Source organism: Microbulbifer sp. CnH-101-G, assembly GCF_052466775.1.
This window is the reverse complement of the sequence record NZ_CP174292.1, coordinates 4,124,314-4,475,000: the sequence shown is the minus strand read 5'-3', so window position 1 is coordinate 4,475,000 and position 350,687 is coordinate 4,124,314. Positions and strand designations below refer to the sequence as shown.

Annotated in this window: 288 protein-coding genes and 2 tRNA genes (1 of these 290 running past the window's edge); 117 read left to right on the top strand and 173 right to left on the bottom strand. The window is 53.2% G+C overall.

The window, feature by feature from the left end; all coding sequences use genetic code 11:
* Positions 1–127 precede the first annotated feature (127 nt).
* Both ACJJID_RS19780 and ACJJID_RS19775 read left to right on the top strand, forming a co-directional pair.
* Positions 128–1,513, top strand: coding sequence for a peptidoglycan DD-metalloendopeptidase family protein (locus ACJJID_RS19780; RefSeq protein WP_444920937.1), 1,386 nt, complete (start codon positions 128–130; stop codon positions 1,511–1,513).
* Between the two features lie 15 nt (positions 1,514–1,528).
* Positions 1,529–2,638 carry an anhydro-N-acetylmuramic acid kinase gene (locus ACJJID_RS19775; RefSeq protein ID WP_444920936.1) on the top strand — a complete coding sequence of 370 codons (1,110 nt, stop codon included), beginning with the start codon at positions 1,529–1,531 and terminating at the stop codon, positions 2,636–2,638.
* A gap of 24 nt (positions 2,639–2,662) precedes the next feature.
* On the opposite strand, the gene erpA is transcribed toward ACJJID_RS19775, so the two are convergent.
* The 4 genes from erpA to argC all read right to left on the bottom strand — a co-directional run bounded on the left by erpA (position 2,663) and on the right by argC (position 5,501).
* On the bottom strand, positions 2,663–3,016 hold the full coding sequence (gene erpA, locus ACJJID_RS19770) for an iron-sulfur cluster insertion protein ErpA (protein WP_152451090.1): 354 nt from the start codon (positions 3,014–3,016) through the stop codon (positions 2,663–2,665).
* Between the two features lie 160 nt (positions 3,017–3,176).
* Complete coding sequence (locus ACJJID_RS19765) at positions 3,177–3,620, bottom strand: bactofilin family protein (protein WP_444920935.1); 444 nt, start codon at positions 3,618–3,620, stop codon at positions 3,177–3,179.
* Between the two features lie 33 nt (positions 3,621–3,653).
* Positions 3,654–4,385, bottom strand: coding sequence for a DUF6776 family protein (locus ACJJID_RS19760; RefSeq protein ID WP_444920934.1), 732 nt, complete (start codon positions 4,383–4,385; stop codon positions 3,654–3,656).
* A 63-nt stretch (positions 4,386–4,448) separates the two neighbouring features.
* Positions 4,449–5,501, bottom strand: coding sequence for an N-acetyl-gamma-glutamyl-phosphate reductase (gene argC / locus ACJJID_RS19755; protein ID WP_444920933.1), 1,053 nt, complete (start codon positions 5,499–5,501; stop codon positions 4,449–4,451).
* Between the two features lie 96 nt (positions 5,502–5,597).
* On the opposite strand from argC, the gene ACJJID_RS19750 reads away from it, so the two are divergent.
* From ACJJID_RS19750 to hemB, 7 genes are all read left to right on the top strand, one after another.
* On the top strand, positions 5,598–7,418 hold the full coding sequence (locus ACJJID_RS19750; RefSeq protein WP_444920932.1) for a chloride channel protein: 1,821 nt from the start codon (positions 5,598–5,600) through the stop codon (positions 7,416–7,418).
* 35 nt (positions 7,419–7,453) lie between these two features.
* Positions 7,454–7,876 carry a protoporphyrinogen oxidase HemJ gene (hemJ, locus tag ACJJID_RS19745; RefSeq protein WP_444920931.1) on the top strand — a complete coding sequence of 141 codons (423 nt, stop codon included), beginning with the start codon at positions 7,454–7,456 and terminating at the stop codon, positions 7,874–7,876.
* Positions 7,877–7,958: 82 nt separating this feature from the next.
* Positions 7,959–8,744, top strand: coding sequence for a bifunctional hydroxymethylpyrimidine kinase/phosphomethylpyrimidine kinase (gene thiD / locus ACJJID_RS19740; protein ID WP_444920930.1), 786 nt, complete (start codon positions 7,959–7,961; stop codon positions 8,742–8,744).
* A 172-nt stretch (positions 8,745–8,916) separates the two neighbouring features.
* On the top strand, positions 8,917–10,200 hold the full coding sequence (gene hemL, locus ACJJID_RS19735) for a glutamate-1-semialdehyde 2,1-aminomutase (protein ID WP_152451080.1): 1,284 nt from the start codon (positions 8,917–8,919) through the stop codon (positions 10,198–10,200).
* 155 nt (positions 10,201–10,355) lie between these two features.
* Positions 10,356–11,528, top strand: a complete 1,173-nt coding sequence (locus tag ACJJID_RS19730; RefSeq protein WP_444920929.1) for a benzoate/H(+) symporter BenE family transporter — start codon at positions 10,356–10,358, stop codon at positions 11,526–11,528.
* A 7-nt stretch (positions 11,529–11,535) separates the two neighbouring features.
* Positions 11,536–12,168, top strand: coding sequence for a GntR family transcriptional regulator (locus tag ACJJID_RS19725; RefSeq protein ID WP_444920928.1), 633 nt, complete (start codon positions 11,536–11,538; stop codon positions 12,166–12,168).
* 102 nt (positions 12,169–12,270) lie between these two features.
* Positions 12,271–13,281, top strand: a complete 1,011-nt coding sequence (gene hemB, locus ACJJID_RS19720) for a porphobilinogen synthase (protein WP_444920927.1) — start codon at positions 12,271–12,273, stop codon at positions 13,279–13,281.
* Between the two features lie 40 nt (positions 13,282–13,321).
* Here the strand turns inward: hemB and mrcB are convergent, their stop codons facing one another.
* Positions 13,322–15,886 (bottom strand): penicillin-binding protein 1B, encoded by a 2,565-nt coding sequence (gene mrcB, locus ACJJID_RS19715; RefSeq protein ID WP_444920926.1) that lies wholly within the window; start codon positions 15,884–15,886, stop codon positions 13,322–13,324.
* Between the two features lie 374 nt (positions 15,887–16,260).
* On the opposite strand from mrcB, the gene ACJJID_RS19710 reads away from it, so the two are divergent.
* A complete protein-coding gene (locus ACJJID_RS19710) occupies positions 16,261–17,259 on the top strand; it encodes an adenosine kinase (RefSeq protein ID WP_444920925.1) in 999 nt (332 codons plus the stop codon).
* 45 nt (positions 17,260–17,304) lie between these two features.
* Here the strand turns inward: ACJJID_RS19710 and ACJJID_RS19705 are convergent, their stop codons facing one another.
* From ACJJID_RS19705 to ACJJID_RS19690, 4 genes are all read right to left on the bottom strand, one after another.
* Complete coding sequence (locus tag ACJJID_RS19705; protein WP_444920924.1) at positions 17,305–19,068, bottom strand: EAL domain-containing protein; 1,764 nt, start codon at positions 19,066–19,068, stop codon at positions 17,305–17,307.
* 179 nt (positions 19,069–19,247) lie between these two features.
* Entirely contained in the window at positions 19,248–19,817 is a 570-nt protein-coding gene (locus ACJJID_RS19700) for a YajG family lipoprotein (RefSeq protein WP_152451066.1), read from the bottom strand.
* Positions 19,818–19,847: 30 nt separating this feature from the next.
* Positions 19,848–20,330 carry a copper chaperone PCu(A)C gene (locus tag ACJJID_RS19695; RefSeq protein ID WP_444920923.1) on the bottom strand — a complete coding sequence of 161 codons (483 nt, stop codon included), beginning with the start codon at positions 20,328–20,330 and terminating at the stop codon, positions 19,848–19,850.
* Positions 20,327–21,052, bottom strand: coding sequence for an N-acetylglucosaminyltransferase (locus tag ACJJID_RS19690; RefSeq protein ID WP_444920922.1), 726 nt, complete (start codon positions 21,050–21,052; stop codon positions 20,327–20,329). The genes ACJJID_RS19695 and ACJJID_RS19690 overlap by 4 nt, the downstream gene beginning before the upstream one ends.
* Before the next feature lie 120 nt (positions 21,053–21,172).
* On the opposite strand from ACJJID_RS19690, the gene ACJJID_RS19685 reads away from it, so the two are divergent.
* The 11 genes from ACJJID_RS19685 (at position 21,173) to coq7 (ending at position 33,367) form a co-directional block, all read left to right on the top strand.
* Positions 21,173–22,984 carry a protein-disulfide reductase DsbD family protein gene (locus ACJJID_RS19685; protein WP_444920921.1) on the top strand — a complete coding sequence of 604 codons (1,812 nt, stop codon included), beginning with the start codon at positions 21,173–21,175 and terminating at the stop codon, positions 22,982–22,984.
* A 260-nt stretch (positions 22,985–23,244) separates the two neighbouring features.
* Positions 23,245–23,700 (top strand): type II 3-dehydroquinate dehydratase, encoded by a 456-nt coding sequence (gene aroQ / locus ACJJID_RS19680; RefSeq protein ID WP_444920920.1) that lies wholly within the window; start codon positions 23,245–23,247, stop codon positions 23,698–23,700.
* Between the two features lie 24 nt (positions 23,701–23,724).
* Complete coding sequence (gene accB, locus ACJJID_RS19675) at positions 23,725–24,210, top strand: acetyl-CoA carboxylase biotin carboxyl carrier protein (RefSeq protein ID WP_152451056.1); 486 nt, start codon at positions 23,725–23,727, stop codon at positions 24,208–24,210.
* A 15-nt stretch (positions 24,211–24,225) separates the two neighbouring features.
* Positions 24,226–25,566 (top strand): acetyl-CoA carboxylase biotin carboxylase subunit, encoded by a 1,341-nt coding sequence (accC, locus tag ACJJID_RS19670; protein WP_444920919.1) that lies wholly within the window; start codon positions 24,226–24,228, stop codon positions 25,564–25,566.
* A 136-nt stretch (positions 25,567–25,702) separates the two neighbouring features.
* Entirely contained in the window at positions 25,703–26,584 is an 882-nt protein-coding gene (gene prmA, locus ACJJID_RS19665; RefSeq protein WP_444920918.1) for a 50S ribosomal protein L11 methyltransferase, read from the top strand.
* Between the two features lie 75 nt (positions 26,585–26,659).
* A complete protein-coding gene (locus tag ACJJID_RS19660; protein ID WP_444920917.1) occupies positions 26,660–27,943 on the top strand; it encodes a DUF3426 domain-containing protein in 1,284 nt (427 codons plus the stop codon).
* A gap of 248 nt (positions 27,944–28,191) precedes the next feature.
* Entirely contained in the window at positions 28,192–29,130 is a 939-nt protein-coding gene (dusB, locus tag ACJJID_RS19655) for a tRNA dihydrouridine synthase DusB (protein ID WP_444922657.1), read from the top strand.
* Positions 29,127–29,435, top strand: a complete 309-nt coding sequence (fis, locus tag ACJJID_RS19650; protein WP_152451046.1) for a DNA-binding transcriptional regulator Fis — start codon at positions 29,127–29,129, stop codon at positions 29,433–29,435. The genes dusB and fis overlap by 4 nt, the downstream gene beginning before the upstream one ends.
* Before the next feature lie 144 nt (positions 29,436–29,579).
* Positions 29,580–31,151: a bifunctional phosphoribosylaminoimidazolecarboxamide formyltransferase/IMP cyclohydrolase gene (gene purH / locus ACJJID_RS19645; RefSeq protein ID WP_444920916.1), complete on the top strand. Its 1,572-nt coding sequence runs from the start codon at positions 29,580–29,582 to the stop codon at positions 31,149–31,151.
* A gap of 215 nt (positions 31,152–31,366) precedes the next feature.
* Positions 31,367–32,665, top strand: coding sequence for a phosphoribosylamine--glycine ligase (gene purD / locus ACJJID_RS19640; protein WP_444920915.1), 1,299 nt, complete (start codon positions 31,367–31,369; stop codon positions 32,663–32,665).
* Positions 32,666–32,722: 57 nt separating this feature from the next.
* Positions 32,723–33,367 (top strand): 2-polyprenyl-3-methyl-6-methoxy-1,4-benzoquinone monooxygenase, encoded by a 645-nt coding sequence (gene coq7 / locus ACJJID_RS19635; protein ID WP_444920914.1) that lies wholly within the window; start codon positions 32,723–32,725, stop codon positions 33,365–33,367.
* Between the two features lie 98 nt (positions 33,368–33,465).
* On the opposite strand, the gene ACJJID_RS19630 is transcribed toward coq7, so the two are convergent.
* Entirely contained in the window at positions 33,466–33,873 is a 408-nt protein-coding gene (locus ACJJID_RS19630; protein WP_152451038.1) for an OsmC family protein, read from the bottom strand.
* Positions 33,874–34,172: 299 nt separating this feature from the next.
* Between ACJJID_RS19630 and crp the strand changes: the two genes are divergently transcribed.
* Entirely contained in the window at positions 34,173–34,823 is a 651-nt protein-coding gene (gene crp / locus ACJJID_RS19625) for a cAMP-activated global transcriptional regulator CRP (protein ID WP_051089460.1), read from the top strand.
* A 74-nt stretch (positions 34,824–34,897) separates the two neighbouring features.
* Here the strand turns inward: crp and trpC are convergent, their stop codons facing one another.
* From trpC to ACJJID_RS19585, 8 genes are all read right to left on the bottom strand, one after another.
* Positions 34,898–35,695, bottom strand: a complete 798-nt coding sequence (gene trpC / locus ACJJID_RS19620) for an indole-3-glycerol phosphate synthase TrpC (protein WP_172975475.1) — start codon at positions 35,693–35,695, stop codon at positions 34,898–34,900.
* Positions 35,689–36,738 carry an anthranilate phosphoribosyltransferase gene (trpD, locus tag ACJJID_RS19615; RefSeq protein ID WP_444920913.1) on the bottom strand — a complete coding sequence of 350 codons (1,050 nt, stop codon included), beginning with the start codon at positions 36,736–36,738 and terminating at the stop codon, positions 35,689–35,691. Before trpD ends, trpC begins: the two co-directional genes overlap by 7 nt.
* 73 nt (positions 36,739–36,811) lie before the next feature.
* Positions 36,812–37,390 (bottom strand): anthranilate synthase component II, encoded by a 579-nt coding sequence (locus ACJJID_RS19610; RefSeq protein ID WP_444920912.1) that lies wholly within the window; start codon positions 37,388–37,390, stop codon positions 36,812–36,814.
* On the bottom strand, positions 37,387–38,250 hold the full coding sequence (locus tag ACJJID_RS19605; protein ID WP_444920911.1) for an ion transporter: 864 nt from the start codon (positions 38,248–38,250) through the stop codon (positions 37,387–37,389). Before ACJJID_RS19605 ends, ACJJID_RS19610 begins: the two co-directional genes overlap by 4 nt.
* Positions 38,237–39,748, bottom strand: a complete 1,512-nt coding sequence (trpE, locus tag ACJJID_RS19600) for an anthranilate synthase component I (RefSeq protein ID WP_444920910.1) — start codon at positions 39,746–39,748, stop codon at positions 38,237–38,239. The genes ACJJID_RS19605 and trpE overlap by 14 nt, the downstream gene beginning before the upstream one ends.
* A 230-nt stretch (positions 39,749–39,978) precedes the next feature.
* Positions 39,979–40,641, bottom strand: coding sequence for a ribulose-phosphate 3-epimerase (gene rpe / locus ACJJID_RS19595; RefSeq protein WP_152451025.1), 663 nt, complete (start codon positions 40,639–40,641; stop codon positions 39,979–39,981).
* A gap of 19 nt (positions 40,642–40,660) precedes the next feature.
* Positions 40,661–41,368, bottom strand: coding sequence for a nucleotidyltransferase family protein (locus tag ACJJID_RS19590; RefSeq protein ID WP_444920909.1), 708 nt, complete (start codon positions 41,366–41,368; stop codon positions 40,661–40,663).
* Between the two features lie 28 nt (positions 41,369–41,396).
* Entirely contained in the window at positions 41,397–42,437 is a 1,041-nt protein-coding gene (locus ACJJID_RS19585) for an aminoglycoside phosphotransferase family protein (protein WP_444920908.1), read from the bottom strand.
* 261 nt (positions 42,438–42,698) lie between these two features.
* Between ACJJID_RS19585 and ACJJID_RS19580 the strand changes: the two genes are divergently transcribed.
* The 5 genes from ACJJID_RS19580 (at position 42,699) to ACJJID_RS19560 (ending at position 49,394) form a co-directional block, all read left to right on the top strand.
* Positions 42,699–45,299, top strand: a complete 2,601-nt coding sequence (locus ACJJID_RS19580) for an LPS-assembly protein LptD (RefSeq protein WP_444920907.1) — start codon at positions 42,699–42,701, stop codon at positions 45,297–45,299.
* Between the two features lie 20 nt (positions 45,300–45,319).
* Positions 45,320–46,642 (top strand): peptidylprolyl isomerase, encoded by a 1,323-nt coding sequence (locus ACJJID_RS19575; RefSeq protein WP_444920906.1) that lies wholly within the window; start codon positions 45,320–45,322, stop codon positions 46,640–46,642.
* A 72-nt stretch (positions 46,643–46,714) separates the two neighbouring features.
* Entirely contained in the window at positions 46,715–47,707 is a 993-nt protein-coding gene (pdxA, locus tag ACJJID_RS19570) for a 4-hydroxythreonine-4-phosphate dehydrogenase PdxA (RefSeq protein WP_444920905.1), read from the top strand.
* A gap of 46 nt (positions 47,708–47,753) precedes the next feature.
* Positions 47,754–48,554 (top strand): 16S rRNA (adenine(1518)-N(6)/adenine(1519)-N(6))-dimethyltransferase RsmA, encoded by an 801-nt coding sequence (gene rsmA / locus ACJJID_RS19565; RefSeq protein ID WP_444920904.1) that lies wholly within the window; start codon positions 47,754–47,756, stop codon positions 48,552–48,554.
* Between the two features lie 27 nt (positions 48,555–48,581).
* Positions 48,582–49,394: a symmetrical bis(5'-nucleosyl)-tetraphosphatase gene (locus tag ACJJID_RS19560; protein WP_444920903.1), complete on the top strand. Its 813-nt coding sequence runs from the start codon at positions 48,582–48,584 to the stop codon at positions 49,392–49,394.
* Between the two features lie 208 nt (positions 49,395–49,602).
* Here ACJJID_RS19560 and ACJJID_RS19555 read toward each other — a convergent pair whose 3' ends face one another.
* The 3 genes from ACJJID_RS19555 to galE form a co-directional block, all read right to left on the bottom strand.
* Entirely contained in the window at positions 49,603–50,565 is a 963-nt protein-coding gene (locus ACJJID_RS19555) for a hypothetical protein (protein ID WP_444920902.1), read from the bottom strand.
* On the bottom strand, positions 50,562–51,140 hold the full coding sequence (locus ACJJID_RS19550) for an ABC transporter ATP-binding protein (protein ID WP_444920901.1): 579 nt from the start codon (positions 51,138–51,140) through the stop codon (positions 50,562–50,564). The genes ACJJID_RS19555 and ACJJID_RS19550 overlap by 4 nt, the downstream gene beginning before the upstream one ends.
* 142 nt (positions 51,141–51,282) lie before the next feature.
* Positions 51,283–52,311, bottom strand: coding sequence for a UDP-glucose 4-epimerase GalE (gene galE, locus ACJJID_RS19545; RefSeq protein WP_444920900.1), 1,029 nt, complete (start codon positions 52,309–52,311; stop codon positions 51,283–51,285).
* Between the two features lie 354 nt (positions 52,312–52,665).
* Here galE and ACJJID_RS19540 point away from each other — a divergent pair, with 354 nt between their 5' ends.
* From ACJJID_RS19540 to ACJJID_RS19530, 3 genes are all read left to right on the top strand, one after another.
* Entirely contained in the window at positions 52,666–54,588 is a 1,923-nt protein-coding gene (locus ACJJID_RS19540) for a PrkA family serine protein kinase (RefSeq protein WP_444920899.1), read from the top strand.
* 188 nt (positions 54,589–54,776) lie between these two features.
* Complete coding sequence (locus ACJJID_RS19535) at positions 54,777–56,060, top strand: YeaH/YhbH family protein (protein WP_444920898.1); 1,284 nt, start codon at positions 54,777–54,779, stop codon at positions 56,058–56,060.
* The gene (locus ACJJID_RS19530) at positions 56,054–57,643 is read left to right on the top strand and encodes a SpoVR family protein (protein ID WP_444920897.1); all 1,590 of its coding nucleotides are present in this window, start codon (positions 56,054–56,056) and stop codon (positions 57,641–57,643) included. Before ACJJID_RS19535 ends, ACJJID_RS19530 begins: the two co-directional genes overlap by 7 nt.
* 82 nt (positions 57,644–57,725) lie before the next feature.
* Here the strand turns inward: ACJJID_RS19530 and ACJJID_RS19525 are convergent, their stop codons facing one another.
* The gene (locus tag ACJJID_RS19525) at positions 57,726–58,298 is read right to left on the bottom strand and encodes a helix-turn-helix domain-containing protein (protein WP_444920896.1); all 573 of its coding nucleotides are present in this window, start codon (positions 58,296–58,298) and stop codon (positions 57,726–57,728) included.
* A 532-nt stretch (positions 58,299–58,830) separates the two neighbouring features.
* Here ACJJID_RS19525 and ACJJID_RS19520 point away from each other — a divergent pair.
* The 5 genes from ACJJID_RS19520 to ACJJID_RS19500 all read left to right on the top strand — a co-directional run bounded on the left by ACJJID_RS19520 (position 58,831) and on the right by ACJJID_RS19500 (position 64,047).
* Positions 58,831–60,051 (top strand): multifunctional CCA addition/repair protein, encoded by a 1,221-nt coding sequence (locus ACJJID_RS19520; protein WP_444920895.1) that lies wholly within the window; start codon positions 58,831–58,833, stop codon positions 60,049–60,051.
* Positions 60,035–60,772 (top strand): pteridine reductase, encoded by a 738-nt coding sequence (locus tag ACJJID_RS19515; protein WP_444920894.1) that lies wholly within the window; start codon positions 60,035–60,037, stop codon positions 60,770–60,772. The genes ACJJID_RS19520 and ACJJID_RS19515 overlap by 17 nt, the downstream gene beginning before the upstream one ends.
* Positions 60,773–60,859: 87 nt before the next feature.
* Positions 60,860–61,555: a response regulator transcription factor gene (locus tag ACJJID_RS19510; protein ID WP_444920893.1), complete on the top strand. Its 696-nt coding sequence runs from the start codon at positions 60,860–60,862 to the stop codon at positions 61,553–61,555.
* Positions 61,539–62,786 carry a sensor histidine kinase gene (locus tag ACJJID_RS19505; RefSeq protein WP_444920892.1) on the top strand — a complete coding sequence of 416 codons (1,248 nt, stop codon included), beginning with the start codon at positions 61,539–61,541 and terminating at the stop codon, positions 62,784–62,786. The genes ACJJID_RS19510 and ACJJID_RS19505 overlap by 17 nt, the downstream gene beginning before the upstream one ends.
* A 202-nt stretch (positions 62,787–62,988) precedes the next feature.
* Positions 62,989–64,047 carry a type 1 glutamine amidotransferase domain-containing protein gene (locus ACJJID_RS19500; protein WP_444920891.1) on the top strand — a complete coding sequence of 353 codons (1,059 nt, stop codon included), beginning with the start codon at positions 62,989–62,991 and terminating at the stop codon, positions 64,045–64,047.
* Positions 64,048–64,068: 21 nt separating this feature from the next.
* Here ACJJID_RS19500 and ACJJID_RS19495 read toward each other — a convergent pair whose 3' ends face one another.
* Positions 64,069–64,530, bottom strand: coding sequence for a winged helix-turn-helix transcriptional regulator (locus ACJJID_RS19495; RefSeq protein ID WP_444920890.1), 462 nt, complete (start codon positions 64,528–64,530; stop codon positions 64,069–64,071).
* Between the two features lie 148 nt (positions 64,531–64,678).
* Here ACJJID_RS19495 and ACJJID_RS19490 point away from each other — a divergent pair, with 148 nt between their 5' ends.
* Positions 64,679–65,791 carry an NADH:flavin oxidoreductase gene (locus ACJJID_RS19490; RefSeq protein ID WP_444920889.1) on the top strand — a complete coding sequence of 371 codons (1,113 nt, stop codon included), beginning with the start codon at positions 64,679–64,681 and terminating at the stop codon, positions 65,789–65,791.
* Between the two features lie 70 nt (positions 65,792–65,861).
* On the opposite strand, the gene folK is transcribed toward ACJJID_RS19490, so the two are convergent.
* The 3 genes from folK to tsaD are packed head-to-tail and all read right to left on the bottom strand — an operon-like array spanning position 65,862 to position 67,823.
* Entirely contained in the window at positions 65,862–66,353 is a 492-nt protein-coding gene (folK, locus tag ACJJID_RS19485; protein ID WP_444920888.1) for a 2-amino-4-hydroxy-6-hydroxymethyldihydropteridine diphosphokinase, read from the bottom strand.
* Between the two features lie 2 nt (positions 66,354–66,355).
* Complete coding sequence (folB, locus tag ACJJID_RS19480; RefSeq protein ID WP_152450989.1) at positions 66,356–66,745, bottom strand: dihydroneopterin aldolase; 390 nt, start codon at positions 66,743–66,745, stop codon at positions 66,356–66,358.
* A gap of 43 nt (positions 66,746–66,788) precedes the next feature.
* Positions 66,789–67,823: a tRNA (adenosine(37)-N6)-threonylcarbamoyltransferase complex transferase subunit TsaD gene (gene tsaD / locus ACJJID_RS19475; RefSeq protein WP_444920887.1), complete on the bottom strand. Its 1,035-nt coding sequence runs from the start codon at positions 67,821–67,823 to the stop codon at positions 66,789–66,791.
* A gap of 173 nt (positions 67,824–67,996) precedes the next feature.
* Between tsaD and rpsU the strand changes: the two genes are divergently transcribed.
* From rpsU to ACJJID_RS19430, 9 genes are all read left to right on the top strand, one after another.
* Positions 67,997–68,212, top strand: coding sequence for a 30S ribosomal protein S21 (rpsU, locus tag ACJJID_RS19470; protein WP_020411530.1), 216 nt, complete (start codon positions 67,997–67,999; stop codon positions 68,210–68,212).
* A gap of 200 nt (positions 68,213–68,412) precedes the next feature.
* Positions 68,413–68,859 (top strand): GatB/YqeY domain-containing protein, encoded by a 447-nt coding sequence (locus tag ACJJID_RS19465; protein ID WP_444920886.1) that lies wholly within the window; start codon positions 68,413–68,415, stop codon positions 68,857–68,859.
* A 24-nt stretch (positions 68,860–68,883) separates the two neighbouring features.
* Entirely contained in the window at positions 68,884–70,857 is a 1,974-nt protein-coding gene (gene dnaG / locus ACJJID_RS19460) for a DNA primase (RefSeq protein WP_444920885.1), read from the top strand.
* A 195-nt stretch (positions 70,858–71,052) separates the two neighbouring features.
* On the top strand, positions 71,053–72,936 hold the full coding sequence (gene rpoD, locus ACJJID_RS19455) for an RNA polymerase sigma factor RpoD (RefSeq protein WP_444920884.1): 1,884 nt from the start codon (positions 71,053–71,055) through the stop codon (positions 72,934–72,936).
* A 90-nt stretch (positions 72,937–73,026) separates the two neighbouring features.
* On the top strand, positions 73,027–73,446 hold the full coding sequence (locus ACJJID_RS19450; protein WP_444920883.1) for a diacylglycerol kinase: 420 nt from the start codon (positions 73,027–73,029) through the stop codon (positions 73,444–73,446).
* Positions 73,447–73,753: 307 nt separating this feature from the next.
* Positions 73,754–73,830: transfer RNA gene (locus ACJJID_RS19445), tRNA-Ile, on the top strand.
* A gap of 531 nt (positions 73,831–74,361) precedes the next feature.
* Positions 74,362–75,108 carry a hypothetical protein gene (locus ACJJID_RS19440; RefSeq protein WP_444920882.1) on the top strand — a complete coding sequence of 249 codons (747 nt, stop codon included), beginning with the start codon at positions 74,362–74,364 and terminating at the stop codon, positions 75,106–75,108.
* 98 nt (positions 75,109–75,206) lie between these two features.
* Complete coding sequence (locus ACJJID_RS19435) at positions 75,207–75,626, top strand: hypothetical protein (protein ID WP_444920881.1); 420 nt, start codon at positions 75,207–75,209, stop codon at positions 75,624–75,626.
* A gap of 107 nt (positions 75,627–75,733) precedes the next feature.
* A complete protein-coding gene (locus tag ACJJID_RS19430) occupies positions 75,734–78,124 on the top strand; it encodes a hypothetical protein (protein ID WP_444920880.1) in 2,391 nt (796 codons plus the stop codon).
* A 312-nt stretch (positions 78,125–78,436) separates the two neighbouring features.
* Here the strand turns inward: ACJJID_RS19430 and ACJJID_RS19425 are convergent, their stop codons facing one another.
* The 3 genes from ACJJID_RS19425 to ACJJID_RS19415 all read right to left on the bottom strand — a co-directional run bounded on the left by ACJJID_RS19425 (position 78,437) and on the right by ACJJID_RS19415 (position 79,463).
* Positions 78,437–78,655 carry a hypothetical protein gene (locus tag ACJJID_RS19425; RefSeq protein WP_444920879.1) on the bottom strand — a complete coding sequence of 73 codons (219 nt, stop codon included), beginning with the start codon at positions 78,653–78,655 and terminating at the stop codon, positions 78,437–78,439.
* A 34-nt stretch (positions 78,656–78,689) separates the two neighbouring features.
* A complete protein-coding gene (locus ACJJID_RS19420; RefSeq protein WP_444920878.1) occupies positions 78,690–78,899 on the bottom strand; it encodes a hypothetical protein in 210 nt (69 codons plus the stop codon).
* 330 nt (positions 78,900–79,229) lie between these two features.
* Complete coding sequence (locus ACJJID_RS19415; protein WP_444920877.1) at positions 79,230–79,463, bottom strand: helix-turn-helix domain-containing protein; 234 nt, start codon at positions 79,461–79,463, stop codon at positions 79,230–79,232.
* Positions 79,464–79,603: 140 nt separating this feature from the next.
* On the opposite strand from ACJJID_RS19415, the gene ACJJID_RS19410 reads away from it, so the two are divergent.
* A complete protein-coding gene (locus ACJJID_RS19410; protein WP_444920876.1) occupies positions 79,604–81,523 on the top strand; it encodes an ankyrin repeat domain-containing protein in 1,920 nt (639 codons plus the stop codon).
* A gap of 131 nt (positions 81,524–81,654) precedes the next feature.
* Here ACJJID_RS19410 and ACJJID_RS19405 read toward each other — a convergent pair whose 3' ends face one another.
* From ACJJID_RS19405 to ACJJID_RS19395, 3 genes are all read right to left on the bottom strand, one after another.
* On the bottom strand, positions 81,655–82,233 hold the full coding sequence (locus ACJJID_RS19405; RefSeq protein WP_444920875.1) for a hypothetical protein: 579 nt from the start codon (positions 82,231–82,233) through the stop codon (positions 81,655–81,657).
* 27 nt (positions 82,234–82,260) lie between these two features.
* The gene (locus ACJJID_RS19400; protein ID WP_444920874.1) at positions 82,261–82,974 is read right to left on the bottom strand and encodes an AHH domain-containing protein; all 714 of its coding nucleotides are present in this window, start codon (positions 82,972–82,974) and stop codon (positions 82,261–82,263) included.
* A 165-nt stretch (positions 82,975–83,139) separates the two neighbouring features.
* Positions 83,140–84,207: a tyrosine-type recombinase/integrase gene (locus tag ACJJID_RS19395; RefSeq protein ID WP_444920873.1), complete on the bottom strand. Its 1,068-nt coding sequence runs from the start codon at positions 84,205–84,207 to the stop codon at positions 83,140–83,142.
* A 623-nt stretch (positions 84,208–84,830) separates the two neighbouring features.
* Here ACJJID_RS19395 and ACJJID_RS19390 point away from each other — a divergent pair.
* The gene (locus ACJJID_RS19390; RefSeq protein WP_444920872.1) at positions 84,831–85,586 is read left to right on the top strand and encodes an HNH endonuclease; all 756 of its coding nucleotides are present in this window, start codon (positions 84,831–84,833) and stop codon (positions 85,584–85,586) included.
* A gap of 123 nt (positions 85,587–85,709) precedes the next feature.
* Here the strand turns inward: ACJJID_RS19390 and ACJJID_RS19385 are convergent, their stop codons facing one another.
* The 3 genes from ACJJID_RS19385 to ACJJID_RS19375 form a co-directional block, all read right to left on the bottom strand.
* Complete coding sequence (locus ACJJID_RS19385; protein WP_444920871.1) at positions 85,710–86,723, bottom strand: DNA cytosine methyltransferase; 1,014 nt, start codon at positions 86,721–86,723, stop codon at positions 85,710–85,712.
* A 26-nt stretch (positions 86,724–86,749) separates the two neighbouring features.
* Positions 86,750–87,226 carry an EVE domain-containing protein gene (locus ACJJID_RS19380; RefSeq protein WP_444920870.1) on the bottom strand — a complete coding sequence of 159 codons (477 nt, stop codon included), beginning with the start codon at positions 87,224–87,226 and terminating at the stop codon, positions 86,750–86,752.
* A 1,536-nt stretch (positions 87,227–88,762) separates the two neighbouring features.
* Positions 88,763–89,266, bottom strand: a complete 504-nt coding sequence (locus ACJJID_RS19375; protein WP_444920869.1) for a hypothetical protein — start codon at positions 89,264–89,266, stop codon at positions 88,763–88,765.
* 354 nt (positions 89,267–89,620) lie between these two features.
* Between ACJJID_RS19375 and ACJJID_RS19370 the strand changes: the two genes are divergently transcribed.
* Complete coding sequence (locus ACJJID_RS19370) at positions 89,621–90,634, top strand: zinc-dependent alcohol dehydrogenase family protein (RefSeq protein WP_444920868.1); 1,014 nt, start codon at positions 89,621–89,623, stop codon at positions 90,632–90,634.
* Positions 90,635–90,781: 147 nt separating this feature from the next.
* Here ACJJID_RS19370 and ACJJID_RS19365 read toward each other — a convergent pair whose 3' ends face one another.
* Both ACJJID_RS19365 and ACJJID_RS19360 read right to left on the bottom strand, forming a co-directional pair.
* A complete protein-coding gene (locus tag ACJJID_RS19365; RefSeq protein ID WP_444920867.1) occupies positions 90,782–90,985 on the bottom strand; it encodes a hypothetical protein in 204 nt (67 codons plus the stop codon).
* Between the two features lie 398 nt (positions 90,986–91,383).
* A complete protein-coding gene (locus tag ACJJID_RS19360; protein ID WP_444920866.1) occupies positions 91,384–92,331 on the bottom strand; it encodes a GlxA family transcriptional regulator in 948 nt (315 codons plus the stop codon).
* Positions 92,332–92,812: 481 nt separating this feature from the next.
* Here ACJJID_RS19360 and ACJJID_RS19355 point away from each other — a divergent pair, with 481 nt between their 5' ends.
* Positions 92,813–93,088 (top strand): hypothetical protein, encoded by a 276-nt coding sequence (locus tag ACJJID_RS19355; RefSeq protein WP_444920865.1) that lies wholly within the window; start codon positions 92,813–92,815, stop codon positions 93,086–93,088.
* Positions 93,089–93,431: 343 nt separating this feature from the next.
* On the opposite strand, the gene ACJJID_RS19350 is transcribed toward ACJJID_RS19355, so the two are convergent.
* Positions 93,432–94,586, bottom strand: a complete 1,155-nt coding sequence (locus tag ACJJID_RS19350; RefSeq protein WP_444920864.1) for a DUF3667 domain-containing protein — start codon at positions 94,584–94,586, stop codon at positions 93,432–93,434.
* Between the two features lie 242 nt (positions 94,587–94,828).
* Positions 94,829–96,118 (bottom strand): aminopeptidase PepB, encoded by a 1,290-nt coding sequence (gene pepB, locus ACJJID_RS19345; protein WP_444920863.1) that lies wholly within the window; start codon positions 96,116–96,118, stop codon positions 94,829–94,831.
* Positions 96,119–96,283: 165 nt separating this feature from the next.
* Between pepB and ACJJID_RS19340 the strand changes: the two genes are divergently transcribed.
* On the top strand, positions 96,284–97,696 hold the full coding sequence (locus tag ACJJID_RS19340) for a hypothetical protein (protein ID WP_444920862.1): 1,413 nt from the start codon (positions 96,284–96,286) through the stop codon (positions 97,694–97,696).
* 110 nt (positions 97,697–97,806) lie between these two features.
* Here the strand turns inward: ACJJID_RS19340 and ACJJID_RS19335 are convergent, their stop codons facing one another.
* From ACJJID_RS19335 to ACJJID_RS19295, 9 genes are all read right to left on the bottom strand, one after another.
* Positions 97,807–98,172 (bottom strand): thiol-disulfide oxidoreductase DCC family protein, encoded by a 366-nt coding sequence (locus ACJJID_RS19335; RefSeq protein ID WP_444920861.1) that lies wholly within the window; start codon positions 98,170–98,172, stop codon positions 97,807–97,809.
* A gap of 22 nt (positions 98,173–98,194) precedes the next feature.
* Positions 98,195–98,662, bottom strand: coding sequence for a cupin domain-containing protein (locus ACJJID_RS19330; RefSeq protein ID WP_444920860.1), 468 nt, complete (start codon positions 98,660–98,662; stop codon positions 98,195–98,197).
* A gap of 86 nt (positions 98,663–98,748) precedes the next feature.
* Positions 98,749–100,161 carry a rhomboid family intramembrane serine protease gene (locus ACJJID_RS19325; RefSeq protein WP_444920859.1) on the bottom strand — a complete coding sequence of 471 codons (1,413 nt, stop codon included), beginning with the start codon at positions 100,159–100,161 and terminating at the stop codon, positions 98,749–98,751.
* Between the two features lie 148 nt (positions 100,162–100,309).
* Positions 100,310–102,538 carry a mechanosensitive ion channel domain-containing protein gene (locus ACJJID_RS19320; RefSeq protein ID WP_444922656.1) on the bottom strand — a complete coding sequence of 743 codons (2,229 nt, stop codon included), beginning with the start codon at positions 102,536–102,538 and terminating at the stop codon, positions 100,310–100,312.
* Between the two features lie 116 nt (positions 102,539–102,654).
* Entirely contained in the window at positions 102,655–103,326 is a 672-nt protein-coding gene (locus ACJJID_RS19315) for a DUF6515 family protein (protein WP_444920858.1), read from the bottom strand.
* Positions 103,327–103,422: 96 nt separating this feature from the next.
* Complete coding sequence (locus ACJJID_RS19310) at positions 103,423–104,547, bottom strand: efflux RND transporter periplasmic adaptor subunit (protein ID WP_444920857.1); 1,125 nt, start codon at positions 104,545–104,547, stop codon at positions 103,423–103,425.
* Positions 104,544–107,639, bottom strand: coding sequence for an efflux RND transporter permease subunit (locus tag ACJJID_RS19305; RefSeq protein ID WP_444920856.1), 3,096 nt, complete (start codon positions 107,637–107,639; stop codon positions 104,544–104,546). Before ACJJID_RS19305 ends, ACJJID_RS19310 begins: the two co-directional genes overlap by 4 nt.
* Positions 107,640–108,018: 379 nt before the next feature.
* A complete protein-coding gene (locus ACJJID_RS19300) occupies positions 108,019–108,834 on the bottom strand; it encodes a LytR/AlgR family response regulator transcription factor (RefSeq protein ID WP_152450944.1) in 816 nt (271 codons plus the stop codon).
* A 4-nt stretch (positions 108,835–108,838) separates the two neighbouring features.
* Positions 108,839–109,927 (bottom strand): sensor histidine kinase, encoded by a 1,089-nt coding sequence (locus tag ACJJID_RS19295; RefSeq protein WP_444920855.1) that lies wholly within the window; start codon positions 109,925–109,927, stop codon positions 108,839–108,841.
* Between the two features lie 120 nt (positions 109,928–110,047).
* Here ACJJID_RS19295 and ACJJID_RS19290 point away from each other — a divergent pair, with 120 nt between their 5' ends.
* Positions 110,048–110,506 (top strand): EVE domain-containing protein, encoded by a 459-nt coding sequence (locus ACJJID_RS19290; RefSeq protein ID WP_444920854.1) that lies wholly within the window; start codon positions 110,048–110,050, stop codon positions 110,504–110,506.
* A gap of 47 nt (positions 110,507–110,553) precedes the next feature.
* Here the strand turns inward: ACJJID_RS19290 and creD are convergent, their stop codons facing one another.
* From creD to bioD, 7 genes are all read right to left on the bottom strand, one after another.
* On the bottom strand, positions 110,554–111,927 hold the full coding sequence (gene creD / locus ACJJID_RS19285; RefSeq protein ID WP_444920853.1) for a cell envelope integrity protein CreD: 1,374 nt from the start codon (positions 111,925–111,927) through the stop codon (positions 110,554–110,556).
* A gap of 123 nt (positions 111,928–112,050) precedes the next feature.
* A complete protein-coding gene (gene creC, locus ACJJID_RS19280) occupies positions 112,051–113,475 on the bottom strand; it encodes a two-component system sensor histidine kinase CreC (RefSeq protein ID WP_444920852.1) in 1,425 nt (474 codons plus the stop codon).
* Position 113,476: 1 nt separating this feature from the next.
* Entirely contained in the window at positions 113,477–114,163 is a 687-nt protein-coding gene (gene creB / locus ACJJID_RS19275; RefSeq protein ID WP_444920851.1) for a two-component system response regulator CreB, read from the bottom strand.
* Between the two features lie 59 nt (positions 114,164–114,222).
* A complete protein-coding gene (locus ACJJID_RS19270) occupies positions 114,223–114,891 on the bottom strand; it encodes a nitroreductase family protein (RefSeq protein ID WP_444920850.1) in 669 nt (222 codons plus the stop codon).
* Between the two features lie 10 nt (positions 114,892–114,901).
* Positions 114,902–115,093 (bottom strand): DUF3094 family protein, encoded by a 192-nt coding sequence (locus tag ACJJID_RS19265; protein ID WP_444920849.1) that lies wholly within the window; start codon positions 115,091–115,093, stop codon positions 114,902–114,904.
* Positions 115,094–115,220: 127 nt separating this feature from the next.
* Positions 115,221–117,002 carry an acyl-CoA dehydrogenase C-terminal domain-containing protein gene (locus ACJJID_RS19260; protein ID WP_444920848.1) on the bottom strand — a complete coding sequence of 594 codons (1,782 nt, stop codon included), beginning with the start codon at positions 117,000–117,002 and terminating at the stop codon, positions 115,221–115,223.
* A gap of 117 nt (positions 117,003–117,119) precedes the next feature.
* Positions 117,120–117,812 (bottom strand): dethiobiotin synthase, encoded by a 693-nt coding sequence (bioD, locus tag ACJJID_RS19255; RefSeq protein WP_444920847.1) that lies wholly within the window; start codon positions 117,810–117,812, stop codon positions 117,120–117,122.
* Positions 117,813–118,040: 228 nt separating this feature from the next.
* On the opposite strand from bioD, the gene ACJJID_RS19250 reads away from it, so the two are divergent.
* On the top strand, positions 118,041–118,529 hold the full coding sequence (locus ACJJID_RS19250) for a L,D-transpeptidase family protein (protein ID WP_152450920.1): 489 nt from the start codon (positions 118,041–118,043) through the stop codon (positions 118,527–118,529).
* On the opposite strand, the gene bioC is transcribed toward ACJJID_RS19250, so the two are convergent.
* The 3 genes from bioC to bioB are packed head-to-tail and all read right to left on the bottom strand — an operon-like array spanning position 118,520 to position 122,315.
* On the bottom strand, positions 118,520–120,079 hold the full coding sequence (gene bioC / locus ACJJID_RS19245) for a malonyl-ACP O-methyltransferase BioC (protein ID WP_444920846.1): 1,560 nt from the start codon (positions 120,077–120,079) through the stop codon (positions 118,520–118,522). The two genes, ACJJID_RS19250 and bioC, sit on opposite strands and share 10 nt — an antisense overlap.
* Positions 120,076–121,269 carry an 8-amino-7-oxononanoate synthase gene (bioF, locus tag ACJJID_RS19240; RefSeq protein ID WP_444920845.1) on the bottom strand — a complete coding sequence of 398 codons (1,194 nt, stop codon included), beginning with the start codon at positions 121,267–121,269 and terminating at the stop codon, positions 120,076–120,078. Before bioF ends, bioC begins: the two co-directional genes overlap by 4 nt.
* Positions 121,266–122,315: a biotin synthase BioB gene (gene bioB / locus ACJJID_RS19235; protein WP_444888898.1), complete on the bottom strand. Its 1,050-nt coding sequence runs from the start codon at positions 122,313–122,315 to the stop codon at positions 121,266–121,268. The genes bioF and bioB overlap by 4 nt, the downstream gene beginning before the upstream one ends.
* A gap of 164 nt (positions 122,316–122,479) precedes the next feature.
* Between bioB and ACJJID_RS19230 the strand changes: the two genes are divergently transcribed.
* Together ACJJID_RS19230 and ACJJID_RS19225 are read left to right on the top strand one after the other, a co-directional pair.
* Entirely contained in the window at positions 122,480–123,169 is a 690-nt protein-coding gene (locus ACJJID_RS19230; protein WP_444920844.1) for a ComF family protein, read from the top strand.
* A 160-nt stretch (positions 123,170–123,329) separates the two neighbouring features.
* On the top strand, positions 123,330–124,475 hold the full coding sequence (locus ACJJID_RS19225) for a beta-ketoacyl-ACP synthase III (protein ID WP_444920843.1): 1,146 nt from the start codon (positions 123,330–123,332) through the stop codon (positions 124,473–124,475).
* A gap of 60 nt (positions 124,476–124,535) precedes the next feature.
* On the opposite strand, the gene ACJJID_RS19220 is transcribed toward ACJJID_RS19225, so the two are convergent.
* Positions 124,536–125,087 carry a PadR family transcriptional regulator gene (locus ACJJID_RS19220; RefSeq protein WP_444920842.1) on the bottom strand — a complete coding sequence of 184 codons (552 nt, stop codon included), beginning with the start codon at positions 125,085–125,087 and terminating at the stop codon, positions 124,536–124,538.
* Positions 125,088–125,329: 242 nt separating this feature from the next.
* On the opposite strand from ACJJID_RS19220, the gene alaE reads away from it, so the two are divergent.
* The 5 genes from alaE to ppc all read left to right on the top strand — a co-directional run bounded on the left by alaE (position 125,330) and on the right by ppc (position 131,914).
* Positions 125,330–125,833 carry an L-alanine exporter AlaE gene (gene alaE / locus ACJJID_RS19215; RefSeq protein ID WP_444920841.1) on the top strand — a complete coding sequence of 168 codons (504 nt, stop codon included), beginning with the start codon at positions 125,330–125,332 and terminating at the stop codon, positions 125,831–125,833.
* 48 nt (positions 125,834–125,881) lie between these two features.
* Positions 125,882–126,577, top strand: a complete 696-nt coding sequence (locus ACJJID_RS19210) for an aspartate/glutamate racemase family protein (protein ID WP_152450906.1) — start codon at positions 125,882–125,884, stop codon at positions 126,575–126,577.
* Between the two features lie 384 nt (positions 126,578–126,961).
* Positions 126,962–128,335, top strand: coding sequence for a response regulator (locus ACJJID_RS19205; RefSeq protein ID WP_444920840.1), 1,374 nt, complete (start codon positions 126,962–126,964; stop codon positions 128,333–128,335).
* 128 nt (positions 128,336–128,463) lie between these two features.
* Entirely contained in the window at positions 128,464–128,832 is a 369-nt protein-coding gene (locus tag ACJJID_RS19200; RefSeq protein WP_226646998.1) for a DUF4870 family protein, read from the top strand.
* A gap of 418 nt (positions 128,833–129,250) precedes the next feature.
* Complete coding sequence (gene ppc, locus ACJJID_RS19195; protein WP_444920839.1) at positions 129,251–131,914, top strand: phosphoenolpyruvate carboxylase; 2,664 nt, start codon at positions 129,251–129,253, stop codon at positions 131,912–131,914.
* 101 nt (positions 131,915–132,015) lie between these two features.
* Here ppc and ACJJID_RS19190 read toward each other — a convergent pair whose 3' ends face one another.
* Entirely contained in the window at positions 132,016–133,263 is a 1,248-nt protein-coding gene (locus ACJJID_RS19190) for a DUF945 family protein (protein WP_444920838.1), read from the bottom strand.
* A 376-nt stretch (positions 133,264–133,639) separates the two neighbouring features.
* Between ACJJID_RS19190 and ACJJID_RS19185 the strand changes: the two genes are divergently transcribed.
* The 6 genes from ACJJID_RS19185 to ACJJID_RS19160 all read left to right on the top strand — a co-directional run bounded on the left by ACJJID_RS19185 (position 133,640) and on the right by ACJJID_RS19160 (position 138,861).
* On the top strand, positions 133,640–133,933 hold the full coding sequence (locus ACJJID_RS19185) for a hypothetical protein (protein ID WP_444920837.1): 294 nt from the start codon (positions 133,640–133,642) through the stop codon (positions 133,931–133,933).
* Positions 133,934–133,990: 57 nt separating this feature from the next.
* A complete protein-coding gene (locus ACJJID_RS19180; protein WP_444920836.1) occupies positions 133,991–134,410 on the top strand; it encodes a hypothetical protein in 420 nt (139 codons plus the stop codon).
* A 96-nt stretch (positions 134,411–134,506) separates the two neighbouring features.
* Entirely contained in the window at positions 134,507–135,034 is a 528-nt protein-coding gene (locus ACJJID_RS19175; protein ID WP_444920835.1) for a GNAT family N-acetyltransferase, read from the top strand.
* A gap of 401 nt (positions 135,035–135,435) precedes the next feature.
* A complete protein-coding gene (locus ACJJID_RS19170) occupies positions 135,436–136,011 on the top strand; it encodes a DUF1287 domain-containing protein (RefSeq protein ID WP_444920834.1) in 576 nt (191 codons plus the stop codon).
* Positions 136,012–136,163: 152 nt separating this feature from the next.
* On the top strand, positions 136,164–138,086 hold the full coding sequence (locus ACJJID_RS19165; RefSeq protein ID WP_444920833.1) for a multicopper oxidase family protein: 1,923 nt from the start codon (positions 136,164–136,166) through the stop codon (positions 138,084–138,086).
* A gap of 406 nt (positions 138,087–138,492) precedes the next feature.
* The gene (locus tag ACJJID_RS19160; RefSeq protein WP_444920832.1) at positions 138,493–138,861 is read left to right on the top strand and encodes a hypothetical protein; all 369 of its coding nucleotides are present in this window, start codon (positions 138,493–138,495) and stop codon (positions 138,859–138,861) included.
* 60 nt (positions 138,862–138,921) lie between these two features.
* On the opposite strand, the gene ACJJID_RS19155 is transcribed toward ACJJID_RS19160, so the two are convergent.
* From ACJJID_RS19155 to ACJJID_RS19125, 7 genes are all read right to left on the bottom strand, one after another.
* Positions 138,922–139,821: a hydroxymethylglutaryl-CoA lyase gene (locus tag ACJJID_RS19155; RefSeq protein WP_444920831.1), complete on the bottom strand. Its 900-nt coding sequence runs from the start codon at positions 139,819–139,821 to the stop codon at positions 138,922–138,924.
* Positions 139,821–141,821 (bottom strand): acetyl/propionyl/methylcrotonyl-CoA carboxylase subunit alpha, encoded by a 2,001-nt coding sequence (locus tag ACJJID_RS19150; RefSeq protein WP_444920830.1) that lies wholly within the window; start codon positions 141,819–141,821, stop codon positions 139,821–139,823. Before ACJJID_RS19150 ends, ACJJID_RS19155 begins: the two co-directional genes overlap by 1 nt.
* Positions 141,822–141,825: 4 nt before the next feature.
* A complete protein-coding gene (locus tag ACJJID_RS19145; protein WP_444920829.1) occupies positions 141,826–142,623 on the bottom strand; it encodes an enoyl-CoA hydratase/isomerase family protein in 798 nt (265 codons plus the stop codon).
* A 71-nt stretch (positions 142,624–142,694) separates the two neighbouring features.
* Positions 142,695–144,302 carry a carboxyl transferase domain-containing protein gene (locus ACJJID_RS19140; RefSeq protein ID WP_444920828.1) on the bottom strand — a complete coding sequence of 536 codons (1,608 nt, stop codon included), beginning with the start codon at positions 144,300–144,302 and terminating at the stop codon, positions 142,695–142,697.
* Between the two features lie 116 nt (positions 144,303–144,418).
* Positions 144,419–145,588, bottom strand: a complete 1,170-nt coding sequence (locus ACJJID_RS19135) for an isovaleryl-CoA dehydrogenase (protein ID WP_444908564.1) — start codon at positions 145,586–145,588, stop codon at positions 144,419–144,421.
* A gap of 134 nt (positions 145,589–145,722) precedes the next feature.
* Positions 145,723–146,139, bottom strand: a complete 417-nt coding sequence (locus ACJJID_RS19130; RefSeq protein ID WP_444920827.1) for a MerR family transcriptional regulator — start codon at positions 146,137–146,139, stop codon at positions 145,723–145,725.
* Positions 146,140–146,268: 129 nt separating this feature from the next.
* Entirely contained in the window at positions 146,269–147,327 is a 1,059-nt protein-coding gene (locus tag ACJJID_RS19125) for a hypothetical protein (RefSeq protein WP_444920826.1), read from the bottom strand.
* 384 nt (positions 147,328–147,711) lie between these two features.
* Here ACJJID_RS19125 and serB point away from each other — a divergent pair, with 384 nt between their 5' ends.
* The gene (gene serB, locus ACJJID_RS19120; RefSeq protein WP_444920825.1) at positions 147,712–148,836 is read left to right on the top strand and encodes a phosphoserine phosphatase SerB; all 1,125 of its coding nucleotides are present in this window, start codon (positions 147,712–147,714) and stop codon (positions 148,834–148,836) included.
* A gap of 502 nt (positions 148,837–149,338) precedes the next feature.
* Here serB and ACJJID_RS19115 read toward each other — a convergent pair.
* Positions 149,339–151,282: a M1 family metallopeptidase gene (locus ACJJID_RS19115; protein ID WP_444920824.1), complete on the bottom strand. Its 1,944-nt coding sequence runs from the start codon at positions 151,280–151,282 to the stop codon at positions 149,339–149,341.
* Between the two features lie 310 nt (positions 151,283–151,592).
* Here ACJJID_RS19115 and ACJJID_RS19110 point away from each other — a divergent pair, with 310 nt between their 5' ends.
* Positions 151,593–153,254, top strand: a complete 1,662-nt coding sequence (locus ACJJID_RS19110) for an alkaline phosphatase D family protein (protein WP_444920823.1) — start codon at positions 151,593–151,595, stop codon at positions 153,252–153,254.
* 80 nt (positions 153,255–153,334) lie between these two features.
* On the opposite strand, the gene ACJJID_RS19105 is transcribed toward ACJJID_RS19110, so the two are convergent.
* Together ACJJID_RS19105 and epmB are read right to left on the bottom strand one after the other, a co-directional pair.
* Positions 153,335–155,422 (bottom strand): EAL domain-containing protein, encoded by a 2,088-nt coding sequence (locus ACJJID_RS19105; RefSeq protein WP_444920822.1) that lies wholly within the window; start codon positions 155,420–155,422, stop codon positions 153,335–153,337.
* 313 nt (positions 155,423–155,735) lie between these two features.
* The gene (gene epmB / locus ACJJID_RS19100; RefSeq protein ID WP_444920821.1) at positions 155,736–156,788 is read right to left on the bottom strand and encodes an EF-P beta-lysylation protein EpmB; all 1,053 of its coding nucleotides are present in this window, start codon (positions 156,786–156,788) and stop codon (positions 155,736–155,738) included.
* A gap of 699 nt (positions 156,789–157,487) precedes the next feature.
* Here epmB and ACJJID_RS19095 point away from each other — a divergent pair.
* The 4 genes from ACJJID_RS19095 to epmA all read left to right on the top strand — a co-directional run bounded on the left by ACJJID_RS19095 (position 157,488) and on the right by epmA (position 161,097).
* The gene (locus tag ACJJID_RS19095; protein WP_444920820.1) at positions 157,488–158,198 is read left to right on the top strand and encodes a TenA family transcriptional regulator; all 711 of its coding nucleotides are present in this window, start codon (positions 157,488–157,490) and stop codon (positions 158,196–158,198) included.
* 182 nt (positions 158,199–158,380) lie between these two features.
* Positions 158,381–159,175 (top strand): aldolase, encoded by a 795-nt coding sequence (locus tag ACJJID_RS19090; protein WP_444920819.1) that lies wholly within the window; start codon positions 158,381–158,383, stop codon positions 159,173–159,175.
* A gap of 343 nt (positions 159,176–159,518) precedes the next feature.
* On the top strand, positions 159,519–160,091 hold the full coding sequence (efp, locus tag ACJJID_RS19085; protein ID WP_152450854.1) for an elongation factor P: 573 nt from the start codon (positions 159,519–159,521) through the stop codon (positions 160,089–160,091).
* 52 nt (positions 160,092–160,143) lie between these two features.
* A complete protein-coding gene (gene epmA / locus ACJJID_RS19080) occupies positions 160,144–161,097 on the top strand; it encodes an EF-P lysine aminoacylase EpmA (protein WP_444920818.1) in 954 nt (317 codons plus the stop codon).
* A 38-nt stretch (positions 161,098–161,135) separates the two neighbouring features.
* On the opposite strand, the gene ACJJID_RS19075 is transcribed toward epmA, so the two are convergent.
* From ACJJID_RS19075 to ACJJID_RS19025, 11 genes are all read right to left on the bottom strand, one after another.
* Complete coding sequence (locus tag ACJJID_RS19075) at positions 161,136–161,930, bottom strand: GNAT family N-acetyltransferase (RefSeq protein ID WP_444920817.1); 795 nt, start codon at positions 161,928–161,930, stop codon at positions 161,136–161,138.
* Between the two features lie 73 nt (positions 161,931–162,003).
* On the bottom strand, positions 162,004–162,831 hold the full coding sequence (cysE, locus tag ACJJID_RS19070) for a serine O-acetyltransferase (RefSeq protein WP_152450847.1): 828 nt from the start codon (positions 162,829–162,831) through the stop codon (positions 162,004–162,006).
* Position 162,832: 1 nt separating this feature from the next.
* A complete protein-coding gene (locus ACJJID_RS19065) occupies positions 162,833–163,819 on the bottom strand; it encodes a serine/threonine protein kinase (protein WP_444920816.1) in 987 nt (328 codons plus the stop codon).
* Positions 163,820–163,978: 159 nt separating this feature from the next.
* Positions 163,979–164,461: an ankyrin repeat domain-containing protein gene (locus ACJJID_RS19060; protein WP_444920815.1), complete on the bottom strand. Its 483-nt coding sequence runs from the start codon at positions 164,459–164,461 to the stop codon at positions 163,979–163,981.
* A 61-nt stretch (positions 164,462–164,522) separates the two neighbouring features.
* Positions 164,523–166,022, bottom strand: a complete 1,500-nt coding sequence (locus ACJJID_RS19055) for a catalase (RefSeq protein WP_444920814.1) — start codon at positions 166,020–166,022, stop codon at positions 164,523–164,525.
* A gap of 150 nt (positions 166,023–166,172) precedes the next feature.
* Positions 166,173–166,571: a DUF6632 domain-containing protein gene (locus tag ACJJID_RS19050; protein WP_444920813.1), complete on the bottom strand. Its 399-nt coding sequence runs from the start codon at positions 166,569–166,571 to the stop codon at positions 166,173–166,175.
* A 39-nt stretch (positions 166,572–166,610) separates the two neighbouring features.
* Positions 166,611–166,988: a VOC family protein gene (locus ACJJID_RS19045; protein WP_152450837.1), complete on the bottom strand. Its 378-nt coding sequence runs from the start codon at positions 166,986–166,988 to the stop codon at positions 166,611–166,613.
* Positions 166,989–167,174: 186 nt separating this feature from the next.
* Positions 167,175–167,597 carry a RipA family octameric membrane protein gene (locus tag ACJJID_RS19040; RefSeq protein WP_444920812.1) on the bottom strand — a complete coding sequence of 141 codons (423 nt, stop codon included), beginning with the start codon at positions 167,595–167,597 and terminating at the stop codon, positions 167,175–167,177.
* A 138-nt stretch (positions 167,598–167,735) separates the two neighbouring features.
* On the bottom strand, positions 167,736–169,673 hold the full coding sequence (acs, locus tag ACJJID_RS19035) for an acetate--CoA ligase (protein ID WP_444920811.1): 1,938 nt from the start codon (positions 169,671–169,673) through the stop codon (positions 167,736–167,738).
* A 261-nt stretch (positions 169,674–169,934) separates the two neighbouring features.
* On the bottom strand, positions 169,935–170,300 hold the full coding sequence (locus ACJJID_RS19030; protein WP_444920810.1) for a cupin domain-containing protein: 366 nt from the start codon (positions 170,298–170,300) through the stop codon (positions 169,935–169,937).
* 48 nt (positions 170,301–170,348) lie between these two features.
* Positions 170,349–170,843: a DUF523 domain-containing protein gene (locus ACJJID_RS19025; protein WP_444920809.1), complete on the bottom strand. Its 495-nt coding sequence runs from the start codon at positions 170,841–170,843 to the stop codon at positions 170,349–170,351.
* Positions 170,844–171,021: 178 nt separating this feature from the next.
* Between ACJJID_RS19025 and ACJJID_RS19020 the strand changes: the two genes are divergently transcribed.
* Complete coding sequence (locus ACJJID_RS19020; RefSeq protein WP_444920808.1) at positions 171,022–171,909, top strand: polysaccharide deacetylase family protein; 888 nt, start codon at positions 171,022–171,024, stop codon at positions 171,907–171,909.
* Positions 171,910–172,040: 131 nt separating this feature from the next.
* Here ACJJID_RS19020 and panD read toward each other — a convergent pair whose 3' ends face one another.
* Complete coding sequence (gene panD, locus ACJJID_RS19015; protein WP_444920807.1) at positions 172,041–172,427, bottom strand: aspartate 1-decarboxylase; 387 nt, start codon at positions 172,425–172,427, stop codon at positions 172,041–172,043.
* A 13-nt stretch (positions 172,428–172,440) separates the two neighbouring features.
* Positions 172,441–173,289 carry a pantoate--beta-alanine ligase gene (gene panC, locus ACJJID_RS19010; RefSeq protein ID WP_444922655.1) on the bottom strand — a complete coding sequence of 283 codons (849 nt, stop codon included), beginning with the start codon at positions 173,287–173,289 and terminating at the stop codon, positions 172,441–172,443.
* Between the two features lie 309 nt (positions 173,290–173,598).
* Between panC and ACJJID_RS19005 the strand changes: the two genes are divergently transcribed.
* From ACJJID_RS19005 to ACJJID_RS18980, 6 genes are all read left to right on the top strand, one after another.
* Positions 173,599–174,303 (top strand): DUF6515 family protein, encoded by a 705-nt coding sequence (locus ACJJID_RS19005; RefSeq protein ID WP_444920806.1) that lies wholly within the window; start codon positions 173,599–173,601, stop codon positions 174,301–174,303.
* A gap of 231 nt (positions 174,304–174,534) precedes the next feature.
* Entirely contained in the window at positions 174,535–176,457 is a 1,923-nt protein-coding gene (gene speA, locus ACJJID_RS19000; protein ID WP_444920805.1) for a biosynthetic arginine decarboxylase, read from the top strand.
* Between the two features lie 71 nt (positions 176,458–176,528).
* Positions 176,529–177,722, top strand: coding sequence for a saccharopine dehydrogenase family protein (locus ACJJID_RS18995; RefSeq protein WP_444920804.1), 1,194 nt, complete (start codon positions 176,529–176,531; stop codon positions 177,720–177,722).
* 71 nt (positions 177,723–177,793) lie between these two features.
* Complete coding sequence (gene nspC / locus ACJJID_RS18990; protein ID WP_444920803.1) at positions 177,794–178,987, top strand: carboxynorspermidine decarboxylase; 1,194 nt, start codon at positions 177,794–177,796, stop codon at positions 178,985–178,987.
* Between the two features lie 65 nt (positions 178,988–179,052).
* Entirely contained in the window at positions 179,053–179,925 is an 873-nt protein-coding gene (speB, locus tag ACJJID_RS18985) for an agmatinase (protein WP_152450815.1), read from the top strand.
* A gap of 110 nt (positions 179,926–180,035) precedes the next feature.
* Positions 180,036–180,716 (top strand): DUF6515 family protein, encoded by a 681-nt coding sequence (locus tag ACJJID_RS18980; RefSeq protein WP_152450813.1) that lies wholly within the window; start codon positions 180,036–180,038, stop codon positions 180,714–180,716.
* On the opposite strand, the gene ACJJID_RS18975 is transcribed toward ACJJID_RS18980, so the two are convergent.
* From ACJJID_RS18975 to rpsF, 6 genes are all read right to left on the bottom strand, one after another.
* A complete protein-coding gene (locus ACJJID_RS18975; protein ID WP_444920802.1) occupies positions 180,706–181,797 on the bottom strand; it encodes a winged helix-turn-helix domain-containing protein in 1,092 nt (363 codons plus the stop codon). The two genes, ACJJID_RS18980 and ACJJID_RS18975, sit on opposite strands and share 11 nt — an antisense overlap.
* Before the next feature lie 73 nt (positions 181,798–181,870).
* Positions 181,871–183,313: a replicative DNA helicase gene (gene dnaB, locus ACJJID_RS18970; RefSeq protein WP_444920801.1), complete on the bottom strand. Its 1,443-nt coding sequence runs from the start codon at positions 183,311–183,313 to the stop codon at positions 181,871–181,873.
* A 108-nt stretch (positions 183,314–183,421) separates the two neighbouring features.
* The gene (gene rplI / locus ACJJID_RS18965; protein ID WP_152450807.1) at positions 183,422–183,868 is read right to left on the bottom strand and encodes a 50S ribosomal protein L9; all 447 of its coding nucleotides are present in this window, start codon (positions 183,866–183,868) and stop codon (positions 183,422–183,424) included.
* Between the two features lie 37 nt (positions 183,869–183,905).
* On the bottom strand, positions 183,906–184,748 hold the full coding sequence (locus ACJJID_RS18960) for a hypothetical protein (RefSeq protein ID WP_444920800.1): 843 nt from the start codon (positions 184,746–184,748) through the stop codon (positions 183,906–183,908).
* Positions 184,749–184,791: 43 nt separating this feature from the next.
* Positions 184,792–185,022: a 30S ribosomal protein S18 gene (rpsR, locus tag ACJJID_RS18955; RefSeq protein ID WP_108731487.1), complete on the bottom strand. Its 231-nt coding sequence runs from the start codon at positions 185,020–185,022 to the stop codon at positions 184,792–184,794.
* 12 nt (positions 185,023–185,034) lie between these two features.
* Positions 185,035–185,478, bottom strand: a complete 444-nt coding sequence (gene rpsF, locus ACJJID_RS18950) for a 30S ribosomal protein S6 (RefSeq protein ID WP_152450803.1) — start codon at positions 185,476–185,478, stop codon at positions 185,035–185,037.
* Positions 185,479–185,816: 338 nt separating this feature from the next.
* Here rpsF and ACJJID_RS18945 point away from each other — a divergent pair, with 338 nt between their 5' ends.
* Positions 185,817–186,647, top strand: a complete 831-nt coding sequence (locus ACJJID_RS18945) for an alpha/beta fold hydrolase (RefSeq protein ID WP_444920799.1) — start codon at positions 185,817–185,819, stop codon at positions 186,645–186,647.
* Between the two features lie 242 nt (positions 186,648–186,889).
* Positions 186,890–187,705 carry an isocitrate lyase/PEP mutase family protein gene (locus ACJJID_RS18940; protein WP_444920798.1) on the top strand — a complete coding sequence of 272 codons (816 nt, stop codon included), beginning with the start codon at positions 186,890–186,892 and terminating at the stop codon, positions 187,703–187,705.
* Between the two features lie 113 nt (positions 187,706–187,818).
* On the opposite strand, the gene ACJJID_RS18935 is transcribed toward ACJJID_RS18940, so the two are convergent.
* From ACJJID_RS18935 to rnr, 6 genes are all read right to left on the bottom strand, one after another.
* On the bottom strand, positions 187,819–189,129 hold the full coding sequence (locus ACJJID_RS18935) for a hypothetical protein (protein WP_444920797.1): 1,311 nt from the start codon (positions 189,127–189,129) through the stop codon (positions 187,819–187,821).
* 51 nt (positions 189,130–189,180) lie between these two features.
* A complete protein-coding gene (locus tag ACJJID_RS18930) occupies positions 189,181–189,726 on the bottom strand; it encodes a hypothetical protein (RefSeq protein ID WP_444920796.1) in 546 nt (181 codons plus the stop codon).
* A 60-nt stretch (positions 189,727–189,786) separates the two neighbouring features.
* Positions 189,787–190,359, bottom strand: coding sequence for a hypothetical protein (locus tag ACJJID_RS18925; protein ID WP_444920795.1), 573 nt, complete (start codon positions 190,357–190,359; stop codon positions 189,787–189,789).
* Positions 190,360–190,377: 18 nt separating this feature from the next.
* Positions 190,378–190,932, bottom strand: coding sequence for an RNA polymerase sigma factor (locus ACJJID_RS18920; RefSeq protein ID WP_444920794.1), 555 nt, complete (start codon positions 190,930–190,932; stop codon positions 190,378–190,380).
* Between the two features lie 224 nt (positions 190,933–191,156).
* Positions 191,157–191,912, bottom strand: coding sequence for a 23S rRNA (guanosine(2251)-2'-O)-methyltransferase RlmB (gene rlmB, locus ACJJID_RS18915; RefSeq protein WP_444920793.1), 756 nt, complete (start codon positions 191,910–191,912; stop codon positions 191,157–191,159).
* 12 nt (positions 191,913–191,924) lie between these two features.
* Positions 191,925–194,663, bottom strand: coding sequence for a ribonuclease R (gene rnr, locus ACJJID_RS18910; RefSeq protein ID WP_444920792.1), 2,739 nt, complete (start codon positions 194,661–194,663; stop codon positions 191,925–191,927).
* Positions 194,664–194,905: 242 nt separating this feature from the next.
* Between rnr and ACJJID_RS18905 the strand changes: the two genes are divergently transcribed.
* Positions 194,906–194,992 (top strand) — tRNA-Leu (locus ACJJID_RS18905).
* 197 nt (positions 194,993–195,189) lie between these two features.
* On the opposite strand, the gene ACJJID_RS18900 is transcribed toward ACJJID_RS18905, so the two are convergent.
* The 3 genes from ACJJID_RS18900 to ACJJID_RS18890 form a co-directional block, all read right to left on the bottom strand.
* The gene (locus ACJJID_RS18900; RefSeq protein WP_444920791.1) at positions 195,190–216,477 is read right to left on the bottom strand and encodes a filamentous hemagglutinin N-terminal domain-containing protein; all 21,288 of its coding nucleotides are present in this window, start codon (positions 216,475–216,477) and stop codon (positions 195,190–195,192) included.
* Between the two features lie 148 nt (positions 216,478–216,625).
* Positions 216,626–218,587, bottom strand: coding sequence for a ShlB/FhaC/HecB family hemolysin secretion/activation protein (locus tag ACJJID_RS18895; RefSeq protein ID WP_444920790.1), 1,962 nt, complete (start codon positions 218,585–218,587; stop codon positions 216,626–216,628).
* 70 nt (positions 218,588–218,657) lie between these two features.
* Entirely contained in the window at positions 218,658–221,276 is a 2,619-nt protein-coding gene (locus ACJJID_RS18890) for a bifunctional serine/threonine-protein kinase/formylglycine-generating enzyme family protein (protein ID WP_444920789.1), read from the bottom strand.
* 589 nt (positions 221,277–221,865) lie between these two features.
* On the opposite strand from ACJJID_RS18890, the gene ACJJID_RS18885 reads away from it, so the two are divergent.
* From ACJJID_RS18885 to ACJJID_RS18860, 6 genes are all read left to right on the top strand, one after another.
* A complete protein-coding gene (locus ACJJID_RS18885; protein WP_152450779.1) occupies positions 221,866–222,354 on the top strand; it encodes an Hcp family type VI secretion system effector in 489 nt (162 codons plus the stop codon).
* 159 nt (positions 222,355–222,513) lie between these two features.
* Positions 222,514–224,421, top strand: a complete 1,908-nt coding sequence (locus ACJJID_RS18880; protein ID WP_444920788.1) for a type VI secretion system Vgr family protein — start codon at positions 222,514–222,516, stop codon at positions 224,419–224,421.
* A gap of 16 nt (positions 224,422–224,437) precedes the next feature.
* The gene (locus ACJJID_RS18875) at positions 224,438–225,016 is read left to right on the top strand and encodes a DUF6931 family protein (RefSeq protein WP_444920787.1); all 579 of its coding nucleotides are present in this window, start codon (positions 224,438–224,440) and stop codon (positions 225,014–225,016) included.
* A 3-nt stretch (positions 225,017–225,019) separates the two neighbouring features.
* Positions 225,020–225,313, top strand: coding sequence for a PAAR domain-containing protein (locus ACJJID_RS18870; protein ID WP_152450772.1), 294 nt, complete (start codon positions 225,020–225,022; stop codon positions 225,311–225,313).
* Positions 225,314–225,788: 475 nt separating this feature from the next.
* The gene (locus ACJJID_RS18865; protein WP_444920786.1) at positions 225,789–226,271 is read left to right on the top strand and encodes a DUF6795 domain-containing protein; all 483 of its coding nucleotides are present in this window, start codon (positions 225,789–225,791) and stop codon (positions 226,269–226,271) included.
* Positions 226,272–226,289: 18 nt separating this feature from the next.
* A complete protein-coding gene (locus ACJJID_RS18860; protein ID WP_444920785.1) occupies positions 226,290–227,444 on the top strand; it encodes a lipase family protein in 1,155 nt (384 codons plus the stop codon).
* 94 nt (positions 227,445–227,538) lie between these two features.
* On the opposite strand, the gene tssH is transcribed toward ACJJID_RS18860, so the two are convergent.
* The 18 genes from tssH to ACJJID_RS18770 all read right to left on the bottom strand — a co-directional run bounded on the left by tssH (position 227,539) and on the right by ACJJID_RS18770 (position 251,973).
* Positions 227,539–230,202: a type VI secretion system ATPase TssH gene (gene tssH / locus ACJJID_RS18855; protein ID WP_444920784.1), complete on the bottom strand. Its 2,664-nt coding sequence runs from the start codon at positions 230,200–230,202 to the stop codon at positions 227,539–227,541.
* Between the two features lie 39 nt (positions 230,203–230,241).
* Positions 230,242–231,372 (bottom strand): type VI secretion system baseplate subunit TssG, encoded by a 1,131-nt coding sequence (gene tssG / locus ACJJID_RS18850; protein ID WP_444920783.1) that lies wholly within the window; start codon positions 231,370–231,372, stop codon positions 230,242–230,244.
* Positions 231,336–233,165 (bottom strand): type VI secretion system baseplate subunit TssF, encoded by a 1,830-nt coding sequence (tssF, locus tag ACJJID_RS18845; protein ID WP_444920782.1) that lies wholly within the window; start codon positions 233,163–233,165, stop codon positions 231,336–231,338. Before tssF ends, tssG begins: the two co-directional genes overlap by 37 nt.
* Positions 233,165–233,638, bottom strand: a complete 474-nt coding sequence (tssE, locus tag ACJJID_RS18840; protein ID WP_444920781.1) for a type VI secretion system baseplate subunit TssE — start codon at positions 233,636–233,638, stop codon at positions 233,165–233,167. Before tssE ends, tssF begins: the two co-directional genes overlap by 1 nt.
* 7 nt (positions 233,639–233,645) lie before the next feature.
* Positions 233,646–235,145 carry a type VI secretion system contractile sheath large subunit gene (gene tssC, locus ACJJID_RS18835; protein ID WP_444920780.1) on the bottom strand — a complete coding sequence of 500 codons (1,500 nt, stop codon included), beginning with the start codon at positions 235,143–235,145 and terminating at the stop codon, positions 233,646–233,648.
* A 120-nt stretch (positions 235,146–235,265) separates the two neighbouring features.
* Positions 235,266–236,753, bottom strand: coding sequence for a type VI secretion system contractile sheath large subunit (gene tssC, locus ACJJID_RS18830; RefSeq protein ID WP_152450760.1), 1,488 nt, complete (start codon positions 236,751–236,753; stop codon positions 235,266–235,268).
* Complete coding sequence (tssB, locus tag ACJJID_RS18825; RefSeq protein ID WP_152450758.1) at positions 236,750–237,271, bottom strand: type VI secretion system contractile sheath small subunit; 522 nt, start codon at positions 237,269–237,271, stop codon at positions 236,750–236,752. The genes tssC (ACJJID_RS18830) and tssB overlap by 4 nt, the downstream gene beginning before the upstream one ends.
* 44 nt (positions 237,272–237,315) lie before the next feature.
* Positions 237,316–238,608 (bottom strand): type VI secretion system protein TssA, encoded by a 1,293-nt coding sequence (gene tssA / locus ACJJID_RS18820; protein WP_444920779.1) that lies wholly within the window; start codon positions 238,606–238,608, stop codon positions 237,316–237,318.
* A gap of 187 nt (positions 238,609–238,795) precedes the next feature.
* A complete protein-coding gene (locus ACJJID_RS18815) occupies positions 238,796–239,578 on the bottom strand; it encodes a hypothetical protein (RefSeq protein ID WP_444920778.1) in 783 nt (260 codons plus the stop codon).
* A gap of 229 nt (positions 239,579–239,807) precedes the next feature.
* On the bottom strand, positions 239,808–240,533 hold the full coding sequence (locus ACJJID_RS18810; RefSeq protein WP_444920777.1) for a SapC family protein: 726 nt from the start codon (positions 240,531–240,533) through the stop codon (positions 239,808–239,810).
* 24 nt (positions 240,534–240,557) lie between these two features.
* On the bottom strand, positions 240,558–241,229 hold the full coding sequence (gene tagF, locus ACJJID_RS18805; RefSeq protein ID WP_444920776.1) for a type VI secretion system-associated protein TagF: 672 nt from the start codon (positions 241,227–241,229) through the stop codon (positions 240,558–240,560).
* Between the two features lie 15 nt (positions 241,230–241,244).
* A complete protein-coding gene (gene tssM, locus ACJJID_RS18800; protein ID WP_444920775.1) occupies positions 241,245–244,784 on the bottom strand; it encodes a type VI secretion system membrane subunit TssM in 3,540 nt (1,179 codons plus the stop codon).
* 53 nt (positions 244,785–244,837) lie between these two features.
* The gene (gene icmH, locus ACJJID_RS18795; protein ID WP_152450748.1) at positions 244,838–245,704 is read right to left on the bottom strand and encodes a type IVB secretion system protein IcmH/DotU; all 867 of its coding nucleotides are present in this window, start codon (positions 245,702–245,704) and stop codon (positions 244,838–244,840) included.
* 1 nt (position 245,705) lies between these two features.
* Positions 245,706–247,043 (bottom strand): type VI secretion system baseplate subunit TssK, encoded by a 1,338-nt coding sequence (gene tssK, locus ACJJID_RS18790; RefSeq protein WP_444920774.1) that lies wholly within the window; start codon positions 247,041–247,043, stop codon positions 245,706–245,708.
* Positions 247,044–247,109: 66 nt separating this feature from the next.
* Positions 247,110–247,727, bottom strand: a complete 618-nt coding sequence (gene tssJ, locus ACJJID_RS18785; RefSeq protein WP_253868788.1) for a type VI secretion system lipoprotein TssJ — start codon at positions 247,725–247,727, stop codon at positions 247,110–247,112.
* Between the two features lie 23 nt (positions 247,728–247,750).
* Positions 247,751–249,535 (bottom strand): type VI secretion system-associated FHA domain protein TagH, encoded by a 1,785-nt coding sequence (gene tagH / locus ACJJID_RS18780; RefSeq protein WP_444920773.1) that lies wholly within the window; start codon positions 249,533–249,535, stop codon positions 247,751–247,753.
* A gap of 148 nt (positions 249,536–249,683) precedes the next feature.
* On the bottom strand, positions 249,684–251,183 hold the full coding sequence (locus ACJJID_RS18775; protein WP_444920772.1) for a type VI secretion system contractile sheath domain-containing protein: 1,500 nt from the start codon (positions 251,181–251,183) through the stop codon (positions 249,684–249,686).
* Positions 251,184–251,253: 70 nt separating this feature from the next.
* Positions 251,254–251,973 carry a transposase gene (locus ACJJID_RS18770; protein ID WP_444920771.1) on the bottom strand — a complete coding sequence of 240 codons (720 nt, stop codon included), beginning with the start codon at positions 251,971–251,973 and terminating at the stop codon, positions 251,254–251,256.
* A gap of 190 nt (positions 251,974–252,163) precedes the next feature.
* Between ACJJID_RS18770 and ACJJID_RS18765 the strand changes: the two genes are divergently transcribed.
* From ACJJID_RS18765 to ACJJID_RS18755, 3 genes are all read left to right on the top strand, one after another.
* Positions 252,164–253,027 (top strand): Stp1/IreP family PP2C-type Ser/Thr phosphatase, encoded by an 864-nt coding sequence (locus tag ACJJID_RS18765; protein ID WP_152450737.1) that lies wholly within the window; start codon positions 252,164–252,166, stop codon positions 253,025–253,027.
* 23 nt (positions 253,028–253,050) lie between these two features.
* Positions 253,051–256,131 carry a DUF6531 domain-containing protein gene (locus ACJJID_RS18760; RefSeq protein WP_444920770.1) on the top strand — a complete coding sequence of 1,027 codons (3,081 nt, stop codon included), beginning with the start codon at positions 253,051–253,053 and terminating at the stop codon, positions 256,129–256,131.
* A gap of 82 nt (positions 256,132–256,213) precedes the next feature.
* Complete coding sequence (locus ACJJID_RS18755) at positions 256,214–257,236, top strand: succinylglutamate desuccinylase/aspartoacylase family protein (protein ID WP_152450733.1); 1,023 nt, start codon at positions 256,214–256,216, stop codon at positions 257,234–257,236.
* Positions 257,237–257,243: 7 nt separating this feature from the next.
* Here ACJJID_RS18755 and ACJJID_RS18750 read toward each other — a convergent pair whose 3' ends face one another.
* The 13 genes from ACJJID_RS18750 to ACJJID_RS18690 all read right to left on the bottom strand — a co-directional run bounded on the left by ACJJID_RS18750 (position 257,244) and on the right by ACJJID_RS18690 (position 272,665).
* The gene (locus ACJJID_RS18750; RefSeq protein WP_444920769.1) at positions 257,244–258,464 is read right to left on the bottom strand and encodes a lytic murein transglycosylase; all 1,221 of its coding nucleotides are present in this window, start codon (positions 258,462–258,464) and stop codon (positions 257,244–257,246) included.
* 170 nt (positions 258,465–258,634) lie between these two features.
* Entirely contained in the window at positions 258,635–259,288 is a 654-nt protein-coding gene (trhA, locus tag ACJJID_RS18745) for a PAQR family membrane homeostasis protein TrhA (protein WP_152450729.1), read from the bottom strand.
* Positions 259,289–259,431: 143 nt separating this feature from the next.
* On the bottom strand, positions 259,432–260,754 hold the full coding sequence (locus tag ACJJID_RS18740) for an adenylosuccinate synthase (RefSeq protein ID WP_444920768.1): 1,323 nt from the start codon (positions 260,752–260,754) through the stop codon (positions 259,432–259,434).
* A 125-nt stretch (positions 260,755–260,879) separates the two neighbouring features.
* On the bottom strand, positions 260,880–262,073 hold the full coding sequence (locus ACJJID_RS18735) for an ATP phosphoribosyltransferase regulatory subunit (RefSeq protein WP_444920767.1): 1,194 nt from the start codon (positions 262,071–262,073) through the stop codon (positions 260,880–260,882).
* A gap of 188 nt (positions 262,074–262,261) precedes the next feature.
* Positions 262,262–263,134, bottom strand: coding sequence for a protease modulator HflC (gene hflC / locus ACJJID_RS18730; RefSeq protein ID WP_444920766.1), 873 nt, complete (start codon positions 263,132–263,134; stop codon positions 262,262–262,264).
* Between the two features lie 11 nt (positions 263,135–263,145).
* Positions 263,146–264,288 carry an FtsH protease activity modulator HflK gene (hflK, locus tag ACJJID_RS18725; RefSeq protein ID WP_444920765.1) on the bottom strand — a complete coding sequence of 381 codons (1,143 nt, stop codon included), beginning with the start codon at positions 264,286–264,288 and terminating at the stop codon, positions 263,146–263,148.
* Between the two features lie 151 nt (positions 264,289–264,439).
* The gene (gene hflX / locus ACJJID_RS18720; protein WP_444920764.1) at positions 264,440–265,777 is read right to left on the bottom strand and encodes a ribosome rescue GTPase HflX; all 1,338 of its coding nucleotides are present in this window, start codon (positions 265,775–265,777) and stop codon (positions 264,440–264,442) included.
* Between the two features lie 136 nt (positions 265,778–265,913).
* Positions 265,914–266,198 carry an RNA chaperone Hfq gene (gene hfq, locus ACJJID_RS18715; protein WP_020413623.1) on the bottom strand — a complete coding sequence of 95 codons (285 nt, stop codon included), beginning with the start codon at positions 266,196–266,198 and terminating at the stop codon, positions 265,914–265,916.
* A 189-nt stretch (positions 266,199–266,387) separates the two neighbouring features.
* Positions 266,388–267,311 (bottom strand): tRNA (adenosine(37)-N6)-dimethylallyltransferase MiaA, encoded by a 924-nt coding sequence (gene miaA, locus ACJJID_RS18710; RefSeq protein WP_444922654.1) that lies wholly within the window; start codon positions 267,309–267,311, stop codon positions 266,388–266,390.
* A gap of 70 nt (positions 267,312–267,381) precedes the next feature.
* Positions 267,382–269,271: a DNA mismatch repair endonuclease MutL gene (mutL, locus tag ACJJID_RS18705; RefSeq protein ID WP_444920763.1), complete on the bottom strand. Its 1,890-nt coding sequence runs from the start codon at positions 269,269–269,271 to the stop codon at positions 267,382–267,384.
* Positions 269,272–269,325: 54 nt separating this feature from the next.
* Positions 269,326–270,636 carry an N-acetylmuramoyl-L-alanine amidase gene (locus ACJJID_RS18700; RefSeq protein ID WP_444920762.1) on the bottom strand — a complete coding sequence of 437 codons (1,311 nt, stop codon included), beginning with the start codon at positions 270,634–270,636 and terminating at the stop codon, positions 269,326–269,328.
* Between the two features lie 56 nt (positions 270,637–270,692).
* Positions 270,693–271,181, bottom strand: a complete 489-nt coding sequence (gene tsaE / locus ACJJID_RS18695) for a tRNA (adenosine(37)-N6)-threonylcarbamoyltransferase complex ATPase subunit type 1 TsaE (protein ID WP_444920761.1) — start codon at positions 271,179–271,181, stop codon at positions 270,693–270,695.
* A 2-nt stretch (positions 271,182–271,183) separates the two neighbouring features.
* Positions 271,184–272,665 carry an NAD(P)H-hydrate dehydratase gene (locus tag ACJJID_RS18690; protein WP_444920760.1) on the bottom strand — a complete coding sequence of 494 codons (1,482 nt, stop codon included), beginning with the start codon at positions 272,663–272,665 and terminating at the stop codon, positions 271,184–271,186.
* 134 nt (positions 272,666–272,799) lie between these two features.
* Here ACJJID_RS18690 and queG point away from each other — a divergent pair, with 134 nt between their 5' ends.
* Positions 272,800–273,903, top strand: coding sequence for a tRNA epoxyqueuosine(34) reductase QueG (gene queG, locus ACJJID_RS18685; protein ID WP_252084201.1), 1,104 nt, complete (start codon positions 272,800–272,802; stop codon positions 273,901–273,903).
* Positions 273,904–273,984: 81 nt separating this feature from the next.
* Here the strand turns inward: queG and orn are convergent, their stop codons facing one another.
* Entirely contained in the window at positions 273,985–274,527 is a 543-nt protein-coding gene (gene orn, locus ACJJID_RS18680; RefSeq protein WP_152450702.1) for an oligoribonuclease, read from the bottom strand.
* Positions 274,528–274,613: 86 nt separating this feature from the next.
* Between orn and rsgA the strand changes: the two genes are divergently transcribed.
* From rsgA to asd, 3 genes are read left to right on the top strand one after another with little or no spacing between them, the layout of a single operon-like run.
* Positions 274,614–275,654 (top strand): small ribosomal subunit biogenesis GTPase RsgA, encoded by a 1,041-nt coding sequence (rsgA, locus tag ACJJID_RS18675; RefSeq protein WP_444920759.1) that lies wholly within the window; start codon positions 274,614–274,616, stop codon positions 275,652–275,654.
* A complete protein-coding gene (locus tag ACJJID_RS18670; RefSeq protein ID WP_444920758.1) occupies positions 275,651–276,445 on the top strand; it encodes a sulfurtransferase in 795 nt (264 codons plus the stop codon). The genes rsgA and ACJJID_RS18670 overlap by 4 nt, the downstream gene beginning before the upstream one ends.
* Positions 276,446–276,471: 26 nt before the next feature.
* Positions 276,472–277,335: an archaetidylserine decarboxylase gene (gene asd, locus ACJJID_RS18665; RefSeq protein ID WP_444920757.1), complete on the top strand. Its 864-nt coding sequence runs from the start codon at positions 276,472–276,474 to the stop codon at positions 277,333–277,335.
* 54 nt (positions 277,336–277,389) lie between these two features.
* Here the strand turns inward: asd and ACJJID_RS18660 are convergent, their stop codons facing one another.
* From ACJJID_RS18660 to ACJJID_RS18610, 11 genes are all read right to left on the bottom strand, one after another.
* Positions 277,390–278,745, bottom strand: a complete 1,356-nt coding sequence (locus ACJJID_RS18660; protein WP_444920756.1) for an HD-GYP domain-containing protein — start codon at positions 278,743–278,745, stop codon at positions 277,390–277,392.
* Between the two features lie 172 nt (positions 278,746–278,917).
* On the bottom strand, positions 278,918–279,997 hold the full coding sequence (gene hemE / locus ACJJID_RS18655; protein WP_444920755.1) for a uroporphyrinogen decarboxylase: 1,080 nt from the start codon (positions 279,995–279,997) through the stop codon (positions 278,918–278,920).
* 158 nt (positions 279,998–280,155) lie between these two features.
* Positions 280,156–281,574: an FAD-dependent oxidoreductase gene (locus ACJJID_RS18650; RefSeq protein WP_444920754.1), complete on the bottom strand. Its 1,419-nt coding sequence runs from the start codon at positions 281,572–281,574 to the stop codon at positions 280,156–280,158.
* 20 nt (positions 281,575–281,594) lie between these two features.
* Entirely contained in the window at positions 281,595–286,043 is a 4,449-nt protein-coding gene (gene gltB, locus ACJJID_RS18645; protein WP_444920753.1) for a glutamate synthase large subunit, read from the bottom strand.
* 344 nt (positions 286,044–286,387) lie between these two features.
* Complete coding sequence (gene aroB, locus ACJJID_RS18640; RefSeq protein ID WP_444920752.1) at positions 286,388–287,473, bottom strand: 3-dehydroquinate synthase; 1,086 nt, start codon at positions 287,471–287,473, stop codon at positions 286,388–286,390.
* A gap of 78 nt (positions 287,474–287,551) precedes the next feature.
* The gene (gene aroK / locus ACJJID_RS18635) at positions 287,552–288,076 is read right to left on the bottom strand and encodes a shikimate kinase AroK (protein ID WP_444920751.1); all 525 of its coding nucleotides are present in this window, start codon (positions 288,074–288,076) and stop codon (positions 287,552–287,554) included.
* Complete coding sequence (pilQ, locus tag ACJJID_RS18630; protein WP_444920750.1) at positions 288,073–290,241, bottom strand: type IV pilus secretin PilQ; 2,169 nt, start codon at positions 290,239–290,241, stop codon at positions 288,073–288,075. Before pilQ ends, aroK begins: the two co-directional genes overlap by 4 nt.
* Positions 290,241–290,768, bottom strand: a complete 528-nt coding sequence (locus tag ACJJID_RS18625; RefSeq protein ID WP_444920749.1) for a pilus assembly protein PilP — start codon at positions 290,766–290,768, stop codon at positions 290,241–290,243. The genes pilQ and ACJJID_RS18625 overlap by 1 nt, the downstream gene beginning before the upstream one ends.
* Positions 290,765–291,385, bottom strand: coding sequence for a type 4a pilus biogenesis protein PilO (locus ACJJID_RS18620; RefSeq protein ID WP_444920748.1), 621 nt, complete (start codon positions 291,383–291,385; stop codon positions 290,765–290,767). Before ACJJID_RS18620 ends, ACJJID_RS18625 begins: the two co-directional genes overlap by 4 nt.
* A gap of 11 nt (positions 291,386–291,396) precedes the next feature.
* The gene (locus ACJJID_RS18615) at positions 291,397–291,972 is read right to left on the bottom strand and encodes a PilN domain-containing protein (RefSeq protein WP_444920747.1); all 576 of its coding nucleotides are present in this window, start codon (positions 291,970–291,972) and stop codon (positions 291,397–291,399) included.
* A 1-nt stretch (position 291,973) separates the two neighbouring features.
* Positions 291,974–293,050, bottom strand: coding sequence for a pilus assembly protein PilM (locus ACJJID_RS18610; RefSeq protein ID WP_444920746.1), 1,077 nt, complete (start codon positions 293,048–293,050; stop codon positions 291,974–291,976).
* A 147-nt stretch (positions 293,051–293,197) separates the two neighbouring features.
* Here ACJJID_RS18610 and ACJJID_RS18605 point away from each other — a divergent pair, with 147 nt between their 5' ends.
* Entirely contained in the window at positions 293,198–295,888 is a 2,691-nt protein-coding gene (locus ACJJID_RS18605) for a penicillin-binding protein 1A (protein ID WP_444920745.1), read from the top strand.
* Between the two features lie 146 nt (positions 295,889–296,034).
* Here ACJJID_RS18605 and ACJJID_RS18600 read toward each other — a convergent pair whose 3' ends face one another.
* The 6 genes from ACJJID_RS18600 to pilG all read right to left on the bottom strand — a co-directional run bounded on the left by ACJJID_RS18600 (position 296,035) and on the right by pilG (position 307,007).
* Positions 296,035–296,517, bottom strand: coding sequence for a chemotaxis protein CheW (locus ACJJID_RS18600; protein WP_444920744.1), 483 nt, complete (start codon positions 296,515–296,517; stop codon positions 296,035–296,037).
* Positions 296,518–296,556: 39 nt separating this feature from the next.
* Entirely contained in the window at positions 296,557–302,988 is a 6,432-nt protein-coding gene (locus ACJJID_RS18595; protein ID WP_444922653.1) for an Hpt domain-containing protein, read from the bottom strand.
* 158 nt (positions 302,989–303,146) lie between these two features.
* Positions 303,147–305,288, bottom strand: a complete 2,142-nt coding sequence (locus ACJJID_RS18590) for a methyl-accepting chemotaxis protein (protein ID WP_444920743.1) — start codon at positions 305,286–305,288, stop codon at positions 303,147–303,149.
* A gap of 162 nt (positions 305,289–305,450) precedes the next feature.
* Entirely contained in the window at positions 305,451–305,990 is a 540-nt protein-coding gene (locus ACJJID_RS18585; RefSeq protein ID WP_152450667.1) for a chemotaxis protein CheW, read from the bottom strand.
* Between the two features lie 16 nt (positions 305,991–306,006).
* Positions 306,007–306,369, bottom strand: coding sequence for a twitching motility response regulator PilH (gene pilH, locus ACJJID_RS18580; protein ID WP_152456023.1), 363 nt, complete (start codon positions 306,367–306,369; stop codon positions 306,007–306,009).
* Between the two features lie 242 nt (positions 306,370–306,611).
* A complete protein-coding gene (gene pilG, locus ACJJID_RS18575) occupies positions 306,612–307,007 on the bottom strand; it encodes a twitching motility response regulator PilG (RefSeq protein WP_020413651.1) in 396 nt (131 codons plus the stop codon).
* Between the two features lie 352 nt (positions 307,008–307,359).
* Between pilG and gshB the strand changes: the two genes are divergently transcribed.
* The 9 genes from gshB to ACJJID_RS18530 all read left to right on the top strand — a co-directional run bounded on the left by gshB (position 307,360) and on the right by ACJJID_RS18530 (position 316,083).
* Entirely contained in the window at positions 307,360–308,316 is a 957-nt protein-coding gene (gene gshB / locus ACJJID_RS18570) for a glutathione synthase (RefSeq protein WP_444920742.1), read from the top strand.
* A gap of 109 nt (positions 308,317–308,425) precedes the next feature.
* Positions 308,426–309,334 carry an energy transducer TonB gene (locus ACJJID_RS18565; protein WP_444920741.1) on the top strand — a complete coding sequence of 303 codons (909 nt, stop codon included), beginning with the start codon at positions 308,426–308,428 and terminating at the stop codon, positions 309,332–309,334.
* A 35-nt stretch (positions 309,335–309,369) separates the two neighbouring features.
* A complete protein-coding gene (locus ACJJID_RS18560) occupies positions 309,370–309,954 on the top strand; it encodes a YqgE/AlgH family protein (RefSeq protein ID WP_444920740.1) in 585 nt (194 codons plus the stop codon).
* A gap of 58 nt (positions 309,955–310,012) precedes the next feature.
* On the top strand, positions 310,013–310,435 hold the full coding sequence (ruvX, locus tag ACJJID_RS18555; protein ID WP_444920739.1) for a Holliday junction resolvase RuvX: 423 nt from the start codon (positions 310,013–310,015) through the stop codon (positions 310,433–310,435).
* A gap of 89 nt (positions 310,436–310,524) precedes the next feature.
* Positions 310,525–311,442, top strand: coding sequence for a hydroxymethylbilane synthase (gene hemC / locus ACJJID_RS18550; protein ID WP_152450657.1), 918 nt, complete (start codon positions 310,525–310,527; stop codon positions 311,440–311,442).
* Positions 311,443–311,459: 17 nt separating this feature from the next.
* On the top strand, positions 311,460–312,230 hold the full coding sequence (locus ACJJID_RS18545) for a uroporphyrinogen-III synthase (protein WP_444920738.1): 771 nt from the start codon (positions 311,460–311,462) through the stop codon (positions 312,228–312,230).
* A gap of 113 nt (positions 312,231–312,343) precedes the next feature.
* A complete protein-coding gene (locus ACJJID_RS18540; RefSeq protein WP_444920737.1) occupies positions 312,344–313,714 on the top strand; it encodes a uroporphyrinogen-III C-methyltransferase in 1,371 nt (456 codons plus the stop codon).
* Positions 313,711–314,961 (top strand): heme biosynthesis HemY N-terminal domain-containing protein, encoded by a 1,251-nt coding sequence (locus ACJJID_RS18535; RefSeq protein ID WP_444920736.1) that lies wholly within the window; start codon positions 313,711–313,713, stop codon positions 314,959–314,961. Before ACJJID_RS18540 ends, ACJJID_RS18535 begins: the two co-directional genes overlap by 4 nt.
* Before the next feature lie 93 nt (positions 314,962–315,054).
* The gene (locus tag ACJJID_RS18530) at positions 315,055–316,083 is read left to right on the top strand and encodes an alpha/beta fold hydrolase (protein ID WP_444920735.1); all 1,029 of its coding nucleotides are present in this window, start codon (positions 315,055–315,057) and stop codon (positions 316,081–316,083) included.
* A 310-nt stretch (positions 316,084–316,393) separates the two neighbouring features.
* On the opposite strand, the gene ACJJID_RS18525 is transcribed toward ACJJID_RS18530, so the two are convergent.
* From ACJJID_RS18525 to proC, 15 genes are all read right to left on the bottom strand, one after another.
* On the bottom strand, positions 316,394–316,723 hold the full coding sequence (locus ACJJID_RS18525) for a hypothetical protein (protein ID WP_152450647.1): 330 nt from the start codon (positions 316,721–316,723) through the stop codon (positions 316,394–316,396).
* 293 nt (positions 316,724–317,016) lie between these two features.
* Positions 317,017–317,529 carry a hypothetical protein gene (locus tag ACJJID_RS18520; protein WP_444920734.1) on the bottom strand — a complete coding sequence of 171 codons (513 nt, stop codon included), beginning with the start codon at positions 317,527–317,529 and terminating at the stop codon, positions 317,017–317,019.
* Positions 317,530–317,963: 434 nt separating this feature from the next.
* Positions 317,964–318,260 carry a serine hydrolase gene (locus tag ACJJID_RS18515; protein ID WP_444920733.1) on the bottom strand — a complete coding sequence of 99 codons (297 nt, stop codon included), beginning with the start codon at positions 318,258–318,260 and terminating at the stop codon, positions 317,964–317,966.
* A 157-nt stretch (positions 318,261–318,417) separates the two neighbouring features.
* Positions 318,418–319,884 carry a 4-hydroxy-3-polyprenylbenzoate decarboxylase gene (gene ubiD / locus ACJJID_RS18510; RefSeq protein ID WP_444920732.1) on the bottom strand — a complete coding sequence of 489 codons (1,467 nt, stop codon included), beginning with the start codon at positions 319,882–319,884 and terminating at the stop codon, positions 318,418–318,420.
* A 157-nt stretch (positions 319,885–320,041) separates the two neighbouring features.
* Positions 320,042–320,311, bottom strand: a complete 270-nt coding sequence (locus ACJJID_RS18505; RefSeq protein ID WP_020413665.1) for an RNA recognition motif domain-containing protein — start codon at positions 320,309–320,311, stop codon at positions 320,042–320,044.
* A gap of 269 nt (positions 320,312–320,580) precedes the next feature.
* Positions 320,581–321,840: a transcription termination factor Rho gene (gene rho / locus ACJJID_RS18500; protein WP_444920731.1), complete on the bottom strand. Its 1,260-nt coding sequence runs from the start codon at positions 321,838–321,840 to the stop codon at positions 320,581–320,583.
* A gap of 374 nt (positions 321,841–322,214) precedes the next feature.
* The gene (gene trxA, locus ACJJID_RS18495; RefSeq protein WP_444920730.1) at positions 322,215–322,544 is read right to left on the bottom strand and encodes a thioredoxin TrxA; all 330 of its coding nucleotides are present in this window, start codon (positions 322,542–322,544) and stop codon (positions 322,215–322,217) included.
* A 143-nt stretch (positions 322,545–322,687) separates the two neighbouring features.
* Positions 322,688–323,902 (bottom strand): radical SAM family heme chaperone HemW, encoded by a 1,215-nt coding sequence (hemW, locus tag ACJJID_RS18490; protein ID WP_444920729.1) that lies wholly within the window; start codon positions 323,900–323,902, stop codon positions 322,688–322,690.
* A complete protein-coding gene (gene rdgB, locus ACJJID_RS18485; protein WP_444920728.1) occupies positions 323,892–324,512 on the bottom strand; it encodes an RdgB/HAM1 family non-canonical purine NTP pyrophosphatase in 621 nt (206 codons plus the stop codon). Before rdgB ends, hemW begins: the two co-directional genes overlap by 11 nt.
* 129 nt (positions 324,513–324,641) lie before the next feature.
* Complete coding sequence (locus tag ACJJID_RS18480) at positions 324,642–325,085, bottom strand: DUF4426 domain-containing protein (protein WP_152450631.1); 444 nt, start codon at positions 325,083–325,085, stop codon at positions 324,642–324,644.
* 135 nt (positions 325,086–325,220) lie between these two features.
* Entirely contained in the window at positions 325,221–325,811 is a 591-nt protein-coding gene (gene metW / locus ACJJID_RS18475; RefSeq protein WP_444920727.1) for a methionine biosynthesis protein MetW, read from the bottom strand.
* Positions 325,802–327,007 (bottom strand): homoserine O-succinyltransferase MetX, encoded by a 1,206-nt coding sequence (gene metX, locus ACJJID_RS18470; protein WP_444920726.1) that lies wholly within the window; start codon positions 327,005–327,007, stop codon positions 325,802–325,804. The genes metW and metX overlap by 10 nt, the downstream gene beginning before the upstream one ends.
* A gap of 102 nt (positions 327,008–327,109) precedes the next feature.
* Positions 327,110–329,077 (bottom strand): dynamin family protein, encoded by a 1,968-nt coding sequence (locus ACJJID_RS18465; protein ID WP_444920725.1) that lies wholly within the window; start codon positions 329,075–329,077, stop codon positions 327,110–327,112.
* A gap of 150 nt (positions 329,078–329,227) precedes the next feature.
* Positions 329,228–329,836: a YggT family protein gene (locus ACJJID_RS18460; RefSeq protein WP_152450623.1), complete on the bottom strand. Its 609-nt coding sequence runs from the start codon at positions 329,834–329,836 to the stop codon at positions 329,228–329,230.
* A gap of 63 nt (positions 329,837–329,899) precedes the next feature.
* Positions 329,900–330,733: a pyrroline-5-carboxylate reductase gene (proC, locus tag ACJJID_RS18455; protein WP_444920724.1), complete on the bottom strand. Its 834-nt coding sequence runs from the start codon at positions 330,731–330,733 to the stop codon at positions 329,900–329,902.
* 141 nt (positions 330,734–330,874) lie between these two features.
* Here proC and ACJJID_RS18450 point away from each other — a divergent pair, with 141 nt between their 5' ends.
* A complete protein-coding gene (locus tag ACJJID_RS18450; RefSeq protein WP_444920723.1) occupies positions 330,875–332,878 on the top strand; it encodes an alpha/beta fold hydrolase in 2,004 nt (667 codons plus the stop codon).
* Between the two features lie 59 nt (positions 332,879–332,937).
* On the opposite strand, the gene ACJJID_RS18445 is transcribed toward ACJJID_RS18450, so the two are convergent.
* Together ACJJID_RS18445 and ACJJID_RS18440 are read right to left on the bottom strand one after the other, a co-directional pair.
* Positions 332,938–333,222, bottom strand: coding sequence for a hypothetical protein (locus ACJJID_RS18445; protein ID WP_444920722.1), 285 nt, complete (start codon positions 333,220–333,222; stop codon positions 332,938–332,940).
* A 73-nt stretch (positions 333,223–333,295) separates the two neighbouring features.
* Complete coding sequence (locus tag ACJJID_RS18440) at positions 333,296–334,000, bottom strand: YggS family pyridoxal phosphate-dependent enzyme (protein ID WP_444920721.1); 705 nt, start codon at positions 333,998–334,000, stop codon at positions 333,296–333,298.
* Positions 334,001–334,069: 69 nt separating this feature from the next.
* Here ACJJID_RS18440 and ACJJID_RS18435 point away from each other — a divergent pair, with 69 nt between their 5' ends.
* Together ACJJID_RS18435 and ACJJID_RS18430 are read left to right on the top strand one after the other, a co-directional pair.
* A complete protein-coding gene (locus ACJJID_RS18435; RefSeq protein WP_252084158.1) occupies positions 334,070–335,104 on the top strand; it encodes a type IV pilus twitching motility protein PilT in 1,035 nt (344 codons plus the stop codon).
* A 47-nt stretch (positions 335,105–335,151) separates the two neighbouring features.
* Entirely contained in the window at positions 335,152–336,303 is a 1,152-nt protein-coding gene (locus ACJJID_RS18430) for a PilT/PilU family type 4a pilus ATPase (RefSeq protein WP_152450611.1), read from the top strand.
* 100 nt (positions 336,304–336,403) lie between these two features.
* Here the strand turns inward: ACJJID_RS18430 and ACJJID_RS18425 are convergent, their stop codons facing one another.
* Positions 336,404–337,144: a LytR/AlgR family response regulator transcription factor gene (locus ACJJID_RS18425; RefSeq protein ID WP_444920720.1), complete on the bottom strand. Its 741-nt coding sequence runs from the start codon at positions 337,142–337,144 to the stop codon at positions 336,404–336,406.
* Positions 337,141–338,298: a sensor histidine kinase gene (locus ACJJID_RS18420; protein WP_444920719.1), complete on the bottom strand. Its 1,158-nt coding sequence runs from the start codon at positions 338,296–338,298 to the stop codon at positions 337,141–337,143. The genes ACJJID_RS18425 and ACJJID_RS18420 overlap by 4 nt, the downstream gene beginning before the upstream one ends.
* A gap of 89 nt (positions 338,299–338,387) precedes the next feature.
* On the opposite strand from ACJJID_RS18420, the gene argH reads away from it, so the two are divergent.
* A complete protein-coding gene (argH, locus tag ACJJID_RS18415; RefSeq protein ID WP_444920718.1) occupies positions 338,388–339,806 on the top strand; it encodes an argininosuccinate lyase in 1,419 nt (472 codons plus the stop codon).
* Between the two features lie 80 nt (positions 339,807–339,886).
* On the opposite strand, the gene cyaY is transcribed toward argH, so the two are convergent.
* Positions 339,887–340,210 carry an iron donor protein CyaY gene (gene cyaY, locus ACJJID_RS18410; protein ID WP_444920717.1) on the bottom strand — a complete coding sequence of 108 codons (324 nt, stop codon included), beginning with the start codon at positions 340,208–340,210 and terminating at the stop codon, positions 339,887–339,889.
* A gap of 105 nt (positions 340,211–340,315) precedes the next feature.
* On the opposite strand from cyaY, the gene lptM reads away from it, so the two are divergent.
* The 4 genes from lptM (at position 340,316) to ACJJID_RS18390 (ending at position 343,660) form a co-directional block, all read left to right on the top strand.
* Positions 340,316–340,636, top strand: a complete 321-nt coding sequence (gene lptM, locus ACJJID_RS18405) for an LPS translocon maturation chaperone LptM (protein ID WP_444920716.1) — start codon at positions 340,316–340,318, stop codon at positions 340,634–340,636.
* Positions 340,633–341,886: a diaminopimelate decarboxylase gene (lysA, locus tag ACJJID_RS18400; RefSeq protein WP_444920715.1), complete on the top strand. Its 1,254-nt coding sequence runs from the start codon at positions 340,633–340,635 to the stop codon at positions 341,884–341,886. Before lptM ends, lysA begins: the two co-directional genes overlap by 4 nt.
* A gap of 124 nt (positions 341,887–342,010) precedes the next feature.
* On the top strand, positions 342,011–342,841 hold the full coding sequence (dapF, locus tag ACJJID_RS18395) for a diaminopimelate epimerase (protein ID WP_444920714.1): 831 nt from the start codon (positions 342,011–342,013) through the stop codon (positions 342,839–342,841).
* Positions 342,842–342,919: 78 nt separating this feature from the next.
* Positions 342,920–343,660, top strand: a complete 741-nt coding sequence (locus ACJJID_RS18390) for a DUF484 family protein (protein WP_444920713.1) — start codon at positions 342,920–342,922, stop codon at positions 343,658–343,660.
* Positions 343,661–343,766: 106 nt separating this feature from the next.
* Here ACJJID_RS18390 and ACJJID_RS18385 read toward each other — a convergent pair whose 3' ends face one another.
* The 5 genes from ACJJID_RS18385 to ACJJID_RS18365 form a co-directional block, all read right to left on the bottom strand.
* Positions 343,767–343,991 (bottom strand): hypothetical protein, encoded by a 225-nt coding sequence (locus ACJJID_RS18385; protein WP_152450596.1) that lies wholly within the window; start codon positions 343,989–343,991, stop codon positions 343,767–343,769.
* Positions 343,992–344,362: 371 nt separating this feature from the next.
* Entirely contained in the window at positions 344,363–344,701 is a 339-nt protein-coding gene (locus tag ACJJID_RS18380) for a P-II family nitrogen regulator (protein ID WP_444920712.1), read from the bottom strand.
* An 87-nt stretch (positions 344,702–344,788) separates the two neighbouring features.
* The gene (locus tag ACJJID_RS18375) at positions 344,789–346,048 is read right to left on the bottom strand and encodes an ammonium transporter (protein WP_444920711.1); all 1,260 of its coding nucleotides are present in this window, start codon (positions 346,046–346,048) and stop codon (positions 344,789–344,791) included.
* Between the two features lie 55 nt (positions 346,049–346,103).
* Entirely contained in the window at positions 346,104–346,442 is a 339-nt protein-coding gene (locus tag ACJJID_RS18370) for a P-II family nitrogen regulator (protein ID WP_152450590.1), read from the bottom strand.
* A 46-nt stretch (positions 346,443–346,488) separates the two neighbouring features.
* A complete protein-coding gene (locus ACJJID_RS18365; RefSeq protein WP_152450588.1) occupies positions 346,489–347,241 on the bottom strand; it encodes a TorF family putative porin in 753 nt (250 codons plus the stop codon).
* Between the two features lie 422 nt (positions 347,242–347,663).
* On the opposite strand from ACJJID_RS18365, the gene ACJJID_RS18360 reads away from it, so the two are divergent.
* From ACJJID_RS18360 to ACJJID_RS18340, 5 genes are all read left to right on the top strand, one after another.
* Positions 347,664–347,906, top strand: coding sequence for an accessory factor UbiK family protein (locus ACJJID_RS18360; protein ID WP_152450586.1), 243 nt, complete (start codon positions 347,664–347,666; stop codon positions 347,904–347,906).
* A gap of 34 nt (positions 347,907–347,940) precedes the next feature.
* Positions 347,941–349,437 (top strand): YifB family Mg chelatase-like AAA ATPase, encoded by a 1,497-nt coding sequence (locus tag ACJJID_RS18355; protein ID WP_444920710.1) that lies wholly within the window; start codon positions 347,941–347,943, stop codon positions 349,435–349,437.
* Between the two features lie 149 nt (positions 349,438–349,586).
* Positions 349,587–349,874 carry a putative quinol monooxygenase gene (locus ACJJID_RS18350; RefSeq protein WP_444920709.1) on the top strand — a complete coding sequence of 96 codons (288 nt, stop codon included), beginning with the start codon at positions 349,587–349,589 and terminating at the stop codon, positions 349,872–349,874.
* A complete protein-coding gene (locus tag ACJJID_RS18345) occupies positions 349,874–350,317 on the top strand; it encodes a MarR family winged helix-turn-helix transcriptional regulator (RefSeq protein ID WP_444920708.1) in 444 nt (147 codons plus the stop codon). The genes ACJJID_RS18350 and ACJJID_RS18345 overlap by 1 nt, the downstream gene beginning before the upstream one ends.
* Positions 350,314–350,511: a hypothetical protein gene (locus tag ACJJID_RS18340; RefSeq protein ID WP_444920707.1), complete on the top strand. Its 198-nt coding sequence runs from the start codon at positions 350,314–350,316 to the stop codon at positions 350,509–350,511. The genes ACJJID_RS18345 and ACJJID_RS18340 overlap by 4 nt, the downstream gene beginning before the upstream one ends.
* Positions 350,512–350,630: 119 nt before the next feature.
* On the opposite strand, the gene ACJJID_RS18335 is transcribed toward ACJJID_RS18340, so the two are convergent.
* A protein-coding gene (locus ACJJID_RS18335) for an amidohydrolase family protein (protein WP_444920706.1) crosses the window boundary here: on the bottom strand, positions 350,631–350,687 show its 3' end. Its footprint extends 1,227 nt past the window's final position; the window shows 57 of its 1,284 coding nt (coding positions 1,228–1,284); its start codon lies beyond the right edge, outside the window; the stop codon is at positions 350,631–350,633.

The following is a 350,687-nucleotide window of genomic DNA, read 5'->3' as shown; positions in this document are numbered from 1 at the left end:
ATATGGGTCAATTACCCAGTGAACCCAGGCGGCTTTTTTGCTATAAAGTCACTTCAATGCCTGTTTTTTAAACACCCTTTATTTCAAGCGCAGATAACAACGACAGCCGGCGCCGCCCGTTAATACCATGCAGAATCATCGCAAACCGACATCCCGTGTCCGAATAGGCGCCTTGCCCAAGCATTTTCCTCGAGTGCACGCCCTAACGGCCAGTGCCGCTGCCTGTGTACTGGTTTTGGCAATTTTTATCCCAACGCCAGAAGTCGAAGCCAAGCGCATGCCTCTTCCCGTCAATCTGTCTCCAACTACTGAGAAGACAGAAACTGCTGCTGAACAAAAGCAGGTCGAGAAAGTCTCTCCCAACCAGGAAATTGCATTAGCTGCAGCGGCTACAGAGGCATTAAAGTCACTCAGCCTGACCGTGCGTAATGGCGATACCCTGTCTGACCTGTTTAAGCGCGCCAAAGTCAGTGCAGGTGAAATGTACCAGTTGCTTGGCAGTGGCAAGGAAGCAAAAAAACTGGCGAGACTTAATCCCGGTGAAGAGCTGACATTTACGGTCAATGCCGATGGCAAGCTACAGAGTTTAGCGCTACAGAAGGACAGGCTCAGCCAAGTCAGATTTACTCGTGATATTGAGAGTAAATTTCAGCACGATCTGGTTCAAAGAGAGCCCGACAGCCACCCCGCCTATCGCCAGGGACAAATTGATAGCTCTTTGTTTGTTGCAGGCAGCAATGCCGGACTGAGCGATAGCCTAATTATGGAAATGGCTGATGTCTTTAGCTCCGATATCGACTTTGCCCTGGATATTCGCAAGGGCGATAGTTTTAGCGTGATGTTCGAGGAAAAATTCCTCGACGGGGAAAAGATTGGTAACGGTCCTATTCTCGCGGTCAGTTTTACCAACCAGGGCCAGACTTACAGTGCAGTTCGCTACGTCGACAGCAGCGGCGATGCCAATTACTTCACCCCTGAAGGCAAGAGCATGCGCAAGGCGTTTATTCGTACGCCTCTGGATATAGTGCGCATCAGCTCCCACTTCAATCCACGCCGTTTACATCCGGTTTTCAAATCGCGTCGCCCGCACAACGGCACCGATTATGCGGCCCCTCGTGGTACCCCGGTTTACTCCACCGGCGACGGCCGGGTGATTGCCTCTGGTTACAGCAAACCTAACGGCAACTATGTGTTTATTCAGCACGGTGAACGTTACGTTACCCGCTACCTACATTTAACCAAGCGCAAAGTGAAGAGAGGCCAGCGAGTAAAGCAGCGCCAAGTTATCGGCACTGTCGGCTCCACTGGCTATGCCACTGGCCCTCACTTGCACTATGAATTCCTGGTGGATGGCAGGCATCGCAATCCGGCCACGATCGTGCGCAAACTGCCCAAAGCCAAGTCTGTGCCCTCAGCCGAAATGATGCGCTTTAAGAATCAAACGCAGCCTCTGCTGGCCAAGCTGGAAAATTACCAGGGCCCGGCTCTGGCAAAACTCGACGACGACAATTAATAAGCACTTTATTTTATGCCCGATCTTTTTATCGGTCTGATGTCCGGTACCAGCGTCGATGCCATCGACGCGGTACTGGTCGACTTTGGCGGTGAAGATAAAATCAAGCCGCGTATCCTGGCAGCTCTCAGCCACCCCATCCACCCATCACTGCGCAGCGCAATTCTCGCTCTATGCTCTCCCGGCCCATCGGAATTGGATCGCGCCGGACAGCTGGATCGACAGCTTGGCCAGGCATTTGCCGAGGCAACGAATACCTTGTTGGCGCGTGCGGGTGTAGAGCCGCATGATGTCACTGCAGTTGGCAGCCACGGGCAAACTGTCAGGCACCGACCGCCTGGCACTGTAAGCTCCCCTTTCACCCTACAGCTTGGCGACCCCAATACGATTGCCGCAATGACCGGCATTAGCACGGTCGCCGATTTTCGTCGACGCGATATGGCATTGGGCGGACAGGGGGCGCCGCTAATGCCCGCATTCCATCGCGCCGCCTTCAAAACTGAGGGCAATCGTGCCGTTGTCAATATTGGTGGCATGGCCAATATTACTGAGCTGAAAGCCGATAGCAGCATTTGCGGTTACGACACTGGCCCCGGCAATGCTCTAATGGATTACTGGGTAAGCCTTCATAAAAAGCAACCTTTCGACCGAGAAGGTAGCTGGGCAGCCAGTGGCCGGGCTAACCCCGAGCTGTTGAATCGCTTGATGTCAGATCCCTACTTTACCGCCGAACCGCCGAAAAGCACTGGCCGCGAAACCTTTAACGCCAACTGGCTGGAACAAGCCCTGGCTGGATTGGAACTAGCCCCCGCAGATGTGCAGGCAACCCTGTCAGAAGTCACTGCGGCGAGTGTTGCCGAAGCCGTGCATTCTTTCGCGGATGGTGGGGAGTTACTGGTATGCGGTGGGGGCGCAAAGAATAAGGATTTACTATCCAGGCTACAGAGGCGGTTGCCTACTTGGTCAATTGCCGATACGGGAACTTATGGCATTGATGCCGACTGGCTTGAAGCAGTGGGGTTCGCATGGCTGGCTCGGCAGACACTACTCGGCCTACCCGGAAATTGCCCCGGGGTAACCGGGGCAAAAAAAGAAGCCATTCTCGGGGCTATCTATCCCCCATAAAGCGGCTAGTAGCTGATAGGCGGCTCAGATCGAAAAGGAAGAGCCGCAACCACAGGTGGAAGAAGCGTTGGGGTTTTGCACCACGAAGCGAGAACCGGCCAGCCCCTCTTCATAGTCCACATTGGCACCCACCAAATAGGGGTAGCTCATGGCATCGACCAGTACCTGAATGCCGTCTTTCTCGATAATCGCATCGTCCTCGGCTACCAGCTCATCGAAGGTAAACCCGTACTGGAATCCAGAACAGCCGCCACCGGTAACAAAGACCCTAAGCTTTAAATCCGGATTGCCCTCCTCTTCCAACAGGCTCTTGACCTTAGCTACCGCTTTATCGGTAACCACCAGTGGTGCAGGAGAAAAGGATACAGCTTCTGACATAAGTCTCTCTCAACTCATCGGGACGTTCGCAACTCGTATAAAAGCTATACAGAGCGCAGCCTCGGGGGCGTCATCTTGCTTAAACCCAGCAAATCAGTCAAGTATTTGGCACAACAGGCCCCGGTATTAAAGGAAGCCGGGGCTGTTGTGGGAGGTCAATTTAAGAAGCTTCAATCACTGTTTCATCTTCGGAATAGCCAATCATCGGAGTTTCACCGGCGGAGCTGAGGTCCGCATTGGAAACCAGTGCGCCATTGACCTGGGCACCCTTCATCATCTCAATCAGCTTATAGTGCACATTACCCTCTACCATAGCCTTAGAGGCCAGCTCCAGATGGCGTGCTGCAAATACATCCCCACACACATTGCCGTTGATGACCACCTGGGGTACACGGATTTCACCTTCGATCACGCCACCGTCAACAATCTGCAAACGTGCATCGCTGTCACTATGAGCCGAGACATTGCCCTTTACCTTGCCTTCAATGACCAGGTTTCCACGAAAGTGTATATCGCCGGTGACTTCCGTCTGGCGCGCGATCAGAGTCGTATGATTACTACCGGTACTGGCCATAGTTACGTTTTTCTCTTTTTTTCTTAACATAATCCCTAAAACCTCATGCCTCTGGCATCAATGCTAGCTTTTCTGTACCAACCAGCCGTAACGCTGCTCAATATTGAACCCGCTGCGTCCACTGGATTTGAGCGAGAGCTCCACGCCTTCGGGTATAAACCCTTCCGGCAAGCGCAGCTCCCCCTCTATGTTCTGAAAATATTTAAAACGCAGCGGGATAGACTCTTTATCCACCTGCTCCGATAAATCCATTAAGGCGTAGCGCTTTGGCTCGCCGTCCTGGCGGCCCACAACGGTAAAGGTGGCCGTCCCCTTAATGACATTTCGGCGCGCCGCCGACTGTTGAACCTGTAGCTTGTACTGGTAACTGCGTGCATCAGCGGTCTGGGAGAGAATAAAGCGGCCGATCGAGACCCCCTCCCCACCCTCTGCCGGCGCCATAACTCCTCGATAGAAAGAGATTTCCTGTTTCAGCTCGGCAATCTGGCTTTCTTTTTGCACCAGCTCAGTGCGCACGGCCTCGCTGGCCTGTTCACCGATTACCAAGGACTGCTCGGCGGTAGCAGCACGCATGCGCAGGGCTTCATTTTCACTATTGAGCGCCTCGAGTTGCTCCAGCACCCGGGTATATTCCAGGGTCTTCTCATCGAGGTTTTTACGCAGGTGATACTGGCTGGCGAAATAGGAACCGGCAGAGGTGACCAATACCAACAGGGCGACGCCACCCGCGGCAATCACGCCGGAGAAGGGGCGGTGGGGCACCACTTTCATACGGTACTGCTTACTGCCTTTCACTTTGAGCTCCATATAATTCGCTGGGGCTGAACCGAGAATACCGGTTATCGTAATTATTTGATTTTAAGGCAGCAGCGCGGGGCTCTCCAAGCCCAACGTCTCAGTTAGGCCAAACATAATGTTCATATTCTGGACCGCCTGGGCCGAGGCACCCTTGGCCAGGTTGTCGATCACCGACATGACTACCAGGGTATCCCGATCCTGGGGTTGCATCACGGACACCCTGCACATATTTGTGCCACGGACGCTGCGGGTTTGCGGGTGGCTTCCGGGCGGAAGTACATCAACGAAGGGCTCATCTTTGTAGCGCTGCTCAAACAACCCCTGTAATTCACTGGCTGAAAGACCCTCTGTGGAGAGTGTCTTGGCAAACAGAGTAGCGTGGATGCCCCGAATCATTGGCAATAGGTGCGGCACAAATGTTACCTGCGCCGGGCTGGCAGCGAGCGGCTGTACCTTGCGCAAGCCCTGCTCAATCTCCGGTAAATGGCGGTGACCGGCAGCAGAATAAGCGCGGAAGTTATCACTGTTTTCCGCCAGGATCAGGTCTGTCTTGGCCTGGCGCCCGGCACCACTGGCACCGCTGGCCGCACTCGCAATTAGTTCTGACGGCTCTACCACACCCGCCTCCAGTAGAGGAATCCAGCCCAACTGGATTGCAGTGGGGTAACACCCGGGGCAGGCCACCAGCTGCGCACCTGCGATATCGGCGCGGTTGACTTCAGGCAAACCGTAAACCGCCGCTTGGGCCAGTGCTGGAGCTGCGTGCTCCTGGCCATACCAAGTCTCCCAGGTGGAGATATCCTTGAGACGAAAATCAGCGGAAAGATCAACTACCCGCACACCGCGCTCAATAAGTGCCGGCACTTGGGCTTGAGCAACTCCGTGAGGCGTAGCAAAGAAGACAAGATCACAGCCGGCTAACTGCTCGATTTCCGGCTCACAAAAAGCCAGGTCGTAGTGTCCACGCAGACTGGGAAATAACTCCGCTACAGGTGTGCCCTTCAGGGAACGCGAGGTGATTGCGACCACTTTTACCTGTGGATGTGTCGCCAAAATTCGCAGCAGCTCCACTCCCGTGTAGCCGGTGGCTCCGACAATTGCTACCTTAATCACCTTGCTAGACTCTCCCAATAAATCCGCCAATTGAGACGATAATCATAAAATCAGCCAAACACTCTACCACAAGCCCCAGACCTTGAAGGATGTGCGGTGTCACAGCGCCCCAGGATTTCACTGAAAAGCACCCTGAGCCGTTACTTACCCAAGACAAACGCTCTGGAGCAAATTCGCCTGCAACTCTCGGCCCGGGAAGCCCTGGCGCCACTGGTTGGCATGGCTTTGATTACCGGGGTACTCGCCGGTGGTGTCACCGTGCTGTTTCGCTTTGCCATGGAGTGGCCAACCACCTTTTTTCTGTCCGTACCCCAAAATTACGAGTCCCTACCGCCACTCTGGCGGTTTGCCCTACCGGTAATAGGATCCCTGTTAATTGGCATTATCTACCTGGTACTCAGCCCCAAACGCTACGATGTTGGTGTGGTTCATGTACTCGACCGCCTCTACAACCACCAGGGCTATATGCCGGTACAAAATGCACTGCTGCAGTTTTTCGCCGGGTCCATCGCCCTGATTAGTGGCCATTCGGTGGGTCGTGAGGGACCGGCGGTACATCTTGGCGCGGCCAGCGGCAGTTGGCTGGCGCGCGCACTGCGCCTGCCCAATAACTCAGCGCGCAGCCTGCTCGGTTGTGGCGTGGCCGCCGCTATTGCAGCCTCATTCAACACTCCGTTAGCTGGTGTGATATTCGCTATGGAAGTGGTGATGCTCGAGTATTCCGTGGCTGGCTTTTTACCAGTCATTCTGGCGGCGGTAACCGGTAGTGCGATTACCCAGCTGACTTTTGGCCGTGAACCAGACTTTAATGTACCGGCAATCCATCTCAACTCTCTGGCGGAACTGCCTATTTTATTTTTATGCGCGCTGGTTATCGGCGTTCTGGCAGCGCTTTTCATTCTGGCCCACCGCAAACTCACCAAGCAAACCCATCGCTCACCGCTGTTGCGCTTTCTGATAGTGGGGCTGGTAACCGGCACTATCGGAATCTGGGTACCGGAAATTCTCGGTGGGGGCTACGACACACTGCAAATGGCGATGCTGGGAGAGCTGGGCATAAACACTCTAATAGTGATTGTTGCAGCCAAGTTGATTGCTACCGCTCTGGGGTCTGGGCTGGGCATCCCTGGGGGGGTTATTGGCCCCAGCCTTATCCTCGGTGCCTGCATCGGCGGTATTGCCGGTGGCCTCGCCAATATGTGGTTGGGAGAACATACGGCGAGTCCAGGCTTTTACGCCATGGTGGGTATGGCTGCAATGATGGCGGCCATGCTCAACGCTCCCCTTGCCGCCTTGCTCGCCATTCTCGAATTGACCTACAACCCCAATGTGCTTTTTCCCGGAATGATGATGATCGTGGTGGCCACCTTGATCAGCCGACAACTTTTTTCCACCCAGGGAATTTACCTCGAAACACTGCGCGCGCTGAATAAAGCTGGCACCCCAACTTGGCGCCAGCAAATGCTCAGCGGTGTAGGTGTGGCCAGCCAAATGGACCGAAGCTTTATTGTCGCTCAGCAGGAAATCACTCTGGAGCAAGCACAGGGCTATATCTCACAACACCCCCAGTGGATACTGATCGATTTGCCCAATGAAAAACCTCCTGAACTCCTGCGTGCTGCCGATCTGGCCACGTTTCTACAGGGCAGCAAAGAGGGGGAGGGTGAAGAACCTCTTGTGGAGCAGGAACAAAAAGACGAGGGCACAACGGCAAAGATTGATTTGCTAAAAATCCCCGGTGAGCGTAAACAGATGGCGGAATTAAATTGGCGTGCAACCATGCTGGAAGCTCAGCAAGAACTTAAAAATACCGGGGCCGACGCCTTGTATATTAGTCGCCACCAGAGCGGCTCCCTGGACAACCGCATTGCGGGCATTATTCTGCCGCTACAGATCGATAATTTTTACCGGAAATAATCAGTTTTCGTTTTTATTTTTTGAGGGGATTTTCCATGTTGTGGATCAAGGCTTTTCATATTATTGCCATGGTGTGTTGGTTTGCCGCGCTCTTTTATTTACCGCGTCTTTTTGTTTACCACGTGGATGCCACCGACGCCCTCAGCCGCGACCGCTTCTGCATCATGGAACGACGCCTTTACAGGGGGATCGCCATCCCAGCCATGCTTGCCACTATTGGCCTGGGTATCTGGCTTTACAGTTTGAATCCCAGCTACTACACCTCGGCCGGCTGGATGCATGCGAAACTCACCTTTGTTGTACTCCTGCTGGCCTATCATCATATGTGTGGCGCCTACGTTCGTAAGTTTGCCCAGGGCACCAATACCCGCAGTGGACGTTATTTCCGTATTTTTAATGAGGTTCCGACCGTGGCCCTGTTCGCCATCGTCATTCTGGCCGTGGTGAAGCCCTTTTAATTTGGCGCGAAATCATTCTTTGCCTGGGTCATATAGGAACTAAAATTAGGCGCACAGCAATTGGCAGTCATGTAGATCTTCTATGGATACACCGCAGCCCATTATTTTGACCGTCACCCACCACGATCCCAGTGGCAGCGCCGGCATAGGCGCAGATACGGAAACGGCCGTCAGTTTGGGCTGCCACGCAGCCTCCGTCGTTTCCGCCATCAGCGTCTGTAACACCGGCGAACTGATCGGGGTAGCGCCAGTGGATGACAGCCTTTTGATTGAGCAGGCCCGAACGGTCCTAGAGGATATGCCCATAGCGGCTATCAAGGTTGGCTATCTCGGTTCGGTGGAAAATGTGCGGGCACTGCACAGTGTGCTGCGCGATTACCCCGACATTCCGGTCATTATCGACCCGGACGCCACCCTGGCCGATAAAGAGAGTGTATTGGCCCCACCCCTTTGGGAGGCCATGAGTTCCCTGTTGCTGCCCTACGCCACCATGGTATGTCCCAACCGGCGTGAGGCGCGTGCAATGGCGGTGGAGGCCGATACCCATGACGCCATGGCCCAGGAATTGCTGGAAAGCGGTTGCCGCTACCTGCTACTCACCGGGGTGCCGCATGACCAACAGCTGCAGAACCGCCTCTACGATGAGCGCGGTTTGATCCGTGAATTCCACTGGGAGCGGTTGCCGCCCGCGGCCTATGGGGTCTGCGGCACACTCGCCACCGCCATCGCCTGCCATATCGCCCACGGCCTGACCATCACCGAGACAGTAAGCCGCAGTCAGCAATACGCCTGGAGCGCCATCCGCGATAGTCGTCGGCTGGGGATGGGGCGGCCAATTCCCAACCGCTTGTTCTGGTGTGAGCGCTAGGGTACTCGCTGTCTCAGTGCAATTCGCGATCCGCACCGACAGCAACGTCGGTGCGACTTACCAGCCAACCCTCCCTGCTGCGCCCTGACTTGCCCCGCATTGTCCTCAAGGCCCCACACCCTGATAATGGCCGCTGACTCTTGGCCTTTTTCGCAATTTCTGAATGAATTCTATGAGTAAATCTGAGCAGCTCTTTGCTGAAGCCCAGCAATTTATCCCCGGCGGCGTTAACTCCCCGGTTCGCGCTTTCCGTGCCGTTGGCGGCACGCCCCTGTTTATCCGCCGCGCCGAAGGCGCTTATCTATTCGATGCGGACGAGAAACGTTATATCGACTATGTGCAATCCTGGGGCCCGATGGTACTCGGTCACGCACATCCGGAAGTGATTGAAGCGGTCGTGGAACAGGCCCAATCAGGCCTGAGCTTCGGCGCCCCCACTGAGCTGGAAACCGAGCTGGCCGAGGAACTCTGCCGTCTGTGGCCCAACATGGATCTGGTGCGCTTCGTCAACTCCGGCACCGAAGCCACCATGAGCGCCATCCGCCTGGCTCGCGGCTTTACCGGACGCGATAAGATTGTGAAGTTTGAAGGCTGCTACCACGGTCATTCGGACTCACTGCTGGTCAAAGCCGGCTCCGGCGCCCTGACCATGGGGGTTCCCTCCTCTCCCGGCGTTCCCGCAGCCCTGGCGGACCACACCATCACCCTGAGCTACAACGATGCTGAAGGCGTGCGTGCCTGCTTCAATGAGATTGGCGACCAGATCGCCTGTATCATCGTGGAGCCCGTCGCCGGCAATATGAACTGTATCCCACCAGTGCCCGGCTTCCTGGAAACACTGCGCGAAGTCTGCGACCAACACGGCGCCTTACTTATTCTCGACGAAGTCATGACAGGCTTCCGCGTCAGCCTCACTGGCGCCCAAGGACACTATGGCATCGAAGCGGATCTGACCACTCTCGGCAAGGTGATTGGCGGCGGGATGCCAGTGGGTGCCTTCGGTGGCAAGCGCGAAATTATGGAGCAGATCGCTCCTCTGGGGCCCGTTTATCAGGCGGGTACTTTGTCCGGCAACCCGGTGGCCATGGTTGCGGGCCTGGAAACCCTGCGCCTGGTGGAAGAAGCCGGTTTCTACGAGCCTCTAGTGGCCAGAACAGACCGCCTGGTGGAAGGCATCCTCGCCGCAGGCAAGAAAGCGGGAATTCCCATTACCGCCAACAAGGCTGGCAGCATGTTTGGCTTCTTCTTTACCGAGGAAACTCATGTCACCAACTACCAACAGGTAATGGCCTGCAATAACGAGCGTTTTAATCGATTCTTCCACGGCATGCTTGAAGAAGGTGTCTATCTGGCACCCGCCTCCTACGAAGCCGGGTTCATGTCCGCCGCCCATAGTGACGAGGATATCGAAGAGACTATCGCTGCCGCAGAGCGCGTTTTCGCCCGACTCGACTGATTTCCTCTCCCTGGTACCCACTACAAGGTGGGTACCTACTCTCCCCCTGCATCAAAATCGTTCACCCATCACTTGAGTTAACGCTTTGCCGCAGAAGCGTTGTTCTTTTCATATGGCAGGGTAAAAATGTATACATAAATTAAAAGGTATACATTTTGAGAAGCATATTATCCGATACCAGCCTATCCACGATCAGCGCCGGTTTCATCGCCGTGCTGGTCGCCGTGGCCAGCTCCGCGGCTATTGTGTTTGAAGCAGCCCGTGCAGCCGGCGCCGATGAGGCGATGATTGCCTCCTGGATCGGTGCCTTGGGCCTGGGGATGGGGCTCTCCTGTATCGTCTTCTCCTGGTATTACCGGGCACCGATTATTACGGCATGGTCGACTCCCGGCGCCGCATTACTGGCGACCAGCCTCAGCGGTATTCCAATTGCCGAGGCCATCGGCGCATTTTTTTTCAGCGCTCTGCTGACCCTTATAGTGGGGGTTTCCGGAGCCTTCGAACGGGTGGCCAGACTGGTACCCGGCCCGATTGCCGGCGCCATGCTGGCGGGCATACTGCTGCAGTTCGGTCTAGGTACCTTCACCTCGCTGCAATCCCAACCCGTTTTGGTGGGCGCTATGGTAATAGCCTATCTTGTGGGGCGGCGCTGGGTACCCCGCTACGCCATTATTCTGGTACTCGTCTGTGGGCTGGTGGTCTGCTGGAAGTTGCAACTGTTCGCACCTGACCAGATTCACTGGCAAGCGCCAAAGCCAATTTGGGTTACACCGGAATTCAGACTCTCAACCCTCATTAGTGTCGGCATCCCGTTATTTATCGTCACTATGACCTCTCAATATCTCCCTGGGGCGACGACCCTCGCCGCCAGTGGCTATCAGCGGGTGCCAGTTTCTCCTCTTATCAGTGGCACCGGATTAACCAACCTGCTGCTCACCCCCTTCGGCGGCTTTACTCTAACCCTGGCGTCGATTACCGGCGCAATATGTAGCGGGCCCGAAGCGCACCCCAACCCGGACAAGCGCTACACGGCCGGGATTGCCGCAGGTTTTTTCTATCTACTGGTAGGCTTGTCTGGCGCCACGGTAGTAGCATTATTCAGTAATTTCCCCAAGGCGCTGATCGCAGCATTGGCTGGCCTGGCTTTACTCGGGACACTCGGTAACTGCCTGGCGGGTGCTACCGCAGATACAGAAAGCCGGGAAGCGGCGGTGATCACCTTTCTTATCAGCGCTTCAGGCATCAGTTATTTGGGGATAGGTGCCGCTTTCTGGGGGCTGGTCGGCGGGCTGGGCTGTTATTGGTTTTTCAGGCGGAATAATAAATAAGGGCCCAATGAACCTTTACGAAAAAATCAAAGCGGATTTGCAGCGCGGGCGTTTCCCCGCCGGTCAAGCACTGAAGCAGGCGGAAGTGGCCGAACTCTATGAAGTCAGCCGTATCCCCGTGAGAGACGCCTTGCAGCGCCTCAAAAATGAGGGTTGGCTGGAGCCCCACGGCAAACGTGGTGTCGCCGTACCCCAGTTCGATCCGTTGGAGGTGGAGGATCTCTACCTGATGCGTATGCGCCTGGAGCCCTTGTTACAAACCCTCGCGCAAAAAAACCTCACCAATGAAACACTCGGTCGGGCACGGGATATTCTCGACACCATGGAGGAGAACCCCAACCTCTCAGCCGAGCAGATTGGCTGTCTTAACTGGCAGTTTCACGCCACTATCTACCTCGCCGCAAGGCGTCCCACCCTTTTCGCCACAGTGGAGCAACTGCACAGGCAGTGTGAGCGCTATATCGGTTACCAATCCCGCAGCCTGCACTACCAGAGCACCAGCCAGAAAGAGCATTATGCGATTCTTGAGGCGCTACAACACAAGCGAGAAGAAGAAGCGGCAACCCTGCTAGCCGCACATATCGAGACCGCCGGCAAGAAACTGGTGGCCTTTTTTCACTCCGCTCAAAACAGCTCCTAAAACGAGTTGAGGGAAATCACCGGCGACGGCAATTTGATATGATGGCCGCCAATTGCGGTCGCGGGGTTGCTGCGACCCTATCGATAGCCGGAGTAATTCCCCATGAGTCAAAATCTCGGCCGCGGAGCCTACCCCAACACACGCTTGCGCCGCCTGCGCGCACAGGATTTTTCCCGCCGACTGGTGAGGGAAAACCTGCTCAGCTGTGACGACCTGATACTGCCATTGTTTGTCATTGAAGGCCGTAGCGAAACCCAAAAAGTAGCCTCTATGCCCGGTGTTGAGCGCCTCAGCGTGGACTTGCTAGCCAAAAAAGCGAAGTCCCTGCAACAGCTGGGTATTCCCGCTGTTGCGCTGTTCCCCGTGGTGGATCCCTCGGCGAAATCCGACTGCGCCAGCGCTGCCCACGACGCCAATGGCCTGGCCCAGCGCGCCGTGCGGGAATTGAAGAATGCGGTGCCGGAATTAGGGGTGATTACCGATGTGGCCCTGGACCCGTTCACCAGCCACGGCCAGGATGGTTTGATGGATCACAGCGGCTATATCGTCAACGATGAGACTGTGGAAGTACTGGTACAGCAGGCCCTTTCCCACGCCGCTGCGGGTGCCGATATGGTGGCGCCTTCCGACATGATGGACGGCCGTATCGGCGCTATTCGCGCGGCACTTGAGGGCGCCGGGCACAGCAATACCCTGATCATGTCCTATGCGGCCAAGTACGCCTCCGCCTACTACGGTCCTTTCCGCGATGCCGTGGGCTCCGCGGGTAACCTCAAGGGTGGCAATAAGGCCAGCTATCAGATGGACCCCGCCAACTCCGATGAAGCCCTACACGAGTGTGCTCTGGATCTTCAAGAAGGGGCCGATATGGTGATGGTGAAGCCCGGTATGCCCTATTTGGATATCGTGCGTCGGGTGAAAGAGGAGCTGAGGGTACCCACTTTTGCCTACCAGGTGAGCGGTGAGTACGCCATGCACTGCGCCGCGTTCGAAAACGGCTGGCTACAGCGCGAGGCGGTGATTCTGGAATCCCTGTTGGCGTTCAAGCGCGCCGGCGCCGATGGAATCCTCACCTATTTTGCCGAGGAAGCCGCACAGCTGCTGCAGGGCTGAAACCTTGTAATTATTGCGCGGCTTACGCCGCGCTACTTATTCAAGGCCACTGGTCTTCCAGCGCCGGTCCCACCGGCTGGGCCTCTTCAACGGGAACACCTCGATATTCCACCTCAGCAGACTGACTGCGGGGCAATTCGAGAGGCTCTAAAGAGGAGTCCTCGCCAAACTCCTCCGCATCATCACCGCGCAACTGTTCCCGCAGTTGATTACGGCGCTCACTCTCATGTTGTTGCCGCTCTATGTCATTGCCCCAGCCAGGGGTCATCTGCTCCCGCGGTGCCGCCTCTGAACGCTCATTGCCAAACAGATTGCGGAACCAACGCCAGCGGTCCTGCCCCCGACACTCTGGCGCCGGTTGCAAGTGGGTTTCATAGGAGAAAGGTATCTCGTAGCCACCTCGGCAATAATCCGGGTCCATAAACTGTCCGCGAGCATTCACCTCTTTGAACTCGATCCCCCGTGGAGCCTCCACAGGACCGTGCTGATGGGGCAGCTTGCGCATGATTTCGGTCCAGATCGGCAGGGCCCCGGTGGAACCGGTCAAACGGGTACGCTCGTTATCATCGCGCCCGAGCCATACCACCGCGGTAACCTCTGGGGAAAATCCGGCAAACCAGCTGTCGCGGTTATTGTTGGTGGTACCGGTCTTACCGGCAAAGGGCACGCTGCTGGGCAATCGCTTGGCAGACCTGCGTCCGGTACCCTCGCGCATTGCCTGCTCGAGGCCCCAGCGCAACAGGTAAGCAGGCACTGGGTCGACGCCGCGATTCGTGCGCGGGCGGAAATGCTGAACCCGACCACCCTGAGCATCGGATACCGCCAGCAGGGTGCGGGGTTGCACCGTCTCGCCATTATTGGCGATGGTCTGGTACATACCCGCCACCTCTAATGGTGTCATTTCCACCGCACCCAACAACATTGCCGGGACATGAGGCAGGATGGTATCCACACCCAGGCGCCGGATAGTCTGGCGTACATTCTGCAGTCCCAAATCGAGACCCAGGTGAGCGGTAGCCAGGTTATAAGACTTGGCCAGCGCTACATAGAGAGGCACTTGACCGTGGGCGAGCTTATCGAAGTTTTGCGGCATCCATACATCGCCATCGGCCTCCTCGATACGCACTGGTGCATCGTCGATTAGGGTGGCCAAATTGTATTCTTCAGGGCGCTCCAGAGCGGTTAGGAAGACCGCCGGCTTAATCAGAGAGCCCACCTGGCGGCGTGCCTCCAAAGCCCGGTTGAAACCGGGATAATCCGGGTCGCGATCTCCCACCATGGCGAGTACATTGCCCGTGCGGTTATCCAATAGCACCGTGGCAGCCTGGAGAGTATTCGCCTTAATCTTGCGGTCTTTCTCCAGCTTCTGCACGCCTCCACTCACGGACTCTTCCGCGAGTTTCTGCACCGAGGGTGCCAGGGTTGTATAGACCCGCAACCCGGTAGTGCGAAGCTCCTCGTAGGAATAATAGGGGCGCAATTCGGAGAGCAGCCGCTCGGTGAAGGCCGGATAGGGGTTCTGAGCGGTCACACCACCTTTCACCACACCCAGTGGTTTGGCGGAGTAGTGTTCGAATTCAGCCTGGGTAATCAGACCCTGCTCGCGCATCAAATCCAGCACCGTGTTGCGACGCTTCAGTGCGCGCTGTGGATGGCGCCAGGGGTTGTAATAGGAGGCACCCTTCGCTAACCCCACTAGCAGGGCGACCTGGTGGGGCTCCAGCGTATCCAGCGGCTGCTGGAAATAGAATTCCGATGCCAGGCCAAAGCCGTAGATACCCCGGGCGCCCTGCTGACCCAGCCACACTTCGTTGATGTACTCCTGCAGGATGTAGGCCTTGTCGTAGTGAATCTCCATCAAAACGGCCATCAAGGCCTCATTGATTTTGCGCTGCAGGCTTGGTTTATGGTCGAAAAAGATGTTCTTAACCAGCTGCTGGGTGATGGTTGAGCCCCCCTGCACCAGGCGTCCCGCCTTGATATTGGCCACCATCGCACGGGCGATACCCCGCGGGGAGATTCCGAAGTGATTGAGGAAGTCCTGGTCTTCCACCGCGATCAGGGTGTTTGCTACCAGTGGTGGGATATCCGTAAAGCGAACCGGGTTGCGATCATCTCCGCCGCCCAGCAGAGAACCGATATTGGCGGCGTCCAAGCGAAATTCGGAGATGCGCTGCCCATCTTCATCGCGCAGGTTATCAATTTCATCGTTGCGCAAGCGGAAGGTGGCCATAGCCGCCGGCTCACGGCCATCGGCGTGGATAAAGTCCCGGCGCCAGACCTGATAGCTCATACCCTCCTGTGTCCAGGAACCGGGCTCGGTCAGAGTCTTTTGCTTGCGGTAATTGAGGGCGGCAAACTCACTCTCCAACTCATCCGGGTGCATCGCCATGCCTTCGCGCAATACCAGGGGGCGCGCAAAAACCCGTGCCGGCAGCTGATACTGGCGGCTGTCGAGACGCTGGCGCAGCTGTACGTCGAGGTAAGCCATATACCCGGCCAGGGCGAGCGCCCCCACCAGGGCCAGCAAAAACAGGAATTTGAGCCAGCGGTAGCGTCTTTTCGGTTTTGACGCTTTACTGCGCCGGCGTTTCGTCGATGCCATATAAGAGTTATCCAGCTGCCATCTCGGTACATCTTTCGATAGCAGAGAATGCCCTGAGCCTCGCCGCTATCTCAGGCAGGACACCAGCAGGTGGCAGCTCCGCTGGTATCTTGCCGCAGGCACCTGAACTGGCGCCGTGGGGGAACATCCGTGAACCGCCAAAATCCCGGGCTGTGCGTCCCGGAGGTCATATTACAGGTACATTAAACACCTGTTCGTGGATTGACCGCAGTTGCCTCCCATAAGTTCATATTGAGGCATATGACGCCTTTATAAACGCTGGCCGCTTTAAGTCAAACCCACCACCTTGCACTTGCTGCAATCACGGCCATAATGCGGCGGAAATCTATACAAATCGCCCGAAAAGGATGGACATGCAGCAATATGATCTCTACGGCATCGGCGCCGCCCTGTTGGACACGGAAATCGAGGTATCCGACAAGGATCTCAAAGCTCTCGGTGTTGAAAAGGGCATTATGACCCTGGTGGACGATGCCCGGCAGAAACAGCTGGTAGACGACCTTCGGGACCATATGGTTACCGCCAAGCGCGCCTGCGGCGGCTCCGGAGCCAATACTGTGATCGCCGCCAGCTATTTTGGCCTGCGCACTTTCTATTCCTGCAAGGTTGCCGCCGACGATAACGGGGATTTTTACCGCAATAACCTCAGCGCCGCTGGTGTCGACTACCCAACCACTCTGCAGCAGGCAGATGGCGGCACTACTGGAAAGTGCCTGGTACTGATTACCCCTGATGCCGAGCGCAGCATGAATACCTACCTGGGGATCAGTGAGCAGCTCTCGGTAGCCGAGCTGGACGACGAAGCACTAAAGTCCTCCCAGTGGGCCTATATCGAGGGTTACCTGGTTTCTTCCGAGACTGGGCGTCGAGCCGCAATCGCCCTGCGTGAACAGGCACAGCAAGCCGGTGTGAAAACTGCCCTGAGCCTGTCCGACCCGGCCATGGTGCAATTCTTTGGCGAAGGCCTGCGGGAAATGATTGGCGGCGGCGTGGATATGCTGTTCTGTAACCGCGACGAGGCCCTGGGCTTTACCGGCACCGACTCACTGGATGCCGCGGCGGAAGCTCTGAGCGATTACTGCCGCAGTTTTGCCATTACTCTGGGCGCCGATGGCGCGCTGCTGTGGGATGGCGCCAAGCAATACAAAGTAGCCAGTCCAGAGGTACGCGCAATAGACACCAACGGTGCCGGTGATATGTTTGCGGGCGCGTTTTTGTATGCGATCAACCGGGAAATGGGCTTTGTTGAAGCCGGTGAACTGGCTTGCCGCGCTGCAGCTCAAGTCGTCAGCCAATACGGCCCACGTCTGCAGGCGGAGCAACACTCAGAGTTGTTGGCGGCGGTTATCTAAAGCCACCAACAGAAACAAAGAGCGGCCTTTACTGGCCGCTCAACCTCAAAACCCCTGGGGCTCGCCGATATCGGGCAATCCCGAGGCGGCGGCAATACCAAAACCCTGGGCGTAATCCACCCCCATTCGACAGAGTTTATCCATTAATTCAGGGCTTTCGACATACTCTGCGATAGTGCTGATACCCATGCGCTTGGCCAGGTGGTCAATGGTGCTGACCATCGCGCTGTCGATCTCATCTTCGAGCATGTTGCGCACAAAACTCCCATCGATCTTGAGGAAGTCCACCGGCAGCTGGCGCAGATAGGCCAGGGAAGATACCCCGCGGCCGAAGTCGTCCAGGGCAAAACTGCAGCCAGCGGCACGCAGCTTGTGGATAAAAATCAGTGCCCTCTCCAGATTGTTGATCGCACTGGTCTCGGTGATCTCAAACTGCACCCTTGAGGGAGTCACCCCCTCCTCGCTCATCGCTTCCAGCACAAAGTCTGCAAAGGTGTCATCGCCGAGGCTGATGCCAGAAATATTAATGGCATAGCTTGCCGTGTCGATGCCAATCAATTGCTCCTGGGCCATGTAGTGGAACACGCGGCGAATAACCCAGCGGTCAACCTCCTCAATCAGGCCGTAGCGCTCCGCCGCCGGCAGGAAAAGCCCCGGGGAAATCACACCGCCATCGCGCCCGCGCATACGCACCAAAATTTCATAATGGTGAAGCTCACGCTCACCTTTCAAGGAAACCACCGGCTGCCGATAGAGCATCAGGCGATCCTCCCGCAAGGCCGCGTGAATTTCCGCAACCCAAGTGGACTCACGGCGCTTTTCCAACACCTTGCGCGAGTCCCCAAACAGCTTGACCCGGTTGCGCCCCTGATCCCTGGCGGAACAGCAGGCATCATTGGCGGTCGCCAACAACTGGCTGGCACTGGGGGTGAAGCGGTCTACGCCCACCACTCCGATCGAGACCGCCACACGGCTGTCACTTCCCTGCCAGTGGAAGCTGAAATCCTGTACAGATTCACGCAGGCGCGCCACCACGCGCCCACCCTCTTCCAGGGTGCAGTCCCGCAACAAGATGGCGAATTCATCGCTGCCCACTCGCGCAAACAAATCCGCCTTCGACAACCCCCGTTGCAGCAGGGATACCAACTGCACCAGCAACTGGTCACCGGCGACAAATCCCAAGGTGTCGTTGATCACTTTGAATTGGTAGACATCCAAATAAAGGAGCACATGGTGTTGGCGTTTATCGACGCATTGAGAGAGAAGCTTTTGTAGCTCACTCTCGAAATACTGTCGATTGGGCAGACGGGTTAGCGCGTCGTGGCTGGTCTGCCAGCTAAGGCGGGTAGACACCCGTCGGGCAGCGGACGTATCCCTCAAAACCAACACATAGTTTTTCAGTGTGCCGGCATCCCAAAGAGCCATCACCTGTACAGAGACCTCCAGCGGCGGGCGGTTTTCGCCAGATCGCCAGATATAGGCACGGATCTCTCGTACGCTGGGCACTTCGTGATAGGGGGTATCGGGTATCAGTGCGCTTAACGGCTCCCCGTGACTGTCGCAGAGCCGCAGGCCCTCGTTAACCGGCTGGCCGGGCAAAAGCCCAACCAGGTCCCCGCTCATTTCACTCACCAGCGGGTTGGCATACTGAACAATACCTCGGGGATCGGTGACGATCACTCCGTCAGCAATTTCCCCCAGTGCCGCCTCCGCAGCCTGCAGGCTAATCTGCTCACAGGGTTTGAGTTGAGCCTCCAGCTCCCCTAGCTGGCCGAGGTATTGCGCAGATTGAGGGTCAAACAAGGACACAGCCGCACTCCTTGCGGGAACCGAAACGCACCATAGAAAAGATCGCAAATACAGCCGGTAATGGAGCGTGGTTGCAAAATGTGGGCAAACGTAACGCTAACATCGCCCAAAATCGCCGATTTTATTCAATTATCCAATCCCCAGCCGACCTCTGTCTCGCAGGCCTTTAAATTGCACACTCAGAGATTTGCGCGCAAGAATTTTTTCAGCTTTTCATCTTCAAAAACTCGTTGCATGGTCGCGCTCAGCAGACCATTTACCCGGCTTTCCACCTCTTCTCGGCTGGGTTTGATCAGGTTGCGGTCTTTACCCGAGGTACTATAAGTCCCGAAGTAGGTAGCATGGCCTGCCTTAACCTCCAGGTGAATTTCGGCAGAAGTATCAATCTGGGTGGTATAGACGGTGTTAGGGCTGTTGTAAGTCAGCTTCACCAATTTTGCCGTCACCTGCACCTCAGGAGCCGAGTCAGTGATACGGAAAGACCAGTTGGCAAAGCCCTCACTCAAGCCAGCGGCAATGGCTCTGCCCGCGTCGTTGGCGATACTTACCTGAGAGGTATCCGCATAGACACCACCGAGGGAGCCCAAACCGCCACCAGGCAGTTCATTGATCCCGCGAACATTGAGACTGTGCCCCGCACCAATGGATTCGGGAGCTACCTGAACCTGAGGGTGCAGACGAATTTGTAGTGGACTGTGAGCACATCCAGCCAAGACCAGGGCCCCCACCAATAACAACAATTTCTTCATTTTTCTTTCCTTTACTTCAACAAAAACTAGTTACCCTGCACTGCCATGATGGCGGTGGTGATCTTTTTCAAGCGTCTTCCGCCCCATAATGGGCACCAGGACCTCCAAACTGCTTCCATCGGCAAAGAGCAGGCGCAGTGGTAGTGATTCTCCCGCCCTGAGTCGTACTCCATGAATCATCAGGTGTACGCCTCCTGGTACCATCTGTAATTTCTCGCCAGCAGCGATCGCCAGTTTCTCCAGAGGGCGCATACGGCTGACACCCTGCGCTCGCTCAGTCGTATGTAAATTGGCAGAGCCCTTTGTATCTCCAGACAGCTCTACGGCTGTTAATTGCAGCAAGTGCTCTCCGGTATTGTGGAGGGACAGGTAGGCCGCGCTCATCGGCGCCCCCGGTGGCGTCTCGCGGGCATAGCCCTCAACCAGAAGGGGGTTAGTGAGGGCGGAAACCCCCACTGTGTAAAAAAGGCTGCTTATTAGCAGTCCCCATGCAAAAAAAACCGTCTTTCTCACTGATCCCCTCCACTGGGCTGAATAAGAAGTAAACGCGCGGGACTGCCGATCTTAATATCCCCCCGCACCCGATAGCCGGGCACCGCCTCGCGCAACTGCTGGTAAACCCAGCGGCCCTCGGCATCATCCCCGGCGACGATAATGACACGCAGCTGCTCACTGCGGATGCGCTGGGCCACTTGGCGCAGCTGTGCAATGAGTTTGTCAGACCTGGCTCTAAGCTCCGCTTGCGGCAGCCCGATAGCCTCCCCTCGGGGCAAATCCAGTTTTGCACGACCGCGCTCTCGGGCCAGTTGACTGCGCACCTCGGCGACCAAGGGGTTACCCGGAGCCAGCATCTCTGCGCGCCGCAACAAGCTCGCCACTTCCGCAAAAGCCCGTCTGCGCAGTGCCTCCCGAGCCTGCTCCACATAGGTGACCACAATCGTCTGGATTCCGGTCTGGGCACGGCGGTTGCCGGGGTCCAACTGTTGCACATTCAGGTAATAGTCATAAGCGCTGGCACCGGCGGGCTGGGTCAGATGGCCCTTACGCAAGGCCTGTTCGGCGCGCTTTAAGAAATACGCCACATTGTTGCGGCGCACCTCCTCGGTCGAAGGCTTGGCCTTTTGTGGCGGTGGACTGGGCGGAGGGGGAAGCGGCTTGTTTGAAGCACAGGCACCGAGTAACACAGCCATCAATAGATAGATAGCAAAGCTGTGAAGGCGTTCTAATGACGGCAAAGCAATCCCCCGTTGTTGTTTTTTTGTACCACTGGCGTCGCTATACTGCTGACGCGACTGAACCCCCGTCCGGCGCTGCAGTCAGAACCATGCGCCCGACTATAATGAATTTTTTCATCTATGGCTGTGATGACCAGAAGTTTCAGAAATAATTTCCTCGCTCTGCTGGCAATCTTGTTATGCCTGCCTGCGATCAATGCATCTGCTCAGGCCGGGAGTAACCCTTTTGCTTCCTCTTCCATCGGCCAGCAGGAGAACACCTTCCTGCCTGTCGACGAGGCCTACCGGCAGGACCTGCTACTGAGCGGCGAACAGCTCAGCGCCCTGTTTGAAATCGCCCCAGAGTACTATCTCTACCGCGACAAACTTGCCCTGTATCGTATCGAAAACGGACAAAAAACCGCGATCCCCCTAGATCTACCCAGCGGTAAAGTTATCTGGGATGACTACTTCGAAAAAGAGACCGAGGTCTATCGCGGCCAGCTGGAATTCCCCATTACCGTCACTGGCAGCCCCCAAAATCTGCAACTGGAGTTGCACTACCAGGGCTGTGCCGACGCGGGGCTCTGCTATCCGCCACAGGTTCGTCACTACCGTATAGATATCGCCTCAGGCAGCATCCAAGCTGTTGACGGGGGCTTCCAGAACGCAGCCTCGGGGTCAGGCGGCACCTCATCGAATGCCTCGATGGGCGAGTCTGGTAGCGCTATTACATTACCTTTAGCCCTGCTCTTTGCCTTTGCCGGTGGCCTACTGCTCAACCTGATGCCCTGTGTCTTCCCGGTACTCTCAATTAAGTTACTGGCGGTGAGCCAGGCGGCGCAAAACGCCAGCCAGCGCCATCACCACGGCTGGGCCTACGCCGCCGGCGTGGTACTGAGCTTTGTCGCCATTGCCGCAACCATGCTGGCCCTGCGGGCCGGGGGCGAAGCGATTGGCTGGGGATTCCAGCTACAGTCCCCCTGGTTGGTGGCAGCTTTAGCCTACCTATTCTTTATCATGGGGCTCAGCCTGTCCGGTGTCACAGAGATTGGCAGCAGCCTGATGGGCATTGGCAGCAATTTGAGCAACAGCCAAGGACTGCGTGGCTCCTTCACCTCTGGTGCCCTGGCCACCCTGGTAGCCAGCCCCTGTACCGCCCCCCTGATGGGCTCGGCACTGGGTTTTGCAGTAACACAATCCGCTGCCGTAGCACTCAGTGTATTCGCCGCTCTTGGTGCCGGCATGGCCGCGCCCTTCCTACTTCTCACCTATATCCCCGCGCTGGCGGACAAACTGCCACGCCCAGGCCCCTGGATGGACCGGCTGAAACAACTGCTGGCCTTCCCCATGTACTTGACCGCAGTCTGGCTGCTTTGGGTATTGGGGCGTCAGACAGGGGGTGACGGTGTCACCCTGGTGCTCAGTGGCGCTGTCGCTATCGCCTTTGCCCTGTGGCTCTGGCCGAGCCCTCAGTGGCACTGGCTGCGGGGCTCGTTGGCGGTTGTCGCCCTGAGTGTTGCGCTGATGTTGCTGCCGCGCCTCAGTACCGCTCCCCAGGCACAACAGCAGACCAGCGACTATTGGCAACCCTACTCAGCCGAACGCTTGGAGGCGGCGCGTAGGGAAGGGCGTCCGATACTGACAAATATGACAGCCGCCTGGTGTATTACCTGTCTGGCTAATGAAAAGGTGGTGCTGTCGAGCGATGCGGTGAGCCAGGCTATCGAGAAACTGGGTGTCGTGGCCCTGAAAGGAGACTGGACGAACCAGGACCCACATATCAGCGAACTCCTGGCGAAGTACGGTCGCACCAGTGTACCGCTCTACCTGCTCTATCCCGCCAATGGCGGCGAGGCCAAAATCCTGCCGCAAATCCTCTCCCGCGAGGAGCTTTTGATGGAGCTTGAGGCCGCCGCCGGCAGCCGGCTCCGCACAACCTCTATTCCGTAAAAAGAAACTTCCGCCTTTGTAGCCAATTGCAGGGGTAAAAAAGCCACAGCACGGATATTTTGCGCTAATTTTTGGCCAAATATCGCCGAACTGCCGCTAACTTCGATAAACTGCCGAACAGGCATGGACAGGGAGTCACTTTTGCGGCACACTCGCCTAAAGCACTCGGGCAAATACGCCAAAAATTCGAGTTTGCCCGCAAGATAGCCAACTTTAGACCAATTTTTTGGGTTTTTCGGCAACTTTCCCTAGGGCGCACTATGGCTAAAATTCTTCTCCTGCACGGCCCCAATCTCAATTTGCTCGGCAGCCGTGAGCCACATATCTACGGTGCCACCACGCTCGCGGAAATTAATCTGGCCGCCGAGCGCCAGTGTGAGGACGCCGGACACCAATTGGAAACCCTGCAGAGCAACAGCGAATCCGCCCTGGTGGAGCGCATCCATTTGGCCGCCAATACCGGCGTGGACTTTATCGTGATCAATCCCGCTGCCTATACCCATACCAGTGTGGTACTGCGGGATGCCTTGGCGGGTGTCGCAATACCGTTTATTGAGCTGCACCTTTCCAACCCGCATGCCCGAGAGGCATTTAGGCACCATTCCTATCTATCCGACTTGGCCCGCGGTGTGGTGTGTGGCTTCGGCCCACACAGCTACACCCTGGCACTTCAGGCGGCCATACACCAACTGGCTATGGCGCCTCAAAATCAATGAATCAAACCTGCGAGTGAAAGAACTATGGATATCCGCAAAATTAAAAAACTGATTGAGCTGCTCGAAGAATCGGATATCGGCGAGCTGGAAATTAAAGAGGGTGAAGAGTCTGTACGCATCAGCCGCGGCGTCAGCGGCGCAGCGCAGCCGGTCGCTCCGGTTTATGGCGCCCCTTACGGCGCCCCAATGGCGCCAGCGCCGGCTCCTATAGCGCCAGCGCCAGCCCAAAGTGCGGCCCCGGCGGTAGAGGAAAAAGAAACCAAACCGACGATCAGCGGCCACGCGGTGAAGTCGCCAATGGTGGGTACTTTCTATGCGGCGCCCAGCCCCGGTGCCGAGCCCTTCGTCAAAGTGGGCCAGCAGGTTAAGGTCGGCGATGTCGTGTGCATTGTTGAGGCGATGAAAATGATGAACCAGATTGAGGCCGACAAGGCCGGCACTGTCGAGTCCATCCTGCTCGAAGACGGCCAGCCGGTAGAGTTCGATCAACCGCTCGTGACCATTGTCTGAGCGGGGTAAGCCACTATGTTCGACAAAATCCTGATCGCCAACCGCGGCGAAATCGCTCTGCGGATCTTGCGCGCCTGCAAAGAGATGGGTATCGCCACAGTTGCGGTGCACTCTTTAGTGGATCGCAACCTGAAGCATGTGCGCCTGGCCGATGAGTCTGTCTGTATTGGCCCCAACCCCTCTTCGCAGAGCTACCTGAATATTCCGGCCCTGATTTCTGCCATGGAAATCACCGACGCGGTGGCCGCACACCCCGGCTACGGTTTCCTCGCAGAAAATGCCGACTTCGCCGAACAGGTACAAAAAAGCGGCTTTACCTTTATCGGCCCGGACCCGGATGTAATCCGCCTGATGGGCGACAAAGTATCTGCCATTGCCGCAATGAAAAAGGCCGGAGTCCCCACAGTGCCGGGTTCCGATGGCCCCCTGCCCGATAACAGCGAGCGCTGCCTTGAGATCGGTGAGAAAGTCGGCTACCCAGTGATTATCAAGGCCGCCGCCGGCGGTGGTGGCCGCGGTATGCGCGTAGTGGAGCGCGCCGAAGACCTGATCAACGCGATCTCCGTAACCAAATCCGAGGCCCAGGCCGCCTTCGGTGACGGCACCGTGTACCTGGAGAAGTTTCTACAGAACCCACGCCACGTTGAAATCCAGGTAATGTCCGATGGACAAGGGAATGCCATCCATCTTGGAGATCGCGACTGCTCCCTGCAGCGCCGCCACCAGAAGGTACTTGAGGAAGCACCAGCCCCCGGCATCCCCGACGAGGTGCGCCGTCAAGTGCACGACTCCTGCGTACAGGCGTGTATTGATATCGGCTACCGCGGCGCCGGCACTTTTGAATTTCTCTATGAGGATGAGCGCTTCTACTTCATCGAGATGAACACCCGTATCCAGGTGGAGCACCCTGTCACCGAAATGGTGACGGGCGTAGATCTGATCAAGGAGCAGATTCGCGTCTGTGCCGGCGAGAAGCTCTCCCTCAAGCAGGAAGACATCGTTATTCGCGGGCACGCCTTCGAGTGCCGTATCAACGCGGAAGATCCTCAGACTTTCTTCCCCAGCCCCGGCAAGGTTAACAATTTCCATATGCCCGGCGGCCTGGGTGTGCGCGTGGATTCGCACCTCTACTCCGGCTATACGGTTCCCCCCAACTACGACTCAATGATCGCCAAGCTGATCACCCACGCCGAAGACCGCGAGACCGCCCTGGCGCGTATGCGCGTGGCCCTGTCCGAGCTGGTTGTGGATGGTATCAAGACCAATATCCCCCTTCAGGAAGAGCTGGTCCGCGATGAAGCCTTTGCCAAAGGTGGGGTCAATATTCACTATCTGGAGAAGAAGCTGGGGCTCTAACCCTCGCCAGCCGGGGCAAAGTTGGAGAGAATTGCGCTCACAATGCGATGACACCGGGCGCCAGGGATGGCCGCGGACATCGCATCAACAGGGTGGCCTTACCACCTGAATAGCAGTTACTCACCACGGAATTCCTATGCCCTGGCTACAACTCCGCGTCGACACCGATCGTGCCCATGCGGAAAAAATCGAAAACGCCCTGCTTTTTGCCGGCGCCGTATCCGTAACCCTGCAGGACAACGCAGACCAACCCATTCTCGAACCCGGACTCGGCGAAGTCCCCCTGTGGGATCAAACGCGGGTGACCGGCTTGTTCGATGCCGAAATCGATACAGGCGTCACCGAGGCCAAAGCTGCCTCTTTCTTATGCGAACTCCTTCCCAATGCCCGCTGGGACCAGCTCGAAGATAAAGACTGGGAGCGCGAGTGGATGTCGCACTATAAGCCCATTCAATGTGGCGACAACTTGTGGATCTGCCCAAGCTGGTGCGAACCGCCCCAGCCGCAAGCAGTCAACCTGCTGTTGGACCCCGGACTCGCTTTCGGCACAGGCACTCACCCTACAACCTTCCTGTGCCTGCGCTGGTTGGCGCAAGAACCCTTGCAGGGCAAGAGCGCCATCGACTTCGGCTGTGGCTCCGGTATCCTCGGTATTGGCGCTTTATTGCTCGGCGCCGAACGCGCCATGGGTACCGATATCGATCCTCAAGCTCTGATCGCCAGTCGTGACAACGCTGTGCGCAACGGCATAGATCCACAGCGCTTCCCGGTTTATTTACCGGAACAGATGCCGCAGGAAAGTGCCGATATCATGCTTGCCAACATCCTTGCCGGCCCACTGGTAGAGCTCTCCACGCAGTTGATCGCTCTGACCAAGATCGGCGGCCGCATCTGCCTGTCGGGCATCCTCGCCTCCCAGGCAGAACAGGTAAAAAGCGCCTACGCAGAGAGTATCGACTTCGATGAGGATGCCGAGCACGAGGGCTGGGTACGCTTGAGCGGCACTCGGATTCGCTAAATACGCCAGCCAGTACTACGCGGGGACCGGACAGACTGATAAACTTGAGCGCAAAATAAACTGCGCCATAGTCGAATGTCTCAACTGGTAACCCGCTGCCCCCACTGCAGCACCTCATTCCATATCAACGACCAGCAGCTTCGCGCCGCCCGCGGTGCGGTGCGCTGCGGCTCCTGCCTGCAGGTTTTCCGTGCGGATGAGAACATCGTCTTCAACGACAATGGCCCCGACGCACGCAGTGATTTGGAAACCCTGCTGGAAGACGATGACTTCCTGATTCACGACGATATCGAATTGGAAGATGATGATCCGGCAGAGGAGACAGCTGCCGCTAATTCCACCGAAAAGCATTCCCCCAGTAACACTGCGGACCGAGAATCCGCAGAGGACATCTCCCACGAAACTCCAGCAGCTAATTCAGAGAACCTTATTGGTGATGCATTTGGCGATAATGAGTGGCAGGAACTGCAGGAGGCGCAGCTCGAGGACGATCCCGAGGAAGAACTGGAATCGGTACTAAAACCAGACTGGGACGATACTCCCGATTTCGAGTGCAGTGCTACAAGCGCCGATGAGAATTCCCTCAGCCCCACTGCTGAGAGTGATAACTTCGGCGACCTTGAGCCCTGGGAACGCCCCTTAGAATCGCAGGCTCCCACAACAGAGTCCTACGAGCCTGAGTCCGCAACCGAGGCACCCTCTGCTTCTGAAGAAATGATCTCGGCACCATTGCCGGAAGCCGGCAATGGACGCAAAGAGCCCTACTTTGCCACCGGAGCCGACAGCGCCCCAGAACCGCAGGCGGAGCCCGTTCGCGAACAGCTAATCTCCGCTATTCAGCCTGCCCCGGTGGAAATGACTTGGGGTGCAGCATCATCGAAGAGAGCGGTGAACCCCTGGCTGTGGCGGCTACTCCTTCCCTTTTTAACGCTATTACTGTTATTCCAGTTGGCTTATTTTCAGTTTGACCGGCTTAGCAAGCAGCAGCCCTGGCGCGATATCTACGCTTCTGTCTGTCCGCTGCTCGGCTGTGCCCTGCCCCCACTGCGGGACCCCAATGCAATCCAGGCCTCCAATCTGATGGTGCGCAGCCATCCACAATTGGAAGGCGCACTGGTAGTGGACGCCGTGTTACTGAACTCAGCGCCCTACCCCCAACCTTTCCCCAACCTGCTGCTAAATTTCAGCGACTTGAAAAACAAGGCGGTGGCGAGCCGCCGTTTTACTCCCGAGGAATATTTGCAGGGAGAGCTGGCTGGGCGCAAGCAGATGCCCCAGGGCAGCCCCATTCACATCGCCATTGAGGTGGTTGACCCAGGGGCCGAGGCGGTGAACTACGAGATGAAAATCGCCCCATAGGAAAATGATTAGCGCCATGGTAGCCGGCGCCTTGGCGGACAAAGCCACCAAAATTGACCACTCTGCGAGCTAAACGCACAGGGATCGATCAATTTGCCCGCTTTTTCGCTTTGCCAACGCCGGGCCAGTCGTTATCATAGGCGGCCTTTTTGCCAGGGCACAGATCGCCCTTCCAAAGCCCAAACGGAGTTACCGTGTCTATTGCTATAGGCCCCTACATTATCGACAACCCGGTAATCTTGGCGCCTATGGCCGGAGTTACTGATCGCCCCTTCCGCCAATTGTGTCGCCAACTCGGCGCCGGCCTGGTGGTATCGGAAATGGTGACCTCTGACACGCGTCTGTGGAATAGCCGCAAGTCGCGCTTGCGCCTGGACCACGGTGGTGAAGCAGCTCCCATATCGGTGCAAATCGCTGGTGGTGATCCCGAGATGATGGCCCAGGCCGCTCGGGAAAATGTGCGTCGCGGCGCACAAATCATCGATATCAATATGGGCTGCCCGGCAAAAAAAGTGTGTAAAAAAGCGGCGGGCTCCGCCCTGCTGCGGGATGAAAAACTGGTTGCGGATATATTGCAGGCCGTGGTCCAGTCTGTCTCTGTCCCGGTGACGCTCAAGATCCGCACCGGCTGGTGTACGGATTCCCGCAATGGTGTCACCGTAGCCCAAATGGCTGAGGATACCGGCATCGCCGCTCTGGCGGTTCACGGTCGTACTCGCGCCTGCGGCTACCACGGACAGGCTGAATTCGATACCATTGCCGAAATTGTATCCAGGGTAGGAATCCCGGTTTTTGCCAACGGCGACATCACCAGTGCCGAGAGAGCCCGCGAGGTGCTCGATTACACTGGCGCGGCGGCGGTCATGATCGGCCGCGCCGCACAGGGACGACCTTGGATTTTTCGGGAGATAGCCCACTACCTCGCCACCGGCGAGCGGCTGCCCGAACCAACATTGGACGAAGTAAGAAAAATACTGCTCACCCACTTGGGTGAACTGCACCGATTCTACGGTGAGGTGATGGGGGTCCGTATCGCCCGCAAGCATGTGGGTTGGTACTTGAAGACACTCGCGGACAGCGAGTCCTTCCGCAAGACCTTTTTCCAGATAGAGAGCGCAGAAGTACAACATGCCAGCGTTCACGAGTGGTTTGAACGCCGAATAACGAGAGGGGCACATGCGGCATGAATAACGAAGTATTGATTCCGGATACTGGCAGCGAAGAAGTATCCTCCAGGGGGCAAACGCAGCTGGCTCAGCCGCAGCAGCAGTCCCTGCGCGATGCGGTCGAGCACGCGATGGAGAACTATTTCCGCCACCTGGATGGCCAGATGGTTACCGATGTCTACGACATGGTGCTGTCAGAGATCGAAGCGCCCATGCTCGAAGTGGTGATGAAATACACCCGTCACAACCAGACACGCGCCGCGCAACTGCTGGGGCTCAACCGCGGCACCCTGCGCAAGAAGTTGAAGCGCTACGGCCTGCTGTAAGCTTCCCACCATGCGAATTTTTGAAGGGGGATGAGGTTACTCATCCCCCTTCGCTATTTTCCCGGCGGCAGTTTTCGCCACAGCAGCGCAAACTCCGCTACAACCACTGACAACCCTATCCCAAAACCAGTTGGACCAAGTGCAATGACAGACCAGGTTGCAATCCGCCGCGCTCTGATTAGTGTCTCTGACAAGAGTGGCATCGTAGAGTTCGCCCAACAGCTCTCCGCAATGGGCGTAGAAATCCTCTCCACCGGCGGCACCCACCGCCAACTCAAAGAAGCAGGAATCCCCGTCGTAGAGGTCTCCGACTACACCGGCTTCCCCGAGATGATGGATGGCCGCGTTAAGACGCTGCACCCGAAAGTGCACGGCGGTATTCTGGGACGCCGTGGCACCGATGACGCCATCATGGGTGCGCACGGTATCACTCCGATCGATATGGTTGTGGTCAACCTCTACCCCTTCGCACAAACCGTTGCCAAGCCTGACTGCTCTCTCGAGGACGCCATCGAGAATATCGATATCGGCGGCCCCACCATGGTTCGCGCCGCTGCGAAGAACCACAAAGATGTCACCATCGTGGTCAATGCCAGCGATTACGGCAGCATTATCGAAGAGATGAAAGCCAGCGACGGCGCCCTGAGCCACGCCAGCCGCTTTGACTTGGCAGTAAAAGCCTTCGAACACACAGCGGGCTATGACGGCGCTATCGCCAACTACCTGGGTGCCATTAAGGGCGAAGAAAAGCAGCTGTTCCCGCGTACCTATAACAGCCAATTTATCAAGAAGCTGGATCTGCGCTACGGCGAGAATCCGCACCAAAAATCCGCTTTCTACACCGAGGCCAACCCGGCCGAGTCCAGTATCTCCACCGCCACTCAGCTGCAGGGCAAAGAGCTGTCCTACAACAATATTGCCGATACTGACGCGGCACTGGAATGTGTGAAAGTTTTTGACGAGCCAGCCTGTGTGATCGTTAAGCACGCCAACCCCTGTGGCGTGGCAATTGGTGAGAACATCGGCAAGGCCTATGACCTAGCCTTCGCCACCGACAGCGAGTCCGCCTTTGGCGGCATCATCGCCTTCAACCGCGAGCTGGATGGCACAACAGCCCGCGCTATCGTCGAACGCCAGTTCGTTGAAGTGATCATCGCTCCGTCTGTCTCCGAAGAAGCCAAGCAGGCCGTTGCCGAAAAGAAAAATGTGCGCTTGCTGGTTTGTGGTCAATGGAGTGCGGAACGCACCCCGGCACTGGATTACAAGCGCGTTAATGGCGGTCTGCTGGTTCAGGATCGTGATGACGGTATTGTCACCGCCGCCGACTTGAAAGTGGTCTCCAAGCGCCAGCCCACTGAAGAGGAGATCCGCGATCTGCTGTTCACCTGGAAAGTGGCCAAGTTTGTGAAATCCAACGCCATCGTATACGGAAAAGATGGCCGCACTGTCGGCGTTGGCGCAGGCCAGATGAGCCGCGTTAACTCCGCGCGTATCGCTGCGATCAAGGCTGAGCACGCCGGCCTCACCGTTGAGGGGTCCGTGATGGCCTCCGACGCCTTCTTCCCCTTCCGCGACGGTATCGATAACGCCGCCGCTGTCGGTATCCAGGCGGTCATCCAGCCAGGTGGCTCCATGCGCGATGAAGAAGTGATCGCCGCAGCGGACGAGCACAACATGGCTATGGTCTTTACCGGCATGCGTCATTTCCGCCACTAAATCATCGGCAAACTCCGCGGAGTACCTATCGTGCTTCGCGGGGGCTAGTGACAATGAAGTATCCACTGCGCCATTGTCACCAGCAGTTTCTAGCGCCCACCAGAAAGAGGCGCCCATTGCAGGCGGACAACACCACCTGCAATGATTCCGCGCTAAACTAGCGCACCTGATACCTGTCCAATGGACCCAAGTGGTCGACTTAGGGGGATTTAAGAATGAATGTATTGATCATCGGCTCAGGTGGCCGCGAGCACGCCCTGGCGTGGAAAGCCGCACAAAACCCAAAAGTGGGCACCATGTTCGTAGCCCCGGGCAACGCCGGCACCGCCCGTGAAGGCAAAGTGCAGAATGTGGCTATCGGCGTCGATAATTTCCCCGCACTGGCGGACTTCGCCGAGGAAAACGGCGTGGAACTCACTATCGTCGGCCCCGAAGCGCCATTGGTTGACGGCATCGTGGACTTCTTTAACGGACGCGGCCTCGCCATCTTTGGCCCCAGCAAGGGCGCTGCCCAACTGGAGGGCTCCAAGGCTTTCACCAAGGATTTCCTCGAACGCCACGAGATCCCCACCGCTGCCTATCGTAATTTCACCGAAATTGAGCCGGCCGTCGAATATATCCGCGAGCGCGGAGCGCCCATCGTAGTCAAAGCCGATGGCCTCGCCGCCGGCAAGGGCGTCATCGTCGCCGAGACCGAGCAACAGGCCGAGCTGGCAGTGCGCGATATGCTCTCCGGCAACGCCTTTGGCGACGCAGGCTGCCGTGTAGTGATTGAGGAATTCCTGCAGGGTGAAGAGGCGAGCTTTATCGTTATGGTGGATGGGGAGAATATCCTGCCCATGGCCACCAGCCAGGATCACAAGCGCGTCGGTGACGGCGACACCGGCCCCAATACCGGCGGTATGGGTGCCTACTCTCCCGCACCGGTAGTGACCGACAGCGTTTACCAGCGCATTATGCAGGAAGTGATCGAGCCCACCGTAAAAGGCCTCGCCGCTGAGGGCACACCCTATACCGGCTTTCTCTACGCCGGCCTGATGATCGATCCCCAGGGCGCTCCCAGAGTGATCGAGTACAACTGTCGCTTTGGCGACCCCGAAACCCAGCCCATTATGATGCGCCTGAAGTCCGATCTGGTAGACCTATGCCTGGCTGCGCTCGATAAGAAACTGGACAGCGTAACGGCAGAGTGGGACCCGCGCCCATCACTCGGGGTGGTACTAGCCGCACACGGCTACCCCGGTAGTTACCGCAAGGGCGATGCTATTAGTGGACTTGAAAAAGCCGATAGTGATATCGCCAAGGTCTTCCACGCCGGTACCGCCCTGGACGGCGAGCGCGTGGTCACCAATGGCGGCCGTGTACTCTGCGCCACTGCATTGGGGGACACTGTCGCCGAAGCCCAGGCCAATGCCTATGAGGCTGCCCGCACCATCTACTGGGAAGGTGTCTTTTACCGGAAGGATATTGGCTATCGCGCGATCGAAAGAGAACAGGCCGGTAGCGATAAGTAGTTTTAGCCAGTCGTGGCGGTAGCTTCTAGCTGCCGCCATACAGAGGGAGCAACACACATGAGCGAACGCAATCTGAGTGGACTCGATCGCCTGCTGATTCAGGCTGATCGGGCCCTGCGCACCCTGAGCCCGGGCGAGCCCTGCCACGGTCGCGCATCCCCGGCCAAAGGCGAAGCAGAGGCCGAGCTCAGCGACTCCGAGCGCAAGCACGCCGCCGGCCTGATGCGAGTCAACCACAGCGGCGAAGTGTGCGCTCAGGCTCTCTACCAAGGCCAGGCACTCACCGCAAAACTGCCGGAAGTTCGCGGAGAAATGGAACGCGCTGCGGATGAGGAGATCGACCACCTGGCTTGGTGTGAGCAACGTCTCAAAGAACTGGACAGCCGCCCTAGCCTGCTCAATCCACTCTGGTATGGCTTGTCATTTGGACTGGGCGCCGCCGCCGGCAAAATCAGTGATCGTATCAGTCTGGGTTTTGTCGCCGCGACAGAAGAAAGGGTCTGTGAGCACTTAGAGAGTCACCTGCAAAAACTACCGGCCCAGGACAAACGCAGTCGCGCCGTGGTGGAGCAGATGCTGGTCGATGAGAGCGAACACGCTCACGCGGCGCTGGCCGCCGGGGGTAAACGCTTCCCCGCACCGGTGAAAGGCGCTATGTCACTGGTATCCAAGGTAATGACTTCAGCCAGTTACAAAATTTAGAGTTTTAAGTACCGATTCACAAAATGGACTGGCCCGCTAAAAGTAACAGCCTTTTAGCGGGCCTTTTCTTTTTTCTTCTTTTTCGTACAATGTTTAATTCAGGCTTCTTCCACTCGATAGCGGTGTACAATCTCTACTCCCGCATTGCGTAACATAATTGAAGCGGAACAATACTTTTCTGCAGATAATTCCACCGCACGAGCGACATGGGACTCTTTCAATCCGCGACCTCGCACAACAAACTCCATTTCAATTCGCTCAAAAGGTGAAGGGGTAGTATCCGGGCGAATACCATTCAATTCACAGTGACAGGAAATAATATCCTGGCGCGCCTTTTGTAAAATGGAAATCACATCGTAAGCTGCACAACCGCCAACACCGAGGAGAATCATCTCCATCGGACGCACGCCATTATTGGTGCGGCCCCCTTCCATCACTACAGAATTACCGCTGCCGGCTTCGCCGACGAAGGTCAAATCATTAACCCAGGTTACCTTGCCCTGCATTGCCATGCTCCCACTGAAATTCAAGTCGCGAAGCTTAGCACAGTACAAGATTATGCCGACAAACAGAGTATTTCCGGTATAGTGTCCACAACACCTCCGCGCGGAATGTTGACTCCCGAAGTGATACCTTTCGTCAGTGAACGCAGCAGCCCGCTTGCAGTCCAATCGCACCGGCGCCAGGGTGTCACAGGTCACACTGCGGAACTTTGCCGCGCCCAACCTCTGTTGGGGACTGTTTTTTCGCGCGATAATTCAATAGTGCTCAGCTGCTAAAGCCGGGATAGAGCACGAGACTAAAAATGAGGAATAAATCCGTGACGGTTGCTATCGAAGACCCCATGACTATCGGCAATATTGAAGACTTTCTGGCCCACTGCCACCGGCGCCGCTATCCGGCCAAGAGCACGATTATCTATGCCGGCGACCGCTGTGAGTCTCTCTATTTCATTATGCGCGGTTCAGTGACTGTCCTGATTGAGGATGATGAAGGCCGTGAAATGATTGTGGCCTACCTGAACGACGGGGACTTTTTTGGGGAAATGGGCCTGTTTGATCAGGACACCCGCAGTGCCTGGGTACGCACCAAAACTGAGTGTGAAGTTGCGGAAATTTCCTATACCAAATTCCAGGAACTGACTCGTCAGCACCCGGAATTCCTGTTCGCCCTGGCTACGCAAATGGCCGGACGCCTGCGCAATACCACTCGTAAGGTCGGCGACCTGGCCTTCCTGGATGTTACCGGTCGTGTGGCGCGCACCCTTTTAGACTTGTGCAACGAACCCGATGCGATGACCCACCCAGAGGGTATGCAAATCAAGATCACTCGCCAGGAAATTGGCCGAATCGTCGGCTGCTCCCGCGAGATGGTCGGACGTGTGTTGAAAACTCTGGAAGAACAGGGGCTCGTCTCGGTCAAGGGTAAAACCATGGTGGTGTACGGTACCCGCTAGTAAGGCGAGTTAATCCACAGCATAAAAAAAAGGGCGATTTTAATATCGCCCTTTTTTTATTTTTTCACCTGCAGTCAGTTAAACATCTCCATCAGTTTACGCCCCGGCTCCTCTTCACGCATAAAGGCCTCACCAACCAAAAATGCATCGACGCTGTGCCCACGCATGGCCGCGACATCATCCGTGGTGTGGATACCGCTTTCAGTAACTACAATGCGATCCTTGGGGATCAAATCGAGCAGCTTGAAAGTATTTTCCAACTGCACCTCAAAGGTGTGCAGGTTGCGATTATTAATCCCGATTAAACGGTTGGGCAAAACCAGTGCACGCTCCAACTCTGCGCGATTGTGTACTTCCACCAACACATCCAATCCCAGTTCCAAAGCCAGACCATTGAGTTCCTGCATTTGCTGGTCTTCCAGGCAGGCGGCAATGAGCAGGATACAGTCGGCCCCGATGGCACGCGCCTCAAACACCTGGTAGGGGTCCACAGTAAAATCCTTGCGCAACACCGGCAGGCGCACCGCGTTGCGTGCCTGCTGTAAATAGCTGTCATCGCCCTGAAAAAAATCCCTATCGGTAAGCACCGATAGGCAGGCAGCGCCGCCTCTCTCATAACTGGTCGCAATTTCTGCGGGAAGAAAATCCTCGCGAATCACTCCCTTGCTGGGGGAGGCCTTCTTGATTTCCGCAATCACCGCGGCCTCCCCCTCGGCGATTTTGTGTTCCAGTGCCGCGACAAACCCCCTTGCCGGCGGTTGGTCCTGTGCGCTTAGACGCATATCTTCCAGGCTGCATAGGGATTTACGCTCCGCCACTTCCTGCCACTTGCGCTCGATAATAGTTTTTAAAATGGTCGGTGTGCTCACGATTTCACTTCCTCGGGGCGAAAGGCGCTGGTAAAGGCAGCCAGGTCATTAATTTTTTCTGCAGCCAAACCGCTATCGATGGCGTCCTGCGCCATGGCAACGCCCTGCTCTGCCGTGTTTGCGGTGCCGCTGACATAAATAGCCAGGCCTGCATTCAGGGCGATAATATCCGCAGCTTTTTGCCCCGCCTCGGTTTCACGTTTGCCCAGTGCGTCGCGGATCAGGGACAGAGACTCTTCGGCACCAGAAACGATCAATCCGTCCAGGCTCTGGCGGGGCAACCCAAAGTCTTCGGGGCGGAGTGTAAACTCACTAATAACACCATCCTTTAATTCCACCGCAAAAGTATCCGCGGCGATACTGGCTTCATCGAGGCCATCATCGCTGTGCAGGACCAATACGTGCTCGGAACCGAGACGCTGCAGAACTTCGGCCAACAGGCGGCAATAATGCTTCTCGTAAACTCCGATAACCTTGCGCTTAACTCCGGCGGGGTTGGTCATGGGACCCAGCAAATTAAAAATAGTGCGTAACCCGAGTGCTTTGCGCGCGGGACCCACATGGCGAACGGCGCTGTGGAAACTGGGCGCGAACATAAAGCCGATACCGAGCGTTTCCACACAGCGGGCCATTTGTTCCGCGCTTAAATCCAGATAAACCCCAGCGCGCTCAAGCAGATCCGCAGAGCCACTGCTTGAGGACACCGAACGGTTGCCATGTTTGGCCACTCTGGCCCCGGCGGCAGCTGCAACAAAGCCACTGGCACTGGACACATTAAACAGATTCGCGCCATCGCCGCCGGTGCCGACAATATCCACAGTGTTGTCCAGGTCGAGTTCCACCTTGGTGGCCAGTGCGCGCATGGTTTCCACCGCTCCGACGATCTCATCGACGGTTTCACCGCGAATACGCAACGCAATCAGCAAGGCTCCTATCTGTGCTTCCAGGGCTTCGCCACGCATAATCTGGCCGACAGTCTCGCGCATCTCCTCACGAGTCAGGTGCTCTCCATCCACCAGCTTGGCGATGGCTTTTTGTATATTCATTGTGTCCCCCTTGTCCCGCTCAGTGTTGATTGGTGCAGAGCGCAAATAACCGCTCCGCGTTTTGCCCTTAGCATCAGGACTCGAGAAAATTCCTCAGCATATCGTGGCCATGCATCGTGAGAATGGATTCGGGATGAAACTGCACCCCCTCGATTGGCAATTCCCGGTGGCGCACCCCCATAATTTCATCGATCTCGCCGTCTGGCGTCTCCGTCCAGGCGGTAATTTCCAGGCATTCAGGCAAGCTGCCCTTTTCCACCACCAGGGAGTGATAACGGGTGGCCTCGAAAGGATTGGACAGGCCGTGAAACACCCCCAGGTTGTTGTGCACTATAGGCGATGTTTTGCCGTGCATAACCTGGCCGGCACGCACAACGCGACCGCCGAACACCTGGCCGATACTCTGGTGCCCGAGGCAAATGCCCAAAATGGGAATACGACCTGCAAAGTGGCGAATTGCCTCCAGGGAAATCCCGGCCTCGTTGGGTGTACAGGGACCCGGTGAAATCACAATTTTCGCTGGGGCCATCTGCTCAATGTCCTCAAGGGTGATCTCGTCATTGCGCTTGACCACAACCTCCGCACCCAGCTCCTCAAGGTACTGCACCACATTCCAGGTAAAGGAGTCGTAGTTATCGATCATTAAAATCATTGCTTGGCTCCCATTGCCTGTGCAGTGTCGGAAGATGCTTCCATGCGTTTTTGCAAACGCGCCAGCGCCGCCTGGGTTGAGCGCAACTCGCGTAGGATTTCGGTTTGACTGGGTGGCAGGCACATCTCATCCATACGACGCAGCTTGGCCTCCTCCAGGTTATTGATTACCACACCGATAAACAGGTTGATCATGACAAAAGCGCCCATGACCACAAAACTGACAAAGTAGAGCCAGGCCCAGGGCATTGAATCCATTGCGGTGTACATAATGTCGGTCCAATCCTCAAAGGTCACAATTCGGAACAGACTTAACAGAGCGATCGGCAAGCTGCGCCAGTGGGTCGGGTCCACCTCGTGAAAGAGGAAATAGCCCGCCACGCCATAGATATAAAAAATAATCCCCATCAAAATTGCGATGTGCATCATGCTCGGCAAGCTGCGCAACAGTGTATCCACCAGAGTCCGCAATTCCGGGAAAGCGGAAACCAGACGCAGTACCCGCAGTACCCTTACCAAGCGAGCGAGTGTTGCCAGTGGCCCTGTAGCGGGAATCAGGCTGAGGGCAATGATGGTAAAATCAAAGCAGTTCCAACCGCTGGCGAAATAACGCCAGGGGCGCGATCCCTGCGAAACTATTTTTATTCCCGCTTCTACAATAAAAGCAGTCAGTACCAGCTGGTTAACGACGCCCAGCGTGGTACCGAAATGCTCCATCACCCAGCTGGAGGTCTCCAGTCCCACCGCCAGCGCATTGAGAAGGATTATCCCAATGATCACCTGATTAAATAGCGGGGCTTCGACTATCTGTTGGCAACGGGTGGCAAGAGATATTTTTTGGGGAATACTAGCTTCGCTCATCTTGTTCGATCTTTACTTCTTTACAACTACTAGCCAGAGCCATGCCCGCTGCGCGAAACAGTGCTCTGGCCTTGTTCATGGTCTCATCCCACTCGGACTGAGGGTCTGAATCGGCTACCAGGCCGGCACCGGCCTGGATAAATAACTGCCCATCCTTGATCACTGCGGTGCGTATTGCGATGGCCGTGTCCATATTGCCATTCCAGGCCAAGTAACCCACTGCACCACCATAGATACCGCGCTTCTCCGGTTCCAGTTCATCGATAATTTCCATAGCGCGGATCTTTGGCGCCCCGGATAAAGTACCGGCCGGCAGTGCCGCGCGCAGGGCGTCCATACCGGTGAGCCCCTCCCTCAACTGACCCGTGACATTGGAGGTGATATGCATCACATGGGAATAGCGTTCCACCACCATCTGCTCGGTGACCCTCACGCTGCCCGTCGCCGCTACGCGGCCCACATCATTGCGCCCCAGGTCGATCAACATCAGGTGCTCAGCACACTCTTTGGGGTCGGCTAAGAGTTCCTGCTCCAGGGCTTTATCCTCCTCTTCCGAGGTACCGCGACGGCGAGTGCCAGCCAGCGGACGCACAGTCATCTCACCCTCTTCCAGACGCACTAAAATCTCCGGGCTAGAACCCACAACCTGGTGATCGCCGAGGTCGAGGAAATACATATAAGGTGAGGGGTTCAGGCTGCGCAGGGCGCGATAGAAATTCAGGGGCGGTGCGTCGAAGGGAGCCGACAGGCGCTGGGAGGGCACCACCTGCATCACATCGCCAGCGAGGACATATTCCTTCACCCGGTCCACGGCTTTCTTGAAGTTTTCCTCACCAAAGTGAGAGTGAAAAGCACTCTCCTCAATTCCCTTGCCATTCAGGTCCAGGGGCACAGCATTAGGTAACGGCTGGGCTAACCGTTCGACTAGTTGATCCAGGCGCTGCTGGGCTCGCTCATAGGCATCGGCCTGAGCGGGGTCCGCGTGCACAATAAAAATAACCGCACCGGCGAGATTGTCGAACACCACCAGCTCATCACTGACCATCAATAGGATATCCGGGTTACCCAGGCTATCCTGCGGCACACTGTGGGCCAGACGCGGCTCAATATAGCGCACACAGTCATAGCCAAAATAGCCGACCAGGCCGCCGTTAAAGCGCGGCAAATCGGTAAGTTCCGGCACCCGATAGCGCTGCTGAAACTGTTCCACAAATGCCAGCGGGTCCCGCTCCGTGTGGCTTTCAATCACCACCCCATCGCGCTCCACCGTAACCTCGCTGCCACGTACTCGCAGCAGAGTTCTTGCCGGCAGACCAATAATGGAGTAACGCCCCCATTTCTCCCCGCCCTGTACCGACTCCAGCAGGTAGCTATAACGCCCTTCGGCAAGCTTCATGTAAGTGGACAGGGGGGTTTCAATATCCGCCAGTACTCGGCGCACCAGCGGGATACGGTTGTAGCCCGCAGACACAAGTTGGGCGTATTCACTAGGGGTCATAGAGACTCCGATCTATTAGGTATTTTTCTAGTTGGCGCCAAAGTATAGGCAGCGCCCACGGGAGAGGTGGCCGAATGGTATCTTTGACCCATTGGCCTCAGCGGATCAGCGGCGCCATCGCCAGCTGCTGGATGTGGGGATAGTGTGGTTCACGGAAATTCCCTCTGTGCAGGCGCACAAGTTTACAAATCCCGTATACGGCGGGCAAGAGGTTACCCGCCAGGTTTTTCTCAGGACAAGCTATCGCGCATTGCACCAATCACTTCAGCGTAGTCGGGGGCATTGAAAATCGCAGAACCCGCAACAAAAGTATCCGCGCCGGCGGCGGCAATCTCCGCAATATTGTCGCGGTTGACCCCGCCATCGATTTCCAGGCGAATATCGTAACCAGAAGCATCGATCAGCTGACGCGCCTCACGCAATTTATCCAGGGTGCCCGGAATAAATTTCTGGCCGCCAAAGCCCGGATTGACTGACATCAGCAGAATCATATCCAGCTTGTCCATCACATATTTGGCCGCATCCAGCCCTGTGGCCGGGTTAAACACCAGACCGGCCTTGCAACCGAGGCTGCGAATCAACTGCAGGGAGCGGTCCGGGTGGCGTGAAGCCTCCGGGTGAAAGGTAATATAGCTGGCACCCGCATCGGCAAACATGCGGATCATATCGTCCACCGGCTCCACCATCAGGTGCACATCAATTGGCGCCTCGACACCATGCTTACGCAACGCCTCGCACACCATTGGGCCGATGGTGAGGTTGGGCACATAGTGGTTGTCCATCACATCGAAGTGCACCCAATCGGCACCAGCCGCTAATACGTTGTCCACCTCTTCACCGAGGCGGGCAAAATCAGCGGAGAGAATCGAGGGGGCAATCTTGTAATCTGACATCTTTATTTCCTTCAGTAACTCAATTTTCCGCACTCAGGCGGTAATGCAGGTTTTCCAGGCGCTCGGGGGTGCCCACATCACACCAGTCCCCGGTGTATAAATCCGCCTGTAACTTATCCTCATTAAAGGTGAACACCTCACCAAGGCCGAAGCATTCGCGCATTTTGGGATAGCGGGTCAACACCTCGGGGCGCAGCCAGCTGATGCCGGCAAAGGTATAGCGGGGCTTAGCTGTTCCGGATAACAGGCCATTCTCAATTCCAAAGTCCCCCTCCGGGTTATGCGGGGGGTTGGGCACCATAAGCAGGCGACCGGGGCATTCTTTGGGCAGCGGGCGGGCCACCCACTGGGAAAGGTCGAAGTCACACCAGACATCCCCATTAACCACAAAAAATGGACCCTCTCCCAGCAGCGGCATCGCGTTGAGAATTCCCCCTGCAGTCTCAAAGGGCCGGTCTTCCTGCTCCACAGAATACTGGATATCCAGGCCCCAGCGATTGCCGTTCCCCAGGTAGTCACGAATCATATGACCCAAATGGCCCAGGTTGATCACTACCCGTTGAATTCCTACATCCTGTAATCGCTCCAGTACATGCTCAATCAGAGGTTTGCCTGCCACAGACAACAAAGGCTTGGGGGTTTGGTCAGTAAGAGGGCGCATCCTACGCCCAAAACCTGCCGCCAAGACCATAGCGGTTGTCGGGGCTTTTTCGGTGAGCTGAGTCATTCAATTCATCTATCAGTTTTTATTCGGCTTATCTGAGCTTGTCTCCGGCACAGCGATAATCGCTGTACCAGGGCTGCTGCTCGATCAGCGGGAGCAGCTGTCGCTCAAACCACTGCGCAAACGGCTTGAATTCCTCATAGCGATCAGCAACCTCCAGCACATAGCGTATCACCAAGGGCAGATCCACCAGGTAATTCTGCTTGCCATCGCGCAGCGAAAGGCGTGGAAACAAGCCCAGCACTTTAATGTGACGCTGGAGGCCCATCCAGTCGAACCACTTTATGAACTCTTTCGGGTCTACAGGTTCCAGCACCCCAGCAGCTTCTGCGGTAGCGGCATAGGCCAAAGCCCAGCGCTCGACCCGTTGGCGTGGCCAGCGGATATAGCAGTCCCGTAACAAAGAGACCAAATCGTAGGTGATCGGTCCCCACACTGCATCCTGGAAATCCACGATTCCGGGACGCTCACCACCACGGACCATTAAGTTGCGGCTGTGGTAGTCCCTATGCACCAGGGTTTGCGGCTGGCTCGCGGCACTTTCCAATAACTGTTGAAAGGTATCTTGCAACAGGCAGTTTTCCGCTTCATTTAGGGAGTAGCCTAGTAATTTGCCTACCAGCCACTCGGGCATAATACGCATCTCTGTCAGCAACAATTCCTGGCTATAGTCCGGGAATAAACCCTCTTCACGAGGAATCTGCTGGAGACTTAGCAATTCGCTCATTACCTCCGCATAGAGCCCCTCAACACTGTCATGACTCAACACATTGAATAACTGGGTATCACCCAGGTCTTCCAATAGCAGATAGCCATTAGTCGTATCGGCAGCCATCACCATGGGCGCGTGAACGCCATTGCGCCGCAGATAATCGGCAAGTGCTATAAAGCGAGCTGGATTGGTACGCTCAGGAGGGGAATCAACAGCAATTAATCTGGGCTCGGTAAAAGTACGGAAATAGCGCCGAAAACCTGCATCCCCGGTAAGCTTGGCCAACTCTATTGGTGACTCAGTATCCAAAGCCCTCCCCACCCAACGAGTCAGCGTCTCTCGTCGCAGGTCATCACTCACAATACATCCTTCATTTGCTCTTTGGCCTATAGCTAATTCTTTCTATCGCGGCAGTTTCCCACTTAGCGGCCCACATTGAAACCCTGCCCGGTAAGACGCAGTAACTATCCCCCTGCTACTCACGTACCACCTGTACGGCTATTAACCACTCCTACATTCAAGTAGAATCGGGCGATAATTTTTTGCGCGCCCCGGCTAGATAGCTGTGCACGCATCTGCCGATAAAAGAAACACCAAAGAATAGCCGGAACCTATCGATTGATGCTTGAAGTCTCCCGGTGGCGTCGCCTCGCGCTGGCGATCGCTAAGAATTCACAAGTCCACACTGTTGCGCTCGGCTTGATGGCCGCGGCCCCCCTATGGACCCAGGCGGAGCAGACCGCCCTAGATCCCGAATATAATCCTTACCTCTATCTGGATTGGTTACCCCGCTCAGAGTTGACCCCTGAGGAAAGAGCCAGGATACCGGCAATTTGTACCGGCGCTTTTATTGAGCCGCCCAGAGATTATCCGGATGCGAATCTCCCCCCGGAAGACGCGCCACTGCGTGCTACGGCTGAACAGTCCCACTTGTCAGACGATGGGTCTGCTGAACTGAGTGGCAATGTCCATATCACCCAGGGCTATCGCCAATTATTTGCCGATCAGGTGGAACTCAATCGCCAGACCAACACCGCTTATCTGAGCGGCGCTATCGAACTGCGTGAACCCAATTTACTGGTTCGAGGCGCCACCGCCGAGGTGCACACCGACACCGAGGCCGCCTCCATTGAGGACGCGACTTATGTGGTGCACAACGAGTTTATCCATGGCGATGCGGTTCAAGTTGCTCGCCAAACCAGTGGCGAATTGACCCTTACCGATGGCACCTATACCCGCTGTGAGCCAGGTCGAGCCTTCTGGCGCCTGAGTGGCGGTGAAATCAATATCGATCAAGTGGAAAGCCAGGGAACAGCGCGGGATGTACGCCTGGAGATACTGGATGTCCCCGTGCTCTACTTCCCTTATTTTCGCTTCCCCGTGGGCGATGCGCGCATGTCGGGCTTCCTTTTTCCTTCTCTAAGCAACAGCGAAAAGAATGGCTGGGACTTGTCTGTTCCGTATTACTGGAACATCGCCCCGGAGATGGATGCGACCATCACACCCCGCTATATCCAGTACCGAGGCACTGGCCTGGAGGTGGAATTCCGCCACCTGAGCCCCATGTTCAACACGGAAATCCGTGTCGCGGACCTCCCTGACGACAAGGGCGGTAACAGTGACCTTGCGCAAGAGTTGATCGACCGAGGCTTCCCACAGGACCTGGTCCTGCCCTACAAAGGTGAAGATCGATGGTTGGTAAACCTCGAACAGCAGGGCGGTTATAGCGGAAGTATCTGGCGTACCGATATCGACTACACCAAAGTCAGTGATCCCGACTATTTCCGGGATTTAAGTACTACCAACCTTGATATCAACGCGGAAACCCAGGTAAGCCAGAAAGCCCAGGGTAGACTGACTTTCGAAAACTGGGCAATCACCCTTCGCGCCCAGGATTACCAAGTATTGGAAAATGATCGCTTCGACACTTTTGCCCAACTACCCAGGCTGGATGTGGACGGCAATTACCGCTGGGGAGAATGGCAGCTAGCCTTACAAAATGAAGCTACGGTATGGAGACATCAAGATACGCAGACAATTAGGTTTATTCGAGATATTGATGATCCCGATAGCGTCACCACAAGCACAAAAGACTTTGTTACTGCGGACCGCCTCCGTCTGGACTATGAGCTTTTTTGGGATAAAGAGTGGCTGTGGGGCTACTTTAAACCTGGATTAGCTGGCCGCTATCTAGGTTACCAAGTCAGTGATACCTTCCTGCCAGAAGGCGCGAACGACACTCCCAGTGCTTCCGCCGCCCAAATCACCCTGGACACCGGCCTCTACTTCGAACGAGATGGCTTCGCCTTTAACCGCGATTACATTCAGACCCTGGAGCCCCGCCTGTACGGACTACTCAGTAGTAATGCTAATCAGGAGGATTTCTTCGATATTACCGGTGATGACATCAACGACGTAGGCCCCATCGACCCTCAAAGTAACAACCTACTTTACGATACCTCGCTGTTCACCTTCAGTTACGACCAGCTGTTCCGCCATAGTCGCTTTACCGGTAATGACCGTATCGATGATGCAAGCAGAGTTGCATTAGGACTGACCACTCGCTTTATCGAGCCTATTAGTGGGCGAGATTTGTTATCCGCCAGTATCGGCCAAGTCTTTTACTCCAGTGACACCCAAATTGGTCTGAAGGAGCTTATTGAAGAAACCCCACGCTCAGAACTTGCAGCAAGGCTGGAGAGTCGTCCTATTCAGTCCCTGCGTATTGGCAGCGAACTGGTCTACGATGACACTGAGCACAACGTCAATAGGGGTAACTTTAGCCTGCGCTACTTTGACGATGATGCGCGAATTTTTAACCTCAGCTACTACTATAAGCGCTACAACAACGTCTCATTTATTAATGAGGATGGCATTGAGCAAGACACTCCTACACGCCAGTTGAACGGCTCCGCTGTACTACCTATCAACACCCATACCTCTATAATGGCTGGCGCGGCTTACGATCTATCATTGGATCGGGAACTGGAATACTTGGCAGGCATCGAATATGACGACTGCTGCTACCGGGCACGTCTGGTATGGCGCCGAACCTTGGACAATGACCTAGCCGGTGTCGTTCGAGCTGAAGACCTCCAATACGATGAGGGTGTCTATCTCGAAGTACAATTGAAGGGGTTAGCAGGGTTTGGAGCAACAGTCACCCAGATGCTGACCCAAGGAATTGCCAATTTTGATCAGAGAGAAAAGCTAAAACCGTGATGGAAATAATACAGAAATTTATGCCTAAACTAGGCCTGTCATCCGTTCTGGCTGCCTGCGCCCTGATCGCCGGCACGGTCACAGCTCAAGTACAAACCCTGGACCGGGTAGTCGCTGTTGTCGATGAAGATGTGGTTATGGCCAGTGAGCTAGCCCAGCGCATGAATACTATCGCCAGCCAGATTCAAGCCCAACAGGTCCAGGCACCGCCTGTCGATGTTCTGCGCCGCCAGGTACTCGAACAACTGATCATTGAGCGGTTACAGCTACAGATGGCTTCCCGTGCGGGCGTTACCATCTCTGAAGCCGAGCTAGACCAGGCAATCGCCCGAGTTCAACAAAACGCTAGTGTCAGCCCGGAAGAGTTTCGTCAGCGCCTGCGCGCTGATGGCATGACCATGAAGAGCTTCCGCCAGCAGATCCGCCAGGAGCTGATGATCCGCCGGGTGGAACAGGGCAGCGTCAACCGCCGAATCCAGATCACCGACCAGGACATCGACAATTTCCTACGCTCCAAAGAGGGGGAGTTCTGGAAGTCCCCTCAATACGAGCTGGGCCATATCCTGATCCCGATCAGCTCCAGCGCCCCCGCCAGCGAAGTTACCCAGGCGCGTGAGAAAGCCGAAGAGTTGGTTAAACAGGTCCGCGACGGTACCGATTTCCGTCGCCTGGCAATCGCCAACTCTGCCGGGCAGAATGCCCTTGCCGGTGGCGATTTGGGATGGCGCAAGACCGTGGAGCTCCCCACCCTCTTTGCCGATGCGCTCAACGGCCTCAAAGTCGGTGATGTAACCGAACCCTTCCGCAGTGATGCCGGCTTCCACCTACTCAAGATACATGCGCAAAAAGGCGCCAGTGAGCAACTGGTGGAGCAAACTAAGGTTCGCCATATCCTATTAAAGCCTTCCGCCATCCTTACCGATGATGAGGCCTATAACAAGCTTGTGGCCATGCGCGAAGAGGCGATGACCAGCGATAATTTTTCTGAACTCGCCCGCGAGAATTCAGAAGATATTGGCTCTATGCTATCCGGCGGCGATCTCGGATGGTCTATGCCTGGGCAGTTTGTGCCGGAGTTTACCCAGGCCATGAAGACCACCGGCATCGGCGAAATCAGTCTGCCATTTCGCAGCCAGTTCGGCTGGCATATCCTAAAGGTGGAGGGTCGACGTAAACAGGACATGACCGATCAGTACATCCGCAACCAGGCCTCGAACCTCCTACGAAACCGCCGCTATGAAGAAGAGCTGCAAAATTGGCGCCGGGAAATTCGAGACCAGGCTTATGTAGAGATCAAATTGACAGATAAGAAGGAAGAGGACTCCGAAGAAGAAGCGCAATAAGAGCGCTTTCTGAGATCTCTTAAACCGGGCCAAAGCGCCCGGTTTTTTATTCGTATAAGGTGTGGCCTCTCTATGATACCCAGAATCGCATTAACTCCCGGAGAACCTGCAGGTATTGGCCCGGAGATATGTGTCAAAGTCGCCCAGCAAGGCAGCCCTGCCCAGTTGATTGCCATTGCAGATCCCAGCCTTCTGGAACAAGCTGCCCGCAGACTAGAGCTTCCCCTGCAGCTTCTATCTTTCTCTGAAGATACCCCACTATCAGAAACGGCCCCTGGCAGCCTCTTTATTTTAGAAAGCCCCTTGAAACAGGCTTCCCGGCCAGGAAAGCTGGACATTACCAATGCCGCCTATGTATTAAAGACATTAGAGATAGCCGCAGATGGCTGCCTTAATGGCCGGTTTGACGCTCTGGTGACAGGCCCTGTGCACAAGGGGGTAATTAATGAGGCGGGGTTTCCCTTCAGTGGCCATACCGAATTTTTTGCAGAACGAGCGGGCGTAGCGCAGGTTGTTATGATGCTGGTCGCTCAGAAGCTGCGGGTGGCACTTGTCACTACACATCTGCCACTTAAAGATGTCAGCGCGGCAATAACCGGTGATCGTCTGGAGCTCATTACGGAGATCTTACATCGCGGTCTGCGCGACCAATTCCGCATCGATTCACCCCACATCGGGGTTTGTGGCCTAAACCCCCACGCCGGAGAGGGAGGCCACTTGGGCAGGGAAGAGATTGAAGTGATTGAACCTGCACTTGAAAAACTGCGCGGTCGTGGGCTCCATCTGACCGGCCCACTGCCGGCGGATACGCTGTTTACCCCTCCTCAGTTAGAAAATTTCGATGCGGTACTTGCTATGTACCACGATCAGGGGCTGCCGGTGTTAAAATTTCACGGCTTCGGCAAAGCCGTAAATATTACGCTGGGCTTGCCTTTTATTCGCACCTCGGTCGACCACGGCACAGCTCTGGACCTGGCTGGTAGCGGCAAAGCCAGTTGCGGTAGCCTTGCAGCTGCCCTATCCCAGGCAATTGAACTGGCGCAACTACAGCACGCTAGACGATAGCAGCCTATATAAGCCTCATACCACTTTTAGAATTGCAGATTAATTAATGGACAATTTTTTCCAACACAAGGCACGCAAGCGTTTCGGCCAGAATTTTTTGGTCGATGGGAATATTATCGAGCGTATTGTTCGCTCTATAGCTCCTAAAGAAACCGATAAATTAGTTGAGATTGGTCCAGGCCAAGGTGCTATTACCGAACTACTCCTACAACGCTGCCCCTCACTCACTGCCGTGGAACTGGATAGGGATCTAATTCCCATGTTGGAATTTAAGTTCAGGGATTATCCAGATTTCAAGATTATTGAGCGGGACGCATTGAAATTTGATTTTGGTGAGTTTGCCGCGGAGCGCCCTCTGCGTATCGTTGGTAATCTACCCTACAATATTTCGACACCTCTTTTATTTCATCTGCTCAGTTTCAAAGGCAAAGTGCAGGACATGCACTTTATGCTGCAAAAAGAAGTCGTCGATCGCCTCGGAGCAAGTCCCGGAACAAAATCCTATGGACGCCTCACCGTCATGGTTCAGTATTACTGCCGTGTACAAGGGCTATTCCCAGTGCCCCCGCAATCCTTCAGGCCAGCCCCTAAAGTTGAATCGGCTATTGTCCGACTGATCCCCCATAGTGAAATCCCCTATATGGCGGAAGATGAAAAGCTACTGGAACGAATCGTTAATATCGCTTTTCAACAGCGCCGGAAAACTCTGCGCAACGCACTAAAACCCCTGTTCCCTGCACTTGACCATGAGCAACTGCCAGTAGACGCGAGCCGCCGCCCAGAAACATTAAGTGTGCAAGAATTTGTACAATTGTCGAATTACTGCGCAAAGCTTGGGCAACAATAAGCAAGCTAGACCTCGGGGGATAAGAGTTTGGCCACTTATGCTATTGGCGATATTCAGGGCTGTTTCGAATCTTTAAAACGCCTACTGAAAAAAATCCATTTTCGCTTTGACCGTGACAAGTTATGGATTGCCGGAGATTTGGTTCACCGTGGTGAAGACAGCTTGGGCACCTTGCGATTTCTCTATGAGCATCGTCAGCAAGTCACTGCAGTTCTCGGCAATCACGATCTGCATCTATTGGCACTGGCGCATGGCGCCAAGCACCTGGCAGACAAAGAGCAAGACCTCGCAAAAATTCTTAGGGCAAAAGATTCTGACCGTCTATTAAGCTGGCTACAGACTCTCCCCTTACTGGTGCATAAAAAGGGGTATACCATGGTCCACGCCGGCATCCCCCCCATCTGGAGTATCACCAAAGCACAGAAACTATCACGCGAAGTCGAACTTGCTCTCTCAGACGAAGCAATGGCAAAAGCTTTTTTTTATGGTATGTACGGTAACGAGCCCCACTGCTGGAGTGATCATCTAATCGGCATTGAGCGGCTCCGCTCTATTACTAATTACTTCACACGAATGCGCTTTTGCAAAGAGGATGGCACCCTCGACCTTGTTACCAAGCGCGGACCACAAGCATCTCATGGGGATTACAAGCCTTGGTTTAGTTTCCCTGATAGAAAAACCAAAAATGACAAAATAATTTTTGGCCATTGGGCCGCCCTTGAAGGCAGAGCTGATACCGAAAACATTTACGCTTTGGATACAGGCTGTGTTTGGGGTGGATATCTCACGGCCATGCGACTAGGCGATGAAGAGTTCTTTTGTACCGACTGTAGCCTGTAAAGTTCAAAAGAGTATACTTCAGGCCATGCCCTTGGGAGGGTAAAACTTTAACGCCTTCTCCTTCAAAGCTTACAACCGGTCAGAGTCTTTATTTTTCATAATTCGGAATAGTAACCAGTCTACCCCCTATTGAAGGAACAAAATGTTTGAGAGCCTAGAATTACCTAAGAACCTTTTCCTCTCTACTTACAACACTATTGATATCTGCTTAATTTACCAACCCAGCCCTAGCAGAACTCGACAAACTCAGCAACACCATTCCTAAGAAAGCTAATAGGGGAGCCAAAACAATACGTCCATTTTTATTAAGTGAAAGTAAAACGAGCATTGCTATAGCGAGTATATAAAGCAAAAAATAGGCTACCAATTCAAACCCATTTATTACGATGATTAGTAGTACCCCGGGAATAGCTACCAGAAGACTCTTCAAGTACTCCTGAATTAAAATCATTCCCTCACTGCAGGAATTAATCATCATCCAAAATCTGACCTGGGCTTCACCCTTAAGAATGGAATTAATTGTAAAGGCAAGAAATATTGCTGAACCTACCACCAGCGCAATACGTAAGGCAATCAGCAAACTCGCAGTTGTCAATGCATAGCAATAAATGGTGATCGCCAATGCCATCAGCAATCTGTATACTAAACGCGCACTCTTTATATTAAATGGCTTTAACCAAGCAAAAAAAACTTGTCCATATCTGAGAACTCCTAAAGTAAAAAAAGAGAGCATTTGGAAGATACAAAATAGAGAAAGCCAAAAGAGATATTCGAAGAGACTGAATGACTCGTCCAGGTACCACAAAACTAAAAGGGGTAGCAGCCATACCCCCCAAAAGAATGGATTATATTTTAACTGAACCAAGCAGAGAGATTTAACCAGCTCTTCAACATTAAAAAAGCTTAGGTACCAATTTAATTCTGCTTTTACCGGCGACAGTAAAATACCTGAAAAAGCAAAAACAAAGTGTATTACTAATAGTATAAAGAGAGAAACGTCTACAGTCTCACCCTCTCCTGTCAATAACAAGCTTACAGGGAGGTGGATCACAAGCATTGCAGGGGCCAATATAGAAGCTAGCCCTATTAACAACCATCGATTTGCTTCAATCCAACTTTTAAGTCTGTGTACAAATCCTGCTGACAACAAATCCTGTACAGAGACCTTCATAATGTAATCTCCGCCTCCCCTGCTGAAAAGGAAACCTCACTATGACTCGTATAAACAAGCATTCCGGAATAATCTGATAGATGCCCTACTAAAGCTTCCCTAGCCTTCTTATCCAGAGCATTGAAAGGCTCATCTAACAATAGGGCTCCCCGTTCTTTACGTAAGGAACAAACTATGGCTACCTTTCTTTTTTGCCCTTCGGATAGATCTGTAACTCTTGTGCAAGAATGAATATTGCACAGAAATTCTTCTTCAAAGTTTTTCAATCGGCTAGAAATTGGAGTTTGACAAGCAGACAAAATCTCTTTAACGGATAAATATTCAGGAAGTAAAATTGCATTTGAAAATACTCCACACATTCTTCTCCTGCCAGACCTTCTTCTTTCTCCAAGAATGTTAATTCTACCGGATGAAATAGGAATCAGACCTGATATCCCTAACAAGAGACTTGTTTTTCCTGAGCCATTGCGCCCAGATACTTTTATTATCTGACTAGTAGTTGAGAAGCTAAAATCTGTAACAATTCTTTTTGCTCCCCTATGAATACTTAAGCTATCAAGTAACAATCTATTCAATGCGTCTTCACTCCCTAAAGAAGAATCATCCTCAATAACAGGAAGTAAAGACTTTTTAAAAGATTAATAGTTCCGCAAAAACTGGTGAGAGATTAAAGCAGTGGTCCCCTCCCATTGCTCAGATTTCACTCAGAAAAGAGTGTTACTTAGTCTCGTAACCATTTGGATTTTGGGACTGCCAACGCCAAGTGTCTTCGACCATTCGCTCCAAGCTATACTCAGCCTTCCAGTCAAGTTCACTCTCCGCCAACGCAGAATCTGCATAACATTCAGCAACATCTCCTGGGCGACGTGGTGCAACTTTATAGGGTATAGGTTTGCTGCTAGCAGCCTCAAATGCTCGCACTACTTCCAATACAGAACTTCCTTTACCCGTACCAAGGTTGTAGGTATAGCACCCCACTTGAGTTGAGGCTTTACTCAGCATGTTCAATGCAGCCAAGTGGCCTCGAGCAAGATCTACCACATGGATATAATCTCTAACACCGGTACCATCTACCGTGGGATAGTCATCTCCGAAGACCTGTAGGAATGGCCGCCGCCCCACAGCAACCTGAGAAACATAGGGCAGCAAGTTATTAGGTATCCCACTAGGATCCTCACCAATTCGACCACTCTCATGAGCACCGATTGGATTAAAGTAGCGTAGAAGGCTAATTTTCCACTGGCTAGCTGGCGCAGCGCAGATATCCTTCATTATATTCTCAACCATCAGCTTACTTGAGCCATAAGGGTTTGTGGCGCCAGTAGGAAATCCCTCAAGAATTGGTACCGTTTCCGGATCACCATAAACCGTGGCTGATGAACTGAAAATAATTTTTTTAACGTCAAATTCCTCCATCACGTCCATTAGATCTAGGGTACCAGCAACATTATTTTGGTAATAACGCAGAGGTTGGCTTACAGACTCTCCCACTGCTTTAAGCCCAGCGAAATGAATTACTGCCTCTATGTTGAAATCTACAAATACTTGGCGAAGCCCATGTTTATCAGAAATATCCAGATCGAAGAAAGGTAACTCTTTACCGGTGATCAACTCTACTCGTTGCAAAGCCTCACGGTTGCTATTGGACAGATTATCCACGACAACTGGCTGTAAACCTGCCGACAATAATTCTACGCAGGTATGACTACCAATATAACCAGCACCGCCAGTCACTAAAATCGCCATTTCAACTCCTCTCAAATCTGTACACTTCCCGTTTGCCTTAAGTAAAAACTAAAACTGCCATTAAATTCAACCTTTCCGGACGCTAATCCCGTGCCGTATTGAACCAGAAAGCTATGCTGGAGAAGCCGGGACTGTTTCATCGGACTCGGGGAAGAACAAGGTTAGCAACGGCGATAATGAATAGTGCTTTATGCCGGGCAACTCTCTAGCAAGGAATGACTGGATAACCGCCAACCACCCACTTTGTGGAACGAGCAGCACATACAGTCTTCAAAACAACTAGTCAGTGCTCTGATTCCAAATGATAAGCAGGACGCTGGACTCTGCCCACCAGGCTACAGGGAGGTAAATATTATGACAATTTTTAATCACTACCTGGAAAGATACGAGTCAATCCAGGATGAAGAGCTCAGTATCCAAGAATACCTGGAACTCTGTAAGACGGACCGCAGCGCCTATGCTTCTCCCGCTGAGAGGATGTTGATGGCCATTGGCGAGGCAGAACTGATTGATACCTCTCGCGATCCCCGTCTATCACGTATTTTCTGTAATAAAGTTATTAAGCGTTACAAAGCCTTCAGCGAGTTCTATGGTATGGAGGAGGCCATAGAGCAGATCGTCTCATTCTTCCGCCATGCAGCTCAGGGCTTAGAAGAGAAAAAGCAAATTCTCTATTTACTAGGACCTGTCGGTGGCGGCAAGTCCTCCCTAGCGGAGCGCCTCAAAGCGCTTATGGAGCAGGTCCCCATATACGCGATCAAGGGCTCCCCGGTTTTTGAGTCTCCACTTAGCTTGTTCTCTCCGAATGAAGATGGTCGCATCCTTGAGGAGGATTACGGCATTGCAAGACGCTATGTAAATACCATCATGTCTCCCTGGGCGGTTAAGCGCCTACATGAATTCAAAGGTGACATAAGTAAATTCAGAGTAGTGAAAATCCGTCCATCGATCCTCGATCAAGTTGCTATTTCTAAAACAGAGCCCGGTGATGAAAACAACCAGGACATTTCCTCGTTAGTTGGCAAAATTGATATTCGAAAGCTTGAGGATTACCCTCAAAATGACCCAGATGCCTACAGTTTCTCAGGCAGTCTTTGCCGTGCCAACCAAGGTCTGATGGAATTTGTGGAGATGTTTAAGGCTCCAATTAAGGTTCTCCATCCACTGCTTACCGCAACCCAGGAGGGTAACTACAACAGCACAGAAGGACTTGGATCGATACCATTTAATGGAACTATTCTCGCTCACTCCAATGAGTCTGAGTGGCAGTCCTTCCGGAATAATCGGAACAATGAAGCATTTCTTGACCGAATTTACATTGTAAAAGTGCCCTATTGCGTACGGGTTCATGAAGAAATCAGGATTTATCAAAAGCTTTTGGAAAATAGCTCCCTATCAAAAGCCCCTTGTGCGCCGGACACCTTAAGAATGCTGGCTCAGTTTTCCGTACTCTCACGTGTTAAAAACCCAGAGAACTCCAGCCTCTACTCAAAAATGCGTATCTATGACGGAGAAAATCTCAAAGATACCGATCCAAAAGCGAAAACCATCCAAGAATACCGGGATAATGCCGGTGTCGATGAAGGCATGAATGGGTTATCTACCCGCTTTGCCTTCAAAATACTTTCCAAAGTTTTCAATTTTGATGCCACAGAAGTGGCGGCCAATCCAGTGCATTTACTCTATGTTTTGGAACAACAAATCGAACAAGAACAGTTCCCTCCGGAAATACAGGAAAATTATCTCGGTTTTATTAAGGAATACCTAGCGCCTAGATATGTAGAATTTATCGGCAAGGAAATCCAGACCGCCTATCTTGAATCTTACGCCGAATATGGACAAAACTTATTTGATCGATACGTTACCTATGCCGACTTCTGGATCCAAGATCAGGAATACCGGGATCCTGAGACAGGTGAAATTCTTGACCGAGGTGCACTAAATGAGGAGCTGGAGAAAACAGAAAAACCTGCAGGCATTTCCAATCCAAAAGACTTCCGCAATGAAATTGTCAATTTTGTTCTACGCGCTCGAGCCAATAACCAAGGAAAAAACCCAGACTGGCGCTCCTATGAAAAACTACGCGCCGTCATTGAGAAAAAGATGTTCTCCAACACAGAGGACCTCCTACCAGTAATTTCCTTTAACACTAAGGCCTCAGCGGATGACAAACGCAAGCACGCGGACTTTGTTGCCCGTATGGTGGAACGTGGCTATACAGAGAAACAGGTTCGACTGTTATCAGAGTGGTATCTGCGAGTGCGTAAATCACAGTAAGTGGATTTGTTAAGGTTAATGTCAGCGACTCTCAAATATATAAACGAGAGTATTTCTCTCTCTGTAGAGTCGACAAGCTACAACTACTTAGGGCTCCTATCGGAGCCCCAATAGCCAGAACGAGTATTTCTGAATAAATTGCTTGGTGGCCTTTGCCAGATGGTTTTATTCAGACTAAAGGCAGAAATATGAGCTACATCATCGACCGCCGCCTAAATGGGAAAAAGAAAAGTACTGTCAATCGCCAGCGTTTTTTAAGGCGTTATAAGGCCCATATTAAAAAAGCTGTTGGCGACGCCATGAACAGCCGCTCCATCATGGATATGGATAAGGGCGAACGTATCAGTATTCCCACCCGAGATATCAGCGAACCACTATTTTCCCATGGTAATGGTGGACATACTGAACGGGTTCTTCCCGGCAATAAAGAATTTACCGCAGGAGATCGTATACCTCGTCAGCCCCCTAAAGGTGGCGATGGTAATGGTGGCGGTGCCAGTGATAGCGGCGAGGGTGTCGATGACTTTGTCTTCCAGATTTCCCAGGAAGAGTTCCTGGACTTTATGTTCGAAGGATTACAGCTGCCCAATATGATCAAACGGCGACTCGCCGGCAATGAGTCCTTTCAAGTGGTTCGGGCAGGAATCAGTAACGAAGGCACTCCTGGTCGCCTTAATGTTATTCGCTCCCTTAGAGCCGCCCATGCACGCCGTATCGCCTTAACCAGCAGTAAAAGAAGACATATCCGCAATCTAGAAGAATCTCTGGAGCTCGAAGAGCAAAAAGAGTCCGCTCTGCGTGATCAACGCAAGATAGAAGCTCTAAAAAGTGAAATTAACGAGTTGCGGAGGCGAGTTGGTCGGGTGCCATTCCTCGATGATTTTGATCTGAAATATAACTTGCTAATCCGGCAGCCTAAACCACGCTCACGTGCGGTGATGTTCTGCCTTATGGACGTATCTGGCTCCATGAATCAGGCCACCAAGGATATGGCCAAACGCTTTTTCCTATTGCTCTACCTTTTCTTGCAACGCAGTTATGAATACACAGAAGTCGTATTTATCCGCCACCATACCAGTGCAAAGGAAGTGGACGAGGAGGAATTTTTCTACTCCCGCGAGACCGGAGGAACCATTGTTTCCAGCGCTTTAAAGCTAATGAGACGAATTATGCGGGAGCGCTACCCGGACAGTGAATGGAATATCTACGGCGCCCAAGCTTCCGATGGCGATAATTGGAATGATGACTCCAGCACCTGCCATCGCATCCTTATCGACGACATCATGCCCCATGTACAGTATTACTCTTATGTGGAGATCACCCCTAGAGACCACCAGGCCCTATGGGAAGAGTATGAAAGTGTCCGCGCACTGTTCCCCAATCACTTCGCAATGGAGCAAATTGTGGATGTGCAGGATATCTACCCTGTATTCCGTCAACTGTTCAGCCAGAAGGTAACCGCTCGATGCTAGACACATTTGCCAGCGGTAACGACTCGCAAAAACCAGAGTCTGTAAACCCTATCTCTACCACCTCAGAGTGGACTTTTGAGTTAATCCAGGAATATGACCGCGCTATCGGCGAACTAGCTGACGAATTCGGCCTGGATACTTATCCCAATCAAATTGAGGTAATTAGCTCTGAGCAAATGATGGATGCCTACTCATCGGTAGGTATGCCAGTGGGCTACAACCACTGGTCATTCGGCAAGCAATTTATCAGCGTTGAAAATAATTATCAGCGTGGGCTAATGGGGCTCGCTTACGAAATTGTTATCAATTCTAACCCCTGTATCGCTTATCTCATGGAAGAAAACACTATGACGATGCAGGCCCTAGTCATTGCTCACGCCTCCTACGGGCATAATTCTTTCTTCAAGGGAAATTACCTTTTTCGCTCCTGGACCGATGCCAGTAGTATTATCGATTACTTGATTTTCGCTAAAAATTACATTTCCCGCTGCGAAGAGCGCCATGGTCTTGATGAGGTCGAGGCCGTACTGGATTCCTGTCACGCTTTGATGAATTACGGCGTTGACCGCTATAAACGACCGTACCCCATCTCTGCTATCGAAGAAGAGCGCCAGCAACAGGAGCGTGAGGAGTATCGACAACGGCAACTAAACGATCTCTGGCGAACGATCCCAAAACTAGGGGACGGCGCTGAAGAATCCAATGAAAAACGTTTTCCGGAAGAGCCCCAGGAAAACATCCTCTACTTTATTGAGAAAAATGCTCCCCTACTCGAGGGCTGGCAAAGGGAATTGGTACGTATCGTACGCAAGCTCGCACAGTATTTTTACCCACAGCGTCAGACTCAGGTAATGAACGAAGGCTGGGCCACTTTCTGGCACTACACACTACTGACAGAGCTCTACCGGCGTGGTCGTGTCACGGAAGGCTTTATGATCGAGTTTTTACAAAGCCATACCAATGTGATTTATCAACCCAGTTTTGACAGCCCTTATTACAACGGTATCAACCCATACACTCTGGGTTTCAGCATATTCAGTGATCTCAGGCGTATCTGTGAAGACCCTACCGATGAAGACCGTCGCTGGTTTCCAGATATTGCTGGGAGTAATTGGCGAGAAACACTGCAGTTTGCCATGCGCGATTTCAAGGACGAGAGCTTTATTCTGCAGTTTCTCTCCCCAAAAGTAATGCGTGATATGAAACTCTTTTGTATCAGTGACAACGACCAGGAAAATGAAATTGTTGTCAGCGCAATCCATGACGACAGCGGCTACCGACAGTTGCGGGAAAACCTTGCTGGCCAATATAATTTAGGTAACCGGGAGCCTAATATCCAGGTTTACTCTGTAGATACCCGGGGAGACCGCTCACTCACCCTAAACCATACCCAACATCGCCGCCGTCCACTGGGCAAAGAAACACCAGAAGTTTTACGGCACCTGCACAGGCTTTGGGGTTTTGATATTCACCTAAACAGTCTCAACGGGGATGAGATTACGGCGAGCTACCACTGCCCTGAACAGGGCCGCGACAGGCAGGAGGGAGAAGAGGAGTCAATGCTTATTCCAAAACCCATCTGAACCTTTACAGGGGAGCTTTTTAAAAGAGCTCCCGTGCAATGGGGCAGATGACCAGGAATAAATCTAAGCAGAAAAGCTTTGCTTAGTGATCGGCCTCTAATAACAGTCTAGCTTTAGCAGCCAATTCACCGCGCTCCTCACGATGAGCCAGAAGGGCATCCGCTCCCGCATCCAGCCAGCGCGCTTTATCCAGATCTTCTTCGGCGGCTACAACGAGGATACCCAAGTTGCTGTACTCACTGCGCGATCTCAGGTAATCCAGTACCAGGAACCCCCCATCGCCCACCAGGGCGGCATCAACTACCAACAGCGCCGGCTTGGCATTAGCCATTAAAATGCCTGCGGAGAAGCTGTCACCAGCTACCTCAATTTCACAGCCAATATTTTTCAGCGCCTGCAGGCCTGAAGAAGTCAGCTCTGGATCTGTTGTCAGCAACAGTACTTTGCGACTGGGTACCGCCAGGTCATTTGGCACCGGCATAGAGTTATCCCGTAGGAAGCCCACGAAGTCCTCTACACAAATACGATGGTCGCCCCGCCCCGGAAGTTTGTATGCCTTGAGCTGCCCCCGCTCAATCCAGCGAATCACCGTTCGGAAATTGACCCCACAATACCGAGCCGCTTCCCCGGTGGTTAGCACATGTAGTTCGCTCATATTTATTCTCCCCAACAACTGCAGTCCTTGACGGCCAGGTCAACCTCACGAGCCCCGACTCCTTCCCCCGAAGCCAGGCGCGAAATTATCCTGCCCAACAGGATCGCCCCTATAAATTATGCTGTTCAATGCTGCAAAACCAGCCCGAAATTCGGTCCATGTATCTAGTTAACGAACAGCGAAACAACCCCCTCAAAAAATACTAAAAGATATAGTTGACAGGTATGACAGGTCTCATAGAATGACCCCAGATTTAGCGGTACATCTGTGTCGCCAGATCCTCTCCAGCGGGCATGGCCGGCAAGTCAGTTATCCCGCTATTGGCAATTAGATGTTTGCTAAGCGAATACCCTAAGACCCTGGGCCCCCTTGTTTTTTCGGGGCCTTTTTTTTATCTTGCCCAAATCCCAGTCTTTACTTCCCACCTAATATTGTCCCCCAAGTAGTTGGTGGACTGTGCCGGAACCAATGGATTTATGGCAGTGCAACCCCTTTTCAAAGAATCACTTTCTCCGGTAGTGGAGAGTTTCACTTGAAGATTTACCTTGTTGGCGGCGCGGTTCGTGACAAACTGCTCAACCGTCCAGTAACAGAACGCGACTGGGTAGTGGTGGGCACCGATGTTGAGCATATGCGTAGCCTTGGCTACAGCCCAGTGGGGAAAGATTTCCCGGTTTTTCTGCATCCACAAACCGGGGAGGAGTACGCCCTTGCCCGTACAGAATGTAAAAGCGGGCACGGCTACGGCGGTTTCACGGTCAATGCCACAGCGGATATTACTCTGGAGGAGGACCTGCTGCGCCGTGACCTCACCATCAACGCCATGGCCGAGACAGAAGACGGGGAGCTAATCGACCCCTACAAAGGTCAGGAAGACCTGCAGGCCCGCCTGTTACGCCACGTATCCCCGGCCTTCGCAGAGGACCCTTTGCGTGTATTGCGAGTAGCCCGGTTTGCGGCGCGTTATCATCACCTTGGGTTTACTGTCGCCGACGAAACCATGGCCCTAATGCGGCAGATGGTAGAGGCCGGCGAGGTTGAATATTTGGTGGCCGAGCGAGTATGGAAAGAGGTCAGCCGTGCTTTAACTGAACCAGACCCCGATATTTTTATCCGTGTACTACGGGAGTGCGGAGCCCTATCCATCCTGCTTCCTGAGTTGGAAAACCTATTCGGCGTCCCCCAACCTCCCAGACACCACCCCGAGGTAGATACTGGCGAGCATGTTTTATTGGCTCTCCACACTGCCCCCGCCGAGCTGCCAGTGCGCTTCGCCGTCTTGCTACACGACTTGGGTAAAGGCCTCACTCCCGATGAAACCCTCCCCAGTCATACCGGTCATGAGTCCGCCGGAGTTCCCCTGGTGCAGGCTGTCTGTGAGCGCTGGCGCACCCCAAAGGAACTGACTGCTCTGGCCATCGGTGTCTGCCAATACCACCTGCATTGCCACAGGGCCTTCGAATTGCGCCCACAGACCATTATGAAAATGATCCGCAGTCTGGATGCCCTGCGACGTCCAGAGCGATTTGAAAACTTTCTACGCGCCTGTGAGGCAGATGCCCGAGGTCGTGAGGGGCTGGAGAATAGGGATTATCCACAGGTGGACTTTTTACGTGCAGCCCGCGAAGCAGCATCGGCGGTAACTGCCGAGGAGTTGATTAAACAGGGCTACCAGGGTGCGAAGCTGGGGCAGGCACTGGACCGGGAGCGCATCAAGGCAATCGCCAAAGTAAAGGATGACTACATTGCGTAATGTGTTGATTACCGGTGCCGCCGCACGCTTGGGTCGTGCAATTGCCGAAGAGCTGCATAAAGACCACCGGGTTGTTATTCACTATCGCCACTCGGCTGATGCTGCCAAGACCCTGGCAAACGAGCTAAACCAACTCCGACCCAATTCTGCCATAGCCTTACACAGTGAATTGAATAGCGCCGAAGCCTGTTCCAATCTGGCCCGGCGCGCGCAAGAGGCCTGGGGCCGTATTGATGTTCTGGTCAACAATGCCTCAGCATTTCACCCCACACCTGTGGGAAAGGCGACCGAGGAGGATTGGGATCGTCTGGTAGGCAGTAACCTCAAAGCCCCCTTCTTTCTCACTCAGGCCCTGAAAGAAACACTCAGCCAACAGCAGGGCTGCGTTGTTAATATGGCAGATATCCACGCCGAGCGCCCGATGCCCGAGCACACTATTTACTGCGCCGCCAAGGCTGGGTTGGTAATGCTGACAAAAAGCCTCGCGCTGGAGTTAGCGCCCCAGGTCCGAGTCAATGCAGTCGCACCCGGTGCCATTCTTTGGCCAGAGCAAGAGGCAACTAACGAAGTCAAGAAAGCACAAATCACCCAGCGCATTCCTTTGGCCCGAACCGGTGACCCCAGCGATATCGCCAAGACCGTGCGCTTCCTGGTCTGTGACGCCCCCTATATCAACGGCCAGGTTATTGCTGTTGACGGCGGCCGCAACCTCAATATCTAAAACAGTCCAACAACGGGGCTTCACTTCAATTTCACCGGCACTCTGTCAGAATGTTTTGTAACGTCCTCTGCCACAAGAGATTTGCCGGTGCGCTCACTGAAGATATTGCTGATTGAAGATAACCCTACTATCGCCCGCCAGCTTGCCGAATTCCTGCACGCTCAGGGCTGGCAGATAGATTATGCCCACCGGGGCCGCCAGGGTTTACAGCTGGCCCTGGAACAAATCTTCGACCTGATCATTCTCGACCTGGGCCTGCCGGATATGGATGGCTTGGAGGTCTGCGAAAAGATCAAGGCACAAGCGCCAGTTAATATGCCAATTCTGATGTTAACGGCCCGAGATGCTCTCGCAGATAAAGAACGCGGATTTGGTATCGGTGCCGATGACTACTTATGTAAGCCCTTCGAACCAAGGGAACTGATACTGAGATGCCGCGCCCTGGCACGTAGACACCAGCTGCATACCAGTGAAGAAATTAAGGTCGGTGATTTACAGATTAACCAGCGCCAGCAAACGGCCTACCGGGACAAACAACCTCTGCCCCTAACAACTATCGGTTTTCGCATTCTCACTATGCTCGCCCAGGCGTCGCCAGCACCAGTAAGCCGCTCGGCAATCATCCATCATATTTGGGGTGATGAACCCCCAGAAACAGACGCCTTGAAATCCCACATTTATAGTCTTCGCCAAACATTGGATAAGCCTTTCCAGGTTCCTATGTTGAAAACCATCACCAATCTCGGTTATCAGTTGGAAGTTCCCAATGCGCGAAACCAGTAATTTACAGAGGAAGGTCTTCGCTATTTTTGGCAGTTTTACCCTGCTGCTATGCTTGGTGTTTTTTGCCATCTGTATGATGGTGGCCTATGTAGTTGAAGACCATTTACTCGATAATTTATTGGCCGGAGAAGTCCGCTACCTCGAACAGCAGGCAAGACTGACTAATGCGACCCCAGAGCCACGCCTACCCTATTTAACGCTTTACACTGAAAGCAAAGTAATTCCTACTGAACTGCGCACTGCCCTACCAAATCATGCGGAAAAAGTAGAATGGTTTAGTGATACTGAACATCACTTCCATTTACGCAGAGTACATTTTCCGGACAACCATTCCGCCGTTCTCGTAGCTGAAGTCAGTGAATTACTCACTGTCACCCGGCAGTCCTCGCAACTTCTCTGGCTCTTTGCCGGCGCCTGTATCTTGACCCTACTCCTAGCCCTCTACTGTGCTTATCGTATTTCCCGTAAAACCATCGCGCCTGTAGTAACCCTTGCTAAAGCAGTTCAGCAGCAGAGAAACTGCGATTCTCAAATTTCCCTACCTTACAGCAATGAACAAGACGAAATCGGTTATCTCGCAAATACGTTGCAAGATACACTTAACCAGCTAAAGCTTACATTGCGCAGGGAAACCGAGTTTACCCGGGATACAAGCCATGAGTTGCGCACCGGGCTAACCATTCTGAAAAGCACACTGGCTCTCAGTAAAAATCGGGAAATAACTTTAGTTGAGAAAAATGAGCTACTAGAAACTATTACCGGTATGGAAGAAACCGTTAAGACACTACTAGCCCTCGCCCGCTCTGAGTCTCTACAGCCCGAAGATATCCCATTGCGCGCTTTACTAGAGGAGCGTCTTTTAGTTCAACACCAGGTGATTGTACAAAAGCAGTTTATTGTTGATTTAAAGTTAGGGCACAAAGTCAGAGTCCTGGCCAATCGACACCTGGTAAGTCTGCTCTTCGACAACTTAATCAGCAATGCATTACAGCACGCTACTAGCCCTGAGTTGGTTATTAACTATAAGGGGGACACACTCTTTTTTGAGAACGCCACAGACAACCAATTAGATCTAGAAACCTCCCTCTTGCCCGGCCAAAAGAGGGAAGGCAGTGACGGTATTGGTCAAGGCCTTTTCCTGGCCAAGAGAATCTGTGAAGCCTTAAATTGGACCATCTCAATCCAATGTCGAAACAATATTTATCAGTGCGCTCTATCTTTTACACAGTAGCGTTCTAAGATTCAAATTTTTACCGTATGCGCTCGAGGTGCACAGTGAATCGGCATCCATACCTTACACGATCTCGAGCGCAGCTTTTTCTTTCTTCCTAAATAGCAATTACAATCTCACCTGAATTTCACCTTCCACCCCTTATTCTCCTACGAACTCACTAGAAGATTTTCCGTCTGCTACTGCAATTTTGGAGATTAATATGTTGAAGAAAATTGTTATTTCCCTGGTACTGACTTTATCCGTCTTTTTTGGTTTTTTTATTTGGATTAAGGGCCTAATTCCACCCCAAGAGCAGGACTTTTCCACTACGACAGTCAGTGACCTGCCGTATTTACAACAATTACCCAGGGAAAGCCGAGGAAAAATCTTAGCTGTTGTCACCAGTACTGAAGCCATGGGAGATAGTGGCAAGGCAACTGGTTATGAATTAACGGAACTGGCACGCCCCTATTACATCTTCTCAGCCAACGGATTTATTGTCGATGTTGCCAGTCCCAAAGGCGGCAAACCGCCTGCGGTGATCGATAAAGATGATCTGGGGCCTTTCGACTATGCCTTTCTCAATGACCCGGAGGCACAACAAAAAGTCAACAACAGTATTCCTATCGATCAGGTATCAGCAGAGGATTACCAGGCTGTATTTTTTGTCGGCGGTAAAGGCACCATGTTCGATTTCCCCGACAATCCCCATATCCAGTCCCTGGTACGGGACCTCTATAGCAGCGGCAAAATTATCGGAGCGGTATGCCACGGGCCAGCAGCCCTTGCCAATGTCACTCTGGATAATGGCAAGCCCTTAATCGCCGACCGGCAGATCAGTGCTTTTACTAATGAAGAGGAGCTATTTCTTATCCCCGACGCCCAGCAACGATTTCCCTTCCTGCTGGAGGATCGCTTACGCGAGCAAGGCGCGTTTTTTCAGGCTGGGCCCACTTACCTGGAACAAGTCAGCGTGGATGGCCAGCTTATTACCGGGCAAAACCCCTGGTCCACCTGGCTGGCGGCTGAGAGTATGGTAAACGCGATGGGGTATACCCCAGTTCCACGCCAAGTCACTCCGGCGGAGCAGACTGTCAAATTGCTGCTCACTTATGAGCAACACGGCTATACCAAGGCCACAGAGAAATTACAGAAGCTTCAGGAGGAAGGGGGAATAGACCAGCGCCTACTGGCCATGCACGGCGTTGTCTCTGCTATGCGCTGGGAGCCGGGCAGGGCTCTGGACATAATCAGACTGCTGTCCAAGAGCCAGGCTTGATAGAGCCCCTCAAAAAGCCAGCTAGCCAGCCTGCTCTAGGGGCTGGCCATTTTCATCCACAAATAATACATCGCGGATGCTGAGTTTTTGCCCTTGGGCATTCTGCACAGCCACTTCGGAGATAGGCTCACCACTGTTTTTATCGACCAGATGCATCCCATCTTTATTGCCGTTCCAGCGCAGATTCCATTGGCGCAGGGCGATTACCACCGTAAACAGGTCCCGGCCTTTTTCCGTTAAGCGGTACTCATAGCGAGTGCCGTGTTCTCCCGCATCAAAGCGCACCAGCACCTCGTTTTCCACCAGACGGGATAACCGATCCACAAGGATATTTTTGGCGATTCCCAGGTTTCTTTGGAAATCCACAAAACGACGGGTACCCAGCATCGACTGCTTAATTATCAGCAGGGACCACCAGTCTCCCACTTCATTCAGTGCACAGGCCAGGGAACAATCGAGATCATCAAAGCGTTTACGTGACATACCCCTAGTGTACCGGAAAAAGAGTTGCAATACGAAACCAGATATTGAACTCAGCCTCAAAATAAGGTCTTATAACGCAACCATTTTAATTGTGGCCTAGTGGGACCAGTGAGTCCCAGCGTTGAATCGAGCAATTCAGGAGAGAAATATGAGTGGTTCCCTGGACAACCTACTGCGTCCTTTCGAGCATAAATCCCTAAAGCTGCGCAACCGGGTCGCTATGGCCCCCATGACCCGCACTATGTCACCGGGCTATGCAGCCAATGACCAAGTGGCCGGCTATTACCGCCGCCGAGCTGAAGGTGAAGTGGGACTGATTATTACCGAAGGTACCTTCGTTAATCATAAAGCCGCAAACGGCTACGAGAATGTACCGGCAATCTACGGTGAAGCCGCTCTCGCCGGCTGGAAAAAAGTGGTAGACGAAGTGCACGCTGCCGATGGCCAGATTATCCCGCAGTTATGGCACGTAGGCTCCGTGCGCAAAGAGGGCATAGGCCCGGATAAATCAGTGCCCGGCTACTCCCCCTCAGGCTTGTTCAAACCCGGCAAGCCCAATGGCCAGGCGATGAGCAAAGAGGACATCCAGGAAGTTGTACAAGCTTTTGCGTACGCGGCGAAAGCAGCCAAGGAAATTGGGTTTGACGGTGTAGAGATTCACGGCGCCCACGGCTACCTGATCGACCAGTTTTTCTGGGAAGGTACCAACCAGCGCGATGACGAGTACGGTGGCTCCATCGAAAATCGCACCCGCTTTGCAGTGGAAATTATCAAAGCGGTGCGTGAAGCCGTAGGCGAAGATTTCGCCATAGTGCTGCGCTACTCCCAGTGGAAGCAGCAGGATTACGAAGCCAAGTTGGCGCAAAACCCGGAAGAACTGAAACGCTTCCTGACACCACTGGTTGAAGCCGGCGTCGATATTTTCCACGCCTCTACAAGACGCTTCTGGGTGCCAGAGTTTGAGGGCTCTGATCTCAACCTGGCAGGCTGGACCAAGGAGCTGACTGGAAAACCGGTAATTTCTGTCGGCAGTGTTGGTCTGGACGATGATTTTATCGGCGGCAACAACCAGGGCATGGGCGGTACCGCCAACCCTACCGATCTAGGCGAACTGACCCGCCGTATGGATAACCAGGAGTTCGACCTGATTGCCGTTGGCCGCGCACTATTACAAGACCCACACTGGTTCGCCAAGGTGCGTGAAGATCGCGCGGAGGAAATCACGCCGTTTACCAAAGAAGCACTGATGAGCCTAAGTTAATTACTCCTAACAAAAAAGCAGCCTCAAAGGGCTGCTTTTTTTATCTACATTTTTTAAAAAATTATTGGAATCACGGCCAAATAAATTCTACCGGCCACAATTTTTGTGAAGCCTGGTCGTACTCATTCCACAGCTGACGGTAAGTTTTCTGCTCGACCGGATGCAGTACTTCAGGTGCAATCTCTGCCAGAGGCTGTAAAACAAAGGCATTTTTTACAATCTCACCTCGAGGCAATTTTACCCCGTCGACAGTTCCGGTCAGGTGATCATAGGTGAGAATATCAATATCCAGGGTGCGCGCGCTGAACTTGGGCCCTGAGCGCAGGCGGCCGTTGGCATCTTCAATACCTCGCAGACACAGGGCCAGCTGCCCTACCGGCAGGTCAGTTTGCAACCCCACCACCAGGTTGTAAAAATTATCGCCCTGGAAACCCACCGCTTCACTTTCGAAGACCCGAGACACCTGTAATTCGCCAAACCGCCCGGCCAGGGCATCCAGCGCTGCGCGGATATATTGCGCGCGATTGATATTACTGCCGAGGCTGAGATACACCTGAGCCACGTTTATACTCCCGCAGACATCGCTGCTGCACCTATTGCCGGCCTCTCGCCGCGCTCGATAATGACACCCACATCCCTGGACCCTCTGACCGCGCCCGGCTTGGACAAACGCAGTCGCAGCCAGCTTACAGAAAACTCTTCCCTGACAATTGCCGCAGCCTGTTCCGCCATGGTTTCCACCAACAGGAATTCGCTGCTCTCAATAAAAGCGATCAGGCGCTTGGCCACCGCCTTGTAGTTCAGTGTGTACTCAATATTGTCTGTGCGTGCCGCTTCACTGATATCGAAAGCCATCTCCAGATCAAGGCTAACAGTCTGGCGTACTTCCCGCTCCCAATCGTAGATACCAATAATGGTATCCACCTTTAAATCCCGTATATAAACAATATCCATTGATCGCTCTTTTCTTTTTACTACCAGGCTATCCCTGGAGTTTTTAAAGCTCAGTTTTGGGCAGCTCAGTCATAGGCCAACGCGGGCGTACATCTACTGCAAGGCTCGTCTGTTCCCCAGCTTTCAATCGCAAACTACCGGCATAGGCGATCATAGCGCCGTTATCGGTGCAAAACTCATGACGGGGATAGTAGACATTGGCACCGTCCTTGCGCAGGCTCGTTTCCAAACGCTCACGCAACAATTTATTCGCGGAAACCCCACCGGCAATCACCAGAGTTTTATAACCGGAGGCTTTAATTGCACGGCGGCATTTGATCACTAGAGTATCCACGACCGCCTCCTGGAAAGCTGCCGCAATATCTGCGCAAGTCTGTTCATCCGGCAGGCCATCTTCGAGGGCGTGCTGACGTACAGTGGTCAGGGTAAAGGTTTTTAATCCCGAAAAGCTGAAATCCAGCCCCGGTCGGTCAGTCATAGGACGCGGGAAGGTAAAGCGCTTGGGGTCGCCTTTCTCAGCCAAGGCTGCCAGGCGCGGACCACCTGGATAATCCAGATCGAGCATCTTGGCGGCCTTGTCGAAGGCTTCACCGGCGGCGTCGTCCAGGGACTCCCCCATCAATTCATAGTCGCCAAGGCCGCGCACTTCGACTAATTGGGTATGGCCACCAGAGACCAGCAAGGCCACAAAAGGAAAGGCCGGTGGATTATCCTCCAGCATCGGAGCTAATAAATGCCCCTCCATATGGTGCACCGCCACGGCGGGCACATCCCAGCCATAGGCCAGGGCACGGCCGGCACAGGCGCCCACCATCAAAGCGCCTACCAGGCCTGGGCCGGCAGTATAAGCTACGCCATCCAGGTCGGAGGGCCGGGTATTGGTTTTAGCCATTAACTGGCGCACCAGCGGCAAGAGTTTGCGCACATGGTCGCGGCTCGCCAGCTCAGGCACTACACCACCGTAATCGGCGTGCAAATCAACTTGACTAAACAGAGCGTGGCCGAGCAGACCAGACTCCGAATCATAGATTGCAACGCCAGTTTCGTCGCAGGAGGTTTCTATACCGAGGACGCGCACTTGATTTCATTCTCGTGACTACTTCGAGGGGTGCTTATCATACTGGAAAATAGGGTTGCGATCCCGTATGGGAGTGTTTAGAATTTGCGCCCTCGCTGTGAACCGGCCACCGGATGCAACTGCGAGAGCATTGCCGGAATGGCCGAGAGAAACGAATTTTAACAGGTATCCTAATGCCCTCTGTACGAATCAAAGACAACGAACCTTTCGATATCGCTCTGCGCCGTTTTAAGCGCTCCTGTGAAAAAGCAGGCGTACTGTCTGAAGTACGTCGTCGCGAGTTCTACGAGAAGCCGACCGCAGTACGTAAGCGCAAAGCTGCTGCCGCAGTTAAGCGTCACGCCAAGAAGCTGCAGCGCGAAAACCGCAAGTTCCAGCGCCTCTACTAAGAGCCGCAGGCAGCATTAAGCCTGTCGCAGCGAGGCAGCCAGACGGGCTCAGCCCCGTAGCGGTATTCAAAACGGCGTGCGAGCCCTACTCGCGCGCCGTTTTTCGTTCTGCCAACCGCATTCTCCAAGCACGGCAGACGCGCTATCCTTAGCGCTCAACTCTCTAAACCACAATCAATGCCAATCCCGGAACACTCACTATGAGCACTCTCAAGGACACTCTGACTCAAGCCACTAAAGACGCAATGAAAGCGCGCGACAAAGAGCGCCTGGCCACCCTGCGTCTGATCAATGCTGAGATCAAGCGGGTTGAAGTGGATGAGCGCATCGATCTGGATGACGCACGCATCCTCGCCCTGCTAGACAAGATGACCAAGCAGCGCCGCGATTCCATCACCCAGTACGAAAAGGCCGGCCGCGCGGAGCTGGCAGCGGTGGAACAAGCCGAGATCGAGGTTATCCAGGAGTTCCTGCCCAAGCAGTTGACCGAAGAAGAAATCAGCGAGATCGTCACCTCTGCAGTGCAAAGTACCGGAGCCAGCGGCATGGCGGACATGGGTAAAGTGATTGCCCAGGTGAAGCCCCAGGTGCAGGGCCGTGCAGATATGGGTGCGGTGAGCAAACTGGTTAAGGCTCAGCTGGCCTAACCTCCAACCCGATTACGGAACACTATGCCCAGCAAGATCCCCCAGCACTTTATCGACGATCTGCTCGCCCGCGCAGATATCGTCGAGCTGGTGGACAGCCGGGTAAAGCTGCGCAAGACCGGAAAAAACTACTCCGCCTGCTGCCCCTTCCACGACGAAAAGACACCCTCTTTTACCGTGAGCCCAGACAAGCAGTTCTACTACTGCTTCGGCTGCGGCGCCAACGGCAACGCGATCGGCTTCCTGATGGAGTACGATCGCCTGCCATTTCCCGAAGCCGTAGAGAAACTGGCGGCCACCCGTGGCCTGGAAGTTCCTCGAGAACAACTCGCTCCAGGGCAGGAGAAACGCCAACGGGAAAGCCAGAGCCTCTACCAGCTCGCGGAAAAAGCGGCCGAGTTCTACCGGGAACAGCTGCGTGGCCACCCCGCTGCTGGCAGCGCCGTAGCCTATCTGCGCAATCGCGGCCTATCTGGGGAAATCGCACGAGATTTTGATATCGGCCTGGCCCCTCCCGGCTGGGATAATTTGCTCAATGCCCTAGCAGATAACGCAGAGAAAGCCGACCAGCTGGAGCTGGCCGGGCTCGTTATCCGCCGCCAGGACAGCGATGGCAACAGCAAGCCCGGCGGGCGCCACCATTACGACCGCTTCCGCAACCGCATTATCTTCCCCATCCGCGACCAGCGCGGTCGCACTATTGCCTTCGGTGGACGGGTGCTGGGGGACGAAAAACCCAAGTACCTCAATTCCCCGGAAACCCCAATTTTCCACAAGAGCCGCGAACTCTACGGCCTGTGGGAAGCGCGCCAGGCCGATCGCAATCTGGAACGCCTGATCGTGGTAGAGGGCTACATGGATGTGGTAGCCCTGGCTCAGTTCGGTATTCGCTGCGCCGTAGCCACCCTCGGCACCGCCTGCGGCGAGGAGCACATCCAGCTGGCCTTCCGGCACACCAGTGAGTTGCTTTTTTGCTTTGATGGTGACCGCGCCGGCCGCGCCGCAGCGCGCCGGGCACTGGAGTCCGCCCTACCCCATATGCAGGACGGCCGCAGCCTGCGTTTTTTGTTGCTACCGGAAGGAGAAGACCCAGACACCCTGGTTCGCCAATTGGGCGGCGAACGCTTCCAACAATTGATAGAAGAGCAGGCGCGCCCGCTGGAGGACTTCCTCTTCGATCTGCTCAGCGAAGATATCAACTTGCAGACCATGGACGGCCGCGCACGCCTATCCAAGCTTTCTGCTCCCCTGCTGGATTTGTTGCCAGAAGGCGTTTACCGCCAACTGATGTTCCAGCAGCTCGCCTCGCGTACCGGTCTCGACAAGGAGACTCTACAGGAGGTGATTCGCGCGGAGAAAAGCCGTAACGCCCAGATACAGCGGGCACAAGCACAGCCCGCAACCCCCAGCTCTGCCCCAAACCCCACTGCCGACCTGAGTGAGGGGCTCCAGCACCGCACCCCACCAGAACCCTGGCCCCGCGAAGGGGAGGCTCATCCAGAACACTCCCCCACTCTCGTGGACAACCCGCGCCGCACAGGCCAGTACCGCCTGCCCCCTGAGCGTATGCTGGTGGCATTGATACTGCACCACCCGGAGCTGGCCGCAGAGATTGAGGACTTGCAACAGTTCCACAGCACCGGCAACCCAGACCTGGTGCTATTTGCACAACTGGTGGAGCTTTTCAAAAGTCGTCCACAGCTTAACTTCCGCCAATTGATCGGCCACTGGCGCGCCCATCACGGTGCTGAATCCAGCGATATATTGGCAAAGCTGGCCATATCCCCTCTGGTATCCGGGGTTCGCCATCTGGCCCAAGGAGACAGCAACCTGGAATACGACCCCCTTGCTGAGTTCAGCGACTGTCTGCGCCACCTGGAAAAGTCCGATGCCAAACAGCGCAATCGCAATCTTTTAGCTCAGTTAAAAGCCGGTGCCCAGCTCAGCCAGGAAGAACAACTGGCTTTATTAGCCAATTGGCGCAAAAAAGACAATTAATCTGCAATAACCCCTTGAAAACTGCGGTCTCAGCACTATATTCACTCACCCCGCCGGGCGGGATCGGGAACCCCAGCACCCTAAACTTCGCACCAGAGCCGTTACTTGACAGCTAGAGTGGTTATTGCTAGTGCAAATACGCTATAATCCCGCGTCTTTGTCCCGTATTTTCATCCCCAGAATTCAGGGTTGTGCATGACCGACAAAACCCAGCAACAAACCTCCCGCATTAAGGAGTTGATCGCCCGCGGTAAAGAGCAGGGCTATCTCACCTATGCCGAGGTAAATGACCACCTCCCGGAAGATATTTCCGATCCAGATCAGGTGGAAGACATTATTGGCATGATCAACGACATGGGTATCAAGGTGTTCGAAAGCGCACCGGATGCCGAAGAGTTGTTGATGGCCGAGGGCGACAGTTCCGCCGACGAAATCGCCGCTGCCGAAGCTGCCGCCGCACTGGCCGCAGTTGAGTCCGATGTAGGCCGCACCACCGATCCGGTACGTATGTATATGCGCGAAATGGGCACCGTAGAGCTGCTCACGCGCGAGGGCGAAATCGCCATTGCCAAGCGTATCGAAGAGGGCCTGCGCGAGCTAATGGCCGCCCTCGCCTACTGGCCTGGCGCAGTACAGCAAATCATCGATGAGTACGCACTGATCGAGAAGGAAGAGCGCCGTATCCCAGACGTAATTTCCGGCTGGCTCGACCCCGCCGAAGACGTGCCACCTGGAGCCCAAGCCGGCCAAGCAGCTGAAGCAAGCGAGAGCAGCAGCGATTCCTCCGACAGCGACAGCGAAGATGGCGATGACTCCGACGACGACGCCGACGACAATTCCGACGAGGAAGAGGAAGAGAACGCTGGCGGACTAGACCCTGAGGAACTGGCTGAGCGCATGAATGCGCTAATCGCCGCGCAGAAAGCTGCCGATGAAGCCATCGCCGCCCACGGCCGCGACTCCAAGGAAGCCGGTACCGCTCTGGAAGCCGTCGCCGAAGTATTCCGCTACTTTAAGCTGGCTCCGCGTCAGTTCGATCCACTCTACGGTGAAGTACGCGATATCCTCGATAGTGTACGCGAGCAAGAGCGCGTCACTATGAGCCTGTGTATCAAGCGTGCTCGCATGCCGCGCAAGACCTTTATCAAGGAATTCCCCGGCAACGAGACCAACGAAGATTGGATCCCCGCGATCATCAAGAAAAAGCGCGACTACTCTGACGCACTGCGTCATGTAGTGGACGACATCGTCCGCGCGCAGCGCAAACTGGCCCAGTGCCAAGAGCGCGCCAACCTGGATATCGCACAGATCAAAGAGATCAACCGCCGCATGTCCATCGGCGAGGCCCGCTCCCGCCGCGCCAAAAAGGAAATGGTGGAAGCTAACCTCCGCCTGGTGATTTCCATTGCCAAGAAGTACACCAACCGCGGACTGCAGTTCCTCGACCTGATCCAGGAGGGCAATATCGGCCTGATGAAGGCGGTAGACAAGTTCGAATACCGTCGTGGCTACAAGTTCTCCACCTACGCCACCTGGTGGATTCGCCAGGCCATTACCCGCTCCATCGCAGACCAAGCGCGCACCATCCGTATCCCGGTGCATATGATTGAGACTATCAACAAGCTCAACCGTATCAGCCGCCAGATGTTGCAGGAAATGGGTCGCGAGCCCACGCCAGAGGAGCTGGGCGAGCGCATGGATATGCCGGAAGACAAGGTGCGCAAAGTCCTCAAAATCGCCAAGGAGCCCATTTCTATGGAGACTCCTATCGGTGACGATGAAGACTCGCATCTGGGTGACTTTATCGAAGACCAAAACCAGTCCTCCCCGGTAGACACCGCCACCCAGACCGGCCTGCACGACGCCACCCGCTCCGTGCTGTCAGGCCTGACCGCGCGTGAAGCCAAGGTACTGCGTATGCGCTTCGGTATCGACATGAACACTGACCACACTCTGGAAGAGGTGGGTAAACAGTTCGATGTAACCCGTGAACGTATCCGCCAGATCGAGGCCAAGGCCCTGCGCAAGCTGAGGCACCCATCCCGATCGGAGCACCTGCGGAGCTTCCTCGACGAGTAAGCCCCCACGAAAAAGCCCGGCTCGACCGGGCTTTTTTATGTGACACAATCATGACCGCCCGCAAGGGCCTACGGATGGCAGGAGAGCAGCATGCAAAAAGAAGTCGCCAACAAACCGGAAGAGTCTGAAAAAGTCGCCAACAAGCCAGGCAAAAAAGGCATTGCCCGCCTACTTGCCGCCGCCAAATATTCAAGTGAAGGTCTCACCGCTGCCTGGCGTAATGAGGAAGCTTTTCGCATTGAAGTGATCCTCGCTATCTTCTTTGTCCCTTTTGCCCTCTGGGTTGGAGACACCCCCGCTGAACGCGCCGTATTGATAGCTGTTAGCCTGGTGGTATTGCCTTTGGAGCTGATCAACAGCGCTATTGAGGCCACTGTGGACCGCATAGGAGCCGAGAAGCACCCACTGGCCAAGATCGCCAAAGACACCGGCTCTGCCGCCGTAGCGATGGCCCTGTTAATGTGGTTTATCGTCTGGGGTTGTATCGTGATCCCCAAACTGCCAATTTAGCCGTGCTAATTAAAAAGTATTAAATATTAAAAAGGGAGGCTAAGCCTCCCTTTTTAATATTTGAACAACAGTACCAACTGGCGCTAACAAACCAAACAAACGTACCAACAATTAAAATAGTGATACTCAACCCTTGTTATCTAGGTCAGCAAACTCAACAGAAAGATTCGATCAAATAATAGTCACTGGGACTGACGTTGTTTCGAAAACTCGATAGGAAGAAATCTCTGCCACAAAGGCATTGATTTAAAAGGAAAAATCTTGTACTTTGCCCAACCGCTTGCAACGATACCCGCAAGCAAAGTGTGGGCCCTTAGCTCAGTTGGTTAGAGCATCCGACTCATAATCGGCAGGTCCTGGGTTCAAGTCCCGGAGGGCCCACCATTTTTATTTCCCAGTGAATTCCTGGCTAATTCAGCTCCCCATAATTAAACGCCTGTAAGGGAAGTATCCACTTACTCTCCCCCTAACTTAGGGCCAGATTACGATGTATTTCTCGTTTTCTAGGGCCCGCCGATTCTGAAAAATTCAAACACTTATTGGTCCACTATTGGTGCGAGTTCAGACCTCGTAAGGAAAATCGTGTATTTTTAACTGCCAAAAAATTGATCGATAGGGCTTCTCTCTGATGCAAAGCATCTCATCAATCTTAAATCACGGTATTGATTATGACTCCCTGAATATTAAATGCTCAGGTGAACATTTACGATTTTACAAATACGCACTCAATACAAGCTTGAAATGGCTTAGACCCTAGATTGCCAACAAAAAGGACCAACCATGAAAGACACTAAGAGCCCTCCCTCCCAAGTTTACTCGTACAACTTCCGCACCTTTACCCCCCCTTGACGCACTTCACCAGCAAGAAAGTACTCAGCCACATACTAATTACCACTCGAAGTAAATGGAGAATAAATGAGCGAACAAATATTTCTCAGAGATCTTGAAGGTGAAACCCCTAAAGTAAATCTTAAAACCGTACTCGACGGGGCGTCAGAATTTTATGATGATTTTATAGCAACAGTTTCAAACTGTATTCCTTCGATAAAAGATGAATACTTTGATTTCAAAAAAAGTCACCTAAAAAAACATATCGAACATTTAGCACCTTATGTTTGTCATCATAAATATGAACTCAAAGATGCTAAATTTGCTCCTAGTGGATCAGAATTACCCGAGAATCTAATCCACTCTGTAAATACCGTCTATGAGTTTTGGCGTAGGCAAGTTTATGAAGAATCAATGATTTTTAACGAGCTTTCGACCAACCAGCGCTACTTTTCACTATTTGCTCGAGCAGCTAAGTGTCGATTCCAGATAGATTACAATGCTCCTTCGGACCATCGTGCTCCTGACGAGAACTATGAAGATGCATGCTACTTTCTCTCTGGTGATCTCGCTCTACTGTGCAGTATAAATTTATATAATGATGATTGGGACAAGGCCCTAACATCCAATAAAATTCTTGTGGAGCCAAAGTTCTCTACCATTAAAGGAATCTCTTCCATAAATTTCCCTAAACACAGAGAGTTTGATGGATTTGCAAAAGGGAGAAAATCTGGAGGGAAGCCACCCAAAGTGCTATATCAAGAAAATGCTAAAGAGTGGCTCTCCCACGAAACCGTACCTTACACTCCCACCAACTTTGTGATTAAGCCATAACACGAACTCTACGAATATTCAAGGTGGTTAATTCTAGAATACAAGTTGGGTTGTAAAAATAATAATCCTCACTGAATTCAACAGCGAGGATTACTCTCATGACTCAAACATACGTTCCCCTCTTTGGCGCCCCCCAAAATCCATTTTCAAGGCTAGTTCTGAATAGTGGTGAAGTGTTGGCGATAATCCAATCCAACATAAGCCAGGACAGACTGTTAACTCTCACTATTTGCCATAGAATTGGATTAAAAGCATATAGCGGTCCAGTAGAAATCTCTCTCAATGGAGTAAAAGGAGAAGCTTTTTCTCTAGATACGCTTAGCAACCAGTGTGACATATTCAATGTTGAGGATATATTGCATTATGCTCTACTAAACCTAAAAAACCTGACCAGTGATGAAAAAAAATTCTTAGAAACTCCACTCGATTATCTACGCAAACTTGAACTAACTCATATCCCCAAATTCATTCAAATTTTGAGAAAGTTTAACCCTGATCAATTCAACTGGGGTTTTTAATTACCCCTAACAGGGCGCTATAGCGCGCCCGTAATCTTTTCTTTATTAAAGTCGCCATTTAGCTATGGGGGTCATAATTCGCCCCCGACAATACAAACACACAAGACATGAACGACATCAAATTTACAGTAATTAAAAAATTAAACTCTCATAAAGGAAAAGTACTCAGTACAACATGGGAAGAATTTGTAAATTATATAATCAGTGATGGGCATGAAGTAACGAGCACAAAGAATAAAAGAATTCCCTTTTTTTCAATGTCAGAATTTAGGGGTGGAAGAAAGACAAAGCATATTAAAAGGGTTTATGGATTGATTCTCGATATTGATGGATCATTCAATATCGGGGATACACAAAAACAGCTTGAAGACTTCGAATACCTAATGTATTCCACTTATTCTCACAAAATGGAAAAGAACATTGATAAAATTCGAGTAATACTTCCTTTTAACACACCCTATATGCTCACAGAGGTTACACGCAGAGTGAATCTTCTTAAACGGATATTTCACTACTCTGATCCATCATCGTTCAATGCAACACAATTTCAGGCGCTTCCTAACTGCCCATCATCAAGAAGAAAATACGCATTCATAAAGCGCAATCTTGGGAAAAAATTTAACTTAAGCAAACTTCCCAGCGATCAATTTCTTACGGACATAGAAAAGGACACAGCTAGAAAATCACAAAATATAAAGCAAATAATTCCAAAGACAAACTACATATCACCGAATACTGTAGTTAGATTTAGAGATGGAGCAATTCTAGCAAGAAAAATAAATCGGCACATTCACAACGTGTTATGCCCAACTCATCAGGATAGCAAACCATCAGAATTCGCAGATGTAAATAGCTTTGGAGTTCCTTATATCCATTGTAAACATTGCGGTACCATATGGGTAGACATGGAGGGTTATGACCCAAAATCTGACATGCCCTTCCAATTACTGAAAAGCAAACATGAGCAACATCAGACGGAAGTTGAAAGCCTCCACTCTCAAAGCACAATATATCAATTGCTTAAGAAAATTATAGACAATCTATCTCTTCATAATGTCATTTACGGAGCCGAGGGCACAGGTAAATCCCATCTAGCAAAAATATTATGTAACGCCAAGAAAAGTTTAATTTTTGCCTGTCACTCTAACAGGCAAGCCGAAGAAAAATATAGAGATTTCACTGAGGCAGGTTTAAATCCTTTTCTTTTGACTAGTAGATCCTATGAAATAGAAAAAACTTTTGGGATAAGACCCGTAGTTCACCCTAAAAAACATCCTTGGGATCTTGGCAGACTTGACAAAGTAGCGACCCTTAATTTAATTCGTGAAAAAAATCCAAACCTCACAGAAGATGCCCTTACTAGAATTCCGTTTGAGCACTCTAGTAATACCCACCCTATCGATTGGCGATCCTACTCCCTAGTAGTAACCACCCACGCTAGGCTTCAGCGACTTGGCTTTTTGAACGCAAGGGGAGCTGAAGACGGGTATGATCCCCCTGTGCCGAAGGATGTCATTATATTTTACGACGACGCAACAATAGATGACTTCATGACACTGTTTACCTTTCCTTCCAATATCAGAAATATAAAAATAGCTGGTCAACTAATTGATGTTCACATTCCCCAAAAAGATAATAAACTTTATTACATCAAGCCAGAGTCTCTCCGTTTCGGTTACGGACTTGAAAAAAACTTAACTATTATTACCACTACCGAGCTTCTGATAGTTGAGATGATCTCTCAGCAGCGACCTGAAATTTCCATTCACGATGAACTACTTCCATCAGCGTCTAAGCTCGAAGGGGGAGATATCCATCTAATATCAACGAAGCTCGTATGGTCTAAGTTTGATGGGATTATCACATTGCTTATAGAACGATTATCTCGCCATGGCTTCAAGCTAGAATATATCGCTAATGGTCAAGGCTGCTCAACAAACCTCTGCAACAGCAAAGGTCTAAACAGTCTTAGTGAGAGTGCAACGATTATAGAAATCAGTATACCGGCTCCAGAAGAAACAATGCGACTTTATGAGCAATTCAATGGGGAAGTGGAAGAAAGGGTCATCAACCTTGCAATAATGCTCGATAAGCTTCATCAAGCTGTGGGACGTAATAGCGGATATCGATTCAGGGGAAAACCTTGTGTAGTGCTGGTAGACCCCAAATATTTTAGAGCCATCGAAAAATACTCTCGGTACTCTTTTGTATCGACAAGTTTGCCAGATAAGGAAAACCCTAAGGAATATCCAAGAAAACAACCCACATTTAAGCACCTAGAAGAAGCTATGCGCTGGTATATAAATCGCCTTGATGTTTACCTCGGAGATGGAAGGAAGGCTGAGTATGATTGCATCGCATCACTGCGTAAGGTAAGGGGCCAACAACATGCCATTCGTAAGAAACGAATTACAACTGCCCTTAACAACTTGGCTAAAATATATCCACACAGGGAAAAAGCTCTCGATAAACTTCTTGCAAACCTGCCAGAAACCTAGGAGAACTTTAGACCAACGTAATTTGCTTAAAAAATAGCCATAGGCGCCTAAATTTATCACCTATATGAGACACACAAATAAATCCTTATAAATCAATAAGTTAGGCGCCTTCGCTCTAAATATGTAATGAAGATAACCTATTTAGAGGCCTAATAGAAACAGGTGCTTAGCCATAGCACCGTTACTAATCAGCTATCTCCTTAATCACCAGGAACTCAAATCAATTACGCAACTCTTGGTCATGTCGAAAAGTTTGTGGATCTGGATTGTCATAGGTATAGATCCAACTGCGGGGAAAATAAGCAGTTTGATCTAAGCTGTCCGGTTATTTTTTGACCATTTTTTTCGGATTAATGTGTAATAGGTAGCGGCGCCAGCAGGGGTAAGACCACAGTTATTAACAAACTCTTCAATGATTTCCTTCCGTTTTACTCCTTCCACTTTACGCATGCGCTCATAGGCTTTAGTGGCCATTGCCATTTTAGATAACCCTGCGCTGCTTTTCTTTGGATTTTTTTCACTCGTTTTCATGTCCGCTCCAACTTGGGTTACTTTCACTGGGTAGTCATTTCTCTGAAAGATTTGACCAAACATAATGGGTTAGCTCCTGCATCGCTGTTATTGATATGGATTCCATACCCGCAATATCTTCAAACAACTCACCACACTCGATAGCGACTAGATCCATAGATATATCATCATAGGGGTAACGCTCTTTGATGTTACATGCTATGGCATTGATCTGTTCAAGGGTGATCCTGTTACTTTTTTTCATTGAATAAGCATCAATTCATTCTTCAATCAGGACAACAGAAGGCACTCGTTGATCTAGGGAATGAATTTGAAGATGATAAATTCTTCAACAATAACGAGCGGGAGATCAATATGAAGGAGATTTTGGTTCGGCACCCAAATGGTAAGTTAGCGGGACGACTCCGCGACTTACCAAATAGAATAGAGGCTAGAAGCCCAAAGGGTGTGTTTTTAGGCTGGTATGACAAAAGAACCAATAAAACTCGTCGAGCAAATGGGGGACTTCATACTCTTGGAAATACCGTCTCATCCCTGATAGGGCTTAGTGCCTAACCAACCCAAATCGCGGTGGTTATTTCTTAAACAACTTCAGCCCTTCACAAGGTTCGAGTCCCAAGGCGTGGCAATATTGGACATATTCAGCCACATCTAGCCTTCTTTCTGCGGTCTCGACCTTACCGATGAACGAGTGGGGCTCGTCAATCATTACAGCCAAATCTCTCATCGAGTAGCCACGCGCAAGCCTTCCTGCCTTAAGCCAAGCAATTAGACGCAGATAATCATTTGAATGAATAGACTTTTCCATTTGTCCCCATTATGGGAACATGTAATAGATGTACCCAAAATAGGGACAAAGCGATTAACTAGTCCGACATGGGAATCGAACACAGCAAAATATGATCATTAATTACTCAAAGCAGATAGTATTAAGTAGGAAACCCGGTCATGAAGAATTTAGCTCTAAAAGCACTATTAGTTATCATCTCTACACTAGGATTAGGCTGCGATAAGCTTGGAAGCGAAGCCAATTATGACTCAATTATTGGGGACAAAATTGTTATACCTAAAGAAGCTCATATCATTGCTTGTAAGACTGGGTCCAGTGCATTTACGGTTAGCGGTCTAATAGGAGAAATTGAAGATGAGAATGTATCACAGCTGATAGGTAAGTTTTTTCAAGAAGGTGAGTGCTCAGCAGAAACGGCCAGCTCTGACCTGACGGTAGAGGTTATTCAACTAGGAAAGTTTCATGAAAAGTCTACCACACTTGGCTTCCCATTCTATTCAGTAAAAATAAAACATTCCAATGGTAGTAATTTTACCTACCCTGATGGAGATAAATCGGAGGCATGGGTCAGTAGCGACTGGTTACTCGGATTAATTAAACAATCACCCGAACTAGCCAAGGCATCCCGAAAAGAAAAGGATATCAATTCAAAATTCAGCCCTAAATTACAATACCTAATAACAACTTTTGAAGAAGGTGGGCGTAAATCACCAACACTTGCTGCCAATCTTTCTTTGTATAAAATTTTTGGTCAGCATGGTTTAACTAAAAATACAGAAGAAGCAATAAACTTACTTGAATTCGCATATAAAAAGGAAAAGTTAACTGGATTTCGTGAGTTTTGGAAAGCTACCCCTTATATTATAGCCGCGTATTATTATAGCCTAGATCCAAAACTATCCAAATATCCATTTATTGCGGAAGCACATAGTAAATTTCAAAACTTTCCAATGGCATCTGGTTGGGAATTCCTGTGTAAAGGACTGCGAGAGGGTAGCAAAAGCCAGAGAGATGCTGATGATTGTTTAGTAAGCATAGCTAAAAAAGATCTCAACCTTGCAACATTTGCATATTTTCACTATTTTGAGACCCTTCCGTCCCGATCAGCACGGTCAGAGGCCGCCACATATGCAGTGCATCGAAATGATTATTTGATCGATAAAGAAGTTAGGCGGCCTGTAATTGTAGAGTTAGTTGAAACCGGAATTGATTTATCCTTCACTCTTGATCAAGATTATTATGGAAATGGAACCATTCTTCATGGTGCACTCAAAAACTCAGATTTTGAGTTGGCGAATTACCTAGTAAGCAAGGGTGCTTCGGTTAAAAACATTAATAGGGTCAAAGACTCATCTATTCTCATAGCCCTAAACTCTCTTCATAAAGAGAGTCCAAAGCATAAAATACTAGAAGCTCAAAAATTCATAAAGACGGCAGTTAAGTCAGGATTGGAATTAAATAATGTATTCGATGAACAGGGTTATTCCCCAATAATGATTGCAGCCAAACATGGTATAACTTCAATAGTAGATATATTGTTAGAGTACGGAGCAAACCCAATAACTAAAAATACAATTCGAAATGGAAAAGATATAGAAGAGCTTAACGGAATAGATCAAGCCATCAGATACAAAAATATTCAGCTAGAAGCTGTATTCAATAAACATGGATTTTCTGTCGGAAAGGAATTTGATAATCTAAGAAAACTTATTCATGAAGAAGAGGTTATAGAAACCAAGCGAGTTGCAGAAGCAGAGAAAATAGCTGCAACACACCCATATTTAGCAGAGATTAGTTGTAATGTGGGCTATTCAATTCAGCCTATATATGGATGCTTAAAGAAATATGGCTCTATAGTTTACAAAGATGAGCTTAACAATGTCTCATACAGCGGGATTGATTTAATGTATAACAAAAAACTGGAAATTCCATTAACTGAGAAATTTGTATTGCAGGTGCAGAATGGAGAAGGGAAATATAGCCGCATTGATGTCCACATTACTGACATTGTAACAAATAAACTGGTTTACAATGATCGAGCAGAAGGCCCATACAAGGTAATTAGCGTGCAAAATTAACATTAGCTTTTTAGCACACTCCACAATTTGAGTGTGCTATGCACCTAATACCTAAGTTTATTCAAAAGTATCAGCTGAAATAATTATATCTATTAGCAGATATTGTCTTAAAGTGGGAAATTTTCAGTGCACTAGAAAACTTCTGATAATTCAGAAGAAAATCTAATGCCTTTAATGCCTAAATCATCCAAAATTTTACAAAAATCCGATGAGCAATATAGAGACCGATACCCATCATATTGAGTCTTAAAGATCAGGTTTTTTCCTATATCTTCTTTTCTAAAACTTATTTTCTCTAAATCTAGGACCTGATCATTTTGCTCAGTATTATGGCTCCCCATTTCTTCAGCAGATACCTGATTTTGGCAATTGAAAATCCAAAAATTCCCAGCGGGAGTGGACACTGGTAAGAACTCTCCTAAAGAGCAAATATGCTCAGAAATAGCTTCTTTAGCTTTGTCTGAAAAAACTAATGTACCATTCACCCAAGTGGTTACATCTGGAATTTCTGAAGTAACATTAACCCCATCAGCAGCTATAAAATCAGCATTGAGATCTTCCCAGTTATCTTTTAAAGAAAGGTTATGTTTATAAAAATGCATCAAAGACTTTGCAGGAATTTTTTTCCCAAGCCTTAGTATCACATCCTTCATTGGAAGCTTAAACGCTAAAAAATCTCTGTGATTACTTAATAATTTAAATGCCTTCATCTTGGACTCTTGTGCAAATATGTAAGCTTAGGGTTCCCAATTATTATCTTTCTTCTCAGTAACTTTAGGGGGTTGCTTACCATCTCTCAAAATGGATTGTATACGTACTAAAGCACTGCGAATTACTGATTCATTCTCTAGCGAACCTAGTAGAAAGTTAACCCAAGTCTCATAGTTATAGGTATGTATTTCAGAGTGGGATGGAGATTTTGGCATAGACCAGTGCCCTTTATCCTTCCTACTCCGAGGCATCCAAACGCCATTATCCGGATCGTTAATTCTAATACCATAAAGATGTAGTAGAAGTCTGGTATCAGCAGTCTGAGGGTGCTTTCCTTTACCCGCAACAATATGATGAGGGGAATGCCGGTCTGATGGTTGTGGTCTTCCATCTGCTCTCATATTCTTTGCAAGAACTTTTGTAGGGTGATGTGGCTCATCTAACAAAGCTAAAGGATCTTCTTCAGATTTTTCTCTACCCCAATTCTGATAACTACTTAACTCGCTTTCTAGTTGTGCGATTGCCTTTATCCTTCGGCGTTCATATTTTAGATGGTTTAGTGCTTCTGCCAATTCCTTTTCTCGAAGCTTTCTATCATGCTCTGATTCTGCTACACAAATATCCTTCTTTTTGTAATATGCCTTTGCTTTAGCTTCGAATCTTGTTATTGCAGCTTCTAGAGGGCTCATTTCATGAATAAAGCGAGTCACCCTGACACCATGATTGTATTCAATGTCCATAAATATCCTTTCTAATATGGCAGCTTATCGCTAATTTCGGCACTAAATGCAACAGCCAGTCACTTTACATGATCCAGAGCTATCCGAAAAGATAATCTATGGATAAAACCAAACTATTTTTAATATATTCACCAATAATTACTCAAATATATTCATACAAAGATTTTAACTAGCTTGAAGTCTCTCAAGAGTATCTCGAGCCTTAACACTGACATCCTTTCTTTCTAGGTGAGCATATATCTGAGTGGTTGAAATATCGGTATGTCCCAGTACATTCGCCACTTCATAGAGAGACAAACCGGATTGAATTAATCTACTCGCACAGGTATGACGAAGATCATGAATCTTAAAATTTTCTATTCCTGCGCGCTTAATTGCAGCGCGAATTCCCTTTGCTTGATAGCCCCTAGCCAGTCCATTTTGGTTAGTGAAAACAAATTCAACAGATACCCGCTCGTTAAACCGCCTTTCGAAAATATGCTTTACACGCGTAGTCATGTAGACGATAGATTCATTTCTTACTTTTGGGCGCCAAAGGTTAATACTACCGTTCTCTATATCAATAGAGGACCATTTTATATTTGCTATCTCGCTATAGCGTGCTCCCGTATCCAATAAGATCACTACAAGGTCATAGTTATCCTGATAACGACGATTCTCAGCAATAGGCCGAGACTCATAGTCCGGTCTATAGGCACGTTTTCTTTTAGGGTCTAACTCATGCAAAAGCCGGCCTTCTTCTTCCTGCGACAGATATCTCAATCTGTGCTTTGGTAATTTAACCTTGGGAAAGGTTAGATCTTTGACCATATAGCCATGATCTCTTGCCCAACCAATAGATGCCCTGATTACCTGAAAATTGTGTTTAATTGTTTGACCAGCTGCACCCTCCTGCTCTCTCAAACTTTTCAATTTGGTAAGGTGCCAATCACGCAGTTCATCCAAGTGTAAACTGACATCCATGCGTTCTGACACAACCTTTACATTGGTTGTTGTATAAAGGCTGCTTCCAGTACCTTCCTTTTGTTTTACGTATTCTGCAAAAGCATCACGAAGGGTAATGCGTGGACGCTCACCTAACTCTTCAATTCGGTGAACCTCTTCCTTCCATTCCCTTTCCATTCGCTCAGCAATTCGCTTATTAGTAGTCTTTGAACTACGACAATACGTTTTACCGTTGTGGTTAAATTGAATGTAATAGTTCCCCTGTCCATTTCGCTTGAATACACTCATAATTAATAGCTCCTAAATATTATTAACTCTTACCAAGTCGTATACCTTCGCTATTATTTACTCTACATTTCAACAGGCTTACCTAATCTAGGAGAAACTATTATCTCTTTACTATTTTCACTTGAATTTATCAATATTCTCTACCCAACCTACTAAAAGATATTAATAGAGCTATCAATATTATGGTTGATTAAATTTATTTACTTTAAGGCAACCTGATATTACCCTGATATTTACATGTTTCTTATCAAATTACTCACTCTCAAAGTTTAGAATCATAGTATAGCTATCTAATGGGTAGGCAGCCCCATTGAGCATCCAAGTTCATTAGGTAATGTCATGATAATCAAACAGCGATCCTTATAATTAGTAAATAAAAACTAATAACCGGATATTGCTGTTAGTGCAACATAAAATTACCAACTAAAAAACCACCTACTATTTACCTGATAGTTTTTATCAACTACAGAGTCAAATAATATTCTAGGATCAAATTCCAGCTATTTAAGTGGGACCTTAGTATTAAACTTTCGATCTACCAACATCAATAAAGCTGCTAATTTGCAAAAGGCCATATTATTTGATACAAGTAAGGCTGGAATATTTACACCGGCAGTAACAAAGTGACAATACTAAGAATTGACGATATTAAGGAAATCCACAAAAACAAGAAAGAAAATGGGGGCGGTTATTTAATAGTTTTCAAAGACAATAGATCTATTCATATACGTAAGCGAAGAACGATTCCTGCATTATTAACATTAATTAAACATGGCGAGGGATGTGAAAACGATTTAACATCTAAAACTGACAACCTAAAAAATTTAAAAATAGAGCTTGGAGATAGGGTGCCAAGCGAGCTAATTCAAGACTCTTACTCTGATGCTAACAAACCTTTTAGTGAACTATGGAATGAAGAAGGCTTTGTTTTTATCCAAAATACACCCGGAATGAAAAGGCAAGGGAGTCAAAAGTATGTTTTGGCCCATTCTGACCACGATAAGTTATTCACTACAGTCAAAAATCCAGAGAGGAAACCCCCAAATAGTGAAGTCAAATCCAAATTATTAAGCAAACATAGTAGTAAATGTAATTTATGTGGTTCCTTGGTAAAGGAACAAAAATATATATCTAAAGGCACCTATTATCGTGATCGAGTTCGGCTAGTTTGGGATCATAGGATTCCTGTTGAAAAAGGGGGAGATAGTTCTGAAAAAAACTACCAACCACTGTGTTTCGCATGTAACAAGCATAAGTGGCAAGTATGTAGCCATTGTGAGTTTGACGGAAAAACTTGTTCTGAATGTGTACTAGCAAATAGAGAGCTAACTAGTACTATAAAGCCAACAGGTGAGGACATCTCAGATCGCTTAGGTTAATTAACAATATGGACATCTCTAAAAATCAATATATTTGTACCAGCTCATATCGAATAAAAGGTCTACGGATCGAGAAATCTGATAGAAATCAGATTCTTAGAGGTGCCCTTAAACGTTGCCCCCTTAGCCTCTACTATTTGTAAGTTTCAATGTTTCGATAATTGAATTAGCGATTGCTTCTATAACTGGCGGACAAACTGCGTTTGCCAGCTGTTTAACTGCTGATGTTCGTGAAACAGGAAATTCAAAACCATCAGGGAACCCCATGATTCTTTTCATTTCGAGTAGACTAAGATGACGCCTCTCTTTTGAATAAACAGGAATCATAGCCCCACCACCACTTACACTTACCGCCAGTGTGGGCAGAGGCTTATCAATTGATAACGCTCTAATACCACTTGACCGCATCTGAAAAATACACTCTTCTAGGTTTACATCCTTATCTTTTCTTTCAAGTTTCTTTCTAGTTTTAGGTACCTCAAAAGACACTTGATCAATATCAATTTTATTAGTATATAAATCTATGTATTCATTCCACTTTTTACTAATAGGAATTGAATAATCTTTCGGCTCAAGAAAACTTCGTAGAGGCGTTGGTAACGTATGTCCTGTTGGAAAGGAGAAGTTAAATGAGTTAATATCCTGTCGGAAAGCAACAATATACACCCTCTTCCGATTTTGTGGAACACCGAAGACAGAGCTGTTCAACACCTCACTATAGAGGGTATAACCTAGTGAGTTAAACTCTTTAATAACTCTTTTAAATGTACTCCCTTTATCATGCCTAACAAAGTTAGCCACATTTTCGAGAAAAACTACACTTGGTTTTTTCTCTTTACAAATCTCGATGATTTTTAAAATTATATTGCCCCGACTATCACTCAACCCTTTTTGCTTACCTGCGATAGAAAATGGTTGACATGGAAATCCCGAGCACAGCAAGTCGAAATCAGGTATATCCTTGATATTCAGCGAAAGTAGGTCAGATACGTGTAAACTTTCATTATAATTTTGATTATATGTTTTTATACAATCAGAATCTAACTCGCATGTATGAACACATTCAAGTCCTAGCTTTTCAAGCGGAAGTCTAAATCCCCCAATTCCAGCGCAATAGTCTACAAACTTCATTTTCATATTTAATCGTTACAAGAATATATTGGTTAGCGGCATCCCGCTTTTAGTATTATATCAAAATCATGTCTTTTGATCTTTCTTACGCCCCCTTGAAAAGCAGTTCCCCATTTAACTCTATTTTGAGGGATGAAACTAAGATCATCCAAAATGCTCTTAACTTCTACCGGCCGATTAAAATATTCAAATGCCTGAAGGTGAAGTACTGTCGATGGATACTCTGAAAGAATTGACTCATGATCAATCGTTCGCATATGGCCAAGCCAAGGAGTGATTGATTTCACTGCGGACATGCCTACGATTGTTTGAGAGTTACTTTTTCTTCCCCCCAGATAAAATAAACATCGATCATTAACTTTTAATTTACTTTTATTCTGGGTACGCCTGTAAAGAGGCCACATCAATTTAGAAATTCTATATTCTAAGATTTCCTTTGCAGAGATAATATTTCCATCAATATCTTCAGAGTCAGATACAACAAATACAAAATAGTTACATTCTTTCATAGATATTGAGTCTTTTGCTCTACCCAAGCTAATATTTTTAGAACACATCCGATGCGAAACAATAGTGTTTGCTCTCACCCCCCCTGATTAGAGGGGCTATTTTAATCTTAAAGGCAGACTCTGGGAAAAAGGATTCTTCCCGGCGACAAAACAGCAAAAAATGATGAAAAGCTTACTGCTTTATATCTCCTCGTCATTCTACCAGATCATCACTATATTAGGCAATAGTCTATCATGATGATCCCTTAACCTTCTTGCTACACATATAAAATATTTTCTTACAATCTTAAATCCCCTACCTTGCAAAAAATTCTTGACAAATCAGAGCTTCAAAGGCAGGAGGGGTGCAGGAATACTATTTGACAACTAAACTTTGTTTGCTTCCTACGGTAAAAGTCTATTCAACCATTCTCATAAGGGTTTGCCATCTTGCCGTGACAGTTTTATCCTATTCTTATAAGTCTTATAGATAGAAGATATTTTTCAAATTCACGTTACACAAACAGTCGTTTTAGAATATCTTTTTATACTAAATCAATCATGATTGATTTTAATTATTAAAGTAGAAGTGGTACTGGGGTATCCTTGGACTCGTAACGAGTTTCGTTGATTCAGAAATTCAATTAATCTATAGCCTGCAGAATCAGTAGAAATTAATGCTTGCTATCGGGGACTCATAATCGGCAGGTCCTGGGTTCAAGTCCCGGAGGGCCCACCATTTCACCTTTCTTCTCCCAATATCATTTCACTAGCCCAGCGCCATGAATAAGTAGTGAGAGATCAGCACATCAAAAGACCCACAGAGTAGGCCCCTGCGTTCTAAAATCGCGAGGTTAGCTCAACCCCGCGGCGGACCAACAACCTAGATATCTGCCACCTGCAATTCAATAGTTACGATATCCGTATATATCACCAGAAAATTAAAGCCCACAGGCAAACAATTTTGCTGACTGAATTCGGCTGCTTCTACTGATCATATAAAACGCCGCACAAAAAAGTGTATAACTATTTGAGAGATTAACTACAGCCAACTCTACCATTACCACAGTGATTAAGCTTTATCGCCTTTTAAAGATTGAAGAGTTTAACCACTGGCTTTATACCATCCATAATTGATGGAATTTTTCCGCCCGGCACAATACTGGAAAAATGACATATTCAAATTTTGCAGAAGACACACTTTCTCACTTTTAAATCTTTAGCGTACTACATGTAGGATTGTATAAGTTGGACATTAAGTCATTTTCAATTCAATCTACAACAATTGAGAGCTTGTTGACTGATAACCAAGCAAAAGGACACAAAAGAAATAAACTTAAATAATCATCAGAGGAATAATTATTATTGACACCAATGATAGACTGAAAAGATTCGCAACCCTTACTTTTAGATTGACCCTTGACTCACTAAAAAACACATCTTAATAAATATAATTCCTCAGCAACAAACGGAATCCTCATCAGAGGCACAAGCCAAATTCTTATCCAGGCTTTCGCTTACTTTTTTTAGAGACTATGAAACACCTCCTAAGGATTTTCACTCACAGACCCTAGGAACAGCTTTTTCAAAGGGCAGATTCGTTTCCTTTAAAGAGGCTCTGGAAATCCCCATATGCTTATAGGGAGGATCACCCTGCATCCCAGGGTTTATCATATGAATGATATAGCATCCAGAATACACTACCGCTTTTCCATCCGTTTTCTTAGCTAACAATGCCACTGGCAAGGCCCAATAAATCTGCCCTGCCCCAGGATCTGGACTACTCTCTCCAAATTTTACTTTTACAGATTTAGTATCGCCGTAGCCATCTTTCCATTGGTTAAAATCTGCCGGAGGATTAATTAAGTAGCTGTAGGCTTGAGCATAATAACGATGATTAATTGCATAGTAGTAGCTTTTTATCAGTGCTTCAGGGGAGGATCTATCATCCCTATAAGACCACTCTTCCGCCAACGCTTTAGAAGCTACGAGTGTAACCACAGACAAAGGAACTAAAATCCAAACATAAAGCCTTATATACTTTCTCATAATTCTATCCATTTCGATTAACTCCATACCCTGCATGGGAAAATAATATTAAGTTAGATCTGTCAGCAAGCAAATTTTATATACTTATGAAATATAGTGTTTTCAAAGATCGCTTCGCTTAATCAAAACTGTCCTAACGAGCTTAATGCTCCACTTATTTAAGCCATTTTCATAAAAATACAATGGGGTCGTCAGCAGCGGAATATTTCTCTGGCACTCCTTTGTAGTATCTGGGCTCGATCTAGGCTTCCGAAGTCTCGACTCATACTACTTGAGAACTGCCAGTTTTAACCCCATGATCACAGACCATCGTCGGTTGAGTTAAACAAGCATAAGATCGCGTTATTCAACAAAAAGGTGAGTATTATGAAAGCATTGACGCTTAAAGCGCCTGGAGGCTTGGAGAACATCTCCCTATGTGAAATTGATGACCCCGGCAAACCGGGCCCGGGGCAGATTCGGGTTGCTATTGGCGCATCCTCACTCAACTTCCATGATTTACTGGTCGCCGACGGCAGTATATCCACAGAGGATGGTCGTATATTGATGTCAGATGGCGCAGGCACCGTAGAGGCCGTTGGCGAGGGTATCACTGAATTTAAGGTAGGCGATTCCGTAGTTTCCTGCTTTTTCCCACAATGGCAAGCCGGGCCAGCGTGTCACAATGTCTGGGGCTTTGCCAATACGCCAGGAGATGGCATTGATGGAATGGCTGCCCAACATGTAGTGCGTGATGCCACTGCATTTACCCTCGCGCCAAAGGGCTGGAGCCACACTGAATCCGCCACCATTACCACAGCAGGCCTCACGGCTTGGAGGGCCCTGGTGAGCGATGGCAAAGTAAAACCTGGAGATACTATATTAACCCTGGGCACTGGTGGCGTATCCATTGCCGTAATTCAAATTGCCAATATGTTAGGTGCCCGAGTGATTGTGACCTCATCCTCCGATGAAAAACTGGAGCGGGCCAAGAAGTTGGGAGCAACATATGGCATTAATTATAAAACTCATACACAGTGGTCAGAAAAAGTGTTGGAGTTAACCCATGGCAAAGGGGTCGATCACATTATCGAGCTGGGTGGTCCCGCCACTTTGGAACAATCCATTCAGTCAGTTAGGGTCGGGGGCCATATATCTCTGATTGGGGTGTTAACCGGCAGAGAGGGAGAAGTCCCAACAGCTCTATTGATGGGAAAACAGGCTCGTCTACAGGGGCTGGTTGTGGGAAATCGCTGTGAACAGCAGGATTATGTTGCAGCACTGGAAAGTAATGCAGTACACCCGGTTATCGACAAGACATTCCCATTTTCTGAACTAGAGAAAGCTTTTGAATACCAAACCAGCGGATCACATTTTGGTAAGATTTGTGTGGAGTGGTAATTATTTTTTTAAGCTCTACTGCATAAGAAAAAAATAATACACTGCTTTCGGCGTTACCTGTAGATAAGCCATCGGAGCTCACTATCGGTATATCTACTTTATAGAACTCCGAGAGCAGTGTTTTAATTCCAAGGCTAGAGATGATATTTACGATGACTTGATCTGCCTTTCACGATTTTTATCTTGAATATGGTTAAGTAACTGCAATAACGCTAAGAAATACTTACCTCTCATTCTATTTTTAAGCCTGAAACGGTTTGTTATTGCAGCAATATTTGGAACAGCACTTATCAGAGTACACATCAAGGTGGCATTACTCATCGCTGCTGATTGAGTACCTTCATCAATCATTACAAATATGCCGTTGCGCCAGTCGAACTGATCCAGTCTTTGAATACATGAGGAGAGAGCCAAACCTACGTAAAAGTTTCCACCATGATTACTTCTAAAATCGATAAAAATTTATATTTTATGCGATCACACATGATGTCGATAATACTTAAACAATTATTTTTAGGCTCAATGAAATCTGGACAGTTATCAAAACTCAAGTAAATAGTATCGCCTATATTCCGGAAGATTAGGCGGGCACCATGAAAATCAATAGTAGAGCAATTAATATCAGACCCAAATTTGGATACTGCGTACTCAACTTACCGAATTACTCCATAGACCCACCTCTTTAGGTTCAAGTGTGTAGGCTTGAGTTTAGAAAAATATTAAATAGATAATCATAAATAATTTTTACCTCAAGCTTGATTTCTATTGAAATAAGAGGGAGATACTCCAAACTGAAGGTGAAATGCCCGACGAAAACTATCGTAACTGGAAAACCCCACCCGTAGAGCCACTTGCTCCAAACTCAGGGACTCACAGGTAATCAAGTCTCGCGCCCGGTTGAGGCGAATTTGATTTAAATACTGGCTGGGCGTGCTATGTAAATGACGCTTGAATAGGCGAGTCAACTGGCGTTCACTAATAGCTATTCTCTCAGCCATATCGGAGACACTAATAGATTTTTGGTAGTCTTCAGCCAACCACTCCAGCAGGGGGTTGAGACGCATACTATCGCCAGACTGCACTTGTAATAAGTCTGAGTACTGCGCCTGTCCCCCGCGACGCTGTAAATAGACCACCAGCTCCTTGGCAACACTGGCAGCAATAGTGTTGCCGTGGTCCCTGCGAATAATCTCTAAGGCTAGGTCTACACCGGATAAAACACCGGCAGAAGACCAGATTCCCTCACTTTCAATAAACAGGGGGTCCTCTTCCACTTGATAATTAACCGCCTGCTGTGCCAATTGCCGACAGTGTCGCCAATGTGTAGTAACTCTATGACTTTGCTCTGGAAATATCTTTGCTAGTACAAAAGCACCGGTACAAATACTCACCACTCTTGTGGAATTTTTTGCGATCAACCTCAGGGCATTGAGCTGCTTTGAATTCAATTCCAGCTGCCTCATCCCAGTACCACCACAAATTACCAGGTAATCAACTAGAGGCGCCTCAAAAATATCGCAGTCTACTGAGAGTGACTGACCATAAGCTGTATTAACTGTTCCAGTAGAAAGACCGAGCAAGCAGCAAGAATAAGCCTCACTGACAAAACTGTTGGCTTCCATAAAGGCATCCAGAGGACCGAAAAGATCTAGGGCCTGAAATCCATCGGCAATAAAAAAACCAATCTTCCTACTCATAGTGTCTCCTCCATAGATCCATTCTACAGCTTAGGAGGTGTCTTATGAGACACAATTACGACAAATACAGACATATAGACTACCAATATGAGCGGGTCTATTGTTATCAACCGCTATCAGTTGCAAACCGCCCTATCCCCTTTTCTGTGATTAAAGGGTTTACGCTCAGTAGTGAAGCATTGAGAGTTCATTCTCCTGGATAAATCTTATTTCTGTGGTTTCAGTTGGGACTATTAAAGTGGATATACAAATAGAGATAGCGCCCAAAAATACAATAAAGGGTCTTACTTGATGAGCTATATACAAGAAAGGCATCACTTTAGTAGAGTGACTGAACTGAGAAGATCGCTCTACAAGGGAGAGGGGGGCATAGATAATGCTGATTAGGACCGCTACAGCTAAGGCTCTGAGTTAGTTATACTCCTCCTATAACAACTTAGTACCGCCGATCAGTTCTTACTACGGCCAAAGAACAGGATTTATGATCTTCTCATCAGCACTGCTCGCCATAGTTATGGCCACCACCACACCAAACAACTGTACTGATGGCATTGCTCTGGCAAGAGGTGTAGCCGCTATTGCGAGAGAATACCCTTGGTTAAGCATAGATAAGAAAGACTATATACTGCGGAACTACCATCGTATGTACATCATTGTTCCCAAAAATCCCGACACCAACCCTAACAATGGTGGTATGCCAACGGCCACAGTAAACAAAGAGAATTGTGAAGTAATTAATGTTCACCTGGCTCGCTAACTCAATACATCTAGTTGCCTGCCATTAATAAAATGGAAATCTAACCCTACTTGCTATACACCACGATACTACTTAGATACCCATAACAACCGTTACACATGGCAGTAGCAAAGGGAGTCAGCTGGCTATAACTCAAACAAGCTAGGAATCCCATGGAAACCCTTATCAGCCAGCCTAATGGTTCAGCATACTTAAAACCTAGGTCAGATCTACATAAATTGTTATTGCCAAGGAGCAAGTCAGTATCCCGACTAACAAAATGCGTGCCTGCCTAAACATATCACTTTCCTAAAATTTATTTCTGTATTAATTAATGTGTTCCGTGAACGGTTATCCATCATCGCTAAAGTTCCGCTAAACTCCAGAGGACCGTCAAAACGGCTCCCACAGACAGCAAGCTCAAATAGGCTAACCCCAAAAAAGAATATTTACATAGGGTTATCAGCCAGCCCTGTCGATAGACACGCTTTTGCATAAAAAACAGGTAAATAGGTACCCAAATAATTAGAATTATCAAAAGACCATCAACAAATGAAGTAATCGCGCTATATCCAGCTAGTTGCTCACCCACACTGTAAAGTAGATTGGCGACCAATATACTTAAGCAGATGAAAGCATGACTGTGCAGCGCTACGATCAGGTGCTCCATGTAAAGCCTGCGTTTAAAGATGTATAACATCCACAGCATCATGGCAAAAAATGGTAGCATGATGATTAATGTGGAAGGCAGTGCTCCCAGAAATGCTTTCTTAAATCGATTCGGATCTTCAGTCACCCTCTCTACATTTTTATGGGCGCTATCAACCTTCTTGTTAATCCACTCTTCCACAGAGTCAGGAAGCCATTTAACTTGTAGAAATTCTCTATCTAGTTCTGTAATGGTTTCATTTAGCCCTGAGGCAATTTTATCTTTTGTAAAGTTCTCGGAATCAACTGAATCCCCTTTGCTACCGCTCAGATTATTATTAAGCTGATTGAGGTCCGTTTTAAGTTCAACCTGTTCTTTGACAAGCTCAGATTCGAGTTTTTCCAGATTGACAACTAAGATGTTGTCATTTGCATGCTCTTGCTTAAGTTTCCGAATATTATCTACGGCATCATCATAACCCTTTCCAGCAGACTCAACATCCACGGCTACAACTTCCGTGTTGTTAAAATTAATAGCCCAATCAATATTAATTTGAGTAACAAAAAAACTGGTAACACAAAGGAATATAAACAAACGCACGGGGCTTACATAGCGTACCCTGCGACCAGAGAAATATTCGGCAGTTAAGAAGCCTGGTCGAAAGAACAGAGAAGGTACTGTTTTCCATGTACGAGAATCAAATGCCAGCAGAGTGTCAAAAAAGTCTCCAATAATGGAAGAAAAATGACGCACCATGCCTTTGACCGGCTGGCCACATGCATAACAGTGAGGTCCTAAAAGCTCAGTTTCACAGTTGGCACAACGATTTGACTTTTGAGCTGTATGATTTGCAAATGCCGTACTACTCATTACCTATTACCCCTCGACATAAAAAATTTTTATCTGATTGATTCAGAACATACCCTCGCGCCCAAGTATCAATTAGCGAGCCAAAATAAATACTCCTCAGTTAGTAGAAGCCTGCTAATTATCCCGATTCTCAATTCGAATAAGAATTTATTTGTTGATTTACAGGATCTAGAAAGGAAAAAAAAGAAACGCGCCTATCTTAAGGCGCGTTTTGCAAGATTTTTGGCAGTAATTGCTGGGTATCAGTTATCCAGCAGGAAGCGAGCGATAGTTCGCAGACCATGCCCCTTGGCACCAGCGGCCCAAAGGTCATTGGCGCTAGGCTGGTAAGAGCCAGAGAGATCCATATGTACCCAGTTTCTCCCATCTTCCGGTACAAACCGGGCAAGGAATGCAGCCGCAGTTGAAGCACCGGGTGTGCCTTCCAGGCCAATATTAGAGATATCGGCAAAGTTCGAGGGTATTTGCTCCAGGTGGAAAGGTTCCAACGGCAAACGCCAAGCCCTCTCACTTTCCTGTGCAGCCGCATTCAGTACTTTTTGAGCCATTTTATCTTCGAAACTGAAGACAGAATTAAAGTCGCGTCCCACAGCCATTTTGGCGGCCCCCGTAAGGGTAGCGGCATCCAAAAGACAGCGCGGCTTATCTTCCCCTGCGGCGAGTAGGCCGTCTGCCAATACCAGGCGTCCTTCCGCATCGGTATTCAATACTTCGACGGTAACACCATTCTTGTACTCAATAATATCGCCCAGTTTAAAGGCATGGCCGGAAACCAGGTTTTCCGCGCAGCAGAGGTACAGTTTCACCCTTTTTTCCAGGCCGCGAGCAATTGCCAGGGCGAGACCTCCAGTTACCATAGCGGCGCCGCCCATATCGGATTTCATGGTGGCCATATTATTGGAGGGTTTGATGCTGTAACCACCAGAATCGAAGGTAATGCCCTTGCCCACCAGGCAGATATCTACTGCCGTATCCGCATCGCCCGTGGGGTTGTAGTCGAGCTGTAGCATGACCGGCTCGCGTACACTGCCGCGGCCCACATTGTGGATACCAACAAAACCATCGCGCAGCAGGTCATCCCCCGCTACTATGCGATAGCTAACCGCTTCTGGGGCTAGCGTTTGCAACATTTCCGCAGCGCTCTCCGCCAACACTCTAGGCGAGACATCATCCGGCGTGCCATTGGTAATCTCGCGAACCCAGCGCGCGGCATTCTCACGTGCAGCCAGCTCTTGTAGCTCCCCGGCATCCTCTGTAGCCCAGTCGATTTTATTGCTGACGCGCGGATTAAAATAACCAGCCCAGAAAGCCCAGCGGCTTTCGATATCCCAGCCCTCACCACTAAGCGCAACTTCAGTTATCCCCATACCATCGAGGCGTCGCGCCGCGCGTTGGGCCGCTATCAGTGCATCGCCTTTCGCTGCACCGATATGGATATGGGCTTCACCGCCATTAAAACTGAGCAGCGCCGCCTCACCCCAGGGTTCCTCTGCAGTGCCTTCAATCAAATGAACGCGCATAACCTTTGCCATACAACACCTTTTTTTGAAACTTGTGTGCCAATTTTATTGGGATTCACGCTGCATTCTAACAGTACATCAAAAATACTCGACGATTGCGCCGCCACGATCACGACGGATAAACTGTCAGCAGAAACACAATAAACCTTCAGGAAGAAAAGATCTTAGGGAAAATACATGGCTGAATCCTGCCACTACCATTCCAGTGCCGATGCATCCTGGCAGTGCCAACCCTGTCAGCGCAAATACTGTAGCGAATGCATTCCGGGCTCCAGCGCCAACTATCAGGGCCTTGGTCCTGAGTGCCCACTATGCCGCGACCCAGTGGAGTATATCGGCGCCAGTAACAGCGCCAAGCCTTTTTGGCAGATGGGCATTTTTTACTTTCTCTATCCCTTGAAACCCGGGCCCCTGGCGATTGTGGCTCTGGCGGCTGCGGCCAGTTTATTAATCTCGAGCCTGGGACTTTTAGCCATCGTAGTCATGGTGGGAATCGTTGCCCTGGTGAGTCGCTACAACCTACTGGTTATCGAGCGGCTCGCCAGTGGGCAGCTGGAAGCTCCGGGAATTGGTGATGCCCTGGACGGCAATAGCGCGCCGTTGTTTCTAAAAGTCATCGCGATGACCCTGATTGCCGGTTTTGTCGGCTACAAGCTATTGGCCTTGGGCATGGGTGCCGTGCAAATTTATGCTTTCGCCCTCTTCCTGTTTGCGCCAGCAGCGATGATTGTGCTGGCCCTTGAGCACAGCCTGCGTGCGGCGATCAATCCTCTCAAGTTACTACAATTTACTTTGATTATCGGTTGGCCCTACTGGCTGCTGTGGATTACTACCACTGCCGTTTCCGCCGCGCCCAATTTACTAATGGCCATTGCCATTGAGAAGTTACCACCCTGGTCCGTGGCTCCGGTGATCGCGGCCACTACCACTTACTTCTATATCGTGACCAGCGCCATGATGGGTTATATCTGCCTGTCCCGGCAACAGAAACTGGGCATCCAGGCCGAGCTGGATGATGAAAGCACCTATATGGACGAGGAGGAATTTAACCGCGCACGTGCCCTGGCGGATGCACAAATATTAATGCGCGAGTCGAGTCTGCCAGCCGCACGCCAGGCCCTGGTAGATGGACTTCGACGCCATCCCAATGACGAAGCACTCAACGAGCGCTACTACCGCTTACTTCTGGCAACCCAGGACCAAAAAGCCCTGCGGGAACTGGGTCCGCACCTGCTGGATAAGTTTGTACAAATCAACCGGCCACACAAAGCTGCAGAACTCTACCTGGCTACTGAGCCCACGCCGCCGATCACTAAACCCGAACTTCGCCACGCCCTGGCCAAAGTGCTCTATCAACAGCATAAATATCAGCAGGCCGCGCAATTGCTGAACAATCTGCACAAGGAAAATTATCCACAATTGGATGCCGCCTACTTGCTGCTCGCGCAGGTGTATATGGACGGATTGAGCCGAGAAGATCTAGCCAGGAAATTGCTACAGTTTATCAGGAAGAAATTCCCGAACACCCCTCTGGCCAATCAGATAGACGCTTTGTGGAAAGTATTAAACAGTTCAGAAAGTACACACTGATTTATTCACAAGAGTCCGCAAACAGGAAGTATGGGCCAACAGCGCGTTTCGAGTAAAAAGTAGCGCGCTTCGGTGACCAGTTTTCACCTCGTAAAATATCAGAACCACTCTTACCAGTGCTTCAAAGCCCTGTTCCATACATACAGGCAGCGGGCAAAGCCATTGTAGATTTTGTTAAGGCACCAACGCAGACCCGGTATTTTTGACAGTCTTGCTTTCCACTGCTCACTGGGAGAATTCTCCCAGATGGCTATAAATGCTTCATAGCCCACCCGCAGATGCCCCTGTGTATCAATCACATGTAGGCGTTCCCGCACAAACTCCAAATCGACATTGAGCTGTTGTGCTTTGGCGTTATCAAGGTGCACATCTTCCCAGTCCACACCACATGTGGTGTTTTTTTTCTTCTGTGCACGAATTCCCGCATCGCATACCGGACAGGCAGAATTGTAGAAAACACGAATTTTCGTGGGCATAAAGGAAGCTCAGCGTTTGCAATTAGCGGGGATGCTCAATATCTGCGTGATCCACAAGCTCCCAGGGCAAGCCTTTGTTGCGGTAAATCCTCTTATTTTTATTTGGGTAATCGGCCACATCGTGATCCAGGCGTTGGCCTACCACGATACAACGTAGAGTACCCTCGCCGGTATTTTTCATCACATGGGGGAGACCATTGGCCGGGTAACCAATAAAGTCCCCTTCACTCACCGTATGGGTATCTTCACCAATTTGCACTGACGCCTGTCCTTGCAGGATATAGACACACTCATCTTCGAATTTATGGCAGTGATATTCAGTGGATTCATACCCAGGCTCTATTTCGATGATATGAAAACCAAAACCGCTTATCCCGGTAATATCCCCCAGGGATTTATTACGACGCACAGCATTCGGGTTTAGGAAGTGCACCTTGTGCTCCCCTTCCATTTCCAGGATTTCTTTGTTTTTAATAATAGATTTATTCATTTGGCTCCCCTGCCAATTTGATCTTATTGATACTCACTGACGATTGTCCAGTTGCCAACGTATTCCAATAAATAGACCGCTGCCTTCTAGGGCTGACCAGATATTTCCATCCCCTGGGTTAGCGCTTTCATCTCCCGCGCACGCCCTTCCTCCCCCAGGCGTCGGTAATAATTCACCAGAGCCATGCCCAACTTGGGTATCAGTGGATGTTGCACCCGCTGCGCAATTAGCCTGTTTAAAAGCTCTTCCAGCCAGGGCCAGTTTTTCACTTCGGCGGCACGGCGCGCCATAAGCAGGCAGGCCTTAGCGGTGAGGGCGCGAGGTGTCTGCGTAGCTTGTCGATAGTTTCGATAACTAGCCTCAAGAATACAGGCATCGATGGCCGGGTTGGCAGCCTGGGCGAAGAGCGCCAGATTGGCGCGGTGATAAGCCTCACTATCGGGATTAATCGCGGTCAATTCGATATAGCGCTGAATCAGAGCCAGATGATCGGGGTACTGACGCACTGCCGCGGCCGCAGCTTCAGCGGCCTCAATCAACTTGCCCTCTTCCTGGAATCGGTCGATACGTGTCAGTGCGCTCTGTTGTGGCGAGGGTAATTCCTCTTCCTCGACCGGCATTTCCTTTAACGGTGGACGCCAGTAAATCAGCATCAAGGCCAGGACAAATCCGGCCAACAAACCGCCGGTGTGGGCCCAATAGGCAATACCCACATCCCCGTAAAAGTAACCGAAGATTTCCTTGCCCAGCCACAGAGGCAGCACCACCAGAGCTGGTGCGCTGAACTCGCCAAACATAAATCCAACGGTGTAGAAGAATCGCAACCGCCGCACGCCGTAGATAGCAACGAACATACCCATTATCGCTGACACGGCACCGGAAGCACCGACCATGGGTACATTACTGCCAGACTCCACCAGCATGTGCAAACCAGCCGCGGCCAGGCCACCGAGTAAATAGAGGGCGATAAACCAGAGCCCGCCCAGAGCCAACTCCACCGACAAGCCAAACAACAACAAAAACACCATATTGCCGATCAAATGATCCCAGCTGCCATGTAGGAACATATGGCCGAGCATGCCGGCCACACTGGGCTCCGCCGGAATCAGGCCCAAGGCCATGCTGCTGACTTGGTTGCGCAGCTCGGCAAAATGCAGGCGCTGTTGCAACCACTGGCTCTGCCCTTCCTGCTTCAGCTTGGGTAGTAACCACTGGTGAAACTCCATATTCCACAGCAGTTCCCGGTAGACAAACTCCTCCCCCTCCACATCCATCTGCAGGCGCCACTCCGGGTGCTCCTCGTTGACGTAAACCAGGAAGCGCTGCTCTTCCAGGTCCGGCAGGTCACTGCCAAAGTAATACTCTTCCGCCTGTTGCCAGCGGGCCTCATCCCCCCCCTGGTAAAATACAAATATCAACAGGTTGGCGAGGATCAGCGCGAAGCACATCAATGGAGGGCGGCGCCAGTCTGGCTTATTTTGGATCGGGATTATCAGCACCGGCGTTTCCTTATAGATATTGCACGAGCGCCCGATAGCAAAACGCAGCAATAAAAAATGACAGGGATGGAGCCAACATTCTCGTCGGCTATTTGGAAAATACTACGCCTGTTTGCGGCAACTCAAGTCCAGTGCAGCCCCAGCGGCATTACTTCTTCTCGTTTTTCTCGTTTTTCTCGTTTTTCTCGTTTTTCTCGTCTTTCTCATTTCTCTTGGCGCGGGCGATCAGCACCGGCGCATCCCAACTGCGCAGGTGCAGGTCTCGTTGCGGGAAAGGCACCTCGATACCCTTTTCACGGAACTCCCGTAACAATTCCAGATTGTAGAGTGCATAGGAGTCCCCCAGGGAGGTGACCATATTGCTGTTCACCCATACCACCAGTTTGAAGTTCAAGGCGCTGTCGCCAAACCCCATCAGCCACACCTCAGTTTTACGCTTCCAGTCGGTATGGGTGATATTGACCCGCGAGGCGGCTTCCAGTGCAGCCTCGCGCACCAAATCCGGATCGGAGGAATAGGAAACCCCAAAGGACACATGGATACGGCGCACCGGGTCATCCAGGGTGTGGTTAATCACCCGCCCCGCCACAAACTCCGTATTCGGCACCAGGATATCCACATTGTCGCGGGTGGTGATACGTGTGGAACGCACATTGATATCACGGATACGACCAAAGACACCGGACTCCAACTCCACCAGGTCGCCCACCTTGAGCGGCCGCTCAAACAGCAAGATCACCCCCGAGATAAAATTCGAGAAGATCGCCTGCAAACCAAAACCAAGCCCCACCGATAAAGCACCGGCCACCAGTGCCAGCTTGGAGGTGTCCAGGCCGAGCATGCTCAATACTATGATCAGGGCGACACCGATATAGGTGTAATGCAGTACCCGGCTCAGGTTGTACATGGAGGATTCGCTGGCGTGCTCCCTGCGCACGAGTCGATGCAGGAAGGCGCGAGTCAGCATCGATAGCAACCATGCACAGACCAGCACAAACACCATCTTGGCAATCAGGCGTAGCGTGATCGGATTTTGCGCGATGGTAAACAGCTGGTAGTCCGCCAAAGTACGCCAGCGCTTGTATACCTGGCGGCCTGTCAGGGCCAGGCGCTCGCGCACCGTGGCCCACCAGCCCTGGCGTTCGCGGTAGACTTCCAGCTGGGCTTTTTCGTAGCGCTGGATATCCTGCTCCAGGTCGTTGGCCCGGGCCAAACCGCTGCCAATCCGCTCAAAGTAAGCCCACCAACGGCTCAGGTCGGCATTTTCCTCCTCATCGCGCCAAGCCACTACCTGCCGCTGTCGAATGGCCAGTTCCCGCGAAGTACTCTCAATCACCGCATTGGCGTTCTCCAGCAGCTCACGGCTGACAACCAGCGTCTCCTCCTCATTCTTGGGATTCAATACGCGGTTGATGGACTGCAGCAGCTCACTCTTGCGCTTGCCCAGATGCTCCTCCAGCAGATCCACCTCCAGCTGCATCAGGGTGAGATCCTTTTTCATATTGACGTCGGGATCGGTGGAGGGCTCGGTGGTGCTCTGGATACTGGTGCGGGTAGTGGCAATGCGCTCGATTTTTTTCTCGCTATCGGTGATAGATTTTTTCAGTTTCTCGGCGTCTTTTTCACTGAAATGCAGGTCTTCGAGCATGCCCCGCAACTTGGTTTCCGCCAGATCAATTTTCTCCTGCCAGGTGCCGAGGAACTCATTCACCGTTTCCAGCTGCTCAATAATATTCAGGTGATTAATCTGCGCCAGCAACAGCGCTTGCGCTGCCTCGTCCTCCTCATCCCCTTTGGCATCGCGCAGCACAATGACCTGCTTGCGCAGCTGCGCCAGGGATTGTGCGCGACTTTCCCGTAGCTGGCGCGCCTCCAACTGCACCCCACTTAAACGGCGCTGACCTCGGCTGATCGCCGCATCGGCACGGGCCCAGTCGAGTACGGTAGGCTTTTCCGGAAACTTCACATCCGGCATCAGCTCAACTTTTAAGTACTCCTGGCGCTTGTTCCAGGTGACCTCCACCCCCTCCAGGCTCTGGGTGATTTTCTTGGCACCTTTTTGCAGCGCTTCGTCATCTTTCGGTACTTCCTGCTGCCATTCCTCCCAACCTTTCTTTAAGGCCTGCAGCCACTCCCGCCGTTGTTCCGGCGATGCGCTGGTCCAACCGGTCCACCAATCTGCGGAGGGGTCGGCGAACTCGGGGACTATCGGTTTGAATTCCTTGGGTTTGGAACCCGGTAGCTGGGCGCTGGCCACCAGGGAAAACAAGGCGAGAAAAATCAGGCAGAGGGCGAGCGAAAAAAAGTGGGGTAATCGGTGCTCAGAGCGAGTCTTATGCTTTTCAAAATAATAGGAGTAACCACCAGCGCCCAGCATAGAGTACACATCTGTCCGTGAAGCAGTATCTGCGAGGGAAAGCCTGCCCCGAAGGGCATATTCCTTGAGTGTAGCCGAGAGCCGCCTGGCTCCCGCCCCAACAGTTCAAAGAAAACTCAATAACGTCTGCGCCCATAACCACGCATACAATTGAGGTACTGCCTGCGGTAGGCCCGCGTGCTGGTCACCGACGCCCTGCCGAGTTGGTGCGTACTTCTCACCAAATTGGCGGCCCTGGTTTGACAAAAGACTTCCCGACGGCCGAGATTGCGGCCGGTGCGACGTACACCGCGTGAATGCCGCAGTTGGCTGACGTTGCGGGAGGATTCATACTTAGGTGGGTAAGCTCGGGACGTCTCGTATTGAGGTGGGTAAGTGCGTTCTGACGGATAGGTACGCTGTGCAGGATAGGCCCGCGAGTAAATTCTCTCCCCGGACTCTAAGGGGTTGCGGCTGTAACTGCGCCAGTTAGCCGGCGGTGTCACCACCACAAATTGATTGTCCTTTGGGTCAAATTCGAAGAAGGTGCCATTACCAGCCCGTCGATAGTCCTTGCCATCGAGGTAGAATGAAGTCCCCATAGGGACTTCCGGTACTTTGGCTCCCAGTGGCGGCTCCACGCGGGTATAGCCATCTGGCCCCTGTCGGTAGAAGTTTCCGTCTACGTAGAAATAGATCTCATTATTGGCTTCGATAAGGCGCGCCCCGTCTGGAAGGCGCACCATCTGCGTCTCCGCTAGAGGTGCTGAGGTCATTGTCAGTAACAGCAGCGCAAACAGGAAACGCATAAGACACCTCGACGAGCAAGTAAATGTCGCAGAAGTGTATTGTCATGGAACTTTGTTCCCCAATTTAATTTGTGGGGACTGCAACCGATAGGTCGGTCAGGTTCCGCTCACAATATTGGTGCCATCCTCATCGCGCACCACTTCCGAGAGTATCTTCACGTCCTGCCCCGGCTGCAGACGCTCGGCGCCGCGCACAACAACCCGGTCGCCACTATCGAGGTCGCCGTAAACAGCAATCCATTCTCCATCGCCGCTGCCAACGCGAACGGTGAGTCGCTCAGCTTTGTCTTCTTTATCCACACGGTAAACGAAGGTTTCACCATTGCGTAGCACCAAGGCATCCCGTGGTACCGCCATGGTGGCGCGAACTTCAGAGAGAGGCACAGCCACTTGTACCGGCATCCCCACGATCCAGTCCCACTGTTGTGTGCTGTTACGAGGCAACTGCACCATCAGCTTAACCCTGCGCGAATTGTCACTGGCTACGGGGACAAACTGGCGCACCTGACCGTTGATGATCCGAGCACTGACGCGCTCGCCCTCGGATAGGGATACCGCATCACTGCGCACTGCAATGCTGTCTCCGGCGTCGATCAGGGGCAATGCGGCCAGGGGGATATCCGCTTCCACTTCCAGTTGAGACATATCCAAGGCACGCAGCAACTCGGAGCCAGTGCGTACATATTCCCCCGCCTGTAATTCGCGGCTCACCACCAGGGTGTCAAAGGGAGCATCGATGGTGGTTTTACCAAGCTCGTAGGCACGTCTGTCCCGCTCAATTTGTGCAGCCAAGAGATCCTGAGCCATAGCCTCGCGTTCGGCTTGCTGCTCCTCCAGAGCCGCGCGAGAAGTGCTATTGCTTTCCGCCAGCTTGCTCAAACGCTGCAGCTGCGCATCCAGATAGGTGAGACGCGCCTGCAACTGGGCAATGCGGCTCTCGCTATTGCGCAACTGTAGGCGCCAGTGGGTCCCATCCAGCTGTGCCAGGCGCTCCCCTTTCTTTACCAGACTGCCGGGCTCGGCGACAAACTCCAGCGCGCCATCCAGCTCCGAGGAAATGCGAATATCGCGGCGGCTCACCACTCGCCCGGCGGACCACTGGCTCGGCGCCATCTGGCGGGTCTCGGCCCGATCTACAGTGACCGCTACGGTGCCATTCTGGGCCAGCGCCGGCCCCACAAAGGCGATGGACAGGGCAACACCGGCTAGTAACTTCTTCATTGGGAACTCCTCAGGGCCAGTTTATGGCGCAGCCGGCTAAATTGCGGCAGGGGCAGATGACCGGTCTGTAACAGCGCCGGCAACAAAATCAAAGTAAACAGGGTACTAACCGCCATACCACCGACGATTACGGCGGCCAGACCGCGGTAAATCACACTGCCTTCCCCCGGCGCTACTAGAAGGGGCAGCATGCCGAACACGCTGGTCAAGGTGCTCATAAAAATCGGTCTTAAACGCAGTCGAAGTGCCTGCTCCACCGCTTCTACCCGGCTGGCACCAGCGCCTTCCGCTGCGCGGGTCTGATGCACCAGCAGAATGGCGTTATTCACTACCAGCCCCAGCAGAATAACGAAGCCGATCATGGTAAGCAGGTCGAGGGGCTGGAAGCTGATCAAGTTCAGCAGCTGCAGTGCCAAGACCCCACCGACGGTAGCCAGCGGCACCGTTAACAGTACCAAGCCGGCATCGCGCAGTGAGCGGAACAGAGCGCTCATCAGCAGGAACAAGATCAACAACGCCAACAGGAAGTTTTGCGATAGAGAAATCAGGGCCTTATCCAAATCGCTGGCGTTCCCCCCCACCAGGATACTGCCATCATCGGGCAGAGCCTCACGGATCTTTGGCAACACATCCTCCTCTAGCTGGGCACGCACTTCCTCTAGAGAGATATCGTCCGGCGGCACAATATCTAGGGTGATGGTGCGGCGACCATCCACCCGGCGCAGATTGCCAGGGCCCACGGTACGCTCCACACTGGCCAACTGGCTCAACGGCACCACCTCACCGCGCGGGGTGACCAACGGCGTATTCTGCAACTGCTCCGGTGTGCTCCAGGGCTGAGCCTTGAAAATCATATCCAGGCGTTTTTCCCCATCGAAGTATTCACCCACATACAGGCCGTTGCCGAGGGTGCGAATCAGGCCGCCCATGTCCTGACGATTCCAACCCTGCTCCAGCATGGCGCGGTCGTTGGGGCGCACCGTCAGCTCCGGCTCTGAAAGTGACAGGCCCGGATTAGTCTGTACCGGCGTACCCGGCATCATTTCTTCCACCACTTCCACACCGCGGGAGGCGGCGCGCATCAGGCCATCGGCATCGCGGGATTGCAGATGCAGGGCGATATTGCGATCACCGCCAAAGCGGCTAAACAGGTTGCCCCTGGCGGCGAAGCCCTGAAAATCGGGGATATCTACCAGAATTTCCTCACGCAACAGCGTCTCCATCTCCTTGGCCTGATCCATATCCTTGACACGCACGCCCATATTGCCGCCGCTGGGCCAGGTGATGATGTAGTAGTTCTTGAGAGCCGGCTCGCGCTCACCACTCATAAAGGGTGCCATACGCCGGTCCAGTTCGTTGACGATATCCTTCTCGATGGTTTTTGTATTTGTAGCCGCGGGGAAGTTCATCCAAACATCCACCGCATCGCGTTTTACTGGCGGTAAATAATCGAGATTGGGTAATAGGAAATAAGTCGCGGCGATAGGCACCAGCAGAAAACCACCGATCACCTGCCAGCGGCGTGCACGGGTGCCGGTCAGCGCCATAACCCGCGTGGCGATTTTCTCCCATATATGAGCCAGACGGTCCTCGCTGGAAATCGATGGTAGCCATAGTTTTGCCGCCAGTGGCACTATGGCAATGGCGGCTAGCAGGGAGAACACCACCGCCACTGCGATTGTCAGAGCCAAGTCACCAAAGACTTGCCCCTCGACACTGTTGAGGAAAAATACCGGTAGGAAGATCGCCACGGTGGTGGCGGTACTCGCCAGCAATGCGCCCCAAACCTGCCCGGCACCCTGCTCCGAGGCATCCTCAGGAGCGAGACCTTTTTCTCGCAGGCGTACAATATTTTCCAACACCACAATTGCAGCATCGAGCACCATACCAGTGGCAAAAGCGAGGCCAGCAAGGGAAATCACGTTGACACTGCGTCCGGCGGCGGACATAACCACGAAGGTGGACAGTAGGGAAATGGGAATAGCGGCTGCCACAATCAAAGTTGCGCGCATACGCCGCATAAACCACCAGAGCACCCCCACCGCCAGCAATATGCCCAATATCATATTGCCGCCGAGTAAATTGAGAGCTCGGTACACAAATACCGAGGCATCGAAGGACTGCACCAACACCAGCTGTTCGTTTTTCAGTTTTGTCTCATTCAGCTCCGCAACCTTCTGCTTTACCAGCTCCAGAGTGGCCAGCATATTGGCATCGTTGGCGCGGTTAATACGCATGGAGACAGCCGGGTTGCCATTTTGCGTGGCCGCTCCGCGGGGCTCAGAGGGCCCCACACGCACCTCGGCAATATCACCGAGGCGCACCGGCTGGCCGTCGCGCCACTCCAGCACCAGCTCGGATAAATCGGCCGGCTTGTATTCACCGACAAAACGCAATGTGTAGCGGCGGCGCCCTACATCAGTAAACCCCCCGGAAACATCCCTTGCCGAGGCCAGCTGGCGACTGATTGCCGGTAGCTGAATCCCCAGATCGGCCGCCTTCCAGGGATCGAAAATAACCTGTAGTTCCTCTTGCGCGGCGCGACCGGATTGGGCCTCTACACTCGCCACACCCGGCACAGACTCCAGCTCCGGCCGCAACACATCTTCAATCAGGCCGGTATAGTCATCGAGGTGATTCGGATTTTCGGGCAGCTTCTGCAAAAAGAAATAGGTAAGCGCATTGGTACCACCGCCCCAACCGCCCAGCATTACCCGCGGCGGTTCCGCATCCCGCGGCAGAGGAGGCAGACTACTCATACGGCTGATCACATCGATCAGCACCTTGTCCATATCAGTGCCCATACTGAATTCGAGATTTACCCAGGCGCCACCACGGCCGGCGTTCACCTCCATGGTTTCCAGGCCAGTGAGGCCCTGGAGCACCGATTCGATCGGCTCGACAATTTCTGCCTCCACCTCTTTCGGTGCGGCGGCACGCCAACCGGCTTGGATAACAATTCGCGGACTTTCAATATCGGGGAAAAGCTGTACTGGCAGGCGGCTGGCGAGAAAGGCCCCCAGTAAAACGGCGAATACCACTGCAACACCGGCGGCGGCAGGATTTTTCAGAGCAACTTTTGTCAGCGCCATTCCATAGGCCCTTAATATTATATTTACGATTAGGTAGGCAGTAACCTAGAACAGTCCTTATCTATTTCACTGTCTTTGGCAAAATGACTGGTGCGGCGATCGTAGATCTGCTGCAGTTCCGCCGGTTCGCGCGCAGTTTATTCTCGTGGAAAAAATACCATCTTTCTGTGAATAATTGGCATTATTCCAGACACTCTGGCTCTGGGCCAACAGCCGCACTCCCCTGTGCCGCACGATATACCCGCGGGTGTAGACCCACGGGCGATGGTAGGAAGGCTAATGCAATAGGAATCGCAAACAAGGGCGTTGCGACAAAGTGTCGGGAATTTTCGATCAGGCCATGAAGGGAATTTTTACCCCCGCAGGAGCCGAAAATGTCTCAGAGAAAATGCTGCACTTTACTCTTATAGCTACGGCTCATTTTCAGGCATTCGCCACTATCCAACACCAAGTGATACTCGCCATTAATATGCGCACGAATTTCCCGCACACGGCTTAAATTCACAATGGTGGAGCGGTGAATACGCTGGAATAATTTAGGATCTAGCTGCTGCTCCAATTCCTTCATGGTAATGCGCATCACGTGGGTTTCACCCTGGGCGTGCACACACATGTAGTCACCGGCGGCGTCGATCCAATCGATTTCCCGTGCCGGCACCAGGGTAATCTTTCCCGAATCCTTCACCGCAATTTTGTCCGGGTAGGCACTGCCGGCAAACTGGCCACTGACCAGTTTCTGCTCCAGCGCCTCCGGGGATTCTTTCGTCAGATCCGCCACCGCCTCCAGCAGTTGCTCGCGCTGCATGGCAATATCCGCAGTGGCCATTTTTTCCCGCGCACGAGTCAGAGCTAACTGCAGTCGCTCCTCTTCGATGGGCTTCAAAACGTAATCCACCGCGTTGACTTCAAAGGCCTCCACCGCGTACTGGTCATAGGCCGTCACGAACACTACCTGAGGCAGTTTTTCCAGGGGGATCTGTTGCACTAATTGCAGGCCATTAACCCCCGGCATCTGGATATCCACAAACGCCACATCCGGGTTTAGCCGCAGGATAATTTCCAGGGCCTCGCGGCCGTTACCGCACTCGGCGACCACATCGACACCGGGCATTTGCTCCAGCCGCAGGCGCAAACCGCGGCGCGCCAGGGGTTCGTCATCGACAATTACCGCGGTCAGGTTCTCAACTGCACTCATCTCGTTATTCCTGTTCATAGGGAATGCGAACATTCACCGATAACCCGCCCTCAGGGCGGTTGCGGAAACGCACTCTCTGATCATCGCCATACAGAGCGCGCAGGCGCTCACAGGTATTGCGAATACCAACACCATAACCCTTGCCTACCAGACGCAGCTCCTCTTCCGGCATGCCCGGACCATTGTCGTTCACTTCGAGCAATAGCTCCCCAGCGAACACCCGCGCCTTGATATTGATCTCTCCACCGCTTTCCAATTGGGAGATGCCGTATTTAATCGCATTTTCCACCAGGGGTTGCAGGAGCAAACTGGGTACCAACGCCTGGGGCGACTCCCCCTGCAAATCCAGGCGCACGCCGAGACGATCGGCAAAGCGCACTTTCTCGATATCCAGGTACAACATCAACGCCTCCACCTCTTTGGCCAGCGTGACCTTCTGCATGGGGTCGTTATCGAGCGAGTGGCGCAGGAACTGAGACAGGCGTGTAACCATATTGTTGGCGGTGCGCCCGTCGTTATCCAGAATCAACGTGGAGATGGCATTTAACGTATTGAAGAGGAAGTGGGGATTCAACTGGTAGCGCAGCATCTTCAGCTGGGCCTGGTGTGCCATGGATTCTGCACGCAAGGCCTTGGCCCGCTGGGTCTGCGAAGACTGGTAGTACTTGATGCCGTAATAGAGCGCCGCCCAGGTAGTGAGAATCAGGAAGGAATAGGAAAACCAATACATGGCCAGCACCGCCGGGTGCTCATCACTCTCCTTGCCATAGAGCCACAGGGAACCACCAAACTTGATTGCCGCCCACACAGCGGCTGCCCCAATCACTAGCAGTAGTGAACCAAAGAATCGAGTCGCCGGTGGCTTGTTCCATAGACGCTGGAAGCCGAAACGCATGACCTCACTGAGGAATATCCCGGCGACGGTGGCCACAGCGATATAACCCGAGTGGATCCAGTGGTCCTTCACCCAGAAAAAGCTGCCGACAAAAGTCAGCAGGGTGTAGCCGGCCCAACCGCTGAGTTGCAGGGCCCAGTATTGGGACCTGTGACTCGACAGGTGTTGTGAGAGCCACTGAAATGCTTTGTTTCCCATAATCTCCCGCTAGAGGCGTGAAAAAATAACGCCGATTTGACACTTTTGTATGGCTTCATACTAAATGGCGCCGATCGCCGGCGAAACACCAACCGGCGCAGCACAGGGACAAACTGCCGCATGACACACTGGTTATTCAAATCCGAACCCGATGAATACAGCCTGCAAGACCTCGCCGCCGAAACCAGTGGCAGCGGCCGCTGGGATGGTATTCGAAACTACCAGGCGCGCAACTTTCTGCGCGATCAGGTCGCCGTAGGCGATGGTGTACTGTTCTATCACAGCGCCTGCAAGGTGCCGGCGGTGGTGGGTACCGCCGAAGTAGTGCGCGCCGCCTATGCAGACCCGGCGCAATTCGACCCTGAGAACAAATACTTCGACCCCAAGGCCAGCCCCGATATTCCGCGCTGGTTCTGTGTGGACCTGGCCTGGCGCAGCGAATTCAAACGCCCGATACCCCTCGCAGAAATCAAGCAAGATCCACAGTTAGCGGAGATGGTACTGGTCAAACAGGGGCGCTTGTCGATACAGCCGGTGCGCCAGGAGGAGTGGAATTACATCGTAAAATTGGGCGGGTAAAACTAGAACAGGGCGGCAAGACGCCGCCCCGAAGTGATTTATCCAGCTTACAGATGTGCGTCCCCACCGGGCTCGCCGCCCCTCTGGGTAGGGCTGCGCCCCACGTTGTACCAGTCCAGTTTGCGGGTCAGCACCATGGTGCAACCAAGCACTCCGAACACTAACAGTGAGCCCATTAACAGAGCGTAGTCCTCGGCGCTCAGCAGGCCGTACAGAAGTGCATACAAGGCAGCCAACAGCCCGGCGAAGCCCAGCCCTCGCTGCCAGCTGCGCAATACCGCACTGGTATAAAAGCCGATCAACCCCACACAAGCCGCGGCGGAAATCATATATGCTTTGACGAAGGCGATATGCTCTGACAGTGATAACAACAGCAGGTAGAACAACGCTAACGCCAAACCTACCAGGGCATACTGTACCGGGTGCACCGCCAGGCGCTTGAGTATTTCAAACAGAAAGAAGGTGGCGAAGGTCAGGGTGATAAACAGCAATGCATATTTAATCCCGCGATCAGTTTTCAGGTACTGATCCACCGGGTCGAGGAAGCTCACACCAAAGCGGCGATTAGTCAGGTTGTTACAGTGATCTTCCCCATGACAGCGCCGCAGTATCTCCTCCAAATTGGTGGCGAAAAAGCTGGTCTGCCATTCCGCAGTAAATCCTTGATCGTTTAAATCTCTACTACTGGGCAGGAAGTTGCCAAAAAAGCTCGGATGCGGCCAATCGGCCCTCATCACTACGCGGCTGTCACGGCCCACCGGCACTAGGCTGAAGCGCTCGGTGCCCTGTAATTTGAGATCGAAGGCAAACTCCAGGGTTTGGCCCCCCTCTGAGTCCAACATTGGCAGCATTGCATGTACACCATCACCAAGAATCGGTGCGCGACTGCCCGGGGCAAACTCTAATGTCTGGTTGTTCAGTCGCAACTTCAGGTCATTGCGGATACCGCGAATATCGTTGATACCTACCGATAAATAAGGCGTGCTGAAACGGTACTGGTCAAAATTGGTTCCCAGCCCCATCTTCTCCGGCACTCTGAACAGGCCACTCACCTTGCTGTCACTGTGGTAAAGGAGCGCTTCGTAGATGCCCCGCGCACGCCGCTCGGTGGTCAGATCGGAGTTGAAGACGAAGCGCTCGGGAAGGAAATACAAATGGCCGCGCTCTTCCCGCTGCTCCTTGTGCCTCTCACCGGTTTTTTCATTGGTCATCCACTTCCAGTATTTCTTCACATAGGGCACCACCAAAATGGGCCCGGTGATTTGCTGGTTAAAGCTGGAGCTGCGGGCAATATCGTTTATCACCCCATCCTGATAACGCTTTCTCTCATTAATCAGGCCATCGATCATGGTCAATGGAATCAATAGCAGCAGAATCAAGATGGCAATAGCGCCCAATTTAAAAGCCAGGGCTCGGTTCATGGTTCAGACCTCGGTATCCAATTTCGATAACCTCAGTCTGAGCTGCGAATATGGATTGCCGATGGAGGCAATATGGAAAGTCTGGGGAGATTGTGTGGGGCCAGTGGAAAGTAACCTTACCCATCAGGCAGCGAGCAAATTCAGACTGACCTCAACGCCACCCGACACATTGCGGATCGACAGAGTACCGCCGTGTAACTCCGCCACCTCCTCAACAAAATTGAGTCCCAGCCCAGTACTCTTACGCCCGCCCCCAGGACGTGGCAGCGAATAAAAACGTTCGGTAAGGCGCGTTAAGGCATACTCCGGGATTGCCCCGCCCTGATTGAACAGGCGCACAGTGATCCGTTCACCACAGCGCTCGGCTTTGACGCGAATCAGGCCCCCCTCCGGAGTGAAATCCAGCGCGTTGTCCAGTAGGTTGGCCAGGGCCTGCCGCAGCAGAAAGCGTTCGCCTTGTAGCTTCAATGCCGGAGCCAGCTCTTGCTCCACACACAGCTGGGCGGCGTCAATTCGCGCTCGCTGAGCCTCGATCAGCTCCTCAACGAGCGGCGCCAACGCTATCGCCACTCGCTCCTCCAGCCCCTGACGCTGCTCCACCTGGGCCAGATGCAGCAGCCGCTCGCTTAACTGTTGCAAACGCGCGGCCTCCCGCTGGATATTGCCCACAAAGCGTTGGTGCTGTTCGGCAGGCATATCGCTATCGAGCAATTCGGCGGCACCGCGAATGGCCGCCAAGGGGCTCTTTAGTTCATGGGTCAGGGTGTGCACATAGCGCTCCACATAGTCCCTACCCTCAAGTTCGCTGCGCATCTGCTCCACCGCCACGGCTAACTGCCCCAATTCTCCACTGGGCAACCGCGGTGGTTTTACCCTCTGGCCCGCACTGGCGGCCTGGGCATAATCGGTCAGTTTCCCCAGAGAGCGGCTGAGCCACCAAGACAGCAATGCGCCCACCAGTAAACCGAGTACAACCAGCCCAGATCCCAACCAAATCAAGCGCCGCTGCGAGCGCTCGATATAGGGCTGCAGGGTTTGATTGGGCTTGGCCACCGAAACCACACCGATAATCCGCTCGCCATCACGGATTGGTGCCGCCACATACATGACAGAAGAATCAGGGTTATTGGGGTCTTCGCGGGTAGATCGGGCACCGTAATCACCGCGCAGTGTCAGGTAAACATCGTTCCAGCGCGAGTAATCCCGCCCCACCGCGAGGCCACTGGAGTCGAGCAGCACTGTGCCGCTGGCATCGGTGACATAGATGCGGTGATTGACCTGGCTCTTGGTATGCCCCCAGATACTCGCCTCGGGCCGGCGGCGACCGTAGGCTTTGAGTACTTCGGGTAAGTGGCTCTGGGCCAGGTTACCGGCGATGACTGGGTCACGCAGGATTTCCGCCAGCAGGTTGGCGGTATCCACCAGAGTCTCCTCGGTGGACTGACGCACGCCGGGGCGGATCTCATCCATTACCGTGCTCAAGACAAACCAACCGGCCAACCCGACAAACAGAAAGTAGACGGCAAAAATGCGCACCCCAAGCGGCATATTATTGCTCCGGGCAGCAGCTGTATCCCAAGCCGCGGTGGGTCTGGATTGGTTTGGACTCCGGTGCTATCTCGCGTATTTTTGCCCGCAGCCCTTTGATATGGCTGTCGATATTCCGTTCATACCCCACTTCCAAAGCCACCCCCAAAGCATCGAGCAATTGTGCGCGGGAAAACACCCGTCCGGGCTGGGCCAGTAAAGTTTCCAGGAGGCAATATTCGTGGTGAGTCAGGGGCAATAGCTGTTCATGGAAGTGAATTTGGTAACTCGCCGGATCGATACGGAATGGGCCTTTGGGCTCCGGCAACTCAGCTCTGTCAGCGCGCGGCGCCATCCGTTTGAGAATCGCTTTTACCCGCGCCGCCACTTCCCGCGGGCTGAAAGGTTTCACCACATAATCGTCGGCGCCAATTTCGAGCCCCACGACTCGGTCTATTTCCCCATTGCGCGCGGTGAGAAAAATCACCGGCACCTCAGAGAAGCGACGCAGCTGCTTGCAGGCTTCGAAGCCACTGATATCCGGCAGCCCCACATCCAGAATCACCAAGTCGAAAGGCTCATTTTCGAGTAGTGCCAACGCCTCGCCGGCAAGCGTAACCCAATGGGTGGTAAAGCCCTCGGCTTGCAGCGCGTAAATCAGGGTATCGGCTATTGCGCCTTCGTCCTCGACGATCAATATTCTTGGCATGGAACCCTAAGCTCAAATTCCACCAGTGTATCTATTTTTGCCGCTCGGAAAGTGCTCACTCAAATAAAATCAGCAATTTCATCCAAGGGTTTTCTGCCGATAGCCGGCACCTGAGCACCCTCGGCGGGCAGCCCAGCCACCAGAATCATATAGGGCTTTTCCTGCACGGGGCGGCCGAGAATTTCATTGAGAAATTTCATTGGGCTGGGGGTGTGAGTCAGGGTCGCCACCCCAGCATTGTGCAGAGCGGCAATCAACATGCCCGTGGCGATACCCACCGATTCCGCGGTGTAATAGTTTTTTAATCGTTCACCATTTTCCGCATTGGAAAACTTCTTCAGAAAAATTGCGATCAGGTAAGGGGCGGTTTCCAAGAAGGGCTTGTGCGCATCGGTGCCCAGGGGTTCCAGTGCATTGAGCCACTCCTCCGAGGCGCGACGCTGGTAAAACTCACGCTCCTCTTCTTCCGCCGCCAGGCGAATACGGCGTTTAATCTCAGCATTTTCAACAACGACAAAATGCCACGGCTGCCTATTGGCCCCGCTGGGAGCACTACCGGCTGCACGCACGGCGTCTTCGATAACCTCACGGGGCACCGGTTTGTCCGAAAAGTCCCGTACCGAGCGGCGCCGGCGCATCAGGCGGAAAAAGTCCCCTGCGCGACGGCGCATCTCATCATCGCCAAGGTAGGTAAAGTTCAGGGGCTGGAAAGTTTTATCGGGCACCATGGTGAGCCCTTTAAACCACGCCTTTGGTCTGTGCGACCAATACGCTAATTAATGACAGCAGGGTTAGCACCACCAGTAACATGACAAACAGCAACCAGGGGCGGAAGGGTTTGCGCTCCACCTGATTCACACCGCTTTGCAGATACTGATCGACCCGGGCCTGGTCTTCCTCGGAGAGTTTCTTTCGAGAGATATCGGTCATTGGCTGTTTCGCTCTTTATTGTTATTCCCTGAATAGTTATGACCCGAGTGTAGGAGAAAGCGAAAAACGACTCCATAAAAAAAGCCCCGCGATGCGGGGCTTTTTTAAAGTCCGGTGAAAAGGGCTGTTAGAACAGCTCCTCCTCCAGATCCATCAGCGTGGCGCTGCCGGCGTTTACACTGCCGGCCAGTGCCTGGGTGCGCGGCAGTAAGCGCGCAAAGTAGAAGCGTGCAGTTTTCACCTGGCCCTTGTAGAAGCTGTCCGCCTCCTGCTTGTCCAGCGCTACTGCAACCACCTTGGCCCACATAAAGGCGTAGGCCACATAGCCAAACAGGTGCAGGTATTCCACCGAAGCTGCACCCGGCGCGTGGGGGTCTTCCTTGGTGGCTGCGATCATCTTCTCGGTGGCCTCGCGCAGGCGCTGCAACTCGACTGCCAGCGGCTGTACAAACTCCGCCATCGCCTCGCGATCAACCTGGCTTTCGATAAACTTCTGTACGTCCGCGGCAAATAGCTCGAACAGGGCGCCACCGCTGGCGACGGTCTTGCGGCCCACCAGATCCAGTGCCTGAATACCGTTGGTGCCCTCGTAAATCTGAGTGATACGCACATCGCGCACCAGCTGCTCCTGGCCCCACTCGCGGATATAGCCGTGGCCGCCGAAGACCTGCTGTCCGATTACGGTGCAGTCGAGGCCCATATCGGTGGTGAAGGCTTTGGCCACGGGAGTCAGCAACGCCACCATAGCCTCGGCGTTTTTCTTCTCTTCACCTTCGCCGAACTTGGAGATATCCAGCCACTGTGCCACGTAGGTGGATAGGGCGCGACCGCCGCCGACCAGCGCTTTCTGGGTGAGCAGCATACGGCGCACATCGGGGTGCACGATAATCGGGTCAGCCGCTTTTTCGGGCTGCTGGGCACCAGCGGGAGAGCGGCTCTGGATACGGTCACGGGCGTATTCCAGGGCGTTCTGGTAGGAGCGATCAGAGGCGCCAAGGCCCTGAATACCCACACCCAGACGCTCGTAGTTCATCATGGTAAACATAGCGGCGAGGCCCTTGTTCTCCTCACCCACCAGCCACCCCTGGGCACCGTCGAAATTCATCGCGCAAGTGGCCGAGGCTTTAATGCCCATCTTGTGCTCAATGGAGCCACAATTAACGTTATTGCTCTCACCGACGCTGCCGTCTTCGTCCACCTTGTACTTCGGCACCAGGAACAGGGAAATGCCTTTAGGGCCCTTGGGCGCGTCCGGCAGCTTGGCCAGTACCAGATGAATAATATTTTCGGACAAGTCCTGGTCGCCGCCGGTGATAAAGATCTTGCTGCCGCTAATGCTGTAGCTGCCGTCTTCGCGGGGCTCGGCCTTGGTGCGGATAATGCCCAGATCGGTGCCGGCGTGAGGCTCGGTCAGGTCCATAGCACCGGCCCAGGTGCCCTCGTACATCTTGGGCAGGAACTTCTGTTTCAGTTCTTCACTAGCATGGGCATCGATTGCCAGGCAGGCACCGTTGGTCAGTACCGGGTAGAGCGCGAAGGAGATATTGGAGGCATTGATCATTTCCTCAACCTGGGCACCCAGCATCTTCGGCATACCCATGCCGCCGTACTCCGGGTTGCCCAACAGCGCGCCCCAGCCGCCCTCACAGAAAGTGGCGTAGGCTTCTTTGAAGCCCGCGGGGGTGGTCACAACGCCTTCGTTCCAATGGCAGCCCTCTTCGTCACCGCTGCGGTTGATCGGGTCCAGGGTGTTGGAAGCCAACTTGGCCATCTCTTCGAGAATCGCATCTGCGGTTTCGCGATCCACAGCTCCGGCCAATCCGGGCAGTTCCGCCCAGAGTTTTTCCGCAGCAAATACTTCGTGCAGCAGGAAGTTCATCTCCCGCAGTGGCGCCTTGTAGTCGGCCATGCTCCCGGTCCTCATTCAGATGTTTCAAACGCTTGTTTGAATCTAGGGCCGAAGGCGTACAAAGTCAACTGGTTTGGGCCCTCACGGGGCCCGGTTGGAAAGGCTTGTGCGGGTGCTTTAAGCGGGCAGCAGCGGGCGGATATCCAGGTGTTGTGCCGCTTCACGGTAATCCCGCGACTCGCTGTGGGGCACCACACCGAGCAGTGGCGCCGGCAGCAGGGCCTCGAGGGTGGCCAGGTTTTCCTCGGCCCGCGCCATGCCCGGACGGACGAAGTTGGCCACCCAACCCGCCAGAGGCAGACCATCGTGGCGGATGGCCTCGGCGGTCAGTAATGCGTGGTTGATACAACCCAGCTGCATGCCCACCACCAGAATCACCGGGGTGTTCAACTCCCGCGGCAATTGCGACAGAAAGGCTCTGGGACCCAGGGGCGTGCGCCAGCCGCCGGCACCCTCGATCAACACCAGGTCGGCACCGGCACACATCACACCGCGGCAGACGCCTGCCATGCGCGATACATTGAGCTGCTTGCCCGCCTCTATGGCGGCGATATGGGGGGCAATTGCCGGCTCCAAAGCGAAGGGGTTCACCTGCTGGTAAGGCAGCTGCAAGGTCATCGCCTCCTGTAACAGCAAGGCATCCTCATTGCGCAGCCCATGTTCAGTTTGCTCACAGCCGGAGGCCACCGGTTTTACCGCTGCGGTTTGCACTCCCACGTTCGCGGCCGCTGTGAGTAGGGCAGCGCTGACAAAGGTCTTGCCCACTTCGGTATCGGTACCGGTTACAAAATAACTTCTGCCCAAGGCCAAGGCCTCCCCTATTCAAAAAGTTCAAATTTTTTCTTGTGGTGACTTTTCACGCCAGTCACTTGATGATAATTTAGCCGTGTAGCGCAGATTTTGAACAAATCAAGCCAAGCACTGATAACAAAGGCACGGGGCCGCGCTCACAAAATAATTCCCTCAAAAGGGGAAACTGCTCTGCAGGGACGCGGGAAATCTCGAAATAACTGAAAACATTCAAGCAGCTTAGAGACCATGCGATACCTGACTCTTGCCCTATTGCTGGCGATGCCTCTGTTCGCCTCAGCAAAAGTAACTCCTGTCGATCATGTTGTTGTGTACAAGTCGAAGAAGCTGATGCAGCTGATTCGCGACGGCCGGGTGGTGAAAAGCTACACCGTCTCCTTCGGCGACAACCCTAGAGGACACAAGGTCCGCGAGGGAGATGAACGCACCCCCGAAGGGCGCTACACCCTCGACTGGAAAAACCCCAACAGCCGTTTCTACCGCTCTATTCATGTGTCCTATCCAAATAAACAGGACCGTGCGCGGGCAGCCAAAATGGGGGTCAGCCCCGGCGGCGATATCATGATCCACGGCATCAAACCAGAGTGGTCCTATATGGAGAGACACCTACGCCGCAACAACTGGACCGATGGCTGTATCGCGGTGGCCTCCAACCGGGAGATGGACGAGATCTGGGCGCTGGTGAAAACCCCAATCCCTATCGATATCTACCCCTGATCGGGTGCACGGGCCAGCTTCATATAGATGACTTCATAACTCACAGGCAGCCCTTCGGGCTGTCTGAGGTTTTCATAGGCTTCTGCCAATTGCTGTAACCTGGCACGCCCGGTCATCCCCCGCTTGGCGGCGCGATTAATATTGTGTGCCCCCACGCCTTTTAATTCCTTCATCAGCTGGCGCAGACTATCGAAATAGAACAGACGCTGCTCGTCGAGCACATCACCATTTAACTGTGATTGCGCCGCCGCCTCTCGCCACTTGGCCAGCGGTAGGAAGCGATTGACGTGCACATCGCCATCCAACTGGGCCCAGCTGCTGCGCAGCTCTGCCAGGGTACCCGGTCCCAGCGTCGCCACCAGACAGTGCCCCTCCGGGGAAAGTACCCGGCGCAACTCGGCAAACAGCTGCGGCAAGCGATAGCACCACTGCAGCGCCATGCTGGAGAACACCAGATCCACGCTGTCGTCTGCCAGGGGCAGCTGTTCCGCATCTGCGGCAATATAGTCATCTGCCTGGGGCCGCTCTGTGCGGGCGTAGCGCAACATATCTTCCGCCAGATCCAGGGCGATAATCCGCGCCTCGGGAAAATGCTGACGCAGCAACTCACTGCCAAAACCGGTGCCGCTGCCCAGATCGAGAATAGTGCGCGGCGCCCAGTGGCGATCCGCCATTTTCATCAGCTGCCGACACACCGCTCTCTGTATATGAGCGCAGTCGTCATAGCTGGCGGCGGCGCGGCCAAAAGAGCGCGCTACCGCGGATTTATCGAAAGGTTCGGAAGTACCGCTATCAGGTGGGGACAAGTTCTCGACAAAATGCCGCAATCGCTCCGCCACTTGGCGCGGCTGGGATAAATGCGGTTTATGGCCACAGCCTTCAAACACTTCTACCGATGCACCACAGCCCTGAATTTCCTCTACGGCAGTTTGGGGCACCAGGGCATCCTGCTTACCAAACAGATGCAGCGTGGGGACTCCGAGTATCTGCAGGAGTTGACGATTATCCAGGTCTGCCAGGCAGTCCAGGGCCCGCGTCCAGGCTTCGACATTGATATTGGGCTTGCGCTCTTTCAGCTGTTTGAGCAGGTCGCGCATGGCAATGTCACCATGGGATTGCAGGGCACAAAAGCGCTCCCAAATTGCGTAGGGGTCCTGCACAAAGGCTTTGCGAAATCTCTCAAAAACACGCCGTTGCATACCCGGCCAGTTGTCCCGCTCCACAAAACAGGCATTGGCGGAGATGGTGACAACACCGAGGATTTTTTTTTGTCCCGGCCTGGCCGCCAACTGCAGGGCCAACATGCCGCCGAGGGAGTGCCCAATCAGAACACAGTTGTTGGGTAGCTCTTTATACAGCTGCTGTAAAAGTGTCTCTAGTTGTGGCCAGGGCTCGTTGCTGCACTCCCCACACCCCGGTAACTCGATACAAGTCAGGGACTGTGCCAGCTGTTCATGTACAGCTTCAAGTAGCGGCTGCCAGGGCCCGTTATCTCCGCCCCAGCCATGCAGAAACACCAGGTTCTCTATTTGACTCTCTACCTCAGTCACGAAGGCACCGCCATTTTTTCCTGAAGCACCGCCAACAACGCGTCTATTAAGGCATCAATCTGGCTGTAGCTATGGGAAGCACTCAGGGTGATTCTGAGGCGGGCGGTACCTGCAGGCACAGTGGGTGGGCGAATAGCCCCCACCAGAAAGCCACGCTGCTCCAACTGTGCGGACACAGCCATCACAATTTCTTCACAGCCGAGCACAATTGGCTGAATCGCACTGGATGAATCCGTCAAAGGTAAATTCGCTTGCGCTGCACACCGGCGGAAATAAGTGATATTCGCCTGCAGAAGCCGATTCAATTCGGGTTCACTGCGCATCAGTTTAATCGCCGCATTACAGCCTGACGCCACCGCCGGTGGCATACCGGTGGTATAGATATAGGGCCGTGCAAACTGCACCAAATAATCGATCAGCGCTTGCGAGCCGGCCACAAAGGCACCCGCATTGCCGGCGGCTTTGCCCAGGGTGCCCATCAGCACCGGCAGCGCATCCTGGCCAAGTCCAGCGGCTGCGCCACTGCCGGCGAGGGGCAGCTGTTCACTTCCCATCACTCCAAAGCCGTGGGCTTCATCCACCATCAACCAGGCGCTGAATTCCCGGCACAGGGCGGCTATGTCCGCCAGTGGGGCCAGGTCGCCGTCCATACTGTAAACGCCATCTACCGCCACAAGGATATTGCCGCCTCTATCGGCGGCCCGCTGTAGCTGGCGACGCAGAGCCCCCAGATCGCTGTGGGCGAAGCGCAAGCTGTTGGCGCCACTCAATCGCGCACCGTCAATGAGCGAGGCGTGGTTGAGCTTGTCGGAAATAACATTGTCAGCGCGGCCCAGCAGCGCACAAAGTGTACCCACATTGGCCATATAACCACTGGAAAAAACCAGTGCGGCCTCGCGTCCGGTGGCTTCAGCAAGGCTTTGCTGCAACTGTTGGTGGACCTGAAGATGACCATTGACCAGGTGGGAGGCGGTGGCACCGGCACCCAACTCGGCACCGGCCTGCTGGGCACGAATAACTTCTGAGTGGCTTGCCAACCCCAAATAATCATTGCTGCTGAACGTCAGCAACTCTCGCCCATCCACTACAGCGGTGGGACTGGGCGCCGCTTCCAGGGTTTTGATCTGGCGGTAGAGATTGTCCCGGTGCCGCTCATCGAGACGCTGACGCAGGGTTTTATCCAGGGTCATTTGGCCGCATCGTAAAAGAAAGCGTCGTTTTGCTGCTCGGTAATTTGTGCGTTCAGCTCCGCTTCCACTGCGCTCTCATCCGCGTACTGCTGATACTCCTCCGGCTGGATACCCAGACGGGAGAACAACTGCATATCTTTATTGGCCTCGGGGTTGGCAGTGGTCAGCAGCTTCTCGCCGTAGAAGATGGAATTGGCGCCGGCGAGGAAAGCCATAGACTGCATCTCATCGCTCATCTGTTCGCGCCCGGCGGACAGGCGCACATGGGACTTGGGCATCATAATGCGCGCTACGGCGATGCAGCGAATAAATTCGAAGGGATCTAAATCCTTTTCCTGCTCCAGCGGTGTGCCGGCCACTTTCACCAGCATATTGATGGGCACCGACTCGGGGTGCTCGGGCAGGTTGGCCAGTTGCATCAGCAGGCCGGCGCGGTCCTTGTCGCCCTCGCCCATACCGACGATACCGCCGGCGCAGACTTTCATACCGGCGGCACGCACGCGCCCTAAGGTCTGCAGCCGATCCTGGTAGGTGCGGGTGGTAATAATCTCACCGTAGTATTCCGGCGAGGTATCCAGATTGTGGTTGTAGTAGTCGAGCCCGGCATCAGCTAATTCCTGCGCCTGGTCATCATTCAGCATGCCCAGAGTCATACAGGTTTCCATCCCCAACGCCTTCACTTCGCGTACCATCTGGGTGACGTAAGGCATATCTTTTTTCTTCGGCGAGCGCCAGGCAGCGCCCATACAGAAGCGAGTGGCACCACCGGCCTTGGCCGCGCGGGCTTCTTCCAGCACCTTCTCCACCTTCATCAATTTTTCCCGCTCCAGCCCGGTATCATAACGGGCGCTCTGCGGACAGTAGGCGCAGTCTTCCGGGCAGGCGCCGGTCTTGATGGAACAGAGGGTGCTGACTTGAACCCGATTGGGATCGAAGTGTGTCCGGTGAACCTGCTGCGCGGTAAACATCAGATCGCTAAACGGCATGGCGAAGAGATCCAGAACCTGCTGGCGGGTCCAGTCGTGGCGGATATCGGCGGCGGGCATGGTCTGGGCGGCGGTCACAGGCTTACTCTCTCTGTTGCTGGAGTTATTGTGCTGTTGTTGTGTATTCGGACGGAGTGACTGCAGTGGGCAGCAGTGGCAAACTCGACCAAACAGACTGGCCAGTTTAGCCAGGCACTATCTGCTGTCAACTCAGATACCCTTTTATGGTTTACAGCCTGATGCCATCCCTACTCACCCGCCACCTGGCACGGTGCCTTTTATGCGGCGATAGAGCCGATGAATTTGGTATCTGCACCAGCTGCACCCGGGAGCTGCCCTATCTGGGCCAGGCTTGTGAAAGCTGCGCATTGCCATTGGCCTCCAGCGCGCGTCTTTGCCCCAGTTGTTTGCGCCAGCCGCCACACTGCCAGCGGGTGCAGGCTGCCTGGCAGTATGCCTATCCGGTAAACCAGCTGATTCAGCGCTTCAAGTACCAGCGCGATCTGGCTGCCGGTCATAGCCTGGCGCAACTAGCCGCCACCGTGATTACTCCCTGTAGTGATCCCCCCAATCTGCTCGTCCCCATTCCCCTGCACTGGCGCCGTTACTGGCAGCGTGGTTACAACCAAGCACAATTGATAGCGGCCGAACTGGGCCGGCGATGGCAACTGCCAGTGCGACCGCGCCTGCTACGTAAAACCGGCGCCACTCGCACCCAGTCCCAATTGCGCCGACAGCAGCGCCTGCGCAACCTGCTGCAGAGTTTCGCCCTGCGCGAATCTGTTGAGGGAATGCATATCGGGCTGGTGGACGATGTATTGACCACCGGCGCCACCCTGGAGGCAGCGGCACAGAGACTCAAGGAAGCCGGCGCGCGCAAGGTCAGCGCCTTTGTTTTGGCCAGAACGCCATGACTCTTCGGCGCGACCGCAGATAGACCGACAGTCACAGAAGCGTCACAATAACTTGCCTTGCCGTTCTGGCACCAAAAATCCCATACAAGCCGGCACTGCTAAGGTTTTATTTAGTGACTAATTGCTCGCAGGTGTTTTGCTGCGAGCCAGGGATTCAGCGATGAGTGAATACAAGTTGCCACGGGGCATTGTCATCAGCGGCACCGGCCTGTGGACCCCTCCAGAAGCGATCAGCAACGAAGAGCTGGTAGACGCTTACAATACCTACGCCACCCAGTACAACCTGAAGCACGCCCAGGCGATAGAGTCCGGCGAGCTGCAGCCCAAGCCGCAATCCTCAGCGGAATTTATCGAGAAAGCCTCCGGGATCAAGAGCCGCTATGTGGTGACCCGTGAAGGGATTCTCGATCCCGCGCGCATGCGTCCCTATATTCCTGAGCGCAATGACGACGACCTGTGTGTACAGGCGGAAATGGGCCTGAAAGCCGCCAAGCTGGCACTGGAAAAAGCCAACAAGCAGGCCTCCGATGTGGACCTGGTGATTGTCGGTGCCTCCTACATGCAGCGCGCCTACCCGGCAATCGCCATCGAGATTCAGGGTGCCCTCGGCATCGACGGCTTCGCTTTCGATATGGAAGTGGCCTGCTCCTCGGCAACCTTCTCCCTGCAGCGCGCCGTGGATGCCATCTGCTCCGGCGCTGCGCGTACTGTGCTGGTAATCAACTCTGAACTGGCCTCGCCCCAGGTGGACTTCACCGATCGCGACAGCCATTTCATCTTCGGGGATGTAGCCGTGGCCAGCGTGATCGAGCGCCGCGAGACCTGCAACGTAGACAGCGCCTGGGAGATCCTCGGCACCAAGGCCAAGACTGTCTACTCCAACAATATCCGCTCTAACTTCGGCTATGCCGCGCGCGCCGCCGATGTAGATCCCTTCGGCCCCGGCAAGCTGTTCCGCCAGAACGGCCGCAAGGTGTTCAAGGAAGTCTGCCCCATGGCTGCCGCCCATATTGAGGAGCACCTGCGCGAGAGTGGTACCGATCCCCGCGAGGTGAGCCGTTACTGGCTGCACCAGGCCAACATCAACATGAATAACCTAATCGCCAAGAAACTGATGGGTGATGAGGCCAGCGAAGAACGCGCCCCAGTAGTGTTGGATCGCTACGCCAATACCGCCAGTGCCGGCTCGGTCATTGCCTTCAACCTACACAGTGACGACCTGCAAGTAGGCGAGCGCGGAATCATCTGCTCTTTTGGCGCCGGCTACTCTATCGGCAGCCTGGTAGTGGAGAAGGTCGCTATCTAAACCATTGAGCGACTGGTTAATTCGCCACAGGCACAAAAAACCGGGCATTGCCCGGTTTTTTTAACTGCCCTCAACACATTTTTGCTCCAGTTGCTGCAGCATATTTTCCGCCCAACTGATCCAAGTCTTCTCCGCCTCTATACCCAGTAACAGAGTCTGGTGGGCCAACCAATAGCGCTCCTGCAGGGCTGGGTCACTTTTCAACACCCGCTCGTTTTGTTCACGGTAGTTTTCCAGCAGCCCCCGGTGTCTGTGCAACTGATCATTGAGAGCCGTGCGTATTTCCTCTTGGCTCAAGTGGTGGCCGGCAAACATACGCACTAAGAAGGGCTCGCGAATCTTCTGCGGCGCCGCTGGCTGAATTACCCAGTCACGCAGCTCCGCGCGGCCCTTGTCAGTGAGGCTGTAAACCTTCTTGTCCGGCTTGCCCTCTTGAGGCTGCTCCTCGCAATCCAGAAGCCCCTCATCATGTAGCTTGTGCAGTTCCCGATACATCTGTTGGTGGCTGGCGCTCCAGAAATGGGAAACACTGCGCTCGAAACGGCGCTTGAGGTCGTAACCGCTGCCGGGCTCTATATCCAGCAGGGTGAGTACGGCGTAGCGCAGGGACATGGTGGCTCCGGTTGGGGTTATGCAAAGAGTTGCATATTAACCTCTGGGGCGCCATCCTGACCAGGCGACATGTTAAGCCAATAAGATAATTAGATTAATTTTCTAATAAATAGTAGGACGTTTATCTCGACAGACCTCACCAGTCGAGATGCAAGGCTAGCTTTTACGTGATTTGGAGATATAATCGCCGGCCTGCCGCCGTCGTGAGATAGCGATTTGAGGTTCAAGAGGTTGTCTTCTCCATGTCCGCGCCTGCATTAACACCATCTTCACCATCCGGCCCCGAAACCGAGCCCAATACGCCGAATAATCGCCGCTGGGATTTCCTGCTGGATATCTTCGCCATGAACAGTTTTTCCTGGGCTGTGGCGATTCCCATCGAGCTGGTGCTGGCCGGTATGAGCTGGAGTGAACACCTGAAAGTGCGCCTGATGGCGCTGGTGTTCAACACCCTGATCGCCCGCCCTTTTAGTGTCTACCGTAATTGGGTTGTGAACCGCTTTGGCGGCGGCGGCCCAATCAATGCCTATCTGGTGGACACCTTTGTATTCGTGAGCTTCCAGTTCCCCCTGTACATGGGCAATATGCATCTGGGCGGCGCCAGCTGGGACGAGATTGCCACCGCCAGTATCACGTTCATGTTGATCGCCGGTGCCCTCGGCGGCCCATATGGAATTTATCTCGACTGGCTGCGCCGAGTGTGGATTAATAACGTCAGCCCCCTGCTGGGCAAGAGAGCCTCTTAACAGAGGACGCTGACACTCGACTGAGCATTACGAGAGAGGAAAATCGCCGTGTTGACGCAAAACGCCATTGAAAAGAGTTCCATGACCATTGGCGTGGTCGCCGGCACCCCCACAGATACCCGCTTTGGTCTGGATTTCCTCGCCGCGCGCCAGCTGCGCGGCATCGGCCTGTCCCTGTCCGCCTCTCCCCAAGCACAGACGCAGCTACAGGCACTGGAGCGCGGCGCCCTCACCCAGCAGCTGATCGGCGCCATAGAGCAGCTGCACCAGGCTGGTGCGGAAGCCGCCATGATTTACTGTAACTCCCTATCCGGTGCAGTAGATATGGAAGCAGTCAAAGCCACCTCCCCCATTGAGGTGGTTTCCCCCCTGGAGGTTTACGCAGAACTCACTCAGCGCTACCGCAACTTTGGCCTGCTCGCCGCCAACTGTCAGAGCTGCGCCAATATCGAGCGGGAAATCCTTGAGCGCAACACAACCGCCAAGGTGATCGGCATCGGCAACCTCCAGATTGTCGAAGATATCGAGGACGGCCTCGCCGCCGAAATGATCGTTCGACAACACGCCCTGGATGACCTGGTAGCGGCACTGGTAAAAAGCGGCGTGCAGATCCTGATTCTGGGCTGCACTCATTTTGATTATTTTTATCAGGAACTGCTCGCTCACTGTGACGGTATCCGCCTTTTCCTGCCTTCGGAGCGTATGCTTCAGTTATTACAGGAACGTCTCCCCCAAGCTGCCTAAATCGATCTCAACATTATTAATTTGTCGCGTATTTTCTCGAAGGGCACCTGCTGCCTACCTCGGTAAAATACGCCGGCGCCACAATAATTTCCCGCCAAATACGCCGATGTAATAGCGTGCAATTCTTCATTGCAAAGCTCACCCAAAATAATCCACTACGATTTGTTGGCGCAATATTACTTGGCTATTAGCGATAACAGTCATGCCTATGACTGGATTCTCCACCGACAAGCCCGCCGACACTAAAAAAATATCTCTTGTACACCGTGCCATATTGCAGTATCAAACGCTCTGATCTTTTCGGGAGTATCGATCAAAACCTACCGCGAAAATCACACTGCGGACTGCAGGATTTAGTCCGCCCTAACATAAGTGGTTATAAGGATGATAAAAGCCATTTCTTCTGGGGGATTGCCCTCTCGTCGTGTTTTTTTTCACGCTCTGCCAGCCCGGGCACTACTATGCGGCTCAGTATTTATCTCCACTACTGCGCAAGCTTTTGAATTAAATGCCCTGCAACAACAAATTCCGATTTACTGGCTCGCCGCAGCGCTGGCGGCATTATTCATAGTTTGTGCTTTTACACTCAATAGACAGTTGAGACTAAGCAAACTGCGTCGAGAAAGTACAGAGCGCGTCGATAATATCAGTGCGGAAAATAGTAATTTGTTTCAGCAGGTGCACAGCCGTAATAGTGAATTCCTCGCGCTGGAAAAACAATTGGATGAAACCCGAGAAAGCCTCGAATTATTGCGACAGGAAAAATCCGATCTGCTCACCATAGTCCGCCACCAATTGCATCACCCCCTAGATACGCTGATGGGTACCCTCAATCTGATTGCGCGCAGTGAAGACAACAATATTAAAGCCCTGGTGGAAATCGGTAAGCGCCAGTTAAACGCCGCGCTCAAATCCTTGGACGACCTGCGCCAATTCGGCAAAGTGGAAACCGTCGAGCTGAAGCTTCCCAAAGAAATGCTTGGCAACACCGGCAGTGGTCTCGCCGTTCTATTGGTGGAAAATAACAAGCACGAATCCCTGCAGGCACCACTGGAAGCCATGGGCCACCATGTACAAAGGGAGTGCAATGGTATCGACGGCAGCAGCGCCGCCCTGCAGAAAAACTTTGACTTGATCCTAACCGACACCCATCTGCCGCTAATGGACGGCGTGGAAGCGGTGCGGGAAATTCGCCGCGAACGAGGCAATGATTTACCCATTTTCGCCCTGCTGCAATCAGCCAAGACCGGTGACAAAGAGCGCTACCAGGCCCGGGGTTTTACCGGCGTGCTGACCCACCCGATTGCCGATCGCCAGCTGATGCAACTGATGCAATGGGCCGCTCGACGTATCCAGGGAACTTCACCACAACAAAAAACGCGCCCAGCGCAGCTGCTCAATACCAATACCCTTTTACGCCAGCGGGACACCCTGGACCACCTATCCTTCGCCGAGCTGCTCAGTGACCGCAGCGCCACCCTACCCAAACGTATCACCGCACTCACCAGTGCCCTCACCGGCCGCCACTGGTTAGACGCGGAGAAACAGGCTCAGGAGGTCGCCCGTGCCGCGGCGGAAGTAGGGCTCGACAGCGTGGCCACTCGCCTGCGCAGTCTCGCAGCGAATCTTTCTATCGATAGTGAACGGGAACACTGCCGTCAACAGCGCACCGAGTTACTGCAATTAATGCGTGAATCGGTGCGCCAGCTGAAGGCCTGGCGCGAGCGCAATGTACACACCGAGTGGGCGCTAAAATAATATGGGGTGTGGCGACATATTGGGCTATTCACCGACTGTCGCATAAAAACACCATTCCAGCGCAGCCAAGTTGAATTGCGCACTAGAGGCCACACATTATTTTGCAGAGTCCACAAGAGAATAAGGTTATGTCTGAGCAGTACCCCACGCGCTCCCAAGAGGCCCGCGAACAGAGTGGCCGCGACCTGGCCATCATGGTCTATTTGATCCAGGCCATCAGTCTGTTTACCGCGGTTCCTTTTTTTGTCGGCGTACTGATTAACTACTTCAAACGCAGCGATGTGCGCGGCACCTTGGCGGAATCCCACTTCCGCTGGCAGATTCGCACCTTCTGGTTCTGGTTGCTGTGGACTGTGGTCGGCTCCCTGACCTTTTGGATTTTTGGGCTCGGTTATGTGATTCTCGCCGTTAACTGGATTTGGGTCATTTACCGAGTCATCCGCGGCTGGTTGAGGCTGGTTGATCGCCGTCCCGCCTATGACCCTATGCACTATTAAAAATACACTTTTAAAAAGTGACCCGCGCGCAAAATTGCACGCGGGTATTTTCATCCCACGCGCGTCCGCGATCCCCCAGCTCTCTCTTATAAATTCCACTCACTTTTTAGCAGTATATTTATAGGTTTCTCAGCTTTAATTTACCCTTGAGCGAAACCTAAAATATATATCCCCAGCAATATTGAGTGGAGAAGGAAATTCGGTAGCAGGTAAAATTTTTCCGAATAATATTTTTGTAATTACAAGCTCTCTTCAATTCCACTTCGTACGCCGGCCAAGCTCTTTATTTTCCGTATTTCAAAGCGATTCAAAGAGACTCATTCTTTCCACTCTTTCTGAATGGCAGTACAGCCTCCCCCAAATTATGCGAAGATAAGCCCAGTATTTTCACCGGATATTGTTAGGGAGAAAAAGGCTTGTGAGTCAGGATCAAAACACCCCGCTACGGGAGGATGTCCGCCTACTCGGCGAGGAGCTCGGTTCGGTGCTGCGCGAGCAGGCCGGTGACACGCTGTTCAATACCGTGGAAACCATTCGCCAGGTCGCGGTGGAGAGCCGCAGTACGGGAGAGATGCAGGTGGACCGCCTGCACCAGTTGCTGGACCCCCTCGACGATGACACATTGCTAGAAGTGGCCCGCGCCTTCAGCCAGTTTCTCAATCTGGCCAATATTGCCGAACAGCGCCACCGGGAACGCCTACACCGTCAACACCAGCGCTTCTCCGGTGATCCCGATACAGACCGCGGCTTGCGTCAGGTTTTAGCGGAATTGAAGAGCGCCAAACGATCCCCCGCCGACATTCATGCAACACTTAGAGAGCTCTCGGTAGAGCTAGTCCTCACCGCCCACCCCACCGAAGTTACCCGCCGCACCCTGATCCGCAAATACGACCATATCGCCGACCTCCTCGCCGACCTGGACAGGCCCGATCTCACCCAGGAGGAAGGCCGCGAGCTGCGCCGTCACTTGCACGAGCAAATACTCTCCGCCTGGAGTACTGATGAGATCCGCCGCGAAAGACCCACGCCGGTGGATGAGGCCAAGTGGGGCTTCGCCACCATCGAGCAGTCTCTGTGGCAGGCGGTGCCCCAGAGTATGCGCGCTATCGAGGCGGAGCTGGCCCTGGCGGAGCTTCCCCTCATGCCCGACGACTGGGTGCCGATACGTTTTGCCTCCTGGATGGGCGGCGACCGCGACGGCAATCCCAATGTCACCGCAGGGGTAACCTGCAAAGTATTACTGCTGGCCCGCTGGATGGCTGCCGACCTTTTTTTGCGCGATGTGGATAACCTGCTGGCCGACCTGTCTATGCACAAAGCCAGTGAGGAGTTACTGGAGCAAACCGGCCCAAGCCATGAGCCCTACCGGCTGATACTGCGCCGCGTGCGCCAGCGCCTGCGCAATACCCTTGCGCAGATGGAGGCGCGTATCAACGGCGGTGAGATCACCACCAGTAAAGTATTTAACACTACTCAACAGCTGTTCGAGCCCCTCAGCCTAATTGACCGTTCCCTGCGCACCGTGGGTCTCTCCGCCATCGCCGATGGCCAGCTCAAAGATACCCTGCGTCGACTCAACTGCTTTGGTATCACCCTGCTGCGCCTGGATATCCGCCAGGAATCCACCCGCCATGCAGATGCCCTTGATGCCATTACCCGCTACCTGGGGCTGGGCAACTACGCCAGCTGGGACGAACAGAGCAAGCTGGATTTCCTACTGGCCGAACTGGATAACCGCCGCCCGTTGGTCGATGAGGATTTCTACCATACGGATTTTTGCGATAGGGATGTGCGCGAGGTTTTAGAGACCTGCAAGGTGGTCGCCGAGCAGGGCCCCGAAGGATTCGGTGCCTATGTGATTTCCATGGCGAAAAAGCCCTCCGACGTGCTGGCGGTCATGCTGCTGCAGAAAATCGCCGGTGTGCACCAACCCATGCGAGTGGTGCCGTTATTTGAAACTCTCGACGACCTCAACAATGCCGCCGAAACCATGAGTACCCTGCTCAATATTCCCCAATATAAGCAGCGCGTGCTGGAGGGGCAGGAGGTGATGATCGGCTACTCGGACTCCGCCAAGGACGCAGGTTTCCTCGGTGCGGCCTGGGCGCAATTCAGTACCCAGGAGGCGCTTACCAAGATTTTCCGCAACCACGGCATCCCCCTGACACTATTCCACGGCCGCGGCGGTTCCATTTCCCGCGGCGGGTCCCCCACGCGAATGGCGCTGTTATCGCAGCCACCGGGTTCGGTGGCCGGGCGCATCCGCGTGACCGAGCAAGGGGAGATGATCCGCTTCAAATACGGCCGTCCGTCAGTGGCCGCCTACAACCTGGAGCAGTATGTGGCCGCCACCCTGGAGGCCACCCTGATGCCACCGGCACAGCCACGCCCCGAATGGCGCCACCAGATGGAGCGCCTCACCGAAGTCTCGGTGCAGAGCTACCGCGAAGTGGTGCGGGACGATCCGGCCTTGGTCACCTATTTACGTACCGTCACCCCGGAGACCGAACTCCGCCGCCTTGCACTGGGCAGCCGCCCCGCAAAGCGCAAACCCGGCGGCGGTGTCGAAACCCTGCGCGCCATTCCCTGGGTTTTCGCCTGGACCCAGATGCGCCTGATGCTACCCGCCTGGCTCGGCACGGGCACCGCTTTGGAACACGCCCTGAAACAGGCCGACGAAGCCGACACATTGCGACAGATGAGTGCTGAGTGGCCCTTCTTCCAGGGCGTTGTGGATATGTTGGAAATGGTCCTGGCCAAATCTGACACTCGCGTCGCCTCCTGGTATGAGGAGCGCCTCACCGACAGCGAGGAACTGATTGAGCTCGGGGAAAACCTGCGTGAGCGCCTGGCCCACACAGTAAGCGCCCTGCAACAGCTCACCGGCCGCGAAAGCCTGCTGGACAACAACCCGGTGATGCGCTGGTCCATCCGCGTACGCGACCCCTACACAGATCCGCTGCACCTGCTACAAGCCGAGCTGATGGCGCGCCTGCGCGAGCGAGAAAGCGACGCGGTGTTGGAAAGTGCCCTGATGGTGACAATTGCCGGCATTGCTGCGGGAATGCGCAATACCGGCTAATGCTGCTCCGGTTAATGCTGCTATTGATGGGTGAGTTACAGTCTTGAAAAAAATGGGACAACAAAAGGGAGAAGTTAGAACTTCTCCCCAAAACCCAATGATTAAAATTGCCCGGTCAGCGCCATCAGGAACAGGTCCGGTGGCAACTGCTGGCCATTCACTTCCAAGCGCCCGCGATTGACCTCCAGGTGCATCTGCAGCTCATCATTATGTTCAATCAACAAACCGTATTCCCGCAACATCATCGCCTGGCCCACCAGCGGCGACTGCAGCAGAGCCGATTCCGCCGCACTCAGGGTCATGGTGCCCACCAGGGGCTTCAACCATTGGTTTAGGGCACTGCCGTTGCGATGACGCGGTGGGCGTTTCATCCCCTGCCAATGAATATCTGCATCGACCAGAACCGGGCCATTGCGGGACTCCACCGCCAGCTGCTGCTGCAGGCGCAGCGGTGGACGCATATCACTGGCCCAATTGCGCTCCGCCACCGGCAGCAGCACGCGCAGGTAATGCCCTAGGTCAGCGACAGTAATCTTCGGTAAGGTCATCTGTTGGCGCGCGGAAGTGATGGGTGTGGCAGACTGGACACTAGGCAGCTGCAGATCGCTCACCACTTTAAGAGTCTGCGCCGCGAGCATTTCTACATCCAGTTCCAGAATAATATCTCGCAGCTCCACCGGGCCTGAGTCTGATTCTGCACGCAACAGTGACAAATAAAGCTGCGCCTTGCCTCCACGGCGGGGCTCTAACTGGAACTCCCCCTTGAGTGGTTCGGTAAATAATACCTCTACACCGTCGCGCAGCTGGGTCAGGCTACCCAGGTCGATCACCCCATCCAACACCGCGCCGCTGTAGTCCGTCGAAACCGCGATTTCTCCACCTTCAAATTCCCACTGTGCAGTAGCATCAGATTTCTTAAAGGGTTCCAGGCGCAGGGTATTGAGCACCCGGTTATCCGCCAGAACCAGAGTCTCCAAAACCAGTGGGCTGCTCTGTAAACGGCCATAGACACCCTCGAGCTGTGCTCGGAGCTCTGGGTTTAGTTGCTCCAGATCGAGACGGGTCTCACTATAGATAACCCCCAGGCGTGGTCCACTGGAGGTCAACAGCAATGGACCATGATGAATCTCGGTGCGCAGTTCAGTGGTGCCATTCTGTAACGCCACCTCGGTATTGGTCTCAGCCCCAAACCAACCGCGCTGGTAGCTGGTGGAATTACCTCCCTGTAACCTACTCAGTTGTTGCTTCCAGATCTCTTCCACCTTGGAACCAATAAAGCCCGGTGCCGCTAAGGCGGAAATCACCAATAAAACCAGAAGAATTAACAGGAGCCAACGCAAGAGTTTCATAAGAATCGGTCTAACAGCAGGATTTGCGCCGATGTTAGCAGATTATGAAGTTATTGGTGCGACAATGGTACCAAGGACCGAAGTCTCGATGAGTTCGATAGATCCTATGTGCTATTTCCTTCAACAGCACCAGAATAAACAACCAGACATTGCCACACTATCTTAGGAGGGCCTCTATGCGATAGGGCTGCGAGTGATAAGAGATACGGCACGTAAGTTCCATATAAGAAAAAGCAAAAAATATTCCCGGCTCTTTCAGAAATTTAAAGCCATAAAACTTAAGGCTAACCACTTATACTCCTATGCCGTAGGGTACTTTGCCGTGACCCTACCGTATAATGACGCCTGAAGTTGTACCAACCAGAGAGATTTCATTTTGAAGCCCGAGGTAATTCTTTTAATCGTTAATACCATTATCATCTGCGCAGCCTATCTCTATATTTATCCAAGGCATGCAGGGGCCAACCTTAACAAAGTCATAATAAATGATCTCTTTGCAACAGGTATCGCACTATTAATAGCCGGTATTCTTTTTGGAGATGCTGAGCTCAAATTTAATATGTTGCTTTTTACCGCCAATTGGTTTGGCTTTTCTCTAATCAGCTTCCTACTGACTGAACTTCCGTTCTTTAAGTGGTACTGGGATAAGTACAGTGTTAATTTGAGATAAATTATTTTGGCAGAATAGTCTGAAAGACATCAGCAAATAAATTATAGAGCACCAGGAATGAGCAATAAACATGTCTGTTTAAAGGGGTTACTTTTCTGGAGCATCTTGTTTTCAACCTACATAGTCACTTTAAATTTTCCTGCAACAGAATTTACCTGGAAATTACTACTTATTTCCACCGCCTTGCTATTCTTTTGCGCTAATCGCGATAAATTTCAGCGATCAATAATAGATGATCCAATTTCTCATGTAAGATTTGATGGAGAGTTTATGATTATCGGTGATCTCTCCATCAAAAAATCTGCGATAAGAAAAATTGCTATTGACTCTGTTAAAGATCGTGGCTATTTCTCCCTCCCTTACAACCAACTATCTCCAGGGAAGATTCCTGAGTTTGTCTTCCCCTCCAACAAAGTTACCTCTTTTCGCAAATATCTAAAGCAAGAATTCCCCTCAAATGTGGAAATCATCACTTGAAACCCCTGTAGGAGAATCATCAGAGATGAGAAATTAAAACATATCGTCAAATAATCGCCTTTACGGTTTTTACTTATCAAGGAATCAGGTAACACCATGAAAATACGTATAGCGACTAGGCAGGATGCACTCACCATCGCAAGCATACATAGTGCCAGCTGGCAAGAGAATTACTATAAAGTACTTTCCAGGCACTACCTTGAGAATAAGGCTCCAATGGAAAGGATGCGACTTTGGGAGGATCGTTTTGAGCAGCCAAAACCAAATCAGCAGGTACTGTTAGCAGAGATTGAGGGCAATATCGCCGGTTTTGTCTGCCTCTACGCAGACAATCATCCTGATTGGGGGACGCACCTGGACAATTTGCATGTGCGTAAAGGCTACCATTCCATGGGAATTGGAAAAACACTCTTTGTTGAAGGCGCTCGCTGGGCTTATGGGCAGGCTCCTGATAGAGGTATGTGCCTTTTAGTCAATCAGGATAATTTTAAAGCTCAATCCTTCTACCAGAAGCTGGGCGGGAGACAGGTGCAAGAAAGTAATTGGCATGCACCCGATGGAAGTAATGTGCCAACCTACTGGTATGTTTGGGATCACCTAAACAAATTGATTGAGATCGATTAATAGATTTAAAAAAATCTATAGATCACTAAGCTTACATTCTCTTACCAATAATTAGCAGGCAATATGGAAGAAGTTATTGGAGGCATAATAAGATTTGTCTTTCATTTTTTATTTGATGTGGTAACCCGGTTAATTTTCGAGATTTTTTTCTACTTTCCCGGATACCATATCAGCAAACTCCTCCCCCTTAAAAAGGAGGAACCAAGCTTTGGAAAGATATTTTTCTCCAGCGTCTTCTTTTGGTTAGTTGTCGGCCTATTCAGCTATGCCATCTACTCGAACTTTGCAGACAGCGCTATTTCATAAAAAAAGTTCGATTTGACACGACCAAACGGGGCTAAGGCTGACACCATATTTGGCAAAATAAATCTATCTACTTGAAATAAAAAAGGAAGCTTAAAGTGAGAAGATTAATTTTCTTGATCGGAATTATTTCAACCAATTGCTATGCACAAAATCTTCCCCTAGCCGAAGCAGCCTTGGAGCGCACTTACCACACAGTGCGCTACGACCCCTCTTATGTCTCTATTCCCTATCCAAATGGTGATGTGCCAGCCGATACTGGTGTCTGTACAGATGTAGTCATTCGCTCCTTTCGAAAGCTGGGCATTGATCTACAGAAAGAGGTGCATGAAGATATCTCAAGCAATTTCCAAGCCTATCCTTCGAAGCGTATCTGGGGACTTTTAAGACCAGATAAGAATATTGACCACCGACGGGTACCAAACCTTCAGACCTTCTTTCATCGCAAAGGTATGTCAATCCCCATTACTGATAAGCCGAGTGACTATCTACCCGGAGATATTATTACCTGGATGCTTCCGGGAAACCTCCCCCATATCGGAATCGTCTCACCAAAGCCATCTAAAAATACAGATCGTTTTTTGATTGCTCATAATATTGGCGCCGGCCCAGTACTGGCAGACATACTGTTCTCTTATACAATAACTGGACACTATCGATTAAACCTCGAATAAAAGATTTACTAGATACCGGGAATATCCAACTATACTCAGCGTGCTTAGAAATAAGAATTTATTAAATTTATTTACGCCAAGAGGTTAGTTACGTCTGCAGGGCAATTTTACCTCATTAACATGCGATTTGGCTCAACCATCGAGAACTAATCATGTTAAGGCTGACCCACTTATGCCTATTACTATCACTGCTTTGTTTTCAAACTGCTGCCCATGAGAAAGCTAGCACCAGCCCAGCAAGCCCAGTAACCTTGCTCGATCCTGACACAGTGGTTAAATTCGAGAATGAACTACCTGTCCCACTAGAAATCCGCCCTCAGGGCTCAACTCCTATCAAACTGCCAGCACAGCCCACCCAGGTTTGGATGGGCCTGCGAGATAAGGAAGGCAAACGCATAATGACTAAGGCCTGGGGGTTTGAATATGCAGATCATATCCACTCTCCTGGCCCAACTATTCGTGCCCGAGAAGGCCAACCGGTATTTGTACAATGGGCCAATGAACTTCCGGGCCCACATCTCTTTCCTGTAGATAGATCCATTCACCTCGCCGATGTAAAAGATCTCAAAGCTGTACCTATGGTTATCCACCTTCACGGCGGGCATACAGAGTGGAAAAGTGACGGCAATCCCCTCGCTTGGTACACCCGCAATTATCGTGAGACGGGACCATTATTTGAGAAAAGGATTTACGAGTACGACAACTCCCAGGATGCTGCCACTATCTGGTATCACGACCACACCCTGGGCATGACGCGCCTTAATGTTTACGCAGGTCTATTCGGTTTTTACCTGGTTGGCGATGACAATGAAGACCGCCTGATACAGGAGAAGCTGCTCCCAGCAGAAGATCGCACTTTTGTAGCCGCTATTACAGACAGCTTGTTTAGCTCCGATGGACAACTATATTTTCCTGGCTGGAAGGACCAGCCTCCATCACCAGTTTCCCATGAAGCAGTTAAAGTCAATTGGCCCAATCCCTCTCATCTCGACGAGTTTTTTGGCAATTTTATACTGGTAAACGGCATGACCTGGCCCAAAGTCAGTGTCACTCCACACGTCTATCGATTGCAGTTACTCAACGCATCCGATACCCGCACACTGATACTCAGGATCGACGAAAATACCCCCTTTGTACAAGTCGGTGGTGACGGCGGATTTCTCGATCATCCTGTAAAACTGGACGAGTTGATACTGGCACCCGCAGAGCGAGCAGATGTTTTAGTAGATTTCAGTAGTTATGAAGGGCGTAAGCTGACACTGCGAAACTTTGGACCGGATGTCCCTTTTAAAGGCTTTGTAGAGGCCAAAGACCCAAAAAGTTCGATTCCACTTGTCTACAACCCGGATGGTAAACGCGTATTAAGCGATGGACGCGGCGGCATCACACCAGCTACCGATCCAAATACCACAGGCCAGATCCTACAATTCCATATTGGTTCAAAACCGATAAACACCCCTTCTAATAAACAGAAATCAGAGATCAAAAATACCATTGGAGATTTAAAACTCAGCCTAAATACTCCCTTGCGCGCCCCTCTTAATAGGCTTAACCATGCCAGTCGCACACGACAACTTGCCACCTACCGGTTGGACGATCCCTACGGCCGCAATCTGCTCATGTTAGGTCCAGTAAAAGAAGGTTCCCTATTTTTTGAAGACCCTACTACAGAAATAATCCAACACAACGCCGTTGAGATCTGGGAAATATACAACCCTACAGTATCGGCCCATCCAATCCATATTCATCTGGTGGAATTCCAGGTACTGGATCGCCAGCCTTTTAAAGGAAAACTTATTGCCAAGCCCCAGAAATTTATGCATACGGATAAGATATTTCAGGGGGCACGGCTGGAAATAGAATCCCTACAGGGAAAACCCCTTCCACCACAGCCAGAAGAAAGTGGCCCAAAAGATACTGTGATCGCTCTTCCCGGCCAAGTAACCCGGGTAATAGCCCGCTTCGACCGCGAGGGGCTCTATGTATGGCACTGCCATCTGCTCTCCCATGAGGATTACGATATGATGAGGCCATTTAGGGTGTTGGCGCCAAAACGGGAAAAAATCACTAAATAGCTAGTTTTTAATCTTATTTCCGGACCGGAGTATTGGTTTGCTACAAATATTCAAAAGACAATAAGAAGCAGATACAGCAATTTCTAGCTATAAGCTCAAAACAACCAAAAAAGAACCCACCAAATAAGAAACAAGTTACCACCAAACAATCATTCAGCAGCCGATAACACATAGAAAACCATAAAAACAAGAAAATAATTCTTATTTACACCTGTGTTTTGTTATTTATTTCAGCATGGGAGCGTTTAGTGATTACTACCACCTGAAAAAAAAGTAGTTGATTTCAATTAAACGAGAAAATAATAAATCTATTTCAATATATCTTAATTAAACATAAAATAGTCAGGCCAAAAATTGACAGATGATTTCATCACACCTTAAAAAGTTAAGAACTATTAATTTCATTATGAAAATGAAAAATTTACTTTCCGGACTACTTATACCTCTACTATCCAGCACCAGCTTTGCATCAAGCACAGTTGAGCCTAACAAGACTATTGAAGGCATTACCACCTATAAATATTATGCAGTTATTAGGTTCTCACCAGATGCTAGTGGCGACGAATTGGGGGAAGGGTGTTCGTCAGGTTCCAGTAACCATGTAGTCATAGAATTCGACCACAATGATGGAACAGATAATCATGACACAAAAGAGCAATTCTCATCGCTTTTGTCTGCATATTTTGCAAAATCTAATACTGTAGGTTTTGGAGTAAAGGATTGCAGGGCAGGTAACGGAAATAACTACCCACTAATTTATCGGGTAGATATCTGATTCTCGCTAATAGTTGAGCCTATAGTATCAGGGCGGCGTTTTAACCGCCCTAGAAATTTCTCAGCAAGGCACCAATGCCTTAGCTACACGAGAGTTAGACTCCCGCCCCAGCTGCTCAGAAATAAAGTTCCCAGCCTCTGCCAGCAACTTTAAATCCACGCCAGTTTCAATACCCATGCCGTTGAGCATATAGAGCACATCCTCGCTGGCAACATTACCGGAAGCGCCGCGGGCATAGGGACAGCCGCCCAGGCCGGCTACGGCGGAATCTATTACTGCGACACCCATTTGTAAGGCCGCGTAGATATTGGCCAAGGCCTGGCCGTAGGTATCGTGAAAATGCACCGCAAGTTTTTCCACAGGTACTCGGGCCATCACCTGTTCCAGCATACGCTTGGCGGCTTCCGGCGTGCCGACACCGATGGTGTCGCCGAGGGAGATTTCGTAGCAACCCATTTCCAATAGAGCGGCACTAACTTCTGCCACTTTGGCCGGATCAATATCGCCTTCATAGGGGCAGCCGAGTACGCAGGATACGTATCCGCGCACGGGTATGCCGTCTTGCTTGGCTTTTTCCACCAGTGGGCGGAAGCGCTCCAGGCTCTCAGCGATACTGCAATTAATATTTTTCTGGGTGAAGGCTTCTGAGGCCGCGCCGAATACGGCGACCTCATCCGCTTTGGCTTCCACTGCGCGCTCATAGCCTTTTAAGTTTGGTGTGAGCGCGCTGTAGATAACACCGTCTTTGCGCTGGATACCCGCCAGCACTTCCTCGCTAGCGGCCATTTGCGGTACCCACTTGGGGCTGACAAAACTGCCGGCTTCAATCACCGACAGTCCGCTGGCACTGAGCTTGTCCACCAGCGCGATACGGGTCTCCACAGAGATAGGCTGCTTTTCATTTTGCAGCCCATCGCGGGGCCCCACTTCGACGATTTTGACTTGATTGGGCAAAGGCATTATTGCTCCTCCCCGACAAAATCCACCAGTAGGCTGCCGCCATCTACCAGCTCACCTTCGGCACAGAAGAACTGCTGCACGGTACCGGCAGCTGGAGCCCGCAGGGTGTGTTCCATTTTCATGGCTTCCATTACCAGTAGCGGCTGGTCTTTTTCCACCATGGAGCCGGGCTGTACCAGTAGGGAAATAATGGTGCCGTTCATGGGAGCGTCAAGGCCGTGGGCCTGGTCATTGCTCTCACCCATATCCGGTGGCAGCAACTTGAATTCCACCTGGGTACCATCAATAAATACAGCACCGCCATCGCGGGTATTCACGGCGGAGAAACTCATGCGACGGCCGTCCACCAACATCAAGTCGCGTCCCAGCAGCAGGCGAATCTCACCGCTGTTTTGTGCCTCAGGCAAGGCATCGCAAGTCCAGCGCAGGCTATCGCCCTCCGCAACAAAGCGAATTTGAGCGTGCTGGCCGCGGTAGTCCACCGTCTGGGTGCGACTGCCAGCCAGAGCATTGCGCCAGTTATCACCATTATGCCAAGGGGAGAAAGGATCTCTCTGCGGTGCGCTGTTGCGCAGATCGCGCTCTTCACGCTGCTGCAAATAACCGGCAATAGCGGCGCACTTCAGCGGCGTCAGTGTCTGCTCCTGATGCAGCACTTCCGCCTCGTAGTCCTCGATAAAGTGCGTCGAAATACAACCGCTGGCAAATGCCTGGTGATTGATCACTCGGCGCAGGAATTCGATATTGTGGCGCACACCGGCAATCTGGTAATCACGCAGTGCGCGATCCAGTTTGGCCAAGGCTTCTTTGCGGGTGCGGCCGTGGCAGATCAATTTGGCAATCATCGGGTCGTAATGCACGCTGATTTCATCGCCGGTCTGCACACCGGTGTCCACCCGTACACCATCGCCTTCCGCCGGGGGCTGGTGACGTACCAATATGCCGGTTGCCGGCAGGAAATCATTGTCCGGGTCCTCGGCGTAGATGCGCACTTCCATGGCGTGGCCGTTGATCTGCAGCGCATCCTGGCTCATGGGCAGGGGGTCACCGGCAGCGACTGCCAGCTGCCAAGCCACCAAGTCTTGTCCGGTGATCATTTCCGTGACCGGGTGCTCCACCTGCAGGCGGGTGTTCATTTCCATAAAGTAGAAAGCACCGCTGGCATCCAGCAGGAATTCCACCGTACCGGCACCCACGTAACCAATCGCGTGGGCCGCGCGCAGGGCCGCTTCACCCATGCGGGCGCGCAGCTCCGGAGTCATGCCCGGTGCGGGAGCTTCTTCCACTACTTTTTGGTGGCGGCGCTGCACCGAGCAATCCCGTTCAAACAGGTAGACACCGTTGCCCTGCTGATCGCAGAACACCTGGATTTCCACATGGCGGGGACTCACCACATAGCGCTCTAGCAACATAATGTCGTCGCTAAAGGCATTCATGGCCTCACGCTTGGCTGCAGCTAATGCTTCGTGGAATTCATCGGCACTGTCGACACGGCGCATGCCCTTACCACCGCCGCCGGCAGCAGCTTTCAGCAATACCGGATATCCGATGCGATTGGCGTGGCCTTCCAACAGCTCTTCATTTTGGTTGGTGCCGTGGTAACCGGGCACCAGGGGCACATTGGCCTCTTCCATAATACGTTTGGCGGCGGACTTGGAGCCCATCGCCTCAATCGCGCCGGTGGGCGGGCCGACAAAAATAATGCCGGCGCTATCGCAAGCGCGGCAAAACTCTGCATTTTCCGACAGGAAGCCGTAACCTGGATGTATGGCATCAGCACCAGTCTGCTTAGCAGCACCCAATACCTTGTCGATATCCAGGTAGGAATCCCTGGCCGGGGCCGGGCCCAGGTGTACCGCTTCGTCCGCCATCTGCACATGCAGGGCGTCGGCATCCGCATCGGAATAGACGGCGACAGTGGCCACCCCCAGGCGGCGGGCGGTCTTGATAATACGGCAGGCAATTTCGCCGCGATTAGCTATTAACAGTTTGCGAATCATAAAATTATCCTTCGCCGCCATTCATCCATTTGGGTGCGCGCTTCTCTAAAAACGCACTTAGCCCTTCCTGCCCTTCCGGCGATACACGCACGGCAGCGATCAACGCGCTGGTCTGGCCCTGCAATTCATCGTTGATAACCCGGTTGGACATGGACATGGCCAGTTGCTTGGCCATGGCGACCGCCTTGGGGCCATTATCGGCAATGGCATTCACTAATTTCTGCACATGCAGATCCAGATCGCCCTCGGCGCAGACTTCAGATATCAAGCCCATCTGTTCTGCGCGCTCGGCGGAGAAGCGCTCCGCAGTGACAAAGTAACGGCGCGCGCGGCGAGTGCCGATCGCATTGATGACATAGGGGCTGATGGTGGCGGGCAGTAACCCGATTTTGACTTCCGACAAACAGAAGCTGGCGCGCTCAGAGGCCACGGCCATATCACAGCAGCTCACCAGACCCACGGCCCCGCCAAAAGCGGCGCCCTGTACTCGCGCAATGGTGGGAGCTGGGAAAGTGTCGAGCTTGTACAGCATGGCAGCAAGCGCGGCCGCATCGCGGCGGTTTTCCTCTTCTGAATAAGTCGCCATGCGCTTCATCCAGTTGAGGTCAGCTCCGGCAGAAAAGCTCTTGCCATTGGAAGCCAGTATCAACACACGAACAGCGGGATTTTGCGCCAGAGTGTCAAAGGTGGTGGCCAGCTCGTGAATCAGTTCATCATCAAAAGCGTTGTGGATTTCCGGCCGGTTCAGGGTGACCGTGGCCACGCCCTCGCTATCCACTTCGCACAGCAATTTATCGCTCATTGTTATTCCTCGATTGGGGCGTTTCTCTCTAGCGGCACCGGGGTAGCCCGCGGCACCGCAACCACGGTTCCTTACATACGGAACACGCCGAACTGGGTCTCTTCCGGCTCTTTGTGGCTGGCCGCCGCTAGGCACAGGCCTAGCACGCGGCGGGTATCCGCCGGATCGATAACCCCGTCATCCCACAAGCGCGCGGAGGCGTAGTAGGGGTGCCCCTGGTGTTCGTAGTTATCCACAATCGGCTGCTTAAACTGGCGCTCTTCCTCTTCGCTCCAGAATTCACCTCGCGCAGCCATTTGGTCGCGCTTCACCTGGGCCAATACGCCAGCAGCCTGTTCACCGCCCATAACCGAGATGCGCGCGTTGGGCCACATAAACAGGAAATTGGGATCGTAGGCGCGTCCACACATACCGTAGTTACCGGCGCCGAAAGAGCCGCCGATAAGAATGGTGATTTTTGGCACTTTGGCGGTAGCGACAGCGGTCACCATCTTGGCGCCGTGCTTGGCGATGCCGCCCGCCTCATACTGTTTGCCCACCATGAAACCAGTGATATTTTGCAGGAAAACCAATGGAATCTTGCGCTGCGCACACAGCTCAATAAAGTGCGCGCCCTTCTGTGCACTCTCCGCAAACAGGATGCCGTTGTTGGCAACAATTCCCACCGGATAGCCCTGGATACGGGCAAAACCGGTTACCAGAGTGGTGCCATACAACGCTTTAAATTCATCGAACTCGGAGCCGTCCACAACCCGCGCGATAATCTCGCGCACGTCAAACGGCTGGCGCGAATCTTTAGGCACCACGCCGTAAATGTCTTCCGGTGGATAAATCGGCTCCACTGGCTTTTGAATATCCAGGCCGGGATTCTTGATGCGATTCAGGCGCGCTACAGAGCGACGCGCTAACTGCAACGCATGTACGTCGTTATTGGCGTAGTGATCAGAAACCCCGGAAGTGCGACAGTGCACCTCGGCACCGCCGAGTTCCTCCGCGGAAACTTCTTCACCGGTGGCCGCTTTCACCAGGGGCGGGCCCGCCAGGAAGATGGTGGCCTGCTCTTTCACCATAATGGATTCGTCTGCCATGGCCGGCACATAGGCTCCACCGGCGGTGCAGCTACCCATAACCACCGCGATCTGCGGAATATTCTGTGCAGACAGGTTGGCTTGGTTAAAGAAGATGCGACCGAAGTGTTCTCGATCCGGGAAAACATCGTCCTGGCGCGGCAGATTGGCACCACCGGAATCCACCAGGTAAATACACGGCAGATTGTTCTGTTCGGCGATGGTCTGCGCGCGCAGATGTTTCTTTACTGTGAGCGGGTAATAGGTACCGCCTTTTACCGTGGCATCGTTGGCGACGATGACACAAGGCTGGCCAGAGACGGTGCCGATGCCGGTAATAATACCCGCGGCTGGGACATCTTCACCGTAAACCTCATGAGCGGCCAACTGGGAAAATTCCAGGAAGGGGCTACCCGGATCGAGCAGCGCATCGATACGGTCCCGTGGCAATAATTTTCCTCGCGCCAGGTGTTTTTCCCGTGCGCGCTCGCCACCGCCCTGGGCGATGGCTTCCACTTTTTCGCGCAGGTCTGCCACCAGCGCCTGCATCTGCTCGCGGTTTTCGCCAAAGGCGGCATCGCGCGTATTTATTTTGCTCTGCAACTGATTCATAAAGTCTGATTCACTTTCCCGGAGAAAAGACCTCCACGGAGCGTGGCGTATCGCCGCAATGTCCGTGGAGACAGCTGCCGCCGACAGGCGTCGGCAGCGAGAAGAAATGCCCAGCCTTAGCGGGTCTCGTTAAACAGCTCGCGACCAATCAGCATACGGCGCACTTCAGAAGTGCCCGCGCCGATTTCGTAGAGCTTGGCATCGCGCAGCAGGCGGCCGGTGGCGTACTCGTTGATGTAGCCATTGCCGCCCAGTGTCTGGATAGCCTGCAGGGCCATCTGGGTTGCGCGCTCTGCAGTAAACAGGATTACTGCGGCGGCGTCCTTGCGCGAGTCCTCACCGCGATCACAGGCACGGGCTACGGCGTAGAGGTAGGCACGGCTTGCGTTCAGGTCGGCATACATATCGGCGATCTTGCCCTGCATCAGCTGGAATTCACCGATGGCCTTGCCGAACTGCTTGCGCTCGTGAATATAGGGAACCACCACATCCAGGCAGGCCTGCATAATACCGACAGGGCCACCGGAGAGAATGGTGCGCTCGTAGTCGAGGCCGCTCATCAAAACGCGTACGCCGCCGTTCAACTCACCGAGAATATTTTCTTCCGGCACTTCACAGTCTTCGAACACCAGCTCACAGGTGTTGGAACCGCGCATACCCAGCTTGTCGAGTTTCTGCGCCTGAGAGAAACCGGCAAAGCCGCGCTCAACGATAAATGCAGTGATACCACCGGAGCTGATGCCCGGCTCAGTGCGAGCGTAGATCACATAGGTATCGGCATCGGGGCCGTTGGTGATCCACATTTTATTGCCGTTCAAAACAAAACGATCACCGCGCTTTTCCGCGCGCAGTTGCAGGCTCACTACGTCGGAACCGGAATTCGGTTCACTCATAGCCAAGGCGCCTACATGTTCGCCGGAACACAGCTTTGGCAGGTACTTGAGCTTCTGTTCGCGGGTACCATTTTTGCGAATTTGGTTTACACACAGGTTGGAGTGGGCACCGTAGGACAAGCCCACAGAAGCGGAGGCGCGGGAGATTTCTTCCATGGCCACAGCGTGTGCCAGGTAACCCATATTGGAACCACCGAACTCCTCTTCCACGGTCATGCCCAGCAGACCCAGCTCACCGAATTTTTTCCACATATCGGCGGGGAACAGGTTGTCTTCATCGATCTGCGCCGCGCGCGGGGCCAGCTCCGCCTGGCAGAACTTGTAGACCATGTCGCGGAGCATATCGATGTCTTCACCGAGACCGAAATTCAGGGTTGGATAGGAGGTATTCATAATGGCTCCAATAATTATTAGAAAAGTCTTTTAAACTGGCGGCACCTGCAACCACTCGATACATCGGGTGACACGCTAAACCTCTGCGGGTCACAGGCTTTCGCAAGCGCCTGTTGAAATTTTTAACCGGTGAACTAGGGGCTTTCCTCGTTGCGGCTCTTTATCAAAGCCGCTTGCGCACGGGCCTCGGCTTCACCGAGTTCCCCCATCAGGCTCTCAATATCCCGCAGCTGCTGCTGCAACTGTGCCCGCTTCTGCGCTATACGCTCCAGCAGGCGCTGTAACTGCTCTACATTGCCATGAGCGGGGTCGTACATATCGATAATCTCGCGGCTCTCATCGAGGGAAAAACCCAGACGCTTGCCGCGTAAAATCAGCTTTAAGCGCACTCGTTCTTCAGGGCTGTAGACACGGGTCTGACCATGCCGCTCCGGTTTGAGCAGGCCCTTGTCCTCATAGAAACGGATGGCGCGGGTGGTGATATCAAACTCCCGCGCCAGCTCCGAAATACTGTAACTCTGGGGCTCTACGATGCTGGCTTTGGCTTTCATAAGTACTTCCTCGAGACGCAACAGAGCCTATCAAGAGTTTACGTTGACGTAAACGTAAAGCAAACGCCAAAAAATAACTGCGAAGGGCTATTCAGTCATTAGCCCGTCGCAGTCATCGGAAGTGAGGGATCAGGCGCCCAGCAGCTGTTGCAGCTGGTTGTCGAGCAACTTTTGGTAGGAGGGTGTCAGACCGGTAATTTCCAGGGACCAGCCGGCGCCGTGATGCTCAATGCGCCCGGCCAGGGAGGTATCTTCCAGCAGCTCCGGATGCAGGAACAAACCGCGCGATTGATTGAGTAATTGCTCGGCAGAAAAGTCCGGCGTATTGGGCTCACAGGGGGCCACCGCCAGGGCCAGCTTCAGGCCGGTGGCCCGGCTGACGCTCTGCATCTCCCGCAGTAACAAACCACAGCAGACCGCGCGAAATGCCGCATCGGCGCCGGAAAATCCCAAGCCGATCTGCGGCCCGGCGCAACTCAGTGGATGGGCGCCATAGATCCGGCGCAGTAACTGCATACGCCCATCCAACTCCCGCTGGATTCCTTCGAGTGCGCTGCGGCTTAGTTGGTTGGTCAACTGGGCCCAGTTCAATGGCCGCAGGTACAAACCTATGGCGTCTTGTTTTTGTTCGGAAAGATCGGCAGATGAAAGAGGTTCTTCAGCTGGCAAACTGCGCGGTGCGGAAAAGCCCCCCACCATCAATGCCGCCACTGCACTAAACGGCAATGCAAAAACCAGTGTCAGCAGCAGGCTGGCCCAGGGGAAGGTGACATCAGCGCCGGGGACCAGGGCAACGGTAACATTGCCGGCGATACTGTCGTGCAGCACTACCGGCACGCTAATGGTCTCGCCATTCTCTAGATCGCCGACTTCCGCCAAACTGTTCGATTCCACATCCTCAACGGCAACACCACTGATGGCAGGCAACTCCAACAGCTGCCGAGCCAGCAGTTGCATACTGATGCGATCGTCGGCGACGATGCGCTCCAGGCTCTGCCCGGCAAGAAAATTCGCTGCCGCCTGCGCCGAAGCGCGGTCTTTCTCCACGGCATCGGCATGGCGCTGCCCATAGTAGTGACCCAGAGCCACGCTGCAGAACAGAGCTAGGATCAACCAGATTGCCGCCGCCAACAGGCGCTGGCGGACGCGCTTGGATAAATGCGCAAACTGCTCTGGCAGTCTGCGCAAAAAGGAAATCATCGATACAGACATCACGCGGCCTTAATACCTCGCCTTGTTTCTTTTTATCTTGAGCTTCTTATCCTTGCGTCTTTATCCGTCATCCTGACGGATAAAGACATCGCCAAAAAACACTGGCGCAGATGCATGGACCTGCTGGCGTCTTTGGAACTCTCCGCGGCCAAGGGCCCTGGCGCGATTTTATCCTCACAAAGAGCCAATAGTGCGCAGTGTAATTTCCTGTGCCGTTGGTCGATCCGGCAACAAAATAGTTCCACAGGGAGTTTTTTATTTGTCACAAATAAGCGAGGCAGATCCTGCGCGCAGATTTTAGCGAAGATTCCGGCTAGAGCTATAATGCGTCACTTATTGAATAAATTGGGGAGCTGCGCCATGGGCGTCGAAACTAGAGCACAAGAATTTCATCTGCCCCTGGCACAAATTACCCTGTCACCCCTGGACTGCTCTGTGCGTTACCTCACCTATAGCGGCAAGAGCGGCAAGCACGCACAGCTGGGGTTGGAATACGACGAAGCAGTACCTTTTTCGGGCACCGCCAGCGGTGAATTGAGCTTACCCAGTGCCGCACCATCGGCCGTGCAATCGCCTTGGTGCCTGACCTTCCTCAGCCCAGCAGCCAGCCTGTCACAACTGCAGCGCCTGCTGGATTTTTGTGCCGAGCAACAATGGCACATTGATGTCATCGACACTCTAGCCCACCGGCACGAGTGCACGGTAATCCGCTTCCAGTTCAGCGCTGAACTGGAGTTTTCCCCTGCGCGATTTGCCTGCCTGCAACTGGCCGAGGCAATCGGAGCCGATCTGGTTTTGCAGGAAGGCAGCAGTCAGAGGGTACCGGCGCTGGCTGGCTTCGATATGGATTCCACCCTGATCGATGCCGAGGTCATCGACGAGCTGGCCAAGATTACCGGTATCGGCGATCAGGTGGCGGCCATCACCGCGGCCGCTATGCGCGGCGAGTTGGATTTCCGCGATAGCTTCAAAAAGCGCATGGCGTTACTCAAGGGGTTTTCCGAACAGCGCCTGGCAGAAATCGCCAGGCAACTGCCGCTAAAAGAAGGGGCACAAAACCTGTTGCACTGCCTGCGCAAACTCGGCTGCAAGACGGTCATTTTATCCGGCGGATTCACCTACTTCGCCAACTTCCTACAGAAAGAACGCCTTGCCGTTGACCTGATACACGCCAATGAACTGGAGTTCGCCGAGGGAGTACTCACCGGTGAAGTCATAGAACCTATCGTGGACGGCATGCGCAAGCAGTTATTGCTGGAGGAAACTGCAAAGGATATGGGGCTGTCGCTGGAGCAAGTGGTTGCCGTAGGGGACGGCGCCAATGATATCCCCATGTTGAACCTGGGTGCCCTGGGTATTGCCATCCACCCAAAACCCAAAGTCCGCAGAGAGGCACCACAGGCGATCACCCTGTTCGGGCTCGATGCAGCGCTGTACCTATTTGGTCTCAACGACCGACAAATAGCCGAATTGGGGCAGCCTTAGAGGCGCCCCAAACAGGTCATATCATCGCATGAGGGAAGGGAAAAGAACGCGGCTTGTTGTTATCTGAACAGGCACCGGGCTCATATTCACAACCTACGATAAAAAGGCCGAGAATAACCAACCATAAAATCCGCTTGTACATAGGTACCTCCCTTTGCCTAATTGGAATTTTATTCGAGCAGCAGATTACGCAAAGGGTCCCGATTTGAACAGCAATTTAATGATTTTTATGCCAGAAAATTGGCGCAAAAATTATTAATTCGTACCAGATGGATGAAGTTTGCTACACAGAGGATTACATCGGCTCTTTTCCGGCTCGGACTCCACCCAAAAGCACGATGACAGCTCACATTTCAGGCAGAATTTCACTGCAGAAAATTTGCAGAAAACGCTGAGGTGAGTATGGGGAGTGACACCTAAAACAGCCGACATTGCATCGGCTCGATCACCCCCCACAGAGTGCTAGAACTCCGGCACAAGGCACCGGAGTTGAGCAGAGGTTTTAGCCTTCTTTCTTACCGTAAATTACCAAGCTGTTCACTTTTACTGTCAACGGGTGGTAACCCGACTTGGCGCGCTCAAAAATACGCGCGGCCACATCCTGTTTTCCGGTCTCCACCATATTGCGATACAGCGGGCGCAGGAATTTGTTACGGCCAATGCTGGTAAGGAAGTTCTCCAAGCGATCGAAGGCCGGCTCGTAATCATTGCGCACGGCAATCATCAGCCAGCTGAAGGCCACTTCATTGTTGCGGGATTCGGTCAGGCCAAAGGCGCTGTCCAGCTCTTTTAACTGCGCTTCCGTCAACTTTTCCGGCATACCGTCGAGGAAGTACTTCCACTGGTGGAAGGTCCAGCCCTTGGTGTCGATATCCTTAGCCGCCAGTTTGCCGTCCAACCACTGCTGGCGCACCGGGTCCAATTTGCTGAAGGCATCGGACTGCGGATGTGGCGCACCTTCGGGGATACCCGGCTCGAAGATCCACTGGTGAATGCGCTCGCGGTCCAGCTTGTCGGCATGCTCAACCAGCAAGGTCTTATCCAAGTACTTAACGAAATCCTCGGTGGTGATGCTCTGGAAGCTGAAGTGGTTAAAGTACTCCATCAGGAAGCGGTCGAACGCTTCACGGCCCACTTTCTGCTCCAGCTCGTACAGGAACAGGGAGCCTTTCTCGTAGGGGATATTGGAGAAGACTTCATCGGGATCGCGGCCGCGCAGGTCGATCGCCATAATCTCATCGCGGGGCTCTTTGTCGGCCAGGTCCGCTTGCAGATCGTCATAGCCCAGGGCCATTTCCATCTGGTAGCGCTCGTCGCCGTAGACAAACTGCATAATGCGGTTGGTCAGGTAGGTGGTAAAACCTTCGTTCAGCCACAGGTCGCGCCAGCTGGCGTTGGTCACCAGGTTGCCGGACCAGGAGTGCGCCAGTTCGTGGGCGATCAGGGCCACTAGGCTCTTGTCGCCGGCAATCACCGTCGGAGTGATAAAACTCAGGCGCGGGTTTTCCATACCGCCGAAGGGGAAGCTGGGCGGCAGGATCAGCAGGTCGTAACGATCCCAGTGATAGGGACCATAGGCCTTCTCGGTCACTTCCAGCATGGATTCGGTGTCGGCAAACTCCGCCGCCGCAGATTCCAGCATGGAGGGCTCAGCGTAAACACCGGTGCGCTCGCCCATGGGCTTGAACTGCAGATCGCCAACCGCCAGGGCAATCAGGTAGGAGGGAATGCGCTGGGGCATTTCAAACTCGTAGACGCCATCTTTGGCCGCCTTCGGATCGTTGTTGGCACTCATTACAGCGCGCAGCTCTTTCGGGGTGCGAACGGTGGCGTTGTAGGTGATACGAACTTTCGGGGAGTCCTGCAGCGGGATAAAGCTGCGCGCATGAATTGCCTGAGCCTGGGTAAACAGGAACGGATGCTTCTTGCCGGCGGTCTGCTGGGGCTCCAACCACTGTACGCCAGAGGCGCCCGGTGCTGTGCGGTAGCGGATGGTGATGCTGTTGGCATCTTTCGGCAGCTCAATATTCAGCGGGGTACCCAGGTGGCTGTCTTTCTCACCCATGGAGAACTTCACCGGCGCGCCATTGGCAGAAACGGAGACCACTTCCAGCTCGCGGGTATCCAGCACCATTGGCAGGTTCTTGTCGTTGAGGCGCTTGAAGTCCAGCTTGGCTTCGCCCTCGAGTACCTTGCGGGAGAAGTCGACAGTCAGGTCCAGATCCAGGTGCTGCACCTGATAGTCATTGCTATTGGCGAAGGAATGGTAATCCACACCGGACTGCGGCGCCTTGTCTGCAACGCTTTTCTTCTCAATTACCGCGGCCGCTTTTACCGGCACGCTGGCGCTATCGGCTTCGACCTTGGTCGGTTCATTCTTGGAACAACCTGAGGCTACGGCGAGGCCGCCGACGATCAGGCTGGTGCACAGTAAACGGGGCAACATGGGTCTACTCCCTGGGTTCAACTTTTCAATTTGCGCCACAGGATACCCGAGAGTGGGCGCTTGAGGAACGATAGGAAGGCAGATCTCCGCTGGGTGACCGCCCCGGGCAGTATCGAGCGAACCCCACCACCGAAGATCATGCTCGCCGCGGCGATAAAAATAGACGTATGTCTCAACTTCTGCGCTGGCGGACGAATTTGCTGACTAATCCCCGTTGAGATCGAAAAAATCTCCCCAGTGATTAACAAAGCCTTCACTTTCCGAATTCAGACTGCGGGTCTTCTAAAACAAGCACATAAAGGAGAGTCCCATGTCACTGTCCCGGAGGCGGTTCCTACAATTTTCCGGCGCCGGCCTGGCATCCCTGCCACTGTTGAAAGCCTACGGTGCCGGCCTGCAACCCTTCCAGCACGGCGTGGCTAGCGGCGACCCCCTGGCGGATCGCGTTATTCTCTGGACTCGGATCACCCCCTCCAATGACCCCGCCTTCCAGTCCATGGTGCCCTACACCTGGCAGATCGCCCTGGACCCGGAAATGGCGATGGTGGTCAACAGCGGCAGCGGCCTCACCGGTCCAGAGGTGGACTACACCATCAAGGTGGACGCTTCCGGCCTGCAAGCGGGGACTAGTTACTATTACCGCTTCTACTCCAACGGTATCGATTCACCCATCGGCCGCACCCGCACCCTGCCCACCGGCCATGTTGAGCGCCTGCGCTTCGCTGTGACCAGCTGCTCCAACTATCCCATGGGTTATTTCAATGTGTACCGCGAGATCGCCCTGCGCGCCGATCTGGATGTGGTGCTGCATCTGGGCGACTACATCTATGAATACGGCCCAGGCGGCTTCGGCACCGGTACAGGCCTTGGGCGTGAGCCGATACCCGCCAAGGAAATGGTGGATATCCAGGACTATCGCCAACGTTACGCCCAATACCGCTCCGATCCGGATCTACAGGAAGTGCACCGTCAACATCCCTTTATCTGTGTGTGGGACGATCACGAAACCACGAACAATGCCTGGGCCGGCGGTGCGGAAAACCACGATCCACAAGACGGCGAGGGGGACTGGGCAGTGCGCCGCACCGTGGCGAATCAGGTCTACTTCGAATGGATGCCAATTCGCGACAACGGCCTCCTCGACCTGTTTGGTGACAAGGCCATCTACCGCAGCTTCCGCTTCGGCAACCTGATGGATTTGATGATGCTGGATACGCGGATTGCCGCCCGTGACGAGCAGGCCAATTGGTTCGACCAGAAGACCGCCGATAATCCCGATCGCAGTATCCTCGGTGCGCAACAGGAGCAGTGGCTGCACAATGGACTAACCCAATCCCAGGCAGACGGTGTGCGCTGGCGGGTACTGGGCCAGCAGGTGATGATGGCGCAACTGACCCTGGCCAAAGATCTATCGATCAACATGGACCAGTGGGATGGCTACACCGCTTCCCGCGAACGCTTGTTCAACCATATCAGCAATCACAATATCGACAATTTTGTGGTGCTCACCGGAGATATCCACAGCTCCTGGGCCTGGGACCTGGCCAGCAATCCCTTCAATATCCTCGAATACGGTCGCCTCACCGGCCGCGGCGCCCTGGGCGGTGAGTTTGTCACCCCAGGCGTGACCTCCAGCTTCCTGGATAAGTCCCACCTGACCGATGTAGCCGCCATCGCCATGGACGGTTTGATCCCACATCTGAAATGGGTCAATGTGACCCAGCGCGGCTACCTGCTGATGGATGTATCCCACTCCCGTACCAAAGCCCACTGGTATCACGTGGATACCGTCACCAGTAAGAGTTACAACGCCAGCCTGGCGCGAATCTATAAGCAAAAGGCCGGTGCCAACCATGTGCAGCGAGCCTGGAACGAGAGCAGCGGTCCAGAGAATGCACCCGTCCCAGCCCCTGGTTACGCCACACTGGCACGCAATACCATTGCCGCCCTACGCAGCCGCTACAAGGTTTAGCCGCTGCAAGGTTTAAGAGGTATAAAAAAACCGCACAGCCCAGGGCTGCGCGGTTTTTCTCCAACCTTCAATAAACTTCTTTAATCTAGGCTAAAGTCGAAGTTCATCTCCTCCGCCGGAGCCTGGACATAGTAGCCCTGGATATAATCGGTGCCGGTTTGCCACAGAGTGGGCAGCATGCTGGCCTGCTCGATATGGGGCACAATCACCTTGGTGCTCGCCTCGCCCAAGCGCTGTACCAAACCCGCAAGGGTATCGCTACTCTCACCCTCGTCCTGCACTTCGCGCACAAATGACGGATCTATCTTGGCGATATCTACCTTCACGTGCTCCAAAGCCTTGAATGGATTCAAACCGGTGCCAAAGTGACAAACAGATACGCGGCAGCCGAGCTGCTGAACCTGGGTGGTGAAATCCCGAGCGGCGTGTAAATTGCTGGTGATATCTTCCTGACGCAGCTGGAAAACGACCGAACTTGGTACCAGTTTGGCAGCTTTGAAGGCCACCCCCAGCCAGGCCGGCAGGCTGTTGTCGAGTAGCGAGGCGGTGGTGAGGTGCAGCAACAGCGATACCTCTTTGCCCTCGGCCCTGGCGGCGGACGCGGCCTTGATCGCAGTGAGAATCACCCAGCGATCCATTTTTGCCGATAAACCCGCATCGCCCAGCTCCTGCAGAAAAGCCAACGGCGCCAGCTCTTCCTTTTCATCGAGCATGCGCACCAATACTTCATACATCTGCTCGCCGGTGCCCTGCAAACTCAGGATCGGCTGGTATAGCAGCTTGAGACTGCCCGCTTCCAGCGCCTGCACCACACGGGCGCGGTGATAGGTGCCAGCATCGGCGCTGTTTTCGGTATCCGGCTCATAAAGGGCAAAGGCACCGCCCTGACCGTCTTCACCGAGGGCCAGTTTATGCGCCGTCTGCGCCTGTTCCAGCACCTGCTGGGAACCACTGGAAGCCTCGCTCAGCAGCGAAATCCCAATAGAGGCAGTCACCTGCTGGGTCTTGCCGGCGGCATCAAAAATAGTGTCGGCAATCCGCTTGAGTATGTCTTTGGCGCGCAGTTCGATACTGTCCGGCGTGGTATCGGGGCTCAGCAGGCAGAAACTCTCGTCGCTGTAACGCGCCAGGGTATCGCCGCTGCGCTGACAGCCCTGTAACAGCTCGGCCATGGCCTTCTGCAGCGCATCGGCACCGGCCACACCCACGACTTTTTGCACCTCTTCAGCAAAGCGATCCACCTGAATAAACATCAAGCCACCGGTGCGGCGCGAATCCGCCGAGGCCTTGATAGTGGAGTCCAATAGCTGCAAGAAGTGCTGGCGATTGAACAGACCGGTGAGCGGGTCGCGGTTTTTGATATCGCTGAGCTGGGCTTCCAGCTGTTCGGTATCACCGCGGCGGCTGGCAATGCGCACTTGTAAGCAGCGCTCTTCCTCATAGGTGGTACTGAGCACCTCGGCACGGGTGGGCAGGGGATCGCCATTGACTGTTCTGGCGGTAAACCGCCACTCTTTGGCCTCGACCTCATTGTTGTCGATGGCGCAGCGCTTGAGAAATTCCCGCGCCCCTTCCTGCTCATTTTCCGACAGCATATCGATCAGCGGCTGGTATTCGACCTCCTCACCACTTTCATAGCCAAAGCGTTCGGCAAATGAATCGTTGGCGTATACCAAAAGACCATCGGAGACATAAGCGATAGCGTCCTTGGAGCTGTCGAGCAATTCTTTGGCGCGCTTTAGTGTGGCGTGATAGCGGCGGTCATGTATCCGTGCCTGGCGGCGGTTTGAGAGGGCACTCATCTCGCGCTGGATCACCAGCAATAGATGCTGGTCCTCATCCACTGTTACCACGTCCCGTGCGCCAAGCTTCAGCCCCTCCACCACAGGCTGGGAGCCAGTGCGTTCACTCAGCAGGATCACCGGGATATCTTTTTGCAGTTTACTGATTGTGCGCAGGGCCACCGCCGGTGGAATCTGTGTGCTACTTTCTGAGGCGATTACCAGATCCCAGGTTTTGTCTTGCAGCAGGCGGGTAAAAACCGCTTCGTTGGCGACATGCTGGGCGCGGTTGGGTCTGCCGGCATTGTGCAACATGCTCACCAGGCGCTGTGCCTCTGAGGGCATGTCGTGAATCAGAAGGAGTCGGATAGTGTCGTTGCTATTCATTATTTGCTCTATTTTTTCAGGGCAGCGCACCGCAACCCCATGCGGTAAGTTTAGGGGGCCCCTGTGGTGGCATACAAGAGCACTTCAGGATGGTACGCGTGACCAAAGTCACACAATTCCCCCTGTAAAAAAATGCACTCAAAAGTATGAATTTGCGAATAAGTAATCACTCAGCAGGTCGGCAACTTCTTTTTTATCTAGGGCCTGTACGGCACAACTAATGCGGCAGCCACTATATAGATAGGCCCTAATAGATATTTAGCCTAGATCAATTTGGCGCCATTTTCCCACCCACTGTCGCCCAGAGTTTTTATTAATTGGTTTGGGGTAACTTGCTGCTAGTTTCTATTGGGGACTTTGAAGCAACACCCGGTATCTCGCGCACTAGCTTGGGAACCAAATAACCCGGCAGGCGCCTGCGCATTTGCTCAATGATTTCCACTGCCGCGCTATCGCTGACTTCAAAGTGGGCAGCGCCGTTGACCCTATCCAGCTGGTGCAGGTAATAGGGCAACACCCCTGCATCGAACAGCGTTTCACTCAATGCTTCCAGGGTTTCGCTCTTATCGTTAACGCCGCGCAGCAGTACCGCTTGATTTAGCAGAGTCACCCCCGCATTGCGCAGCCTAGCCAGGCCCGCGCGCACCTCCGCATCAATTTCACTGGCGTGGTTGCAGTGCAAAACCAGTACCGGTTTCAGGCGCGATCGAGCGAACCAGGACAGCATTTCATCGGTAATCCGGCTCGGCGCCACTATGGGCACACGACTGTGGATGCGTAATTTGTTTAGGTGTGGGATCTGCGCCAGCTCTCCGGCAAGCCAGCCAAGTTGGCGGTCGTTCAACACCAGTGGGTCGCCACCGCTCAGTATCACCTCGCGCAACTCGCTGCGCGCGCGCACATATTCCAGTGCTGCAGACCACTGTTTGCGATTCAGGTGATTCTCACCGTAGGGAAATTCCCGGCGGAAACAGTAACGACAATTTACCGCGCACTGCCCCGCCGTGATAAACAGCAGACGACCGTGATATTTATGCACCACTCCAGGCAGCGGATTCGCCTCAGCTTCCTGCAATGGATCGGCACTAAAGCCCGCAACCACTTCCAGCTCTGTAGCTCCGGGCAATACCTGCAACAGGAGTGGATCATTCGGATCGGCTAGACGCATGCGGCGGATAAACGGACGCGGTACTCGCAGGGCGAACTTGTCGCTGGCCTGTTGCGCCCAGGGCAATTGCTCAGGATCGAGCTGCAGTAATTCGATCAACTCTTCAGGGGTTGTGACCAGGTCAGAGAGTTCATCCTGCCAGCGGCGGGCTTCGTGGATGTCGATCAATTCGCTGTCGACGGCTGGGGATTTCGCCATAGGAATTCGCACAGAAGGGAGCAACACTAGAGAAATAGCAATTGTACCAGAAGCTGGCCCAGGCACAGACACTCCGGGTAACCGGTCCACCCGGGCTGATAGCGGCCTCATGAAAAAAGAAGAAAAACCACGGAGCACTGATCCCCGGTTAAAACCAATAAAACCACACAGTCAGAATGGTTTATAAGCCAATTATTATCGGTTCCAGCCGGGCCCTAGGCCAGCCTTGCAATGTCTGGGTGTGTAAAAGGGGACTTAAGTCAGGTATTTTCTACTCGGCAATTATTCAACTTTGTCACATAAAAAATGAAAAAAAATCGACGATCAAGTGAATATCCTATAACCCAAAAATCAATAAAAATAATTCTTTACTTATCAGATAAGGCGCACTGCTTGGCTTTAAAGCGAAGTGGTAACTCCACCATATACATAAGTAAAAGCTCACTCCAAAATTTTAAAAACAACAATAATTAAAATTTAACCGTCAATATAAAAATATTACTGGCCGTACAAATTTCCTTAGGAAATTCTTCACAATTCCCCCATTCACAACAGGGTTAATAGGGTGTTAATTTAGCCAAAGACAAAGCGATAACAACCTTGTCTTCTTGAAATCAGTGCACTCGAATTTCAATAAAAAATAAGTCCGGGCATCTCCCCCGTCCAATAAAAATGGAATTACAAAAAAGGAAAAATTCGATGGAAATGCAGCTCGAATTACTTGAGGCCAATAAAGATTTATTGATTGAGCAGACCCGTGCTCACCCGTTCCTCAAGCGCTGCCGCGATGGCTCCATAACCATGGAAGAGCTAAAAATTTTCCTGGTTCAACAGGGAATCTACAGCAGCTACTTCGTGCGTTACCTCTGTGCGATGATGGCCAACCTCCCCAGCAATAAAGAAGTGCATGAGTTGGCTGAAAACCTAATGGAAGAACTGGGCCTGGAGCCCGACAGCCCCAAACCTCACGCCGAGATTTACCGCGAGACTCTCGAGCACTTTGGTCTGAGCCTGGAAAATGCAGAAATTCTGCCCGGCACCCAATACCTGATCGACACCATGTTCCAGCACTGCCGCGACCTGCGTGCCAGCTCTGGCCTGGGCGCACTCTGCCTGGGCGCAGAAGCACTGGTGCCGGACCTGTATAGCGATATCGTAGCCGGCTTCCGGGCCTGCGGTGTGGCCGACGAGCAATTAACTTTCTTCCTGCTGCACATCGAATGCGATGACGGCCACGCGGAAACCATCCGCGATATTATGGTCGAGATCGGCAGCAAAGATGCTTCCCAACTCGACGTAATGCTCGACGCGGGGCGCCGTCTGGTGCAAGCCCGCCAACAGTTTTTCGACTCCATCGAAACTGCCTACCGCACCTCGAGCCAGAGCCAACCCCAAGCGGTTTCCGCCTAAGCCGTATGTGCCCAGTCATTTATTATTGTGGCTGGGCACAACACAGGGACGTGAACGCAACAGTGAAGTAGCTGCGTTTGTTGCCGCGAATAATTAAAACAATGGAATGGGAATTTCATGCGGGAGTTCTGCCTATCGGCGTCAACTGCTGAAACTTCCTTTCGTAAGTCATGGAGTCAAATATGGCTGAAACACTATCAATGAACAAAGGCGAGCTGATCGAGCGCGCCAGCGAATCCATGAAAGAGCACCTGGGTGTGCCCGACTGGTCTCTACGGGAAAAACTCGCACTGACCTGCCGCATTCTTTTTGCCCACGGACACGATTCCGGTCTGGCCGGGCAAATTACCGCCCGCGCGGAAACACCCGGAAATTATTACACCCAACGCCTGGGGCTGGGGTTTGATGAAATTACCGCGTCCAACCTGCTGGAAGTTAACGAAGATCTGGAAGTCATATCCGGAGAGGGTATGGCCAACCCGGCCAACCGCTTTCACACCTGGATTTACCGCGCACGCCCGGATGTAAAATGCATCGTGCATTCTCACCCAATTCATATTTCCGCCCTGTCCATGCTGGAGCGCCCGCTGAAGATTTCCCATATGGACGCCTGCATGTTGTACGACGATATCGCCTTCCTCAAGGAATGGCCCGGTGTACCAGTAGGCAACAATGAGGGCGAACTCATTGCCGAGGCGATCGGTGACAAGCGCGCGATTCTGCTCGCCCATCACGGCCTGATCATCGCCTGCCGCTCCGTAGAAGAGGCCTGCTCCATGGCCCTGCAGTGCGAGCGCGCCGCGCATTTACAAATGCTGGCGGAATCCTCCGGCACCATTCAGGACATAAAACCGGAACTCGGCCGCGAGGCCCACGACTGGATCCTGCAGGAAAAGCGCAGCCAGGCCACCTTTGCCTACTACGCCAGGCGTCTGCTGCGGGATATCGATAACACCACCGATAACCCCCTGGGCTGAGACACAGTCACCGCCACTTTTACCAGTCCGCGGGCCCAATGCCCGCGAACTGTTGCATTACCGCACCCGGTCCCAGTCAAGCCCTTCGCAACCGATCGTTACAACACTACAAAAAACTGCGCGGAGTCGTTCAGGGCGCCGCCCTCCTGTATAATCCCGCCCCAACATTTCAGGGTCGCCGGTAAAGTCTCTGCGCCGCGGCCAAACGAGTCGTTTGCAGCTACCAGTTTTAGCGGAAGCGCACGGGATTCCCTGGGTTGAGCCGGGCCAAGGCCGGTTGTATGCGCGGGAAAAACTCGTTAAATATCATAGAGATACATGACTTATAAGGGCTCTAATTGCTATGGCTAATTACTCTACCAACGAATTCAAGGGCGGCCTCAAGGTAATGCTCGACGGCGATCCCTGCTCTATCGTGGAAAACGAGTTCGTCAAACCTGGCAAGGGCCAGGCGTTCAACCGAGTCAAACTGCGCAACCTGAAAACCGGCCGAGTATGGGAGCGTACCTTCCGCTCCGGCGAAAGCCTGGAAGGCGCGGACGTGATGGACCGCGAGATGGAATACCTCTACAACGACGGTGAGTTCTTCCACTTTATGGAGCCTGAAACTTTCGAGCAGCACCAGGCCAGTACCGATGCGGTCGGCGATGCCGCCAAGTGGCTGAAAGAGCAAGACCTGTGCACCGTAACTTTGTATAACGGTTCTCCTCTGGCAGTTACCCCGCCCAACCATGTGATTTTGGAAATCACTGACACAGACCCGGGCCTGCGTGGCGACACCGCCCAGGGCGGCACCAAGCCCGCCACCCTGGTGACCGGCGCCGTAGTAAAAGTGCCCCTGTTCCTGGAAATCGGCGAGACCATCAAGGTCGACACCCGCACCGGTGAATACCTGGGCCGCGCCAAAGAAGACTGATTTCCCTCCTCAAGTGGGCGGCCGCCGGCTGCCCACAGCCTGAGCCCATCCCATGACCACTGATCTCTGGCGCCCTAGCGCCACCATTGAAGCCCTGCGCCATCGCGCCGCTTTACTGGCTGAAATCCGCCAGTTCTTTACCCAGCGCCAAGTGCTGGAAACCGAAGTTCCGGTGCTCTCCCGCCGCGCCACTAGCGACCCGCATATCGAATCTATCCCCGTACAGTGCGGCGGTGATAACGCCTACCTGGCCACCAGCCCGGAGTTTGGTCTCAAGCGCTTGTTAGCCGCGGGGCTCGGTGACTGCTACTACCTGGGTAAGGCATTCCGCCAGGGCGAAGCGGGTAGCCGCCACAACCCGGAATTCACCATGCTGGAGTGGTACCGCTGCGGCTGGGATGATCGCCGCCTGATGAAAGAAGTGGCTGACCTACTCACTGGAATACTGAAGATCCAACAGGTGCAGTCACTCAGCTATAGGGATTTATTCCAGCGCGAATTACAGCTCGACCCTCACAGCGCCAGCGATAGTGACTTACTTCGTTGTGTCGAGAAAGAGATGGACCTGGCTTTTAGCCCCGCTGATCGCAGCGAGTGTTTGGACTTATTGATGAGCCACCGCCTGGAACCCGCTATGGGTGAGGGGATTACGCTGCTGTACGATTTTCCCGCCGACCAGGCGGCACTTGCCAAGGTAATTCCAGATAACAGCGGCACCCCGGTGGCGCGACGCTTCGAAGCCTATGTGGGCGGACTGGAGCTGGCCAATGGTTATTGGGAACTGACCGATAGCGCGGAGCAGTTGCGCCGCTTCCAGGCAGATCACACCTACCGCCAAAAACACGGCCTCAACCTCTATCCCTATGAGGAGCGATTGGTGGAGGCACTTCGGATGGGTATGCCGGAGTGCGCCGGTGTGGCACTTGGAATAGATCGTTTATTGATGTTGGCCGGAGGCTATAAAACGATTGAAGAGGTGATCGCCTTTCCTATTGAGCGCGCTTGATTCTTGAATCGTTGGGGCAATTTGTAAGTCAGCCCCGCTCAAGGCGTGTAGACATAGCGCGCCACCTCACCCACTGCAAAGAAGCCACAATCCAGTGGCAACTGCTGGCGCTCCGCCGGCACCAGTGCCACCAGGCTGCGGTGATGGCTGGCCTGGGCCTGTTCCAGCAGGTGGTGAAATAGTGCCCGGCCAATTCCACGCCCCCGGTACTCCTGCAGAGTCACCAGATCGTAGAGGCCCAAGGCATCGGCGGAGGCAAACAGGCAACCCGCCGCCACCGGGGTGCCCTTTAGACGCGCCAAAAAAAACCTGAGCCGTGCACGCCGCTGCTCGGGAATCTCCGCCAGTGCCATATAAAACTTTTGCAACTCCGCAGCCTCCAGGGCACTGCCGCACTCCGCTGCCTGCACTTCGGCATAATCCGGCAGCGCCTCTTTATTGACCGCGGACACCACCAGCTCATCTACAGTCTGCGCGGCGCCCTGCACTGCCAGGCGCTCTATTTCTGCGGCCATGGCCACCAATGACTGCTTACGCTGCAAGCCCAGCTGCGCCAGTGCCTCGTCATCGAGGGGCTTGGAGGCACTGTGCCACAGAGTAAAAGGGCTGTGGCGCTCGGCGAAATAATCCAGCGCGAAGCGCTGCAGTATGCGCGGCAGCATCACCGTATTGGAAACCGCCTGGTTGAGGCGGCCCGACAAAAGGCCGGTATCACTGCGCACAATGCCAGTGATCTCTTTGGTGTGATTGGGGTTGAGCAGGCCCGCGCAATAACTGGCGTGGGCCTCTTGATTGCGACAGACAAGGTTTTTGGCGCTGAGACTGTATTTCATGGGTACAAGGATAGTTCCGTTTATCCAACTCCCTAAAGAACGAAAAACCCCGCACGCGGCGGGGTCGCGGTCACTACTTTTCCACTTGCGAAAGCGCGCATTGATCCATAGACATGGCCGGCTGGGCGCAGGTCGCCGGCCCCACCACTTTGGCCGGTACACCGGCCACCAGGGTTTTTGCCGGCACCGGTTTTAACACCACACTGCCGGAGGCCACTTGAGCGCACTCGCCCACTTCGATATTACCCAATACCTTGCTGCCGGCACCGATCAAAACCCCACAGCGAATCTTGGGATGGCGGTCGCCACTTTCCTTACCGGTTCCCCCCAGGGTTACCGACTGCATAATGGAAACATTGTCCTCCACCACCGCGGTCTCACCAATCACAATGCCGGTGGCGTGATCCAGCAAAATGCCCTCCCCCACTTTTGCCGCGGGGTGAATATCCACACTGAAGACTACCGAGACCCGGTGCTGTAAAAACATGGCCAGTGAGCGGCGCTGTTGCTGCCACAACCAGTGCGCCACCCGGTGCACCTGCAGGGCGTGAAACCCTTTGAAATACAGGAAGGGTTCATGCATGGAGTTGCAGGCGGAATCGCGCAGGTAAGTGGCATTCAGATCCGCGCGCGCGGCGTGGCCGATGCTAGGGTCCGCCGCCAATGCTTCATCAATTACCTCGCGAATGAGCAGCGCCGGTGCCACCGCGTTGTCCAGCTTATTGGCCAGATGAAAACTGAGCGCCGCCTCCAGCGAACTATGGTTGAGAATAGTGGCGTGCAGGAAGCTGGCCAGAATCGGCTCGCGCTCGACCTGCTGCGCCACTTCGATGCGGATTCTCTCCCACAATAAATCCGAATTTGCCTCGGTGCTTGAGGCATTCAGGATGGATTTTTCCATTTCAAACCGCTCCCAGTGTCAGAGGTGGCTCCAATAGTGCCGATTGCTGCTCGCGCAATGCCAGTATATGTTCCGCCCAATAGCGGGGGGTATTAAACCAGGGGAATGCCTGGGGAAAAGCCGGGTCCTGCCAGCGGCGCGCCAGCCAGGCGGCGTGATGCATCTGGCGTAAACAGCGCAGTGGCTCCACCAGCTGCAACTGCTGGGGATCAAAACTATAGAAGGTTTCGTAGCCTTCGATCACCGCATCCAGGTAGGCGGTTTGCTCGGCGCGATTACCAGAGATCAGCATCCAGATATCCTGAATAGCCGGCCCCATTAGGCAGTCGTCCAGATCCACAAACCAGGGCGTCTCATCACGCCAGAGGAAGTTGCCACTGTGACAGTCACCATGCAGGCGCAGCAGCTCCCAATCCCGCTCAAACAGCGGCGCAATCTGCTCAATGATATGCCCGGTGACCGAGGCATAGGCCTCGCGGTTTTCCCTCGGTAAAAAATCACCGTCGAGAATAAATTCGCGACTGTCGATCGCGAAGTGCTGCAGCGTCAGGGTCGGGCGATGGAGAAAGGGCTTGGCACCACCTACAGCGTGGATGCGCCCGAGCATAGTGCCCACCTGTTCCAGGTGATCAAAATTATCCAGCTCCAACTGGCGACCACCGCGGCGGGGAAACAGAGCAAAGCGAAAGCCCGCTGATTCCATTAAGGTACGTCCATCGAACACCAGCGGCGCCACCACTGGAATCTCCGCCTCGGCCAGTTCCAGGGTGAAGCGATGCTCCTCCAGAATTTGTTCATCGGTCCAGCGACCGGGTCGATAAAACTTGGCGATCAGCGGCTCGGTGCCCTCGATACCCACCTGGTAGACCCGGTTTTCATAGCTGTTTAAAGGGAAAATGCGCGCATCAGAAATAAGCCCGGTGCTCTCGACACAGTCAATCACCACGTCCGGCGTGAGGGCTTCATAGGGATGATGGTTCTGGGTCATAGCGGGTACCAACTGAATATCTGTTGGCTATGCTAACGCGCTCGCAGGGGCCGGGACAAACACAGAATAAGACTACGGGTGCAGCGGCGACGGCAAAAATAGCAGGAGAGAAAAGGAGCGTGTTGGCTCTAACCAGAGCCAACTACTCTGTCGAAAGGTTTAGCCGCCACTTGAGCGCTGTTGCCGCAAGAGCTGAACCACTTGGTCGCGGCCAAATACCCTGGCGAAATCCTCCGCCGTGTGGCCGGCTTTATTGACCTGTTGCGTGTCACAATCCGATTTTAACAGGGTCCTTGCCAGAGCAAATTCACCGCGGAAAATAGCTGCCATCAACGCGGTGTTGCCACGGCGATCCTGGGCGCAGGCATTGGCCCCCTTTTGCAACAGGTAATTCACCGCCCCCGTATTGCCGTGATAAGTGGCAATCATCAGCGCCGTATAACCTTTTGGGTTGCGGATATCCAAGGGAAAACCCGCCTGCGAAAATTCCCGTAATACCTCGGTATCTCCCACCCTGGCCGCGGCAAAAAAATACTGGGAGAGTTCGGTAAAGTCAGAGTCGTTTTTTTCCGGTTCCCCAGCCTGAGCCATAAGGGTGAGCCCCTGGGCGAGAAGGACGATTGCAAACAGTATTAATCTCATGAGTTCACCTGTGCAGTTGGGTGGACGGCAGCTGCCGCCCACCTCCACCTACAGTTCAATATTACTGGGCCAGCTTTTTCACTCGGCTCAGGTTGCCACCAACCGCTTTGGTCAGGCGCTGACCATAGTCTTTATCAGCCTGGTAGAAGTAGCTCAGCATAATGTGCTTGGTGTTGTCATCGCGCACTTTACCCAGATCACCGGCTAGGTTTTCGATCAAGTTCTGACGCTCTTCCGAACTCAAGCTGCGGTAGAAAACACCGGCCTGGGCAAACGGCAGCTTCTTCTCAATCGCCTTTTGCTGGGTACTGCCAGTGAGCGGCTTACTGCTGTACAGGCCTTTGGGATCTTCGCTGCGCGCATCGATACGGCTCGGCTGATAGTTCACATCGGAAGTCTGCTGGCCGTAATTAGCGGCTCCATCTTGGTTCCAGTTATTCACTACTGCGCGGGGGCGATTGATCGGCAGCTGCTGGTGATTCGCACCCAGGCGATACATTTGCGTATCGGAGTAGGAGAAAACACGGCCCTGCAGCAGACGGTCTTCAGACGGTTCAATGCCGGGCACAATATTGGCCGGCGCAAATGCGGATTGCTCAGTTTCCTGGAAGAAATTAGTGGGCACACGGTTGAGCGTCATGGTGCCGATTTTGGTTTCCTCCACATCCAGCCACATTTTAGTTGCGTCGAGTGGGTTGTAATTAAAGCCATTCAGCTGAGAAGGTTTCAGTACCTTGATATATAAATCCCACTGGGGGTAATCGCCGTTCTCAATGGCCGTATACATATCTCGCGTCGCATGGCTGAAATCTTTCGCCTGGATTTCCGCCGCTTCCTCCGCAGTCAGGTTTTTAATACCCTGGCGTGTTTTCCAATGGAATTTCACGTAGTGCACTTCGCCCTTATCGTTGATCAACTTGTAGGCGTGCACGCCCCAACCATCCATCTGACGCAGATTCGCCGGGGTACCGTAATCGGAGTAAACCCAGCTCAGCATATGGGTCGCTTCCGGGACATGGCTAAAGAAATCGAAGAAGCGATTCGGGTCCTGTTGATTGGTTACCGGGGAGGGTTTCAGGGAATGCACCATATCCGGAAATTTAATGGCATCGCGAATAAAAAATACCGGCAGGTTGTTGCCCACCAGGTCCCAGTTGCCCTCATCAGTATAAAATTTGGTGGCAAAACCACGGGGGTCACGCAGAGTTTCTGGCGAGCCCTTAGAGTGAATTACGGTTGAAAAACGCACGAATACCGGCGTCTTGCTGCCCGGCTCAAATACCGCCGCACGGGTCAGATCACTGATATCCTTAGTGGCTATAAATTCGCCGTGAACACCGGTGCCGCGTGCATGTACTACCCGCTCGGGAATACGTTCACGGGCGAAGCGCTGCAATTTCTGAATCAAATGCACATCCTGCAGAAGATTCCCACCATTTTCCCCCGCAGTTTGCGCGTTTTGATTATCGCCCACCGGTGCACCATTATCACGAGTCAATGTCTCGGCATTGGCGCCACCTATCAGGCCAATAGTTAATGCAAATAAAGGAAGATATTTCATCGGCAAGTTCGCCCCTACAACTGTTTCTATTACAGGGACAGAGCTTATAGACGTGTGTAATCAGCGGGAAATTAGACCTTATTATCGCTCTTATAGTCCGGATTAATGATAGTTGCGATTAATGAGTTTCACCGGTAGTGAAATTTATATTCAGGCGTTATCATTTTTTTTGGATTGATGTTTTGGCATCAGATACCAAAGCAATAGCGCCACAAAATAAAGGGCTGGAATGTCCCCCATCAAATTGGCTCTTTCGGTGTGATCATAAAGTGCCTGTAACAGCATAATGGTGGCATGCACCAGGCTGGACCAAACGGTAAACCAAATTAAGCTAGCATTGGCCGCGGGATTTTTTGCCGCACGAATTAGGAAGACCCCCAAGGTGGCGTAGATCCCCATAATCATTTGTTCATATTCAGGCTGACGTGGTGACCAGCCCCAACCTGAAGGCCACACCCACATCATCATCGGGTAGATCGCAAAAATAAATATCAAGCCGACAGCAACCAGAGCAATAGGTAGGTACTTAGCGCGGGCAATATCATCCATGGTGTTCTCTCTCATTTATCTGCCGGCTGGCGGATTGAATTATTCTTGTAAATCACCCGGTAAGTGACAGACCACTTCTAGATTATTGCCATCGGGGTCCAGTACATAGGCGGCGTAGTAATCCGGGTGATACTCTTCGTAAATATCCGGTACGCCATTATCGGTGCCGCCCGCCGCCAGTGCGGCTCGATAGAAATCTCTCACCACCTCACGCTCTTCTGCGCGAAAGGCGATATGCAGCTGGGCATTGCTTGGACCGTCATCGCTAATCCAGAACTCCGGCTTGTCCGCCCAGCCAAATCCTGCCGAATGATCAAACTCCATCACCAGTTCATAACCGAGACACGCCAGGGCTTGGCGATAAAATTCGCGGGAGCGGGCAAAATCCCCTACCGGTATTCTGATGTGATCCAACATGGGCAAATCTTTCCTCTCTCTTGGTGGCTTCACCGCCAACTTGCAAGATAGCTCAGGGGAGAGCGTTCGGCCTTGGTAGAGGAAGAATCGTGACGGGATTTACTGCGCGAGGAGACACAAAGAAAGTTAGAGGGAAGGCAGCCCTGCAAAGCTTGTTGCCAGGCTGCCATTCGAGAAGCTAAGCAGTTAGGGGCCTATATACCAGTGATACAATCCATAAGTCGCCACACCAAAACCAAAGGTTAGCTGGCCGATTAACAGTACACGGTAGGCAAAAGTGTAACGTGCAATTTCTCCACGGCGGATAGCATCGTTGGAAAAAATGCGGGCCTCTTCGGGAAACTCCTGCTCCAGGTTTTGCAAGGCCGGGACCGCCAATCTGAGCAGTTCCCGGCTACGTATATCCATCAGCCAAAAAACGGTTACCAAAATCATCACAAAACCGCCGAGCAGAGCCAGTATCAACGGGTGAAAATTTTTCTCCACCGCGGTAAAAATTCCCCCCTCCACAAACATGGTCAGAATCACAAAGAAATTAAACACTTTGAGACGCTGGTCAGCGGCGAAGCGATAGTGCTCACAAAGATACTTTACCTGCTCCAAACTCATTCTCCTTGAGTCAGTTTATTTACCTGAAATATCAGCGCTGAGATTCAAATAGCAGTAAAAAAAGCCGGGCAATGCCCGGCTTCTCTATGGCCTCGATAATCACACGATCGAGGAAAAAGTTACTGCGCTAAATTCAGGTCAGCGATTTTCGCGATGTGCCAGCAGGTCGTCAACCACCGCAGGGTCCGCCAAAGTGGAAGTATCCCCCAGATTGTCCAGATCGTTACAAGCTATCTTGCGCAGGATACGCCGCATGATTTTTCCAGAGCGAGTTTTAGGCAGGCCCGGCGCCCACTGAAGCACATCAGGTTTAGCGATAGGTCCTATCTCCTTGGCGCAGAGTCCAATCAACTCCTGCCGCAATGTGTCACTGGGCTCGCGCCCTGTTTTGAGAGTGACAAACGCATAGATGCCCTGCCCCTTAATATCGTGGGGATAACCCACCACAGCGGCTTCCGCGGTATCCGGGTGCGACACCAGGGCGCTTTCAATCTCCGCGGTACCGAGACGGTGGCCGGAAACATTCAGTACATCGTCGATACGTCCGGTAATCCAGTAATAACCATCAGCATCCCTACGCGCACCATCGCCAGTAAAGTAATAGCCGGGATAGGTGGAGAAATAGGTATCGATCATGCGCTGCTGGTCACCGTAAACACCGCGAATCATCGATGGCCAGCTCCGCTTAATCGCAAGCGAGCCCTCTCCTGGCCCCTCAATTTCTTTGCCATTACCATCCAATAATACCGGCTGCACGCCAAAGAAGGGTTTTGTTGCGGAACCCGGTTTAAGTGCCATTGCGCCGGGCAACGGGGTAATCATGTGGGCGCCGGTTTCTGTCTGCCACCAGGTATCCACAATCGGGCAGCGCTCATCGCCAACTACCTTGTAATACCACTCCCAGGCTTCCGGGTTAATCGGCTCACCCACTGTTCCCAACAGTCGCAGGGAGCTCCGCTCAGTACTTGTGACATACTCATCTCCGGCTCCCATTAATGCGCGGATTGCCGTGGGTGCGGTGTAGAAGCTGTTGACCTGGTGTTTATCCACAACCTGCCAGAAACGTGAGGCATCGGGGTAAGTCGGTACACCTTCAAACATCAACGTGGTAGCCCCTGCAGCCAGGGGACCGTAAACGATATAACTGTGGCCGGTAACCCAACCGACATCGGCGGTACACCAGAAAACCTCGCCCTCGCGGTAATCAAACACATACTTGAAGGTCATGGTGGCCATCAGCAGGTAGCCTGCTGTGGTATGCAGTACACCCTTGGGCTTGCCGGTGGAACCGGAGGTGTAGAGGATAAATAGTGGGTCCTCGGCGTTGACGATTTCCGGTTCACATTCACCATCCATTTCCGCAATGGAATCCGCATACCAGATATCGCGCTTACTATCCCAGTCCACCGGGGCACCAATATGTTTCACCACAATGGCCGTATGTACGTTGGGACACTCGGACAGGGCCTTGTCCACATTGGCTTTGAGAGGGATATGCTTGCCACCGCGAATTGCCTCATCGGCAGTGATCACCAGGCGACAATCGGAATCGAGTATACGATCCCTCAGTGAGCTCGGCGAGAAGCCGCCAAACACCACCGAGTGCACCGCGCCAATACGAGCACAGGCCAGCATGGCGTAAGCCGCCTCGGGAATCATAGGCATATAAATACAAACCCGATCCCCTTTTTTAACCCCGCGGGATTTCAGCAGGTTTCCCAGGCGACATACATTGTCATACAGGGTGCGGTAGGTGATTGCCACGCTATCCGCCGGGTCGTCCCCCTCCCATAAAATGGCCGTTTGATCACTGCGGCTAGCCAGGTGTCGATCGATACAGTTCACCGTGACATTGAGCTGACCATCGGCAAACCAGGCCGTATGCCCTCGGTGCATATCCTCTTCCAGCACCTGGGTAAAAGGTTTTTCCCACTGCAGAAAATCCTTTGCCTGTTGCGCCCAGAAGGCCTCCGGGTTTTGCACCGACTGATGATACATTCTCTCGTAATCTTCTGCGCCAATCAGGGCATTGGCGGCAAACTCAGCAGGTATGGGACGGGTATGCACTTCTGACATCTTCTTCTCCTTTATTATTAGCGTGGCATGGTGGCCTAGAGAAATCTGAGCTTATTAGGGCTTTATTCGGCTCACTTTATAGTATTGCCAGGGTGAAACAATCCCCCCACCTCTGGCAGAGCTAAAAACTAGGAAAAGTTCACAGCAGTACAAGAACATTCGCCTATCCCTCATCCACCGGAGACGGCTGAAACAACAAAAGGCCAGAGGGTTAATTAACAACGAAAATTATCGAATAAGCGCTGGGCAATTTACCGGGTATTAAATCCAGATATTATTATCCGCGGTCAGTTCACCCCCGGCATCACCAGTATTTACAACACCTCTGGGCTCGACCAGTAAAATCTCGCACTCCTGCTCAGCCCTTGGCTTGTGCTCCACGCCTTTGGGCACCACAGTCATCTCCCCAGGGCCCAAACAGATCGTATTATCCCGAAACTCAATTTCCATTTGTCCTGAGATAACGATAAAAACCTCATCCGTATCGGGATGATCATGCCAGGTAAACTCTCCTTGTATCTTTACCAGCTTGAATTGGTAATCATTCATCTCCGCGATGACCTTAGGAGACCAATGATCCGGGAACTTTGCTAGCTTTTCTCTGAAATTAATGACTTTATAACTCATTACCTAATCCTTTTCTCCCAAGCCAAAAAAGCACTTACAAGTTGAAAACTATATCGAGCGTGAAATCTCAACTAAGTCTCTGAGCCTTCCAACCCTATGCTGGCTAAAAACCAACACTCCCGATTTTCGTAAACGGGCAGCCACTATTCCAACCCCTTTTTTCTTCACTCCAGCAAAACTGCCATCGTAAATAAAATTCGAACCACAGGAGGGGCTGTTTTCTGTAAGTACCGCGAACTTGATATCCTGATCACGACACAGGCGCAGGGCTAAATCCGCTCCCAATATAAATTGATCCGTCAGATCCTCCCTGTCGCTTCCTATAACTCTGGCCGTACCCGCTAAAACCTCAGTTCCGCTACCGCCGAAAATCTCTGCCGGCGCCCTGGGGACAGGTAAACCTGCCGACACCTCTGGACAAAGGGGAACAACCTCCTGGGTATCCACAAGCCAATTAAAATCTTTGCTATCAACCTCAACATCGCTACCGTTATAGCGCACCGCACATCCCAGAAGACATGAGCTTACCAATATTTTTGCCATATACACCTTCACCTAAAATGGACACAATAGGATAACAAGTTCATGGATCATTGAAATTCACAATACACAGTTTTTCGGCTTGCATGAAAAACGAATTAAGTCAGAAAGTCGGGATCACGGGACAGATCCCCCAGGCATAACGAGAAATCCATAAATAAACTTATTCGAGACAGAAACAATGCGACTTTCAATATTGCTTTTGATCATCTGCCTGATAATCAGCCCCGCGCTTAATGCCAAACAACTGGCCATTACTTTTGATGATACTCCCCGTAAAGCCGATGGTTATTTTGATGGGCCAGCCCGAGCTAAAGCACTCATTGAGAACCTGGAAAAACATCAAATTGGCCAGGTAGCGTTCTTTTCCACCACACAATTTCTGGACCAGGAAGGACTGGAAAGGATGCGTCTCTACGACGAAGCCGGGCATATTATTGGAAACCACACCCACAGCCACCCAAACTTCCTTGAAACAGAGCTATCCACTTACCAGGAGGAATTTTTACAGGCACACCAATTACTTCAGCAATTTGACAACTTTAAGCCCTACTTTCGCTTTCCTTATTTGCGTGAGGGGGAAACTGTCGAAAAACGGGACGGCATGAGAAATCTGCTAAAAGAAAATAAGTACCAAAATGCCTATATAACACTGAATAATTACGACTGGTATATCGAAGCACTATTCCAAAAGGCTTTAAAAGAAGATAAACCCGTTAACCTACAAAAGCTTGCTGAAATGTATGTGGATGTGCTGATGCAGAGCATTAACTACTATGACCAGCTGGCAATCAAACATCTTGATCGTTCGCCCAAACATATATTGCTCTTACACGAGATGGATATTTCCGCGCTTTTTATCGGGAATTTAGTGCAAAGCTTAAGGCAGGAAGGCTGGGAGATAATCTCTCCCGAAGAAGCCTATCAGGATCCCATCGCCCAATACCAACTCCCCCAACCGCTCAAATACAACCCGGGCAGAGTCGGAGAAATCGCATTGAATAATGGGCAAAAGCAGGGCTTGTGGCACTACACACTGGATGAATCGTACCTGGAAAAAAGATTCTAGCAGGAAGTGTTATTACTCTCGGATCAATAATCTATTGAAAGCTTTTCTAGCATTAGAGTGAAAACGCAGAGGCATGAAAATTCATTAGGTGGGCAGAATACTACAGGGCTATAAGCCCTGTAGCCGGGGAATTAAGCTTCAGCGAGCTGCACAGGAATGGTATTGGTGCTGCGTTCCACCTTGTTATGTTCATCCAGGTAGACCAGCTTGGGCTTGTGATTATCAGCCTCGGCTTCAGTCATCTGTGCATAGGAGGCGATAATAATACGGTCACCGACCTGTACACGGCGGGCAGCGGCACCGTTCATGGAGATAATACCGGAGCCGCGCTCGGCAAGGATCACATAGGTGTGAAAACGCTCGCCATTGCTCACATTGTAAATGTCAATTTTTTCAAATTCGCGCAGACCGGCCAGCTCCACCAGGTCTTGGTCAATCGCGCAGGAGCCGTCATACCAGAGTTCGGCCTGGGTCACCGCGGCCATATGCAGTTTGCACTTCAACATTTCAATTTGCATGGTTGGATGCCCCTCAGAGTTCCAGGGATACGTTGTCGATCAGGCGCGCCGCGCTAGTGTACATCGCGCCCAGAATCGTAATTTGTTTATCGTCATCGGCCGCCGGCTGTAGATCCTTGCTGTAGCAGATGGAGAAGTAGTCAACGCGAAAACCAGTCTCTTCAATGCGCTGACTTGCCTCTTTTTCCAACTCGGCAAAATCCCGACGCCCAGCCACGATTTCATCTTTAACCCAATTCAGTGACTGGTTGAGCACCGCCACCTTAGGGCGCTCTTCGGCAGTGATATAACCGTTGCGCGAACTCATCGCCAGGCCATCGCTTTCCCGATGTACCGGCGCGGCGACAATCTCCACCGGCATGCACAGGTCTTCCACCATACGGCGGATAACTGCCAACTGCTGGAAATCCTTGATTCCGAAGATGGCCTTATCAGGCTGGACAATATTGAACAGCTTGGAAACCACCGTTGTAACTCCCTCGAAGTGACCGGGGCGGCTAGCGCCACAGAGCACATCGGTCATGGCCGGGCAAACCACACGGGTCTGCTGATCCATACCGTTGGGGTAAATTTCGTTCTCATCCGGGTGGAATAGAAAATCGCACTCGGCCTCACGCAGCCTGGCCATATCCCGCTCCATAGTGCGCGGGTACTTGTCCCAGTCTTCATTCAAACCGAACTGAAGACGGTTGACGAAGATTGACACCACTACCAGGTCACAGTGCTGCTGGGCCAACTTGACCAGTTCGATATGGGCATCGTGCAGATTGCCCATGGTGGGCACGAAGCCCACGGTCTTGCCGTCTGCACGGGCTTTGGCCAATGCCTCGCGCAGGCTGGCTACGTGGTGAAAGACTTGCATCTCTATACGGCTCACTATGAATCAGCGCGGCATCATACTCGCTGAGACGGGGCGTCTCAACATAGTGAAAGTGCCGCTATCTTCAGGTTTTTCCTTCGGCAACTCCGGCAGGCTGTAACCCCCTATTCAAGTCTCACAAGCCGGATTGCCAGTCAGCTCCAACACCTCATTACAGCCCCCTTTTATCCCGACTCAAACTGTCGCGCAGAGTTCAGGAAGTGTTCATACCCGCCAGGGCAAACTGCCCGCCAAGATTCACAAAAGACTTTAACGACATCGAAAGAGCCATCCGTGCTCGGGAGCGCTGCCATGAGACACCTCACTACTGCCATCGCCACCGCGGGCCTGCTGCTGTTAGCAACCCCGGCCTTATCTGAAGTCCACCGGGAACATCAGCGGGCTATGGACCAGGATCACCACGGACAGGGTAGAGCCCATCGCGAACAACGTCACATGGAACGCGGCCACAACAGACATCACGATAAGCACCACAGTCGCAAGCACGAGAGAGAACACCGTCGAGAAGAGCGCAAACAGCGCAGGGAAGCACGTAAACAGCGCAGAGAAGAGCGCAGACATCGCCGCGAAGTTCGCCACGCCTATAAAGACGGCTATTCCGATGGCTACAGCCGCGGCCACCGCACTGGCCACCGGCACGAGCACCGTGCGACACACAGGCCTCACTATCGCCGCGGCCATCGTGGGCACCGCCCACACTGGCGTCCAGCGCACTATGGATACGGCTATCGCTGGCGCCACCTGCCCCATAATTTTGTCAGTGTCAGCATAGGCGCCGCCGGCTTCTACTACAGCGATGGGATTTTTTACCGCCCGGCCTCCCACGGCTACGTGGTAACCCGCCCGCCCCACGGTGCCATAGTACACAGTTTGCCGGCTTCCGCGCTCACGGTGGTTCTCGGTGGCTACAACTACTACGTAGCTTATGACACCTACTACCAGTGGGATGATCTGCGACGCGGCTACCGTGTTGTGCCCAACCCCGGATTGTTTTAACCCTACCCCTCTTCCATCCCCCCTAGCTTCAGCGGTCTCAGGACCGCTTTTTTAATTCGCCCTAAATCGGCGCTGAAAATCTTCATTGCAAATAGCGCTAAAATCTGCGAAAACCGAATAAATATTTAGTTTTTAGCTGGGAAAAAATAGCGTTTTTTTATCTATAGTTATTGCTTTCCAGCACTGCTGGGCCCAAGATTCGCGCCCGCCACAGATCAACGGAAAGGCGCCATGAAACAGCAACAAGTAAAAAACTGGACCTGCGAAGATTCGGCCGAGCTCTACGGCATCCGCAACTGGGGCGCCGGCTATTTCGATTTAAATGAAAACGGTGAAGTCTCTGTACTCACAGAGGGCCCCAACGGCGAATCCCACAGTGTCTCTTTGATGGAAATCGCCCGCGGCGCTACCGAGCGCGGCCTCGGTATGCCGCTATTGCTGCGCATCGAAAATTTGCTCGATGCCCAGATCGCCCGTATTAATGAATCCTTTGCCCGCGCCATCGAAGGTTGTGGCTACGGCAACGTATTCCGCGGTGTTTTCCCCATCAAGGTCAACCAGCAGTGCCAGGTGATCGAAGAGATCGCCAGTGCCGGCCGCCGCTTTAACCACGGCCTGGAAGCCGGTAGTAAAGCCGAGCTGATCGCTGCGCTGTCCATTTTGGATAACACCGAATCCCTGATTGTGTGCAACGGCTACAAGGACGAGGAATTTATCAACCTCGGCCTGCAGGCACAGCGCCTGGGAGTACAGATTTTCTTCGTGGTGGAAACCCCGTCGGAAGTGGAGACCATTATCCGCTGCGCAGAGCGCGAACAGGTGCGCCCCAATATCGGCGCGCGGGTAAAACTCGCCTCTAAAGTGGGCGGCTACTGGAATGCTACCAGTGGCGACCGCAGTATTTTTGGTCTGGGCAGTAACGACCTGATCGCCATGGTCGACCAGCTGCGCAGCCACGATATGCTCGACTGCCTCAAGCTGCTGCACTACCACCTGGGCTCACAGGTGCCGAATATTCGTGATATCCGCACCGGTGTGCTTGAAGCCTGCCGCTACTACGCCGACCTGGTGGAAGAAGGCGCACCCATGGGCTATCTGGACCTGGGCGGCGGCCTGGCAGTGGACTACGACGGCACCAAGAGCAACTACACCCACTCCAAGAACTACTCCCTGGACGAGTACTGCGTGGATGTGGTGGAAGCCATTATGGGCACCCTCGACAGCGAGGACGTGGCGCACCCGGTCATCATCACCGAATCCGGCCGTGCCACCGTGGCTTATTCCTCGGTGCTGCTGTTCGATGTACTCGACACCACCCGCTTTGAACCGGTGGAGCTGGAGCACACCAAGATCAGCGAAGGTGACCACCAGATGCTGCTCAATCTGCAGGACGCGGTGCGCAATATCACCCCCAAAAACCTGCAGGAGAGCTACAACGACGCCCTCTACTATCGCGACGAAGTGCGCTCCCTCTATCTGCACGGCCAGGTGAGCCTGCGCGAGCGCGCCAATGCGGAGAACCTGTTCCTGCAGGGCGCCCAGGAAATTCGCGCGCTTCTGGATGAGGCGGAGGAAATACCGGCAGACCTTGAGGCCCTGCCGGAAGTGCTGTCGGACATCTACTACGCCAATGTCAGCGTATTCCAATCGATCCCCGATATGTGGGCCATCGACCAGGTATTCCCGCTGCTGCCGATCCATCGCCTGGATGAAGCGCCGACCCGCTCGGCTATCATTGCCGACATCACCTGCGATTGCGACGGCAAGATCGACCGCTTTATCGGCCGCGAGAAGGAGCAGAAAACCCTGCCCCTGCACGAGCTGAAAGATGGCGAGGACTATATTCTCGGCACCTTCCTGGTGGGCGCCTACCAGGAGACTCTGGGCGACTTGCACAACCTGTTCGGCGACACCAACGTAGTGAGCGTACGTATCCAGGAAGACGGTAGTATCGACTTCAGCCGCGAAATTCACGGCGACAGTATTTCCGACGTGCTGAGTTACGTAGAATATCAACCCGAGGCGCTGTTCGAGCGTTTCCGCCGCCTGGCTGAGCGCGCGGTAAAACAAGGGTTGATCACCGCCGCTCAGCGCAAGCAGATACTGCACACCTACACCGCCAGCATGAGCGGCTACACCTACTTCGAAAAGTAAGTTTGAAAAATAAGGCGCCAGCGCCTTCGAGAAGATAGCGGCGACCAACGCCGCAGACTAAGGAGATCTTTATGGCCAACGTACTGATCATCGGCGCCGGCGGCGTCGGCCAGGTGGTCGCACACAAGTGCGCCCAGGTAGAGGAAGTGTTTGAAAATATCACCCTCGCCAGCCGCACCAAGAGCAAGTGCGACAAGATCGCGGAAATGCTGCCGCGCAAAATCGATACCGCCGAAGTCGATGCGGACAACGTACCCGAACTGGTCAAGTTGATTGAAAAAGTAAAGCCGGACATGGTCATCAATGTGGCCCTGCCCTACCAGGACCTGCACATCATGGATGCCTGCCTGGAGACCGGCGTACATTACCTGGACACCGCCAACTACGAGCCGCCGGAAGAGGCCAAGTTCGAGTACAAGTGGCAGTGGGCCTATCAGGAAAAGTTCGAGAAAGCGGGCCTGATGGCACTGCTGGGCAGCGGTTTCGACCCCGGCGTGACCAGCGTATTTACTGCCTACGCCAAGAAGCACCACTTCGATCGTATCCACACCCTGGATATCCTCGACTGTAATGCCGGTGACCACGGCCTGCCGTTCGCCACCAACTTCAACCCGGAAATCAATATCCGCGAGATCACCGCTAACGGTCGCTACTGGGAAAATGGCCAGTGGGTAACCACCAAGCCGATGGAAGAGAAGCGCGTATTCAACTTCCCCGAAGGCATTGGCGATAAAGACATCTACCTGCTGTACCACGAAGAGCTGGAGTCCCTATCCAAGCACTTCCCGGAAATTGAGCGCGCGCGTTTCTGGATGACCTTTGGCGAGAGCTATCTGAAGCACCTGGAAGTCCTGCAAAACGTCGGCATGACTGGCATTGAGCCGGTGCAGTTCCAGGGCCAGGAAATTGTGCCCATCCAGTTCCTCAAGGCCATGCTGCCGGACCCCGCCAGCCTGGGCCCACTGACCAAAGGCAAGACCTGTATCGGCAACATTATCCGCGGCACCAAAGACGGCGAAGAGAAAATCTACTACGTCTACAACACCTGTGATCACCAGGACTGCTACCAAGAAGTGCAGTCCCAGGCCATCTCCTACACCACCGGTGTACCGGCGATGATCGGCGCCAAAATGATGCTGGAAGGCAAGTGGATGAAGCCCGGTGTATGGAACATGGAACAGATGGACCCGGATCCCTTTATGGACGATCTGAACAAGTACGGCCTGCCCTGGCAGGAAACCTGGCTGGATAAACCCTTCCGGTAATTCCGCACTTTTCCACACCCCTCGGGATGGGCCCCGGCGCCCATCCCGCGCAGCAGGATAATAAGCTCCCCATGGATCTCACTCCCCGCGTAGACTACTTCGGACACTTTGACCCCTACCGCGTACCCTCTCCCTGTTTCGTGGTCGATGAAATCGCCTTGCGCGACAACCTGGCACTCCTCGCCGACGTACAGAAGCGCAGTGGCGCCAAAGTATTGGCGGCGCTTAAAGCCTTTTCCATGTTCAGCACCGGGCCTATCGTCGCTGAGTACCTATCCGGTACCTGTGCCAGTGGCCTGTTTGAGGCCAAGCTCGGTTTTGAGGAATACGGCGGCCGCGATCAGGGCAAGGAAGTACACGTATTCAGCGCCGGCTATAAAGACGAAGAACTGCGCGAAATTCTGCAGTTCGCTCACCACGTGATCTTCAACTCCTTTTCCCAGTGGAAGCGCTACCGGGAACTGTGCCTGGATATGCAAAAGCAGCGCCCCGAACTGCGCTTTGGCCTGCGTATTAACCCAGAGCACTCCGAAGGCCACACCGATCTCTACGATCCCTGCGCGCCCTGCTCGCGCCTGGGCATAGTGCGTTCACTATTTGAGGACGAGTCTCTGGAGGGCATCAGCGGCCTGCACTTTCACACCCTGTGTGAACAGGACTTCAAACCTCTGGAGCGCACCATCGCTGCCGTGGAGGAAAAGTTTGGCGACCTGATCCCACAAATGGAGTGGATCAATTTCGGCGGCGGCCACCACATTACCCGGCGCGATTACCAGGTGGATGAGCTGATTGCCGCTGTGCGCAACTTCTCCGAAAAATACGATGTGCAGGTCTACCTGGAACCCGGTGAGGCTATTTCCCTGTTCGCCGGCATCCTGGTGACAGAAGTGGTGGATACCGCCTGGAACGGCCAGAACCAGGCCATTCTCGACGCCTCCGCCACCTGCCATATGCCGGATGTTCTGGAGATGCCCTACCGCCCGGAAATCACCGGCGCCGCGCGCCCCGGCGAGCTGCCCCACACCTACCGCCTGGGCGGGCAGAGCTGCCTGGCCGGCGACAGCATCGGCGAGTACAGCTTCCACAACCCGCTTAGGGTGGGAGAACGCCTGGTGTTCGAGGAGATGGCCTACTACACCATGGTGAAAACCAATACATTCAACGGTATTCCCCTGCCATCCATCGCCCTGTGGAATTCGGAGACCGACGACCTGAAGATGATCAAAAGCTTCGGTTACGAGGACTTCAAGGGACGCCTCTCCTGAGCGTACCCCCAATCAAGATAGTGATCGGCAGGCAGTACCAAAGCCTGCCATCAGAGGACATTCAGATGCAGCCAGAAAACGACTACCCCATCTTCCTGGGCTCGGAAATCGAGCAACCCAAGCCCGAGAACGCCTTTTTCCATATTATCCCCATTCCCTACGAGGAAACCGTCTCCTACGGCGGTGGCACCGGCAAGGGCCCGGCCTCCATTTTAGAGGCCTCCTGGCAGCTGGAGACGTTCGACAACTTTTCCTCGCCCTGCGAGCTGGGTATCTACACCCGCCCGCCGGTTGAAATGGGTGGCGCCGCGGAACAGGTAATGGACAATATCGCCGCAGCCACCAAAGAGGTGCTGGCACTGGGTAAGATGCCCGTGGGCATCGGCGGCGAGCACTCGGTAACCTGGGGCATTATCAAAGGCCTGCTGGATGCCGGTGAAACCGACTTCGGTGTGGTGCAGATCGACGCCCATGCGGACCTGCGTGATCGCTATGAAGGTCACAAGCACAGCCACGCCAGCGTCATGCGCCTGGTGGTAGAGGCCGGTGTGCCCCTGTTCCAGCTGGGTATTCGCGCTTACTGTGAAGAGGAGATGCAGGCGCGCAAGGATTACAACGTCGGCTATCTGGATGCCCACCAGCTGGTACCCAACAACGTGCAGGAATTCCAGCTGCCGGAAAACTTCCCCAAGAAGGTCTTTTTCACCCTGGATGTGGATGGTATGGACCCATCGGTCTTCCCCTCTACCGGCACTCCGGTACCCGGCGGTCTGGGTTGGTACCAGACCCTCAACCTATTCGAATCCGTGGCGCGCCAGCGCCAGATTATCGGCTTCGATGTGCTGGAATTCGCGCCCATCGAAGGCTTCCACGCCTATGATTTCGCCGCGGCCCAGCTGATGTACAAACTGATGGGGATTATCCAGCGCAACCGCTGAGCGAGATCTCACTCTTCAGTACTTTGACAATTCTTAACCAATTAACCTGTCATTGCTGTCAGATTAAGGGTTAGTATGTCGATGTGAGTAATCACTTCGCTGGAGAGACTGTGAATAAGCTGAATCTAGTTCTTGGCGCCAGTGCCTTTATTGCACTGGCGGCTTTTGCCTTTAGTCCATCTGCGGACGCCCGTGGCTACGATCGTTGGGGAGAGCACCGCCATCATCATCGCCACGGTCACTACCATGGCGGCACCCGTATATCTATTGGCTTTGTCGCCCCGGTACTACCCACCAATCATGTGCGGGTTGCCGTCGGTGGGCGCCCCTATTACTACCACGGCGGACACTTCTACCGTCATGGCCCACGGGGTTATGTAGTGGTTAGTGCGCCACTGGGCGCTTCAGTAGTAACACTGCCAAGCAGAGCCGTGCCGGTACAGGTGGGTGGCGTGACCTACTACCAGTACGCCGATGCCTATTACCAGTGGGTGCCAGCCACCCGTACTTATGTGGTAGTCGCACCTCCCGCACCGGTGGCGGTCGTCCCAGCTCCGGCACCAGTGGTTACGGTTCCAGCACCTGTCGCTGCAACTCCTGCGCCAGCGACGGTCCCCGCGACACCAGATCCAGGCCCAGAAGGTTTCCAGCCCGGTCAGGTGGTGGAGACGCTGCCCAAAGGCTACGCGGCTGAAGTGATCAATGGCATTCAATACTACCGCTATGGTGGCAACTACTTTATGCCGACCCAGCGCGATGGCCAGGAAGTCTATGTAGTGGTCAAGCTGTAAGCGCCGCCGCGCTTTCCAGCCCGTGAAAACGGGCGAACTGACGCAAAGCCCGGTGAAAGCTCGCCTCCAGCGAGGCACCGGGCTTTTCCTGCCAGTGCAGAGCCTCGATTCGCAGAACTCCCGATTCCCGATCCGCCTTCAGGTCCACCAACCCCGCAAAACGATCACCGTATAAAATCGGCAGACAGAAGTAGCCATAGCGGCGCTTGGCTGAAGGGACATAGCATTCCAGCTGGTAATCGAACCCAAACAGGCGGCGCAGACGCTTGCGCTGCAATATGAGCGGATCGAAAGGCGATAACAGCCGCACCTTGCGTCCTGGTCGCGCCGGACTCTGCTCCGGCTGCTCTGTGAGCATCAACTCTTTGCCATGAGAAGTCAGCTCACCAGTGGTGAGCATATTTTCGATGGCCCGTTGAATCAGGGGCTTGTCTTCTCGGCGCAGATAGGCGATTTCCTCAGCGCGGCCAATGCCCTGGCAACCGAGAAAAGTGCGCACCAGGTGTCGGCCATACGCCATTTCAGTAGCGGCGCTGGACGAGGTATTTGCCGGCAATACCCGCTCCGGGAGATCGAAGACTTTTTGAAAACCCTCGCGGTGGCTGACCATCAGCTCACCCTCGTGAAATAACTGCTCCAGCGCTTTCTTTTCCTCAGACCACTCCCACCAGCCGCTTTTGGTGCGCACAAAGTCACTGGCTTTCAAGGGCCCCTCGGCGCGTACTCGGTCCAACACATAGCGGCACAACTTGGCATTCTTCTCAAACCAATGGCGCTGCCCCGCGCGGATACGATCCATACGCACCCGAGCATAGGGATAGTGCTCCATCGACAGGTAAGCGGCGGCGTGGGACCAGTATTCGAAAATTTCGCGGCGCTGTTCCGCTTCTGCCAGGTGTGACTCGCGGTAGCGGGGCAAGCGGTTGTACAGCTGATGGTGGTGCGCGCGGGTAATGCGCTGGATGGCATCCAGTTGCAGAGCGCCGAGATGCGCTATTAAGGCGGAGAGCCCCTCACTCCAGGGGCTGTGGATAAACTGGCGCTCCAGCACCAGTGCGCGGATCTGTTGCTCTGTCAGCAAGGTATCACTCTCCTTGAGTTCCGCGAGACGCGCTGCTTGCCAGCACAGGTTTTAGGTGCTGAGGCGAGGAGGCCTACTCGCCCTGATAGTATTCCGGTGCCAGGTTATCGAAACGCGTATATTTACCGATAAATGCCGCGCGACAGGTGCCTATCTCACCGTTACGTTGTTTGCCGATAATCAACTCGGCTAGCCCCTTATCCGGGCTGTCCTCGTTGTAGTATTCATCGCGGTAGATAAACAGAATCACATCCGCATCCTGCTCGATCGCCCCGGATTCCCGCAGATCCGAGTTCATCGGCCGCTTATTGGGGCGCTGCTCTACACCGCGGTTGAGCTGCGACAGGGCGACTACCGGGCAGTCGTACTCTTTCGCCAGCGCCTTGAGAGAGCGCGAAATCTCGGAGATTTCCTGGGTGCGGCCCTCGGTAGAGCCCTTCACCTGCATCAGCTGCAGGTAGTCCACCATAATCATCGCCGGCAGGCTCTTGGCCTCGGCATCCTCGCGGCTCAAGCGCGGATTCTCCCGCATCAGCTTGTTGATATGATCCCGCACCGTGCGCTTGGTACGCGCGCGCACTTCACTGGGACTCAGCGCCGGGGTGTCATCGATGTACAGGGCTTTGCCCTTCATTTTCTGTACGGCGCTGGAGAGCTTGGGCCAATCCTCTTCCTGCAACTTGCCATTGCGAATACGGCCCTGGTCGATGCGGCCGATAGAAGACAGCATCCGCATTACCAGACTGTCGGAAGGCATCTCCATACTGAAGACCAGGGTCGGGCGCTCCTGGCTGAGCATGGCGCTCTCAATAAAATTCAGTGCCAGCGCGGTTTTGCCCATGGAAGGACGCGCGGCGAGGATTACCAGCTCACCCGGTTGCCAGCCTGAGGTACGCTGGTCCAGTTCGGTGAGTCCGGTACTGATACCGGTGATATCGCCTTCAGTTTTGAACAATTCATCGATGCGCTCGACGGTTTTCTTCAGCAGGGTATCCACGCCGACGAAACCGCCCTCTTTGGCACGCCCCTCGGCAATCTCAGCCACACGACGCTCGGCCATTTGCAGCAGATCTGCAGAGGCCAGGCCACCGGGATTAAAACTGGTGCGGCTGATCTCGCCGGCGGCGGCGATCAGCTGACGCAGCATAGAGCGCTCGCGCACTATCTTGGCGTAGGCGACGATATTCGCTGCGGAGGGGGTATTCTCGGCCAGCTCTGCCAGATAGGCGGGGCCGCCCACCTCACCGAGGAGGTCGCGACTGGCGAGGCCTTCGGCGAGGGTAACGATATCCAGCGGCTGTTCGCCATCACTCAGCTCGCGCATGACCGCAAAGATTTTGCGGTGGCTGGCGGTAAAGAAGTCCTCTTCACTCAGCTGTTCGGCGACCGCATCGATGCGGCCCGGGTCCAGCATCAGGCCCCCCAGCACAGACTGCTCCGCCTCTACCGAATGCGGCAGCGGTGAGCTTTCCTCACTGTGGATATCTTCTTCGGGGGTAGCGTATTCGTCGATCATGGGGCTTTACTGGATACCAGAAACAAAACAGGCGCTGACCCGGTAGGGTGCAGCGCCCGATTGTAGCGCGGCTGGCGCCTGTGGCACCAACTGCTTGTCGGCAAAACCTTACTCGGCTTCGATAACGACTTTAACTACAGCAGTCACGTCGGAGTGCAGCTGTACGTCTACTTCGTACTCGCCCACTTCGCGCAGAGCGCCTTCCGGCAGCTTCACTTCAGCCTTGGCAACTTCAACACCGCCAGCAGTGATTGCGTCGGCGATATCGCGAGTACCGATAGAACCGAACAGTTTGCCTTCGTCACCAGCGTTGGCAGCGATGGTTACAACCAGGTCGGCCAGCTTGGTAGCGCGGCTCTCAGCTTCTGCCATTTTGGCAGCTGCTGCAGCTTCCAGTTCAGCGCGCTTTGCTTCGAACTCAGCAACGTTGGCTGCGGTAGCCGGAATTGCCTTACCAGTCGGCAACAGGAAGTTGCGGCCGAAACCGGCTTTAACTTCAACGCGATCACCCACGTTGCCCAGTTTGCCTACTTTATCGAGCAGAATAACTTCCATCTCGGTTTCCTCAATTTCTGTATTGTGCGAAGCGCGCCTACTTTGCGGAGCGCCCGCGAATATCTATCCAGCTATCTACCAGAGCCAAACCACACAGGAATCCAGCCAGGGGTAGGCCACCAATCACCAGCATCACGTACATCGCCACTAGGGGACCAATCCCCCAACCGCGACTGGCGACCAGCCAGTGAATCAGGGCGATGCCTGCAACTACCATGGGGAAGGCGATCACCGCGCCCCAAAAGGCGTAACCCGGTGTCACCAGGCTCACCACCCACAGCAGCATACTCAGTGCCGCCAGCCATACCGGCATACGCAACTGGTGAAACTCCTGGCGGAAACCGCCGGGGTTGTACAGCAGCGCCTGCCAGTAGCGCCCCAGAACCAAAGCCAGTGTGGCACTCATTGCCGATATCAGGCTCAGATATCCAGTGATCTGCAATTCGCCTGAGAACACCTGCTTCAGCTCTTCCATCGGAACCGTATTGGGCTGCTCCGCCGCTCTTTCGAGCGCCTGCATAAAGCCCTGCAACAAGCCACCGCCGAAGACGGAAGTGAGCAATATGCCCACCGCCGAGGCCGCCGTTACTGTGAACAGTGCAACGACCCATGAGCGGCTACTGCGCAGTGCCATGGCGCCGCAGAATACTGCGGCGAAGTGGCCGGCGGAAATGCCAGTCACTAGTGGTGGCACATTGCCGCTCATGCCCATAACAACGATCGGCAACAGTGCCCAGGCCAAAACCATCAGGCCTTCACTGCTGCCGCGGCGCAAACTCACTAGAGCGAGGATTGCCGGGCTTATCAGCGGTATCCCCACCATGGTGAGGATCACCGCCCGCACGCGCCCGCGCATAATAAACTCAGCTACGGCGCGCATAGTTAGATAGCTTCTCTATTAATGAGTCTAAGCAAACTGCGGCTTAGGCTTCGTGGCTGTCCGTGTACGGCAGCAGGGCCAGGTAGCGCGCGCGCTTGACCGCGGAGGCCAGCTGACGCTGATACTTGGCTTTGGTACCGGTGATACGGCTTGGAACAATCTTGCCAGTCTCAGAGATGTAGGCTTTCAGGGTATCGAGATCTTTGTAGTCGATACGCTTAACACCTTCAGCGGTGAAACGGCAGAACTTGCGACGACGGAAAAAACGTGCCATCTGATAATCCCCTTACTCTTCGCTTTCAGCGTTATCGGAAGATACTTCCGCGTCGTCAGAAGAAGATTGCTCTTCTTCTGCGCGCTCGCGACGCTCGGTGCGCTCTGCACGGGCAGCCTTGCGCTCACGGCTCTCTTTTTCCGCTTTCATGATCGGGCTCTCGTCGGTGATCGCCTCGTCTTCACGGATTACCAGATTACGGATAACCGCATCGTTGTAACGGAAGTTGGTGGTCAGCTCTTCCAGAGCTTCTTCGGTGCACTCAACATTCATCAGAATGTAGTGGGCTTTGTGGATCTTGTTGATCGGGTAAGCCAGACGGCGACGGCCCCAGTCTTCCAGACGGTGTACTTCACCGCCAGTGTCCTTGATGGCAGCGGTGTAACGCTCCACCATGCCAGGTACCTGCTCGCTCTGGTCCGGGTGAACCAGGAATACAATTTCGTAATGACGCATTTTAGCTCCTTACGGGTTAATCAGCCTTCCGGACAGTCCGGTAAGGCAAGGAGTACAACGGGTGCGGATAAACCGAGCCCATTGCGGGCGGCGTATTCTAGGCAGTTGCGGGATTGCTTGCAAGTTAACCAATTACTCTAGGGCAGTATCTCCGCCTGCTCGGGCACAAGTTGACCAATTAACCCAACCGCCTCCTCAGAGACCACCCTTGCCACAAAGGGCCTCAGCCCAGCGAAACCCTGTCTTTGTGTAGATTCAGCCACTGAACTGCGCGTTCTGGTCATGGGTTTGTGGCGGCGAGCTGGCATATAGTGCCTCCCTCTGTAGGGAGAAGTACCATGCCCCAAGAAACCCACAACCTTACTTTTGGCGCCTTCCAGGTGCCCGTCACTACGGTTCGCAACGGCGAAGGCCCCCTTGCCCTGGTGATTCCCGCCATGGGCGTTCCCGCCAATCGCTACCAACTTTTGTTGCAGGAGCTGCAGCGGCTCGGTTATAGCACCGCCATCACTGAGCTACCGGGCACTGGCGATAGCCTGCCGAGGCCCAACCGCGATGCCGACTACGGCTATGACGACCTGGTATTTGCCTTTATCCCGCAACTGTTGGCCCTGTTGGAAGAATCCTTCCCCGGTGGACCGGCCCTGATCCTCGGCCACAGTATCGGCGGACAAACCAGCACCCTGGCAGCACGCGCGGGCCTGACCGGCAACGCCAGGGTTGTCACCATCGCCTCCGGGCATGTGGACCACCGCAGCTGGAGCGGATTACACCGGTACGCCATTTTGCTTTTTGCCTCAATTGTGAGTGTCACCTCGAGTCTGCTCGGCTACTTTCCCGGCGCGCGGATGGGCTTTGGTTGGCGCGAAGCACGCAAGTTGATGAAGGACTGGGCCCGCTCAATTTTCAGCGGCCGCTTTGCCCCGGAAAAACACTTCGGGGAATACAAGCCCAGCGGCCAACCCACCCTGCACATCGCCCTGGGCGGTGATCCCTTTGCACCAGTAAAGGCTGCACGCAAGCTGGCAGCTATTGTGGATGGCGAAACCCGCGAGATGGCCGCCACCTATCCGAAAGGCAACCCCCACCTGAGCTGGATCAAAAATCCACGTCCAATTATCGCCGAGGTGGACAGTTGGCTGACCCAGCAGCCGACGGGCTCCCACTAAGAAGATGTACCTCTTGGCGCTGGTTGAGCACTGGCGCCAAGCTATCAACTATTCCCAAACGCCCAACACCCGCTCTTTTCACTGGTTTTTCACTCTCTACTATTTCAGCGCTCACCCTCCCTATCGCTGTCCCCTTTGTTCACTTCCGGATCTGGCCAGAAATAAGCCCAAAACCAATAAAAAATTCGAAGTGATTTCCATTCCACTGGATCCACCAATAAATCATCACTAGGGGAAATTCGATGGCTGTTACCCACTTCGAACAATTCAACGCTTTACATCAGAGCAACCGGCCCTTAATTCTTCCCAATATCTGGGATGCGGCCAGTGCCCAACTCGCTCAAGCGGCCGGCGCCCCCGCAATTGCCACAAGTAGCGCCGCTATAGCCTGGTCATTGGGCTATGCCGATGGCGGTAACTTGCCAATATCGGAGCACCTAAAAGCCGTTGAGCGTATTTTGCGTGCTTCCCATGTACCGGTTTCTATCGATATCGAAGATGGCTACAGCACCGACCCTGCGCAGGTGGCCGAATTAGTTGAGACTTTGTGTGATTTAGGTGTAGTCGGCATCAATATCGAGGATGGCAGCGGAAGCCCACAATTATTGGAGGAAAAAATTCTGGCTATCCGCTCCACTTTAACGGCGAGAAAGACGCGGCCATTGTTTATCAATGCGAGAACCGACGTTTACCTAAACGGCGCGGAGAATAGCAAAGAAGCTCTGAAGGAAGTTATACAAAGACTAGCGCGTTACCAGAATGCCGGTGCCAGCGGAGGATTTATACCGGGTTTAATATCTCCAATGGATGCCCGGCAACTAACAAAAGAAATCAGTATGCCACTTAATTTAATGCTCTTACCCGGCATGGAAAAGCCTGCACAACTCTGGAAGGCCGGCATTCGCAGACTCAGCTGGGGACCGGCTTTATTTCAATCGAGTTATGCGCTTTTTAGCAACGGGGTAACCAATCTCTTGTCAGACCAAAACCCGGCAGACATTTTTGATCACAGGCTAACTTATCAATATCTAAATAACCTAGCCATCAATCTTGAATAAAAACAATAAAGACTGGCAACCGCAGAAATAAGTATAAACACAATATTCACTGCAAATGGTAGGCAGCACTGAAGGGAGCCATCTTGGCTCCCTTCAGCAATTACAAGAAAGGCTCAGAAACTATAACCAATACCTAAACTGTATTCACTTTTGTCGTAAGTGTAGATATCCCGGTTTTCCTCATTATCAATAAGCTGATATTTCCCATTAATGTGGAAATTAGGAGTAACGCGAAATTTCGCTCCCAACCAGGACCTCAGCCGATCAGACTCCCTATAGTAGGAGTCCACGTTGCCTTCACTATCGGTAATACGGTTGTTTTCGTTATAAAGACTGCTGCGATACTCCACCCCCGTGGATAAATTCCATCGCGGAGAGGGTATCCAGACCAGGGTTCCCCCCAAGGTGTGACGGGCAGGGGAATAGCTGTAGTAATCTCCTTCAGCTTTTACCTGCCCTTCTCGATCGTTGTAATCGAAACGATAAAATAACTTCGCCTCGGTTGAAAAAAGTGAGCGCTGCCAACTCAAGTCAAAGAACTGGCGCCAGCCATCCAGATAAGCATATTCATCACCGCCGAAGTAATAACCGGGGCTATAGGAAAAAGCGATTATAGAGCGACCCCAGTTTCCTGAAATTCTACCCAGAAGTCGTGCTTGCTGTGTAACCGGCTCACCTCCCAGAGTCACCATCTCAACAGCAAGCCCCAACTCCGTGGACCAACCAAACCAACGGCGATCACGGGAAAAAGCAGCCCGGGCGCTGGCCAGATCGAGATTTTCATAGTCTTTATATTTACGACCAAATCCATAACCGTGCACCCGCCATCCGTTTTCCGGGGTGCCTCTCAGGCGATATTGCCCCCAGGCAAACAGCTCAGCGAAATTGTCTGCCCCGATCGAAGCCTCTTCCAATAATTCATTCTGTAGCGCATAAGCGTTGTCATCATTACCAACCGTTAAGCTGGCAGTAGCCAACCAGGGTCTCTCACGCTCACCGCGATGATCTTCTGCAAGTAAACGCAGGCGGCGGGCGGCCATATCTCGCAATTTTTCCGTGGTCGCCCCCTCCCGCACAATACGGTAGTGTTTGATCGCAACCAATTCGCGATTGGTCCGCTCCGCCGCAACAGCCAAGTTATAACGAGCGAGATCCCGCCAGCGAGCGTCATTCAAGAGACCATGAAAATAAATCGTAGCCTCCGAATAACGCTCAAGCTTCATCAAGGTAACACCAATGTTGTACCTGAGCTTCGCGGAGTTGTTGCCAGACTCACGTTCTATTTCAAAGTACTTAAGGGCCTTACGGTATTTTCCCTGTTTGAAAGCCTCCGTAGCTTCACTGAAGGACCCTGCAGCCACTGATAACGAAGATACCAGTGTCAGTAGCGTGAATAGCACGATTCCGATCCGCCCATTTTGCACTGTGAATTACCTCTAAACGTTCCCTGTCAAAAGTTTCACTACAACCGTTAATCAGGCATCCGGCCCATCGGGTAGATCATCCTGTACCTGTTCGAACAGTCCATCGAGATCCATAGTGATCTGCTCGCGAATGTCTTCGGGCAAACTACTGAGGATGTCCTGCATCACTTGCTCAATCACACCTTGAATGTCTGCACCATTCATTGCGCTTTTAACGGCCTCTTCAATATTTTCCCTGGCCGCCTCGGCTGTGCGCAGAGCCTCCTCCCTGGCAGCTTCCGCTGAGAGTCGCGCACTGGTAATAACTTCATGCTGGCGCGCGATGGCCTCCCGCATTCTCGCCTCAATTTCCTCACTGTGCTCGGCACCTTGCCCTGAAGCCGCCACCGCTTCCATCACCGCAGCGATGGTCTCCTCGGCAACCTCCTGCAGATCCGGCGGCAGCTCTATGTTGTTCACCACATCTTGCGCATCCTGCCCCTCCTCAACCACGGTGAGAGTGACATCCAGGTCTTCCGCTGCCTCCTGTGCCATTAAGGGGCTGGTATACATGACGGCTGCAGCGACACTTGCTGCTATTAATCCTTTCTTCCACATCGCTTGGTTACCTCTAGGTTGTGACAAAAGAAGCTATCGAATTCCATTGAGCAGCAGGATTTACAAGTGCGTTAAGCGCTGGCGCAAACGCTTGCTCACCCCGCCATACTCCACCTCAATCAATATCTCCCCGGCGCCTTTTTTGCCGAGAATTTTTACCGGCAGTGACAAGCGGTTACTCCCTGCGGCAATATCCGCTTGCCACTGCAATACCTGACTGCTCGCATAACCATCCATTCGCATATTTTCAGGTAGAGTGACTCTGATTAGTGCGCCCGGCATCTGGCGATTACTGTGCAATACAAGATGTACTGGCCGGCTAACAACTGGCCCAACCTCTAATTCCGCGTAAACCGGCGAAGCGTCCAGCGACGTATCTGTTGAGGTAGCTAGTATCAACACCAGCGTCACAACAACGAAAAAGCCTGCGGCCACTGCCAGCTGCCCAACCCGCTGGTATTCATTGACGAACAATTTCAGCGGTGAGTAGGAATTACTGATTCCCTGCTCGGCGACTACAGACTTCAATATGCGCTCTTCTAAATCCTCGCCAGGTTCCTCAATCGGCAGGGATCGGAGCTGACTGCGCAGCTTTTCATCACTGGAAAATTCTTCAGAGTCATATTTCAGCATTGCCTTCTCCTCTGATTATTAACACGGATGGCTCTCGCTATAGGTTCCCTCACCGAGCATTTTTTTTAATTTTCTATGTGCGCGATGCAGGCGCGATTTCACCGTGCCCACATTGATGTCCAAAATATCCGCCACCTCCAGTAGGGAATAGCCCTCGACATCGTGGAGTAATACCGTATCGCGCCAACCGGCATCGAGTTTCGACAGAGCCTGCAATAAGGCGCGCTGCATTCCCACCTGGGAACTGATTCCCTCTTCAGAGGTGCTGCAAATTACCGTCTCCCAATCGACATCTTCATCCACAGGGGAACTCCGGCGCCTGCGATAGAGATCCACATAGCGGTGATAAAGCACCTTGATTAACCAGGGACCCAAGCGCTGAATATTTTCCAGTGCCACAGAACGCGCCAGCAGGCTGGCCAATACATCCTGCACCAGGTCCTCGGCCTCCTCACGACTCCCTGTCCAGCGAAAAGCCATGCGGTAAAGTTGACGAATATGAGGGTGAACTAACTCTGCGAAATGCGCACTGCCCGATCGCCGTCGCAATAAGTTTTTTGGCCAGGCGTACAAACCGCTACTCCCGGATATTTAAGGAAAATCCTCCGCAAGCTTGTTACCCGCGGTGTGAAAAGGAAAACTGCACACTGAAATCACAGTGTGATAGTTGAAAAAATCTAGCAGTGATTAGCGGAGAGAGAGAGAAGAAAGGGATTTGCGTGTGAAGCGCTACGCCGAAACACTGCCTACCCCGCTATTTAAATAGCGTCGGGATAGGCAGTGAGAAAATAAAACAATCAGGCGCTGCGCTGACGCACCGCTTCAAACAGACAGACGCCGGTGGCAACAGAGACATTCAGACTGCTGACTTCACCGGCCATGGGAATTTTAATTAAATGATCGCAGTGCTCCCGCGTTAATCGACGTAGGCCACTGCCCTCGGCCCCCATGACCAGCGCTAAGGGGCCTGTCAATTGAGATTGATAGACATCCTGGGTGGCCTCGCCCGCCGCGCCGAATATCCATACGCCGGCCTGCTGCAACTGCTGCAGGGTTCGCGCGAGATTGGTCACAGTAACGAAGGGTAAAACTTCGGCCGCACCACAGGCCACCTTGCGGGCAGTGGGGGTCAGGCCCGCAGACTTATCCTTTGGCGCAATTACCGCGTGCACACCGGCGGCTTCTGCTGAGCGCAAGCAAGCCCCCAGATTGTGCGGGTCGGTCACACCATCCAGCACCAACAGAAAAGGCGCCTCACCTTTTTGATCGAGTTGCTCAAGCATTCCCAGTAGGAATTTCTCGTCCAATACCTTGGTTTTCTCTGCACAAAGTGCGATGACACCCTGATGGTTGGCTCCCTCTTCCACCTTGTCATCCAAGGTGCGGCGGTCGACAAAACGCAGGGCAATATCATTTTTTTCTGCCTGCTGAATAATTTTTTGCAGGCGCTGGTCTTTGCGCCCACGCAATAACAGTAATTCCTGCACATTTTGCGGGGAACCCTTTAATAGCGCCTGCACCGCGTGCAGGCCGTATACCAATTCTTGGCTCAACTTATGCCTCGATCACTTTTTCTTTTTACTGGTAGAAGAAACTTTCTTCTTCTTTTTAATTTTGCCACTGCGTGTTTTGGTCTTTTCCGCTTTCTGCGCGGCCTTGCGCGCAGCTACCGCAGGGCGTTTACCGCCTTTACGCGGTGGGGTGCGCTTGCTACCACGGCGCTTTTTTGACTCATCGCTTATTTGTTTGTCGGCTTCCCCGCTCGATCTTTTCTCGGCAGTTCGGGATTTATCCTCTGCAGACTCCTCTACAGGTACTGCCTCTTTGGAGCCGACCTTGCGTTTGCGGATTGGTGCTACCTCCGCTGCCGTTTCTGCACGCTTTCCCCATGGGCTGACAGTCGACTTTCGGCTACTTTCCTTTTTCTCTTTTTTCTCTTTACCCAGTCGCTCCCGCTCCAATTGATGCTCCACCGCCATTTCCATGGCACGAGCACTGACCTTGGTCGTCTCTTTCTTAGCAGAGGAAGCCTTCTGACGCGGTACTAATTCCTCAAGAATAAAATCGACTTTGCGTTCTTCAAGGTCTACCCGCGCCACCTGAACGGTAACCGAGTCACCGAGGTGGTAACGCTTGCCGCTGCGTTCGCCGATCAAACGCTGATGCGCCTGCTCAAAGCGGTAGTAGTCTTTAGGTAACGCAGTCACATGAATCAACCCCTCAACGAAGAGGTCGTTGAGTTCAACAAACAGACCAAAACCTGTCACCGCACTGATCACACCGGAGTAAACCTCACCCACATGATCCTGCAGGTATTCACACTTGAGCCAGCTGACTACGTCGCGGGTGGCATCGTCGGCACGACGCTCAGTCATGGAACACTGCTCGCCGAGCTGCAACATCGCCGGCATATCGTAGGGCAGTATCTGCTCGCGATCGATGGGCCTGGCGCCAGGTACGGTATAAATCTTCTGCGCCACTCCGGCTTCATTGGCACTGCCATTGCGAATCAACCAGCGCAAGGCGCGGTGCAATAACAAGTCGGGATAGCGGCGAATCGGTGAGGTGAAATGCGCATAGGCGCGATAATCCAAGCCAAAATGGCCGCGATTTTCCGGCTGATATACCGCCTGATTCATGGAGCGCAGCAACATTACCTGAATGATATGGGCATCGGCACGCCCTTCGACCTGCTCCAATAACGCCTGGAAATCCGCTGGCTGCGGCTCCGAGCCTCCGGGCAGGCGCAACCCCAACTCACCAAGATACTCGCGCAGGTTGCTGAGTTTTTCCTCTTTGGGCGCATCGTGCACGCGGTAGAGCGCCGGCAATTCCGACAACTCCATCAGGCTGGCCGCGCAGACATTGGCCGCCAGCATGCACTCTTCAATCAGCTTGTGCGCATCGTTGCGGATGACCGGCACGATGCGTTCAATCTTGCGATCGCTGTCAAATAGAATGCGGGTTTCTGTCGTTTCGAAATCGATCGCCCCGCGCCGATCGCGGGCACTGCGTAGCGCCAAATACAGGTCGTGCAGATTATCCAGGTGTGGAACCAGAGCCGCGTACTGCTTGCGCAGGCCGCTGTCGCGATTGTCGCGCTCCTCTAAAACCTGCCCCACCTGGGTATAAGTCAGACGTGCATGACTGCGCATCAAGCCTTCAAAGAAACGGTAATCGGTAATTTCACCGCGACGATCGATGTGCATCTCGCACACCATACACAGTCGGTCCACTTCTGGATTTAATGAACAGAGCCCATTGGACAGTTTTTCCGGCAGCATGGGCACGACAAAATCGGGAAAGTAAACCGAGTTGCCGCGACTGTGGGCCTCCTCATCGAGAACCGAACCGGGGCGCACATAGTGGGACACATCAGCAATAGCCACCAACAGCTTCCAGCTATTGTCGGGCAGCAGCTCACAATAGACCGCATCATCAAAGTCGCGGGCATCCTCACCATCGATGGTGACCAGGGGAAGCTGGCGCAGATCTACCCGCGCTTTTTTATCCTCTTCCAGTACTTCATCGGCAATGGCATCTACCTCCGCCTGTAAGGCTGAAGGCCAAGCATGAGGGATATCGTAATTGCGAATCGCGACATCGATTTCCATACCCGGTGCCAGGTGGTCGCCGAGCACCTCCAGGACCTCCCCCTGGGGTACACGGTCACGCCCCGGCTGGGTAACAATTTTTACCACCACATATTGGCCGTGTTCGGCACCGGCGGCATCTTCCGCCGCTACCATCACATCGAGATTCACACGGGGGTTATCTGGCCGTACAAAGCAGATGCCATTTTCTCTGTACAAGCGCCCAGCCAACTGCTCGGTATTGTGCTTAATTACCCGTACCACAGCACCTTCGCGCTTGCCGCGAAAGCCTCCGGGGGTCTCTCGTACCAGTACCTCATCACCATCAAATACCTTGCGCATTTGTCGATGGGATAAAAACAGATCACTGCCGCCATCCGTAGGTACAACGAAACCAAAACCGTCGCGGTGACCAATCACTCGACCGCGAACCAGGCTCATCTTATCCAGCACGCCAAAATCACCAGCGCGATTACTGGCGATCTGGCCATCGCGGGACATGGCGATAAGGCGCCGGCGCACCCCTTCACGCCGATCCTCATCTTCTAGTTCCAGCAGGTCGGCGACAAACTCCCAGGGCACAGGCTCCGCCTGCTGTTCCAGCAGTTGCAGCAGGTATTCTCGGCTGGGAATAGGCTTTTCATATTTTTCCGCCTCGCGCTGGGCATGGGGATCAGCGTTGAGGGGCTCTGAAGTATTTTTGTGTGTCAAAACAGCATCCGTTGTTGAGATAACCGCCTATTGAGGCGGCTTCCGGAGGTTATCCGGTCATAGACTGGCGGCGGGGGTAGATAGTTTTTGTTCAATGTTTCGCCGCTGTTGAACGCATTATAAGCGATTTCAACACATTTCCAGACCTCCGGCGAGAATGTTGAAAAAAACGCAAAGAAACCGTTGACACCCCCCCTGCAGATCTCTATAGTTCGCGTCCTCAACGGAGCACACGTTGATTTGCCCAGGTGGCGGAATTGGTAGACGCGCTAGCTTCAGGTGCTAGTGACCTAACGGTCGTGGAGGTTCAAGTCCTCTCCTGGGCACCAATTCCAAAAAGGCTGACTCGAAAGAGTCGGCCTTTTTTCGTTGTGGAAAGCTCAAACTCCTTCCAGAATTGCTTTATTCATTCTTGCCTACCAATGTTAATTATCCACCCAGGTTACTCATAATGCAGAGAGATAAAAAAACCGGCCCTTGAGGACCGGTTTTCTACTCATTGAATAGCCTTAATTAGTTAGATAAGTCAGCCCCCTGCACTGCCAGCGAAAGGTTTTGTCTCATTAAAAACATCCGCAGGTGCCTCACTGATTTCCTCATCCAAGACCGCATCAAATTCCGCGCCTGATACAGGTTCATCACCAGCAGAAGCCGTGGAAGGTGATAACTTTCCAGACCTAAGACGCATCTCGGGAGAGTTCACCGCATCCACACCGCTACTATACGGTTTAACAGCACTGAAAATTGCTGGGTCAACTTGAGTAAAATCCTCTACCGCATTTTGCACTGCAGATTTCAGCCCCTGAGAGGCCTGGGATCCCGCTATCGACTGAAGCTCATCACCAGTACTAGTAACAGTAGGTACTTGGCCAATAAAGTCAGGCTCATAGTAGCTAATGGAATAAATATCCAAAGTATCAGATACATCGAGTCGTAAAGGATTGACGGACTCGCCAATAATCGTCCAGAGCTCTGTATCTGTTCCTAACTTCACGGTAGAAGCTGTAATGTGCGTATTACCATAAGTTTCAGCGGTTAATATCCCAAAATTTGAGCTGGCCAATTCAACATTACCCCGACCTGCATTTATCTCATCAATAACAAGATCTCCGTGAGATAAAACACTGATGTCAATATCCGCACCAGCTGTAGCTATGGCGAGTGTATTTACTTCAACTTCAATATTTACATCACCAGCAACTATTAATTCAGCTCTGTTAGCTTTAAGGCTGCCACCAATGGTATCCGATGAACTGCTAGTAATATTGATATCACCTTCACCATCGTAGCCTAGGCGCATACCATCGATAGCAAATACTAATCCAGCCCCGCTCTGATTAAAGCTTTTGGAATTATCTCCTCCGTTTACAAAATCAAAACCTAAATCCGTCTCTAGTTTAAGCGAACCGTCGGTGTTATCCAGATATTCAAAAGCTTCAAATTTAAAATTACCAACTTGATTACCATCCGAATTAATCTGCCAAGTGGCCCCAGAAAGGTTGTACTGGAAGTAATCATTCCCGCTTCCGCCAGATAACTGCATGTCTTGAGCATTTTCCGAATCTACCTGTACGTAGTCATCACCAGCACCCAAGGACACAGTGTCGATGGTAGTTCCAGCCAGTAGTACTGAATCATCACCTGCCCCTGTGTCAATTTCGGTTAGCACTCCACCTGACAATGTGAATTGGTCAACCCCTCCACCAGCAAAAATGGACTCCACTCCACTGAAGATCAAGGTTTCACCCGCACTACTGACACTCTGCTGAGAGCCACTTATGGTCCATTCAGCATCTATATCTGCACCATAGATAACATCACTTTCGCTACCTGCTGTTAGGCTAGTTAGCCCCTCGAAAGTCACTCCTCCAATGGTCATCGTATCCAGCGCACTGAACACGTACTGACCACTTACATCCTGCCCTTCATATGCACCCGTACTTTGAACTAACTCTAGATTCTCAAAAACTACAGTTAAATTATTCACTAGAGCTTCAGCCCCACCATTCACCAGTGAGTTATTTGAACTTGTAGATGTCCAAACTGCTCCTTCTGAACTAACGGAATCATTCCCGCCTGCTCCATCTATAGTTTTAAGCCCGGTAAAATGAATCCCGGCCACACTGATATCACCAGCAGAGTCCAGCACGAAGTCATCATTTTCCTCGGTGCCGAGTAGTGAACTACCTTCACCAGAGGTATTTACTGTTTCCAGGCCACTAAAATTAATCCCCGCAGTTTTTAGAGATTGGACACCTTGCAGTTCAAACAGAGCAGAGTCATTAGTATTTATCAGGACGGGAGTATTCGCCCTATAGATACCACTGAAGATAAGCGAGCCTGCAACAAGCTGATTTTCAGTCTCAGTTAATGCTAAGCCATCACTGTAGGCACTGGCATCCAGGCTATCCTCGCCACCATTGCCATCCACTGCAGACATACCACTGACAGTCATGCCATAGGCGTTAACATCTCCATCAGACTGCAAAGTAAATACATCCGCATTACCTGTGCCCAACAAATCTGCATTGTTTACAGTAAGATTTTCTATATTGGTAAAAGTTATGCTGCTATTAATAGCTTCGTAATCATTCCCGACAAGTGCCCAATCCGCACCACTAGCTCCAGCTACACTATCACTTCCTTCTCCTGCATCTATCTCACTGACACCATTAATGGAAATTCCATAAGTTGTAACCGCATTACTGTCATCAACTACAAAACTGTCAGCATTACTTGTACCTAACAGCGCGCCTGCTGAAGCAGTGAAAATGCCATCAAAAATCAAGCTCCCAGCTGATACTTGGTTATCGATTCCAGTAAGAGCGAGACCATCAAAGTAAGAAGCAGCATCCAGGCTATTACTCCCCCCCTGACCATCCACTGCAGACATTCCTGAAACAACCATTTCATAGGCTTCAACATCGCCATCAGACTGAAGAATAAATGCATCCGCACCGCCGCTACCCAATAGGTTGGCATTGACGGCAGTGAGGGACTCTACTGCAGAGAAGGTGATACCGCTGTTAATCGCTTCTTTACTGGTGCCGGTTAAGGTCCAGTCGGCGCCATCGGCACCGATCACGCTGTCGCTGCCATCCAAGGCATTGATGCTGCTGACTCCGGTAAAGGCAATGCCGTAGCTGCTGGCGGCATTGCTGCCGTCTACAGTAAAGCTATCCGCATTGTTGGTACCGGTCAGCGCTGCGGTAATTGCACTGACAATGCCATCGAAGGTCAGGGAGCCCGCAGTTACTTGGTTATTGGTGCCGGTCAGGGCCAGGCCATCGCTGTAGGCGCTGGCGTCCAGGCTGTCGTCACCGCCATTGCCGTCCACGGCGGACATGCCGCTAACGCTCAGGTCATAAGCCTCTACATCACCATCGGATTGCAGCACAAACGCATCCGTGCCACTGGTACCCATTAGGTTGGCATTGACGGCGGTGAGGGACTCCACTGCGGAGAAGGTAATACCGCTGTTAATCGCTTCTTTACTGGTGCCGGTTAAGGTCCAGTCGGCGCCATCGGCACCGACCACGCTGTCGCTGCCATCCAAGGCATTGATGCTGCTGACTCCGGTAAAGGCAATGCCGTAGCTGCTGGCAGCATTGCTGCCGTCTACAGTAAAGCTATCCGCATTGCTGGTACCGGTCAGCGCTGCGGTAATGGCACTGACAATGCCATCGAAGGTCAGGGAGCCCGCGCTGACTTGGTTATTGGTGCCGGTCAGGGCCAGGCCATCGCTGTAGGCGCTGGCGTCCAGGCTGTCGTCGCCGCCATTGCCGTCCACGGCGGACATGCCGCTAACGCTCAGGTCATAAGCCTCTACATCACCATCGGATTGCAGCACAAACGCATCCGTGCCACTGGTACCCAGTAGGTTGGCATTGACGGCAGTGAGGGACTCTACTGCGGAGAAGGTAATACCGCTGTTAACCGCTTCTTTACTGGTGCCGGTTAAGGTCCAGTCGGCGCCATCGGCACCGACCACGCTGTCGCTGCCATCCAAGGCATTGATGCTGCTGACTCCGGTAAAGGCAATGCCGTAGCTGCTGGCGGCATTGCTGCCGTCTACAGTAAAGCTATCCGCATTGTTGGTACCGGTCAGCGCTGCGGTAATGGCACTGACAATGCCATCGAAGGTCAGGGAGCCCGCGCTGACTTGGTTATTGGTGCCAGTCAGGGCCAGGCCATCGCTGTAGGCGCTGGCGTCCAGGCTGTCGTCACCGCCATTGCCGTCCACGGAGGACATGCCGCTAACGCTCAGGTCATAAGCCTCTACATCACCATCGGATTGCAGCACAAACGCATCCGTGCCACTGGTACCCAGTAGGTTGGCATTGACGGCGGTGAGGGACTCCACCTCGGAGAAGGTAATACCGCTGTTAATCGCTTCCTTACTGGTGCCGGTTAAGGTCCAGTCGGCGCCATCGGCACCAATCACGCTGTCGCTGCCATCCAAGGCATTGATACTGCTGACTCCGGTAAAGGCAATGCCGTAGCTGCTGGCGGCATTGCTGCCGTCTACAGTAAAGCTATCCGCATTGTTGGTACCGGTCAGCGCTGCGGTAATGGCACTGACAATGCCATCAAAGGTCAGGGAGCCCGCGCTAACTTGGTTATTGGAGCCAGTCAGGGCCAGGCCATCGCTGTAGGCGCTGGCGTCCAGGCTGTCGTCACCGCCATTGCCGTCCACGGAGGACATGCCGCTAACGCTCAGGTCATAAGCCTCTACATCACCATCGGATTGCAGCACAAACGCATCCGTGCCACTGGTACCGAATAGGTTGGCATTGACGGCGGTGAGGGACTCTACTTTGGAGAAGGTGATACCGCTGTTAATCGCTTCTTTACTGGTGCCGGTTAAGGTCCAGTCGGCGCCATCGGCACCGATCACGCTGTCGCTGCCATCCAAGGCATTGATACTGCTGACTCCGGTAAAGGCAATGCCGTAGCTGCTGGCGGCATTGCTGCCATCTACGGTAAAGCTATCCGCATTGTTGGTACCGGTCAGCGCTGCGGTAATGGCACTGACAATGCCATCAAAGGTCAGGGAGCCCGCGGTTACTTGGTTATTGGTGCCGGTCAGGGCCAGGCCATCGCTGTAGGTGCTGGCGTCCAGGCTGTCGTCGCCGCCATTGCCGTCCACGGCGGACATGCCGCTAACGCTCAGGTCATAAGCCTCTACATCACCATCGGATTGCAGCACAAACGCATCCGTGCCACTGGTACCCAGTAGGTTGGCATTGACGGCAGTGAGGGACTCTACTGCGGAGAAGGTAATACCGCTGTTAATCGCTTCTTTACTGGTGCCGGTTAAGGTCCAGTCGGCGCCATCGGCACCAATCACGCTGTCGCTGCCATCCAAGGCATTGATACTGCTGACTCCGGTAAAGGCAATGCCGTAGCTGCTGGCGGCATTGCTGCCGTCTACAGTAAAGCTATCCGCATTGTTGGTACCGGTCAGCGCTGCGGTAATGGCACTGACAATGCCATCGAGGGTCAGGGAGCCCGCGGTTACTTGGTTATTGGTGCCGGTCAGGGCCAGGCCATCGCTGTAGGTGCTGGCGTCCAGGCTGTCGTCACCGCCATTGCCGTCCACGGCGGACATGCCGCTAACGCTCAGGTTATAAGCCTCTACATCACCATCGGATTGCAGCACAAACGCATCCGTGCCACTGGTACCCAGTAGGTTGGCATTGACGGCGGTGAGGGACTCTACTTCGTAGAAAGTAATACCGCTGTTGCTGGCTTCGTTACTGTTACCGGTTAAGGTCCAGTCAGCGCCATCGGCACCGATCACGCTGTCGCTACCGCCTTTGGCATCCACACTACTGATACTGCTGAAGGCAATATCGTTCGCCGTTAGTGCATTTAGACCGGTAATTTCAAAGGTGTCATCAGCATCTGAAGCTTCTAAGCTTCCGCCACTCACAGCTTCAATGCCGCTAAAGGCTATCAGGCTTGTCGTCGCTTCCTGGCTGTTCCCTGTCAGGGTTACGACGCCCAGTGCCGCAACACTGTCGGTACCGGTGCCTGCATCGACACTACTCAGCCCACTAAAGCTAATGTCTGCAACATCCAGTGCGTTGCTACCAGTAATGACGAAGGCGTCATCGCCACTGGTACCGGTCAGCGCTGCCGTAATGGCACTGACAATACCATCGAAGGTCAGGGAGCCCGCGCTGACTTGGTTATTGGTGCCAGTCAGGGCCAGGCTATCGCTGTAGGCGCTGGCGTCCAGGCTGTCGTCACCGCCATTGCCGTCCACGGAGGACATGCCGCTAACGCTCAGGTCATAAGCCTCTACATCACCATCGGATTGCAGCACAAACGCATCCGTGCCACTGGTACCCAGTAGGTTGGCATTGACGGCGGTGAGGGACTCCACCTCGGAGAAGGTAATACCACTGTTGCTGGCTTGTTTACTGGTGCCGGTTAAGGTCCAGTCGGCGCCATCGGCACCGATCACGCTGTCGCTACCGCCTTTGGCATCCACACTACTGATACTGCTGAAGGCAATATCGTTCGCCGTTAGTGCATTTAGACCGGTAATTTCAAAAGTGTCATCAGCATCTGAAGCTTCTAAGCTTCCGCCACTTACAGCTTCAATGCCGCTAAAGGCTATCAGGCTTGTCGTCGCTTCCTGGCTGTTCCCTGTCAGGGTTACGACGCCCAGTGCCGCAACACTGTCGGTACCGGTGCCTGCATCGACACTACTCAGCCCACTAAAGCTAATGTCTGCAACATCCAGTGCGTTGCTACCAGTAATGACGAAGGCGTCATCGCCACTGGTACCGGTCAGCGCTGCCGTAATGGCACTGACAATACCATCGAAGGTCAGGGAGCCCGCGCTGACTTGGTTATTGGTGCCAGTCAGGGCCAGGCCATCGCTGTAGGCGCTGGCGTCCAGGCTGTCGTCACCGCCATTGCCGTCCACGGAGGACATGCCGCTAACGCTCAGGTCATAAGCCTCTACATCACCATCGGATTGCAGCACAAACGCATCCGTGCCACTGGTACCCAGTAGGTTGGCATTGACGGCGGTGAGGGACTCCACTGCGGAGAAGGTAATACCGCTGTTAATCGCTTCTTTACTGGTGCCGGTTAAGGTCCAGTCGGCGCCATCGGCACCGACCACGCTGTCGCTGCCATCCAAGGCATTGATGCTGCTGACTCCGGTAAAGGCAATGCCGTAGCTGCTGGCGGCATTGCTGCCGTCTACAGTAAAGCTATCCGCATTGTTGGTACCGGTCAGCGCTGCGGTAATGGCACTGACAATGCCATCGAAGGTCAGGGAGCCCGCGCTGACTTGGTTATTGGTGCCGGTCAGGGCCAGGCCATCGCTGTAGGCACTGGCGTCCAGGCTGTCGTCACCGCCATTGCCATCCACGGCAGACATGCCGCTAACGCTCAGGTCATAAGCCTCTACATCACCATCGGATTGCAGCACAAACGCATCCGTGCCACTGGTACCCAGTAGGTTGGCATTGACGGCGGTGAGGGACTCTACTTTGGAGAAGGTGATACCGCTGTTAATCGCTTCTTTACTGGTGCCGGTTAAGGTCCAGTCGGCGCCATCGGCACCGATCACGCTGTCGCTGCCATCCAAGGCATTGATACTGCTGACTCCGGTAAAGGCAATGCCGTAGCTGCTGGCGGCATTGCTGCCATCTACGGTAAAGCTATCCGCATTGTTGGTACCGGTCAGCGCTGCGGTAATGGCACTGACAATGCCATCAAAGGTCAGGGAGCCCGCGGTTACTTGGTTATTGGTGCCGGTCAGGGCCAGACCATCGCTGTAGGCGCTGGCGTCCAGGCTGTCGTCGCCGCCATTGCCGTCCACGGCGGACATGCCGCTAACGCTCAGGTCATAAGCCTCTACATCACCATCGGATTGCAGCACAAACGCATCCGTGCCACTGGTACCCAGTAGGTTGGCATTGACGGCAGTGAGGGACTCTACTGCGGAGAAGGTAATACCGCTGTTAATAGCTTCTTTACTGGTGCCGGTTAAGGTCCAGTCGGCGCCATCGGCACCAATCACGCTGTCGCTGCCATCCAAGGCATTGATACTGCTGACTCCGGTAAAGGCAATGCCGTAGCTGCTGGCGGCATTGCTGCCGTCTACAGTAAAGCTATCCGCATTGTTGGTACCGGTCAGCGCTGCGGTAATGGCACTGACAATGCCATCAAAGGTCAGGGAGCCCGCGGTTACTTGGTTATTGGTGCCGGTCAGGGCCAGGCCATCGCTGTAGGTGCTGGCGTCCAGGCTGTCGTCACCGCCATTGCCGTCCACGGCGGACATGCCGCTAACGCTCAGGTTATAAGCCTCTACATCACCATCGGATTGCAGCACAAACGCATCCGTGCCACTGGTACCCAGTAGGTTGGCATTGACGGCGGTGAGGGACTCTACTTCGTAGAAAGTAATACCGCTGTTGCTGGCTTCGTTACTGTTACCGGTTAAGGTCCAGTCAGCGCCATCGGCACCGATCACGCTGTCGCTACCGCCTTTGGCATCCACACTACTGATACTGCTGAAGGCAATATCGTTCGCCGTTAGTGCATTTAGACCGGTAATTTCAAAGGTGTCATCAGCATCTGAAGCTTCTAAGCTTCCGCCACTCACAGCTTCAATGCCGCTAAAGGCTATCAGGCTTGTCGTCGCTTCCTGGCTGTTCCCTGTCAGGGTTACGACGCCCAGTGCCGCAACACTGTCGGTACCGGTGCCTGCATCGACACTACTCAGCCCACTAAAGCTAATGTCTGCAACATCCAGTGCGTTGCTACCAGTAATGACGAAGGCGTCATCGCCACTGGTACCGGTCAGCGCTGCCGTAATGGCACTGACAATACCATCGAAGGTCAGGGAGCCCGCGCTGACTTGGTTATTGGTGCCAGTCAGGGCCAGGCTATCGCTGTAGGCGCTGGCGTCCAGGCTGTCGTCACCGCCATTGCCGTCCACGGAGGACATGCCGCTAACGCTCAGGTCATAAGCCTCTACATCACCATCGGATTGCAGCACAAACGCATCCGTGCCACTGGTACCCAGTAGGTTGGCATTGACGGCGGTGAGGGACTCCACCTCGGAGAAGGTGATACCGCTGTTGCTGGCTTGCTTACTGTTACCGGTTAAGGTCCAGTCGGCGCCATCGGCACCAATCACGCTGTCGCTGCCATCCAAGGCATTGATACTGCTGACTCCGGTAAAGGCAATGCCGTAGCTGCTGGCGGCATTGCTGCCGTCTACAGTAAAGCTATCCGCATTGTTGGTACCGGTCAGCGCTGCGGTAATGGCACTGACAATGCCATCGAGGGTCAGGGAGCCCGCGGTTACTTGGTTATTGGTGCCGGTCAGGGCCAGACCATCGCTGTAGGCGCTGGCGTCCAGGCTGTCGTCGCCGCCATTGCCGTCCACGGCGGACATGCCGCTAACGCTCAGGTCATAAGCCTCTACATCACCATCGGATTGCAGCACAAACGCATCCGTGCCACTGGTACCCAGTAGGTTGGCATTGACGGCAGTGAGGGACTCTACTGCGGAGAAGGTAATACCGCTGTTAATAGCTTCTTTACTGGTGCCGGTTAAGGTCCAGTCGGCGCCATCGGCACCAATCACGCTGTCGCTGCCATCCAAGGCATTGATACTGCTGACTCCGGTAAAGGCAATGCCGTAGCTGCTGGCGGCATTGCTGCCGTCTACAGTAAAGCTATCCGCATTGTTGGTACCGGTCAGCGCTGCGGTAATGGCACTGACAATGCCATCGAGGGTCAGGGAGCCCGCGGTTACTTGGTTATTGGTGCCGGTCAGGGCCAGGCCATCGCTGTAGGTGCTGGCGTCCAGGCTGTCGTCACCGCCATTGCCGTCCACGGCGGACATGCCGCTAACGCTCAGGTTATAAGCCTCTACATCACCATCGGATTGCAGCACAAACGCATCCGTGCCACTGGTACCCAGTAGGTTGGCATTGACGGCGGTGAGGGACTCTACTTCGTAGAAAGTAATACCGCTGTTGCTGGCTTCGTTACTGTTACCGGTTAAGGTCCAGTCAGCGCCATCGGCACCGATCACGCTGTCGCTACCGCCTTTGGCATCCACACTACTGATACTGCTGAAGGCAATATCGTTCGCCGTTAGTGCATTTAGACCGGTAATTTCAAAGGTGTCATCAGCATCTGAAGCTTCTAAGCTTCCGCCACTCACAGCTTCAATGCCGCTAAAGGCTATCAGGCTTGTCGTCGCTTCCTGGCTGTTCCCTGTCAGGGTTACGACGCCCAGTGCCGCAACACTGTCGGTACCGGTGCCTGCATCGACACTACTCAGCCCACTAAAGCTAATGTCTGCAACATCCAGTGCGTTGCTACCAGTAATGACGAAGGCGTCATCGCCACTGGTACCGGTCAGCGCTGCCGTAATGGCACTGACAATACCATCGAAGGTCAGGGAGCCCGCGCTGACTTGGTTATTGGTGCCAGTCAGGGCCAGGCTATCGCTGTAGGCGCTGGCGTCCAGGCTGTCGTCACCGCCATTGCCGTCCACGGAGGACATGCCGCTAACGCTCAGGTCATAAGCCTCTACATCACCATCGGATTGCAGCACAAACGCATCCGTGCCACTGGTACCCAGTAGGTTGGCATTGACGGCGGTGAGGGACTCCACCTCGGAGAAGGTAATACCACTGTTGCTGGCTTGTTTACTGGTGCCGGTTAAGGTCCAGTCGGCGCCATCGGCACCGATCACGCTGTCGCTACCGCCTTTGGCATCCACACTACTGATACTGCTGAAGGCAATATCGTTCGCCGTTAGTGCATTTAGACCGGTAATTTCAAAAGTGTCATCAGCATCTGAAGCTTCTAAGCTTCCGCCACTTACAGCTTCAATGCCGCTAAAGGCTATCAGGCTTGTCGTCGCTTCCTGGCTGTTCCCTGTCAGGGTTACGACGCCCAGTGCCGCAACACTGTCGGTACCGGTGCCTGCATCGACACTACTCAGCCCACTAAAGCTAATGTCTGCAACATCCAGTGCGTTGCTACCAGTAATGACGAAGGCGTCATCGCCACTGGTACCGGTCAGCGCTGCCGTAATGGCACTGACAATACCATCGAAGGTCAGGGAGCCCGCGCTGACTTGGTTATTGGTGCCAGTCAGGGCCAGGCCATCGCTGTAGGCACTGGCGTCCAGGCTGTCGTCACCGCCATTGCCATCCACGGCAGACATGCCGCTAACGCTCAGGTCATAAGCCTCTACATCACCATCGGATTGCAGCACAAACGCATCCGTGCCACTGGTACCCAGTAGGTTGGCATTGACGGCGGTGAGGGACTCTACTTTGGAGAAGGTGATACCGCTGTTAATCGCTTCTTTACTGGTGCCGGTTAAGGTCCAGTCGGCGCCATCGGCACCGATCACGCTGTCGCTGCCATCCAAGGCATTGATACTGCTGACTCCGGTAAAGGCAATGCCGTAGCTGCTGGCGGCATTGCTGCCATCTACGGTAAAGCTATCCGCATTGTTGGTACCGGTCAGCGCTGCGGTAATGGCACTGACAATGCCATCAAAGGTCAGGGAGCCCGCGGTTACTTGGTTATTGGTGCCGGTCAGGGCCAGACCATCGCTGTAGGCGCTGGCGTCCAGGCTGTCGTCGCCGCCATTGCCGTCCACGGCGGACATGCCGCTAACGCTCAGGTCATAAGCCTCTACATCACCATCGGATTGCAGCACAAACGCATCCGTGCCACTGGTACCCAGTAGGTTGGCATTGACGGCAGTGAGGGACTCTACTGCGGAGAAGGTAATACCGCTGTTAATCGCTTCTTTACTGGTGCCGGTTAAGGTCCAGTCGGCGCCATCGGCACCAATCACGCTGTCGCTGCCATCCAAGGCATTGATACTGCTGACTCCGGTAAAGGCAATGCCGTAGCTGCTGGCGGCATTGCTGCCGTCTACAGTAAAGCTATCCGCATTGTTGGTACCGGTCAGCGCTGCGGTAATGGCACTGACAATGCCATCGAGGGTCAGGGAGCCCGCGGTTACTTGGTTATTGGTGCCGGTCAGGGCCAGGCCATCGCTGTAGGTGCTGGCGTCCAGGCTGTCGTCACCGCCATTGCCGTCCACGGCGGACATGCCGCTAACGCTCAGGTCATAAGCCTCTACATCACCATCGGATTGCAGCACAAACGCATCCGTGCCACTGGTACCCAGTAGGTTGGCATTGACGGCGGTGAGGGACTCCACTGCGGAGAAGGTGATACCGCTGTTGCTGGCTTCGTTACTGTTACCAGTTAAAGCCCAGTCCGCGCCATCGGCACCGGTTACGCTGTCGCTACCGCCTTTGGCATCGATCGTATTGCCAAAACCGGTAAAGCTAATGTTATTCGCAGTGACATTGCTATTACTGATTACCACAAAGGTATCTGCATTTGCAGAACCCTCCAGGCTGCCACCGGAAACACTGTCGATACCGCTGAAGTCAATCAAGCTTGTAGAGGCTTCGTTGTCGACTCCTGTCAGGGTTACGACGCCCAGTGCCGCAACACTGTCGGTACCGGTGCCGGCATCGACGCTACTCAGCCCACTAAAGCTAATGTCTGCAACATCCAGTGCGTTGCTGCCAGTAATAACGAAGGCGTCATCGCCACTGGTACCGGTCAGCACTGCGGTAATGGCACTGACAATGCCATCGAAGGTCAGGGAGCCCGCGCTGACTTGGTTATTGGTGCCTGTCAGGGCCAGGCCATCGCTGTAGGCGCGGGCGTCCAGGCTGTCGTCACCGCCATTGCCGTCCACGGCAGACATGCCGCTAACGCTCAGGTCATAAGCTTCTACATCACCATCGGATTGCAGCACAAACGCATCCGTGCCACTGGTACCGAATAGGTTGGCATTGACGGCAGTGAGGGACTCTACTGCAGAGAAGGTGATACCGTTGTTAATCGCTTCTTTACTGGTGCCGGTTAAGCTCCAGTCGGCGCCATCGGCACCGATCACGCTGTCGCTGCCATCCAAGGCATTGATACTGCTGACTCCGGTAAAGGCAATGCCGTAGCTGCTGGCGGCATTGCTGCCGTCTACAGTAAAGCTATCCGCATTGCTGGTACCGGTCAGCGCTGCGGTAATGGCACTGACAATGCCATCGAAGGTCAGGGAGCCCGCAGTTACTTGGTTACTGGTGCCGGTCAGGGCCAGGCCATCGCTGTAGGCGCTGGCGTCCAGGCTGTCGTCACCGCCATTGCCGTCCACGGCAGACATGCCGCTAACGCTCAGGTCATAAGCCTCTACATCACCATCGGATTGCAGCACAAACGCATCCGTGCCACTGGTACCCAGTAGGTTGGCATTGACGGCGGTGAGGGACTCCACTGCGGAGAAGGTAATACCGCTGTTAATCGCTTCTTTACTGGTGCCGGTTAAGGTCCAGTCGGCGCCATCGGCACCGATCACGCTGTCGCTGCCATCCAAGGCATTGATGCTGCTGACTCCGGTAAAGGCAATGCCGTAGCTGCTGGCGGCATTGCTGCCGTCTACAGTAAAGCTATCCGCATTGTTGGTACCGGTCAGCGCTGCGGTAATGGCACTGACAATGCCATCGAAGGTCAGGGAGCCCGCGCTGACTTGGTTATTGGTGCCGGTCAGGGCCAGGCCATCGCTGTAGGCGCTGGCGTCCAGGCTGTCGTCGCCGCCATTGCCGTCCACGGCGGACATGCCGCTAACGCTCAGGTCATAAGCCTCTACATCACCATCGGATTGCAGCACAAACGCATCCGTGCCACTGGTACCCAGTAGGTTGGCATTGACGGCGGTGAGGGACTCCACTGCGGAGAAGGTGATACCGCTGTTGCTGGCTTCGTTACTGTTACCAGTTAAAGCCCAGTCCGCGCCATCGGCACCGGTTACGCTGTCGCTACCGCCTTTGGCATCGATCGTATTGCCAAAACCGGTAAAGCTAATGTTATTCGCAGTGACATTGCTATTACTGATTACCACAAAGGTATCTGCATTTGCAGAACCCTCCAGGCTGCCACCGGAAACACTGTCGATACCGCTGAAGTCAATCAAGCTTGTAGAGGCTTCGTTGTCGACTCCTGTCAGGGTTACGACGCCCAGTGCCGCAACACTGTCGGTACCGGTACCTGCATCGACGCTACTCAGCCCACTAAAGCTAATGTCTGCAACATCCAGTGCGTTGTTGCCAGTAATGACGAAGGCGTCATCGCCACTGGTACCGGTCAGCGCTGCGGTAATGGCACTGACAATGCCATCAAAGGTCAGGGAGCCCGCGCTGACTTGGTTATTGGTGCCGGTCAGGGCCAGGCCATCGCTGTAGGCGCTGGCGTCCAGGCTGTCGTCACCGCCATTGCCGTCCACGGCGGACATGCCGCTAACGCTCAGGTCATAAGCCTCTACATCACCATCGGATTGCAGCACAAACGCATCCGTGCCACTGGTACCCAGTAGGTTGGCATTGACGGCAGTGAGGGACTCCACCTCGGAGAAGGTAATACCACTGTTGCTGGCTTGTTTACTGGTGCCGGTTAAGGTCCAGTCGGCGCCATCGGCACCGATCACGCTGTCGCTACCGCCTTTGGCATCCACACTACTGATACTGCTGAAGGCAATATCGTTCGCCGTTAGTGCATTTAGACCGGTAATTTCAAAAGTGTCATCAGCATCTGAAGCTTCTAAGCTTCCGCCACTTACAGCTTCAATGCCGCTAAAGGCTATCAGGCTTGTCGTCGCTTCCTGGCTGTTCCCTGTCAGGGTTACGACGCCCAGTGCCGCAACACTGTCTGTACCGGTACCTGCATCGACGCTACTCAGCCCACTAAAGCTAATGTCTGCAACATCCAGTGCGTTGTTGCCAGTAATGACGAAGGCGTCATCGCCACTGGTACCGGTCAGCGCTGCCGTAATGGCACTGACAATACCATCAAAGGTCAGGGAGCCCGCGCTGACTTGGTTATTGGTGCCGGTCAGGGCCAGGCCATCGCTGTAGGCACTGGCGTCCAGGTTGTCGTCACCGCCATTGCCATCCACGGCAGACATGCCGCTAACGCTCAGGTCATAAGCTTCTACATCACCATCGGATTGCAGCACAAACGCATCCGTGCCACTGGTACCCAGTAGGTTGGCATTGACGGCGGTGAGGGACTCCACTGCGGAGAAGGTAATACCGCTGTTAATCGCTTCTTTACTGGTGCCGGTTAAGGTCCAGTCGGCGCCATCGGCACCGACCACGCTGTCCCTGCCATCCAAGGCATTGATGCTGCTGACTCCGGTAAAGGCAATGCCGTAGCTGCTGGCGGCATTGCTGCCGTCTACAGTAAAGCTATCCGCATTGTTGGTACCGGTCAGCGCTGCGGTAATGGCACTGACAATGCCATCGAAGGTCAGGGAGCCCGCGCTGACTTGGTTATTGGTGCCGGTCAGGGCCAGGCCATCGCTGTAGGCACTGGCGTCCAGGCTGTCGTCACCGCCATTGCCATCCACGGCAGACATGCCGCTAACGCTCAGGTCATAAGCCTCTACATCACCATCGGATTGCAGCACAAACGCATCCGTGCCACTGGTACCGAATAGGTTGCCATTGACGGCGGTGAGGGACTCCACTGCGGAGAAGGTAATACCGCTGTTAATCGCTTCTTTACTGGTGCCGGTTAAGGTCCAGTCGGCGCCATCGGCACCGACCACGCTGTCGCTGCCATCCAAGGCATTGATGCTGCTGACTCCGGTAAAGGCAATGCCGTAGCTGCTGGCAGCATTGCTGCCGTCTACAGTAAAGCTATCCGCATTGCTGGTACCGGTCAGCGCTGCGGTAATGGCACTGACAATGCCATCGAAGGTCAGGGAGCCCGCAGTTACTTGGTTATTGGTGCCGGTCAGGGCCAGACCATCGCTGTAGGCGCTGGCGTCCAGACTGTCGTCGCCGCCATTGCCGTCCACGGCAGACATGCCGCTAACGCTCAGGTCATAAGCCTCTACATCACCATCGGATTGCAGCACAAACGCATCCGTGCCACTGGTACCCAGTAGGTTGGCATTGACGGCGGTGAGGGACTCCACTGCGGAGAAGGTGATACCGCTGTTGCTGGCTTCGTTACTGTTACCAGTTAAAGCCCAGTCCGCGCCATCGGCACCGGTTACGCTGTCGCTACCGCCTTTGGCATCGATCGTATTGCCAAAACCGGTAAAGCTAATGTTATTCGCAGTGACATTGCTATTACTGATTACCACAAAGGTATCTGCATTTGCAGAACCCTCCAGGCTGCCACCGGAAACACTGTCGATACCGCTGAAGTCAATCAAGCTTGTAGAGGCTTCGTTGTCGACTCCTGTCAGGGTTACGACGCCCAGTGCCGCAACACTGTCGGTACCGGTGCCGGCATCGACGCTACTCAGCCCACTAAAGCTAATGTCTGCAACATCCAGTGCGTTGCTGCCAGTAATAACGAAGGCGTCATCGCCACTGGTACCGGTCAGCACTGCGGTAATGGCACTGACAATGCCATCGAAGGTCAGGGAGCCCGCGCTGACTTGGTTATTGGTGCCTGTCAGGGCCAGGCCATCGCTGTAGGCGCGGGCGTCCAGGCTGTCGTCACCGCCATTGCCGTCCACGGCAGACATGCCGCTAACGCTCAGGTCATAAGCTTCTACATCACCATCGGATTGCAGCACAAACGCATCCGTGCCACTGGTACCGAATAGGTTGGCATTGACGGCAGTGAGGGACTCTACTGCAGAGAAGGTGATACCGTTGTTAATCGCTTCTTTACTGGTGCCGGTTAAGCTCCAGTCGGCGCCATCGGCACCGATCACGCTGTCGCTGCCATCCAAGGCATTGATACTGCTGACTCCGGTAAAGGCAATGCCGTAGCTGCTGGCGGCATTGCTGCCGTCTACAGTAAAGCTATCCGCATTGTTGGTACCGGTCAGCGCTGCGGTAATGGCACTGACAATGCCATCGAAGGTCAGGGAGCCCGCAGTTACTTGGTTACTGGTGCCGGTCAGGGCCAGGCCATCGCTGTAGGCGCTGGCGTCCAGGCTGTCGTCACCGCCATTGCCGTCCACGGCAGACATGCCGCTAACGCTCAGGTCATAAGCCTCTACATCACCATCGGATTGCAGCACAAACGCATCCGTGCCACTGGTACCCAGTAGGTTGGCATTGACGGCGGTGAGGGACTCCACTGCGGAGAAGGTAATACCGCTGTTAATCGCTTCTTTACTGGTGCCGGTTAAGGTCCAGTCGGCGCCATCGGCACCGATCACGCTGTCGCTGCCATCCAAGGCATTGATGCTGCTGACTCCGGTAAAGGCAATGCCGTAGCTGCTGGCGGCATTGCTGCCGTCTACAGTAAAGCTATCCGCATTGTTGGTACCGGTCAGCGCTGCGGTAATGGCACTGACAATGCCATCGAAGGTCAGGGAGCCCGCGCTGACTTGGTTATTGGTGCCGGTCAGGGCCAGGCCATCGCTGTAGGCGCTGGCGTCCAGGCTGTCGTCGCCGCCATTGCCGTCCACGGCGGACATACCGCTAACGCTCAGGTTATAAGCCTCTACATCACCATCGGATTGCAGCACAAACGCATCCGTGCCACTGGTACCGAATAGGTTGGCATTGACCGCGGTGAGGGACTCCACTTTGGAGAAGGTAATACCGCTGTTGCTGGCTTGTTTACTGGTGCCGGTTAGGGTCCAGTCGGCGCCATCGGCACCGATCACGCTGTCGCTGCCACCTCGCGCATGAATACTGCTGACTCCGGTAAAGGCGATGCCGTAGCTGCTGGCGGCATTGCTGCCATCTACGGTAAAGCTATCCGCATTGCTGGTACCGCTCAGCGCTGCGGTAATGGCACTGACAATACCATCGAAGGTCATGGAGCCCGCGCTGACTTGGTTATTGGTGCCGGTCAGGGCCAGGCCATCGCTGTAGGCGTGGGCGTCCAGGCTGTCGTCGCCGCCATTACCATCTACGGCGGACATGCCGCTAATGCTCAGGTCATAAGCTCCAACATCACCATCGGATTGCAGCACAAACGCATCCGTGCCACTGGTACCGAATAGGTTGGCATTGACGGCAGTGAGGGACTCTACCTCGGAGAAAGTAATACCGCTGTTGCTGGCTTCGTTACTGTTACCGGTTAAGGTCCAGTCAGCGCCATCGGCACCGGTTACGCTGTCATTACCGCCTTTGGCATTGATCGTACTGCCAAAACCAGTAAAGCTAATGTTGTTCGCAGTGACATTGCTATTACTGATTACCACAAAGGTATCTGCATTTGCAGAGCCTTCCAGGCTACCACCGGAAACACTGTCGATACCGCTAAAATCAATCAAGCTTGTAGAAGCTTCGTTGTCGACTCCTGTCAGGGTTACGACGCCCAGTGCCGTGACACTATCGGTACCGTTGCCTGCGTCGACACTACCCAGCCCACTAAAGCTAATGTCTGCAACATCCAGTGCGTTGCTGCCAGTAATGACAAAGGCGTCATCGCCACTGGTACCGGTCAGCGCTGTAGTGACGGCACTGACAATGCCATCAAAGGTCAGGGAGCCCGCGCTGACTTGGTTATTGGTGCCGGTCAGGGCCAGGCCATCGCTGTAGGCGCTGGCGTCCAGGCTGTCGTCACCGCCATTGCCGTCCACGGCGGACATGCCGCTAATGCTGAGGTCATAAACCTCAACATCACCATCGGATTGCAGCACAAACACATCCGTGCCACTGGTACCCAGTAGGTTGGCATTGACGGCAGTGAGGGACTCTACCTCGTAAAAAGTAATACCACTGTTGCTGGCTTGTTTACTGTTACCGGTTAAGGTCCAGTCGGCACCATCGGCACCGGTTACGCTGTCAGTACCGCCTTTGGTATCGATCGTACTGCCAAAACCGGTAAAGCTAATGTTATTCGCAGTGACATTGCTATTACTGATTACCACAAAGGTATCTGCATTTGCAGAACCCTCCAGGCTGCCACCGGAAACACTGTCGATACCGCTGAAGTCAATCAAGCTTGTAGAGGCTTCGTTGTCGACTCCTGTCAGGGTTGCGACGCCCAGTGCCGTAACGCTATCCGTACCGGTGCCGGCATCGACGCTACTCAGCCCACTGAAGCTAATGTCTGCAACATCCAGTGCGTTGTTGCCAGTAATAACGAAGGCGTCATCGCCACTGGTACCGGTCAGCGCTGCGGTAATGGCACTGACAATGCCATCGAAGGTCAGGGAGCCCGCAGTTACTTGGTTATTGGTGCCGGTCAGGGCCAGGCCATCGCTGTAGGCGCTGGCGTCCAGGCTGTCGTCACCGCCATTGCCGTCCACAGCGGACATGCCGCTAACGCTCAGGTCATAAGCCTCTACATCACCATCGGATTGCAACACAAACGCATCCGTGCCACTGGTACCCAGTAGGTTGGCATTGACGGCAGTGAGGGACTCCACTGCGGAGAAGGTAATACCGCTGTTAATCGCTTCCTTACTGGTGCCGGTTAAGGTCCAGTCGGCGCCATCGGCACCGACCACGCTGTCGCTGCCATCCAAGGCATTGATGCTGCTGACTCCGATAAAGGCAATGCCGTAGCTGCTGGCGGCATTGCTGCCATCTACGGTAAAGCTATCCGCATTGTTGGTACCGGTCAGCGCTGCGGTAATGGCACTGACAATGCCATCAAAGGTCAGGGAGCCCGCGGTTACTTGGTTATTGGTGCCGGTCAGGGCCAGGCCATCACTGTAGGCGCTAGCGTCCAGACTGTCGTCGCCGCCATTGCCATCCACGGCGGACATGCCGTTAATACTGAGGCCATAAGCCTCTACATCACCATTGGATTGCAGCACAAACGCATCCGTACCACTGGTACCCAGTAGGTTGGCATTGACGGCAGTGAGAGATTCCACCTCGGAGAAGGTAATACCGCTGTTGATGGCTTCATTGTTCGTACCGGTTAAGGTCCAGTCGGCACCATCAGCACCGGTTACGCTATCAAGGCCATCACCTAAATTAACCCCTTCTACTCCTGTAAATGAGATTGCATCAACCAAAAACGCATTAGTTCCAGTTACTGTCACTAAATCGGTAGTGTCCGTGAGTGTAAAGGTGTCGGTTCCACTGCCACCAACAACGATACCAGAGTTAGTGACCTGGATATTTCCCAATAAATTATCAGTGTTGGTAATCTGATTATTGTCAAAAGGGTTAATGCCTACTGAGAGGAAGAAGTCAGAAACATTAATAGTACCCAAATTGGTAAAGGAGCCTCCCGCATCAATCGTCAGACCACCGACTCCTGTAACTGTAACTCCAGTATCAATTTGGACACCATTAAATGAAGTCAGAGTGAGGGTGTGGGCAGTATCCCATGCAATAGAATCAGCAACAAAAATCCCATCTGAAAAAGGATCATCGCCAGATGGAGTCACGGCTCCATCTGGCCCTGAAGCGGTATTGGCATCGGTAACACTGATTTCCACATTATTATTCGCCAAGGCATCTTGTACCGCTGTCACAGAGATACAATTCACAGTGCACGAAGCGGAAATCTCCATCCAGCCTGGATCCAGTAGCCAGTCACCTGTTTTCCCATCACCATGGCTAAGTGTGGAAACAAACATATCTTCCTCGTCGAGCTGAAGATATTGTTTGCCTGAAGTTTCTACAAAGCCACCATCACCGCCAGCAGCCCCAGACTCTGCAAGAATCGTCCCGGCAAACTCTGTGGTATTATCAGCCCATACGACAACCTTGCCACCATCGGCATTTCCAATACCACTAGCATTAATATTTGCCTCTTCTGTGACAGTCGTAAATTCGGCATTACGGATTTCTGGGTTAACCCCCTGGTAATCCCCCCCGATAAGGACTTCACCACCGGATTCGACACCACGAGCATCAATATCCCCAGCAACAAAGACTTCATCCCCTAGCACCGCAGCATAGCCACCATGCCCGGAGTTACCTTTTACAATTATTTTTCCGGTGTGCTCAGTAGAATCGCCCTCTAATACAACTTCGCCACCTATTTTTCCTGATGCATCCAAAGTTCCGCTATTGGCAACACTTCCGCCAGAGCCAAATAAGCGGATTTTTCCACCACTAGTATCAATACCTTGCGCCTTTACAGTACCTTCATTATTCACCGCAGCTGTAAATAGATCACCTGAGACACTAGCCTCCATTAATACTTGGGCGCCCTCGATAGCTCCTTTATTTAGAACTGCACTATCTACGCCAAGCTCATTTTCCATTACCTCTTTGGTAACTTTGAGGCCAATAAGCCCATCCGCGTCGAAAGTGAGTATTGCTTCATCAGCCGCAGCCAGACTAACCAGCTCTGCACTGATTAATCCAGAAGAGGCATTAGTAACCTGCTTTCCAACTAATAGCGCACTGGATGCGTTGATTACTCCCCGGTTTACAACAATGCCTGATGAGCCGTCCTCCCCCTGAAAAATGAAATCGCCATTCATGAAGTCTTCCGGGCTCATATCGAGCCCAGAAGCTGTGATAGCGCCGACATTCACTGTCGCAGTTTCAGTGAAAAGTACTCCTCTGGGGTTAACCAGGATTACATGTCCATTCGCCTCAATCGAGCCATGAATTGTACTTGGGTCCTGTCCCAGAATACGGTTGAGCACTATGGATGAGGAATCGGGCTGTAAAAATTTAACCAACTCTTCCGGACTTAAATTAAATGAATCCCAATCAATCGATAACAAATCGGTAGTCTGATCGATCGTTGTGGTTTTGCCATCCACATCAATCGTACCTTTACCTCCAGTCACCACACCACCCTCAGGGCCAGCATAAGCTACCGGACTCAAAAGTCCCGTGAACACTCCAGCATAAGCAAGGCTTGATAATTTTATTGCAGTTACTAATTTTCTTACTTCAAGCATTTTCTTTTTGGCTTTCATACCAGAACCCTACAAAGAGGTACTTTGTTATCGTTAGCAATTCAAAATTTTTTAATCAGTTATAAAAAACTGAAAAATCTGCATAAATGGTTGGCTCATCCTCGCCAACAGCAATATTGGTTATTGATGTGCTGGACATGATTGGCCAGGCCATGGAAACTTTACTTGAGAATTTGTCGTCCCAATTGAATTTGAAGAGCACACCCGCCCCAGAGAACCTGGCCCAATCATCATCCAGTGTCTCTTCATAGTTATTAACAAAGCCATAACCCACATCAGCTATCAGGGCAACTTGCACAATATCGTTTAGACGCTGACCAAAAAGCACCGGATTGATCACTTCGGGAACGTTCATATACCACTCTGCAGACAAAACAGCACCTTTATCTGCAGAGAAATCTCTTACCGCAAATGCGCGAACTCCATTTGCCCCACCTAGTGACATCTGCTCAAATCCAGGCAAATTGCTTTCACTATATTGCGCTCGCCCTTTTAAGATGAGCCTTGATTGCTCATCAACAAAAGGCATAGGAAGGAAAAGCAGTGAGCTAGTATTGATCGCCACTTTATTAAATTCATCTCCCCGCCCGGCTTCAACATCATTCTGATGTTCACCATATTGAAGATTTACATTCACTACATTCAACATGGAAATCAAGCCATTAGATAGACTATCTAAATAAAAACCAGCCTCACCGCCATAAACATGATCGTTTGTAAATTCAATGCTTCCTTCAACCTCAGACTCTTTTTCAGTCAGGCCAAAGGATCCTGTGAAGTTAAAATCACGTGACCTTCTAAATTTATGATCTAGGGAAATGGCGTAGCTTTTACTTACACCAGAAATATTTAATCTATTTATGATGTTATCCATATTTTCCTCATCATAGAGATTAAACTCATTATAATCCGCTGAAATTTCGAGCCTTGTACGAGGGGAGAAGAAGGGAAGGCTATATCTAAACTGAGCCAAATCAGAACCTAGGTCCTCACCAGAATCAAGTGCAGACTTTAAATAACTTATCGTTAGAGCATCACCGATACCTAATGGGTTTAACCAATCGGTTGTAACATACGCCCTTTCATTACCGGTATAAAGAGATCCATGATTATCTAGCCTTAAAGAAGATGTAAAAGTGCTTGATTCACGTGCCTTCAAATTAAGCTTGGTTTCGCCGGGGTTGTCTCCCGCACTGAAATACCCAGTAACATTTAGGCCTGGTAAATCATTGAGAAGATATAACCCCTCCTCAATATTTTCATGATTAACCAACTCCCCTCTTTGAGTCTCAAAAGGCTCTGTAAGTTGCTCCAAGGCATAACGCTTATTATCTTCAGCGACTACTTGTCCTAACAGCCCCTCCTGAATAGTGAAAGTAACTACACCATCTTCAACATCTTGAGCAGGTATTTGTACCTGCGCGAGAAAAAGCCCCTGACGACGGTAAAAATTAGTCAGCTCCGCAGCAATCTCTTCAAGATCGGCATAACTTAATCCGCGTTCTTTATTCTGCTTCTCGATGACACTGACAAGTTTTTTGAGTTCTGCCGGGCCCAAGCCACCTGGACTAAATTGGGCTTTCATGTTGCCCAATAAAACTGCCAATTCCTCGAGGTTATCTACGGTATAACCGCTGGCAAGGATTTTATCCTCTTTCATATATTTAACACGAAGCTTCTCTGCCATCTCTTCGATAACTTCACGTTCGATACCAAAGTCCGGATATTCCTCCAGTCGATGGAATCTAAATTTCTTAACCGTAATTCTAGGGCCTTGATTACGCTGGGATATCTCGGGGATCTCGGTATTGAGATTCGGATCTTCGGCTTCGTAGGTGCGCTGCAGGAAATCTTTGGTGACATCCGCCTCATTAACGGTGGGTGTATCCTGATCGAAGGCTTGCCTTACGCGACTGCGGAAGCTGGAACCTTCATCTTGAGCATAAACTGGCAAATTCGATAACAGAAAACCTGCACCCACAAACAGTGCCAGCTTACTTTTTCCAAGCCCAAGCATAACTCCCCCAAAATACTCATTTTTATAAAGTCGTCCCCTGTCTAAAAAGGAGGCGACGACGTATTTCTTATTAATTCACATCCCTGACGATGCGAAAGCCCGTTAATTCATCTGCAAGACCTGCGTGAAGCCTTTTGGTTGTAGCGAGACAGCGGCTCATAGGGTCTTGTCGATTACCACCGAGTGCGAGTAACTCCCCTTCGGTTCCTCTGGCCCACTCCTGGACATTACCCACAGCATTTACCAGGCCAAACCTGTTTATCGAGCCGTCCTGCGCGGGCACCAACTCGACACCTTTCTCGATACCGCCGTATTTTAAGTGGCAATTGCGATCTGCTACCTCTTCCTGACCATTGGCACTGGCTGCGGCAAACCATTCCTGCTCGGTGGGAAGACGATAATGGTATCCGGTCTCCTCGGATAACCAGCTGAGATAGGCCTCTGCGTCTTGAAGGGTTAAGTTATTGGCTGGCAAATCGCCCGCAGCGATATCTAAAGCTCCACACTGCTTGGTGGCACTGCAGTAGTAACCCAGGTCACGATTGCTGACTTCATACTTACTAACAGCCAGGGGACGACCACTCACCCCTCTGACAACCACCATTGCCGGTCCCTTGGTGCCATCTGCGAGGCGATCACGGCAGCTGTAACGCGCCCCTCTACCGCCACTACCTGGCACCAGGTGACCACAGAAATCCAGCTTGAATTCTTTGAGAGGCTGGTAACCCGGGAGAAGCGCCCTAAATTCATCGACCAGTGCCTCTGTTCTTAAGGGGTCTTCTGCACCCAGCTTAGTGGCACAGTTATTCAGTTCTTCACCGACAACCGGGCGAATCTGTCTAGCTTTAACACTATCCAGCTTTGCTAGCTGTGATAACTGGGCTCCCACGGCAGCGACATTCATATCGAATCCACAGGTGAGAGCGGCTTCCATATTGGACAATACAGTATCAATCTGCTTGTTTTTTATGGCAGCCAAGCGACGGCGTTCGGCCCGCTCCTCCGCAAGTCGAATGCGTTCTGCCTCGCGTTCAGCTTCCAGGCGTTCATTTTCCAGGCGAGCTCGGAGATTCTCTCTATCGGTCGCTAACTGGGATTTAATCGCCACAGCCTGACTGGATACGCCATACCAACTCGCGGCGCTTTCTAACATGGAGTCCGCTTGATCCAGGTTGCCGAGGTTTAACTGCCCCGTAGCTGCAGCGAGGAAGAGCTCTGAAATCTCACGACGTTTATTATCGAGAAACTCCTCATCACTAGGGTTAAGCTCCGAATACTCGTGTAGCTCAATACGGAGATCCTTTTCCCAGGCTGGAGTGAGGATACTCAGAGACACCAGGCGATTTATCGCTTCTTTTTTGTCGCTAATTCGCCGCTGCAGCAGTTCCTCCTGGAGCTTTTTCTCCAGTTCGACTTTCACCCTTGCCTGTTCAGCTGTATTTTGCTGCTCCAAGTGGTTATAACCCACACCGGCCCCTACAAGAACCATGGCAAAGGCACCGCCCAATACCCACTTCCAGGTATTGCTGACAAAAAATGCCTGGACAAACTTCTCTACAGAATCGGTGCGCTCTTCCCGTGTAAGCTGCAAAGCGGCTTCGAGGGCACGCCATTCCCGCCGATTTAAACCCTTAATACGTTTGGGCCGGAGCTTCTTCTCAAAAGCCTTATCGGCGGGAACCTTGTCATAGGGATGCCGACCGCAAAACAACTCATAGGCTACACAGCCCAGAGCATAGACATCATCAGATGGGGCTGGCTCTGCCCCTTTGAGCATCTCATAACTGGCATAAGCCGGGGTCAGTGCTCCCAGGCTTCCAGCATCAAAGACCGTAGTTTCACCGGTTTTGTTGGCGATTCCCCCTTCAGAGACCGCCCTGGCAATACCAAAGTCAAAAACCTTTGCGCCTTTCTTACTAGTGACAAAGATATTGCCGGGCTTAAAGTCTGAATGGACGATCTTATGCGAATGGGCGTAGATCAGGGCCTGAGAAATATCAGAAAAGACGGATCGCGCCTTTTCCGGCCCCAGTCCGACATCAGCGTGCTCTCTCAAGAGCTTGTCAAGCGGAGCACCCTCAAGGAACTCCATTGTCATAAAGACCCGGTCGCCATCGCGGTCGAAATCGTAGACGGTTACGATATTGGGATGGGCCAGTGTCTGTGACTTGCGCGCTTCACGCTGCAGGGAAATAAAAGCATCGGGATGTTTTTGAAAGTCGTCATTTAACAGTTTAATGGCCACGTAGGGCTCACTGTCATTGGCTTCCAGCTTACGGCGATCAAGAGCCTTATAAACCGCTCCCATCCCGCCAACCCCGAGGAGCTTATCCAGCTCAAAGCGCCCTTTGATAACCGTTTTGGTAACAGCTCCGGAGGGCAATGGCTCAAATGAACCTGAGGTATCAATAGGATTCGCTGGGAATCCACCTGAAAGCTGGCCTGGCTCTCTCTTTTGCCCGGTATTCTTTCGTGGAGTGGGACTAAAGACTGTAGCGTCCGCATTGAAGCCAGCTGCAGCGGACGGCAGAATTGCTTGAGCTCCACGTACTGGTGGGTGGTCATTTTTCCCAGTGGAGTCCTGATGGACAACGACTGTTACATCGCCATCTTCTGTCAGTCCCTGCTTAGATTTATCCGGACCGGGCAGATTGCCGTTCGGCCGAACAACACGTGTCTTATCGTTCAATTCCGCCTCCATGGGAAAGCTTTTCGACACACCCAAAGACCGTAACAACAAAATGCTACAGACCGGTTGTCAAGCTAAATAGGGGCAAAGTATATCGAACAGCCCTGGAGGCAACAATGAAGGGGTAAGCAAATAAGATCGACTATAAACTACTTTGAACAAACCTCTCGGGAATTACAGGGTCTGCGGAGAACCCAACCACCAGCACAAGTAATTACACTGCCTTACAACTGCAGATAGTAAGCCAAAAACCTTATTTCAATGTATTTCACTAAGATAATGCCGTTAACAATTCTTAATTTTTTAGCAGCCAGTCGCGTGTTTTTGGTCAATGATCCTTACTGGGCGATAGCAAATTAATTAGTGTCAGAGTCGAATAAGCACAACCTGCATCCCCTCAACGATCAAGATTCTCTCTTCAGTAATTAGTGCCAGAGTCGATTTAATAGGGTAAAAATTCGGTTTTTTTTTGCATTTTCCTCTGTTTAAATCACCTTAGTTGTCATTGCGACACCACCTGAGCTGCCGCACTAATGTGGTAGTGAGGAATTAATCACCTACATCTCAAGCCAACAAAGAGGGATTTCCCATGGCTATCTACATGAACTTCAACAAATTGGCCACCAAAGGTAATGTTACCGCCCAGGGTTATGAAGACTGGATCGAAGTTGACAGCTTCAACTTTGGTGTTGGTCGCGGTATCACCATGGAAGCCGGCGCTACCTCCAACCGTGAAGCCTCTCGCCCAAGCCTGAGTGAAGTTACCTTCACCAAGCGTATTGACGCTGCATCCGGCGGCCTGTTCAAGGCTTCTGTAACCGGTGACGAAGGTGTACCTGTCGAAATCCACGTTGTACAGACTGGCGCTAACTCTGTAGAAAAGTATGCAGTTTACAAGCTGGAAAACGTACTGATCTCCTCCTACAGCATTGGTGCTTCTGCTGGTGGCGCTCCTCAGGAGTCCATCTCCCTGAGCTTTGCCAAAATTGAGGCTGACCTCAACCACGCAGACAAATCCAACAAGAACCCCAAAAACATGCGTGTTGGATACGACCTCACTACTGCTACTCCGCTGTAATAGGTCTACTTCCTTTTTGGAAGAAAGATGGCCTGCAGAATTCTGCGGGCTATCTAAACAGGTCTTTAGCTGAGTGCTTATTGAGCTTTCAGCTAAAGATCTGCAAATCTGCTAGTTTCTCATTTCTTTCAGGCACCGTAGGGATAGTTGGGGCTGCCCATGGCTACACTCAATCAAGATAAAAGAATGATTACGGTCGATAGCCCGGTTGGCACAGATGCGCTAATTGCTACGACCCTGCAAGGCGAAGAGCACATATCTAAGCTTTTTCGCTATGAAGTACAATTGCTTTCTGATGACCATGCTATCGAGCAAAAGGATATTGTCGGCAAACCAGTAACGGTATCCATTCATCATGCAGAAACACCACGTTATATTAATGGCTACGTCACACAGTTCTCCCTGCATGATGTCAATGCTGAGGGTGTACGCAGTTATAGCGCTATTTTACAGCCCGGTCTGTGGTTTACTAGCTTGGCTGGCAGCAACAGGGTATTTGAAAACAAATCAGCCAAGCAAATCTTGGAAGAGGTTCTCGGAGAGTACAGCCGTGTTATAAGGCTAACCCTAAAGCTAAACGCCGAATATATTGCTCGTGAATATTGTGTTCAGTTTGATGAGAGTGACTTTGAGTTTGTCAATCGCCTGATGGCTGAAGAAGGCATCTCTTATTATTTTAAGCACTCTGCGGGACAACATGAGCTTGTGCTATGTGATGATTCCCAGGATTTCTATGACTGTGAGAGCGTAAACATCGAATACGATGGCGGAGGCAGTCACCCCACCAAAAATACTGTGAGTAGCTGGAGAAGAAACTTCAATTATCATGGCGGTGGGTTTGAGCTAAAAGACTATAGCGAGTACACCGCTACCAAGGATAACAAGCAGCAGGTAAAAACCACCAGCCAGCTGAATGATGTTGCAAACTATATGCGCGGCCTCTATGGCTTAAACCATTTCCAGGCCGACGGTGAGCACAAGCATAAATTTACTGACAGCTATCACAAAGCACTTGCCGAGCGGGCGATGGAAGCGCAAGAAGCGCTTTTCGATGTGAGCCATGGTCGTAGTGACTGCCCATCCTTTACCGCAGGCGGGCGCTTTAATTTCGATCACTCGCTGTCCTCCGAAAAAGGAAAGTATCTTATTACCTCCGTGCATATCTCTGCTGCGGATGGAAACGGTATAGATACCCACTTCCACAACACCTTTAGCTGTATACCTTCTAGTGTGATGCCTCGCCCTCAGCCCAATGTGTGCGCGAAGAAAATCCATTCACCGCAGGTAGCACGGGTTTTAGAAGTTAAAGCAACGGCTTCAGACAGCTCTCAAGACCCCTACACACAGCTCAAAGTTAAGTTTCCCTGGAACTCACAACAGAACAGTTGCTGGGTAAGAGTTATGCAGTCTTTTGCCGGCAAAAATTGGGGGGCTAATTTTGTCCCCAGAGTTAATCAGGAGGTGGTTGTCACCTATATCAATGGTGATCCAGATCGCCCCTTGATTACCGGAGCCGTTTATAACGGAGACAACCCGGGGCCCAACTACACAGCCACACAAAGCGGCTGGAAAACTGAGTATGAAGGCAGCACCTTCAATGAGCTCAGATTTGATGACAAGAGTGGCAACGAAGAAATATATATGGAGGCCGGGAAAGATCATAACTTTGTGATCCACAATGACCAAACCGGTAAAATAGAAAACCAGCAGACTCTAGAAATCAAACAGGATCGAAGTATTACTGTTACTGACGGCAGTGAAATTGTCACTATTGCCAAGGGTGACCAAAAACTCAATGTCAATAAGGGTAACCAAGTTGTCACCATCGGTTCAGGTAATCATACCCTTAAGGTCAGCAAGGGCAGCCAGACCACTGATGCCATGGGGGCAATTAAGATAACCTCTAAAGCATCTATCGAGTTGAAGGTTGGCGGTAGTAGCATCAAGCTAACACCAGCAGGTATCACCATCAAAGGAACCATGCTTTCCTGTAAAGGGGACGCAACTGCGGAAGTTAAAGGCGGTGGTATGCTCACCTTGAAAGGTGGCGTTACCATGATCAATTGATGGGGTTTAACAATAGATGACCGATCTGATCAAAGTCCAAGCGCTCACTGCAGCTGAGCTTCTAAAGAATTTTGAGGTCAGCGAGGAGGCAGAAGAGCACCTGGTGCCTGATACAGCACCTGAGGTGAGTATTAATCAGCTTGTGGAAGCTGGTCTCTACCCGGATGCCATAAAACTACTAGCCCATGGCTTGCCTAAACGTGAAGCAGTATGGTGGGCCTGCCTTGCAGCACGTGATATACAAAGTCCTGAAACTGACGAAGACAATGTCAGTGCGTTGATCGCTGCAGAGACTTGGGCCAAAAAACCTAACGAAGAGTCACGCTTAAAGTGCAAAGCTCTGGGCGATAAAACCAAACACAAGACGCCGGCAAGCTGGGCAGCTACCGCAGCCAGTTGGTGTCACGGCAGCTTAGCTGCCGAAGACGAACCTGTTGTTGAACCACCCGAGCACCTGTATGCACACGCGGTGGCCGGCAGTATCACATTGGCTGCGGTCTTATCTGACCCGGTTGACCCTGCAAAACGCTTCGACCGCTATATGAAGCAGGGGCTGGATTTGGCCCGTGGCGGTAATGGAAGAATTAAGGAATAAATCATGGGCAAGCCAGCTTCACGTATCACCGATATGCATGTCTGTCCAATGGTGACTGGGACGGTCCCGCATGTAGGCGGCCCGATTCTCAGCCCTGGTGCTCCGACGGTAATTATCGGTGGTATGCCATCTGCCACCGTGGGTAGCACCTGCACCTGCGTAGGACCGCCGGATACAGTTGCTATGGGTAGCACTACCGTGATGCTGCAAAAAAAGCCTGCTGCTCGAATGGGAGATACTACTGGTCATGGGGGTAAGATTGTTATTGGATGCCCCACCGTATTGATTGGTGGCTAATTCATATTCTACCCAAGGAGATCTTTATAAAAGTAAATTGGGCGACGTAAAACAAAGAGCTTTCCCAAAAATCAAATTTTTTACAGCAAGATATCCGCCGACTCATTAAAAAATCTTGGCCATTAACAATAATTACCTCAAGCGGTCTTTTAGATTTTTTATATGTGAGAATAATTAATATACAGCCTAACCAACAATACATCTTGCTGTTTATTTTTATCGCCCTGTATACAAAAGCAAATATTGTATCAGTTCTATAAATTACTCATGTGCACTAATCCTTTGAACACAAACTAAGGAGCACACATCTTTAATTTCTAAAATATTTCTAACAAACCGACCATAGAAGATATATCAGCTTTTTAACATCTAACTAGATTGCCAAACCAAACAACAGGGAAATCTATAAGACTCACTCAAATCCAAGACAACATGGATATTATATTCATGAATTAACATAAACAACTCTTACCTCATGAGCAATAAAACAATATATTTCGCAATAAAAACCGCACTTTTATCTATTCTATTAATACCAGGGGGAGCTTACGGCATGGCTTTTCTCAACCCATTAAAAGCATGCACATTTTCTGAAATGAAAATTAAAATCACATTAGATGGCAATCCAGTAGCAGGAGCAAAAATAACTCGCAGTATTGACTGGAAGGAGGAAAAAACTGACATTTTCACTTCAGATGAAGAAGGCAACGTTTTACTTCCAGCTGAATTTGAAAGCTCAATAACACAGGTTTTGCCAGTCGAGTTTATTTCCTCACAAAGTATAAATGTAGAGTACGAAAATAGAAGTTATTTAATATGGATTTATGCAAAAAGAAATCCAGCTGAGAACTTCGAAATGAATGGAAGCCCTATCAATTTAGCTTGTGAACTAACTGACGAACCTAAAACAGAAAGGAAATTTAAGTCTGCCCTTAAAACATCATGCAAGTTTCTATAGAACAAGAAGGCCAAAACAATGCTCACCCCACAATATAGCGCGCAACTCGCTGCAGATATATATCTAATAAAAAAGCCAAATGATCAGAAGATATTTTTCGACTTATACAAAGATGACTTTGACCTAAAAGAAGACCTCCCCAATAAAATTAAAGGCAAAACAGGTGCATTTACTCTAATTAAGAGTGCTCACGCGATGGGAATTGCAACCTGCGGCAAGGATAATTTCAAAGGACAAGCATTTGTAGCTCTAAAAGGAACAGCCAGTGGTTATGATCTATTGACAGATCTAAATGCTGGAATCAAACGATTTCATACTGGAGGGTCTGTACATCAAGGTTTTTATTATACCTTTGAGAGCTTCTTTCCCCAACTAGAGGACTTTTCACGCCACCTTCCTCCTTATGTACATACGATACATTGCGTCGGACATAGTCTTGGAGGGGCACTAGCAACACTCGCTGCCGACTGGCTATCCTCAAATACAGGGAAAACAATAAAATTATACACTTATGGTAGCCCAAGAGTTGGGCTTGAACATTTCTCCGCGAGTTGCAAACGTCGATTGACACCCCAAAATATTTATCGCGTTTATCACCGTGCCGATGTAGTTCCCATGGTACCTACCTGGCCATTTATCCATGTGCCTGATAGTGGCGTAGGAGATTTTGAATTAATGACACCAAGTTACAATCCTGTGACAAATCATAGTAGTGAAACATACATTGACTCAGTCGCCCCAAATGAAACAAGTTTGGACTGGGATACAGTTAGACAAAAAAGACCAAAAGACAATTTGGACAAGAGTATTGAGGCTTGGTTAAGGTCAGAAGGTATTATTTCCTTATCTATGAACACAATCTGGATGGCGGGAGAAGCTCTACTCTGGGTCTTAAAAAAGATAGGTCATCTGGCTGGAATTTCTCTGGTTGTGGCAGGAAGTACAACATTTACGATCTTAGACAGGCTGGCAATTTTCTTGCACAACGCTTACCAAATCAGCAAAGATATTTCTTTCTGGGTAATGCGTCTTATACGTAGATTTGCGCAATTAATTGGGATGGTTGTTGTTGAGGGAGTTGATATAACAGTTTCATTTATCCGTATGGTATTCCTACGGATGCATCGAGCTATCTCTGACTTAGTCATGAGAGCAGGAAGAATGATTCACTAATAAAGTCAACAGAAGTAACGATAACACATGATATTAAGTGGTACCCAGCCCAGTAATGAAATCCAGTTAATCTCACTACTGGGCTAGTTTCAAATTATTCTACATTATAGGCAAAATCACCCTCTTCAGTCGCAGAGACTTTAATTGCTTTAACCTCTTCACCCTTCGCCATTTTATCCAAGCATTCACTAGCCAATTCTGGCAATAGAGTCTTATTTAAAATCACCTCAATATTGCGAGCCCCAGTATCGGCTTCGTGGCAACGTGCCACAATATTAATGAGCACGTCCTCATCATATGAGAAAGAGGCACCATAGTGCTCTCGTACACGCTTTTCTATCTTACGCATGTTGATCTTACAGATTTCAACCAGATTCTCATCATCCAGCGGATAGTAAGCAACTACATTGGCACGACCAAGAAATGCCGGCTTGAATTTCTGTAGTATGTGTGGACGAATATTATCGAGGAGTACATCTGGCTCCGGCTTTTCTTCTACCTGGCTGAATATAGCTCTGATAGCATCCTCACCAGCATTGGAGGTCATAATGATAACGGTATTCTTGAAGTCGATATCACGCCCTTCACCATCTTTAATGGAACCCTTATCAAATAGGTTATAGAAAATATCCTGAACACCAGGATGGGCCTTCTCCATTTCATCCAACAGAATTACAGAATAAGGTTTACGTCTTGCAGCTTCTGTAAGAACACCTCCCTCTCCATAGCCGACATATCCAGGAGGGGATCCCAACAGCATAGATACTTTGTGTTCTTCTTTAAATTCGGCCATATTGATCGTGGTGATATTTTGTTCGCCACCGAATAATTCATCGGCCAATGCCAAAGCCGTTTCAGTTTTACCTACACCACTGGTTCCGCAGAACATAAATACACCTACGGGCTTACGCGGGTCGGTTAGACCAGCACGAGAGGTGCGAATTGCCTGGGCAACAGCCTCAATTGCATGAGGTTGCCCAATCACGCGCTTATTGAGTCGCTCCGCCAGTGTTTTAACCGCAATGATTTCATCACTCACCATTTTTCCAACAGGAATACCTGTCCAGTTGGCAACCACCGCAGCAATAGCCTGTTCGTCAACGGCGGGTTGCATTAATGGAGTGTCACCCTGTATGGACTCAAGCTCTGCAGAGAGGCTTTTTAACTGCTGTTGATAATCAGCTAATAAAGCGGGATCGGGCTCCTGTTGATCGCCCTTTCCTTTCATAAATTCGGAATCAATTTGGTCGCGAATTTTTTGAACCTGCTCAATTAACTCATTTTCTTTAACAAGCTGTTGTTCCAAAGTAGCTAAACGCTGTTCTTCAGCTAGCTTGAACGCCCTCAATTCAGTTAGCTGCTCTTCATGTTCACCCATAGCTGCGTTTTCACGCTCTAGCTTGGCCAGTGTAGTATTCGTTCGATCAATATTGATTCGAGCATCTTCAATTGCACCAGGGGTAGCCGATTGACTAAGTGCTACACGTGCGCAGGCTGTATCCAGCAGACTTACAGACTTATCGGGTAACTGGCGACCAGGGATATAGCGATGAGATAGCTTAACTGAGGCAATAACTGCTTCGTCCAGGATACGCACTTTGTGGTGTTCCTCAAGAGTAGCAGCAATACCGCGCATCATATCTATTGCATCTGTCTCAGAGGGCTCTTCAACCTTTACAACCTGGAAACGTCGGGTAAGGGCAGGATCACGTTCAAAGTACTTTTTATACTCAGCCCAGGTTGTCGCAGCCAGGGTCCTTAACTCACCCCGTGCTAACGCTGGCTTGAGCAAGTTAGCTGCATCACCCTGGCCTTCTTTACCCCCAGCACCAATCATGGTGTGGGCCTCATCAATGAATAAAATGATAGGTGTTGGCGAGGATTTAACCTCTTCAATTACAGATTTGAGACGATTTTCAAACTCCCCTTTTACACTGGCACCCGCCTGAAGTAAGCCCAGGTCAAGTGTCCTCACGGCAACACCACGCAAGGGTTCAGGCACATCGCCACTGGCAATACGTAAAGCAAAGCCCTCAACCACTGCGGTTTTACCCACTCCCGCCTCGCCAGTAAGAATCGGGTTGTTTTGCCTGCGACGAGTCAGAATATCAATACACTGCCGGATCTCTTCATCTCGCCCAAGAACAGGATCAATTTCCCCTTTCTTAGCTCTTTCGGTGAGGTTGACCGTGTACCTATCAAGAGCTGGGGCCTTGCTAGCAGCAGCTGCTACTGCAGCGGCCCCACCGTCCGTAGCACTTGCGGCTCCAATATGGCTAGACTCGGCACTTTGACCGAACATAGCTCTAGCTGTTTCACGAATGGATTCCGGAGCTATATTTTTGAGCTCTGGGCAAGACTCCAGAATTTGGCGACGTGAAGTTTCTTCTAATAACAAAGCCGCAAGAAAATGCCCAGAGCTGATAGCACGGTGACCATAATCTATAGAAGCCAACATCCAGGCATTCTTAGCTGCCTCTACAATGGTCGGAGATAACGCAGGTGGACGACTGCTACCCGAACGAAATCCAGCAATAGCAGATGCAAGCTGTTTTGCAAAATTTGCAGGATTACAGTCATGCTTTTCAAGCAGGTGATAGAGGTCGGTATCTGATTGGTCCAATAACTTCAGCAACCAGTGCTCAAGCTCAACGTTATATTGATTTTGTGATAGACAGAGGCCGGCCGCACCCTCTAGGGAGTCGCGCATATGCGGTGTCATGGTATCCACGAGCCGCTTCAAATCGATATTTATCACAGTGAAAAGATCCTTTTAAAAATTATTGTTAACGAATAATCATGCCGCAGGTAATGCTTCATCTGGCGACATATTGTCAGCACTTAATGTAATTTGTATAAGTTCTGCAGGCTCCTGCTCACTGGCCATGTGGGTATTCCACCCTAACAGAGGGTCGTGATCAGACTTGCGGTTTAATTGCACCGGTGAAACCTGTTGGGCAGGTAGCGAGACTGACAGCTCAAAATCCAGTTCAATTCCAGCACTAAGTTTGATAAATGCTTTTAGGGATTCCAATTTCTGTGTCCCCGGAGCAATAGTCATGAATTGATCATAGGCCATTGGCTCGATAACTATCCGAAATTTGTTCTGAGCCTGAAAACAATGTGTACCCAAAATTGTATTAGTTCCGAGGCAGTTATTAACTCCACTAGGAGCTTCCTCACAAGGCAGACGACAGAGAATATCTTCCGGTAATTCATCCCATTGTCCCTGGAACTGCTCAATAGAAACATTCAAACCAAAGAAGTGTTGAATCATACTGGTCAGTGCCACTGCCGAGCAGCGCCCCTGCCCCAAGTGCCCCGCCATACCCAGAAGTGCTTCATCGGGAATTGGCATTCGATAGCGCATCTCACTAGTGCCTAGTCCCGCTAGAGAAGCAATTGCCTGGGTAAAAATGTCAGGGGCTCTTTCATTGCGCAAGCGCTGACGCTCATAATTTACAGGCAGTTGGTATTTATGCCAGGCCTTATAAAGTAGAGAGGTATGACGATGATTGAATATGTCAAGAAAATCCCGCAAAGCGGTATTATTCTCTTTAAGTTCTTTTTGAACTAGCTCTGTAAGATAGTAAGGCATAACGCCCTGGCTACCGATTAAACCAGTGAATCCAACCTCCATATGCCACTGGCTAATCTCTTTATCTTGTATCTCGGCATTGTTACTTAATTTTTTTTCCAGGCGTAAAACATCCGACCCAATAAAGGACAACCCAGACTGGGCACTGAAGCGAACCATTTCTTTAGCTGGCGGGGCTGCACTGGCTATAGGCTCTTCACAAAATTCGCCATCAGCCATAGACACAGCCCGCTCCAAGATTCGAACGGCCTGATAGAAATCGAAGTGGTAGGGCTCTCGACGCAGCCGCTCTATTACAGTAAAGCTTTTTCGCCTGCGCGAGGTGGCCATCTTTTCAGCTCTCCATCTCTGCCACTCATGGTAGCAATCAATTTAGTAAATGAATTAATAGAACAATAAAGACCGAGAAAACGCTCAATAACGCTGGCAAACAGTAATGGGCTGGTTCCAGTAAGCATCATTGAGTCGAGCTCAATTTCGACTTCAGTTCCTCGACAAAGAACTACACTTTGATCAATCTGAATAGGTGCAGTGATTGGCTTGGTATTCAGTTTTAATAAAGACTCGATCAAATTTCGAGTACTCGCTGAATCCCTAAAATCATAAAGCCTGAAAATTTCCTTGAGGGCATCACACCCCTGACTTCCGGACAGAGAAAGATGGTTAAGATTCAGGTGTGAAATTAATTTCCAATAGCCTCTCTCTCTTCTAGGAGGCCGCAAGGTTGCCGTTGGCGCAACAACACAACTAATACGGCTTGCCGGAACATCACCATCAACGACTTCAAGATATGGCTGGGAATTACCACTAGGTAATTTTTTAGGCAGATTCCGATTGCAGCAGGTTAGCTTGATATCGAGTGTCTGGTCATTAATTCTGTGTGGATTAAAATCTAAATCTACAAGACTTATATCGACTTCAGATGCCTGCTCATTACGGTGTTCGCCTTCAATAATTTCACGACGCCGACTAAACCAGAAAGCAGACTGTTCTGCATGATGTTGACTATGTTTAATACCATAGAAGGGTCTATATCTGGTTGTCTCACCATCTCCATCTGTTGCAGCAACTTCATCAATGGAGTAAATCTCCAACCCATCACTGCGGCGCGCATCGGCAACAATATGATATTCATATTGAGTGTGCGTCAGTGGAATAGGATCCGCACTCTGCTTAAATAGGTTGATGGCAGGTGTACAGCCGAGAGCAAACATACTCGGCACCAGCTGTTTTTCCAACTCCTCGTGAGTCTCGGAAAGATAAAAATATAAATTTAATGTATCTGAAAAACTATCATTCAATGCTTCCTGCAAATTTGCAATGTCCAGGAAGAGAAATTTTTCCGGAAAAGCAAAATATTCAGTCAGCAATCTATAGCCGATAAAAGCGGTATCAGGATAAGGCAGCAAGCCTTCCTCTGCCTCCATTCCCACTTGTCGAATATCTTCTGGCGATAGAAACGTAGGCTTGGGGTCACTCTCTCCATTTGCCACAACCAACTTTACACATTTAGTTAAGAGCAAATCATAGAGACTATAAACATGGGTTGCTTGACCGCGCAAAAAAAAGCGAATTTTTTCCGGCTTCATTTCTGCAAAACTAAGATCAGGGCTTAATGCTTTAAGAGATAGCTTAAGGACTGCGTTTGCCCCCTGAACCTCATTACAGCCAGGTGCAATAAACGGACGTGGCATCAAGCTAGCGCTGACAGGCTGAAAAGGATTAATTTCTACTGGGTAACAGGTCGTAAACCTACAGGTTTGCCCCTGAAAGCTATCACTCTCTAATAACGTTTTTGCTTCAACGGGAGTGATTGCATCCAGATCTGAATCCGGCTCGAATTGTACAATGGCGCAAGAGGGGATTGGGCGTAAATAATGTGGATACAGAGTTTCCAGCATTGCATCTGTCAACTCAGGAAAGTCATCACTGAGTTTTTGTTGAACCCTGGCATTCATATAAGCAAAACCAGACAACAAACGGCCCACAAGTGGGTCATCTACGGTATCTGCATCCAGTTGCAAGCGTGATGCAGCAGCAGGGTGCATGCGTGCGAACTCAGCAGAGGTTTGCTGAATAAAAGCGAGCTCACGCTCATAAAGATCTATTAATTTTTCGCTCATTACATAATCTCAGAAACATCTACCATTTGTGTCACCGGATTTAAAGCGGAGTCAAAAACAATGACTTCCGAAGCAGGGTTAACATGTAGTACCGCCTCTACACGGAAACGAATACTGGGATCCTCCACATCGACTTTATCCTGGGTGGTAACCTTTACCGAGCGAATCCTTGGCTCAAAATGAAGAATAGTCTTCTCAATATCACGGCAAAATTGTTTTCTACTTTCTAATGAGGATAAATTAACAGTTGATAAATCCGGAAGACCATAATTAATATTCGACTCTTCAAGATGCCGTAAAGCATCAGGAGGAGAAATACAGCGATAGCGGGTATTAAACAAATACTCTAGATCGCGCCGCACTCCTTCACGTAACTGGCGAAGAATTTGATGGGATTGGTGCATATTTACTTTGCTAGATGATTCCAATAATCGATCTAGCACTGGAGCCAATAGCCGTTTTTCTCTTGCCATAATCCTATTAAGCCCCAACACCAATCGTTGCCAATGCCGTGGTGAGCTTTAGTTCAGATACTAAGTGATCCACTGTATAGTGGCTTTTTAGATGAATAACACTTTGATAACTGCCAACCTTGCCCGGCTCATCGGCCACTCGTACGCGTGCCTCACGCAGTGGGTAACGTGCCAGCATCTCCCAGGATAAGTCATCTCGGCCAGTTGTATATTGATCCAGCCAGTGTTGAAGCTGACGTTCACAGTCCGCAGCATTCATATAGGCGCCCACCTTATCCCTGATCATGACCTTGATGTAATGTGCAAAACGCGATGCGCAAAGAATTTGTTGCAACATCGAGCTTATACGCGCATTCGCTGTGGCCGCCTTGGAGCTATATTGTTTAGCCTTTTGTAAAGAGGGCACGCTGTTAAAAGCGCTATAAGGCGTATCGTAACAGTGACTCAGGCAAGCGAAGCCTAATTCGGAAAGATCTCTTTCTACAAAATCTGTAACTAGAATTGAAGTGGACATTTTAACCATGCCCGGGCGACTATCCGGCCTATAGGGCATAACAGGCAATTGCGTAACCAATCCACCACCAAAGTGATCACGAGCAACACCGCGGATATGTGAAAACCAACCTACCTCACTGAATTCACGTAAAAGTACAGCACCTATTGCAAAACAAGCATTACCCCATAGATAACGCCGGTTATGAGATCCGGTCACCTGCTCTGCAAATCTCAATCCACGATATTCTGAAAAGCTCAGGTTATAAGGCTCACGCATAAGTACCTGAGGCAAAGTAACGGCCAGAAAACGGCTATCTTCTAAGTCCCGTAAGCTGTTCCACCGTATATACTCCTTCTGGCGGAAAACCTCTGAAAAACGAATGGGCTTGGCCAAGTCATCGAAGTGATCGACACCGAACAACTGAGGAGTAGCGGCACAAACAAACGGTGCGAACGCGGCGGCTGCCGTATGGGCTATGCCTTGTAAGGTAAAAACATCATCATAAGGATGGTCAGGCAAGGGCCTATGGGAAATATAATAATCTCCCATTAACAAGCCAAAAGGCTCCCCACCCGGGGTGCCGAATTCTTCGTTATAGACTAAATGAAAAAGTCCAGATTGGTCGAAATCTGGAGCTCTTTCTATATCTTTACTTAAATCTTTCCAGTTGGCATCTAGTAACTTTATCTTGATATTGTCTGAGTGCGGCGTATCAAAAACCAACATGGCGAGCCCACGCCAACTTGCTTCAAGACGTTGAAAGCGGGGGTTATGGAGAATCCGGTTAACTTGATCGCAGATAAGTTCATCAAGTTCAACAATAAGACGACTTAAGTATTGTCGAACAGAGAAGTTTTCTTTTTTAGGGCACGGACATATTTCAGTCAGCCAGTATTCAAACGAAAATAATTCATCTGGCTCGCGTAAGAATTTCTTCAGTTCAGCTTGATTTTCGCTCGCTAACTTTTCCGGCAAAATATCTAAATAATCTTCCGTAAATGCATTTTTCATTGCGCCGGGCACCGGAAAACTCCCATTAGCATTTTCTTGAGAAATCTAATTGTATTCAGGTCCTGAACAAGACCTTTCAAATAAGAATGCCCGCTCCTAATAAGAAGCGGGCATCGAGTTTTACCCAGCAGACGGGATATTGGCAACCATACGCATAGAAGTGGTCAGTTCTTCCATTTGCAGCCATGGTTTAAGGTAGGCAACAGCACTGTAGCAGCCAGGTTGACCCGGAATTTCCTTAACTTCAACTCGGGCCTCTGAAAGCGGGTATTTTGCTTTCATTTCAGGGCTCGCATCCGGGTTAGAGTTAGTGTACTGGGTGATCCACTTGTTCAACCAGCGCTCACAGTCACTTGCTTCCATAAAAGAGCCCACTTTGTCCCGCGCCATTACTTTCAGGTAATGAGCAATTCTGGAGGTGGCCATCAAGTAGGGAAGACGCGCGGAAATAGCCGCGTTCGCGGTTGCATCCGGGTCATCATAAGCTTTTGGTTTCTGTGCACTTTGAGAACCAAAGAATACTGAGTAATCAGTATTCTTATAGTGGCACAGCGGCAGGAAACCCTGAGCGCTCAATTCGGCTTCACGGCGATCAGTAATACCGATCTCTGTCGGACACTTCTGGTCCATATCACCGTCATCACTCTTGAACACATGTGAAGGCAGGCCTTCCACTTTACCACCACCCTCAGCACCACGAATAGCAGTACACCAAGAGTTCTCAGCGAATGCCTTTGTCATGGTTGTGCCCATTACATAGGAAGCATTCATCCAGCAGTATTGATCGTGATCGGCAGGGCGCGATGCTCCAGACTCATCAACTTCAAACTCCTCAAAGTCGAATGCTTCGATCGGCTTGGTGTTTGCTCCATAAGGCGTTCTAGCCAGAGTACGTGGCATAACCAGGGTAACGAAGCGAGAATCTTCGCTATCGCGGAAGCTACGCCATTTAATGTATTCCGCAGATTCAAAAATACCGCCGAGGTCGCGAGGTTTTGATAGCTCAGTAAAGTCATCAAAACCAAACATGCCTGCACCAGCTGCTGCAACAAATGGGCAGAAGCCCGCGGCGGCAACATTGGACATTTTGCTCAGCAACTCTATATCTTCTGGGTGGCTGGTGAACTCAAAATCGCCAATCATGCAACCGTACGGCTCGCCACCAGCGATACCAAACTCTTCTTCATAAATCTTCTTGAAGGTCTGGCTCTGATCAAATTCAACGGCCTTGTCCAGGTCGCGGAACAACTCACGCTTACTCAAATTGAGCATGCGAATTTTCATGGTTGCACCGGTTTCAGAATTCATTACCAGGTGATTAAGGCCACGCCAGGAGCCTTCAAGCTTCTGGAACTTCTCATCATGCAGAATAGCGGCCATTTGTTTGGACATAGCCTGGTCAATAGCGCTAACCGCTTTCTTAATCGTCTGGGTCAGGTTGCGGTCCCAGGAAACAGTGCCTTTTAAAACCTGCTCGGTCAGGTTGGCGATCAGGTCCTGCGCTTCCTGCGGCTCTGTTTGCTTGGTTGCGGCAATTGCCTGCTCCAGAAGATTAACCGATTGTTCCTCAGCTTCACCTTCCGCAACATTTTCTACTTCTGTGCTCATTCTGAGTCCTCTCCTTTATCCTTGTTCAACCCTAGTTGCTCGGAAATAGCACCGACGTTTTCCGTGCTCTTCAGGATATCTTCTAATACTTTTTCCAGCTCTTCAGAGCGGTCAGCCTTACTGAGAAGGTCGCGCAATTTGCTACGAGCTTCCAGGAGTTGTTTCAGCGGCTCAACCTGATCGACAATTTTTTCCGGTGAGAAGTCTTCCATGTGTTTGAAATCAAGATCAATACCAATCTTGCTGCCATCACCGGACAAGGTATTTTCTACTTGCAAGTTCAGCTTAGGATTTACCTTCGCCATCACGTCATTGAAGTTGTCGCGATCAATTTGTACAAATTTACGATCTTTCAGCGCTTTGCGATTCTCGGCGTTATCCCCTGAGTAGTCGCCCATAACACCTGCTACAAAGGGAAGTTCCTTTTTAACTTCCGCGCCGTTGGTTTCAACATCGTAGGTAATATGTACACGTGGTTTGCGCACACGCTTAAGTTTATTGTGAATACTCTCAGACATCTCAGCTCTCCTTCCTAGATTTAGGGACTGCTATTCTTAATTAATTACCAACCCGTGCTGTCTACTTGTGTTTCGCCACCCCAGTTCTCCTCAGCTGCAGGCGCAGATTCAGTGGGGCTTGAAGGTGGCTCAGATGCAGCTGGAGCTGGTGAGGGGGTGTTACTCATTGACGGTGGTGCAACATAGCGCTGGGTATCCGTGCCATCGAGTCGGACACCAGTAAGCTGGGAGTAGAGTGCACGGGACTGCTCATCGGGCAGTAACTCGGTCATCAACTCGGAGACTGTCATGCGCCCCCAACCAATCAATCTCTCCAAACCCGGCGCCAAGGGCGTATGAGGCTCGTAAGTTCGGAAATATTTAGCGGCTTGTTCTAGCAGCTTAAGAGCATCTTCTCGAGAACTCACAGGTCCAGTGGGAGCAGCAATGGCATTTGCAAGAATTGTTGCCGCCACATTAGACACCGATTCGTCTGTAGTAGACGCACTCTGCTCCTCTTCGGGTGCTACAGGAGCCTCACTCTGGGCTATCGCATCCAATTGGCTCTTATAGATAAATCTTGCCGTACGCAAAACTTCATCAAGCAGAGATGAAATATTTGTTGATGGCGGGGCATCGTGACCACAACTAGAGCGCAGGGCATCATTGATATTTTTATAGCTGCTTATAGTAGCCTCTATAGTCTCAATGAGATGATTGGCCCAATCATTACTCGCACTGTTCACACATTGGTTTACATCTTCTAGGCTATAACCCAAAGTCTCAATGCGGGCAGCTTTAGCATCGTCATCGGCAATGCGATCTGCATCTCTGGCTTGTTGGTGCTGAAAGAATGAAAAGTCTCCATAATCCCCTTCCGGGGTTATTGGCGCACTACGGATCGGCATCATTAAAGTACCATCACCGCCATCACCATTGAGACCCGTCAGTGGTGCTACTTTTGTTTCAATACCATCTTCATCGGGAAGTGGATAGAGACCGTCCCAAAAATTGGTGACCAGCTGCTCTATTAAGAGAAAACCATCTCTTAAACCACTAAAACCATGAAGACGAATAAGAGCTTCTGTGTACCAGCTGGCAACTTCCAGATCTTTACTTTTCTTACTCAGGATCTTTTCTGCAGCCTTTGCCACGTCGCGCCAGGGAGCGAGCAGATCAGAGTCCGTATCATCAAACATGGCCGAACGTTCTGCGGCCCTAGCACTATTTCGCGCATCTTTGATGGAGTAGTAATCAGAAGTCGGTGATCGATCCTCTCGAATATCCTCACCGACAGGGCTCTCTGTGGAAACAGGAGCTGTGAGTTCTTCGATATTTATTGTATTTGGGAATGCCATGAAAATAAGTCCCTTCTACCCAATCAATTCCTTCAATAAGAATTCCGAGAAGAGTACACGTTGTAAAGATCTAATCAAGGCAAATGACACAATGTATCCGCAATAGCCAAAAAAAAGTGCAGAGCTCACAATATTAAACGAACCATCTTTGCTATTTTTTTATATTTTCTTGATCCTGACAGGCCCATTACACGGCAATTACAGCTGAGCCCTTATTTTCTGTAGTAGTGACTCCTTCTTCTGAGGCCTGGAAAGTTGCCACTATTTGAATAAATTCAACTTTTGCTTGTGCAAAGCTTTGCAAAGATGTCCACAGGAAAAGGGTATAGAAACTCATTTTTCCCTGAAAAAAAGCCACCATATACTGGACTGAATCATTACCTACATTCGCACACATTTCATACAATAAGCCTGTTTGCCAAGCACGCTCTAAGGCCTTCGGCCCACTTACTAGCCGCCCATCGGACACTTTAGCCAAACACTGTTGCATCTGAGCATCGGCATAATCTGTCAGGCTAAGCGTTACAGGGAGCTCAGAACGCTTCTGAGCCAATACGATCAGGTAGCGATTTAAATCGGTATTACCTACCTGGATCTCTGCATTGGGATTCAAGTTATCACAGGGTACCCAGTTTCGTGGTGCGCACAATAGAAGCTGGGAGTCTCCGCACTGGAGTTTGCCCATCACTACGGGTAGTGGGGAGCCGCCATTCTCTACCGACGTCTTTGAGCAATGTATCAGCTCAGAATCCAAGTACAGCCTGGAGTGCCAACCTGCGTTCCACAATTTTTGTATAAAACGACAGGCTTCGGCTCTATCAGCGGTTTTCTTGAGTTGGGAGCGGCTACTGGCCATAAGTGCCTTTATTTGAGAAAAACTCAATCCAAACTCACCACCCAGCGCGGCTATTGCCTTTCGCCGCTCAAAATGTGTGCGGATTTCTCCCGTGAATACCACGATATACGACATACCCTAACCCTTGCTTCCTGCAGTGATTGATAGGTTGACCCCATTGAGAGCAACCTGAGCGCCCTGCCAATAGGCGGTTTTTACCTTAGATGTCTCTTTATAGAATTTCTTTACTAACGGTGTAGCTCTGAACAAGCCAGTTAATCTGCCGATACTTTATTGCCCAGATACAGAATTGCGCAGATAAAGAGCTATAGCCAAGCTTGAACGAGTTCTTACTACATCACCGCTAGTGAAGTAATTTTGCATGATATCTCTTAAATAACCGGCTCAGATTCGCCGATTGCTCTAGAGAAAGCATATGGGCATATATAGCCGACAAGTAGCCAAGCTCTTTTAACCTTAGAAAGTCCCTATCAGTCAGCGCATTTAGTCGCTCAGCGGTCACACAAAAAACCCCGGTTAAGCGGTGCTTTGTATTACCCGGTAGATCGACTACCACCACCTGCTCCTGAAAAAGCTCCATCTCGGTCAGGCAATGGATAAACTCTTTATTTTTTATTTTCTGCTGATGAATCCCACTCAATAAGTTGCTGACCTGCGAAAAGGTTTTAGTCACCTCACCCTCGTCGTCAAAAAGCCTCTTTCCTTCACCATCAAAATTACCAAGTGAGAGCGAGGAGGAATCAACGCAGATAACAGGGCTTGTGCTAGCAATATTCTTATAGTGTAAGTAAAAAGGATAAGCTCTCAAGGTCGCCGGGATATAGTTACCCTGCCACTTTCCTAGCTGCCAAAAGAGATTTTGTCCCGGCTTTATACCCAGTAATGCACAACTATCCAGGGAATTCTCCCCCTTGGATTTCAAAAATATGATCGGACATTGCCCGGCTAACATTGAGAACTCAGATAGATATACCTGGCAGACATGCCGGGTTTCACTGTGCGAAATATCGCCAGTCAAAACGTTATACTTGCGGTGCTTATTTCTATCTAACGCAACTATTTGACTCACACTCGCTGTCCTTTACCTATTTTTTCACTGTCTCTGCTGACTGCCACCAAGCATTGAGCAGTAGAACTCAGGGCCGGGCAATGTAGGACAGAGCACACTGGTCGGCGCCAGGTGTTGCGATCCCTCACAAGACCAGAGACTGAAACTGGCAAATTGCTTGCGACATACCTGTCCAAGCAATCCCGCATAACGTTTTTCATTACCCGTAACATCATTACTGGCTACAAAGAAGTCATTCTGTGTTGGTGCACTCGACTGCCGCCCCAGCTCTACAGGTACAGCACTGAAGGCCTCAAACAGCTGATCAGCATGCAACATATTTTGTAATGCGCTAACGGCCAGCTCTGTAAGCTCCCTATACCAACCATCGGCCTCAGACATAAAAGAGATGATGTCTACCGCAGTTGGCAACGGTGCAGCTATTGTCAGTGGGAAATAACGCCCAACACTATCCACACTCGGGACTAGAACCCCAACCCAAGGGTTTTCATCAATGACCCCTTTGCTGTGGGCAAAACGCCAAACTGGACTGGTCAAGTAATAGTCAAGCCAGCTTTCCCCCATAATTTCACGGGATCCATGCACTGCACGCTGTAGCCATTCGTCCCACACTCTGACGAAACTAGCAGGAAGCTGACGCTGGACAAAATCTCCATGTCCAGGGAGCTTGCCAAAGATACCAATGGTGTTTTGCAACTCACTCACTCCTTACTACAGAGTTTCCGGACACCGGTAACCACGCAACAAACTGCGATCGAATGGATTGTTAACATTCGAGGCCACCAATTTGAACTGCGCTTTGCGCCCCTCTTCTGAGAAAGTCACCAGGCGTTCCGCATTGCTTCGCCCTGTCTCAAGGTCTGAACTTGCAAGTAGTCGATACCACGCCCAGTCACCTTCAAAGTGCTTGCGGTGTACGGTTTCATTGAGATCTTCGAAAATTATCCGGACCCTATTGCTCTCACCACCGCGCCAGGTAAGTTTTTTGCTGGTTTTGGGCCCGTGTGAATAAGGGACACGTTGGTCTCCCAGTTCTAGTTCAAACAGGCGCACACTGGAATCCAGCTTGGTTGGCTCAATACGGAAAGAATAAGCAGCGCTTTCACCCGACTTAAAGAAAGTCTTGCGGATTTTCTCCGCCCTGCGCAGCTGCGATAAGGACTCCTTGGAAAGACTCATGCCCTGCCCTTCGACATACTTCACTTGCCAGGTTCTTGTATCCACAAAGGGTTTTAAATATTCATTGACAAATTTTTGCTCAATACCGCCGGGCTTAAAGTATTGATTAAATTCAATAACCGGAACCTCCTGATCGCGATCACTGCGCAGTGGGTAGCGGTTGGCCAGGCTATTGGCATAGCTTTGATAAACCTGCTCCCGCCACACTCGGTTGAGGTGACTCTTGGCCTTAGACATCACTAGCGCCCAGGTGCTATCGGCAATATCGGTCAGCCACTGGTCAAAAGGTGCCGGCGCATTGGCCGCTTTGACTCTCAGCTGTTTTATCGCATCACCACTTCCGGCAAATCGCGCCTTGGCGCTGGCGAATGCAGCTTCATTGGAATCCGGGGCGCTATCAATTTCAGTCAGGTACTCCTGAATCTTATTGATGGTCAGGAGATACTCCTGAACCCTTGCGGGCCTGCCCTTCTCACTTTGAGTGATCCGCTGTATCTCCTCGAAACGCACATCGACAATATTGGGCTTGTAATGATCCTTGAGAGCCCCTGCAGCACTATCCAATGCCGCTCCACCTAAGCGGCGCGTCGTGCTGGATACCGGTAACGGTACACCTTTGGCATCTACAGACAGCTCCGGCCGCGGTGTCAGGCGGGTGTTATCCGAGGTGATTTCTGTGATCGCCAGCAGTGGTGAATAAATAGGGTCTGACAGGGTCGAGAGAACCTCAAGCGCCTGGGAGGTGCTGTTGAATCTGCGGATACTGAAACCACCGAGAAAGGATTGCCAATGTTGCAGGTATTCCCCCAGATAAATGCGCTTTACATCCTCGCCCAGCTTCTCGCGGTCGGCCTCGGTAAAGTCCTCACCACTGAGGTCACCACCGTAGATCCAGCGCTCTTCCGCCATATTGGTCATCAATTGGGAGTCGGCACCAAAGTCCATCTCCTTATAGCCCGCCTTTGTGTACAGGAAGGGGATGTTGAAACGCGAATCACCAGCGCTCACGCCAAATACCTGTTGGGTATCACCGCCGATCTCCTGATACAGATCCACAGAGGTCTGACCCAGGTCGCTATTTTGCAATTGCGCAAAGAGCCTTTGCGGCACAGGGATGCGTCGCAATTGCTGACGGGCGCGGGCCACTACGCGCTCATTTTGCTGAACACTGGCGGGGATTGGGCGAGCTAACACCTGGCCCAGGTGAAAACGCAGTTTATCCTGCTCTTGAGCCTCGCCTGGTAACTGACGCTCCCAGCGGCCGCTGTAATAACTCTCAACCGTGGCAATATCCAATTTATCCGGGTTGAAGAACATCAGATAGGTTTTGAGAGTACTCACTAGTGCCGGATCATCGCTGCCCAAGCGACTGAGGTTACTTTCAATATCCCGCAGTAGTGCCGGCAGGAAAACTGTTTCAAGCTTTTGCTGATAGAGATTATCCAGTGCTTGGTCTATACGGGTGTCATACAATCCCAGGTTGGAAATCCAGGGGTGTTCCTCGCGGTCATATACCGAAGTGGCCTGCCGCAGTGGTTCAAGCATTTGCAGAACATCCGCGGGGGTGGGCCGCTTACCCTTGAGCTTTTCCTCGGCCTGTTGATAAGCCGCCAGATTGTCATTGACCTCGCCCATGGACAGTTTGTTAGAAGCGAGGCTGCCACTCCAAAGAAAGATCGACCCCACAAAGGCCGCGGCCAAGGTGGCATATACCCCTCTGCGCAGCCACAGATTGGCACTTTCTACCTTGCGATTGACTCCAACCAGCTCGGCCTCGGGAAATACCACATCTTTAAGCAGGCGGTGCAGGAAGAAACTTTTTCCCACGCCCTGGAACTTGGGCCCAACGCTACGCTCCAGGCCAAAATCCGCCGTTACCGAGGCCATCATGCGGTCTACCGGGCTGCCCTCCTGGGTGCCACTGGTAAAGTAAATACCGCGGACCATAGGGACGGTTTCATAACGGTTTGGCTCAAAGGTTTGCTTGATAAAGTCGGCCAAAATCTCCGCCAGGCTCTCCATACGGGCTGGAAAGCCTTGCAGCAAAGCACGTTTCTCGACATTGCGCTCCTGATGCACCCGCCATAGCACTCTCTGATTCAAGCGTTCAATCAGCTGATTGAATTCGGCCCTGAAATTATCCAGTGGTGCACCGACAGTTGCGTTGGCTTCGCGAGGGAAACTCATACCCCAAACCTGTTCGCGTTCAGCCTGCGACAGGTTGTCGAAAAATTCGCTAAAGCCCGCAACCAAGTCGCACTTGGTAAAGGTGAGATAGATTGGGAAACGGATACCCAGCTCCTGCTGGAGTTCATTTACCCGCTGACGGATTGTCTTGGCTTGATGCTGGCGCTGCTCATCAGTCTGAACCATCAAGTCCTGCAAGCTGATTGCAACCAGTGCGCCATTAATCGGCCGGCGACGGCGATAGCGTTTAAGCAACCCGAGGAATGCGCGCCAAGCACTGTTGTCGTAAACCCGGTGGCTGTCTTGGGTGGTATAGCGGCCGGCAGTATCGATCAGCACGGCGTCATTCGTGAACCACCAATCGCAATTGCGTGTACCACCTACACCTCCGAGCGCCTCTTTACCGTGACTTTGCGCCAGGGGAAATTCCAGCCCGGAATTGACCAAAGCAGTGGTTTTACCGCAGCCGGGAGGGCCGATAATGACGTACCAGGGCAACTGGTATAGTGAAACCTTGCCCTTCTCCGATTTAAAGCGGGCATTGCGCAACACATCCATGGCCTCGCGGAATCGTCCCGACAGGGCCTCGAGCTCTTCACGGGAGTGCTCTTCATCCGGGTCCTGGGCTTCCTCCTGGGATTCCTCAATGCCCTTAATCAGTGCCTGGTTTTGGCGCCGCTCCACCAGCCACTGGCTCAGGTTCCACACCAGCCAGATAGCAAAAATAAATACAATGATGGTAATGCGAACCGTGTGGGAGAGCGTGGCGTTGTCACTGCCAAACTTTATGTAGTCCGCCCCAAACCAGATAAGAACCGACAGGGCTGCGAGGCCGATAATGCCGAGCACCCATTTATTGGTAAAAAAGTCGCGCAAGCGTTTCATGAATAGCTCCATCTCCCGGGCTCAAGCAGCACCGGATCAATTCGGTCCGAGTGTCACCCTTCCCCTTGCGGGGGCTCGCTGTCACTGCCTGTTAATTCCACTACACGGTCTGCCACGGGTGTGGTCGTTTCGTAAAGCCACCAGCGATAGCCACTATAAGTAGCAACCAACAATCCCAGCGCGACACTCATAATCACCCACAGAGGCACATAGTGAATCAGGCCGGACTTGCGCTCGACACAGCCCTGCCAATGCGGGGAGAGATCCCGGTCCATCGCCGCTTTATGCTGCTCTATCGTGCGGTACAGCTCATCGCGAATCTGCTCAATCTGCTCGTGGCCCCGCTGTACCAGGCGATATTTACCCTGAAAGCCGAGGCTGAGACAGAGGTAGAAGAGTTCTAAAAGCTCCAGGTGTGAAGCTGGGGTTTCCAGCATGCGCTGCAGAATGGCAAAGCATTTCTCACCGCCGAACGTCTCCTTGTGAAACAGGCTGAGCAGAGAGTGTTGGCTCCAGCCGCTCGCCGTTCCCCAAGGGGTGGTTAACACCACTTCGTCCACCACGGTACACAGCAGGTAGCGGGCAGTAAGCACCGTTTCTGGAGCCAGGCCCAACTGTTTGGACTCCCGCTCAAATGCCTGGATTTCCTTGGTCAGGCGTTTGTGCAGGTCCGGCACATTGGAGTGATTCATGGTTGTGCGCAGTTTGATAATCACCCCCAGCAGTTTGGAGGCGGCGGATACCAGCGGGTTCAAACTGTTGCGAATCTGCATATCCGCAGAACTGCCGGGATTGGCGAAGAACTGCGGCTGCGCAGCCGGACCGGGCTGCGCCGGAGCTGCGGCGCCTGGGGTAGGAATCATTACTGTCCTGTCACCCGCGTTAGGTGCCGGAGGGGGGCTGAAGCTGTCATTGCTCATATCAGTTATTCCTTATGGCCCAGAGCTCCATGGTCAGCCCTGGAAATTCCGCTCCGAGATGCACAGCAAAACCACCAGACCTCTGCATGGCCTGCCACAACTCACCGCTGCGTTCCATTTCGAAATAGGTAAAACCTGAGTGATAGGGAATTTGTCTTGGCGCCACCGGCAGGGGGCGCAGTGACAACCCAGGCAACTGGGCGGAAATCAACTCGCGGATGGCCTCCACCGGCGCCACTTTGGCTTGGGTGGGGAAGCGGCTGCGCAGCAGGTCTCCAGGCATATCCGCTTTGGCGGCCATCACGAAACTTGCCGTCTTGAGCAGTGACGGATCGGAAACCGGAGCCACATAGATACCGAATTTTCTCTGCACCAACTCCATCGCAATAGCGGTCTGCTCCAGGACTGTGGAGAGGGACTGACGCAAAGCAGAAAACAAACCGGAGAAGCTGAGCTGCAGGTTTTCGTGCGAGTAATTGGGTATTTCCGGTGGGCGCTTGGTCGATGAGGTAAATGTCGATAACTCGCCAGCCAGTTGCAGCAGCTCCACAAACAAGCTGTGTGGGTGCAGGCGCGGCTGGGCAGTAATCTGTTTTAACAGAGGTTCAAAACGGTTGATAACCTGCAGTAACAGATAATCGGCAATTTCTGCGGAGCCACTGCGACCACTGTCACTCAAGCGATGCCCCAAGGCTGAGCCGCGGTGATCCAGCAGTCCCTTAACTTCTTCAATGTAGGCTTTGATGACCGCCGAAGTCTCTGCATTCAAAAGCGGAGGAATATAGTCCGAATCCAGTTCAACCGGCTTTTCCGGCTGCCGTTCGCGTATTCTGGCAATGCCAATAGCCGCATAACCGCTGAGGTCGTCGCTCTCCAGTTTGAGACACACGCGCAGTTTGCCCACCTGGATACGGGCGGATTCACCGGAGGCCGCGGCGCTATTGCGCGCATCAAAGTTTGCGGTCTGGTAGCGTGCCTGGGGGAAATCTTCCTGGTCGCGAATCGATTCCTGGCTGCCGGGGCGCTTCATCGGTACACACAGGTAGACGATCTCATCGCGGGTGTTAACCGGCACATCCAGGACATCTGGCAAAATTTCATTTTCGGGTGCCAGGATGGGTGTACCATCAGGAAATATCGCCCTCACGCGGGAGAGTGATATTTTGCCCATAGAGAGCGGTTCACTATCAATCGCCAGCTCCAGCACACCCCAGGTATAGGGCCCCAACGAAGCCGTGCGCGCTTCGACCAACTGCTCGAGATAGCGATCCTGTTGCTGGAAGTGTTGAGGGCGCAAGAACATGCCCTCACTCCAGATCACCTTGTTGTTAACCGACATATGTCTTCCTTGCAAAGCCCAACTCAATTGGAATGGAGCTTAATTAAAACTGGCCTGAACGACGCTCTACTTGGATTGCTCCGCTTCCTGAAGGCGCTTTTTCATCAATTCATAATCTTCACTGGAGAGTGTTACCGTATCGCCGTCCTTGCCGCCATCATCATTGCGCGACAGAGGCGAAACAATACCCCGGCGCCTTTTGGCAATATTCTCCGGTGTGCCAATGCGGGTATCCGCTAGGGCGACCTGATAAGTATTTTTCTTGTGATCAGTGATCGGCAACACCATCAGTGCATCTGCTTTTTGATACTGAACAAATTCCGCCAGCAGACCGATATATTTCACTTCCGGTGTCAAAGGCAGCTCTTCCACACGCTGCTCGCCGGGAGCGAACTCTTTCAAGATAACGGTATCGAGAAGATCATTACCGAGACGGGATTCTGCATTTTCATACAGGTTGAGAAAGTCTTCGCGGGCAAATTGGCGATCGTCTGCCAGCATAAACACACGCACCACCACCGGCGATGCGCGACCGTCATCATCCGGGTTAACGTCCTTGCGGATATCCACCGACAGCTCGACACTGGTGTCCAGGTTCAGGGTGCGTCTGGTAGTCTGGCAGGCCGCCAAACTGACCACCAGTACGCCGAGCAGGGTGAATTTCAGTAGCTTTGATATCGTCACGACCAATTCCCTCTTTCGATTTATTAATTTTTCAGCTGTCTGGCATTCTTCAGCTCAGACAACTGGTTTTCATAAGTCTCTGCAAATTCGTCACCGAAGAGCTTGCGGTAACAGGCATCTGGGTCGCCCACTAATTCCCGGTACATCGCGCTGAAGCCCTCCCATTTTTTTGCATTCTTGTTGCCGAATACACCGGAGGTATTGCCCAGGCGGCGCTCGATATTATCCGGACTGAAATACCTCAGCATCGCATTGTAACCAGCGCGCATTCCCGCCAGCACGGCGACCTGATGATCGGAGAGATCATCGAAGCTATCCCGCACTGCTTCTTTAGGCTGTAAAAACGCACCGTTACCGGCAAACATCGCCTCTAGCGCATCCCTCTCGGTGGCACTAAATTTCAGCGGGTTATTCGCTTCTGTCTGGATCATGGTGCGCTGCACCCGCAGCTCATTTTTGATACTGCTGCGCGCACGCAGGAGATCGATAAGGCGAGCGACGGTTTCACGAACAATTTCTGCAGCCTGTTGATCCGCGATTTGTTGTTGAGCGGGGCTCATATGCAGGCCCAAGGTTGTAGCCAGCACACTGGACACCGGGGTAGCCGGGGGGGGCTGCACCGGTGGTACCGGGGCTTGCGGAGCTGGGGCCTGTTGGACAGGAGCCGGCTGTTGCAATTGGGAAAAGCTCTGCCCTTGAGCGGCAAAACCTATGGGGCCAGCAGGAGGCGCCTGCCCGGCATCAAAACCCGGCGCGCCGGCCACTTGTTGCCCCTGCATTGCAGCAAAAGAATCTGCAAAAGGGTTATCCCGTGGGCTCTGCGGGGGCTGAGCTTGCGGTTGTACTTGCTGCTGCGGCGGCGCTGCTGGTGCTTGCGGCGGAACGAACGCAGATTGCTGCGGGGCAACTTGCTGCTGAGGGGGCGCAACTGGTGGCTGAGGAGTTACCTGAGGCTGTGGGGGAGGCGCCTGGAAAGATTGCGCTTGAGGTGCCTGGGGCTCTACAGAGGAAGAGGGCTCGATCGACTGTTGCGGCGGAGCCTGTGGGGAAATACGCACAGCGTGTTGATCTGCCGGCACATGGTCCTGGTCGCTGCCATCTTTCCACCACTCATCATCTGAATCAGACCATCCACCTTGAGCGGCCTGTCCCTGTGGCTCAGTACCAAAAGAGCCGAAACCCTGTACATCCGACGCCCCGAAAGATTGGGGTTGTTCAAAGGCCGACATAGGGTCCAGGGGACCCGGGTCTGCGCCCAGTAGATTATCCTGGGCGGGAGTATTCTGGTTATTCTGAGGGATATACCCCCATTCGCCGGACTGGGAAATATCGCTACTGCCACCAGGCTCCAACCAATTATCCAGCTGCTTTGCCTCCGCCTGGCTCTGCATCTTGGCCATAGCGCTGGCATTGAAGGTGGTGCGATCGGAAGTATCGAGGAAGTCGGCACTGTCCAATCCTTTCGGCAGGTCACTTTCGGCCTGAGGCTGTCGCAGCGTCACCTTGAGGCGGTAATCCCCCACATTAATAATATCCCCCTCCTTCAAAGGGAGTTTATTCCCTTTACCCAAGGGAGTATCCCCATCGTTATGATAGGTACCGTTAGTGCTGGTATCAGTCAGAAAAAACTGTCCATCACTGCAAGAGATTTGCGCGTGTTGCGATGAGACAACTCGCTCGGGATCGGGCAGCACCCAATAGTTATCGGCGGAACGCCCCAAACTGCCCCCTTCTTTGGTGAACAGTTTGGTGTGCTTGAGCATATTGGCCCCTGCGGGGTCGGCCAACACTGAGAGTATTAGATCCATGTCTTCCTGACTCACACAGTTGATGTACTTCGCACTTTCGCCGGATGCAAACTACAGAGATCAGTACGAAATGATCCGGGCACACAGGCCTTTCACATAACAAATTCAAATCCGGCCCGCAGAGATTGCCGTGCCGGAGAAATATTTTTTAGCCCCAAGGTCCCTTTAAAGCACCACCAGCGAGAGACCTTAAACTGGGCAGGATAACCTGATCGCGCCCCTGTACCGAGCGCATAGTACTCAGCCCGGCCCGATCAAATTCTGCAGCTGCCCGGTCGGTGAGCAAGGCTTCGGCACAGGGCGTAATCCACTGCCCCTGGGGCAGCTTGCGCAAGTGCAGAGGCAGGCTTTCGTAAGTCGCCGAGGTGGGGGCTTGGAGCCTGCCGGTTGTGGAAAAACCCTGGCAGATTGCCAGGGCAAGCAGATAGGCACTGTTGCCCCACTGGTAATACTGATGCCCCTGTTCAGGTGTCAGCTCTTCAAAATCAAAGTGCTCGGTGGTGGAGGTCTCTCTACCAAACGGCAAGCGCAGCATAAAGCGGGGCCCAGCCAGAGCAACATATTCACTCGCGGAGTAATCCCGCACCGCCTGCCAGCTTTCGGCAAAGCGCTCACTCAAGGGGTAATACCAGTCATCCGGATCGACCGAACCGGCTAAGTTGGGGCAACCGGCCAGCTTGGTATCACCACCGAGGAGCAGCGCACTACCAGCCGCTTCTGCGATTGTTGAGAGATCGATCAACAGGTGCAGATCCCGCTCTTCATCGGTGATAAAAAAATCACCCAGAACGAGGTTGTAGGGACGGTCACCGGCAACGGTTTCGCGCTCGACCAGCAGTTTAAATACCTGGGACTTTTCCAGGTCGCTCTCGGCACTGGCGAAATCGGCAAGCAGCTCCTCCTTGCTGACATCAATCAAATGCAGCTGCAAATTTGGGTGCTCATCCAACCGTCTCATTAAAAAGTGCAGACTGAGCCAACTCGCCTCCAGTTGGCGGAAATCACTGTGGTGCATCACTTTGCGCATAGTGTCCGAGGTCGCTTCGGCCAGAGCATTTAAATACTCCCCCTGCATGGGGTCCACACTCTTTTGCACATAGGGCGCAACGATATCCCTGATCAACTGATCCACTTGGAAAGCACTACCGCTCTCCCTGGCCAGGCGCTCGCGTCCCGCCGCGAGGATTTCATCGAGAAGGGACTGCTCGGCAGAATAACCCGCAGTTTCTCGCGCTGTTTCAACCAGCTCCGGTTTCCACTGGCGAATTTCCTCGGCGGCTTGCTGGAATTGCCCAGGATCGCGCAGGCGTTGGCCGAGCGCGATAAATTGTTTGAAAAGTGGCAGGCGGCTGTAGAGATAATCTGGATGTAAATCGTCGAAATAGGGCAACTGCAGGGGCTCATCCATCACCGGCAACTGCAGGCTCACCCCCAAATCGCTAAATACACCCTCGAAGGTATCGCGATTCAGCACATATACCCTGCGCTGGGCAATGGTTTCCGGCTCACACTGGCGACGGCTGGAGCGACCACTAAAATCACCCAGGATTGCGACTTTCAGGCTTTCACTGCCAAGGTCCATGGTTTGTTCCTTTTTATTGTTATCGCCGTGGATTTGAAATCCGGCAGTTATCGTGGCTCTACTCACAGTCAATTATCCACAGGTAAAAAAAATACGCAGCACGGCGAAACCACCTGTACTCATCATGCGTTTTTATCTAGCTGGTTTCCACCAATTGTTTTTCGACTTTTTTTGGCTTTCTCGGGCGCCCTCTTTTAAGTGGACGAACCCTTTGGTTGGCGATTTGTTCGATCTTATCTTTAAAGGCGTCACCACCGAGAACATGCCCCAGCTTGATGGTCTCAGCGATGTAATCGAGTAGACGGCTATCGAAGCTATAGCGAAAGAGCTTCCGGTAAGCCTGGGCGCGCTGGGCTGCATTTTCACCCAGGTCGGTATATAGACGGTGATCCTTAATCAAGTGATTATGCTCAGTATTCACATGATGATTAAAACTTGACCACCGGTAATTACCCAAGGAGTCCGCAAGCCCCAGATAGAGCGGGCGCAGCTCCACATAGCGGTAACAGGTCAACAAATAAGCATCGGAGTCGATCAGACTGGACTTGTAACGCCCGCGCCAAATTGTGCCGGAACGCTTATAACGGTGATTGACAAACTGAACATAGCGGCGACCCAAAGACTGCATCATTGAGGGTATGCCATCCGGGACTCTCGGGGTGGCAATGATTTGAATCATATTGGGCAGTAAGACGTATGCATGTACGTCCACACGGTACTGATCAGCAGCATTTCGCAAACTAATCAAATAATATTGATAATCCTCTTCATCAAAGAAGCACGGCAAATTGTTGTGACCGACTTGCACAATATGCTGGGGGATATCTATTAGATTGAGCCTGGGCAGACGAGGCATTTTGCCAGCAAATCCTTATTTATAAGGCGCGATGCCTTTCTAGTGATGATTAAAGGTTTTATTATCGCAAATCAGGGAAAAAAATTTCAAACATCATCTGATGCCAAGTTAACATGAACCCTGGTTAGTGGTTGTAATCATGTTACGCTGCATTTTATTGCTATTTAAATAAAGGGGAGTTGCACCAGACATGGATCAGATAAGTCTGGCGGTCAACGGACGCACTGACATTGGTCAAGTTCGCGAGGAAAACGAGGATAGTATTCGCTGGTATGCCAGTGCCGACCAACCTTTCGCTTATATCGTAATAGCGGATGGTATGGGGGGGTACACAGGTGGTGCCACAGCCAGCAAAATAGCGGCAGAAACAGTCCAATTCCACTTAGAAGACCTCTTAAAACACACCTTTCTATCCTGCACTCCAGAGCAGCAACAATTAATTTTACGCGCGACTTTAATCGACGCCATCAACAGTGCCAACAACGCCCTCCTGAATACCAAAAGTACCAATCCCCACTTTGCAAAAATGGGAACTACTATTGTTGTTGCAGTCATGTGGCACGACTTTTTAATTGTTGCGCATATCGGTGATTCACGTGCTTATCTGTGGAATAACTTCGGATTACAGCGCCTTACACGAGATCACAGCGTTGTTCAGGAAATGATAGATAGCGGACAAATAACTGAAGAACAGGCACAACACTCTAGTGTGCGAAACCACATAACCCGCGCATTGGGCGTTTCCAATACCGTAGAAGCAGAAATTAACAGCTGGAAATTAACAGAAAACGCCCTGTTATTACTCTGTACTGATGGTCTGACCGAATATCTGGATGACCACGCGATTGAGCGTGTGCTAGCCACTCACCGCCCCGCGCTGGAATGTGTCTATCGTTTTATCGACGATGCCAACAGAATGGGGGGGCGCGATAATATTAGCGCGGGGATTCTCGAATACTCCTCCCAACCCGCAGCACAATTACTAGCGCAAGAACAAAGCGCAACCCAAAGACCAAAATCACCCGATGTAACCATCCGAAAAGCGCAACGCTAAACCCGTTTGCCGGAAGCTGAAGAATGACACCGGAACGTCTCACCCAGCTGGTCCCCAACCTGCTCAAGATCCTCAGTCCCTCCACAGCCTCCTTCCCCCAGGGAAACCCCGCGGCAGTATGCCGCTGGTTGGAGGCTATTGAAGAGTTACCTGAGGCCCAAACTGCAAGCGACTGCAGCCTACCTCTATGGCCAGAGCCACCGGCAGTCGAGGTCAATGCCTTCACTATCGCCTCAGCGCCGGAAGTCGAGTTGTTACCCGGAATCGGTGAGGGCCCAGTTCAATTTGTGAATGTCCCGGGCACCAATCCGCAGGGCACTCAAGTTCCGTCACTTCAGCGCTGTCACTTGGTAAAGGACCTGGTCATCGCCGCAACCGGCGAGCTGAACTTCGAGCGGGTGGACCTCACTATCCCGGGGCCACTGCCATTTGTTTGGAAACGCTACTATCGCTCTAGCATTAGTGAGGATTGTGGAGTCGGGGCGGGCTGGCGCCACTCGCTGAGCGAACAGCTAGTGGTGCAGGATAATCAGATAGAACTGTATACCGCCGAAGGGCGCAAGGTGCAGTTCCTATTACCCGCAATTGGTCACAGCTGCTACAACCGCTTCGAACGCTTACTACTATTCCGGCAAAGCCTGCACAGCTACCGGCTCTCATCTGTTAACGAGCCCGATAAAATTTTTCGCGCAGATGGAGTCAACAGCGCTCTCCCGCTCACTGAAATTCGCGATCAGTTCGGCAACGCACTGACGATCGACTATAGCGAAGGGCTGCCCAGAAAAATCGTCAGCTCCTGGGGGCGGGTACTGGACTTCGAAATTCGCGGCGGCCGCATCGGAAAGCTGCTCAATAATCACGCTCCAGATGATCAGCGCACGTTGTGCTCCTATGAATTCCAGGGCGGATTACTGACTGAAGTTAGCAGCAACCACGATCGGGAACGCTACCAGTATCACGATTTATTCCTGGTGCAAGCGCACAGCGGTGTGAAGGGCAAACGTCAATTTGAATACGATTTGCAGGGGCATTGCCACAGGCTGATACAAGAGGAATCCGAGACCTTACTAACCTGGCAGCACAGCCGAGGTAATTGCCTGGTGGAAGATACGGATCTAACCCCACAACAATTGCACTTCAATCAATTCGGCCAGCTCACCAAAGAGCGGCAGGGTCAGCGAGAAAAAAACTGGCTCTACGATTGCTACGGAAACCTGTGCCAATACATTAACGGTGATGGACGACGCAGCTTCTTCCGCTACGATGAGTTCGGACGCCTGCGGCGCAGCACCGAGGGAGTCAACAGCAAACGCTATCTATATGATGAAAACGGTTATCCCCAGGCAGTCCTACTCAACGAGGATTTGTCGTGGATCTTCCGCTTCAACGGTAAGGGGCGGCCGCAGGCAATAATCGATCCAGAACAACAGGAGTGGAAATTCCGTTACAGCGAACGCGGCCTACTCTCTCAAATCACCGACCCCGAGGGCGGCTCAGTGGAGTTTTCCTGGGATGGCCAGGGGCAGTTACAAACCGTTCGCCGCGGTGAAAAACAATGGGGCTTCGAGTACGACCACTGGCAGCGTATAACCACACTGATCGTAAACGGGGAAACCTGGCGCGAATGGCGTTATGGACCCGCCGGCGAATTGCGCGAGTGCCACATTGGTAGTTATCAATACGGGATCGATTACTGCGAACGCGGCCAACCTCACGCCATCCATGCCAGCAACAGCCAGAGTCTTCAATGGGAGTACGATCATTGCGGCCGTATTTGTCAGATACATTTTGCCGATGGCAACCAATGGGCACTGCACTCTAATGGCCAGGGGCAGTTGACCCAGCTGCAAACTCCAAGCGGAGATTATCTGTGGCAATACGATGGGCTCGGCCAGTTAACCAGTCACCACGCCCCAGACAAGCGCTACGTTAACTGGAACTACAATATTGACGGCAGCCTCAGTGAATACTGCGATAACGATTGCCGCTGGTACTTCCACTATAACGACGATGGCAGCCTCGCCAGCATACGCAATAACAGCGGCCAAATTAGTGAGTTCCACTACGACCCACAAAAGCGTCTAATACAGGCCAATAATTTACACTCGTCAGTCCGCTTCAAATACGATCGACGCGGCCGGGTTACCGCCGAAAATCACGACAATAATGACGTGCGTGATTTCAGCCTGAGATACCAATATGATTCGCGCGGCTGGCTGAAAAGCGCCAGCTCCGACAACCTCGATCTGGCCTATACCCTCACACCCTGCGGCACACTCTACGGAGTGGATGCCAACGGCGAGCCGGTGTTGCGCACCGAACTCAAGGGACAGAATTCAATCCATGTACAGGGGGAAGTGCGCAGCACTTTCAAACACCTGTTCGGTCGCCCCGTAAGCCTGGAAAGTGGCCTTGCCCTCGCCTGGCAATTCGACAAACAACCCCCATTGCAGCTCACAAATCCTATGCGACAGTCAGGGTTTACCCAGGCGCAGGTCGACAGGGATAAGCGCGGCAATGTGGTCGCCGAGCGGCAAATTCCCGGGCGCAGAGATTATCAATACCAGTACGATGGTTGGGGATTGATGAGCACAGCGGAATGTGGCGATTTCAAAACTTATTTCCGCTATGATCCATTTGGGCGCCGGCTGAGCAAAACCTGTACTCACCGCAAATCGTCCCGCCAACGCCGGGTCACCACCAGTTGGAGCGGCCTGGGCATCTGGGCAGAGGCGCACCAGGTCGACGGAAAATCCCGGGGTATCGGCCACTGGATTACCCACCCTTTGCACGGGTACGTACTGTGTCATTGGAGTTCCGGCCACTGCAAGCACTACCATACAGATCCACAGGGAAAACCCCTGGCCATTTTCGACGCTCAAGGTACTGTACAGTGGTCACAGGGAAATGATGCTGAAGACGTTGATGGCAGAGGTTTCGGGCAGACCCCCGGCCCCTGGCGCGGCACTAACATAATTGCCGATATCGAGACCGGACTCTGGTACACCCCCTCCAGGTACTGGAATCCGGCTCTACACATGTGGCTCAATGGCCCGAGGATTTTTACTCACATCACATCCAATGTTCCACTGACCAGGCTCTGAACCCTTCGTCGGCGCCCCGAACCGGGGCCCTCCGGGCCTGTGCCTATCCCTACACCGTATCCATCAATTGCGTAGAAAAATTATGCAAGCATCCCCGGACTTTGAAATCGGCGGTATCGCAGTGGCCAAGGGAGAATCCCGCCATATCGACCTGCCCGTGGTCAGCCTCTATACCAACACAGAGATGGCTATCCCCGTCTATGTACAGCGCGGTAAGCGCGAGGGCCCCACCATATTTGTCTGTGCCGCAGTGCACGGTGATGAGCTGAACGGCATCGAAATCATCAGCCGTCTAATTCAAAGCCGCAGTCTGAAGTCTCTGCGCGGCACGCTGATCGCCGTGCCCATGGTCAATGTCTACGGGGTTCTCCAGCATACCCGCTATCTGCCTGATCGCCGCGACCTCAACCGCAGCTTTCCCGGCTCCGCCAAAGGCTCCCTGGCTGCACGGATGGCCCATGTGTTTTTGCGCGAGATAGTGGCCAAGTGCGATTACGGCATAGACCTGCACACCGGCGCCGCCCACCGCAGCAACCTGCCCCAGGTGCGCGCCAATCTCGACGACGATGTGACCCGCGCCATGGCCAAGGCATTCGGTGTGCCGGTACTGCTCAATGCATCGATTCGAGATGGCTCCCTACGCCAGGCAGCCGCAGATCGGGGGGTGAGAATCCTACTGTATGAGGCCGGAGAAGCTCTGCGCTTCGATGAGTTGTGCATCCGCGCTGGCCTGAAGGGAGTCACCAACGTACTCAGGCACCTGGGCATGTTGCCGGCGAGGCGCAGACGCAGCCTGATAGAACCCTTTATCGCCCGCAGCAGTGGCTGGTTACGCGCCGGCGACAGCGGTATTGCCACCCATCTCAAAGCGCTAGGAGATCAAGTCTATGCGGGAGATTTGCTCGCCACGATTGCCGACCCTTACGGCAACGAGCTCGACCAGGTGCGCAGTAATGGCGAGGGAATCATAATTGGCAAACAGAATATCCCCCTGGTGCAAGAGGGCGAGGCGATGTATCACATCGCCTATTTCCACGAGCCCCAGGAGGTGGTTGAGAACCTCGAGTTACTGCAGGACAGCCTGCTGCCGGACGAAAATTTCTAAGGGCGCCCTACTGTTTCTGGAGTAACTCCAGCACCTCTTTGCTGGGGAAGCCCTTCTCCTCCACACCGGCGCTCTTTTCGAATGCCTTGATGGCTTTGCGGGTCCCCGGACCGGCTTTGCCATCAATCTCGCCGCTGTAAAAGCCCTTTTGCTTCAGCAGCTTTTGCAGCTGCTCAACCTGGCTGCCGTCGAGGGGAGTAAAAGGGCGATTCCAGTCTTTTACCAGGGGGGGACCGCCGCCGATACGATCCGCCAACAAACCGATCGCAATGGCATAGCGATCCGAGTTGTTGTAACGCTTAAGAACGAAGAAGTTCTTAAACACCAGAAAAGCCGGGCCGTTACGCCCATCTGGCAACTTCAGCTCCGCCACCGCCTTCTTACTCGGGAAAGGCTCGCCATTGGCACGCTTGACCCCGAGCTTTTCCCACTCTGCCACCGTCAGCTTGCCCCCCGGCATTTTGTTCGCGGGAATGGAAACCTCATAACCCCAGGGCTTCGCTTTTTGCCAGCCATTACTGGATAAGAGGTTAGCTGCAGTAGCCAGGGCATCCGGCACTGAATTCCAAATATCACGCTTGCCATCGCCATCGATATCCACCGCGTAGGCCTGGTAACTGGTGGGGATAAACTGCGTATGCCCCATAGCTCCCGCCCAGGATCCCAGCAGGTGCTGGCCTTCGATATCACCGGCCTGCAGAATCTTCAGCGCCGCCAACAGCTGCTGTCGACCGAACTTCTTGCGCTGTGGGTCTGCATAGGCCAGGGTGGCGAGGGAGCGGATTACGCTACGCATCACCGTCTCGTTGCCAAGGACGCCACCAAAGCTCGACTCCACCGACCAGATCGCCAGGAGAATATTGGGGTCCACACCAAAACGCTTCTCAATCTTGCTGAGCCAGGGTTTCATTTTCTCCTTCTCACGCTTACCCCGCTCGATAGCGCGCTTTTGCACCCGGTTGTCGAAGTACTGCCATACCGGCGCCTTGAACTCAGGCTGGTAGCTGGCCCTATCCAGCACCCACTGGTCCGGAGAAGTAATCCCCTTAAAGGCCTGGTCGTAAACCTTGGGCGAAATCCCATTCTTAATGGCGGTTTGGCGAAATTCCTTTACCCACTTTTCAAATGCCGGGTCCGGCTTATCAGCAGCCTGGGCGCCCTGAATCATAAAGGCTAAGCAAAGGGTGAGAACATAGAACAGCGTGGGGAACCGGTGCAATCTGGGCATGGGAGTACCTTTGACACGACATTTCGCTCGCACAAGGTTAGAACGAGCCTCTCTCTTCCGAAAGGCGGATTTCTCCAATGGTGCAATCCGCCCGATCAGTCATTAATGGGGACACTGGACTGAAAGGGAAGTTCTGAGAATTGCCAGGCCCTGTGACCAGGGCCACAAAATCAGGGAATCACGTAAAAGAGTACGGCGAAGAAGTGCAAGATACCGCCCGCCAGCACAAACAAATGCCAGATGGCGTGATGAAACCTCAGGCTGCGCCACAAGTAAAAGGCGATACCACCTGTGTAACAGAGACCTCCCAATACCAACAACCACAGGCCGCCGGTTTCGAGGCTATTGGCCAGGGGTTTGATTGCGGCGATAACCACCCACCCCATCAGGGCGCTGAGAGTGATCGACAGGGCGCGGATCTTTTTCAAAGGGGTGAATTGGATAATCAGCCCCAACAGGGCCAATCCCCAGATAATGCCAAACAACCACCAGCCCCAGGGCCCGCGCAGGGTCACCAGGGTAAACGGGGTATAAGTGCCGGCAATCAGGAGAAATATCGAGGTGTGGTCCAGAGTCCGCAGAATCGCCTTGGCGCCTATGTGGCTAACAGCGTGATACAGGGTAGAGGCGAGGAAACAGAGGATCAGGGTGGAGGCGTAGACGCTGGAGCTGACGATGTGCCAGGCATCCCCGCGCAACGCGGCAAAACCAATAAGAACACCTAGACCGGCGATAGCCAGTACGGCTCCGACACCATGAGTTACGCTATTGGCAATTTCTTCAGCAAAGCTATAGCGGCTGGCAACGGAAACGGATGAGGTCATAGGTTGGCCCGATTAAATTCTGGTACTGAGTGGCTCCAATAACCACTCGACCGATAACTGGAATCAGGTCTAATGATCAAAGGCCTCACTAAAAATAGCAAGGCCAGGATCAGACCGGAGATTCACAACCGGGCCACTAGGGCTTAAACACTCGCGTTATGGATTCCCATTTCGCAAAGTGCGGAAGAGGCGCGAACGATAGTCTCATTGCGATCGGGGCCTGTAGAAACAATATCTACCGGTGCACCCACCAACTCTTCGATACGGGCGATATAGGCCTTGGCATTGGCCGGCAGGTCCGCTTCGCGGCGCACACCAAAAGTATTCTCTGTCCAACCGGGCATACTCTCGTATACGGGCTCGACACCCTCCCAACCGGCGGCGTCGAAAGGCACCGGCACTTCTTCGCCAGCGCTGTTGCGGTAGCCCACACAGATCTTCACTTCCTCGAGACCATCGAGCACATCCAGCTTGGTCAGACACAAGCCGGAGATACTGTTGATACGAATAGCATGGCGTACGGCAACTGCATCGAACCAGCCAGTGCGGCGCTGGCGCCCGGTAGTGGCACCGAATTCATGCCCCTTCTCGCCCAGGTGACGCCCTACTTCACAGTCGAGCTCGGTGGGGAAAGGACCACCGCCAACACGGGTGGTGTAGGCCTTGGTGATACCCAGCACGTAGTCCAGATAGAGGGGACCAAAACCAGAACCGGTGGCGGTGCCGCCGGCAGTGGTGTTGGAGGAGGTCACAAACGGATAGGTGCCGTGGTCGATATCCAGCAGGGAGCCCTGGGCGCCCTCGAACAGGATGTGCTCGCCCTGCTCGCGGGCCTTGTGCAGCTGGTCGGCCACATCAATGATCATCGGCACCAGTTGCTCACGCCAGATCTTGGCCTGCTCCAGGGTGTCTTCGTAGCTTACCGGATCAACCTTGTAGTATTCGGTCAGGGCAAAGTTGTGGTAGTCGATCAGCTCCTTGAGCTGATTGCAGAAATTCTCCCAGTTGCACAGGTCACCGAGACGCAAGCCACGGCGGGCAACCTTGTCTTCATAGGCGGGACCGATACCTCGACCGGTGGTACCGATGGCCTTGGCGCCACGGGCCTTCTCGCGGGCTTGGTCCAGGGCCACATGCACCGGCAGAATCAGCGGGCAGGCCGGTGACAGGCGCAGGCGTTCGCGCACTGGAACACCGCGTTCTTCCAGCTCTCCCATCTCCTTGAGCAGCGCTTCCGGTGACAACACCACACCGTTGCCGATCAGGCAGGTGACGCTGGGGCGCAGGATACCGGAGGGAATCAGGTGCAGTACGGTTTTCTCACCGTCGATCACCAGGGTGTGGCCGGCGTTGTGTCCACCCTGAAAGCGCACCACCAGGGAGACCTGCTCTGTCAGCAAATCGACAATCTTACCCTTGCCTTCATCGCCCCACTGGGTGCCCAGCACTACTACATTCTTGCCCATCTGTATCAATCTCTAACTCAGGTTTCGTTCTGCGGGAGGCCAAGAGGCCCCTACATCAATGGATCTTGCGGAGTTCACCGCACCAATATGCACATTATCGGCACATCCACTGCGCCCGCCTGTGCTCAATCCCGGGGCTTCACCACCCAGGAATCGCCTTCCAATACCAGTTCGCGATCACAGCGCGAATAGACATCGCTCTCTGCGCTATCGGAAAGCGTGGCAATCACCACTTCTCCCCGCTGGCGCAGCTCGTCAATTATGCGCCAAAGCTCCGCGCCTTGCGGGCCACTCACTTCCGGCGCGAGTATTGCGCCCTCACTGGGGGTTGCGCTTATACCCAGGGTATTGAGGGCCACTAAATCACTACTAAATCCTGTTGCCGGCCGATCCCGACCGAATACCGCGCCTATGCCGTTGTAGCGGCCCCCGTTGGCGAGTGCCTGCCCGTGGCCCGGCGTGTAAGCGGCGAATACCAAACCGGTCTCATAGTCGTAGCCGCGCACTTCACTCAAATCGAAAAAGAGCGTCACTGCCGGGTAGCGCTGCCCTAGAGCCTCGGCCACCTGCTGCAGGTCAGACAAGGCATCCAGCAGCGGCTGCGGTGCCCCCGCCAACTGCGTGGCGGCCCGCTCCAGGCAGTCGAGGCCACCGGCGAGACCCGGCAGTGCCTGCAACCAGGCTGCTACCTGCAAGTCACTAATATTCTCTGACACCCAGCTGTGGACATCGGCACTGGCCTTGTTCTGCAGCAGCGCGGACAACTCTTCACGCGCACTGTCGCCGAGCCCGGCCGCCTCGGCCAGGCTTCGGTAGATGGCGACGTGACCGAGGTCCAAATAAATATCTTCCACCCCGGCAACCTGCAGACTCTCCAGCATCAGGGAGATCACCTCGATATCCCCAGCGAGACTGTCCACGCCAAACAATTCCGCACCTATCTGGATGGGCGCACGGGAGCCCATGGCAGTGCGTGCCCGGGTGTGCAGGACCTGGCCCGCGTAACACAAGCGGTTGGCCCCGGCGCGGGGAAAGCTGTGCGCATCGATGCGCGCGGTCTGCGGGGTAATATCAGCGCGGATGCCGAGTGTACGCCCGGAGATCTGGTCTGTGACCTTGAAAGTGCTCAAGTCGAGATCGCGCCCCATGCCAACCAGCAGGGATTCGGTGAACTCCAGCATTGGCGGTATCACCAACTCATACCCCCAGCAATGGTAGAGGTCCAACAGTCGGCGGCGCAGGGTTTCAACTTGAACGGCACCCGCGGGCAAAATCTCCGCGATGCCATCCGGCAGCATCCAACGATCGGCTTGAGTCATGGTGTAACGGACTTTTCAGAGTTAATGAGGCGCGTCGGCTTCCACAAAAAAACCGGGCGAGGCCCGGTTTGCGTGATTTTAGCACCAACTGCCGGCAGGAAGGTAGGGCTGTCGCAAGGACAGCCGCGACCTCGGGTAAACAGCTAGCGGTTAGGGATAATCCGCTGCCATTTGCCCCGCGGGCTGGTTTATTGCCCTTTGGGATCCTTCAGGTAGCGGAAAAACTCACTATCTGGATCCACCAGCATCATGTCTGACTTACTGCGGAAGGATTCCCTGTAGGCCTGCAGGCTGCGGGTAAATCGGTAGAACTCGGGGTTCTTGGTGTAGGCCGCGGCGTAAATAGCTGCCGCCTCCGCATCGCCAGCACCACGCAGTTCTTCGGCCTGGCGGTAGGCCTCGGACTCAATGACCACCTTCTGGCGATCGGCATTGGCCTTGATACGCTCACTGGCTTCCTGACCCTTGGCGCGATGATCCCGCGCTTCGAGCTCACGACCTGCGCGCATACGCTGGAACACGGACTCGGAGACCTCCGGCGGCAGGTCGATACGCTTGACGCGCACATCAATCACTTCCACACCCAAATCACCCTGAGCCACCTTGTTCAGGTTTTTGGTGATCTCCGCCATCAATTCATCGCGCTCACCACTAACCACTTCGTGCAGATCGCGCACACCGAACTGGTTCCGCAGCTGGTCATTGACCCTCTCAGATAGCAGGCGCACCGCATTGCGTTGATCACCGCGAGTGGCGATATAGAACTTACTCACATCGGAGATACGATATTTAGCGTAGGAGTCCACCATCATGAACTTGTTTTCGCTGTTGAGCATACGCACCGGACTGGAGTCGACCGTTTGGATACGTGCATCGAACTTGCGCAGCTTTTCCGCAAACGGGATCTTGAAGTGGAGACCCGGCTCGGTATAGGTGCGCACCAGCTCACCGAAACGCAGCAACACGGCCTTTTCCGTTTCCTTCACTACAAAGGCACTGGAGGAAACCAATAGGATGCCGAGCAACAGTACGACGATAATTCCCAGAGTTTTGTTGTTCATTCCATCACCTCCTAGCGAACAGTCTGGCTGCGACGGCTGCTGGCAGCATCCTGACGCAGGCGTTCGACGATACGCTGGTAGACCTCTTCGATTATGACCGGGGAGGTGTCTTTGCGCTGGGCAGCCTGAGTCGTACTCTCCTGCGCCAGCTTATCCAGCGGCAGGTACATCATGTTGTTGCCACCCTCGACATCGACCATCACTTTGGAAGTGCTGGACATCACATCCTGTACCGCATCCAGGTAAAGACGCTCGCGGGTCACTTCCGGCGCGCGCTCGTACTCTGTCAGCAGCTTCTCGAAGCGCACCGCCTCACCGCGGGCACTCTCTACAACACGAGCCTTGTAGGCCTCGGCCTCCTCGATAATGCGCTGGGCTTGACCGCGGGCAACCGGGATCACTTGGTTAGCGTATGCCTGGGCTTCATTTTGCAGACGCACCTCGTCCTCGCGGGCCTTGGTCACATCGTCAAACGCATCTTGCACTTCGCGGGGCGCCTTGGCATCAGTGAGGTTCACCACATCAATGCGGATGCCCGTCTGATAGAGATCCAGATACTCCTGCAGGCGTTGCTGAGTGTCAGTGGATACCTGGGTCCGGTTTTGTGAAATCACACCGTTTAGAGTGAGGGAGCCCACCACGTGGCGCAGGGCGCTGTCAGTGGCCTCCTGCAGGCTCTTCACCGGCTCGCGCACACGCAGCACAAAAGATTCCGCATCACTCACTTGCCACTGAACGGTTAATACCACTTCCACGATATTGGCATCTTCGGTCAGCATCTGTCCGGTGGTGCGCTCGGTACGCACCTCAGTCATATTGACCTTGGTGACATGATCAATCAGCGGCGGGTTCCAGTGCAGACCGGCGGACTCAGTCGAGTGGTATTTACCCAGGCGCAACACCACCGCTTGTTCGTTGGCGTTAACCTGATAAATACCGAGTCCCGCATAAATCAATACCGCGATAACAATCACCAGCATCCATGGGAATTTACCCGTTCCGGTGCTTGGGCTACCGCCAAACAATCCGCCGAGTTTCTGCTGGGCTTTGCGGAACAGCTCGTCGAGATCCGGTGGACCATCGTTATTGCGGTTACCGCCGCCACCACCCCAAGGGTCTTTGCCGTTGTTACCACCCGGTTCATTCCAGGCCATCTAAATTACTCCAACTCTGATCATTTAAGCTTTTACTCCGGCGGATTCTAGCATTCCCCGCCGGCAAAATATTGCCGCCAAACCTCTGCCAAAGGCAATTTTGTCGAAATCGCGGCCGCCTCAGCCCTTCTACAAGAGGCTGGCACTAAGGCTACTGCGCTTCGCTGTCGCTACTGCTATCGCCACGAATATTTTCTTGTGGCAACCACTCCGGCTCTTCACCGGCATTTAAAAATGGAGCCAGCAAACGCTGGAAATCACTGCGCGGCAACAATAACTGCAACTCGCAGTCGCCATTATCCCGGTATTGTTCGCTCTGCACTGCATTGATCTGATAGAGCTGGGCGCGCAAGCGGGATTGCTGTGGCCTCACTACCAGCAGGCCCTGCACCATTTGCTCGCCCAGGCGCTCCGCAATCGCCTCCACCAAAAGATCACAGCCTGCGCCTGTGACCGCGGACAGCCAAACCGCGCGTGGCACGCCCTGTTCATCGCGCTCGATGCGAGGCTCAAAGTCGACGAGCAGATCGATTTTGTTGTACACCAGCAGTTGTGGAAGATCCGATGCCCCGATTTCCTCGAGCACGGTCTGTACCTCTTCCATCAAGTGCAGGCGATCCTCTGCGGCGGCATCCACTACGTGTAGTAGCAGTGTTGCCTGGGCGGCCTCCTCCAGAGTCGCACGAAATGCCTCAACCAATTTGTGTGGCAGGTGCGAAACAAAACCAACAGTATCTGCAAGGATCATGGCGCCAACATTGGGTAATTCAACCCTGCGCATGGTCGGATCGAGGGTCGCAAACAATTGATCGCGCACGTATACCTCGGCGTCGGTAAGCCGGTTAAACAGGGTCGACTTACCGGCGTTGGTATAACCCACCAGGGAAACTGTGGCCACCTCGGCACGGGAGCGCGCACGCCGGCCCTGTTCCCGCTGGCGGCGGACTTTTTCCAGGCGCTTCTCAATGGAATCTATACGCGCGCGCAGCAGGCGGCGATCAGTTTCCAGCTGGGTCTCACCCGGACCGCGCAAGCCGATACCGCCTTTTTGCCGTTCCAAGTGGGTCCAGCCGCGCACCAGCCGGGTGGCCATATGACGCAACTGCGCAAGCTCCACCTGTAATTTACCTTCGTGGGTACGCGCACGCTGGGCGAAAATATCGAGGATCAGACCGGTGCGATCCAACACCCGACACTTGAGTTCGCGCTCAACGTTGCGCTCCTGACTGGGAGACAGGGTGTGATCAAAGATCACCAGTTCGGCACCCTGCTCTTTCACCACCTGGCGAATCTCTTCCAGCTTGCCCCGACCGACAAAAGTCTTGGGGTCTGGAGTGGCGCGCTGTCCAAAGATAAAACTGACCGGGTCTGCTCCGGCAGAGAGGGCAAGCTCCTCAAATTCGCGAGGATCATCTGGGCTGTCTATAGCGGAGAGTTCAAGGTGTACCAGTACTGCCAGTTCACCGGATTCCGGTCGATCGAAAAACAATGGGAAATCTCTGTATGAGGAAGTGGACGCCTACCCGGCTCCCTGATTGAAGTGGCAGCCGGAAATCTAATATCAGATTCACACGGCTGCTAGCGCCCCGGCAATGGGGCGCGAGTCTCGATAACGCGCAACGCAATCAGCTGAAAGATTCGCGCTCACCGCCTTCACCATTGCCCTCTCCGCCGTGTTGTGCGGCTGGGTTCAACAGTGGAACGCGCACAGCGCGGGACGGTACAACAGTGGAGATAGCGTGCTTGTATACCATTTGGCTAACGGTATTTTTCAGCAACACCACAAACTGGTCGAAAGATTCAATTTGCCCTTGGAGCTTGATGCCGTTTACCAGATAGATAGAAACCGGGATACGCTCTTTGCGCAGTACGTTGAGGTAAGGGTCTTGTAAGCTGTGCCCTTTTGACATCTTTTTTCTCCTTGTCAAAAAGCTGAATGCGGATGCAGGCCGCAATCGCATCCGCGAAGAGCGCGGATCAAAAAACGACTGAGGTCGAATACGCGTATAAGTAGTGTAGTAGCGAGCCGGAAAAGGCCGGCCCTGTGAAAACTGACTGACTGAGCTTGTCGTTTTATAGCCCAACCACGTTATGGATGCTTAAGCGAGAAATTTCAAGGCTTCGGCCAATATTTCATCATTCTCACGCACCCCGCCCTCACTATCCTGAGTGTACAAAATTTCCAGCTCAGGCCAGCGCCGCAACCAGGTCAGCTGGCGCTTTGCCAACTGGCGGGTGGCGGCAATTCCCGCGGCAACCATCTCATCGTAATCGCAGCGCCCATCCAGGTACTGCCACACTTGACGATAGCCCACTGCGCGAATTGCCGGCAGGTCCTCGTGCAGATCGCTGCGCCCATACAAACCGCGCACTTCCTGCACAAATCCGGCTTCAAGCATCCGCCGAAAACGCAGTTCGATACGCTCATGAAGCAGCGACCTATCGCGAGGCATAATCGCCAACTGACTCAACCGGTAGCGTTCCTGCACACCACCCCCAGCCTGCTCGCGACGCAACTGGGACAGAGGCACACCGGTAAGCCGATAAACCTCAAGTCCCCGCTCGATGCGCACCGAGTGATTGGGGTGCAGTTCTGCCGCCAACTGTGGATCGACCTGTGCCAGCTCCGCGTGTAACGCGGGCCAGCCCTCGCGCTCGGCACGCGCTTCAATTTCCGCACGCAGTTGCGGGTCGGCCTCTGGCAATTTTGCCATTCCTTCTAGGAGAGCACGGAAATACAACATAGTTCCGCCAACCAGTAAAGGGATCTTACCGGCTGTGCTGATTTCGTCCATAGCTTCGAGAGCATCTTTGCGAAAACGACCGGCGGAATAGGACTCGCTGGGGTCACAGATATCAATCAAACGGTGGGGGTAGCGGGCCAACTCCTCTGCACTGGGTTTGGCCGAGCCAAGATCAAGACCCCGGTAAACCAGGGCCGAATCCACGCTAATTAATTCCACCGGTAGGTGGTCGGCCAGGGCCATAGCCAAATCCGTTTTGCCCGATGCCGTCGGGCCCATCAGGAAAATTGCGTGGGGTTTATCGTCCAGAGTGCGCTCGCTCAAATCAACACCTACTTCCCAAACGCGGTTATTGACCGCGCATAAACCACTTATCCATATCCGCCAGTTTAACCTGGGTCCAGGTCGGGCGGCCGTGATTGCACTGGCCGCTGCGCTCGGTGCGCTCCATGTCTCGTAGCAGCGCATTCATTTCCGGCACCGTCAGGCGACGGTTGGCGCGCACAGAACCGTGACAGGCCATGGTGGCGAGCACTTCATTGATGCGCTCGCCAATGCGCTCACTGTCGCCCTGCCCAAGTAAATCCGACAGTACATCGCGCACCAGTTGCTCCACCTGGGCACCGTGCAACATGGTGGGCACCTGGCGTACCAGCAGGGTTTCCGGCCCGGCGCGCTGCAGTACAAAGCCCAGAGAAGTGAAAACCTCACTGCGCTCCTCGAAGCAATCCGCCTCGCGCTGGCTCACCGCCAAACTCACCGGCACCAGCAATGGCTGCGCCTGAATGCCGCCGGCGGCATGGGCCGTTTTCATCTGTTCGTAAACAATTCGTTCGTGGGCGGCGTGCATGTCTACCACGATCATGCCCTGCTCGTTCTGCGCGAGAATATAAATACCGTGCAGCTGGGCGATGGCAAAGCCCAGCGGCGGAATCTCTTCCCCACTGGCATTGTCGCTGGCCGTTGGCATCTGCACTGCCATAGGCGCAACTGCAACGCCAGGCTGAGGCGCGGCTGTGGCTGTGGACTCGGCAACACCCGCCGGCTCCCCATAGGGTTGATGCAGGGCACCATAGGCATTCATTTGCTGCTGCAAGCTCGACGGTGAGGGGCGATTGGAGAGCGGCATTTTTTGCTGGCCGGAAAATTCTCCCGCCTGGATACCGCTGACTTTTTCAGCAGCACCATTCTCTTGCCCCTCAGCCTCTTCGGCATGTTCATCCCGCTGGCCCGGTCGCACATCGGCCAGGGCTCTGTGCAAACTGCCAAACAGGAAGTCGTGCACCAGGCGACCATCGCGAAAGCGCACCTCGTGTTTGGTGGGATGCACATTCACATCCACCGATGCCGGGTCCAATTCCAGATAGAGCACAAACGCTGGATGGCGGCCGTGATAGAGCACATCGGCAAAGGCGCGGCGCACCGCGTGACTCACCACTTTGTCGCGAATAGCACGCCCATTGACGTAGAAGAATTGCAGATCGGCCTGGGAGCGGGAAAAAGCCGGCTCGGCCACCCAACCCCACAGGCGCAGACCACTGCGCTCCACATCGATATGCAGGGCATTCTGCATAAACGCCGGACCGCACACCTGCGCCACACGGCGCTCCATCTCCACACGGCCGCTGCCGGCGCGCAGGTTATGCACGCCCTTACCGTTGTGGCGCAGACTGATAGACACATCGAAGCGGGACAGCGCTAGGCGCTTGATGGTGTCGTCGATACGATTAAATTCGGTCTTCTCGGTGCGCAGGAATTTGCGTCTTGCCGGCGTATTGAAAAACAAGTCGCGCACATCCACGGTAGTGCCGCGGGGGTGGGCCGCCGGCGCCAGCTGTGCCTGCATGTCACGGCCCTCGGCACTCACTTGCCAGCCCTTGCCGCTCTCATCGCGGCTGCTAGTCAGGTTTAAGCGCGCCACCGAAGAAATACTGGCCAGCGCCTCACCGCGGAATCCCAGGGTGGCCACCGCCTCCAGATCTTCCAGCACGTGAATTTTAGACGTGGCATGGCGCGCCAGCGCCATGGGCAAATCCTCTTTCTCGATACCCTTGCCGTTATCGCGCACTTTCATGCGCTTGATACCGCCGTTATCAATATCCACTTCCAGCCGCGTGGCGCCGGCATCCAAACTGTTTTCCAGCAGCTCCTTGATTACAGAGGCGGGGCGTTCGACCACCTCACCTGCAGCGATCTGGTTGGCAAGACGCGGAGATAATTGCTGGATACGTTCGTGCATAACTTTGGCCTGTTATTGCTGCTGCGGCCGCGGGGCGCTGATTCGTAAAACCGATTAGCCGGAAGGGATACTCAGTGTCTGGCCGACACGGATGACCGAGCTGTTGATGCCGTTAGCTTTCTTCAGGGACGCCACGGAAATCCGATAGCGTGCGGCGATTCCTGACAGTGTCTCGCCGCGGGCGATTACATGTCGGCGCGCTTCGGCACCGCGATTGGCGGCAACCCAAGTGCCCGCCGGAGGGCGGCTCTCGAAGTGGGCCACTATACCTTCGCTGAGTTTTTGTGCCAGCCTGCGTTGGAATTTCGGGTCACGCAGACGCTTTGACTCATAGGGGTTGGTAATAAAACCAGTCTCTACCAGAATTGAGGGCACATCTGGAGAGCGCAACACGGCGAAATTGGCCTGCTCCACACGCTTCTTGTGCAGGTGTGTCACTGTTCCCAACTGGGACAACACACTAGCACCGATATCCAGGCTGGCATTCATGGTGGCAGTCATAGAGAGATCCAGCAGGACTCCGGCGAGGGTGTCGTCCTTGTCGCCCAGGTTCAGGCTGCCGGCACCACCGATCAGATCTGATTCGTTTTCCCGCTGGGCCAGGAAACGGGCGGTTTCACTGGTAGCTCCGCGAGTTGATACCGCATAGACACCGGCGCCACGGGCATCCTTGCGGGTAAAGGCGTCGGCATGTATCGAGACAAAGAGATCTGCACGAATCTTGCGGCCAAAATTTACCCTATCCCGGTGAGCAACGTAATAGTCGCCGGAGCGCACTAATTTGGCGCTAAAGCCCGGTCTCTGGTTGATCTGTTTATTTAGCTGCTTGGCAATCGCCAGCACCACATCTTTTTCCCGCAGTCTGCCGGGCCCAAGCGCACCCGGATCCTCACCTCCGTGGCCGGCATCGATAGCGATCACGATATCCCGCTCGCCGCCCACCTGCTGCAAGGTTTTCTCCTCGCTTTTCACCTCATCGTAGAGATCGATCACCAGGCGATCCGGCATCTGCTCGTGGCGACGTAAGGCAAAGCTGCGCGGGTTAGCTTGCTGCTTCAAATCGAAGACCACTCGCAGGTCTTTTTTGTTGTGGCGGGCATGGCGTACTTGGGCGATAGGGGTATCTTTAAGGTCCAGAGTATCTAACTGCGCCTTCAATTGGGTATCGGCAATATCCACCACTACACGGTGCGGTCCGCTCAGGGTAAACAACTTGTGCTCTGCCGGACCGCTCAAGTCGAAGACCAGGCGCGTGTGGTCCGGCGCCCGCCACAGGCGCACGCCCTCTACTTCTGCCGCTGTCAACGGCAGTGCGATTGTCAGCCCGATTATCAGGGCCACCAGCGAGCGCCACATCCTACTCATTACTTCCCAACCCTTTCACTTATTGTTTTTACACGTCCCTGAATTCAGGCCAATTCCTATTTATGTAGCATCTTTGCCAGGGTATCGAGCACCGCTTCTCCCTGTTTGGAGTGGGTATTCAACAGCAGCTGGCGGCCGCTGTCCGGCACTTGCAGAGTCAACTCCAAGTCCGGTTCGGGTAAAACGCCAGCGCCACGTTCCGGCCATTCCACCAGGCTCAGGCTATGCGTGGCGAAATAGTCCCGCACCCCCATAAACTCCAACTCCTCGGCATCTCCCAGGCGATAGAGGTCGAAGTGATATACCCGCTGGGGGCCGAGTTCGTAGGGCTCCACCAGGGTATAGGTAGGACTTTTCACCGCGCCCTGATGCCCGAAGGCTCTCAATACTCCGCGACAAAAGGTGGTCTTGCCGGCGCCCAGCTGGCCATTCAGGTACAGGGTTAGCCCCTGTTGTAGGCCACTGGCTAAGCAGGCGCGGCCCAGCGCTTCGCCGCCGGCCACCGTTGCCTCTTCGTCTGCTAAATGCAATTTCAGTTCACTCACTATCAGTCCACCAACCGTCGAATCCAGGGCAATAAATCTGTGGCCAGTAAGCCGCGCTGACCATCCTCCGCGGCGCGGTTACCCGCTTCGCCATGCAGCCAAACTGCCAGGCGCGCCGCATCTACCAAAGGCAGGTGCTGACCGATCAAGGCCGCCACTATTCCGGTGAGCAGGTCCCCCATGCCTCCCGAGGCCATGCCCGGATTACCGCTGTTAATCAGATCGACACCGCCTTCGTGGGCAATCAGGGTGCCGGCGCCTTTTAGTATCACCACACCACTGAATTTCTGCTGAACTGCCACCGCCGCCGCGCGGGGGTCCGCCAGTACCTCGGCGGTATCGCAGCCGAGCAGGCGCGCCGCCTCTCCCACATGGGGCGTCAGCACCCAATCATCGCGTTTTACGCCAGCAAGTACCCGCCCGGCGGCGAGGATATTCAGCGCATCCGCATCCACCACCAGCGGCACCTGAGCGCGGCCGGCGCGGGCCAGCAGCTGTTCGCTCCAGGGAGAGCGGCCAAGACCCGGGCCCACTGCGATGACATTGGGCCCCTCTAAAAGTGGTTCCAGTTCCTGGCCAGAAATAACCGGATGAGCCATGACCTCGGGACAACGGGTCAAAGCGGCAGTTAAGTGTTCCGGGCGGGTTGCCAGGGAGATCAGACCTGCGCCACTGCGCGCAGAGGACTGCGCCGCCATCAACGCTGCACCACCGAAACCGCTGTCGCCACCGACTATCAAAATATGGCCAAACATATTCTTGTAGCTGTCCGCAGCACGCTCGGGCAGGCGTTTTAGACTGGAGCCCTCGAACCGTTGCGCCAGGGGCTCTACCGCTGAATAAACCAGTGCGGGGGCGCCGAGATCGACAAAGATCACCTCTCCACAAAGCGCCGGACCACGCCCACAGTAAAGACCCAGCTTGCGACCGATAAACGTCACGGTCATATCGGCCTGAACGGCCAGATCGGCACCGCCACTATCTCCACTCAAACCCGAGGGAATATCCACGGAAAAAACCGGACCGGGACTCTTGCGAATTCGCTCAATGGCATGAGCCACATCCTGACGCAATTCACCGCTAAACCCTGTCCCCAGCAGTGCATCTACGATCAGGGTGTTGCCGTCGGCACTGTCCAGCTCGGTCAGTGAGGTCAGCACCTGAACGCCTTCGCGAACGGCGTAGGCATGGGCCTCGCGAGCATCGCCCTTCAAGTGCTCAGGGTCAGTACAGGCAAACACCGTCACCGGTATCTTCTTCTGCGCAGCCAGAGCCGCAATCACATAGCCGTCACCGCCGTTGTTGCCACCGCCACAAAACACCTGGATACGGCCAATATCCGCCCAACGGGCGCGCAAATGGGTAAAAGCAGCGCGCGCCGCGCGCTTCATCAATTGTATCGAAGGGATTTCCAGCGCGGCGATTGTTTGTCGGTCGAGTTCCCGTACCGATTCGGCACTGTACAAAGGTTGTGGCGTATCCATGCGGCTCCCGCAATGTGGTGAAGATATCATCTGTGGCAAAATGGGCGATTGTATCGCTGTCACTTGCACTGACAGCAAAGTATACCGCCCCGGCCAGTCATTGTGCTTGCATGGGATATCGAGCCGCTTTATCTATGACCGAATCACTGCTCGCCGAATTAGCCGACCTGATCAAACTCTGGGGACGGGAGCTGGGCTTCCAGCAGGTTGGTATCACCGACTGCCAGCTGGAGGAGGACGGTGAGCGCCTGCGCGCTTGGATCGATAAGGGCTACCACGCGGATATGGAGTGGATGGGCGCCCACGGGGAAAAACGCTGGCGCCCGGCACTACTGGAAGAGGGAACCGTGCGCGCCATCAGTGTGCGCCTGGACTACCTGCCACCGGATACCCAGCCGATCAAAGTGCTCAAGGATTCCAGTAAGGCCTATGTCTCCCGTTACGCTAATGGTCGCGACTACCACAAGCTGATTCGCAAGCGCCTGGCCAGCCTGGCCAAGAAGATCGATGCCTTCTGTGCCGAACAGGGTATCGATTCCAAGGGTCGCGCCTTTACCGACAGCGCACCGGTAATGGAACGCGCTCTGGCGCGCAAGGCCGGCCTCGGCTGGGTCGGCAAGAACTGCCTGCTGATCAATTCCAAAGCTGGCTCTTTTTTCTTCCTCGGCGAGATCTATACCAATCTGCCCTTGCCTGTCGATGAGGGAGATTTTGCCGACGAGTGCGGCGATTGCGTGGCCTGCCTTAAAGTCTGCCCAACCGATGCCTTTATCGGCCCGCGCACCTTAGATGCCGGGCGCTGTATCTCTTACCTAACCATCGAAAACAAGGGGCCGATTCCGGAGGAATTCCGCGAGCCAATCGGCAACCGGGTTTTCGGCTGCGACGATTGCCAGACAATCTGCCCCTGGAACAAGTTCGCCAAACCCACCGCAGAGCAGGACTTCCACCCGCGCCACGGCCTCGACAACGGCGAGCTGCTGGCGCTGTTCAACTGGAGCGAGGAGGAGTTTTTGCGCAAGACCGAGGGCTCGCCAATCCGCCGTATCGGCTATGAGCGCTGGCAGCGCAACCTGGCGGTGGCGCTCGGCAATGGCGCGGCCAGCGAGGAGGTATTCGAAAGCCTGGAACAATCGCGGCAAACGGCCACGCCTCTGGTGCTGGAGCATATCGATTGGGCCCTGGCGCGGCTACGCAGTGGACGCAAACGCAAACGCAAGATCAAACGCGTAACCTGAGCCCCTTATCGAGGCACAGAAAAGAGTCGGGGCAGCAGAAAAGAGGCTCTAATCTGCCGAGAGCTCCGCTAAGTCGGAAGCTTAACTGAGGCGAAAGAAGGTCTCGCGGTAGTGGCGCAACTCTTCGATGGAGTCGCGAATATCGTCAAGAGCCAAATGACTGCTGTGTTTTTTCACCCCATCCAATACATCCGGGCGCCAGCGCCTGGCCAGCTCTTTTACCGAGCTCACATCCAGATTGCGGTAATGGAAATAAGATTCCAGCTGCGGCATATATTTGACCAAGAAGCGGCGGTCCTGGCCGATAGAGTTACCGCACATGGGCGAGGCCCCCTCCGGTACCCAGTGGCGTAGAAACTCCAGGGTCTCCCGCTCCGCTTCCCGCTCTGAAATATTCGACTCCTTTACCTTTGCCACCAAACCAGAACCGCCGTGCTGCTCGGTGTTCCAGTCGTCCATGGCATCCAGAAGGGCATTACTCTGGTGAATCACCATCGCCGGCCCCTCGGCGAGTATATTCAGCCGCGAATCGGTCACAATGGTGGCGATTTCGATAATGCGCTCTTTGTCCGGATCGAGGCCGGTCATCTCCAGATCTATCCAGATCAGGTTGTTCTGATCCACAGCGGGTCTCCTCAAACTTTCCGCGCAAGTTACCGCAACTACCCGGCAATGGCTATAATCCGCCGCTAATCTCCAGGTGCCAGTGCATGAGTAAACGCAAATTAAACCGCCGCCAACAGTGGCGCGTCGCCAAGATCCAGCAGGAGCGTGAGGCCCGCGCGCGCAAGCGCGAAGAGTCCGCAGAACAAGCTCTGGACGACGGTCAACTGGGCCAGGAACAGACCGGTCTTGTCATCGCCAACTATGGCACCCAAATTTTGGTGGAAAGTGAGAGCGATGCTTCGCTACGCCAACGCTGCCACATGCGTGCCAATATCGATACCCTGGTAACTGGCGATCGCGTCGCCTGGCGTCCCGCCACTAGTGATAGCGATGGCGGCTATGGGGTTGTGGGTGCGCGGTTGCCGCGCAACTCAGAGCTGCAGCGCCCTGATCGCTACGGCGACCTGAAAACCGTAGCAGCCAATATCGATCGCATTGTGATTGTTATAGCCCCCTACCCGGAGCCCTTCGCTAATGCCATCGACCGCTACCTGGTCGCCGCAGAGACCACCGGTATAGCGCCAATCCTGCTGCTGAACAAGATCGACCTGATCGACGATGGCAACCGCCAGGCACTGGATACCCTACTGGCCCCCTACCCCGACCTCGGCTACCCAGTACTGCACCTTTCCACTAAAACCGGCGAGGGCCTGCCACATCTGCTCGAAACCCTGGCCAAGGGCAGCAGCGTCTTTGTCGGACAGTCCGGTGTGGGTAAATCTTCGCTGGTCAATGCCCTGCTACCCAGCGCCGGCGCCCGTACCGGCGCCCTGTCCGAGGCAACCCTGAAGGGCACTCACACCACCACCGCGGCGGAACTGTTTCACCTGCCCAGCGGGGGCGATCTGATAGACTCTCCCGGCATACGCGAGTTTGGTCTCTGGCATATGGAGGAGGCCGCGCTACTGGAAGGGTTTGTGGAATTCCGCCCCTTTATCGGTCATTGCCGCTTTCGCGACTGCAGCCATCAGGGCGAACCCGGCTGTGCTATTCACGAGGCACTGGCCAACGGCGACATCAGTGAGCGCCGTATGAACAGCTTTTTACACCTGCGCAACAGCCTGGAATCGGAGAATAAATTTTGAACCTGATTATTGAGGCGGAAGAGCTCGCCGCCGAGCTGGAGCACGAGGAATTATTGGTTGTCGACCTCAGCTCCCTGCAAAACTATGTGAACGGACACATCCCCGGCGCCCTGCACCTGCCATTTCAGGCACTGATGGCGGGTACTGCCCCTGCGCCGGGTAAGCTTCCCAGCTCAGAGCAGCTGACCCGAGTTTTTCGCGCCATTGGCCTGCGCCCGGAAACCCACGTAGTGGCTTGTGATGATGAGGGCGGCGGCTGGGCCGGACGCTTCCTGTGGACCCTGGAGTGTGTTGGCCACCGCAATTACAGCTACTTGAACGGCGGCATGCACGCTTGGCGCGGCGCCGGCTTGCCGCTGACCACTGAGGAATCACAGGTTACCCCAAGCGATATCGAGATCTCGATCAATACCGATGCCGCCATGAATGCCCAGGAAATCCAGGAGCACTTGGGCAACCCCGACTTCCTCGTTTGGGATGCTCGCTCCCCCCAGGAATACTGCGGAGAAAGGGTCTTGGCTACCAAGGGTGGGCATATTCCCGGCGCGATCAACTGCGAGTGGACCCAGCTGATGGACCCTCAGCGCGACCTGCGTATCCGCAACGATGCGCGCGAGCTACTCGCCAGGCTCGGTATCAATGAAGAGCATAAAATCGTCACCCACTGCCAAAGTCATCACCGCTCCGGCTTTACCTGGTTGGTGGGTAAGTCCCTGGGTTTTGATATTCGCGCCTACCCAGGCTCCTGGAGTGAGTGGGGCAACCTGCCCAATACGCCCGTCGAACAGTAAGCATTACCGGAAAACGTTGTACCCGTATGAATCCAAAACTCTTTACCGCCCTGCAATACCTGACTCCGCAGCACGCTCTTTCCCGCGCTGCGGGCTGGCTGGCGAATACCGAGATCAAGTCGATCAAGGACCCCTTTACCCGCTGGTTCGTGGAGAAGTACGGTGTCGATATGCAGGAGGCCAAAGAGACCGATTGCACCGCCTATCGCACCTTCAACGACTTTTTTACCCGTGAACTCAAAGAGGGCGCACGGCCGATTGTCAGCAGTGAAGATAGTCTGGCCTGTCCGGCAGACGGCGCTATTAGTCAGCTCGGTGCTATTCACAATGGCCGCGTGTTCCAGGCCAAGGGCCACGACTACAGCCTGCTGGAACTGGTGGGTGGTGATCCGGAACTGGCGGCCCAGTTTAACGACGGCCACTTCGCCACCGTGTACCTGTCACCCAAGGATTACCACCGGGTGCATATGCCTATCGACGGCACACTGCGCAGCGTGACTTATGTGCCGGGCCAGCTGTTCTCAGTTAACACCGTGACCGCGGAAAATGTGCCGCGCCTGTTCGCCCGCAACGAGCGCCTGGTGTGTGTATTCGATACGGTCGCCGGGCCCATGGCCATGATTTTGGTAGGCGCCATGATCGTCGCCGGAATCGAGACCGTTTGGGCCGGTCAAGTGACTCCCCATACCCGCGATGTGCGCACCATCAACTATATGGAGAATGCACCTGTTCAACTGAAAAAAGGTGAGGAGATGGGGCGCTTTAAACTTGGCTCCACAGTGGTCATGTTGTTTGGGGCGGAGCAAGTGCACTGGCTGGACAGCCTTGAGGCGGAAACCCCTGTGCGAATGGGTGAGTATTTCGGCAGCATGATAGCCGACGCCGACTAATTTTCCGTGAGAGCGGCAAGCTACGCCGCTCTCAAGGCTTCCCTCAAGGAATTACTACCTGGCCAGACGCGAGAAAAAGCGGGACAACTGCCCACCACTATTGAAAAGGTAATCGTCCCGCACCGCCGAGGTATTGACCTCCGGGTAAGCCCCTGGCTCTATATCCCGCAATATGCTGATCTTTTCCTCTGGACGCATCTTGCCCCGCTTAATCAGCTTTTCGGCACGGTCTTCCGCAGCTGCCAGGTCAAACAGGCGCGGTTTGCTCAATTGGCGCTTGTGCGCGTCCAGCACAATCATCACCTTGGGGCGCAAACGACGGTCGTAAGTCTGCTCTACCACGACACCCACTTCGCCACTGGAGAGTTCTACCTGGGTACCGGTGGGATAGAGCCCTATCGCCTGAATAAATTCGACAACCAGCTGTTCCTGGTAGGCAATGCCGCGCAGATCATAGAGTTCCGCCACGGCCTTGGAAGGCGCAATGGGCTGGCTGACGCCACGGGGGTTCGTCGCTTCATCGTAAAAAGTCACGATGCCACACATGCGCGCCAATACGGGAATCTTGTCACCGCGCAAACCGCCGGGATAACCACCGCCGTCGTGTCGCTCGCGATGAGCGCGCACAATATCGATTACCTGGGGATCGACCTGGGCATCCGCCGATAGCATCTGCACGCTGTGCTGCACAAATTTGCGGTACTCCAGTTCGCTGCGCGGGTCGCGCTGGAGCATCTGCAGCACTTCTGCGGGAATCGATAACTTGCCCACATCTTTTAACAGGGTGGCCACCCCCAGCTGCACCAGCTCGTGCCGCGCCAGGCCGATATGCCGGCCAAACAACACCGCCCAGATACTGGCACGCACCGAGTGGCTGTAAGTGTGCTCATCCCTGTCCCGCACACGCGCCAGCCAGGCAAAGGCATCCGGGCTCCGTAGCACGCTCTCAACCAGATCCTCTACCACCCGATTCATCTGTGGCACTGGCAGTGGTCGGTTGTTGGCTACCAGCCCCATAACTTCACCCATGCCGCGCAGTATTTGACCATGCAACTTGCGCGCATTGCCGGCTTCACGCTGGGCAGGCTGAGGGGGTGGATAAGCTTTGTGTGAGACTGCAACGGGGCGACAGGGAATAGTGACGCGCATGGCAGCTCGGCCATGCCTTTTAGAGCTTGCGCCACTGGCGCCGACCAGGCGACGTAAGGTGACACCGGCACTACCTACCGTCTTGTGCACGTCCACATAGACAAAACGGCAGTACTTCTGCAGCTGGCGAATCTCCTCCAAATCGCGGATATAAAATCCCTGTAGCGCGAATGGCGTCTGGGCCCAGGGCTTGTCTAGCCTGGACACAAACATACCGCGCTGGAGATCACCGACGGAGATTTTTGCCTGTTCGAGTGCCACTTGGGGAGGTACCGACCACTGTGATAAATGCCTGGAGACCGCCCTCAACAAGGGCCCCCGCTCTATCTCTGGGACCCCTCGGGCAAGCGCACATTTATATCACGGACAGATATTGGCGAGCACCTATACAAAGTGAGACTGTATTCACAGACTCAGACACTAGATGCCACAGTTAAGCGTGATATTTTGCGGAAAGCTCTACCACTGCCTCGATCATGGCGCCGGCGTGGGCTGGGTCGACTTTCGGGGTAATACCGTGGCCAAGGTTGAAAATATGGCCACTACCCTGGCCGAAGGACTGCAGCACAGCTTCCACTTCTTGGCGGATGCGCTCCGGGCTGGCGTAGAGCACGGAGGGATCCAGATTACCCTGCAGGGCAACGCGATCCCCAACTCGGGCGCGGGCACTGCCGATATCGGTGGTCCAATCGAGCCCCAAGGCATCAGTACCGGTATCCGCCATCGCTTCCAACCACTGACCACCCCCTTTGGTAAACAGGATAGCGGGCACCCGGCGGCCATCGGCTTCTTTGATCAGACCGCTAAGAATACGCTGCATGTATTGCAGGGAGAACTCCCGGTAGGCGCTATGACTTAAGGCGCCGCCCCAGGTATCGAAAATTTGAACCGCCTGGGCACCGGCGCGAATCTGTGCATTCAGGTAGTCGGTTACCGAATCGGCGAGTACGGTCAGCAGCTGGTGCATCAGCTCGGGGCGGTTGTAGAGCATTTCCTTGCTGCGGGCAAAGTCTTTGCTGGAGCCACCCTCGATCATATAGGTGGCCAGGGTCCAGGGGCTGCCGGAAAAACCGATCAGCGGCACGCGACCATTCAGCTCGCGGCGAATGGTGGACACCGCGTTCATCACATAGTCCAGATCCCGTTCACTGTTGACTACTTCCAATGCCTCGATATCAGCGGCAGTGCGCAGTGGCTTATGGAATTTAGGGCCTTCGCCCTCAGCAAAATAGAGACCGAGGCCCATGGCATCGGGAATAGTGAGAATATCGGAGAACAAAATCGCCGCATCGAGGGGGTAGCGCTCCAGCGGCTGCAAGGTGACCTCGCACGCCAATTCGGTATTACGGCACAGATCCATAAAGCTACCAGCCTCGGCACGGCTGGCTCGGTACTCGGGTAGGTAGCGACCCGCCTGGCGCATCATCCACACTGGTGTTCGATCCACGGGCTGGCGCAGCAGGGCGCGGAGAAAGCGGTCGTTTTTCAATTCGGACGGTTTGGTATCAGACATAGGTACACCAAGCGGGCTAAAAAAACGGTCATTGTACAGGGGGCGGGGCCACTAGATACAGCGTGGCAAAAATATCATTCAGGCAAGTTGAGAGCTGGCGCTGATAGACAAAGATATAAAAATGGGAGGCACAAAGCCTCCCATCTCAGCCAGGGACATCAGATGTCCAGGTAATCGAGAATACCCTCGCCGGCCTGACGCCCTTCCCAAATGGCCGTCACTACCAGGTCGGAACCGCGCACCATATCGCCACCGGCAAAGACCTTCTCGTTAGAGGTCTGAAACTTGTACTTCTGTTCTTCCGGGGCTACGACACCGCCCCAGTCCGCCACTTCGATATTGTGCTCGGTAAACCACTCCGCCGGGCTCGGGCGGAAACCGAAGGCAACCAGCACGATATCTGCCGGGATAATCTCTTCGGAACCGGATACTACCTGTGGGCGGCGACGCCCGTTTTCATCGGGCTCACCCAGCTCGGTAGTGACCACTTTCACTCCAGAGACCTTGCCATCCCCGACAATTTCCACCGGCTGGCGGTTGAACAGGAACTGCACCCCTTCCTCTTTGGCGTTGCCCACCTCACGGCGGGAGCCCGGCATATTTTCCTCATCGCGACGATAGGCACAGGTCACGCTCTTTGCCCCCAGTCGAATAGAGCTGCGGTTACAGTCCATGGCGGTATCACCACCACCCAGCACCACTACACGCTTGCCTTCCACCGAGACAAATTCTGCGGGATCCTTCTCCCAACCCATATTGCGATTGACGTTGGCCACCAGGAACGGCAAGGCGTCGTGCACGCCGGGCAGGTCCTCACCGGGGAAGCCGCCCTTCATGTAGTTGTAGGTGCCCATCCCCAGGAAAACGGCATCATAGTCATTGAGCAACTGCTCAAAACTGATGTCCTTGCCCACCTCGGTGTTGAGGCAGAACTCCACCCCCATCTCGACAAACACCTCGCGGCGCTTTTCCATCACCGACTTTTCCAGCTTGAATTCCGGGATGCCGAAGGTGATCAGGCCGCCGATCTCCGGGTGCTTGTCGAAAACCACCGGCTGCACACCGTTGCGTATCAAGATATCGGCGCAGCCGAGTCCGGCGGGGCCTGCGCCCACAATCGCGACTTTTTTACCGGTCTTTTCCACATGGCTGAGATCCGGACGCCAACCCAGGGCGAAGGCGGTATCGGTGATGTATTTTTCTGCATTACCGATGGTCACGGCGCCGAAACCATCGTTGAGGGTACAGGCGCCTTCACACAACCGATCCTGGGGACAAACGCGCCCACAAACTTCCGGCAGGGTGTTGGTCTCGTGGCAGAGCTCCGCCGCCTCAATCACATTCCCCTCGCTGATCAATTTCAGCCAGTTGGGAATGTAGTTATGCACCGGGCACTTCCACTCGCAGTAGGGATTGCCGCAGTCCAGGCAACGGTGTGCCTGACTCGCCACCTGGTTTTCACTGGATGGCTGGTAAATCTCCACAAATTCACTGGTACGCGCGATGATATCTTTCTTCGGCGGATCTATACGGGCCACGTCGATAAACTGGAAATCGTTGTTCAGTCTGTCTTTCATACTGTCTCTCCACCCCAGCCTTATTCGCCGCGCTTGCGCACGTCAGAAAGAAGATCCGCAAGGCTCGCCGCCTTGGGTTTAACCAGCCAGAATCGGCTCAGGTAATCGTCGAAGTTATCCAGTAGCTCTTCACCCCAGGCGCTGCCGGTCTCCGCGATATAGGTTTCGATCACCTCGCGCAGATGACTCTGGTGCGGCTCGAGAATTTCACTACTGATGCGGCGCAGTTCGATCAGCTCGTGGTTACAGCGGTCGAAGAAATCGCGCTCCAGGTCCAGCACATAGGCAAAACCACCGGTCATACCGGCGCCAAAGTTGTAGCCGGTGCGCCCCAGCACCGCGACCATTCCACCGGTCATGTATTCACAGCAGTGATCACCGGCACCTTCCACCACGGCAAAAGCACCGGAATTGCGCACGGCAAAGCGCTCGCCGGCGCGGCCTGCAGCAAACAACTTGCCGCCAGTGGCGCCATACAGGCAGGTATTACCGACGATGCTGGTGTCCTGGGAGGCAAACTCACTGCCCTCAGGTGGGCGAATAACCAGCTTACCGCCGGCCATGCCTTTACCCACATAATCATTGGCATCCCCTTCGAGATACATCTCCAGGCCCCCGGCGTTCCAAACGCCGAAAGACTGCCCGGCGACCCCTTTGAGGTTCAGTTTGATCGGCGCCTCCACCATGCCCTGGTTCCCATGGCGCTTGGCGATCTCACCACTGAGGCGCGCACCCAGGGAGCGGTCGCAGTTGGTCACTTTAAAGCTGAACTCACCACCAGTCAGGTTTTCGATAGCAGGTAGGATTTCTTCCACCATGCGCTCTGCCAACTCGCCCTTATCCCAGGGCTCGTTCTTGGCCTGCTGACAGGTTTGCGGTTTGCTGTCGAGCAGCGCATCGGTATGTAACAGTGGCGACAGATCCAGCTTCTTCTGCTTGTCGGTTTCTCCCTCCAGGATTCGCAACAAATCCACGCGGCCAACCAGCTCTTCCATGGAGCGAACCCCGACACTCGCCATCCATTCTCGGGTCTCTTCGGCAACAAAACGGAAGAAGTTCATCGCCATCTCGGCGGTGCCAATATAGTGCCCATCGCGCAGATCCTTGCGTTGGGTCGCGATACCGGTGGCACAGTTGTTCAGGTGACAGATACGCAGGTATTTACAGCCGATGGCAACCATCGGAGCTGTGCCAAAGCCGAAACTCTCCGCGCCTAGGATTGCCGCCTTGACCACATCCAAACCGGTTTTGAGACCGCCATCGGTCTGCACCCGCACCTTATCGCGCAAATCATTGGCACGCAGAGTCTGGTGCGTTTCCGCCAGACCCAGCTCCCACGGTGAACCGGCATAGCGGATAGAGCTGATAGGACTTGCGGCGGTGCCACCGTCGTAGCCGGAGATGGTAATCAGGTCCGCATAGGCCTTTGCGACGCCAGCGGCAATGGTGCCAACCCCTGGACGGGACACCAGCTTCACCGACACCAGTGCATCCGGATTAACCTGTTTGAGGTCGTAGATCAGCTGGGCCAGATCCTCGATGGAGTAGATATCGTGGTGCGGTGGCGGTGAAATCAGGGTGACACCGGGCACTGAGTAGCGCAGCCGTGCAATCAGGTCATTCACCTTGCCGCCGGGCAGCTGACCACCCTCACCGGGCTTAGCGCCCTGAGCCACTTTGATCTGCAGCACTTCGGCATTGACTAAATAGTGAGGCGTCACGCCGAAACGTCCAGAGGCGATCTGTTTGATTTTGGAGACCTTGTCGGTGCCAAAGCGGGCCGGGTCTTCACCGCCCTCCCCGCTGTTGGAACGGCCACCGAGACGGTTCATCGCCTGGGCCAAGGATTCGTGCGCCTCGGGAGACAGAGCGCCCAGGGACATAGCCGCAGAGTCAAAGCGGCGCACAATCTGCTCGACCGGCTCCACTTCTTCCAATGGCACCGGCTCGAGGTTTTCTTTGAAAACCAGCATATCCCGCAGGGTTGCCACCGGGCGCTGATTAACCAGTTCGGAGTAATCGCGCCAGGCGGAGTAATCGCCAGTACTGGCCGCTCGGCGCAAGGCCGTCACCACATCCGGGTTAAAGGTATGGTATTCGGTACCGTGCACATATTTGTGCAGACCGCCGGGGGACACCGGCTTGCGCGCTTTCCAGGCGATTTCCGCGCGCGCGGCCATATCTGCCTGCAACTCGGTGAAGCCGGCGCCTTCGATACGGGTCGGTGCGCCAGGGAAACACAGGTCCACCACTTCCTTGGAAAGACCAACCAGCTCAAACAAGAGTGCGCCGCGATAAGAGGCCACCGTGGAGATGCCCATTTTTGAGAGGATCTTCAGCAGGCCCTTGATAATGCCGTTGCGGTAATTCTTCTGCGCTTCCGCCGCATCCAGAAGCAATTCACCCCGGTCAATCAGGTGATTGATAATGCTGTAGGAGAAATAGGGATGCACTGCAGTAGCTCCCACACCCACTAGGCAGGCGAGCTGGTGTGCATCCCGCGCACTGGCAGTATCCACCACTACATTGGAATCACAGCGCAGACCTGCATGCACCAGATGATGGTGTACCGCACCAGTGGCGAGGAGTGCATCTATGGGCAGATGGCCCTGGCGAATATCCCGGTCGGACAGCACCACAATCACGGTACCAGCGCGCACTGAAGCCTCAACCTTGGCACACAAACGTTCAATAGCACCGTGCAGATCCAGCTTTGCCGGATCGTAATTCAGATCGAATATCTCCGCGTCGAAGCCGGGACGATCCAGCGAAAGCAACGCGGTGTATTTCATATGGGAGAGCACCGGCGAGGAGAGGATCACGCGGTCAGCGTGCTCCGGTGTCTCTTCGAACACGGATTTCTCACGTCCCAAACAGGTTTCCAGGGACATCACCACCGTTTCCCGCAATGGGTCTATAGGCGGGTTGGTCACCTGGGCAAACTGCTGGCGAAAGTAATCGTAGAGTGAGCGGTTGTAACGAGACAGTACCGCCATCGGCGTATCATCGCCCATGGAACCCACCGCCTCCTGGCCGGCTTCCGCCATGGGGCGCACCACCTTATCGCGCTCTTCCAACGAGGAGCTGAACAGTTTCTGGTAGACCTTGAACTGCTGGTGGGAAAAGTTATTGTCGACAGGCGCGGTCACCAGGGTCGAGCGGATACGACGCGCCTTGTCCTTCAACCAGCGCTTATACGGCTGGGCGCGTTTGAGCATATTGTCGATATCGGACGTGTGATACAGCTTGCCTTCCAGTGTATCCACCGAGAGCATCTGCCCGGGCCCGAGGCGCCCTTTGGCCACCACATCTTCCGGCGCATAGTTATAAACGCCGACTTCGGAGGCCACGGTAATAATATCGTCTTTGGTAATCACCCAGCGGGACGGGCGCAGGCCGTTGCGGTCGAGGGTACACACCGCGTGGCGACCATCGGTCATCACCAGGCCCGCGGGACCATCCCAGGGCTCCATATGCATGGAGATATATTCATAGAAAGCGCGTAGGTCTGCATCCATACCCTCAACATTCTGCCAAGCCGGCGGTACTAGCATTCGCACCGCCCGGTGCAGTTCCATGCCACCCGCCAGCAGCATCTCCAGCATATTATCGAGGCTGGAGGAGTCGGAGCCCTCGCGATTCACCAGCGGTACCAGCTCGTTCAGTTCGGGAATCAGCTCGGTAACGAATTTGTTGGTCCGCGCCACCGACCAGTTGCGGTTGCCAGTGATGGTATTGATTTCACCATTGTGAGCCAGCAGGCGGAACGGCTGGGCCAGGGGCCAGCGCGGCATGGTATTGGTGGAGAAACGCTGGTGGAAAACGCAGATAGCGGTTTCCAGGCGCGGATCGGCCAGTTCGGGGAAGAATTTCGGCAAATCCGCTGGGATCATTAGTCCTTTGTAGGAGAGCACATTAGTGGAGAGACTGGCGATGTAGACATCGCCGCTCAGCTGCAGCTCGGCCTTGCGCCTGGCCACATACAGCCGCGCATTAAAACGGGCTTCACCCAGTGGCTCCTCGGCATCGTTGATTAGCAGCTGCTCGAAACGAGGCTGGCAGTCCCGGGCAATAGGGCCGAGACACTCGGGGTTGGTGGGCACTGTGCGCCAGCCAACGATGCGCATACCCTGTGCCTGCAGTGCGCTTTCAAGGGTTTGGCGCGCACTCTGCGCCTCACCCTCATCCAACGGCAACATTACAGAGCCTACGGCATAGGGCTCTGTAAGCTCCAACGCAAACAACTTTTGCGCTTCTTCGCGCAGGAATTTATCGGGTTTCTGCAGTAATAAACCACAGCCGTCACCCGTTTTGCCATCGGCAGCGATACCGCCGCGGTGGGTCATACAGGTGAGGGACTCAATGGCCGTCTGTACCAATTTATGGCTCGCCACCCCCTGTAAATGAGCGATCAGACCAAAACCACAGTTGTCCTTAAATTCATCCAACTGATACAGACTGCTACCCATAGAATTCCTCGTCACTATCGATTGGGGGACCACAGGCACTGTCGATAGCGGCCTGTCATGGGCAAAAATGGCTTAACGCTCGCGCTACGCTCTCCTGCGGTCCCTAGGTAAAAGATCCCGAGATAAAAAAAGCCCTCTAATGGGGCTTCCTTTATTGTTCTTATTGGCGGTCATCTAGCCCCGCCATTATTTCCGGGGGGCGCGCAATATTACTTGCTTGTCACTACATTTTCAATGTTTTACAGTTTTTTTAACTGTCAAACAAAAATTAGGCAGATTTATTTCCTATACGCTAAATTATAAATGACCGCGCTCCCTAAGAAGCTGTATTCGCGAAGCGCCTGTCATCTGGCACCACAGTTCCTTAGCGCATCTATAACTTTCTCTCGGGGAGTATCATCAACAACTTTTGCATCCCCCAGAGACCTCAGCAACACCAGACGCAACCTGCCATCCAATACTTTCTTGTCTAACTGCATAGCTTGGAGAAAGTCATCGGCACTCATATCGGCAGGAGACTCCTGAGGCAGCTGTGCCTTTTTCAGAAGCTTACGGACTCGCTGAACTAGTTCGCTGTCCACATTCCCCAGTAAATGCGAGAGCTCCAGCGCCATCATCATCCCGGCAGCCACCGCCTCACCATGCAACCAACGCCCATAGCCCTGCACAGCCTCTATCGCATGCCCGAAGGTATGACCAAAGTTCAATATGGCGCGCCGACCGGCCTCTCGTTCGTCACTGGCGACAACTTCCGCCTTGTCCCGACAGCATCGATCCACCGCATAAGCCAAGGTCTGAGGGTCCCGAGATAACAACCCATCGATATTGGCCTCAATCCAGTGAAAAAATGGTGCATCGCAAATCAAGCCGTATTTAATCACTTCCGCAATACCTGCGGAGAACTCCCGGTCTGGCAAAGTCGTCAGGGTATCCATATCGGCAAGTACCAATCGGGGCTGGTAAAAAGCCCCAATCATATTTTTGCCCAGAGGGTGATTAACGCCGGTCTTTCCTCCGACAGAGGAATCCACTTGGGCGAGGAGCGTGGTGGGCACCTGGATAAAATCGACACCCCGCTGATAACAGGCCGCCGCAAAACCGCACATATCTCCAACGACACCGCCACCCAGAGCAATCAGCGTAGTGGTGCGGTTGTGCCTCTGCTCCAATAGTGTGTCAAAAATTCGATTAATGGTATCTAAGGTTTTGAAGGCCTCCCCATCGGGTAGCTCGACCACATCCACCTTGTCGAAATCAGAGAGTCCCTGCAGTAAACGGGATAAATACAAGGGGGCTACAGTCTCATTCGTAACCACACAGATCTGGCGCCCGCGTATATAAGGCAACAGGTATTGAGAGTCTCCTAGTAACTTGGACCCAATCACAATGGGGTAACTGCGCTCCCCCAGCTCCACATTAAAACAGTGCACAATACTCTCCTTCCCACTAGCGCCGATAGCGAACGCGTTGAGTTAATGAGACGCACTTTAGCACAGAGTGAAAAGAGGTTATTGGGAGAGACTTGCCAGTAGGCGTTCAGCGACCAGAGCTGATGCTTGCTTGGGAGTCAGGTCATCGGTGTCGCAGATCACATCCGCTACTTCGCGATAAAGGGGGGCGCGCTCTTGCAAAATTTCTTCTATGCGCGCGCGTGGATTGGGCACTCGTAAAAGCGGCCGATTGCTGTTCTTGGAAGTGCGCTCAAGCAGCTGCTCCACCCCAGCCTGTAGGTAAACCACATGCCCAAACTTTTGTAGCAGTCTCCGGTTTTCCTCTAAAAGCACGATCCCGCCACCAGTGCCAATAACTTGACAGACGCCCTGACAGAGCTCTTCCAGTACTTCACTTTCGCGGCGACGAAAACCAGCTTCACCCTCGACATCAAATATCCAGGGAATATCCGCCCCTGTGCGCTCCTCCAGCACCTTATCAGTATCGGCAAAAGGCAGCTGTAATTGAGCTGCCAGCAATTTGCCGATCGTAGATTTGCCGGCCCCCATAGGGCCGACAAGAAAGATGGAGCGGTTAATCACTTATCAAAAAAAGTCTCGTTTTCCAAGATACGGGGTGTAATAAACATCAATATCTCACGTTTATCGTCAGTACGCACAGTTTTCTTGAATAGATTACCTAAGTATGGAATATCCCCCAACAAGGGCACCTTCGTTTCCCCCTCAATGACATTGCTCTCAAAAATCCCACCGAGAACAATAGTCTCCCCATTACGCACTAGGACTTTAGTCTGTAGAATATTTACATTAATTGACGGAATCTGGTTACTGCTACTTACACTGAAATATTCACCGACACTATTCTGCTCAATATTCAAGGCCATAATAATGTTATTGTCTGGCGTAATCTGCGGAAGCACTTGCAGCTCCAATACTGCTTCCCGAAAAGTAACAGCAGCAGCGCCAGAAGATGTTGCTTCAAGGTAAGGAATTTCTACCCCCGACTGAATGATTGCTTCTTGCTTATCACCGGTTACCACTTTGGGCTGAGAAACAATTTCCGCCATGCCCACATCTTCCATGGCCGACAATTCAAGGCCAAGGTAGAAATCATTTTTTAGAATCGCATAAGAAATATTTCCTGCACGAGTAGCCACCCCCAGGTCAACCAATAGAGGGTCAAACTCACTTTCGAGAGCACCGAGCGTGGTTTTATCTTTCAGTTGCTGGCCACCAGAAACAATCCCAATTCCATCGCTACCCGCTTCATGGTCACCAACATAATCCCACTGAACTCCTAGCTCACGTGTAAAATCACTGTTAGCAGTTACAATTCTAGCCTCAATCATCACCTGCCGAATTGGAATGTCAATTGCTTCTATGAGATCGTGAAACTGAGCAATTTTTTCTTCTGTATCGGTTAGAATGATCGTGTTTGTACGCTCATCTACTATCGCACTACCTCGCGGAGATAAAATACTTGCTTTATTACTATCTCCAGCATTACCACCTGCAAAACCTCCTTTAGAATCGCCGTCTTCACCAGAAAACAATTTGAAAAGTTCTCCGGCATCAGCATACCGAACCGGTATATATTCTGTTCGTAAGGGTGCAAGTTCTTGCAGTTGCTTTCTAGTTTCCAGCTCTTGGCGTTCTCTTTCTGCAATCTCTGCTGCAGGTGCCACCATTATCACGCTGCCCTCTTGTCTCTTATCTAAACCTTTAGCTTTCAAAATTAATGCTAAAGCCTGATCCCAGGGCACACCATCAAGACGTAAAGTGATTCTCCCCTCAACAGTATCGCTAGCCACCAGATTGAGATCAGTAAACTCCGCAATAATCTGAAGTACAGAGCGAACCTCAATATCCTGGAAGTTTAGTGAGAGCTTTTCCCCTGTGAATTGAAACTCTTTTTCCTTCTCGCGAATTTCCGCTGCTGATAGAGGTTTGACGCTCAAGACGTACTGGTTATCTGCCTGATAAGCGAGATAGTCATAATCTGTATCTGTAGGGTCAACAGAAATTACGGTATTACGACCATCGGTATCAACCGTAATTGCACTTACAGGCGTTGCAAAATCGGTTACATCAAGGCGCTGACGAAGAGATTCAGGCAGCTCAGCCCCTAAAAAGGTCAAGTAAATTTTGCCATTAGTGCGTTCAACATCAATATTTACCGCAGGGTCGGAAAGGCTGACAATAACTTTACCTTCCCCCTCTTCACCACGACGAAAATCAACACCATTAACGGCAATAGCATCTGAAGTAATGAATCGCTTATTTCCACCAAGGTTTAGACCACTATCATGAGTAGTAGCTTTGGGAGGCCCAGACGCAGTATCGACATTTTCACCAATCTCCATCACAAGCTGATTACCCTTGCGCATACTGGTGTACACGGGCAACTCGTCAAGATTAACAATTAAACGGGTTCGGCCCTCGCTGGAAACCACCACTGCGCTGCGAGCAGCACCAATTCCCAGTGAGTATTTCTTTTGTGGCAAAGCACTTTCGACACCGGCAAAGTCCATCACGATCCGAGCCGGCTGCTCAATAGTGTACCCGGTGGGCTCTGGGGGCTCTTTCTCAAAAGTCAAGCGCAGCTGAATCCGGCTACCGGGCAGCTCGGAAAACTGTATATCATTCAGTTGATTAACCTGAGCTTGTAGAGTCACAGGAACCATCAATACGGCGAGCAGCCAAAGCTGAAACGGCGCCAAACACTTAGCGAACTGCTTGTTAATCATTATCCGTTGCCCTTCTCTTCCAACGTCAGTGCCCGCGGCCTCTCAATCCAGCCACCAGTTCCATCTGGAACAATTTCCAGTACATCAAGTTGCGAGCTTGTCGCATTCACAACTCGCCCATGATTTTTCCCCAGATAATTACCTACAGTAACCCTGTGGATACCACCCTCACCATCATCTATCAGAGCCCAAAGCTGACCATCTCTCGACAGAGTTCCCACCATGGATAAAGCATCAAAGTTAATACGCTCTAATAATTCTCGCTGACGGTTCATATCTGGAGCAATATCAAGTCTACGTCCGACTAGACGCTGCTCCGATTCCAACACAGGCCTGGCAAAGGGGCTTCGCATTGCTGTTGCGCTATAGACATATGGACTATATGGAGTAAAGGTAGGTATTGGCTCTATCTGCCCCTTTGGCCTTCTTTCAACCTCTGCCATTTTCTCGTACAAGTCACTATGATCGGTATTTAAGCTACACCCAGAAATTAGCAAAAAATTCAGTGGGAAAAGGTACCTTTTCATCCCTCTTCTCCCTGATCCTTATAGCGATAGGTCTTTGCGTTAATTAACATGTTTAGCAAACCACCACCATCTCGATCGGTAGAGATAGTGAAATCATGCAATGTCACAATCCTTGGCATACCAGCAATACCACTAATAAACGATCCAAACTCGTGATATCCACCCTGAACCTGGATTTTGATAGGCAGCTCTACGTAAAACTCACCAACCAGCTCTTTTTCCAGCTCTACTTTTTCGATAGTCAGGCCGCTGCCTCGCCCATATTCATCGATATCCTCAAGTAAACCTGGAACTTCGGTATCTTTTGGCAACTGCTTTAATAAAGCACCAAAAGTTTCCTCCATTTCAACAAGCTGAACGCGATAAGCATCCAGGTTGGCAGCCTCAAATTGTTTCTTTTCAAACTGAACGAATAGTTCCTGCTCTTTATTAGTAGCAAACTCGAGCTTATCGTAAAGATCTCCAACCCATGCGTAATAGCCCGCTCCAACTAAGACAGCCACGACTAATACTAATAAGGTTAAGCGCCCTGCGAGGGGCCAAACCCCCACACGGCTAAAATCTATATCATTAACATCCAGCTCTTGAAGCTGCTTCAGCGTATCCGCCAATGCCATTTTGATTTCCTTTAGTTGGCCACGCCCTGATCTTCAGCTTTACTCTTTCGCCCACTTAAATCCACAGTGAGCTGGAATGCACTGGCCTGCTCACCAAAAGCAGGGCTTGCAGTGACATCGGTGAGATTAGGAGATTCATACCAATCCGACTGATCCAGGTTGCGCATAAAGGAGGAAACGCGATTATTTGACTCGGCGATTCCAGACACACTCAAACCACTACCTTTACGTTCCAAAGAAGTCAACCAAAGCCCTTCTGGTGTTGCCTGTACCAGCTCATCAAAATAACGCACAGCCAGAGGACGGTTTCCTTGGAGCTCCTGGATAACCCGCATCCGATCAATCAATTCCTGCCGGCGCTTTTTCAGGTCCTTAATTTCGCTCACCTGTTTATTGAGCGCGTTAATCTTGACCTGCAATATCTGATTGCGCTCATCTTGTAGTGCAACCTGTCGATCGACAGTTTTCATCCACAAAAAAACCGATGCCGCTGCAGCAATAATTACCAGTACTAATACTTGCTGAAATTCTTTCTGCTTCTGCGCACGATATTCCTGTCGCCAGGGGAGTAAGTTAATCTTGGCCATCTCAGTACTCCTTTTCCCGCATAGCGAGCCCTGTGGCGATCATCAGTCCCGGAGCCTCTTTGGCAAGCATTTGCTTATTCACTCGCGAAGACGTGCCCATGGCGAAGAATGGGTTGGCGACCACTGTGGGTTTCCCCAGTTTTTCACCCACCAGGTCAGAAAGCCCTTCCATAGCGGCAACACCACCGCTAAGCAATATGTAATCCACATCGCTGTAGGAAGTTGAGGAATAAAAAAACTGCAGCGCACGGGTGACTTGCTGAATGACTGCATCGCGGAACGGCTCCAATACCTCAGCAAAGTAGTCATCTGGTAGACCACTGCCACCCTGATGCTTGGCCAGGGATGCCTCTTCGGCGGAGAGGCCATAGCGCCGCTGTATTTCATCGGTGAGCTGGCGACCACCAAACAGTTGTTCACGGGTATAAACCGTTTTGCCGTCCACCAATACGGACAAAGCGCTCATGGTCGCACCGATATCCACTACCGCAACAACCAACTGCTCTTGGGGAGGAAACTGATCCTCTAGCAAAGTGTAAGTGCGCTCAATGGCATAGGCTTCAACATCGACGACCCCGGCCTCCAGCTCGGCCTCACCGAGGGCTGAAACCCGTTGCTCGATGTTTTCGCTACGGCACGCCGCCAGCAGCACTTCCACCTGATCATCACCCTTCTCAGAAGGTCCCTGCACTTCAAAATCAAGGCTCACTTCTTCAAGTGGATAGGGAATGTATTGGTCCGCTTCCAGGGCAATACGCGCTTCCAAATCTTCATCAGAGAGGTCAGCGGGCATTTCCAGGGTTTTGGTGATCACCGCGGAGCCGGATACGGCTACAGCTGCGCGGCGCAGGCGAGTCTTGGAACGGCGCACGACTTTGCGGATCGCTTCCGCCGTGGCACCAATATCATTGATGTTCTTGTCCACAACCGCATTCGGCGGCAGAGGTTCCACGGCGTAGCTTTCGACTCGATATTTATCGCCATTGCGACTTAGCTCCAGCAACTTTACTGCGGTCGAGCTAATATCCAGTCCCAACATGGCCTTCGGGCCTTTATCCAGAAAAGGGAAAATCCCCATTTTTCTTATCTTTTCCGTGGGTTATGAAAGTTTGATGTTATAGCACTTTAAATTACCGCTTCAACCAGCATTTGCATAGGTAATAGCGCACAATATTCGTATAATTATTCACCGAATCACACAAATGAAGTACACAGAAGCAGTTTCATGACAGTAAAAGCCCGAAATCGTCTACTAGCACTGCTCTGGCTCTGCCTCGCCGGAACAGCTGGCACAGCCATGGTTTTCGCCAGCATTTACCTCTATTTGAAGCCCGGGCTGCCCTCAGTTGAAAGCCTGCGCGATATTCGCTTACAGACCCCATTACGGGTCTACTCACAGGACATGAAACTGATTGGTGAATTTGGGGAGAAGCGCCGCAACCCCATCACCATAGAGCAAACGCCGGAGCCGTTTATCAAGGCCATCCTGGCAGCTGAGGATGCGAGCTTCTACTCACATAGTGGGGTCTCGATTAAGGGCCTGATGCGCGCAGCATCGCAACTGGTGCAGACCGGTTCCATCCAGTCCGGTGGCAGCACACTAACCATGCAGGTAGCGCGTAACTTCTTCCTTAGCCGTGAACAGCGCTTTATCCGCAAATTCAATGAGATCCTATTATCGCTGCAGATCGAGCGTGAACTCAGCAAAGATGAGATTCTGGAACTCTACATCAACAAAATTTTCCTCGGCAACCGCGCCTATGGTTTCCAGGCAGCTGCGCATGTTTACTACGGTCGCGATATCAAAGACCTGAGTATGGCGCAATGGGCTATGATGGCTGGACTACCTAAGGCCCCCTCCACTTTCAACCCCATCGCCAACCCTACTCGAGCCCTGGTGCGGCGCAACTGGATCCTGAAACGTATGCTCGATCTGGGCTATATCGACCAGGACGAGTACAAGCATTCCATTACCGCTCCGGTAACCGCCAGTTACCACAGCCGCGATTTGGATCTGGATGCTCCCTATATCGCCGAAATGGCCCGCAAGGAAGCTGTAGATTTGTTTGGCGACAGTGCCTATACCGATGGCTACCAAGTCATCACCACGATCAACAGCCGCCTCCAGGACCAGGCTCGCAAGGCGCTGCAACACGGTCTCGAGACCTACGATGCACGCCACGGTTATCGCGGCCCTGAGCAGCGTTTACCTCCGGAACTATTGCACGATAGCGACCAGTTAATAGATCTTCTCAACGAAATTCCGGTGCTCGGCGGGCTCGAGCCGGGAGTGGTCACCGCTGTGGAACCAAAACTTCTACAGGTGCAGCTTCGCGACCGCCGTGTTGTGGAAGTCCCTTGGGAAAATGGACTGAGCTCTATTCGCCCTTATGTCACCGAGAGTTCCCGGGGGCCCCGCTTGCAATCCGCTGAGAAGATGTTTGCACCCGGCGATGTGGTGCGCCTGCGTCGTATTGAGGTCAAACACACAGAGGTTATCGGAAGCCAGCAAGAAACTGCCAACCCAGGTGACTCCACCCAGCTTGTCAGTTCACTGGAAGACAGCCCGCAACTGGACCCATTCGCCGACCCCGAAGGAACCAGCTCCAGCCCTCAGGAGCCGCAAATTTCTGAGGAATGGGAGCTAACCCAGGTACCCTCTGCCCAAGGCGCCCTCGTCTCTATCGACCCCCAAGACGGCGCTATACGCGCCTTGGTGGGCGGCTACGATTTCCGCCAGAGCCACTTCAACCGGGTCACCCAGGCCGCACGGCAGCCGGGTTCCAGTTTCAAGCCGTTTATCTATGCTTCGGCCATCGAGCGTGGCTATACCGCCGCCAGCGTAATCAACGATGCGCCAATTATCTTCGAGGAAACCAACCTTCAAGATGTGTGGCGCCCAGAGAACGACGGCGGTACTTTCCTTGGTCCCACTCGCTTGCGTATGGCTTTGTATAAATCGCGCAATATGGTCTCTATTCGCCTGCTGCAGGCACTGGGGCTCGACTACGCCCTCGGATTTGTCGAGGGCTTTGGCTTTGATCGCAGCAAACTCGCGCGCAACCTAACCATAGCCCTGGGCAGTTCCGCTCTAACTCCATTGGAAATGGTGCGCGGTTACGCCGCCTTCGCCAATGGCGGCTATCGGGTGGAGCCCTACCTGGTAGATAGAGTGCTGGATGTAAATGGAGAAACCCTTTACCAGGCCCTGCCCCTCACCGTGTGTAATGACTGCCCTGAACCCGGCAGCGAGCCCCGTGGCTTCAACAACGAGGAACCTCTGGACCTGGCGGCAATACAGCCGGGAGAAGAGGGGCCAGACCAGGGTAAGGAGCCCCCGGAGCTAAAAGTTCTCCCTGTAGGCCCACTGGATTCATCCAAATCACAGGCACGCCCCCTGGCACCGCGCGCCATGTCGCCTGAGACCGCATACATCATGGATTCCATCCTCAAGGATGTGATTAAGAAGGGGACAGGCCGCCGTGCCCTCGCCATGAAGCGCGGCGATATCGCCGGCAAAACCGGTACCACCAATGGCCCACGCGATGCCTGGTTCTTGGGCTACAGCCCCTATCTGGCCACCAGTGCCTGGGTGGGTTTCGACTCCTATGGCGAGCTTGGTAAAAATGAATATGGTGGCTCTGCAGCGCTACCTATCTGGATAGATTTTATGAGCGTAGCCCTGGAGGGATTGCCCGAGCGGCACTTGCCCCAACCGGACGGCATAATGACCGTGCGCATCAATCCCAAGAACGGTCTGCGCACCTCCTATGGCGGTATGTTTGAAATATTCCGTGCCAACAGGGTACCTGGGCGTGAAGCCTACAACCCCTACCGCTCCAGATACACCGATGAAGATAGGGATATGCCCGGCCGCGATCAGCCTAGCGAGCCTCCACCGGAAGAGTTGTTCTGAAATCCACTATTTCTGCCGCAAAGCCCGCTCAATGAGCGGGTGGACAGATAAAAAAAGGGGCCCATGGGCCCCTTTTTTTATCTGTCATTTTCTTATTGCTTGTTCTGCAAAAGACCTGCCTACTTCCTGCGACTCCATCATTGTCATTAATCCGGCTCTCGGTACCTGATGCAGGCACGCTCCATCCCCTGCAAATCCGGGATAACAGCCTCTTCACCAGAAAGCGCCACGTGCATCAACTCTCCAGGATTCAGGGTCTGCTCGCGAAGCGCCAGTTCATCGGGTGTCACTCGCACAAGGCGCGGTGTTCCCTGTAGTACAAGGGCAAAATATGGAAGGTCTCCATCGGGGTTACCACTGCTGAGTACCGCGATACGAGCGCTCTCGGAAGCACCACCAAGCGCCTCTCCGCGCATCACATCAAAAGACAACAGCGGCAACCGCTGCTCACGCCAGACCAGATCTCCGAGGTACCACTCGGGCACATCGTACACAGCCATGGGTACCTGCATGGCAATCACCTCGGACAGGCTCTCTACAGGCACCAACATCTGCCCCTGTTGTAATGGCAACAGCAGGCTGCTCACCTCCTGAGGAACATCTAGCGGCAGTGCTTCAACTTCACTCATTGCCTACCTCTTGCATATAGACTCTCATTTCTTAGCCGCTCAGCTGCCAACGGCCGAGGTGCCGGCATATTCGCGAATCGCCTCGAGCAATACATCCTCCTGGTAAGGCTTACCAAGGTAATGATTGACGCCAAGGGACATAGCGTGATCGCGGTGCTTACTGCCAGTACGGGAGGTGATCATCACGATAGGAATATCGCGCAGACGACTACTTGAGCGGATATGGCGCGCCACTTCAAAGCCGTCCATACGCGGCATTTCAATATCCAGCAGAATGAGATCCGGAACCTTATCCTGCAACTGGATCACCGCATCCTGCCCATCTTTAGCGGTACTTACCAGGTAACCCTCGCGCTCCAGGAAGCGTGTGGTCACCTTGCGTACGGTAACAGAATCGTCCACCACCATAACGGTCTGCTGGCGCGCTTCCGGCTCGGGCTGTTGTTCTGCTTGTAATTGCAGCTGCGGCATATCCGGGCGCGCCAACTGGGTTGCCTGGCGACGTAACAGGGCATGGGCATCGAGAATCACCACCACGCTGCCATCACCAGTAACGGTGGCTCCGGAAACCCCCTGTACCCCGGCAAACTGTGGGCCCAGGCTCTTCACAACAATTTCTCGGCTGCCGCGGATAGCATCCACCTGCAGGGCCATAGCGTGACCTTCGGAGCGCACCAGCAATACCGGTAGCTGCATATCATCGACACTGAGCTTCGGCTGGGCACCAGACTTCAGCAGGGTGCCGAAGTAGTTCACCTCATACAGCTCGCCAGCATACTCAAAGCGGGCATCACTTGAGCGGTAGTAGTGTTCCAGCTCAAAAGGACTGAGGCGCACAATACCTTCGATGGTATTGAGTGGCAGGGCGAACAAGTCCTCGCCTATCTTCACCATCAGCGCGCGGTTTACCGACACGGTAAACGGCAGGCGCACGACAAATTCCGTGCCGGCACCGGCCTCGGAGTTGATATGCACGCTGCCGCCGATTTGCTTCAGCTCGGCGGAAACCACATCCATACCCACGCCGCGGCCGGAAATTTGGGTTATTTTTTCCGCAGTGGTGAACCCCGCCTGCAGGATAAACTGCAGGATTTCGTTATTGGAAAGCTCCGCATCCGCGCGCATCAGGCCATTTTCTACCGCCTTTTCCCGCACACGGATCAGGTTTACCCCGGCCCCGTCGTCGCGAATAGTCAGCACCACCTCACTACCCTCGCGGGCCAGGGCTACATCGATACGCCCGCGCTCGGCCTTACCCGCCGCGCGACGTAGATCGGGCATTTCAATGCCGTGGTCAACCGCATTGCGCAGCATATGCTCCAGAGGTGCCACCATGCGCTCCAGCATGGACCGGTCCAGTTCGCCCTCCACGTTGGAGAACACCAACTCCACCTGCTTACCTAGCTCGGCACTCACCTGGCGCACAATACGGCGCAGTCTGGGCACCAAGCGTGAGAAGGGCACCATGCGACTGCGCATTAGCCCTTCTTGCAACTCTGTGTTGACACGAGACTGCTGCAACAACAACGTCTCGGTATCGCGAGCCTTGTTATCCAGGGTGGAGCGCAGCTCCATCAAGTCAGAAGTGGACTCCAATAGAGAGCGAGACAGCTGCTGAATAGAGGAGTAGCGGTCCATCTCTAGCGGATCAAAATCACCATCCTGTTCGGCCAGCTGCTCCTGGCGGAACAGGATTTGTGCTTCGGTTTCGCGATCCAGACGGCGCAACTGTTCGTTAAGACGCAACAGAGTCGAGTCCATCTCATCGAGTGCCAGACCAAACTCACTCATCTGCTCTTCGAGGCGGCCACGGGAAATAGCGGTCTCACCTGCGAGGTTTACCAGCTCTTCCAGCAGCTCCGCTGCAACCCGCACCATTTCCTGAGGTTGGTTCCTAGTGGGCGCGGACACTTCATTTTCCACTCCTCCGGGCTTGCGGATAAATGGCAGAACATTGCCAGCATTTGCTGTTTGCACAGCCTCTGGAAGTAATTCGGTAGGCTCTGGCCTTAACTCTGGGGCAAGATTCTCACCGCCGGTAGCGGGCAATAGTTCCCCTTCGCCAGCTTCGCCATTGGGTTCATCAGAGAAAGCTTCCAGTGCGGCCTCAGCGCTGGGGAGACCCTCACCTGGTAGCTCTTGAGAGACGGTTTCAAACGCATTATTTATTGACGTCTGACCATCAGCCCAGTCTGTGCTGATAAGCTGGACAAAAGCCTCTAACTGCTCACCCGCCATCCAGGCGCGCACCGTTTCTACGCCATCGGCAATTCGGTCATGAGTAGAGTGCGCATCAGTAAAGAATTGCGCCGAGGGCTTAACAATACCGCGCATGCCCTCAATCGCGGTTTCAAAGCGGTGCGCTACTTCGCCGAGGCCCATTAAGCCGGCCATACGGGCGCCGCCCTTGAAAGTATGCAGCACCCGTTTGAGCGCCTCAGCATGCTCGGCGCTCTCGGGGGTATCTTCCCAGGCCTGAATCAACTCCTCCAGCTCATCGGTTAGATCGCCGGCCTCTTCCATAAACACATCGACCACATCAGGATCGATTTCCGCCAGCAGACGCTGCTGTTCTACAGGACCCGCTTGCGGTGCAGGCTTGTCAACATCGGGTATGCCAAGAGAGGAATCCCAAACTTCTTGGCTAGGCTCTACAGTACTCTGGGCAGGTGTGCCAGCCTCATCTGCATTGGCCGCACTGGATTCAGTCAGCTCAAACAGTGCCTCATACAAATCAACCAGGGCCGGCTCGGACGAGACTTCCTCTGGCTCCTCACTACTCTCTTCTGCTGCCTCTGCCACTGGGGCATCAACGCTTTCCAGCTCAGTTGAGTGTGCGGGCTCTAGCTCGACGTCCAACAGAGGTTCAGCAACCGTTTCAGAAGCAGATTCAAATACGGTCTCCACTTCCGCTGCGGGAGCTTGCACCTCATCGGTGGAATCCGTTTGCTCCTCTACCACAGTGCCTGCCACCGCAGCCTCTGTACCTACCGAGTCGAGGGGTTGTGCCTCAATACCCAGTTCGCTCAGATCGTAATCTTCCTCGTACGCTTCTTCGCTCAGTTCGCCTTCTGCCAGATAGCGCAATGCCTCCTCTACCGCCTCGCTGACCTCGGGCAGATCCTGGGCAGCGGCGACCGCATCGACCAGATCCAGTAGCTCGTTGTGTCCCTGCTCAAGGGAAGCCCACAAGGCGGGCTCTTCCTCTAACTGGCCGGCCAATACTTTGCGATAAACTTCCAGCAGCAACTGTGCCAGCTCTGCCAGGGTTGGTAGCTGGGCGCGACTGGCGGCCTCCTGCAGAATATTGAGCTCTTCAGCAACTTCACTGACCTTGGATTTATCGGCGGGATTTGCGCGCCACTGGCTGAGCATCTGGTCCGCATCCAGCAGGACACGCATACCATCAGCCATCAACACTTCAAGAAGTTGCGGATCTACGGCTCTGGGCTCATTCGCTTCGCGCTCGCGGATCAGGTGACCCACAGAGCGTTCCTGTAACTCAGCGATACGGGCGAGGAATTGCTCGGCTCTTTCGACTACGATGGGTGCTTCAGCGCGGATCTGAGCCAAAACCTGGCGCACGTAACTAGCGCCATCGCCGATCAGATCGAAGATATCCGCATCAATGGGCACCTGGTAAATACGCAGCTCTTTGGCGAAGCGCTCCAGAGGCGCCATCATCTCGGCCACCACCTTGACCTCCGCCATATGTGCAGAACCCTTCAGGGTGTGCAGGGCACGGTGCAAGGGGTCGCTGGGTACGCCGTAAACCGGAGCCGCTGCTCGCATATCCGCGAGGTAGTCATCGACGACGCTTAGGTGAGTTTCAGCCTCCTGGGCAAAAATTTCCCACAGCTGCGCCCGCTCATCGTTGCACTCCGCTTCATCAACAGTTGCCGCGGGGGCTGTATTTGTATCTTCGGCCAGCAGTTCCGAGGGGATGTGTCCCTGGCTGAGCTGCTCCGCCCAGGCCTGCAATTGAAGCGTGAGGGGCTTATCCGGGTCGCCCTGGCGGAGACGGAATGCCTCAATCATCGATGGCAGCTTCTGGTAGACCCGCTCAATTAACAGCACATGGGCTCGTTCAGGCTTAATGCTGTCATCAATCACCCGATTGAGCATGTTCTCCACTGCCCAGGCCAGCTCGCCAATATCCAGCGCCTCGACCATGCGGCCGGAACCTTTCAGGGTGTGGAAGCCGCGACGGAACTCTACCAGGGCATCGGTGTTGGCAAAATTGGCAGCCCATTCTGGGAAGTAATTGCCGATATGGGCGAGTACTTCGCTGGCCTCTTCGAGGAAAATTTCGATGATCTCATCATCGATCAAACTCTCACTGTCCTCGACTAACTGCTGGGGCTCGCTATCAACCGGTTCTGTGGTCGAGTCAGTCTCCTCAAACAGCTCAGCATCGGCTGGCAACAGCGCATCTTCACGCTCATCCGCCGGCACTGCCGAAACAAAGTCCTCAGCCGCTATTGTCGGGGCCTCGGTGATGGGCTCAGGTGCAACAGGCTCTTCAGTCAGCGAGAACCAGTTGTCCTCATTGTTGCGATTTTCTTCGGTAACAGGCGCTTCTGAAACAGGGTGCTCCCCTAACTCAAACTCCTGAGCTTCCGCTGGCAAATCAACGGTTGGAGCTATCGCAGGCTCCATCTCAATTTGCTCGGGGACAAGGGTGGAGGATCGCTCTATCGCTTTATTTTCGTCACTCTCGTCGGAGTCTGCGGTTTCGAAAATTTCAGGTGCCAATAACTCCAGGGCATCGCTGTCCTCTTCGTCCGCCATATTTTCACGAACGGACTCTGTCTCTTCTATTGGGTCATCAGTTTCTTCACCGACAAAGGAGATACCGAGATTCGCGATACTGTCTTCGGCCAAAGCCAGCAGCATTTCGGTATCATCCAAGCCCTCGACACGGCGTTCCAGATAGTACTCAACACTGGTAATCGCATCGGCCAGGGTATCGAGCATGCGCCACTCCGGCTGCTCTGCCCGCTCCATCAGGGCGTCGCTGATATAGCTGTTACAGGCGGCAATGATTTTGCTCGCACGCTGGTAGCCCACCATCTCCAGTCCGCCGCAAACCTCTTGCAGGCGTTGGGGCACGCGGCTCAAATAGCTGATATCCCAATGGCTGGCCACATACTCCATGACCGCCTCTTTTACCGCCTCCAAGCCCAGGCGCGCTTCGCGCAGCACTGAATCTGTGGCATCCCCCATAATCGGCTGGTCATCGTCACCGCGCTTATTGCGATCGACAGTAGCCGCCAGGGCCGAGTCGAGTTGTACCAGTTCGCCTGCGGCGCGCATCAGATACTCATCGACATCGCTACCGCGCGAGGCATCGCGCAGGCATTCATAGATGCCCCGGGCACGGCCTCGCGGCGCCTCGAGACCCAATACACCGAGCGTATCCGCGATCCGCTTGGCTATGGTTGCGGTCTCACTGAGAGGGGGCTGTTCGGAGGTCGCGCCGCTGGGTTCCAGCGCCTCGCGCACCAGTTGCAGCTCTTCTCGCAGTGCAGTTATGGCAGTGCCCAGTGCTTCTGGCCCCATCGCCAGGACGTCTTCAGTATCCGGTCTGGGAGTGCCCGGCACCGCCTTATCCAGTGCAAAGCGTTGGTAAAGCCCCTGGCAGCGATTGCCATTTGGGCCGGCCAAATAAACGTAGAACAGCAGGTTGCACAGGAAATCCGCATCCAGCTCGGCATCCAGTACCCTAGCGCCACGGCCCTGCAATAAGCGGAACTCAACATCGATACGGCGCAGCAGATGACGCAATGCAGGCTGCACAGTGATGCGGTGCTCAGCCAGAGCTTCCAAAATACCCAGCAGGACTTCCCATAGGGATTGGCGACGGCTACCGCTATAGAGCAATTGCAGTTTTTCGACAATCTTTACCAGGTAGGAAAGGCTCTCGCCACTGTTCACATCGCGGATCAAACCCGCTGCGGCTACGTGGTACATTTTGCGCAGCTTGCCTACCAGTTCCTGCAGGCGTGCATTGTCCGCCGTCAAAGGCTGACGCTTACCGGCGGTGCGGCTCAATGAGGAGAGATCTGGAGAGAAGAGTGCGCCCTCGGTAATCAGGCGCTCGCGGCGCACCGCACGCAAATCGTTGAGGAGTGGCAGTAACAATACCGCGTTATCCCTGCGCTGGAAGGACACCTTCTCCAAATAGAGAGGCAGTTCCAGTAGGGCGCGCATCATAAATTCGCGCGTTTCATCGGTATTATCTACAGTGCCGCCGGCCAGCGACTGAAGCAGCTGCTCCATTTCTTCGGCCAGCATCGCCGCACCATTGAGCTGCGCCATATGCAGGCTGCCGTGTACCTGGTGCACCAGGGACAAACTGTTCTGCAGCAGGGTCTCGCCGGCTTGCGGGTCCGAGGCAAAAGTCTCGAGAAATTGACGCGCCTGCGCCAGGGTCTCGTTAATTTCACCTATCAGCCAGTCCAGGGCCATGAAGTTCGGATTGTCGTGACTCACGCCAAGTCCCCAATAATTCTTTCTCTATGCAGGCGCTCTACCCGGCGCGAGCCAGGGTTCGCGGTCTTGCGGAAGTGTTCCGTGCGCCCTCTCCACCCGGCAGCCAGCAAGGGCGCCGGGCTTTATTTTGTGGGTTAGGCCAGAGCCCGGTCTTCGCGGGACTCCAAGGAATTGCTTTCCTCACTGTCGAGCGTGAAAGTGTCCGTATCCATCTCCGGCAACTCCACGTCGTACATCTCACTATTGGTTTCCACGCTCTCCTCCTGCGGCAGTTTGAAGCCGGCAACGGATTCACGCAGCGCGCTGGCGGTTTGCGCCAGATTACCAATGGACTGGGCAGTAGCCTGGGTACCGGCAGAGGTCTGCGAAGTAATTTCCTGAATCACGTTCATGGTGTTGGAAATATGACCGGCAGAAGAGGCCTGCTGACGGGCGGCGTTGGAGATGTTTTGGATCAACGAGGCCAGGTTGCTGGATACGTTCTCAATCTCCTCCAGGGCAACACCAGCGTCCTGTGCCAAACGGGCACCGCGCACCACCTCAGTGGTGGTCTGCTCCATGGAAATTACCGCTTCGTTGGTGTCAGACTGAATCGCTTTTACCAGGCCTTCAATCTGCTTGGTCGCAGCGGCCGAGCGTTCCGCCAGTCGCTGTACCTCGTCCGCAACCACGGCGAAGCCGCGGCCGGCATCACCGGCCATGCTCGCCTGAATAGCGGCGTTCAATGCGAGGATGTTGGTCTGGTCGGCAATGTCGTTAATCAAGCTCACGATATCGCCAATCTCCTGGGAGGATTCACCCAGACGTTTGATTCGCTTGGAGGTGTCCTGAATCTGCTCGCGGATATTGTCCATGCCCTTGATGGTGTTTTGCACCACCTTGGAACCATTGCTGGCGATCTGTACAGAGCGTTCGGCAACCTGCGCGGACTCGGAGGCGTTGGCAGATACCTGGTCAATGGTCACCGCCATCTCGTTCACCGCGGCAGAGGCCCCGGCAATCTCCTGAGCCTGGTGTTCTGAGGCCTCGGCCAGATGCAGGGCTGTCTGCTGAGTTTCCTGAGACAGGCCGGATACTTCCTGTGCTGCACCGTTGATTCGAGATACCAGCACACGCAGCTGGTCGATGGTGAAGTTGATAGAGTCCGCAATCGCACCAGTAAAGGCTTCGGTTACCGTTGCCGAGGTCGTCAAGTCACCGTCGGCGAGGTCGGCCAGCTCATCCAGCAGCTGCATAATCGCCTGCTGGTTGCGTTCGTTGGTGTCGGCTTCTTCCATCAGGCTGCGGCGGGTACCGGAGAAAGCCATTCCCATCATGGCAAAAATCAACAGCACAAACCCTGCGGCCAAAATAGAAATGGTCATATTGTTGGGCTGGCGCTCATCGGCCAGGTTCACAATACGGTCGTTCAGGGTGCTCAGAGCTTCAAGCAGTTGCGGCGAGGAGGCGATAATACCGTTGGTGGCCTGGCGCGAGGCAAACAGTGCGGGAGTCGCTTCGAAGATATCTCTTACAGAGGTGCTTACGAACCCAAACAATTCAGTAATTTCATCGAGTGAGCGGCGCGCTTCCTCATCGGTAATGCGGGAAATTCCCATCACCACATCACCGCTCTTCATGCCATCTACCACTTTACCGAAGAGGCTGGCATCAGTATTAAACTGATCTGCTGCGGCTTCGGCATCGTCACCACCCTGCAGCATCTTATCGATGTTTCGGCCGATTCGCTCTGCCCGCCAAACTTGTAGCTGAGCCTGCTCTACCTGATTGGCCGGTGCGTTATTGGCCAGCAGAATTTCCACGATGTTGTTGTGCTCGGCCTGCAGTTCCGGCAGGGAGTCACTCAACGTGGAGGCAATATCGTTAAGGAAGACGATGGTTTCCTTGTTGCTGATAATGGTATCGACCTGCTCGCGCAGCTTGCGCCAAACGGTACCGTAGGTGGCCAGTTCAGCATCCAGCGCCTTGCGGCTGCCTTTATCCATTCCCTGCAGCTGATTCCAGGCACTGGCCATCTGTCCGGAAACTTTTTCCAGTTCGGCAAATGCTTCATCATCACCGGAAGTCGCCGCCGGTGCATAGGAAACCAGCTGGTAAGAAAGTGCACGCAGTTCTGCCACCTGCTGCAGGTATTCTTTATCGCGATCACTGCGGGTCTGTACCAAATAGATACTGACAATCAGCCCCGCCAGTACGGCGAGTACCAGCAGACCCAAACCCAGCGCGGCAGGGTTACTGCGAAACGCGGAAAAGGAACTCTGGGAGCCTGTTTTCATAGTTTACTCCTAGCGGGCCCAAGCAAGAGGCCGGTTTAATACCACTTAATATTTAACGCTTTAATGACAATGGCCCTCAGCCAGTGCGGACATCCCTGCACCGCTTGTGGGTCCCCCCTGCATCTCAAAAAATATTGAGATGTCGAAAAATCCAATCGGACATCAGCGAACAGCAGCGTCCATAAAATGAGGGTCTTTGAGCAGAGCCCGCATGTCGAACACCAACCACCGGTCCTTTTGTAAAATAAACTGGCCATGCACCATAGGCGCAAATGGCTCAATCAAATCTGTCGGTGCTTCATGGGCATATTCAAATGCCAAATGCTGCATTCCGTGCAACCTGTCGACAATCAACCCCACGTAAGTTTTTTCCCGTTCTAACACCAGAACCCTACGCTGTTGGCGTGGGCCTGTTAGGTGGCCTCCATAAAAGGCTGCGAGATCAATCAGGGGTAACAAGCGGCCGCGTACATTGGAAACGCCTTTTACCCAAGGCTGTACGCCAGGGATAAAAGTGTGTTGCGGCACTTCGAGCAATTCCACAACATCATCCATCGAGGCGACAAAATTGTGGTCGAGTAGAGAAAAACCGATTCCGGTCCAGTAGGGTTTGATTTCTCGACGGCCGGGCAGGCCTGTGGCCTGCGCTTTGGCTCGCCGAGCGATATCAACAAGTGCTAGATAGGGTGTTTGTGACTGCACGTTGAGCAGCTGGCCTTCAGGCCAACACCTCCTCGATGGCTTTCAACAATTTGCCCTCATCGACGGGCTTGGTGAGATAAGCTTTGGCGCCCTGGCGCATCCCCCACACCCGGTCAGTGTCCTGATCTTTGGTGGTCACCATAATGATCGGTATCCCGGCGGTGTTGCCATCCTTGCTCAACTGGCGTGTGGCTTGGAAACCATTCAGCCCGGGCATCACAATATCCATCAAAATCAGGTCTGGGCGTTGAGTGCGCGCAACATCCACGCCGTTTTCGCCGTTGGGCGCGGTAATTACGGCGTGGCCATTTTTTTCGAGTATTGTGGTCAGCTTGTGTGTTTCGGTAGGAGAGTCATCTACTATTAGTACTCTTGCCATCATTTCCCCCATGACTTCTTCTAATTGGCAACTGCGCTACAAGTGACAGTGCTTGGCGATTTGTTGTATTTATCTTTGATGGCACGTGCCAAGTCTGCACTTACTGCCAATGCACTGCCAGACTACAGAACCTCCCTTCCCAGGCAGATGGGATGAGAGGTGCGTCTGTTAAATCATCTTCCCCGCCAAAAAGCGAAGATAGTGGTTCTAATGTAAGAACCTCATTTTTTGTTAGTGATCACTCAGGCTGCGTGATGCGGTTTTGCATGGGCGGAAATTGCACCCAGCAGTTCGCTTTTACTAAACGGTTTAGTTAGGTATTGATCACAGCCAACAACACGGCCTTTTGCTTTATCGAACAAACCATCCTTGCTCGACAACATAACTACCGGGGTGGAGCGGAATTCGCTGTTGTTCTTAATCAGCGCACAGGTCTGGTAGCCATCCAGGCGCGGCATCATGATATCGACAAAAATAACATCGGGACGGGAGTCCGCGATTTTCGCCAGCGCATCAAAACCATCTGTCGCAGTGACGACTGTGCAACCCGCTTTTTGTAGCAGAGTCTCGGCGGTGCGGCGAATTGTCTTACTGTCGTCAATCACCATTACAGTCAGACTTTCCCAGTTAAGCTCCATAGTCTTTTTTGAATCCCCTGTTTACTTATTTTCGGGCACGCGAAAATTTTTATCTGCACCCTTTTTTGAGCCGCTTACGGGGCCTGGGTGTCTAACTTTGCCAAGATCGCACACTGGGTGGAACTTTTATCACAGAACCCCAGGTGAATCTAGCCGCGCGGAAGCGCCGCCGACTTTGTGGTTCAAATAATCACCACTTTACCCCCAAACCCAGCCGACACAACTAATAAAGTTGCACCTCAACGAAGCTGCTCTTACCTTATCCACCCAACAAGTTGGCAGTGGCAACTATTCAAGCAGCCACAACCACCGCGGCGCGGGATTAAATATCCCTTCAACTACGGAAGCTCAGATGAATTATTCCCTCGGTGTGGTGATGGACCCCATCGCCCAGATCAATTTTAAGAAAGATACGACACTAGCACTGTTACAGGCCGCACAAGACAGCGGTTTCCAGCTGTTTTATTTTGAGCAAAGCGACCTGTATTTGGACAATGGCCGTGCCATTGGCAGGGGCAGACCTCTTAAGGTTTTTGACGATGCCGAGCGCTGGTTCAGCCTTGAGGAAGCCACAGAGATGCCTTTGGGTGAACTCGATACAATTTTGATGCGTGTCGACCCACCTTTCGACAATGAGTACATTTATTCCACTTACATCCTTGAGGCCGCCGAACGTGAAGGGGCCCTGGTAGTTAACAAACCGCAGTCCCTGCGCGACTGTAATGAGAAAATTTTCGCGACCACTTTTCCGCAATGCTGCCCACCTGTATTGGTGAGCAAGGATATGCAGCGCCTGCGTGAATTCCACAAAACCCACCACGATGTCATTTTCAAACCTTTGGACGGCATGGGCGGCGCTGGTATTTTTCACTGCAAGCCCGATGGCGCCAATTTGGGGGCCATTCTGGAGATGCTCACTCAGCACGGTCGCCAACAAATCATGGCGCAGCGTTACATTCCCGAAATCAAAAATGGTGACAAGCGCATTTTGGTAGTCGATGGTGTGGCGGTGCCCTATTGCCTGGCCAGAATTCCCGAGGCGGGCGAAACACGCGGCAACTTGGCCGCCGGTGGTCGCGGCGAGGCGCGGCCACTGACGGATCGCGATCGATGGATCGTGGAGCAGGTCGCCCCCACATTAAAAGAAAAAGGGCTCTTGTTCGTAGGCCTGGATGTCATCGGTGATTACCTTACGGAAATCAATGTCACCAGCCCAACGTGTGTGCGCGAGATTGATGCGGCCTACGACACCTATATCGGTGCGCGACTAATGAGCGCCATCACACACCGCTTGGCACAAAAGCGTTAAACTTCGCCCTTAACTCGAACGACTCCCAGGGCTGTTTGCCAGTGAACGGGCCGGGTGGGAAGCCGAGCGTAACGCTCGGCAATAAAAAAGCAGTAACTGATAATAGACAATGAATTCCACCGCCAATACGACGCCAAGTAATACGGAGCAGCGCGAGCGTTTTGCCTTCTCGCTGTTTCTCGCTGGCGCCATTCACGCGCTTCTGATTTTTGGCGTGGCCTTTGCTACACCAGAGGGACGACAGGCAGCACCAACCCTGGAAGTCACCCTGTCCCAATATAATTCCCCGCAAGCGCCGGAGGATGCCGACTACCTGGCCCAACACAACCAACAGGCCAGCGGCACGGCGGACACTCCAAAGGAATTATCCAGCAACCGCCGCGCCGAATTTGCCGATACGCAAATTCACGATGTTAATCCGCTGCCGCAGCAACAAGCTGCGCGACCCGTTGACCAACGCCGTCAGTTGATTACTACCATCGGCGACAGCCCTCTGCAGGCTCCGGAACTGCCCGCCGAAGAAAAGCTTTCCGATGAGAAACGCGGCGATGCGCCCAATGACTTGGCCAAGACTAATCCTAAAATTGCCAGCCTACAGGCGCGCCTGGACAAGATCCGCCAGACTATCGCCCAGCGCCCGCGGGTGCGCAGGCTTACCTCTGTCGCAACCAAGGCCTCAGCGGATGCCGCCTATCTGCACGATTGGCGCCAGAAAGTTGAGGCCGTGGGCAGTGACAACTTCCCCGAGGAAGCACTGCAACAAAAAATCACCGGTAGCCTGCGTATGATGGTGCGTCTACTGCCCACAGGCGCCGTGGAGGAAGTAATCATCCTGAATTCTTCCGGTGAGCGTATCCTCGACGATGCCGCCCAACAGATTGTGCGCCTGGCAGCGCCCTTCGCGCCGCTCCCTGCGGAGATTCGCAAAGAGGCCGACCGCCTCGAAATCATTCGTACCTGGCGTTTTGAAATGACCGGGTTCTCCACTACCGCAGGTGAGCTGCCCGAGCGCGGCTAAACTTGCCTTGCACGCAAGCGACCTAGAACCCAACTATGCCCAACTCGAACATTGACAACGACCTGACCCTCGGCAGCTTGCGCGGCCAATTCCTACTGGCCATGCCCGGTATGGAGGACCCGCGCTTCAAGCACAGCATCGCCCTGATTGTTGAGCACAGCCAGGAAGGGGCTATGGGCATTGTGATCAACGCCCCCAGTAAGGTGCACTGGAGAGAAGTTTTCGAGCAGCTGTCGCTGCAGGATTCCAGCCAACGAGGTAGTGAAGCCGTCCTGTTAGGCGGCCCAATCTCCCCGGAACAGGGCTTTGTTCTGCATGGTGCCGGCGTGCAGTTCGACTCAACCACCGAGATCAATATGGAGATCAGCCTCACCGCTTCCAGGGATATTCTCGAATCCCTCGCCTCCGGACACGGCCCAGACGATGTATTGCTGGCCCTGGGTTACTCCGGCTGGGGGCCGGGGCAGCTGGAGCAGGAGTTGGCGGAAAACGCCTGGCTGACACTGCCGGCGGAGCCCGAAATTCTTTTTGCTACCCCTGTGGAAAAACGCTGGCAGAGCGCCGCAGCACGCCACGGTATCGACCTTTCCGGGCTTGGCTCTCAGGCCGGACACGCTTAGCCCATCCCGGTTATCATCCGTTCCGAGATTGATTTCCCAGAACCGGATGTTTCCCCTGATGAGCAAACCCATTACCGCCCTCGCCTTCGATTTTGGCACTCGTTCCATCGGCCTCGCCTATGGTCAGAGTCTGACCGCCAGCGCCAAAGAGCTACCGCCGCTGCCCGCAAAGGACGGCAAGCCGGACTGGAACAAGGTGCAGCAGCTGATCGATGAATGGCGGCCGCATTATTTACTCGTGGGCCTACCGCTGAATATGGACGGCAGTGAAAGCGAGTTCGGCGCGCGTGCTCGTAAATTCGGTCAGCGCCTGCACGGGCGCACCGGGTTACCAGTGGAAATGATCGATGAACGCCTCAGCACCCGCGCAGCAAAGGAAGAGGCTGCGGAGCGCGGACACCGGGGTAACTATGCCGATAACCCCGTGGATTCCATTGCCGCGCGCATCATCCTCGAGGACTGGCTGCGCGCGCGCCCCTGATACCCGCTCCCGATGCCAGTGCAATCTGAGCCACAGCTGCCAGGGCTCTGATAGAATTGTCCGCCCATACAACCGAGTGACCAAACCCTATGCCCATTTCCCGTATCCGTATCGCCACCCGCGAAAGCGCCCTGGCCCTCTGGCAGGCCAATTTCGTCAAGGACCGTCTTCAGCAGGAGCACCCCGAATTACAGGTGGAACTGCTACCAATGACTAGCCGGGGCGACCGGGTGCTGGATATTCCCCTGACCAAGGTGGGCGGCAAAGGGCTCTTTGTGAAAGAGTTGGAAGTGGCCATGCTGGAAGGGCGTGCGGATATCGCCGTGCATTCCATGAAAGATGTGCCGATGGAATTTCCCGAGGGCCTCTACCTGCCGGTAATTTGTGAGCGCGAAGATCCGCGCGATGCCTTCGTTAGCAACCAGTTTGCCAGTTTTGAAGAGCTGCCCCAGGGCGCGGTGGTAGGCACCTCAAGTCTGCGCCGCCAGTGCCAGCTTCTAGCCCACCGCCCCGATCTTGAAGTCAAGTTCCTGCGCGGTAACGTTAACACCCGCCTTGCCAAACTGGACGCGGGAGAATACGACGCCATTATTCTTGCCGCCGCCGGCCTGCTGCGTCTGGAAATGCGAGAGCGCATCCGCAGCTTTTTACCTTCCACAGTATTGCTACCCGCCGGAGGCCAGGGTGCTGTCGGCATTGAAGCCCGCAAAGACAGCGAGCTGGAAGCCCTTTTACAACCCCTGCACTGCCGTGAAACCGCCGCACGTCTCAGTGCCGAACGAGCGCTGGTCAAGCGTCTTAACGGCGGTTGCCAGGTTCCTATCGGCTGCTATGCCGAGCTGGAAGGCGACAATCTGTGGTTGCGCGGCCTGGTCGGCAGCCCCGATGGCACCACCATGATCCGCGCCGAAATCCGCGGTGCGGCAGAGGATGGCGAAGCACTGGGAATTCAACTCGCGGAACAGTTGCTGGAACAGGGTGCCGAAAAAATCCTCGCCGCGATTTGAGCCTAGGACAGATCGATATGGCCAAAAGCCTGCACAATAAGCGAATATTGACCACACGCCCCGCACACCAAGCAGGCAGCTGGGACGCGCTGTTGTGTGCCGAGGGCGCGACGGTTGACAGTATTCCCATGTTGGCGATCGACCCCCTCACAGAGGGGGCTGCTCAGCAGGCCATTAAAAAACGCATTCTCGATTTCGACCAGGTGGATTTTGCCATTTTCGTCTCCCAGAATGCGGTGCGCTACGCCGTCGACTGGCTGGAAGATTACTGGCCTCAGATACCCCAGGGGCCACGCTATTTTGCCATTGGCGCGGCTACAGCGAAGGCTCTGTTGGCGCGTGGTATTTCCTGCGAACACGGTGGCGAGCATATGAATTCTGAAGACCTGCTCGCCCAGCCCGCCCTTCAAGAGATTTCCGAGCAACGGGTGCTGATTTTTCGCGGCGCAGGTGGGCGCACTCTGATTGGTGACACACTGCGCGCTCGCGGTGCGCGTGTGGATTACTGTGAGCTCTACCGCAGGTGTCTACCCACAAACGCCCCGGCAGATTTGGCCGGGTATGCTTTTGCCCCGGACGCCATCACTGTGCACAGCGGAGAGACTCTTGCGAACCTGCACACCTGCATTGAGCGCTCAAATTGCGCGCGGCTACTACGGGCCGCCCTTATCTGCCCCAGTGCGCGAGTGGCGGAACAGGCCCGGGCATTGGGCTTTACTCATGCCTACACCGCCCTGAATGCCGGAGACAGCGCTATGCTAGAAGCATTACTCAAGGCGCTAGACTGAATGACTCTCGAATTCCCAGCCCGGTTGGGTTAAAAATCTCAAAACGAAGCCACCGGCGCTATTATGGTCGGCGCCACTCGCTATAATCCGACGACAATAACCAGCTGCACTCCATGCCCATGACCAACGAAAAACCCAAGGATAACTCCGCCTCCCCGGCGAACGAACTCACCTCCGATACACTGGCCAAGGGGGAGAGCAAGAGTAATTTTGCCAAGGCAGCACAGGGCAAAAACGATAAGACTTCTATGGAGGCTATGCCTAAAAAAAGCGGCGGCCACTGGTGGTGGCTGGTCTTTATCCTTTTGCTCATCGCCCTGATCGCTTTTGCTTGGTACAGCTGGCCCCAACTGCGTAATCGCATCACTCAGCTGGACTTCTTCCCCACCAAACAGACTGTCTCCACCGAGAGAACTGAGCCTCAAAGCGAAGCCACAACATCAGACATTTCTGCAAGGCCAGATACCACTAGCCAAGCCGCAAAGGAAGCTATCCCAGCTACTTCGACGGCCCCACAACCGACAGCCGAGTCCCGCCCTCCTGTAGAACCCCAGCAAGCAGAAGTTCCAGAACACTCTCCACAAAGCCAGCAATTGGATCAACTTCAGCAGGCAGATATTGCTCTACGCAATCAAATTCAGTTGCAAGCCCGCACTATCGCACAACTGCAGCAACAGCTAGCGGGCATGCAGCGCAGTCTCACCGCACAGGGCAACCGCCTCAGCGAGCTGGGAAACGTGAGCCGTGAGGATTGGCAGCTGGCCGAGGCCGACTATTTGTTGCGTATGGCCAATCAGCGCCTGATGCTGGAAGACAATAGCCGCGCCGCCCTGGGTCTAGTCGAAAAGGTCGATACTATTTTGCGCCAGGTAAACCTTCCCGACCTATACGGAGTACGCCAGCAACTGGCACGGGATATTACCGCTCTAAAACTGGTGGAAAATGTCGACCGGGAGGGGCTCTACTTGCGCCTGCGCGCCCTGGAAGAACAGTTGATTCACGCCTCAATCCAACCAAAATTTGATATGGCCCAGCCTCAGAAGGAAGAAACAAAAGCAGAGCCCTCTCAGGAAAACCAATCCCCGTGGGAGCGCAGTTGGCAGCATTTTACCGCCTTCCTACGCGACTCTGTTCGCCCCATCGACGGCGATATCAACCCGGTAATGCTCTCCCCACAAAGCGAAACCCGCTTTCGCCAAACTTTGCGTCTCAACATGGAGCAGGCACAGCTGGCCCTGTTGCGCGGCGACTCTACCGTTTACAAAGACGCTTTGGAGAGTGCCCGCGAGTTGCTCCTGACCTATGGCACTGCCAATGCCCAGCGCAACGCACTGGCACAACAATTGGCAGAACTCAGTGAACAGCCCATTCAAGCCCAAATGCCAGACTTAAATGCCTCACAGGTCGCCCTTTACAATTACATCGAGCGGCTTCACAAAACCTCCGGGCATGATGCCGGTACGGCGGAGGAGATCACCCAGTGAGGAAAGTGCTTTTTGCTGTGGTTGCCCTGCTACTTCTCGGCGCTCTGCTGCCGCAGATCAACCAAAATTATCCGGGGTACCTGGTGATCGGCTTCGGCGGCGAGTTGAACAAAGGGTATGAGATGAACCTTTGGTTCGCGATAGTCGCACTCGTTGCCCTGTTACTCGCCATATTTGTTCTCACCTGGATAGCCCGCAGCCTGTTTCGCGCTGTACGTGGCAGCGTCGACCGCCTGCGCTTCGGCCGCCAAAGAGTCGCTCGCCGACGCCTCACCAGTGGTCTAGTGGAATTTATGGAGGGCAACTGGTCTAGAGCACGTCGGCAACTCCTGAAAAGCGCACCGCGCTCAGAAGCGCCGCTGATTAATTACCTGGCCGCCGCACGCAGTGCTCACGAACTGGGGTTTCGCGAGGAGGCAAACGAGTTACTGGCAAAAGCTGAGGCCTGCGGGGAAGACACCCGCCTGGCAGTGGCCTTGAGCCAGGCCCGTATGCAGCTGCAGGACAAGCACTACGAACAGTGTATCGCCAGTCTCAAGCGCGCTAAACAGTTGGAGCCGAAACATCCGGCCCTCCTGCAAATGCTCAAACAGGCCTACTACTCTCTGGGTGACTGGAGCAGCTTGAGAGAGCTGCTACCTGAGTTGGAAAAAAATGCCAATATGCCCGAGGAAGACCTGCAAAAACTGGAGCGGGAAGTCTACGAACATCAGCTCAACGAAGCCGCCAATCGCAACGATAGAGAGAAACTACACAATATCTGGCACGGCCTGAATGGCCGCTGGCAGCGCAATGTAGAGCTTCGTAGCCTTTACGCTCGCCTGTTGCATCAAAGTGGCGATGATGCCGAAGCAGAAAAGCACCTGCGTTGGTTGCTTAACCGCGAGTGGGCTCCCAAGCTGGCCAGCCTGTATGGCCGCCTCACTGGAGCAGATGCCGCTGCACAGCTCTCCGCCGCAGAGGGCTGGCTCAAGGAGTACGGTGAGAGCGCCGACCTACTCACCTGCCTCGGACGCCTGAGCATGCGCAATGAGCTGTGGGGCAAGGCACAACAGTATTTCGAGAAAAGCCTGTTACTGCGCCAGGATCCTGCAACTTCTGCAGAATTGGCGCGACTGTTCCAGGCTCTCGGTGAAAAAGACAAGGCCGCGCGCCTCTTTGAGGAGGGACTATTACAGGCAGTTCCAGACCTACCTCCTGTACCCATACCCAGCCAGGACAAACCCCTGCTAGGAGTGCATGCCTAATTGGTTTTCTTGTGGCCCAGATAGCCTGGGCCCTTTCCCCTTAACACTCTTTGGCCCATAGTGAGCTTCCGCATCCGTTTTGAAGCTTGCTCCATGACAACGCCACAACAGTGCCTCTCAGCTATCACCATAATCTTTTCGATTCTCTTATCGAAATTTACGCTAGCCGCTGTTCCTCCTATTCAGCCACAGGATAAATTGCTGAGCGGCTACGAGTATCCCTATCCAGTTAAGACTTGGGGGCTTTCCAAATTAGGGCAACCTGCCACTATGGTTTATATGGATGTTCCCTCAGGCACATCGGCACCTGCCAGGGGCACAGTGTTACTTCTACATGGCAAGAATTTTTCCGCCGCCTACTGGAAAGACAGCATCGTCGCACTCACGGAGCAGGGTTACCGGGTGATTGCACCGGACCAAATCGGCTTCGGCAAATCGGATAAACCATTAATGCAGTACAACCTGCACGGTATGGCCGCAGATACCAAAGCACTACTCAACAAACTGAAAGTGGATCGAGTATCTGTGGTTGGCCATTCCATGGGGGGCATGCTGGCGACACGCATCTCTCTTATGTACCCAGAGATGGTAGAGAAGCTCGTTTTGATTAACCCTATCGGTCTGGAGGATTGGAAACGCCTTGTGCCCTATGAGCCACTGGAAAAGGCGATACTCAGGGAGCAGGCACAGACGCCGGAAGGGATTAAGAACTACATGTCTAGGGCCTATTTTGATGGGAAATGGCAGGAATCCTACAACCCACTACTGGATATCCAGGCGGGATGGACTCTGGGTCCAGACTCTAACCATATAGCCAAGATTGATGCCCTCACCTCAGAAATGGTATTTACTCAACCGGTTTTGTATGAGTTTGAAGACCTTAAAGCACCCACTCTCCTGATTATCGGTACTCGGGATCGCACCGCGATTGGCCGCGCCCGCGCCGCTGAACCTATCAAAAAAAATCTGGGGCGTTACGATCTGTTGGGTAAAAAGACAGCCGCCATGATTCCCGATGCGAAGCTCATAGAGCTCGATGGTGTCGGGCACTTGCCACAGTTCGAAGTTTTCAATGATTATTTCAAGGCCCTAAGCCAATTCCTGAATGAAGAAGACCTGTAAAGCTCCAATTCATTCAACCCTTGAAAGCCTGCTATTAATCCGGCTTCACCCATACAAGTACAAAAGCAGGGTAAGAATATTTTAACAAACTACAGCTAAACCCTTTCCACAAAGAGTCTTCTTTAGACTTGCACGAGTAATTCCCAACTCGCACGGTTAGGCTTGAAGCTGAAATACAGGAGGGCAAACTTAAGGAAAGGCCTCTACAGTCGAGACAAATGACACGGATCAGGTACAGGAAGAGCTCTCGAACAAAACTCACTAAGCAGTACCTGATCCAGATAAATCAGAAACACGGCGACCGGGAAGATTAGATATTTGCAAACATACCGGCAAAAAGTAACATGGCTAAAAAAGTGATAACCCCCTGCAGAATGGCAATAATAATCCCTTTTAAAAACCCTGTTCCCAGTACCAACATGTAAGCGATTGCTGCCAATGGAATAGTCAAAAGAATCCCAGCACTGTCACTGACACCGGGCAGCATCCCACCCACAATCCGCTGTACAATCAACGCCAGTAAAAGTGCAAACAGACAGTGAAAAACCCCAGTATTTCTTGCCCCCATCATGGCAGCAGCCATCTTTAATGGCAGAACCAAAACCGCTACCATAATGATTACAAAAAGAATCAACTCCATTTTTCACCCCTCCCTCATATTGTAGTTATTTGGCCTAATCCCCAAGGCCAACACGATGCAAAATGTATATCGGCGTTTAGAACCAAATAAAAATGTCACCTAATGTTAATTTTTATGACTTTTTGCATAATTAACCGGCAACCAACATAGCATCGAAGTATAGATGACATTACATCATACTATTTAAGCTACATCTCGTTGAGTTAGCTACAAAAAAAGCTGACAGGAAAATCATTGCCAGCTTTAATCCAGAATAGGGTAGATTGATATGCAGAAAATATAGATTTGACAGCTTATTTGCGCACTAGGCGAATGCTTGAGGGCTTTATCTCTCCATTTTCCATATAGCTTTCTGTGCGAAGGATCCTGTCGTCCTCTAACCATTCGAAAGCCAAGCTATGCTGATGGTCCTCTTCTAAGCCCTCGAGGTTAGTAGCATCCTTAAAAGAAAACTCAATCTGCCCACTCTCATCACTTGAAGTAAGCTGCAAACGAGGCTGGTTTCCCTGAGGACAATAGTGGGTTGCCAATAAGTGGCCTTTATCCATGTGATAGATAGTCAGTGAATGAGATTCCCCTTTATACAACCAATTCTCCACCATAACGGTATCTCTAGCCGTCTGAGAAAAGTTAATATGGAAATTCCCGGCAGTGTCTCCTGCTTTTTTCCAATCTCCTTGAAGTGATTTTATTCGCTCGAATACTTCCCCACTCGTCAGATTGAGATCCCCTGCATTCACTGCCAACGAAAAACAGCATAAGGTAATTGAAAAACAATTAATAAAAGCTTTTTTTACTCTAATCATAATAGGCACTCCGTTTCCTAAAAAATAGATATTGATATTCTCCAGAACCCTTGAAATCATCTCAAAAAATCATCTGTATATTTTTAGAGGTATCCTCTCCCCCTTGGATTATTCTCTACATTTCATAATTATTATATTTTCATTAAGCGTTTGGCAATACGCCTCATCGCACCGGCAGATTAACTATCCAAATCACGATTCATCAGGATAATAAAGCCACCCCTACGATTTGGCTCAAAATACATAGCAGTACCCCCAGATCTGACCCCATATTCGCAACAATCCCATTGTGATCTCTCCAAAAAAATGCTGGGAATCAGAAACCGACTTGCACAACTGTAAACGAAACATTTCCTGTTACATTGCGTCAGACAAGAACTTCGCTAAAGACCTGTCACGGTTATGAAAGAGTGCCAGTAGGAAATCACTGGGGTCTACAATACTATCGATGCAATATTAAAAGGGGTTTCTAGGATAACTGTCTTACCAGATTCTACGTCCACCATTCCATAGAATTGCTGGAAAACAGGCCTACCGTCTTTTATTCTTAAGACGGCCATACCAGGAATGGCTGCCTCTCTCATAATTGCGGGCATAAATTCTTCTATATTGGCAATTTCGTCGCTTTTCTCCTGCTGACTTGGCAATATAGTCAAAATCCGAAAACGCCAACAATGATTAGGCCGACGGCAAAAAATACTCTCATTTAACTCTCCCTCAAAATCAATCAAAGACTGTAATAAAGCCGATACTGGAATCCGACGTAATCAGCCTTATCAATTGATGCTGAAGGAGGGAGAAAATGATTAACTGCAGGAAATCATAAACCAGAGCGCCTCTTGGGACGCTCTATGGGAGAAAGAATAAAATAAAGTTCTGGGACTGTAATTATTCCAGACCCAGCTTGGACCAAATTTCATCGACCTTTTGGACCACCCGAGGGTCTTTCTCGATAGGATTGCCCCACTCTCTATTGGTTTCTCCCTGCCATTTATTGGTGGCATCAAAACCAATTTTCGAACCCAATCCAGAGACCGGCGAGGCAAAATCCAGATAATCAATCGGGGTATTTTCCACCATTACCGTATCACGCGCAGGGTCCATACGGGTGGTCATGGCCCAGATAACATCTTTCCAGTCCCTTGCATTGACATCATCATCGGTGACGATAACAAATTTGGTATACATAAATTGACGCAGGAAAGACCAGACTCCCATCATCACCCGCTTGGCATGGCCGGGATACTGCTTTTTCATGGTCACAATAGCGAGCCGGTAAGAGCAGCCTTCGGGCGGCAAATAGAAATCGACAATTTCTGGAAATTGCTTTTGTAAAATGGGCACAAATACTTCATTGAGCGCCTCCCCCAGGATTGCCGGTTCGTCTGGCGGGCGTCCCGTGTAAGTGCTGTGATAAATAGGCTTTTTACGATGGGTAATTTTCTCTACGGTAAACACCGGGAAACTATCCACCTCATTGTAATAACCAGTGTGATCTCCATAGGGGCCTTCATCGGCCATATCATCGGGATAGATAAAACCTTCCAACACATATTCAGCACTGGCTGGAACCTGTAGGTCACTGAGCAGGGCGCCAGTCACTTCGGTTTTATCGCCTCGTAACAGACCGGCAAAGGCATATTCAGAGAGGGTATCCGGGACTGGGGTAACGGCTCCCAATATAGTTGCCGGATCTGCACCGAGTGCAACAGCCACTGGGTAGGGCTCCCCAGGGTGCTTCTGGCACCAATCGCGGTAGTCCAGAGCGCCACCCCGATGGCTGAGCCAACGCATGATGAGGCGGTTTTTGCCGATCAACTGCATGCGATAAATACCCAAATTCTGCCGCTTTTTCTCAGGGCCACGGGTAATCACTAGAGGCCAGGTCACCAGGGGAGCAGCATCTCCCGGCCAGCAGGTTTGGATGGGCAGTTTGGTGAGGTCTACCTGAGCTTTATCCAGGACGACCTGTTGACAGGCTGCTCCCTTGACCACCTTGGGCCCCATATTGAGCACCTGCTTGAAAACCGGTAGTTTTTCCCAGGCATCGCGTAAATTTTCTGGCGGCTGTGGCTCCTTGAGAAAAGCGAGCAGCTCGCCGACCTCGCGCAATTCATCAATATGCTCACGCCCCATCCCCAGCGCTACGCGCTCGGTAGTACCAAACAGATTGGCCAGTACCGGGGTGTCGAAGCCTATGGGATTTTCAAATAGCAATGCCGGCCCCCCCGAGCGCAATACGCGATCAGAGATTTCCGTCATTTCCAATTTGGGGTCTACGGGGAATTTAATTCGCTTGAGTTGGCCGCGCTTTTCCAATAACTGGATAAAATCACGCAGGTCTTTGTATTTCATGGTCTGCCGGTCGAGAAGAAAAATCCAACGCGCAGTGTAAAACAGAAATTACAAAATAGGGAATGGCCCCCTGTAGAAGGGTGCTAAAAATAAGAGGGGAAGAAACGGCCCGCAAACTATTAGCAGCGGGCCGAAAAAATCTTAAGCTAGCCCTAGCTTAGAAGCGGGGGCGACGCGGGCGATCTTCGCGAGGCTTAGCTTCGTTCACGCGGATGTTACGGCCAGACAGAGGCTGGTCGTTCATCTCTTCGATCGCTTTGCGCGCTTCGTCGTCGTTAGGCATTTCTACGAAACCGAAGCCCTTAGAGCGGCCAGTCTCACGGTCAGTAATTACAGTAGCCCGAGAGATTTCTCCGAATGCGCCGAAAGCTTCGTGCAGGTCGTCAGAGGTTACCGCGTAGGCCAGATTTCCGATATAGATATTCACAAAAGGTTCTCACTAGATGTGTGGGCTGTCGTGCAGTCACAAATGAATAACCAGCTCCACCAGATTATCCATTTGAGATTGACCCTTTTACGGAGTTACCCCTGGGTCAATTCTTTCGGGCGCTTACTATAAATCTCATACCCAGCGCCACGATGTGGAACTTTATATGCCTTATAGCTCGCCTTTTCAACTTTAATTCGCGCAAATAATCAATTTGTACGAATCTGAATATAAAAGGCGCCGATGTAGGCGCCTTTTATATAAAAAAATTATTTCCGTTTCATGGACAGGAAGAATTCGTCATTTGTCTTGAAATCTTTCAACTTGTCCACTAGGAACTCGGTTGCCGCAACATCTTCCATATCGTGTAGCAGCTTGCGCAAGATCCATACCCGCTGCAGCTCACCCTCAGGCATCAGCAGCTCTTCACGTCGGGTTCCTGAGCGTCGTACATTAATTGCCGGGTAAACACGTTTTTCAGCGATCTTGCGATCCAGCTGCAATTCCATATTACCCGTGCCTTTAAATTCCTCGAAAATCACTTCGTCCATCTTCGAACCGGTATCGATCAGTGCAGTAGCAATAATAGACAGACTTCCGCCTTCTTCAATATTTCGTGCGGCACCGAAGAAACGCTTGGGCCTTTCGAGAGCGTGGGCATCCACACCACCGGTCAAAACCTTACCGGAACTGGGCACCGTGGTGTTGTAAGCACGAGCTAGACGGGTGATAGAGTCGAGCAGGATCACCACGTCTTTCTTGTGCTCTACTAGGCGCTTGGCTTTTTCGATAACCATTTCGGCAACCTGAACATGGCGTGCCGGCGGCTCGTCAAATGTGGAGGCAACCACTTCGCCGCGCACCGAGCGCTGCATTTCGGTAACCTCTTCCGGGCGTTCATCGATCAGCAAGACAATAAGGTGGCATTCCGGATTGTTGCGCGTAATAGCCTGGGCCATATTCTGCAACATAATCGTTTTACCGGCTTTTGGCGGCGCCACAATCAATCCCCGTTGCCCCTTACCGATTGGTGCAACCAGATCGATAATACGGCCGATCAGGTCTTCGGAAGAGCCATTGCCACATTCCAGAGTTAAGCGATCGTTGGGAAAAAGCGGGGTGAGGTTTTCGAAAAGAATCTTATTGCGAGCATTTTCCGGTTTATCGAAATTAATTTCGTTAACCTTTAATAGAGCGAAATATCTCTCACCCTCTTTTGGCGGGCGAATTTTTCCAGAAATTGAGTCACCCGTGCGCAAATTAAATCGACGAATCTGGCTGGGAGAAACATAGATATCGTCCGGACCCGCGAGATAGGAGGAATCAGCGGAACGCAAAAATCCAAAACCATCCTGAAGGATTTCCAATACGCCGTCACCGTAAATATCTTCACCGCTTTTGGCGTGGCGTTTGAGAATATTGAAAATAATATCCTGTTTACGCGACCGAGCCAGGTTTTCCAGGCCCATGCCTTTGGCTATTTCAATCAACTCTTCAATGGGTTTGGTTTTTAATTCGGAGAGATTCATACCAATTGCTTATTAAGGTTTCTGTTGTCATTGGCGCGGACACGCCGGAAATAATTTGAGGAGGGGTTTTGAAAAATCAGAGATTTGCTCGTCTATTTGCCCGGTACTCCAGGACTCCATGCCTTTCAAAAGCGTAATACTCATTGGCTTTAGCTTTCCAGCGTTAAACGCTACAGGGAAAGCCGTCTCAATTAAGCTCAATTCGAGGAATAAATACGCCGGGAATGGTCAGGGACCTATGGGGGGGCGTTTTCTTCAGCTGGTCTTCACTGGATTCTCAGCTGACTGAACTATTACAGAATTACAGCCAGTATAACGGCTGTTTCTCATCCTGCAAAGAAATTTGCCTCCTTTGCAGGATGAATTAACCGGGATTACAGCTGGCTGTCGATAAACTCGGTTAACTGAGCGCGAGACAGGGCGCCAACCTTGGTACCTTCCACATTGCCGCCTTTAAACAGCAACAGGGTGGGAATACCGCGCACATTGTACTTCGCCGGGGTTTCCTTGTTGGCATCCACGTCAACTTTGACGATTTTCAGCTTTTCGCCATAGTGACCCACGAGGTCTTCCAGGACCGGAGCGATCATTTTGCACGGGCCGCACCATTGCGCCCAAAAGTCCACCAGCACTGGGCCTTCAGCTTTGAGGACCTCAGCTTCGAACTCAGCGTCGGTTACGTTGATGATTGCGTGCTCGCTCATATTGCTTTCCTGTTCTTTAGTTACTCGATGCGGGGACACCGCGGGCGCATCATCTCACGATGCCGGCTGTGGGAATACAGCTGTACTGCGCCGGTCAGCCCAGAGTTTGGGGCATCAATCCCGTTTTCAAGCCCGGCTCGACATCAGGCCTGTTCCAAAAAGCGCTGTAGAATCTCATCAAGATAGTCAAATCCAAAAGCGCTGGCAGCGATGCGCGTTTCCAGTGGCTGTACTAGGTCCATGGCCATCAGGCCCGACCAGTGACGCTCTAAGACCTCCAATGATAGGCCGGTATAGCGCTCAAAAGTACCCACCGGAACGCCCTCCACCAGGCGAAGGGCGTTCATCAGGAATTCCAGGGGCAAATCGCTAGCTTCGATCGGATCAGTATGGGGTTCAGACAGTGCCCGGTGTAGCAGCTCTTCCCCCTGGGGCCCGATCAATAAGTAATCTCTTGGAGTGCGCGTGCGTCGACTGCGCAGTATCCGACCCTCTGCAGGCAAACTGACCTTGCCGTGGGCTCCGGCACCGATACCCAGATAATCACCAAACCCCCAGTAATTGACATTGTGACGCGACTCCAAACCCCTGCCACTGTAGGCGGACACCTCATAGCGAAAGTATCCCTCCGAAGCCAGGTATTCGCGACCTTGGCTCTGCATACTGGCAATCAGCTGTGATCCCGGAGTCGAGGGGGGAGCGCTGTAGAACGTCGTATTGGGCTCAATGGTCAATTGATACCAGGAGATATGCTCCGGCGCCAGGGAGACCGCGCGTTGAAGATCCTCCAGTGCCTCGGCTTCAGTCTGCCCGGGAAGGCCGTGCATAAGATCGAGGTTGATATTGTCGAAGCCGGCCCGCCGTGCCATCCGTAGGGCCTCACTGGCCTCTTCGCCACTGTGGATACGGCCCAGGTTGTGCAACTGGCTATTGTCAAAACTCTGCACACCAATCGAAAGTCGGTTGACCCCTGCAGACCGATAGCCGGTGAACTTTGCTTGCTCGAAAGTGCCTGGGTTTGCCTCCAGGGTAATTTCAATATTTTCGCTGAAACCCACCAACTCCTCGGCCATCACCAGGATTTGGCCGATCGCCTCTGGAGAGAACAGGCTCGGGGTACCACCACCAAAGAAAATAGACTGGAGCTTGCGCCCCTGTACCCAGGGCAACTGACTAATCAAATCTCGGCGCAACTGTGCCACATAGTCCGCCTGCGGTAGGGCATATTCCGTATCCGTGTGATCCCTAGAGGCCTGATGGGAATTGAAGTCACAGTAGGGACATTTGCGCACACACCAGGGGATATGTACGTAGAGGCTGAGTGGCGGCAGCTGCAGACCGCAGTTACTATTTGGCAAGGTCGGTACCCAACATGGTTTCACGCCACATCAATTCAAACGCCGCCACTGCCTGAGCGCGGTGGCTGATACGGTTTTTCAGCTCTCTCGGCATCTGTGCAGAAGTCATACCCTCGCTATCCACGAAGAACAGCGGATCGTAGCCAAAGCCCTGTTCACCGGCAGGCTCGTCGAGTATTCGGCCGCGCCATTGAGCGCTGCACACCAGGGGTACGGGATCATCGAAACTGCGTACAAAGGCCAGGGCACAATGGAAGCTGGCACTACGGCGCGCCTCTTCAACGCCATTTAAAGCCTCAAGCAGTTTGCTGTTATTGCGTGCATCCGTGGCCCCCTCGCCGGAAAATCGCGCCGAATAGATACCCGGCGTACCACCGAGCGCATCCACCGCCAATCCAGAGTCATCGGCCAACGCAGGAAGGCCACTGATCCGGCTGGCATGGCGCGCCTTGATCAAAGCATTTTCAATGAAGCTGAGACCGGTCTCCTCCGCATCGCTTACGCCGAACTCAGATTGGGGCAGGACCTCGATATCCCAGCTGTTGAAGAGTTGGGAAAACTCGCGCAATTTGCCGGCGTTACCGCTGGCTAGAACAATTCTTTTTAACATGCCGTATCAAATAAAAACGGGCTCTGGGCCCGCAAAGGATTCACTTTAAAAGAGATCCCCCTCTGATGGCGCCGCTGGCAGCCGTACAAACTAGAGAGGGCCACTCACTCGGATCACTCGCAACAGCCGCTAGAGTTTGCGGCGAAAGGAAATCGTCTCTTTCTTGCCATTCGGTAGGGTCACATCCACGTTGAACGTGAGAGTCTCCTCATTCTCATAGCGCAAGGGCGCCAGGTAGTAGACCGCATCGCCTTCACGAATTTCTTTAAACTTCAGCGGTCGCGACTGCTGAATCAGGTTTGTCGCATTGCCGGACATCTCCGCGCTGAGGCCCTTAGTACCACCATCTTTTTTCACCACAGAGACATTGACGTAAGCGCGGTCTTTAGCCCTCACCAGCTGGTACTGCTGGGCGATATCCGGCTGGATAAAGTCGCTGTTGAACACCGAGAAAATCACCCGGTAATCTCCGAAGTCCTCGTAATTCTTAATAACGCGGGCCTGTTGTGCCATGGCACCAGCGGCCAGAAAGAATAGCGCCAGAGCGGCAGCGACATTAACGATGCGGTTCACGGGTCACCTCCAATTGTTATGGGCGCCTTTCAACTGAATAACCGGGCAGACCCGGCTGTTTGGCCAGAGCGATAACCACCCCTATCAGCAGTTTGCCCCAGAGACCCGGAACAAAAACTTGGCGCAGATATTAGTTTAGCGAGTCAGGTGGTATATCGCGGTCTCACCGAATAAATTTGGCAAAAAGTCTTTAAAGGCTACCCCTAATTTCGACTCAGATACTACCTGGCGGTGCAAAATAGTCCAATCGTTCTGCCGGCATAGCACCTCAAAGTCCCTGAAAGTACAAAAGTGAATATTAGGTGTGTCATACCACTCGAATGGTAATAGATCGGATACCGGCATACGCCCGGAAAAAGCCAAGTGCCAGCGGGCCTTCCACTGGCCAAAGTTGGGGAAGGTGATAATGCAGTCGCGCCCAACCCGTAACATTTCACCCACCACCAGGTGCGGGTGCCTCAGAGTTTGCAGGGCCTGGGTCATCACCACAGTATCGAAACTGGCATCAGCAAAATTGGTAAGCCCCGCATCCAGGTTTTGCTCAACCACATTAACGCCACGCTGCACACAACGGTGTATCTGCTCTGGATCTATCTCCAGACCATAACCCACAACATTTTTGTTCTGTTGAAGCTGCTGCAGCAATTCGCCATCACCACAGCCCAGGTCGAGAACCCGGCTTGCGGGCGCTATCCATTCCTGAATTACATTGAGATCTATACGCATACTGGCTGCCCTACTTCATACTCCAAGGCAACACGTTGCATGTAGGCACGAAAGACGCCCTCATAACGCTTGTTTGGCAACAGGAAGGCATCGTGCCCCATGGCGGACTCTATTTCTGCATAACTCACCGCTCGATTGGCATGCATTAACGCATCGGCAATTTCCCGCGAGCGGCTTGGGGCAAAGCGCCAGTCCGAGGTAAAGGAAATCAATAAGAAGCGACAGCGCGCATGGGAAAAGGCGGCTACCGGATCGTCGTTATACTCCCGTGCGAGGTCGAAATAATCCAGCGCGCGGGTCATAAGGACATAAGTATTGGGATCAAAACTGCTGGAAAAACTATCACCCTGGTAGCGTAAATAGCTCTGGATCTGGAATTCAACTTCCTCGTCGTTACCCTGCTGAAAACTACCGGAGCGCAGTTCGCGACCAAATTTATGCGCCAAGCCATCGTCGGAAAGATAGGTAATGTGACCTATCATACGCGCGACGGCCAGGCCTCCGCGGGGCAGTTTACCTTCCTCCAGGTAGCGCCCTGCACAGAAATCCGGGTCCGAGGTTATCGCTTGACGCGCGGTCTCATTGAAAGCGATATTCTGCGCCGAGAGTTTCATCGCCGAAGCAATCACTACACAGTGGCGCAAACGCTCCGGGTACTCCAAAGACCAGCGCATCGCCTGCATCCCCCCCAGACTGCCACCAATTACCGCAGCCCACTGCTCTATACCAAGCGCATCTGCCAGGCGGGCTTGGCTGTGCACCCAGTCGCGCACCCGCAAGGAGGGAAAATCCGGGCCCCAGGGTTTACCCGTAGCCGGATTGATAGAAACAGGGCCGGTGGAGCCGTGGCAGCCACCGAGGTTATTGACCGCCACCACGAAAAATCTATTAGTGTCGATGGGCTTGCCGGGACCGATATAGTGGTCCCACCACCCTGGGCGCTTGTCCTCGGGGCTGTGTCTGCCTGCGGCGTGGTGGTGACCGGACAGCGCATGACAAATCAATACCGCATTGGTTTTTTCGACATTCAATTCGCCATAGGTTTCATAGACCAGGGTGTAGTCCTGTAAAACACGCCCGCAAGCCAACTGCAGAGGTTCACAAAACTTGTGGCTCTTTGCTGTTACAAGACCTACAGAGCCCTCTTCAGCGGTCTTTGGTGCCTCGCAGGAGGCGCTGGGGTTTTCCGTGGACAAAGTAATAATTTCTGTGGGTTATTTGGCGGTCGGCTATTGCCTCTGCAGCAAGTGTACGAGAGTGCTGCAACTTATGACAATTGCCAACCGCCAGCGAGGACCTTAAGTCGTGAGGGCCGGCTTCAGCGGGGTGACATTGTGCGCGCGAGGCGCCGGTGCCAAAGGCTGTGGCGCCGAGGTGTTGTGACGCAGTAAATCCTCCAGCCCCGACAGGGCCCGGTCATTGCGCAGCACTTCATCCTCAAGTGTGCGCAAATCCGTGTGCCGGCTCCGCGTCTTCTGCTTTAACTCGGTCAGCTTGATCAAGTGGCGGTTCAGCAGGTGTTTTTGATATTGGGTATGCTGCTTGAGTGGCTCCAGGGCCTGCTCCAGCCAGTTTTCCGCCGCCTTGCCCATCTCTGTATAGAGACGCCCTACCTCGCTGGCCAGTGTAGTGATAAAGCGCTCACTCAAACGATTGCGCCGCGCCAACAAAAGCTGCGGAGAGCGCCGCAACTGGGCCGCTTGGCGGTGCAGGCCGCGCAAGGTCATACGGAATTGGCGAATGGTGAAGTATTGCTCGACACTGTCCACCTTCTTCAGGCTGGAGCGCTCAAAAATCGCATCCAGCAGACGGTTTGCCTGATCTACTGCCCGCTCTAGATTGGCAAGCTGACAATCGACACCCTCCATAAAGGTGTCTATAGCCTTGGCGAGACCCATTGGTGTCCAGCGTTTATGCAGCGCTTTACTGGTTTCATCGATCAATAGTTGTAACTGCTGCAAAGTTATAGGCGCTAGCAGCGAAGTGCTCTGCCGCATCAGCATACGCTGACTGGATTTTAGGGTGAGCAACTCTTGATGGCAGAGCTTGTGCTGTTCGCGCACAGTCTGCTGTAGCTGATCCAGCTCGGCCAATTGTTCTTCGGTGCTGGCACTATTGCGCTGCAAATGCATCAGCGCCGCACGGCCGCTATTGAGACGGCGCTTGAGCAAATCGCGGGTATCCGCCATCAAGGTCAGGGCTTGGTGCAGCGAACGGTGTTCCGCCACTTTTTGACGGTGCTCCAGCAAACGCTGAACCAGCAGCTTCTCAAAATCGGTAAAACAGCTCTTACGCAGTAGTTCAATATCTTGCTGCTGGCGCGCCAGCAGGGCCATTTTTGCCGAGACCCCAGCGACACTTTCCTGCGGAAGTGACAGCAATTTAGCAACCTGGGAACGCATGCGCCGCAGTAGTTGTTGCGCATCTTCGTCTGGGTCATCCCAGAGCACATCCATCTTATTCAGCAGCGCCATAACCGCGGTGCCGCGATGTTCGCGCAGGGGAGCCAGGTGGGTCTCCCACATATTCATATCGGTGCCACTGACACCGGCATCGGCGGCCAGCAAGAATGCCACGGCCTGGGCACCGGGCAGCGTGCTGAGGGTCAACTCCGGCTCATTGCCCAGGGCGTTGAGCCCCGGTGTATCAATAATCCGCAGCCCCTGATCCAGAAGTGGGTGTGGCAGGCAGATCAATGCGTACCGCCAGGCGGGAATTTCTACCAAGTTGCCTTTGTCATCCAGGTGACGGCGATCGAAGCCATAACGCGCGGCCTCCTCCGGCAATACCGACTTGGTGGCGGCCACTTTTAACAGCGCTTCGCGGGTCGCCTCGGGGTTGTTGGCGTCGAACTCGTGCGTGACCCACTTCTGCGGAATTCGCCGGAAGCTCTCGAGGCTGGTATTGGTCGCCAGGGTCTCTATAGGCAACAGGCGCAGGCTGGCGCGCTCCCCGCCATCGCTAAAGATCTCCGTCGGGCACATGGTGGTGCGACCGGGCTTCGAGGGCAGCAGACGCTGGCCGTAGGTCTGCGCCAACAGTGCGTTAATCAGCTCGGTTTTGCCGCGGGAAAATTCGCCGACAAATACCAGAGTGAACTGATCGTCGGTCAGTAGCGCTCGGGCCTGCTGCACAACCTGGCAGGCGCCGGCAGAGTTGGGGAAATGTTGCTGTAACCACTGACTGAACTGGGCGAACTGCCGATCCAGGTTCTTCTTCCAGCGGTCGTATTCAGAGATATGTTGGCGTAGGAGTGCGTCTTCCATTTCACAGTGTTCTTGTTATTTATACTCTGCAGGCTACCGGCCCAGGCCACGCAAAGTAGAGACGGGCCGGTAATCGTTAGTATAAAAGTCTAACACTGCGCCAGATGCGATCCAGTGCGCGTGGTGGAAGAAAAGCGCTCAGTCACCGATTTAAAAACCGGGAATATGCCAGAAGAGGCTGTAAACGAAGCGCGGCATATTGGCCATACCGGCAAAGCCCAGTAGTAACTTATCCGCCACCGTGAGCAGGATAAACACGAAGATAGGGCTGATATCGATCACCCCCAAAGGTGGGATCAGGCGGCGTATCGGTGCGCAGAAGGGCTCCAGCAGCTGGCGCAATAGCATCAGCGCCGGATGGCTGCTCTGCGGAGCAATCCAGCTGAACACGATAGAGATCAACATGCCCACAAACACCACCGCAATCACGGTAGCCACACAGCCGATCAGAGACCAAAGCAGTGCGCTCAGGGGATTAAACAGGCCAAAACCGGCAAACGCCCCGCAAACCAAAATCATTACCAGCCCGACAAGCAGGGCGAGTACCACCGAAGCCATATCCACACCGAAAAGACCCGGAACCACTTTGCGCAGAGGCAGTAGCAGTGGGTTGGTGACCTTCACAATGCCCTGGGAAATCGGGTTATAGAAATCCGCACGAGCCAACTGCAGCAAGAATCGCATCAACACTGCAAAAAGGTAGAGGATACCCAGGGTAGCCACCAGGAAAACGCCGATGTTGCTAAAGGTACTTGTCATTGAAAATCCCTAAAGAGTGATTAACTCGCGGCGCAGCCTGCACCATTTATTGTGTTGATTAGTTTATTGGTCCAGTTCGCGAGCCATCTCTGCAGCGCGCTCGGCGCAATCACGCATGGCATCGGCCACTAACTGCGGCAGGCCGCCCTGTTCAAAGCGCTGCACAGCGCGCTCGGTGGTACCACCCGGCGACATCACATTGCGCTTCAACTGGGCTACATCGACATCACTGGTCATGGCCAGTTTGGCGGCGCCCAGTGCAGTTTGCAACACGAGGCGCTCGGCGTCAGCGCGGGCAAAGCCACTGGCCGCGGAGGCGTCGATCATCGCCTCCATAAACTGAAAGAAATACGCCGGCGCCGACCCTGCTACAGCGATCACCTGGTCGATGCCCTCTTCCTTATCCACCCACAGGGAGATACCCACTGCGTTGACTATGCGCTCAGTAATGGCGCGATGCTCCGCAGTTACCGCCTCATCGGCAAACAACCCAGTCACCCCACTCTGCACTAGAGCCGGTGTATTGGGCATAGCCCGAACAATCGGCAGATGCTCCCCCAGCCAACGCTGATAGGCAGCCAAGGGGATACCTGCGGCCAGAGTAATAATCAGCGGTTTACGTCCTTTCAGGTGGGGGCGCAAATCCATGCACAGATCGCGCATCACCTGGGGCTTTACCGACAGAACAATCACATCCGCTTCATCAATCGCAGCAATATTATCATCGTGCGCCACCACGCCATGACGCTTAGCAAAGGCCTCGAGTTTCAGTAGGTCGCGCCCGGTAGCCACAATCCTATCCGCCGGATATCCCGCCGCCAGCAGGCCACCGATTACCGCACCGGCCATATTTCCGGCACCGCCAATAAAAACAATTTTGGGATTTGTTGCAGTCACTTGGGTTACCTCGGCGAGTGTTCGCCTCATTCTCTGTGAGTTTACTGGCTGTTATACCCCGGAGGGATTCCGATAATATGTGGTCGCTCAATTCCAATAACAAGAGACGCGCGCCCCAGCGCGCTAGCCAAGGAGAACACTATGTTGAAATGGCGCTATTTGGTCACCGCCGCAATGCTCAGTGCGGCTACTGTTGCCCATGGGGTGGAGACCCGCACCGAGAACAATGGCCAACTGCAGTTACAGGACATTCCCCCAATCCCAGCGAACCTGGTGGAAGAACTCGACCGCTACCAGAATGTACGCTCAGCCAGTTTCCGTGGCTGGGATATGGAAGGCAGCGGTATGTATATCAGTACCCGTTTTGGGGAAGTGGACCAGCTGCACAAGGTAGAGCGCCCCGGCGGTACCCGTCGACAACTGACTTTTTTTGATGAGCCTATCGGGGAAGTGCTTACCCGCCCCCAGCATCGGCAGCTGGCTTACACCATGGATGCCGGCGGCAACGAGTATGCGCAGGTTTTCCTGTTCGACAGCGCCAGCGGTAAGAGCAAAATGCTCAGCGACGGCGAATCGCGCAATGGCGTCATTCTTTGGAATAAACAGGGTTCAGCCCTCGCTTACCAGAGCACTCGTCGCGACGGCAGAGCCAATGATATCTGGCTAACCACTTTCGACGGCAACAAAGATGAAGATCGCCTGATCCTAAAATCGGAGGATGGCAGCTGGTGGGGGCCCACTGACTTCTCTCAATCCGGCAGCCAGCTGCTGGTTCTGCAATATGTTTCCTCCACCCGTTCCAAGGTTCACTTATTGGAACTGGATAGTGGCGAAATAACATTGCTCTCCGGTGATGATGAAAAAGACTCTCGTAACTTTCCCGCCGGTTTTAGCTACGACGACCGCTCCATATACCTGGTTAGCGATAAAAATGGCGAATTTACCCAGCTGATCCGCAAAGACCTGGCCAGTGGTGATGAGAAGGTCATTACCGCTGATATTCCCTGGGATATTAGTAGCTTTGTCCTTAGTGAAGACGGCCGCCGCGGCGCTTTTGTGGCGAATGAAAATGGTATGTCTGCCCTATACCTGTACAACCCGCGCAATGATCGCTACCGCAAAGTCGAAACACTACCTATCGGCGTGATCGGCGCAACCGAATTTAATCCCAGTGGCGATAGGCTGGCATTATCACTGAACACCCCCAAAACCCCCACCGATACCTTTGTACTGGAGCTGGGCCGCCGGCCTCTATCCAGTGGCGACCTCACCCGTTGGACCTTCAGTGAAGTGGGCGGTCTGGATACCGAGCAGTTTATCGAGCCCGAGCTGGTACACTACCCCACTTTCGATCAGGTAAACGGCGAGCCGCGCAAGATTCCCGCCTTCGTCTACAAGCCCCGCGATATAAAGGCGCCTGTGCCGGTCATCATCTCTATTCACGGCGGCCCCGAAGCTCAGTACCGCCCATTGTTTTCCAGCAAATACCAACTGTGGTTGAAAAAATTGGGTGCCGCGGTAATAGCCCCTAATGTGCGCGGTTCCGCCGGTTACGGGAAAAGTTATCTGGCCATGGACAACGGCTACAAGCGTGAAGATTCGGTGAAAGATATTGGCGCGTTACTGGACTGGATCGCCACCCAGCCGGACCTGGATGCCAAGCGGGTCGCCGTCTTCGGCGGTAGCTACGGCGGCTATATGGTATTGGCCAGCAGCGTCCACTATTCGGATCGCCTGAAAGCAGCCGTGGATATTGTCGGCATCTCCAATTTCGTCACCTTCCTCACCAATACCAAGAGTTATCGCCGGGACCTGCGCCGCGTGGAATACGGTGACGAACGCGATCCGCAGGTGCGCGAATTCCTGGAAAGCATCAGCCCCAACAACCATGTGGAAAAAATCCAGGTACCCATGTTTGTGGTGCAGGGTCAAAACGACCCCCGCGTTCCCGTCACAGAAGCGGAACAGATCGTGACGGCACTGCGAGAAAACGGCAATCAGGTTTGGTATATGAATGCGTTAAATGAGGGGCACGGCTACCGCAAAAAGGAGAACAATGATGTCTTCACCCAGGCTACCGCGTTGTTTTTTGCCGAACACTTGCTCGACGAAACACAGAAGGAAAAACTGACTTTAGTTGAGTAGTGCCAAAGGCTATTCTAAATCGTAATGTTTAATAAGCGGCCTTAAGGGCCGTTTATTTTTTAAGGCTTCAATCTTAATGTTTCCACAACTGCGATCAGGTTGAGCGCTATGGCCAGTATCCACAGCCAGTGCCGGCTCTCAGGCCACAGGGCCTGGGAGATGGTGCGGTCTAGAAAACTGGTGATTAAAGTGACCTTAGGTAGCGCAAAGGAAAGCAGACAAAGAAAAGCCAACCACTCCAAGGCCACCCAGGTCACCAGCAGGGTGTGCGCGATAGATAGGGAAATCACTGCGCATAGCGTCAACCCCAGCAATATCACTTCGAGTGTCCCTGAGCGTTTCATTGGTCTCTTACACTTTCCCCACGAACATAGCCCCAGAACTTCGGGCAAGCACTCGGGTAAAAAATAGGATCTTTCACTCAGAGTAATTGCGTGCGCCAAAAATATCTGTGCCGATGCGCACAATGGTCGCACCGCAGGCAATCGCCGCTTCCATATCGGCAGACATCCCCATAGAAAGTGTATCCAGCGCCTCATCGGGAAATAACTCTTGCAGAGACTGCAGCAAGCGCGCCATCTCAGCAAAAGGCTCGTACTGCTCCAGTGCGTTCTGGCGAGCCGCAGGAATCGCCATCAAACCGCGCAGGCGTAGCCCGGGCAATTGCACCACTTCCCGCGCCAGTGTCTCCAAATCCTGTGGGGCTATGCCAGACTTGCTCTGCTCATTATCGATATTGACCTGCAGGCAAATATTGAGGGGAGCCAAGTTAGCCGGTCGATGGGATGAAAGACGCTGGGCGATCTTGAGGCGATCCACCGTGTGCATCCAATCAAAGCGCTCGGCTACTGCGCGAGACTTATTCGACTGCAAGGGCCCGATAAAATGCCAGTGGATATCCAGATCTTGTAAGGCATCCTGTTTTTCCAGGGCTTCCTGCAAATAGTTTTCGCCAAAGTGACGCTGACCAGCCACATAAGCGATGCGCAAATCCTCCGCCGGGCGGGTTTTGGAAACCGCCAGCAGGGTGATTTCTGCAGGATCGCGATCGCAGTTGTTGCAGCAGGTCACAATCCGCTCACCTACTGCATTCAGGTTTTCGACGATTGTCGCTTTGCGCATATACTGAGGCCCTTACCGAAATGAGTGGCGATTTTACCTGAGCCCAAACAAGAACCATAAGGTAGCAGTATGGATATCACTGAACTCCTCGCCTTCAGCGCCAAACAAAACGCTTCGGATTTGCACCTCTCTGCAGGCCTACCGCCGATGATCCGTGTGGATGGCGATGTGCGCCGTATCAACCTGCCGGCCATGGAACACAAGCAGGTACACGGGCTGATCTACGAGATCATGAACGACAAGCAACGCAAGGACTACGAAGAATTTCTCGAGACCGACTTCTCTTTCGAAGTGCCCGGTGTAGCCCGCTTTCGTGTGAATGCCTTTAACCACAACCGCGGTGCCGGTGCGGTATTCCGGACCATTCCCTCCAAGGTTTTAACCATGGAAGACCTGGGCATGGGCCAGGTGTTCAAACAGATCTCCGATACTCCGCGCGGCCTGGTCTTGGTCACAGGGCCCACCGGCTCAGGTAAGTCCACCACCCTCGCCGCGATGATGGACTATATCAACGACAACAAGTACGAGCATATCCTCACCATTGAGGACCCCATCGAATTCGTGCACGAATCCAAAAAATGCCTGGTGAACCAGCGCGAAGTGCATAGAGATACCCACGGCTTCGCGGAAGCATTGCGCTCGGCCCTGCGTGAAGACCCGGATATCATTCTGGTGGGTGAGATGCGTGACCTGGAAACTATTCGCCTGGCATTGACCGCAGCGGAAACCGGCCACTTGGTCTTCGGCACCCTGCACACCACCTCTGCCGCCAAGACTATCGACCGGGTGGTGGATGTGTTCCCGGCGCAGGAAAAAGCCATGGTGCGCTCAATGCTATCGGAATCCCTGCAGGCGGTAATCTCGCAGACACTGCTGAAGAAAAACGGCGGTGGCCGTGTCGCCGCCCACGAAATCATGCGCGGCACCCCGGCAATCCGCAACCTGATCCGCGAAGACAAAATCGCGCAGATGTACTCCGCCATCCAGACCGGTGCCAGCGTCGGTATGCAGACCATGGACCAGTGCCTGGAAGACCTGGTGGCTCGCCGTATCGTCAGCCGCGAAGTCGCGCGGGAAAAAGCCAAGATGCCGGAAAACTTCTAAGCATTACCGGCCCTTCTTCAGTCAAAAAATAATACGCGGTAACAATCATGGATATAGAAAGACTCCTACAGCTGGTGGTAGAGAAAGGTGCATCGGATCTGTTTATCACCGCCGGCGTACCGCCTTCCATCAAACTGCACGGCCGCGTGGTGCCTTGCAGTAGCAGTGCCCTCACCCCGGAAAAAGCGCGCGAGCTGGTGGTGGGCACCATGAATGAAAAGCAGCGTCGTGAGTTCGCCGAAAAAAAGGAATTGAACTTCGCCATCGCAGTGCGCAACGTGGGCCGTTTCCGGGTGTCGGCTTTCTTCCAGCGCAACTTGGTGGGTATGGTGCTGCGACGCATCGAAACAAAAATCCCCACTATTGACGGCCTCGGCCTGCCGGATGTACTCAAAGATCTGGCCATGACCAAGCGCGGGCTGATCATTTTTGTGGGCGCCACCGGTACCGGTAAGTCCACCTCCCTGGCCTCGATGATCGGCCACCGCAATGAGAACACCAAGGGCCATATCATCACCATTGAGGACCCGATCGAATTTATCCACCAGCATCGCGGCTGTATTGTGACCCAGCGCGAAGTGGGCTTGGATACTGACTCGTTCGAAATCGCCCTGAAGAACACCCTGCGTCAGGCGCCGGATGTCATTCTGATTGGTGAGGTGCGCTCTCGCGAGACGATGGAACACGCTATCGCCTTCGCCGAGACCGGTCACCTGTGCCTGTGTACACTGCACGCCAACAATGCCAACCAGGCCCTCGACCGGATCATTCACTTCTTCCCGGCAGACCGTCACCAACAGCTGTTTATGGATCTATCCCTGAACCTTAAGGCCATGGTCGCCCAACAGTTGGTGCCCACACCGGATGGCGATGGCCGCCGCGCCTGTCTGGAAATTATGATCAACACGCCGCTGATGTCAGACCTGGTGCGCAAAGGCCAGGTGCATAAGATGAAGGAGTTGATGAAACGTTCCGGCGAACAGGGCATGCAGACCTTCGACCAGGCCCTGTACGAACTCTACGATCGCGGCGAAATTACTTACGAGGACGCCCTCGCCCACGCCGACTCCGCCAACGACTTGCGCCTGATGATCAAGCTCAAATCGGAATCCGATGCAGAGTATTTGAACAGCGCCGCCGGTGAGTTGAGTTTGCAAAATGACTCTGAATACGGCGATGGTGGACCGCAGCTTTACTAACCCTTAATCCCCCAGATTTATGCAATTAATACTGTAAGAAAAAAAAGCGGGCATTTTGCCCGCTTTTTTTCGTTATTTTCTCCAGGGAAAAGATAAATACTCAACATATCTCGGTAATCCGCGATTTAACCGAAGACAGCATACGCCGGCTTACCAGTGGTGCCTGCGTTACCCCCTCTAGCTCCACCCGATAATTCGCTCCATCTCTGCGTAGGCCTGTAATAAACGCTACCGCCACCAATGCACTGCGATGTACTCGCACAAAGCGATCACCAAATTCGCTTTCCAACTCTTTTAATGACTCATCAAGGATCGTCTCACCACCAGGGTGATGGGCCACGACATATTTGCTGTCGGCAACCAAACAGCGAATGCTGTCCACTTCCAGCAGCTCCACCCCCATACGGCTCACCGCTTTGATGCGGCTGCGGCCACGATCCTTCTCATCACCACTAACAAGCTTTTGTTGGGGTTTATTAAGGCGCTGCACCTTTGCCAGCGCTTGGCGCAGCTGCTCCACGCTGACAGGCTTGAGCAGATAACCCACTGCGGCGGTAGCGAAGGCCGGCAGGGCGAACTCATCGTGAGCGGTACAAAAAATTATCGCTGGTGGGCACTCGCGGGTGGAAAGTTGCTGGGCCAATTCCAAGCCGCTGCCGCCGGGCATTTCTATGTCGAGCAATACCAGATCCGGGTCCAGTATCTGCACCTGTATCAGTGCGGAATCAATATCCGCTGCCTCACCTACCGGAATGCAGTTTTCGATTGTAGACAACTGTCGCTGCAGGCGCGCGCGGGCCAGGGGTTCATCATCGACGATCAAAACTCGCAACTGGGTCACTCCATCACCTCAGTGTCTCTACTGGAATTTAAGGCGGCTTTTGTTTCCCGCTGGACCATCCCTAGGGGAAATAAGGGTAGTTGTAGGTTTGCCCTGTAGTGGCCATTCACCCGACCGGCGGTAAACCTGAAGCGATCACCGTAATACGCCGCAAGACGCTGGCGAATATTCTCCACCGCCATACCGTTGCTTTCCCTGGTGGAACGCACAGTTTCCGCCGGAAGTGGGTTTTCAATATCAATACGCAATGCGCCGTCTTCGGTTTTTACGGCCACTTTAATTGTGCCGCCCTCACGCAGCTGAGCCACACCATGCAGAACAGCATTTTCAAGTAATGGCTGCAACAACATACTGGGTACCTGTATATCCTCCAGAGCACCCTGTTGCTGCCATTGCTGCTGCAAACGCTCGCCCAGGCGCAGGGCCTCAATCTCCAGGTAGCGTTGGGACAATTGTATTTCCTGCGACAGCGGCACCAGCTTTGGGTCGGCCAGGCTGGCCCGAAACAACACGCACAAATCTTCCACCAGACGCTCAGCGCGGTCCGGGTCTACCGCGATCAGGCTGGCCAGGCTATTCATGCTGTTAAACAAAAAATGCGGCCGTATGCGCGACTGCAACGCCTCAATACGCGCACCCAGCTCCGCCTGTTGCTGGTTGTACAGCTGCTGCTGTAAATAGGCGTAGCGCAATACCACCCCGGCGCAGATAGCCCCCAGCAGGCAGTCGCTGGCCAGGCCCCACCAGTCGAAATCTGCCTGCAGCAATTGAGCACGCACATAGCGCTGAATCCCCATTACCAACCCAAGCACGCCCAACACCGCAATAAAGCTGATAGCGCCGGCATGTTTGTGGGGTAATTTGGCTAGATAGGGGCGCAGTCGGCAAAGCACGGCGGCGCAGGGCAATATCACCCACTGAATCACCAGGGACACCAAGCCAAGACGCTGCCAACTGAAGTCGCGCAGTCCGTCCAAGGCGAGCACCAGTACCAGCGCCAGTAGTTCCCCCATCAATACCAGTGCGGCCAGAGCAGTGACACTGCACAAATCCGGCAGGAAAGGCACCTGCCCAGCAAGCGCAGAATCCTTGTTATTGGTGTCAGTTTTTCGAATTTTCTGCGATATAATGCCCGACGGCCTGGGAAATGACATGCAGTTGTTATTCTTGATTGTCCCTATATTCAAAGCGCACGATACCACCAAGCTCCCCGGCCTTTCACCTCACTGCAGCCAGGAAAACCATGAGCAACGACAAACCCGACTCCGCCACTAATCCCGCCGCCAAACTCTGGGGCGGCCGTTTCAGCGAAGCCACCGACGCCTTCGTAGAGCGATTCACTGCCTCTGTCACCTTCGATCAGCGCATGGCGCTGGAAGATATCCAGGGTTCTCTCGCTCATGCACAGATGCTATCCGAGGTGGGAGTATTGAGCGGTGATGAGTATCACCAGATTGCCGATGGCCTGAAAGAGATCGCTGCGGAGATTGAGACAGGTGACTTTCCCTGGTCGGTGCAGTTGGAAGATGTGCACATGAATATCGAGGCGCGCCTGACCGAGCGCATCGGTGCCACCGGTAAAAAACTGCACACTGGCCGCTCCCGCAACGACCAGGTCGCTACCGATATCCGCCTGTGGCTGCGCGGCCGCATCGATTTGATCGGAGCCGAATTAACCCGACTGCAAACCGGATTGGTGGACTTGGCCGAACGCGAAGCCGATACCATTATGCCCGGCTTTACCCACCTGCAGAGCGCGCAACCGGTTACCTTCGGCCACCACCTGCTGGCCTGGAATGCCATGCTCAGCAGGGATTTTGAACGCCTGATGGATTGCCGCAAACGGGTGAATCGCTCGCCCCTGGGTGCCGCGGCCCTGGCTGGCACCAGCTATCCAATCGACCGCGCGCGCACTGCCGAACTGTTGGGCTTCGATGCCCCGACCGAAAACTCCCTGGACTCGGTGAGCGACCGGGATTTCGCCATTGAATTCTGCGCCTTCGCCGCCCTGCTGCTCACCCATTTGTCCCGCGCCAGCGAGGAGCTGGTGCTCTGGACCTCCAGCCAGTTCGACTTTATCGACCTTCCGGACCGTTTCTGCACCGGCTCATCAATTATGCCGCAGAAAAAAAACCCGGATGTTCCCGAACTGGTACGCGGTAAAACCGGCCGTGTGAACGGCCACCTGATTGCACTGCTGACCCTAATGAAGAGCCAACCGCTGGCCTACAACAAAGATAACCAGGAAGATAAAGAGCCTTTATTCGACGCCGCCGATACCGCACTGGACTGCCTGCGTGCCTTTGCAGATATGGTACCCGCACTCAAGGCAAAAAAAGAAAATATGCTGGCGGCAGCCGCTAAGGGTTTCTCCACTGCCACCGACCTGGCGGATTACCTAGTGCGCAAAGGCATTGCCTTCCGCGATGCCCATGAGATCGTCGGCCAGTCGGTTTCCTTTGCCATTGAAGAGGAGAAAGACCTGGCCGAACTGAGCCTGGAGCAGCTACAGCAATTCTCCACGGATATCGGCGAGGATGTCTTTGAAGTGCTGACCCTGGAGGGCTCGGTAGCCGCCCGCAACCATATCGGCGGTACCGCTCCCGATCAGGTTCGCAGCGCCTGTACGCGAGCGCGGGCGCAAATCGAAGAACGCCACTGAGAACGAGTTCCAGCAGGGCAAAGCGCCCGGTTTTTTGCATCCGAGCGCCTGGGGTTCGGCCGATCAGTGAACCGGGATTACTATGGTAATCCCAGGTCGACCGGCTCCCCCTGCTGCTCTGTCAACACGCGATTGAGCAGGGTCGGCAGATTTTCCTCAGTGGTGCTGCACTTCCAGCCGGGCGCGGTAAAAGCCAGGTGGAAACCGCCCGACTTAGCGGCGACCCAAAGCTCCTGATTGGCAGACTGCCGGGAGAGAATTACCTGGCTGCCGTTATCCTCCAATGTGAGGGTGAGCACCGCACCGCTGCGCTCGTAATCGATATCCCAGTCGCAATTGTCTAGGGCATCCTCAATCGCCATCAGAGTGTGCTCAATGGCCGCTTCATATTCCGTTTGGCTCATCTTTTATTACTTCTGTTACCGTCTGCTGTGTTCAATCTATTGGCTCGCTATACTATCAGGCTTTTGCCGAACACCGCTCTAAAGCCCGAGTGCAGGATGTCACCCATGCCGAAAAAAATGCTCCTCCCCCTTTACGCCCTACTGAGTGCGTCCGCACTCTTCAGCGGCTGCGGCCAGAAGGGACCGCTGTACCTGCCCCAGGCGCCGGCCGAACCCGCGCCAGCTATCACCACTGGCCCGCCCACCACTGTGCCTACCAGCAGCACTGCGGTGGAGCCGGATGAGCCTGTACTTGCCCCTGCAGGGGAAGTTGTTGTGCCGGAGGGATATTCCGAACCGGGCGACTATTCGCAACCTGAAGATTACTCTGAGCCGGAAGACTACCCGGAAGAGGGCTACCCAGAGGAGCAAGCACCGCAGAAATGAGTGAGTTCAGTTATCGCCAAGGCAGCCTGTGGGCGGAACAGGTATCACTGGAAGAGGTCGCCGAGCGTTTCGGAACCCCCACCTATGTCTATAGCCGCGCCCACTTCGAGCGCCAATATCGAGCCTATGCCGAGGCACTGGGCGGCCACCCGGGCCTGATCTGCTATGCGGTGAAAGCCAATAGCAACCTGGGTATTCTGTCGCTACTGGCCCAGCTCGGCGCCGGTTTTGATATCGTCTCCGGGGGGGAATTGGAGAGGGTATTGCTGGCAGGAGGAGACCCTTCGCGAATTGTATTTTCCGGTGTGGGCAAAACAGCGGAGGAGATGCGCCGCGGTTTGGAAGTGGGAGTGCACTGCTTCAATATCGAGTCGGAAGCCGAGATGCGTCGTCTCGAGCAGGTGGCAGCGGAATGCGAGGCTGTCGCCCCAATCTCGCTGCGGGTCAACCCGGACGTGGATGCCCAAACCCACCCCTATATTTCCACCGGCCTTAAGGAAAACAAATTCGGCATCGCGATCAATAGTGTCCTGGATGTGTATTTATATGCAGCCCGCTCGCCACACCTGAGAGTGACCGGAGTGGATTGCCATATCGGCTCCCAGCTTACCGAAGTGGCGCCCTTTCTCGATGCCCTCGACCGCCTGTTGGCACTGGTGGACACCCTCGCCTCTGAGGGAATCCAACTGGAACACCTGGACCTGGGCGGCGGCCTCGGGGTCCGCTACCGGGGTGAAGAGCCCCCAGTAGTTGCAGACTATCTGCAAGCGGTTCTGGAGCGTATCGGCGAACGCCAGCTGGGACTGATACTGGAACCGGGCCGTTCAATTGCTGCCAACGGCGGCGTTTTATTAACCCGGGTTGAGTACTTAAAGCACACCGAAGGACACAATTTCGCCATTGTTGATGCCGCCATGAACGACAACCTGCGCCCCGCTCTTTATCAAGCCTGGCAGGACATAGTGCCAGTCACGCCGGGCGACGGTGAGGACACGCTCTGGGATATCGTGGGCCCCGTGTGCGAGACCGGCGATTTCCTCGGCAAAAATCGCTCCCTGGCCCTGCGCGAAGGGCAACTGCTGGCCATGTTGTCTGCAGGCGCCTACGGCTTCACCATGAGTTCCAACTACAATAGCCGCCCACGTGCAGCGGAAGTACTGGTGGATGGGGAGAATAGCTACCTGGTGCGCACGCGGGAAACCTTCGACGACCTGGTTCGGGGTGAGACCCCGGTGCCTGAAAAGGTGTGACGGTTTGTGTCATCCTTCCCCTTAATTACCACCCAAAAGAATACCGGGGCGCCAACAATAGCGGCGTCACCGGCGGCGAGCAGCCCTTGGATGGCCGGCTCAATCAGTCTTATAGAGAAATGGAATGCGCGTTAAATTCAGCAAGATGCATGGACTCGGCAATGATTTTGTGATGCTCGACGGCATCAGCCAGAGACTCAAGTTGTCCCCGGATAAAATTCGCCGAATCGCCGATCGGCGTCTAGGCATCGGCTGCGATCAGGTACTACTGGCAGAGCCGCCACGGGGGCCTGACGCGGACTTTCGTTATCGGATCTTTAATGCCGATGGTAGCGAGGTGGAGAACTGCGGCAATGGTGCGCGCTGCTTCGCCCGCTTCGTGCGCGAGCGCCGCCTGACAGGGAAAAAGCGGCTCACGGTCGAGACCGCTGGGGGGATGCTGCACCTGCGTGTACTCGATAACGACCAGGTCAGTGTCGATATGGGCGCTCCAGTTTTAGAGCCGGAGAAAATACCTTTCAATGCCGATCGTCGCGCGGATAGCTACCCACTGGAAGCTCATGACGAGACCTACACCATCGGCGCCATCTCCATGGGCAACCCACACGCGGTACTACTGGTCGACGATATTCACAGCGCCCCGGTAGAGTCCCTCGGCCCCTCAATCGAGGCACATCCCCGCTTCCCCCAGAAAGTCAACGTGGGCTTCCTGCAAATTGACTCCCGCACCCAGGCGCAGCTACGCGTATTTGAGCGCGGCGTGGGCGAGACTCGTGCCTGTGGCACCGGTGCCTGCGCAGCCATGGTGTATGCCCGACTGCGCAACTTGGTGGATGACCAGGTAGAAATCCGCCTTCCCGGCGGGCCCCTGACGATCCACTGGAGTGGGCCGGGTCAGCCAGTTACTATGACCGGGCCCGCGACTACGGTTTTCCACGGGCAAATCATTATTTAAATAACTTCGCGCGCGGGCGAACCTCTCCTCCAATAGAGCACAGGGTTCACCACGCGTCTGCGCCAATGTGAACAGAATATGATGGAACACAAAGACGCCAATCAAACTTCTGATGAGATTGTCGCCGGCAACCACAGGGAAACCCAGCGCGATGACAAGTTGCTCGCGCGCCAGGTAGCTCGCTACCTAATGCAAAATCCTGAGTTTTTTGTCGAGCGTATGGATCTGCTCGAGACCATCAAACTACCGCGGGAAAACGGCAAGACCGTCTCGCTGATGACACATCACACCAACCTGCTGCGCGAACGCAATATCGAGATGCGCCAGCGCCTCGACCAGTTGCTGCACAATGCCCGCGACAACGACCAGCTGTTTTTTAACAGCCGCCGACTCATCCTCGCCCTGTTGGAAGCACAGACCATCGGTGAGGCCACTGAGGTTCTCTACAGCAGTTTTTCCAACGACTTCGCTGTGGAATTCACCAGCCTGACCCTGTTTGGTCCACTCGCGGTTCCAACCGACAAGCTCGGGGAAGTACGCACCAGCACGCTCTCCAGCGCGGAAACAGCCATTGGCGCCATATTGCGCAATGGCCGGCCGATCTGCGGAATTTTGCGCCCCGGTGAGAAAGAGTATCTATTTGGTGAAAACTGTCAGGAGGTTGCCTCCGCCGCAGTGATCCCACTGGGTAACCAGCTGGGCATGCTGGCAGTTGGATCAACCGATCCACAATACTATCGCTCCAGCCTCGGCACCCTGTTTCTCTCTTACATTGGCGAAGTTCTGGAGCGCCTGTTGCCCAGGTTGCTGAATTCCTGAGTTTGGCCCGCCACTGCTAAGTCGATAAGCAGGAGCCTATAAATATATTTTTTGAAAAGAGATCTTGCCGCCGACCTGATATCAGGGGCGGCAAAGTTGAGAGGCGCTAAATAGGGCGACTACCGTATTTAGGTTGCGGTTTGCGCGGGGGATCGGCGGTGACATCTGGATCAACTTCACTAATTGCCCCACCACTGGCTAAGAATTCCTCGACATCGGAACTCAGCTGGCTTCTGGCGCGTTCACGGGAGGTAATGGAGCGCTCTTCGGCAAATTCTTCGCTTTCCTTATTGCGAGCGTTCTTACCCTGATCTTCATAACCATCTTTCATAGCAAAACCCTGTAACCCTTACTCCTGTTACAGAGGGAGTACCTCTGTGCCGCCCCTTCCCGCGGCGTCAATGGAATTGAAAGCCACCGGGGTGACAATCACCTACCGCATTAAAAGCGGCGATTAATATATAGGCACTGACTAACCACGCTGCCAGCCGCAGGCACCGGAGCCCGTAGAGTTTTTTGTTGGGAGAAAATCGGGGGGATATTGCAGTTTGTTATGGGGATTTAAGCGCCAGGAGTGGAGAAACCCACTCGTTGGAGGCGTTCATGATCAAGTTGAAGAGGGCGGGCAAAAGCTAAAGCCCCTTACGGGGCTTAAAACGCTTGGATATCATTAAACAAAATACCCAAATTAGACGGTAATTGTTATACCGCTTCGATACCGGTTTCGCCGGTACGGATACGTATCACTTCTTCCAATGCGGTAATAAAGATTTTGCCGTCGCCAATTTTTCCGGTTTGTGCCGCCTTGGTGATAGCCTCAACTGCCGCATCGACCATGCTGTCATCGACGGCCAGCTCCAATTTGACCTTAGGCAGAAAGTCCACCACATACTCTGCACCGCGATAGAGTTCGGTATGCCCCTTCTGGCGACCAAAGCCTTTCACTTCCGTCACCGTCATTCCCTGGACGCCGACTTCGGAAAGGGCTGTGCGCACATCGTCCAGTTTGAAGGGCTTCACTACGGCCGTTATTAATTTCATCTTGTGTCTTTCCCCTGGTTTATCTTCTTTGCGGGAACCTCAATCCGGCGATCGCCCCAATTTCGGAGCGACGCCATTATAGAGCGGCTATTTGCTCATAAATTCCGGGTAAGCTTCCATTCCACACTCGGCCAAGTCAACACCCTCCATCTCTTCGTCTTCACTGACGCGGATACCGGTTACCAGCTTGAGCAGATACCAAACCGCCAGGGAGCTTACAAAGACCCAGATGAAGATAGTCAGTGCTCCAACCAGCTGGCCCACCAGGTTGGATTCCTCATTGGTGAGGGGCACCAACAGCAGGCCAAGCAGGCCGACAACACCGTGAACGGAAATAGCGCCGACCGGGTCATCGATTTTGAGTTTATCCAGGGTGATGATGGAGAAGACCACCAGGATACCGGCAAACATACCGAACACAGTCGCCTGCAGCGCGGTTGGCGTGGACGGCTCCGCAGTGATTGCCACCAAGCCCGCCAGGGCACCATTGAGCAGCATCGTGAGATCAGCTTTGCCGAAGAGTAAACGAGCGGTAATCAGTGCGGCGATAGCGCCACCAGCTGCGGCAGTATTGGTATTCACAAACACCATAGCAACTGAGTGCGCACTGGCTGCATCGCCCAGCTTTAATACGGAGCCGCCGTTAAAACCGAACCAGCCCATCCACAGAATAAAGGTACCGAGGGTCGCCAGCGGCAGATTGGCACCGGGAATCGCGTAGACCTGACCGTTGGGGCCGTATTTGCCTTTGCGCGCACCCAGTAATAGCACACCCGCCAAGGCGGCAGCCGCACCGGCCATATGTACAATGCCGGAGCCGGCAAAGTCAGAGAAACCGAGATCCCCCAGGCTATAGAGACCAAAAACTTTTTGGCTACCCCAAGTCCAGGAGCCTTCCAGCGGATAAATAAAGCCGGTCAATACCACCGCAAAAGCGAGGAAGCTCCACAGCTTCATACGCTCGGCCACGGCACCGGACACGATGGACATGGCGGTGGCAACAAACACGACCTGGAAGAAAAAGTCAGAAGCAACCGAATAAACGGAATCGCCCTCAAATCCATTACTGGAGGAATCGGCCAGTACCGTATCGAGGCTAAATGCCTCTATACCAGAAAGCATCCAGCTGCCATCGTACATAATGGCGTATCCGGTAAGCAGATACATGATGCACGCTATCGCAAACAACGCGACATTCTTGGTGAGGATTTCTGTGGTGTTTTTAGAGCGCACCAGGCCGGCTTCCAGCATCGCGAAACCCGCGGCCATCCACATGACCAGTGCGCCCATTACGAGGAAATAAAAAGTATCAATTGCATACTGCAATTGAAATATCTGGTTTTCCATGTTTCTCTCCGTACAAGTCTGGATATTGTTAAAATTATGTTTGGTTGCTATCGATTTAGATGGCATCCCTGCCGGTTTCACCGGTTCTTATCCGCACTACCTGCTCCAGGTTGGCAACAAATATTTTTCCATCGCCGATTTTTCCGCTGTGTGCACTGGTGCCCAGCGTTTCCAACACCTTGTCTAACTGGGAATCCTCTACGGCAATTTGCAGCATAGTTTTCGGCAAAAAATCCACTACATATTCAGCACCCCGATACAATTCGGTATGGCCTTTTTGCCGGCCAAAACCTTTCACTTCTGTAACGGTAACGCCATTCACACCCACTTCTCTGAGGGCATCGCGCACGGCATCCAACTTAAAAGGTTTGATAATTGCGGTAATTAATTTCATGGACTCCCCCCAAAAAAATGCCCGCAAATTATCGCGGGCGAATGGATTACCAAGTGTAGGTAGCGCCAACTACCAGCGAGGGTTCACACCAGTCATAATCAAAGCACTCTTTTTTGCTCAAATTAGTTCCAACATATGCAGCACTCAAGTTCAACCCACCGAAATCTCTACTGAGCGTTGCGGAGTAATCGATATAGTTATCTTCCTCATAAAGAAACTCATCCTCCTTGAAAATATTGTAACCAACATGTAAATCCAGACTCAGCTCTGCAGGCAGTGAGAAACTGTATTCCGCAAAGGTGTAATAAAATTCATCGCTCTGCGCCCAATAATCGGGTGAGTACGCAAATCCTAGGGTCAGATCTTTAATGCTGAGGTTGCTATAAACTTCCCAGTAATCTTCATCTTGGTCACTGCCGTGATAGGCGTAATAGATATAGCCAACGTCGTAACTAATAGAGTCATTGATATCCGCGGAGAAACCGCCGTAAAAATCCTGCTCGTAATCGGTCTCATCAACTTCATAATCAAAGTCCACCTGTGAGGCCCAGGTGCCGACATAGAAACCGTTGCCAAAATCCAGATCTAGACCACCCTGAATTGCAGGATTTCTATCCTTTTGTGAGATACCCCGGAAACGATAATCTGAAACCATACCCAGGTTGGCGCTAAAACTGATGCCTTCTTCCTGAGAGCCACTGGAAGAGGTATTTTCTTCAGCATTCGATAGATTGGCAGTGCCCAACGCCAGTAAAGCGCCAGCGAAAATAGTGGCAATTTTATGCTTTTTAACTTCCACTTTATTTCTCCTAAATTTCTGTAGGCTGTATTTCAAGAGCTGTAATGGCGCCGCCTGCAATCGGTCCTGCACTGTCGGGTATGACAGAGGGTCTCTTGCGTCTTGTGAACCGCTACTTTCCCAGACTCCCAGTGATCGTAAATGGCACACCTACCCTTTCACTGCAGACTTGATGCCAATACAGCAATATTCAATAAAATCAATAAGTAAGCGAATAATCAGACAACCGGAATAAATACGAACAAAGAGCCCGCAAAGTCTCGCGCACCAAGATGGAACTGTTTGTCATCGCGCGCACAGAAATGGTGAATCTTGCAGAGGCAGAGTTCAGAATAGTGCACAAAGAGTCAGCTTTTGTGGCTATAGGGTGTGAGTTACAATCCTGTGCCAATAGATAAGTTTTAAACAGTAAGGAGTTGCCCGTGGCTGCGGACAAACTGCAACAACTCTTAAAAGAACTGCAACAGCAGGGCACAGTAGTCACTAATGACCTGCGCAGTGCCCTGGAGGTTTCACTGGATAAATTGCCGCTGGTCTCCCAGCGCGAGTTCGATACCCAAGTGGAGATACTGAGACGCACCAGGGAAAAACTGGCCCGCCTGGAAGATAAGGTGGAAATACTGGAGCAGGCCCTCGCACAGAGAGAACGTAAACCCGAGGACTAGTCTCCCCACAAGCCGCCGCATCAAGGATGAAAATGTGAGCCTGTCAGTTACCTACACCCGCGCACAGTTGGGTGTTAACGCCCCACTGGTCACCGTTGAGACCCACTTGGCCAACGGGCTCCCCGCCTTCCATATCGTCGGCCTACCCGAAGCCGCCGTACGCGAAAGCCGTGACCGGGTGCGCAGCGCCCTGATCAACAGTCATTTTGAATTCCCTCAGCGGCGTATCACCGTTAATCTGGCCCCCGCCGATCTACCCAAAGAGGGCGGGCGCTACGACCTCGCTATCGCTATCGGCATACTCGCTGCCTCTGGCCAAGTTCCCATTGAGCCGCTGGAAAGCTATGAATTTATCGGAGAGCTCGCCCTTACCGGCGGAATACGCCAAGTCAGCGGCGCACTCCCAGCAGCTATCGCCAGTGCCGCCGCCGAGCGTCTATTAATAGTACCCAACGAAAATAGTAGCGAAGCTGCCCTGGCCGGTAGCGAAGTCGCTAGCGCCAACTCGCTTCTTGAAGTGTGTGCAGAACTGCATGGCAGGGAGAAACTACCACGCGGGGAAGTGCGAACAGAGCAAGTGATTACTCAGGCTGCGAACCTCGCCGATGTTCGCGGCCAGCTCAAGGCGAGGCGCGCATTGGAAGTCGCTGCAGCCGGGGGCCACAACCTACTGTTCTACGGACCACCGGGTACAGGCAAAACCATGCTGGCAAGCCGCCTGCCAGGCATATTGCCGCCTCTTACCAGCCGTGAATCTATAGAAGTCGCCGCCGTTTACTCCAGTGCCGGTTTACCTCACCAAAGTCACAGGCCATTCCGCGCACCGCACCACAGCGCCTCCCCAACTGCCCTGGTCGGCGGGGGCAGCACCCCACGTCCAGGAGAAATTTCCCTAGCTCACCGCGGCGTCTTATTTCTGGATGAAATGCCGGAGTTTCCCCGCCATGCTTTGGAGATACTGCGCGAACCGCTGGAGAATGGCGAGGTACGCATTTCCCGCGCCAGAGCGCAAGTCACCTTCCCCGCCCACTTCCAATTGGTAGCCGCGATGAATCCCTGCCCCTGTGGTTATCTGGGGGAACCGCGCTGCCGCTGCACCCCGGACCAGATAGACCGCTACCGCAACAAGCTGTCCGGACCACTGTTGGACCGTATTGATATGCAGGTGGAAGTTGGCGCAATGAGCGCAATACAGTTACAGGATTCTCCTCCCGGTGAGTCATCTGAGAGTGTGCGTGAGCGAGTCTGTAATGCCCGCCAACAGCAGTTACAGCGACAGGGAACAATCAATAGCTTATTAAAAGGGGCATCGCTGGAAAACCACTGCGCCCTAGGCGATACCGAAAAACTACTACTGCGACAGTCAGTAGAAAAACTTGGGCTTTCCGCACGCAGCTATCATCGAGTGCTTAAAGTCGCGCGCACTCTGGCGGACCTAGCCAAACAGGAAAGAATTGGTACGGCACAAATTGCCGAAGCGTTGGCTTACCGGAATCTAGACAGACGCCAGGCAAGCGTTCATACACATTAAAAGCTCTTTGCGTCCTCTAAATCCCGAATTTACCGCCTGAGTGGATTCTCATTGTTACAACGCCATCAGCTGTGTATTACACTGGTATTTGACAGGTCAAAAATTATAGTTATCATGATAACTATAATTTACGCCGTTGAGTTAGCCTTATGAATAATCACCTATTCATTATTGCCAAAATTTTCCCCAAGACAGAATTCTTTGCGCAAGCCAAACAGGCCATCTTATCCATAGTGCAAAATACCCTCGAAGAGGAGGGCTGCCTCCAGTTCGCAGTGCACGAGGATGGGGAATGCCTATTTTTATACGAGGAGTGGCGCAGCCAGGAAGACTTAGAAAAGCATTACACCATGCCCTATATCGCTCCGATATTCGAAACCTATAAAGAGTGGCTAAAAGAGCCGGTGGAGATCAATAAGCTAGAGAGACTGGCCTAATGTTTTTCCTCAAAGAACTTCCCTCGCAACAAATGGTTGAAGGATATGCCAAACGATTTTCCGTAAAAGATCCCGGTGCCGTTCAAGGCGCACTTACCATGATGCGGGATGCAAGCCTGCTATTACGAGATCTGGAGAGCTATTTTACTGAGCACGGAACCTCCCAGCTGCGTTTCCTAGTAATGATCGTCATCGACCGGGAGCCATACAGAGACAGTTTATTGGCTTCTGAAATCGCAGAACGAATTGATGTTTCCCGGCCGGTAATGACCCGCACCCTGAAAAGCATGGTGCAAGATGAGCTTATCGCTATGGAAGCAGATTCCAGAGATGGTAGGGCAAAATGTGTGGCACTCACCAAGAGTGGAAAACAATTTTTACAGAAAATTTTGCCTGGGTATTTTAAGACAATTTCTAAATTTATGGAGGAACTGAACAAATGAAGGGACCGATAGTACACGCCCTGTGCATCTGGGCATTGGTTTACCCCATTGTTACTCTATTACTTCTGGGGATGCAGGCACTGGAATTGCAAATTGCAATTGGTTTAAAGGCTTTAATAATGACCGCCATTCTGGTCCCACTAATGTATTTCTATCTTGTGCCAAAGGTACATGGCTTGTTAGAAACAAATTAAAACAAAGGGGCATATTAAAATGGAGAAAATATATCCCAGCTTGGCAATCAAACTGGGTATTTTTTAACAAATCTATAATCAAAAAAATATTATGTTCGAATAAAATCTACTACCTACCATTAATTGGAATTATTGACTAACATTTTCCCCTGCTTCACACCAATGTAAATCTTATC

What these genes read in the sequence shown, in the direction of transcription:
- ACJJID_RS19780 (WP_444920937.1), top strand. Translation starts at nt 128, where the DNA reads ATGCAGAATCATCGCAAACCGACATCCCGTGTCCGAATAGGCGCCTTG.
- ACJJID_RS19775 (WP_444920936.1), top strand. Translation starts at nt 1,529, where the DNA reads ATGCCCGATCTTTTTATCGGTCTGATGTCCGGTACCAGCGTCGATGCC.
- erpA (WP_152451090.1), bottom strand. Translation starts at nt 3,016, where the DNA reads ATGTCAGAAGCTGTATCCTTTTCTCCTGCACCACTGGTGGTTACCGAT.
- ACJJID_RS19765 (WP_444920935.1), bottom strand. Translation starts at nt 3,620, where the DNA reads ATGTTAAGAAAAAAAGAGAAAAACGTAACTATGGCCAGTACCGGTAGT.
- hemJ (WP_444920931.1), top strand. Translation starts at nt 7,454, where the DNA reads ATGTTGTGGATCAAGGCTTTTCATATTATTGCCATGGTGTGTTGGTTT.
- thiD (WP_444920930.1), top strand. Translation starts at nt 7,959, where the DNA reads ATGGATACACCGCAGCCCATTATTTTGACCGTCACCCACCACGATCCC.
- hemL (WP_152451080.1), top strand. Translation starts at nt 8,917, where the DNA reads ATGAGTAAATCTGAGCAGCTCTTTGCTGAAGCCCAGCAATTTATCCCC.
- ACJJID_RS19725 (WP_444920928.1), top strand. Translation starts at nt 11,536, where the DNA reads ATGAACCTTTACGAAAAAATCAAAGCGGATTTGCAGCGCGGGCGTTTC.
- hemB (WP_444920927.1), top strand. Translation starts at nt 12,271, where the DNA reads ATGAGTCAAAATCTCGGCCGCGGAGCCTACCCCAACACACGCTTGCGC.
- mrcB (WP_444920926.1), bottom strand. Translation starts at nt 15,886, where the DNA reads ATGGCATCGACGAAACGCCGGCGCAGTAAAGCGTCAAAACCGAAAAGA.
- ACJJID_RS19710 (WP_444920925.1), top strand. Translation starts at nt 16,261, where the DNA reads ATGCAGCAATATGATCTCTACGGCATCGGCGCCGCCCTGTTGGACACG.
- ACJJID_RS19700 (WP_152451066.1), bottom strand. Translation starts at nt 19,817, where the DNA reads ATGAAGAAATTGTTGTTATTGGTGGGGGCCCTGGTCTTGGCTGGATGT.
- ACJJID_RS19685 (WP_444920921.1), top strand. Translation starts at nt 21,173, where the DNA reads ATGGCTGTGATGACCAGAAGTTTCAGAAATAATTTCCTCGCTCTGCTG.
- aroQ (WP_444920920.1), top strand. Translation starts at nt 23,245, where the DNA reads ATGGCTAAAATTCTTCTCCTGCACGGCCCCAATCTCAATTTGCTCGGC.
- accB (WP_152451056.1), top strand. Translation starts at nt 23,725, where the DNA reads ATGGATATCCGCAAAATTAAAAAACTGATTGAGCTGCTCGAAGAATCG.
- accC (WP_444920919.1), top strand. Translation starts at nt 24,226, where the DNA reads ATGTTCGACAAAATCCTGATCGCCAACCGCGGCGAAATCGCTCTGCGG.
- prmA (WP_444920918.1), top strand. Translation starts at nt 25,703, where the DNA reads ATGCCCTGGCTACAACTCCGCGTCGACACCGATCGTGCCCATGCGGAA.
- ACJJID_RS19660 (WP_444920917.1), top strand. Translation starts at nt 26,660, where the DNA reads ATGTCTCAACTGGTAACCCGCTGCCCCCACTGCAGCACCTCATTCCAT.
- dusB (WP_444922657.1), top strand. Translation starts at nt 28,192, where the DNA reads ATGGCCGGAGTTACTGATCGCCCCTTCCGCCAATTGTGTCGCCAACTC.
- fis (WP_152451046.1), top strand. Translation starts at nt 29,127, where the DNA reads ATGAATAACGAAGTATTGATTCCGGATACTGGCAGCGAAGAAGTATCC.
- purH (WP_444920916.1), top strand. Translation starts at nt 29,580, where the DNA reads ATGACAGACCAGGTTGCAATCCGCCGCGCTCTGATTAGTGTCTCTGAC.
- purD (WP_444920915.1), top strand. Translation starts at nt 31,367, where the DNA reads ATGAATGTATTGATCATCGGCTCAGGTGGCCGCGAGCACGCCCTGGCG.
- coq7 (WP_444920914.1), top strand. Translation starts at nt 32,723, where the DNA reads ATGAGCGAACGCAATCTGAGTGGACTCGATCGCCTGCTGATTCAGGCT.
- ACJJID_RS19630 (WP_152451038.1), bottom strand. Translation starts at nt 33,873, where the DNA reads ATGCAGGGCAAGGTAACCTGGGTTAATGATTTGACCTTCGTCGGCGAA.
- crp (WP_051089460.1), top strand. Translation starts at nt 34,173, where the DNA reads ATGAGGAATAAATCCGTGACGGTTGCTATCGAAGACCCCATGACTATC.
- trpD (WP_444920913.1), bottom strand. Translation starts at nt 36,738, where the DNA reads ATGAATATACAAAAAGCCATCGCCAAGCTGGTGGATGGAGAGCACCTG.
- ACJJID_RS19610 (WP_444920912.1), bottom strand. Translation starts at nt 37,390, where the DNA reads ATGATTTTAATGATCGATAACTACGACTCCTTTACCTGGAATGTGGTG.
- ACJJID_RS19605 (WP_444920911.1), bottom strand. Translation starts at nt 38,250, where the DNA reads ATGAGCGAAGCTAGTATTCCCCAAAAAATATCTCTTGCCACCCGTTGC.
- trpE (WP_444920910.1), bottom strand. Translation starts at nt 39,748, where the DNA reads ATGACCCCTAGTGAATACGCCCAACTTGTGTCTGCGGGCTACAACCGT.
- rpe (WP_152451025.1), bottom strand. Translation starts at nt 40,641, where the DNA reads ATGTCAGATTACAAGATTGCCCCCTCGATTCTCTCCGCTGATTTTGCC.
- ACJJID_RS19590 (WP_444920909.1), bottom strand. Translation starts at nt 41,368, where the DNA reads ATGACTCAGCTCACCGAAAAAGCCCCGACAACCGCTATGGTCTTGGCG.
- ACJJID_RS19580 (WP_444920907.1), top strand. Translation starts at nt 42,699, where the DNA reads ATGCTTGAAGTCTCCCGGTGGCGTCGCCTCGCGCTGGCGATCGCTAAG.
- ACJJID_RS19575 (WP_444920906.1), top strand. Translation starts at nt 45,320, where the DNA reads ATGCCTAAACTAGGCCTGTCATCCGTTCTGGCTGCCTGCGCCCTGATC.
- pdxA (WP_444920905.1), top strand. Translation starts at nt 46,715, where the DNA reads ATGATACCCAGAATCGCATTAACTCCCGGAGAACCTGCAGGTATTGGC.
- rsmA (WP_444920904.1), top strand. Translation starts at nt 47,754, where the DNA reads ATGGACAATTTTTTCCAACACAAGGCACGCAAGCGTTTCGGCCAGAAT.
- ACJJID_RS19555 (WP_444920902.1), bottom strand. Translation starts at nt 50,565, where the DNA reads ATGAAGGTCTCTGTACAGGATTTGTTGTCAGCAGGATTTGTACACAGA.
- galE (WP_444920900.1), bottom strand. Translation starts at nt 52,311, where the DNA reads ATGGCGATTTTAGTGACTGGCGGTGCTGGTTATATTGGTAGTCATACC.
- ACJJID_RS19540 (WP_444920899.1), top strand. Translation starts at nt 52,666, where the DNA reads ATGACAATTTTTAATCACTACCTGGAAAGATACGAGTCAATCCAGGAT.
- ACJJID_RS19535 (WP_444920898.1), top strand. Translation starts at nt 54,777, where the DNA reads ATGAGCTACATCATCGACCGCCGCCTAAATGGGAAAAAGAAAAGTACT.
- ACJJID_RS19530 (WP_444920897.1), top strand. Translation starts at nt 56,054, where the DNA reads ATGCTAGACACATTTGCCAGCGGTAACGACTCGCAAAAACCAGAGTCT.
- ACJJID_RS19525 (WP_444920896.1), bottom strand. Translation starts at nt 58,298, where the DNA reads ATGAGCGAACTACATGTGCTAACCACCGGGGAAGCGGCTCGGTATTGT.
- ACJJID_RS19515 (WP_444920894.1), top strand. Translation starts at nt 60,035, where the DNA reads ATGACTACATTGCGTAATGTGTTGATTACCGGTGCCGCCGCACGCTTG.
- ACJJID_RS19505 (WP_444920892.1), top strand. Translation starts at nt 61,539, where the DNA reads ATGCGCGAAACCAGTAATTTACAGAGGAAGGTCTTCGCTATTTTTGGC.
- ACJJID_RS19500 (WP_444920891.1), top strand. Translation starts at nt 62,989, where the DNA reads ATGTTGAAGAAAATTGTTATTTCCCTGGTACTGACTTTATCCGTCTTT.
- ACJJID_RS19495 (WP_444920890.1), bottom strand. Translation starts at nt 64,530, where the DNA reads ATGTCACGTAAACGCTTTGATGATCTCGATTGTTCCCTGGCCTGTGCA.
- ACJJID_RS19490 (WP_444920889.1), top strand. Translation starts at nt 64,679, where the DNA reads ATGAGTGGTTCCCTGGACAACCTACTGCGTCCTTTCGAGCATAAATCC.
- folB (WP_152450989.1), bottom strand. Translation starts at nt 66,745, where the DNA reads ATGGATATTGTTTATATACGGGATTTAAAGGTGGATACCATTATTGGT.
- rpsU (WP_020411530.1), top strand. Translation starts at nt 67,997, where the DNA reads ATGCCCTCTGTACGAATCAAAGACAACGAACCTTTCGATATCGCTCTG.
- ACJJID_RS19465 (WP_444920886.1), top strand. Translation starts at nt 68,413, where the DNA reads ATGAGCACTCTCAAGGACACTCTGACTCAAGCCACTAAAGACGCAATG.
- dnaG (WP_444920885.1), top strand. Translation starts at nt 68,884, where the DNA reads ATGCCCAGCAAGATCCCCCAGCACTTTATCGACGATCTGCTCGCCCGC.
- rpoD (WP_444920884.1), top strand. Translation starts at nt 71,053, where the DNA reads ATGACCGACAAAACCCAGCAACAAACCTCCCGCATTAAGGAGTTGATC.
- ACJJID_RS19450 (WP_444920883.1), top strand. Translation starts at nt 73,027, where the DNA reads ATGCAAAAAGAAGTCGCCAACAAACCGGAAGAGTCTGAAAAAGTCGCC.
- ACJJID_RS19440 (WP_444920882.1), top strand. Translation starts at nt 74,362, where the DNA reads ATGAGCGAACAAATATTTCTCAGAGATCTTGAAGGTGAAACCCCTAAA.
- ACJJID_RS19435 (WP_444920881.1), top strand. Translation starts at nt 75,207, where the DNA reads ATGACTCAAACATACGTTCCCCTCTTTGGCGCCCCCCAAAATCCATTT.
- ACJJID_RS19430 (WP_444920880.1), top strand. Translation starts at nt 75,734, where the DNA reads ATGAACGACATCAAATTTACAGTAATTAAAAAATTAAACTCTCATAAA.
- ACJJID_RS19425 (WP_444920879.1), bottom strand. Translation starts at nt 78,655, where the DNA reads ATGAAAACGAGTGAAAAAAATCCAAAGAAAAGCAGCGCAGGGTTATCT.
- ACJJID_RS19420 (WP_444920878.1), bottom strand. Translation starts at nt 78,899, where the DNA reads ATGAAAAAAAGTAACAGGATCACCCTTGAACAGATCAATGCCATAGCA.
- ACJJID_RS19415 (WP_444920877.1), bottom strand. Translation starts at nt 79,463, where the DNA reads ATGGAAAAGTCTATTCATTCAAATGATTATCTGCGTCTAATTGCTTGG.
- ACJJID_RS19410 (WP_444920876.1), top strand. Translation starts at nt 79,604, where the DNA reads ATGAAGAATTTAGCTCTAAAAGCACTATTAGTTATCATCTCTACACTA.
- ACJJID_RS19405 (WP_444920875.1), bottom strand. Translation starts at nt 82,233, where the DNA reads ATGAAGGCATTTAAATTATTAAGTAATCACAGAGATTTTTTAGCGTTT.
- ACJJID_RS19400 (WP_444920874.1), bottom strand. Translation starts at nt 82,974, where the DNA reads ATGGACATTGAATACAATCATGGTGTCAGGGTGACTCGCTTTATTCAT.
- ACJJID_RS19395 (WP_444920873.1), bottom strand. Translation starts at nt 84,207, where the DNA reads ATGAGTGTATTCAAGCGAAATGGACAGGGGAACTATTACATTCAATTT.
- ACJJID_RS19385 (WP_444920871.1), bottom strand. Translation starts at nt 86,723, where the DNA reads ATGAAAATGAAGTTTGTAGACTATTGCGCTGGAATTGGGGGATTTAGA.
- ACJJID_RS19380 (WP_444920870.1), bottom strand. Translation starts at nt 87,226, where the DNA reads ATGAAAGAATGTAACTATTTTGTATTTGTTGTATCTGACTCTGAAGAT.
- ACJJID_RS19375 (WP_444920869.1), bottom strand. Translation starts at nt 89,266, where the DNA reads ATGGATAGAATTATGAGAAAGTATATAAGGCTTTATGTTTGGATTTTA.
- ACJJID_RS19370 (WP_444920868.1), top strand. Translation starts at nt 89,621, where the DNA reads ATGAAAGCATTGACGCTTAAAGCGCCTGGAGGCTTGGAGAACATCTCC.
- ACJJID_RS19365 (WP_444920867.1), bottom strand. Translation starts at nt 90,985, where the DNA reads ATGATTGATGAAGGTACTCAATCAGCAGCGATGAGTAATGCCACCTTG.
- ACJJID_RS19360 (WP_444920866.1), bottom strand. Translation starts at nt 92,331, where the DNA reads ATGAGTAGGAAGATTGGTTTTTTTATTGCCGATGGATTTCAGGCCCTA.
- ACJJID_RS19355 (WP_444920865.1), top strand. Translation starts at nt 92,813, where the DNA reads ATGATCTTCTCATCAGCACTGCTCGCCATAGTTATGGCCACCACCACA.
- ACJJID_RS19350 (WP_444920864.1), bottom strand. Translation starts at nt 94,586, where the DNA reads ATGAGTAGTACGGCATTTGCAAATCATACAGCTCAAAAGTCAAATCGT.
- pepB (WP_444920863.1), bottom strand. Translation starts at nt 96,118, where the DNA reads ATGGCAAAGGTTATGCGCGTTCATTTGATTGAAGGCACTGCAGAGGAA.
- ACJJID_RS19340 (WP_444920862.1), top strand. Translation starts at nt 96,284, where the DNA reads ATGGCTGAATCCTGCCACTACCATTCCAGTGCCGATGCATCCTGGCAG.
- ACJJID_RS19335 (WP_444920861.1), bottom strand. Translation starts at nt 98,172, where the DNA reads ATGCCCACGAAAATTCGTGTTTTCTACAATTCTGCCTGTCCGGTATGC.
- ACJJID_RS19330 (WP_444920860.1), bottom strand. Translation starts at nt 98,662, where the DNA reads ATGAATAAATCTATTATTAAAAACAAAGAAATCCTGGAAATGGAAGGG.
- ACJJID_RS19320 (WP_444922656.1), bottom strand. Translation starts at nt 102,538, where the DNA reads ATGCTGGGCGCTGGTGGTTACTCCTATTATTTTGAAAAGCATAAGACT.
- ACJJID_RS19315 (WP_444920858.1), bottom strand. Translation starts at nt 103,326, where the DNA reads ATGCGTTTCCTGTTTGCGCTGCTGTTACTGACAATGACCTCAGCACCT.
- ACJJID_RS19310 (WP_444920857.1), bottom strand. Translation starts at nt 104,547, where the DNA reads ATGAAGAAGTTACTAGCCGGTGTTGCCCTGTCCATCGCCTTTGTGGGG.
- ACJJID_RS19305 (WP_444920856.1), bottom strand. Translation starts at nt 107,639, where the DNA reads ATGGCGCTGACAAAAGTTGCTCTGAAAAATCCTGCCGCCGCCGGTGTT.
- ACJJID_RS19300 (WP_152450944.1), bottom strand. Translation starts at nt 108,834, where the DNA reads ATGAGTGCAGTTGAGAACCTGACCGCGGTAATTGTCGATGACGAACCC.
- ACJJID_RS19295 (WP_444920855.1), bottom strand. Translation starts at nt 109,927, where the DNA reads ATGGGAAACAAAGCATTTCAGTGGCTCTCACAACACCTGTCGAGTCAC.
- ACJJID_RS19290 (WP_444920854.1), top strand. Translation starts at nt 110,048, where the DNA reads ATGACACACTGGTTATTCAAATCCGAACCCGATGAATACAGCCTGCAA.
- creD (WP_444920853.1), bottom strand. Translation starts at nt 111,927, where the DNA reads ATGAACCGAGCCCTGGCTTTTAAATTGGGCGCTATTGCCATCTTGATT.
- creC (WP_444920852.1), bottom strand. Translation starts at nt 113,475, where the DNA reads ATGCCGCTTGGGGTGCGCATTTTTGCCGTCTACTTTCTGTTTGTCGGG.
- creB (WP_444920851.1), bottom strand. Translation starts at nt 114,163, where the DNA reads ATGCCAAGAATATTGATCGTCGAGGACGAAGGCGCAATAGCCGATACC.
- ACJJID_RS19270 (WP_444920850.1), bottom strand. Translation starts at nt 114,891, where the DNA reads ATGGTGCCCGATAAAACTTTCCAGCCCCTGAACTTTACCTACCTTGGC.
- ACJJID_RS19265 (WP_444920849.1), bottom strand. Translation starts at nt 115,093, where the DNA reads ATGACCGATATCTCTCGAAAGAAACTCTCCGAGGAAGACCAGGCCCGG.
- ACJJID_RS19260 (WP_444920848.1), bottom strand. Translation starts at nt 117,002, where the DNA reads ATGGCCGACTACAAGGCGCCACTGCGGGAGATGAACTTCCTGCTGCAC.
- ACJJID_RS19250 (WP_152450920.1), top strand. Translation starts at nt 118,041, where the DNA reads ATGCGATACCTGACTCTTGCCCTATTGCTGGCGATGCCTCTGTTCGCC.
- bioF (WP_444920845.1), bottom strand. Translation starts at nt 121,269, where the DNA reads ATGACCCTGGATAAAACCCTGCGTCAGCGTCTCGATGAGCGGCACCGG.
- bioB (WP_444888898.1), bottom strand. Translation starts at nt 122,315, where the DNA reads ATGCCCGCCGCCGATATCCGCCACGACTGGACCCGCCAGCAGGTTCTG.
- ACJJID_RS19230 (WP_444920844.1), top strand. Translation starts at nt 122,480, where the DNA reads ATGGTTTACAGCCTGATGCCATCCCTACTCACCCGCCACCTGGCACGG.
- ACJJID_RS19225 (WP_444920843.1), top strand. Translation starts at nt 123,330, where the DNA reads ATGAGTGAATACAAGTTGCCACGGGGCATTGTCATCAGCGGCACCGGC.
- ACJJID_RS19220 (WP_444920842.1), bottom strand. Translation starts at nt 125,087, where the DNA reads ATGTCCCTGCGCTACGCCGTACTCACCCTGCTGGATATAGAGCCCGGC.
- alaE (WP_444920841.1), top strand. Translation starts at nt 125,330, where the DNA reads ATGTCCGCGCCTGCATTAACACCATCTTCACCATCCGGCCCCGAAACC.
- ACJJID_RS19205 (WP_444920840.1), top strand. Translation starts at nt 126,962, where the DNA reads ATGATAAAAGCCATTTCTTCTGGGGGATTGCCCTCTCGTCGTGTTTTT.
- ACJJID_RS19200 (WP_226646998.1), top strand. Translation starts at nt 128,464, where the DNA reads ATGTCTGAGCAGTACCCCACGCGCTCCCAAGAGGCCCGCGAACAGAGT.
- ACJJID_RS19190 (WP_444920838.1), bottom strand. Translation starts at nt 133,263, where the DNA reads ATGAAACTCTTGCGTTGGCTCCTGTTAATTCTTCTGGTTTTATTGGTG.
- ACJJID_RS19180 (WP_444920836.1), top strand. Translation starts at nt 133,991, where the DNA reads ATGAGCAATAAACATGTCTGTTTAAAGGGGTTACTTTTCTGGAGCATC.
- ACJJID_RS19175 (WP_444920835.1), top strand. Translation starts at nt 134,507, where the DNA reads ATGAAAATACGTATAGCGACTAGGCAGGATGCACTCACCATCGCAAGC.
- ACJJID_RS19165 (WP_444920833.1), top strand. Translation starts at nt 136,164, where the DNA reads ATGTTAAGGCTGACCCACTTATGCCTATTACTATCACTGCTTTGTTTT.
- ACJJID_RS19160 (WP_444920832.1), top strand. Translation starts at nt 138,493, where the DNA reads ATGAAAATGAAAAATTTACTTTCCGGACTACTTATACCTCTACTATCC.
- ACJJID_RS19155 (WP_444920831.1), bottom strand. Translation starts at nt 139,821, where the DNA reads ATGCCTTTGCCCAATCAAGTCAAAATCGTCGAAGTGGGGCCCCGCGAT.
- ACJJID_RS19150 (WP_444920830.1), bottom strand. Translation starts at nt 141,821, where the DNA reads ATGATTCGCAAACTGTTAATAGCTAATCGCGGCGAAATTGCCTGCCGT.
- ACJJID_RS19145 (WP_444920829.1), bottom strand. Translation starts at nt 142,623, where the DNA reads ATGAGCGATAAATTGCTGTGCGAAGTGGATAGCGAGGGCGTGGCCACG.
- ACJJID_RS19140 (WP_444920828.1), bottom strand. Translation starts at nt 144,302, where the DNA reads ATGAATCAGTTGCAGAGCAAAATAAATACGCGCGATGCCGCCTTTGGC.
- ACJJID_RS19135 (WP_444908564.1), bottom strand. Translation starts at nt 145,588, where the DNA reads ATGAATACCTCCTATCCAACCCTGAATTTCGGTCTCGGTGAAGACATC.
- ACJJID_RS19130 (WP_444920827.1), bottom strand. Translation starts at nt 146,139, where the DNA reads ATGAAAGCCAAAGCCAGCATCGTAGAGCCCCAGAGTTACAGTATTTCG.
- serB (WP_444920825.1), top strand. Translation starts at nt 147,712, where the DNA reads ATGGGCGTCGAAACTAGAGCACAAGAATTTCATCTGCCCCTGGCACAA.
- ACJJID_RS19115 (WP_444920824.1), bottom strand. Translation starts at nt 151,282, where the DNA reads ATGTTGCCCCGTTTACTGTGCACCAGCCTGATCGTCGGCGGCCTCGCC.
- ACJJID_RS19110 (WP_444920823.1), top strand. Translation starts at nt 151,593, where the DNA reads ATGTCACTGTCCCGGAGGCGGTTCCTACAATTTTCCGGCGCCGGCCTG.
- ACJJID_RS19105 (WP_444920822.1), bottom strand. Translation starts at nt 155,422, where the DNA reads ATGAATAGCAACGACACTATCCGACTCCTTCTGATTCACGACATGCCC.
- epmB (WP_444920821.1), bottom strand. Translation starts at nt 156,788, where the DNA reads ATGGCGAAATCCCCAGCCGTCGACAGCGAATTGATCGACATCCACGAA.
- ACJJID_RS19095 (WP_444920820.1), top strand. Translation starts at nt 157,488, where the DNA reads ATGGAAATGCAGCTCGAATTACTTGAGGCCAATAAAGATTTATTGATT.
- ACJJID_RS19090 (WP_444920819.1), top strand. Translation starts at nt 158,381, where the DNA reads ATGGCTGAAACACTATCAATGAACAAAGGCGAGCTGATCGAGCGCGCC.
- efp (WP_152450854.1), top strand. Translation starts at nt 159,519, where the DNA reads ATGGCTAATTACTCTACCAACGAATTCAAGGGCGGCCTCAAGGTAATG.
- epmA (WP_444920818.1), top strand. Translation starts at nt 160,144, where the DNA reads ATGACCACTGATCTCTGGCGCCCTAGCGCCACCATTGAAGCCCTGCGC.
- ACJJID_RS19075 (WP_444920817.1), bottom strand. Translation starts at nt 161,930, where the DNA reads ATGAAATACAGTCTCAGCGCCAAAAACCTTGTCTGTCGCAATCAAGAG.
- cysE (WP_152450847.1), bottom strand. Translation starts at nt 162,831, where the DNA reads ATGGAAAAATCCATCCTGAATGCCTCAAGCACCGAGGCAAATTCGGAT.
- ACJJID_RS19065 (WP_444920816.1), bottom strand. Translation starts at nt 163,819, where the DNA reads ATGACCCAGAACCATCATCCCTATGAAGCCCTCACGCCGGACGTGGTG.
- ACJJID_RS19060 (WP_444920815.1), bottom strand. Translation starts at nt 164,461, where the DNA reads ATGAGATTAATACTGTTTGCAATCGTCCTTCTCGCCCAGGGGCTCACC.
- ACJJID_RS19055 (WP_444920814.1), bottom strand. Translation starts at nt 166,022, where the DNA reads ATGAAATATCTTCCTTTATTTGCATTAACTATTGGCCTGATAGGTGGC.
- ACJJID_RS19050 (WP_444920813.1), bottom strand. Translation starts at nt 166,571, where the DNA reads ATGGATGATATTGCCCGCGCTAAGTACCTACCTATTGCTCTGGTTGCT.
- ACJJID_RS19045 (WP_152450837.1), bottom strand. Translation starts at nt 166,988, where the DNA reads ATGTTGGATCACATCAGAATACCGGTAGGGGATTTTGCCCGCTCCCGC.
- ACJJID_RS19040 (WP_444920812.1), bottom strand. Translation starts at nt 167,597, where the DNA reads ATGAGTTTGGAGCAGGTAAAGTATCTTTGTGAGCACTATCGCTTCGCC.
- acs (WP_444920811.1), bottom strand. Translation starts at nt 169,673, where the DNA reads ATGTCAGAAGTGCATACCCGTCCCATACCTGCTGAGTTTGCCGCCAAT.
- ACJJID_RS19030 (WP_444920810.1), bottom strand. Translation starts at nt 170,300, where the DNA reads ATGAGTTATAAAGTCATTAATTTCAGAGAAAAGCTAGCAAAGTTCCCG.
- ACJJID_RS19025 (WP_444920809.1), bottom strand. Translation starts at nt 170,843, where the DNA reads ATGGCAAAAATATTGGTAAGCTCATGTCTTCTGGGATGTGCGGTGCGC.
- ACJJID_RS19020 (WP_444920808.1), top strand. Translation starts at nt 171,022, where the DNA reads ATGCGACTTTCAATATTGCTTTTGATCATCTGCCTGATAATCAGCCCC.
- panD (WP_444920807.1), bottom strand. Translation starts at nt 172,427, where the DNA reads ATGCAAATTGAAATGTTGAAGTGCAAACTGCATATGGCCGCGGTGACC.
- panC (WP_444922655.1), bottom strand. Translation starts at nt 173,289, where the DNA reads ATGCAAGTCTTTCACCACGTAGCCAGCCTGCGCGAGGCATTGGCCAAA.
- ACJJID_RS19005 (WP_444920806.1), top strand. Translation starts at nt 173,599, where the DNA reads ATGAGACACCTCACTACTGCCATCGCCACCGCGGGCCTGCTGCTGTTA.
- speA (WP_444920805.1), top strand. Translation starts at nt 174,535, where the DNA reads ATGAAACAGCAACAAGTAAAAAACTGGACCTGCGAAGATTCGGCCGAG.
- ACJJID_RS18995 (WP_444920804.1), top strand. Translation starts at nt 176,529, where the DNA reads ATGGCCAACGTACTGATCATCGGCGCCGGCGGCGTCGGCCAGGTGGTC.
- nspC (WP_444920803.1), top strand. Translation starts at nt 177,794, where the DNA reads ATGGATCTCACTCCCCGCGTAGACTACTTCGGACACTTTGACCCCTAC.
- speB (WP_152450815.1), top strand. Translation starts at nt 179,053, where the DNA reads ATGCAGCCAGAAAACGACTACCCCATCTTCCTGGGCTCGGAAATCGAG.
- dnaB (WP_444920801.1), bottom strand. Translation starts at nt 183,313, where the DNA reads ATGATCGACGAATACGCTACCCCCGAAGAAGATATCCACAGTGAGGAA.
- rplI (WP_152450807.1), bottom strand. Translation starts at nt 183,868, where the DNA reads ATGGAAGTTATTCTGCTCGATAAAGTAGGCAAACTGGGCAACGTGGGT.
- ACJJID_RS18960 (WP_444920800.1), bottom strand. Translation starts at nt 184,748, where the DNA reads ATGCGCGCCGTAGCTGAGTTTATTATGCGCGGGCGCGTGCGGGCGGTG.
- rpsR (WP_108731487.1), bottom strand. Translation starts at nt 185,022, where the DNA reads ATGGCACGTTTTTTCCGTCGTCGCAAGTTCTGCCGTTTCACCGCTGAA.
- rpsF (WP_152450803.1), bottom strand. Translation starts at nt 185,478, where the DNA reads ATGCGTCATTACGAAATTGTATTCCTGGTTCACCCGGACCAGAGCGAG.
- ACJJID_RS18945 (WP_444920799.1), top strand. Translation starts at nt 185,817, where the DNA reads ATGCCCCAAGAAACCCACAACCTTACTTTTGGCGCCTTCCAGGTGCCC.
- ACJJID_RS18940 (WP_444920798.1), top strand. Translation starts at nt 186,890, where the DNA reads ATGGCTGTTACCCACTTCGAACAATTCAACGCTTTACATCAGAGCAAC.
- ACJJID_RS18930 (WP_444920796.1), bottom strand. Translation starts at nt 189,726, where the DNA reads ATGTGGAAGAAAGGATTAATAGCAGCAAGTGTCGCTGCAGCCGTCATG.
- ACJJID_RS18925 (WP_444920795.1), bottom strand. Translation starts at nt 190,359, where the DNA reads ATGCTGAAATATGACTCTGAAGAATTTTCCAGTGATGAAAAGCTGCGC.
- ACJJID_RS18895 (WP_444920790.1), bottom strand. Translation starts at nt 218,587, where the DNA reads ATGCTTGGGCTTGGAAAAAGTAAGCTGGCACTGTTTGTGGGTGCAGGT.
- ACJJID_RS18885 (WP_152450779.1), top strand. Translation starts at nt 221,866, where the DNA reads ATGGCTATCTACATGAACTTCAACAAATTGGCCACCAAAGGTAATGTT.
- ACJJID_RS18880 (WP_444920788.1), top strand. Translation starts at nt 222,514, where the DNA reads ATGGCTACACTCAATCAAGATAAAAGAATGATTACGGTCGATAGCCCG.
- ACJJID_RS18875 (WP_444920787.1), top strand. Translation starts at nt 224,438, where the DNA reads ATGACCGATCTGATCAAAGTCCAAGCGCTCACTGCAGCTGAGCTTCTA.
- ACJJID_RS18870 (WP_152450772.1), top strand. Translation starts at nt 225,020, where the DNA reads ATGGGCAAGCCAGCTTCACGTATCACCGATATGCATGTCTGTCCAATG.
- ACJJID_RS18865 (WP_444920786.1), top strand. Translation starts at nt 225,789, where the DNA reads ATGAGCAATAAAACAATATATTTCGCAATAAAAACCGCACTTTTATCT.
- ACJJID_RS18860 (WP_444920785.1), top strand. Translation starts at nt 226,290, where the DNA reads ATGCTCACCCCACAATATAGCGCGCAACTCGCTGCAGATATATATCTA.
- tssG (WP_444920783.1), bottom strand. Translation starts at nt 231,372, where the DNA reads ATGGCCACCTCGCGCAGGCGAAAAAGCTTTACTGTAATAGAGCGGCTG.
- tssF (WP_444920782.1), bottom strand. Translation starts at nt 233,165, where the DNA reads ATGAGCGAAAAATTAATAGATCTTTATGAGCGTGAGCTCGCTTTTATT.
- tssE (WP_444920781.1), bottom strand. Translation starts at nt 233,638, where the DNA reads ATGGCAAGAGAAAAACGGCTATTGGCTCCAGTGCTAGATCGATTATTG.
- tssC (WP_444920780.1), bottom strand. Translation starts at nt 235,145, where the DNA reads ATGAAAAATGCATTTACGGAAGATTATTTAGATATTTTGCCGGAAAAG.
- tssC (WP_152450760.1), bottom strand. Translation starts at nt 236,753, where the DNA reads ATGAGCACAGAAGTAGAAAATGTTGCGGAAGGTGAAGCTGAGGAACAA.
- tssB (WP_152450758.1), bottom strand. Translation starts at nt 237,271, where the DNA reads ATGTCTGAGAGTATTCACAATAAACTTAAGCGTGTGCGCAAACCACGT.
- tssA (WP_444920779.1), bottom strand. Translation starts at nt 238,608, where the DNA reads ATGGCATTCCCAAATACAATAAATATCGAAGAACTCACAGCTCCTGTT.
- ACJJID_RS18815 (WP_444920778.1), bottom strand. Translation starts at nt 239,578, where the DNA reads ATGTCGTATATCGTGGTATTCACGGGAGAAATCCGCACACATTTTGAG.
- tssM (WP_444920775.1), bottom strand. Translation starts at nt 244,784, where the DNA reads ATGAAACGCTTGCGCGACTTTTTTACCAATAAATGGGTGCTCGGCATT.
- icmH (WP_152450748.1), bottom strand. Translation starts at nt 245,704, where the DNA reads ATGAGCAATGACAGCTTCAGCCCCCCTCCGGCACCTAACGCGGGTGAC.
- tssK (WP_444920774.1), bottom strand. Translation starts at nt 247,043, where the DNA reads ATGTCGGTTAACAACAAGGTGATCTGGAGTGAGGGCATGTTCTTGCGC.
- tagH (WP_444920773.1), bottom strand. Translation starts at nt 249,535, where the DNA reads ATGGATCTAATACTCTCAGTGTTGGCCGACCCCGCAGGGGCCAATATG.
- ACJJID_RS18770 (WP_444920771.1), bottom strand. Translation starts at nt 251,973, where the DNA reads ATGCCTCGTCTGCCCAGGCTCAATCTAATAGATATCCCCCAGCATATT.
- ACJJID_RS18765 (WP_152450737.1), top strand. Translation starts at nt 252,164, where the DNA reads ATGGATCAGATAAGTCTGGCGGTCAACGGACGCACTGACATTGGTCAA.
- ACJJID_RS18760 (WP_444920770.1), top strand. Translation starts at nt 253,051, where the DNA reads ATGACACCGGAACGTCTCACCCAGCTGGTCCCCAACCTGCTCAAGATC.
- ACJJID_RS18755 (WP_152450733.1), top strand. Translation starts at nt 256,214, where the DNA reads ATGCAAGCATCCCCGGACTTTGAAATCGGCGGTATCGCAGTGGCCAAG.
- ACJJID_RS18750 (WP_444920769.1), bottom strand. Translation starts at nt 258,464, where the DNA reads ATGCCCAGATTGCACCGGTTCCCCACGCTGTTCTATGTTCTCACCCTT.
- trhA (WP_152450729.1), bottom strand. Translation starts at nt 259,288, where the DNA reads ATGACCTCATCCGTTTCCGTTGCCAGCCGCTATAGCTTTGCTGAAGAA.
- ACJJID_RS18740 (WP_444920768.1), bottom strand. Translation starts at nt 260,754, where the DNA reads ATGGGCAAGAATGTAGTAGTGCTGGGCACCCAGTGGGGCGATGAAGGC.
- ACJJID_RS18735 (WP_444920767.1), bottom strand. Translation starts at nt 262,073, where the DNA reads ATGACTCAAGCCGATCGTTGGATGCTGCCGGATGGCATCGCGGAGATT.
- hflC (WP_444920766.1), bottom strand. Translation starts at nt 263,134, where the DNA reads ATGAACAACAAAACTCTGGGAATTATCGTCGTACTGTTGCTCGGCATC.
- hflK (WP_444920765.1), bottom strand. Translation starts at nt 264,288, where the DNA reads ATGGCCTGGAATGAACCGGGTGGTAACAACGGCAAAGACCCTTGGGGT.
- hfq (WP_020413623.1), bottom strand. Translation starts at nt 266,198, where the DNA reads ATGTCAAAAGGGCACAGCTTACAAGACCCTTACCTCAACGTACTGCGC.
- miaA (WP_444922654.1), bottom strand. Translation starts at nt 267,311, where the DNA reads ATGGGCCCGACGGCATCGGGCAAAACGGATTTGGCTATGGCCCTGGCC.
- mutL (WP_444920763.1), bottom strand. Translation starts at nt 269,271, where the DNA reads ATGCACGAACGTATCCAGCAATTATCTCCGCGTCTTGCCAACCAGATC.
- ACJJID_RS18700 (WP_444920762.1), bottom strand. Translation starts at nt 270,636, where the DNA reads ATGAGTAGGATGTGGCGCTCGCTGGTGGCCCTGATAATCGGGCTGACA.
- ACJJID_RS18690 (WP_444920760.1), bottom strand. Translation starts at nt 272,665, where the DNA reads ATGGATACGCCACAACCTTTGTACAGTGCCGAATCGGTACGGGAACTC.
- queG (WP_252084201.1), top strand. Translation starts at nt 272,800, where the DNA reads ATGACCGAATCACTGCTCGCCGAATTAGCCGACCTGATCAAACTCTGG.
- rsgA (WP_444920759.1), top strand. Translation starts at nt 274,614, where the DNA reads ATGAGTAAACGCAAATTAAACCGCCGCCAACAGTGGCGCGTCGCCAAG.
- asd (WP_444920757.1), top strand. Translation starts at nt 276,472, where the DNA reads ATGAATCCAAAACTCTTTACCGCCCTGCAATACCTGACTCCGCAGCAC.
- hemE (WP_444920755.1), bottom strand. Translation starts at nt 279,997, where the DNA reads ATGTCTGATACCAAACCGTCCGAATTGAAAAACGACCGCTTTCTCCGC.
- ACJJID_RS18650 (WP_444920754.1), bottom strand. Translation starts at nt 281,574, where the DNA reads ATGAAAGACAGACTGAACAACGATTTCCAGTTTATCGACGTGGCCCGT.
- gltB (WP_444920753.1), bottom strand. Translation starts at nt 286,043, where the DNA reads ATGGGTAGCAGTCTGTATCAGTTGGATGAATTTAAGGACAACTGTGGT.
- pilQ (WP_444920750.1), bottom strand. Translation starts at nt 290,241, where the DNA reads ATGATTAACAAGCAGTTCGCTAAGTGTTTGGCGCCGTTTCAGCTTTGG.
- ACJJID_RS18625 (WP_444920749.1), bottom strand. Translation starts at nt 290,768, where the DNA reads ATGAAAAGGTACCTTTTCCCACTGAATTTTTTGCTAATTTCTGGGTGT.
- ACJJID_RS18620 (WP_444920748.1), bottom strand. Translation starts at nt 291,385, where the DNA reads ATGGCATTGGCGGATACGCTGAAGCAGCTTCAAGAGCTGGATGTTAAT.
- ACJJID_RS18615 (WP_444920747.1), bottom strand. Translation starts at nt 291,972, where the DNA reads ATGGCCAAGATTAACTTACTCCCCTGGCGACAGGAATATCGTGCGCAG.
- ACJJID_RS18610 (WP_444920746.1), bottom strand. Translation starts at nt 293,050, where the DNA reads ATGGGGATTTTCCCTTTTCTGGATAAAGGCCCGAAGGCCATGTTGGGA.
- ACJJID_RS18605 (WP_444920745.1), top strand. Translation starts at nt 293,198, where the DNA reads ATGACAGTAAAAGCCCGAAATCGTCTACTAGCACTGCTCTGGCTCTGC.
- ACJJID_RS18600 (WP_444920744.1), bottom strand. Translation starts at nt 296,517, where the DNA reads ATGAGTGAAGTTGAAGCACTGCCGCTAGATGTTCCTCAGGAGGTGAGC.
- ACJJID_RS18595 (WP_444922653.1), bottom strand. Translation starts at nt 302,988, where the DNA reads ATGGCCCTGGACTGGCTGATAGGTGAAATTAACGAGACCCTGGCGCAG.
- ACJJID_RS18590 (WP_444920743.1), bottom strand. Translation starts at nt 305,288, where the DNA reads ATGAAAACAGGCTCCCAGAGTTCCTTTTCCGCGTTTCGCAGTAACCCT.
- pilH (WP_152456023.1), bottom strand. Translation starts at nt 306,369, where the DNA reads ATGGCAAGAGTACTAATAGTAGATGACTCTCCTACCGAAACACACAAG.
- pilG (WP_020413651.1), bottom strand. Translation starts at nt 307,007, where the DNA reads ATGGAGCTTAACTGGGAAAGTCTGACTGTAATGGTGATTGACGACAGT.
- gshB (WP_444920742.1), top strand. Translation starts at nt 307,360, where the DNA reads ATGAATTATTCCCTCGGTGTGGTGATGGACCCCATCGCCCAGATCAAT.
- ACJJID_RS18565 (WP_444920741.1), top strand. Translation starts at nt 308,426, where the DNA reads ATGAATTCCACCGCCAATACGACGCCAAGTAATACGGAGCAGCGCGAG.
- ACJJID_RS18560 (WP_444920740.1), top strand. Translation starts at nt 309,370, where the DNA reads ATGCCCAACTCGAACATTGACAACGACCTGACCCTCGGCAGCTTGCGC.
- ruvX (WP_444920739.1), top strand. Translation starts at nt 310,013, where the DNA reads ATGAGCAAACCCATTACCGCCCTCGCCTTCGATTTTGGCACTCGTTCC.
- hemC (WP_152450657.1), top strand. Translation starts at nt 310,525, where the DNA reads ATGCCCATTTCCCGTATCCGTATCGCCACCCGCGAAAGCGCCCTGGCC.
- ACJJID_RS18545 (WP_444920738.1), top strand. Translation starts at nt 311,460, where the DNA reads ATGGCCAAAAGCCTGCACAATAAGCGAATATTGACCACACGCCCCGCA.
- ACJJID_RS18540 (WP_444920737.1), top strand. Translation starts at nt 312,344, where the DNA reads ATGCCCATGACCAACGAAAAACCCAAGGATAACTCCGCCTCCCCGGCG.
- ACJJID_RS18530 (WP_444920735.1), top strand. Translation starts at nt 315,055, where the DNA reads ATGACAACGCCACAACAGTGCCTCTCAGCTATCACCATAATCTTTTCG.
- ACJJID_RS18525 (WP_152450647.1), bottom strand. Translation starts at nt 316,723, where the DNA reads ATGGAGTTGATTCTTTTTGTAATCATTATGGTAGCGGTTTTGGTTCTG.
- ACJJID_RS18520 (WP_444920734.1), bottom strand. Translation starts at nt 317,529, where the DNA reads ATGATTAGAGTAAAAAAAGCTTTTATTAATTGTTTTTCAATTACCTTA.
- ubiD (WP_444920732.1), bottom strand. Translation starts at nt 319,884, where the DNA reads ATGAAATACAAAGACCTGCGTGATTTTATCCAGTTATTGGAAAAGCGC.
- rho (WP_444920731.1), bottom strand. Translation starts at nt 321,840, where the DNA reads ATGAATCTCTCCGAATTAAAAACCAAACCCATTGAAGAGTTGATTGAA.
- trxA (WP_444920730.1), bottom strand. Translation starts at nt 322,544, where the DNA reads ATGAGCGAGCACGCAATCATCAACGTAACCGACGCTGAGTTCGAAGCT.
- rdgB (WP_444920728.1), bottom strand. Translation starts at nt 324,512, where the DNA reads ATGTTAAAAAGAATTGTTCTAGCCAGCGGTAACGCCGGCAAATTGCGC.
- metW (WP_444920727.1), bottom strand. Translation starts at nt 325,811, where the DNA reads ATGCGTATAGATCTCAATGTAATTCAGGAATGGATAGCGCCCGCAAGC.
- ACJJID_RS18465 (WP_444920725.1), bottom strand. Translation starts at nt 329,077, where the DNA reads ATGGAAGACGCACTCCTACGCCAACATATCTCTGAATACGACCGCTGG.
- ACJJID_RS18460 (WP_152450623.1), bottom strand. Translation starts at nt 329,836, where the DNA reads ATGACAAGTACCTTTAGCAACATCGGCGTTTTCCTGGTGGCTACCCTG.
- ACJJID_RS18450 (WP_444920723.1), top strand. Translation starts at nt 330,875, where the DNA reads ATGTTGAAATGGCGCTATTTGGTCACCGCCGCAATGCTCAGTGCGGCT.
- ACJJID_RS18445 (WP_444920722.1), bottom strand. Translation starts at nt 333,222, where the DNA reads ATGAAACGCTCAGGGACACTCGAAGTGATATTGCTGGGGTTGACGCTA.
- ACJJID_RS18440 (WP_444920721.1), bottom strand. Translation starts at nt 334,000, where the DNA reads ATGCGCAAAGCGACAATCGTCGAAAACCTGAATGCAGTAGGTGAGCGG.
- ACJJID_RS18435 (WP_252084158.1), top strand. Translation starts at nt 334,070, where the DNA reads ATGGATATCACTGAACTCCTCGCCTTCAGCGCCAAACAAAACGCTTCG.
- ACJJID_RS18430 (WP_152450611.1), top strand. Translation starts at nt 335,152, where the DNA reads ATGGATATAGAAAGACTCCTACAGCTGGTGGTAGAGAAAGGTGCATCG.
- ACJJID_RS18420 (WP_444920719.1), bottom strand. Translation starts at nt 338,298, where the DNA reads ATGTCATTTCCCAGGCCGTCGGGCATTATATCGCAGAAAATTCGAAAA.
- argH (WP_444920718.1), top strand. Translation starts at nt 338,388, where the DNA reads ATGAGCAACGACAAACCCGACTCCGCCACTAATCCCGCCGCCAAACTC.
- cyaY (WP_444920717.1), bottom strand. Translation starts at nt 340,210, where the DNA reads ATGAGCCAAACGGAATATGAAGCGGCCATTGAGCACACTCTGATGGCG.
- lptM (WP_444920716.1), top strand. Translation starts at nt 340,316, where the DNA reads ATGCCGAAAAAAATGCTCCTCCCCCTTTACGCCCTACTGAGTGCGTCC.
- lysA (WP_444920715.1), top strand. Translation starts at nt 340,633, where the DNA reads ATGAGTGAGTTCAGTTATCGCCAAGGCAGCCTGTGGGCGGAACAGGTA.
- dapF (WP_444920714.1), top strand. Translation starts at nt 342,011, where the DNA reads ATGCGCGTTAAATTCAGCAAGATGCATGGACTCGGCAATGATTTTGTG.
- ACJJID_RS18390 (WP_444920713.1), top strand. Translation starts at nt 342,920, where the DNA reads ATGATGGAACACAAAGACGCCAATCAAACTTCTGATGAGATTGTCGCC.
- ACJJID_RS18385 (WP_152450596.1), bottom strand. Translation starts at nt 343,991, where the DNA reads ATGAAAGATGGTTATGAAGATCAGGGTAAGAACGCTCGCAATAAGGAA.
- ACJJID_RS18380 (WP_444920712.1), bottom strand. Translation starts at nt 344,701, where the DNA reads ATGAAATTAATAACGGCCGTAGTGAAGCCCTTCAAACTGGACGATGTG.
- ACJJID_RS18375 (WP_444920711.1), bottom strand. Translation starts at nt 346,048, where the DNA reads ATGGAAAACCAGATATTTCAATTGCAGTATGCAATTGATACTTTTTAT.
- ACJJID_RS18370 (WP_152450590.1), bottom strand. Translation starts at nt 346,442, where the DNA reads ATGAAATTAATTACCGCAATTATCAAACCTTTTAAGTTGGATGCCGTG.
- ACJJID_RS18350 (WP_444920709.1), top strand. Translation starts at nt 349,587, where the DNA reads ATGAATAATCACCTATTCATTATTGCCAAAATTTTCCCCAAGACAGAA.
- ACJJID_RS18345 (WP_444920708.1), top strand. Translation starts at nt 349,874, where the DNA reads ATGTTTTTCCTCAAAGAACTTCCCTCGCAACAAATGGTTGAAGGATAT.
- ACJJID_RS18340 (WP_444920707.1), top strand. Translation starts at nt 350,314, where the DNA reads ATGAAGGGACCGATAGTACACGCCCTGTGCATCTGGGCATTGGTTTAC.